Source organism: Martinezella sp. CNPSo 3964, assembly GCF_057784375.1.
The window spans coordinates 288,358-736,376 of the sequence record NZ_JBXSOW010000003.1; the positions used below are offsets into that span (position 1 = coordinate 288,358).

Below are 448,019 nucleotides of genomic sequence, written 5' to 3' on the forward strand. Positions count from 1 at the left end.
CTTTCTGCTCACAGGTAAATCCAAGGCAGCTGCCACGATGATAGGAGCACCGTGGTCTCAATGTGGGGAGCCGAAGGAATTCCATGTTTTCAATGCACTGAACCTTATAGGTCAATTGAGATTTGATTCGTTGCGCTATACTTGGTTTTCCTCAGCCCTTTCCCGCAACACTTGTGTTATGTTCCGTGGGCCATCCCAGTTTCCCAAAATGTTCGATGAGAACGTAAGCCTGACCCGCGAACTACCTGCTTGGTTCAACTGTTTTTAGGAACAAAGCCGATTGCGAACCCAAACAATCGACCAATCTTTTCTAAGGTTTCCAGTGTGGGGTTTGCCATACCTGATTCAATCTCGGCAACTTGGCGCCTTGTAAGTGACAGGGTCTTGGCGAATTCCTCCTGGGTCATTCCGAATCCTTTTCGTATCTCCATCACAGCATCCGGCAACCTAAGATCCCCGTGTCGAGCTCGCTCCGCCAGCTTTCGTCTGTTTTCAAGAATTTCTTCCTTCGTGGGCTTCTTCCATCGAGCCATTTAGCATTCCTCTGGCATCACTGGCATCACTGGCATGCCGCCACAACGTTATCCGCGATTTCCTTACAGCGCCCCATTGCACGCTCTAACACTTCTGAAGATGCTCCCATGCGCTTCGCCAGTTCTGGTGCGTGCTGTAGACGTTGTGCAAATGCATAGATCGAAGCCGTTAGGAGTTCCTGTTCGGCAGGAACGGGCATCAGCTCAGTGCAAATGCGTTTCCAATTCGGAAGATGGTCGCGACCACTGTCGCGCATCATGGCCCATCGGGTGGAACGGACAATCCCCTCCTTGGCGAGCCGCATAGGAGCGAAGTCAAAGAGCGGAGACAGGCGGATCGTGCCGTCGTGATGCTTGCTGAGTGCTGAATTCCGGCCGTGATTGTCGGGATTGCCGAGCGCCAGGTTAGCGATGTCGCGCTTCAGGTATTCGACGATGTCCAAGAAGGGATCAGCTGAATATTGACGCAGAACTTCGATATAGACCTCATGCGTGCCGACATGGCCGAAATCGGCGACTCCAACCGCTGACACTAGGCTTTCCTGGCCCAGTCGGATTGTTCCCCCGCCTTCCATCTTCCTCCGATCGAAACGGGGAATGATCAAGACGCCTTCGGCGTAAGTCGAGGGTTCGCTGACGTTCAGACCGATCCCTTGGGCGATCCGTGAGTAGAGGGCTTCGCCTTCGAGAATTAGGCGGTCTATGGGCTCCTTGCTGCGTACCAACTTGACGATCACATGGCGCACGGCCTCATCATCTGTCACGAAACTGTCAGGATAGTAGAGCCCATCTTTCGCCTTGGTCATCGAGACCTTCGGCCATTCACCTTGCAGGCCGCTTGAGCCAGAGGCGAGCATTCCAAAGCGATCAGCGACTTCCATGAAGCGATCTGAGCGCTCAAGAATCTCCGCTTCTGTAACGCCTTGACGCTCAACACCTCGCAATCTTTCTGTTTCGGCTTCAGCCGCTTCCTTGATGCGGATGTTGCCAATGCCACCTGTAGCTGATCGCAGAAGCAGCGGGAGATCGGAAGCGCGAGAGCCTTCCGCGAGCCCGAGGTGTTCGGCAAGCTTTCGCCTCGCATGTCCCTGGGGCATAAGATCCAAGAGGAAGGGCGGCCAGCTACCGCTATATCGACTTTCGAGATCTACGGGATAACGGACCGACAAGGCGCGATGGTCGTGAACTGTCTTTCCGGCTGCGAATTCCGCCGATGCTATTGTAACAAAGTAGTCGAGGTCGTAATCGACGATGGACGCGCCCTGAAAGCCGGTGTCGTCGCCCTTTAGCTCTAGAGTCGCAGCGTGATGCCACTCACGATTAAAATGGGTTTCAAGCGTCAGGCGCATGTAATGACCCTTTCAATGGATCAATTAACGCATATTTTTTATTTATTCAACCCATTAAAGTGGGTTGAATAATTTCATCAGAATTGCCAACTGCCAAAAGGTGGCCGTTGCCAGTTACTCCACCTCCCGCCCTGTGGCCCGGATTCCAAGCCCATTAAAAAGGCCTTCTCCAAGCTCAAAGCGCTCCTCCGAGCCATAGCAAAGCGCACCGTCAAAGCACTATGGGAAACAGTCGGCGAGATCGTTGTGCTTTTCAAACCTAAGAATGCGCCCACCACTTCACGGCGTGCAGATATGCCCCCGAGTAAAATGGACGCGCTCTAGGCAGCAAAAAGCCGGGAGAGCATCGCTCTCCCGGCTTCGATCTTGGGCCCCTTGCGAAGATCAGGCGGCTTCGTTTTCCGTTGCGTGTGCCTTGCGGACTTCCTCGTCCGTCAGGATGCCGCTGGCGCGCAGGAGAGCGGCGAAGCGACCGTTGCTCTGGCTGAGCTCGTTGAAGCTGCCGTTCTCGATGATGCGGCCGTTGTCCAGGAAGAGGACCATGTCGGCCTCGCGGACCGTCGACAGGCGGTGCGCAATAATGAAGGTCGTGCGGTTCTGGCGCAGGTTGTCGATCGCCGTCTTGACCCGGTTTTCGGTTTCGACGTCGAGCGCGCTGGTCGCTTCGTCGAGCACGAGGATCGGCGCATCCTTGAGGATGGCGCGAGCGATGGCGATACGCTGGCGTTCACCACCCGAGAGCTTGTTGCCACGCTCGCCGACGCGGGTATCGTAGCCGCCTTCGCGGGTTTCGATGAAGTCGTTGGCGGCAGCAGCCTGGGCGGCACGGATCATTTCCTCTTGCGTCGCGCCTTCGCGACCAAGGCGGATGTTGTCGCTGATCGAGCGGTTCAGCAGACCGGCATCCTGGAAGACGGTGGCGATGAAGCGGCGCAGCGACTTGCGGGTCACCTTGGTGATGTCGTGACCGTCGACGAGGATCTGCCCCTTCTGCGGGTCGAAGACGCGCTGCAGCAGGTTGACGAGCGTCGTCTTGCCGGCGCCGGTCGGGCCGACGATGGCGACGGTCTGGCCAGCCTTCACCGTGAAGGAGATGTCGTGCAGGCCCTGCGACGAGTTGGCGAAGCCGAAGGATACGTCGCGGAACTCCACTTCGCCCTTGACGTCCTTGATTTCGGCAAGGCCGGCCGGTTCTTCGCGGTCACGGACCGAATCTTCCAGCGTGTAGAAGTCCACGAGCTTGGCGCGAGCCTCGAAAATCTGGTTGGCGAAGTTGCGCAGCTGTTCCAGACGGCCGATCAGCACGTTGGCGAAAGCGATGAAGGTGATGAGAGCGCCGAGGCTCAGGCTGCCATCCTGTACGAGGACGGTGCCGATCATCAGGATCGCCATCATGGCGACGGTCGAGGCCGTGCGGTTCAGCGCACCGGCAAGCGCCCACCAGTCGAGGACCGGATACTGGGCCGCCAGCAGACGCTCGGTGAACGACTTCAGCGCTTTGGTTTCAGCTTCGATGCGGTTGTAGCTGTGCAGCACAGACACGTTGCTGATCGAGTCGCTGACATGCGAGAAAACCGTGTTGTAGTGGCTTTCGACCGAGGTCTGGCCATCCTTCGTGCGGCTCATGACCAGGCGGCCGATGATCCAGTAGAAGACGCCGAGCAGGACGAGGACAGCGGACAGGCGCAGGTCCATGGCCATGGCGGTCGGGACCATGATGACGAGCGCGACGGCGGTCGACAGATGGTTGCGCATGAATTCGAGCCACAGGCCGAACAGCGCTTCGCAGGCGCGCAGCAGCGTGTTCAGCGCGCTTGCCGTGCCACGCTGGCTATGCCAGGAGAGCGGCATCGAGATGATGCGGCCGAATGCTTCGGTGAGCAGGGAGGCGCGGCGGCCATGCGCAAGGCGGTCAGCCTCGCGGGACACCACGATGAAGGCGACCGCACTGAAGACGGCAAAGCCAGCCCACAATATCATCGTAGGCGTGACAGCCTCTTTCTTGGCAATGGCGTCGAAGATGCGGCCGAACAGAACCGGTTCGTAGATGGTGGTCATCGCAAGCGCGATATTTGCGATCACGACCATCCAAACGCGGTATCGATACGCGCCAAGATACTTCAGGGCTCTTGCATAGACTTTGAACAGTGACACGTCAGGCACCCTCTGTGCATCAGCAAAACTCGGAATGTTGCGACACTACAGATCGGTACCTGAACCGGCGATTAACGGAATCTGCAGCTGTTTTTTCAAGGGAATTTCTCGCGTAGCGCGTGCAGTCGCAGCGAGGTGCTATCGGCCGCCGCAGAAATGTGACAGTTTGGGGGCGACCCTGCCGCGGCATCATCCGTTACTATTAAGTCACGCCGAAGGCGGCCATTCAGGGTTGAATGGTAAAAAAATCGCTAAAGGCGTTCAATTTCGCGCCGGCATGAGTATGTTGCCGGCGATTAAGCGCGCTATGGGGCCAGCGAGCAGGGCGGCAATGCTCGTCCGCCGATAATTCAGGCTGCGAGGCCAAGGGGTAAATGTGAATATCCATTCGCTAATACAATTGCTTGTCGTCATCGAAGAATGCAAGCGTACCAAGGATGTCGTGGCCGAACTCGAGCTCGTGCTCCGCTCCTATAAGTTCGATTTCTATGGCGTATTGAAGCAGACGCGACCAAATGTCGATGTTGCCAATTTCATCCTGGCAGGCCGCTGGCCCGATCAATGGCCGCTGACCTATGTCCGCAAGAGATATATGCTGGTCGATCCGGTCGCGCGCTATGCCACCCAGGCACAGCGCCCCTTCCGCTGGAGCGATGCCGTGGCTGCGCAGAAATCGGATCCGCTCCGGCGCCGGATGGAGCAGATGATGGCGGATGCCCGTGCCAACGGGCTTGTCGATGGCTATATTTTTCCGATTCACGGACGAAGCGGTCTGCTCGGCAGCGTGACGATCGGCGGTGAGGCGGTCGATCTCTCTCCAACGGAGCTTTCGCTCTTCGATGCCGTTGCCAGAAAGGCCTTCTGGCGGCTTCTGGAGCTACGCGAGGAAGCGCAATCGCTCGAGGCGCAGGGAAAGGTCGAGCTGAAACTGACCAAACGCGAGATGGAAGTGCTCAACCATCTGGCCGACGGCATGACGTCGATTGAGATCAGCCGGCTGCTGACGATCTCCAATCACACCGTCGACTGGTACATGAACAGCATCCAGGACAAACTGAAGGCCAGAAATCGGCAGCACATCGTTGCCATCGCTTTCAGAAACGGACTTATTCCGTAATGGCAACTATTTTGATGTCGGATGTCGCAGGAGAAATTGAACTTCCCGTGACAAGAAGTTAAGAATTCTCTTCGCGGGTGCAGCATTGCCCGTTTCGATGCCGTGAGGAGACAGCATTGCCCATTTCCAAGATCCTGGTTGCCAACCGTTCCGAAATCGCCATCCGCGTATTCCGCGCCGCCAACGAGCTTGGCATAAAAACGGTGGCCATCTGGGCCGAGGAAGACAAACTCGCGCTGCATCGTTTCAAGGCGGACGAGAGCTATCAGGTCGGCCGCGGCCCGCATCTTGCCCGCGATCTCGGGCCGATCGAGAGCTATCTGTCGATCGAGGAGATCATCCGCGTCGCCAAGCTTTCCGGTGCCGATGCCATTCACCCGGGCTACGGCCTACTGTCGGAAAGCCCCGAATTCGTCGATGCCTGCGATGCCGCCGGCATCATCTTCATCGGCCCGCGCGCCGACACGATGCGTCAGCTCGGCAACAAGGTCGCGGCGCGCAATCTCGCAATCTCGGTCGGCGTGCCCGTCGTGCCGGCAACCGATCCGTTGCCTGACGATATGAAGGAAGTCGCCAAGATGGCGGCCGCGATCGGCTATCCGGTCATGCTCAAGGCCTCCTGGGGCGGCGGCGGTCGCGGCATGCGCGTCATTCGCTCCGAGGCCGATCTCGCCAAGGAAGTGACGGAAGCCAAGCGTGAGGCGAAGGCCGCCTTCGGCAAGGACGAGGTCTATCTCGAAAAGCTCGTCGAGCGCGCCCGCCATGTCGAAAGCCAGATTCTTGGCGATACGCATGGCAATGTCGTACATCTGTTCGAGCGCGACTGTTCGGTTCAGCGCCGTAACCAGAAGGTCGTCGAGCGTGCGCCGGCACCTTATCTCACCGATGCGCAGCGCCAGGAGCTGGCGGCCTATTCGCTGAAGATCGCCGAAGCCACGAATTACGTCGGCGCAGGCACCGTCGAGTATCTGATGGATGCGGATACCGGCAAATTCTATTTCATCGAAGTCAATCCGCGCATCCAGGTCGAGCACACGGTGACCGAAGTCGTCACCGGCATCGATATCGTCAAGGCGCAGATCCATATTCTCGACGGCTTCGCCATCGGCACACCGGAATCGGGCGTTCCACGCCAAGAAGACATCCGCCTCAACGGCCATGCGCTGCAGTGCCGCGTGACGACGGAAGACCCGGAACATAACTTCATCCCGGACTACGGTCGCATCACCGCCTATCGCTCGGCGTCCGGTTTCGGCATTCGCCTTGACGGCGGCACGTCCTATACCGGTGCGATCATCACCCGCTACTACGATCCGCTGCTGGTGAAGGTGACAGCCTGGGCGCCGAACCCGCAGGAAGCGATCGCCCGCATGTACCGGGCACTGCGCGAATTCCGCATCCGTGGCGTCGCGACAAACCTCACCTTCCTCGAAGCGATCATCACGCACGAGAAATTCCGCGACAACAGCTACACGACGCGCTTCATCGATTCCACGCCGGAGCTGTTCCAGCAGGTCAAGCGCCAGGATCGTGCCACCAAGCTTCTGACCTATCTCGCCGACGTTACGGTCAACGGCCATCCGGAAACACGCGGCCGTCCTGCACCGTCGCCGAAGGTTGCCCAGCCGGTGCTACCCTATATCGACAGCAATGTTCCCGATGGCACCAAGCAGCTGCTCGACAAGCTCGGCCCGCAGAAGTTTGCCGAATGGATGCGCGGCGAAAAGCGCGTGCTGATGACCGACACGACGATGCGCGACGGCCATCAATCGCTGCTTGCCACCCGCATGCGTACCTACGATATCGCGAGCATCGCCGGCACCTATGCCCGCGCCCTGCCGCAGCTTCTGTCGCTGGAGTGCTGGGGTGGCGCCACCTTCGACGTTTCCATGCGCTTCCTGACGGAAGATCCATGGGAACGTCTGGCGCTGATCCGCGAGGGTGCACCGAACCTGCTACTGCAGATGCTTTTGCGCGGCGCCAACGGCGTCGGCTACACCAACTATCCCGACAACGTCGTGAAGTATTTCGTCCGCCAGGCGGCTAAAGGCGGCGTCGATCTCTTCCGCGTCTTCGACTGCTTGAACTGGGTCGAGAACATGCGCGTGTCGATGGATGCCGTGGCCGAGGAGAACAAGCTCTGCGAGGCGGCGATCTGCTACACGGGCGATATCCTCAACTCCGCCCGCCCGAAATACGATCTGAAGTATTATACGGATCTCGCCGTCGAGCTGGAAAAGGCCGGCGCCCATATCATCGCGCTGAAGGACATGGCGGGCTTGCTGAAGCCGGCTGCGGCCAAGGTGCTGTTCAAGGCGCTGCGCGAGGCGACCGGCCTGCCGATCCACTTCCACACGCATGACACGTCTGGCATTGCAGCTGCGACGGTGCTTGCCGCTGTCGACGCCGGCGTCGATGCCGTCGATGCGGCGATGGACGCGCTCTCCGGCAATACCTCACAGCCCTGCCTTGGCTCGATCGTCGAAGCCCTCAAGGGCTCCGAGCGCGATCCGGGCCTCGACCCCGAATGGATCCGCCGCATCTCCTTCTACTGGGAGGCCGTTCGCCACCAGTACGCCGCCTTCGAAAGCGACCTCAAGGGACCGGCCTCGGAAGTCTATCTGCATGAAATGCCGGGCGGTCAGTTCACCAACCTCAAGGAGCAGGCCCGCTCGCTTGGCCTGGAAACCCGCTGGCACCAGGTGGCGCAGGCCTATGCCGATGCCAACCAGATGTTCGGCGATATCGTCAAGGTGACGCCGTCCTCCAAGGTGGTCGGCGACATGGCCCTGATGATGGTAAGCCAGGACCTGACCGTTACCGATGTCGAGAACCCGGCCAGGGACATCGCTTTCCCGGATTCGGTCGTCTCCATGCTGAAGGGCGATCTCGGCCAGCCGCCGTCGGGATGGCCGGAAGCGCTGCAGAAGAAGGCGCTGAAGGGCGACAAGCCCTACACCGTCCGACCGGGTTCGCTGCTTGCCGAAGCCGATCTCGATGCGGAGCGCAAGGTCATCGAGACCAAGCTGGAGCGCAAGGTCGACGATTTCGAATTCGCCTCCTACCTGATGTATCCGAAGGTCTTCACCGACTATGCCCTGGCGGCCGACACCTATGGCCCGGTCTCGGTGCTGCAGACGCCGGCTTACTTCTATGGTCTCAAGGAAGGCGATGAGCTGTTTGCCGAGATCGAGAGGGGCAAAACGCTCGTCATCGTCAACCAGGCGATGACGGCGACTGACGAAAAGGGCATGGTGACGGTGTTCTTCGAGCTCAACGGCCAGCCGCGCCGCATCAAGGTGCCGGATCGTGCCCATGGTGCTTCCGGCAGCGCTATCCGCCGCAAGGCCGAGACCGGCAATGCCGCTCATGTCGGCGCGCCGATGCCGGGTGTCATCTCCACGGTCTTCGTTTCGCCCGGCCAGGCAATCAAGGCCGGCGATGTGCTTGTTTCCATCGAAGCCATGAAGATGGAGACGGCGCTGCACGCCGAAAAGGACGGCACGATCTCCGAGGTGCTGGTGCGCGCCGGCGACCAGATCGACGCCAAGGATCTGCTTGTCGTTTATGGCGCCTGAGCGTCCATAAAGATACGAAAGGGGCCGGCTCCGACCCGGCCCTTTTTGTGCAGTTTTCGGGCGGAGGCGCAGCCATGAGTGGTCATTCCCTGCATATCGGGCAATATGAGGTTACCCTTCTGCTCGACGGGCTCTTCGAAGCACCGGCTGATGTGTTGATCCATGCCGATGGCGAAGCTGCAAGGCAGCAGGCGATCGCAACCTGGGGCAAGCCGACGCTGCAGGTGGATGTGAATTGCTTCCTCCTGCGCGGACCCGCCGGCGCCGTTCTCGTCGATGCCGGGACAGGCACGTCCTGGGGACCGAAATACGGCCATGCGCGCTCGGCATTGTACGAGGCAGGCGTTTCGCCGGAGAAAATCCAGAGCGTCTTGCTCACACATATCCATGGTGATCACGCTCTTGGCTTGTTCGATGGAGACAAGCCGTATTTCCCTCATGCCGACATCTTCGTATCGGACCGCGATATCGCCTTTTTCACCGATCCCGTCGCCCGCGAGGCGATGCCGGAGGCGCGGCGCGGTGGTTTCAAGGTGGCTGAACAGCTGCAGCGCGTCTACGGATCGCGCATAAAGCGGATCGGGGAAGGCGAAGTGTTGCCCGGCATAGAGGCGCATCCTCTGCCAGGCCATACGCCCGGCCACGCCGGCTATCTGCTGCATGGTGACGACGATTCTCTCCTGATTTGGGGAGATGCCCTGCATCTGGGAGATCTGCAGCCCGGCGATCCGAAGATCGGCCTGGTCTATGATCTCGATCCTGAGCAGGCGGTTAGAACCCGCCACGCCGCTCTAGAGGATGCCGCCCACGAAGGCTGGGTCGTCGCCGGCGGCCACATCACCGGCTTTGGACGTGTGCAGCGGGAGCCGAAGGGCTACAGGATTCTGCCGGCGTGAGATTGGTGCCGGCTGGGAAATCGACCGGCTTGCGCAGTTCGACGAAGACGGCGCAAAAGAAGTTCAGGTGCTATCGGAGGCGGAGGAGTGACGGCAGCGATTTCCTTGCGGGCAGCGACAGATGCCGATGTCGATGCCGTGCGGGCTTTGACACGCGAAGCCTATGGCAAATGGGTGCCTGTCATTGGCCGCGAACCTTTGCCGATGGTGGCTGATTATGCCGAAGCCGTGCGCAAGCATCGCATCGATCTCGTGGAGGCCGATGGTGAGCTTGTAGCCTTGATCGAGATGGTGCCAGGAGAGGGTCACCTGTTGATCGAGAACATCGCCGTATCGCCGCGCCATCAGGGGCGGGGCATCGGCAGGAAGTTGCTGGATCATGCCGAGCATGTCGCAGCTACGCTCGGCCTGAAAGATATCCGGCTCTACACCAACAAACGCTTTGCCGAGAATGTGCAGCTTTATCTCAAGTATGGCTATACGATCGATCGCGAGGAGCCGCTGGAAGACGGATTCCTTGTCCATATGAGCAAGAATATCGGATAAGCCGCAATTACCTCCGTTTCCCGATCGAGGCTGCCCAGATCGCGGCCAGCAGCGCAAGCACTGCGGATATCAGCATGAGGGCGAACAGGGTGTGGATCGTTGCCGATTGCGCGATGAACAAGCCGCCGATCGACCCGATGAGCGCGCCGCCAGCAATCCGCATGGCGGCGGCAAGCCCGGCGGCCGTCCCGACCATATCCGATCTGACCGACATGGCGCCGCTGTTCGCAGCCGGCATGGTCAGGCCGTTGCCGATACCGACGAAGATACAAGGGCCGAACAGCGCCAGAACCTGCGCGAAGCCCGACAGCGACAGGGTGAGGCCAACCGACAGGCCGATGCAAGTGAGGAGCCGGGCGATGACGAGGATGATGCCGAGGGGGATTCTTGCGCCGTAGCGGCCAGCCAGATAGCTGCCGAGAATGAAGCCGGCGGGAACCAGGCCCATGTAGAAGCCGAGCCTGGCGCTCGAGCCGCCGAGCGCATCGCCTATCGTGAGTGGCGCTCCGCCGAGGAAGATGTAAAGCACGCCCATCGAGCAGGCCATGCAGAGCGTATAGGCCCAAAAGCGTGCCGAACGCAGAAGCAGCGCATAGGAGGCGAGATAGTTCTTACTCGTAGCTGATGCGGGCGCTCTCGACCCTCTTAACTCTCGCATGGAGAGGAGGAAGGCGGCGATGCCGAGGATCGCAAGAACGATAAAACTTGCCCGCCAGCCGAAGAACTCATCCAGCGAGCCGCCGAACAGCGGACCGACCATGGGTGCCAGTGCCCACCCCATGGCGAGGTAGCCGAACTTGCTCGCCGCCTCCCGATCGTCGGATGTTTCCTTGATGATGACGAGGGCGACGGAGTAGCAGGGGCCGATGCACGCCTGCATCATGCGGCACAGCAGGAAGATGCCGATATTCGGAGCGAGAACGCAGCCGATCGACGCGACGATGAAGATGGCCAGCGCCGTCAGGACGACCGGCCTGCGGCCGAAACGATCCGATATCGCGCCGCCGATGGCTTCCAAGGTTGCGGTGACGATGGAAAAGCCTGCGACCGAGAGGTTTACGAGGGCGAAATCGGCATGGAATGCCGCTGAAATCTTCGGCAGCGACGGTAGGATCATGTTGACTGGCAGCACGGCAAGCGCCGAGAGCAGGATGAGGATCATCAGCCGCGGTTGTGCGGCGGCTCCTTTTTTCGTTGGATCGTCGATTGCCTGTGTGGATGAATGGTCTATGCGGCTTTCGGTGCGCGTCATGGCCTTGTCCGTCGTGTGGTTGGGAAGTCGGGGAAGATCTGACGAGGTGCGCCCGGATTCCGGGCAATAAAAAAGGCCCCGCCAGGAGCCTGCTTACCGCGCATGGGTGCTTTCGCCGGATGGCTACGCCATCCTGCCCATGCGCCTTCCTACCACCACGAGAACGAGTGCCGTGTTCATGGCATTAGAGCTAACCGCAAAGCTGCGCAGCGTCAATGCGTGGCTTATCCATCGGGCTAAACCTGTGTGCCCGTGCGAGTCTCTTAGATGTCGTAGCTGAGCCCGGAATTCAGCGTCGAGATGAACTGCTTCGTCCGCTCCTGCGAAGGGTTGGAGAAGAGGTTGCGCGAGGAGCCGGTCTCGACGATGCTGCCCGCTTCCAGGAACACTACATTGTTGGCAATCTTCGACGCCAAGCGCAGGTCATGCGTCGCCATGACCATGGTCGTGCCCTCATTGGCGAGCTTGCCGAGAACGTCGACCACTTCTGCCGCCAGTTCCGGATCGAGCGCCGAGGTCGGCTCGTCGCAGAGCAGCACGCGCGGCGAGGGGGCAAGCGCCCGGGCGATGGCGACGCGCTGCTGCTGGCCGCCCGAGAGCGTAGAAGGCCAGGCATCCATCTTGTGGGCCATACCGACCTTGGTCAAAAGCTCGACGGCGCGGGCGCGGGCCTTTTCGGCCGGCCAGCGCAGCACGGTCGTCAGACCTTCCATGACGTTACCGATCGCGGTTTGATGCGGAAAGAGCTGGAAATTCTGAAAAACCATGCCGGTCTGGCGGCGGATCTTCTGAATTTCTTGCCAGGACGGCTTCTTGCCCGGCTGGAAAGTGGCTGTCTCTCCGCCGATGCGGATCGTTCCGGCAGTCGGGATCTCGAGCAGGTTGATGCATCGCAGGAGTGTGCTCTTGCCGCCGCCCGAAGGCCCAACAAGCGCCGTTACCGTTCCCTCGGGGATCATCATGCTGATATCTTTGAGGATGACGTTATCGCCGAAGCGTTTTTCGATATGCGAAAGCTCGATCATGCCTGTGCCTCCAGCGTGCCGCCGGAGCGGGCGAAGCGGCGTTCGAGGTAACCCTGCAGCGTCGACAGGAAGGTGCTGAGGACGAGATAGATGATGGCAGCCTCGATATAGAGGATCAGCGGCTCGTAGGTCGTCGCGACAATGCGCTGCGCGGCCTGGAACAGCTCCGGCACGGTGATGGCGGCGGCAAGCGAGGTGTCCTTGACCAGCGAGATGAAGGTGTTCGATAGCGGCGGCACGGCGACGCGCGCTGCCTGCGGCAGGATGGTGCGGCTCATGGCCTGGCGCCAGTTCATGCCGATCGAATAGGCGGCTTCCCATTGGCCCTTCGGCACGGAGGAGATGACCGCGCGGATAATTTCGGACGTATAGGCGCCGACGCTGAGCGTAAAGCCGATCACGGCAGCCGGGAAGGCGTCGAGCAGGATGCCGAGGCTCGGCAGGCCATAGAAGATGACGAAGAGCTGTACCAGAAGCGGCGTGCCGCGGATCACCCAGACATAGAAGCGGGCGACGGCCACCAGCGGCGCCGGGCCGAACAATCTGACGACGGCGGTAAGCAGACCGAGCAGCAGGCCGAGGACAAAGGTAATCAAGGTGAGCGGGATGGTGAAGATGAGCCCTGCCCAAAGCAGCGTGCTCAGTGACTCCCACATCAGTTGCAACCAATGCTCCACGGAGAAGCCTTTCGATAAGAGAATGCGTCCGGAGGTGACCCCGGACGCATCTTTTTCACAGTTTTATGTCGCTGCCTATGCTTTCTTACTTCGAAACGTCCTGTCCGAAGTACTTCTTCGAGATCTTGTCATAGGTGCCGTCGGCCTTGATATCGGCCAGCGCCTTGTTGATGGCGGCGAGCAGCTCCGGCTCGCCCTTGCGGATGATGGCGGCGGAGAAATCGGCATTGGCCTGCTGGGCGACGATCTTTACCGGCGCGTCGGGCTTGTGCTTCTTGAAGTCGAGGAAGGAGAGGCTGTCGTTGATCGTGGCGTCGGCGCGGCCGGTCAGCACGAGCTGGATCGACTGGTCGAAGCCGTCGGTGCCGACGAGTTCGGCGCCGGATTGCGTCGCGATCTTGCCGAAGTTGCTGGTCAGCGACTGCGCGGACTTCTTGCCTTTGAGATCGGCGAAATCCTTGATGTCGGTGTTGCTGTCCTTGACGATCAGCACGGCCTTGGACGCGATGTACGGATCGGAGAAGTCGTACTTCTGCTTACGGGCATCGGTGATGCCGACTTCGTTGATGACGGTGTCGTAGCGGTTGGCGTCGAGACCGGCGATCAGGCCGTCCCATTTGCCTTCCAGGAACTGCGCCTTGACGCCGAGCTTGGAAGCGATCGCTTCGGCGATTTCGACGTCGAAGCCGGTGAGCTTGCCGCTCTCGTCATGATAGGTGAAGGGCGCATAGGTGCCTTCCGTGCCGACCTTGAATACGCCGGCCGACTGGATCGCCTTGAGGTTTTCGCCGGCATGGGCGGGGAGCAGGAATGCAGCCTGCACGAGGGCGGCGGCGGCAACGGTCTTCAACCAGTTCATCGTTCTCTTCCGTTTCTGGAGCGGTTTCATTCAATGTCGCATACATCGCAGAAAAATTGCATCGCGAAAGCGTAGAAAACTGCGAGATAAATGGGCAATTGCGAATATTTTTCTCAAAAGATTGGAATTGCGCCGCTGAGAGAGCCGCCGCTTCCATCTGCCGCCAATGATCGCCGATGGCGGCGACATGAGCCGCATGATGACAATTCTAAACGCTGCCCTATTTCGTCATCTGATTATTGTCCCCGTGCGTCATCCTTCGCGCAGGGCGTGTGCGTCGAATAATGCGTTCTGGCCGCTCGCCACAACACACCGCCGGCGATCAAATTGCATTTATATTAGAAAACGAAAATACAAGAATCGATCCGACACAGCCGAAGAGGTGGCGAATTGTCTATCGGTGCGCGCTGGCGGCCTTGGCCGGCTATCAGGCTTGATGTCGCGGTTGCGTCTCTCTTTCTGGTTTTATGTACATCCCCACCGATCTTTGCTGCGGAAACGATCGAGCGGCCATCGAAATGGATCGGCCGCGTTGCCGCCGGCGATGCTGCCTTTGGCTGGCCCGGCAGCGGTTTTATGCTGCGTTTCGAAGGCACGTCGCTCTCGGTTACCCTCGTTGATGCCGGGCAAAACAGCTTGGAGATCGAACTAGACGGTGTTCCCCAACGCCTCGATCTGCAGGCGGGGCAGCACGGATATCAGCTTGCCGATGGTTTGCAGCAAGGCGCCCACGTTGTTCGCGCGACGCGTCGCACCGAAGGATGGATTGGCGATACCCTATTCGTTTCGGCCGAAACCGACGGGTCGTTCCTCCCGGCGGAAGCATCGGACGAAGAGATGGTGGCAATAGGAGACTCCATCACGGCTGGCTATGGCGTCGAGGGTGTCGGTCCCGGATGCAAATTCACCCCCGGGACTGAAAATCAATATCTGACATATGCAGCTGTCGCAGCGCGTAGCCTCGGGATGGAGCTTACGACGCTCGCGGTTTCGGGAATTGGCCTTTCGCGTGCTCGCAAGGGCACCAAAACCATGCTTGACGTCATTGACAATGGAACGCTGTCGAGAAGCGGTGCGCCTGGTCTTCCTGACGAGCGTGTTTCCGCAGTGGTTATCAATCTGGGGACGAACGACTTTTCGGACGGCAAGAATCCCAGCGATTTCGGCGGGGAATACGCCAAGCTTCTCTCCAGACTCAGATATCAGTTTCCAAAAGCGTATCTCTACGCCGCGCTCGGCCCGATGATGCCTCAGAAGGATTTCGATACGGCCGAGAACGCGATCAAGGCCGTCGTCCAGACGAGCGTCGCAAAAGGCGAAAGTCGCCTTCGCTATCTGAACTTACGCGTCAAACCGAAGGATTTCGGATGCAATTGGCATCCAAGCCGCAGCACCCAGGCGGCAATGGCGGATTTGTTGGAACAAGCAATCAAAGCGGATCGGGGCCGTCATGGTTAACGAGCAGGTGCTTTCCACTCGGCGGCCAAACTCGAAGCAATTGGACTCTCTCCAGTTTCTCCGGTTTGTGGCCGCCTTTTCTGTCGTTCTCTTTCATTTCGGGCGCACTCTTGTGCTCGAGTACCATGTCGATCGCAATTACTTCGACATGGGCGCAGTCGGCGTCGACATTTTCTTCGTCCTCAGCGGCTTCATCATCAGCTACTCCTCCGATCCGGGACGCGGGCTTGTCTATTTCGCACGCAAGCGCGTTGCGAGAATAGTTCCACTCTACTGGTTGCTGACGCTGGTGGTCGTCTTGATTGCGCTTGTGAAGCCCAACCTGCTCAATTCGACTGTTGTGACCGTGGACACGGTCATCAAGTCTCTTCTTTTCATCCCTTATCAGAAAAGCGGAGGCGCCATACAGCCAATCCTTTTCCTGGGCTGGACGCTCTGTTACGAGGTGTTTTTCTACATAATCTATGGCGCCTGCCTGATCTTCGGCGCCAAGGCAAGTTGGTTCGCCTCCGCCGCCATCCTCGTCCTGATCGCGCTGCATGCGATTTGGCCGAAGGGATCTGTCGAATGGCGTTTCTATACAAATCCGATATTGATCGAATTCATTCTCGGCATGATGCTTCATAAGGCGTATTCGGCCTCCAGCGCCATCAGGGGCGGATCGAATGTCGCCGCCAGTGTGCTCGTTCTCTTGGCATGCGCAGCCTACTTCTTCATCGTGACACTCGCCGGCCCCAGCCTCTTCGCTTCAAGCCTGTTTGCGGTCCTGTTCGTTTCGGGTTTCCTGCTCATGCGGATGCCGTCCGGGAAAATATGGGCCATTCTGGTTCTGCTGGGAGACGCGTCCTACTCGCTCTACCTCATTCACCCCTACACGTTTCAGCTTCCGGTCAAATTGCTGGGCAAGCAGCTCTCCCTATCCGCTGCCACGGGAATATTGGCGCTGGCCACGCTTTGCACGATCGGGATCTCGGTGGTGCTTCTCAAATTCTTCGAACGGCCGATGCAGGCTCTTCTGATGCGGCGACCGCGACCTATCGAGGGGGCTGCCGCTGTGGCGGAGTGAAATCCAGCATCTTGCCGCGGGTTGGAAACTTCGCTCGCCGGGCAGTTTGCGCTTGCAGAAAGCGCATCGATCCGACTTAGGTCGCCGCTGTGCGCCGCTTTTCCCATTCTTCGATTATGATCGCGACCAATGCGTCGAGCGGCCGGGTGGTGTCGACTTCGAGATCGTATCGGCAATAATCGTGCGTTTTCAGATGGTAACGGGCCTCGCCGATGTAGCGGTTGCCACGTTCCCTTTCGCGGCGCTCGATCTCCTCGACCGGCGCATATACGCCGACCCAGAACACGTCCAGGCGCGCGAACAGATCGTTGAGCTGGTCAGCCCAGCTCTGTTCCTCGACGATATGCTCCACGATCAGATCGTTGCCGGCGGCAGCGAAGGCGGCGATGGAGCGGTGAAATCCATCGAAGAACCTGTTGCGTTCGCTTGGTAAGTCGGCTGCCGAGCTACGCTTCATTGCCCGAAAACCTGCGTCTGCCAGTTGATCCGAGGCATAATAACAAAACTCCGGCAGCGCTTCTCTCAGCGCCTTCGCCAAGGTCGATTTGCCTGCGCTGGACGTGCCATTCAGGAAGATGATGCGGCCAGGGATCATGCGGTATCCTATTCCAGTCACTTTCAAAGGGCCGCAATATTCCCCATCGCTGACGCTTTGCTCTGATGCCGCGGCAAAAGGGACCGCATCGCAACCCATATATGTATCGCCGCAGACTATAGACTTTTGTAATTGCAGCAATGATCAACCGCCCTCAAGCACGTGGCCGAGCAAGAAGGCCCAGACGAACGAGGTACATTCGAATGACGCCGGCACTGAGACGGGTGCCTCGCGCATGCCTTCGAAGAGAGCGAGCCGGCCTGCACTTCCGCTTTCCCGGCCCGATGCTGCAAATTCAGGGGGCTTAAGCCCTTTGGCTCATCCCCCTTCCCAAAGCCATTTTCGCGGGATCACATCACCTGCAACATCCGCTCTTAGAGCTGACTAAGCTGACCCGATACCATCTGCATGATGAGGGTGATCCGTTGAGACCGGAAAGCGGGTCTTATTCTGCCGTGACGCTCAAGCTCCGCCAATCCGTGAAGTGCCGCCCAGAAAGTTTCAGTCGCGGTATCCCCATCCTGGGCGAACGGCGCGATCACCGTCGCCATGGCTCCGAAGCCCTCACGGAGCTGTGTCGGCGTATCCGACCTGGCGAAGCGGAGACCGGTTGGAAGGATAAACATCGCCTCGTACATAGCAGGTCGGGCGAAAGCGAAATCGAGATAGGCGGTCGCGACGTCTTCGACTGACTCCCTTGGCGTGGAGGATGGCCGAATGGCCGCACGGAGTATCGTCGCCAATTCGCCGAAACCCTCGAGAGCGACGGCTCCGACGATTTCGTCGCGATTTTGGAAATGCGAATAAAGAACCGGCTGGCTGTATTCTATCTCGTCGGCGAGGCGTCGGATCGTGACCGAAGCCCAGCCGTCTCGTTCCGCAATTGTCCTCGCAGCGACAACGATCCTGCGTCCACGTTCATCCCTTTCCCGGGTCTTGCGTTCGCTGATGCCCACGTCGTTCCTCTGTCTTCACTTGCGCGATTTCGCTGACGTCATGGCTATCAAAAAGAACGTCGATTGACAAACTAGCAATGCTAGAATATATGATATCGCTATAATAATTTGCCGCGATATGGATCGCCGGAGAAGAGAATATCCATGAATCTTCCAGTTCAAATTTTCACGGGCGCAACGGTGCTCGATACCGTCCTCGTCTGGCTACCCGCAGCGGCGTTTCTCGTTGGTGCTATCGTCAACGCGACTGGCCATCAGAAAATCCGCGCGGGCTTCGTGCGACTTGGATTTCCATTCTGGTGGTGCTGGGTCACGGCCGCCCTTGAGCTCTTAACCTCAGTGCTGTTGGTCACAGCCGGCATCCGATACATCGGGGTCGCGTTGGGCGCCTGCATCATGCTCACCGCGATCGCGGCTATCGTCCGTATCCGGAATTATCGGGAGCTCCCGCCACCAATGCTGTTCCTACTGCTGCTGATGCTAGCCGATATCAGCGGCTACGCCTGAACATTTCACGGCAAGCAGAGGCGGGCACACATGAGAGCCAGCGTGCAATCGGCTGGGTAACGCTCTCCGTCGCCGAGCATCGGGCGCCATCCAAACTTCAATCATCAACTCATCTGAAGGAACACGCCGGACGGAGCGAAGTCGCTTCCGGACAGCGCAAAGCAACGGCCTGAAGGAGGCCAAAATCACCATGTCGAATCGCACAGCAACTACAGTCGTCGTCTATCATTCAGGCTACGGTCACACCCAGCGGATGGCGGAAGCCGTTGCGGAAGGTGCGGGCGGTACGCTTTACGCCATAGACGCTGACGGTAATCTCTCGGATGACGGGTGGGCAGCGTTGGACGCTGCCGACGCCATCATCTTCGGATCGCCGACCTACATGGGCGGCCCAAGCTGGCAGTTTAAGAAGTTCGCGGACACTTCCTCCAAGGCCTGGTTCACCAACAAATGGCAGGACAAGGTTTTCGGAGGCTTCACCAATAGCGCCAGTTTGAACGGCGACAAGCTCAATACCCTCGAATACTTCGTGCTTCTGGCGGGACAGCACGGCGGTCTGTGGGTCAGCCTGGGGCTGAAGCCAGCGAATGTGAAGGCGTCGAAGCGGGACGATGCAAACAGGATGGGATCATACATCGCACCAATGGCTCAGTCCGATGCTGACGCAGCCCCGAGCGAAATGTCGATCGGCGACCTCGAAACTGCCCGCGTTTACGGCAAGCGCGTGGCACGCGTCGCAGATCGGTTCGCATCGGCTCGGGCTGCCTGATGCGTGCACCAATGCTGGCGAGTACGGCGATCACGACACGCTCTCACGTCAAGCCGCCGCCGTGCGTCGCTTCATCCGTTCGCTGATAATGATGATGAACCCGGCGCTGAGGATCAGGATGGCGCCGATGAAGGTGTTGGCGCCGGGGATGTCGCCCCAGATCATGTAGCCGAGCAAAAAGGCCCAGACGAGCGAGGTATATTCGAACGGCGCCAGCACCGAGACGGGGGCTTGGCGCATGCCTTCGAAGAGGGCGAGCTGGCCGGCGCCGGCGATGACGCCGGTCAAGGCCAGCAGGACGATCTGAAAGAGCGTTGGCGTCTGCCAATGGGCGATCGCCATGCCCGCCGTCAGGATGATGAACATGATATTGGAGACGGCCATCTGGATATGGCTCTTCTCGTGCAGCGCGGTTTTCCGCAACAGCACCATGCCGCATGCCCAAAGGACGGCGGCCTGCAGCGCCAGATAGACCGGCCAGGAGATCGAAAGCCCTACCGGATTGGAGGCGATCACCACGCCGCAGAAGCCGACGCCGACCGCCATCCAGCGGGCAAATGTTACCTTTTCGCGCAGCACGATGGTCGCGAGGATGGTGCCGACGATCGGGGCTGCGTAATAGAGCGTCGTCACCTCGGCAAGCTGCAGGTAGGAGGCGGCCGAATAATAGGAAATCCAGGCAACCAGGATGATGACGCTGCGCACGATCATCGGCTTGATGATCGGCGAGCGTGCCACCTTGCGAACCAGCGACGGGCCTTCGAAGACGAAGCAGCCGGCAAGGATGGTGCAGCTTCGGATGAACAACACCTGCCAGACGGGGATGGAGGCAACAAGCAGCTTCACCGCCGAATCATGGGCGGTGAACAGCATGTAGGCAAACACCGTAAGCAGGATGCCATAGCCGATGGAGTTTTTCACGGGGATGCACCAGAGGATGACCCGACTCGGGGTCGACTGAATAATCTTTCAGGCCTCAACCGATAGGAGCCTACTTTTTCGCCGTCAATAGGACATTTTGCCAATGGCGTGCGTATATGAATGATTTATTCGGGTTGTGGCGTGTTTGCCTCCGCTTTAACAGACGGAGACGAAATGTGACCGTTCCGGCTGTTTTCGATCGTTGCGATTTCAATCGATTTAAATAGACTGCGGCCACTGATTTGGGGGAATTTTTATGGACGATATGACGAGATTGGAGGGTCTTGAGGCGCGAAGGAGCGGATTCTTCACAAAACCGCGTGCGGCCGTTTCGTTGATGTTCCTGCTGAACGGCTTCATGGTCGGCTGCTGGGCGCCGAAAATTCCGGAGTTTGCCGAGCGGCTGCAGCTTTCGAAATTCGAGCTCGGCCTGATGATCCTCGTCTTCGGCGTCGGTTCGCTCGTCATGATGCCGCTGGCCGGCGCGCAGATCGCCATGCGCGGCTCGCACATCGTCGTCAAGATTCTTGCCGTGCTGACGCTGCCGATGATTCTGGCCTTGACGCTGGCGCCGAATGTCTGGACTGCGGCGGTGGCACTCTTTCTCTTCGGCGGCTTCATTGGTGCGATGGATGTGGCGATGAACGCCAACGCCGTCTCGGTCGAAAAGTCCATGCGGCGCGCGATCATGTCCTCATGCCATGCCTTCTGGAGCCTTGGCGGCCTTTTGGGCTCGGCGATCGGTGGCCTGCTGATTTCACGCTGGGGCGTTCTTGGTCATGCCGAGGCTTCGACCGTCATTGCGGTTCTTTTCCTCGTTGTCGCCTGGCCGATGGTCCTCAGCGACCAGCCGCATCATGATGAGGCCAAGCCGAAGGCGAAGTTGCCGATGATTCCGCTGCCCTGGCTGCTCGGCATGGTGGCGCTGTTCTGCATGGTGCCGGAAGGCGCGGTGCTCGATTGGAGCGCGCTTTATCTCAGCCAGGAAAAGGGGGCATCGGTGGCGCTGTCCGGCTTCGGCTTTGCCGCCTTCTCGGCCACCATGGCGACCATGCGCTTTGCCGGAGATTTCGTGCGCGACTGGCTGGGCGCCATCAGGACACTGCGTGTCTGCACGGTCTTCGCCATCGTCGGCATGCTGACCGCAGCACTGGCGCCAAATGCGGAGATCGCCATTCTCGGCTTTGCGCTCTGCGGCATCGGCATTTCCAACATGGTGCCGATCGCCTTTTCGGCTGCCGGCAACATTCCCGGTCTACAGCCGGGCATCGCCATTTCGGTCGTCACCACGCTCGGCTATTCCGGCATGCTGGTGGCACCTTCGGCCATCGGCTTTGCCGCCGAGCATGTCGGCTTCTCGCCTGTCCTGATGGCGCTGCCAGTACTGCTGCTCGTCGTACTGGCCTTGTCGTCTTTGGCGCGCTACGCTGACGGCATCGGCGAAAGCAAGCATTAATTTCGTCGCTTTTACCCGCTAACGGCTAAAGCCAGTCCGATCAAAAGAGATTGCCGCAGCGGTTGACAACGACCGCTTGGTGATCCACCTGAAAGGCACCCATTTTCGAGGCCTGCGAGAGCTTTCCATGTCGTCCGCCACCGATTTCGATCCGAAACCGCGCCGTTCCTCCGTTGCCGTCGATGTCGGCGGCGTGATTGTCGGCGGCGGTGCCCCCGTCGTCGTGCAGTCCATGACCAATACCGACACGGCCGATGTCGATTCGACCGTGGCGCAGGTCGCCGCCCTCTACAAGGCCGGCTCCGAGCTCGTGCGTATCACCGTCGATCGCGATGAAAGTGCTGCCGCCGTGCCGAAGATCCGCGAGCGGCTGCTGCGTCTCGGCATGGACGTGCCGCTGATCGGCGATTTCCATTATATCGGCCACAAGCTGCTCGCCGATCATCCGGCCTGCGCCGAAGCGCTGGCGAAATACCGCATCAATCCCGGCAATGTCGGGTTCAAGGACAAGAAGGACAAGCAGTTCGCCGAAATCATCGAGATGGCGATCCGCTATGACAAGCCGGTGCGCATCGGCGTCAACTGGGGTTCGCTTGACCAGGATCTCCTGACCGCGCTGATGGACAAGAATGCCGCCGAAGGCTCGCCGCTCTCGGCCCGCCAGGTGACGCGCGAGACGATCGTGCAGTCGGCGCTGATCTCGGCCGACCTTGCCGAGGAAATCGGCCTGCCGCGCAACCGCATCATCCTGTCGGCCAAGGTCAGCCAGGTGCAGGACCTGATCGCCGTCTATTCCATGCTGTCGGAGCGTTCCGACCACGCGCTGCATCTCGGTCTCACCGAGGCCGGCATGGGGTCGAAAGGCATCGTCGCTTCCTCTGCCGCCATGGGCTATGTGCTGCAGCACGGCATCGGCGATACGATCCGCGTCTCGCTGACGCCTAAGCCGAATGGTGACCGTACCCGCGAAGTGCAGGTGGCGCAGGAGCTGCTGCAGGTCATGGGCTTCCGCCAGTTCATCCCCGTCGTCGCGGCTTGTCCCGGCTGCGGCCGCACGACGTCGACGGTCTTCCAGGAACTCGCGCAGAACATCCAGAACGATATCCGCAAGAACATGCCGGTCTGGCGCGAGAAATATCCCGGTGTCGAGGCGCTGAACGTCGCCGTCATGGGCTGCATCGTCAATGGTCCGGGCGAAAGCAAACATGCCGATATCGGCATTTCGCTGCCGGGCACGGGCGAGACCCCAGCTGCCCCGGTCTTCATCGACGGCCAGAAAGCGATGACGCTGCGCGGCCCGAACATCGCTTCCGATTTCGAGGCGCTGGTGACTGACTACATCGAGAAGCGCTTCGGCCAGAAGAACGTCGCGGCGGAGTGATCTGCTATCGCATGTGAATAAATGCCCCTCACCCCAGCCCTCTCCCCGTTTTGACGGGGCGAGGGAGCGATCTCGTCAAGCCCCTTCGCCCCGTCAAAGCGGGGAGAAGGTGGACTCGAACAGTCAAGCGAAGCGGACTGTGAGAGGACGGTTGAGGGGCTCACCTATCCATTTGTGTTGATGCAATTCCGGGTGGAAAACCGCTTTGCGCTTTTTCTAAATTAATTGGGCAGGATCACATATTGCTCGTCAGCAGCTTGATGCCGGCGAAGCAATAGAAGCCGGCCATGGCGCCCTCGATCCAGCGGCGCGCATTGCGGTAGACCTTCAGCGCATGCGATGTCGAAAACAGGATCGCATAACCCATGAACGCCAGGAAGCCAGTCGCGCAGCAGACGGCGACAATCAGCACCGCCACGGACGCGGGCGCACCCTGCGGCATGCCGAGTGCAATAATGGCGAGCCAGGCGAAGATCGCTTTCGGGTTGGTGACGTGGATACCGTAGCCGCGCAGGACCAGCGATTTGAAGCTTGGCGTCTTCGGCCCCTCGGCGGCCGTCGGCAGTTCGCCGCTGGTGCGGACGGCGCGGAATGCCTTGTAGGCGAGGTAGAGCAGATAGAGGCCGCCGAAGATCTTCAAAAGCTCCAGCGCCATCGCATAGGTCTGCAGCAGCGTTGCAAGGCCAGCCGCTGCGGCAATCGCCCAGGTCAGCGATCCCCCGAAGATGCCGAGTGCCAGGGTCATGCCGGCCTTGCGGCCATGGGTCATCGACGTGCCGATGATAGCCATGATGGCCGGGCCTGGACTGACGACGGCGACGATGTAGGCGATGTAGGCCGGCAGGATCTGCGGCAGGTAGGCGAGGGTGTCGTGCATGGAGACTATTCCCGGGGGGCGGCGGCCGGCGCGGAGAATTCCGCGTCCAAAGGCCAGTTCCGGATGGGAATGTGTCATAAAACACAGTGGAAATCACCCGGCGCAGCGATGGATTCTTGTGATGGTGACATTCCAGAGCTGAATGGGTGACCGCGGCCGGTACCATAGCCGGGAGGATGGCAGACGCCTATCGCTATCCTGCCTGAAGGTCAGTCGCCCGCCGTCAGGCAACACCGTGCGGAAGCCTTCGGGCTCAGTTCTTGCGGTTTGCGACGAACCGGGCGGTTTCCGTCAGAACATCGGCCTTGTCGCCGTAGCCGGACAGGAGGTCGGCGGCTTCGCTGACCAACCTTGCCAATGTCGTTTCCGCCCATTCCCGGCCGTGCAGAGCTACCAGCGTCCCCTTGCCGCGTGCGGCATCCTTGCCGGTTGCCTTGCCCATCGTGGCGGCGTCGGCTGTAAGGTCGAGAAGGTCGTCGGCGAGCTGGAAGGCAAGGCCGATCTTTTCGCCGAAGGTCCGAAGGCGTTTGCGGTCCTCGGCCGAGGCGCCTGATATGATGGCGCCGGCCTCGCAGGCGAAGCGGATCAGCGCGCCCGTCTTCATCGCCTGCAGCGTGGTGATGCCGCGCTCGTCGGGCGTTTCTTTCTCGGCGGCGAGGTCAAGAGCTTGGCCGCCGGCCATGCCGCCAATGCCGGCCGCGCGCGACAACGCCAGCACGAGGGCCATTTTCCGATCCGCCGGCAGCTCCGTTTCAGGCGCTGCGATGATGTCGAAGGCATAGGTCAGCAGGCTGTCGCCCGCGAGAATCGCCGTGGCGTAGTCGAAGGCGATATGCACCGTCGGCTGGCCGCGGCGCAGGTCGTCGTCGTCCATGGCAGGCAGGTCGTCATGGACGAGGGAATAGCAGTGCACGCATTCGAGTGCCGCGCCGACCCTGAGCGCCGCCTCTGCATTGCCGCCGAGAAGGGCTGCGGATTCCATGACGAGGAAGGGTCGTAGCCGCTTGCCGCCGTTCAGGACGCCATGGCGCATCGCGTTCAACAGCCTCTCGGGGCGGACGATCTCGTCATTGAGGCTGGTGTCGGCCAGCAGCCGGGTCAGCAGTGCCTCGGTCTTGCCGGCATTATCCCTGAGGCGCTGTTCGAATGAAGTATCGGTGCTGTCCATGGCCGCTGTTTGGCATGAGAGGCGGTTGCTGGCAACGAGAATTGTCAACAGCCGGGTGGGGAATTGCGTCGCACTCTGGTCATCGCTTTGTGTAGACGGTATGACGGGTCAGCATCAGAGCGTTTCCCGGATGCACTAAGGCTGTACCGGGATGGAGCGACCGTGGACGTCAGGCATTTGGACATATCGACGGACAATGAGGAGGAGGAAGCCGAGGTGCCGCGACGCTCCTCCGTGTTGGCTCGCTTCCGAGACCGTCCGTTCTGGCAGCGTATCGTCCTCGTCCTGATCGGCTTCTTGCTGCTGCCCTATTTCTTCATCGTCGTCTATGTGCTGCCGTTCATCCACCCTGTTTCCACCCTGATGATAGGCGATGCCGTAACCTTTCAAGGATATGAGCGTCGCTGGGTTCCGCTGGATAGGATCGCGCCGGTGCTGGTCAAATCCGTCATGGTCTCGGAGGATGGGCAGTTCTGTTTTCACGGTGGCGTCGATTGGGGCGAGATGCGGGTTCTCGTCGAGGAGACGCTGAGCGGCAAATCCACCCGCGGCGGCAGCACGATCCCGATGCAGACGGTGAAGAACCTGTTCTTGTGGAACAGCCGCTCCTTTGTGCGCAAGACGCTGGAGCTGCCGCTCGCGGTTTCAGCTTCGGCCGTCTGGTCGAAGCGCCGGATGATGGAGATCTATCTCAATATCGCCGAATGGGGCCCGGGCATCTACGGTATCGAGGCGGCGGCACGCTACCATTTCAAGGTGCCGGCTTCCAAGCTGACCGCGCGCCAGGCCGCGCTCCTTGCCGTCTCACTTCCCAATCCGATCGATCGGATCGCGAGCAAGCCCGGGAGAGGGCTCAGCCAGCTCGCCTCGTTGATCCAGCGCCGTGCGCGAAACGCCGACGCATACATCAAATGCCTTTATGACTGAGATCAGAACTTGTCGTTCGATTGGCTTGTTGTCATCTGGCATTCTTGGCCATGACGTAAGGGCGGATTTAAATCATTTCAAAAAATTCTTTCCCTTCGGGTTCCGGCGCTGAAAAGGAAACGTGCGATCATGGACAAGCTCACTCTCTATATCGGCAATAAGAACTATTCTTCCTGGTCGTTGCGACCGTGGATTGCGCTGGAGGGTTGCGGCATTCCTTTCGAAGAGGTGCTGATACCTTTCGATTTTCCAGGCGGCAATCCGCGCATCCGCGAGGTGTCGCCGACGGGTAAGGTGCCGATGCTGGTCCACGGCGGCTTCAAGGTATGGGAATCCTTCGCCATCATCGAATATGCAGCCGAGCTCTTCCCGGATGCCGGGCTTCTGCCGAGGGACCGTCAGGCGCGTGCGTTGGCGCGATCCTACAGCATGGAGATGGTTTCGGGTTTCAGTGCCCTGCGCAACGCCTGCCCGATGAACATGCGCCGCCCGATCGCCCGCCGCGATCTGCCCGATGGGGTGATAAAGGACGTAGCACGCATCGAGACCATTTGGCGCGAGGCGCGAGCCTTTTCAGGCGGGCCTTTCCTGTTTGGGAGCTTTTCCGGCGCGGATGCCATGTTTGCTCCCGTCGTCAGCCGCCTGGAACGCTATGACATCGCGGTTGCGGCGGATACGCGGGACTATATGGCGGTCATGAAGGCGCTGCCCGCCTGGCAAAAATGGGAGGAAGCGGCATTGCGGGAAACTTGGACCGTGCCGGAGGATGAGGACTGATTCGGTCTCGAATATCCGCGAATCTGGTTCGGCGGGCAAAAAATGCTGGAAGGGACTGGTCAAAGCCCGGCAAGCCATGTATAAGCCCGCCCAATTTCCGAAATTGATGCATGTCTGTTTCGGCCGCCTCGCTGGCCGTGGATATGTTTCGTCCGTACATGGAGTAACGAGAATGGCTGTACCGAAGAGAAAAACGAGCCCGTCCAAGCGCGGTATGCGCCGCTCTGCTGACGCCCTGAAGGCTCCGACCTATGTCGAAGACAAGAACTCCGGCGAACTGCGTCGTCCGCATCATATCGACCTGAAGACCGGCATGTATCGCGGCCGTCAGGTTCTGACGCCGAAGGAAAGCGCATAATCTAGCGCTGCCTTGACGGCATGAATAAAAAAAGGCTGGCGGTTCGCCGGCCTTTTTCTGTTTTCGTTGGGATGTGCCGGATGGGGGGTGTGAGACCGGAAGAAATGCCACCTGTTGGCAGATCGCGGCTCCGATACCCCCTCTGTCACGTCAGTGCCAGAGGGGGTGAATACTCTCGGCAAATTCAAAGTCGCTTTCCACCGGCCCTACCTCACAAACTATCCAGCTTGTTCTGCATGGCGCGGAGCTGTTCCTTGAGCTCGTCGATGTCCTTGGCCTCGGCCTTGCGGCTTTCCTTGGCCGGCGGCTGCATGAAGGGGGAGAACATCTGCATGGCCTGCTGGAACATTTCCGTGTTGCGGCGGACCTGTTCCTCGACCATCTGCATGGGCAACTTCAGGTTCTTGCCGAGCGGCGTTTCGCCGAAAGCGCGATTGATCTGCTCGCGCATCTGCGTCTGCTGCTCGGTAAAGGCGCGCATCGAGTGCTCGAGGAAGCTCGGCACGACCATCTGCATCTGATCGCCGTAATAGCCGATCAGCTGTCTCAGGAAGGATATCGGCAGTAGTGTGTTGCCGGTTTTCGATTCCTGTTCGAAAATGATTTGCGTCAGGACCGAATGCGTAATGTCTTCGCCGCTCTTGGCGTCCTGGACGGTGAATTCCTCGCCCTTCTTCACCATCTCCGCCAGATCGTCCAGCGTCACATAGGTGCTGGTGCCGGTATTGTATAGGCGGCGATTGGCATACTTCTTGATTACGATCTGGCCCTCATTCTTTGCCATTATCAGTCTCCTGGCCCCGTCTGATTGTATGGAATATTCCTCCACCTCGGAGTGTAGACGCAAAAGAAGCTTGGTGACAATCGGTTTGTGCGATGCGGCAAGGCCTTTCCTTTGATTGGATTTTTTGAAGGCGGTGACAGCTTCGTGAAATCTGCACGATGAAAATTCTTGCTGTTTGACTCAGGAGCAAAGCTTTGACAGTTTCGCCTCATATACGTGTTCATTCTGTGAGGAGGCTTCCATGAGCAGTTCATCCATCGTCGTCGCCAGCGCTGCCCGCACTGCGGTCGGTTCGTTCAATGGTGCTTTTGCGACCGTTGCGGCGCATGAACTCGGCGCTGCCGCGATCAAGGGGGCGCTGGAGCGCGCCGGCGTTGATGCCAAGGAAGTCGACGAAGTGATTCTCGGCCAGGTGCTTCAGGCCGGCGAAGGCCAGAACCCGGCCCGCCAGGCCGCGATGAAGGCCGGCATTCCGCAGGAAGCGACCGCCTGGGGCGTGAACCAGCTTTGCGGCTCCGGCCTGCGCGCCGTCGCACTCGGCCTGCAGCAGATCGCAACGGGTGACGCGAAGATCATCGTCGCCGGCGGCCAGGAATCGATGTCGATGGCGCCGCATGCCGCAAATCTTCGCTCCGGCACCAAGATGGGCGACATGAAGATGATCGACACCATGATCAAGGATGGTTTGACGGACGCCTTCTACGGCTATCACATGGGTATCACGGCGGAAAATATCGCCCGCCAATGGCAGCTTTCGCGCGAGGAGCAGGACCAGTTTGCCGTTTCTTCGCAGAACAAGGCTGAAGCCGCGCAAAAGGCTGGCCGCTTCAAGGATGAAATCGTCCCCTTCACGATCCAGACGCGCAAGGGCGATATCATCGTTGATGCCGACGAATATATTCGTCACGGCGCGACGATGGAGGCCATGGCAAAGCTGCGTCCGGCCTTCGACAAGGAAGGTTCTGTCACCGCCGGCAATGCTTCCGGCCTCAATGACGGCGCCGCCGCCGCCGTGCTGATGACCGAGGCGGAAGCCTCGCGCCGGGGTATCCAGCCGCTTGCCCGCATCGTCTCCTGGGCAACGGCCGGCGTCGACCCGCAGATCATGGGCACAGGGCCGATCCCGGCCTCTCGCAAGGCACTGGAAAAGGCCGGCTGGTCCGTCAACGACCTCGATCTCGTCGAAGCCAATGAGGCGTTTGCGGCTCAGGCCTGCGCCGTCAACAAGGACCTCGGCTGGGATACATCGATCGTCAACGTCAATGGCGGCGCGATCGCGATCGGCCACCCGATCGGCGCCTCCGGCGCCCGCGTCCTCAATACGCTGCTGTTCGAAATGAACCGCCGCGGCGCCCGCAAGGGACTCGCTACCCTGTGCATCGGCGGCGGCATGGGTGTCGCTATGTGCTTCGAGGCGCTCTAGAATCAAGCAGGTAGAGCATGACGTCGTCCGAAAACCGCTCACGCTTTTCGGCATCATGCTCCAAGGCGTCCCGAACGGAATTTTCCGGAAGAAGTGATGAAAGCGGAGCGGGCGACCCGGCATTCGGGTGTCCAGTCTCCGCAGCAACAAAGGGGAGTGGCACATGAGCAGAGTGGCATTGGTAACCGGGGGTACGCGCGGCATCGGCGCCGCTATTTCGATGGCGCTGCACAATGCAGGCTATAAGGTGGCGGCAACCTATGCCGGCAATGACGAGAAGGCCCGGGCTTTCCACGATGTGACCGGCATCTCCGTTCACAAGTGGGATGTCACTGACTACGAGGCCTGCGGCAAGGGCATCGCCAAGATCGAGCATGATCTCGGCCATGTCGAAATTCTGGTCAACAATGCCGGGATCACCCGCGACGCCATGTTCCACAAGATGACCCCGCAGCAGTGGCACGAGGTCATCAACACCAATTTGACCGGCCTGTTCAACATGACGCATCAGGTCTGGCAGGGCATGCGCGACCGCAGCTTCGGCCGCGTCATCAACATCTCCTCGATCAATGGTCAGAAGGGACAGATGGGGCAGGCGAACTATTCTGCCGCCAAGGCCGGCGATCTCGGCTTCACCAAGGCGCTGGCGCAGGAAGGCGCTGCCAAGAACATCACCGTCAACGCGATTTGCCCTGGCTATATCGGTACGGAGATGGTGCTGGCGGTGCCGGAAAAAGTGCTGAACGAGCGTATCATCCCGCAGATTCCCGTGGGACGTCTCGGAGAGCCAGAGGAAATCGCCCGCATCGCGGTCTTCCTTGCCAGCGATGATGCCGGTTTCATCACGGGATCGACGATAACAGCCAATGGCGGCCAGTTCTTCGTCTAAGTGATTTCAGGAAAAGCGCAGGGCAGTTTCTCGCCCGGAGCGGCGTAAAGGCAATGAGATGGAGCGGTTCAAGCCTTCACCGGAGGCTGAGCCGCTCCATCTCGTTTATGGGATGGATGAAGTTAGCGGCCCGAAGCACGTTGCGATCTTTCAGCTTCGCTTCTCATGTTCTAAATCGTTGGTTTTGCGCATTTCCTTGCCGCAAAACCGCTGTACACTTTTGTGCCGCATGTTTTGCCCGGCAACTATCCCCGGTTTGAATTTGCCTGCTGTCGCTGCCGTGGCTTGAATTCCAGGATAACGGCTTCAAGGGCTATCTGCCGCTTCTCCTTGCCTCGTGCTCTTGCCGCGCTTGCGAGCGCGTAGAAAGTTGTGCCGATGAGCGCGAGTGCTGCAATGCTTGCGATGATTGCGGCCATGATGCCGTTCCTTTCTCAAAACACTGCTACCTTCCCGCGATTAATGGCGCGGGAAGAAGATTTCCTTGGGGGAACCGTCGTTCCCTGAATTTGTTCCAACAGATGGTCCTGACCGGCCGTCAAGAACGATCGGTCAGGCGATGCCCACCTTAGCGGCAACGAGCCTCGTAACGGCGACCATAGCGGTCGCGATAGATGCAATAGCCGCGGCGATCTTCCGAGCGTCCGATGAGGTTGCCGACCACGCCGCCAGCGACTGCGCCGACAGCGGCGCCACCCCAGCTATGCGTGGCAACGCCGCCGATGAGCGCGCCGGTACCGGCGCCGATGGCCGTGCCCTTTTCCGTTGATGTGCACGACGCCAATGCGCCGACGAGGGCGATCGCGACGATGATCTTCTTCATGGTGTTAGCTCCCTGGTGTTGCGAGGTTTGGATAGTAACCTGTGGATCAGATCCGCCCCATCAATAACAGAATGAGGACAATGACGAGAACAAGCCCGAGACCGCCCGATGGGCCATACCCCCACGCCCGGCTGTAACCCCAGCTGGGTAGTGCGCCAATCAGCAGCAGAATCAGTATGACAAGCAATACCGTACCAAGCATGTTATGTCTCCTCCATGTCCATCGCTTGAATATCCCGCCAATATCGCTGTTCGATCTGGCGTTATCCTTCCAGCGGCTCGAGCTCAAATCTGTTTCCAGTGAATGGGCTGAGTTCCTCAATTCTGTTCATAGAAACTTGCGTGCTCGATAATTGTTCCGGCTAAGAAATAAAAATGCGGACACACAGCGGCCCGGATGGTCATTGAAACGTTAACGTGAACACGTCGTATAGCGGTTACGGGATCGACGCGAGATCTGTTTTTATGGTTAAAATATGATTAAAATACAATAGGTTGCGGTGAACGAAACGAGAAAGGCCCGACGTCTGTGATTCGTCGGCGATTCGTTCTCTCTTTGGACTTAGGTTAACGGCGAGCCTTCCCAAGGCGCGCCGCCATCGGTGGGGGAAGGGCAAAGCGAAGCAGCAGGCGGATCGCAGAGGTGGTGCTTCCATCAACCGATTGGTTAATTTGCGGCAGGCTTGCTGACGGCTCGTCTATGCGTGGCAGCGCTACTTCGCGATGTTGTTCCGGCGAAATGCAACAGGTAGCCGTGAACAAATATGACACCTGCCCTTATCCGCCATTCGTCACCGATTCGTTCCGGCTTTGGTCGCTGTGTTAACGATTACACCTTTTGCATGCATTTGTTGATTCATTATAGCTGGGCTCGCTAAAAGGTTAATCGCAATCGCAGATTCGGCCCGGATTCGGGTCTCAACCATTCAGAGTCCTGCATGTCCTTGCTGGGGAGACGCTAGATGTTGTGGAGAACAAAAGCGGAATCGCTTGGAATCCGCGATTCGTCTCCGATTCGTTCCGGCTTTGACCTATTTGTTAATATTCCCAGCGGATTGACGAGAAATGCCGCTATTTACAAATAATTAACCGTGATTTGACGTGAAATTTCGCTGGCCGGGGATTCTCCGCTTGACTCCTTTTTCCATGGAAAAGCTGCGTAAACAAGATTCAGCATTTGGTGGGAATCTTTTCATTGAAATCCATATGTAGTCGTGAACAAATAAAGAACTCATCGGAGTCAGCGATTCGTCTCCGATTCGTTCTCAAGCTGTTCCGGAATCGCCGGGACTCGCATGGGATGCAGTGGAAATGTATCTTATGGTTGAAGCGATCAAATATGAAATCGATTGTTGCCGTATCTGTTTTTTCATTCAGGTCTTGCCTTTGTCACATATGGTCGTCATCTGTTCGTTTCCTCCAGGAGGAACATGCTGATCGGAAGACGGCGGTTTCTCGCCCATGCACGGACCTATGACTCAGACTTCGCAGCCCATGATCCTGAGCGGACGCGGCGTGACCGCGGTGCTCGGACCGACCAATACCGGCAAGACCCATTATGCCATCGAGCGCATGGTGGCGCACGGCAGCGGCGTGATCGGCCTGCCGCTGCGGCTGCTTGCGCGCGAGGTCTATACGCGCGTGGTCGAAAAGGTCGGAGCGCACAACGTCGCGCTCGTCACCGGCGAGGAGAAAATCTCGCCGCCGAATGCACGCTTTTCGGTCTGCACCGTCGAAGCCATGCCGCGTGATACGCGCGCCTCCTTCGTCGCCATCGACGAGGTCCAGCTTGCTGGCGACTTGGAGCGTGGGCATATCTTCACCGACCGTATCCTGCATCTGCGCGGGCGCGATGAAACCCTGCTGCTCGGCGCGGGCACCATGCGGCCTATCCTCGAGCAGCTTTTGCCTGGCATTACCGTCCTGGAACGGCCAAGGCTGTCGCATCTTTTTTATGCCGGACAGAAGAAGATCACCCGCCTGCCGCAGCGCACGGCGATCGTCGCCTTTTCTGCCGATGAGGTCTATGCGATCGCGGAGCTCATACGCCGCCAGCGCGGCGGTGCCGCCGTCGTCCTCGGGGCGCTCAGCCCACGCACCCGCAATGCGCAGGTGGCGCTCTATCAGGCTGGCGATGTCGAATATCTGGTTGCGACCGATGCGATCGGCATGGGTCTCAATCTCGATGTCGATCACGTCGCCTTCGCCCAGGATCGCAAGTTCGACGGCTATCAGTTCCGCAACCTCAATCCGGCCGAGCTCGGCCAGATTGCCGGTCGCGCCGGTCGCCATCTCAAGGACGGCACCTTCGGCGTGACGGGGCAGGTCGATCCTTTCGACGACGAACTCGTGCGTCGGATCGAAGGACACGAATTCGACATGGTCAAGGTGCTGCAATGGCGCACCAAAGAACTGAATTTTGCTTCGATCGCGGCACTGCGCAGCAGTTTGGAAGACGCGCCTCGCGTGCAGGGCTTGACGCGGGCGCTGCCTGCGGTAGACCAGCAGGCGTTGGAATATCTGTCACGCGATCTGGAGATAGTCGATCTTGCCAGCAACCCGGCCAGGGTTGAGAAATTGTGGGAGGCCTGTGCGCTTCCCGACTATCGGCGCATTACGCCTGCCCAGCACGCCGATCTCATTGCTGCCCTCTTTTCCGATCTCGTGCGCTATGGCACGGTGAAAGAGGATTTCCTTGCCGAACAGGTGCATCGCGCCGATCGGACGGATGGCGAGATCGACACGCTTTCGGCGCGAATCGCGCAGATAAGGACTTGGACCTATGTGTCGAACCGGCCCGGCTGGCTTGCCGATCCGACACACTGGCAAGAAAAGACGCGGGAAATCGAAGATCGATTGTCCGACGCGTTACATGAGAGGTTGACGAAACGCTTTGTTGATCGCAGGACATCTGTGCTCATGAAGCGCCTGAGAGAGAATGCGATGCTGGAAGCTGAAATCAGTGTGAATGGAGATGTCTTCGTTGAGGGACATCATGTGGGACAGTTGACCGGATTCCGGTTCACGCCTATCGCAGGGACCGAAGGGCCGGATGCCAAGGCTGTTCAGACGGCCTCGCAGAAGGCGCTGGCGCTGGAATTCGAGGCACGTGCCGCACGTCTGCATGCGGCCGGCAACGGCGATCTCGCCATCAGCGCCGATGGTCTCGTGCGCTGGCTGGGCGACCCCGTGGCGCGGCTGTCGGGCAGTGATCACGTCATGCGTCCGCGCGTCATCCTGCTTGCCGACGAGCAGCTGACGGGCAATGCGCGCGATCATGTCGCCGCTCGCATCGAGCGTTTCGTGAACCATCATATCAGCACGATCCTGAAGCCGCTCGACGATTTGCAGCGTGCCGAGGATCTGCAGGGCCTTGCCAAGGGGCTGGCCTTCCAGCTCGTGGAAAATCTCGGCGTTCTGTTCCGCCGCGACGTCACGGAAGAAGTGAAGTCGCTGGATCAGGACGGTCGCGCTTCCATGCGCCGCTATGGCGTTCGTTTCGGCGCATACCATATTTTCGTGCCTGCACTGCTGAAGCCGGCTCCGGCCGAACTCATCACGCTGCTCTGGGCGCTGAAGAACGATGGTCTGGACAAGCCGGGCTATGGCGATCTGATTCCGGTTCTGGCTGCCGGCCGTACCTCGGTTGTCACCGATCCAGGCTATGAGCGCACATTCTACAAGCTTGCGGGCTTCCGGTTCCTCGGCAAGCGTGCGGTGCGCATCGACATTCTGGAGCGCCTGGCGGATCTCATTCGTCCGTTGCTGCAGTGGAAGCCCGGCCAGGCGTCGCGCCCCGAAGGCGCTTATGACGGCCGCCGCTTCACGACGACGACCGCGATGCTCTCCATCCTCGGCGCAACGCTCGAGGATATGGAGGAAATCCTCAAGGGTCTCGGTTACCGCGCCGATTCGGTAAAGGCCGAAGAGGCGACAGCCTTCCTCGCGCAGCAGGATGCGGCGGCTGCACCGGCGGCGCCGGCTGCGGACGCCGTTGCCGAAAAGGCAGATCACGATGATGCCGATGCCGCGAGCGAAGAGCCGGCTAAGGAAGTAGAAGTCGTTTCGCAGGAAACGGCAGCTCCCGCCGAGGCACCTGTCGAGACAGAGGCCGCTGTGGCTGTGGAAGCTGTTGCCGTTGCGGAAGTTACCGCAGAGCCGACGGAACCGAAGCCGGTTCTGCTCTGGCGCCTGGGTGGCCGCAGCGACAATCAGCAGCGTCAAGGTGGCCGTGGCCATGGCGATCGTCGCGGCCAGCAGGGCGAGGGACGTGGTCACCACGGCAATCGTCGTAGCGGTGGCGGTGGCGAACAGCAGGCGGCCGGTGAAGGCAATCGCGAAGGCGGTCGTGATCGCCGAGACGGACGCGACAATCGTGAGGCTCGCGGCGGCGACAAGGGTCCGCGCGGCAACCGCGAAGGCGGTCGTCCGCAGCATCAGGGCAATCGCGGTGATCGTCAGGACCGTGGCGAACGCAACGACCGGAACGATCGCAACAATCGCGGCGCGTCGCAGCCGCTGCGCTTCGAGGCCAAGCCGCCGCGCAAGGAAAAGCCGATCGATCCGGATTCTCCTTTCGCCAAGCTCGCTGCCCTCAAGGAGCAGATGAAGAAATAGGCCATGACGGACGAGAAGCAGCCATTTACCGGTTCGCGCCAGCGCATCGACAAGTGGCTGTTCTTTGCCCGCATGGTGAAATCCCGGTCGCTGGCGCAGCTCTACGTGCAGAACGGCAGTGTCAGGGTGAATGGCGAGCGGGTCGTGCAGCCGAGCTTCGGCGTCAAGGTTGGCGACCGCATAGAGCTATCTCTGGAGCGTCGGGACGTCGTCCTGATCGTGCGCGCACCCGGCGATCGCAGGGGGCCTTTCGAAGAAGCCAGGCTGCTTTACGAAGATCTGACCCCACCGCCGGATGAGACAAAACGTCTCACCCCCTTCGAGCAGGCACTACGGGCGCCGGGTAGCGGCAGACCGACGAAACGCGATCGCCGGGCAATCGATCGCCTAACCTCGGACGATGATTAGAAAACTCTGCCTGTCGCGGGCGGTTTTCAAGATTGTTTGTCCTTGAAATTGACTGACAAAGTCGATACCTCACGATCAACCTGCCGGTAACCCGCCGGACGGCGCGTTTGCGCGTGACGCATTCGTCCGCCCGTTCGGCACCGTGGGAAGGTGCGACGTTCCAGGTTGCGCATCCGCGGAAAGCTAGAGACATTCCTGGAGTGCTTCATGACATATGTCGTGACCGACAATTGCATCCGCTGCAAATATACCGACTGCGTGGAAGTCTGCCCCGTTGACTGCTTCTACGAAGGCGAGAATTTCCTCGTCATCCATCCCGACGAATGCATCGATTGCGGTGTCTGCGAGCCGGAATGTCCTGCCGAGGCGATCAAGCCCGATACGGAGCCGGGTCTCGACAAATGGCTGAAGATCAATGCGGACTATGCCGCGATCTGGCCGAACATCACGGTCAAGCGCGATCCGATGCCGGAAGCCAAGGAAATGGACGGTGAACAGGGTAAATTCGAGAAATATTTCTCGACCAATCCCGGTGCGGGCGACTGATCGAAGGTCGTGACAGGCCGTCGATAAAGGTGTAGTCGATATCGCAGAAAGCGAATCATTGCCGTTGGGCCGCTGGTCGGTCAACGTGGCCATTTTGGCGCGCGCGCAGCAAATTATTGATTTCCTCAGATTTTTGTGATAGGTTCCTCACACTGATCCACTGCGGCATTTCGCGTGCCCAAAACCATCACGAAAGCAAATCACCAATCCGTACGCGGTTTCCTTGACATATCAACGTATTGTGTTGTCGGGTCCTGGATCGCGATGGATGGGTTTCTGTTTGCATAAGTCTGGCTGGACCAGGATGAAGTGACCCGACGGTACGTCCGTCTCATCCGGGCCTGACTGACCCGGCACCCCGGCCCCAACGGGGCGCGTAACAGGGAGTTTTTGAAAAGAATGACGACCCAGCAGAAAAAACCTTCAGCAGCACGCCACGGCTTCAAGACTGGTGAAGCGATCGTTTATCCGGCCCATGGTGTCGGCACGATCACTGCGATCGAAGAACAAGAAGTCGCAGGCATGAAGCTCGAGCTGTTCGTAATCGACTTCGAGAAAGACAAGATGCGTCTGAAGGTGCCGGTGGCCAAGGCCATGAGCATCGGCATGCGCAAGCTTTCCGAGACGGATTTCGTTGAGCGTGCATTGAAGGTCGTGCAGGGCAAGGCCCGCGTGAAGCGCACCATGTGGTCGCGCCGCGCGCAGGAATACGATGCCAAGATCAATTCCGGCGATCTGATCTCGATCGCAGAGGTCGTTCGCGATCTTTATCGCGCCGAGAACCAGCCGGAGCAGTCCTATTCCGAACGCCAGCTTTACGAAGCTGCTCTCGACCGCATGGCGCGCGAAATTGCCGCCGTCAACAAGATGTCGGAAACCGAAGCCGTTCGTCTTGTCGAGACCAATCTCAACAAGGGTCCGAAGCGCGGCAAGGTCATCGACGACGACGACTCGCAGGACGAAGCCGCATAAGGCCAAGGCGCCAATATTGCTGCAAAAAACCCGGCCTTCGTGCCGGGTTTTTTCTTTGGAACCTTTTCCGTTCTGCCGCGTTTAAACCTCGTGTTGGCGGTCGGTGTGGGTGTGCTCCTGCGGAGAGGGGGTTCCATACAGGCCGTATTATAGACATTCACGAGGACCGGCCTATGCGTTTTCACTCGAAGCTCCCCGGCGATCTGAAGATGCTTCAATCGTCAGACCCGTTCGATGAGATCGAACTAGACTAGTCATCGATCATCCGGCGCGCCGGATATCGATTTCCAATTCGCAATTTCATTCATTGATTTCCATCCGAACAGCGATGTTTGGAAACGATGCTTGCTGCCCTTTTCGTCAACCGCGGCATAGAGACGATTTGAGGCCGAACCCAGGAGATGCATATGACGAATATGTCTGCAGATCGGCGCATGATCAAAGTTGCGATGGCTGCTCCCTATCTCGATCGCGACGAAGAACACAATCTCGCCATTCGTTGGAAGGATCACGAGGATCGCGGCGCCCGCAATCAGATCGCAACCGCCCATATGCGCCTCGTCATTTCCATGGCGGGGAAATTTCGTAATTTCGGATTGCCGATGAGCGATCTGGTGCAGGAAGGTTATGTCGGCTTGCTGGAAGCGGCTGCCCGCTTCGAACCGGAACGGGAGGTTCGCTTCTCTACCTATGCAAGCTGGTGGATTCGCGCTTCGATCCAGGACTATATCCTGCGCAATTGGTCGATCGTGCGTGGCGGCACGAGTTCCGCTCAGAAGGCGCTGTTCTTCAATCTGCGCCGTTTGCGCGCCAAGCTTGCCCGCAGCAATTCCAGCGTTACCGTGCAGTCGATCCATGAGGAAATCGCCGTCACGCTCGGCGTCAGCCTTGCCGATGTGCAGACGATGGACGCGCGCCTTTCCAGCAGCGATACCTCGCTGCAAGCACCGTCGATCGCAGGCGATTCCGAAAGCGCCGAGCGTATTGATTTTCTGATCAGTGACGAGCCGCTTCCCGACGAGCAGGTCTCGGACATGATCGATGGCGAACGTCGCCGCATCTGGTTGGCATCGGCGCTGAAGCATCTCAACGAGCGCGAAATGAAGATCATCCGGGCGCGTCGTCTTGTCGAAGATGGAGCGACGCTGGAAGAGCTCGGCGCCGATTTAGGTATTTCCAAGGAACGCGTGCGGCAGATCGAAAGCCGGGCCATGGACAAGCTCCGCAATGCGCTTGTCGATGCCGACCCGCGCATGGCGAGCTACGCCTGAGCTAAAGCGCGTCGCGCTCTTTCAGATTCGCTTCTCGCGCTTTAGGTCTTTGATTTTGCGCATGTCGTTATCGCAAAACCGCTGCGCACTTTTGCGCGACGTGCTTTAGATCTTCTCCCGGATGGAAGAAGAGCCGCTCATTATTCCGAGATAATTTTGACCCTGTCGCCCGGCGCAATCGTCGCCCCGGTTGGCAGGGCATTGATCAGTTTGAACAGATCGAGTTTGCGATCGGTGCCCATCATGCGGGCGGCGAGCGTGGTGATGGTGTCGCCAGGCTTGACGGTGACGACGCGCACGCGCAGCGGCTTCAGCGAGGCAGCCTCTTCCGGCGTCATATGCCGGAAGCTCGCGAGCAGAACATTGGCAGTCTGATCGAGCTGTGTGATATTTCCCTTCGGCACCGCCGTCAGGAAGCGGAAGATCTGCGTGCGGTCGCGGATGACAGTCACATCGAAATCCCAGCGATCGGCGGAGGCGCGCGCGGTTGCGGCCGGCATGCCGTTGACGGTGATCGACTTGATCGACGATGGATCGAGGCCCGTGACCCAGCCGCTGGAAATATAATTCGTCAGATTCTGGTTCTGGGTATCGGCAACGCCGTCGAAGCGGATGGCGATATCGCCCGGGCCAGTCGCCATGACGGCTTCGACCTTGTTGTCGATACGGAAATCGGGTGGCACGTCGAAGCGGATGCCGAGGCCGCCATGCAGGAAGGTCTGGCCACGCACATAGCCCTCCTCGGGACTGTCGCCATAGAGCAGGCCGTCGATGCCGTTCAGGTAATAATCGCGGCCGATGTCGCCGACCTTGCCTTCCTCGCCGAATTCACGGGCATGCGCCTTGGCAAGATCGATGCGCTGCGGCGTGCTTGGGTGGCTTGAAAGGAAGTCCAGGCTCTGGTCCACGTCGGAGTTGGCCGACATGAAGCGGCTGTAGTCCTCCATCGCATTCAGGAATCGGGCGGCGGCATAAGGATCATAACCAGCCTGGCCGAGCGTGCGGATGCCGATCTCGTCGGCCTGCAGCTCCTGCTGGCGGGAGAAGGCGGCCAGACGCAGCTTGCCGCGCGCGAGCGCCTGCTTACCGGCGAGGTCGCTCGACAGGACTTCCGAAACGACACGGCTGGCGATGACCTCGGCTTCTTCGCGCTTCTGCCGCTCGATGCCGTGATTGGCTGTCACGTGCGCCATTTCATGTGCCAGCACGGCGGCAACTTCGGAAGCGTCGTTGGCAAGCGCCAAGAGGCCGCGTGTGACGTAGAGATAGCCGCCCGGCAGCGCGAAAGCGTTGATCGATGGTGAATTGAGAATGGTGATGCGGTAGGACTGCTGCGGATTTTCCGACACGCTGGTCAAGGCGCCGGCGATGCGGGCAACGAGCCGCTCGGTCTTGGCATCCTTGTACTCGCCGCCATAGCTTGCAAGAATGCGCGGATGCTCGCGAGCGCCCATCTGCGCGCGCGGATCGTTCTTCTGCACCTCGGAAACGATCTGCGGATTGGCGGAGGGGGAAACGCTCGGCTGATAGGATTGGTCCAGCACCGTCTGGCAGCCATTCAATATCATTGCGGCCGCAAGGAAGGGGACAAAGCGGCGCAAACGGGCTGCGACGGTCGCGCTGATCCTTCGTTCTGCTCGCTTGCTCTGCTTCAGGACCTGTATCCTACTCATTTCGCTGTCATGCCGGCTCGGCGCCAAATCCGGTTGATCGTTACCGGGCCGATCATCGTCGCGCGCCGACAAAGGTTACGTCCACCCCCATCGATCCGAATTTACCCGGACGGTCTCCACCCCTTGCTGTAGCCGATTTTGGCACCGGTTGCATAGCGAGACTCCGTTTAAATGTGGCGGCGTTGTATTTTAGCAAGCATTCCCTAGGACTTTCAGCCGCTTGCCGCGACGAAATTAAGGCAAAACCGGCGACAAGAAGCTGCGGCGCAATCAATGTTGCAGAAATGTGGTCAATGCCGGGATGCCGTCCGTCTCCAGAAAGGTCCCGATGGGAGCGGCGAGCTCGATCGTGCCGCCATCGATGAACGTGGCATGGTCGGCAAGGCGCCGTACCTCGGCCGGATCATGCGAGACGATCAGCACCGTATTGCCGGTCTCGCGATGCAGGATTTTCAGGAGCTCGACCATGCCCGAGCGCAGGCCGGGATCGAGGGCGGCGAAAGGCTCGTCCAGCAGCAGGATCGGCTTGTCACGCACCAGCGCCCGGGCAAAGGCGGCGCGCTGCCGTTCGCCGCCCGAGAGCGTTCCCGGCTTGCGCTTCTCGAAACCGGGCAACCCGACGCGCGCCAAGGCTTCCGAGACCCTTTGCCGGTCCTCTTTCGAAAGTTTCAATGACGGGCTGATGCCGAGGCCGACATTGGTGAAGAGATCGAGATGGGTAAAGAGGTTGTTGTCCTGGAAGACGAGGGACACCGGCCGCTCGGCGGGGTGCAGGCCGGTCACGTCCTCTCCGGCAAGCACAATGCGGCCGCGGTCGGGCTGTTCGAAGCCGGCTAGCAAATTGAGGAAGGTCGATTTTCCCGATCCAGAAGGGCCGGCGACGGCGATGATCTTGCCCTGCGGCAATGTGCAGTCGAAGCGGAAGTCATGCGTGCCGAGGCGCAGCTCGACGCCGGCCATCGCAATGCCCTGTTCCTTCATGTCCCTGCTATCATCCATTTCGCCTGCTTTCGTCATCACGTACGCCCTGGCCTGCCGTACCGGCGATGGTCAAGAGAAGGCAGACCAGGCCGAGGATCAAGGCATATCCGTCGGCATCATTGGTGCGATAGCTGCCGAGCTTGCTGTAGACCAGCCAGGGCAGGGTCATCAGGCTATCCGAGCCGAAGAGCGCCACTGCGCCCAGATCGCCGAGCGAGAGAGCCATGGCGAAGGAGAGGGCGGTGAAGAGCGGTTTGCGCAAACCCGGCCAATCAATCAGGCGAAGGCGGGCAATGCCGTGAAGGCCGAGGCTTGCCGCCAGCCGTTCGGTACGAAGGCGATGGACCACATAGGCCGGTTCGATGACGCGAATGACGAAGGGCAGCGCCATCAGTGCATTGATGATAACGATGAGGCCGGCCGCAAACCGGCTGGGATCGCCCAATGGCCTCAGGGCCAGGAACCAGCCGGTTGCCAGCACGATCGGCGGCACCAGCAGGATGAGCGACGCGCTCGCGCTCAATGCAACCGCCAGGCCGCGCAGGCCGAGGGTCTTGCGGCGATCCGCCGATATGACCGATCGGGCGCGAATGATGGCAAAAGATATCAGTACGGCTAGAAGGCCCGCGGCAAGCGCAACGACCAGGCTGGTGGCGGCCGCCTGCAGGAAGATCGGCTGACCGGCGAGCTTGAAAAGATTTGCCTCGAGGCCTGTCACGACGACCGAAGCGAGCGGCAGGCCGAGAAAGAGGGTAGCTGCCAACAGCATGATGGTATCGACCCATCGAGCGGCCACTCTTTGCCCGTCGATGCGTCGCAGGGTGCGACCACTGGTGAGGCCGTGATCGTCCGGCGCGCGAAACAGCATCATGGCGCCAAGGACGAAGAGGGTGATGACGATTTGCAACAGCGACAGCATTACGGCGCGGCCGGGATCGAAATCGAAGCGCAACGCCTGATAGATCGCCACTTCCAGCGTCGTCGCGGCCGGGCCGCCGCCGAGGATCAGGACCAACGTGAAGCTGGTCGCGCAGAGCATGAAGATCAGGCCGGCAATGCCCGGAATGAGGCCGCGCAGGATAGGCCATTCGATGAAGCGAAAGACCGAGATGGGCCGCATGCCCAGCTCATCGGCCACGAACCAATATTCCGCGGGAACGCGCTCCAGCCCCGCGAGCATCAGTCGGCAGGAGAGCGGCATGTTGAAGAAGACATGTGCCAGCAGGATGCCGGTGAGGCCATAGATGCTGACGGGCTGTGATAGGCCGAGTGCTGCAAGCGCCTGATTGAGCAGTCCTTGCCTGCCCCATATGCCGAGCAAGCCTAATGCACCGATCAGCACGGGCAGACCCATCGGCACGGCCATCAGACGGATCAGCCACAACCGGCCCGGAAAGCGAGGCTGACGAGCCAAGGCGCGCGCGACCGGAATGGCGAGCACGACGGAAAGCAACGTCGAGAGCACTGCCTGCAGCAGCGTGAAGCGCAGGACGCGCAACAGGTAGGGATCGGTCAGAGGATTGGTGCCGCCGGATTCGATGCCGGCGGCGAGCAGGACGAGCACGGCGATCCCGACGAAAAGCGCGATGCCGGCGAGGCTGAGTGCCCCACCGGAAATGACGCGTTTTCGTTCGGGTGCCGTGAGTATGATCAAGGCGTCAATTGCCGCTGGTGGCCGTCAGCCATTCATCGATCCACGCCTTGCGGTTCTTGTCGACGTCGGCCGGGCTCATCAGGAAGGTCTTCGAAGGCACCACGAGCTTGTTGAAGGCGTCCGGCAGCGGCTCGGAAGTTGCCGAGACCGGCATCATCCAGTTGCTTGTCGGGATGATGTCCTGGAAGCCTGTGGAAATCATGAACTTCAGGAAATCACGAGCAAGCTCCTTGTTCGGCGAGGACTTGATAAGGCCGGCGACCTCGATCTGGATATAGTGTCCTTCCGAGAAGGCGGCTGCCTGATAGCGGTCGGTCTTGTCCTCGATCATGTGATAAGCCGGCGACGTGGTGTAGGAGAGCACCATCGGCGCTTCGCCCTTGGTGAAGAGATCGTAGGCTTCCGACCAGCCGGGAGTGACGGTCAGGATGCGACCCTTGAGCTTCGTCCACGCGTCGGCCGCCTTGTCGCCATAGATCGACTTGACCCAGAGCAGCAGGCCGAGGCCTGGCGTGGAGGTGCGCGGGTCTTCGATGACGATCTTCTGCGAGGGGTCGCCCTCGACGAGATCCTTCATGCTCTTCGGCGGGTTCTTGACGGTCTGGCTGTCGTAGATCACGGCGAAGTGGCCGTAGTCGTAGGGCACGAAGACATCGTCCTTGAAGCCACCGGGAACCTTGAGGGCCGAGGTATCGACGCCGCTCACATCGAACAGGCCGGTATCTTTGGCCTCGTCGACGAGATTGGTGTCGAGGCCGAGGACGACATCGGCCTTGGTGCCGGCGCCTTCCAGCTTCAGGCGGGAGAGAAGCGCCACGCCATCGGTGACGCTGACATAGTTGACCGTGCAGCCGCAGGTCTTCTCGAAAGCGGCCTTGATCTTGGCGCCCGGACCCCAATCGGCGGTAAAGCTCTCATAGGTGTAGATGGTCAGGGTCTTGTCGGCTGCCTGAGCAGGCTGTGCGGCAAAGAAGCTTGTTCCGGCGGCAAGGGCCAGGCCGGCGAAGAATGACAATAGCGAACGGTGTTGCATGACAGCGCCTCCTTTTTTTGGTTTCGTCTTGAAGGGGAAAGGGCGCCATGATTTCGTCACGCGTCTAATCCCTCCGCCGGTGTTAGCCGGATCAGGTTCCGCGGGTTGGCCGGTTAGAGCCTCTCAGCCAGATATCCGAAAGGACATAAGGCACCCCGTTAGAGCGTCGGCAGATTTAGCCCTGTGACGAAGGGATGACAAGGGAAATGATTCCCTTGTCGATTGCGGGCGGAGGGATGTTACTCGGCTGCGTGCGCAGCGGCCGTGGTGCTGCTGTCGAATTTCTGCGTCGCCCCCGGAAGTTGCACGTTCTTCAATGTCAGCGAGGTCAGTAGACCGATGAGGCAGATGCCGGCCGCCGTCATGAACAGCGGGCTGAAGGCGCTCGCATAGGCGTTGGCGACGGCCTCGCGGGTTGCTTCGGGCAATGCGGCCATCATCTTCGGCGTCAGTTCCTCGATATTGGATACGCCCGCGATCGAGACGCCGACATTGCCAAGCTTGGCGGCAATGATGGCGCCGTAGATGGAGATGGCGATGGAGGCGCCGCCCATGCGCGAGAGCGTGACGGCGCCGGTCGCAGCACCAACGTCGCGGGCTGCCGCGGCATTCTGCACGCCGATGACGGGTACCTGCTGCGCAAGACCGATTCCGATGCCGTGCAGAAGCATCAGGCCGCCGATGAAGACGACGGGTGTGCCGGCAGGCAGGACGGCGATCGAGGCAAATGCGATGGCACTGCAGGCAGCACTTGCGATGGCGAAGGGCTTGTAGCGCCCCTTCGCGGCGATCAGCCGGCCAGCCGATAGCGAACCGCAGACGATACCACCAGTCAGGAGAATGAACAGCAGGCCGGCCATCGAGGGCGAAAGGCCCGTCGTCGTCTGCAGGAAGAGCGCGAAATAATTGACCATGCCGATCGCAACGGCGCCGCTGGTGATCGAGATGATCAGCAGCAGACCGAATGTCGGATTGCGGAACAGCGTCATCGGTACGATGGGCTCGGGTGCGCGGCGCTCGATGAAGACCCAGGCAATGGCGCAGATCACGCCGAAAGCGATGATGCCGAGGCATTGCGGCGACAGCAGCGATCCGAAGAGTTCGGTGCCGTCGGCGGCAAGCACGATGCTCGTTGTCGTCAGGGCAAGAACGATCGCGCCGGCATAATCGATCTTCGGGCGGCGGGCCGGCTTGCGATAGGGAAGCATGGTGGCAAGGCCGGCCAGCACGATGAAGCCGATTGGCACATTGACGAGGAAGATGGAGCGCCAGCCGAAGAGATCGCTCATCGTGCCGCCGAGAACGGGGCCGATGGCGCCGGAAGCCATCAGTACGAGGCTCGAATAGCTCTGGTAGCGGGCGCGTTCCCGCGGTTCGAAGAGGTCGGCGTTGACGGCGAAGATCGACACAAGGATGCCGCCGCCGCCGAGGCCTTGAAGGACGCGAGCTGCGATGAGCGTATCCATCGAAACGGCGAGGCCGCAGACGGCTGAGCCGATCGTGAAGATCGCGATCGCCGTCATCATCACGTATTTGCGGCCAAAGAGATCGCCGAGTTTGCCGTAAACCGGCATGACGGCTGAGAGGGAGAGAAGATAGGCCGAACCGATCCAGCCGAAGCGCTCCAGATGGCCGAACTCGCCGACGATCGTCGGCAGTGCCGTCGAGACGATCTGGTTGTCCAGCGTCGCCATAAACATGGCAGTCATCAGAAACAGGAAGAGTATAAGCCGCCGTTTATGATCCGCCACAAGCGGCGCGAACTTTGTCTGCATGTCCATGGGGCAAGAAATCCGAGCTTGGCCGAAACGCTGCGCGGTCGATCGAATGCGCGGGACGCCCCGGTTTTCATACTTGAGATATATGTGCCATTAGCATATAATTGTCAATGACAGGTGAATGCTGTTTGCATGTTTTATTTGTTTTCTGCCTCTGATATGGTGGAAAGATGACATCTGCGACCAATACACGTGAAGTTGAAGCCTCGGAGCTGACCGAAGACGAGAATCTCCTGCGCATCGGGCAGGCGATGACGCGCATGCGGCTGCTGACGGGCCGCCGCATGATCGGCAGGCTTGCCATCCAGAGCGTGGCACCGGGCCTCGAGCTTTCGCACCTCGACGTGCTGGATGTCGTGAGGCGGGCGGAGGCGACGGGCGAAGTCACCGTTGGCACCATCGCCGAGATGCTGCGCATCGATCCCTCGCGAGCAAGCCGCATCGTTGCCGACATGGTGACGCGCGGCGTGTTGCGCCGCAAGGCATCGCAGGCGGATGCGCGGCGCATCGTCGTGGTGCTGACCGCGCTCGGCCAGAGATTGCTGTCGGAGATCCAGGCGCAGAAGTTCTCCGTCATCGGCAGCATCTTTGCCGATTGGACAACGGAGGAAATCGAGAGCTTCTCGTTGCTGTTCGATCGTTACGTCAGCGGCTACGAGCAGGTTTTCCAGGCGCGCATCAAGGAAACGGACGACTGAGCGGTCGACGCGGCCGTTCTTGCCTACGGTGCTCTTCCCTAGGGATATGACTTTGCGCTATGGGCTTGCCTCATGAGCCAGTCCACCACCTTCACCATCCTGCTCGGCGGCGAGCTTCGTCTGACGGAGCGGTTGCGCGATGCGGTTTCCGGCAGCCGTTTCATTGCGGCCGACGGCGGCATGCGCCATGCGGTCGCGCTCGGCGTGGAGCCGGAATTGTGGGTCGGCGATTTCGATTCCACACCCGCCGATCTGCTGGGTGCGTTTCCCAATGTGCCCAAGCAGCCCTATCCGGCGGCGAAGGCTGCGACCGACGGCGAGATTGCCGTCTCGGAAGCGATCGATCGCGGCGCCGCCAGACTGATCCTTGCCGGTGCCATGGGCGGTGAGCGATCCGATCACGCGATCCAGCATCTGCTCTACGGCGTGCATCTGGCAGAGAAAGGTCTCGATGTCTTGCTGACTTCAGGTGACGAGGAGGCGGTGCCACTTCCGCCCGGCGATCTCACGCTGGCGCTGCCGGCCGGTTCGCTGTTTTCCGTCCTCGGCTTCAGCGATCTGACGGGCCTGTTCATTGAGAATGCCCGTTATCCCTTGCGCGATTTTCATTTGTCCTTTGGCGGATCGCGCACCATTTCCAACGTGGCGGAAGGTGATGTGCGCTTTTCGCTCGGCAGCGGCAGGGCGATTGTTCTTGCCCGCCCTTATGACCTTTCCGGAGTCTGATCTTGGCCCCTCCCATTCTGAAACTCGACGACATCTTCCTGAGCTTCGGCGGCGCGCCATTGCTCGCCGGTGCCGCGCTGCAGGTGGAGCCAGGCGACAAGATCTGCCTCGTCGGCCGCAATGGTTCGGGCAAGTCGACACTTTTGAAGATCGCGGCCGGCCTTGTCGAGGCGCAGTCTGGCGAAGTGTTCCGCCATCCGTCGTCTACCGTGCGCTATCTCGAGCAGGCGCCGGATTTCGCCGGTTACAAAACGGTTGCGGCCTATGCCGAAGCTGGTCTCGGACCGGGTGACGACCCCTATCGCGTGACGTATCTACTTTCGCATCTCGGCCTGACCGGCGAGGAAGATCCGAACAATCTCTCCGGCGGTGAAGCGCGCCGTGCGGCTCTGGCGCGCGTTCTGGCGCCGGAACCGGATATTCTGCTGCTCGACGAGCCGACGAACCATCTGGACCTGCCGACCATCGAATGGCTGGAAGGCGAGCTGCAGAAGAGCCGCAGCGCACTCGTCTTGATCTCGCACGATCGGCGCTTCCTCGAAAAGGTCTCGACGGCGACCGTCTGGCTCGATCGCGGCACCTCGCGCCGGCTGGACAGGGGATTTGCCCATTTCGAAGCCTGGCGGGATCAGGTGCTGGAAGCTGAGGAGCTGGAGCAGCACAAGCTCGGCAAGCAGATCGAGCGCGAGGAGCACTGGCTGCGCTATGGCGTGACGGCGCGGCGCAAGCGCAATATGCGCCGGCTCGGCGAGCTGCAGGACATGCGTTCACGCTATCGCGGCCACAAGGGCGCTTTGGGCACGGTGCAGGCCGCTGCGTCCGATGCGCAGGAGAGCGGCAAGCTGGTGATCGAGGCCGACAAGATCACCAAGACCTATGGTGACAGGGCTATCGTCGCGCCGTTCTCGATCCGCGTGCATCGCGGCGATTGCATCGGTCTCGTCGGTCCGAACGGTGCCGGCAAGACCACACTTTTGAAGATGCTGACAGGCCAGCTGGAGCCGGACAGCGGCACGGTGAAGCTCGGCACCAATCTGGAAATCGCCACCCTCGACCAGAAGCGCGAGGAGCTGAACCCGGAAGATACGCTCGCCAACTACCTGACTGACGGCCGCGGTGAGAACCTGCTCGTCAACGGCGAGCAGCGGCATGTGACCGGCTATATGAAGGAATTCCTGTTCCAGCCGGAACAGGCACGCACGCCGATCAAGAACCTCTCCGGCGGCGAGCGCGCCCGGTTGATGCTGGCGCGCATCCTGTCGCGGCCGACCAATCTTCTGATCCTCGACGAACCGACGAACGACCTCGACATCGAGACCCTCGATCTGCTGCAGGAAATTGTTTCCGGCTTTGCTGGCACGGTCATCCTCGTCAGCCACGATCGTGATTTCCTTGATCGCACTGTGACCTCGACGATTGCGCCTGCCAATCCGGAAGATCCGGATGGGCGCTGGATCGAATATGCCGGCGGTTATTCGGATATGCTCGCGCAGCGCAAGGGGGCGATCGAGGAGCGCAAGCGGGCGGAAAAGGCAGCCGAAAAGCCGAAGGCTGCGGAGACCGCACCGTCTTCCGCCGATGCTTCGAAGGGCAAGGGAAAGCTTTCCTACAAGCAGAAATTCGCCTTAGAAAACCTGCCGAAGGAAATGGCCAAGGCCGAAGCCGAAATTGCCGCTCGTGAGCAGAAAATGGCCGATCCGAACCTCTTTTCCAAGGATGCCGCAACGTTCAACCGTCTTGCGGCGGAAATGGAAAAGCTGCGCGAAAGCCTGACCAGGATGGAAGAGGAATGGCTGGAGCTCGAAATGCTGCGCGAGGAGCTGGAGGGCTAGGGCTCATATCCGCTCATCCTATGCGCGTCTTTACTATGCAGTAAAAACAATCGGTTGCGCTCGACCGCAGCCGGTTCATTCCCTGTTGTCGAATCCGATAAACCGTTTATACATTAACGCATGCTGCCGGACGACGAGCCGGTTGATACCCCCGGGCCGACGTGGCCCGTGGCGCATGTTGGGGAAGTCCGAAGCGACCTGATTGGATTGCGCCTGATGGCGACAGGTCCTTCGCTGAAAGTTGCAAGCAAATTTCGTGAGCGCTTACCGTGATGACGGCGCGTGATGCCGCATGCGGTTTTTCGAGGGGGCCTTCATGCCGATGCTGCTGCGTGCCGTTTTGTTCAGCTGTGTTTTTGCCGTTTTTTCTGGTGCCCAGGCACTGGCGCAGGGCGCTCCGCCGGCCCCGCCCGTCACGGTCGCCAAGCCTGTCGTTCGCGATGTCGTCGACAGCGACGAGTTCATCGGGCGCTTCCAGGCGGTCGATGAAGTTTCCGTGCGCTCGCGGGTGGGCGGTTATCTGCAGGAAGTGCATTTCAAGGATGGCACCATGGTCAAGCAGGGCGACCTGCTCTTCGTCATCGACCAGCGGCCTTTCATCACTGCGCTCAACGAGTCGACGGCCTCGCTCGAAGTGGCAAATTCGTCGCTGACGCTCGCCGACGCGCAATTCAAACGTGCCCAATCGCTGTCGACGACGGGCAGTCAGTCGGCATCGACCCTCGACGACCGCCGCCGTGATCTCGTTTCCGCCGAGGCGAACGTACGCGGTGCGCAGGCAGCCGTCGATCGTGCCAATCTCGACATGGATTTCACCAAAATCACCGCACCGCTCAGCGGCCGCATCGACCGGCGACTGATCTCGGTTGGCAATCTTGTACAGGCCGACCAGACCGTGCTGACGACCATCGTCTCGCTCGATCCGATCGATTTCTATTTCGACGTCGACGAGCGCCGGCTGCTCTCCTATGCCGACGAGGCCCGTAAGAACGGCAGTGCCCTGCAGCAGGGCGGCGGCGGGCTTGATGTCACTGTCACGATTGCCGATTCCAAGCAGAAGCCGTTCAAGGGCAAGCTCGATTTCGCCGAGAACCGCGTCGACAACGAAACGGGCACAATCCGCGTCCGCGCCAGCTTTCCCAATCCTGATCTTATCCTCCAGCCCGGCCTCTTCGGGCGCGTTCAGGTGCAGGGTTCCAACAGCTACAAGGCGATCCTCGTTCCGGACGAAGCCATCGGCTCGGATCAGAACCAGCGCGTCGTCTATACGGTCGATACGGCGGGTAACATTACGCCGAAGTCCGTCCGCCTCGGACCGAAGCTCTATGGCTACCGCGTCATCCGCGACGGCATGACCGGCGACGAGACCATCGTCGTCAACGGGTTGATGCGCATCCGGCCTGGCGTCAAGGTGACGCCGCAGCTGATCGAACTGCCGCAGCAGGCGACGAATGACGAGCCGCCGGCTCAGGCCGATGCACAGGGGACGAACCAATGAGGTTTTCCCACTTCTTCGTCGATCGACCGATCTTTGCATCGGTCCTCTCCATCGTGCTGCTGATTGTCGGCGGCATCGCCTATTTCCAGCTTCCGGTGGCGCAATATCCCGAGGTTGCGCCTCCCACCATCGTCATTCGCACCTCTTATCCTGGCGCTGATGCCCAGACCATCGCCGATACGGTGGCAACGCCGATCGAGCAGGAAGTCAACGGCGTCGAGGACATGCTCTACATGTCCTCCTACTCCAGCGCCGACGGTTCCATGTCGCTGACGATCACCTTCAAGCTCGGCACCGATCTCGACAAGGCACAGGTGCTGGTGCAGAACCGTGTGGCCATCGCCGAGCCGCGCCTGCCCGACGATGTCCGCCGCATCGGCATCACGACGGTCAAGAGCTCGCCTGACCTGATGATGGTCGTGCATCTCCTGTCGCCGAACAATCGCTACGACCAGCTCTACATCTCCAACTATGCCCGCACGCGCATCCGCGATGTTCTCGTGCGCCTGGATGGCGTCGGCGACGTGCAGCTCTTCGGCGAGCGGCAATATTCGCTGCGCATTTGGCTCGATCCGGAAAAGCTTGCCGCCTACGGTATGACCGCCGGCGACATCGTTCAGGCGCTCAGGGACCAGAACGTGCAGGTATCCGGCGGATCGATCGGCGGGCCGCCGGTTTCCGGCACCAACGCCTTCCAATATACCGTCACGACGCAGGGGCGCTTTTCCGATGCACGGCAATTTCGCTACGTCATCGTCAAGGCGACCGGCAACGGCCGCCTCGTGCAGCTGCAGGATGTCGCGCGCATCGAGCTCGGGGCGCAGGATTACGTCACCAACAGCTATCTGAACGGCAGTCCGGCGGTGGCGCTCGGCGTCTTCGCCCGACCCGGCACCAATGCGCTCGCCGCTGCTGCCGACATCCAGAAGACGATGGAGGACCTGTCAAAGGATTTCCCGCAGGGGCTTGAATATCGCATCATCTACAACCCGACGGAATTTATCGCCGAGTCGATCCATGAGGTCTACAAGACCATCTTCGAGGCGGCCGTTCTCGTCGCCATCGTCGTGCTGGTGTTCCTGCAATCCTGGCGGACGGCGATTATCCCGATCGTCGCAATCCCTGTTTCACTGATCGGTACCTTCGCCTTCCTGCTCGCCTTCGGCTTCTCGCTGAACATGCTGACGCTGTTCGGTCTGGTGCTGGCGATCGGTATCGTCGTCGATGATGCGATCGTGGTGGTGGAGAATGTCGAGCGTAACCTCGCGCTCGGCATGACGCCGAAAGAGGCGTCGCATGTGACGATGAATGAGGTGGGCACCGCCGTTCTGGCAATTTCGCTGGTGCTCATCGCCGTCTTCGTGCCGACTGCCTTCATCCCTGGCATCTCCGGGCAGTTCTACCGGCAGTTCGCCGTCACGATCTCCGTCGCCACGGCGATCTCCTGTCTCAACTCGCTGACGCTGTCGCCGGCAATCGCCGCGATCGTGCTGCGCCCGCACAGTCACGAGAAATCCAAGAATATCTTCGCGCGCTTCGGCCGCGCCTTGGGTGACGGGTTCAACCGCGGCTTCGAGCGGATGAGCAGCGGTTATTCCTGGATCGTGCGCCACCTTGTGACGACATGGGCGGCGCTCGCCTGTGCGCTTCTCGTCTTCGCCGGATTGCTGGCCGGCACGTGGTATATGGGCAGGATCGTGCCGCAGGGCTTCGTTCCGACAATGGACCAGGGCTATGCCATCGTCGTGGTACAGCTGCCTGACGGCGCGTCGCTGGCGCGCACCAACGCCGTCATCCAGAATGCGACCGAGATCATCAGCAAGACGCCAGGTATCGCCAATGCCGTCGCTTTCGCCGGCTTCAACGGCGCGACCTTTACCAATGCTTCGAATTCCGGCGTCATCTTCACGCCGTTCAAGCCGTTCGAGGAGCGATTGAAGACCGGCGACACGGCCACCAAGATTATCGGCCAGCTTTATGGCAACCTGCAGGGTATCCAGGAGGCCTTCATCATCGCTATTCCGCCGCCGTCGATCCGCGGCGTCGGCAATTCCGGCGGCTTCAAGATGCAGATCATGGACCGGGAAAATCCGGACATGCGCCGTATCCTGCCGCTCGCCTATCAGATGATGGGCGTTGCTGCGCAGAACAAAGGCGTCAGCGGTGTCTTCACCACCTTCTCTGCCAATAGCCCGCAATATTTCCTGGCGATCGATCGCGACAAGGCGCGGGCGCTCAACGTGCCGATCCCGAATATCTTCGAGACGCTGTCGATCAATCTCGGTACATCCTACGTCAACGACTTCAATGCCTTCGGCCGCGTTTACCAGGTGCGGGCGCAGGCCGATCAGCAATATCGCATGGAGCGGGAGGATATTCTGGCGCTGAAGGTTCGTTCGGCGACCGGTGCGCTGGTGCCGCTCGGCACGCTGGTCGACATCCGCGATACGACCGGGCCGACGCTCGTGCAGCGCTACAACATGTATGTTTCGGTTCCCGTACAGGGCAATCCGGGGCCGGGGGTCTCCACCGGTACGGCGCTCGACACCATGGAGGGGATAGCAAAGAACCTGCTGCCGTCGGGAACGACCTTCGAATGGACGGAACTCGCCTACCAGGAGAAACATACCGGCAATACGGCGATCTACATCTTCGCGCTGTCGGTCATCTTCGTCTTCCTGGCGCTGTCGGCGCAGTATGAGAGCTGGATCCTGCCGCTTGCCATCATCCTCATCGTGCCGCTGGCGGTTCTGGCGGCGCTGATCGGGGTGCATCTGAGAGGCATGGACAACAATATCCTCACGCAGATCGGGCTCATCGTGCTGATCGGCCTTGCGGCCAAGAACGCGATCCTGATCGTCGAGTTCGCGCGGCAGGCGCAGGCTGAAGGAAAAAGTGCCGTCGAGGCGGCGATCGAGGCCAGCCATCTGCGTCTGCGCCCGATCCTGATGACAGCCTTCGCCTTCATCTTCGGCGTCGTGCCGCTGATGATCGCCACCGGTCCGGGCGCGGAAATGCGTCAGTCGCTCGGTACGGCGGTCTTCTCGGGCATGCTCGGGGTGACGCTGTTCGGCCTCTTCCTGACTCCGGTCTTCTACGTCGTCCTGCGCCGCCGGCGTAAGCAGGCGGAAGCAGCACAGGAGCCCTCGGCCACCGATGCCGCGGCACAATGATGGCCAACAAAAGGGCCGAGCGTTTCACGGGAATCGCTCGGCCGCTCTATTCATCTGATTTTACCCAATAAAAGACGTCAAACCGTTGGCCGCTCAGAGATGCGGATTGCGCGGCCGGTATCTCTTGACCAGCTGCTGGTTGGTTTCCTTGGCGCCCGGCATGTTGGCGCTGAGGTAGATGGGCGGATTGCCATCCTTGCAGAGCTCGGCGGCGACATCGGCGAAGATGGCGTTCAGGACTGTCGTGCCGACGGCCGTCGAGGCCGGTCCGACCTTCAGCTCCATTCCCGGCAGGTCGATCATGGCGTCGCCCGGCGGCAGGCCGTTGTCCAGCACGATATCGGCGATATCGGCAAGTCTCCTGCGGCCATTGGCAATGGCGGCCGAATAGGCGAGCGAGGTGATGGCAATGACCGTCGCACCGATCTCGCGGCCATAATCCGCCGCCTCGATCGGCGCGGCATTGACGCCGGAATTGGAGGCGATGATCAGCACGTCGCCTGGCTGCATGCCGTAGCGCTCGAAGACCGGGCGGATGAGGCCTTCGGTGCGCTCATAGACCGAGCTGATGACGGCGCCTTCATGCAGCATGGCGGAGCCGACAAGTACGGGGATGGTGAAGGCGAGGCCGCCGGCGCGATAATGCACCTCCTCGGCCAGCATATGCGAGTGGCCGGTGCCGAAGACATAGACGCGCTGGTCGGCGCGTGCCGCGGCACAGATGGCGGCCGAAGCCTTCGACATGGGCTCGTCCAGCGTTTCACGCAGGGCCTCCAGCCGACCGATGAGGGCGGAGAAATAGCTGTCCGTGACTGCGCTCATGCCGCGCTTCCTCTTCGAATGTCTCGGAGCATTTCGCGTTTCCTTGAAGCGCGAGATGCTCTGTCTGTTTGTTCCCACACAATTCCGTACGGAAGACCGCCGAGCGCTTTTCCCGGACGCGGCCTAGGCTGACGGTTGGCCGGAGATCCATGTTTCGGTGACTTCGATGCCGTCGTTGATGTGAACGAGATCGGCGCGCATTCCCGGCGTGAGGTGGCCGCGATCCGCCAACCGTAGGAAACGGGCGGGATAGGAGGTCGCCATACGCAGGGCTTCCGCCAGCGGCAGCTCGAGGATGTTGACGCCGTAGCGGATGGTGGAGGCCATATCGACATCCGAGCCGGCCAGCGTGCCGTCGTCGAGCGTCAGCTTCGAGCAATAGCCACCCTTGGTGCGATAGACCGTGCGGCCGTTCAAGGTGAAGCTCGGAAGGTCGGTGCCAACAAGCGACATGGCGTCGGTGACGAAGAACAGCCGGCCCTCGCCGCGCTTGGCGCGCAGCGCGACGCGCAGCGCCGTCGGCTCGACATGATGGCCGTCGGCAATGATACCGCACCAGGGGGCAGGGTGGTCGATCGCCGCGCCGACGAGACCGGGCATACGGTGACCCATCTGGCTCATGGCGTTGAACAGATGGGTGACGCCGCGGGCGCCGGCATCGAAACGCGCATCGGCTGCTTCCGCCGTGCAATCGCTGTGGCCGATGCTGACGATGACGCCGCCTTCGGCGAGTGCCTGTACCTGCCGCTCTGTGACCTGCTCCGCCGCCATGGTGACCAGCAGCGTGCCGATCGCCTCGCGGGCACGGATGAAGGTTCTGACGTCGCTATCCTCGACCGGGCGCATCAGTTCGGCGAGATGCGCGCCCTTGCGAGCCGGCGCCAGATGCGGGCCTTCGAGATGCAGGCCGGCGACACCGCGATTGGCCTTCACCGCAACGACGGCTGCCTCGATCGCCGCCGTCGTTGCGGTTGAGACGTCGGTGATCAGCGTCGGCAGCAGCGATGTCGTGCCATAGGGGCGATGCCCCTCGGCAATCATGTACATCGATTCGGGCGAGGGTCCGTCGTTCAGCATGCGGCCGCCGCCGCCATTGACCTGCGCGTCGATAAAGCCGGGAGAAAGAACGCCACCCGTCAACTGGATCGTTTCGGTATTATCGGGGACATCGTTTACGCTGGTGATCGCATGGATACGGCCATTGCCGATCACCAATGCGCTGTCCTCGTGAAACCGGTCGCCATCGAAGATGCGAGCGCCGGTAAAGACCTTGTAGTCCATCACATGGTCTCCGTTACCTTGAGAAGATTAGCCGGCTTATCCGGATCGAAGCCCTTCCGCCGTGTCACCGACTCGATGAGGCGATAATAGCATAGCAGCGACACCAGCGGGTCGAGCAGGCCGTTGCCCGTCGTCGGCATGCGCAGGTTGATGCCGGCAAGCGGCGCGGTCGAGAAGGAGACGGCGGTTGCGCCGAGCTTCTGCAGGCGCTCGAGCGCCTGGGCGTTGTTGGCGAAGGCGGCGTCATCAGGCGAGAAGGCGACGATCGGGAAGCCCGGCTGCACGAGGCGCATCGGTCCATGCATGAGCTCGGCCAGAGAGAAGGCTTCGGCATGAAGCCCGGCGGTTTCCTTGGCTTTCAGCGCTGCTTCGAGCGCGATGGCGAAAGCCGGGCCGCGGCCGCCGGTATAGAGCGAGGAGGCATTGAAGAGCACGTCTTCTGCGGCCTTGCCGTCGATGCCCGAGGTGGCGGCCAGCGCTCCCGGCAGCTTGGCAAGGCCATCGATCAAAGCCTTATCCTGCGAAACCGCAGCCGTGACGCCAGCAAGGGCGGCAACCGAGGCAATAAAGGATTTGGTGGCGGCGACGCTCTGTTCCTTGCCGGCATTGAGGCCGAGCACGATGTCGGCTTCCTTGGCAAGCGGGCTGTCGGTGACGTTGACGACAGCGATCGTGGTGGCGCCACCCTTCTTGGCCGCAGCCTGTAGCGCGATGATATCGGGGCTGCCGCCGGATTGCGACACGGTGAAGTGGATGCCGCCCTTCAGGTGCAGCGGCGCGCCATAGACAGAGGCGATCGACGGGCCGACAGAGGCGACCGGGATGCCGCAGGAGATTTCGAACAGATACTTGAAGAAGGTAGCGGCATGGTCGGATGAGCCGCGCGCCGCCGTCGTGATCAGCGACGGACGACCGGTCGAGAAGAGCTTCGCGATCTCCGCGAAAGCCGGCTTTTCCTTTTCAAGCAGGGTCGCAACCACCTCAGGCGATTGGCCGGCTTCCGTCAGCATCAGGGACTGGGTCTCGCTCATAGGTCATCTCCAATTCTCAATTCGGCAACAAAATCATAAGCATCGCCGCGATAGTGCGAGCGGGTATATTCAACGACGCGCTGGTCCGCGAGGCGGGAGACGCGTTCGATCAGAAGCGCGGGCGCGCCGGCCTTGACGGTCAGGATCGATGCGGAAGTGGGGTCGAGCGTCACGGCGGTCAGCCTCTGCTGGGCGCGCACCGGCTTGAAGCCCTTGGCGGCCAGCGCATCATAAAGGGACCCCTCGGATATGGCGTCTTCGCCCAGGAACTTGATCGGAACGACCGCGCGCTCGATGGCAAGCGGCTGACCATCGGCGAGCCGCAGTCGGTCAAGCCGCAGAACAGGCTCATCGACGCCGAGGCCGAGAAGGAAGGATTCCTCCGGCGCCGGTGTGCTGATGGTGCGCTGGAGGATGCGGGCTCCCGGTTCGCGGCCGCGCGAACGCATATCGGCGGAGAAGGAGGAGAGGCGCCAGAGCGGCTGCTCGATACGCTCCACATGCTGCGAAACGAAGGTGCCGCTGCCATGGCGGGATTCGATGACACCCGAGGTCAGGAGGTCGCGATAGGCGGTTCTGACCGTGACCCGGCCGATCTGCAGGGCGCCGGCGAGATCGCGTTCGCCCGGCAGCGCCGTTCCGGCTTTCAACAGCCCTTCCTGGATGAGGCCCGTCAGGGCCTGCGCCAGACGCTTGTACAGCGGCCCGCTTCCGGTCCCTTCGCTGAGACCGCGATTGTTCAATTCGGCGATCAAACTGGTTCTATCCATGGTGGACATCTAGAACCTATTTAGAACCAATTCACAAGATGATTCTGGCCTTATCGCTAAAAAGAATCGGCCGGGCGCTTTGGACGCCCGGCCGAAATTCACGAGAGCAAGGCATGCTCCAGAGCGAATTCAGATTTCAGATCTGTTCGGTCTGAAATCTGAATTCGCTCTGGAATCAAGGAAGTAGAGCATGATGTCGTCCGAAAGTTGTCTACACTTTTCGGCATCATGCTCGGCCTCAGTTCTTGGTGAAGATGTAGTCCGTTTCCTGCCGCAATACCTCGCCCGGGCGGAGCACGGCATTGGGGAAGCCTTCGTGGTTGATGGCGTCGGGCCAGACCTGCGTTTCCAGGCAGAAGCCGGCAAAGGGGCCGATCTTGCGGCCGTCATGGCCGGGAACCGGCACATCGAGTTTGAAGCCGGTATAGAACTGCACGCCGGGCTCGGTGGTGCGGACCTCAAGCGATACGCCGGAATTGACGCTGCGGGCGAGGACAACGGAACGTTTGGCAGTGCGTTCGGTCGAGAGGCAGAAATTGTGGTCGTAAAGCGCCTGCTCGCTGCCGTCGAAACGCTTCATCGGCGACATCTCGCGGAAATCGAAGACCGTACCTTCGACGGAGCGGATCTCGCCGGTCGGGACCTGTTTGTCGTCCGTCGGCGTATAGTGATCGGCGGCGATCATGATGTCGTGGCCGAGCGCATCGTCACGACCGTCGAGGTTGAAATAGGCATGCTGGCAGACATTGGCGAGCGTCGGCTGGTCGGTGGTCGATTCGTAGGTGACCGACAGTTCGCCGTTGCCATGCACCCAATAGGTCGCCTGGATCGTGCAGTTGCCGGGATAGCCGGCGCGGCCGTCGGGATCGACGATCTTCAGGACGACGCGGTCGGTATCGTGCTCAACGATGGTCCAGTTGCGCTTGGCGATATTGTCCTTGCCGCCGTGCAGATGGGTGACACCCTTTTCGTTGAGCTCGAGCTGGTATTGCTTTCCATCCAGCGTGAAGCGGCCACCGCCGATGCGGTTGGCGCAGCGGCCGGGCGTGGCGCCGAAATAGGAGGAATGGGCGGGATAGTCAGAGAAATTATCGAAACCAAGCAGAAGCGCCGGCTCATGGCCATCAAGGCGAAGATCCTGGATGACCGCGCCCCACGACATGATATGGGCGGTGAGGCCGCCACCGACGATCTTGACGCGATAGACAGTATCCCCATCGGCCGTCGTCCCAAAAACTTCCCGCTGCAAAGTGCTTTCCGTCATATCAACTCATCCATTGCTTTTGAGTATGTGAGGCCAGACCCTGCCTCCATTCGCGCCGTTCCGCAACCGGTTCCCTGGCGAAATCTAGGGGCGAATAGCAGGGGATCAAGCAGGGCTGCGGCTTTCGAGGCGCTACGCTGCGCCGGAAGTATGCAATGCCTATGACAGAGCGGCAGGTTTCTGTGAGGTGCCAGGCACGAAGGTGCAGCAGGACACCGGGCGTCTGACTATGGCAAACTCGGGCTGGTCCGCTCAGCGCGACAATTCTTTTGTCGCACTCTCCAGCCCGCCAAGCGTGAGGGGATACATGCGCTCGCCCATCAGGCGGCGGATGATGGAGATCGAGGTCGTGTAGCCCCAGTAGTTTTCCGGCACAGGGTTGATCCAGATGCATTTGCGGAAGTGGCTGGTCATGCGGCCAAGCCAGACTTGGCCCGCCTCCTTGTTCCAATGCTCCACTGAGCCGCCTGCCTGAGTGATCTCGTAGGGGCTCATCGAAGCATCGCCGACGAAGACGACGCGGTAGTCGGGGCCGAAGGTGCGAATGAGGTCGGTCGTTGCGGTAATGTCGACGCGCCGGCGGCGATTGTCCTTCCATACGCCCTCGTAGAGGCAGTTGTGGAAGTAGAAATATTCCATGTGGCGAAATTCCGCGCGGGCGGCGGAGAAGAGTTCTTCGACCACCCTGATATGATCGTCCATCGAGCCGCCGACGTCGAAGAACATCAGGAGCTTCACCGCGTTGCGGCGCTCGGGCCGCGTCTGGACATCGAGATAGCCATGTTCGGCGGTGGAGCGGATGGTGCCGGAGAGATCCAGCTCCTCGGCTGCTCCCTCGCGGACCCAGCGGCGCAGGCGCTTCAGCGCCACCTTGATGTTGCGGGTGCCGAGCTCGACGCCGTCGTCGAGATTCTTGAAGTCGCGCCGATCCCAGACCTTGACCGCGCGGCGGTGGCGCGAGGTTTCCTGGCCGATCCGTACGCCTTCGGGATTGTAGCCATAGGCGCCGAAGGGCGAGGTTCCCGCCGTGCCGATCCATTTCGAGCCGCCCTGATGCCGGCCTTTCTGCTCGGCCAGCCGCTCGCGCAGCGTCTCCATCAGCTTCTCGAAGCCGCCAAGCGCCTCGATCTCTCTTCTTTCCTCTTCGGTCAGATGTCGTTCGGCAAGCTTGCGAAGCCATTCCTCGGGGATAGCGGTCGGCTCAATAGCTTCTCCATCAGCATTGGCGCCGATTGCTTCGACGCCGCGGAAATAATCGGCGAAGACCTGGTCGAAGCGATCGATGAAGCGCTCGTCCTTGATCAGCGTCGTGCGCGCCAGATAGTAGAAGGCCTCGACATCGTAATCGGCTATCCCCTCTTCCATTCCCTCAAGCAGCGACAGAAATTCCCGGAGCGTCACCGGGACCTTTGCTTCCTTGAGTTTCAGGAAGAAGGGAATGAACAAGCCTCAAGTCCTTTCCTGGCCGATCTCCTCCAGATCATACGGCGTGGTCTGGTAGATCTCGTTGATCCAGTTGCCGAAGAAGAGATGCGCATGGCTGCGCCACCGGTTCTGCGGCGGGATTTCCGGGTCGTTATGCGGGAAGTAGTTGTGCGGCATCTTGATCGGCACGCCCGCATTCACATCCCGAAAATATTCGTCCGCCAGCGAGGTGGAATCATACTCCACGTGATTGAACATGTAGAGCCGGTTGCAGGCCTGTTCGTGCACGAGGCAGACGCCCATCTCGCTTGAATCCATCAGGATCTGCAGGCCCGGCACTTTCTCGATGTCGGCGCGCTTCACCTCCGTCCAGCGCGAGACCGGAATGGCGAAATCGTCGGAAAAGCCGTTGAGATAGACCGAGGAGGGCTTCAGGTTCTGGTGGCGATAGACGCCGAAGGCTTTTTCCTTGAGCGTGTATTTCGGCACGTTGTGGAAATGGTAGATCGCCGCCATCGCGCCCCAACAGACGTTCAGCGTCGAATGAACATTGGTCGTCGTCCACTCGAAGATCTCCTGCATTTCCTTCCAGTAGGTGACGTCTTCATAGTCCAGCAGCTCGATCGGAGCGCCCGTGATGATGAAGCCGTCGAACTTGCGGTGCTTCACCTCTTCCCAGGTCTCGTAGAAGGCAAGAAGATGCTCCTCGGAGGTGTTTTTGGCTTTGTGGGCGCCGATGCGCACCAGCGAAAACTCCACCTGCAGCGGCGACGCACCGACGAGGCGCGCCATCTGGACCTCGGTCTTGATCTTGTTCGGCATGAGGTTGAGAAGCCCGATCTGAAGAGGGCGGATATCCTGACGGAACGCCACCGTTTCGGTCATCACCCGCACACCCTCGCTCTGGAGGGTCTCAAACGCGGGGAGCGTATCGGGAATCTTGATGGGCATTTTTTCACTCGCCAAATACAAAAAAACCGGCCGCGATCATGAATCGCTACCGGTCCGCACGCGGCCCTTTAGCGACTTATTTAACGTGGCTGCAAGCCGGCCGGCCAAATCACCACGAGAGAGATTTCATAAACCTGTCATTCCGGCGGGTCAATGGGTAAGCCCTTGAGGGTAAGGCTGTGAACTCGGGTGAATTGAAGATGTCCGGGAGCCTCGGCGGGTTGCCTATCCTTTGCTCGTTGCGCTGAAAGATGGTGGCGAATGGCGGATCGACAGCCTGAAACACAGTCATTTGGGTACAGAACGCGGGATTGTCATCATTCTGATCTAGACTGTATGTCCACAACGTCTGCTTTCGAGACGCAAGCCGACTTTGTAGAATGGAACGAACATGACGCTGGATACGATACTGCCTTTTCTAGGCCATTCCGAACAAGATCCAGGGCTGGCCGACTTGTTGGCCTCCGTCGGGTTCGACGTTTCCCTGATGCCCGGGCGAGCCCAGCGTGGTGCCGGCACCGGACACTGCGAGCTAAACTCCCTTGGCATTGAACTCGCCTTCGACTTTCATACTGGCTATAAAACCAGGTTCGGAATGCCCAGGGATGGTGGCAAAGCGATCCTTTCGGCGATCTTTGCGTATGGCAAGCCCAGCGACATGCGTGCAGCCTATGTCGGGCCGATACCGTTCAGCCGCGGTCCGATTCACAACCGCGACGACGCTTTGCTAGAATTCGGTTTGCCTGTGCGGACCGAAGAAGAGGATGGCACTGTCGAATGGGACCAATGGGTGAAAGACGGCGTGCAGGTGCGTACGGAATACTTTGACGACGGCTCCCTTTTTATCTGCACCTACTCGGTACCCTTTATCAAAACCGTATCCAGCTAGCACAGCCACGGCAGATGAAGGCAATTCCGACTCGCGTTGGTGGCCCTTACAGGTGCTCAAGGAAGTGCTGCATACCATAGCCGAGGCGCTGCCTTGTCACGGCGATCGGCAGCCAGAAGAAGCGGAAGCGAATGGGGTCGCTGCCGTCGAACGGCGTCATCTCGAAATGGAACCAGGTATCCGGTGTTGCTTCGGGCAGGGTGCAGCGGAAATAGTGTCTCTGATGATGGTATTCGCGCCCGTCCTTTTCTAAGCGGTAGTCATGAATGCCGAGCGGATATAGATCGCCCGCCGCAAGCCCGGTCTCTTCTTCGAATTCGCGCGCTGCCGCCAGAGCCAAATCTTCGCCATCCTCGACCGTGCCGCCCGGAACCTGCGGCTCAATGGTGGGAAAATCCGGTTCGTCAAAAACAAGCAGATGCCCGTCCCGAACGGCGTAGATCAGAACCTTGACGGCATCGGGCTGCATCATTTCCCTTGCCCTCGCGCCATGAAGGCCAGCCGTTCGAAGAGATGGACGTCCTGCTCGTTCTTCAGCAATGCGCCATGCAGCTTCGGCAGCGCGTTCTTCGCATCGGCGCGCAGCGTTTCGGGATCGACGTCGTCGGCGACCAGCAGGCGAATCCAGTCGAGGGCTTCCGAGGTCGAAGGCTTTTTCTTCAGGCCCGGTACGTCTCGAATTTCGAAGAATTGCGTCAGCGCCGCATGGACGAGCGCCTGCTTGATGCCGGGATAATGCACCTCGACGATGCGCTTCAGCGTCTCCATGTCGGGAAAGCGGATATAGTGGAAGAAGCAGCGACGCAGGAAGGCGTCCGGCAATTCCTTCTCGTTGTTCGAGGTAATGATGACGATCGGGCGGATCGCAGCCTGGATGGTCTCGCCGGTCTCATAGACATGGAATTCCATGCGGTCGAGTTCCTGCAGGAGATCGTTCGGGAACTCGATGTCGGCCTTGTCGATCTCGTCGATCAGCAGCACGCATTTCGCCGGCGAGGTGAAGGCCTGCCAGAGCTTGCCCTGGCGGATATAGTTCCTCACATCGTGAACGCGCTCATCGCCGAGCTGGCTGTCACGCAGGCGCGACACGGCATCATATTCGTAGAGGCCCTGCTGCGCCTTGGTGGTCGATTTGACGTTCCATTCGATGAGGTCGAGACCGAGGGCGGCGGCTATCTGGCGCGCAAGTTCGGTCTTGCCCGTACCGGGCTCGCCCTTTACCAGGAGCGGGCGCTCCAGCCTAATGGCGGCATTGACGGCGACCATCAGATCCTTGTCGGCGATATAGTCGGCAGTTCCCTGGAATTGCATCGGAAGGCTTTCTCAATCTTTCGAGTGCAAGCTAAATGCTGACCTTATTCGGTTCAAGACGCGAAACCGTGTATATAGGAATGTGATCCCACCGATCTATTGCAAGGGTGGACATGAGGGCGGGTCATGATTAATTGACGGGACGCGTCGCAGGGAAGTGCTGATGGCAGTTGAAAAGCAAGCCAAGCCGAATATCCAGGGAAACGAACAGGTCGGATACGATTTGAGCCTTTTCTTTCGGCTGAGGATGATGTTCTCCGCTTTCTGGAATTCGGCTGTTCGCATCAAGATCATTTCCCTAACCATCGCGCTCTTCGTGATCATTCTGGTCACGGCCTATGTCCAGGTGCTGCTTAACAACTGGAATGCGCCTTTTTACGATTCACTGGCAAGGCGCGATATCACCGCTTTCTTCCATCAACTCGGCGTCTTCGGCATCATCGCCGGCTCGCTGCTCGTCCTCAATGTCGTCCAGGCCTGGCTGAACCAGATGACCGCGCTCTATATGCGCGAGGGGTTGGCGCGGGATCTGGTGGATCAATGGCTGCAGGCCAAGCGTGCGCTTCGCCTTGCCTCTTCCGGCCTCATCGGCGTCAATCCCGACCAGCGGCTGCATGAGGACGCCCGCAATCTTGCCGAAAGCTCGACAGGGCTTGCCATCGGTCTGGTGCAGGCGACAATCCTGCTTTTGAGCTTCATCGGCGTGCTCTGGGAGCTCTCCAGCGGCATGGTCTTTCATCTCAGGGGCATGAGCTTCTCCATCCCGGGCTACATGGTCTGGGCGGCGATCCTTTATGCCGGATCGGCGTCCTTTCTCAGCCAGTTCGTCGGCCGCCGTCTCGTGCGGCTGAATGCGGATCGCTATTCGAAGGAAGCCGAGCTGCGCTTCGCGCTCATGCATGCCAACGAACATATGCCGGCGATCACGATTGCCGGCGGCGAGGAGAACGAGCGCCGGCGGATCAATCTTGATATTTCGGCCGTGCTTGCCGTCATCCGCCAGCTCGCCATCGCCAATACCAATCTGACCTGGGTGTCGGCCGGCTACGGCTGGCTGGTGCTGATCATTCCCATCCTCGTTGCCGCACCCGCCTACTTCTCCGGCGGCCTGACCTTCGGCCAGCTGATGGTGGCGGTTGGTGCCTTCAATCAGGTCAATTCGGCGTTGCGCTGGTACGTCGCCAATTTCGGGCCGATCGCCGAATGGCGCGCCACGCTGATGCGTGTGACCGATTTCCGCAAGGCACTGACGGAAATGGATGACAAGACGCCGATGCCGCACACCCTCATCTTTGAAAAGGCGGCACCGGGCACGATGGTCTGGACCGATCTGGAGATTTCGACGAAGACCAGTGACGAAGCGACGGAAAACGGCTTCCGGATCGCGGAAGGTACGGTCACGATCAATGCCGGCGAGCATGTGATGATCAACGGTGATCACGGCGTGAACCGCAGACTGCTGTTCGAGGTGCTGGCGCATCAATGGTATAGTGGTTCCGGCACGGTCAGCCTGCCGCCGATGGACGATATGCTGTTCGTGCCGCACACGCCTTATGTACCGACCGGCACGCTGAGGGAAGCAATCTGTTTTCCTGATGATCGGGATGCCTATGACGATGCCGCCGTCGATGCCGTCATCGACAAGGTGGGGCTTGGCCGCCTGAAGAGCCGTCTCGACACGCAGGCTCGCTGGGATCGATTGCTCGATACCGAAGAGCAGAAAGCCGTCGGCTTTGCGCATCTGCTGCTCGCGAAGCCGAAATGGGTCGTCTTCGACGATGCCCTGGAAGGGCTGGAGGCCGAGGTACAGGCGAAGGCGTTTGCTCTGCTGGCGGAACTGGAAGATGCAACCCTGATCTATATCGGCCGCTCCGATGCCTTCATGCACGCCATGTCGCCGCGTGTCCTGCATCTGCAGTCTTTGGCTCCGCATGAGCACAGCACCGACACGCAAACGTCTTCCGAAGCTAGCGTTGCGGCACAGACGGATGAGAAAAAGGCCAGTGCGCCGTAACCAGGTGCGCTGTAACTAGGACGGCTCGGTAAGTCTTCACACCGCCGCTGCTTTGGCTTCAATCCGCCCAAAATGCAAAACGCCCCGTCACCAGGACGAGGCGTTTTTCAATGCGGAGAGAAACTGATCGCTCAGTCCTTGGCGCGCTCGACGTAGGAATTGTCTTCCGTGGCGATGACGACGCGGGTGCCGGCGGTAATGTGCGGCGGCACCAGGGTGCGGATGCCGTTCGACAGTATGGCGGGCTTGTAGGAAGAGGATGCCGTCTGGCCCTTCACGACCGGCTCGGTCTCGCTGATTTCGAGCGTGACATGGCGCGGCAGTTCGATCGCGAGCGGGATGCCTTCGTGGATCGACAGGATGCAGGTCATGCCTTCCTGCAGATAGGCCTTCTGGTCGCCCATGGTTTCGACGTCGACGACCACCTGGTCGTAGGTTGCCGGGTTCATGAAGTGGAAGCCTTCGCCGTCTTCATAGAGGTACTGGAAGTTCACGTCTTCGACGAAGGCGCGCTCGACCTGCTCGGTGGTGCGCCAGCGCTCGGAGACCTTCACGCCATCGACGATGCGGCGCATGTCGACCTGGGTGACCGGAGTGCCCTTGCCCGGATGAAAGTTCTGTGCGGTGAGAACGACGTAGAGCTTGCCGTCGACGTCGAGAACGTTGCCCTTGCGGACGGAAGAGGCGATGACCTTGACCATAAGACTTCCTTGTAACGCTGCGTTTTGCGTCGTAGAGGGACTGTCTGAATGCTCTCCGAGACGCAGCTTTTGTTTGCTTGGGGGCGCAACTACCCTAAATCAATGGAAATTGCCACCCCCCAACGTGGCCGGTGCGCTGAAGAAAGCTAGGAATGAAGCCAAAGACGAGCAAAGCGTCCCCCTGGTGGACCCGCAACGTCCATGCGGACCGGCGGCCGTTCCTCATCGGTCGCAATGCCATTCAGGCGGCATTGCGCATTTTCTTCGCGCGCAACGACTTCATCGAGGTCGATACGGCGACGCTGCAGGTGTCGCCCGGCAACGAGGCGCATCTCCACGCCTTCGAGACCGAAGCGCTGACGACCGACGGCAGGGCATTGCCCCTCTATCTGCACACCTCGCCGGAGTTCGCCTGCAAGAAGCTGCTTGCGGCCGGCGAAGAGCGCATCGCCTGCTTTGCCCATGTCTACCGCAATCGCGAGCGCGGGCCGCTGCACCATCCGGAATTCACCATGCTCGAATGGTACAGGGCGGGCGAGAGCTACGAGACCCTGATGGCGGATTGCGCCGCGTTGCTTGCGCTGGCGGCGGAAACTGTGGGTGCAAAGAAATTCAGCTACCGGGGCGCTGAAACGGATCCATTTTTGCCGCCTGAGCGCATCAGCGTTGCCGCCGCCTTCCAGCGCTATGCCGGTATCGATCTCTTTGCCTCCATCGGCCTCGATGGGTCGACGGATCGCGAGCGGCTGGCGGAGGATATGCGTAAGGCGGGCATTCGTGTTGCTGATGACGACCTCTGGCAGGATCTCTTCAGCCGGATTCTGGTCGAGAAGATCGAGCCCAATCTCGGCTTCGGTCGCGCCACCATTCTCGACGAATATCCCGTTTCCGAGGCGGCACTTGCGCGGCCGTCGGCAGCCGATCATCGCGTCGCCGAGCGTTTCGAGCTCTATGCCTGCGGCGTCGAGCTTGCCAATGCCTTCGGCGAGCTTACCAATGCCGAGGAGCAGCGGCGACGCTTCGAGATCGAGATGGCGGAAAAGCAGCGCGTCTATGGCGAAACCTATCCTCTGGACGAGGAGTTTCTGGAGGCGCTTGCCGTCATGCCCGAGGCGAGCGGCATCGCGCTCGGTTTCGACCGGCTCGTGATGCTGGCAACCGGCGCTTCGCGGATCGAACAGGTCTTGTGGGCACCCGTCGCGGAGTATGACGCATGAATGTGATGCGCCCGATCCGGACTATCGGCGAGCTTGAACGCGCCGGGTTGATCGATGCCGATCAGGCGGTTGCGCTGGAAGCCGTGGCGGAGCGCTATGCCGTTGCCCTGACGCCGACCGTGGCGCGCCTGATCGATCCCGCGAACCCAGCCGATCCCATTGCCCGGCAGTTCGTGCCTGATGCCGCTGAACTCATCGTTACGCCCGACGAGCGGGCCGATCCGATCGGCGATCACGCCCATAGCCCGGTCGAAGGCATCGTGCATCGCTATCCGGACCGCGTGCTTCTGAAAGCCGTGCATGTCTGCCCGGTCTATTGCCGCTTCTGCTTCCGGCGCGAGATGGTCGGGCCACAGGGGCTCGGCACGCTTGATGGAGATGCGCTCGACGGTGCCTTTGCCTATATCCGCGACCACAAGGAAATCTGGGAGGTTATCCTCACCGGCGGCGATCCGCTGGTGCTTTCTCCGCGACGGCTCGAAGAGATCTTGAGGCAGATTGCCGATATCGACCATGTGAAGATCGTCCGCTTTCACACGCGCATCCCGGTCGTTGACCCATCAAGGATCGATGCGGCGCTGATTGCGGCGCTGAAGGCGAGCGGCAAGACCATCTATGTGGCGCTGCATGCCAACCATCCGCGCGAGCTGACCAAGGAGGCCCGAGCTGCCTGCGCCCGGCTGGCCGATGCGGGGATCGTGCTCGTCAGCCAGTCGGTTCTCCTGAAGGGCGTCAATGACGACCCCGATGTACTGGCGGCGCTGATGAAGGCTTTCGTCGAAACGCGGGTGAAGCCCTATTACCTGCATCATCCGGACCTTGCGCCCGGCACCGGCCATTTCCGTCTGACGATCGCCGAGGGACAGGCGATCGTTGCGGCGTTGCGTGGCCGCATCTCCGGCCTTTGCCAGCCAACCTATATTCTCGATATTCCCGGCGGCCACGGCAAGGCCGATATCGGCCAGAGTTCGGTGCGTGAGCTTGGCGAAGGCTGCTATTCGGTTTCGGACTATCGCGGCGGCGAACATATCTATCCGCCGCAAAGCTAAAGCGTACACTTATGATCCTATACTGCGCTGACGCTCTGATTGTGGTGATGATTTTCGAATAAAACGTAATGGCGAATTTTGATGCGTTAACCTTCTTCGTGATCCCGTTCTTCCTAAAATCATCAGGATAAAATATTAGAAAATTTTAATATTCATGCGGAAGTCATCATTTAGATGGCTTACACATGGTAAATTTTAATCAGAAAAGTCTCGAATATAGCAATCTCCTACAAAGTATAAGTTGTTTGTATTTACCACGTCGCTTAGCGGAATGTTCTATTTTGCCTGTTACTTCTTGGCGAACGATAAGACGGCGTAACTTCGGTTATGCTTACCATTGCCAGAAGGGACTAGACTATGAACAAGACGATTCGCGATTTGCTGGCCAAGTTCGGCGCGCTTCCCGTTGCTATCGATCAGATCGAAGACGATGCCGATCTCTACGCAACCGGACTGTCTTCCTTCGCTTCCGTGCAGTTGATGCTTGGCATCGAGGAAGCCTTCGACATCGAGTTTCCCGACAATCTGCTGAACCGCAAGTCCTTCGCCAGCATTGCCGCGATCGAGAGAACCGTCGGCATGATCCTCGACAGTAGAAAGGTCGCATAATGACTGCGGCGGTCGCTTTACTCGAGGTTGGGGCGGGCGAGGGAGCGGCGGTACGCGCCGCCCGCGTCGCAGCGATCGCCAGCCAGCACGCCGATGCCGTCGATGCCGAGGGCCGGTTTCCACGCGAAGCTGTCGACGCCATGCGCGCCGAAAAACTTCTCTCCATCCAGATCCCCGCCGATCTCGGCGGTGAAGGCGCGTCGATGACCGAAATCGCCGAGCTCTGCTCGATCCTCGGTCAGGCCTGCGCCGCAAGCGCCATGGTCTTCGCCATGCACCAGATCAAGCTTTCGAGCCTGGTCGAGCACGGCGCCGAGAGCGACTGGCATCGTGACTTCATGCGCCGCATCGCGCGGGAACAGCTGCTGCTCGCTTCGGCGACGACCGAAGGCGGGATCGGTGGCAACCTGCGCAACAGCATCTGTGCCATCAAGGTCGAGGGTGACACCTGCTACCTCGAAAAGGATGCGACCGTCATTTCCTATGGCGCCCATGCCGACGCCATCCTGATTACCTCGCGCAGCCATGCCGAGGCGGCGTCCTCCGATCAGGTGCTGACCTGCTTCCTGAAAGACCAGTACGACATCAAGCGCACGGTCGAGTGGAACACGCTCGGCATGCGCGGCACCTGCTCCGACGGCTTCCTCTTCAAGGGCGAAGCTCCGGCCAGGCAGATCCTGCCGAAGCCATTTGCCGAGATCGCCGCGCAATCGATGCTGGCAAGCTCACATCTTCTTTGGAGCGGCGTGTGGCACGGCATTGCCGCCGACGCTGTTTCCCGCGCGCAGGCATTCGTGCGCGCCGCTGCCCGCAAGTCTCCCGGTGCGCCGCCGCCCGGCGCGCTGCGTCTCGCCGAAGCCTCCAGCATGCTGCAGATGGTGAAGTCCAACGTGGTTGCCGGGCTGAAGGCCTATGAAGAGGCGAAGCTCGATGCCGATCGCCTGTCGTCCATGGCCTTCGCCGTGGCGATGAACAACGTCAAGATCGCTTCGTCCGAGATGATCCTGCCGATCATCAACCACGCGATGCTGATCTGCGGCATCATGGGCTACAAGAACGGTACGCCCTACAGCCTCGGCCGCCACCTGCGCGATGCGCACTCGGCGCAATTGATGATCTCGAATGACCGCATTCTCGGCAATACGTCGACCATGCTGCTCGTCCACAAACAAGATACCAGCCTGTTGGGGTAATTCGTCATGGATATGCAATCCTCGTTTCTCGACCGTCTTTTTGATTCCGGTTTGCTGATCGATACCGGCGTTGACGGTCTCTATGGCCGCAGCGGCCAGTTTGAAGACGTCATTGCCGCCTTCGAGCGTCTGATCGACACGTTCGGTGGCGCCGATGGCGCCGAGGCCATCCGTTTTCCGCCCGGCATGAACCGCGCCTTCTTCGAGACGAGCGGCTACATGAAGAGCTTTCCGCAGCTCGCCGGCACGGTGCACAGCTTCTGCGGCAACGAGCTCGACCATATGAGCCTGCTGAAGTGCATGGAAGTCGGCGACGACTGGACTAGGGATCAGCAGGCGACCGATATCGTGCTGACGCCGGCAGCCTGCTATCCGCTTTATCCGACGGTTGCCAAGCGCGGCGCCATTCCTGAAAACGGTGCGCTCTACGACCTGCAGTCCTATTGCTTCCGCCATGAGCCTTCCAAGGACCCGGCCCGCCAGCAGCTTTTCCGCATGCGCGAATATGTCTGCATGGGCAGCGAAAAGCATGTGACGGATTTCCGCCAGAGCTGGATGGACCGCGGTGTCGAGATGATGAAGGCCGTCGGCCTCGACGTGACCATTGATGTCGCCAACGACCCGTTCTTCGGCCGCGCCGGCAAGATGCTTGCCAACAACCAGCGCGACCAGAACCTCAAGTTCGAGTTGTTGATCCCGATCACGTCCGTTGCCAAGCCGACTGCCTGCATGAGCTTCAACTACCACCAGGATGCCTTCGGCACGAAGTGGGGCCTGAACTTTGCCGATGGCAGCGTCGTGCACACGGCCTGTGTCGGTTTCGGCCTGGAGCGTATTGCGCTGGCGCTGTTCCACACCCACGGTCTCGACGTCAAGGAATGGCCCGAGAGCGTGCGCAAGGCGCTGTGGGGCTGATCGCTCCCATGGCTTCCGTGTTTCAGGGACTGGATCCCGCCGCCTACAAGCCACATGCGCTGCACGACAGCGAGCGCATGTGGCCCGAGACGAATTGCTACATCGATCTCTGGATCGAGGTGCTTTCGACCTTGAAGCTGCCACCGGAAGCCATGCTCGGCTTCACGGTCACCCAGGATTTCGAAGGCGACCAGTTCACCTTCTTCAAGGCGCCGCTCGAGGATCTGGAAGCGCTCTACGGCGTGCGCTGCACCGAGCTTGCGATCTACGACAAGGTTCAGAACCATGTCGCCGAGCAGATCGGCCGCGGCCGACTTTGCCTGGTGGAGATGGATTCTTTCTTCATGCCGGATACGCAGGGGGTCGGCTATCGCCGCGAACACGGTAAGACGACGGTTGCGATCAACCGGCTCGACATGCAGGGCCGCACGCTCGATTACTTCCACAATGGCGGCTTCTTCCAGCTGTCCGGCGAGGATTTCGACGGGCTGTTCCAGCTGCATCTGACGGATGAAGACCTGCCCTTCCTGCCCTACACGGAATTTGCGAAATTCCCGGAGAAGGCACCGGCCGAGGCCGCGATCCGCGAGACCGCGCGGCGGCTTCTCTCCTTCCATTTCCGTCGTCGCCCGCAGGCCAATCCGATCCGTGCCTTCGCAAACGTCTTCCCCGCGCAGGTGGAGGCGATCGCCGAGCGGCCTTTCGGCTTCTTCCACAAATATGCCTTCAACACGCTGCGTCAGCTCGGCGCAAATTTCGAGCTCGCCGGCAGCCACTTCGACTGGCTTTCGACCGATCTGGCAGATGCGGCCGGAGAAGCACGGAAAATTTCCGAGACGGCGAAGTCGGTGCAGTTCCAGCTGGCCCGCGCCATCACGCGCAAGAAATTCGAGCCGCTGCGTACGGCCCTTGATCCCGCCGCAGATGCGTGGGATTCCATGATGAGCGAGCTCGAACGGAAGCTTTGACGGGCTTCTGTTCGATCGCGATACGGCTGGGTTATTTCTGAACATATTGGGGCGAGGGAAATCCCTCGAAAATGTCATGGGCGGGCGCTTGGCGGATCTCGGCGGTGGAATGCGGCTGAGCGAAGGATGGAATCTGGTGTTGACGGATGCAGGCACCTGCATCTTGCCGTCGGATGTGCCGCTGACCTCTGGCTTCATTCCAGCACCAGTGCCGGGCACGGTGGCGGAAGCTTTGGAAAAGGCTGGGCGTTTCGACCGGACGAAGCCGCAACCGCTTCACGACCATGACGCCTGGTACATTTGCCGTTTGGTGGATGCGGAAGCGGGCGAGGCGGTTTTGCGGCTGGAGGGGCTGGCGACACTCTGCGAAGTTTTCCTCAACGGCCAGAAAATCCTCGTGTCCGAGAGCATGTTCGAGGCTCACGATGTCGACGTCACCTTGCTTGGTGGCGACGAGCTGGCGCTTTGCTTCCGCGCGCTGGAGCCGAAGCTTTCTGAGCCCGGTCCGCGCGCCCGCTGGCGGCCGCAGATGATCACGCCGCAGGGGCTGAGGACAGTGCGCACGACGCTGCTTGGCCATATGCCCGGCTGGTGCCCCGAGGTTCAGGCCGTCGGCCCTTGGCGCCCGATTTCGCTGCTGCGACCGAGCGCGCCCATCATTCGTGATCTCTCGCTGCGGCCGGATCTGCTCGAGAACGGCGAAGGTAGGCTCTATGCCTCGCTTTCGATCGAGGGCGATATCAACGAGCTGCTTTTGGGGTGCGGGGAGGCGGAACAGGCCTTCGAGAAGGATAGTGCCAACCGTTATACCGCAATCCTGAAGATTCCCGATGTGGCGCCCTGGTGGCCGCATACGCATGGCGCGCCGCAGCTCCATGATGTCACGCTCGTCGTGGATGGCGTCGTACATAGGCTCGGCCAGACCGGTTTCCGGCGGCTGTCGGTGGATCGCGGCGCCGATGGGCAGGATTTCGCCCTGATGGTCAATGGCGAGCGGATCTTCTGCCGGGGTGCCGTGTGGACCACGGCGGATATCGTGCGCCTACCCGGTGGCCGCGATGATTACGAGCGCTGGCTGCGGCTGGCGGCCGAGGCCGGCATGAACATGATCCGCATCGGCGGCACCATGGCCTATGAGACGCCGGACTTCTTCCGTCTCTGCGATGAACTCGGCCTCATGGTCTGGCACGACTTCATGTTCGCCAATTTCGACTATCCGAAGAACGACAAGGCGTTCAATGCGCATGTTGAAGCGGAGGTTTCGCAGCTTCTGAGCCGCACGCGTCTCTCGCCTTCGCTGGCAGTCCTGTGTGGCGGCAGCGAGATCCACCAGCAGGCGGCGATGATGGGCCTGCCCGAGCAGTTCTGGAAAAGCCCCGTTGTCGAAGAAATCATTCCGCCGCTGGTGCAATCGCTCCGGCCTGATGTGCCCTATGTCGTCAATTCGCCCTCCGGCGGCCCGATGCCGTTTTCGCCGAATGCGGGCGTCACGCACTACTATGGCGTCGGCGCCTATATGCGGCCGCTCGCCGATGCGCGTCGCGCCGATGTCCGCTTTGCCGCCGAGAGCCTGGCTTTCGCGCATGTGCCGCAAGCCCGCACGCTTGGACAGCATCTGCAGGTCCCTGCAGTCCATAGCCCACTATGGAAAGAGCGCGTGCCGCGTGATCGCGGCGCGTCCTGGGATTTCGAGGATGTGCGCGATCATTATCTTCAGGAGCTCTATGCCTTAGAGCCCAACCGGCTGCGACGGGAGGATCCGGATCTCTATCTGAACCTCTCGCGCGCCGTGACCGGCGAAGTGGCCGAGGAGACCTATGCCGAGTGGCGGCGCCATGGCTCCGGCTGCAACGGGGCGCTCGTTTGGACGCTGCAGGATCTCCTGCCCGGCCCGGGCTGGGGCGTGATCGATTCGACTGGAGAGCCGAAGCCGGTCTGGTATGCGCTGCGCCGCGCCTTCCGGCCGGTGCAGGTGCTGTTGATGGACGAGGGCACGAACGGTCTCGACCTGCATGTCATTAACGAGAGCGATGCGGCGCTGGAGCTGACCGTCCAGGTTTCCTGCCTGCGCGACGGTCGCCAGATCGTCGTCGGCGGTGGCCGCGATCTGGTGCTCGAGGCCCGCGGCAAGAAAAAGATAGCCTGCACTGATCTTTTTGGCGCCTTCTTCGATACGACCTATGCCTACCGTTTCGGCCCGCCATCGCATGATGTCGCAGTGGCGCGGCTGACGGCGTCGGCAACCGGCGCTGTCGTCGCTGAAGCTTTCTATTTTCCGCTTGGGCGCGCGAAGACGTTTCATGATGCCGAGATCACGGCGTCGGCAGTGCTGGAGGGCGAGGACTGGTTTCTCGATTTGAGCAGCGATCGGCTGGCGCAGTCGGTGCAGATCGATCTGGAAGCCTATCGGGCGGAGGATGACTGGTTCCATCTTGCGCCGGGCGGCAGCCGGCGCGTTCGGCTGCATCGGCGCGATGGCGTTCCGGCCGATGTCATTCCGTCCGGCCAGATCCGTTCCATCGGCAGCCGACGGATCGTCGAGGTGTGAAGGAATATCTCGCCCGCCCGGGGCGAGATAGATCCTGCGCTAGCCCCAACTACAAAGTCACGCCGTCCGGGCCGAACAGATGGCAGCGCTCGGGATCTATATGGATGCTGACCGCTTCGCCGGCGCGGATGCTCTGCTGATCTTCCAGTGCGACCGTGAGCGCCTGGCCGCCATGCAGCGTCACATAGAGGATGGTCTGGCCGCCGAGGTGCTCGACGAGATCGACGCGGGCATTGCCGAGTCCCACGCCACGATCGCCGACGTTCAGATGTTCCGGGCGGGCGCCGAGGGTGACGGGTTGTCCGGGCTGCAGGCCGCCCAGCCGCCGCGGCAGGCGCGCCGTCTGCCCGGCGAGGTCGATGACGGCGGAGCCGTCGTCGGAAGCGACGATCTTCGCGTCGAGGAAATTCATCTTCGGCGAGCCGATAAAACCGGCGACGAACTTGTTCTTCGGCTTGTTGTAAAGGTCGAGCGGCGCACCAACCTGCTCGATCTTGCCGCCATTGAGCACGACGATCTTGTCGGCCATGGTCATGGCCTCGGTCTGGTCGTGGGTGACGTAGATCATGGTGTTGCCAAGCCGCTGATGCAGGCGGGCGATCTCGACGCGCATCTGCACGCGCAGTTCCGCATCGAGGTTCGAGAGCGGCTCGTCGAAGAGGAAGATGTTGGGCTCGCGCACGATGGCGCGGCCGATGGCGACGCGCTGGCGCTGGCCGCCCGAAAGCTGCTTCGGCTTGCGCTGCAGCAGCTGCTTGATCTGCAGGACCTCGGCCGCCTTTTCAACGCGCGGCTGGATGTCCTGCTTCTTCATGCCGGCGGTTTCAAGGCCGAAGGCCAGGTTCTTGTAGACGGTCATATGCGGGTAAAGCGCATAGGACTGGAAGACCATGGCGATGCCGCGCTTGGAGGCGGGGACATCGTTCATGCGGCTGCCGTCGAGATAGAGCCCGCCGCCCGAAATCGGCTCGAGGCCAGCGATCATGCGCAGCAGCGTGGACTTGCCGCAGCCGGAGGGACCGACGAAGACGGTGAATTCCCCCGGCTCGATTTCCAGGTCGATCCCGTGAACCACCTGAAGCTCGCCATAGCGCTTGATAACCTTCTGCAGCGATACGCTTGTCGCCATGGGTGCTCCCTCCTTGTTGGTCCTGATGGCTCGCGGGGCAATGTTCATGCCGGCCTCCAGCTCTTGTATTTCTTGGCTTCCGGCCCGACGGGGAAGCGGACTTCCGTGCGGGTTTCCGACGATTCATAGAAGGCTGTGACCAGCTCCAGCGCCTGGCGGGCGTCGGCCGTGGTCACCGGCAGCGGTCCGCCCGACACCAGCGCTTCATGGAACAGTTTCATCTGCGTGTTGAAACGGTTCGGGATCGGCGACCAGTCGGCGAGCAGCGCGTCGATCTTTGCGCCGATCTCGTCATTGGCGGGAACGATCTTCCAGGGATCCTGGCCGGGGCTGTAGGGCTCGTGGTTGCTCTCGATCAGGACGTTTTCGAAGGCGAGTCGCAGGCGGCTGATCTGCTCCTGTGAGCCGAGTGTGGCGCTGATGGTGGCGAGCGCGCCGTTTTCCATCAGCAGGCTGGCGCTGGCGCAATCCTCCACTTCGATATCGTTGACGCGGGTTGCGACGCGGCCGAAGAGGCCCGCGATCGGCCCCATCAGATAGGTGAGCATGTCATGCAGATGGATTGAATGTGTCATCAGCACGCCGCCGAGTTCGGTATCCCACTTGCCGCGCCAGGGGACCGCGTAGTAATCGCCGCCGCGCACCCAATGCGTCTCCGACGTGGCGACATAGGGCTTGCCGGCAATGCCTGAAGCGATGATGCGCTTGGCCTTCTGGATGCCGTCGCCATAGCGATACTGGAAGATCGGCATCAGCCGGCCCTTGGCCGTCTTTTCGGCGGCAATGACGGCATCGACATCGGCGAGCGATCCCACGAGCGGCTTCTCGCAGACGACATGCTTGCCGGCGGCAAGTGCCTGCATGATGAGCTGGAAATGCGAACCGGGCGGCGTGCAGATGTCGATGATGTCGATATCGGGCATGTTGAGGACTTCGGAGAAATCCTTGACGCGCTTTTCGATGCCGAATTCGTCGCCGACCGCGTTCAGGCGTTCCTCGTTGAGATCGCAGAGAACGGCAACTTCGTAGCGATCGGCATGCGGCAGATAACCTTCGGTGATGTGGGAGCGGCCGATACCGAGGCCGATGATCGCGACTTTCTTGATGTCGGACATATCGAGATTACCTCTGAATGCTGTTGAGCGATGTTGCTTCGGCGAGCGCCTGCGCCTTCAGCGCCAGTTCCATCGCCTTGAAGCAATGTTCCTGACCCATCGCCGTTTCGGTGCGGTCCCTTATGTCGGCGGCAAGCTGGCGGCCGTAGGGCAGCTCCACTCCGCTGCAATCGATATGCTGCATGCCCTTGCGGTCGGTGAGGAAGAGATGATCGGTGCCGGGCCGGCCGGCAACGTCGATATATTTGCGCAGCTCGATCGTGCCCTCAGTGCCGACGATGAAGAGGCGGCCGTCGCCCCAGGTGGAAAGCCCATCCGGCGTGAACCAGTCGACGCGGACATAGCCGGTGACGTCGGGTGTCCTCACATGGAAATCGCCATAGTCCTGCAAGCCGGGCGTTTCCGGATTGGCGCGGTTAGACACCGTTGCCGACAGCACTTCGGCTTCGAGGGAATCTGCGAAGAACAGGAACTGCTCGCATTGATGCGAGGCGATATCGGCGATGATGCCGCCATAGCGCTTGCGGTCGAAGAACCAATCCGGCCGGGTCGGCTTGCGCAGCCGGTGTGGGCCGAGGCCTGTCGTGTGGATGACCTTGCCGATGGCGCCTGCCTTCACCAGCTCGCCGGCCTTGACCGTCGACGCCGTCTCGAAATGCTCTGAATAGAGGATGGAGACGATGCGTTTGGTTTCGGCCTGCACCTTCCGGACGTCTGCCAGTTGATCCAGCGTCACCATGCCGGGTTTGTCGAGCATCACGTCCTTGCCGTGGCGCATGGCCTCGATGGCAAGCCCGGCCCGTTCGCTGGAAATGGCGGCGCTGACGATCAGCGAGATGGAGCTGTCCTCCAGGATTTCTCGTTTGTCGGCAACGCGTTTCGCCTGCGGAAAGCGCTCGGCGAAGATTTTGGCGAGATCGTCTTCCACGGCATGGAAAGCGACCAGCTCCGCGCCGGCGCGCAGCATGACGTTGACCTGGCCGTAGATATGATCGTGATTGAGGCCGATGGCGGCAAAGCGCAGCGCGCTCATGCGACATTCCTTTCAATGGTTTCTTTGTTTACGGTCCCGAACCTTGGGTATTCGGAACCGCGGGGTTCATAATCAGCGTTTCAGGCCGGCGGTCGCGATGCCGTCGATCAGCAGCCTCTGGAAGAAGAGGAAGATCAGGAAGACCGGGATCAGCGACAGGCTCGACATGGCGAACAGGCTGCTCCAGTCGGAACTTCCGGTGGAGTCCACGAAGGAACGCAGGCCGAGCTGCACCGTGTAGGTGTTGATGTCCGAGAGGTAGATCAGCGGCCCGAAGAAATCGTCCCAGGTCCAGATAAAGGAGAAGATGGCGGCCGTCGCCAGAACGGGCAACGACAGCGGCAGCATGATGCGCCAGTAGATGCGCCATGGGCTGCAGCCGTCCATCATCGCGGCCTCGTCCAGCTCGCGCGGAATGCCGCGGAAGAACTGCACCATCAGGAAGATGAAGAAGGCGTCGACCGCGAGGAATTTCGGCACGACGAGCGGCAGCATCGTCTTCACCCAGCCGAGCTTTAGGAAGAGGATATATTGCGGGATCAGCGTGACGTGATAGGGCAGCATCAGCGTGCCGAGCATCAGCGCGAACCAGAAATTCTTGCCCCAGAAGTTCAGCCTTGCGAAGGCGTAAGCCGCCAGCGAGCAGGAGATGACGTTGCCGATGACCGAGAGCACGGCGATGACGGCTGAATTCCAGACGAAGGTACCGAAGGTGACCTGGCCGCCGAACCAGCCGCGGGCATAGGAACTGAAATCGAAGTGCGAGGGGATCAGCGATGCCGTGCCGAAGATCTCGTTCTGGTCCTTGATTGAGCCGGAGAGCATCCACAGCAGCGGATAGAGCATCACGATCGACGCGGCGATCAAGGCGATGTGGATGAGGGCGGAGAGGAACCACGGGCGCTCGCGCGGTGGCTTCATGTCCTCGGCAAAATGGGTGAGCTTCGCGTCAGTCATCGTAGTGGACCCAATAACGAGCGGAGAGGAAGGAGAAGGCGGTGAAGATGGCGATGATAACAACCAGAACCCAGGCCAGCGCTGAGGCGTAGCCCATGCGGAAATAGCCGAAGGCTTCCTGATAGAGGTAGAGCGTGTAGAACAGCGTCGAATCGATCGGGCCGCCGGTGCCGGAGGAAATGACATAGGCCGGCGTGAAGGCCTTGAAGGCGTCGATCGTCTGGACCACGGCGTTGAAGAAAATGACAGGCGTCAAGAGCGGCAGGGTGATCTTGAAGAAGATACGCGTCTTGGAAGCACCGTCGAGGCTGGCCGCTTCGTAGAGATCGGTGGGGATCTGGCGCAGGCCGGCAAGGAAGATGATCATCGGCGAGCCGAACTGCCAGATGGCGAGGATCACGAGCGTGTAGAGCGAATAGTCCGGATTGGAGATCCAGCTCGGCCCGTTGATGCCGAAGGCATACCAGAGCAGGGTGTTGACGATGCCGTCAGCATCGAAGATCTGCCGCCACAGCACCGCGATCGCGACGCTGGAGCCGAGTAGCGACGGCAGGTAGAAGATGGCGCGATAGACCGGCAGGCCCTTGATGCCGCGGTTCAGCAGCAGCGCCACCAGCAGCGCGAAGGCGAGCTTCAGCGGCACGGAACAGACGACATAGAACAACGTCACCTTCATCGACGAGAGAAACTTGTCATCCGCCGTCGCGATCCGCACGTAATTTTCGATGCCGACGAGGTTCGGCGACTGGAGCAGATTGTAGTCGGTGAAGGAGAGATAGAGCGAGGCGATCGCCGGCCCGAGGGTCAAACCGAAAAAGCCGATGAACCACGGCAGAAGGAAGAGATAGCCGGGTGCGTTGCGCGCGAAAGCGCTCGGCGCCTTATAGGTGGTTTCCACGCGCAACGGCGCGGGCGCGCCGACGACCAAGTCGCCGGCAACGCTCTTGCTGTTTGTACCCACGGTATCAGCCTCGCGTAATGTTTGCTGCTGCCTGTTCGGTGAACTTCGTACCAGCGTCCTGCGCGCTGGTTTTGCCGAAAGCCACTTCCTCGGCGATCTTCTTCAGCAGGAATGCATTCTCGCCGGCGCCGTTCGGCGGCGACGGCGGCAGTGCGCCGACATGCGGCGTCAGCCGGCCGATATAGTCGACGACCTGTTTGCTTGTCGCATCGAGATCCGGGGTCAAAAGATCGCGAATCTTCGGCGAGGCGGGAACGCCGCGTTCGAGACCGAGCGTCTTCGTGCCCTCCGGATCCTCCACCAGATAATTGACGAAGGCGACGGCGGCATCCTTATTCGGGGATGTTGCCGAGACCGACATGAGCATGGAGGGCTTCAGATACTGGCCGGGTTTGCTGTCCGCACCCGCGACCGGATAGGAGACGATATCGAGCTTTTCCTTGTTCAGGCCCTGAATGGCCACGAACTGGTTGGAATGGGCGAAGCTCATCGCTGCCTTTTTGGTGACAAGCATATCGGTTTCGAGCGTCTGCTGATCGAGCGCCTGCACGTCGGCCGGAACGCAGGCGCCGATCTTGCGCATATGGCCCCACAGATCGAACCATTCGGTCGCGTCCTTGGCTTCGAAGGCGAGCTTGCCGTCCGTCGTATAGAGCGCCTTGCCGCGCTGGCGCAGCCAGCATTCGAGCGCCGGCTCCCCACCGCTTGCATCGGCCGTGCCGTAAAAACCGCGACGCTTCTTGGCGGCGGTTACCTTGGCGCAGGCATCGCCGACCTGTTCCCACGTCATGGCATCATGTGGCGGTTCGACACCGGCTTCGGTCCAGGCGGCCGTGTTGAGGACGACCATGAAGGAGTTCACGCCAAGGCTGACGCCGTAGATCTTGTTGTCGACCTTGCCGGAATCGATGTTGGCCGGGCCGAAATCCTCGATCGCCAGGCTCTTGCCGAGATAGGGCGTCATGTCGAGCAGCGCGCCACGACGGGCATATTCGAAGATGTAGCGATAATCCATCTGGATGAGGTCGGGCGCATTGCCGCCACCGGTCTGGGTGGCGAGGCGCGTCCAATAGCTGTCCCAGCCGAAGGATTCGCCTGCAATGGTGATATCCGGGTTCTTCGCCTGATAGGCCTTTACGGCTGCAAATGTCCGGTCGCTGCGCTCCTTCGATCCCCACCAAAGAAGGCGCATCGCGGTTGCCGCATTGGCGCGGGAAAGTCCGATACTGCTGAAAGCTAGCGTGGCTGCCATTCCGGCAAGCAACTGCCGGCGGTCGATCGTCAACGTCATCCTGGTCTCCTCCCCAGCGAACCGATGATTTACGAACTGCTTTGCATGATATAACTATTTGGTTACAAGTTGGATAGAAACGCGATCGCTGTCAAGCACCAATCGCGTCGCAATGAAAACGAGGCGTGCGGGACCGGCGGCATCCATCGCTGAAGGCACCGGTCGGGAAGGAGATCGTCCATGGCGGGCAGGGCGAGGCAAGCGACTGAAAATGCAGCACAAGCCGACACCGACAGGGCCATCAAAACACGGTCGAAGAAGGTGTCGCGCAATCCGCAGCGCACCCATGCCACGATCCTGGAGGCCGCGACGGAAGAATTTGCCGCGCATGGTTTCGGCGGCGCCCGAGTGGATGCGATCGCAGCGCGAGCGCAGACCAACAAGCGGATGCTGTATCACTATTTCGGCGACAAGGAGGGGCTCTATCTCGCCGTGCTGGAGGCGACCTATGCGACGATCCGCAACGCGGAAAAACAGCTCGATCTCGCGCGCCGTCATCCGGAGGAGGGAATGCGGGAGCTGGCCTTGTTCACCTGGCGGCATTTTCTTGCGCATCCGGAATTTCTGAGCCTGCTTGCCACCGAAAATCTGCATCATGCGCATTATCTGCAGCGATCGGACAAAGTTTCTGCCATGCATTCGCATCTGATCGACGAGCTTGCGGATGTGCTTCGTCGCGGCGAGGCGCTCGGCATTTTCCGTCCAGCGGTCGATCCCATATCCGTCTATCTCACGATCGCGGCACTTGGCTTTTTCTATTTGTCGAACCGTCACACCTTGTCGACGATTTTCGCGCGGAAGCTGACGGCGCCCGATGCGCTGAATGACTGGGGCGAGCACATCGTTGCCGTCACGCTCGCTTCGATCCGCGCGTAGTGCCCGGCAGTTTGGCGGTTTCGAGAAATTTTCAAAAGGTGATTGACAAGGCTGACGACAACGCGCGATCTTGTAACCATATGGTTACATTGTTTGGGTGGCCAAATATTTGCTTTTCCTGGTTCTGGAGGGAACCGGGCATGGAGGAGATAGCGCGAAGCGTGTTGGCTACAATGTATGACGTGGTCGGCGATGTGAAGAACTTCTTCTGCAACTATCCAAATGGCCCCTCAACCCAGCCCTCTCCCCGTTGAAACGGGGAGAGGGGGCGCCAGAGCAAGCCAGCTTGCCGTTACCGGTTTCGTACTGGTCACGGGCTTGAAGACTCCCTCTCCCCGCTTGCGGGGAGAGGGCTGGGGTGAGGGGCCATGCAACGCAATGCGTACACGAACAGACTTGCCTGACCATCACGGGAGCCGACCAGCATCATGACCGAACCATTGAACATCAGGCTTGTCGAGGCTGAGGCATTCGAGCGCCCGGTCAAGCTGCGGCTTCCATTCCGTTTCGGGGCGGCGACCTTGCGGGAGGCGCGGCAGATTTTTCTGCGTGTACGCATCGAGGATGCGCAGGGACGCTCTGTTGAGGGCATGGCTGCCGAGCTGATGGTGCCGAAATGGTTCGATAAATCGCCCGAGCTTTCCAATGCCGACAATGAAAACCAGCTGCGCCGGTCGCTGGCTCTGGCGCTTGATGCGCTGAGGAGTGCGGGGTTAGGAACGGCTTTCGGCCTGCATGCGGCTGTCGAGGCCTCGCATCACGCCCGCGCAGCGGCGGAGAAGCTGAACGGACTGGTTGCCTCCTTCGGTCTGGCGCTTGCCGACCGAGCTATCCTCGACGCGCTTTGCCGGCTGGAAGGGCTGACGATCGCGCAGGCGATCAAGGCCAATCGGCCCGGCATCGATCACTCCACCGCGCGCGATCTTTCGGGCTTCGATCTCTCCGGTTTCCTCGCGACCTTGGAACCGGCAGCGAACCTTGCCGCCCGCCACACGGTCGGTCTGGTCGACGCCATCGTTCCTAGCGATATTCCGGCAAGCGAGCGCCTGAACGACGGACTGCCGGAAAGCTTTGAGGAGGCGATCGATGCCTATGGCCTGACCTTCTTCAAGGTCAAGGTTTCGGGTGCGCCCGAGGCGGATATCGATCGTCTCTGCCGCATCGCTGCTGTCATCGATGCCAAGGTGCCTAGCTACTCGGTGACGCTTGATGGCAACGAACAGTTCTCCTCCGCCGAGGCGGTCGCCGATCTGCTTGCCCGCGTGAAGGCGGAGCAGAGGCTGGCAAGATTTGCCGCCTCGATCCTGTTCGTCGAGCAGCCGATCGCCCGCGCCCATGCCTTCGAAAAGCCGGTGAAGGCGCTTGCCGCCTTCAAGCCGGTGGAGATCGACGAATCTGATGCCGATATCGATGCCTTCGTTACGGCGAGGGCGCTCGGCTATACCGGCATCTCCTCGAAATCCTGCAAAGGATTCTATCGCTCGCTGTTAAACCGGGCGCGCGTCGCCAAATGGAGTGCGGAGGATGGCATTGCCTATTTCATGTCGGCCGAGGACCTGACGACTCAAGGGGGCCTTGCCGTGCAGCAGGATCTGGCGCTCGCCTCGCTGATCGGCATGACGCATATCGAGCGCAACGGCCATCACTATGTCGATGGCATGGCTGGCGCGCCGGAGGCAGAGCAGGCCGCCTTCGCCGAGACGCATTCCGATCTCTACCGCGTCAGCAATGGCCGCACACGGCTACGGATCGAGGCGGGGCAGCTTGCGATCGGCTCGGTCATCAATGCGGTTGGCCTTGGCTCTTCGGTCGAGCCTGATTGGGCGGCAATGGAAAGGTCGCCGGCGTAGGATTTTAGTCGATATCATGGGGCTTTGAGTCTTTTTGAGCATGCCCCTCACCCTAGCCCTCTCCCCGCTCGCGGGGAGAGGGGACGACGGAGGAAGACGATCGAATTCTCAGCTCGGATCGTGACTTCGGTTTGGCAGGGAAAGCCCCCTCTCCCCGCGAACGCGGAGAGGGTTGGAGTGAGGGGCACACCACCGAGATAAATTCAGGCCGCCAAGGCCGCATCATCGTTGTTTGCAGATTCTGGAGGAGCAGATGCAGTCATCGAAGAAACGCTACGTTCTGGTCGGCACGGGAAACCGTGGCGCGACCATGTGGGGCAAGGATCTGGTCGAGCGCTGGAGCACCGAGGTCGAGCTTGTGGCGGTGTGCGATCTCAATGCCATGCGCGCGAAGCGGGCGCTCGACTATATCGGCGCAATGGTGCCAGTTTATACCGACTTCGACGAATTGCTGCGGACGGAAAAGCCGGATCTGGTCATCGTCTGCACCCGCGATTCCACTCATGACGATCTGATCGTCAAGGCGATGGAGGCCGGTGCCGATGTCATCAGCGAGAAGCCGATGACGACGACTGTCGACAAGATCAAGCGCATCCTCAATGCCGAGGCGCGTACCGGCAAGCGGCTGGATATTTCCTTCAACTATCGCTTCGCGCCGACAGCGGCAAAGATCAAGGAGCTGATCAATTCCGGCGTCATCGGCGAGGTTACGTCCGTCGATTTCCATTGGTATCTCGACACCAGCCATGGTGCCGACTACTTCCGCCGCTGGCACGCTTTCGTCGAAAATTCCGGTAGCCTCTTCGTTCATAAGGCGACGCATCACTTCGATCTGCTGAACTGGTATCTGGATTCCGATCCGGAAACGGTCTCCGCCTTTGCCGATCTCAAGCACTACGGCCGCAAGGGTCCCTTCCGCGGCGAGCGCTGTCGCAGCTGTCGTTACAAGGACGAGTGCGACTATTATCTCGACATCAGCGCAACGCCGCTGCTCGAGAGCCTTTACGAGGAGCCGTCGACCGTCGATGGCTATGTCCGCGATGCCTGCGTCTTCCGCGAGGATATCGACATCCCCGATACGATGGTTGCTTCCATCCGCTATCGCAACGGCGTCAACGTCTCCTATTCCCTCAATACCTATATGCCGATCGAAGGCCATCACATCGCCTTCAACGGCCACAAGGGGCGCATCGAATTGCGCCAATACGAGAAGCAGAACTGGACGACGCCGCCGGCGGACGAGATCGTCGTGATGAAGAATTTCGGCGATGTCGAGCGTATCTGGGTGCCACATTCATCCGGCGGGCATTATGGCGGCGACGACCGGCTGCGCAACATGCTCTTGCGCGCCGGCCCGAACGACGAGCTCAAGCAGCGGGCCGGTTCGCGCGCTGGGGCGATGTCGGTTCTGTGCGGTGTCGCAGCATTGCAAAGCAGCCGTACCGGCCAGCAGGTGTCGATTGCCGATATCTGGGGTAAGGATGATGGCTTGAATCTTTTGGAGCCGCGGCCTTAGGGCTTGCGGCGCCAGCCATCCAATCGATCAGTTGCAGCTCGGCAGCTGCTGCGCGTAGATCCGCGTTATGCCGTTGAAGCGCTTGGCGCCGGCGAGAGCGGTCGAATTGCCGCGCCATGATCCCTGCAGGTAACCCTTGGGGCCTGAATAATAGGCAAGATAGAGATCGTAGGAATTGTTCAGGGCAATACCTGTCTGCAGGTGGGTCTGGTAGTGATACCAGCCGACGAAGTCGATAGCGTCGGCGAAATTGGTGCGGCTTGCCGTCCAGTTGCCCGTCTCGCGCTTGTACTTGTCCCATGTGCCGTCGAGCGCCTGCGAATAACCGTAAGCGGTCGTCGGGCGCTTCCAGGGAATGAAGCCGAGCAAATAGCGCCGCGGCGGGCGCGCGCGCGGCCGGAAGCCGGATTCGGTGTAGATCGTCGCCATCAGGATCGGCACCGGCACGCCGTATTTGCGCTCGGTGCGCTCGGCGGCCCGCTGCCAGTTGTTGAACCAGCCGTCGCGCTGATCGAAGATCGCGCAGATGTTGCGGGTGCGCGACGGCGCGGTAGCACAGCCCGCCAGCACGCTGAGCAGCATTACGGCCAGAATGGAAAGGACGCGGGTACGCATTACTAGAACCTCTTCATTGCTGCGCCGCGCGTCGTGAAGATGCGCAAAGGACGCAGCAACAACCTGTTGGCGCATGATCCTTTCCAAAAATTCGCGGACGAACTTTTGGGGGCATGCGCTGAAGAGATTGCTACCGCGGAATGATTAAAAACGGGTTGTTCGCCTGTGCCGAAATGGGGCGATTTCAGGGTGTTTTCATGGATTCGCTGCGTCGCATCATGCCATGCGCGCCATGTCCTCGCGACGGACCTCATAGAGCAATGGCTTGCCCTCGATGAAGCGGATGGCTTCGTCGATCGCCATCTCGCCAAGGCGGGTTCGCTCCAGCCCGACGGCACCAGCAATATGCGGTGTCAGGAAGACATTCGGCAGATCGTAGAAAGCCGATGCCACCTCCGGAATTTCCGGATCGGTGACGTCGATGATCGCGTCGATGCGGCCAGTTCTTAGCACGGCGATCAGGGCGGCTTCGTCGACTAGCGCGCCGCGTGCCGTATTGATGAACGTCGCTCCATCCTTCATCAGCGACAGGCGGCCTGCGTCGATCATGTGCCGCGTCGCGGGCAGGGATGGCGCATGCAGCGAAACGATATCGGCTGATGCCATCAGCGTGTCCAGCTCGGCCTTTTCGACGCCGAGACGTGTCGCTTCGGCCTTCTCGACCATCGGGTCATAGAGCAGAATGCGGTAGTCGAAGGGGGCAAGCAGCTCGATCACCCGTCGGCCGATCCTTGAGGCGCCGATGATGCCGATGGTGCGGCCATAGTTGCCGATGGCGTCGGCCTGCATCGGCACCGTCCGCTGGCGATTGCGGTCGGCCACGTAGAAGTCGCGGAACCGGAAGACCTTCTTGCCGGCGAAGATGATGGCGGCGAGTGTGAATTCGGCAACCGGTAGGGCGTTGGCCTGGGCGGCGTGGCTGACTGAAATGCCGCGATCGAAGAGGCTGTCGCCGAGCAACCCTTTCACCGTGCCGGCGGCGTGGACCACCAGCTTCAGATGCGGCGCCTGCGCCAGTGCGGCGGCATCGATCGTCGGTGAGCCCCAGCCGGTGATGAGGATTTCGGTTTCCGCGAGCAGCTTGGCCGCACGCGCGTCGTCGAAGCGTTGCATGGGAGACCTGTCGAGCACCTGGCCGATCGTATCGAGACGCTGAATAAGCGCCTCCGGCAGGACATGCCGGGTGCGCGATGGCTGCATGGCAAGGGCAATGGCCGGGCGGCCGGAGGCAAATTGCGTCATGGCAGGCGACCCGGTGCCTCGATGGCGCTGACCGTGATCCCCTTGTCTTTGACGAGGGCGCGCAAGGCGTCGATATCGGGCTTCGCGGGCGGCTTGTTCCAGGCATGATCGACGGCAGCGGGGTCCTTCTCCGCAAGCACGGCGGAGACGAGAATGGTCTCGCCTGCGGGAATGGTGCCCCGCAGCTGCGGCACCAAGGTCTTTGCGACGATGAGGTTGGTGTTCGGCGGCGCTTTCTGGGCGACGCCTTCCCGCATGATCGTCGAGCCGAGGTCGACAATGCCGCTGAAATCCTCTTCGCCGATCGCATAGGCGGCACCCGTTTCGGAAGAGAGCGTGTCAGCCTCGAAATCACGCCTTGCGATGGCAAAGCCGCCTTCGGCCGTTTGCAGCGGCCGCGGCGTGCTGATCTTGTGCAGGCGGACATGCCAGGGTGCGGCCGGGACCAGCCATGTCTCCACCGTCACATCGGGGTACGGCGACCATTTGGCATAGAGCGTATCGCCGGCAAGCTTGGCTTCTTCATTGGTCTCACGCACGCGGTAATGCAGGCCGTCGTCGCTGAAGGCGAGCATGCTGTCGAAGGCACCGCCGGCAAAGATGCGCTCGTCGCTCTCGACGCTGAAGCCGTAGCGGGCTGAATAGGCGAATTTCGAGTATTTCTCCGCGCCGAAGCGCATCTGCTGGTTTTCCTGGCCGGAGGAGAGTGCGACGACATCGGCCTTGCTGCGCATCAGCACCATACCAGGATGCGTTTGAGGGATGATAGCCGGCTTATCTCCCGGCAGCTTTTCTTCCGCTGTCCAGAAGGGATGCATTTCCGGTAGCGCCAACGGCAGGAAAGCCTTGAAGGCCCAGTAGGGCGAGCCGGCGGAATTATAGTTCTCCGACATCAAGAGGTTGGGATAGGCAAAGCCGATCGGCAGGGTGCCGTCGCGATGGGCAATCGGCTTGTCGGCCCACCAGCGCAGGTGCCGCAGACACAGGCCCTTGATCTCACCCCATGGCAGCGCCTCGAGATCGGCAAAGGCAAGCGCCGACCAGAAACCGGCACAGGCGAAGCGATAGGTGAGGCTTCGCCCGAAGGGGATCGTGGCGCCATCGGGCGCGAACCAGTGGCGAAAATCCTTGGCGAAGAGGACGGCCCGCTCGCGGTAGCGTTCGGCGCGGTCGTCCTTGACGAGCTTGGAGTAGATCAGGCCATAAAAATGCATAGCGAAGGGAATGTAGTGGTCGATGCGCCGGACATTGCCGTCGCGATACCAGCCATCGGCGATGTAGAAGCCATCCAACTCGTTCAGATAGGTTTCGGTCAGGCTGCGGTCGAAGGAGACACCGAGGCGGTCGAGCGCGATATCGACGAGGATGCGGAAGAATTTCCAGTTGTTGTCGGCATAATCGAAGGTGCGGGCGTGTTTGAGATAGTTGATCAGATTGTCGCGGGCGCGCTGGTCGAGCGGCTCCCAGATCTTTTCGGGTACGAGCGCAAGCGCGAAGCCAAGCGCAGCCAGCTCGACCATGCGCTGATCGCGGCCATGGAGCGTACCCCAATATTCGGGGTGCTTCGGATCGACGCCGTTGGCGAGGCCTTCCGCAAAGCGGTGCCAATGACGGAAGTCGCCATTGCCGGCGCCGAGCGGCGCAAGACCCCAGAGCGGACGGGCAAAGCCCTCGAGATCGGCGGCGGCGCGGTCGAAGTGGGCTCCCGCACCATCGATGCGGACACGGGCGTTGCCTTCGGAAAAATAGGGCAGCAGCGGGTCGAAGAGATCGGTCAGTGCGCGGCGCATGTCGGCAAGGTTTGCAAGCGGGTTGCCGGCAAGCGGATTGGCGCTGGCGGGGTCGTAGATCATCGGCATGGCTCTCTCGATTGTTTCCGCTTTGGGGAAGGCTCAGCTTTCGGGTGGAAGAGTGCCGCCGGCGATCGATTGAACGCCGTGGCAGATGTGGCGGGCCGGCGCATCGCGGTCGCGGAAGCGCGCGATCATCAGGCCGATGGCCTCGCGTCCGAGCGCTGCGCGGTCGACGCGCATGGTTGCCAGCCGCGGGTTGGTCATCAGGGCGCAGGGAAGGTCGTCGAAGCCGACAATGGCGAAATCCTCCGGCACGCGCAGGCCGGCTTCCGTGACAGCGTCGAGCACGCCGACGGCGATGAAATCGTTCATGCAGAAGGCCGCCGTATAGCCCTCGCCGGCGACTAGGATCTCGGCGGTCTTGTCATGGGCCTCGTGGCTGGAGCTACCCCGGAAATTCATCGGCACGATACGGCCCTCTGCACCTTCCACCGAGGCGATTGCCGCCTCGAAGCCACGGATGCGCTCGCGGATCGTCTGGCGATGCGAGCCGGTCAGATGCAGGATGCGGCGGTGGCCGGCATCGAGCAGGCGGCGCGTTGCGTTATAGGCGCCGAAGAAATTCGAGGGCGAAACACCGTCAAAACGCAGCTTCGGATCGGTGCCGTTGACGAGCACGGTCGGCGTGCCGCTCGCCTCAAGCCAGCGGCACAGCTCTTCCGAAGGGTCGATGCCGACCAGAAAGAGACCCTCGGCGCCGGCGGTCTGCAGATATTCACTCACCAGATCAGGCTCGGTCCTCGCCTCGCGGACGAGACGGATGTCGAGGCGCATGCCGCGCTCGGCAGCACCTGCCCGCAGGCCTTCCAGAATGCCCTCGTAGAAGACACTCAAGCCGCCGGTGACGCTGTCGCTGGCGATCAGTGCCAGGCCGCCAGCCGTCGTTTCTGCTGCGGTCTTCAGCGGATAGCCGAGATCGCTCGCGACCTTGAAAATGTGCTGACGGATCGTCTCGCTGATGCCGGGCTCATTGGTGAGAACCCGCGACACCGTCGAGACGGAGACACCGGCGGCAGTGGCGATATCGGCCTGCCTGATGCGTTTGGAGCGAAGATCGTTCATAGCGCAAACGGTATGCAAAATTATGCAAATTTGCAATAGAAAGATTTTTTATTGCACAATGCTGTGAAGTTGCATATCGTCGCGCCTACTTGTCCGCTGAAGGCGTCGGGGAGATCGCCGCGGATGACAACGCAAGAGAAGGAGGAATCTCATGCGCATGAATCGTCGTTCGTTCATGATCGGAACCGCCGGAGCCGCTGCGGGTCTTGCGTTCGGAGGCGGGGCAATGCCCGCCTTTGCCGATGCGACGCAACTCCGGGCAATGTGGTGGGGCTCGCCCGATCGCGGCAAGCGCACGGTCGCGGTGGCCGAGCTGTTCCACAGCAAGAACCCCGATCTGTCTGTCATCGGTGAGAGCATCAGCGGCGACGGCTACTGGGCCAAGCTTGCAACCGGCATGGCCAGCCAGAACATCGCCGATGTCTTCCAGCTCGAGCCGAGCACGATCTCCGATTATTCCAAGCGTGGCGCCTGCATGCCGCTCGACCAGTTCGTGCCCTCGACGCTGAATGTCGACAGCTTCGGCAAGGACGTGCTGAAGCTGACCACGGTCGACAACAAACTTTACGGCGTCGGCCTGGGACTGAACTCCTTCGCCATGTTCTATGACGAGGACATGTTCAAGAAGACCGGCCTGACGCCGCCCGGCCCGACGACGACATGGGCCGAATATGCCGATCTCGCCGTGGAAATGACGAAGGCGGCCGGCAAGCGCGGCTACTGGGGCGGACCTTATGGCGCGCGCTACAATTATGTGCTTGACGTCTGGCTGCGCCAGCGCGGCAAGAGTCTCTTCACCGAGGAAGGCGGGCTCGGCTTCGGCGTTGACGATGCCAAGGAATGGTACAGCTACTGGGAAGAGCTGCGCAAACGCGGCGGCACCGTCTCGGCCGATGTCCAGACGCTCGACCAGAACGTCATCGAGAGCAATTGCCTGGCGCTCGGAAAATCTGCCATCGGCATGGCCTATTCCAACCAGCTCGTCGGCTACCAGCTCGTGGTCAAGAGCAAGCTCGCCGTCACGATGCTGCCGCGCGAGAAGAAGGATGGTCCCTCCGGGCACTACTATCGCCCGGCGCTGATCTGGAGCGTCGGTGCCACCAGCAAGAACGGCGAGGCGGCGGCAAAATTCATCAATTTCTTCGTCAACGACGTCGATGCCGGCAAGATCCTCGGCGTCGAACGCGGCGTACCCATGTCACCCGCCGTGCGTGCGGCCATTTTGCCGACGCTCAATCCGGTGGAGCAGCAGACGGTGCACTATATCGAGCTCTTGAAGGATCAGGTCGGCACCTATCCCGTGCCGGCGCCGCTCGGCTCTCAGGAATTCGACGTGAACGTCGCCCGCCCCGTCGCCGACCAGCTCGCCTTCGGCAAGATCACTGTCGCGGAGGCAGCGAAGCGGCTGGTGGAAGAAGGTGCGACGAAATTGAAGCGGAAGAGTTGATTGATAGTTGGCTATATGAGTGAAGATCAGGTGAGTTCGGTCTTGCCGAAACGCTCTGCCTGGCCCCTCACCTAGCCCTCTCCCCGCTAAGCGGGGCGAGGGGACGACTGGGCAAGACAATCGACTCCTCCAAGCAGCAGCATTTGGCATTGTAGAACTCCCTCTCCCCGCAGTGCGGGGTGAGGGGCCAGGCATGGAGTTGCCACAGCCACGAATTCACCTGACAGGTCTTTATCGAGGAAGGTCACTTCCCATCCCAGGGCGTCAGCGCATTCTGCTTCATCCGGCGCTGTTCTTCCGGCGGCAGCTTGTAATCGCCTTTGTAGGGTGCGCTTTCGAACGAGCCATAGGTCGGGTTGGCGATGGCGATCCAGTCATGGCCGAAATGTGCCTTGTTGGCCTCGAACACCTTCTGCCGCTCCTCGACAGTGCCCTTGTAGTCGTCGGTGAAGTCGCCGAAATTATCGCCAAACATCAGGAGAATGCGATAGTTCTTGGCGATGAAGGCGCGGCGCGTGCCTTTGGCGGAGCCCCAGTCGGACTGCTCCTTCGCGCTGAGGAAAGTGTCGACATTGTCGCCCATCGGAAAGCCGAAGCGCTTCATTTCCTCGACGGTCGGGCCTTCCTCATCGGCGGTTCGGTTGGTGACGTAGAAGACCTTCACGCCCTTTGACGCTGCATATTGGGTAAATTCCACCGCGCCGGGAATCGGCTTGTCCTGCTGGGCATTCACATATTGCGTCCAGGTTTCCGGCTTGAAGCTCGTACCCGTCGTTATGTTGCGCGCCTGGTAGGGCGAGGTGTTGAGGACGGTGTCGTCGACGTCGAGGATGATGGCGGGCGGAAAATCCTGGAAATTACCTGTCTGCTCGACAGGGGCTGCAGTCCAGGTCTTGTCAGCCAATGCTTCGTCAAGCCTGATGCGGCCGAGTGCGTAGGCACCGAGTGCGTTGGCTTGCGCCTCGACCGAAGTCTGGTCCCAAAGAACAGCGTTGAGATTGTCGTCGGGCATGGCGTCCGGCAGATCGGCGGCAAGGGCCGGCAAGGCGGCAAGACCAATGGCTGTAAAGAGCGCCCACCGCCCACAATATCCGCTTCTCATGCTGTTCTCCTTTTGTTGAAATCTGTCATGGACATCCGAAATCACCGGCGTCGGAATTTCATGACCCGGATAAGGATAGTTTGTGGGTTGTTGGAGTGTGTCAAGTCTGTGACAGAGGTCGCGGTGCTTCTTTCGGTTCTTTAGCCTCGTTTCGACTCAGACATCTGGCGTTTCGGCGAAAAAAAAGCCGGGGCCTTTTCAGGCCCCGGCGCTGCCGCATCTCCGGATACGGGTGCTTATTGCTTGGCGTCGGCCCAGCTCTTGACCAGCTCGTCATAGTTGATGGTGACGGGCTTTTCCTTTTCGTCGGCGACCTTCAGCTGCGGAGCGAGATGACCGTTCTTGACGGCATCGGCGTTCCAGTAGGCGAGATCGTGCTCCTCAGCGAGCTTCGGGCCGATGTCGCCCTGAACGCCCGCGCGTTCGATGCGCTGCATCACCTTTTCCTGATCGGCGCAGAGCGCATCCATGGCGCCCTGGGCATCCTTGGCACCCGATGCGGCATCGCCGATCGCCTGCCACCAGAGCTGCGCGAGCTTCGGATAGTCAGGAACGTTGGTGCCGGTCGGCGACCACTGCACGCGGGCCGGCGAGCGATAGAACTCGATCAGACCGCCGAGTTCCGGAGCGCGCTTGGTGAAGCTCTTGTCGCGGATGGTGGATTCGCGAATGAAGGTGAGGCCGACATGGCTCTTCTTCACATCGACAGTCTTCGAGGTGACGAACTGCGCATAGAGCCATGCGGCCTTGGCGCGATCGACCGGGGTCGATTTCATCAGCGTCCAGGAGCCGACGTCCTGATAGCCGAGCTTCATGCCGTCCTTCCAGTAGACGCCATGCGGCGAGGGAGCCATGCGCCACTTCGGCGTGCCGTCGGAGTTCATGACCGGCAGGCCGGGCTTGACCATGTCGGCGGTGAAGGCCGTATACCAGAAGATCTGCTGGGCGATATTGCCTTGCGACGGAACCGGACCGGATTCGGAGAAGGTCATGCCCTGTGCTTCCGCCGGAGCGTAGGCCTTCAGCCAGTCGAGATATTTCTGGATCGAATAGACCGCAGCCGGGCCGTTGGTGTCGCCGCCGCGGGCGACGCAGGAGCCGACAGGACGGGAGCTGGCATCGACCTTGATACCCCATTCGTCGACCGGCAGGCCGTTCGGAAGGCCCTTGTCGCCGTTGCCGGCCATCGAGAGCCAGGCGTCGGTGAAGCGCCAGCCGAGCGACGGGTCCTTCTTGCCGTAGTCCATATGGCCGAAGACCTTCTTGCCGTCGACGTCGCGGCCGGTGAAGAACTGGGCGATGTCCTCATAGGCCGACCAGTTGACCGGCACGCCGAGCTCGTAGCCGTATTTCGCCTTGAAATCGGCCTTGTTCTTCGGGTCGTTGAACCAGTCGTAACGGAACCAGTAGAGGTTGGCGAACTGCTGGTCGGGAAGCTGGTAGAGCTTCTTGTCCGGAGCGGTGGTGAAGCTGCTGCCGATGAAATCGGCGATATCGATGCCCGGATTGGTGACGTCCTTGCCCTCGTCGGCCATCCAATCCGTCAGGTTGCGCACCTGCTTGTAGCGCCAATGCGTGCCGATCAGATCGGAATCGTTGACCCAGCCGTCATAGAGGTTCTGGCCGGTCTGCATCTGCGTCTGGATCTTCTCGACGACGTCGCCTTCCTGGATGACGTCGTGGGTGACCTTGATGCCGGTGATGGCGGTGAAGGCCGGGGCGAGAACCTGCGATTCATACTGGTGGGTCGTCAGCGTTTCCGAAACGACCTTGATTTCCATGCCCTTGAAGGGCTTGGCCGCATCGATGAACCACTGCATTTCCTTTTCCTGGTCGGCGCGCGAGAGCGTCGAGAGATCGCCGATCTCCTTGTCCAGGAATGTCTTGGCTTCGTTCATGCCGGCATGCGCCGTGCCGGCCAGGGCCAGCAGGGCAACTGCCGTTGTCGTCAAGAGATGCCGTCGCATATATTCCTCCCTACAGGTTGCGAGTGCATTGTCAGCCGGCCGGACTTCCGGCCATCTGTATCGATTTGCCTTACTGCTCCGCATGACCGAATGGGCAACGGAGCGGTAACAGGTTGATTCCGCGCTAGACCAGACGGAAGACGCCGATGGCGTAGACCACGGAAAGAGCAAGAGCCCACCACAGGCTGGGGCCTCCCAGGCCCAGCCAGGCGAGATGGATGAAGGCGGCGCCGAGCAGCGAGATAAAGAGCCGGTCGCCGCGCGTCGTTTCGAAGCGCAGAATGCCGAGGCGCGGATTGCCGCCCGGCGAAAAATATTCCCAGACCGCCATGCCGATCAAAAGCAGCAGGATGGTCACGAAGAACAGCGCCGTCGGCAGGGTCCAGGCCATCCAGGAAAAGTCTGTATTCATGGCGGTTTTCCTTCAGACGCGGCCGAGCGCGAAGCCTTTGGCGATGTAATTGCGGACGAAATAGATGACGAGCGCGCCAGGCACCAAGGTCAGCACACCGGCGGCGGCAAGCAGGCCCCAGTCCATGCCGGCGGCCGAAACGGTGCGCGTCATGATGGCGGCGATCGGCTTGGCGTCGGTCGTCGTCAGCGTGCGGGCAATCAGCAGTTCCACCCAGGAGAACATGAAGCAGAAGAAGGCGGCGACGCCGATGCCGCTTGCGATCAAGGGAATGAAGATCTTGATGAAGAAGCGCGGGAACGAATAGCCGTCGATATAAGCGGTTTCGTCGATCTCCTTCGGCACGCCTGACATGAAGCCTTCGAGGATCCAGACCGCCAGCGGCACGTTGAACAGGCAGTGCGCCAGCGCCACGGCGATATGGGTGTCGATCAGGCCGAAGGCCGAGTAGAGCTGGAAGAAGGGTAGCGCGAAGACCGCCGGCGGCGCCATGCGGTTCGTCAGCAGCCAGAAGAATACATGCTTATCGCCGAGAAAGCGGTAGCGCGAGAAGGCGTAGGCGGCGGGAAGGGCACACGCGACCGAGATCACCATGTTCATGACGACATAGGTGATGGAGTTGATATAGCCCTTGTACCAGGACGGATCGGTGAAGATGATCGCGTAGTTGCGCAGCGTCGGTTGGTGCGGATAGAGCGTCAGTCCGCCGATGATTTCCTCGTTCGTCTTGAAGCTCATATTGACGAGCCAGTAGATCGGCAGCAGCAGGAAGATGATGTAGATCGTCGGCACCAGCCAGGCCCAGCGTCCTTTTTCGCCGTGACGGCGGGAAACCCGCGCGCCCGTCGCAGCGCTCGCATTGGCGGCGCCATCGGAAGCGGCAAGTGTGTGAATGCCGGCGTTGTCGGCCGTGGTGGAGAGGGGTTTGCCGCTCATCGGCTTGCTCCCGCATCGTAATTGGTCATGACGGTGTAGAAGACCCAGGACAGCAGCAGCACGATCAGGAAGTAGACCAGCGACATGGCGGCTGCCGGGCCGAGGTCGAACTGGCCGAGCGCCATCTTCACGAGATCGATCGACAGGAAGGTCGTCGAGTTGCCGGGACCGCCGCCTGTGACGACGAAAGGTTCGGTATAGATCATGAAACTGTCCATGAAGCGCAGCAGTACGGCGATCAGCAGCACGCGGTTCATCTTCGGCAGCTGGATGTAGCGGAAGACGGACCAGCGCGAGGCGCCGTCGATCTTGGCGGCCTGGTAGAAGGCGTCGGGAATGGAGGCGAGGCCGGCATAGCAGAGCAGCACGACGAGGCTCGTCCAGTGCCAGACGTCCATGACGATCACGGTTGCCCAGGCGTCGGCGGGATCGGAGACATAGTTGTAGTCGATGCCGAGATTGACGAGGACGTAGCCCATCAAGCCGATGTCACTGCGGCCGAAAACCTGCCAGATCGTGCCGACGACATTCCACGGGATGAGCAGCGGCAAGGCCATCAGCACCAGGCAGACCGGGACGCCGAGCCCCTTCTTCGGCATATTGAGGGCAATGAAGATGCCGAGCGGCACCTCGATCGCCAGAATGACGAAGGAGAAGATCAGGTTGCGGATCATCGAATCCCAGAAGCGGCCGGAGCGAAGAATTTCCTCGAACCACTGCGTGCCCGCCCAGAAGAAGACGTTGTTGCCGAAGGTGTCCTGTACCGAATAGTTCACGACCGTCATCAGCGGAATGACGGCGGAAAAGCCGACGAGCAGCAGAACCGGAATGAGCATGAACCAGGCTTTGTTGTTCCAGGTCTTCTCCATCGTCAGGCTCCCATCTCGACGCGCCAAGAGTCGGCGTAGATATTGATGCCGGCGGGATCGAAGGCGATGTGCGGCTCGGCCGGCACCGTCTGGTCCTCGCCGATGACCGCGACGATGTCCTGGCCGTCGAGCTTGGCGCGGACCACCTTGCGGCGGCCGAGATCTTCAACCTTCGTTACGGTGGCGGGCATGCCCTCGCGGCCGATACGGACGAATTCCGGGCGGATGCCGAGTTCGGAACGTCCGGCTCGCTTTTCCGCAGGCGCGCCGGGCAGCGCGATCGTGCGGTTGCCGAGCCGTGCACTGCTGCCTTCGATTTCGACGGGCATGACATTCATGCCGGGCGAGCCGATGAAATAGCCGACGAAGGTGTGGCGCGGGCGCTCGAACAGGTCGTTCGGCGTGCCGATCTGCACCACTTCGCCGTTGTACATGACCACTACCTTGTCGGCGAAGGTGAGCGCTTCGGTCTGATCGTGGGTGACATAGACCATGGTGAAGCCGAAGCGGCGGTGGAGCTGCTTCAGCTGCGAGCGCAGCACCCACTTCATATGCGGATCGATGACGGTCAGCGGCTCGTCGAACAGGATGGCGTTGACATCCGAGCGCACGAGGCCGCGGCCGAGCGAGATCTTCTGCTTGGCATCGGCGGTCAAGCCGCGTGCCTTGCGGTGGGCACTGTCGGAAAGGCCAATCATCTCGATGATCTCATCGACCTTGCGCTTCACTTCGGCCTCCGGGACATGCCGGTTGCGCAGCGGGAAGGCGAGATTGTCGTAGACGGTCATCGTGTCGTAGACGACCGGGAACTGGAAGACCTGGGCGATGTTGCGCTCCTGGGTCGACAGCCGGGTCACGTCCTTGCCGTCGAAGAGAATGCGGCCCTCGGAAGCCTGCACCAGGCCCGAGACAATGTTGAGAAGCGTGGTCTTGCCGCACCCCGAGGGGCCGAGCAGGGCATAGGCGCTTCCGTCTTCCCAGCTATGGTTGACTTCCTTCAGCGCATAGTCGGCGTCGGATTTCGGATGGTCGTTGTAGGCGTGCCTGATGTGGTCGAGATCGATGCGGGCCATTGTCCCTCCTCAGGCGGCTTGTTGCAAGGCGGGAGTGACGGCGGCGCCATCGGTGTCGAAAACCATGATGTGACGCGGGTCGATATACACGTCGATCGCATCGTCGACATCGATATCCTGAACGCCCTGGGTCAGCATCACCCAGCGCTGCCCGGAAACATCGATATGGATGAAGCTTTCCGAGCCGGTGATCTCGGTCACCATAACCCTGGCCGGCGCGGCAACTGCCGCCGGCGTCTGCGGCGCAAGTGCCAGATGATGCGGCTGGAAGGCGATCGTGTATCGGCCATCCGGCCGGTCCTCCAATCCCCTCGGTACAGGCAGGCGGATAGTGTCGTTCAGCGCGAACTCGCGGCCGCGCTTGTCGAGCGCTATCGTGTTCAGCGGCGGATCGGCAAAGGTGGTGGCGGTAATCAGGTCTTTCGGGTTGCGGAAGACCTCGATCGTCGCGCCGAACTGCGTGATGCGGCCTTCCGACAAGGTTGCGGTATTGCCGCCGAGAAGCAGTGCTTCGGAGGGTTCGGTGGTGGCGTAGACGAAGATGGCGCCGGATTCAGCGAAGATCTTCGGCAGTTCGGCGCGCAGCTCCTCGCGCAGCTTGTAATCGAGATTGGCGAGCGGCTCGTCGAGCAGCACCAGCCCGGCATTTTTCACGATGGCGCGGGCAAGTGCGGTACGCTGCTGCTGGCCGCCGGAGAGGCTCAAGGGCAGGCGATCGAGGAAGGGGCCGAGGCGCAGAAGATCGGCTGCCTTCTTCACTTCCTGATCAATGATATCAGCACTTTTGCCGCTCAATCGCATCGGCGAGGCGATGTTGTCGTAGACGGTCATGGCGGGATAATTGATGAATTGCTGGTAGACCATGGCGACGTTGCGGCGCTGCACCGGCTGTCCCGTGACATCGGCACCGTCGACATGGATCGTGCCCGTAGTCGGCTTGTCGAGGCCAGCCATAAGCCGCATCAGCGACGTCTTGCCCGAAAGCGTCGGCCCCAGCAGCACGTTCAGCGTGCCGCGCTGCAGCGTCAGATTTGTTTCCGCGATATGCGTTTCGCCGCCGACAGACTTCGATACGCCCCTGAGTTCAAGCACGATAGATTCCTTCCATGCGCCGCATATCAATGCTGCCGCGAGGATTGCGAAGAGACCGATCCGTCCTGTCGTTGCCGGACGGTGCCTGCTGCTGAGATTATGATTGTTCGGAAGTGGATTGTGCCGATCTGCCCGCGGAAACATCGCGCCGGCAAGGATTGCGCCAGGCGACGTCAGTGGCCATGCGGCCAATGCCGCCAACCATGCCGTTTTCCGTATCGATCTGATTTTCGGACAATAATCCCTCCCCCTGTTTCGATTTGCATCCCTCACGCGAAAACCGAAACAAGAATGACGATAAATGAAGATAAAGGAATGTCAAACGAAAACTGATCGCGTTTCAGTTTCGCTTCATAAATCTCATCTCAGGCGTGTTTTAGCGATTTATTATCAATCTGGTAAGCAATTGATCGGAATTGCAAATGGAGGCTGATGCACCTTTCGATGCGTCCACGCGCATTGGGGCCGAACGCAGCCTGATCGCTCGTGCTGACAGTCGTACGATCAAAATGGGGAGTGGAGCCTGGCACGGAATGCGAGGCAGGATCTGCAACGTCGAGGTGAGATGAGGGCGATCGATAGTTGGCTGCAGGATGCGGGGTGGAGCCCCTGCCCAAGCTCCGTTCACGGCCGCCTGTCCGGCCTGCTCATCATTTGCTCGAAACGATGAAATCTGCCGTGTGCGCGATTGCGCTATCATCGGGATGGCCGACGCAAAGCCGCCCCTCAGGCATTATGAGGGGCGGCAATTTTCGAAACGTGCAGGGCTCAGCGTGCCGCCCAGTTCGCGCCGCGGCGGAAGATGGTCTTCATCTGCGGCACGTCGAATTCCTTGGCCTGGTGGCCGAGCGAGGAATAGAACACGCGGCCCTTGCCGTATTTGCGCTTCCAGGCGACGGGCATGACGACGCCGTCGATCCAGTAGGCATGGTCGCCGGTGAATGTGGTGGTCGCCAGCACCTCGTTCGACGGGTCGGCGTGCATGTAATATTGCTCCGACGTGTAGGGGAAATCGGTGATCCCCTCCATGATCGGATCGTCCGGCCGCGTGATGTTGACCGTATAGTCGATGATGTTGCCGGGATGGGCGACCCATTGGCCGCCGATGATGAACTGGTACTCGACGCTTTCGCGGAACGAGTCGCCTGCGCCACCATGATAGCCGGCTATGCCAACGCCGCTTTCGATTGCGGCCGCGAGGTTCTTCACCTCTTCCTTCTCGATCTTCGACATGGTGACGATCGGCACGATCAGGCTGAGATCGTGGATCGAGGGATCGGCAAAGGCCTCGGTGCTGTTTTCGAGATAGACCTTGAAGCCGTCCTCTTCGAGCATGTCGCGGATGATATGGGCGCATTCCTGCGGTTCGTGGCCGCTCCAGCCGCCCCAGACGATAAGTGCTTCACGCATGATAATCCTCCTGAAATTGTGTCGTTAGCGGCCGATCTGCCCATCCACCAGGGATTCGGAAAGAGGGGCCGGGCGCTCCGTTTGCGTCGTGATGGTGACCGTGCGCCCGGTGTCGGAGGCCGTCTGGAAGGCTTCCATGACTTCGAGCACGTGCAGCGCGAGGCTGCCATTGGCACGGTGCGGACGGTTCGAGCGGATGGCATGTGCCATGTCTGCGACGCCGAGCGAGCGGTAGTTGCCGTCGGCATAGGGTGCGGTGATCTCGCGCTCGGCAAACTCGCCGCCCTTCTTGAGGAATTCCACCGGGCCGCCGAAACGGTTGGGGTCGGGCACGATCAGCGTGCCTTCCGTGCCGTAGACTTCGAGCGGCACATGCTTGTGGCCGGCGACATCGAAGCTCATGCCGATCTGGACGACCGCGCCATTGGCAAAGGCCATGACGCCGGCAACATGCGTCGGCACATGCACGGGGATGTGCTCGCCGTTGCGTGGCTCGCTGGTGATGATGCGTTCCTTGCGCGGCGTGACGGCAAAGCCGGCGACCTGGGAGACCGGGCCAAGCAGGTTGACGAGATCGGTGATGTAATAAGGCCCCATGTCGAGCATCGGGCCGCCGCCGATTTCATAATAGAAAGCCGGATTCGGATGCCAGCGCTCGTGGCCGGGGCACATGAAGGTAGCGGTGCCGCCGACGGGAATGCCGATCGCACCTTCGTCGATGATGGCGCGGGCCGTCTGATGGCCACCGCCGAGGAAGGTATCGGGCGCTGCACCGATGCGCAGACCCTTGGTGGCCGCGGCATCTGCAAGCTTCTTGCCCTCGGCGAAATTGATACCGAGCGGCTTTTCCGAATAGGTATGTTTGCCGGCATCCAGCGCCTGCAGACCGACGGCGACATGCGCCTTCGGAATGGTCAGGTTGACGATGATCTCAATCGAGGGATCGGCGAGCAAGGAAGCGATATCGACCGCCTTCAGACCGAATTCGGCAGCCTTTGCCTCGGCAAGCTCGCGATTGAGGTCGGCCACACCTTTGATGTCGAGAATGGGAAAGGATTTCATGGCGGTAAGATAGGCGCCGGAAATGTTCCCGCAGCCGATAATGCCGATGCCGACCTTGTTCATAAGCTTCCTCCAGATGAATTGTCTTGTCTGTCCTGGAGCGGCTCAGCGTTTCACATAGGCGCTGAACCGCTCTATCCTATTGTTTCGACGCAATTCCGGGCGGAAAATCACTGCGCAGTTTTCCTGGAATTGCTGTGGGGACATCAGAGGGCCGGTGCCGGCCCCGTCGTTCCCCAGGGGGATTCGTAAAGTTCGCGCAGCGCGACGACCGCGGCGCCCTGCGCCCAGGTCTCGTCGGTCGACTGGTCGAAAACGAGTTCGGTCACGCCCTTGATCGACGGCGGGATCGCCAGCGAATAGGCCTCCCGCAGGCTGTCGAGGAAGGGCTGGCCGAGCGCCAGGCTCGATCCCACCAGAATGACGCGCGGCGGCGCAAACAGCGTTACGATATTGGCAAGCGCCATGCCGCAGGCTTCGCCGGCGCGGATTGCCGCGCTGATCAATGTGTTGTCTTCGGCATCGATCAGTGTCTTCGCATGCGCCATTCCCCGGCCGAGGCGGATGGCTTCGGCAAAACGGCCGCTCGGCTGATCGCCGAGAATGGCGCTTTCGCCGGCAAGGCTTGCCAGGCGGATAATGCCCTGCGGACCCATGCCGAGCACGAGATCGCCGAGATTGTGGCTGAGGCCGCCGGCGCCGCGAAAGAGCTGGCCGCCATGCAGAACGCCAAGTCCCAATGTCTGTTCCAGCGACACCAGCACCATGTCGTCCAGGTCTCTCGCCTGGCCGAACCAGTGATGGGCAAGCGTGATGGCATGTGCATCGCTTTCGACGATGGTGGTGACGCCCAGCCGTTCCGACATGTCCTTGGCGAAATCGACGCCGCTTTCGCGAAAGATCGGGCTGGTGCGGATATGGCCGGTGCGATGCTCGACGACGCCGGGCAGGCCGAGGCAGACGGAATCGATCTCGTCCAATGCCAGATTGGCATCGACGACGCAGCGGCGCACGCCATCCTCGATAAGATCGGCAATGACGCCGATCGGCTGCCGGTCGACGCGTAGCGCCAGTGTCAGCGTCGATAGAACCTCACCGCAGAAGTCGGTGACGACGAAAACCATGCGGTTGGCGGCGATTTTCGCGCCGACGACGCGCGCAGCATCGGGGTTAAGCTCCAGCATGACGCGGGGTCGGCCGCGGGTGGCCGCCTCGCGCAGGTCGCCTTCGGTGCGGGCCAGGATCAGCCCGTCATCCAGCAGCGAGGCTGTGATTGCCGAGACTGTCGTGGTCGAAAGCTGAGTGCGGTCGCTGATTTCGATACGTGCGATGGAGCCCGCCCGCCGGATCGTATCCAGCACATTGAAGCGGTTTATCGCCCGCATAAGCTCGGGATCTGCTGTTTTCATGAGAATGGTGCCGAATGACGGACCCGCTCGGCTGCGGCCTGGTATTTTTAACGGAATGCGAATTAAATAACCTATGGCACTTGCCCAATGTCAAGCCATTTTGCAGCCAATCTGCCAAAAATTTAGCGATGGCGGTTGACATTTCAGCAAAGCTCCGTTGAATTATTCCGCATAAGGGAAAAAATATTGAGGCTCTTGGTTCCCTTGGGAGGAGAAAATCATGATCCATCTACGTGGGGCCAAGGCCCTTCGCATCGCTGCTGTTGCCGCCACGACCGGACTGGCGATTCTGGCGGGCGCAACTGGCGCTGCCGCCGATACCGTCGTCAAATGGCTGCATCTGGAAACCGATCCGACCTATGTCGCCGTCTGGCGCAAGATCGCGGACCAGTATGAGGCCAAGCATCCCGGCACGAAGATCGAGATGCAGTTCCTGGCCAACGAAGCGTTCAAGGCAAAGCTGCCGACGCTCTTGCAATCGAAGGACGCTCCCGATTTCTTCTTCAGCTGGGGCGGCGGCGTCTTGAAGCAGCAGCAGCAGACCGGCACGCTGCTGGATCTGACTGTGGCGATGAACGCCAAGGATGGCGCCTGGCTGAAGAGCTACAATCAGGCGGCCGTCAAGGGCCTGACCTTCGACAACAAGATCAGTGCCGTACCCTACAAGCTCGGCACGGTTTCCTTCTTCTATAACAAGGCGTTGTTCGCCAAGGCCGGCGTCGATGCGAGTGCCATCAAGACCTGGGACGATTATCTGGCCGCGGTCAAGAAGATCAAGGCTGCCGGCATCGCGCCGATCGCCGGCGGCGGCGGCGAGAAGTGGCCGATCCATTTCTACTGGAGCTATCTGGTGATGCGCGACGGCGGCCAGCAGGTCTTCAACGATGCCAAGAACGGCAAGGGCAATGGCTTCAACGATCCCTCGATCATCAAGGCCGGCGAACAGCTTGCCGAACTCGGCAAGCTCGAACCCTTCCAGCCCGGTTATCTCGGCACCACCTGGCCACAGGCGCTCGGCGTTTTCGGCGACGGCAAGGCTGCGATGATCCTCGGCTTCGAAAATACGGTTGCCAACCAGCGCACCAATTCCGGCGACGGCAAAGGTCAGGCGGATGACAATATCGGGCGGTTCGCCTTCCCGGCCGTGACCGGCGGTGCGGGCCTCCCGACCGATACGCTCGGCGGCCTGAACGGCTGGGCCGTCACCAAAAAGGCTCCGCCCGAGGCGCTCGATTTCCTCGCCTACCTGACCAATGCCGAAAACGAACGCACCATGGCGCAAGCCGGCATGATCATCCCGGTTGCCGTCGGCGCCGAAGACGGCGTCAAGGGTCCGCTGATGCACGAGGCAGCCGACCAGCTGGCGCATTCGACCTGGCACCAGAATTTCTTCGACCAGGATCTCGGCCCCTCCGTTGGCCGCGTCGTCAACGATGTGGCTGTTGGCATCGTCTCCGGCCAGATCACTCCGAAGGATGGCGCGCAGCAGGTCCAGGACGCCTTCGAACAGGACCAGCTCTAGCGGCATCCGGCGCCGGCCGCTCCCTTGTGCCGGCGCCGGTTTTTCTTTGAACTGTAATTGTCGAGACTGCCCATGACCGATGTCAGCGCTACGACCACTATGCCCTCTGTCGCAAGAGCGAGACCCGCAGCGAAGCGAAAATCACCGGCTGCGCGCGGCCGCCTGCCCGTTATCCTGCTGTTTTTGCCGCCTGCGCTGCTGCTTTTCACCATCTTCGTCATCCTGCCGATGGGGGAAGCGGCCTGGTACAGCCTCTATCGCTGGAGCGGCTATGGCCTGCCGACCGAATTCGTGGGTCTGCGCAATTTCCAGGTGCTGTTCAAGAACGGTGCCTTCCTGACGTCGCTCAAAAACAATGCTTTGATCATCGTCGTATCGATCGCGATCCAGGTGCCGCTCGCCATCTGGCTGGCGACGATGCTGGCGCACCGCATTCGCGGCGTCGTGCTCTTCCGGCTGATCTTCTTCCTGCCTTACGTGCTGGCCGAGGTGGCTGCCGGCCTCATCTGGCGCTTCGTCTATGACGGCGATTATGGCCTGTTTGCTGCGATCGCGCATTTCCTCGGTACGCCGACGCCTTACGTGCTCGCAGACAAGGATCTGGCGATGTATGCCGTGCTCGGCGTCATCGTGTGGAAATATTTCGGCTTTCACATGATGCTTTTCATCGCCGGCATGCAGTCGCTCGACAAGAGCGTCTTGGAGGCAGCCGAAATCGACGGCGCCACAGGCTGGCAGAAGTTCCGCTATGTGACGCTGCCGCTGCTCGGCTCGACGCTGCGCCTTTCCGTCTTCTTCGCCGTCGTCGGATCGCTGCAGCTCTTCGACATGATCATGCCGCTCACCGGCGGCGGCCCGTTCAACTCGACCCAGACGATGGTGACCTTCCTCTACAATTTCGGCGTCACCCGCATGCAGGTCGGCCTCGGCAGCGCCGTCGGCGTCGTGCTGTTCGTGATCTGCGTCACCCTCGCCTTCGGCTACAAACGGATATTTATGCGCAATGACTGATCTGGCCTCATCCGTTCGACTGACCACCGGCACGAAGATCTATCTCTATGTGTCGCTGACCATCATTGCCGCCATCGTGCTGATCCCGCTGCTGACGACCGCGCTCGGCGGTTTCAAGACGCTCGGCGATCTCCGCACCAATCCCTTCGGCCTGCCGGCCGAGTGGCACTTCGAGAACTATACCGGCATCCTCTTCGGTGACCGCTACTGGCGACAGATGATGAATTCCTTGATCATCGCCGTGCTCACCGTCTTCCTGACGCTGTCGGTCTCGGCCATGGCGGCCTTCGCCTTCGCGCATGTGAAATTCTTCGGCTCGAATTTCCTGCTGAATTATTTCCTCATCGGCCTGATGTTTCCGGCAGCCACAGCCATTCTGCCGCTCTTCATCCGCATCCGCGATCTCGGCCTGCTCAATACCTATTGGGGCGTGGTGCTGCCGCAGGTGGCTTTCGGCCTCGGCATGAGCATCCTGCTCTTCCGCAATTATTTTCGAAACCTTCCGGAAGAATTGTTCCAGGCGGCGTTTGTCGACGGTTGCGGTTATATCCGCTTCTTCTGGCATATCTCGCTGCCGCTCTCGCGGCCGATCATCGCGACCGTCAGCATCATCTCCTTCGTCGGCAGCTGGAACAGCTACATCCTGCCGCTGATCATGCTGAACTCGGATTCGATCTATCCCTGGCCGCTCGGCATGATGGTCTATAGCGGCGAATTCGGCACGGAATGGGAGCTGGTGCTCGCCTTCATCACGCTGACCATCCTGCCCACCGTCATCGTCTTCTTCCTGGCGCAGAAGCACATCATTGCCGGCCTCACCGCCGGCGCCGTGAAATCCTGAGCCTAGAGCGGCTCAGCTTTTCACGGAAACTCTGAACCGCTCTATCTCTTTGTTTTTCGCAATTCCGGACGGAAAACCGCTACGCACTTTTCCTGGAATTGCTCTCATCGGAGCACAAACAACATGGCATCCGTCGAACTGCACAACATCCACAAGGCCTATGGGGCGCTCACCGTCATCCACGATATCTCGCTTTCGATCGAGGACGGCGAGTTCATCGCACTCGTCGGCCCCTCCGGCTGCGGCAAGTCCACGCTGCTGCGGATGATCGCAGGCCTGGAAGAAATCACCGATGGCGACGTGTCGATCGGTGGGCAGGTGGTGAATTCCATGACGCCGCGCGAGCGCAACATCGCCATGGTCTTCCAGTCCTATGCGCTCTACCCGCATATGACTGTTGCCGAGAATATGGGCTTCAACCTGAAGCTCTCGGGCGAGACCAAGCAGACCATCGAGCAGCGGGTCAATGAAGCTGCGCGCATGCTCGATCTCACCAAACTGCTCGACCGCAAGCCGGCGCAGCTATCCGGCGGCCAGCGCCAGCGTGTCGCCATGGGCCGCGCCATCGTGCGTAACCCGGCGGTCTTCCTGTTCGACGAGCCGCTCTCCAATCTCGATGCGAAGCTGCGCGTGCAGATGCGCTCCGAAATCAAGGCGTTGCATCAGAAGGTGCAGACCACCTCGATCTACGTCACCCACGACCAGATCGAGGCGATGACGCTTGCCGACCGTATCGTGGTGCTGAACCAGGGCAAGATCGAGCAGCAGGGCACGCCGATCGAGCTTTACCGCAAGCCGGCCAATCTCTTCGTTGCCGGCTTCATCGGCTCGCCGGCCATGAACTTCCTCGACGGTACGGTCGAGGGCGTCGACGGCGCGCCGGCCGTGCGGTTGAAGGACAGCACGCCGATCCGCATCGCTGGCGAACGCAAGGTGAAGGCAGGCCAGAGCGTGAAGGTTGGTCTCAGGCCCGAGCATCTGAGCCTTGCAAGCGGCGGATCGCCACTCACCGGCCAGACATTGCTGGTCGAGCCGACCGGCGCGCAGACGCATGTGCTCTTCGACCTTGCCGGCGAGCAGGTGACGGCCGTCGTCGATGGCGAGGCGCCGGTGCGCTATGGCCAGCCCCTGAACGTCTCGGTGAGCCCGGAGCAGGTCTACGTCTTCGATGCGTCGAGCGGTCTTGCGCTTTAGGTGACGATGTCGATCGAATCGACGCGATCGGGATAGAAGGCCATGTAATCCTTGATCTGGCTGACCGCAGGATAGGGGTTCTCGTAGCTCCAGATGGCGTTCACCGAACGCTCGCCACCGGCCGGGATGCTGTAATAGGAGCATTCGCCCTTGTAAGGGCAGTAGGTTTCGTGGCTGGTCTTCTGCAGTGACGCCATGTCGACATCCCTGCGGGGAATATAGAGCACGGCGGGGTAGGAGGCTTCCTTGAGCGACAGCGCCTCATGCGTATCGGCGATCACCTTGCCGGCGACGGAAACGGTGACATGCGCGCGCTTTTCCTCGATCGTGATCGGATGATCGGGGCCGGTGATCTTGACCAGCTTTTCGGGCATTCTTGCTCTCCTCAGCTTTGATGACGGTCGGCGGAGTTCGATTTTGTCTTGCTTATGTGTCCAGCCCCTCACCCCAACCCTCTCCCTGCATCGCGGGGAGAGGGGGCTTTGCGGCGGAAACAACCCCGGTGAAACAGCATGCCGTATTGCGCGATCGTTCCCTCTCCCCGTCTCAACGGAGAGAGGGTTAGGGTGAGGGGCGAAGCACGAAACTGCGGTAACAGGAAACTCGCCTGACATTCTCAGTTCAAATGCATATAGGAAGCGTCCTGCCGATTATCAGGTCTCTCGCGGCACCCGTGTTGTCGAGGCACCCCAGCGCAGGCCGTCCATCAACAGGCGCACGAGGCGGCGGGAGCGGTCGTACCATTCGGGCGAGCTGGGCATGGAATAGGTGCCGGAAAGCGCATGCAGCACATCGGTACTGTCGACATCGGTGCGGATCGAGCCGGCGGCGACCGCCCGGTCGATCAGGCTTGCGAGCGCGACCGGCACTTTGCCATAGCTGTCGGCGAAGAGCTTGGAATTGCTATTGAGAAGAATGCGCAGGCTGTCGGCCATGCCGCGTTTCGTGGCGATATATCCGACGAAACGGTTCATCCACTCCTCGAGAGCCTCATCGGGCGCACGCTCGCGCGAAAGCTCTTCGGCGGCATCGCAAAGCGCCTCGACTTCGTGGTGGTAAACCGCCTCCACCAGATGTTCGCGGCTCGGGAAATGGCGGTAGAGCGTTCCGATCCCGACATCCGCACGCCGGGCTATGTCTTCCAGGGAGGCGGCGGTGCCGTGGCTGGCGAAGGCTTGTGCTGCAACTTCGATCAACTTGTCATAGTTGCGTCGCGCGTCGGCGCGCAGACGCCTGCTTTCATTCGGCAGCATAGGTTTTGGTTCCGGCAACGGCTTGCGCGCCAATGTCTGCTCCTTGCGGATTGCCGCGTGATGATATCCGGCATTCGCATCAGATAGTGCGCGGCAATATCTTCTCCATGGCGAAATACAGGAGGATTGTTATCGCATTCAGCATCGAGGCGCCATTGCCGCCAGCGGGAATCGACTTGTGAGAATCGGGAAGGATGCTTGTGCGGACTTCTGGCCGGCTTATGGAGACGGTGCGCCGAAATGGTTTGGCCCAAAGCCTGGTCCCAGGTTCGGTCCGAAGTCCGATCCTGAATTCGGCCCGAAGCTCGGGCCTTGCTCGAAATTGGCGAAGGGGGTGGGCGGATTGTCGCGAGCCGGGGGAACGTCGAGGTAGCTCATGATGTTCTCGACATGGTTGACCTGCGAGCGCAGGCTGTCGAGCGACTTGCCGGTCAGATTGGTGCCAGCAGGCAGTTGCGCCGTCAGCGGGTTTTCGTAACGGCCATTGACGCGCAGCTCGTAATAGAGATGCGGGCCGGTGGAATAGCCGGTGGAGCCGACATAGGCGATGACCTGACCTTGGGTGACGCGCTGGCCGACCCGCAGATCCGACGGCGTTGCCGAAATATGGGCATAGGTGGTTTCGTAGCCGCCGTCGTGACGGATGCGGACATATTTGCCGTAGCCGGTTTCCCAGGAGATCTTCTCGACGACACCATCGCCGGCGGCCTGTATGGGGCTGCCCATCGGTGCGCGGAAATCGACGCCGTTGTGGAATTTCTTCACACCCAGGATCGGGTGGATACGCCAGGCAAAGCCATCGCCAAGCGTACCGTTTGGCACGGGACGATGCACTAGCGATTTTGCGATCGAGTGCCCACTTTCGTCGTAGAATTCCGAGGGGCCTTCGCCTTCGTTCTTGTGCAGGTAGAAGCGATGCGTGTCGCCATCGGCATGGAATTCGATGAACATCAACTCGCTGCGGCCGTCGTCCGCCTTGCGGAAGAGCAGGTCGACGCTGTCGGGAGCATCCTCGATGCTGGTAAGCGAAATGCCCTTGGCCTTGGCGAGCTTGATGAGCTGCGAGGCACATTCCTTGGTCAGGCCGGCTCTTTCGAGCTTGTCGCTGACTGCCCGCTCGTTGCTCTCGTCGACACCCTTCAAATCGACTGCGGCAACCTCCGTCGAGGACGGAGCGTCGGCTTGGCTTTCGCTGTAGAGCGTGGAAAACAGCCTGTCATTGGCCATCGGAACGAAGCCATTGGCATCGTCGCGGGCGACGACGCGCTCCGGTGTCTTGTCGCCGCTGAGGCGGGCCATGATCAGCTTCGGGCGGGCATTGGGGCCTTTCTTCTCAAGCAGCAGTTCCAGGCTGTCGCCGGGGGAAACCGTATCGGTCTCCAGGGCGCGCTGCAACTCGTCGCCGGCATCGCTGCCGAGGCCCGCGGAGGCCAGGATGTCCTGCAGATCCTGCTTGTCCTTCGGCATGGATACGAGCCTGTGAAACTCGCGGCCGGGCTCGCCGGTCGTTGCGCGCGATACGCTGACGTTCAGCGGCACACCGCGAACCGGAAAGCGGGAGCGGCGCACGGCATCATAATGCGTGGTCTGCGGATAGATGCCGTGGCGGATATCGGAAAGCGATGGCGGTGAGAATACCACGTTGTCGGCGCGCTCGTCGCCATAGGAGGCATTGATGGCGCCCGCGCCGTCGCGTGCCAGGGCGGTTTCATCGGATTTGAAGACCAGCGTCGTGCGATGATAGGTGAAGATGCGCGTTTCGCCGCTGGACAGCTTCTCTGCTACCTGTGCGAAGCGGCTGCCGTCGAAACGCTGTTTTGTGGCCAGCCGGCTGGCTTTGCGCATGGCTGGCTGAGGACGCGCGAGCTGGGCAGTGCGCACCGGCGTTGCCCGCTCGATCGTGTTACGCGCCAGCAAGGGATAGAGCACCGTGGCGAGCAGGCCGAAGGATGCAGTGCCTGCCAGACCAATGACGATCAGGTGACGCAGATGGGCGGAACGCGGCAGAAATGGAATGTGAAAATCATGATGCGGCCGCGCCTGGATGGCAGCCTCTGCAGGAAATTGAACGCGCAATGGACTTTCGGCCATGAAGTGAGGAACCCTGCAGATTGCGGTGGGCCCAAACTAGGGCAAATCATGGCGAAATCTAGGCAAATATTACGAGCCAGTTAATTGCCGTGATCGTCCACAGGGCGAGATTCGCGCGTTCAAGATGATTCGTCAACCGAAGATGGTGTCGTAGAGCAGTTTGAAGTTCAGCACCAGGATGATCGCGGCGACTGTCCAAGATAGAATGGCGATGCTTCTGGAGATGACGAAACTGCCCATTTTCTCGCGATTCGTGACGAATTGAACCAGCGGAATGACGGCAAAGGGCAATTGCATTGATAGCACGACCTGGCTCAGCACAAGCAGGTTCGCCGTGCCCTTTTCACCATAAATAGCGGTAACGCACACAACCGGAATAATTGCGAGGCCGCGGGTCAAAAGTCGCCTTGCCCAATGCGGAATCCTGAGCCGGAGAAAGCCTTCCATCACGATCTGGCCAGCAAGCGTCGCCGTGACGGTCGAGTTGAGGCCTGAAGCGAGCAGTGCCACGGCAAACAGCGTCGAGGCGATGCCGAGGCCGAGCAGCGGCGACAACAGCTCGTAGGCCTGGCCGATTTCGGCGACATCGGAGTGACCGCTGGTGTGGAAGGCGGCCGCTGCGACAATCAGAATGGCGGCATTGACGAAGAGCGCCAGCATGAGGGCAACGGTGCTGTCGATCGTTGCCCATTTGATCGCGTCGCGGCGACCTTCTTCGGTGCGCTTATAGGCGCGGGTCTGCACGATCGAGGAATGCAGATAGAGATTATGCGGCATGACTGTCGCGCCGATGATGCCCATGGCGATGTAGAGCATCTCGTGATTGGTGACGATTTCAGGCGAGGGGATGAAGCCTTGGAGGATCGCTGCCACCGGCGGCGCCGCGGCTGCGATCTGGATGGCAAAACAGGTGGCGATGACGATCAGCAGCGCGATGACGAAGGCTTCGAGATAGCGGAAGCCCTTGCTCATCAGGAGCAGCAGCAGGAATGCGTCGAGCGCGGTGATCAATGCGCCGCCGATCAGCGGAATCCCGAAGAGGAGTTGCAGCGCGATAGCCGTGCCGATGACTTCGGCCAGATCACAGGCGATGATGGCGAGCTCGCAAGCCAGCCATAGCGCCAGATTGACCGGCCGCGGATAATGATCGCGACAGGCCTGAGCGAGATCGCGGCCGGTGGCGATGCCAAGCCTTGCCGAGAGCGCCTGTAACAGGATCGCCATCAGGTTCGATAGCATGATGACAGTCAGAAGCGTGTAGCCGAACTGCGCGCCGCCGGCGAGATCGGTCGCCCAGTTGCCGGGATCCATATAGCCGACGGAAATCATGTAACCGGGGCCGACGAAAGCGATCAGACGTCGAATCCAGCTGCCGCCATGGGGAACCTTGACCGTGGCATTGACTTCGGGAAGGCTCGGACGATCGTCCTCATCACGGTCGGCAAACTGCCATGCGCGCCGCTGCGCCACGGCTTCCTGAACTTGCGTCATGCGGGGCTCCGGGAGGAACGATCTGTGAGGCTACTAAACAAATACGATCGATATCAGAATTATGCAATAGGCTATATTTCAATGGTGATTGCATTGTCTCTGGCCGAAACCTTGGCCTACGGGAAAATACCGTCTTGCCGACGGAGTGCCGATCCGCTTTTGAGCGAGGGGGGCGAAGGTTGGAGCAGCTAGCGCGCCCGTGTGGCGCACCAATGCGGCGACGACTTTGATGGCTTGCTCGATCTCGTTCCGAGTCGGAAGGCCTTCCGCCGTTCAAGACGGCGAAAGGCGGTTTTCCGTCAGCACTTATTCGGCTGCATCGTGCTTGGAAATGGAATCGCGGACGACACCATATTGGCCGCCCCAACGATCGGTCATTTCGTGGCGAATATCCCAGAGATCGGGGAAGAAGCGATGGCGCGTGCCGGCCTGCAGCAGCTCGACCGGGCGGCCTTTCAGCGATTTCGAGCCTAGCCCGATGGAGCGTTGGATCAGATAGATGTGATTGGCGCGGAATTTCTGGAACAGCTCGTCATATTCGACCAGCGCCTCGGCGACCACATAGCTGTCGCCGTGATCGTATTTGCCGTCATAGATATCCGCGACGGTCAGACCGGCGGCATCGAGATAGTTCGCCTTGAAGGCGTGCCAGAGATCCGGCGGCATGCGCAGCAGAAACCCGAATCCAGGCGATTCCTGGCCGCTGCCATTGCCGAGCTGCAGGCGGATTTGCTGATATTCCTTGGGTGACATGGTTTCGAGAAGATCGAGCTGAGCCGTCATCATGCGCATGATCCGGTGCACGCGGCCCATGAGGGTCACGACGCGATGCGTATTGCGCTCCTCCATGAAGCCGATGACATCGACCAGCGTATAGGCCATCAGCTTCATCCAGAGTTCTTCGACCTGATGGACGATCTGGAACTGCAGTTCATCGCCGTTGACCATCCCGTTCAACGGCTTCTGACAGGCAAGCAGCTTGTCGCACTGCAGATAAACGCCGTAGTCGCGCATTTCGGGCGCCTCGATGCGCGCGTAATAGTCTTTCTTCTGCATCTTCGTTCCCTTTGTTCCGGCTCTCGGCCGCCAAGCATGTTTGCTCTCCCTCAAGGATACGAAATTCAGCTTGAACATTGTTCCTATTTGTCATTCAAATTTGGAGAAATGGAGTACGATCGATCATCTTTATAGCTATGGAGAGAACGATGGAGTTGGACGCGCTCGACCATAAGATCATTACCGCGCTTGAGGCCGACGCCCGCCTTTCCTTTGCGGCGCTTGCCGATCTCGCCGGTCTCAGCAAGACGCCCTGCTGGAAGCGGGTAAAAGCGCTGGAGGAAGCGGGCGTGATCCGGGGTTATAGGACGCTTCTCGATCCGGCCAGGCTCGGCTTCGGGCTGGAGGCCTTCGTGCAGGTGTCGATCGATGTCGAGCGTTTCGATGCTTTCGAAGCCGCCGTGCGCCGCCATCCATTGATCTGGCGCTGTCATGCGACGACGGGCGAGGCCGATTATCTCCTGCATATCATCGCGACCGACATGGCTGCGCTCGACCGGTTGCTGCGGCAGGAGCTCAACCGGCTGCCCGGCGTTCGGCATACGGTGACCTCGATGTCGACGCGGGAAATCAAATCGGAGATTTCGCTGGCCGAAGCCATGCGGCACGCGGGCGAATAGCTAGAGCAATTCAAAGGAAAACTGCGTAGCGGTTTCCGTCCGGAATTGCTAGAAAACAAAGAGATAGAACCGTTCAGCGTTTCTGTGAAAAGCTGAACGGTTCTATCGCTCTTCGTTGTCGCGCATGGAGCGGATGAGGCTGCGGATCAGCCGCTCGCCGATATCGACCAGAGGGAAGGATTTCCCCGACCGAAGCCACTCGGCAAGCAGGCCGTTCATCGAGCATTGAATGGCGCGGGCGGCGGAATCGGCGGTCCATAGCGGTGCAAGCGAGCTTTGTTCATCCGCCATCTCGATCAGTTTCTGCAGCTTGCCGAACATTTCGGCATTGGCTGTAATGATGCGCTGGGCCGCGTCGGACAGGTGTTCCGTAAATTCGCAGCCGAGGATCATGATGGCGAAGACGCGCTGCTGATGCTCGTCATCGACCAGGATTTGCAGAACTTCGATTGTGCCTTGCTCGATCAGGCCAAGAGGATCGTCATGTCCGTGCTCGATCGCATAGTCGACCATAGCTTCTTGCGGCAAGCGGATCTCGCTGTGCAGCGCGGTCAGGACCTCGGCCTTGTCTTTGAAATGCCAGTAGATCGCACCGCGCGTTACGCCTGCGCGCTGGGCAATCTTTTCGAGGCTCGAGCCGCTGACGCCGTTTTCATAGAAGATCTCGGCGGCGGCGGCGAGGACTTCCTCGCGGGTCTTGGCGGCATCTTCCTTGGTTCTGCGCATGCGCCTCCTCAAAATTTCCGCGGACGAAAAGGGGGATTTCGTCTCGCTCTATATCTCTGATTTCATGCATCAATATCTCAAACCTGCATGCGGGTCCCGATATCGCTCCCAAAAGTCACATCGATTTGATATTTACAATCATTCATGTATGTTTGTATATTGCGCCGCAACAAGAATGTCGAATCTCGCGGTGATTTTCCCATGACGACGCATAAATCCCTCCTCCTGCGCAGCAGCCTCATTGCAGCCGGACTGCTCTTTTTCTGCGCGTCTTCCTCCCTAGCGCAGCAGGCCGGACAGATGCCGCCGCCGCAGGTGACGGTGGTCGATGTCAAGCCGCAGACCGTGGCGCTGTCCTATGAATATGCTGCGCGCATCTCCGCCTTTAGGCAAGTCGATGTGCGCGCTCGCGTGGGCGGTATCCTGTTGAAAAGAAACTTTATCGAAGGTGCTGAGGTAAAGGCCGGCGACGTGCTGTTCCTCATCGATCCCGCCTCCTATCAGGCAGCGCTTGCCCAAGCCAAAGCACAGCTCCAGCAGGCCAAGGCGCAACTGACCCAGGCGCAGCGCGAAGAAAAGCGCAACATCACCCTTTTCGAACAGAATGCCGTGAACCAGAAGTCGCGCGATGATGCGATTTCGACGCGAGAACTGGCGGAAGCGTCGCTTGCCGCCGCCGAAGCCCAGGTACAAACGGCGCAGCTCAATCTCGACTATACAAAGGTCACAGCACCTGTCGGCGGCATCACCAGCCTGGAACAGGTCTCCGAGGGAAGCCTCATCGGCACCACGGGCGATACCGGCCTGCTCACCAGCATCACACAGCTCGATCCGGTCTACGTCAATTTTTCCTTCTCGGATGCCGAAGCTGCCGAAGTGCGCCGACTGATCGACATGAAAAAGGCCAAGGGAGAGGCGCCGAATCTCGGCGTCAAGATCTCCTTCGGTGACGGCTCGACCTACGACCATGATGGCGTAGTCGACTTCACCTCCTCCACGATCGATGTGTCCACAGGCACGCTGCAGGCCCGCGCCGTGGTCGACAATCCCGATCGCCGGCTGCTGCCGGGCCAGTTCGTCCGCGCGAAGGTGACGGGCGTCTCGCTCGACAATGCCATCACCATCCCCGAGGTGGCGCTGATGCAGAGCCCGCAGGGCCAGTTCGTCTACACGATCGACCAGGAAGGCAAGGCGCACGTCAATCCGGTGACGCTCGGCCAGAAGATCGGCAATAGCTGGCTGGTGCTGTCGGGCCTCAAGGCCGGCGACAAGCTGATTACCGAAGGCATCATCAAAGTGCGCCCAGGTGCGCCGGTGCAGGCGACGGCGGATGCCGCGCCTAAGGATGCGAACAAGGTGGCGCAGAACTGATGTTGGGCAACAAATTCTTTATCGACCGCCCCGTTTTCGCGGCGGTGATCTCGATCGTCATCCTGCTTGCGGGCGCTGTCTGCCTGCGCATCCTGCCGATCGCGCAATATCCGGAGCTGACGCCGCCGCAGGTGGTGGTGACCGCGACCTATCCCGGCGCCAGCGCCGAGACGGTGGCGCAGACCGTTGCCGCTCCGCTGGAGCAGCAGATCAACGGCGTCGAAAACATGCTCTACATGCAGTCGACGAACTCCAACAGCGGCTCGATGCAGATCACCGTGACCTTCACACTCGGCACCGACCCGGACCAGGCGGCGATCAACGTCAACAACCGCGTCCAGCGCGCGGTCTCGACCCTACCGCAGGACGTGACGCGCCTTGGCGTCGTCGTCACCAAGCGCTCGACCTCGATCCTCGGCTTCATCGCCATGTATTCGACCGACAGCCGCTACGACCGCGCCTATGTCGGCAACTATGCACTGCTCAACGTCATCGACGATCTCAAGCGCATTCCGGGCGTGGGCGATGTCAACCTGCTTGGCGATATCGACTATTCGATGCGCATCTGGCTGCGGCCGGACAAGCTCGCACAGTATAATCTGACACCGAGCGATGTCGCGACCGCCATCCAGGAACAGAATTCGCAGTTTGCCGCCGGCCGTTTCGGCGACCAGCCCAGCAACAATCCGCAGGCCTTCACCTATACCGTGACGACGCAGGGCCGCCTGCCCGACGTCGATGCCTTCGGCGAAATCATCCTGCGCTCGACCGCCAATGCCGCGACGCTGCGCCTCAAGGACGTGGCGCGCATCGAGCTTGGCACCAAGAGCTATTCCGTCCAGAGCAGCCTCAACGGCACCCCGGCGATTCCGATCGCCGTCTATCTGCAGCCGGGCGCCAACGCTCTGAACACGATGAAGGCACTGAAGACGCGTCTGGATGAGCTGCAGAAGTCGTTCCCGCAAGGCGTCGCCTACGAGATTCCCTACGACACGACGAAGTTCATTCAGGTGTCGATCGAGGAGGTGATCAAGACCTTCATCGAGGCGATCCTCCTCGTCATTATTGTGGTCTTCGTCTTCCTGCAGAACTGGCGGGCGACGCTGATTCCGGTCATTGCGGTGCCTATCTCGATCATCGGTACCTTTGCCGGCATGTATCTGCTCGGCTTCTCGATCAACCTTCTGACCTTGTTCGGATTGGTGCTGGCGATCGGTATCGTTGTCGACGACGCTATCGTCGTGCTCGAAAACGTCGAGCGGCTGATGACAACAGAGAAGTTGTCACCGAGAAAGGCGGCCATCAAGGCGATGGGCGAAGTGACCGGTCCGGTCATTGCCATCGTGCTGGTGCTCTGCGCCGTCTTCATCCCGGTCTCCTTCATGGGCGGGCTGGCGGGCCAGATGTACAAGCAGTTCGCGGTCACCATTGCAATCTCGGTCACACTGTCCGGTATCGTGGCGCTGACGCTGACGCCAGCACTCTGCGCGCTGATCCTGAAGCCCGGCCATCATGAGCCGGTCCTGCCGTTCCGTATCTTCAACCGGGCCTTCGACCGGCTGACGCAGGGTTATGCCGCCGGCGTCGCCTTCTTCCTGAAGCGCGTCATCGTCGGCTGCGTTCTGGTTGCCGGCCTGCTCGGCGTGACCGGCTATCTCTTCTATACGCTGCCGGGGTCGCTGGTGCCGGACGAGGACCAGGGTTCGCTGTTCCAGATCGCCATCCTGCCGCCGGCGGCGTCACTGACGCGCACACAAGCGGTCATGGATCAGGCGATGGCCAACACCCAGAAGCTGCCCGGCGTCGAGAACGTCTTTGCGGTCTCCGGTTTCGATCTGTTGTCGGGTGGGCTGAAGAGCAGCGCCGGTGTCGCCTTCGTGACGCTGAAGGACTGGAGCGAGCGCAAGACACCCGAACTCGATGCCCGCAATCTCGCAGGCCCGATGATCGGCGCCAACATGGGCATCAAGGATGCCATGGTGCTCGCCTTCAACCCGCCGCCGATCATGGGCCTTTCGACGACGGGCGGTTTCGAAGTCTATCTGCAGGATCGTAGCGGCAAGGGCGTCGCCGGCCTTTCCGATGAGGCGCAGAAGCTTGTTGCGGCCGCTTCCAAGCGGCCGGAGCTTGCTGGCGTCCGCACTACGCTCGATACCAACGTGCCGCAGTTCCGTGCCGATCTCGACCGCGAGAAGGCCAAGGCGCTCGGCGTGCCGATCAACTCCGTCTTCGATGCCATGCAGGCGACCTTCGGCAGCCTCTACGTGAACGATTTCACGCTTTATGGCCGCAACTATCAGGTCAACCTGCAGTCGGAAGCGCCCTTCCGCGAATCGCCCGACGATTTGCGCCAGGTCTTCGTGCGCTCCGACAGCGGCAAGATGATCCCGCTCGACACGCTCATCAAGGTGACGCGCGCCATCGGGCCGGACCAGCTCGAACGCTACAACGCCTTCAATGCCGCCAAGATCACCGGCAATCCGGCGCCCGGCTACACGTCAGGCGATGCGATCAAGGCCATGCAGCAGGTGGCGGCAGAGACCTTGCCGCAAGGCTTCCAGATCGCCTGGACGGGCTCGGCCTATCAGGAACTGGAGACCAGCGGCGCCGGCACGCAGGCGATGATCTTCGGCGTCATCATGGTGTTCCTGATCCTCGCCGCGCAGTATGAAAAGTGGAGCCTGCCGCTCGCCGTCATCACCGCGATCCCCTTCGCGCTGTTCGGTGCGCTGCTTGCCACCTATCTGCGCGGGCTCACCAACGACGTCTACTTCCAGATCGGCATGGTGACGTTGATTGGCCTTGCGGCAAAGAACGCCATTCTGATCGTCGAGTTCGCCGTGCTGAAGCGCAAGGACGGCATGAGTGCCGCGGAAGCGGCACTCGAGGCGGCGCGGCTGCGCTTCCGCCCGATCGTCATGACTTCGCTTGCGTTCATCCTCGGTGTCGTGCCGCTGGCGATCAGCACCGGCGCGGGCTCGGCGAGCCGCCATGCCATCGGCACAGGCGTCATCGGCGGTATGCTGGCGGCAACCTTCATCGCCACCTTCTTCATTCCGATGTTCTACCGGCTGATCGCCTGGAAACAGCCGAAGCCGGTGGAGGATGATGAGGATGACACGATTGATCATCGTCCGCACGCGCAGGCGGCGGAATGACGGTGTCCTGACCATTCGCCAAGTATTAGAAAAACAGGCGGATCGCAGCATTGCGGTTCGCCTGTTTTCGTTGGATGCAAATCAGCCAATTGATCGGGCAGCGATCACATCGGCGGCACGGTGCCGTTGAGGCCGACAGCGATGCGGTCGGCGGAGACTGTAGTCTCGCCGGTTTGCTCGCCTGTGATGAAGACGCCGGCGCCGGGCTTCAGATCGGCTTTGGTCGCCGATGTCAGCGTCACGACGGGCGTGCCATCCGGGATCTTGATCTTGCGTTCGCCGCCCTTGTAAGTGAGCGTCAAGGTCGGGCCGCTGACCGAGGTCACGGCATTGGCGACGGTGGCATTGGTCATCGAACTGTTCGGCTTCGAATCCCAGGGGCGGTCGCCTTCGCCGGTTCCCTTCATCGAGGCCGGGAAGATGACGACTTCGATCGCGCCGTTGATGCCGCTGTCGGTCGGTTGCGAGGCGATGCCGACGAAATCGCCGGGCTTGATGTCGCTAACTGCGGCCTTGACGACGCCACCGACGTTCCAGCCGGATTTCAGCGCCACGGTAACGTCCTTGCCGTCGCGGGATTTGACCTTGAGCGTATCGCCATCGAGGCTCTCCACGGTGCCGCGCACCCTCACGCGCTCGGCGGCATCGGCGTTTTGCAGCGTGGCGAGCATGGCGACGGAGAGCGTCAACGCAGTCGCGATCAGACGTTTGCGATCCATGGGTGGGGTCTCCCTTGAGATATCGGCCGGGCGATGCGCCGGTCGTCTTTTAAATGAAGGTTGGGGCTTGTCTGCAGGACTGTCGTCGCGCCACGTAGTGGGCACGGGTCATCCACGGCTGGATCCTATGCGCCGCTTCCGTCATCCGCCATTCAAACAAGCGTGAGACGGTCTTCTTGGTGTCAGAAGTTGGAAATTTTGGCAAAAAGCCGGATATTTCCAGGAACATCAAGCATTGCTTAACGTTTATGCCTAGACTGCGCTGGTTATCTCGAATTCCCTATCGCGCATTGCGCTGGGCTGGGGAGATTGGAGAACGACATGACCGCGATTCGTCCACTTCTGATCGGAATCCTGTTGATTCTGATGCTGGTCTTGATTGCGCTCAGTATCCTGCTCGTTGACCCCGCAAAGCCCCTTCGGCCATCCGAAAGCCTTATTCCTCCGCCGACGGAATCTCCGCAGCGGAATTAGCGGGCCGACGGAAGCGGCTGGGAAGGTCAGCTCGACGGGGTAAAACGTGCCACCAGGCTGTGGCGATCGCCCGGATAGGTGAAACGGACGTGGGTGATCGGGCCGGCCGCGCTCCAGGTGCGCCGCTCGACCACAAGGCAGGCCGTGCCCTTCAGAATGTCGAGCTTTGTCGCCGCGTCACCCTCGGCTGCTATGGCGCGGATCTGATGTTCGGCGGTGCTCCACGGCACCTGATTTACCAGCCAGGGGCCTGGCGGCTGGGTTTCGAAGTCAGCTTCGGCCGCTTCGGGTACGGCATCGAGATTGATGACGCGATCTTCCAGGCAGAAGGGGCGCGGACCAGCATAGTGGATGCAGATGATCTCCATCACCGGAATCGAGCCGACGAACTGCAGCCGGCGTGCGTCTTCCGGTCGTCCGCGTCGGCTTCCGAGCCTTATCAACTTGTGCGAATAGGGCAGGTTGAGCGACAGGACTTCGGACTTGATATCGTGGATCTCAAGCACGGCGGATTGTGCCTGCGGATGGGTGACGAAGCTGCCCGAGCGCTTGCGCCGTTCGATCAGGCCGGCGCGGGCAAGCTGGGTCAGCACCTTGTTCACCGTCATGCGCGAACAGTCATACTGTTCCGCCAGGTCCATCTCGAACGGTATGCGATGCCCCGGAGGCCAGGCGCCGGAGACGATCTGGCCCTCGATATCGCTGAGGATACGCTGATGCAGGGTTGCATCTTTGCTTGTGGTCATGCCGCCCATCTGTTCCGTGTGAGACATGGGATTTCCCGCAAGTTATTTAGGGGCCAATCGATGGGAGGAAAAGCGGTTTTTAACCGATAAGTTCAGCCATCGCCTGGCGGAATCGCGCGGAGATCGCCTCTCTCTTCGTGTGGCGTCCGGCTTCGACCTGCTTGCGGCCAAGAACCCAGACACCATCGACTTTGACGCCGCCGGCAAAGGTCCAGTGATCGAGGATGCGGTCGCCGGAAAGATAGGGCACTGCGCTCACATCGAGCGAAACGATATCGGCGTGATTGCCGACGGCAAGGCCCGCCGGCGCCTTCAGGGCCGCACCGCCGCCGGCGAGCGCAGCGTCAAACAGCATGCGGGCAGTCGAGCCGCCCGGTGCTGCGATGACGTTGCGGGCACGGCGCGCCAGGCGCTGCGAATATTCGAGCTGCCGCAGCTCCTCAGGTACCGAAGTCAGGATGTTGGAATCCGAGCCGATGCCGTAGCGGCCGCCTTCTTCCAGAAAGAGCGGCGCTTCGAAAACGCCGTCGCCGAGATTGGCTTCGGTGATCGGGCAAAGGCCGGCGATCGCGCCGCTCTTGGCCATGCGCCGGGTTTCATCCTCGGTCATGTGCGTGGCATGGATCAGGCACCAGCGCTCATTGACAGGCGCATTGTCGAGCAGCCATTGCACCGGGCGGGCACCAGACCAGGCGATGCAGTCTTCGACTTCCTTTACCTGCTCGGCGACATGGATATGGATCGGTCCGTCGCCGGCGACCGGCACGAGCTTTGCCAGTTCTTCCGGCGTCACGGCGCGCAGGCTATGCGGCGCGATGCCGAGTTCGGCGCCGGGGAGGCGGCTCGTGACCGCGCGGCAGCCGGCCATCAGCGCTTCGAAGCTCTCGATGGAGTTGATAAAACGGCGCTGGCCCTCGATGGGGGCTGCGCCACCGAAGCCGGAATGGGCGTAGAAGACGGGGAGCAGTGTTAGCGCAATACCGGTTTCGGCGCTGGCGGCGCCGATGCGCTCGGCCAGTTCGGCGATATTGGCATAATGACTGCCGTCCTTGTCATGGTGCAGATAGTGGAACTCGCCGACGCGGGAGAAGCCGGCTTCCAGCATCTCCATATAGAGCTGCGCGGCAACCGCCTCGACATGATCCGGGGTCATCGACAGAGCGAACTTGTACATGACGGTGCGCCAGCTCCAGAAGCTGTCATTGGCCGGGCCGCGGACTTCGGCAAGGCCGGCCATGGCGCGCTGGAAGGCATGGCTGTGCAGGTTCGGCATTGCCGGCACCAGAACATCCTGCCTGCTGTCGCCGGCTTCAGGTGCAACATTCGTCGCGATCTTGACGATCCGGCCACCTTCGAGGGTCAGCAGTACATTCTCGTGCCATCCGTCGCCAAGCAAAGCCGTGCGTGCATGAAGTCTCGTCATGGTCTCACCCTTTCCTTTCGGACACGGAGTCCAAAATCCCTCTTGTCAGCCTTTCGATTATGTATATACATTATGAGCCAACGAGGAAAGGCGTAAAGCTGATGGGTGGGAATAATTTTTCCGAAGATGGCCCGAACGATGGCAGGGAAAACGGCGCGGCAAGCCGCGTGTGGCGCAATGTTCGCCTTGCGACCCTGAAAGAGGGCGAGGCCCGGCTCGGCACGATCGAGAAGGGTGCGATCCTGATCAGGGATGGCCGCATCGTCTTTGCGGGCGGCGAAGCCGACTTGCCCGATACTTCCGGTGCCGAAGCGATCGATCTCGAGGGGCGCTGGGTAACCCCCGGCCTCGTCGATTGCCATACGCATATTGTTTACGGCGGCAATCGCGCCCGCGAATTCGAGATGCGGCTGGAAGGCGCGAGCTATGAAGAGATTGCCCGCGCCGGCGGCGGTATCGTTTCGTCGGTCAATGCGACCCGTGCGCTTTCCGTCGATGAACTCGTTGCCGTTGCCTTGCCGCGGCTCGATACGCTGCTTTTCGAAGGCGTGACTACCATCGAGGTGAAGTCCGGATACGGTCTCAGCGTCGAATCCGAGCTGAAAATGCTGCGCGCCGCGCGCAAGCTCGGCGAGGTTCGCCCGGTTCGCGTCGTCACCTCCTATCTCGGCGCCCATGCCACGCCGGCCGACTACAAGGGTCGCAACGGCGACTATATCACTGACGTCGTGCTGCCCGGCCTCAGCCAGGCTCATGCCGAAGGGCTCGTTGATGCGGTCGACGGCTTCTGCGAGGGCATCGCCTTTTCGACGGCGGAAATCTCCCGCGTCTTCGATCTCGCCAAATCGCTCGGCATTCCGATGAAGCTGCATGCGGAACAGCTCTCCAATCTCGGCGGTGCGAAGCTTGCGGCCTCCTATGGCGCGCTTTCTGCCGACCACGTCGAATATCTGGATGAGGATGGCGTCAAGGCAATGGCCGCGTCCGGCACCGTTGCCGTGCTTCTCCCCGGCGCTTTCTATGCCATTCATGAAAAGCAGAAGCCGCCGGTCCAGGCGCTGCGCGATGCCGGCGTGCCGATCGCAATCGCGACGGACTGCAACCCCGGCACGTCGCCGCTGACCTCGATGCTCTTGACCATGAACATGGCCGCAACGCTCTTTGGCCTGACTGTGGAAGAATGCGTCGCCGGCGCGACGCGCGAGGGTGCGCGTGCCCTTGGGCTGCTCTCTGAAACGGGCACGCTCGAAGCCGGCAAGTCGGCCGATTTTGCCATCTGGGATGTCGAAAGCCTGGCGGAGCTCGTCTACCGCATCGGCTTCAATCCCCTCCATGCCCATGTCTTCAAGGGAAAAAGGTTCATCCGATGACCGTCGTTCTCCATCCCGGCTCCGTTTCGCTCGCGCAACTGGCGGCAATCTACTGGACCGGCGAGCCTGCCAAGCTCGATGCCTCCTTCGACGCAGGCATTGCCAAGGCGGCCGCCCGTATCGCCGAAATCGCCGCCGGTAACGCGCCGGTCTATGGCATCAATACCGGCTTCGGCAAACTGGCGTCCATCAAGATCGACAGCGCAGATGTTGCGACGCTGCAGCGCAATCTCATTCTCTCGCATTGCTGCGGCGTCGGCCAGCCGCTGCCTGAGAATGTCGTTCGCCTCATCATGTCGCTGAAGCTGGTTTCGCTCGGCCGCGGCGCGTCCGGCGTGCGGCTCGAGCTGGTTCGGCTGATCGAGGGCATGCTCGAAAAGGGCGTCGTGCCCGTGATTCCAGAAAAGGGCTCTGTCGGCGCATCGGGCGATCTTGCGCCGCTCGCGCATATGACCGCGGTCATGATGGGGCATGGCGAGGCCTTTTATGCCGGCGAACAGCTGTCCGGCGCGGCAGCGCTCGACAAGGCCGGCTTGAAGCCCGTCGTACTCGCCGCCAAGGAAGGTCTGGCGCTCATCAACGGCACGCAGGTGTCGACCGGGCTTGCGCTTGCCGGCCTTTTCCGCGCTCATCGCGCCGCTCAGTCCGCCCTCGTCACCGGTGCCATGTCGACCGATGCGGCCATGGGCTCTTCCGCCCCGTTCCATCCGGACATTCATACGCTGCGCGGCCATAGGGGCCAGATCGATACCGCCGCTGCCCTTCGCGGTCTGCTTGCCGGCTCGGTGATCCGCCAAAGCCACATCGAGGGCGACGAGCGCGTGCAGGACCCCTATTGCATCCGCTGCCAGCCTCAGGTCGATGGCGCCTGCCTCGACCTTCTGCGCTCCGTCGGTCGCACGCTCGAAATAGAAGCCAATGCCGTGACCGACAATCCGCTCGTGCTTTCGGACAACTCCGTCGTTTCCGGCGGCAATTTCCATGCAGAGCCGGTCGCCTTTGCGGCCGACCAGATCGCCATTGCCGTTTGCGAAATCGGCGCAATCGCCCAGCGCCGCATCGCGCTGCTCGTCGACCCCGCGCTGAGCTACGGCCTGCCGGCCTTCCTTGCCAAGAAGCCGGGCCTGAATTCCGGCCTGATGATTGCCGAAGTGACCTCGGCGGCGCTGATGTCCGAAAACAAGCAGATGTCGCATCCGGCTTCCGTCGATTCGACGCCGACGTCGGCCAACCAGGAAGACCATGTCTCCATGGCCTGCCATGGCGCGCGTCGCCTTCTGCAGATGACCGAAAACCTCTTCGCCATTATCGGCATCGAAGCGCTCACCGCCGCCCAGGGTGTCGAGCTGCGCGCGCCGCTGACGACCAGCCCGGAGCTGATCCTTGCCATATCAGCCATCCGCGCCGCCGTGCCTTCGCTCGAAGAGGACCGCTACATGGCAAACGACCTGAAATCCGCCAGCGATCTCATCGCTTCCGGCGCACTGAATGCCTCGATTTCAACCGACATCCTGCCCTCCTTGGAGATGTGACATGACCAATCCACGCCATAATATCCGCGAAATCCGCGCTCCTCGTGGTCCGGAGCTCAACGCCAAGAGCTGGTTGACCGAAGCGCCGCTGCGCATGCTGATGAACAACCTCGATCCGGACGTTGCGGAAAACCCGAACGAGCTGGTCGTCTATGGCGGCATCGGCCGCGCCGCCCGCACCTGGGACGATTTCGATCGTATCGCCGCAACGCTGAAGACGCTCAACGAAGACGAGACGCTGCTCGTGCAGTCCGGCAAGCCGGTCGCCGTGTTCCGCACCCACAAGGATGCGCCGCGCGTGCTGATCGCCAACTCCAACCTCGTGCCGCACTGGGCAACCTGGGATCACTTCAACGAGCTGGATAAGAAGGGTCTTGCCATGTACGGTCAGATGACGGCCGGCTCGTGGATCTACATCGGCACGCAGGGCATCGTGCAGGGCACCTACGAAACCTTCGTGGAAGCCGGTCGCCAGCACTACAACGGCAGCCTGAAGGGCAAGTGGATCCTGACCGGTGGCCTCGGCGGCATGGGTGGCGCACAGCCGCTCGCAGCCGTCATGGCGGGCGCCTGCTGCCTCGCCGTCGAATCCGACGAAACGCGCATCGATTTCCGCCTGCGTACCCGCTATGTCGACGAGAAGGCAAAGACGCTCGACGAAGCGCTGGCCCTGATCGACAAGTGGACGAAGGCCGGCGAAGCCAAGTCCGTCGGCCTGCTCGGCAATGCCGCCGAAATCTTCCCCGAACTGGTGAAGCGCATGAAGGCCGGCGGCCCGCGCCCGGACATCGTCACCGACCAGACCTCGGCGCACGACCCGCTGAACGGCTATCTGCCGGCCGGCTGGACCGTTGCCGAACACAGGGCCAAGCGCGAGAGCGATCCGAAGGCCGTCGAAGCCGCCGCCCGTGCTTCGATGAGGGTGCATGTCGAAGCCATGGTCGACTTCTGGAACGCCGGCGTTCCGACGCTCGACTACGGCAACAACATCCGCCAGGTCGCCAAGGAAGAAGGTCTTGAAAACGCCTTCGCTTTCCCCGGCTTCGTGCCGGCCTATATCCGCCCGCTCTTCTGCCGCGGCATCGGTCCGTTCCGCTGGGCTGCCCTCTCGGGCGATCCGGAAGATATCTACAAGACCGATGCCAAGGTGAAGGAGCTGCTGCCCGACAACAAGCACCTGCACAACTGGCTGGACATGGCGCGCGAGCGCATCGCCTTCCAGGGTCTGCCTGCGCGTATTTGCTGGGTCGGCCTCGGCGATCGCCACCGCCTTGGCCTCGCCTTCAACGAAATGGTCAGGAACGGCGAGCTGAAGGCACCTGTCGTCATCGGCCGCGACCATCTCGATAGCGGCTCGGTCGCTTCGCCGAACCGCGAAACGGAAGCGATGAAGGACGGCTCGGATGCCGTTTCCGACTGGCCGTTGCTCAACGCGCTGCTGAACACCGCTTCGGGCGCCACCTGGGTATCGCTGCATCACGGCGGCGGCGTCGGCATGGGCTTCAGCCAGCATTCCGGCATGGTCATCTGCGCCGACGGCACGGATGACGCGGCCAAGCGCCTCGAGCGCGTGCTCTGGAACGACCCGGCGACCGGCGTCATGCGCCACGCCGATGCCGGCTACGACATCGCGCTCGATTGGGCCAAGCAGCAGGGCCTGCGCCTGCCGGCCATCCTGGGGAACTAAAAATGAAGCTGCTGCGCGCCAGTGATCACAAGCGCATGCCCTGGAAAAACGGCGGCGGGGAAACGGTGGAGATCGCCGTTTCGCCCGACGGCGCCGGGCTTGCCGACTTCGACTGGCGCGTCAGCATGGCGACCGTTGCCACGGATGGGCCGTTCTCGGTCTTTCCGGGCATCGATCGCACGCTATCCATCCTTGATGGCGAAGGCATGACCCTCTTCATCGAGGGACGGCCGCCCGAACGTCTGACACAGGCAAGCGCGCCGCTGCCCTTCGCCGCCGATGCGCCGACGTCTGCGACCTTGATCGACGGGACGATCACCGACCTCAACGTAATGACGCGCCGGGGCCGCTTCACGCATTCGGTGCGGCGCGTTTCGGTCGATGGCAACAGCGAAGTCGCTTTCGAGGGTGGGACTACCCTTGTCCTTTGCCATCGCGGCAATGCTGAAATCGAAGGCACGCCATTTGCCGCTGGCGATTGCCTGATCGTCTCGAACAAAGAGGCCGTAAGGCGCTCAATCTCGGGTACGGCGCAGCTCTTCTGCATCGCCATCGCGGCAATATAGTCGGCTATTAATTGCCTTCGACTTGACACCTACTGAGCTCGGCTATCCTATTTCTGTGCCGCAGAGAGGATAGCCGCATGAGCGACGACCAGATTCCCAATGACAGCAAGCTCACCACCTCCAAGCGCCGCTGGGCGGCGGAGGGCAAGTTTCTGACGGGGCGTGTCAGCCGGCCTGAGACCGAGCGGCTGCCGCCGGGGCAGCATCTTGTCAAGAACTGGCCGGTGCTCGATCTCGGCGTGCAGCCGCAGATTTCCCTCTCCAGCTGGCGGCTCGATGTCTTCGGCTTCGTGGAAAAGCGGCTTAGCCTCGATTGGGCGGCTTTCCAGGCTATCGGGCAAAGTACCAAGATCAGCGACATTCATTGCGTGACGACCTGGTCGCGCTACGACAATCGCTGGGAAGGGGTTTCGACCCGCGATCTCCTCGACCTCGCCATGCCGACGGCCGAGGCGCATCATGTGTTGCTGACAAGCTATGACGGCTATACCACCAACCTGCCGCTTTCGGATTTCGCGGCTGAGGATGCGATCCTCGCCACCGCCTGGGAAGGCCAGCCATTGACCGGCGAGCATGGCGGCCCGATGCGTCTCGTCGTGCCGCATCTCTATTTCTGGAAGAGCGCCAAATGGCTGAGCCGCATCGAGCTCATCGGTGCCGACAGGGCCGGCTTCTGGGAGAAGAACGGCTATCACATCTATGGCGATCCCTGGCGGGAACAGCGTTACTCGGACGATTGATTTCGGCATGAGGTGCCGGCACGCGGCGTTGCCAAAGCAGGTGCGGCTAGGATCGCGATTTCTTTGTTACGATGCCAATTTTTGATGACATCGGTTCAGGTTGCGGCTTTGCAAGCCGCTGTCATGGGCGTATTCAATGATCGTATGATTGTTGCCGGCGACCTCCGGCCCGTTTGATCGCTAGTCTTTGAAATTTCGCGTCATGACCCTTGCCAGGACCACAGAACAGCCTTCCGAAGACAGTTTCGGCCGGCAATCCCGCATCATCGCCTTTGTCGTCGCCGTCTCGTTTTTCATGCAGTTTCTGGACGGGACGATCATCACCACCTCGCTGCCGCAGATGGCGGTAAGCTTCGGCGTCGAGCCGGTGTCGATGAGCATCGGCATCACGGTCTATCTGCTCACCATGGCGGCCTTCGTGCCGCTCGCCGGCTGGGCGGGCGATCGCTATGGCGCCCGGCGGGTTTTCCTGGCATCCATCGCCATCTTCACCGTGGCGTCGCTGTTTTGCGGCCTCTCCGGCAATTTGACCGAATTCATCATCGCTCGTGCCGTTCAGGGCCTCGGCAGCGCGCTGATGACGCCTGTCGGACGCATCATCGTGCTGCGCAATGCCCGCAAGGCCGATCTCGTCAATGCCATGTCGATGATCGTATGGCCGGCGCTGACGGCTCCAGTCATTGGCCCGGTGCTCGGCAGCTTGATCACCACCTACCTGACCTGGCACTGGAACTTCCTGATCAATATCCCGATCGGCATCATTGGTCTTGGCCTTGTCCTGCGCTTCGTGCCGGATCAGCGGGAGGAAAAGGTCGCGCGGCTCGATATCATCGGCTTTCTGCAATCTGCGGCAGGGCTGACCTTCCTGCTCGCCGGCCTGGAATTCGTGGTTCAGGGCACGACGGCACTTGTCGCCAGTGTCGGCCTGATCGCCGTCGGCGTGGTCTTTTCCGTCATTGCCACCCGGCATTTTCTGAAGGTCGAAGAGCCCTTGCTCGATCTTTCCGCCTTCAAGGTGCAGACCTTCGCCATGTCGACGCTTTCGGCCGGCACGGCGAGCCGGGTTGCGATCAATGCCACGCCCTTCCTCATCCCGCTGCTGTTTCAGGTGGGCTTCGGCAAGACGGCGATCGATGCCGGCACCTATCTGCTGTTCTACTTCGCCGGCAATCTCGGGATGAAAGCGATTACCACGCAAATGCTGCGGATTTTCGGCTTCCGTAACGTGCTCGTCGTCAACGGCCTGATTTCATCGGCCAGCATCGGCGCATGCGCGTTCCTATCCCCGTCGACGCCGAACTTGCTGATATATTGCCTGCTATTCATTGCCGGCCTTTCGCGATCGATGAACTTCACGGCGCTGAACACGCTAGGCTTCGCCGATATCCATGCCGCGCAGCGCAGTTCCGCCTCGACATTATCGAGCATGCTGCAGCAGGTCTCGCTGCTTCTCGGCGTTGCGGTTGCCGCAGCCGTTCTCAATCTTTCTCGCGTGATTCATGGTGGGGAAACGCTTTCGCTTGTCGATTTTCGCTGGGCTTTCATCACGGTAGGGCTTATCGGTGCCATCTCCGCATTGCGTTTCATCAGCCTGCCGCATGATGCCGGCGCAGAGGTATCCCGCCACAAAGTGAAGACCTGATCAAAACCTTCAAATTCTTAACGATATTGACAGGCAAGCCGCTGTAAAATGGCGTGCCAGTTCCCATATGAAATTCGCGTCAACTCCCACAGGAGCCAGTCCCATGCTGCTCAGAACCCTCGCCATCTCCGCTCTCGTTCTCGGCGTTTCCAGCGCTGCCATGGCGGAGCAGGTGCACAAGCATCATCCCAAGCGCGTCAATGTCGAGGCGTTCCAGGCCGATGTCGGCGGTGTCGATCATTCGAAGGATGCAATCCTGCCGGATGGTACGATCAATACCGACCCATCCGTGACCGGCCCGATCCGCGCCGGCGACTCCATGTCTCGCCTGCAATGTGCTGCTGCTCCGAATGCGGTCGGCGTGCGTTCGAACACGTTTGCGGCAGGCCCTTCCTCGCTTTGCCCGTAACAGCAAGATCGCATCGAGCTGGCCGCGGCTCCGTTGGGGCGGCTTAGGCCAGTTCGATGTCCATCTGCCCGAACCGGTCGCTTTTTGATAATAGCGGCTGGCGATAGTAGCGAGCGCAGGCATAGGTCATGCAATCGTCCAGGCTGAGGCGTTCCAGCTGGCCGCCTTGGCCGTAGCGCTCGTAAGCTTCGATCGCCAATATGGCGGCACGGGGCGGCACGGCGAGCAGCTGAATATTCATGAGCTGCAGGAACGTGCGCACCGCTTCGCCGGCCTCGGTCGGCGACAATCCCAAAGCGTCGGCGACCAGGATTGCGGCGTTCGCTGCGACGAGCGGCGAGGTCATTCGTGCCGTTGCCGGCTGCATGCGAATGGCGAAGGCGCGCGCCTCCTCTTCGTCGGTCATCATCGCCGATAGCACCGAAGCATCGATGAACATCAAATCTCTCCCGCGGCGGCGGAGCTCTCGCCCTTGGAGATGGCCTTCTGCTTGAGATTGCGGCAGAAGGCGACGGCGACGTCGGCGAGAGCCGGTTTGGTCAGTTCCTCGTCCAACGCCTTCTGCAAGGCCAGCCGCACGGCTTCCGTCTTGGTTGGGGCCTTGGTCAGCGCCTGATAGCGCCGCGCCAGCCGGTCGATGGCGTCATCCTTGATGTAAAGCGGCATAGAATATCTCTTCTGATCTTATGGATATCCTTAGGGTCTCTCCGCGATGAGGGCAACCTCATCTGCTGCCAGTTTTGTGTTCAGTGCCGTGCGATATTTAGATGACGATCATCATCTAACGTGATAGGATTCGGACAAAGATACCGTTTACTGACCCGCGAGGAGTTGTCATGTCCGCTATCGATCCCGTGGTCATTGTATCCGCCACCCGCACGCCGCTCGGTCGGTTCCTGGGAGAGCTCGCGCCGCTGCAGGCACCTGAACTCGGCGCACATGTCATCCGTGCCGCCTTGGCGCGTGCTGGCCTTTGGGCAGAGCGGGTGGATGAGGTTCTGTTCGGCTGCGTCCTGCCCGCGGGGCAGGGACAGGCGCCGGCCCGGCAGGCTGCTCGCGGGGCTGGCCTGCCGGATGCCATCGGCGCCACCACCATCAACAAGGTCTGCGGTTCCGGCATGAAGGCGACCATGCTGGCGCATGACCTGCTTCTCGCCGGTTCGGCCTCCATCGTGGTCGCCGGGGGCATGGAATCCATGTCGAATGCGCCCTATCTGCTTGCCAAGGCGCGGGGCGGATACCGCATGGGCCACGACCGTATCCTTGATCACATGATGCTGGATGGGCTCGAGGATGCCTATGAGAAGGGCCGCTCCATGGGCGATTTCGGCGAGATGGCGGTCGAGGCCTATCAGTTCAGCCGCGACGATCAGGATGCCTATGCCATGGAGACCCTGTCGCGCGCTCGCGCCGCAACCGAGAACGGCGCGTTTGCAGCCGAGATCACGCCGATTTCTGTCATGGCCAAGGGTGGGCCGATCACGATTGCCAAGGACGAACATCCACAAAAGGTTTCGCCGGAAAAGATCCCGACGCTGAAGCCCGCCTTCCGGAAGGACGGCACGATTACCGCCGCCAGCGCCTCGGCCAATGCCGACGGTGCGGCTGCCTTGATCCTGACGCGCCGTTCGCTTGCCGAGCGCGAGGGATTGCCGATCCTGGCCGAGATCAAGGCCCATGCCACGCATAGCCAAGAGCCCGCCTGGTACACGACAGCGCCGATCCCGGCGATCCGCAAGCTGCTGGACAAGACCGGCTGGAAGATCGGCGATGTCGATCTCTTCGAGATCAACGAGGCCTTCGCCGTCGTCGCCATGGCGGCCGCGAAGGAGCTTGGCATTGCGCGTGACCGTCTCAACGTCAACGGCGGCGCCTGTGCTCTTGGTCATCCGATCGGCGCCACAGGGGCACGGTTGATCGTGACGCTGCTGCATGCGTTGGAGCGTCAGGGAGCGAGGAAAGGTATCGCGGCACTTTGTATCGGTGGCGGCGAGGCAACGGCGATTGCGGTGGAGCGCGTCGGGTAAGCGAATCCGGGCAAGTCAGGTGCGTCTGCCGATGTCGCACCTGCGTGCCTGGCCCCTCATCCTAGCCTTCTCCCCGCGGGCGGGGAGAAGGGACGACTGCGCCAGGCTGCGAATTTACAGGAAGATCGCAGGTTATTCGATTAAAGCCCCCTCTCCCCGCTTGCGGGGAGAGGGTTGGGGTGAGGGGCCACGGGGCACACACCCTCCACGCTGCTAAACATAGACCAGTTCGTAGACGTAGGATTTCGCACCCTTCTTGCTCACCCACTCGCCTTTCGGCGGATAGTCTACATCTTGCTCGGGAAATGGTACGTTCCATGGCCTGCCGAGCAAGGTTCCGTCTTCATCATCCCAAGCGCCCCAACCGAAGCCGCCTTGAAACCTGATCCAGAGAACGGCATCCTCGCGCCGGTAGCCGATCTTTCCGTCGGGCAGCTGTTTGCGATGAAACGTATAGACCAGATCATCGCTCCGCCGCTTCAGCTCAAATCGATCCCTGTTCATGCCCAGCCCACCTGCTTTGTTCGATGGGCTAATATTGGCATCGGGTATTCGAGGTGTCCAATTTCCCGGCTCACTCTATTTCGCCAGCCGCAGCCTCAGCGCATTGGCGATCACTGAAACAGAAGACAGGCTCATCGCTGCTGCTGCAATCATAGGGGACAGAAGCAGGCCGAAGATCGGGTAGAGTACGCCAGCCGCCAGCGGCACGCCGAGCGCGTTGTAACCGAAGGCGAAGGCAAGGTTCTGTTTGATGTTGCGGATGGTCGCTTCGGAGAGATGCCGTGCGCGCACGATCCCGTTGAGATCGCCCTTCACCAGCGTGATTCCTGCGCTTTCCATGGCGACATCGGCGCCGGTGCCCATGGCGATGCCGACATCGGCTGACGCAAGCGCCGGTGCGTCGTTGACGCCGTCGCCGGCCATGGCGACGATGCTGCCCTTGGCACGCAACTCGTCGATCAGCGCTTTCTTGCCTTCCGGCAGCATGTCGGCGCGCACTTCGTCGATGCCGAGTTGCTTCGCGACGGCCGCGGCGGTCTTGCCGTTGTCGCCCGTCGCCATGACGATCGTCAGGCCGCTGTCATGCAGCGCCTTGATCGCGGCTGCCGTGGTCGGCTTGATCCGGTCGGCGACGGCGACAAGGCCGGCAAGCTTCCCGTCGATGGCGACGAACATGACGGTCTTGCCTTCGCCGCGCAGGTGCTCGGTCTCGGCCTTCAACGCGTCGGTCGAGACGCCAAGATCGGCCATCATCGCAGCATTGCCGAGCGCGATCGCGGTTTCGCCGGCGCGACCTTCCACGCCCTTGCCCGTCACCGCCGAGAAACCGGAGATTTCGACGAAATGCGCGCCGCGCTCCTCGGCGCCGGCAACGATCGCTTCGGCGAGCGGGTGTTCGGAGCCGCGCTCCAGGCTGGCGGCGAGCGAAAGCAGGCGCGCCTCGTCGGTACCTGTCATGGCGACGATGTCGGTCATGTTCGGTTTGCCTTCGGTCAGCGTGCCGGTTTTGTCGACGATCAGCGTATCGACCTTTGCAAAGCGTTCCAGCGCCTCGGCATCGCGCACCAGCACCCCCTCATGCGCACCCCGGCCCGTGGCGATCATGATGGACATCGGCGTTGCCAGTCCAAGCGCGCAGGGGCAGGCGATGATCAGTACCGCGACGGCTGCAAGCAGCGCATGGGCGAGCCGCGGCTCCGGCCCGAAGAAGGCCCATACGGCAAAGGCGATGATGGCGGCGGCGACGACGGCGGGCACGAAGATGGCGGAGACGCGGTCTACCATCGTCTGGATCGGCGCGCGCGAGCGCTGCGCGTTGGCAACGAGTTCGACGATACGCGACAGCGTCGTATCGGCGCCGACCTTTTCGGCCTGCATGATGAAGGTGCCGTTGCGGTTGATCGTGCCGCCTGTCACCGCATCGCCCTTGTCCTTTTCGACGGGCAAGGGTTCACCCGTGATCATCGATTCATCGATGGTGGATTGGCCTTCGATGACAGAGCCGTCTACCGGAACACGCTCGCCGGGGCGCACGCGCAGCCGGTCGCCAGCCTGGATCTCGTCGACGGGCACATCGAGTTCGCCGCCTTTGGCATCGATCCGCCGTGCCGTCTTGGGCGCGAGGTCGAGCAGGGCGCGGATAGCCGAGCCGGTGCGTTCGCGTGCCTTCAATTCCAGCACCTGGCCGACGAAGACCAACGCGACGATGACGGACGCCGCCTCGAAATAGACGGGAACGCTCTCGCCATGCCCCCTGAAGCTCATGGGGAAGAGGCCGGGCGCCAGCGTGGCGACGACGCTATAGACATAGGCGGTGCCGACGCCGAGGCCGATCAGCGTCCACATGTTGGGGCTGCGATTGACGAGCGAATTCCAGGCACGGCGGAAGAAGGGTAGTGCTGCCCACAGCACGACCGGGGTCGCGAGGATAAGTTCGATCCATGTGGCAATCGGCTCACCGATCCAGTCGCGGATGGGCAGGCCGATCATCGGACCCATGCTGATGGCAAGCAGCGGCAAGGACAGCGCGGCACTGATCCAGAGCCGGCGCGTGAAGTCGACCAGTTCCGGGTTCGGACCTTCATCGGCGGCGGGGACACCCATAGGCTCGAGCGCCATGCCGCATTTCGGGCAATCGCCGGGTTGGTCGCTGACGACCTCCGGGTGCATCGGGCAGGTATAGAGCGTGCCTTTCGGCGCGGGTTTCTGGATCGGCCTGTTGCCGTCGAGATAGACGGAAGGATCTGCCTCGAACTTCGCCTTGCAGCCGGCGGAGCAGAAATAGAATTTCTCGCCCTCGTGCTTCAGGAAATGGCGGGCCGTGGCGCGGTCGACCGTCATGCCGCAGACCGGATCCTTTGCGGTGAGGTAATTTTCCGGCGCAGCCTCGAATTTCGCACGGCAGCCGTTGCTGCAGAAGTGAAACGTGCGGCCATGATAATCCAGCGACGGTTTGCCAGCGGGATCGACGGTCATGCCGCAGACGGGATCGCGGGTCACCACATCCTGTGTGCCGGCGTCATCATGATGGTGATGACCGTGGCCATGATGGCCGTGATCGTGTTCGTCGTGCGGTGCCATGTCATACTCCTGTGCCCGAGAGGCGTCGGATGAGTTTATGAACCTTCCCATCGCTGGAAGGTCAAGACGAAAAATAGTGATTGCCATCCACAGTTCACAGGGCCTCCTTCCTATCCCCCTTCAAAGCGCGATGATAAGTTCCGTAAGATCGATGCAATGAAGTGATTCCAATGCGATATGATCTGACCGCGCTGCCGCTTGCCACGCTTCTGCCCGCCATCGTCAAGGCGGAAGATATGCTGGCGCGACTGGATGAACGTGTCCTCAGGCACACGGTGGCGGACGGCTTTCGCGAGCGCGGGCACTTTTTCGACGCCGCCGGCGCGCTTTGGGTCGGCGGCGAACTGGTGCATGTGGAAGATCTCGTCCTGCACGATGCGCGCATGGATACGCGCACCCCGACGCATGAACTGACCATCGCCCACGCGGTGCTGCGCAGCCGGCGGCGCCTCTGGACCGCCGATCCCTCCTGGGGCCTGGAGGTGGCCGGTCTTGCCGTGCTGCGCGGTGACGTCGGCGAGGCCGAAGACGCGATTGTACCGCGCTCGACGCCTGCAGAAACTATGGAACCCGACGAGCCGGAGGACGGAGAGGACGATTTCGGTGTCGATTTTGCCGAGATCGACGCCATCCTCGCTCGATCCGACAAGATCCTGAATGGCGGCATCCCGGAAGCCCGGCAGCCAACCGTTGATGTTGACGATCCCCTCGCACTCATCCGTGATGAGGATTGGGATGAGGACGAGCGGCTGGAGAGCTGGCGCGCCGTCATCCGCGAAGCGGATCTGCTGCCGGCGGCTCTCGGCGCGGCGGTGCTCTTCGATGCCTGGGAGCGGATCGAGCCGCTGCGGCGGCAGCACTGGCTCGGCGGCTTGCTGGTCAGCGCCTATCTGCGCAGCCGCGGCAAGGTCACGTCGCATCTCTTCTGCATGAATGTCGGCCTGAAGGCCGTCCGGCACGATCGTCGGCGCGCGCCGGATCGCATCACGCGGCTGATAGCCTTTCTGGAGGCCATGGCGCTCTCGGCCGATTCCGGGCTGAAGGAGCTGGATCGCCTGTCTCTCGCCAGGCTGCAGATGGAATTGCGGCTCAAGGATCGGCGGTCGAACAGCAGCCTGCCCGAGGTGATCGATATCGTGCTGTCGCGGCCGATCGTTTCGGCGAAGATGATCGCGCGCCATGTCGGCGTTACCTCCAGGGGCGCGCTCAACCTGGTGTCCGAACTCGGCCTGCGCGAGATGACCGGCCGTGGCCGCTATCGCGGATGGGGTGTGCTCTGAGGCGCCGAGACGGCTGCTGCGGGTAGGTGCGGCCGCCTTGCAACTACAACCCTGGTTTTCGTCCAATGTTACAGTTTGTTACGCTAAGTGGCGCTAAAATGGACAAAATTTAATGGCTATACCAAATTCCTAATCGGCATGATGCAAGCTAAAGTCGCGCCGTCAGTTTCGGGGGTCAGAGATCGCCCGAGGTCTTGAGGAAAGGTGTTTGGATGGCTCGGACATTTCGGGTCGTGGTGTGGCTGGCGGTAATCGGCGCTGTGGGATACGGCGCCTATGCGACCCGCGATCGTTGGCTTGGGCCGGCGGAAAAGCTGCTCGGATATCAGAACGCGGCTGCGCCTGCGGAGCAGGCTCAGGGCGGACGCCGTGGCGGCCAGGGGCAGGGCGGTGGCGGGCGGCGCAGCATGTCGCAGTTCAGCGGGCCGGTTCCCGTACTTGCCGCCGATGCGACGACGGCTGACGTGCCCGTCTACATCAATGGCGTGGGTTCGGTGAAGGCCTTGAATACCGTGACGGTGCGCGCGCAGGTCAACGGCAGGGTCGTCGAAATCAATTTCGTCGAAGGCCAGGATATCAAGAAGGGCGACGTCATCGCCCGTATCGACGATTCCGTCTACAAGGCGCAGCTCGACCAGGCGATTGCCAAGAAGGCGCAGGATGAAGCCCTGCTTGCCGGTGCCCAGCGCGATCTCGTGCGCTATCAGCTCATGGTGAAGAGTGCTTCCGGCACGCAGCAGCAGGTCGACACGCAGACGTCGTTGGTGGCGCAATATACCGCGCAGGTGCAGGTGGATGTGGCGGCGATCGAAAGTGCGCAGGCGACGCTCGACTATACGACGATCAGGGCAGCCTTCGATGGGCGTACCGGCATCCGCAACGTCGATGTCGGCAATCTCGTCAGCTCCGGCGATACGACCGGTATCGTGACGCTTTCGCAGATCAAGCCGATTTCCGTGCTGTTTTCCATCCCGCAACAGCAACTTGCCCGCGTCAATGCGGCAAGTGCTGCCGGAACGCTTTCCGTCCAGGCCATGGGCAATGATGGCGAGACGGTCGTTGACAATGGTTCGCTGGGCGTGGTCGACAATCAGGTCGATCCGACCACGGGTACGGTCAAGCTGAAGGCCAATTTCCCGAACGACAAGCTCGCGTTGTGGCCCGGCGCCTTCGTCAATGCCCGCCTGCTCGTCGAGACGCTGAAGGCGGTCACCGTCATTCCGAGCGGCGCCGTACAGCGCGGGCCGAACGGAACCTTCGTTTACATCATCGGCCAGGACCAGACCGTTGCGATGAAGACGGTGAAGGTGCGCCAGCAGGACGATACGCTCGCCGTGATCGCCGACGGCGTCTCGCCGGGCGACAAGGTGGTGACAACGGGCTTCGCGCGGCTTCAGAATGGATCGAAGGTGCAGATTTCGGCCAATCCGGATCAGACGTCGCCGGCTGCTCCGTCAACCGACAACAACGGGCAGCCGGTCGCAGAAAACGACCAGCAGAATAGCGGTGCTGGTACTGCAAATGCCAGCGAACGCCCGCATCGCCGCCACAATGGCCAGGGTGGCCAAGGTGGTCAGGGCGGTGCCGGCGGTCACAACGGCCATCGCGGCCAGGATGGTCAGCCGGCCGCCGGTGGCGCGCAAGGCGCGGATACGGGCAGCGGCTCGGCCTCCAACAATTCCTCCACCACGCCGACACAGCAACAATGAACGTCTCGTCGCTCTTCATATCCAGGCCGATCGCCACCTCGCTTCTCGGGGTGGCGGTTCTGTTGGGCGGCATTCTCGGCTTCCTCTTCCTGCCGGTTGCGCCACTGCCGCAGGTGGATTTCCCGACGATCCAGGTGACGACGCAGCTTCCGGGCGCCGATCCCGACACGATGGCTGCCCTGGTGACGGCACCCTTGGAACGGCCGCTCGGCCAGATCCCGTCGCTTGCGTCGATGACCTCGTCGAGTGCCTTCGGCATCAGCCAGATTACGCTGCAATTCGACCTCGGCCGCGATATCGATGGCGCCGCGCAGGATGTGCAGGCGGCGATCAATGCGGCCGGCTCGACCTTGCCGCGCACACTTCCCTATCCGCCGACCTATTCAAAAGTGAATCCGGCCGACACGCCGATCGTGACGCTCGCTCTGCGCTCGAACAGCTATTCGATCCGCGAGCTCAGCGATTTCGCCGATACGATGATGGCGCAGCGCCTGAGCGAAGTCTCCGGCGTCGGCGACGTCAATATCCAGGGCGGCGTCAAGCCGGCCATCCGCATCCAGGTGGACCTGCCGCGTCTCGCCTCCTACGGGCTCGCCCTGGAAGATATCCGTTCGGCGATCACCAACGCCAGCGTTGCCGGCGCCAAGGGCTCGCTCGACGGCACACAGCAGAGCTTCACGCTTGCGGCCAACGACCAGATCGTCGATCCCAACGTCTACAGGTCCGTCATCGTCGCCTATCGCAACAGCGCGCCGGTGCAATTGAAGGACGTCGCAACCGTCGTCGAGGGGCTGGAGAACAATCGCGTCGGCGCCTGGTATCAGGGCCAGCCCGCCGTCATTCTCGACATCATGCGCCAGCCGGGCGCCAACGTCATCCAGACGGTCGAGAACGTGCTGAAGCAGATCCCGAAGCTGAAACAGGCGATGCCCGCCGGCGTTTCCCTCGATATCGTCAACGACCGCACCGAGACGATCCGGGCTTCGATCCATGACGTGCAGTGGACGCTGGTTGTCTCCATCGGCCTCGTCATCCTCGTCGTGCTGCTGTTCCTGCGGACAATGACGGCGACCTTCATTGCCGGGGTTGCCCTACCGCTGTCGCTGATTGCGACCTTCGGCGTCATGTGGTTTGCCGGCTTCAGCCTCGATAATCTCTCGCTCATGGCGCTGACCATCGGCACCGGCTTCGTCGTCGACGATGCCATCGTGATGATCGAGAACATCGCCCGCCATATCGAGGAGGGCGAAAACCCAATGCAGGCGGCGCTGAAGGGGGCCGGCGAGATCGGCTTCACCATCATTTCACTGACCGTCTCGCTCGTTGCCGTCTTCATTCCGCTCTTGTTCATGACCGGCATCGTCGGGCGCATGTTCCGCGAATTCGCGCTGACGCTGACCATCGCCGTGGTCGTGTCGGCCGTCGTCTCGCTGACGCTGACGCCGATGATGTGCGCCCGCATCCTGCGCAAGCCTAGGGAGCGCCAGGGTGGTTTCCTGGCCGGCGCCGATCGCTTTACGGACTGGATGATCGAAGGTTATCGACGCAGCCTCGTCTGGGCGGTGGATCGCAGCGGCCTCATGCTGCTGGTGACGGTGGTGACGCTGATCGCGACGATCGCGCTTTATGTCGTCATTCCCAAGGGCTTCCTGCCGGCGCAGGATACCGGCCTCATCACCGCCGTCATCGAAGCAGAGCCGACGACCTCGTTCGAAACGATGAAGCAGATCCAGGCTGATGTGGCCGATCGGCTCCGCAAGGATCAGGATGTCAGCGGCGTGGTTTCCGTCATCGGCGCCAGTGCCAGCAATCTGACGCTGAATACGGGCAACCTCAGCCTCGTCCTGAAGCCGCGCAACCAGCGCAATGCTTCCGCCGACGAGATCATCGACCGGATGCGCGGCGAAGTCACCGGCATGCCCGGCATCCACGTCACCTTCCAGAGCGTGCGCGATATCTCCATCAGCACCAGGGCAAGCCGCGCGCCCTATCAATATACCCTGACGGGTACGGACACGAACACCGTCGTCGACTGGTCGCAGAAGCTCGCGCAGCGCCTGCAGGAGAGCCCGAAGCTCATCGATGTCTCCTCCGAAGTCGAAATGGGCGGCGGGCGCATCTTCGTCGACGTCAACCGCGAGACGGCCTCGCGGCTCGGCGTCTCGATGCAGGCCGTCAGCGACACGCTGAACGATGCCTTCGGCCAGCGGCAGATCGCGACGATCTACGGCCAGGCCAACCAGTATCGCGTCATTCTGGAGGCAGCACCCCAATACCAGTCGGATCCGAAATCGCTCGACAAGCTCTATGTCGCCGGCGCCAGCGACACCCAGGTGCCGCTCAACGCCTTCACGACCGCGAGTTTCACGACCGCGCCGCTGGTCATCAGCCATGACGAGCAGTTCCCGGCCGTGACGCTCAGCTTCGACCTCGCCAAGGGCGCGTCGCTCAGCGACGCCGTGGCGGAAATCAAGGCGGCTGAGCTGGACATCGGCATGCCCGACAATATCCAGCGCAAATATTCGGGCGATGCCGAGGAATTCGCCTCGTCGCTTGCGGGCGAGCCCTGGCTGATCCTCGCGGCTGTGGTGACGATCTACATCGTGCTCGGCCTGCTATACGAGAGCGCCGTTCATCCCGTGACGATCCTGTCGACGCTGCCCTCGGCCGGCGTCGGTGCGCTTCTGGCGCTGATGCTGTTCGGACAGGACCTGTCGATCATCGCGCTGATCGGCATCGTACTCCTGATGGGTATCGTCAAGAAGAACGCGATCATGATGATCGACTTTGCGCTGGAGGCGGAGCGCAAGGAAGGTCTTGAGCCGCGCGAAGCCATTCTGAAGGCGTCGATCCTGCGTTTCCGCCCGATCATGATGACGACGCTTGCAGCACTCTTCGGCGCACTGCCGCTGGCGCTCGCGCAGGGCACGGGCGCAGAACTGCGCATTCCGCTCGGGATCACCATCATCGGCGGCCTCGTGCTTTCGCAGCTTCTGACGCTCTATACGACGCCGGTGATCTATCTGGCCTTCGAGCGCTTGCGCGCCAAGGTCGTCGGCCGTACCAGCGGCACGCCGAGCGCCGAGATGAACGAATTGGCGGGTGGCGAGACATGAACATCTCCGAGCCGTTCGTCAAACGCCCTGTCGGGACGACGCTTCTGGCGATCGGGTTGATGATCCTCGGCATCGTTGCCTATCGCTTCCTGCCGGTCGCAAGCCTGCCGACCGTGGATCTGCCGACGATCGTCGTCTCCGCCAGCCGTCCAGGCGCCGATCCGGCCAGCATGGCGGCAAGCGTTGCAGCGCCGCTTGAACGCCATCTCGGCACCATTGCCGGCATCACGCAATTGACGTCGGTCAGCTCGCTTGGATCGAGCAGCATCATTGCGCAATTCGATCTCTCGCGCAGTGTCGATGGCGCTGCGCAGGACGTGCAGGCAGCCCTGAACGCGGCGGCAACCGACCTGCCGGGCGATCTGCCGACCCTGCCGTCCTTCCGCAAGATCAACCCGGCGGCGGCACCCGTCCTGATCCTGGCGCTGACGTCGGACAATGTCCCCGCAAGCGCCATCTACGATGCCGCCGACACGGTGGTTGTGCAACGGATCTCGCAGGTGGACGGCGTCGGCGGCGTTACCGTCAGCGGCGCTGACCAACCGGCCGTGCGCGTCAGGCTCGATCCCGACCGGCTCTCGGCCATGGGCCTGTCGCTCGATGCCGTCCGCACGGCGATCGTCAATGCCAGCGTGCTCGGACCGTTCGGTTCCATCGATGGGGCCTCGGGTGCGTTCTCCCTTGCCGTGAACAGCCAGTTGCGAACGCCGGAGGCCTATGGGCGGATCATCGTCCAAAGCGGCGACGGCACGGCCGTCCGCCTCTCAGATATCGCCACCGTCGAGCCCGGCGTGCGCAACAGCCGCTCGGATGCCTGGTATGACGGCAAGCCGGCCGTGCTGCTCAACATCACCAAGCAGGCGGATGCGAACGTCATCGCCACCGTCGATGGCGTCAAGCAGCTGATCCCGGAGCTGCAGCGGCTCATTCCCGCCGGCGTCAAAATATCGATCCTTTCCGACCGCACCACAACGATCCATGCCAGCGTCAACGACATGCAATGGACGCTGCTTGCCACCATCTGCCTGGTCATGGCCGTCGTCTTCGTGTTCCTGCGGCGCGCGACACCTACGGTCGCCGCCGGCGTCACCGTGCCGCTGTCGCTCGCCGGGACCTTCGCCGCGATGTGGCTGTTCGGGCTGTCGATCGACAATCTCTCCTTGATGGCGCTTGCGGTATCCGTCGGCTTCGTCGTCGACGACGCCATCGTCATGATCGAAAACATCTATGCCAATCTGGAAACCGGCATGAAGCCGATGAAGGCGGCGCTCGAGGGGGCAAAGCAGATCGGCTTCACGGTCGTTTCGATCAGCCTGTCGCTGCTTGCCGCCTTCATCCCGCTGTTCTTCATGGGCGGCATCGTCGGCCGGTTCTTCCAGACCTTCTCGCTGACGCTCGGGTTTACCATCGTCGTTTCGACGTTGGTGTCGCTGACGCTGACACCGATGATCTGCGGCCATCGCCTGCGCCAGCATGATATCGATGCCCGGCCCGGCCCGTTCGGCCGCATCGTCGAGGGCACATTGGGCGCCATTATCGGCTTTTATGGCCGGACGCTGCGGGCGGTGCTGCATCACCGTGTCTTGTCGGTGCTCGTCATCATCGGCTGCGTGGTCATGTCGGGCTATCTCTACGTCAAGGTTCCGAAGGGCTTCATTCCGCAGGATGACACTGGCTTCATCCAGGGCGGAACGCAGGCGGCGACGGATATTTCCTATCCGGCCATGGTCAAATTGCAGCAGCAGGCGGCAGATATTGTCGCCAAGGATCCTGCGGTCTCGGGTCTTGGATCTTCGGTGGGTGGCGGCGGCTTCTCCAGCTCCATCAACCGCGGGCAGCTCTTAATCTCGCTCAAGCCGGAATCGGAGCGGGCGTCGACGGCTGATGTCATCGACCGTCTTCGCAAACAACTGATGGCCGTTCCGGGGCTCAGCACTTTCCTGTTTTCCCCTGGCGATATCCGTGCGGGCGCACGCCAGTCGCAATCGCAGTATCAATTCACGCTCTGGGGTGCGAACTACGACGAACTGGTGGATTGGGCACCGAAGGTGCTGGAGCGCATGCAGGCGCTGCCGGGATTGACCGATGTCGCGACCGACAGGCAGCCCAACGGCCTGCAGGCGACCGTCAATATCGACCGGAGCCTCGCTTCCCAGCTCGGCGTCAACATCCAGTCCATCGATTCCGCGCTCAACAATGCCTTTGCGCAGCGGCAGATCTCGACGATCTACACGCAGCGCAACCAGTATCGTGTCGTGCTGGAGGCGGATCCGAACTATGCTCTCGACCCGCACGATATTTCCAAGCTCTATGTGCCGGCATCCGGCGGCACGCAGGTGCCGCTGAGCGCAGTCGCGTCGATCGACCGGACGCTGGCGCCGCTGGTGGTCAATCACCAAGGCCAATATCCCTCCGTCACCATCTCCTACAATCTGGCGCTCAATACACCGCTGCAGGTGGCAAACGATGCCATCCAGAAGGCTGTGCTGGACATGCACCTGCCCGATACGCTGCATGCGGATTTTGCCGGCGACGCCGCAAGCGTCACGCAATCGTCCGGCAGCCAGCCGCTGTTGCTTCTGGCGGCGCTGCTGACGGTCTACATCGTGCTCGGCATCCTCTATGAAAGCCTGGCGCATCCGCTGACGATCATCTCGACGCTGCCATCGGCCGGCCTCGGTGCGCTGCTTGCGCTCGCCATCAGCGGCACCGAACTGACGATTATCGCCTTCATCGGCATTATCCTTCTGATCGGCATCGTAAAGAAGAACGGTATCATGATGGTGGATTTTGCGCTGCAGGGCGAGCGCGTACTCGGTCTGTCTTCGGAGGAGGCGATCTATCAGGCGTGCCTCAAGCGTTTCCGGCCGATCCTGATGACCACGCTCGCCGCACTGATGGGCGCCATTCCGCTGATCATCGCAACCGGCCCCGGTTCGGAGCTGCGCCGGCCGCTTGGGATCACCATCGTTGGCGGCCTTGTCGTTTCGCAGGTGCTGACCCTTTATACGACGCCGATCATCTATCTGATGCTCGCCAAGCTGCATGCAAAATGGTCGCCGAAGGCGCAGTCTGTGGTATCGGTGCCTGTCGCTTCGAGCTGAGTTGAGCTTAACTCCATTGATCGTTGGCGCTTACCCCTTCTCCCCAGCAGGGAGGGGAAGATTCCGGAGATGATCCGCACCATATACGATTGCCCTGTCCTAGAGGGGGAAGGGGATGCGCGGCAACGTTTTTGCCTCACATACGATTGTCCTACGTTCCCAGTGGCGATTTCCAAGTGCTTGGCGAAGGTTGGCAGGTGTGGCGCCACGCCCCCACGCGCAGTAGGAAATTCCTTCGGCTCCCACGACATCAAAACCAAAAGGGGCTCCTGCATTATCGCGGGAGCCCCTTTGGTTCGATCAAGACCGCCGCCCGCTTCTTGATGTCGAGGGCGGGCGGCGTTTCGTTAGTGCGTGGTGCCGCTATCGGGCGCCGGCGTTTCCTGCGTGGTCACTGGGCCAATCCTGCCCTTGAAGACACGGCGGACGGAGACGAAGAGCAGCGGGATGAAGAAGACGCCAAGCACGGTTGCCGAGATCATGCCGCCCATGACGCCGATACCGATCGAGTTCTGGCTGCCGGAACCGGCCCCATTGGCGATCGCCAGCGGCAGAACGCCGAGGATGAAGGCGAGCGAAGTCATCAGGATCGGCCGCAGACGCTGGCGGGATGCTTCGAGCGTGGCATCGATCAGGTTCTTGCCCTGGTTCTGCTGCTCGATGGCGAATTCGACGATCAGGATGGCGTTTTTCGCCGCCAGGCCGATGGTCGTCAAGAGACCGACCTTGAAGTAGACGTCGTTCGACTGTCCGAACAGGGTTGCGGCCAAGAGCGCGCCGAAGATGCCGATCGGCACCGACAGCATGACGGCGAGCGGGATCGACCAGCTTTCATAGAGGGCTGCGAGCGCCAGGAAGACGACCAGGATGGAGATGGCATAGAGCTGGCTTGCCTGGTTGCCGGAGAGCTTTTCCTGGGCGGACAGGCTGGTCCATTCATGGCTGAAGCCCGGCGGCAGGGTCGCCATGATCTTGTCGATCTCGTTCATGGCGTCACCGGAGGAGACACCCGGCGCTGCCGCACCCTGGATTTCGACGGCGGACGAGCCGTTATAGCGCTCCAGGCGCGGCGAACCGTAAGTCCATTGGCCGTTCGAGAAGGCCGAGAAGGGCACCATGTCGCCGCCGGAGTTGCGCACATACCAGCGGCCGAAGTCCTCCGGCTGCATGCGGAAGTCCTTATCCGCCTGCACGTAGACCTTCTTGACGCGACCGCGGTCGATGAAGTCGTTGACGTAGGTGCCACCCCATGCGGTCGATAGCGTCGTGTCGATGTCAGAGAGCGTGATGTTGAGTGCGCTCGCCTTTTCCTGATCGATATTGACGGAATATTGCGGCGTATCTTCCTGGCCATTCGGACGGGTGCCGAAGAGTTTCGGATTCTTGGCAGCTGCGCCGAGCAACTGGTTGCGTGCCTGGATGAGCGCGGCATGGCCGGCACCGTTGATATCCTTGATGAAGAAGTCGAAACCGCTCGAGCTGCCGAAGCCGGGGATTGCCGGCGGTGCCAGCGCGAAGACGCTGCCGTCCTTGATCTTCGAGAAAGCGCCCATGGCGCGGCCGGCGATGGCCTGTGCCTTCGACTGCGGCGTCTTGCGCTGATCGAAGTCCTTCAACCTGACGAAGACGATACCGACGTTCTGGCCCTGACCGCTGAAGCCGAAGCCTGCGACGGCGAATGCGCCTTCGACATAATCCTTCTCGTTGTTGAGATAGTAGTCCTTGACCTGGTTAAGCACCGTCCACGTTCGGGAATCCGTCGCGCCCGGGGGCAGCTGGATCGCGGTCAGAAGGATGCCCTGATCCTCTTCCGGAAGGAAGGAACTGGGCAGGCGGTTGAAGAGGTAGGCAACACCGCCGCCGATGGCGACGAAGATGAGCAGGAAGACGATGCTCAGGCGGATCATGCCGTGGATGGTGCGCTGATAGCCGCGCGTTCCCCGTTCGAAGTTGCGGTTGAACCAGCCGAAGGCGCCCTTTTCCTTCGCGCCATGCTTGGGCTTCTTCAGGATGGTGGCGCAAAGGGCCGGCGTCAGGATCAGGGCGACGATGACGGAAAGCACCATTGCCGAGACGATCGTCACCGAGAACTGCCGGTAGATGATGCCAACCGAACCGGAGAAGAAGGCCATCGGAATGAACACGGCCGACAGCACCGTGGCGATGCCGATCAGCGCGCCGGTGATTTCCTGCATCGACTTGATCGTCGCCGCGCGAGGCGACAACCCTTCTTCCTCCATCACGCGCTCGACGTTTTCGACGACGACGATGGCGTCGTCGACCAACAGGCCGATCGCCAGCACCATGCCGAACATGGTCAAGGTGTTGATGGAATAGCCGAACAGCGAGAGTACGCCGAAGGTGCCAAGCAGCACGACCGGGACGGCGAGCGTCGGGATCAACGTGGCGCGGATGTTCTGCAGGAAGACGAACATGACGATGAAGACGAGCACGATGGCTTCGAACAGCGTCTTGACCACGTCCTCGATCGACAGCTTCACGAACGGCGTCGTGTCATAGGGATAGACGACTTCGACATTCGGCGGCAGGGTCTGGCTCAGATTGTTGATGGTCGTCCTGACCGCTTCCGCCGTGTTGATGGCATTGGCGCCGGAGGCGAGCATGACGGCAAGACCGGCCGAAGGATGACCGTTATAGGTGCTCGACGTCGTGTAGCTTTCCGCTCCAAGCTCGACGGTGGCGACATCGTTAAGACGGACGAGCGAGCCGTTGGACTGGCTCTTCAGGATGATGTTTTCGAATTGCTCGGGCGTCTGCAGGCGGCTCTTGGCGGTTACCGTCGCGTTCAGCTGTTGACCCTTGCGCTGCGGCAGGGCACCGAGCTGACCGGCAGAAACCTGCGAATTCTGTGCCTGGATCGCGGTGGTGACATCGCTCACCATCAGCTGATACTTGGCAAGTTTGTCGGGATCGACCCAGATGCGCATGGCGTATCCGGAGCCGAAAATCTGCGTGTTGCCGACGCCTTCGATACGCTTCAGCGTATCGTTGAGCGTGCTCGAAACGTAGTCGGCGAGGTCGTTCGAATTGAGCTTGCCGTCCGTCGATACGAAACCGACGACCATGAGGAAGTTCGAAGTCGATTTGGAAACGACGATACCGCTTGTCTGAACCGTCGTCGGCAATTGCGCGGTGACGAGCTGCAGCTTGTTCTGCACCTGCATCTGCGCAACGTCGGAATCCGCCTTGTTGTTAAAGGTCAGCGAGATCGATGCCTGGCCGGTCGAGGTCGAGGTCGACGTCATGTAGTCAAGGTTATCGATGCCGGTCATGCCCTGCTCGATGACCTTGGTCACCGAGTTTTCGACGGTTGCGGCGTCTGCGCCCGAATAGGTGGCGGAAATGCTCACCGTTGTCGGTGCGATCTGCGGGTATTGCGAGATCGACAGGGTGAAGATCGACAGCGCACCCGCCAGCATGATGACGATAGCGATTACCCAGGCAAAGATCGGCCGGTCAATGAAGAAACGAGACATTGAACCACCTCACTTCTGAGCGCCTGGGGCGGCTTTGGTATCTGTCTTTTCCAGTCCGGCCTGCTCCGTTGATGGCTTGCTGTCGGCCGCGGCCTGCTTCACTTCGCCGGTCGCATCGTCGATGGTCACAGGAGAGACATTGACTTCCTGCCCGTCGCGGATGCGCTGGACGCCTTCGACGACAACGCGATCGCCATCGGTTATGCCCTGATTCACCAGCCAGCTATTGCCGATGCTGCGCTCCACCTTCAGGACCCGCTGCTGCACCTTGCCTTCGGCTGTCACGAACATGGCGATCGGCTCGCCCTTCGTGTTGCGCGTCACGGCGCGCTGCGGCACCAGGAAACTGTTTTCGGCAATGCCTTCCTGGATGGTGGCGCGCACATACATGCCGGGCAGCAGAACACGATCGGGATTGGGGAAGACGGCGCGGACGGTAATTGTACCAACCGTTTCGGCGACAGAGGACTCGGCAAATTCGAGCTTGCCGGTTTCCTTGTACTGGCTGCCGTCCTCGAGCGTCAGGTGCACGGAGACGTTGTCGCCGCTCGTCTTCAGCCGGCCTTCGGCGACGGCACGGCGGAATTCGAGCAAGTTGGTGCTCGACTGGGTGACGTCGACATTGATCGGATCGAGCTGGCGGATGGTGGTCAGCGCCGTTGTCTGCTCGGCGGTGACGAGGGCGCCGACCGTGACGGCCGAAGCATCGACGCGACCGCCGATCGGCGCGCGCATCTTGGTGTAGTTGAGATTGATACGTGCCGTTTCCAGGGCTGCTCTCGCCGATGCCACGTCTGCGTTCGCCTGAGCCAAAGTGGAAAGTGCATCGTCCAGATTTTGCTTGCTGACTGCGTCCTGCGCCGTCAGGCTCTTATAGCGATCTACTTTTGACTGGGCGCTCGGCACGGCTCCCTCCGCTTTCTGCAGGGAAGCCGTGGCGCTGTCATAGGATGCCTGGAAAGAGGCCGGATCAATTTCGTAGAGCACGTCGCCCGCGTTGACCTCGCTACCTTCCTTGAAGTTGCGGCTGCGGATGATGCCGCCGACCTGCGGTCGCACTTCTGCGACGAGGTAGGCGCTGGTGCGGCCAGGCAGTTCGGCGGTGATGGCGACGGATTGCGGATGCAGCGACATCGCGCTGACTTCCGTCTTGACGACGGGAGCGGTGTTTTGGGCGGAATTCTGCTGGTTGCAGCCTGCCAGCAACATCGCGGCGACAATTCCGGCGGCGGTCAGTGAGCCGCGGCCAATCGAAAGACGAGCGGATATCACCGGATATGCGAGTGCAGAAGTGGGAGGGGCGAGCTTTCGCACGTTGCTATTTCCTGTTGCCTTATTTATAGTACCAAGTCGTACAGAAAATATTTGTACTGCTTCAAATGTCAATCGTATTCGGCTGTTGGGGTCAAGACGGTGTGCTGACAAAGGAACGAACAGCCAAGGCCGATCAGGCCGCCAAGCGACGCCCGCGCGGCCGTCCGAAAACCGTGAACGACGATGCGCGCCGCGCGGAGATCGTTGCGGAGGCGCGCGCGACCTTCTATGAGCTGGGCTACGGCGGTACAACCATGGATCTGGTTGCTGCCCGGTGCCGGATTTCGAAGCAGACCCTCTACAGGTTGTTTCCAGGCAAGACCGATCTCTTCATGGCCATCATCGTCGAGCATCGCGCATCCATGCTGGCCCTGCCGCGGCCTACGGATGAGAGCTTGCCATTCGACAAGGCGCTCGAGCTGATATTCATGATCGACATTGATGAAGATCAGGAGCGTGAACGGGATGCCTTCATTCACCTTGCCATCAGTGAATCGCAGCAATCTCCGGAGATCGCGACATTGATGCACACTTATGGTGCGAGACAATCACAGCGGATGTTGGCGGATTGGCTTATCGAGCAGCAGCGGCGCGGCCTGATCGAAATTGCCGATGCGGCAAGCGGAGCGCGCATGTTGATGAGCGTGATCTTCGACGCGATGATTTCGAGGCCGGGTCGTCCGAAAGATTGGCCGGACCGCGAAACGCGGTTGCGTCATGTCCGCCATTGTATCGCGATTTTTACCGCCGGCGTCCAGCCGCGCAAAGGTGACCGCTAAAGCGCGTCCGATCTCTCGGATTCGCGTCCCCGTGTTTAGGCCCTTGATTTTGCGCATGTCGTTGTCGCAAGGCCGCCGCAGACTTTTGGGCAACATGTTCTCGGCCTCTTGTCCCGACAATTTCGGTTCGCAAAAGAAAAATGCCGATATGGCCTGCTGAGCCATACCGGCATCGTCCCGTATCCGGCAGAGGCCGGAATTACTCCAATTCAGTGTGCCACCACGTTTGCTATGTCCGTTCCCTCTTCGAACAAGGGATTGGGCAAGCCATTTTCATACATTTCCTGCAGCACGGCCCCGAGCGCCAAGTCCAGGCACCAGACCGGGAATTCCGCATTCAGGTTTTTGGCGCTCTGCCGTGCGTAAGTGATGAGCCGAGCGATTGATGCCAGTTCCTTGAGCGAGTCTGGGTCCTGGTATGCGGCGTCGATCGGAAGTGCTGCTGTCATTTCGTGCCCTCTATTGCCCCCGTTCCCGGCAGACGAATCGTATCTGGCCGGGAACATGAGCAAACCGTAACGAATGTTTTGCAGCTTGGCGCGTGACATGCGGCGTGACACGATGCGTGATTGCGGCGATTTTTTGATTTTGCAATTTCAAGGCGTGAAATGCGGCATGCGAGGGATAAGAAGGGGCGTCCCGTCGAATATTTGCGCGCAAAACCCGCCTATGTTTCCGCGGTCGGCGAGATTTTGGTGCCGCCAGGATATCGATCTTGGCGGCCCGCTTCGAGCCGTTGCCAGGCTGGACAGACTGGAATCTTCGGGGAGAGCTCCGGCCCCAAAGCGCATCGCGATCTTTCAGATTCGCTTCTTGCACTTTAGGCTTTTGATTTTGCGCATGTCGTTGCCGCAAAACCGATGCGCACTTTTGTGCGACCTTGTTTAGTTGCGCAGTCCGACCGATACGTTCGTCGCGCGCGGGATATGATCCGGCAGCACGTCGGAGGCATTTGCCAGCGACTTGATCAGCGTCAGCACGGACTGGCGAATGCTTGGATCGTTGATCTTCATGAACGCCTTGTTGAGGCTAAGACCCTCTTTGGACGTCAGGAAGTCCGACAGATCCTCAAGGCCGTTGATTGCGCCGAGGCCATCGGTGTTCAGCGGCTGCGAATTGTCCTGCTGGAAGAAGAAGGCAACCGGTACGGCGAGCACGCCAGCAATGGCCTGCAGCCGGCTGGCGCCGATACGATTCGTGCCCTTTTCGTATTTCTGCACCTGCTGAAACGTCACGCCGATCTGTTCCGCAAGCCGCTCCTGGCTCATGCCAAGCATAAGACGGCGCGTGCGCACGCGAGAGCCTACATAGGCATCGATCGGGTTCGGTACTTTTGCACTCACTGCGCAATCTCCTTATTCGAATAGGGCTGGCGGATTACACCATACGTTGACCCTTCACGATAAAGGGCGCGTGCTCTATCTGCCCGCAAAATGTGCGTTAAATGTGGGTGGAGCTCAACTAAAAGTCTTTTTATGTTAAGTTTTGTAACTCCGCACACGCATAAACCACAGAAAAGCTGATTCGCGTCAATGTGGATTGAAGATGGAAGACGGCTTGCAATTGTAGACGGGGCAAACCGGGTTATCCTTCGTCGGTACGTAGCTGCGGCCGGCATAATCGGATATGTCGCATTGCCCGCTGTCGGCCACATAGCGATCGTAGAGAACCGGGCCGCCGCGAGGCGCAGGATAGCGCAATATGACTGCACGTTCCTTTGCGATGAGCTGCTGAACGGCAGCGCAGGTTTTGCTCAGTGACTCGTAGCGGGAAATTGCCGATGCCGGTCCGGCGATCATGAGTGCTGATAGAGTAACGGCTACGGCTGCACTTCTCATGGGTCGGCCCCCCTCGGCGAAAGCATGGATCTTACATAGTCGCGCCGCGGCAGTTGCCAAGATCGGGCAGCGCTTCTCGTTGTAAAGCGATCCCGCTCTCTGGTGCTTCGGCAATGAGAACGGCCAAATTTGCAGCACGAATACCAAGGAAATAAACTTGCAACGTCACCCCTTCGGATCGCGCACTGAAAGCCGACTGAAAGGTTGCCCGTCTTAAGCTCGCTAAGCTTCGTGGAGGAAGCAATTTTGCGCAGCGTCGTATGGCGTGAGCATTCAAACCGGAGGAGACCTTAATGCGTTCGTCGCGCACTCTTTTTAACACCGTAGCCCTATCCCTCGTCATGACAGCTGCTTCCTTTGCGGCTCCAGCGGCGCATGCTGCCGATAAGATCTCGATCATGGTGGGTGGCTACGAGAAGCAGATCTATCTGCCGGCCAAACTTGCCGAAGGCCTCGGCTACTTCAAGGAGGAAGGTCTGAACGTCGAGCTTCTGAACGAGCCTGCAGGCGTTGATGCGGAAAACGAAATGCTGGCTGGCGCCGTCCAGGGCGTCGTCGGCTTCTACGATCACTGTATCGACCTCCAGGGCAAGGGCAAGTTCGTCGAATCGGTCGTGCAGTTCAGCCAGGCACCCGGCGAAGTCGAGCTGGTGTCGGCCAAGCATCCGGAGATCAAAGCCCCCGCCGATTTCAAGGGCAAGAGCCTCGGCGTTACCGGCCTCGGTTCTTCAACCAACTTTCTGACGCAGTATCTGGCCGTCAAGGCCGGCCTGAAGCTTGGGGAATTCACCTCCGTTCCGGTCGGTGCCGGCCAGACCTTCATCGCGGCCATGCAGCAGGATGCCATCCAAGCGGGCATGACGACCGAGCCGACGGTCTCGCGTCTCTTGAAGACCGGCGAGGCCAAGGTTCTGATCGACATGCGCACGATGGACGGGACAAGAGCTGCTCTGGGTGGAACCTATCCGGCAGCGTCTCTTTATATGCAGGAATCATGGGTCAAGGACCACAAGGAGGAAACGCAGAAGCTTGCGAACGCTTTCGTCAAGACACTGCATTTCATCAACACCCATTCGGCCGCCGAGATTGCCGACAAGATGCCGAAGGACTTCTATGTCGGTGACAAGGAAGGCTATGTGAAGGCGCTCGAAAACGGCAAGGCCATGTTCACGCCGGATGGCGTCATGCCGGAAGACGGCCCGAAAACCGTTCTTGCCGTGCTTTCCGAGTTTTCCAAGAACGTCCAGGGCAAGTCGATCGACCTGAAGAGGACCTACACGACGGAATTCGTCAAGAACGCCAAGTAGTTCGGAGCATCGTTCCCGGTCTCGACAAGGGCTGGGTTTCCGTCAGATCGCGAAGTGACAGACGAACGCCGGCGGCACATATTCGTGCCGCCGGCGTTCGCATTAATAAAATTGCAATGTCGCATTCAAGGGGCTGAAAGCTGAAAGCTAGCTGAAAGGTAGCCTACGTTAGTTTGGCTAAGCTTCGTGGAGGAAGCACCTTTTCTGCAGCGTCGCATGGCGCAATGATTCAAACAGGAGGAGACATTGATGCGTCCATCGCGCACCTTTTTTCACACCGTAGCCCTTTCTCTCGTCATGACTGCCGCTTCCTTTGCAGCGACGGCTGCCAATGCTGCCGACAAGATCTCCATCATGGTGGGCGGCTACGAAAAGCAGATCTATCTGCCGGCCAAGCTCGCCGAATCCCTCGGCTACTTCAAGGATGAAGGCCTCGACGTCGAGCTTCTCAACGAATCCGCCGGTGTCGACGCTGAAAACCAGCTGCTCGCAGGCGCCGTTCAGGGCGTCGTCGGCTTCTACGACCACTGTGTCGACCTGCAGGCCAAGGGCAAGTTCATCAAGTCCGTCGTGCAGTTCAGCCAGGCTCCGGGCGAAGTCGAGCTGGTTTCGTCGAAGTATCCGGATATCAAGTCCTTCGCCGATCTGAAGGGCAAGCGCGCCGGCGTCACCGGCCTCGGCTCGTCGACCAACTTCCTGACGCTCTACATGGCGTCGAAGGCTGGTCTCTCGCCGGCCGACATCACGCCTGTTCCGGTCGGTGCCGGCCAGACCTTCATCGCCGCGATGCAGCAGGACGCCATCCAGGTTGGCATGACCACCGAGCCGACGATCTCGCGCCTGCTGAAGACCGGCGAAGCCAAGATCCTCGTCGATCTGCGCACGCTGAAGGGCACCGAAGCTGCGCTCGGCGGTACCTATCCGGCCGCATCGCTCTATATGGATGCCGCATGGGTCGATGCGCATAAGGACGAAGTGCAGAAGCTGGCGAATGCTTTCGTCAAGACGCTGCGCTTCATCAATACGCATTCCGCCGCCGAAATTGCCGACAAGATGCCGAAGGACTTCTACGTCGGCGACAAGGACGGCTACATCAAGGCTCTCGACGCCGGCAAGGAAATGTTCACGGCCGACGGCGTGATGCCGGAAGATGGTCCGAAGACGGTTCTCGCCGTGCTCTCGCAGTTCTCGAAGAACGTGAAGGGCAAGACGATCGATCTGTCGAAGACCTACACGACGGAATTCGTCAAGAACGTCAAGTAAGCAGTCAGAACGCCGCTTCCGGCCAGTTTTCAAACAGGTTCCGGAAGCGGCAGTTCAAAAGACTTTGCAGTTCACTGGGCTTTGCGTGCACGCCCTGAAGGCACGCGTCAGGATCAGCACCATGCAACAGGATGAACGCCGCGCACCGGCGATCGAGCTCATCAATGTCAGCCGCCGTTTCGTATCGCCGACCGGCAAATCGCTGACCGCACTGCGCGATTTCAACATGACCGTCGAACGCGGCGAATTCGTCGCTGTTGTCGGACCGACGGGCTGCGGCAAGTCGACGACGCTCAACCTCGTCACCGGCCTTGCCAAGCCGAGCGCCGGCGAAGTTCGCCTGATGGGCGGCCCGGTCAACGGCATCGACCCTCGCGTCGGCTTCGCCTTCCAGACGGATGCGCTCTTCCCCTGGAAGAACGTCATCGAAAACGTCATGGCCGGCCCACTGTTTCGCGGCAAGTCGAAGGCCGAGGCCGAGAAGATGGCCAAGGACTGGCTCGCCCGCGTCGGCCTCTCGAAGTTCCTGCATCACTATCCGCATCAGCTCTCGGGCGGCATGCGCAAGCGCGTTTCGCTGGCGCAGACCTTCATCAACGAGCCGGAAATCCTGCTGATGGACGAGCCCTTCTCGGCCCTCGACGTACAGACCCGCACGGTCATGCATGAAGAACTGCTGAAGCTCTGGGCCGAACGCCAGGCATCGGTCGTTTTCGTGACGCACGATCTCGAAGAAGCCGTGGCGCTTGCCGACAAGGTCTATGTGCTGACTGCCGGCCCGGCGACGGTGAAATCGGTCTACACGATCGACCTGCCGCGACCGCGCGTCGTTTCGGAGATCCGCTACGAGCAGAACTTCATCGATTATTGCAAGACGATCTGGGACGACCTGCGCGAAGAGGTCGAAACCAGCTATCGCCGTGCCGCTGAAGCGGCATAAGGGAGGATTGATCATGGCAAACACAGCCCTCGAAACAGGCAATGCCCCGATCTTCCGTGCCGGCACCTCGGACGCGGAAATCGAAGCTGCGGCGCTGAAGGCGCTCGCTCGTCGCAAGTATGTCGTCAAGGCCTGGCAGATCGGCATTCTGCTCGCCATCCTCGGCCTCTGGCAGCTTGCCTCCGACCTACACTGGATCGATCCGTTCTTCTATTCGAGCCCCTATGGCATCGCACTGCGCCTCTGGGACTGGATCACCGAAGGCACCGAGAGCGGCTCGCTCTGGTATCATCTCGGTGTCACCATGGAAGAAGCGCTGATCGGCTTCATCATCGGCTCGGTGACCGGCGTTCTCGTCGGCGTCGCCCTTGGCCGCAACAAGCTCGCTTCCGATATCCTGTCGATCTACATCAAGGCGATCAATTCGATTCCGCGCGTCGTTCTCGCGCCGATCTTCGTGATGATCATGGGTCTCGGCCTGCCGTCCAAGGTGGCGCTCGCCTTTATCATGGTGTTCTTCGTCGTGTTCGCCAATGCCTTCCAGGGCGTCCGCGAAGCCGACCGCAACATGATCGCCAATGCCCGCATCCTCGGCGCCTCCAACTGGCAGGTGACCCGCAACGTCATCCTGCCGTCGGCGATGAGCTGGATTTTTGCAAGCCTGCACATCTCCTTCTCCTTCGCCATCATCGGCGCCATCGTCGGCGAGTTCGTCGGATCGCTGGCCGGTATCGGCTACCTGATCTCGATCGCCAAGGGCACTTATGATGCCGCCGGCCTCTATGCCGCGATCATCCTGGTGATGGTCGTCACGCTCGGCGCCGAATATGTGATGACGCTCATCGAAAACCGCATCACCCGCTGGCGTCCGCAGCAGAGCCTCGACACGCACTAAGCGTTCATTTCTGGTACCTCCCAAGGCCAGGGGCCGGGCATCTTGCCCGGCCTTTTTTGTTGCACGCACAAGAAACTCCCTCTCCCCGCTCGCGGGGAGAGGGGACTATCTCGCCATCACCGCCGCTTGTACTTTCAAACCGCCGGCAGCCGAACACTGACCAGCAGGCCGCCGCCGGCGGCATCGGCGAGGGCGGCGGAACCGCCGGCGCCGTCGACGACCTCGCGGACGATGGCAAGTCCCAGGCCGCTGCCTTCCGGCTCCGTGCCCATGATGCGGTAGAAGCGTTCGAACACATGGGCGCGCTCGGCCTCGGGAATGCCCGGGCCATTGTCTTCGACCCATAAAAGCGCCGTGTCGTCTTCCTGTTCAACGCCAACAGTCACGCGGCCGCCGTCCTGCGTGTAACGCAAGGCATTGTCGATAAGATTGACCAGCATTTCGCGCAGCATGGTGCCGTCGCCCTCGACGCAGACCGGCTTTTCGCTCGCCTCGAGACCCAGGTCGATATTGCGGCGCAAGGCTTCCTCGGCGAGCGTTTCCAGCACGCGTCTGGCGGTTTCGGCGAGGTCGATCGTGTCGTTGCGTGGTCGCCGGCTGCCGTGCTCGGCACGAGACAATGTGAGGAGCTGGCTGGCAAGCCGCGTGACTTGCCGTGTGCTGGAGCGCAGCGCCGTCAGCGCCTCGTCGCGTCTGATATTGTCCGTCTCGCGGGCAGCGACGCTCGCCTGCGTCGAAATCAGCGCCAGCGGCGTGCGCAGCTGATGGGCGGCGTTCGAAACGAAGCGGCGCTGCGCGGCCATCTGGTTCTGCACCCGCTCCATATGATCGTTGAGGGCATGGACGAGCGGCCGAAGCTCGTTCTGCACCATATGGGGGTCGAGCGGATCGAGACGCTGGCGGCCGCGCTCGCGCACGGCATCGCGCAGCCGCAGCACCGGCGCAAGGCCGCGCTGCAGACCAATGATGGTCACCAGGCCGGCGAGCAGGACGAGGGCCAGCTGCTTGGTGAAATCCGAGAGCCACAGCCGGCGGCGCATGGCATCCTGGCTGTTGTGCGTGACGGCAACCGCGACGGAAATGGTGCTGTCCTGATCGAGGCCAACAACGGGATGGCTCAGCATGAGCACGCGGACGCCGTCGGTCCGAAAGGTCCTGTCTTCGCCGATGCTGTCACGCTCCGGCCGCGGCAGGTCGGGGAAGCCCGCGACGAGATTTCCCCATGCGGTCACGACCTTATAGAAGACACGATCGCCATAGCCTGTATCGAACATTTCCAATGCGGCGGGCGGAATGTCGATCTGCACCGTGCCGTTGGCATCGACGCGCACGGCCTCGGCGATCACGCGTGCAGAGGCGAGGAGCGTATGATCGGTGACGAGATTGGCCGTCGCGTCGGCCGAACGGAAGCTTAGATAGAGGTTGATGCAGATGGCGCCGATCAGGGTCAGCACGACCCAGGCCAAAAGCTGCGCCCGCAGGCTCGTCTTCACCGCGCCGACGGCGCGGCTGAGGATTCCCGTGAGTGGTGAAGCCTCGTCATTGTGCATGGCGAAGGAGATAGCCGAGGCCGCGTAGCGTTGCGATCTGCACGGTGCTGCCTTCGAGCTTCTTGCGGACGCGATGCACATAGATTTCGATGGCGCTGGTGTCGGCAAGATCATCGAAGCCGAAGACGCTTTCCGAGAGCGTCGCCTTGGTGACGGTCGTGCCAGCCTTCATGACGAGATGTTCGAGCACGGCGTGCTCGCGCGGCGTCAACGCCAGGGATTCTCCGGCCAGATAGAATTGTCGCGTGCCGCCATCGAATACCAGGTCGCCGACGGCGATCTCAGGCGCGGCACGGTCATGACCACGGCGCACGGCAGCCCGTATGCGAGCTTCGAGCTCGGCAATCTCGAAGGGTTTTGCCAGATAATCGTCGGCGCCGCTGTCGAGGCCGGCGACCCGGCCATCGAGGCTGGCATTGGCCGTCAGAATGATGACCGGTACCTTGTTGCCACTCTGGCGCAAGCGCTTGAGCAGCGTCAGCCCGTCCATTTTCGGCAGCGACAGGTCGAGGATGACGATGGCGTAGGCGGCGACTTTCAACATGTGCTCGGCATCTTCGCCATCATAGGCGATGTCGACGACATATTGCGCCTGACGCAGCGCCTTGCCGAGCCAGGACGCCAGTTCGCGGTTGTCTTCGACGATCAGGAGCCTCATGCAGCGACTATACAGCAAGTATCGGATATGGCGAACATTTCCGGCGGTTTTCCGGCCAGGGTCTCATCTGTTGCCGAGCCTCAGACCCATCTCCCTGACCTCTCTCAGATACACCTTGCGCGCATAGGGCGGGGTCAGATTGTGGTCCGCTTCGGGGATGATGGTGAGGCGTATATCCGGAAAATGCTTCAGGCCGGCGCCGTTCTCGCCGAACTGGTCATGCAGGTGGTCGAGGCCAATATCGTGGGCGCTGTAGATCAGGGACATGTCGACGCCGCGTCTGGCGAGCGTACGGAAACCGCTCAGCACAGGTCCTTGCGCCGCAGAGAAGATAGGGAACGCACCGAGCAGCTGGCGAGCCGATCGTATCGCCCGCCGGCCGAGCCCGGTCGCCACGTTGCATATGGCGCTTCTCGCATCGATCTGGCCGCCGAAGAGCCGCTTCAGCGTCTCCATTTGCAGGAGCTTGCGGCCATAGGTCTCGAGCGATCGGGGAGCGAAGCGCAGGGCTTCATCGACCGATCGGCTCTCGTCCCAATGGAAGCTGTAGGGATTGACCGTGATGAGGCCGCCGCAACGGGCGTCGCGCAACGCTGCCTGAAAGGCGAGATAGCCGCCGCTGCAGCGCCCCACCACATAGGCCGGCAGCAGATGCCGGCTCTCCAGAAGATCCAGCGCCTCGGCGACATCCCGATGTTGTTCGCGGGAATAGAGTACCTGTTCCGGAGCATCGGAAAGCGGCGGACTGTCGCCGACATTGGCCGTATCGAAACGCAGCGAGGCAATGCCGTCGCGGGCAAGCGCGCGCGCCATGGCGACCGACATCCGGCCCCAGCCGGCGCTTCGGTCATAGGCTGTCGTCAGGAGCAGCGCGGTCGCGCCCGTGCGCGCAATACCCCGCGGTTCGCAGAGAATACCGAACATGCGGTTTTCCGTGCCGAAGCGTAGCGGTGTCTCGCGAAAGTCTTCGCCGGTGAGGGGCTCTGTTGCCGGCGGCGCAAGATCGATCGATGCGATCTCACTGGTTTCGGCGGCGACCGACTGCACCCATTCGACTATTTTCCGGGCGGCTGTCGTCGGCATGGTGGCGATGGTTGGGTTCGAGACGAGATCGTCATAACCATCGTAGGAGGCCTGCGTGACTTGGGTAGCGAGCGTTTCGAGATGACGCGCGAAGTCGGCGTCTCCAGGACGGCCGGGGCGCGTCAGCACGAGGCAGTTTGTGGTGCCCAGCCGATCGAGCGTCATGAGGTTCAGCCTCCTGACTGCATCGGCGGCGCTATCGGGCATGCGCAGGCTGGCGACGGTGACACCCTCCGTCTGACGCTGCGCTTCGGGCAGCCCCATGCTCTCGTCGATCATCTTCGACCAGACGGTCAGCTCGCGCAGATAGGCCCGGCCGGAGATGACGGGCGCGAGAAAGGCGAGGCCGTCAATACCGGGAATATGTTCGGCGAGAGTGGCGGCGATGGTTCCGCCGAGACCCTGGCTGACAAGGACCAGCCGTTCACAGCCGGAAAGCACCTTGAGTTTTGCAGCTGCCGCGAGAGCGGTTTCCTGCCAAGGCTCCAGGCCTTTGCCTTCATCGGTGAGGTCGAGCGCATCGCCGGTGCCGGCATAATCGAAACGCAGGCTGGCAACGCCGATATCAGCGAGATCCTCGGCCAGAATCCGCCAGAACTTGCGCACGCACATTTCCTCGAACCCCCAGGGGCTGAGAAACAGGACGGCGGTGCCGCGTGAAGGTGCCATGGCCGATGTGAACAGGCCGACCGTTCCGGCGAAGGTTACCGGGGTCGCTGCCGATCTTAGCCGCCTTCCTTTGTCTTTTTCTTCGGCGGCTCCCCAACCAGCCATGCTAGTCTCCTCACATTCGGCGCGGGGCCAATAGGGCCAGAGCCTGAGTGGCAATCGGATTGATACGTGCGGGCAATCGCGTCGCGATCTTCTGCATGACCTCGATATCTTCGGCTGGAACGGCTTTCAGCATTCTGAGCGCGATGCCATAGGCCAGCGCGCCGGCGATGATGGCGCTTATGAGACCTGCGACACCGGTCAGCGCCTGAACAAAACCATAGGCTGCAACCGCGCACAGAATGGCAGCAACCGTGACTTTTGCAAGGTTGATGAGCATACCGCGCGTCGATCCTTCGAATTCCATGCGGCGTACCGTCATCAGGCACAGGGCGACAAAGGCGAGCAGACGGACCAGCGCCGCACCCTCGCCTCCGTAAAAGGGTACGGCGATGACGCAGCCGATGACCATGATGACGCTGGCGACGACGCCAATGACGGTGCGTTCGCGCACGCGATCGAGCGAATAAAGATACTGTGTACAGATCTGCATGAAGACATAGGGTACGGCAGTCAGGGACAGCAGCGCCACCATACCGCCGCTCGGCGCAAAGGCCGGGCCGAAGATCGTCACGACGAGCTCGGGCGAGATGGCCGCCAGGCCGAAGCTCATCGGCAGGGTGATATAGGCGATGCTGCGCGCCACGCCGGCAAAGACTTCGACTGGCAGTTTGTCCGATTCCCGCGCGTGCATCTGTTCGGAATAATAGGGCAAGAGGCTGCCGCTCAGTTGTACGGGCAGCTGCAGCGCGAGGTTGGCGAGCGACAGGCCGACGGCGTAAAAGCCAACCGCTTCGATACCCCAATAACGCTGCAGGAACAAAAGTTCGATGCGATTGAGGAAGACGGAGCTGTTGACGAGCTCGATCGAGAGAATGAGCGATGAACTGATCAGAGCGGAAAGGCCGACGCCGCAGCTGTTCTTACGGGCGATCGCAATCCTGAGTGTTGCGATGAACATCGGCAGCTGACCGATCGCGTAACCGGCAAGCGCACCGCTGACGCCGAAGAAAATCGCGCCGAAGAGGACGGTAACGAGCTGCAGCACCGAACTTATCACGGTGATGCGCAGGAACGCGCCGACCTGCTGCTCGCCGATCAGATAGTTCTTGCTGTAGGCGCCGAGAGACTGAAGAACGAAGAAGACGCCTGTTATGGCAATGACTGCGGACGCGTCGCCGGCCCAATGCAATCGCTCCGTATCCCAATAATAGGCGGCGTAGCCGAGAAGCAGAATTCCGGTTGCGAGAATCGTCGGTTGCAGGAGATAAGCGGCAAAACCCAACCGTTCTTCAGTAGAATAGCCGTTCCCCTTCAATTGCGGCAGGATGCGCAGCAGGGTAACGCCGGCACCAAGCTCGGCGATCAGCGCGCCGGTCGTCGTCAGCCACAGGGAAAAGGCGATGATGCCGTTGGCCTCCGGGCCGAGCAGGCGCGCCGCGATGATCGAACAGGCAAAGCCGGTCGCGAGCAGGGTCAATCCCGCCGCTGCGTTCAAAACCGAATTTGCCATTATGCTCTTCGTCATGAAGACTGACCGTTCCTCAAGTTGCCGGAACCTATCGCACATATCCGGCTCTTCGTGGGGATAGCGTCAGCTCTATTTCATATGCCTTAATATTTAGGGTTTAATGCTGCACTAAGTTCGTTTTTTACTTCGGCTAATATTCTTTCTCTCTGATATTGGCCGTCCCCCGGGACTTGTGCGGAGGGTTCTAGTGTTCAGCCTCATCGTCTGCACGGTCGATCGGTTCGACCAGCTGGAGCGGCTATTCCGTTCGCTGGCTGGGCAGAGTCATAAGGATTTCGAGGTCATCGTCGTCGATCAGAATGCGGACGACCGACTGCTGGCGCTTATCGACGGCTTTTCCTCTTCCTTCCTCATTCGTCACGTCCACTCGCCGAAAGGGCTTTCGCGGGCACGCAACAACGGCATGGCGGTCGCAGAGGGCGACTATGTGTGTTTTCCCGACGATGACTGCTGGTATGAGGACGACACGCTTTCGACGGCTGCGACGCTGTTTTCAGCCCATCCGGAGCTGGCGATTATCACCGGCCGCACCCTCGATGCCGAAGGCCTGGCCTCCGTCAGCCCGACGGGTGAGACGCGACTTGCGCTGACGCGGTGGAACTATCTGAAGTGCGGCAACTCCAATGGTATCTTCGTGCGCCGTGCAGCACTGGTTGATATCGGCGGCTTCGACGAGGATCTCGGCGTCGGTTCGGAATCGCCGTTCCAGAGTGGCGAAGAGGCGGATTTCCTGCTGCGCGCGCTTGCCGCCGGCAGACGAGCGATGTTCTTTCCCGAGCTCATCGTCCATCACGATCAGGTCACCAGCGAATATGGACCGCGGCAGGTGGAGCGGGCGCGCAAATATGGACGCGGCTTCGGCGCGCTGATGCGCAAGCAGGCCTTTCCCTTTTACTATGTCGGCTACCGACTGTTTCGCCCGGTCGCCGGTTGGCTGGCGGCGCTCGCGCGTTTCAACCTCGATGCGGCCCGCTACAAGCGTGCCTGGCTGATGGGCATTCTCGAAGGTTATGCCACCTGGCCGCGCTGGCGCAGGAGCTGAGGCGACTTGCCCTTCGGCGTCAGCGTCTCGGCATAGACGTCCATGTAGCGCTGGGCGACTTCATCCCATGCATAGGCGCGGGCATCGCGCAACAGTTCCTGCCGCAAGCTGAGGTCGTCGGCCTCAAGGCGCTCGTAGGCTGCTGTCAGGGTATCGGCGGCTGCTTCCGGATCGGCGAAATCCGAAAGCATCAGGGCAGGATGGGTTTCGGCCATCGCCTTATAGGCTTCGTTGGCGTTCAGTACCGGCAGCAGACCGGCGCTCATGGCTTCGATCGCCACCAGACCGAAGCCCTCATATTCCGAGGCCGAGGCGAAGAGCGAGGCGCGGGCGATGATATTGCGGATCGCTCCTTCGTCGATCGATACATGCAGCGCGACGTTGTGCTCCAGGCCGCGCGCCGCGATTTCATGTTCCAGCATTGGCCGATCGAGATCCGATGCAGCGCCGATAATGTCGAGATGCCAGTCTTCATGGCGGGCCGCCAGCACCTTCATGACATCGAGCAGATGGTCGAGCCGCTTGTTGACCGAGAAGCGGCCGATGGTGACGACGCGGCGGCGGGCTTCCAGGGCGGCGCAATTGGAAAACTTGCCGACGTCGGCGCCGTTTTCGATGAGGCGGACACGGCTTTCGGCAATCTGCGCAAAGAGCCGCGCGTCGGACTGGCTGCAACAGATGAGAGAGGCGTAGCCGAGGGCGGAAAGCCGCGTTGCCGTGTTGAACCAGATCTTCTTGATGGCGGCATATTTCTGCGTGTGGAAGAAGCCGCCATGGGTGGTGGCAACCATCGGTCTCCCATGCATCAGCTTGCCCCAGGCTAATGCGTCGAAGAAGAAATCAACGGCGTGGACATGAACGAGGTCGGCATCGGCCAGATGGCGGAAGACTTTCGGCGCTAGCGGATAGCGGCTGGAGCCGGACCAGGGAATGCGGACGATCTCGATGCCGTCGATGGTTTCGTGTTCCGCGAGCTCCCGGCCGGGATCGGAAAACAGGCTGTTGCAGGTGACGACGCGCACGCGGTAGCCGCGTGCGACCAGCTGGCGGCAGAGATTGGCAACGACGTCTTCCAAACCGCCCTTGTTCGGCAGGAACTGGCGCACGACATGCACGATCAGCGGCCCGGTGTGCTTGTTTGCCTGATTATCCGCAACAGCCGATGTCATCGATCCACCCTCGACCTCTATACCGCGCCACGCGCCGGCAATCCGGCGCTGCAGCGCGCCGCCCGTTGATCAGTCGGCAAAGCAGATCATTGGGTCGGTTAAAAAGGGTTTAATCGCGGGTCGGCGAGCGTTGTGTTTCGGGCAAGAGGGTTAATGTGGGGGCGATATGCAGCGAGAAGGACAAGCGCGCCGGGGGAATGTGATGATGCTGGACTATTGTGCCATACCCCTCACCCTAACCCTCTCCCCGCATTGCGGGGAGAGGGGACTATTTCGGTGTTTGTGCTGCATTTGTGCCCCGACTACAGCACCCAGTAAACTCCCTCTCCCCGTCAAAAACGGGGAGAGGGCTGGGGTGAGGGGCAATTTCGAATGAGATGATGTATCGGCCCGAAATCCGGACCTCTCAGAACGCTCGGAAGGTCAGCGTCGTCAGCGAGCGGATGATGCCGGGGATATTGGCGATGTGGTCGTTGATGAATTTGCCGATATCCTGCTCCTCGGCGATGTAGACCTTCATCAGCAGGTCGTAGTCGCCGCTGGTGGAATACAGCTCCGAAACCAGCTCCGTCTGGTAGATCGCGTCGGCGACCTCGTAGGTCTTGCCGGGAGAGCATTGGAGCTGAACGAAAATGGGCTTCATGAGGATGTCCTGCTTTTGGCTGCGACCGCGATGGCGATCGGCTTTTCCTCTATAATGGTCGAAAGCGCTGTCGCCATGCAAGTTTTTCTCCAGAGCGGATGATTTTTCGGCATCATGCTATGTCCATCGGATGTCGCTCTTGCCGCTTCCGCAACTTCGCGCACAGCGCTAGATTGGCGCGATTATCTCTGTCGATTGGACCGATTTCATGCTGAATGACCCACGCTCCCATGGTCTCTGGGAAAAGACCGCCCCCTTGCCGCCGGCAACGAAGCCGCTTTCTGGCGAGATATCTGCCGATGTCGTGGTGGTCGGTGGTGGCTATACCGGTCTTTCGACGGCGCTGCATCTGGCGGAAGCCGGCACGAATGTCGTGTTGCTGGAGGCCAATGAAATCGGCTTTGGCGGTGCCGGGCGTAATGTCGGCCTCATCAATGCCGGCATGTGGGTGATGCCGGACGATCTTCCCGGCGAACTTGGCTCCGTTCATGGCGAGCGCCTGCTCGAGCTGCTCGGCAACGGGCCGAAGCTGGTCATGGAGCTGATCGACAAGCACGGCATCGCCTGTGAGCTCGAGCGCAACGGTACGCTGCATTGCGCAGTCGGGCCGGAGGGATTGAAGGAAATCGAGGAGCGTGCCCGCCAGTGGAGCAAGCGCGGCGCGCCGGTCACAGTGCTCGACGCGCGGGAGACGGAACGTCGCATCGGCAGTTCGGCTTATGCGGGCGCACTGCTCGACATGCGTGCCGGCACGCTGCAGCCGCTTGCCTATGCCCGAGGCCTTGCCCATGCCGTGGTGAAAGCAGGCGTTACAATCCATACTGGCAGCCATGTGACCTCGACGGAGAGAAGCGGCGCGAAATGGGTGGTTTCGACTGACCGCAGCAAGGTCAGCGCCGACTGGATTGTCGTCGCGACGGATGCCTACAGTACCGGTCCCTGGGAGGCGATCAGGAACGAACAGGTGCATCTGCCCTATTTCAATTTCGCCACCGTGCCGCTCGGCGACAACCTCAGTAAATCCGTGCTGCCGGGGCGTGAGGGTGCTTGGGATACCAAGGAAGTGCTCTCGTCCTTCCGCATGGACCAAGCCGGCCGGCTCGTCTTCGGCAGCGTCGGCGCTTTGCGCAATACCGGTCTTGCCATCCACAAAAGCTGGGCGCGGCGGTCGATCAGAAAGCTTTTTCCGCAGCTCGGCGACATCCCGTTCGAATGCGAATGGTATGGCAAGATCGGCATGACCGACAATGCATTGCCGCGTTTCCACAAGCTGGACCGGAATGTCGTCGGCTTCTCCGGCTACAATGGCCGCGGCATCGCGCCGGGCACCGTGTTCGGCAAGGTGCTTGCCGGCCATATTCTCGGGCAGATTTCCGAGGCCGATCTGCCGCTGCCGGTGACCGACATCGTCGAGCCGAGCTTCAGGGCGGCAAAGGAAATGTGGTACGAGGCAGGCGCCCAGGCCGCCCATTTCGTCGGCGCTCGGGTCTGAAGCAATTCCAGGAAAAGTGCGCAGCGGTTTTCCGTCCGGAATTGCGAGACAATAGATAGAACAGTCAACGAACCAGCATCACGGGAAGAGGAAACAAGATGACCGCGACATCAGATCTTGCTGCCGAAACCAAGGCGATACTAACGGAGCTTGGCGTATCGGCTGATCGCTACACCGGCGGAACGCTTGCCGTCATCTCTCCGGTGACGGGCGCCGAGATCGGCCGGCTGAAGGAGCATTCAGCTGGTGAGGCGAAGGGTGCGATCGCGGCGGCGCATGAGGCGTTTCTTGCATGGCGCAATGTGCCGGCGCCGAAGCGCGGCGAGCTGATCCGCCTGCTCGGCGAGGAGCTGCGTGCCGGCAAGGCGGCGCTTGGTCGCCTCGTGTCTATCGAAGTCGGCAAGATCACCTCCGAAGGTCTCGGCGAAGTGCAGGAGATGATCGACATCTGCGATTTTGCCGTTGGTCTTTCTCGCCAGCTTTATGGCCTGACCATTGCCACCGAGCGTTCTGAACACCGGATGATGGAAAGCTGGCATCCGCTGGGAGCGATCGGCATCATCTCCGCCTTCAATTTCCCGGTTGCCGTCTGGTCGTGGAATGCGGCGCTCGCCATCGTCTGCGGCAATTCCACCATCTGGAAGCCATCGGAAAAGACGCCGCTGACGGCGCTTGCCGTGCAGGCTTTGTTTGAAAAGGCGCTAAAGCGCTACGTCGCCGAGGGTGGCGAGGCTCCGGCCAATCTTTCGACGCTGTTGATCGGTGGCCGCGATCTCGGCGAGTTGCTGGTCGATCATCGCCAAGTGCCGCTGGTTTCCGCGACCGGCTCGACGGCGATGGGCCGGGCGGTCGGCCCGCGCCTTGCCGGCCGGTTCGCCCGGGCCATCCTCGAGCTCGGCGGCAACAATGCCGCCATCGTCTGCCCGACGGCCGATCTCGACCTTACCCTGCGCGGCGTCGCCTTTTCCGCAATGGGCACGGCCGGCCAGCGCTGCACGACGCTGCGTCGTCTCTTTGTCCATGACAGCGTCTATGACCAGCTCGTTCCGCGCCTGCAGAAGGCCTATGGTTCGGTGACGATCGGCAACCCGCTTGAAGCAGGAACCCTCGTTGGCCCGCTGATCGACAAGCAGGCCTTCGACCGCATGCAGTCGGCGCTTGCCGCAGCGAGGGCGGCCGGCGGCACGGTGACTGGCGGCGAGCGTGTCGAAAACGCTTCTGCCGACGCCTTTTACGTCCGTCCGGCTCTGGTCGAAATGCCCGAACAGACCGGCCCGGTCGAGCAGGAAACCTTCGCGCCGATCCTCTATGTCATGAAGTACAGCGATTTCGACAAGGTTTTGGCGCTGCATAACGCCGTGCCGCAGGGCTTGTCTTCGTCGATCTTTACCAACGACATGCGGGAAGCGGAGACTTTCGTGTCGGCGCGCGGTTCGGATTGCGGTATCGCCAACGTCAATCTTGGTCCCTCCGGCGCCGAGATCGGCGGCGCATTCGGCGGCGAGAAGGAAACGGGTGGCGGGCGCGAGTCCGGCTCCGATGCCTGGAAGGCCTATATGCGTCGGGCCACCAATACGATCAACTACGGCCGTACGCTGCCTCTGGCCCAGGGCGTCAAGTTCGACGTCGCATAGCAGGAGCATTTCCAGGAAAAGTGCGCAACGGTTTTCCGCCCGGGATGCGTAAAGGAACAATGAGACAGAGTTTTTGCTGCATTGCGATGGGGCGGATGAGGGCGTAGAAAGTCTTTTATCCGCCTCATTTTTCAAGGTCTCCTCTCATGCATCTGTCGCTCGCCGAAGCCGAAACGCTTGTAGTGGAGGCGTTGCAGCGAAGCAGGGTGAGTGCCGAAAATGCCCGTTCCGTGGCTGTCGCGCTCGTCGCGGCGGAGGCTGCCGGGCAGGGTGGCCATGGTCTGCGCCGCGTCCCTGCCTATGCTGGCCAGGCCAGGGTCGGCAAGACCGATGGTTTTGCCACGCCACAGATGAGCCGGCCCTTTCCAGCTGTGCTGCGCATCGATGCCGGCAATGGCTACGCCTATCCCGCGCTCGATCTTGCCGTTGCCGAGCTTCCCACGATTGCCCGCGAGCAGGGGATTGCGCTTGCCGCCATCAGCCGATCGCACCATGCCGGCGTCATGGGCCTGACAGTGGAGCGGTTTGCCGATCAGGGACTGGTGGCGCTGATGGTCGCCAATGCGCCGGCATCCATGGCACCCTGGGGCGGCAAGACGCCGGTCTTCGGCACCAACCCGATCGCCTTTGCCGCGCCGCTTCCGGGGGACGATCCGATCGTGATCGATCTGGCGCTGTCGAAGGTGGCGCGCGGCAAGGTGATGGCCGCGCGGCAGCAGGGCGCCTCGATCCCCGCCGACTGGGCTTTCGATCGCGGGGGAAAGCCGACCACCGACGCCGAAGAGGCGCTTGCCGGCACGATGGTTCCAGCCGGCGATGCCAAGGGGGCGGCACTCGCTCTCATGGTCGAAATTCTGGCGGCCGGCCTGACCGGCGCCAATTATGCCTTCGAGGCCTCCTCGCTCTTCGACGACAAGGGTGCGCCACCCGCGCTCGGCCATACGATCATCGCGATCAATCCGGCGGCCACGAGCGCGGCCGATACGGCGCAGCGGCTGGCTTTGCTGGCAGGTGAGATCACCCGCGATCCCAATGTCCGCCTGCCGGGGCGACGCGGTCAGAGTTCGCGGCGCCTTGCATTGGCGGAGGGGATCACCGTCGAGGATGAAGTGATAGCGGCGATAGAGAGGCTTTGAAGGCTGCTCAAGATGATGGACAGGTGAGCGTGGCTTTGTCGTGATCCGGTGCACGGCCCCTCACTCCAGCCCTCTCCCCGTGAGCGGGGCGAGGGAGTTATCGCGCAAAGCAATGTGTCGATGTGCGAAGAGGGTAGCGGTTTGACTCGTTCGTCTCCTCGCCCCGCTCACGGGGAGAGGGTTAGGGTGAGGGGCCAGGCAGGTAGTCGCTACGTTAACGAGGATGCCTGATGGCTACCCACGATCAAAAAATCAAGCGATCGCAGGCTTTTCGTTCAGCCAGCCGCCGGTGAAGCCGGCGCGTTCGAGGCCGGTGCGGAGGATCGGCGATTGCCGCATCAGGTTCCAGATCATGCCGGTACGAGCGTTTTCGATCATCATGACCAGCAGGCCCTGGTCGATGGCGACGGAGCGATCGTCCACCCAGCCTTCCGGACCGGGACCCTTGACGCTCGGATTGAAGCCGCCGGGGAAGCGGCCGTCGAGCAGCAGGTTGGGATAGGTCGAAAGCAGTGCCCGCGTGCCGTCGAGTGCGGCCTGGCGGTCGAAAGCGAGGCAGGATAGCGGTCCCCAGGGGGCGATGGTGCCGTCGTCCGGGCCAAGCGGTGCGCCGCGGGCGGCATAGCCGAAGACCTTCGGGGCATAGCGCAGGCTGTGCTTGGTGCCCGTCGGGTTTGGGCCGTCGCAGGCGGAAAGGCCCCAGATATCCTTCGTATAGCCCGCGAAATGGCCGGGATTGCGTTCGGTGTAGTCGCGCTGCACTGATATCGCCGTCTGCGTATTGCGGAAGTAATCGGTATCCTTGTCGGCGACATGCTTGTCGCGGATGCCACGAAAATCGATCCAGGCATGCGAGAAGAGGTGGATGAACAGCGGCCCCGCATAGAGGAAGGGCGTGTCCTTGAACATCATCCAGGTATAGGTCGAGGCAAAGGCGTCGTAGCTCGATGGCGGAATGGGATGCGTGGGCGAGCCGAGCGCCAGCACATAGAGGAAGATTGCCTCGTCATAGCCCTGGTAGCGCCAGCGCAGGAAACCGCTGGCCGGCTTCCAGCCCATGCTGATCGTCTGGCCCTTGTTCAGCGCCCAATGCCAGTCGCAGCGTTCGTAGAGGAATTTTGCCTGCTTGCGGAGGTCGCGCTCGACCTGACTGTTTCCGGTGAAATAGGCTGCCGCCGTCAGAACGCCGATCAATAGAAGACCGGTATCGATGGTCGAAAGCTCGCTGTTCCAGGCGCGGTTGCCTGTCTCCATATAGAGGAAGTGATAGTAGAAGCCGCGATGGCCGGTGGCGCCACGCTCGGTGCCCTGGTCGCTGTTGGCGAAGAAATCGAGAGCGGCCAGCACCCGTTTGGCCGCATCGGCGCGGCTGATCCATCCACGCTCGACGGCGACCGGATAGCTCGACAGCGCGAAGCCGACCGCGGCGATGCTGCAATGGCTCGTCTTGATCGATGTATCCGCCACCAGCCCGTTTTCGGGATTGGTGTGGAGCATGAAATAGTCGAACGCCGAACGTTGCAGTTGGTCGATCAGCGCATCGTCGGTGTCGTTTACCTGTTGCAGCATCGTCTATCCGTCTCCTCGGCGCTCCCGTTCCCTGCTGAGCATAGGAGCCTGGATAGTTGCAAATCAAACATGGTTAACATTGCCATGCATTTGTGGAGGATTGTTTAAGATCATGGTCTTATCCGCAGTCCATCCCCAATTCTTGAGGGCAGCGTCGCAGCTTTCGGCTGACTTGAAGCGTCAAGCCTGCCGATCAGCCATCTCCGCCAGGCGCTGAACGCCATGGCGGGAGGTGATTCGCGCTGGTCGCATCGCCTATCGAAGCGCTGATTCCATTCGCTGTTCCAGCCTTTTCAGGGTTCTGCCGAAAATCGCATCGTCTCCGAGGGCTCTCGCAAGCGTCAACGCGCCCTGGATGCCGACGATGGCCTCTTCGGCGAGCGCCTTCGCCTCCGTATCGGGCAGGCCGATTTTCCGCAGAGCCCGGGCAAGCGCTTCGATCCAGCGATGGAAATAGCCGCGGATGGCGGCGGAAAAGCGATCGCGCGTTTCGTCGAGCGCGAAGGCGCCGATCAGGCAGACGCGGCGGCCGGAACGGAAATAGCTGTCCGTCGTCTCCCACATGCGGGCAATGGCGGCGCGTGGTTCTTCCCTTTCGAGCGGCTCGAACATCTCCCTGACGAACCATGTGTCGATATTGGCCATGATCTCCGCCGCCATCTCTTCCTTGCCGCCTGGAAAGAAGTGATAGAGGCTGCCTTTCGACAGTTTCGTGCGCGCGGTGATCTCGCTCATCGACGCGCCCTCGTAGCCGAGCTCGCGGAAGACTTCGGCAACGAGGGCAATGGCATCCGGCTTTTCAAAGACGGTACGCACCATCTCAGAGGCCGAGATCCGACAGGCTCGGGTGATCGTCCGGCCGGCGGCCGAGCGGCCAATGGAATTTCCGGTCTTCCTCCCTGATCGGCATGTCGTTGATGGAGGCGAAACGGCGCTGCATCAGGCCTTCGGCATCGAATTCCCAATTCTCGTTGCCATAGGAGCGGAACCAGTGACCGCTATCGTCGTGCCACTCATAGGCAAAGCGAACGGCGATGCGATTGCCTTCGAAGGTCCAGAGTTCCTTGATCAGCCGGTAGTCCAGTTCCTTTGCCCATTTGCGTGTCAGGAATTCGACGATCTCCTTGCGGCCGCGAGGGAATTCGGCGCGGTTTCGCCACTGGCTGTCTTCCGTATAGACCTTGGAAACACGCTCGGGATCGCGGCTGTTCCAGCCATTTTCGGCCATGCGGACCTTGGCGATGGCGGTTTCGCGGGTGAAAGGCGGGACGAGTGGGGTCGGCATGATGACAGGCTCCTTCTAAACCGATTGGTTATTAATAGACCGATCGGTTTAGAAGATCAAGCGGCAGTAGTATTCTTGCCGAGGCAGCGGCCTCAATGGGCGAATTTTCGTGCGCCGGCGACGCAGGCGACGACAGCAAGCGTTACGATCAGCATTGACCAGCTGACGCTTTCCTTGAGGAGCGCTGCGGCAAGTGCGAAGCCGAAGAAGGGTTGCAGGAACTGCAGCTGGCCGACGGCTGCGATGCCGCCCTGGGCGAGCCCGCGATACCAGAAGACGAAGCCGATCAGCATGCTGAAGAGCGAGACATAGATGAGGCCGAGCCAGGCAGGACCACCGATTCCGTCGACGCTGTGCGGCATGGTCATGACGCAGAGCGCGATGGTGACGGGCAGCGACAGGACAAGTGCCCAGCAGATGACCTGCCAGCCGCCAAGCCGGCGCGACAGCACCGCGCCTTCGGCATAGCCGAGGCCGCAGACGATCACGGCAGCCAGCATCAGGAGATCGCCGACCGGCGAAGCCGATATGCCCTGGGCCAGCGCATAGCCGCTGACGAGGGCGCTGCCGATGGCGGAGAAGATCCAGAAGGCGGGCCGCGGCCGCTCGCCGCCGCGCAGCACGCCGAAGATGGCGGTTGCCAGCGGCAGCAGGCCTATGAAGACGATTGAATGGGCCGAGGTGACATGCTTGAGCGCCAGCGCCGTCAGCAACGGAAAGCCGACGACACAGCCGAGCGCCACAATGGCGAGTGAGGTGATATCACTGCGGCTCGGGCGCTTTTCACGAAAGGCAAGCAGCAGGCCAAGACCCAGGAGGCCGGCGATGGCGGCTCGGGCAACGGTCAGGAACAGAGGGTCGAAATCCATCACGGCCACCCGCGTCGCCGGCAACGAGCCACTGAAAATCACCACTCCCGTCAAACCGTAGATCCATCCTGTCGTCGTCTTGTCCATTGCGCATGCTCCTTCTTGATCTTCGCGGTATCGGCGTATTTGCCTGGTCAAGCCAGAGACGGTGCAGTACAATTCATAGGAACTGTTATGGCATGAGAGGCAATACGGATGGATGATCTGTCGGTGGCACGCGCAGCCGGCGGCACGCGCATCGAGGGGGTGATGGCTGCGATTTCGGATCGTATTGCTACCCGCAGCCTGATGCCGGGTGCGCGGCTTCCCTCCGTGCGCGGCTTCGCAAAGACGATGCAGGTGTCGGTTTCCACCGTGGTGGAGGCCTATGAGCGACTTGCCGCAGAGGGCACGATCCGCTCGCGGCCGGGTGCCGGATTCTATGTATGCGGCCCGTTGCCGCCGCTTTCGCTGGCCGAGACCGGAGCGAAATCGGATCGCAATGTCGACCCGCTATGGATCTCCAGGCAATCGCTCGAGGTGGGCGACGATGTCCTGAAGCCCGGCTGCGGCTGGCTCCCACCCTCCTGGCTGCCGCAGGCGGCGTTGCGCAGGGCGATGCGAACGATGGCGCGCGGAGATATGGGGGCGCTTGCCAATTACGGGACGCCGCTCGGTCTGCCGCCGCTGCGGCAGTTGCTCGCCCGCCGTCTCGGCGAACATGGCATCACGGTGCCGCCGGATCAGATCCTGCTGACGGAATCCGGCACGCAGGCGATCGATCTTCTCTGCCGTTTCCTGCTGGAACCCGGCGATACCGTTCTGGTGGACGATCCCTGCTATTTCAATTTTCACGCGCTCTTGCGGGCGCATCGCGCCAATGTCGTCTCCGTGCCCTTCACGCCTACGGGGCCGGACGTCGAACTGTTCGGGCAGATCCTCGAACGGCACAGGCCGCGGCTCTACATCACCAATTCAGCCATACACAATCCGACGGGGGCGACACTCTCGCCCGTGACGGCACATCGGCTGCTGAAGCTGGCGGATGCTGCTGGGCTGACGATCATCGAGGACGATATCTTCGCCGATTTCGAGGATGTGCCGGCGCCGCGGCTTGCCGCCTATGACGGGCTCGACCGGGTGATCCATATCGGCAGCTTTTCGAAGACGCTTTCGGCCTCGGTGCGCTGCGGTTTCATCGCGGCGCGCCGGGACTGGATCGACGGTCTTGTCGATCTCAAGGTCGCCAGCAGCTTCAGTTGCGGCCAATTGTCGGCCGAGCTCGTTTATCTCTCGCTGAAGGATGGCAGCTACCGCAAGCATGTCGAGGCTTTGCGGGTACGGCTCGCCAAGACCATGGCGGAGGTATCGACGCGGTTGGAGGCGATCGGCATCGTGCCATGGCTGAAGCCCCGAGCCGGGATGTTTCTCTGGTGCAGATTGCCGGAAGGGCTCGATGCTGCCGATGTCGCGCGTGCCTGCCTTGCCGAGGGCGTCGTCCTTGCGCCGGGCAATGTTTTCAGCCTCTCGGATATGGCCGGACGCTTCATGCGGTTCAACGTCGCGCAGTCGACCGATCCCCGGATCTTCGAGGTGCTGGAGGCCTCCATGCGGAAACTGAGATAGCGGTTTTTGCCGGTGGATTGCGGTGCATTTTCGCTCTGTTTGAAAGATGCAGGACGCCCGCGCTCTTGCCAGGCGGAAATGATCCGTCATAGCTTTGCCACATCGCCGCTCCAATTGCGGCTCACATCGGCTATGAAATATAAGGCTAAGTGAGGTCGGTCGTGCGCGTTCTGCTAGTTGAAGACGACAATATCCTCGGGTCATCGCTGAAGAAGGCGCTGGAAAAGCACGCCTATGGAGTCGACTGGATGCGCGACGGCGAATCCGGTCTCGAGGCGGCGGCGCATTCGCATTTCGCGGCGATCGTTCTCGATATCAATCTGCCGCTGCTGAGCGGCATGGAGGTTTTGCGACGCATCCGCCAGCGGGGAAATTCCGTGCCGGTGCTTTTGCTGACGGCAATGGATTCCGTGCGCCAGAAGGTCGAGGGCCTGGATGAGGGCGCCGACGACTATCTGGTCAAGCCGTTCGATCTCGACGAGCTGCTGGCACGGCTGCGCGCGCTCATCCGCAGGCGCGACGGGCGGACCGAAAGCGTCATCCGCTGCGGCGACGTGGAGGTCGATCCTTCCGCCATGGTGGCGCGCAAGGGCAATGCGCAGGTCCATACCACGGCGAAGGAATTCCACCTGCTCAAGCTGCTGATGGAGCGCAGCGGCCGCTACGTGACGAAGAACGATATCGAATATGCGCTTTATGATGCCGAAAACACCGTCGAGAGCAATACGATCGAAGTGACGATCTACAATCTGCGCAAGAAGCTCGGCACCGATTTCATCAAGTCGATCCGCGGCGTCGGTTACATGATCGAGCGATGAACAATTCCACGCTTACCCGCAAGCTATTTCTCCGTATCGCGCCCGTCGTCGTGGTGACGATCGTCGTGATCGCCGCTTTCGCCTTCAACAGTGCGACGCGGGAGATCAACAATATCTACGATGCCCAGCTGATCGACGATGCCAACGTGATCTGGAGCCTGCTGCGCCGCCCGCTGGAGAAGAATCCGGACCACGCGGCCAAGCAGATCGATGATATCGACTTCAACATGGACAATCAGCTGGCCTTCAACGAAGACGCCGATGATTATGCCGATGCGCATATGTTTCGCGCCTGGGTCGACGGCAATATCCGCTTCTACAGCAGCACGGCCTTTCTCTCCGACGTTCCGCAGCAGAAGGTGGGCTTTACCACGCTGACCTATGGCGGCGACGAGTGGCGCGTCTATTCGCTGCCGATCCCGAACACGACCATCGTGATCGAGCTTGGCGAAAAGATCGCGCTTCGCGAAACGCTCGTTTCCAACATTCTGCTCAACCTGTTCTTTCCGCTGCTGATGCTGGTGCCGGTCATCGGCTTTCTCATCTGGCTCGGCATCAATAGCGGTCTGCGCACCATCCACGGGCTGGTGCGGCAGATCCGGACAAGATCGCCTGAAGATCTCTCGGCTATCCCTGTCGAAGAGCTGCCGCGCGATCTGCTACCGCTTGGCCGGTCGATCAACCAGCTGCTCGAAAAGCTCGGCCAGTCACTAACGCTGGAGCGGCGTTTTTCCGACCTTGCCGCGCATCAGCTGCGCACGCCGCAGGCGAGCGTGAAGCTGCTCCTGCGGATGCTCGAACACAGCGACAGCGATCACGAGCGGCAGGCGATCATTTCCGATCTCGTAGCCAGCAACAACCGCACCATCCATCTGATCGAGCAGCTGCTGCGTCTCGCCAGGGTCAGCCATCACCCCCTTAATCTGACATCGGTGCCTCTCTATCACTGGATGGCGTCGCTCATTGCCGAATTCGGCAACATCATCACCAGCCGCGAACTCGACGTCGTGCTGGAGGGGGATGAGGTGATCCAGGTCAAGACCGACGAGTCGCTGCTGCGCATGCTGGTCACCAATCTGCTCGACAACGCCATCAAATACACGCCAGTCGGCGGGGAGATCAAAGTTTCGATCGCTTCGGAGGATGGTTTCGGCCGCATTTCGGTCAGCGACAGCGGCCCCGGCATCCCGCTACATGAGAGGGAAGCGGTATTCCAGCGCTTCTATCGTCTCAACACGCTTCACACGGAAGGGGCTGGCCTTGGTCTCGCTATCGTTGCGGATACGGCGGACCGCCTTTCGGCAACGGTCGACCTTTCTACTTCACGTTTGGGCAATGGTCTTCAGGTCGATCTAAGATTGCCGTTGAGTTAAAAATACAACGTCTCGTCGGTTTTCATTTTCGCATCATTTTCCGCTCATACCCGGCTCATCTGAGGTTGTTAGACGCAACTTAGGATAAGGCGAAAGGGTATTTCATGCAGGTGTTTTGCGATTTTGATGGAACCATATCCATCGAAGACGCGACGGATATGGTGCTAACCCGTTTCGCCGGTTCAGAGTGGGAAGATATCGAACAGCTGTGGAAGCAGGGGCTGATCGGCTCCGGCGAATGCATGCGCCGCCAGATCGCTCTCATCCAGGCAAATCGCGGCGAGCTCGATCTGTTTCTCGACACGCTGTCGATCGATCCGGGCTTCGAGAGTTTCCTGTCCTTTTGCCGCCGCGACGAATTGCCTGTCACAATCGTCAGCGATGGTGTGGACTATTTCATCCGCCGTATCCTGGCGCGCCATGGCATCGAGGGTCTGCCGATCGTCGCCAATGTGCTCACTTGCAGCGTTTCCCAGGGCCGTGAGTCCTATTCGCTGTTTCCGCCATTCACGGCGACCGGCTGCGTATCCGGCGCCGGCGTCTGCAAATGCCGCGTCGTCGATAGCAATGACCTGCAGGTCTACATCGGTGACGGGCGAAGCGACTTCTGCGTTTCCGACAAGGTCGACCTCGTTTTCGCCAAGTCCAAGCTTGTCGACTACTGCGAGGAAAACGCCATTCCCTATGTCGGTTTCGAAGACTTTTCCGATCTGCTTCCAAAGATGGAAGCCGTTCTCCCGAGCGTCGAGCGACGCTCCCGTACGCTGCCGCATTTCAAGACAGCGTAAACCAGACCAAGAGGCATTGAATGAAAACGAATGCAGCCCAGGCCTTCAGCGGCGAGACCGAGTCCGTCCGCTCCGAAGAAGAATTGCGCGCCCTCGAAGAGCTCTATTGCTCGCATGGCGACACGGTTCACTACACTGACAAGCCTAAATTCTTCGAGGAATGCGAAGGTTCCTTCGTCTACGATCGGACCGGAACGCCGTTCCTCGATCTGCAGATGTGGTACTCCGCCGTCAATTTCGGCTATCGCAATGAGCGCCTGAACGAAGCGGCTCATCGCCAGCTCGATCGCCTGCCGCAGGTCGCCTCGCAATATCTGCACCGTGAGAAGGTGGAGCTTGCGGCGATGATTGCGCAGGATGCCGAGCGCAAGTTCGGTCACAAGGGCCGCGTCCACTTCAACGTCGGCGGCTCGCAGGCCGTCGAGGATTCGCTGAAGCTCGTGCGCAACTACACCGGCGGCAAGAGCCTGATGTTCGCCTTCGAAGGCGGCTATCACGGCCGCACGCTCGGTGCGTCGGCAATCACCTCGAGCTATCGTTATCGCCGTCGCTACGGCCATTTCGGCGATCGTGCCCAGTTCGTCGAATTCCCCTATTACTTCCGCGGCCCGAAGGGCATGTCGAAGGAAGAATACGGACATTATTGCGTCCAGAAGTTCGCCCGCCTGTTCGAGAGCGAATATAACGGCGTCTGGGATCCGAAGGCCGGCAAGTCCGAATATGCCGCCTTCTACATCGAGCCGATCCAGGGCACCGGCGGCTACGTCATCCCGCCGATGAACTTCTTCGTCGAACTGAAGAAGGTTCTCGACGACCATGGCATCCTGCTCGTTGTCGATGAAATCCAGATGGGCGTCTACCGCACCGGCAAACTCTGGTCGATCGAGCATTTCGGCGTTTCGCCTGACATTCTCGTCTTCGGCAAGGCGATCACCAACGGCCTCAACCCGCTTTCGGGCGTCTGGGCCCGCGAAGAGATGATCAACCCGACCATCTTCCCGCCCGGCTCCACGCATTCGACCTTCGCCAGCAACCCGATGGGTACTGCCGTTGCGCTCGAAACCATGAAGATGCTGGAAGAGGAAGATTTCGGCGCCGCCATCATGGAGAAGGGTGCGCACTTCCTCGACGGGCTGAAGCAGCTGCAGAAGCGCCACGCCATTGTCGGCGAAGTCGATGGTCTCGGCCTCGCGCTGCGCATGGAAATCTGCCAGGACGACAGCTACACGCCGAGCAAGGCGACGATGGACTGGATGTGCGACGAAGGCATGAAGGGCGATCTTCAGGTCGGCGGCAAGACATACGGCCTCGTGCTCGATGTCGGCGGCTACCACAAGAACGTCATCACCTTCGCGCCAAACCTGCTCATCACCCGCGAAGAGATCGATCTGGCGCTTGCCCTGCTCGATCAGCTTCTGACGCGCGCTGCCCGGAGATAAGGCCGTGCAACTGCTGCTTCTTCATCTCGATGATGCTTTGGAGTTGCAGCCTGATTTTGTGCGCGCCTGCAAATTTGCGGGCGCGCACCAGTTTTTCGGCAAGAATGCGGGGCAACAGGTTCGGCTGTGGAGCAAACAGAGTGCTCTTGATGATCTCAGTCGAGAGATCGTCAAGAACAGGCCGACGACCGGCAAGGACCCGCAATTGTGCTTCATGGGCTCCGGCGATTTCCACCATGTTACGGCTCTGCTGCTCGACGGCGCACTCGAACGACAATCCGGCGCGACCACGCTGATCCACTTCGACAATCATCCGGATTGGGTCAAATTCGACGGCGGCATGCATTGTGGCTCCTGGGTCAATCGCGCTCTTGCCAACCCCAGTATCCAGAAGGTCGTCACGATTGGCGTCTGCAGCCATGATCTTCGCAGTCCGGAGCGCAAGGGCGCCAACCTGCACTGGCTCGGTGACGGCAAGCTGGAACTCTACCCTTACGAACATCCGCCGAGCCGCGTGGTGGCCGACTACGGCACCGGTGCCAGCTATCGGCAGGAAAGAGGTGCGCTGCACTGGAAATCGATCGTCGAAATCGGCGAGGACAATTTCATTGACCACATGCTCAGCCGCATTCGTACCGAGGCCGTCTACGTCACGATTGACAAGGATGTGCTGGCGGCCGACGATGCCGTTACCAATTGGGATCAGGGCCGCATGCGGCTGCCCTATCTCCTGGCTCTGATCAGCGAAATCGGCAGCCGCCACCGCATCATCGGCGCGGATGTCATCGGGGATTATTCAACTCCGAGTTATGCTGGCAGCCTTCGAACACAGTTCATGAAGCGTGCGGAGATCTTCATCGATCAGCCGCGTATGCGGCAGGGTGCCGAAACAATGAGGAATATCAACAGCGCGGCCAATCACGCCCTGCTGGAGGTGCTGGCGGAGTATATGCAATGACTGGCAGCCTGACACTTCCCATGCTTGGGCTCATCTTGTTCTGCGTGGTCGCCGAGACCGCCCGCGAAGTCTGCTTCAAGCAATCGGCCAGCGAGAACGCCCCCCTCAAGGCGCTGGCAAAACCGGTCACCTGGCTCGGCATTCTGCTCTGGGCCGTGGAGCTTTTCACCTGGACGGCCGTTCTGGAGCACGTGCCACTGACCATCGCCTTCCCGCTGATGGCGATGAGCTATGTTGTCATCGTGCTCGCCGGTGCCGTCATCTTCAAGGAAAACATCAACCTGCGCCACGCGACGGGCGTTTTTCTCGTCACCGCCGGAGTGGTTTGCGTGGGAGTTACAGGACTATGAAAATCTTTGCGCACACTCGATGGGATCTGGCACCGGTTCTGGCAGCAGTCGCCCATCTCGCCTTCGACGTCTATCTGATCGTCGGCTTCGAAAGCCGGCCGCTTTGGCTCTCGGCCATTCTCGGCTGCCTCTATGCCGTTTCGATCTCCTGGAACATCAACAGCATATCTCACAATTTCATCCACACGCCTTATTTCAAGCCGCGCTGGATGAACTACGGCTTCAGCCTGCTGGAATCGGTCGCGATCGGCTTTTCGCAGACCTATTATCACTGGGTGCATATGCGCCATCATTCCGGCAACAGCGACCGTCCGAACGAAAAGGGCGAGACGATCGACATGTTGTCGATCTATCGCTATGGCCGCGACGGCCAACCGGAAAACGTCTGGTCCTATACGTTCCTGAGCTTTTTCCGTGACAGCCTCGGCGATATTCACAAGGCGATTGCCCGCAACCGCCCGTTCGATGCCGCCTGGGGGCGGTTCGAGCTCTATTTCTTCCTGGGGCTTGCCGCGATCGCGCTGATCTACGACTGGAAGGCGGTCCTCTTCTTCGTGCCGTTCTACTATATCGGCAATTGCCTGTCGTCGTTGAACGGCTATTACGAGCACCTGAACGGTGACCCGGACGAGCCGATCGCCTGGGGCGTTTCGAGCCACCAGCCTTTCTACAACTGGCTCTGGTTCGGCAACGGTTATCACGCCGAGCATCACTATCGTCCCCGCACCCACTGGACGAAGCTTCCGGCGCTGCACGACCAGATCAAGGAAGAGCAGGAAAAGAACGGTACGCATGTGATCAGCACCTGCCATGCGCTTGGCTTCATGGCCAAGGAAAACCGGCAGTCGGAGCTATCTCATGAAAGCTGATGAATTGAGCTTCTTCATGGAGGGCTCAAATGGCAAGGGCGTCCTTCTGGTCCACGGACTGACGGGGGCACCTGCCGAAATGAAGCTGGTGGCTCGGCATCTCAACCGCAAGGGCTATAGCGTCTATGCGCCGCTGCTGGCCGGCCACGGCGTCGATGCGAAGACCTTGCGCCAGACCCGTTGGGAAGACTGGCTCGCCTCGGTCGTCGAGGCATCGGAGCTGCTGGCATCCAGAACGCAGGAAGTTTTCGCCGCCGGTATCTGCGTCGGCGGCAAGCTCGCGATGCTGGCTGCCGAACAGCAGAAGAAGACCATCAGCGCCGTGGCGATCTATTCCCCTTGCTTCAGTTATGACGGCTGGGACGTTCCTTTCTACTATCCGCTGCTGGCCTCGCAGATCGGCTGGCTGTCGCGCGTTCCCTTTCTCGATCGGCTGAGCTTCAGCGAGACGACCTCGCTCGGGATCAAGGACGAGCGCATGCGCCGGCTGATCGAAGGCATGGCGAGCGAAGGGGTCCTGGAAAAGTTCCCCGGCAAGGGTTTGGTCGAGATGCATCGGCTGGGCAAGACGCTTCGCAGCATGCTGCCGCAGATGCAGACGCCGACGCTGATCCTGCATGCCGAGGACGACGATCTCGCCAGCCCGAAACATGCCCGCTATATTTCCGAGCATATCGGTGCTCCGCACGAGCTGAAATGGATCACCGACAGCTATCACATGATCCATGTCGACCGGCAGCATCGGCAGGTGGCCGATTTCACGGCCGATTTCTTCGAGGCGCGCCATGTCGCAGCCGCTGCTTAAAATCGTGCCGCAGTCGATCGGTGACCCGGTGGCCGAAGTTCATTTCAGTATTCGCGCCATCGGCCGCGATGCATGGAATGCGTGCTTCCCGAATGATGTCGAGGACTATGATTGTCTGCTGGCGATCGAGGAGGCCGGCCTCGAAGGGTTCGAATGGCGCTATATTACCCTTACGGAAGGTGGACGTGTGAGCGTCGCCATGCCGGCCTTTCTCTGCCTCTATGCTCTCGATACGACGCTGGATGAGGGGTTCCTGCGCCGGTCCGTGCGCAGCGTGCAACGGTATTTTCCAGGTTTTCTGAAGCTGCGTCTTGCATGTTTGGGATCGCCCTGCACCGAGACCGGTGCGATCGGCTTTCATCCTGACGTCCCGCAGGAGCGTCGTCGCATACTGCTGACGGAGATGTTGTCCTTTTTCGAGCAGGTCGCCGCGACGGAGCGTTGTGCGCTGATCGGTCTGAAGGATATTCCGGAGCAGGCTTCGGCGGAGTTCGGCGATCTATTTGCCGCACGCGGCTACGCCTCGATCGGCGCTCTTCCGACGGCGTGGCTCGACATCGATTTCAAGACGATCGATGAATATCTCGCCAGGCTTTCGTCCGGCACCCGCAAGGACATGCGCCGCAAGATGAAATCCTTCGACCAGGTCAGGGTGGAGATGCGGACGGATTTCGGCGAATTCCTGCCCCAGGTGATGGCGCTCTATCACGACACGCGCAACCGCAGCGAATGGCAGTTCGAGGAGCTGACACCAGCCTATTTCCAGGGCATTCTCGCCTACATGCCCGGCCGCTCCTTCTGCGCCTTCTATTTCGTCGGGGACAAGCTGCTCGCCGCCAACCTGATCGTGCATGACGGGCGCATGGCCATCGACAAGTTCTTCTGCATGGATGGGGAAAAGGGGCGACCCTACAATCTCTATTTCATCAGCTGGTTTACCAATCTGCGTTACTGCCTGGAGAACGGCCTGAGCCGTTATCAGAGCGGCCAGGCCCATTATGAAAACAAGCTGCGCCTCGGCAGCAAGCTGACCGCCAATGCGATGTATTTCCACCATCGCAACCCATTGCTTCAGAGTGTGCTGCGGCTGGTATCGCCGCTGTTCTCGACAGACGAGGCGGATGCGTAATGCCTAGTATACGTTTTTTCTGGCTTGCCGTGCCGGTGCTGAGCACGCTGTACCAAGTTCTCATCAAGCTTGGCGCCGGGCATTTGCACGATGAAGGTATGCAGGCATGGCTGTGGCAAGCCCTTTCTTCTCCATGGATATTGCTGGCCATAGCCATCGAGATCGTCGGTTTCTTCATCTGGATGAATGTGTTGGCCGAGCTCGATCTCAGCCGCGCCTTTCCGCTTACGGGCATCAGCTACGTGCTGATCGTCGCGACCGGCTGGTTCGTCTTTGGCGAGCGGGTCGTCGCCTTGCAGATGGTCGGTAGCGGCTTGATCCTGACGGGGGTCTGGCTGATTGCAGGCGCCGGTGTCGAGACGAAAGAGCATCATGAGGAATTGGAGCCGAAGCAGGAGGAACTGCGTACGGGGACGGGCAAGGATAGGTGATGTCCAATATGCAAGCTGACAATCGCCCCAAGGGCAAAGGCAATGCGGTTTTCTCTGGTCTGACGGATTGGTGCGTCAAGCGCGCACTGTCTTCGATCGTCACGCGCGGCGCGCTGACCGTGACGACGGCAAGCGGCCGTGTGCTGTCCTTTGGCGACGGCACCGGTGAGCCGGTCCATGTCCGTTTCACCGACGATCGCGCCGAATGGGCGCTTCTCATCGATGCCGATAAGCGGCTTGGCGAACTCTTCATGGACGGCCGCTTTATCGTCGAGCGCGGCACGCTCTATGATTTCGTGGCGATGATGCTGCGCGAGGGGCAGAACAGTACCCACCCGCTCATTGCCCGCATCATCGATCACATCAGGACGAAGCTGCGGATTTTCCGCCACCGCAATCTGCCTGGGCGATCGAAAGCCAATGTCGCGCATCACTATGACCTCGATGGCCGGCTCTACGAGCTCTTCCTCGATCCGGACCGGCAATATTCCTGCGCCTATTTCGAGCATGCGGATCAATCGCTTGATGACGCGCAGATTGCCAAGAAGCGCCATCTCGCCGCCAAGCTTTTGATCCAGCCGAACAACAGCATCCTCGACATCGGCTGCGGCTGGGGCGGCCTGGCGCTGCACATGGCGGAGCAGGCGCCGGGCGGCTACGTGCTCGGCGTCACGCTTTCCGAGGAACAGCACGAATATGCTTCGAAGCGCGTTGCCGACAGGGCCGGGGGAACTCCGGCCGAGGTTCAGTTCGCGCTGAGGGACTATCGCAGCCTGACCGGCCGTTTCGACAGGATCGTCTCAGTCGGCATGTTCGAACATGTCGGGCTCGCCTCCTATCGCACCTTCTTCCGCAAATGCGCTGAATTGCTCGAGGATGACGGCATCATGGTGCTGCACACCATCGGCTGTTCGGCGACGCCCGGCTTCACCACGCCATGGCTCGACAAATACATCTTCCCAGGCGGTTATATTCCGGCACTGTCCGAAATCGTGCCCGAGATCGAGGCGGCTGGACTTGCCATCACCGATGTCGAAGTGCTGCGGCTGCATTATGCCAAGACGCTCGAGGCGTGGCGGGAGCGTTTCATGGCGCGCTGGGACGATGCCGCCAAGCTCTACGACGAACGCTTCTGCCGGATGTGGGAGTATTATCTTTCGACGGCGGAGGCCGCCTTCCGCTACGAGGATCTCGTCGTCTTCCAGATCCAGATCGCCAAGCGCAACGACATCATCCCGCTGACGCGCAACTACATCGCCGAGAATGAAGCGAAGAGCGCCTCAAAAATTGATGTTGAAGGTTCTGTTCAGCGTGAAGCCAATGATGTTCTGGTCGGGTGAGCCGAAGCGTGAGGTGATCGGGCTATCGGCGGCATCGCCCACAAGACGGTTATATTTCTCGTAGACCTGCACGCTCCATTCCGGGGAGATCGTATAGGTCGCAGCTACCGTGAAGCCGACCGATTTCACGCCGGCGCCGGCATCGAAGGCATTGATATGGCCATGTCTCGCAGCTTCACTCTCCGAGATGCCGAAGTTGGTGCGCATATACACTGAATTTGCCATCGACAGGCGAGGGCCGGCAGACAGGAGCCATTTGTCTCCGAGCGGCTGGAACCAGTCGAGGGCGAAATCACCGACCAGACCATCGCCGCCCCAAAGCGACTGGCGTATTTCCGTGCGGAACCGGAGCCGATTTTCCATCAGCCAATATTGAGCGAAGCCGCCTGCATCGAAATTCCAGCGCACCCTGCGCTGGCTTTGCAGATGCAGATCATTGAGATCGAAGCGGTCATCTCTCAAGCCGACCACAGGGCCGATTTCGAGGCCGCCGAGATCGAACAGCTGAAAGTCGAAATTGTCGTCCGGAGCGCTGTATTCCGTGGCCTCGCCGAGGCGGTGGACGTCGAAAGATGGCAGGGCGCCGAAGGTATAGTGCTTCGATCCCTCATAGCTCGGTCCGTATTCCACGGTTGCCCCAAGCGTGACGACCCAAGTGCTGGATGAGGATTTAGGGGCGTCGTCCGCTCTGGAAGAGGCGGGAAACATACCGGCTATAGACGCCGCCAGCAGCCCCGTTCCGGCCAGCACGGAGAGCCGGGCGGAGAAAGATGTCCCAACATTTAACACTCTGACAACACCTGATGCCTGATCGCCCCTGCAGCACTACTAGCACAGCTCGCGGCTTGGAAAATAGCGGAAAGTTCGAAAGCAAACACGGCGTCTACCCTCTCGCCGAACTGCTTTTGCACTGCTTGCGGAAACGAGGCGCGATGCGCGTCTGGTTCATTGACGGTATCCTCTATCGTCGATCCTTCAACAGGAAACGACGCTGACCACATCCCCCTTGTGGCGGCTGCAGCAAATTCGCGCCAAGATAGAGATATTTTATTTCACGAACCTGAAGCACATGCGTCGTTGAAAATATCGCCCTTGCCTGCATTGGTTGGAACCTGCGAATTCTATTCCTAGATAGGCTTTGTCCAATATCGGGTGTTGACTATGGGAGAAGCGACGTGAGAACAGGCAAGGTAGGTTTTAGCGCATGAAGCATCGGCCATTCGGCACATCGGGTATCCCTGGGTGGTTGAACCGCTACGAGCCCTTGCTGCTCGTGATGTTCGCCGCGCTTTCGGGCGGAATTCTTCTCTTCATCTACCTCACGGGAGAGGTCCTCGAAGGCAGCACGAAGGGATTCGACGAGGCGATCCTGCTGACGCTTCGCCAGCCTGGCGATCTTTCTGTTCCGATCGGACCGGGTTGGCTGACCCATGCGGTTAAAGATATTACAAGCCTTGGCGGCACGACGGTGCTAGCGCTGATGACGGCCCTGGTGACGATCTATCTGTTGTTCGACCGGCAACGCGCCATCGCCATCTTCATCCTTGTGTCGGTGCTTGGCGGATGGGCGCTGAGTGCGGTCCTGAAGGTCGGCGTTGCGCGGCCGCGGCCGGATATCGTGCCGCATCTGGTCGAGGTCCACGATCTGAGCTTTCCGAGCGGCCATGCGATGGTGTCGGCCGTGACCTATCTGACCCTTGCCGCGCTGATCTCAGGCACGCGAACCTATCGTTCGACGCGCGTTTTCACCGTCGCGGCCGGCATCCTTTTGACATTGATGATCGGCGCGAGCCGGATCTATCTGGGTGTCCACTACCCCACCGACGTTCTCGGTGGCTGGTGCGCCGGCGCGACCTGGGCGCTCGCCTGCTGGGTCATCGCCCGCCGCTATATATCGCTTGTCCCAAAGGGCGAGCGATCGGCGCGAGACGATGCTCCGCCTTTCAAATGAGGGGCGCTCTTTCCGGGCCTGGTATCAGCACTGGACTTCCAGCCGCGTTGCCACAAGCAGCGAATAGTCCGTGCCCTTGGGATCGCTGAAGAACATGCTTGTCAGCGCGGCCTGGTTTTCCGCCATGACTTCCTTGGGATTGGGCCTGACCACCTTGCGCTTGCAGCGGCCGAAGGCCGGTCCCGACGTGGTCATATCGTTGTCGGTGGCGAAATCGACCGCCGTATAGAGCGTCTTGTCGTAGATCCCGAAGATGGTGGTTCCCTTGAGGAAGGTCTTCTGTTCCGGCTTCAGCGAGAAGGTCAGGGTCAGCGAACCATCCTTGTAGTCGGCCTCTATCGCATCCGGCTTGGCCATCGGCACTGTTTTGCCGTTGCTGGTGACGTTCGTGTAGTAACCGTATTGCGCCAGCGAATCCTTCACCGTCTTGCCCACGGCCTTGAGCTCGCTCGCGCTCAGCGCCTGATCCCCGGCCTTGCCGAAATCCATGAGGACGGAGGAGGTGAAGACCTCGTCGAAGCTCCAGACATTGCGCAGCTCGCTGATCGAGCCGTCAGGCGCGGAGACGACCTCGAACTTGGCATCGATGAAGATATGCGGATGGGCGAGTGCGGGAACGGGCAAAAGCGACAGCATCGCAATCAGCAGGGAAATCTTTGTTTTCATGCTTTTCATGCGAGCAGTTACCGCGCTTCGTCTGTCCATCTGATGTGCAGACCTGAACGCCAAATGAGACTGATTTGAGACCCGAGGCGCGTTGGGAACGCTATAGATGCCGAGGAGGGAAACGGGAATATAAAAATCGTCCATTTGGCAAAAACAGTCTGCAGCCCAAGCCGTAACTTCTTGCTTTCAGCGATGAACTGGAAAACTGGAGCGGGCGAAGGGATTCGAACCCTCGACCCCAACCTTGGCAAGGTTGTGCTCTACCCCTGAGCTACACCCGCTCATTCCCATCGCGATCCGGGGTAGTGTGTTGGACCGCTAGGCGTCGTCTTGCGGCGACGGGCGGTATATGACCTAACCGATTTTCAAATGCAACAGGGAAATGACGAGTTAACGAAGAAAAATTGCATGTTCTTTCTGCGAGCTGCCGCAAAGCCCGGAAACGCCGGGCTTTGTCGCCTGAAAGATTGCAATGATATTGTGGGCGACGTATCAGGGGCGGACCATTTTTGATTGCGAGACGCCATGACCGAGACCAGCCCGAAAAACCGCGACGATCTTTTCCAATTCCTGGACGGGCTCGGCATCGCCCACAGCACCAAGGATCATGCCCCGGTCTTCACCGTTGCCGAATCGGTGTCGCTGCGCGACGAGATTCCGGGCGGCCATACGAAGAACCTGTTCGTGAAGGACAAGAAGGACAATTTCTTCCTGCTGACCGTCGAGGAAAATGCGACTGTTGATCTGAAGACCGTGCACACACTGATCGGCGCGGCAAGCAAGGTGTCCTTCGGCAAGCCGGAAAAGCTGATGGAATATCTCGGCGTCATCCCTGGCTCGGTCACTGCATTCGGCGCGATCAACGATGCGGGCGGAAATGTCACCTTCGTACTGGATGCCGAACTGATGGCGCAAGACATCGTCAATTGCCATCCTCTGTCGAACGATGCGACGACGTCGATTGCCAGCGGCGACCTCGTACGTTTCATGGAGGCGACCGGTCATACGCCGCTAGTCTTGAAAGTGACGAGCTAACGTACGATTTTAGCGTTAAGATTATAGCGGTCGGCTTGTCTTCGGATCGTCCGGTCGTTTTGGCCATTTCACGGAGCGTGCTGCCAGGCGAACCTCGTTGTCTCGTCTGGGGATCATGCTTCTCACAAAATCAAGGATGCCGGTAGGCGGGAGACACTCATGAGCGGTTCGAACAATCCCTATAACGCTTCCTTCGGCGGTCAGATGTCTGCCACGGCATCCTTTGGCGCCGCGCCTGCGGCACCAGGTGCTTCGCCGATCAAGGATACGACGACGGCGACCTTCGCCAAGGACGTTATCGAGGAATCGCGCAACCAGCCGGTTCTGGTCGATTTCTGGGCGCCCTGGTGCGGCCCGTGCAAGCAGCTGACACCGGTGCTGGAAAAGGTCGTCACCGAGGCCCAGGGCCGCGTCAAGCTGGTCAAGATGAATATCGACGATCATCCCTCGATCGCCGGCCAGCTTGGCATCCAGTCGATCCCGGCCGTCATCGCCTTCGTCAATGGCCGCCCGGCCGATGGCTTCATGGGCGCGGTTCCGGAAAGCCAGGTTCGCCAGTTCATCGATCGCCTCGGAGGTCCGGCAGGCGGCGCCGACGATCAGGCAGCCGAGATTGCCGCCGTTCTGGAAGAAGCGAGCGGTCTGCTGGCCGCTGGCGACATCAACGGTGCGGCCGAGCTTTTCGGCGCGGTGCTGCAGGCCGATCCTGAAAATGCCAAGGCGCTTGCCGGCATGGCGGAATGCATGATCGCCGCCGGCCAGAGCCAGCGCGCTCGCGAAGCGCTTGCCGACCTGCCGGAGACGCTCGCCAACGATGCCGGCATCCAGGCCGTGGTCAAGAAGCTCGACCAGATCGACGAAGCCCGCAAGCTTGGCGATCCCGTGGCGATCGAGCAGGAACTGGCTTCCAACCCGGACAATCACGAGCAGCGCATCAAGCTTGCCAAGATCCGTAATGTCGAAGGCAAGCGCGAAGAGGCGGCCGATCATCTTCTGACCGTCATGCGCAAGGATCGCAGCTACGACGATGACGGCGCGCGCCGTCAGCTGCTGGAATTCTTCGAGGTATGGGGGGCCAAGGACCCCGCCACGATCGCGGCGCGGCGCAAGCTTTCCTCCATTCTATTTTCGTAGGGACCAGTTTTCTTGATGCAGATGGCGATCGTGCGAAACATTTCGCATGATCGTTTGTTTGGATGAAAGCGGCCGGGAACGTCGGGTATCGGCACCTCGGCCAAAATACTCTTGTGTTTTCGGCAGACGAGCCCACATTGTCTGACGACGCGGCGCACGATGGGAAGCGACCGCGATGTGTGTCGTTCCCGTGCGGCCCACTGCGGCCGGCAGCGCGGTGTTCTAAAACGCGTCGCGATCTTTCAGATTCGCTTCTCGCGATTTAGGTCCTTGATTTTGCGCATGTCGTTGTCGCAAAATCGCTGCACGTTTTTGCGCGACATGCTTTGGCGGGATGGAAGAGATGCAAGTCGGCAATGCCAGATATCTGAAGCCGGGCGACCTGCCCGAATCGGTTGTTGTCTTTCCCTTGTCCGGCGCGCTGCTGCTGCCCGGTGCGCAACTGCCGCTCAATGTCTTCGAGCCGCGCTATCTCGCCATGTTCGATGCCGCGATCGCCGGCAACAGGCTGGTCGGCATTGTGCAGCCTGCTCTTTCCGAACCGGCTGAGTCCCCGAACCTTGCGCATGTCGGCTGCCTCGGGCGCATCACCTCTCTCGCTGAAACCGGCGACGGACGGTACATCGCCGCGCTGACCGGCATATGCCGTTTCCGGCTTATGGATGAAATTACCGCCCACCAGCCCTATCGCACCTTCCGTATCACGCCCTTCATTTCCGACCTGAAATCCCACCATGAAGAGGGCACGGTCGATCGTCCGGCGCTGCTTTCGGCCTTCAGGGCCTATCTGGAGGCCAACAAGCTGGAGGCGGATTGGGAAAGCGTCGAACGGGCCGACAATATGATGCTGGTCAATTCGCTGTCGATCATGGCGCCCTTCGAGCCGGCCGAGAAGCAGGCTCTGCTGGAGGCGCCTGATCTGAAGACCCGCGCCGAAACCTTCATCGCCATCGTCAAGATCGTGCTGGCTGGCTCCGGCGACACCGATTCGCTGCTGCAATAGGAGCCTCCCATGGATGTCACCGTCAGCAAGGTCGATCCGAAACTGCTCGATCTGCTCGTCTGCCCGCTGACCAAGGGACGGCTGAGCTACGACCGGGAAAAGAACGAGCTGATCTCGGAAAAGGCGCGCCTTGCCTATCCGATCCGCGACGGCATTCCGATCATGCTGATCTCCGAGGCGCGCCGTATCGAGGATTGAGGCTGGTTCAGCTTCGTTGCGTTGCGTGATTCATTCGGCGATGCCGCAGCAAAAGGCCGAGAAGCGCACAATATGCGAGGATAGAGATCGCCAGGGCCAACCACAAAGCAGCGTGGGGACCGGCGTAGGTCATCACAGCAGTAAATAAGGGTGGCGCGGCGGCATAGGAGAGATTGAGCGGCACCGACAGCTGCGCGGATGCGCGGGCATAGGCGCCGGTGGGGAAAATCTGCAGCGGCAGCGTGGCGCGGGTGACGGCGGTGATGCCGCTGGCAATGCCGTAAAGCGTCGCGAAAAGCATGGCGCCGGTAAAGCTGTTGCTCAGCAGAAGAACCGCGAAGCTCACAGGAAATAAGGCAGAGCCGGCAAGGCCGGTTGTAAAACCCGACCAGCGCCGGCCGCCGAGAAAATCGACGGTGCGCCCTGCCCATCGCGCAATGCCGATGAAGGCTGCCGCCGCCAGCGCACCGGCATGATCGAGGCCGGAAGTCTCGAAGAGGATGATGATCGTAAGGGCAAATCCCCAGGTTATGAAGCCATTGGCGGCAAAGCTCGCGGCCAGGAGGGTGAAGCTCGGCCTGTCTATGGCAGCAGGCTCCGGCGTCGCCTTTGCAGTGGATTTTTCCCTGGGCTGGCGAGCAAGTGTCGTCCAATGCAGCGGCATGCAGACAAGCAGCATGAGGGCAGCAAAAACGAGCGTCGTCATGCGCCAGCCCCATTGCACCTGCAAGAGCTCCGTCAACGGCCATATGATGGTCGATGTCAACCCGCCTGCCAGGATCAGTACGCCAAGCGCCCGCCGCGTTTTTTCGCCGGCGACCTCGCTGACCGCGATCTGGGCGGGCGTCGTCAACATGCCCGCACCGGCAAGGCCGAGAATGGTCCATGACAGGATGTAGGATGCCGGTCCATTGGCGAGGCCCATGACCAACAGGCCGGCTGCGCCGAGGAATGATCCCAAAACCATCATTGGGCGGGCGCCGTGGCGCTCGAAAACAGCGCTCAACGGCCAGGACACCATGGCCATGACGACGAGCATGACCGTCGGCCCTGCCATGACCATGGGCAGAGCCATCCCCAGCTCACCGGCCATGGCAGGTCCGGTTACAGCCGGCAGGTAGAAGGTCGCACCCCAGCCGATGAGCTGAGTCAGAGACAGGGCAGCAACGGCAAGAACTGTGGGCGAGCGGAATGGCATCCAGGCAATTGGCGCGGGAAGAGTGATCGGGCTGCGATAGCGATGTCTGAGGGGAGGCATCAAGGACCTTTTGCCGGGAGCAGGTTTTCGTTTCTGGCGGAATGAAGAAAATGCGGTGCTGCCACAGGAGTGGCGAATAAAATTAATGCTGTCTCGGCTGCTGCTCATGCTATGGCTCGGATGCCTGAAAAAGATTGTTCGAGCACATGGCGTGTATTGAAGCGCTTTCGTGTCTGCTTGTGCTTGATTTTCGCCAGGTGCTCAAATGAGGAATTTGAAGGGAGGTTGAGGAAAATTCATGCAGGGAAGGCATCGTGTTTCTCTCAACGCCATCAGGGTTTTCTCGATCGTGGCACGCACCGGAAGCCTGACGGCTGCCGGCGCTGAACTTGGCGTCACCTCCGGCGCGGTCAGCCACCAGCTCAAAAAGCTCGAGGACGAGCTTGGGGTGAATTTCTTCCATCGCGGCAACAACACCGTTTCGCTCACAGACGTCGGGCGGCGTTTCTATCAGGAGGTGGCGCCGGCGATTGGGCTGATCGAGCGCTCGGCCGATGCCCTTTATCGGGACGAAAACGAAATCAGCGTCCATGCTACGACATCCCTGGCGCTGCGCTGGCTCATCCCGTCACTCGATCGTTTTCGTGCTCTCTGTCCGCAGGTGCGGGTTCGAGTGGAAACGAGTTCCGCGCGTGGTTTTCCTGCCGTTCCCGACTCCGACGTCAGCATCCGTCATTTTCGGATAGAGGAGGCGGCCGAGGGATGGGAATTCCTTGCCCGCGATCTGCGCCGCCCGGTTATCTCGCCGAGCCTGCTGACAAAAGATAGCAGCCGCCATGAGATTGCTGTTGCCGATATGCCGGCTCTTCAGTGCAGCGTAGGTAACTGGGACTGGCAGCTCTGGTGCGAGACGTTCGATGTTGCGCTGACAGATCTTTCCCTTGCCCACGCTTTCGACACGGACGACGCCGCACTTCATGCCTGCATTGCCGGCCTCGGCATGGTGCTCGCACCGACGATTCTCACGGGCAGGGAAATGAAGTCGGGTGCGTTGGTGACCTTGCCCGGATATGAGCCGGTCGAAACCGGAACCTATCGCTACAAGCGCCGCTCGGAATCGCGAGCGGTGCGGCAATTCTGCCGCTGGATGGATGGCGAGATGCGGAACCTCGAATAGAGGCTTCTGTCTCGGAGACCGCCTATCTAAGCGGCCATGACCATAGCCGAGCGATGATAAGTGCGCCCGGCGCGTGAAATTTTCTTTCGGCCCCGCTCGTTCAAATCGCCTCACCGGCAAGCAGTCGCGGATTGTGTTTTGCGGTGGTGCCGGCGGCCTGGCCGATGAAGAAGGATTTGAGGTTGGGCAGGCGGTCGACGATCCCTAGCCCGAAGTCGCGCGCGATGCGAAGCGGCGTGTTGTCGTTGGAGAAGAGCCGGTTCAGCACGTCGGTCGTGACCCCCATGCGGAAGGTGTCGAAGCGGCGCCAGGTCTGGTAGCGCTCGAGCGTATTGATCGAGCCGATGTCGAGGCCGAGGCGGTCGGCCTCGACGATGGTTTCGGCCAATGCCGCCACGTCCTTGAAGCCGAGATTGAGACCCTGGCCGGAGATCGGGTGGATGCCGTGGGCGGCGTCGCCGGCCAGCGCGAAGCGCGGAGCAACGAAGTCGCGGGCAATCGTCAGGCCGAGCGGAAAGGCGCGGCGGTCTCCGATCGTGCGCAGCGCGCCGAGCTTGTGGCCGAAGCGGCGTTCCAGTTCCTCTTCGAAGAGGAGATCGTCGGAAGCAACCAGCCGTTCGGCGTCGGACGTGCGCTCCGTCCAGACGAGCGAGGAACGGTTGTTCTTCAACGGCAGGATGGCGAAGGGGCCGGAGGGGAGGAAATGCTCCTCGGCGCAGCCGCCATGCGGCCGCTCGTGCTCGACTGTCACGACGATGCCGGACTGGCCGTAATCCCAGTTGACCGTCTTGATGCCGGCCATGTCGCGCAACTTGGAGCGCACGCCGTCGCAGGCGACGAGAAGCCGCGTTTCCAGCGTGCTGCCATCCGAGAGGGTGAGGGTGGTTTTATTGTCGTCGGTGACGAAACCGGTGGCGCTGAGCCCGTGCTTGATGGTGATGCCGAGACGCTCGCACGCACCGCGCAATGCGCCGACCATGCTGAGGTTCGATACCATATGGGCGAAGGGCTGGCCTTCGGCAACTTCACCATCGAAGGTGAGAAAGACCGGGCGCACGGGATCGCCGGTGCGCGAATCGGTGACGATCATGCGGGTGATCGGCTGGGCCTCCGATGCGATCTCGTTCCAGACGCCGAGGACTTCAAGCATCTTCGAGGCGGCCGCGATGATCGCCGATGCCCGCATGTCCTTCTTCCACGCGGTTTCGGGAGCAGCTTCCACGATCATGACGTCGAGATGCGGCGCCGCCTGCTTGACTGCGACCGCTGCGGCAAGACCCACATATCCGCCACCCACTACCAGCATGTCCAACATAGCGCTTCCCTGTGTCTTACTGTCACTTCCTGTTCTATATAGAGCATCCTGTTCGTGGTTCCTACCATTGGAGTTCAAGCAAAATGTCGCGAGAGACCGAGAAGCCCACCCCGATGGAAACCGTGCTGGCGACGCTCGATCTCGAAACGATCGAGATGAACCTGTTTCGCGGCAACAGTCCGCAGGTCGGCTGGCAGCGCGTCTTCGGCGGCCAGGTCATCGGCCAGGCGCTGATGGCGGCGCAGAGGACTGTGGATGCCGACCGCTTCGCGCATTCGCTGCATGCCTATTTCATGCTGCCGGGCGATCCTTCGGTGCCGATCCTCTATCAGGTCGACCGCCTGCGCGATGGTTCGAGCTTCAACACGCGGCGGGTGCTCGCCGTCCAGCACGGCAAGGCGATCTTCGCGCTGACGGCCTCCTTCCAGGTCGACGAGCCCGGTTTCGACCATCAGGTTGATATGCCCGACGTGCCGATGCCGGAGGAGTTGATGGACGAGGAGCAGGTGAAGCAGCGCTATCTCGCCCATGCGCCCGAGAATGTGCGCCGTTACTGGGAGCGCAAGCGTCCGGTCGAAATCAGGCCGGTGTCGATCGAAAGCTATTTTTCGCGCGCGCAGCCGAGCCAGCGGCAGAATATCTGGGTTCGCGTGACGGGACCGGTGCCGGATGACCGGCTTTATCGGAATGCGGTGCTTGCCTATCTTTCCGACATGACGCTGCTCGATGTTTCCCTGAACGCACATGGAACATCGGTTCTGGACCCAACCGTTCAGGTGGCGAGCCTCGACCACGCCATGTGGTTCCATCGCCCGTTCAAGCTCGACGACTGGCTGCTCTACAGTCAGGAAAGCCCCAGCGCTTCCGGCGCGCGCGGTTTTACCCGCGGCAGCCTGTTTACGCGATCCGGTGTCCTGATTGCGTCGGTAGCGCAGGAAGGCCTGATTCGTAAAAAGGCAAATGATTAAATAAAGTGCAAATTTATAAATTTGCACTTTATTTGTGCGTCTCTCGCGACGAGAAATGCCGCTTTATTGGGTCTGTGCAATAAATCTGTTTTATTTCAATACGTTATAAATGTGTCACGAATCTGGCACGTCCTTTGAATGTGTATGGCCAGTCGCTGCAGAAACACTCGTCGGCGGCAAGGAGAGTCGGCTCCGTGCCGAGGCTAACAAAGGATGGGAAACCAGATGAAAATTGTGATGGCCATTATCAAGCCGTTCAAGCTCGATGAGGTCCGTGAGGCCCTCACGGCTGTCGGCATCCAGGGCCTGACTGTGACCGAAGTGAAGGGCTACGGGCGCCAGAAGGGGCATACCGAGATCTATCGCGGCACCGAATATGCCGTCAGCTTCCTGCCGAAGCTGAAGATCGAGGTCGCGGTTGCATCCGAAACCGTCGACAAGGCCGTCGAGGCCATCGCGACGGCCGCCAAGACCGGCCAGATCGGCGACGGCAAGATCTTTGTCTATTCCATTGACCATGCCGTGCGCATCCGTACGGGCGAAACCGATTCAGAAGCGCTGTAAGACACGGCGGATCAGGGAGTTATTTGCATGTCATTTTCCAAGCTTTCCTCCGCCTTGACACGGGTGGGCGCGCTTTCTGCGGCCTTGCTTGCGCCGGCGATCGCCTTCGCGCAGACAGCAGCACCGGCTGCCGCTGCCGCTGCTCCGGTTCCGGACAAGGGCGACACCGCCTTCATGTTCATCTCCACCATTCTCGTGCTCTTCATGCTCGTGCCGGGTCTGGCGCTGTTCTATGGCGGTCTCGTCCGTTCGAAGAACATGCTCTCGGTGCTGATGCAGTGCACGATGATCGGTGCGGTCGTGATGATCCTCTGGGTTCTCTACGGCTATTCCTTCGCCTTCGGCGGCGGTTCGAGCCCCTATTGGGGCGGCACGGCGAAGATGTTCCTCTCGGGCGTCTCGACCTCGACGACGGCTGCAACCTTCTCCAAGGGCGTGGTCATTCCTGAGTTCATCTTCATGCTGTTCCAGATGACCTTTGCCGCCATCACCCCGGCGCTCATCATCGGCGCCTTCGCCGAGCGCATCAAGTTTGGCGCAGCCGTACTCTTCTGCGCGCTGTGGGCGACCTTCGTCTACTTCCCGATCGCGCACATGGTCTGGGATTCCAACGGCATGCTCTTCAAGATGGGCGCTCTTGACTTCGCAGGCGGCACCGTCGTTCACATCAATGCCGGTATCGCAGGCATCGTCGGCGCCATTCTCGTCGGCAAGCGCGTCGGCTTCGGCAAGGACATGATGGCTCCGCACTCCATGACGCTGACCATGGTCGGTGCATCCATGCTCTGGGTCGGCTGGTTCGGCTTCAACGCCGGTTCGAACCTCGAAGCCTCCGGCGGCGCGATGCTCGCAACCGTCAACACCTTCATCGCAACCGCGGCCGCCATCATCTCCTGGTCGCTGGTTGAAACCTTCACCCGCGGCAAGGCCTCCATGCTCGGCGGCGCCTCGGGCATGGTCGCTGGCCTCGTCGCCATCACGCCTGCCGCCGGTATCGCCGGCCCGATGGGTGCGATCGTCATGGGCCTGATCGTCTCGCCGCTGTGCTACTTCTTCGTCTCGGTCGTGAAGAACAAGTTCGGCTACGACGATACGGCTGACGTCTTCGGCGTGCACTGCATCGGCGGCATCTTCGGCGCCATCGCAACCGGCATCTTCGCCAGCGCCTCGCTCGGCGGCGTCGGTTATGCGGATGGCGTCACCATGGGCAGCCAGGTCGTGGTCCAGCTGACCGCCGTCGTCACCACCATCCTGTGGTGCGGCATCGGCTCGGCGATCCTCTACAAGGTCGTCGACGTCATCATCGGTCTGCGTGTCGCTCCGGAAGCCGAGCGCGAAGGTCTCGATCTCGCCTCGCACGGCGAAGCCGCCTACCACAATTCCTGATGAGAGCTTGCGATGCCGAGGCGAACGCCCGGCATTGCTCAACGTCCCGTCGCGGCCTATTTCATCGCAAACAGGCCGCCCTTGGCCCGGACCTAGGTTCGGGCCCTTTTCATTTCTGCACAGCCATTTGCCTCAGATAACAGGCGATTCGAGAGGTTGGCGTGCATGGTTAACATGCCATTAACCCTCCTCTGATTAGGTATGGCTAACCTGCCGGCGAGTGGGCATAGACCGATTCGTTTGCGCTTTGGACAGGAACGGGGCTGGATATCATGGGCAGAAGCAATTCGGCGGCGTTGAGCGGTCGCCCCGACCGTTTATCGCTATCGAGCGTGGTTTGGCGTCAGGTCAAAGGCCTGACAGGTTTCGCGATACTGTTCCTGCTGGCGCTTGCGGTTGCGGCGCTGGCGACCTGGAACGTCATGGACCCCAGCTACTCCTATGCAACTGCCAATGCGCCGACCAATCTGCTTGGCTTTCCCGGTGCCGCTTTTGCCGACATCATGATGCAGTCGCTCGGCCTTGCTTCGGTTCTGGCGATGCTACCCGCCGTCGCCTGGGCCTTTGCGCTGATTACCAACCGCAAGCTTCATCGGGTGCCCTCGCGCCTCGGCGCCTGGTTCGGCGGCTGCATTGTCGCGGCCGGATCCATCGCCTGCTTCCCGGCGCCGCCGACCTGGCCGATCCCGAACGGTATCGGCGGTGTCGTCGGTGATCTTCTTCTGCGGCTTCCAGCCCTCTTCATCGGCACCTATCCGAGCGGTGTGGTGGCCATCATCATCGGTTCGGTTCTCGCCGTTCCGGCCATCTGGCTCATGCTCTTCGCCTCAGGCGTCATCGGCGAAAATCTCGTGGAAGACGAGGATGACGAGGACGACTACGAGGAAACCCGCAGCCGCGCCCGCCGGGTCGGCGACGCGGACGAGGATGATGACCGCGGCAGCTTCCTGAGCAATTTCATGGCTTTCGGCGCCGTCATGCATGCCTGGTACAACACGCAGGCTCGTCTTCGCCGGCTGTTCGGCATGGGTCCGCGCAAGCGCCGCGACCATGCTTTCGACGCGCCCTATGACTTCAATGATGACGAATTCGGCACACTGAACGAGCCGGTGCGCGCCAAGGCGCCGATGGCTCGGGGCGACCGTCTCGATCCGTCGATGGATGGCCCGGCCGCGCGTCGCGTTGTGTCCGCGCCCTCGATCAGCCTCGGAGACGACGAGGATGAGGACGAGGATTCGCTTTACGATCGCGATCCGCGGCGTCCGGCCGATATTCTGCCCGACGACGAGGATGAGGATTGGCCGTTAGCCCCGGCTACACCGAAGGGAGCCGCCGCCGGCCATCGCGTTACCCCGGCCGCACCGCGCCCGAAGCCTGGCGCGCGCGCCGAACGCGAGGCGCAGACGTCCTTTATCCGTCCCTACGGTTTCCAGCTTCCGGCTGTCCACCTGCTTGCCGAGCCGAAGGCCGTCGCCCGCGATGCGACGCTCTCGGCCGATGCGCTGGAGCAGAATGCCCGCATGCTCGAAGGTGTGCTCGAGGACTTCGGGGTCAAGGGCGAGATCATCCATGTCCGCCCCGGCCCAGTCGTCACGCTTTACGAGCTGGAACCGGCGCCTGGTATCAAGTCGTCCCGCGTCATCGGTCTTGCCGATGATATCGCCCGCTCGATGAGCGCGATCGCTGCCCGCGTCGCCGTCGTTCCCGGTCGCAATGCCATCGGCATTGAACTGCCGAACTCGACGCGCGAGACGGTCTATCTGCGCGAACTCGTCGCCAGCCGCGATTTCGAGACCTCCAAGGCCAAGCTTGCCATGTCGCTCGGCAAGACGATCGGCGGCGAGCCCGTCATCGCCGATCTCGCTAAGATGCCGCATCTGCTTGTCGCCGGCACCACCGGCTCGGGCAAGTCGGTCGCGATCAACACCATGATCCTGTCGCTGCTCTATCGCATGACGCCGGAGCAGTGCCGCCTGATCATGATCGATCCGAAGATGCTGGAGCTTTCCGTCTATGACGGCATCCCGCACCTCCTGTCGCCCGTCGTCACCGATCCGAAGAAGGCCGTCGTCGCGCTCAAATGGACCGTCCGCGAGATGGAAGAGCGCTACAAGAAGATGTCGAAGATCGGCGTGCGCAACATCGACGGCTTCAACACGCGCGTCGAGCAGGCCGTCGCCAAGGGCGAGGCGATCAGCCGTACGGTGCAGACCGGTTTCGATCGCCAGACCGGCGAGGCGATCTACGAGACGGAAGAATTCGACCTGAAGCCGATGCCCTATATCGTCGTCATCATCGACGAAATGGCCGATCTGATGATGGTCGCAGGCAAAGATATCGAAGGTGCCGTGCAGCGTCTGGCGCAGATGGCGCGTGCCGCCGGCATCCATGTCATCATGGCGACGCAGCGCCCCTCGGTCGACGTCATCACCGGCACGATCAAGGCGAACTTCCCGACGCGCATCTCCTTCCAGGTGACATCGAAGATCGACAGCCGCACCATTCTCGGCGAGCAGGGTGCAGAGCAGCTGCTCGGCATGGGCGACATGCTCTACATGGCCGGCGGCGGGCGCATCCAGCGCGTTCACGGCCCCTTCGTCTCCGACGGCGAGGTGGAGGATATCGTCGCCTATCTGAAGACGCAGGGGGCACCGCAATATCTCGATGCCATCACCGCCGATGACGACGAAGACGATGATGGCCATGGTCCGGCCGGCACTTCCAATCTCGCCGATTCGGAAGACCCCTATGACCAGGCGGTCGCGATCGTCTTGCGTGACGGCAAGGCTTCGACCTCCTACATCCAGCGTCGTCTCGGCATTGGCTACAATCGCGCGGCATCGCTGATCGAGCGCATGGAGCAGGAAGGCGTGATCGGCCCGGCCAATCATGCCGGCAAGCGCGAAATTCTCGTTCCGACCGAAGCCGATATTCTCGACCGCTGAGGCAGCCCGTCTTTCTGTGTCGCATATCCCGTCTATGTTCAGGGAAATTTGATCGCAGCCCCTTACCGGCCCTGGGCCGTTGCGCCATGAAGACGCCGACTTTGCGCGCCATGGACGAAGCATGAAGGAGAATTCGATGACAAAGTTTGATGCGCAGCCGTCCAGCCGACTTTCCCTGACCCGCCGGCATTTCCTCGGCGCGGTGGTCGCGGTCGGTGCGGCAGGCGCTTTGCCGGTTTCGGCCTTTGCGCAGGCCCAAGGCCAGACGCAGGCAGCAGCTGCGACCACCCTCAATCCCAACATCGCCCAGGCCATCGCCGATCACTTCTCGTCCATCAAGTCGATGAAGGGCGGTTTCCTGCAGATCGGTCCGCGCGGCGACCAGATGAGTGGCTCTTTCTTCATCCAGCGGCCCGGCAAGATGCGCTTCAACTATGATCCGCCGTCGCGCATGCGCGTGATCTGCGATGGCAATAACGTGCAGGTCATCAACGACCAGACGCAGACAAGAAACATGTATCAGCTGTCGAAGACGCCGCTGAGCCTGCTGCTCGCCAACAAGATCGACCTTTCCGCCGATATGGTGCGCAATGTCGATTCGCAGCCGGATCTGACCAAGATCACGCTCGGCAATCGGACGGTTTTCGGCGATTCCACCATCACGATGATTTTCGATTCGAAGACGTACGACTTGCGCCAATGGACCGTCATCGATCCGCAGGGCAAGACGACCGACGTGATCATCAACAATGTGAAGACCAATGTCGCCTTCGATGACAGCGTTTTCCGCATTGACTACACGCGCTGAGCGCCGTCTTCCTTCTCAGCCTTAGGTAAGTGCCGAATGGCGCTTTCCTTTCCGTAACAGCCGGTCTAAAGCCTTTAGCCTGACTGGAGCGGTTCAGCGTTTCATCGAGTCGCTGAACCGCTCCAGCTGTCTGTTTGACGCAATTCCGGATGGAAAACCGCCGCACACTTTTCCTGGAGTTGCTGTAAGGGAAAGGCTTGGGCATGGGATTTTCGATTGCGACCTGGAACATCAACTCGGTGCGGCTGCGCATGCCCATTGTCGAGCAGTTCGTCCTGCAGGCCCGGCCCGACATTCTCTGCCTGCAGGAAACCAAGGTTCCGAACGAGCTGTTCCCCTATGCGCCGCTCCGGGCGCTTGGCTATGAGCACATCATCATCCATGGCCAGAAGGGCTATCACGGCGTGGCGATCGCCTCGCGCTTCCCGCTGACCGAGGATCATCGTCAGGATTATTGCAATGTCGGCGACAGCAGGCACATCTCGGCGATCTTCGAGCGCGGCGGCCGGCGCATTCGCCTGCATAATTTCTACGTTCCGGCCGGCGGCGACGAACCGGATCGGGCTATCAATCCGAAATTCGGCCACAAGCTCGATTTCATCGAGGAGATGAAGAAGCTGCACGCCAATGCCGAGCAGAACACCTCCGCGATCCTCGTCGGCGACCTCAACATCGCGCCGCTCGAGCATGACGTCTGGTCGCACAAGCAGCTCCTGAAGATCGTCAGCCATACGCCGGTCGAGACCGACGGGCTGATCGAGGTGATGAAGCGCGGCGCCTGGCTCGACCTGATGCGCCAGCAGGTGCCGGAAAGCGAGAAGCTCTATACGTGGTGGAGCTACCGTGCCAAGGATTGGGAGGCTGCAGACCGCGGTCGCCGCCTCGACCATATCTGGTCGTCATCCGACCTCGGCCCGCATCTGCAACGCATCGAGATCCTGAAGGCCGCGCGCGGCTGGGATCGCCCGTCCGACCATGTGCCCGTCACGGCGCATTTCAATCTCTAGAGCTATTCCAGGAAAAGTGCGAAGCGGTTTTCCGTCCGGAATTGCGTGGAAACAAAACGCTCCAAGCGGGATGGCGCGTATTAGGAGAAGCGGCCGAGCATCGCGGCCGCTTGCCTGGCAAGGGCGGCGAAGTTTTCGCGGATTCGGTTCTGGATGAGCAGGCCGGCATCTGGATATTCTTCGATCAGCCGGTGAAAAAGGGCACGCGTGATGCGGATCACGTCGGCTTCCTCGGCGGCAACAGCCGTATATTTCCGCTCTACCAATGTCACCATCGCCAGTTCCGAAAGCATGGTGCCGGCCTGGACCACCGCCTCCACCTGCTTCTGGCCGTCAGCATCGATGGTGCTGAGTTCGAAACTGCCGCGCGTGATGACATAAGCACATTCGGCGGGAGACTTTTCCCTGAAAAGCGTCTGGCCCTCGTTCACATGACGGCGATCGGCGCCGAAGGCGATCAGCCGCAGCGGCTCATCGCCCATGCCGTGAAACAGCGGCAGTTGCGACAGCAGTCGGATATCGTCGTTCAGCGCCATCGATCGCCTATGGAATGATCTTGTAGCCGCCGTTTTCCGTCACCAGGATTTCGGCATTGGAAGGGTCGCGCTCGATCTTCTGGCGAAGGCGGTAGACGTGAGTTTCGAGCGTGTGAGTGGTCACGCCGGAATTATAGCCCCAGACTTCTTCGAGAAGGATATCGCGGGTCACGACCTTCTGGTCGGCGCGATAGAGATAACGGATGATGGCGGCTTCCTTCTCCGTCAGGCGGATCTTCTGTCCATCGTCTGTCGTCAAAAGCTTCTGGCTCGGCTTGAAGAGGTAGCGGCCGACGGTGAAGGTCGCGTCTTCGCTCTGCTCGTGCTGGCGCAGTTGCGCGCGGATACGGGCGAGGAGAACGGCGAAGCGGAAGGGCTTCGTCACATAGTCGTTGGCGCCGGCTTCGAGGCCGAGAATGGTATCGGAATCCGTGTCGTGACCCGTCAGCATGATGATCGGCGACTTGAAGCCGTTCTTGCGCAGCAGCTTCACGGCCTCGCGGCCGTCCATATCGGGCAGGCCGACATCCATGATCAGGAGATCGACGGGCACTGTACGCGCCGTCTGCACGCCCTTTCCGGCGGTTGCCTCCTGCAGGACATTGAATTCCTCGTAAAGCGACAATTGCTCGACCAACATTTCGCGCAGGTCGTTGTCATCGTCCACCAGGAGAATGGTGCGTGCGGTCATGCCGTTCGGGTCCTCGTTCTATTCCCACTTAAGTCCTACGCCAAATTGCATTTTTAGCAAGTCGCGACGCGGCTCAGGCTTGGTCGTTTGGTTGAAACTGCTATGATTTCAAATGAAATCACGCGCAAAGCAAAAACATGTGAGGAAAATGCAAAAGACAAGGGCGGGGGCCAGGCGGAGCGCTTCGACGATCGTCGTGCGTGCTGCGCCGGGTAAGAAAACGCGGGCTCTGGTGCAGGTGGGAGGCTTGACCGTGCCGGCGGCGATCGGCCGGTCCGGACGCAGTATCCTGAAGCGGGAAGGCGACGGTGCGACACCGATCGCGGACATGAAGCTGCTCTATGGCTTCACGCGCAGCGATCGGGTCGGTTCCCTGAAAACGGCCCTGCCGCTGCGGCGTATCCGGAAGGATATGCTCTGGTGCGACCAGCCGGACGATCCCAATTATAACAGGCTGGTGAAGGCTCCTTTCAGGCTGAGCCACGAGGAATTGCAGCGAGGCGACGGCCTTTACGATGTCTGCCTGGTACTTGACTGGAATGTGAGCTCGCGCCGGCGCAACCGCGGCTCGGCGATCTTCTTCCATCTGATCAGGCCGGGATACGAGCCGACGGCGGGATGTGTCGCAGTCAGCCTTCGCGATATGCGGCGTATCCTGCCATCGCTGCGAAGAGGTACGACCGTTCGGGTTGTCTGAAACGTCGGCCGGGGTTAAAATCCCAACATTCTCCACTATATGGGATTTCGACCGGTGCGCCCATGCGGACCAGGCCGGACCTTTTCTTTTAGAATTTAAATCACGCCTTCACTCCACCCCTTTCTCATTCTCTGGAGACTTATCGTGACCACCCAACCGACAATCACGTTCAATGACGGCAATTCCATTCCGCAGGTCGGCCTCGGCGTCTGGCAGACGCCGGAAAACGTCGCACCGATGGCTGTCAGCACGGCTTTGAAAGCCGGATATCGCCATGTCGATACCGCAGCCATCTATGAAAACGAGGATGGCGTCGGCGAAGGCATGCGCCAGTCTGGCGTTGCCCGCAAAGACATCTATCTCACCACCAAGCTCTGGAACGAGGCGCAGGGCTTTGATTCCACGCTGAAGGCCTTCGACGAGAGCCTGAAGCGTCTTGGCACCGACTATGTCGACCTCTATCTCATTCACTGGCCGTCGCCGCACCGCAACCGCTATCTCGACACCTGGAAGGCCTTCGTGCGCCTGAAAGAAGACGGTCGCGCCCGTTCGATCGGCGTTTCCAATTTTGCCGCCGCGCATCTCGAACGCATCATCGGCGAGACCGGCGTGACGCCCGTGCTGAACCAGATCGAGCTGCACCCGACCTTCCAGCAGAAGGAGCTGCGCACCGTTCACGACAAGCTCGGCATCAAGACCGAATCCTGGAGTCCGCTCGGCCAGGGCAAGCTTCTGACCAATGCCGTCATTGGCAAGGTCGCCGCCAAGCATGGCCGCACCCCGGCGCAGATCATCATCCGCTGGCACATCGACAACGGCCTGATCGTCATCCCGAAATCGGTGACGCCGAGCCGCATCGAGGAAAATCTCAAGGTTTTCGACTTCAAGCTCGATAGCGACGATCTGGCAGAGATGGCCAAGCTCGATTCGGCCGGCGGCCGTATCGGTCCTGACCCGTTGACGGCAAGCTTCTGATCGACAGGAGCCGTCGATCATCCATTCGGCGAGGCCCGGAGCGCAAGCTCCGGGCCTTTTTCGTATGCGTGCTACCGCGTGCCCTCAGAGCTGAACCCAGGCGGGTGCCACGGAAGGACCCTTGCCGAGGAAGAAGCCGAAGTGGATGTTCATCTCGCCCATGGGCTCGATGAAGCGGGCATTGGAGAGAGGCCCGGCATCAACCGCTTCGAAGCCGGCGGCATTGACGAAGCGGGAGACGGCGCCCTTGGCTTTTTCATCATCGCCGGCGACGAAGACCTGCACCGTTTTACCCTTACGTGCCTCGAGCGGCAGCAGCTGCGCGAAGATGGTGTTGAAGGCCTTTATCACCGTTGCCCCAGGCGCGAGGGCCTGGATTTCCTCAGCTGCCGAAGTCGAGTGTCCGACGACGAGGCCACGGAGGTCCGCGGTGACGGGGTTGCTGATATCGACCAGCACCTTTCCCTTGAGATTGCCCGCTTCCTTTAATGCTTCCGCTACCGCGCCATAAGGCAATGCCAGAATGATGATATCGGCGAGCTTGGCGGCGGCAGCAATTCCACCGGCCTCGATATTCTTACCCAGCTCCGCGGCGAAGGACGCTGCCGTTGCCGGGTCGCGATGGCCGACCACCAGATCATAACCCGTTGCCGCCAGCAGGCGGGCCAGACCTGCGCCCATATTGCCAGTGCCAATCACAGCGATTTTCATATTCGTCAGCTCCTTTGTTGTTGCTGATGAATGAATATGATTATCGTCATATCGAGATAAATGATCTATATGATGTTATACTTGAAATGGGTTGTTTCGAATGGATCGCTTGTCCAGCATGAGTATCTTCGTGAAAGCGGTTGAGCTCGGCTCGTTCAGCGCTGCCGCGGATGCATTGAACATGTCGCCACAGCTTGTCGGCAAGCATGTGCAATTTCTCGAACAGCATCTGGGCATTCGGCTTATCAACCGAACCACGCGCCGCCAGCATCTGACGGAGGTCGGAAGCCAGTTTTACGAGCGCTGCCGTAATATCCTCGCTGAGGTCGAATCCGCAGAGGCCCTGGCAGCCGAGACGCGGGCTGTGCCGCGCGGAAAGTTGAAGATCAACGCGCCAGTTTCATTCGGAATTCATGCCCTCACGCCGAAGCTTCCCAAATATCTCGGCGCACATCCGGAGGTTTCGATAGAGCTATCGCTCTCGAACCGTTTGGTCGACTTGATCGACGAAGGCTATGACGCGGTCTTTCGGGTCGGCGAACTTGTCGACAGCGGCTTGATTGCTCGACGCCTCGATCCCTATCGGCTGGTGGTCTGTGCGGCGCCGAACTATCTCCGCTCCCGTGGCGTGCCTTCGAAGCCGGATGATCTGAAAGAGCATGATTGCCTCATCTTTTCGCATACCATGTTGAGGACGCATTGGGATCTTGAAGGGCCGGATGGGAGCGTGAACATTCCTATCTATGGCCGGCTGATGATCGATAATGGTGAGGCGCTGCTGCAGGCAGCGCTCGCCGGGCTCGGCATCATCCTTCAGCCATTCGAGCTCGTTCGATCCAGCCTGGAAGCCGGATCGCTAGTGGCCGTCCTACCCGAATACAATGTGCCGACGCGCTCGCTTCACATCCTCCACGCGCCCGATCGGCGTATCACGCCGAAGCTCCGCAGTTTTCTCGATTTCGTTTCGTCCGAATTCAGCGGACGCGAATGGGTCTGATCGGATGGTGGGTTTGTCATCCACCATCTTCTCCTGTCCGGATCTCACGCCGCTTCCTCGGAGAGGGTGGTGCGCTTTGCAAAGGTCCGGCCCGTCAATGCGATGACGAGCGTTGCGGCGATCAAAAGAGCGGCGACGACGAAGGTGGTCTGCATTCCGCTCGCCACCGCCTGCGGGGTTGCCGTGGTGATGTCCGTGGTTCCCGATGCCAGCGTGAAGACCGCACCCATGACGGAGGTGCCGGTAATCAGGCCGAGATTTCGCGACAGGCTCAGCATGCCGGATATGACGCCGCGCTGTTCGGGCGTGATGTTGGACATGATCGTAGTGTTGTTGGAGGCCTGAAACAGCGCATAGTGCGCGGTGACGATGACAAGCGGACCGATATAGCCGGCAGCACCAAATCGTCCTTGCAGTGTAGCGATGAGGGAGAGGCCTGTCATCATGCCGATGAGGCCAATCACGCTCATGCGACGGGCGCCGAAGCGATCGACGATGCGGCCGGCCGGTACGCCTGTCAGCGCCGAGATCAAAGGGCCGGCCGACATGATGGCGCCGACATGGGCGGCATCGAAGCCGAGCGCGCCGGACAGATAGAAGGGGCCGACGACGAGCGTCGCCATGATGACGGTGGAAACGATGGTGCTCATGGCAAGGCCAGCGCTCAGCGAGGAATCGCGGAACATGGAAGGACGCAGCAGCGGCGATTTCACCTTCGCCTCGGTGAAGACGAAGAGGGCGATGCCGAAGGCGGCTGTCAGCAGCAGGCCGAGATTGAGTGTGCCGAAGTTGCCGTGTCCCATGGTCATCGCCAGCGCATAGGCAGCGAGCGTCAAAGCCAGCAGCAAGGTGCCGATTCCATCCAGGCGTCCCTGGGCGACTTTCTCCTCCTGGCGATCGGCCGGCAAGAATCGAACGGCGAGCAGGAAATTCGTGATCCCGAGCGGCACATTGACAAGGAAAATGGTCTCCCAGCCGAAGCCGGCGATCAGGATGCCGCCGAGCGACGGGCCGAGCGTGGTGCCGATGGCGGACATGGTGCCGAGCAGGCCCATGGCGCCGCCCGTCCGCTCCTTCGGCACGGTTTCGCCGACCATGGCCACTGTCAGCGCCATCATCATGGCGGCGCCAAGGCCCTGCAGCCCCCTGGCGGCGAGCAGCAGCCACAGCGTCGGCGCTATGCCGCAGAAGAGCGAAGCGAGGGTGAAGAGGCCTATTCCGATCAACAGCATGCGCCGCCTGCCGAAAATATCGCCCAGCCGCCCGACGCTGACGATCAGCGTGGTGATGGCGAGCAGATAGGCAAGCACGATCCACTGCACCTGCTGGAAGGATGCGCCGAAGGCCTGGGAGAGCGTCGGCAGGCCGACATTGGCGATGCTGGTATCGAGCGAAGGCATCAGCATGGAGAGGGAGAGGCTCGCAAGCGCCCAGCGGACCGAGGATGCTGATCGTGCGTGGCCGGTTTCGCCCGGCTTTTCAGTGATTGGCTTCAACATGAGCTCCATTTCTGGCGACGTAATAGAAAGTCCCGGCAGAAACATAGCGATCGGCATCATGTGGCGGAACACGCAGCGTTTGCACTTCATTCGTGCATTTGACGCTATATGTCGAAACCGTGCTATGGTCGCAACATGTCCACGCCCGATCTCAACCTGCTCGTCACCCTTAATGTTCTGCTAGCCGAAGGCAGCGTCGCGCGCGCCGCCCGGCGATTGCGGCTGAGCCCATCCGCAATGAGCCGGCAGCTTGCCCGCCTGCGCGAGACGACCGGCGATCCCTTGCTGGTCAAGGCCGGGCGCGGGCTTGTGCCGACCCCGCGAGCCCTGGAGCTGCGTGAACGCGTTGGCCGCCTTGTGCAGGAGTCGGAGGCGGCCTTGCGTCCGGCCGAGGCCCTGAATTTGAAGCAGCTTGCCCGAATTTTCACGCTGCGCACCCGCGAGGGCTTCGTGGAGAACTTCGGCGCCGAACTGATCGCGCGCATTGCCGAGCAAGCACCTAGCGTGCGGCTTTACTTCACGCAGAAGCTGGACAAGGACAGCGCGCCGTTGCGCGATGGCTCGATCGACTTCGAGACGGGTGTTGTCGGGGACGATACTGGTCCGGAGCTGCGAACGCAGGCCCTGTTCCATGATCGCTTCATCGGCGTGGTCCGAAGCGGGCATCCGTTGAGCGAGGGCGCGGCGACACCGGAACGCTATGCCGCTGGCCAGCACATTCTGGTTTCACGACGTGGCCTGCAAAAAGGCCAGATCGACGCGGCATTGGAAAAGCTGGGTCTGGAGCGACAGATCGTAACGCTCGTCGGCAGTTTTTCCGCGGCGCTGGCCCTGGCGCGCGCCTCCGACATGATTGTCAGCGTTCCCGAACGGTATACCGGCAATCTGCGTGTTGGCATGTATAGTTTCTCGCTGCCGGTACCGACGTCGGATGTGACGATCTCGCTGCTCTGGCATCCGCGGATGGATGCGGATCCGGCGCATCGCTGGCTGCGGGGCTGTATTCGCGACGTCTGCGCCGAGCGACGTTCGGAGCAGTCAGCGAGATTCGAAGTCGGCTAAATAATTGCGTAGCAGGCGGTCAAGGGCCTTTCGTTCGCCTTCCGAAAGGGTCGAGATCAAACGTCTCTGCGTTTCGACATGTGCCGTCACCGCGGCGTCGATCAGGTCGAAACCCTTTGGTGTCAGGGATATCAGGAAGCCGCGGCCGTCGTTCGGGTTCTGGCTGCGGGCAACGAGGCCGGCCCTCTCCAGCTGATCGATGCGATTGGTCATCGTGCCCGATGACACCATCATCGTCTCCATCAGGTCGCTGGGCGAGAGCGTGTAGGGCTCGCCCGAGCGGCGCAACGTTGCCAGCATGTCGAAATTCGCCGAATTCAGGTTGAAGCGGCCAAAGGTCTTCTCCATCTCGCGCGAGAGATGGAGCGTGAGATTGCGCATGCGCCCGAAGAGGCCCATGGCCGTGGTGTCGAGGTCAGGCCGCTCACGGCGCCATTGAGCGAGAATTTTGTCGATGCGATCCATGGCGAGACTTCGCCATGATTTTATCTTGACGTCAAGGTATTTCGGATTATCTTGAGGTCAAGATAAATTTGAGACCAAGGCCATGAATCGCAATTTCGATTTGATGCTGACAGCCATCGCGCCGGCGATCTGGGGCAGCACCTATCTGGTAACGACGCAGCTGCTGCCGGCCGGTTACCCCCTCACGGTCGCCATGCTGCGTGCCTTGCCGGCGGGGCTGCTATTGCTCGTCATCGTGCGCCGGTTGCCGCATGGAATATGGTGGCTGAAGTCGCTGGTTCTCGGCGCGCTGAACTTTTCCATCTTCTGGTGGCTGTTGTTTATTTCGGCCTATCGGTTGCCGGGCGGTGTTGCCGCGACCGTCGGTGCCGTCCAGCCGTTGATCGTCATCGTGCTGGCGCGATTGCTGCTGGGATCGCCGATCCGCAGCCTTTCGATCGTGGCCGCCATCGCCGGCATCGGCGGTGTCGCGCTGCTGATCCTGACGCCGAATGCGACGCTCGATCCGATCGGCATTGTCGCCGGTATTGCCGGCGCCTTCTCCATGGCGGCGGGAACCGTGCTCAGCCGCCGCTGGCGGCCCGATGTCTCGCCGCTGACCTTTACGGCATGGCAGTTGACGGCAGGTGGCGTGCTTTTGCTGCCGGTCGCGCTGCTGCTGGAGCCGCCGCTGCCGCATCTGACCGGCGCAAATATTCTCGGCTTTACCTATCTCGGGCTGATCGGCGCGGCGCTCACCTATATCCTCTGGTTCCGAGGCCTGTCGCGGCTCGAGCCCTCGGTGGTTTCGCCGCTCGGCTTCCTCAGCCCAACGACGGCCGTGATCCTCGGTTGGGCCATGCTCGGCCAGCAGTTGAGTGCGATGCAGATGTTCGGCATCGTGATCGTGCTCGGCAGCGTCTGGCTCAGCCAGCGGGCGCAGCAAGCGCCGCAGGCGGGGAACGCCACAGCTGGCAGCCAGCCAGTTGTATCGAAACGATAGGTCCTGCGGTTCGGTACCGCTTCTAAAAAGAAAAAGGGCGGCCATCGGGCCGCCCTTTGTCATTCATGTCTTCGAGCGGATCAGTTCCACTCGCGGATATCGACGAAGTGACCGGCGATTGCGGCGGCGGCGGCCATGGCCGGCGAAACCAGATGCGTGCGGCCCTTGAAGCCCTGGCGGCCTTCGAAGTTGCGGTTCGAGGTCGAAGCGCAGCGCTCGCCCGGCTTCAGGCGGTCGTCGTTCATGGCGAGGCACATGGAACAGCCAGGCTCGCGCCAATCGAAACCGGCAGCCTTGAAGATCTTGTCGAGGCCTTCGGCTTCCGCCTGTTCCTTCACGAGGCCGGAGCCCGGAACGATCATGGCATCGACCGTGGAAGCCACCGTCTTGCCTTCGACGACCTTGGCGACGGCGCGGAGATCCTCGATGCGGCCATTGGTGCAGGAGCCGATGAAGACGCGATCGACGTTGATCTCGGTCATCGGCGTACCCGGCTTCAAGCCCATATAGTCAAGCGCGCGCCACTTGGAGGTGCGCTTGGTCTCGTCCTGGATTTCGTCCGGGTTCGGGACGACGCCCTGAACGGAGATGACGTCTTCCGGTGAGGAGCCCCAGGAAACGATCGGCGGCAGGCTTGCCGCGTCGAGCTTGACGATGCGGTCGTAATGCGCGCCTTCGTCTGATGTCAGCGTCTTCCAATAGGCGATGGCCTGTTCCAACGCTTCGCCCTTCGGCGCGCGCGGCTTGCCCTTGATGTATTCGAAGGTGATCTCATCCGGAGCGATCAGGCCGGCGCGGGCGCCGCCTTCGATGGACATGTTGCAGATGGTCATGCGGCCTTCCATCGACAGCGAGCGAATGGCTTCGCCTGCGTATTCGATGACGTAGCCGGTGCCGCCGGCCGTGCCGATTTCGCCGATGATGGCGAGGATGATGTCCTTGGCGGTGACGCCCGGCGGCAGCTGGCCGTCGACCTGCACCAGCATATTTTTGGCCTTCTTCTGGATCAGCGTCTGCGTGGCGAGCACATGCTCGACCTCAGAGGTGCCGATGCCATGGGCGAGCGAGCCGAAGGCGCCGTGAGTCGAGGTATGGCTGTCGCCGCAGACGATCGTCATGCCGGGCAGGGTGAAGCCCTGCTCGGGGCCGATGATGTGAACGATGCCCTGACGCTTGTCGTTTTCGGAGTAATATTCCACGCCGAATTCGGCGGCGTTCTTGGCGAGCTGCTCGACCTGGATGCGGCTTTCCTCGTTCTTGATGCCGAGGTGGCGATCCGGCGAGGTCGGAACGTTATGGTCGACGACAGCCAGCGTCTTCTGCGGCGCGTGAACCTTGCGACCGCTCATGCGCAGGCCTTCGAAAGCCTGCGGCGAGGTCACCTCGTGAACGAGATGGCGGTCGATATAGAGAAGACAGGTGCCGTCGTCCTGGGCGTCGACCAGATGGTCATCCCAGATTTTGTCGTACAGTGTGCGTGGAGCGCTCATGGCTACAGATCCATATTGGCATTGTCGAAGATAGGGATTGACGGATCAGGACCGCCGGCCTCGGGTGTGATCAGCGAAGTCGGCTGTTGAGCGCGCCCGAAATCATCGCAAAGAAACGTGCCGGCAGGCGCTTGTGGTCCTGCAGCACGAAAGCCGTGACGTAACGTCCGTCCTTGCTCATGATCTTACTCATGGCCATGCTCATATCAATTTTCAAAACCTTCGGCAATGGTGACGATAGGCTGTATCGGTACGGTCGGCGCTGTTGCGCTTTTAATCTGCTGCATAATTTTATCCTTAAATCGATCCCGATTTAAGGAATCATGCAGTAGGCCACACCGATCACATTTGCGCGCCCGGCGGCTGGCCTGCCGCCATGCGGGGGAAGGCGGAGCGGTCACTGCCGGAGCGGCGGCGCATCCAGGCTTCGAGCTGCCGCAGCAGCAGCGACAGGCCGACTGTCAGCAGCAGGTAGATGAAGGCGAGGATCGACAGCGTCTCGAAGTAGCGGAAATTGGCCGAGTAATAGAGCTTTGCAAGCTGGCTGATATCGGCGACGCCGAGTACGGAGACCAGCGAGCTATCCTTCACCATGGCGATGAAATCGTTCGACAGCGGCGGCAGGATGACGCGGATCGCCTGAGGGAAGACGACAAGCCGAAAGCGCTGGAAGCGGCTGAGGCCGAGCGCCTTTGCCGCTTCGATCTGACCCTGGTCGACCGCCTGGATGCCGGCGCGGAAAATTTCGGCGATAAAGGACGAATAGGCGATGGTCAGCGCGATGATGGTGCGCCAGACGAAGGGCACGTCGCGGGTGACGAGTGGACTTGTCCAGCCGGCGGAGACCAGCGGGGATGTAACGAAGTTATAGACGGCCACGAAGGCCGGCGTGCCGACGAAGGCAATGTAGGAAAGCAGCACCAGCATCGGAATGCCGCGCACGATCTCGATATAGAAACGCGCAAGCTGCCGCAGCACGAGCACATCCGACAGGCCGAGCAACGCAAGCCCCAGACCAAGCAGTATCGCAAGCGTAAAGGCCACCAGCGTCACGAAGATCGTGACGCCGATGCCGTTCAATAGAAGAGAAAAGATCTGCGTGTAGAGGCCGTTCGCCGCGATTGCGAAGGAGGCGGCGACGCCGAGGATGGCAAGGGCGACCAACCACCAGGGGAAATCATCCTTGCCGCGGTGCCCGCCCGGGCCTGCCAAAGGTGCCATCAGAGCGGGCTTCCGATATATCGATCTTCAGAGTTCATTGGCCCATCTTGTAGTCGAGGAACCACTTCTTGTTGAGCGCCTCGAAGGTGCCGTCGGCCTTGAGGCTGGCGATCGCGGCATTGACCGGGGCGACGAGATCGGAGCCCTTCTGGAAGATGAAGCCGAAATCCTCGGTGCCGAGCGGGCCGCCGGTGAGCTTCAGGCCGCCGTTCGAGGCATCGACATAGCCCTTGCCGGCTGTGCCGTCGGTCAGCACCATGTCGACGTCGCCGGTCTTCAGCGCCTGCACGGTGGCGCCGAAGGTTTCGAAGGTCTTGATGCGCGGGTTCTGCTCGTTGCCGTCGAGAACCGAGTATACGGCGGTGTAGAAGGGGGTCGTGCCCGGCTGCGCGCCGATCAGGCCGTCCTTGAAGGCGGCGAAGCTTTTGGCGTCGGTGAAGCGCTTCTCGTCGCCGCGCACCAGCATGAACTGTTCGGAGCGCATGTAGGGATCGGAGAAATCGACCTTCTGCTTGCGGTCATCCTTGATGGTGATGCCGGTCATGCCGATGTTGTACTGTCCTTCGGAAACGGCCTGGATCATCGCATCCCAGCTGGTGTTCTGGTATTCGACCTTGAAGTTCAGTCGCTTGGCGATCTCGTTCATGGCGTCATATTCCCAGCCGATCGCCTTGTTCGTCTTCGGATCGATAAACTGCAGCGGCGGATAGGCATTCTCGGTGACGACGATAACGGTCTTGCCGTTGAGGTTCGGAAGGTCGGCCGCGAAGGCGGCGAAAGGTGCAAGCACAAGGGCGCCGAGGCCCAGAAGAAACGAACGACGGAATGCCATGGAAATCTCCCCGATTAGCGTGGCGGAAAACTGTCATATTTGGAAAGCTCATGGCAAGGCCATTGCCAGGGGCGCAATCACGAAAAATGGAAAAGCAGCTCTAAAACTGGCGATTGGCGGAGAAATTTCCGCCTGCCACGCCGCCGGGCGGCGATAGTAAAAAAAGGCGACCCGGAGGCCGCCTTTCATTGTCGCGATCCGTATGGATCGAAACTTATTCTGCTGCCGGCTCGGCTGCTGCGGCTGCAGCAGCTTCTGCAGCTGCCTTTGCTTCTGCGGCTTCTGCAGCTGCCTTCTCGGCTGCGAGCGCCTGAGCGGCTGCAACCTTCTCGGCTTCGATGCGTGCCTTTTCATCGGCCAGAGCCTGACGCTCGGCGTCGTTGAGCTTGCGGGCGCGGGTGCCGGTGTTCTCGACGATACGGGCAGCCTTACCGCGCAGGTCGCGCAGGTAGTAGAGCTTGGCGCGACGGACCTTACCGCGGCGAACGACTTCGACGCTTTCGATCATCGGGGAGTAAACCGGGAATACGCGCTCGACGCCTTCGCCGTAGGAGATCTTGCGAACCGTGAAGTTTTCCTGCAGGCCGCCGCCGGAGCGGGCGATGCAAACGCCTTCATAGGCCTGAACGCGGGTACGGTTGCCTTCCGTGACCTTCACGTTGACGCGAACGGTGTCGCCAGCGGAAAATTCGGGAAGCGTGCGCTTGGCTTCGATCTTGGCAGCCTGTTCGGCTTCCAACTGCTGAATGATGTTCATAGTATCAACCTCGTTGTTGCTTCAACAGCCAGAGCGCCCTGAACGATCTCTATCCCTGGTCGGACCTTCAAGGTCTCGCCTCGGATATATGCCTGTTACGGCAGGGGCGGATACGTCTGCTTTTCTTTGGTGGTTGATGGGAGTTTTCCCATGCCGGCCGCGCACATATCCTATTGTCACGCGTTTGTCACCCCTTGGCGGGGAATTAAGTGGCGTTTATTGCCGGTTTGGCGGTCTGTTCGAATGGATATCGCTCATCCAGCCATCACCGCAGCTGTTTCGTCGGCGGCTCGTCCAGCAAATCCGGTCGGCGCTCTCGCGTCAGCTGCTCGGCCTGCTCTTTCTGCCATTTGGCGATTGCCGCGTGGTTGCCCGAGGTGAGGATGGCCGGGATCTCGCGGCCCTCCCAGATCTGCGGGCGGGTATAATGCGGATGCTCGAGCAGCCCGCTTTCGAAGCTTTCGTGCAGGCCGGAAAGGTCGTTGCCCATGACGCCGGGCAGGATGCGGACGATGGCGTCGAGCAGTATCAGGGCAGCCGGCTCGCCGCCCGAGAGGATATAGTCGCCGATCGAGACTTCCTCGAGGTCGCGGCCGTCAATGACGCGCTGGTCGACGCCTTCGAAGCGGCCGCAGACGATGATGACGCCATCGCCGCTTGCGAGCTCGCGCACACGCTTCTGCGTCAGCGGCTTGCCGCGCGGGCTCATCAACAGTCGCGGGCGGTGATCGTTTTCACTGGCGTAGTCGATCGCGCGGGCAAGCACATCGGGCTTCAACACCATGCCGGCGCCGCCGCCAGCCGGCGTGTCGTCGACGGTGCGGTGCTTGTCGGTCGTGAAATCGCGGATCTGCACTGTATCCAGCGACCATTGCCCTCGTTCCATCGCCTTGCCGGCGAGCGAGCTGCCGAGATGACCGGGAAACATCTCGGGATAAAGCGTCAATATGGTCGCCCGGAAACTCATGGTGCGGTCACTTCCCAATGAGGATCACTTCTTCTTCGGCTTGCCCTGCGGCTTCTCGGGCTTTTCCGGTTTGCCGATCAGGTCATCGGGGCCGTCGATCAGGCCGGCGGCCAGCGGGTCGATCAGGATCTTGCCGCCCTCGAGGTCGATTTCGAGCACGGCAGCCTCGGAAAAGGGGATCAGAACAGGGCGCTTGCCGGGGCCTTTCAGCTCCAGCAGATCGCCGGCGCCGAAATCATAGACGCCGCTGACCGTGCCGTAGCCGGTGCCCTTGTCATCGACGGCTTCCAGCCCTTCGAGGTCGGTGTAGAAGAATTCGTCGTCGTCGAGTTCGTCGTCCGGCAGGTTGTCGCGCTCGATATAGAGTTCCAGCCCGTTCAACGCTTCGGCGGCGTTGCGGTCATTGACGCCGCGAAAGCGCACCACCACAACGTTCTTGGCCTCGCGGATTTCCAGCACCTCGAAGCTGCGGCCGTCCATGCTGTGCAGGTGGCCGTAGTCGCCGAGCGCGGTCGGATCGGAGGTATAGGCGCGGGCGCGCACCTCGCCTCTCAGGCCCTGTGCCGCGCCGATGGTCGCCATCAATACCGGGTTTTGCAGTTTCGTCATGGTCTCTTCGCCGATTGCCGGGATTAATTGCGTTCTCTCATAGGCTGAACGCCAGCCGATGGGAAACAAAAAACGGGCGGCATGTTGCCATGCCGCCCGCTTTCGACAGTCACAAGGACCGATTATTCAGAAGCAGCAGCGGCGTCAGCAGCCTTCTGTGCCTTCTCGGCAGCGCGTTCCTGAGCGCGCTTGCCCGGCTTTGCCTTTTCCGGGTTGTTCTTGGCTTCGCGCTTTGCGAGGCCGGCTTCGTTGAGGAAGCGCAGAACGCGGTCGGTCGGCTGGGCGCCGTGGTCGAGCCAATGCTTGATGCGGTCAGCCTTGAGTTCAACGCGCTTGGCGTCGTCCTTGGCAAGCATCGGATTCCAGGAGCCGAGGGTCTCCAGGAAACGGCCGTCGCGCGGCGAGCGGGCGTCGGCTACGACAACGTGGTAGTACGGGCGCTTCTTGGAGCCACCGCGGGCGAGACGAATTTTCAATGCCATGTTAATTCTCCTTAGGCTTTTCTTGACCGCTTCGTTGTGCGGCATGGTTACGTCGCGCTGCTTTTCTCTTGCTGCGTGATCCCTGTCGAAAACGTCCTGCGTCTCTGGGATCATGCGGCCGGGGGGTTACCCTTTGAAATCCGCAGCGATCTGTTCATGATGCCGGATGACTTCCTTGATAACGAAGTTCAGGAACTTCTCGGCGAAATCCGGGTCCAGATTTGCGTCCTTTGCCAGGCGGCGCAGGCGCTCGATCTGAAATTCTTCGCGCGCCGGGTCGGCCGGCGGCAGGTCGTATTTGGCTTTCAGCACGCCCACTTCCTTTGTGCAGCGGAAGCGCTCGGCCAGCATGTGCACCAGTGCGGCATCGATATTGTCGATCGACTGGCGGTAGTTGCCCAATTGGGCCTTGATGTCTGGATCAATCATGGGGGTCAACGATCCTTCTCACTTCTTCTTCGGCAAACCGGGGAGACCAGGGAAACCACCGCCGAGGCCGGGCAGCTTGGCGCCGCCCAGACCCGGCAGACCACCGCCGCCACCGAGGCCCGGCAGGCCGCCGGGACGACCGAGGCCGGCGGCTTCGGCCTGCTTCTGCAAGGCTTCGAGCTGCTTGGGGTCCATGTTCGACAGGTCAGGCATGCCGCCCATGCCGCCGCCGAGGCCCATCTTGCCGGCAAGGCCGCCCATCAGCTGCTTCATCATGCCGCCTTTGCCCTTGCCGCCCATCATCTTCATCATGTCCGCCATCTGGCGGTGCATCTTCAGAAGCTTGTTGATGTCGGAGGCGTCGGTGCCGGAGCCGGCGGCGATGCGCTTCTTGCGGGAATGCTTCAAGAGATCGGGATTGGCGCGCTCTGCCTTGGTCATCGAGGAGATGATGGCGATCTGGCGCTTAAACAGGCGGTCGTCGAGGCCGGCGGCGGCCATCTTGTCCTTCATGCCGGACATGCCGGGCATCAGGCCCATGATGCCGCCCATGCCGCCCATCTTCTGCATCTGGCCGAGCTGGTCGGCGAGATCGTTCAGATCGAATTTGCCCTTGGCCATCTTGGCGGCCATGGCGGCGGCCTTTTCGGCGTCGATGTTTTCGGCCGCCTTCTCGACGAGCGAGACGATGTCGCCCATGCCGAGGATACGGTCGGCGATACGGCGGGGATGGAATTCCTCCAGCTCGCCCATCTTTTCGCCGACGCCGATCAGCTTGATCGGCTTGCCGGTTACGGCGCGCATCGAAAGGGCGGCACCGCCACGGCCGTCGCCGTCCATACGGGTGAGCACGAGGCCGGTGATGCCGACGCGCTCATCGAAATTGCGGGCGAGATTGACGGCGTCCTGACCGGTCAAGCTATCGGCGACCAGAAGGATTTCGTGCGGATTGGACTTCTTCTTGATGTCCGCCATCTCGACCATGAGCGGCTCGTCGATATGCGTACGGCCGGCGGTGTCAAGGATGACGATGTCGTGGCCGCCGAGCTTGGCAGCCTGCACCGCGCGTGCGGCAATATCGGTCGGCGACTGGCCTGATATGACCGGCAGCGTGTCGATGCCCGTCTGCACGCCGAGCTGGCGCAACTGCTCCTGCGCGGCCGGGCGGCGCGTGTCGAGCGAGGCCATCAGGACCTTCTTGCGGTCGCGGCTCGTCAGGCGGTTGGCGATCTTGGCGGTTGTGGTCGTCTTACCGGAGCCCTGCAGGCCGACCATCATGACGACGACGGGGGCCGGCGCATTGAGATCGATGCCAACACCTTCGCCGCCGAGCATCTCGATCAGCTCGTCATGGACGATCTTGACGACCATCTGGCCGGGCTTGATCGACTTCAGGATTTCGGCGCCGACGGCCTTTTCGCGGACGCGGTCGGTAAAGGAGCGAACGACATCCAGTGCCACGTCGGCTTCGAGCAGCGCGCGGCGAACCTCGCGGAGTGCCGCGGAAACATCAGCTTCCGAAAGCGCGCCGCGGCCTGTCAGTCCATTCAGAATGGAACCAAGACGGTCCTGGAGGTTTTCAAACATCAATTCTTCCTTATCGATCGCCTGGGATTTGGATTTGGCGCGATTTGCGCGGTTCCTCGCCCGAAAACGTCGTGCTTTTCCATGACGAAAACAAGACGCAAAGCCAAAAAGCACCCGAGGGCGCATCGCGCTGTCGGGTGTTGACCTCCGGGATCTCTTTATACCTTAGTGGGTCCCGGTCGGTGGCTCGGAGGCTTGTGCTCGTCGCAGATTGCGGGCGATAAACAGGAAAAGGCCGGCAAAGTCAACCCAAGGCGGCCGAAATGCCTGAAATGCACGGTTGAGATCGCCATATCCATGTCGATTTGACCGTACCACCGTCCTTCAATTGTTGTATCGATCCCTCGCCGTCAAGTGATTCCCCGAGACCTTTCCGAATGAATGATGCAGCCCTGACCGATCTTATCGCCGCCTGTCGCGCTTACGCCGGCGGGCGGGTCGATGCCCGTTTCAACGAGGCGGCGCAAGCCTTCTACGCGGGCGCCAATGTTCAGCCAAAGATCGTGGCGCGGGCGGCGCGTGAGCTTAGCCGCCTGCCGCCGCCGGGTGCCGCCGTTCTTGCCAACATGCTCGGCACCATCGTCGAAAAGGGCGGCGCCGTGCAGCGCAGCGGTCCGGCCGTATGGGAGCTTTATCTGGCATGGCTGCCGCAGATCCATCGTGGCTTTGCCGGGCGTAAAGAGCTGAGCCCGCGGCAGAGGCAGCTCCTGGATGCCTTCCAGTTGCTCAGCCAGTCGGCGGTTTCGCATCTTTCCGCCATGCCGCAAGAGCGCGCGCTTGCCGCCGGCAACAAGGCGCTGATGACGCAGCTTGCCGAGCTACAGGATTATACGCCGGGCGCCGCCTGGGTCCGCCAGGTGCTCCTGAGCCGCAGCGACGACCTGCTGGTGCTGCATCTGCCGAGCCGCCAGGGCTTTCGGCTGCGCTATGAGAATATCGTCAACGGCTTTCATCTCTTCACGCTCATCCAGGCGGCGTTCGGCCAGCGGCTTCCCGGCGGTCGTGCACCCAACCGATTCATCGTCGACATGGCGCGCTGCGTGACCGTGGCCGAAGAGGGCAATGACGAGCCGTGGTGGCGTTATCAGACGGTGCAGCCGGATACGCCAGACCTTGTCGAGATTTCCGGCGAGGCCTCCGTCGAGACGATTTCCCGCATCGATGGCCGGCAGATCATCCTGCTTTCGCCTCCAGTCGAAGGCGCGGCGCTGTGGGATACGAGCTTCTTCACGCCGCAGCTCTTCGCCATGCCGGCGAATGTCGTGCTTGAGGATGCGCTGACGGCTTCCGAGGTCGAAGAATGGTTCGCCAAGGCCGGCCTGCCGTCCGGCGAGGCGACGGATGTGGAAGGGGCGGAGAAGGCATGACCAGCTCATCCGGTTCGGCCAAGAAGAATCCCTATTATCAAGGTCCCGTTTCCGATCACTTCGATGGTCAGCGCTTCTTCAATCCCGGTGGCGTCGAGCCGGGCGGGGCCTTCGATCTCCTGCGCTGGCAGCTCGGTGGCGGTCGGGTGCGCTGGCCCAATCCCGTCATCAGCGCCTTTCCGCCGGCCAAGCCCGACAGACATGTGTTCGGCGAGCAGATGCGGGTCACCATGGTCGGGCACGCATCGATGCTGGTGCAGATTGCCGGGCTGAACATCCTGACCGATCCGGTCTGGTCGGAGCGGGTGAGCCCTTTTCGATCCGTCGGACCGAAGCGCGTGGTGCCGCCCGGCATCCGCTTCGAGGACCTGCCGCATATCGACCTCGTGCTGGTGACGCATAATCACTACGACCACCTCGATCTCGCAACGGTTGTCCGCCTGCAGCAGGCGCACCGGCCGAAAATCCTCACGCCGCTCGGCAACGACACGATCATCCGCCGCGCCGTTCCCGACGCCGATATCACCGTAGTCGACTGGGGTGACCGCATCGCTTTCAGGGCTGGGGTGACCATCGATGTCGAGCCCTGCCATCACTGGTCGGCGCGGGGCATGGGCGACAGGCGCATGGCGCTCTGGGCGGCCTTCGTACTGACAACGCCGGCGGGCAAGATCTACCATGTCGGCGACACCGGCTTTCACGGCGGCGTCAATTATGAGGCGGCCGCCAGCAAGCATGGTGGTTTCCGCCTCGCGATCCTGCCTTTCGGCGCCTACGAGCCTCGCTGGTTCATGAAGGGGCAGCACCAGAATCCGGAAGAAGCGGTGAAGGGCATGAAGCTCTGCAAGGCCGCCTATGTCGCCGGCCATCACTTCGCGACCTTCCAGCTGACGGATGAGGGCATCGATGCGCCAGTTCACGCGCTGGATGCTGCGCTGAAGGCGGAGGGCGTGGAGCCGGATCGCTTTCGTCCGCTCCGGGCAGGGGAAGTTTTTGACGTGCCTGTTGGCTGAATCTGTCGTTCAGGCCGAAAGCCCCTTCTCCCCGGGGGGAGAGGGGGCTGAATCTTGAAAGTCTTGACGACTTACTGGTTGATCTCTGGCTCGACGAGCTTTGCGAGATTGATCAGCGATTCCTGCCAGCCAAGATAGCAGGCCTCCGGCGGAATGACATCGGGCACGCCGGCCTGGGTGATGTTGACTTCGGTTCCGACGAGGACCTTCTTCAACGTCACGGTCACTTCCATTTCGCCCGGTAGGTTCGGGTCGTCGAACTTGTCGGTATAACGCACCAGCTCGCCCGGGATCAGCTCACGGAAATCGCCGCCGAAAGCATGGCTTTCGCCCGTCGTGAAGTTGCGGAACGACATTCTGAACGTGCCGCCGACGCTCGGTTCCAGATGATGCACGGTGCAGGCAAAGCCGTTCGGCGGCAGCCACTTGGCAAGCGCATCCGCTTCGATGAATGCGCGATAGACCTTTTCCGGGCTGGTGGCGAGGACGCGGTGCAGGCGTATGGTATTCGGCATTGTCAAAATCCTTCTGGTTTGACGGAGTGGACGAGCCTAGGACGTGCGGAGTTTCGGCAATCCGACACGGCGAATGATTTTTTTGAAGATAGGTCGGCGTCCGACGATTCCTATGAAGCAGAGTGGAGCAACAGGCCGGCGACACTCTCATGCTGACGACTTCAATCAGCCGCAGGCCGTAGCACAATAATCGATCGCAGTTTGTGCATACATCTTGAACTAACAACCGATGGTACATGATATGATTCGTAGATAAGTTTCGATGGCGGTTGTTTGATGGGCGGATCTGGGGACTGGAGAAGCAAGCACATCCTGATAAGAGCGGCTGTGCTTTTGAGTTTTGGCTGGATTATCTTCTGCCTACTAATTGTGATCCTTTTTGTGATCTGTACCGGGGTCGCAGGCTATCGCTTCCTTCCCTCGACGGAATGGATAGCATCAATAGGTTGGCAGGGTGTCGCAGTGGGCGTGGGAACCGGGCTGCTTTTGTTCTGTCTAGTGTTGGCTGGCGCCACCAGGCAGTTGCAAAACGGAACGTATGAACAGGGGTTGAAGCCGGTTCTGGGCATCCTGTTTTCTCCAGTTCTCGGTTACTTTGGAGGCTATATGGTGGGGGTCATGGCTTGGCCTATGATGCTGGCCTTGGTCGTTGGGCATCATGCAGAGCTTTCATATACGGTCGGTCGCGCCGACAACCACTATGAAAAGCATTGCTATTCGCCCTTGCAGCTTCAGGGGCTTATAATCGGTTTCGACAAAGTGTGCGGTGTGTCAGACGAATTCAGGAAAGGCCTTGCGACCGGTACCCATATCATCGCTGCCGGCCACGGTACTCGTTACGGTCTCTTTGCGACGGAGTTGCGTAGATCCGACTAGCACTCAGCCTGCGCATGGTTCGCCGCACCACGTCGCAAGCCATCATCCCACTGGTAATTCCCCCGCAATTCCGCCATATACAGCTCGAAAACACGGACGGACATGGCATCATGAGCAATACGGTCGAATTCGCGAGGATGAACGGGCTTGGCAACAAGATCCTAGTCGTCGATATGCGCGGCCGCAAGGATGTGGTGACGCCAGCGGCGGCGATCGCGCTCAATGCCGATCCCGCCACCCAGTTCGATCAGATCATGGCGATCCACGATCCGAAGCTGCAGGGCACCGACGCCTGGATCGATATTCTGAACTGCGATGGCACGAAGGCGCAGGCTTGCGGCAACGGCACGCGCTGCGTCGTGCAGGCGCTGGCGGCGGAAACCGGCAGACACGTCTTTACCTTCCAGACAGTGGCCGGCATTCTGAATGCCAGGGAGCACGAGGACGGCACGATTTCGGTCGATATGGGCACGCCCGTCTTTGCCTGGGACAAGATTCCGCTTGCCGAGGAATTTGCCGATACCAGCCGCATCGAGCTGCAGATCGGGCCGATCGACAATCCCGTCCTGCATTCGCCCTCGGTTGCCTCGATGGGCAATCCGCATGCGATCTTCTGGGTGGACAAGGACCCGATGTCCTTCGATCTCGATCGTTTCGGCCCGCTGCTGGAAAATCATCCGATGTTTCCCGAGCGCGCCAACATCACGCTGGCGCAGGTGCTGTCGCCGACGCTTGTGCGCACCCGCACCTGGGAGCGCGGCGCCGGCCTGACGCTTGCCTGTGGATCGGCGGCTTGTGCGACAGCCGTCAGTGCCGCCCGCACCGGCCGCACCGGCCGCAAGGTGACGATCGACGTCGCCTCCGCGCCTGCGCCGGGCAAGCTCACCATCGAATGGCTTGAGAGTAACGATCATGTCGTCATGACCGGGCCTGCCGAATGGGAATGGTCCGGTACCGTCGATCCGGTCACGGGCAGCTTCTCGCGCGATCCGGAGCAGGGGGCTCAGGCGCGGTGAGCGGGGTCGAGGTCATTACCTTCGGCTGTCGTCTCAATACCTATGAATCCGAAGTGATGAGGGCCGAGGCGGAAAAAGCCGGGCTCAACAATGCCATTCTGGTCAACACCTGTGCCGTGACGGGCGAAGCCGTGCGTCAGGCGCGCCAGGCGATCCGCCGCGCGCGCCGCGACAATCCGCATGCGCGCATCATCGTGACTGGTTGCGCTGCCCAGACCGAAAAGCAGACCTTTGCCGAAATGACTGAGGTGGATGCCGTGCTCGGCAACGAGGAAAAGCTGAAGAGCGCTTCCTACCGCTCCTTGCCGGATTTCGGCGTTTCGGCGGAAGAGAAGCTGCGCGTCAACGACATCATGAGCGTGCGGGCGACCGCGCCGCAGATGATCCGCCATATCGACGGCCATGTGCGAGCCTTCATTCAGGTGCAGAATGGCTGCGACCATCGCTGCACCTTCTGCATCATTCCCTATGGCCGCGGCAATTCGCGTTCGGTGCCGATGGGCGCCGTCGTCGATCAGGCACGCAACCTGGTCGAAAGCGGCTATCGCGAAATCGTGCTGACCGGCGTCGACGCCACCAGCTACGGCGCCGACCTGCCGGGGACGCCGACGCTTGGCCTGCTTGCCAAGACGCTGCTGAAGCAGATCCCGGAAATCCGCCGGCTGCGGCTTTCCTCCATCGACAGCATCGAGGCCGATCAGCATCTGATGGATCTCATCGCCGACGAGCCTCGTTTCATGCCGCATCTGCATCTCTCGCTGCAGCATGGCGACGACATGATCCTCAAGCGGATGAAGCGGCGGCATTCGCGCGCCGATGCTTTTCGCTTTATCGAGGACGTGCGTCGCCTGCGCCCCGAGACGAGTTTCGGCGCGGATATGATCGCCGGTTTTCCGACGGAGACGGAGGAGATGTTTGCCAATGCCGTTGGGCTTGCGGAGGAGGCCGGTATCGCGCATCTGCACGTGTTCCCGTATAGCCCGCGCCCCGGCACGCCCGCTGCCCGCATGCCGCAGCTCGATCGCGGCTTGATCAAGGAACGCGCCGCGCGTCTGCGCGAGGCTGGGCAAAGATTGCACCAGGCTCATCTCAACAAGATGGTTGGCACGCGGCAATGGCTGCTTGTGGAGAATGGCGGGCTGGCGCATACGGAAAACTTCACGCTTGTCGCCGCCCCCGGCCTTCGCCCGCGCGACCTTGTGCAGGTCGCAATCACCGGCCACAATGGCAAGCACCTCGACATGCAACTTCTGGCCGCCGACGCGGCCTAATGCTTCAACGGACATTTCATGGCGCTCGGTTTCATCAAAAAAGTCTTCACCTTCGGCCGTGAAAAGCCGGCCGAGGAGCAGGCGCCTGCGGAAGATTTGACGAAGGTTGAAACGCCTGCCGTGGATGTTTCGCCGGCTTCCGAATTTGTCGAGCCCGCGTCGCCCCCCCCTGTCCCTTCTGGACATCTCCCCCACGAGGGGGGAGATCGTTTGGAGGATGCCGCGCCGGCGAAGCAAGAGCACCAGGCTGAAAGCCAGGCGGATGTTTCCGGCGCGAAAGAGATTGAGGCTGCTGAGACTCCCGATTCTTTTGAATCCGAGTCGCAAGGGCAGCGTGACGACCTTCAGGCACTCGAACCGGAGCAACCTGCCGATACTGAAGCCAGTGTAGTTTCGGAAGAGCACCCCATCGAACCGATCTCCCCCCCTGTGGGGGAGATGTCCGAGAGGACAGAGGGGGGCGAGAAAACTTCGGCAAACTTGAAACCTTCGTCTGAAAGCACGGAAACCGAAGCACGCTCCGAACCTTCCTCGGAAGTCACCGAAACTCCATCAGCCCCCATCCTGCCCAAGGGCTTCTCCACCGCCGCCTCGGCCCCCGCGCCGGCTCCGGAAGCCCCGAAGCAAAAGCTCTCTTGGTTCCAGCGCCTGCGCGCCGGGCTCGCGCGCACCTCGTCGCAGCTGACCGGCCAGATCGCGGCACTCTTTACCAAGCGAAAGCTCGACGATCAGACGCTGCAGGAGCTGGAGGATCTGCTGATCCAGGCCGACCTCGGTGTCGAGACGGCGATGCGCGTCACCGACACTCTTGCTTCCGAGCGCTACGGCAAGGATGTCACAAGCGAAGATGTCGGCCGCATCATGGCGCAGGAAATCGCCAAGGTGCTGAAGCCGGTCGCGAAACCCTTGCAGCTCGATCTCAGCCACAAGCCGCATGTCATCCTCGTCGTCGGCGTCAATGGCACCGGCAAGACGACGACGATCGGCAAGCTGGCTGCGAAGCTTTCCGGTGCCGGGCTGAAGGTCATGGTCGCCGCCGGCGATACCTTCCGCGCCGCCGCCATCGAGCAGCTGAAGATCTGGGCGGACCGTACCAAGTCGGAATTCATCGGTACCAAGCTTGGCGCCGACGCGGCTGGCCTTGCCTTCGATGCCTTCCAGCAGGCCAAGGCCAACAAGAGCGATGTGCTGATCATCGATACGGCCGGCCGCCTGCAGAACAAGGCGGAGCTGATGGCCGAGCTCGAGAAAATCGTGCGCGTACTCGGCAAGCTCGATCCGGATGCGCCGCATACCGTGCTGCAGACGCTCGATGCCACTACGGGCCAGAACGCGCTGAACCAGGTGGAAATCTTCCGCAATGTTGCCGGCGTCAACGGCCTGATCATGACGAAGCTCGATGGCACGGCGCGCGGTGGCATTCTCGTCGCCATCTCGGCCAAGCACAAGCTGCCGGTCTATTTCATCGGCGTCGGCGAGGGTGTAGACGATCTTGAGCCGTTCGAGGCCGAGGATTTCGCCAATGCGATTGCCGGAACAGGTGCCGGAAGCAGCCAATGAACGACAAGAACAAATTCGACGATAGCGAAAGTGCCGCAATGACGACCAGCGACAGCGATCTCACCCCAAGTGCCGCCGACAAACATCATCCGATGCTGAAGCTGGTGCTGGAACTCGGGCCTTTGCTGGTGTTTTTCTTCGGCAATCTGCGCGGCGACTGGCTGGTGCAGCATTTTCCGCAGCTGGCGGCGCTTGGCGGTCCGCTGTTCGTCGCCACCGGCCTGTTCATGGCGGCGACGGTGATCTCGCTCATCGTCTCGAAGGTCATGCTCGGCCATCTGCCGCTGATGCCCTTCGTCTCCGGGATCGTCGTGGTGATCTTCGGCGCGCTCGGCATTTACCTGCAGAACGAAACCTTCATCAAGATGAAGCCGACCATCGTCAATGCGCTGTTCGGCGTCGCGCTGCTCGGCGGCCTTGCCTTCGGAAAGTCGCTGCTCGGCTATGTCTTCAACGCCGCCTTCCAGCTCGATGCCGAGGGCTGGCGCAAGCTGACGCTGCGCTGGGGCATCTTCTTCTTCGTGCTTGCCATCCTCAATGAAGTCGTCTGGCGCGGCTCGAACTGGCTCTACCTGCCCGACACGAAGGCGGCGGATAATCTCTGGGTCAATTTCAAGGTCTGGGGAACGATGCCGATTACCATCCTCTTCACGCTGTCGCAGATGCCGCTCATCATGAAGCACACGGTCGAGCCGCCGGTGGAAGGCGGGAAATGACCGAAGCGATCGACGCACAAAACCGCTACCGGCAGCAAAGCTTCTGGTTCATCGCCTGCGCCGCCGTTCTACTCGTGCAGATCGTCGCGGAATATATGATGGGCCGCGTGCCGATCTGCACCTGCGGCTACGTGAAGCTCTTCGAGCCCGTGGTGAAATCGAGCGGCAATTCGCAGCATATCGCCGACTGGTACACGCCGTCGCACATCATTCACGGATTCCTCTTCTTCGGCCTCACGCATCTGATCATGCGCGGCAAGCCGCTGTCGATGCGGCTCTTCGTTGCCATGCTGATCGAATCCGGCTGGGAGCTGCTGGAAAATTCCCCGATCATCATTAACCGCTATCGCGCGGCAACGATCTCGCTCGACTATGTCGGCGACAGCATCCTCAATTCGTCGATGGATGCGGTGTTCATGGTGGTCGGCTTCCTGTTCGCCTGGCGTGCGCCGGTGCTGGTGACGATTGTCATCGCCATCTTCTTCGAGCTGCTTACCGGCTATCTGATCCGCGACAATCTCACGCTCAACGTGCTGATGCTGGTCTGGCCGGTCGAGGCGATCAAGACCTGGCAGGGTGGGATTTAGCGACTGCCGGATTTGGCGGCGTCTTCAAGGTGAGCTGGCCTCTTGGCCACCTCGTGGTTCGAAGCCTTGTTTCCTACGCTATCGCTTCGGCAACAAGGCACCACACCATGAGGTGGAGCGGCTTTAGCGGTTGATGGACAGAGATTAGCCCTCATGGTGAGGTGCCGAAGCCCGTAGGGCTGAAGCCTCGAACCACGAGGGCGGGTTGTTGTTGCTGCCGCCTTCTCCGAGCAGAGAAGGTGTCTAAGTTGTCGATTTCCCTCGCGCCTTCGCGATCGCCGGATAGAGCCCTTCCTTCAGGCTGGTCGGCGTGAAGGGGCCGACCTGCTTGTAGAGGATCGTGCCGTCAGGCGAGACGAGGTAGGATTCCGGAATGCCGTAGACGCCCCAGTCGATGGCGGCGGAGCCGTTTGGGTCGATGCCGATGGCGTTGTAGGGATTGCCGAGTTCGCCGAGGAAGCGCAGCGCGTTTTCGCTCGTGTCCTTGTAGTTGATTGCCACGATGTTGAGTTGGCCACTCTTGGCGAGTTCCTTCAGCACCGGATGCTCGTCGCGGCAGGGAATGCACCAGGAGGCGAAGACGTTGACGAGCGTCAGCTTGCCCCTGATGGCGTCATCGGTCAGCGCCGGCAGGTTGGAGCCTGCAAGCGGCGGCAGCGCAAGCTTCGGCGCCTTGGTGCCGATCAGGGCCGAGGGGATGGCGGAAATATCGGTGCCGTGGACTTGCTGGTCATACATGACCTTGCCGACGGCAAAGGCGATGCAGGCAAAGACGATCAGCGGGATCAGCGCCAGCAGATAGCGTGTTGTGCCGCTTGATTTCGGCTGATCCTTATTGTCGGTATCGGCAGTCATTTCGTCTCGCTCTCGGTCGGGCGCTGCGAGCGGCGGCGGATGCCGGAGGCTTCGAGTGCCGCAAGTTCGCGGCGGCGCAGGCGCCCGTCGATCCATACCCACGCGATGATGGCAAGGATCATGAAGGCGGCAAAGCCATAGGAGCCGAAGACGTAGAAGGGGTGCGACATGCTATTCCTCCCGGCTTGCCATGCGCGCGGCCATGCGGCGCTGCGTGGTGATGCGGCGGCGCCAGATCTCGTTGCGGATCGCCATCAGGTGCAGCGTGAAGAACAGCAGCGTGAAGGCGAGCGCCATGATGAAAAGCGGCCAGAGAAATTCCGCGTCGATGGCCGGGCCATCCATGCGCATGATGCTTTCCGACTGATGCAGCGTGTTCCACCAGTCCACGGAGAACTTGATGATCGGGATGTTGATGAAGCCGACCAGCGTCAGGATCGAGGCGACGCGGGCGGCCTTGGACGGATCGTCCATGGCGCGGTTCAGCGCGATCAGGCCGAGATACATCAGGAAGAGGATGAAGACCGAGGTCAGGCGCGCATCCCAGACCCAATAGGTACCCCACATCGGCTTGCCCCAGAGGGAGCCCGTCACCAGCGCGATCAGCGTGAAAGCGGCGCCGAGCGGGGCGGCCGTCTTGCCGGCGACATCGGCGAGCGGATGGCGCCAGACGAGCGTGCCGATCGCCGACATGCTCATGATCGTGTAGCACATCATCGACAGCCAGGCCGACGGCACATGGATATACATGATGCGGACGGTGTCGCCCTGCTGGTAATCGCCTTCGGTCGTAAATGACAGATAGAGGCCGATCGCGAAAAGCACGGCCGAGATGACCGCCAGCCAGGGAATGAGACGCGCCGAAAAAGCCAGAAACCGCGTGGGGTTGGCGAGGTCGGAAAAACGGCTGATCGCAGGGCTGATATCGCTCATGCGGCTTGTTTAACCCGATATGGCTTTTCCGGCAATCGACCGCATTGTCTCAGATCGACGAAACAGTATCTCCATCAGAGCCCTTCCGCTTTTCTTCGAAACGCGAAAACGCTCTACCCTTTTGTTATTACGCAATTCCGGACGGAAAACAGCCTCGCACTTTTCCTGGAATTGCTCTGATCAATCAGTCGTGTTCCGCAACGCGAGGGCGGCAGCGGCCGGGCCGATCACGGCGAAGAACAGGGTGAGCGCGATCAGGATCAGGAATGGCGGCAGGAAGGGCTGCGGCCCTTCGACGGCGGCATAGGTGGCGCTGACGCCGAAGATCAGCACCGGGATGGTCAGCGGCAGCACGAGAATGGAGACCAGCAGCCCGCCGCGCGGCAGCGCCACGGCAACGGCGGCACCGACCGCGCCGATGAAGGTGATCGCTGGCGAGCCGACGAGCAGGGTGAGCGCTGTAGCACCGATCGCCGTCTCATTCATATTCATAAAGAGACCGAGCAGAGGCGAGGCGATGACGAGGGGCAGGCCTGTCGCCACCCAATGCGCCGCGCATTTGATGAAGACCGTCAGCACCAGCGGTGTTTCCTGCATGACGAGCAGATCGAGCGAGCCGTCGTCACGTTCGGCCTGGAACAGTCGGTCGAGGCCGAGGAGGCTCGCGAGCAGCGCGCCGATCCAGACGATGGCCGGGCCGATGCGCGAGAGGAGCTTCAGATCGGGGCCAACGCCGAAGGGAATGACAGCGACGACGGTGAGGAAGAAAAGGATGCCGATCAGCGCTCCGCCGCCGGCGCGCACCGAAAGTCTGAGGTCGCGGAGGAAGAGGGCGGTCATGGGGAGACTCTTTCATGCTGAGAGATAGTCGGGATACCCCCCTCTGTCGCTGTCGCGACATCTCCCCCGCAAGGGGGGAGATTGGTGATTTGTGGTGCGCGCATGCCCCGAGCTAACATCGAATCCGTGGAAGCAGAAGTTGGACCTCCTGGTTTTGCAAGCAGGTGCGGCGAACTCCCAACAATCTCCCCCCTTGTGGGGGAGATGTCCCAAAGGGACAGAGGGGGGTATTGAAGGTGCGGCGTAGGCAAAAGCATCGAACTCACCCCCATACCCCCTCACTCACCCTGGCAAACCCCGTCATCCGCATTTCCTGCACATTCTCCAATCCCAGCGGCTGGTGCGTCGCAGCAAGAACAATGCCGCCGGTCTTCTGATGTGCGGTGATGAGATCGGCGAAAAGCTGGTCGGCCGAACTGTCCAGCGCTGCCGTCGGCTCGTCGAGGATCCAGATGGGGCGGTGGGCGACCAGAAGTTTGGCGAAAGCGATTCGGCGCTGCTGGCCGGCGGAGAGGTAGCCGAAGGGCAAATGCGTGATGCCGGCAAGGCCGACGGCGTCGACGGCTTCATCGATATCAAGGCCGCGGCCGCCTGCCATGTCGCCGAGGAAGGTTTTCCAGAAGGTCAGATTTTCCGCGACTGTCAGTTCGGATTTCATCGCATTGCGGTGGCCGAGATAGTGGCTGGCTTCGCCGGCCGGCCGGCCGGATTCGCCATCGTTTCCGGTGAATGTGACACGGCCTTTTTCCGGCCTGAGAAGGCCCGCCACAACGCGCAGAAGCGTTGACTTTCCCGACCCGTTGCGGCCTGTCAGAACGAAGGCGTCGCCACCTGCCAAGTTGAAGGAAACATTCAAGAAAATCAGGTCTTCGCCCCGCCTTGCCGCCAGATTTTCAGCGCTTAGATGCATTCGCTCAGGCTTTCCCTATTGTCTTTGCCGCAGTGCGCAAAAAATTGTCCAAATTTGCATCTTGTCACTCTGGCAAGTCTTTACGAAATTATCTATAAGACCTGCAACCACGCCAGCGGTCGGCGTGAATTTCATCCTTGCGCCGAACTTAAGGTTTTCTGCCTTACGTGCGGACAGCGGAAATGGCCGTACCCGCATCCTGATGTGCATAAAGTGCATAGGCGTTCGCACGACTGTGTTGGCTATCAGAAACGGGGTATCTCGTGTCTAAATCTCTTGACAGTTTCAATTGTCGTTCCACGCTGACCGTGGGCGGGAAAGACTATGTCTATTTCAGCCTTCCGAAAGCTGAGGCGAATGGTCTGCCCGGCGTTTCCAAGCTGCCTTACTCCATGAAGGTGCTTCTGGAAAACCTGCTGCGTTTTGAAGACGGGCAGTCGGTCACCAAGGAACATATCCTTGCCGTCGCCGAATGGCTGACCAACAAGGGCACCGTCGAGAACGAAATCGCCTACCGCCCGGCGCGCGTGCTGATGCAGGACTTCACCGGCGTTCCGGCCGTTGTCGACCTTGCTGCCATGCGCGACGCGATGGTTTCGCTCGGCGGCGATCCGGAAAAGATCAACCCGCTCGTTCCCGTCGACCTCGTCATCGACCACTCCGTCATCGTCGACGAATTCGGCACGCCGCAGGCTTTCGCCAAGAACGTCGAGCTGGAATACCAGCGCAACGGCGAGCGCTACCGCTTCCTGAAGTGGGGCCAGCAGGCATTCAAGAACTTCCGCGTCGTTCCTCCCGGTACCGGCATCTGTCACCAGGTGAATCTCGAATACCTCGGCCAGACGGTCTGGACCAAGGAAGAAGACGGCGAAACGATCGCTTATCCCGACACTTGCGTCGGCACCGATTCGCACACGACGATGATCAACGGCCTTGGCGTTCTCGGCTGGGGTGTCGGCGGTATCGAAGCTGAAGCCGCCATGCTCGGCCAGCCGGTCTCCATGCTGCTGCCTGAGGTGATCGGCTTCAAGCTGACCGGCAAGCTCAAGGAAGGCGTCACCGCGACTGACCTCGTGCTGACCGTCGTGCAGATGCTGCGCAAGAAGGGCGTCGTTTCCAAGTTCGTCGAATTCTTTGGCCCTGGCCTCGACAACATGCCGCTCGCCGACCGTGCCACCATCGGCAACATGGGTCCGGAATACGGCGCGACCTGCGGCTTCTTCCCGGTCGACAAGGAAACGCTGAACTACCTCAACATGTCCGGCCGCGCCAAGGATCGTATCGCGCTCGTTGAAGCCTATTCCAAGGCTCAAGGGATGTGGCGCGACAACGACGGTTCCGACCTCGTCTTCACCGACACGCTGGAACTCGACCTCAACGATGTCGTGCCGTCGATGGCTGGCCCGAAGCGTCCGGAAGGCCGTATCGCGCTGGAAAACATTGCTTCCGGCTTCGCCACCTCGCTCGAAACCGAATACAAGAAGCCCGGCCAGCTCTCCAACCGCTATGCGGTCGAAGGCACGGATTTCGATATCGGCCATGGCGACGTTGCCATCGCTGCCATCACCTCCTGCACCAACACCTCCAACCCGTCGGTGCTGATCGCAGCCGGCCTTCTCGCCCGCAACGCCGTTGCCAAGGGCCTGAAGACCAAGCCGTGGGTCAAGACCTCGCTGGCACCGGGATCGCAGGTCGTCGGCGAATACCTCGCCAAGTCCGGCCTCCAGGCCGATCTCGACAAGCTCGGCTTCAACCTGGTCGGTTTCGGCTGCACCACCTGCATCGGCAACTCCGGCCCGCTGCCGGCGCCGATCTCGAAGACGATCAACGACAAGGGCCTGATCGTATCGGGCGTGCTCTCGGGCAACCGCAACTTCGAAGGCCGTATCTCGCCCGACGTCCAGGCCAACTACCTGGCGTCCCCGCCGCTCGTCGTCGCCTACGCGCTCGCAGGCTCTGTGCAGCTCGACCTGACCAAGGAGCCGATCGGCGAGGACCAGAACGGCAAGCCGGTCTACCTCAAGGACATCTGGCCGACCTCGCATGAAGTTCAGGAGTTCATCCAGAAGTACGTCACCCGCGAGCTCTACGAGAGCAAGTATGCCGACGTCTTCAAGGGTGACTCCAACTGGCAGGCCGTGCAGGTTCCTCCGGGCCAGACCTATGCCTGGGACGACAACTCGACCTACGTCCAGAACCCGCCTTACTTCGTGGGCATGGGCAAGAAGGGTGCCGGCGTTTCCGACATCAAGGGCGCTCGCGTTCTCGGCCTCTTCGGCGACAAGATCACCACCGACCACATTTCCCCGGCCGGTTCGATCAAGGCTGCCTCGCCGGCCGGTTCGTACCTCATCGGTCATGGCGTCGGTGTTGCCGACTTCAACCAGTACGGCACGCGCCGCGGCAACCATGAAGTCATGATGCGCGGTACCTTCGCCAACATCCGCATCCGCAATCACATGCTCGGCCCGAACGGCAAGGAAGGTGGCTACACCATCCATTATCCGTCCAAGGAAGAGACGTCGATCTACGATGCGGCGATGCAGTACAAGGCAGAGGGCGTTCCGCTCGTCATCTTCGCCGGTGTCGAATACGGCAACGGCTCCTCGCGCGACTGGGCTGCCAAGGGCACGAACCTGCTCGGCGTACGCGCCGTGATCGCTCAGTCCTTCGAGCGTATCCACCGTTCGAACCTCGTCGGCATGGGCGTCATCCCGTTCGTCTTCGAGGACGGCACCACCTGGGCAAGCCTCGGCCTGAAGGGTGACGAGCTCGTCACCATTGAAGGTCTGGCTGATATCAAGCCGCGCGAGCGCAAGATCGCCAAGGTCACCTATGGTGACGGCACGGTTCGCGACATCCCGATCATCTGCCGTATCGATACGCTGGATGAGGTCGTCTACGTCAACAATGGCGGCATCCTGCAGACTGTTCTGCGCGATCTCGCTGCCTGATAGGTTTTAAACGCCATTCCTGGAGGCCGCCGGAAAACTCTTCCGGCGGCCTCCTGTTTTTCACGGTGATGTGTACGGCAGGCCCTCGAGCTCACTACGGCCTCACCCCATCGTGACTTTGCGTCATCGTGCTAAACTATTATCTCTTGTTTCAGATTTTTCGGGCTTGATATGGCCTGATCGCCGCAAGAAGCGCGAGTGTTTCGGAGCCCGTGTAGGCAGACGGTGCTCAAGATTGGATGCAGAGGTAAGATAGAAATGCGCCTTCGATTTTTGGTTCCACTTCTGGCAGGCATCGCGCTCGCAAGTTCGCTGCATGCGCAGGAAGCGGCGAAGATCAAGGGCGTCGTCGAGCTCTTCACCTCGCAGGGCTGCGCGTCCTGTCCTCCGGCCGATGCGGCCTTCCGCAAGCTGATCCGCCAGGGCAATGTCGTGGCACTCGCCTATCACGTCGATTACTGGAACTATCTCGGCTGGAACGATACGATGGCGTCCAAAGACAACACGGCGCGCCAATATGCCTATGCCCGCACGATGGGGCGCAGCGGCGTCTATACACCGCAGGCGATCGTCAATGGCCGCGATCATATGAACGGCGCCGACCTCAACGCCATCAACGTCAAGATCGATGACTTTCAGCGTCTTGGGGAGGGGCTGACGGTTCCGGTGAATGCCGCCATGAAAGGCGACGAGCTTGAGATCAAGATCGGAGCGGGCCAGGGCAAAGCCAATGTCGTCATCGTCTATTTCGACAAGGAACAGATGGTGGCGCCGAAGGGTGGCGAGAATACCGGTCAGCAGATCGCCTATATGCACGCGGTATCGGATGTCCAGACGGTGGGCATGTGGGATGGCAAGGCCATGAGCCTCGTGCTGCCGTCCAATGTGCTGGATAAGGCCGGCCGAAGAGGCCTTGCCGTCCTCTTGCAGTCGTCGACGCCTTCGGGCGATCCGGCTGCCATTCTCGGGGCCACTGTTTTGACTGTTGGCTCAGACGGCTGAGCGGCTTTTCCAGCCTTGCCGGAGACCTTGCATTTCGGCTCAGGTCAAAAAGGTCCCTATTTTGGCCTGTGCCAAAAAGGGGAGGTGCCCGGCGAGGACGCATTCGGGGCTGGGGTTTAATCGATGCGCCCCGGCCGGGCCGTTTGACGCGGCGGCGCCAAACGGCCCTCTATACTTCCTGTAAATTGGGCGTCGTTTTGGCTGAAATGCGGCACTGACGAGGTGCTTTGGGACCTGGGAAAGAAATTGTGAGCCGTCAGCCGTCTTGCAATTTGATGCGGCTGAGGCAAACTGTCATTCTCCTGTCATGAGATAGCCCCTGGGGGATTGATGACTGATCAGCCGGATTTGAGACACGGTGAAAGCCGTTCCGTCGATACCAATTCATCCGTCGTCGTTGATCTCAGAGAATACAAACAGAGCAAAGACCCGTTACCGGTGACCTTTCATCGCCGGGAGCTGGATGCGATTCTCTGGATCTATGGCCGCATGGTCGGCGAGGGCGAGTGGCGCGACTATGCCATCGACCATTTGAAGGACAAGGCGGTTTTCTCCGTCTTCAAGCGCTCCGGCGAGATGCCGCTCTTCCGCATCGAAAAGAATCCAAAGCTTTCGGCCAAGCAGGGCGCCTTTTCAGTCGTCAATACCAGCGGCATGATCCTGAAGCGCGGCCATGACCTGAGCCAAGTTCTGAAGGTGTTCGACAAGCAGCTGAAGCTGGTGGAGAAGTAGTTTCGCGTCATTGGCTATGTATCACGCGGAGAGTGCGGCACCCCCCTCTGTCAGCTTCGCTGACATCTCCCCCACAAGGGGGTAGATTGGTAACCTGCGTCACTCCCTGATCTCAAGTGAGCATCGGACCTGTTGAAATTGTGGTCTCTTGTCTTGCAAGCAACGCGCGTCAAACTCCGAACGATCTCTCCCCTTGTGGGGGAGATGTCCCGAAGGGACAGAGGGGGTATTTGAGGCTCGACCAGTAGGTAGATATTACCCCCCAAACAACGTCCCCGGATAAACCGACGGATCCGGATCGGTGTTGGTGCCCTCACCTAATGCCTTCTGCATCAGCATCGTATCCAGCCATCGGCCGTGCTTGTAGCCGGTGCCTTTCAACAGGCCGGTTTCGGTGAAGCCCGCGGCGCGATGTACGGCGACGGAGGCGGGATGGGCGCCACCGATGACGGCGATCATCTGGCGGAAGCCGAGCGTCTGGCAGCTTTCAATCAAGGCATCGAGTAGCAGCCTGCCGACGCCGCGCCCTCGGGCCTCCGGCGCTAGATAGATCGAATCCTCCACCATCCAGCGATAGGCCGGCCGCGTGCGGAACGATGAGGCATAGGCATAGCCGAGAAACGTGCCGGCTTCGTCTTCTGCGACGAGATAGGGATAGCCCTTGTCACGGATCGCCTGGAAACGCGCTGCCATTTCTTCCTGGCTCGGTGGCGTGATCTCATAGCTTGCCGTGCCATTCAGGACGGAGTCGCGATAGATTGCTGTGATATAGGGAAGGTCGTCTGCGGTAGCGCTGCGGAGGCTGACGGACATGTGTTTCTTGCTGCCTGATCTGTGATTTGCGATGGCAGCTATCAAACCGTAGCGCCTGTGGCCAGGCAAATAAAAAAGGCGGCCGAAGCCGCCTTTCCGTTGCTCGTTTCATGCGCTGCGATTAACGGCGATTGCCCATGAATTGCAGCAGGAACATGAACAGGTTGATGAAGTCGAGGTAGAGCGACAAAGCGCCCATGATCGCCTTGCGGCCGGCGACGGTCGCATCGTCGGCGGTGTAGTACATTTCCTTGATCCGCTGCGTATCATAGGCGGTAAGGCCTGCGAAGATCAGCACGCCGATCACGGAGATAGCGAACTGCAGGGCAGACGAAGCCAGGAAGATGTTGACGAGCGTCGCGATGATCAGGCCGAAGAGACCCATCATCAGGAACGAGCCCATCGCCGACAGGTCACGCTTGGTCGTGTAGCCGTAGAGCGACAGCGCGCCGAAGGAGGCCGCGGTCACGAAGAAGGTCTGCACGACGCTCTGGCCGGTGTAGATGATGAAGATCGACGACAGCGACAGGCCCACCAGCGCGGCGTAGACCCAGAAGGTCGTCGTCGCGGCGGCCACGCTCATGCGATTGATCCTGAAGCTCAGGAAGAAGACCATCGCCAGCGGGGCGAGAATGACCACCCACTTCAGCGGGCTCAGATAGATCGCCTGGCCGAAGGCCGTGATCTGTCCGTTTGCGAAAGCGAGCGAGAAGGAGAGATAGGCGGCAACACCCGTGATCGCCAGACCCAGCGCCATCAGGTTATAGACCTTGAGCATGTAGGCTCGAAGGCCCTCGTCTATCATCGCACCGGATTGCGCACCGCTCTGCGCCCGGTTTTGGTAATTGCGAAAGTCAGCCATGTTTTCCTCTTTTAAGCTCCGATGTGAGTACGGTGTCGGGTCTCTCGGACCCAGGCGCCGCTGCGGAGCTCCAGCATGCCTGCACAGAATATGAGGCTTTCAAGCCTTGTAGACAAGGGTCTAGCGACAGGGCCGATGTTAAATCGCTGTAATATCGCGCCGTTTGGGAGGCTTTCCGCCGATCCCGGGAACGAATCAGAGTTCGCGCAGAACCGGGGCGGCTTTCTGGCCGAGGATGCGCCAGGTGCCGATCAGGCCGATACCCACTGTCAGCACCAGAGCGATAATCAGGGTTGAGAAGGCGACATCGGGCAGGAAGGCCGAGGGCAGATGCATGATGCGGCTGACGATATACCAGGCGGATGCCGCCCCGGCGATCAGTGCGAAGACGGCGGTTGCGGCGCCGAGGATCAGATATTCGTAGCTGAAGGCGCGGATCAGCGTCGCCCGCGTCGCGCCGAGCGTCTTGAGGATGACCGCATCGTGCGTGCGGGCGCGGTTGCCGGCGGCGAGCGCTCCGGCCAGCACCAGTACGGATGCGATCAGCGCCACTGAAGCTGCGGAGCGGATGGCGGTCGCGAGCTGTCCTACCAGCGTGTTGACGACGTCGAGCGCGTCCTTGACGCGGACGCTGGTGATGGTCGGGTAGGTGTTGGTGACTTTCCGGAGGATCGTTGCTTCCTGCTCGGAGGTGGCCGATGTGTCGGTCAGGGTCGCCAGCCAGGCGTGCGGCGCGCCCTTGAAGGTATTGGGCGAGAAGATCATCACGAAATTGATCGACAGCGATTGCCATTGCACCTTGCGGAAGCTGGCGATCTTGGCGGTGACGTTGCGGCCGAGCACGTTGACGGTGACCTTGTCGCCGAGCTTCAAGCCGAGCGCCTTGCCTTCCTCTTCGGAGAAGGAGACCAGCGGTTCGCCACTATAATCCTTGTCCCACCATTTGCCTTCCGTGACCGAGGCGTTTTCCGGCACTGTATCGGCATAGGTGATGCCGCGATCGCCGCGCAGGACCCATTGGCCGGCAGCCGGCACCTTCATCTTGGTAACATCCTCGCCGTTGAAGGCGACGATACGGCCGCGCAGCATCGGTGCCTCGACGAGCTTGCCCTTTGGATCGATGTCGAGGACGATCTTGCGGAAGCCTTCCAGCTCCGGCCCCTGGATATCGACGAAGAAGAAGTTCGGCGCCTGCTCGCTCATGCGGCCCATCAGCTCGCGGCGCATGTTGCCGTCGATCAGCGTCAAGGTCACCAGGAGCGCCAGGCCGAGGCCGAGCGACAGCACGACGGATGAGGTCAGCGCGCCCGGCCGGTGGATGTTGCCGATCGCCAGACGCAGGGCCGGCGAGCTCACGCGTGGGCTGCGGCGGGCAAGCCAGGAGAGCAGGGCGGCAACGGCGCGCAACACGACGAAAGCTCCAGCGATCGACACGACAAAGACAATGGCGATGAAGCGGTCATAGGCGGTGACGATCGCCAAGGCGGCAAGGGCTGCCATCAACACGCCGGCGGCGAGCAGGTAAGGCCAGCCGGGCAGGCGACGCGCCTCGAAGCCCTGCTCGCGGAACAGCGCCGTTGCCGGCACCTCGCGGGCATGGCCGAGCGGCGGAATGGCAAAGGCGAGCGTCGTCAGCAAGCCGAAGAGGGCGGCAAGCGTCAGCGCGCCGGGATAGAGCCGAGGCGCCGTCGAAATCGGCAGGAACTCGGCCATGAACTGGGAAGCGATCATGGGTGCTATGGCGCCGAGCACGAGGCCGACCACGATGCCGGCAAGCGCGATGATGGCGATCTGGATCAGATAGATCAGCACCACGACGAAAGCCGGCGCGCCCAGGCACTTGAAGGTGGCGATGGTCGTGCGCTTGGAATCGAGAAAGGCGCGCACGGCGTTGGCGACACCGACGCCGCCGACGATCAGGGCGGCCAAGCCGACGAGCGTCAGGAACTGCGAGAAGCGGGTGACATTGTCTGCAAGCTGGGGCGCGGCGCGGTCACTGGTGCGGATCGACCAGCCTGCCTGCGGGAAAGCGGCATTGGCGCGGTCGCTGATGTTGCGCAGGCCGGCGGCCGGATTATCCATGCGGATTCGATAGGCCTGTTCGACGAGGCTGCCTGTTGTAATCAGGCCGGAGGCGGTCAGGGCATCGCGGCTGGTGAGCAGGCGCGGCGCAAAACCGAAGCCTTCGGAGACGGCATCCGGCTCCGTGGTGATGGTGCCGGTAATGCGCAGTTTGGCGTTGCCCAGCAGCAGATCGCCGCCGACCTTCAGGTTCAGGCGCTCGAGCAACAAGGGCGCAACGACCGCACCATAGGTGCCGTCCTTGACGGCCAGCAGGGTCGGGAGCGGCTCATTCGGGTCGGCCTCGAAGGTGCCGTAGAGCGGATAGGCATCATCGACTGCCTTGACCTCGACCAGTGCCTGATCGGAGCCATCCGGCAGGCGGGACATGGAGCGCAGATTGGTGGAGCGGGACAGCTTGCCGAGGCCCTGAAGATAGGCCAGTTCTTCGGGTGTTGCCTCGCGATTGCGCAGCTCGAAGCGAACGTCGCCAGACAGCAATGACTGCCCTTGTGTCGAAATTGCATCCGTGATCGAGCGGGAGACCGAGTTTACGGCGGCGATCGCGCCGGTGCCGAGCGCGATGCAGGCGAGGAAGATATAGAAGCCGCCAAGGCCGCCGCGCAACTCGCGCAGGGCAAGGCGGAAGGCGAGCGGCAGGCGCAATCCCGCCGTGCTCATGCCATCGCCGCCTGGCTGGTACGGGCACGGGCGCTGTCATTCTCGATTTCGCCGGAGCGGACGCGGATCTGGCGCGAGCAGCGGGCGGCAAGAGCGGGATCGTGGGTTACGAGCAGCATGGTCGTGCCACGCTCGGCCTGCTGGGCGAAGAGCAGGTCGGCGATCTGCCGGCCGGTATCGGTGTCGAGATTGCCGGTGGGTTCGTCGGCGATCAGAACGGCCGGCGAGGGTGCCAGCGCGCGGGCGATCGCCACACGCTGCTGCTCGCCGCCGGAGAGCTGTCCGGGATAGTGATTGAGCCTTTCGCCCAGTCCTACCGCTTCCAGCTCGCGCCTGGCGATTTCGAAGGCATCGCGGACATTGGCAAGCTCCAGCGGCACGGCGACATTTTCGAGCGCCGTCATATTGGCGATCAGGTGGAAGGACTGGAAGACGATGCCGATGTTGCGGCCGCGGAAATCGGCGATGCGATCTTCGCTCAGGCTATGCAGCGGCGTGTCGCGGATCAGAAGTTCGCCGCTGTCGAGTTTTTCGAGGCCGGCCAGCACCATCAGCAGCGTGGACTTGCCGGAGCCGGACGGACCGACGATGCCGACGGCCTCACCCTCCATGACGGTGAGATCGATGCCCTTCAGCACATGGACCGATGCGGCGGCATTGCCGAGCGTCAAATCCGCCTTCTTCAGCTCGATGATGGTTTTTGCCAATGCGAACGCCCTATATATCAGAGAACATCAGAGACAATGGCGGGCGCGACTGGCCCGAGCAGCGAATTTAGGGAATGGATCATGGGTTTTAAAGTTGCTGTGCTTCAATTCGCTGTCATCACTTTCGGTCTTTTGTTTGGCGCGGTTCATGCTGCCGATGCACGAACGATCCAGCTGGTCGGCTTCGGCGACAGCTTGATGGCTGGCTATCAGCTGCCGCCCGGCGATGGATTTCCCGCCAAGCTTGAGGCGGCGCTGAAGGCCAAGGGGCTCGATATCGCCGTTGCCGATGCCGGCGTTTCCGGCGATACGACGTCGGGCGGGCTTTCGCGCATCGACTGGTCGGTGCAAGACGGCACCGATGGCGTGATCTTGGAACTCGGCGCCAACGATGCCCTGCGCGGCATTCCGCCGGAGCAGACCGAAAAGAACCTCGAAACGATGATCGAGCGGTTGAAGGACAGAAAGATCCCGATCCTTCTCGTCGGCATGTTGGCACCGCCGAACATGGGGGGCGACTACGCCGAGAAATTCAATCCGATCTACAAGCGCCTGGCCGACAAATACCAGCTTTCGCTCTACCCGTTTTTCCTCGACGGTGTGGCAACGCATGCCGATCTGCAACTCTCGGACGGGATGCATCCGAACCCCAAGGGGGTCGATGTGATGGTCGAGCATATGTTGCCGGCTGTTATGAGTTTTGTAGGGATGATTGACGCAGGTGCGAAATAGATGCTTGCACCGACTGCAAATGCGTGATTCCCTACCTATACCTGCAAGAGATTCGGGGAGTGCTCGTTATGCCGAGACTTTTTACCGCCCTCGAAATTCCGCGCAATGCGGCCATGAGCCTGTCATTGTTGCGCGGTGGTCTCCCGGGAGCCAGGTGGATCGACGTTGAAAATTATCACATTACCTTGCGCTTCATCGGCGATGTCGATGGCCGCACGGCGGATGAGATCGTCGACCGTCTGGACCGGATAGATCGACCTGAATTCCAGCTTCGGCTGGAGGGCATCGGTTCCTTCGGCTCCAAGAAGCCGCATTCGGTCTGGGCCGGGGTCTCGCAGACACCGGACATGTTCGCTCTGCAAGGCGAGATCGAGCGCATCTGCCAGCGTATCGGCCTGCAGCCTGATCCGCGCAAGTTCACGCCGCACGTGACGCTCGCCAGGCTGAAGTCCTCGCGGGTCGACGATGTCGTCCACTACCTGTCCGGCCGCGGCAATTTCTATACCGCGCCGTTCACGGTGGGGCGCTTCGTGCTTCTGTCCTCGCGCGAATCGGTCGGTGGCGGCCCGTATCTCACCGAAGAGATCTTCCCGCTTCACGAGCCCCGCAGCACGTTCCCGGCCTTGGGCAACAACGCGCTGCAGCCGGCCAAGAGCATGGTATAGACAGCTTCGAAATCCTCGCGGTCGCCATAATAGGGATCGGGGATATCCTTGTTGCTGCCAAGCGCAAGGGCATTGAAGAGATGCAGCTTGCCGAGGGCATCGGCGGGCGCCGTCTTGCGCAAGTTCTTCAAATTGTCTTGATCCATTGCCAGGATCAGATCGAACCTGCCGAAATCGGCCGGCTCGATGCGGCGGGCGCGCTGGGCTGAAATATCGATTCCGTGGCCGGCGGCAACCGCAATCGAACGGCGATCCGGGTGTTCTCCCTGATGCCAGCCGCCCGTGCCGGCCGAATCAATCTCGAATTCGCCCGCGGGGCCGGCTTCGTTCGCCAGATGCCTGAATATGCCTTCGGCGAGGGGCGACCGGCAGATATTGCCGGCGCAGACGAAAAGAACCCTGTGACGAACCATGCTATCGTTTCACCGCTTAAGAGCAATTCCAGGAAAAGTGCGGAGCGGTTTTCCGTCCGGAATTGCGTGAGAATAACAAAGTAGAGCGGTTCGGAGATTCCGTGAAGAGTTGAACCGCGCCGAAGAGGAGTGACTTGCCATGAAATACGAGAAGCTGGACCGCGCGGCAATCGATGAAAATCTTGCAGAACTCGGGGGCTGGGTGCTTGCGGCCGACGGGCTTTCGATTTCCAAGACCTTCAAGTTCCGCAACTTCGTCGAGGCCTTCGGCTTCATGACGGAATCCGCCCTTGCCGCCGAAAAATTCAACCATCACCCGGAATGGTTCAACGTCTATTCCCGCGTCGAGGTGAAGCTGACGACGCATGATGTCGGCGGCCTGACCGACCATGACGTCAAACTGGCCAAGGCGATGGAAAAGGCGGCTGCGCGCCGGATCGATTGAATCGCCTGAGACGATCACCATATGTTTACACGGCCCGGGAGACGGGCCTTGCTAGAGGTGAATGGAATGGATGACATCAAGTACGGGGAAATCCTGATGCCTGGTGACGAAGAGACCCAAAAAGAGCAGGAGAAATCGGTGCGCAGAAAATTCTGGCCGACCTTGCGGAAGGCGGCTCGCCATATCCCGTTCTCGCGTGACGTCGTGGCCGCCTTCTATTGCGCGCTCGACCCGCAGACGCCGACCCGCGTGCGTGGCATATTGCTGGCCGCACTCGGCTATTTCGTCATGCCCGTCGACATCATTCCCGATTTCTTTGCCGTCATCGGCTATTCGGATGATGTCGCGGTGCTCACGCTCGCCTTCAGCATGATCAGGGGCCATATCCGTCAGGAACATTACGATGCCGCCGACCGGGCTCTCGAGAACGAGCCTGAGGCCATGAAGACGGCTTGATGGCCACTTTGTATGGTCAATCGGAATCCTCTCGGCTTTCCAGCGCTTTATGAGGCTCCTCTGATTTTAGCGAGGTCAAATTCTTGCCTGAATCTTTCTGTCTTAAATCGAATCCGTTGGGTGGTACTCCACCATCCGGGTTTTCCAATTCCTTCTTGTGCCTTTCAAACTTCGCGCGATACCTGAGTTGAAATGACACGGAGCCAGTGGCGGGCGGTGCTCCGTTGACGGTTTGGTAACCTGAATAAAGTCAAAATAAGGCAGCTCACGAGCATAGGCGTGCGTAATCGAATCGCCATGAGCTCTGGACCGCAAGAAATCGGCAGGAAACCATGTTTGTAAAAAGCTTCGCAATCGCCCTCTCGCTCGTTCTGGCCGGAACCGGCATCGCGTCCGCGCAGACCAAGAAGCAGAAGCAGACGCAGCAGGCACCGGCCGCGGCAGCCGCAGCGCCGGCGGCTCCCACGCGCATTCAGCAGTTCGACGCCTGGGGCGCGTATTCTTACCAGTCCGCCGGCGGCAAGGTATGTTACGTTCTTTCCGTGCCGACGACCAAGGCGCCACCGACGGGCATCGACCATGGCGACAATTTCTTCATCGTGTCGCAGCGCCCGGGCCAGAACATCTCCTATGAACCGCAGGCGATGATGGGCTATCCTCTCAAGGACAACTCCAAGGTCAACGTCGTCATCGACAACAAGACCTTCGTGATGTTCACCAAGGACAAGGCCGCCTGGGTCGAGAACGCCGCGCAGGAGCCCGCACTCGTCGCCGCGCTGAAGTCCGGCCATTCGCTGAAGGTTTCGGCAACTTCCAAGAAGGGTACCGCCACCTCCTACGTCTATTCGCTGAAGGGCGTCAGTGCCGCGCTGAAGCAGATCGAAAACTGCAAATAAGATCGAGGGCCGAGGGATCACGGTAATGTGATCCTCCCGTTGCCGCGACCGCAATGAACAAGGCCGGTCATGTCGACCGGCCTTTTGCTTTTGAGGGCCGATCTTCGCTTTTGAGGGCCAGCCTTCGCTTTTGAGGGAAAGGGATGACGCGAGCGGAAATTAATGCTAAAGGCCGCGCCAACGATAGGTGTGCGGCAGACAGCTTGCCCCGCCACCGCATGAATCTTCAGATTTCCGTGCCTTGCCCGCATCCGCAGCTTTCGTCAGTTTTTGCGGCATCGCCGATGTGAACCGTTGGAACGATCCTATGTCCGCCACCGATGTCATAACCCCCTCCAGGCTCAAGCCGATGCCCGTGTCGCAGCCGGTCGAGCTTTCGCCGAAGCCGTCGCTGATCGGCCTGACGCGCGAAGAGATGGGTGCCGCCCTCAGGGAAAAGGGCGTTGCCGACAAGCAGATCAAGATGCGCGTCAGCCAGCTCTGGAACTGGATCTACGTGCGCGGCGTCTCCGATTTCGATGCGATGGCCAACGTGTCGAAGGACATGCGCGAAATGCTGAAGACGCATTTCACGATCGCGCGTCCCGAAATCGTCGAGGAGCAGGTCTCCAATGACGGCACGCGCAAATGGCTGCTGCGTTTTCCGCCGCGGGGCGCCGGCCGTCCCGTCGAGGTCGAAAGCGTCTATATTCCTGAGGAAGGGCGCGGCACGCTCTGCATTTCCAGCCAGGTCGGCTGTTCGCTCACCTGTTCCTTCTGTCATACCGGCACGCAGCGCCTGGTGCGCAACCTGACGGCGGAGGAGATCCTCTCGCAGCTGTTGCTGGCGCGCGATCGTCTCGGCGATTTTCCGGATCGTGAAGCACCGCAGGGTACGATCATGCCGGCTGAGGGACGCAAGGTCAGCAACATCGTCATGATGGGCATGGGCGAACCGCTCTATAATTTCGAGAGTGTGAAAACAGCGCTGCTGATCGCCTCCGATGGCGACGGCCTTTCTCTTTCGAAGCGGCGCATCACCCTTTCGACCTCCGGTGTCGTGCCGGAAATCTATCGCACCGGCGATGAGATCGGCGTGATGCTGGCGATTTCGCTGCATGCGGTGCGAGACGATCTGCGCGACATGCTGGTGCCGATCAACAAGAAGTATCCGCTGAAGGAACTGATGGACGCTTGCCGCGCCTATCCGGGTCTGTCGAATGCGCGGCGCATCACTTTCGAATATGTGATGCTGAAGGGCGTCAACGACAGCCTCGAAGACGCCAAGGGCCTGATCCAGCTCCTGAAGGGCATTCCGGCCAAGATAAACCTGATCCCCTTCAACCCCTGGCCCGGCACGAACTACCAATGTTCCGACTGGGAGCAGATCGAGAAGTTCGCCGATTTCATCAACTCGGCCGGCTACGCCTCGCCGATCCGCACGCCGCGCGGGCGTGATATTCTCGCCGCCTGCGGCCAGCTGAAGTCGGAATCCGAGCGCATGCGCAAGACGGAGCGATTGGCTTTCGAAGCAATGATGATCGCCAACCACGGCGAGGATTGAGATCGATGCTCCTTGGACTGCGCAAGCCGATACGCCTCATGTGGGGCTATCTCGCCGCTTGCGCTCTAATGGGCTTCGTATTGGCTTGCGTCGCTGCCTATACTCTGCCGGGGAGCGGAGTGCCGGAGCTTCTGGCGCTGACCTTCGAGATGACCAAGGCCGCAATGATCGTCAGCATTCTGCCATCTCTCGTCGTCATTCCCATCATGGAATGGCGTGGGGTCCGCCGCTGGTTTGGATACGCAATCTATGGCGCGGTTCTTTCGGCCGTGGCGTCTATCCTGATTTCCGGCTCTATGGAAAAGCCTCAGACCCTTAATCTGATCACGATCGCAGTCTGCTTCGCCTTCCTAGGGGCGGCCTGCGCCACCGTTTACTGGTTGATCGCTGGCCGCTATCCGATCATCAACGAGCCTGAGTGAAGAAGATCTTCACCGCGAAAATCGAAAAGACGCCGGCAAAGGCGTAGTCGAGGCCGCGCATCACGCCGCGGTTCCTCTGCAGCCACGACGACAGACCGTCGGCGGCGAGAACGACCAGCGTATTTATCGGCATGCCGATGACGATGAAGAAGAAGCCGAGGAAGAGCAGCTTGTGCGTGACGGCGGGGTCGCCGGCGGTCACGAACTGCGGCAGGAAGGTCATGAAGAAGATGATGACCTTGGGATTCAGGAGATTGACCCAGAAGCCGTTCGAAATGTTGGCGAATGGCGTTCCGCTCACGGCGTCGACCTTCTTCACCGACAGGCTGGAGCCGAAACGGATCGCCTGGATCGCAAGCCACAGCAGATAGGCAGCTCCACCGGTCTTCAGCACGGTGAAGGCAACGGGCGAGGCCGTGATCAGCGCGGAAATGCCAAAGGCCACTAGGCAGGTATGGACGACAACACCGAGGGTCGTGCCGAGCACGACGAACAGCGCTGCCTTCTTGCCCTGCGCCAGCGCGCGGCTGATCGACAGCGTCATGTCGGGGCCGGGCGTCATCGCCAGCAGAAGGCTTGCCGCCGAAAAGGCAAGGAGGGTCGGCAGGCTGGGTATGAAATCCATGAAAGTCGCTCCGAAAGCCGGATGATAGTACTTGGCGTTTTCTTATCCGGCTTTCGGGGGATTGCAAATCAATCCTTCTTTTCGAGGAAGGCCTTGAATTGATCGGCATAGTCGGCGTGCCAGCGCGAGAGCGGCGGGCGGTTCTCGACGATATCGCCGGCGGCCCAGAGCATGCGGCGTTCGTCGACGGGGCGTGCCACGTCATTGTCGGGGCAGAGAATGTAGAAATCGCCGCGCTTCAGGCTTTCTACCATGAAATCGACCGTCTGCTCCGACGTCCAGGCGCCGGCGGGTTTTTCCTTGCGCTCGCCCTTGGTGAGACCGGTGAAGACGAAGCCGGGAATGAGGAGGTGGGCCGAAATCTTCGCGCCTTGCGTATTGCGTAGCTCATGCTGCAGCGCTTCGGTAAAGACCTTCACGCCGGCCTTCGAGACATTGTAGGCAGGGTTGCCGGGCGGCGTGGTGATGCCTTGTTTCGAGCCGGTGTTGATGATCAGGCCGGGTTCGCCATGGGCCAGCATGCCCGGCCCGAAGGTGCGTGTGCCGTTGATGACCCCGAGCAGATTGACGCCGAGGATTGCATCCCATCCCGCCTGGGCGCTGAAGATCGAGGTTTCCGGGCCGATGCCGGCATTGTTCATCAGCACATGCACGCGGCCGAAGCGCTGCAGGACGGCACGTTCCAGAGCTTCCAGCGCGTCTTTACTGGCGACATCGGTTTCGATGGCCATGACATGCTCTTCGCCTGCAATCGTCTTGAGCTCAGCGCTTGCTTGCGCCAGCCGGTCGCCGCCGAGATCGGCAATGACGACGCTCATGCCGAGCGAAGCGAAATATTTCGCCGCGGCGAAGCCGATGCCGGATGCGCCTCCGGTGATGACGGCAACATTGGATTTCTTGAAAATGTCTTGAATATCGGTCACGAGCGGCGCCCTCCTCAGGCATTGTTCGGTCGCCGCCGAATATGGTACTTTCGGGAGCCAAGTCAAACCAGTCGGAGGCCGCGCGCGTGACAAAGCATGTGTCCGTAGAAATCGACGAGCAGATGGATGCGTTCATCGGCGAACAGATCAGTCACGGCAACTACGCTTCGCCGAGCGAGGTCATCGACGCTGCGCTAAAATTGCTGCGCAGCCGGGCGGAAAGAGAAGCGATTGCAGCTGCGATCGCCGAGGGTGAAGCCTCAGGGGAGCCGCAAGAGTTTGATTTCGAAAATTTCATCGAAAAGAAGCGAATGCTGCGTAACCGTTGATGAAAAGATTGATCTTTTCCCCTAAGGCGACGCTCGATATCGATCAGATCTACGATTACACCGAGGAAATGTGGAGTAGCGAACAAGCGGAAAGTTATATTTTCGCCATTCGCGATCATTGTGACGCGTTGATAGCCGGAACAGCTCGCGGTCGTACGATAAATGGCATTAAGCCCGGTTATCTTGCGTTGGTCTCCGGCTCTCATTTCATCGTTTATAAAGACGATGCTCGAACGGTTACAATCATCCGCATCCTGCATCGGCGGATGAATATTGGTAGCCATCTCTGAGCTCATCCTTCGAAGCGCCCGTTCGCGCTTCCCCTTGCGCCTCACGATAATCTCGCTAAAAGTTCCGCGATACAGGTTTGCGGGCCTTTCCCCTGGTCCGCCTCGAAACGGAACTCATCATGGCATCACATAAAGACGTGAAGAAAGTCGTCCTCGCCTATTCCGGCGGTCTCGACACCTCGATTATCCTGAAGTGGCTGCAGACGGAGCTGGGTGCGGAAGTCGTCACCTTCACCGCCGATCTCGGCCAGGGCGAAGAGCTGGAGCCGGCGCGCAAGAAGGCCGAACTGCTCGGCATCAAGGAAATCTATATCGAGGACGTGCGCGAAGAATTCGTGCGCGATTTCGTCTTCCCGATGTTCCGTGCCAATGCCGTCTATGAAGGCGTTTATCTGCTCGGCACCTCGATCGCCCGTCCGCTGATCTCCAAGCATCTGATCGAGATCGCCAAGAAGACCGGCGCCGATGCCATCGCGCATGGCGCGACGGGCAAGGGCAACGACCAGGTTCGCTTCGAACTGTCGGCCTATGCACTCAACCCGGATATCAAGATCATCGCTCCCTGGCGCGACTGGTCTTTCAAGAGCCGTACCGACCTGCTCGAATTCGCCGAGAAGCACCAGATTCCGGTTGCCAAGGACAAGAAGGGCGAAGCGCCGTTCTCCGTTGACGCCAACCTGCTGCACTCCTCCTCCGAAGGCAAGGTTCTGGAAAACCCGGCCCAGGAAGCGCCTGAATATGTGCACATGCGCACGATCTCTCCGGAAGCAGCTCCCGACAAGGCCACCATCATCAAGGTCGGCTTCGAAAAGGGCGATGCCGTTTCGATCAATGGCGAGCGCTTGAGCCCGGCAACCCTGCTTGCGAAGCTGAACGATTACGGCCGCGACAATGGCATCGGCCGTCTCGACCTCGTCGAGAACCGTTTCGTCGGCATGAAGTCACGCGGCGTCTACGAGACCCCCGGCGGTACGATCCTGCTCGCAGCCCATCGCGCCATCGAATCCATCACGCTCGATCGCGGTGCTGCGCACCTCAAGGACGAGCTGATGCCGCGCTATGCAGAGCTCATCTATTACGGCTTCTGGTTCTCGCCGGAGCGCGAAATGCTGCAGGCGCTCATCGACAAGAGCCAGGAACATGTCGAAGGCGAAGTGACGCTGAAGCTCTACAAGGGCAATGTCATGGTCATCGGCCGCGAAAGCCCGAAGTCGCTCTATTCCGACAAGCTGGTCACTTTCGAAGACGACCAGGGCGCCTACGACCAGAAGGACGCAGCCGGCTTCATCAAGCTCAACGCGCTGCGCCTGCGCACGCTCGCCAAGCGCAACCTGTCGAAGTAATTCACGACATGCAGAAAGCCCGCTTCCGGTCGCCGGAGGCGGGCTTCTTTTTTCTTTTGGGGATGGCGGCCTGGAATTAATCCACCGGCCTCAATTCCCGTTCGACTTCCGCGGGTGCTTCGGCCTTCTGAAGATTGCTGCGGAAAGCGCATAGCGCATCATGCAGTTGCACTTGAAGACCCTCCTCGAAGCCCTGCGTCGCATTGCGTTCGACTTCGCAGACTTCCCGGTCGATCTGCCTGAGCTTCGCGTCGGCAGCTTCCGAAAGCACGATCCGCTTGGCGCGGCGGTCGAGCGGATCGGGCTGGCGTTCGATCAGGCCGCGTGCCTGCAACTTGTCCAGAAAAGCGCTGACCGTCATCGGCTCCAACCCCATGCGGGAGGCGATGTCGAGCTGGCGGCTGCCATTGATGGCGGCGACCTGCATCAGCGTCCGTGCTTCACCCGCCGTCAGCCCGAGCCCGGCGACAAGAATGCGTCGCTCGAAGGCCGCTCTGATCAGTCGGGCGCAATCGCTTACAAGAAAAGCGAGTGAGTCCGTATTAATCCTGCTGTTCATAAGCGCTTCCCTACCTACGCTCTTTGATTTTTGGGGCCCCACTACGTTCTTATTGATTTCATCCCACGAACACAACGGCTTCTTGGGACTTAAACGACCGGCCGCTTGACCGGGTCCCGCAGATTGCTACTCTCGCGCGATCACCAGCGGGATCACTCATTATGACGCAATCGCTCGTTGTCGGCGCCTTTCTCGCCGCGCTTTTTTACGTGCTCATTCCTGGCCCGGCCTTTCTGGCGCTGCTCGGCATAGGTGCCGGCCAGGGGCGCAAGGCCGGCGCATTCTTCGTCAGCGGCCATTTGCTTGGCGATCTCGTCTGGTCGACGCTCGCCTTGATCGCCATCGTCGGCGCCAAGACCATCGGCACCTTCGTCTTCGATCTGCTCGGTTTACTGTGCGGCTTCTATCTTGCCTGGATCGGCTGGAGCGCCGTGACGGCCAAGCCGAAGGGCGACGGCAAGGCGCTCGTCAATGTCGACCGCCCGTTCCGTCGCGGCCTCATCTTCGGCGTTACCAATCCGAAGGGATATCCCGTGGCGCTGGCGACGTTTACCGCGCTTGTTGCGGGGTCGGCCGGCGCGCTGACCTTCAGCGCCCTGCCGTTGTTGCTGGTAGTCTCCTTCGCCGGCTTCATAACGGCCGACCTCATTCTCGTTAGCATTATCGGTGCGGGCGCTGTACGCCGCTTCTATCGTGCGCATGAGCGGCTGATCGTGCGCTGTTCCGGCGTCCTTTTCATGGGTTTTGCGGCACAGGCGCTCTGGCACGCCACGCCCGGCCTGCTCGGCTGGCGCAAAGCCTGATCTCGCCATATCAATTTGTTCGGCTCCCGCCATACCAATTCGGCGGGGGTAGCCTTATATCGTGCTTCGGTCAGATGTCTGTCGAAAGGATGCCCCGCATGTCTTCTCCTACCGCCGTCAATCCCGCGCTCATCGAATGGACTGGACATCAGGGGCTGCCGCGTTTCGATGCGGTGAAGGATACGGATTTTGCGCCTGCCTTCGATGCGGCGCTTGCCTCGCATGAGACCGAGATCGACGCGATTGCCGGTAACGGCGAGGCGCCGACCTTCGCCAATACGGTGACGGCACTCGAAATCGCCGGCGACGAGCTGTCGCGCATCTCGGCGCTGTTCTGGAACAAGGCTGGCGCTCATACCAACGAGACGATCCAGGCGCTGGAGCGCGAGATCGCGCCAAAGATGGCGCGGCATTATTCGAAGATCGGCACCAATGCGGCGCTCTTTGCCCGCCTCGACGCTCTCTGGGAAGGTCGCGATACCCTCGGGCTGACGCTGGAAGAGACCCGCGTGCTGGAACGGCACTGGAAGGGCTTCGTCAAGTCGGGCGCCAAGCTGCCAAAAGCCGAACAGGAACGCCTGTCGGCCATCAACGAGAAGCTCGCCGGCCTCGGCGCGCATTTCGGCCAGAACGTGCTGGCGGATGAAAAGAGCTGGGCGCTGCTCTTGTCGGAAGAGGCCGACCTTGCCGGCCTTCCGGATTATCTGCGCGAGGCGATGGCGGCGGCTGCGCGCGAACGTGGCGAAGACGGCAAATATGCCGTCACCCTGTCGCGTTCGATCATCGAACCTTTCCTGGCCTCTTCCGAACGCCGTGATCTGCGCGAGCAGGCCTTCAGCGCCTGGGTGGCGCGTGGCGCCAACGGCGGCAAGACCGACAATCGCGAGATCATCCGCGAGACGCTGGCGCTGAGAGCGGAAAAGGCGAAGCTGCTCGGCTATGCCAATTTTGCCGAACTCAAGCTCGACAATACCATGGCGAAGACGCCGGAAGCCGTGAACGATCTTCTGATGACCGTGTGGGCAAAGGCGGCAGCTCGCGCCGGCGAAGAAGAGAAGGACATTGCGGGGCTGATCGCCGAGGAAGGTCGCAATCATGAGGTCATGCCATGGGACTGGCGGCACTATGCCGAGAAGATCCGGACGCGGAAGTTCAATTTCTCTGAAACCGAGCTGAAGCCCTATCTGCAGCTCGAAAAGATCATCGCCGCCTGTTTCGATGTCGCCGGCCGCCTCTTCGGCATCAAGGCCGTCGAGCAGAAGGGCATTCCGGCCTATCATCCCGATGTGCGGGTCTTCGAGATCCGCGACCGCTCCGACAAGCTCGTCGCTCTCTTCCTCGGCGATTACTTCGCCCGCAGTTCGAAGCGTTCCGGCGCCTGGATGAGCTCGTTCCAGTCGCAGCACAAGCTGCCGCTGAAGAATGGCCATGTCGGCGAATTGCCGATCATCTATAATGTGTGCAACTTCGCCAAGCCGGCGGAAGGCCGTCCGGCGCTGCTGTCGCTCGACGATGCCCGTACGCTCTTTCACGAATTCGGCCATGCGCTGCACGGCATGCTTTCGAACGTGACCTATCCCTCCGTTTCGGGCACCGGCGTTTCCCGCGATTTCGTCGAATTGCCGTCGCAGCTTTACGAACATTGGCTGACCGTGCCTGCCATCCTCAAGGAATATGCAGTACACTACGAGACGGGCGCACCGATCCCGCAGGCGTTGCTCGACAAGGTACTGGCGGCCCGCACCTTCAATGCCGGTTTCAACACGGTCGAGTTCACCTCCTCGGCTCTCGTCGATATGGCCTTCCATACGCGCGGTGCCGTCGAAGATCCGATGGCGGTGCAGGGCGAAGTCCTGGCCGAGATCGGTATGCCGAAGTCGATCGTCATGCGCCATGCGACGCCGCACTTCCAGCATGTGTTCGCCGGCGACGGCTATTCGGCCGGCTACTATTCCTACATGTGGTCGGAAGTGCTCGATGCCGATGCCTTCGCCGCCTTCGAGGAAACCGGCGATGCCTTCAATCCGGATATGGCCGCGAAACTCAAAGGCAACATCTATTCCGTCGGCGGCTCGATCGATCCGGAAGAGACCTACAAGGCCTTCCGCGGCAAGCTGCCAAGCCCGGACGCAATGCTGAAGAAGAAGGGGCTGGCGGCCTGATTTTCGTGTTTCGAACGCAGCAAAAGTCAGCCGCTAGAGGTCAACTTTAGCGACTGACGCTTTTTTGGTGGTGCTTGCTGCGGATTGGTTTGCCCGCTCGATCAGGGCTTGCGCGATAGCATGGCTAACAGCCCGGCCAGCTGATCGGCCTGAGCATCGTCCAGCTTCTCGCCGAAGTGTCGTTGAAGTGCCGGGGCATAGACTGCCCACATGCGGCCGCGCATGGTGCTCCCCGCTTCGGTGATGACGACCCAGCGGCCTCGACCGTCGTCGGAAAATACTTCGCGGTAAACAAGGCCAGCCTTTTCCATACGGTCGAGAAGGCGAGACAGGTTGTGTTGGGCGAGGAGCGTGCGCTCCTCGATCTCATAGGGTCGCAACTTCCCGGCCGCGGCCTGCGTCAATTCCCATAGCACGTCATACCAGCCAAGCGGTGGCAGGTTCGCCGCCTTCAAGTCTTGCTCGATTGCGGCGAGGACGATTTGCTGAGTGCGCATCAGGCCTATCCACGCTCGGGTGATGGCGGGCGAAGGCTGTGGGGTTTTGGCATCTGTATAATCGGGCATGGATGCAATTACATCTATATTGACGGGACTGGCAAGTATGGATATAGATGTAATTACATATATATTGAGTGAAAACTTCCGGAGATACGATCATGCCAGATACGAAATTGGTTCTCGTCAGCCATCACCTGTGCCCCTACGTCCAGCGAGCCGCCATCACGCTTGCCGAAAAGGGCACGCCATTCGAGATCCGCTATGTCGATCTGTCGGCGAAGCCAGATTGGTTTCTAACCATTTCTCCTCTGGGCAAAGTGCCGCTTCTGATCGTTCGGCAGGATGACGGGGCTGAAACGGTTCTGTTCGAGAGCGCCGTGATCTGTGAGTATCTTGAGGAAACCCAGCCGGGTCCGCGGCTCCATCCGGCCGATCCGCTGGCGCGTGCCCGTCATCGCGGCTGGATGGAGTTCGGTTCTTCCATCCTTTCGGACCTGTGGGGATTTGAGACCGCCAAGGATGAGGAAACCTATGAGGCCAAGCGGAAAGCGCTGGCCGATAAGTTTGCTCGCGTCGAGACGGAGTTGAAGGATGGTCCCTTTTTCTCGGGCGAGGCGTTCAGCCTGGTCGATGCGGTCTTCGCGCCGATCTTCCGTTATTTTGACGTGTTCGATACGATCGCACCGACCGGCGTTTTCGTTGGGCTGCGGCGTGTCACGGCATGGCGCGCAGAATTGGCATCACGGCAAAGCGTGCGAGAGGCGGTGACAAGTGACTATCCCGATCGTCTTAAAGTCTTCCTTGTCAATCATGATGCATGGCTGCTGAAAATGCCGCCTGACGGAAGCAAGGAAATCCCCGTCAAGGCCATTGCTTAGATCCGACATAGGCGGCATCTAAGAGCGGAAGCTTTCGCCATCGGCTAGGGCGAGGTTGACATATTCAAGGCCTGGTAGGGCAAGCTTGCCATTGCTTTCTTGCCTCCCCCCTTTCGCATTCGCGAAAAAAAGGGTATGAGCGCGCCAAATGCAATTGGCGTGTTTACCAAACACTGCGCCCCAGCCTCAGAGATTAAGACATATGGCACTTCGCAACATCGCGATCATCGCGCACGTTGACCATGGGAAAACCACCCTCGTCGACGAGCTCCTGAAGCAGTCCGGCTCGTTCCGCGAGAACCAGCGCGTTGCCGAACGCGTCATGGATTCCAACGACCTGGAAAAGGAACGCGGCATCACCATTCTCGCCAAGGCGACCTCGGTCGTCTGGAAGGACACCCGCATCAACATCGTCGACACGCCCGGCCACGCCGACTTCGGCGGTGAAGTCGAGCGTATTCTGTCGATGGTGGATGGCGCGATCGTTCTCGTCGACGCCGCCGAAGGCCCGATGCCGCAGACCAAGTTCGTCGTCGGCAAGGCGCTCAAGGTTGGCCTGCGCCCGATCGTTGCGATCAACAAGATCGACCGTCCGGACGCCCGCGCCGACGAAGTCATCAACGAAGTCTTCGATCTCTTCGCCAATCTCGATGCCACCGACGAGCAGCTCGATTTCCCGATCCTCTACGGTTCCGGTCGTAACGGCTGGATGAACTATTCGCCGGAAGGCCCGAAGGACGAAGGTCTCGGCCCGCTCCTCGACCTCGTCGTCAAGCACGTTCCGGAGCCGACCGTCGGCGAAGGCCCGTTCCGCATGATCGGCACGATCCTGGAAGCCAACCCCTTCCTCGGCCGCATCATCACCGGCCGCATCCATTCCGGCTCGATCAAGCCGAACCAGGCCGTCAAGGTTCTCGGCGCCGATGGCAATCTCATCGAAACCGGCCGTATCTCCAAGATCCTCGCCTTCCGCGGTATCGAGCGTCAGCCGATCGAGGAAGCGCAGGCAGGTGACATCGTCGCCATCGCCGGCCTTTCCAAGGGCACGGTTGCCGACACCTTCTGCGACCCGCAGGTCTCCGAGCCGCTGATCGCACAGCCGATCGATCCGCCGACCGTCACCATGTCCTTCATCGTCAACGACAGCCCCTATGCCGGCACCGAAGGCGACAAGGTCACCTCGCGCGTCATCCGCGATCGCCTCTTCAAGGAAGCCGAAGGCAACGTCGCGCTGAAGATCGAGGAAGCCGAAGGCAAGGACTCGTTCTACGTTTCCGGCCGCGGCGAATTGCAGCTCGCGGTTCTGATCGAAACCATGCGCCGCGAAGGCTTCGAGCTTGCCGTGTCGCGTCCGCGCGTCGTCATGCACAAGGATGAGAGCGGCCAGGTTCTCGAGCCGATCGAAGAAGTCGTCATCGACGTCGATGAAGAGCATTCCGGCATCGTCGTGCAGAAGATGTCCGAGCGTAAGGCCGAAATGGCCGAGTTGCGTCCGTCGGGCGGCAACCGCGTCCGTCTCGTCTTCTGGGCGCCGACCCGCGGCCTCATCGGCTATCAGTCGGAACTTCTGACCGATACGCGCGGCACCGCCGTCATGAACCGTCTGTTCCACGACTATCAGCCCTACAAGGGTGAAATCGGCGGCCGTGTGAACGGCGTTCTGCTCGCCAACGAAGCCGGCGAAGCCGTGGCCTACGCCCTGTTCAACCTGGAAGACCGCGGCCCGATGATCATCGACGCCGGCGAGAAGGTCTATGCCGGCATGATCATCGGCATTCACTCCCGCGACAACGACCTTGAAGTCAACGTGCTGAAGGGCAAGAAGCTCACCAACATCCGCGCCGCCGGCAAGGATGAAGCCGTGAAGCTGACCCCGCCGATCCGCATGACGCTCGACCGCGCGCTCTCCTGGATCCAGGACGACGAGCTGGTGGAAGTGACACCGAAGTCGATCCGCCTGCGCAAGATGTATCTCGATCCGAACGAGCGCAAGCGTTACGAGAAGGCCCGTCTGGCCTGATTGCTATCTCTGATCGAACCATTCGACCCCGGCCATCGCGCCGGGGTTTTTATTTGTATGTTCGGTTTTTGAGCCCTTGTCCTAAAGGTTAAAAAGTCGTTAATTTTTGTTAATGATCCACGGATAAAGCCTGTGGGCAAGCTCGCCATCTTTATGAATGAGGATGGTTAATTCGCGTTGGTAAGACCAGAGTAGACGTTATGAAGACGTTGTCGATTGATGTTCGGCGGGCAGAACCCCATGATGCCCGAGCCATTTCGGAGGTGCACCGCCAGTCCTGGCAGTACACTTATGCCGGCATCATTCCGCATCGCGCGCTCGGCCAGATGATCGAGCGCCGCGGCGAAGCCTGGTGGCGCAAGGCGACCAGCGGGCCGGCGACGTTGCTGGTTCTGGATGTCGCCGGCGAGATCGCAGGCTATGCCACGCTCGGCCTCAATCGCGCCCGCGCGCTGCCGCAGGAAGGCGAGATCTACGAACTCTATCTGCGCCCGCAATATCAGGGCCTCGGCCTTGGGCGCATGCTGTTCGGCGAGGCACGCCGGCTCTTGAAGTCCCTCGGCTGCAAGGGGCTGGTGGTCTGGTGCCTCGAGGAAAACGAAAATGCCTACCGCTTCTATCGCGGGCAGGGCGGCGCGGATTTCTGCGAGGGCATCGAAACCTTCGATCACCGGCAGCTGCGCAAGATCGGCTTCGTCTGGCCCTGAGCGGCACCTACAGCGCCGCGCATCACATATAACGCGCAAAAGGTCGCTACAGCGCTTTAAATCTGCTGCACAATTTTGTCCTTAAATCGATTCCGATCTAAGGAATCATGCAGTAAATCCGCCTGTTTCCCGATGCGTTGTTGCGTTGCGGGATGAATCCTATTATTTGGCTGGCGGCAACCATCCTTATTTAGGGGACAAGCATGCGTATCGACGCGATTTCCATTGGCAAGAACCCGCCCGAAGACGTCAACGTCATCGTTGAAGTGCCGGTCGGCGGTCATCCGATCAAGTACGAAATGGACAAGGAGGCCGGCACGCTGGTCGTCGACCGTTTCCTCTACACGCCGATGACCTATCCGGGCAATTACGGCTTCGTTCCGCACACGCTCTCCGACGACGGCGACCCGATCGACGTGCTGATCGCCAACACCCGCCCGCTGGTTCCCGGCTGCGTCATCAACGTTCGCCCGATCGGCGTGCTGATGATGGAAGACAATTCCGGCAAGGACGAGAAGATCATCGCCGTTCCCGCGCCGAAGCTGACGATGCGCTACGACAAGGTCAAGGAATATACCGACCTGCCCGAGATCACGCTGAAGCAGATCGAGCATTTCTTTGAGCACTACAAGGATCTGGAACCCGGCAAGTGGGTGAAGATCTTCGGCTGGAAGGGTTCGAAGGAAGCCGGCGAGCTCATCGTCGAAGCGATCGAACGCGCCAAGAACACCAAGGCCTGATCAGCCGCCTTCGGTTACGGCGCAAAGCCTTCTTATCAAATCCTCCGGTTCGCCCTCGATCCGGAGGATTTTTTTGCGCGCCGTGTCGCCGCTGATAAGGGTAAGCGTGGATTTGGGGATGCCGAGGCTCTTTGAAAGCAGGGCGATCAGCGCCTTGTTGGCCTTGCCCTTTTCCGGCGCGACGGAAACCCGCGCCTTCAGATGGCATTCACCGTCGCTGCCGGCTTCCAGCCCATCGATCGCGTCACGCCCGCCATTGGGCGTGAGCCGTACGGAAAGCCGCAGGTGATCCGGAAAGGCCTGCCAGGCTTTGCTCACCGCAGGAACATGGGGACGATCGAATTCCACATCAGCGAGCGGATGAAGAAGATGATCAAGAGCAGGATGACCGGCGAGATGTCGATGCCGCCGAGATCCGGCAGGATGCGGCGGATCGGGCGCAGGGCCGGCTCGGTGACCGCATACAGGAAGTTGCCGACGGAATTGACGAACTGATTGCTCGAATTGATGACGTTGAACGCATGAAGCCAGGAAAAGATGGCGCTGGCGATCAAGATCCAGGTATAAAGATTCAAAGCCAGATCAATGGTTTGAAATAAGGCGAGCATGTCCGTCTCCAATTCGCGGTTGACAGACATGTAGACATTGGCGACTAAACGGGCAAGTCCCATGCTCCGAAGCATGTTGAATCATGTTTAAAAGGCCGGCATTTGCGCCAGCGGCCGCGTCGGAAAGTCTCGCCCCATGTCGTTCGCTGCCAGCGGAGACCGGTTTGCCGCCTTCAGGCACGTTGCCTATACTTATTTCTTCTTCGCGCGGTTCTTGACGGCCTTTGCCACGCAGGTCGTCAGCGTTTCCGTCGGCTGGCAGATGTATGAGCACACGGGTCAGCCGATCTATCTCGGTCTGATCGGCCTCGTGCAGTTCCTGCCGTCGCTGTTGCTGATCCTGGTGACGGGTACGGCTGCGGATCGCTACAATAGGCGCCGGATTTCCGCGATCTGCATTTTTGTCGGCACCCTCTGCGCCGCTGCGCTGCTGTTCCTGACCGTATCGGGCACCTTCGCGCCGCTGCCGGTGTTTATGATCCTGACGGTTTTCGGCATCGAGCGTGCCTTCATGACACCGGCCATGCAATCGCTGGCGCCCAATCTCATCCCGCCAGAAGACCTGACGAACGCGATTACGTGGAATTCGATGTCGTGGGATGCGGCCGCCATCCTCGGTCCTGTGGCCGGCGGCCTGCTTTACGGCGTCGGTGCCAATGTCGCCTATACCGTGGCCGTCCTTTTCTTCGCGGCCGGCTCGGTGCTGACCTTCCTGATCCCGAAGCCGCAGCAGCGTGTCGCGCATGAGCGGCGGAGCCTCAACGAGATGCTTGCCGGCTTCCGTTTCATCTGGTCGGAAAAGGTGGTGCTCGGCGCGGTCTCGCTCGATCTCTTCGCCGTACTGCTCGGCGGCGCCGTCGCGCTGATGCCCATCTATGCGCGCGATATACTGGTGCTCGGCCCCTGGGGCCTCGGCATGCTGCGAGCAGCGCCAAGCTTCGGCGCGATCGCCATGGGCCTGTTTCTGGCGACCTATCCCATCCGCAATCGTGCTGGCATCTGCATGTTCGTCGGCGTTGCCATGTTCGGCGTGGGAACCCTGGTTTTCGGCATCTCGCATACGCCGTGGCTGTCGATCGCGGCTCTTGCCATCATGGGCGCCTCCGACCTGATCTCGGTCTATGTCCGCGAAACCCTGATCACGCTCTGGACGCCGGATCACGTCCGTGGCCGCGTCAATGCCGTCAACATGGTCTTCGTCGGCGCTTCGAACGAGCTTGGCGAGTTCCGCGCCGGCACCATGGCGCATTATTTCGGCGCGATCCCCGCCGTCGTCATCGGCGGGCTCGGCACGCTGACGGTCGCCATTCTCTGGGCGACGGGGTTCCCGCAGCTTCGCAGAATCGACAGCCTCAACGCGCCGGACCGTGACGGCGAGCCGCAGACAGCTTGAGGAGTGCGTAATGACGAGGTCGCCGGATCGATACAGTTCGTTTTCGGCGCTTCGTGAGCAGGAGACCGAGGGCGTCGACTACCGCATCCATGTCGAGGATCGATCATCGCATGTTGCCGTTATTGCTCCCCATGGCGGCTTCATCGAGCCTGCCACGTTCGAGATTGCTTTGGCGATCGCGGATGAGAGATACTCGCTTCATTGTTTCGAAGGGCTCGATGCGGCGAGGCTCCATCACGAACTGCACGTCACCTCGGAAAACTTCGACGAACCGGCGGCCTTAGGCCTGGTGGCCAATTCCTCGATCGTGGTTGCCGTTCATGGGCGAACGGATCGGGGCGATCCGGAGTCAAGCTGGATCGGCGGGCTCGATCTATCGCTGCGTGATCTGATCGTAGACGCGCTTCGTCGTGATGGATTTGCTGCTGTTGCGAGGAAGAAGGGAGAGGCGCTTGCCGGAGCTTCCGCCGGCAATATCTGCAATCGCGGCAAGCGGCAGGCCGGCGTCCAACTCGAGATCCCGAGAGGTGTCAGGGATGTTCTCATGAGTGATGCGAAAAAGCTGACGCAATATGCGTCTGCAATCCGTGGCGCGATCGATGAATTCGGCAGCGCGCTTTCGGCGGGCGAGGGGCTTTAGGCCGCCATTGCCTGCTTGCCCTCGAAAACAAGATCGAGGAATTCCGACAGCCAGGCTTTGAGTGCGGCGTCGAAGATCATGCGGCCTTCCAGATGCTCGCGGCCCTGCTGGGCGTTCGGCATGCAGAAGCGATGTTCGCCATGAACGACCCAGCGCTGCATCATTGCGCGCGTGAGCTCCGCATGAAACTGCAGACCCCAGGCATTGGCGCCGTAGCGATAGGCTTGGTTGGGATAGGTGTCGGCCGTTGCCAGCAGGTCGGCGCCGTGCGGTAGCTCGAAGCCTTCGCGATGGAAATGATAGACCATCTGCGGCCAGCGCATCAGCAGCCGGCCTTTCTCTGTCGGCTGCAGCGCATACCAGCCGATCTCGGTCTTGCCGTCGTCGCGCGCCTTCACCTTGGCGCCGAGATGGCGGGCGAGCAGCTGCGCGCCAAGGCAGATGCCGAGATAGGGCCGGTTTTCCTTCAGCGGCACTTTCAGCCAGTCCGTCTCGGCCTTGATGAAATCATCCGGGTCGTTGGCGCTCATCGGGCCGCCGAAGACGACGGCACCCGCATGGGCCTCGAGCGTCGAGGGCAGGCGGTCGCCGAGCACTGGCCGGCGAATATCGAGATCGAAGCCCTTTTCCAGCAGCATCTGGCCGACGCGGCCGGGGCTGGAGCGCTCCTGATGGAGCACGATCAATATCGGGCGGCCAGCGCTCTTCGGCGCTTCAATCATCATTGCCTGTCTCCACCCTCGAACCGGGCGCGCGTGCGGCTGCTTCCTGTCGTTTCATGATGCGTTCGCGGTCGGAAATGCCCATGAGGTCGGCGATGCGCCAGATCGCATGGTCTTCCATCTCGCTGCGCTCGCCGTCGGCATAGACGATATCCCAGAGGATGCCGAGCAGTTCGAGCCGCTGGGTGCTGTCGAGATGGCGCTTCAGGTCCGAGGTGAAGCGATAGTAGTCGACGGCCTCGCTTTCGGCTTCCTCGCCGGCGGCGATCAGCGCGTCGAGCTGGCGTCCGTCCAGACCATATTGGTCCTTCAGGAGCTTGCGCAGCCTCTTCTTCTCGCTGTTCTCGATCTTGCCGTCCGCCTCCATGACCTGGATGCAGAGCGCCGCGACCGCGACACGCGGGTCGTCGGGTGCAAAGCCGGATCTGGGGTGGTCCTGGGTCAGGTTATGAAGGAATTCCTGAAAGCGTTCGAACATCCGTTTCCATTCTCAAAACAAGCAGAGCAGGGTTCTTGGGACACCATGCTCGATCCTTTTGTCTTCCCGCAATTCCGGACGCAGAGCCGCTGCACCCTTTTGCCGGAATTGCCTAAAACAACTTGAGCCGCGTCTTGGATTCCGGTTCAAGCTTGTGATCCTTCACGCCCGGGTCATCGGGCGCACCACCGAAGAAGGGCCTGGGCTCGGCATCCTGCTGTGCTGGCTTCGGCGCTGCTATGGGTGCGCTCGCCGCGGCCTTTGCCACGGCGGGCTCCAATTCCATGACATAGGTATCGGCGGCCGGCGATGCAACTTTCGGTGAGGTCACCTTCTCGTGCGCGGTTGCGGAAGCGGCCGCATTCACCGGCGGCAGCGACTTCAGCGCGGCGTCGACCGACACGGTGGAGCCTTCTTCCACCGGGCCTTCGATCTGACCGAACGGCGCCTTCCATTCGAAGGCGTCGAGACGGCCCGTGATCGGTGAGAGCGGCAGCCATTTTTCCGAAACGAAGCCATCAGCAACCCAGGCGGGGTCGCGTGGCGCGCGCAATGCCTGCGCCATCCAATGGCGGATGCGACCCTGATCGCCGGTTTCGGCCTCCTCGATATCGGCGAGAAGCAGAAAGGCACCTTCGCGCGCATCGATCCGCGCGGCGGCCTCGGCCTTGGCGCGGGCCTTGGCGAAGTCGCCGGCATCCATCGCCGCCTTTGCGGTCAGCAGCAGCGCTTCGACATTGTTCGGGCGGATGGCTTCAAGTCGTTCGGCGCGCTTCAGGCGGTCGAGGACGGAATCGCCGCTGCGAGCCCGCACATAGGCCTTGCCGATTTCGGGATGCGGATGTGCCTTCCAGACCTGTTCGAGCGTGGAGGCCGCCTTGCGCACCTTGTCTTCGCGGAAGAGCGCCTTTGCGGCGATCAGTGCGGCGGGCACGAAATCGCCGACGAGCTTCAAGGCCGCCAGCGCATCGTCGCGCGCGCCAGTGGGATCGTTCTCCAGCCTGTCGCTGGCGCGCGCCGTCAGCAGCACGGCGCGTTGACGATTGGCCGTCGTCTTGTCGACGACCTGAGCGGCCTTCTGCTGATCCAGGAGTTTGATAGCGTCGTCCCAGCGGCCGGACTGGCTGCGATATTCCAATGTCGCCTGTGCTGCCCAGGGAAGGTAGGGCGCCTGGTCGGCGGCCTTCTCGGCATATTGCCGCGCTGCCTCATGCGCACCGAGGCGCTTGGCTTCAAGATAGAGGCCGCGCAAGCCGAGTTCGCGGGTCTCGGGATCGTTGGCCATCAGCTCGAACTTCTGCCGGGCCTCGTCGTGCTTGCCTTCGATCAAAGCGGCCTGAGCCTCGAGCAGATTGATGAGTGGCTCCTGATCGGCGCGGATGAGGCCGCGGGTGCGTGCCGCCATCTTGCGGGCCAGAAGCGAATTGCCGGCGCCGGCGGCGATCAGGCCGGTCGACAGCGCCTGATAGCCGCGATCACGCTTACGGGCGCGGAAATAGCGGGTGACGGAATAGGGCGACGTCCAGATCAGCCGCACGAACCACCAGGCGATCATCACCGCGGCCACAATCGCAATCAGGATCGCGGCGGCGACGATCAGCTTTGTCTGGTAAAGCTGACCTCCCCAGACCAGCGAGAGATCGCCGGGGCGATCCGCCAGCCAGGAAAAGCCATAGCCGAGAGCCAGGACGAGAATGGCGAAGATAAGCAGTCTGATCATTGCTGCGCTCCGTCATTAGAGCCGGATGATTTTAGATCGTAACGATCTAAAATCTGAATCCGCTCTAAAATCAAATAGGTAGAGCATGATGTCGTCCGAAAACCGCTCACACTTTTCGGCATCATGCTCTAGTTCTGTTTCCCGGTATTGGCGATCGCCTTCGACAGGGCATCGCTTACCAGATCCTCGACGCGGATACGGGCCTCAAGCGATTGCTTGAAGGCGGCCGAAGCCGTCTTGGCTGCATCGGGCAGGCTGTTCCACTCGGTCACGGCGCCCGGCAGATCGCCGTTCCTGACCTTGTCCTCGAAGCGGGCGGCGATGGCATCGATGCTGTCACCGGGGACATTGCCGACAGGACGGACCTGAACCAGCGACTTGGCGCCCGACATCAGGCGGCTGCTCCAGCTCTGGTTCGGATCGTCCGTCTGTGCCGTCGCGACGATTGCTGTCGCGACATCGGAAACCTGACGGATCAGGTCGGCACGCGAGGGGACGCCGGTCTGGGCGAAATTCTTGAGAGCGGCAACCGCGGGATCGTCCGGCGCAACATTGGCGAAGGTGTCGAGCTCCGGCTGGAAGGGGCCGCCGCGGTCGATGGCTGCCTTCAAGGCGGCCGCCGCAATCGCGCGGGCAACCGCGCTTTCCTGGCTCGGTCCGCTCAGCTTCTTTTCGGCGTCATCGAGACGTTTGCTGACTTCGGCATCGGAGGTTGCCTGGCTCCGGGTTGCCTTGCTGAGATCCGATTTCAGCTGCTCGACCTCGCTGGTGAGCGAAGCAATCTTCTGATCGGAAGCAGGATTTGCGGCGCTGCCCGAGCCATTTGCCGAAGCACCGTTGGCAGCGCTCGTCTCAAGCGCTGCGACACGGGCGGTCAGCGTCTCGTCCGGCTTTGCGGCCGGTGCGGCGGCGAGATTGGCGATGCTTTGCTTGAGACCGTCGATCTCGGCATTCAAGGCCGTGATCGCAGCGGAATTATCCTTGCCGGCGCGGCCGCCAGGCAGGACGCCCGCATATTGCAAAGCGCCGGCCCCGACGAGTGCGATCAAACCGCCGACGATGCCGGCCGCGATAAGGCCGGAGGTCGATCCCTCTCGCGGCTGCGGGCGTTCGGCATGGGGCGGGATTTCGGCGCGAGACGGCGCGGGATCGGCCTTCTGTTCTACCGCTTGCGGCTCTTCGACTGCGGCTGTGGCGTGCGGCTCGTGGGTGTCCTCGCGAAGCGGTTCCTTCTCCGCTTCAAGCGGCATTTCCACTTCGTCAGCCGAGGAGCCGCCAAGCTCGCCATGGCTGCGCTCGGTCAAATCTTCGGGAGCTGCGTCCTGCGCAGTTTTTTCGGCTTCCAGATCGATCGTGACCGGTTCGTCGTTGGGCTTCGAATGGTTAGGCGTTTTTCGCGATACCATGAGGTCCTCTTTATCATGCGCTGCAACGAAGTTAGACAGACAAGGCGGTTATGGAAAGGCCTTACATCAAAATTGCGACTTTACGCCTGGGTCAGAAGCGCCATAAGCCTGTCTTCATTCGGCATGTCGGCGATATCGACATGGGATCGCAGCCGCTCCGGAACGGCTGCGGCGATGGTTTCGCTCAGGCAGAGAAATCGTGTTTCGGCAAAGATGCCAGGGCTGTGCCGAACGAACGGCAGGCTGAAAAGGCGCTTCGCCGTCTCGTGGGAATAAAGCAGTACGGCATCGGCGCGGGCGTCGGCGAAAAGCCGACAGAGAATGGCGTCGTCAGGGATGATATCCTGCATCCGGTAGCATTCGATGGTCAGGAAAGGCAGGTGCCGTTCCGTCAAGCCGGCTTCGAAGCTGGCCGCCCGCGGAAAACCCGCAAGATAGAGGAGAGGGCCGCTGCTCGGGTCTGAAGGATGGCTGGAAATCGCGGCGGCAAGCTCCATGCCGCCGCCTTCGGATATAGTAATATTGCGGAACCCGAGATCGGCCGCCTCTTTGGCCGTTGCCTTTCCCACTGCGAAGAGGCGGCGATCGAGATGAGGCTTAAGATCAGAGCCCAATAGCGAAAGTGCCCGGATCGCCTCGGCGCTGGTGGCGGCGATGGCGTCCTGCGTGGCGAGCAGCGCTCGTCTCGCTTCCTCGATATTGTGGGCAGGTTCAGCCAGCGGCAGCAATAGGGGCTCGTGCCCCATCTGCGCCAGCCGTCGCATGGTGCGTTCACCCGAATGCCGAGGGCGGGTGACGACGACGCGCATCCTCTATCAGATCCAATCTTCGAAGAAGGTGCTGCCGGCCTCGGCACGGATCGCCTGGCCGGCATTGACGCCAAGCGCCTCGGCATCGCGGCGATGACCTTCGATCGTGGTCGTGTGCACCTGCGTGCCGTCCGGCGTCAGAATCATGCCGAAGAAGCGCAGATGATCGCCTTCGCAGATTGCGTAGCCGGCTATCGGCGTGCGACAAGAGCCGTCAAGCGCCGCCAGGAAGGCGCGTTCGCAGGATACGGCGTCGAAGGTCGGCGGATCATTGATGGCGGCGAGCAGGTTGTTCATCCTGCTGTCGTCGATGCGGCTTTCGATGGCGATTGCGCCTTGCGCCGGTGCGGGCGGGAACTCGTCGGGGTCGAGGATATCGGTGATGACTTCGACATTGCCGAGCCGCTTCAAGCCGGCAACGGCAAGGAGCGTCGCATCCGCCTGGCCTTCTTCCAGCTTGCGCAGGCGGGTCTGCACGGAGCCGCGGAAGGTGATGACGTTGATATCCGGACGCAGGCGGCGGATCAGCGCCTGGCGGCGCAGCGATGCAGAGCCGACGGTGGCGCCATGCGGAAGCTCGATCAATTTCGGCGCCGTGCGGCCGATGACTGAATCGCGCATATCCTCGCGGGGCAGATAAGCGTTCAGCGCGAGGCCTTGCGGCAGCTTAGTTGCCATGTCCTTGGCGGAATGCACGGCGAAGTCGAGCTCGCCCGAAGTCAGCTTCTCTTCCAGCTCTTCCGTGAACAGGCCCTTGCCGCCGATCGCCGCGAGCGAGCGGTCGGTGATGCGATCGCCCTTGGTGGTGAGGACGACGATTTCGAACATCTCTTCCGGAAGACCATGGGCCGCCATCAGACGGTCGCGTGCCTCATGTGCCTGGGCGAGCGCCAGCGGGCTGCCGCGCGTGCCGATCCGGAAAGGTTTTGTTTGCATCCGCTTTGATCCGTTGTTACCGACAGTTCCCGTAACCATATTTCCGCTTTACCGCAATCGACCTGTAGGCAACGAACTTTCTCCATGGCATCCGTTATTCGCATTCTCGGCATCGAAACAAGCTGCGACGAAACCGCTGCAGCCATTGTCGAGCGCCGGGATGACGGCACGCCCACGGTCTGTTCCGACGTCGTTCTCAGCCAGTTGGACGAACATAGCGCCTATGGCGGCGTCGTGCCGGAAATTGCCGCGCGGGCGCATGTCGAGGCGCTGGATACGCTGATCGACGAAGCATTGAAACGCGCCAATGTGTCGCTCTCGGACGTCGATGCCATTGCCGCCACATCCGGTCCGGGCCTGATCGGCGGGTTGCTCGTCGGGCTGATGACCGGCAAGGCGATCTCGCGCGCCACAGGCAAGCCATTATACGCCATCAACCATCTGGAAGGCCATGCCCTGACGGCGCGGCTGACCGACGGACTTGCGTTTCCCTATCTCATGCTGCTCGTTTCCGGCGGTCACACGCAGCTGATCCTCGTGCGCGGCGTCGGCGAATATGAGCGTTGGGGCACGACCATCGACGATGCGCTCGGCGAAGCCTTCGACAAGACGGCCAAGCTTCTGGGGCTGCCTTACCCCGGTGGTCCGGCCGTTGAGGCAGCCGCGAAAAGCGGTAATCCGGACCGCTTCGATCTTCCGCGGCCGCTCGTTGGCGAGACGCGCCTCGATTTTTCCTTTTCCGGTCTGAAAACGGCGGTACGGCAGGCAGCAACGGCGATCGCGCCCGTCACGGAGCAGGATATCGCCGATATCTGTGCCTCCTTCCAGAAAGCGATCTCGCGCACGTTGAAGGACCGCATCGGCCGCGGCCTTCAGCGCTTCAAGACGGAATTTCCGAAGACTGAGGAAAAGCCGTCGCTTGTCGTCGCCGGAGGTGTCGCCGCCAATCTTGAGCTGCGCCGCACGCTACAGGAGCTTTGCGATGCCAATGGCTTTCGCTTCATCGCGCCGCCATTGAGATTGTGTACCGATAATGCCGTCATGATCGCCTGGGCCGGACTGGAGCGCATGGCAACGGGTGCTGCCCCTGACGATCTCGATGTGCAGCCTCGCTCGCGCTGGCCGCTGGATCAGAAGGCGGAAACCCTGCTCGGGCACGGCAAACGGGGAGCGAAGGCATGAGCGGCAACGAGCGGATCGCAGTCATCGGCGCCGGCGCTTTCGGCACGGCGCTCGCCGCCGTCATCGCGCTCACCGGCCGCAGCGACGTGACGCTCGTCGGCCGCAATGCCGGACTGATGGAGGATCTTGCCACCGATCGCATGCATGACGCCGTGCTGCCAGGGATCGCACTGCCGGATTCGCTGCAGTTCTCGGCCGAAGCCGACTCTATTTCCAATGCCGGCATCGTGCTTTTTGCCATGCCATCGCAGGCGCAGGCGGATGCAGCCCGGCATTACGGCCCCTATCTCGGCAAGGATGCCATCATCGTCACCTGCGCCAAAGGCATCGACAAGGTTTCCGGCGATCTCCTGACCGACATGCTGGAGCGGGAGCTGCCGCAGCATGCCATTGCTGTTCTCTCCGGACCGGGCTTTGCCGCCGATATCGCCAAGGGTCTGCCGACGGCGATGGCGATCGCCGCCGCCGATATGGCTGTGGCCGAACGGCTTGCCCAGGCGATTTCCGGCCCGACCTTCCGTCTTTATGCTTCGGATGACCGCATCGGCGTGCAGCTGGGCGGCGCGCTGAAGAATGTTCTCGCGATTGCCTGCGGTATCGTCGAGGGCCGTGGCATCGGCGATTCCGCCCGGGCGGCGCTCATCAGTCGCGGTCTCGCAGAGATGTCGCGCTTCGTCGCGGCCAAAGGTGGGAAGGCTGAAACCGTGCGCGGCCTATCGGGGCTCGGCGACCTCGTGCTGACGGCCACCAGCCATCAATCCCGCAATCTGCGCTTCGGCATCGCGCTTGGCCAGGGTGAGACCGTGGATCCGACACATGGCACGCTGGTCGAAGGCGCCTATGCTGCCTCCATCGCGGCGCGGCTCGCCCACGAACTCGGCGTCGACATGCCGATCACCGACGCGGTTTCCGCCATCATCGACGGCAAGCTCGACATTTCCACAGCCATCGGGCAATTGATGACACGGCCGATCACCACGGAATAATTTTTGGATACCCAAAGGAGCCTATCATGCTGTTCGCCTTTGTCTGCAAGGACAAGCCCGGTTACCTCAACGTCCGCATGGAGACGCGTCCGGCGCATGTGGAGCATCTGAACAAGCTCAATGCCGAGGGAACGTTGAAGATGGCGGGTCCGTTCCTGGACGCCGAAGGCAAGCCGAACGGCAGCCTCGTGATTGTCGAGGCGGAAAGTGTCGAAGCGGCGGTCGCGATTGCCGATGCCGATCCTTATACGAAGGCTGGCCTGTTCGAGAGCGTCGAGATCAAGCCGTTCAACTGGGTCTTCAACAAGCCGGAGGCATGAGAGATGGCGCACTGGCTTTATAAATCCGAGCCGTCCTCCTGGTCCTGGCAGCAGCAAAAGGATGCCGGCGAAAAGGGAACCGAGTGGACCGGCGTGCGCAACTACCTCGCCCGCAACAACATGCGGGCCATGCAGATCGGCGACAAGGGCTTCTTCTATCACTCCAATGACGGGCTCGAAGTCGTCGGCATCGTCGAGGTCTGCGCGCTGGCGCATCCGGATTCGACCGCCAAGGACGATCCGCGTTGGGAATGTGTCGACATCCGCGCCGTTCGCGACGTGCCGAACCCCGTGACCCTCAAGGACATCAAGGCCAACCCGAAGCTCTCGCAGATGGCGCTCGTCACTTCCATGCGGCTTTCCGTGCAGCCGGTGACGGATGATGAATGGCTCGAAGTCTGCCGCATGGGCGGCCTGGACAACCCGCCGGTCTGATCCGGCTGGAGGTTGAGTGAGAACCGATCCGGAAAGCTTCATCCGCTCCAATACCAGCCTGATGATGCCGCCGCATGTGCCGGAAATCCGGCTGCATCTGGCAAGCGAGGCGCATGAGCTCTGGCTGAAGACGGAGGAGGAGCTGGAAGAGATCGGCCTGCCGCCACCCTTCTGGGCTTTTGCCTGGGCGGGCGGCCAGGGTCTGGCGCGCTACATCCTCGATCATTCGGAGATCGTTGCCGGCAAGACCGTACTGGATTTTGCGAGCGGCTCCGGGCTCGTCGCGATTGCGGCCAGGCTTGCGGGTGCAAACCATGTGCTTGCCGTCGATATCGATCCCTGGGCGGGCACGGCGATCCGGCTCAATGCCGCTGAAAATGGTGTCGATCTCGACTTTGCCGGCGCCGATATCATCGGCGACGCCGTGGATGCGGATGTCATCCTTGCCGGCGATGTCTTCTACGATCGCGATTTTGCAGAGAAGCTCGTTCCCTGGTTCCGGCGTTTGGCGGGCGGGGGCCGGACCGTTCTGGTCGGCGATCCCGGCAGGGCCTACCTTCCGAAGGATCGCCTGGAAGCGCAGGCGACCTATCAGGTGCCGGTCACGCGGGCGCTCGAGGACAGCGAAGTCAAGAAAACGACGGTCTGGCGGTTTCTCGCCAGCTGATAACCATCAGTGCCGGATGACACAGACGCCGGCTTCGTATGCGCAGGGATTGCCGGCATAGCGGACATCAATGACTTTCGCCTTCGGCCTCAGTTGCGTCGCAGCGGGTTGAGCATAAGGATTATAGCCGCCATAGCCGATAACATAGGTGCCGCCATCGGCCCGGTAGACGTCCGCCGAGCCGGCATAGCTGCCGGCGTTCGCCGCGTCACGGCGTTCCATGATCACGATCCTGGCCGGTTGATGCGCTGAACCCTGAGGCTGGGAAATCTGGTTCAGGCGCACGATACCGGCGTGGTTGTGATGACGCCAGTGGCGATAGTCGCCCGCCGAGGCCGGTGCGAAAGAAAGAGCGGCTGCCGCCAGAACGAGTGCTGCTGCCTTGAAAAGATGCGGCTTCATGATTCGCCCCGCTTCCGATCGGTTAATGAAATCTTAACGGCAGATTGCCTCAAGACCGGCGCCAAGTCCACGCCAGGGTTGCCGAAATGGTAAATGGCCCGGAATGGGAGGCCCGTCATTGCATGCTCGCTAAAGTGCAGAGCGACCCGAATCGATTAAATTCGATGCAGGCATCAATTGTGCTTGTCGATGGACGTCTGTGTGATTAATGGTCGCAATGATGCAACGCACACTGCGCATCCCTGCGCGCGCGTTGCCCCGGATATCCGGGTTCTAAGCGTATCGTAACGCCGCGAGGTTCTGATGGCGAACGTCACACAAAACCGGCCCCTGTCGCCGCATCTGCAAATCTACAAACCCATCCCCACCATGGTCATGTCGATCGTCCACCGTATCACCGGCGGCGCGCTCTACTTCGGCACGGTGCTGGTTGCCTGGTGGCTGATCGCCGCGGCGACGGGACAGGGCTATTTCGATCTGGTCAACTGGATCATGGGCACGATTATCGGCCGCATCGTCCTGCTCGGCTACACCTGGGCGCTGCTGCACCATCTGATCGGCGGTCTGCGCCACTTCGTCTGGGATCTCGGGCACGGTTTCGACCCCGCCGTCTCGACGAAGATGGCCAAGTTCACGCTCATCGCCTCGATCTGTCTGACCGCGCTGGTCTGGATCATCGGCATCGCCATCCGCCTGGGTTGATTGGCATGATCGCTCCCGGAAGCGCCTGGGCGCCTTTCGGGATCATGCTTTAAAGGATATTTCTCATGGATATGCGCACTCCTCTGGGCAAAGTCCGCGGTCTCGGTTCCGCCAAGGAAGGCACCGATCATTTCTGGCGTCAGCGCCTGACCGCCGTTGCCAACGTTCCCCTCTTCCTTTTCTTCGTCATCTTCCTGATCATCTATGCCGGCGCGCCCTATGCGGAAGTCGTGCATGCGATCTCGAACCCGATCGTGGCCGTCATCTTCGGCCTGATGGTGATCTCCGGCGTCATTCACATGAAGCTCGGCATGCAGGTCATCATCGAGGACTATGTCCACGGCGAATTCGGCAAGATCGTCCTTCTCATGCTCAACACGTTCTTTGCGATCATCATGGCCGGGCTCTGTCTTTTCGCCATTCTGAAGATCGCGTTCGTAGGATAATTGCATCATGGCACCGAACTCATCCGCTCAGAATGGGGCTGCCCAGAACGGGAAAGCCTACAAGTATATCGATCACTCCTATGACGTGATCGTCGTCGGCGCCGGCGGCGCCGGCCTGCGCGCCACGCTTGGCATGGCCGAGCAGGGCTTCCGCACCGCCTGCATCACCAAGGTCTTCCCCACCCGTTCGCACACCGTCGCGGCGCAGGGCGGCATTGCCGCCTCGCTGCAGAACATGACGCCGGATAGCTGGCAGTGGCACCTCTACGACACCGTCAAGGGCTCCGACTGGCTCGGCGACGTCGATGCCATGCAGTACATGGTCATGGAAGCGCCGAAGGCCGTCTACGAACTCGAGCACTACGGCGTGCCCTTCTCGCGCAACGAGGAAGGCAAGATCTATCAGCGCCCGTTCGGCGGCCACATGCAGAATTTTGGCGAAGGACCGCCGGTGCAGCGCACCTGTGCTGCCGCCGACCGTACCGGTCACGCCATCCTGCACACGCTCTATGGCCAGTCGCTGCGCAACAATGCTGAATTCTTCATCGAGTATTTCGCGCTCGACCTCATCATGTCCGATGACGGCAGCCGCTGCACCGGCGTCGTTGCCTGGTGCCTTGATGATGGCACGATCCATCGCTTCGCCGCCAAGATGGTGGTGCTGGCGACCGGCGGCTATGGCCGCGCCTATTTCTCGGCCACTTCGGCCCATACCTGCACCGGCGACGGCGGCGGCATGGTGGCCCGCGCCGGCCTGCCGCTGCAGGACATGGAATTCGTGCAGTTCCATCCGACCGGCATCTACGGTTCGGGCTGCCTGATCACCGAAGGCGCGCGCGGCGAAGGCGGCTATCTCGTCAATTCCGAGGGCGAGCGCTTCATGGAACGCTACGCACCTTCGGCAAAGGACCTTGCCTCGCGCGACGTCGTTTCGCGCTGCATGACGCTTGAAATCCGCGAGGGACGCGGCGTCGGCAAGAACAAGGATCACATCTTCCTGCATCTCGACCATCTCGATCCGGCCGTGCTGCACGAGCGCCTGCCGGGTATTTCCGAGAGCGCGCGCATCTTCGCCGGCGTCGACGTGACCCGCGACCCGATCCCGGTCCTGCCGACCGTTCACTACAACATGGGCGGCATTCCGACGAACTACTGGGGCGAAGTGCTGAACGCCGATAGCAACAATCCAGAGCGCGTGCTGCCGGGCCTGATGGCCGTCGGCGAAGCCGGCTGCGCTTCGGTGCACGGCGCCAACCGCCTCGGTTCGAACTCGCTGATCGACCTCGTGGTCTTCGGCCGCGCCGCCGCCATCCGCGCCGGCCAGGTCATCGACCGCAACAGCCCGGTTCCGCCTGTGAACGTCGCCGCCTGCGACAAGATCATGGATCGCTTCGATCGCCTGCGCCACGCCAGCGGCTCGACGCCGACGGCTGCACTTCGCGAGAAGATGCAGCGCGCCATGCAGGAAGATGCCGCCGTGTTCCGCACCCAGGAATCGCTGGAATCCGGCGTCCGCCGCCTTTCGGAGATCTGGAAGGAAATGGCCGACATCAAGGTCACCGACCGTTCGCTGATCTGGAATTCCGACCTCGTCGAAACGCTGGAACTGCACAATCTGATGGCCAACGCCATCACGACGATCTACGGCGCCGAGGCCCGCAAGGAAAGCCGTGGCTCGCATGCCCGCGAAGACTATACCGAGGGCAAGTTCGCTGGCCGCGACGACGAGAACTGGCGCAAGCATACGCTTGCCTGGGTCAACGATGCAGGCGATGTGAAGCTCGACTATCGTCCCGTTCACACCGACCTGATCGCCGAAGGCATCGATCCGCACAAGATCGAGCCGAAGGCACGCGTGTACTGATCTGAGAGGAACTGACCATGGTTGAACTCGCTCTCCCCAAGAACTCTCAGATGCGCGAAGGCAAGGTCTGGCCGAAACCGGTCGGCGCCAAGAATACGCGCGAATTCCGCGTCTATCGCTGGAGCCCGGATGACGGCCAGAATCCGAGCATCGATACCTATTATATCGATGTCGACGATTGCGGCCCGATGGTGCTCGACGGTCTGCTCTACATCAAGAACAAGATCGACCCGACGCTGACGCTGCGCCGCTCCTGTCGCGAAGGCATTTGCGGCTCCTGCGCGATGAACATCGACGGCACCAACACGCTCGCCTGCACCAAGGGTCTGGACGAGATCAAGGGCACGGTGAAGATCTATCCGCTGCCGCACATGCCCGTCGTCAAGGACCTCGTGCCGGATCTGACGAACTTCTACGCCCAGCACCGCTCGATCGAGCCCTGGCTGAAGACGGTATCGCCGCCGCCGGCCAAGGAATGGAAGCAGAGCCATGAGGACCGCCTGAAGCTCGACGGTCTCTACGAGTGCATTCTCTGCGCCTGCTGCTCGACCTCCTGTCCGAGCTACTGGTGGAACGGCGACCGCTATCTCGGTCCCGCTGTCCTCCTGCAGGCCTATCGCTGGCTGATCGACTCCAGAGACGAAGCCAAGGGCGAACGCCTCGACAACCTCGAGGACCCCTTCCGCCTCTATCGTTGCCACACGATCATGAACTGCGCGCAGACCTGCCCGAAGGGTCTGAACCCGGCCAAGGCAATCGCCGAAATCAAGAAGATGATGGTCGAACGGCGGGTCTGACCCGCTGCTTCGATCTTTTTCGACGCGCCCTCAATGCTCAGGGGGCGTCGAAATTCGCCGCTTCCGTGTATTTTACCTCTGGTTCGGTGGGTTGAGCCTTGAAACCACCCGATTCTTGTCCAGCTATGGCCTTCGGCAATTTGTGGCGGTATCGACTTGATTAACCAAAGTGAAATACGATAATTCGGACATCATTAAACATCACTTTGCAGATGTCAGCGGTGGACAATCAATCAGGAGTGTGATGATGCAGTTTAGATATGCAGTGACGGCTGCGGTGATTGGCCTGTCGCTTGCCGGTTGCCAGCGCACGGCATACAATAACGACAGTTATTCGTCTCCGGCACCACTGCAGGCTCAGCCTGTTCCCTCGGTTCAATCCAGCCAGCTTCCGCCTCCCGGCGCGGGTAACGGTTCGCAATTCCCGGCAGCGCCGGCGAGCGCGCCGAATGCGGCCAATCCTGCGCAGCAGCAGGCGATGGCGGCCTCGGCCATGGATGTCACGAAGGAATCGATGGTCGGCAGCTGGAAGGTCAGCAACGGCGGATCGAGCTGCGACATGTTCCTGACGCTGACGAACCTCGGCAGCGGCTCGCGCGGCGGTACGCGCGGCTGTGCGGGCGAGCTCACCTCGATGGGTTCGTGGGAAGTTTCGGGCAAGCAGGTTCTGCTGAAGAACCGTGACGGCTCCACGATCGGCACCGTCTACAAGACCGCCGATTCGCGTTTCGACGGTTCGACCGCCTCCGGCCAGCCGCTCAGCCTCAGCCGATAAGCTTATTTGAAAGGGGCCGCATCCTTTGGGTGCGCCCCATTTTGCACAGGCGGATATTTCCCCATGCAGCCCATGCCAGATTACTCGATCAGCGTCTGCGAACAGCTGAAGGCGCTGACGGCGTCCGGGTCCCTTCAGGTGGATTCGGCGCAGATGGATGTGGCGAAAATGCTGGACCGCGTGCTCGCCGATCTCAAGCGCAAGCGGCCCGCCGCCAAATCCAGCGCGCTCGGCTGGATGTTTGCCGCGCGCAAGAAGTCGGTCGAGGCGATCAAAGGCCTCTACATTCACGGCAGCGTTGGCCGCGGCAAGACCATGCTGATGGACATGTTCTTCTCGATGGCGCCCTGCCAGAAGAAGCGCCGGGCGCATTTTTTCGAGTTCATGACCGATGTGCACAATCGCATCGCGGCGCAGCGGCTGAAATTCAAGAACGGCGAGACGAAGCAGGCCGATCCCATACCGCCCGTTGCCGCCGATCTCTACGCCGAAGCCGAACTGCTGTGCTTCGACGAATTCACCGTCACCGATATTGCCGATGCGATGATCCTGTCGCGGCTTTTTTCCGAGCTGTTCTCGCTCGGCTGCGTGTTGATCGCCACCTCGAATGTCGAGCCCGACAATCTCTATCGCGACGGGCTCAATCGAGGCCTCTTCCTGCCCTTCATCGATCTCTTAAAGAAGCATGTCGACGTGGTGACGCTGGATTCGCCGACCGACTACCGCATGGAGAAGCTGAACAGCCAGCCCGTCTATCTGACGCCGCTCGATCAGCGCACCGACATGGCAATGGATGCATCCTGGATGCAGGCGCTGCACGGCCGCAAGGCGCAGCCGGCGGAGATCCCGATGAAGGGGCGATCCATCCACGTGCCGCTCGCCGTCGAACGCATGGCGCGTTTCTCCTTCGCCGATCTTTGCGACGCGCCGCTCGGGCCAGCCGATTTCCTCGCCATCGCCGAACGTTTCGATACGATCTTCCTCGATCGCGTGCCGAGGCTCGGGCCGGACAAGCGCAACCAGATCAAGCGCTTCATCATTCTCATCGACACGCTCTACGATCACAATATCCGTCTTTATGTGTCTGCCGCAGCCATGCCGGAGGATCTTCTGGAGGAGCGGCGTGGGACGGAAGGCTTCGAATTCGACCGCACGGCATCGCGGCTTTTCGAGATGCGCAGCGCCGAATATCTGGCCCAGACTCCGGCCAGGCGCGCTGCCGAGTAACAAATCGGTGACAGAATATCTTACGTTTACGTAAGATATTTTCGATCTAACCGATTGAAATTCCTGATCTCAAAATAATCAATTGCCAATTTCGACCTTTGGGTCTATGCGATTGGCGGCTATTGTGGATGCCTGTCACGGTGTCCCGCCACGGATTTTGATCGCAAAGGATACACCGAAATGGCGCGCAACAAGATCGCACTTATTGGTTCTGGCATGATTGGTGGCACGCTGGCGCATCTCGCCGGCCTGAAGGAACTGGGCGACATCGTCCTGTTCGACATCGCGGACGGCATCCCTCAGGGCAAGGGTCTCGACATCGCCCAGTCTTCCCCGGTCGAAGGCTTCGACGCCAACCTCACCGGCGCCAGCGACTATTCCGCGATCGAAGGCGCTGACGTCTGCATCGTCACCGCCGGCGTTCCCCGCAAGCCGGGCATGAGCCGCGACGATCTTCTCGGCATCAACCTCAAGGTCATGGAGCAGGTCGGCGCCGGCATCAAGAAGTATGCCCCGAACGCTTTCGTGATCTGCATCACCAACCCGCTCGACGCGATGGTCTGGGCATTGCAGAAGTTTTCTGGCCTGCCGACCAACAAGGTCGTTGGCATGGCCGGCGTGCTCGATAGCTCGCGCTTCCGCCTGTTCCTCGCCAAGGAATTCAACGTTTCCGTCGAAGACGTCACGGCTTTCGTTCTTGGTGGTCACGGCGACTCGATGGTGCCGCTCGCTCGCTACTCCACCGTTGCCGGCATCCCGCTGACCGACCTTGTCACCATGGGCTGGCTCACCGCAGAACGCCTCGAAGAAATCATCCAGCGCACCCGTGATGGCGGCGCTGAGATCGTCGGCCTGCTCAAGACCGGCTCTGCCTATTATGCTCCGGCTGCTTCCGCCATCGCGATGGCTGAGTCCTACCTCAAGGACAAGAAGCGCGTCCTGCCTTGCGCCGCTCACCTCGACGGCCAGTATGGCGTCAAGGACATGTATGTCGGCGTTCCCACCGTCATCGGTGCCGGCGGCATCGAACGCGTCATCGAGATCGACCTGAACAAGGCCGAAAAGGAAGCCTTCGACAAGTCGGTCGCAGCCGTTGCGGGTCTTTGCGAAGCCTGCGCCACGATCGCGCCGTCGCTGAAGTAATTTCCGCGTTCCAACAGGGATAAATCCATGAACATTCATGAATACCAGGCCAAGGCGCTGCTGAAGACCTATGGCGCACCCGTCGCGGACGGCGTTGCCATCTTCTCCGCCGATGAAGCCGCCGCTGCTGCCAAGCAGCTTCCAGGTCCGCTTTACGTCGTCAAGAGCCAGATCCACGCCGGCGGCCGCGGCAAGGGCAAGTTCAAGGAACTCGGCCCGGACGCCAAGGGCGGCGTTCGCCTCGCCAAGTCGGTTGACGACGTCGTCGCCAACGCCAAGGAAATGCTCGGCCACACGCTGGTGACCAAGCAGACCGGCCCGGCCGGCAAGCAGGTCAACCGCCTCTACATCGAAGACGGCGCCGACATCGACCGCGAACTCTATCTCTCGATCCTGGTCGACCGCTCCGTCGGTCAGGTCGCTTTCGTCGTTTCGACCGAAGGCGGCATGGACATCGAGACCGTTGCGCACGACACGCCGGAAAAGATCATCACCGTCGCCATCGACCCGTCGACGGGCGTGACGGCTGCCAACACGGCTGCCCTTTCCGACGCGCTGAAGCTCGAGGGTGCCGCCCGCGAAGACGCTGCCAAGCTCTTCCCGATCCTCTACAAGGCCTTCGTCGAGAAGGACATGGCGCTGCTGGAAGTCAATCCGCTGATCGTCATGACCAACGGCCGCCTGCGCGTCCTCGACGCCAAGGTTTCCTTCGACGGCAATGCTCTCTTCCGTCATGAAGACGTCCGCGCGCTGCGCGATACGTCGGAAGAAGATGAGAAGGAAATCCAGGCGCACGAATATGATCTCGCCTATGTCGCCCTCGACGGCAACATCGGCTGCATGGTCAACGGCGCCGGCCTTGCCATGGCAACCATGGACATCATCAAGCTCTACGGTGCCGAGCCGGCGAACTTCCTCGATGTCGGCGGTGGCGCCACCAAGGAAAAGGTCACCGCAGCCTTCAAGATCATCACTGCCGATCCGGCTGTCCAGGGCATTCTGGTCAACATCTTCGGCGGCATCATGAAGTGTGACGTCATTGCCGAAGGCGTGCTTGCAGCCGTCAAGGAAGTCGGTCTGAAGGTTCCGCTCGTCGTTCGTCTCGAAGGCACCAATGTCGAGCTCGGCAAGAAGATCATCAACGAATCCGGTCTCAACGTCATCTCTGCAGATGACCTGGACGATGCCGCCCAGAAGATCGTGAAGGCAGTCAAGGGCTGATCGGGATGGCTGCTTCCTTCGCTCCAACGGCTGCTCATCTCCGCCTCGGTGCCTTTGCCGGCACCTGGGAAGGGGAAGAGCATGTCGCGGCTTCGGCCTGGACGAAGGAAGGCACGGCAACCGCGCGCCTCACGGCCGAGTGTCTGTTCGGCGGATTTTTCGTCGAACAGCGCTACGTGCAGACGCGGGACGGCAGCACATCATTCGAAGCCCGGAACATTCTCGGCTTCGACGCTGCGGATCAGGCCTACAAGCTCTATCAGTTCGATACGGTGGGCTTCGTGCCCGCCTCGCCGGCCTCCGGCGAGTGGATCGACGACAAGCTTGTCCTGACCAAGGTCTCGCCGCGCGGTGCGCAACGCACTCTCTTCCAGTTCGAAAATGAAGACTGCTACCGCATGGGCGTCACGTTCTCGCCCGCCGGCAGCGATACATGGCAGGAGGTCGTCAGCGGCTCATATCGCCGCGTTGCCTCCGCGTCTTCCAACCTCTCGTAACAAAGGCCTCGCATGTCTATTCTCATCAACAAAGACACCAAGGTTCTGGTTCAGGGCCTGACCGGCAAGACCGGTACCTTCCACACCGAACAGGCGCTTGCCTATCACGGCACGAAGATGGTCGGCGGTATCCACCCTTCTAAGGGCGGTGAAACCTGGACCGGTAAGGACGGCGAAAAGCTGCCGATCTTCAAGTCCGTTGCCGAAGGCAAGGACGCCACCGGCGCCAACGCCTCGGTCATCTACGTGCCGCCGGCGGGTGCTGCGGCTGCTATTCTCGAAGCGATCGAAGCCGAGATCCCGCTCATCGTCTGCATCACGGAAGGCATTCCGGTTGCCGACATGGTCAAGGTCAAGGACCGTCTGATCAAGTCGAAGTCGCGCCTGATCGGACCGAACTGCCCTGGCGTTCTGACCCCGAACGAATGCAAGATCGGCATCATGCCGGGCTCCATCTTCAAGAAGGGCTCCGTTGGTGTTCTCTCGCGTTCCGGCACGCTGACCTATGAGGCCGTATTCCAGACCACCAATGAAGGCCTCGGCCAGACGACGGCTGTCGGCATCGGCGGCGACCCGGTCAAGGGCACCGAATTCATCGATATCCTGGAAATGTTCCTCGCCGACGACGAAACCAAATCGATCATCATGATCGGCGAAATCGGCGGCTCGGCTGAAGAAGACGCCGCACAGTTCCTCAAGGACGAAGCCAAGAAGGGCCGCAAGAAGCCGATGGTCGGCTTTATCGCCGGCCGCACGGCACCTCCCGGCCGCACGATGGGCCATGCCGGCGCCGTCATCTCCGGCGGCAAGGGCGGCGCGGAAGACAAGATCGCGGCGATGGAATCGGCAGGCATCCGCGTGTCGCCGTCGCCGGCGCGTCTCGGCAAGACGCTGGTGGAAGTCCTGAAGGGCTGAGCCTACCCATAGCAAGGCCGGACGGGGTGGCAGCTGCCTTGTCCCGTCCGGTTTCGATACTCGCAAGTGCATACCTGTGGCCGTGGCGGCCGCGAACGAAATACGGTCGCCGGGGACCCGAAAACCGGCAATGCAAACAAGTTGGGAGACGGGCGAGAGCGCCCGCAGATTCACCATGGCAAGGCAAGAAGCCAACGAGCAATTTCAGATCACCTCGTTCCTGGATGGCGCCAATGCTGCCTATATCGAGCAGCTCTACGCGCGCTATGAGGACGATCCTTCATCGGTTTCCGACGAATGGCGGTCTTTCTTCAAGGCGCTCGAGGATAGCCCCGACGATGTGAAGAAGGCAGCCAAGGGCGCCTCCTGGCAGCGCAAGAACTGGCCGATCCCGGCAAAGGGCGATCTGGTCTCCGCGCTCGATGGCGACTGGGGCGTTGTCGAGAAGGTTATCGAAACCAAACTGAAGGCGAAGGCCGAAACCGCCGGTACGCCGGCCAGCGCGACCGACGTCCTGCAGGCGACGCGCGATAGCGTTCGCGCCATCATGATGATCCGCGCCTATCGCATGCGCGGCCACCTGCATGCCAAGCTCGATCCGCTCGGCATCGCCGCACCGGTCGAAGACTACAAGGAGCTGTCGCCGGAAGCCTATGGCTTCACCGAGGCCGACTTCGACCGCAAGATCTTCATCGACAACGTACTCGGCCTCGAATTCGCAACCATTCGCGAGATGATCGAGATTCTCGAGCGTACCTACTGCTCCACCCTCGGCGTCGAATTCATGCACATCTCCAATCCGGAGGAAAAGGCCTGGATTCAGGAACGCATCGAAGGGCCGGACAAGGGCATTGCGTTCAATCCCGAACGCAAGAAGGCCATCCTCCAGAAGGTCATCGAAGCCGAAGGCTACGAGCAGTTCCTCGACGTCAAGTTCAAGGGCACCAAGCGCTTCGGCCTCGATGGTGGCGAATCGCTGATCCCGGCGCTCGAACAGATCCTGAAGAGCGGCAGCCAGCTCGGTCTGCGGGAAGCCGTGTTCGGCATGGCCCATCGCGGCCGTCTGAACGTGCTGTCCCAGGTCATGGGCAAGCCGCACCGCGCCATCTTCCACGAGTTCAAGGGCGGTTCCTATGCGCCTGACGAAGTCGAAGGTTCGGGCGACGTGAAGTACCATCTCGGCGCCTCTTCGGACCGTGATTTCGACGGCGCCAAGGTGCACGTCTCGCTGACGGCAAACCCGTCGCACCTCGAAATCGTCAACCCGGTCGTCATGGGCAAGGCCCGCGCCAAGCAGGACATGGGCGCCACCCAGTGGGACGGCGACATCATCCCGCTTTCCGAGCGTGCCAAGGTCGTGCCGCTGCTCATCCATGGCGACGCGGCTTTCGCCGGCCAGGGTGTCGTTGCCGAAATCCTCGGCCTCTCCGGTCTGCGCGGTCATCGCGTTGCCGGCACGATGCACGTCATCATCAACAACCAGATCGGTTTCACCACCAATCCGGCCTTCTCGCGCTCGTCGCCCTATCCGTCCGACGTTGCAAAGATGATCGAAGCGCCGATCTTCCACGTCAACGGTGACGATCCGGAAGCCGTCGTCTATGCGGCGAAGATCGCGACCGAATTCCGCATGAAGTTCCACAAGCCTGTGGTTCTCGACATGTTCTGCTATCGCCGCTACGGCCATAACGAAGGCGATGAACCATCCTTCACGCAGCCGAACATGTACAAGGTCATCCGTGCACACAGCACGGTCCTGCAGCTTTACTCGCAGCGGCTGGTCGGCGAAGGCGTGTTGACTGAAGGCGAAGTCGAAAAGATGAAGGCTGACTGGCGTGCCCATCTCGAGCAGGAGTTCGAGGCCGGCCAGTCCTACAAGCCGAACAAGGCCGACTGGCTTGACGGCGAGTGGTCCGGTCTGCACACGGCCGACAATGCCGACGAACAGCGCCGCGGCAAGACCGCTGTGCCGATGAAGTCGCTCAAGGAAATCGGCCGCAAGCTGTCGGAAATCCCGGCTGGCTTCCATGCGCACCGCACTATCCAGCGTTTCATGGAAAACCGCGCCAACATGGTGCAGACGGGCGAAGGTATCGACTGGGCCATGGCGGAAGCCCTGGCATTCGGTTCGCTCGTCGTCGATGGTCACAAGATCCGCCTGTCCGGTCAGGACTGCGAACGCGGAACGTTCTCGCAGCGTCATTCGGTTCTCTACGATCAGGAGACCGAAGAGCGCTACATCCCGCTCGCAAACCTGTCGCCGACCCAGGCCCGCTACGAAGTCATCAACTCGATGCTGTCGGAAGAAGCGGTTCTCGGCTTCGAATACGGCTATTCGCTCGCTCGTCCGAACGCACTGACCCTCTGGGAAGCCCAGTTCGGCGACTTCGCCAACGGCGCGCAGGTCGTCTTCGACCAGTTCATCTCGTCGGGCGAACGCAAGTGGCTGCGCATGTCCGGCCTCGTCTGCCTGCTGCCGCATGGCTATGAAGGTCAGGGTCCGGAGCACTCCTCTGCCCGCCTCGAACGCTATCTGCAGCTCTGCGCCGAGGACAACATGCAGGTCGCCAATGTCACGACGCCGGCGAACTACTTCCACATCCTGCGCCGTCAGCTGAAGCGCGACTTCCGCAAGCCGCTGATCCTGATGACGCCGAAGTCGCTGCTGCGCCACAAGCGCGCCGTGTCGACGCTCGCGGAAATGGCCGGCGAAAGCTCGTTCCACCGTCTGCTGTGGGACGATGCCGAACTGATCAAGGACAGCCCGATCAAGCTGCAGAAGGACAACAAGATCCGTCGCGTCGTCATCTGCTCGGGCAAGGTCTATTACGACCTCCTGGAAGAGCGCGAGAAGCGCGGCATCGACGATATCTACCTGCTGCGTATCGAACAGCTCTATCCGTTCCCGGCCAAGGCGCTCATCAACGAGCTCAGCCGCTTCCGCAATGCGGAGATGGTCTGGTGCCAGGAAGAGCCGAAGAACATGGGCGCATGGTCCTTTATCGATCCATACCTGGAATGGGTGCTTGCCCATATCGATGCCAAGTACCAGCGCGTTCGCTACACCGGCCGTCCGGCCGCCGCCTCTCCGGCGACGGGCCTGATGTCCAAGCATCTGTCGCAGCTTGCTGCGTTCCTCGAGGACGCGCTCGGCGGTTGAGGGGTTGCGCGATGACGCGTTTTCGTTTGAAAATCGCGGCGTCGCACCCCAGCCTTCCGCATGATGCGACGGGGGAGAAGATGGACGCCATGCAGCAACATGCCGCCTATCGCCGCAATCAAGCAAATGTCCGGTCGACCGCTATGGTCGTTCGGGCGCTTGCGCCGCGGCGCATCACCCGTCCCCCGGCCATCTGTCGCCGGAATTCCATCCAACTCATAAAGACGAAAAATCAGGATTTGAACAATGGCTACTGAAATCCGCGTTCCTACCCTCGGCGAATCCGTCAGCGAAGCGACCGTCGGTACCTGGTTCAAGAAGGTCGGCGATGCCATCAAGGCCGATGAGCCGCTTCTCGAACTTGAAACCGACAAGGTGACGATCGAAGTTCCGGCGCCTTCCGCTGGCACGCTCTCCGAAATCGTTGCCCAGGCCGGCGAAACCGTAGGTCTCGGCGCGCTGCTCGGCCAGATCTCCGCCGGCAACGGCGCTGCCGCCGCTCCGGCCCAGGCTGCTGCGCCTGCCGCTGCTGCACCGGTTGCCGCCCCCGCCGTTTCCGCTCCGGCCTCTTCCATGCCGCCGGCACCGGCTGCCGGTAAGCTGCTTGCTGAAAACAATCTCTCCGCCGATCAGGTCGAAGGCAGCGGCAAGCGCGGCCAGGTCCTGAAGGGGGATGTCATCGCTGCTGTCGCCAAGGCTGCCTCGGCTCCTGCCGCCGCACCTGCTGCTCCGGTTGCCGTCCGCGCCCCGACCGCCGTTGAGGACGTCAACCGCGAAGAGCGCGTCAAAATGACCCGCCTGCGCCAGACGATCGCCAAGCGCCTCAAGGATGCACAGAATACCGCCGCCATGCTCACCACCTACAACGAGGTGGACATGAAGGCCGTCATGGACCTGCGCAACAAGTATAAGGACATCTTCGAGAAGAAGCATGGCGTGAAGCTCGGCTTCATGGGCTTCTTCACCAAGGCCGTCACGCATGCGCTGAAGGAACTCCCGGCTGTCAACGCCGAGATCGACGGCACCGACATCATCTACAAGAACTACTGCCACGTCGGCATGGCTGTCGGCACCGACAAGGGTCTTGTCGTTCCCGTGATCCGCGATGCAGATCAGATGTCGATCGCGGAAGTCGAGAAGGAGCTTGGCCGTCTGGCAAAGGCTGCTCGCGACGGCACACTGGCGATGGCCGACATGCAGGGCGGCACCTTCACCATTACCAATGGCGGTGTCTACGGTTCGCTGATGTCCTCGCCGATCCTGAATGCACCGCAGTCGGGCATTCTCGGCATGCACAAGATCCAGGAGCGTCCGGTCGCCATCGGCGGTCAGGTCGTCATCCGCCCGATGATGTATCTGGCACTCTCCTACGATCACCGTATCGTCGACGGCAAGGAAGCGGTTACCTTCCTCGTCCGCGTCAAGGAAAGCCTGGAAGATCCGGAACGTCTCGTTCTCGATCTCTAAGGGGAGCGTTGGATCATGTCGACATGGCCCATGCGGACGCTGCGCGGATTGTTGTGCGCCGTCGCCGCATGGGTGCCATCGGCCGCCGGCGCGATCGCGCTCGACATTTCCAAGCTCAGCAGCAATTTGGATCTGGCGTCGCTTGGCGACGCCGATCTTGCCGCTCGCTCGATCAACATCCTGCGCATCGGCAATGTGGAATTGACCTCCGGGCGCGTCGTTGCCAGCGACCCCCTTGTCGGGCCTGATCGTCCCGCGCTTGTCCGGGCAGTTCCCCCCGGCGATTATCCCGTCACGCTCTATCAAGCTTTCGGCCGCATCGCTGCTGCCAGCATGCGCTTTGCCGAGGGCAAGCCGGTGCGCTGGGAGCTCGCCCTGATCCCGGGCCAGGATATCAATTCGCTGAAGAACGACGAGTTCTTCGGCTATCCGGTCGATGCCGGTCTCGGTTGCTACATGGATGCCGAGACCTATGCGCTGATCCAGCAGCGCGAAAAGCAGGTCCAGGCGGAGAAGGCGTCGTCCGACGTCAATTACTATGATGATGTTCTGGCGTCCGAACTGAGCGCCAACAGCGACAACTACGTCATGCATCGGCCGGTATCGGGCAAGCGCGGCAATGTTGCGATCTTCTGGAGCGGCTGGGGCGACGGCTTCTATCCGGTTTTCTGGGGGCTCGATGCCAGTGGCCGGCCGCTTGTACTCTTCACCGATTTCGGCGTGACCGAGAATGCCGATGGCCGGCATGAGCCGGGAGGGCAATGATCATGCCGGCTCAGAATATGATGGCACGACTGGCCTCGATGCCCTTGATAACGCTGGCCTGCGCGGTCAATCCCATGCCTGCCTACGCGGAAGAATGCGTGCAGGAAAAGGCCGTCTATGTCGATATGGACAATGCCTACGAGCTGCGCTTCGAACCCATGGATTCGGAATCCGCTGTCAGCAACAAGTTCAAGCTTGCCGTGCGCAATACCGCTCTCGTCGCCGAGGGCGTCGTCATGCGTAGCGATGATCAATTGCGCGCCGATGGGCGGATCATGTTCGAGTGCCCCGAAGGGGATGTGACAGGAGCGGATCTCAGAGCCTGCACCGTATGGCAAGGCATGGTCTATGCCTCGGATCTGAAAGGCCATATCCGTGCACTGCCGGCGGAAGGCGAGAGCGCGGCGGACCGGCTTTTTCTCCCGGCGCTCGGCCCTTCGATCCAGAAGTCGTCCCTCTGGGGCAAGGGCAAGGCGACCGTCGCACCCTGGGATGTCCTTAGCTTGAAAGGATGCAATCAATGACCGACGATGCACCTGTTCTTCTCGTGACCGGCGGCAGCCGCGGCATCGGTGCCGCAGTCTGCCTTGCCGCCGCACAGCATGGCTGGGCCGTGGCGGTCAACTATGCGTCCAACAAGGATGCGGCCGAGGCCGTGGTTGGGACAATCGTCGACGCTGGCGGCGAGGCGATTGCGATTGCCGGCGATGTCGGCAAGCCCGAGGATATCAAGGCCATCTTTGCCAAGGTCGACGCGCATTTCGGCCGCATCGACGGGCTCGTCAACAATGCCGGCATTGTCGATAGTGTGCAGCGTGTCGATGAAATGACATCGGAGCGGCTCGATCGTATGTTCCGCATCAATGTGACCGGTTCGATCCTTTGCGCCGGTCAGGCCGTGCTTCGCATGTCGACCCGGCATGGCGGCAAGGGTGGTGTGATCGTCAATGTATCATCCATGGCTGCGATCCTCGGCTCCGCCGGTCAATATGTCGACTATGCCGCATCCAAGGCCGCGATCGACACCTTCACGCTCGGTTTGGCGCGCGAAGTCGCGACCGAGGGCATCCGCGTGAATGCGGTGCGCCCAGGCATCATCGATACCGATATTCATGCGTCCGGCGGACTACCCGACCGGGCGCGCGACATGAGCCCCCTTATTCCAATGCAGCGGCCCGGTACGGCGGACGAAGTAGCGGATGCCATCCTCTATCTTCTGAGCCCGCACGCATCCTATATAACGGGCTCCATCCTCAATGTGAGCGGCGGTCGCTGATCGGAAAGGGTCGACAAGATGCAGTATATTCTCGAATTTCTCGGCCTGATGGCGGTGTTCTCGATCTTCATCGTCGTTCCCGGCGCCGACTTCGCCGTCATTCTGCGCCAGAGCATCGTGCATGGCCGCCGCGCCGCCATGATGACCGGGCTCGGCATGGGCTTCTCGCTGCTCTTCCATATCAGCTACACCATTCTCGGGCTCGGCCTGATCGTGTCGCAGTCGCTGATGCTTTTCAGCCTGATCAAATGGGCCGGTGTTCTCTACCTCGTCTATCTCGGCATCAAGTCGTTCCGCCAGCCGGGCTTCAAGGTAAAGGACGTCGAGATCACCGACGAGGACCGCAAGCCGGTTTCCGTCTGGCGCTGCCTGGCGACGGGTTTTGTCACCAATGCCCTTAATCCGAAGCCGGTGCTGTTCTTCCTGTCGCTGTTTTCGACGCTCGTTCATCACGATACGCCAGCGCTCATCCAGTTCAGCTACGGCATCGGCATGGCGACGGCGCTTGTCGCCTGGTTTGCCGGCGTCTCCACCTTCTTCACCGTCAAGCCGGTGCGCGATCGTTTCATCGCGTCAGGCAAATGGTTCAATCGCATCACCGGAGCGGCGCTCGTCGGCTTCGGCATCCGCCTCGCCCTGGCGCGGGCGGCCGATTAGAGCCGGATGATTTTAGATCGAAGCGATCTAAAATCTGAATCCGCTCTAGAATCAAAGAAGTAGAGCATGATGTCGCCCGAAAACCGCTCACACTTTTCGGCATCATGCTCTAACAAAGATAGAAAACAAGGAAATTAAGACATGTCCTACGATGTGATCATTATCGGAACCGGCCCCGGCGGCTATGTCTGCGCAGTCAAGGCAGCGCAGCTCGGCCTGAAGGTCGCGGTCGTCGAAAAGCGCGCGACCTATGGCGGCACCTGCCTCAACGTCGGCTGCATTCCGTCCAAGGCGCTGCTGCACGCTTCCGAAGTGTTCCATCATGCCGGCCATGGCATGGATGTACTCGGCATCGAGGTCGCCGCACCGAAACTCAATCTTGAAAAGATGCTGGCGCACAAGGACGCGACCGTGAAGTCGAATGTCGACGGCGTCGCCTTCCTCTTCAAGAAGAACAAGATCGATGCCTTCCAGGGCACCGGCAAGATCGTTTCGGCCGGCAAAGTTTCCGTCACCGCCGATGACGGCAAGGTGACCGAGATCGAAGGCAAGAACATCGTCATCGCCACCGGCTCCGACGTTGCCGGCATTCCGGGCGTGCCGCTTGAGATCGACGAGAAGGTCATCATCTCGTCGACCGGCGTCATCGCGCTCGACAAGGTGCCGGGCAAGATGATCGTGGTCGGCGGCGGCGTCATCGGCCTCGAGCTCGGCTCGGTCTGGTCGCGTCTCGGCGCCAAGGTCACCGTCGTCGAATATCTCGACACCATCCTCGGCGGCATGGACGGCGAAGTCTCCAAGCAGTTCCAGCGTATGCTGGCCAAGCAGGGTCTTGAGTTCCATCTCGGCGCCAAGGTGGTCGGCGTGGAAAAAACCGGCACCGGCGCCAAGGTCACCTTCGAACCGGTCAAGGGCGGCGACAAGGTCGTGCTCGATGCCGATGTCGTGCTCGTCGCCACTGGCCGCAAGCCGTACACGGCCGGCCTCGGTCTCGAGGAAGCTGGTGTCGCGCTCGACAATCGCGGCCGCGTCGAGATCGACGGTCACTTCAAGACCAACGTCGCTGGCATCTACGCCATCGGCGACGTCGTGAAGGGTCCGATGCTCGCGCACAAGGCGGAAGACGAAGGCGTTGCGCTTGCAGAAATCCTCGCCGGCCAGGCCGGCCATGTGAACTACGACGTCATCCCGAGCGTCGTCTACACCCAGCCGGAAGTCGCCTCCGTCGGCAAGACCGAGGAAGAGCTGAAGGCCGCGGGCATCGCCTACAAGGTCGGCAAGTTCCCGTTCTCGGCCAATGGCCGCGCACGCGCCATGCTGGCGACGGACGGCTTCGTCAAGATCCTGGCCGACAAGGAAACGGATCGCGTTCTCGGCGGCCATATCGTTGGCTTCGGTGCCGGCGAAATGATCCACGAGATTGCCGTGCTGATGGAATTCGGTGGTTCGTCGGAAGACCTCGGCCGCACCTGCCATGCGCATCCCACCATGTCGGAAGCCGTGAAGGAAGCAGCACTTGCGACCTTCTTCAAGCCGATCCATATGTAAGATCGGACGATCCCGGCAAGACAAGCGCCGGGATTGCAATGCTTGCCTGATGATGCGATGTACGGAGCTCCCGTGCATCGCATCATCCAATCGGTTCTCACCAAAAAAGCAAGCATGTCACGCCAGATCCTATCCGTTCGCGCATCCTTAAAACTCTTCATTGCAGTGACGTTCGCATCCCTCGCGATCGTTGCAGCGCCGGCCATGGCCGAAGCGCCGGCCGCGAACTGGCCGCAGGCGGCAAGCGATCTGCCTGTAGAGCAGGGGATACGTTTCGGCACCTTGCCGAACGGTATGCGGTTTGCCGTCATGCACAATGCGACGCCGGCCGGGCAGGTGGCGATCCGCTTCCGCATCGGCGCCGGCTCGCTGCAGGAGCGTGACGATCAGCAGGGCCTGGCGCATTTCCTTGAGCATATGGCCTTCAAGGGATCGACCCATGTGCCGGAAGGCGAGATGGTGCGCACCCTCCAGCGCCTGGGTCTGGCATTCGGCGCGGATACCAATGCCTCCACGAGCTATGGCGAAACCGTCTATGCGCTGGATCTGCCTGAAGCCGATGCGGAGACGGTTTCCACCGGCCTGATGCTGATGCGCGAGACGGCGAGCGAGCTGACGCTCGATGCCGGCGCCTTCGACCGCGAACGCGGTGTCATCCTTTCGGAAGAGAAGCTGCGCGATACGCCGCAATATCGTGGCGGGACCGGTTTCCTCGCTCAATTGCTGCCGGGTCAACGTGTGCCGCAACGCTCGCCCATCGGCAAGACCGATATCATCGGCAATGCGCCCGTCGATCTGCTGCGGGACTTCTATCGCACCTATTATCGCCCCGATCGCGCCGCCTTGATCGTGGTGGGGGATATCGATGCGGCCGCCATCGAAGCCGATATCCGCAACCGGTTCGGCAATTGGGCCGCCGCTGCGCCTGCACCCGCAGACCCTGATCTCGGCACTCTCCAAAGTCATGGAGAGCGCGTCGGCACGGTCGTCGTACCTGGTGGTGCGACCCGCGTGCAGCTTGCCTGGACGCGACCCTACGACGCTTCGCCGGATATCGCTGCCAAGCGCCGTGCGCAGCTGGTGGAGGATATTGGCCTCGCTGTTCTCAACCGGCGCCTATCCCTTCTGGCGCAGCAGCCCAATCCGCCTTTCGTCAGCGCGCAGGCCGGTGCGCAGGATCTGCTGAAATCAGCCCATGTCGCGATGGTTGCCGCCGACAGCGATCCCACTAACTGGCAAGTCGCCCTTGCGGCTATCGATCAGGAGCAACGGCGCATTGCGCAGTTCGGCGTCGATCAAAGTGAGATCGACCGTGAAATAGCCGAAACTCGCTCGATGCTGCAGGCGGCCGCGAGCGGCGCCGCGACGCGCACGAGCCCCGACATTGCCGGTTCGCTCAACTGGAGTGTCGGCGAGAACATGGTTTTTACCTCGCCTGCGGAAGATCTGGCGCTGTTTGATGTCGCGATGAAAGACCTGAGCGCAGATGAGGTCAACCAGGCTCTGCAGCGCGTCTTTGCCGACAATGGTCCGCAGCTGGTGCTACAAATCCCGCAAATGCCCGAGGGCGGGGATGCCGCTGTCGGAAAGGCCTATGCCGATTCGCGTGCCGTGGCAGTCAAGGCCCCGGAACATACGGCTTCGGTCGCATGGCCCTATACCGATTTCGGCAAGCCGGGCGATGTCGTCGAGCGCCGCACGGTCGATGATCTCGGCGTTACGATGGTCCGTTTTGCCAATGGCGTCCGCCTGACTGTCAAGCCGACCAAGTATCGCGCCGACGAGGTTTTGGTGCGGGCCGAAGTCGGCCTTGGCCGGCTGGACCTGCCGAGTGATCGACCGTCGCCGATCTGGGCGGCACCGGCGCTGCCGTTATCCGGCCTGAAGGCCATCAGCTATGACGATATGCAGAAGGCCTTCGCTGCCAAAACCGTTGGCATCGATTTCGCCATTCAGGACGCCGCTTTCAAATTCGAGGGCACGACGCGGCCGAGCGACCTGCAGACGCAATTGCAGCTGCTGACGGCCTATGTCGCCGATCCGGCCTATCGCCCCGATGTCTTCAAGCGGGTTCAGCAGGCCTATCTGAACATGCTTCCCCAGCTTCAGGCAACGCCGGGCAGCGTGGTCGGTCGCGATCTTTCCGGCCTCTTGCATTCCAACGATCCGCGCTGGGCGTTCCCGGATCGGACGCAGCTGGTCGATGCGAAGCCCGAGGATTTCGAAGGCCTCCTTCAGCCATCTCTTTCGAAGGGACCGATCGAGGTCATCATTGCCGGTGATGTCACGGTTGACGATGCCATTCGCTTGACGGCGCAGACCTTTGGCGCCTTGGCCGTCCGCGGCGACGGAGAGAAGCAGAACGACGGTTCCGGCGTGCATTTTCCCGCACCGACGGCCGATCCGGTCGTTCGGCTTCATGACGGGCGCAGCGACAGCGCGGGTGCTGCCGTCGCCATCCCGATCGGCGATTTTCTTTCGGATCTGCCGAGAGCCGCCGCCGCCAATGTCGCTGGGGCGATCCTGCAGAATCGTCTGGTCGACCAGTTCCGCATCGCCGAGGGAGCGACCTACAGCCCTCAGGGCGAAGTCGATCTGTCGAGATCGATCCCCGGCTATGGTTTTGCCTATCTCTATGTCGAAACCACGCCCGCCAAGGTGGATCATTTCTTCGAGCTGGTGGACAAGATCGCCGCCGATCTCGGCAATGGAGATGTTTCACCCGATGAGCTGACGCGGGCCAAGGTGCCGATCATCGAAGGGGTGAAGCGCTCGCAGCAGAGCAACGGCTATTGGGTCCAGAATCTTCGCGATGCCCAGAGGGACCCTCGGCGCCTCGACCGTATTCGCAGGAGCATCAGCGGCTATGAGGCCGTGACCGCCGAGGATGTCCGTGCCATCGCGGCGACCTATCTGAAGCCGGGCACATCCTGGCGGCTGAAGATATTGCCGACCACCGGATCCGCGGTTCGCTAGAGCCGAATGATTTTAGGTCTGTTCGACCTAAAATCTGAATCCGCTCTAGCATCAAAGAAGTAGAGCGTGATGTCGTCCGAAAACCGCCTACACTTTTCGGCATCACGCTCCAGAGCAATTCCAGGAAAAGTGCGTAGCGGTTTTCCGTCCGGAATTGCGTGAAACAAAGGAATAGAGCGGCTCAGAGATTCCGTGAAAAGCTGAACCGCTCTAGGCGGCGATCCGCTGGCCAAATTGCCGCAGCTGGCATTTGCGAATCGGGTTGGCTTGCAGCCTATGCTAGATTGCATGGGATGCAGATCGACGGATGAAACGATGTCAGTAAGGCCCCTCATGATGAAGCCGCACATGCCGCATCCCGCATTGCCGGGTGCGGATTGGGCGGATTGCTATGAACTGCAGGTTCCGAAGTCGGATCTCACGGCCATTGTCGCAGCACACTCCATGCTCAGCCGCTTTCCATTGTGGGTGCGGCTTCTGCTGCGCCTGCGCGACGCGGCGACCGGCCCGTTTGGATTGAGATCCACCCGGAGCCACCAGGCTGATGGGCTGGAAAGGATCGGCTTCTTTCCTGTCGTCAGCCAGTCCGACGATCAGGTCGTACTCGGTTTCGATGACAAGCATCTCGATTTTCGGGTCGTCATCGACGTGCGGGAGGACGAGCAGGGGCGCCGGCTTGTCGACGCCACGACACTCGTCAGGCGTAAGATATTGCTCGGCCGGATCTATATCGCGCTGATTGCGCCGTTCCACCGTCTGATCGTCGCGACGATGCTTGCCGATTTCGGCAAGCGCATGCGGGCGGTCAATTGACCGGGGTCAGCGTGTAACCTTGCTTGCGCAGTAGCTCGACGACGCCATGATCGCCCGGGAGATGCAGAGCACCCACGGCCATCATTACATTTCCTTTCTCGAGATAGGGCAAGATGCGCTTCGCCATCACTTCATTGCGATCACTGACGATACGCTTCATGAAAGTGATGTCGATCGTCTTGTCATCGGAAAGACCTTCGACGAAGGCTTTCATCAAGCCGCTATTCCCCGTCACATAGAGCCCGACCAAGGTCTCTGTGATGTCGTTCATGTTGTAGGGCAGCTTAAAAGCCTCCAGAAGCCCTTTCATCGTCAGCTCATCGGAGAGGTCCGCCATCGCCTGGAATTGCTCGAGCGGCGTTTCGAGACCTTCGATATCCACGCCGTTCTTTTCCGCATCCACGGCCAATTGCCTGTCGAGGACATATTGGCCATTGGCATTTTGCTGGGCGCTGCACGCCAAGAGCGTCATGTAAATGAACCAGGGGCGCATGCGCAGAACGGAGGTGATCGGTACGCCTCTTTTGGCAAGCCCGGCCGCGATCTGCGCGGTCTCCTCAGGCGGCAGAATTTGATCCAGATTCTTTTGAGGCGGCAGCATCGTCAGCTCCGGATGCTTCAAAAGCTCCAGCGCAATCGTGTTGGGATTGGCGATTTCCTTCAGCTCCAGGACCAGAGTGTCGATGTTGTCGAAGGCATCGTGAAATTCGGCCGGTAGTTTCAGCACCCGTTCGTCGCTGGAATGCATCGTGCCCAAAAGCCATGAAGGCTCGACGCTGGGCTTTTCGATCTTCCAGAAGATGCTGTAGCCGTTTGCGACTTTCGATGCGTCGTCGATGATCGCTCCGTAGCGGGATGGATCGTTCTTCCGCAATTGCAACAGCAGATCCTTACCGCCACATGACCCGGAATTATCTGCCAGCGCTGGTGAACCGGCTGGCACGGACAGAAGGGCGGCTAGCAGGAGCAGCGCAGCAACACGGGACGCAATGCCTCTGAAGTGGCCTGCAAAGCTTACAAGGGAATTGTTTCTCATAAGAATGCCGATGCGGCTCGGAACAACACCGCGTCAGTATGACCGACAGAGTTATCCAACTCAAGCAGTAGTTGTGGGTGTGCCGCCCGCCGTGTCAGTTCACCACCGTCACCGTAAAGCCCTGCTTGCGCAGCAGCGCCACGAGACCCTTGTCGCCAACGAGGTGAAGCGCACCGACGGCGATGAAGGCGTTGCCCTTGTCGAGAACCGGTGCCGCGCGCTCGGCCATGACCTTGTTGCGGTCGAGGATGATGCGCTGTTCGAAGGCGGCGGTATCGTCGTCGGTGATCTTCTGGTCCGGTTCGATCACCTTCAACATCGGGATCATCGCGCCGATATTGCCGGCGAGATAGAGCCCGGTCATGGTTTCGTTGACGTCGTTGATCTTGTCGCCCAGCTCGAGTGTCTGCATCAGCGACTTCAGGTGGAGCGCGATCGGCAGGTCGCTCATGGCCTTGGCCTGCTCGGCCAGCGTTTCGAGACCGACGACCTTCTTGCCTTCGGCCGCGGCGTCGGTCGCCAGTTTCTGGTCGAGGAATTTCGCACCGGCCGTCTTGCGGCGAACCTCGCAGCCCGTCATCTCGAAGGAGCTCGAGATCAGCCAGGGCTGCATGCGGGAAACGGCGGCGAGCGCAATGCCGCGCTCCTTCAGCCCTGCTTCCAGCCGGGCGTTGTCTTCCGGCGACAGATGCTGGCTGATGGTCGAGCCGTCGGTCAGCATGGTGAGTGAAGGATTGGCGAAGAGGGCGGCGGCGGCTTTCTTGTCGTCGAGGATCTCGTCCGATTCAACAACGATCGTATCGGCTGATGCAACGGCATCTGCAGCCCCCTTCGGCAGGGTGAGCACGCGCGAATCCGAGACATGCATGGAACCGAGCAGCCATGATGGCTTCAGGCCGGGCTTTTCGATCTTCCAGAAGATGCCTTTGCCGTTTTCCACCTTGTCGCCGGCGGCGATGATGGAGGCGTATTTTGCCGGATCGGTCTTCTGAAGGTCGGCCATGAGATCCTTGCCGCCGCAACTGTCGGACACCGCTCCCTCGGCATGGGCCGGCTGCAACGTCAGCATGGTTGCGATCAGCAGGATGGCGAGCATCAGCGGAAAGGCCGTGGCAAGCCAGAGCAGGATATCGCCGAGCGTCGGCTTCATCGACCGCATCGTCTTGGACCCGAGGGCAGAAATCATCAGAATCTTCCATTCGCAGAGAGCATGACCGCTAACGCCCGAAAGCGGCTTTCAGGAGGCATGCCGGGACATGATTCTGCTTTACGCGAACGAGACGGAAATTCCCTTAACGCGAGAGGTTAATCATTCCTTATGCACGCGGATGGGCGCGGTCGTAGACCTCGAGAAGGCGCGAGGAATCGACGCCCGTATAGACCTGCGTCGTTGAGAGGCTCGCGTGGCCGAGCAGCTCCTGGATGGTGCGCAGATCGCCGCCGCCGGCGAGCAGATGGGTCGCGAAGGAATGGCGAAGCGCGTGCGGCGTTGCCGTATCCGGCAGCCCGAAGGCGCCGCGCAATTTCTGCATGCCGTGCTGGATGATGCCCGGTTGCAGCTTACCGCCGCGCGCGCCGCGAAAGAGCGCACCATCCACATCGAGATGATAGGGGCAGAGCTTGCGGTATTGGTCGACCGCTTCGATGACGATCGGCAGCAGCGGCACCAGCCGCGTCTTGTTGCCCTTGCCGGTGATGCGCAGTGAGGTTGCGCCCGGCGGAAAATCCTGCGGCTTCAGATCCAGCGCCTCGGAAATGCGTAGCCCGCAGCCATAGAGCAGGGTCAGCACGGCGGCATCGCGCGCGGCGATCCATGGTTCCTCGTGCAGCTGCGCCTCGTCACTGACGACGGTGATCGCCTGCTTGTCGGAGAGCGGTTTTGGAAGCGATTTCGGCTGTTTCGGCGATCGAACGGCGGCAGCACCGGCGGCGTTTACCAGCCCCTTCTTTTCGAGATAGCGCAGCAGCGAGCGAAGACCGGCAAGGTTGCGCCCGAGCGAACGCGCGCCCGCGCCATCCTTGCGGCGCGCTGCCAGAAAAGCGCGAAAGTCGGCGGGGCGAAGCGCATGAATATCCTCGATCGTCGCCGGGCTGCCGAGATGGCCGGTGAGGAAGGTCAGGAATTGCCGCGTATCGCGTTCATAGGCATTGAGCGTATGCGCGGCGAGCCGCCGCTCCCGGCCGAGCGCATCGAGCCAGCGGCCGCGTTCCGCCATCAACCTGGAGTCGGCGATAACAAGCAATTCGTTCAGTGGAAAACCCCTTGAAATTCGGATTCCTTCTGCCACTTTGAAGGAAGGAAGGTTATGGAATCGCTAACTTTCCTGTCGCTTTCGGTGCGTTTCCCCCGCGCTGCGAGCGCTGTCGCACTCTAAATACGACAGCATATGGGCCGATCCAGGATCTCCGATCGTTCGGTCGCCATATGCGAGGCGCTTGTCATGCTTCGATCATATTCGATTGCGATAGAATATATCTCAACCATTCAGGACACTTCATGGCACGCCGCGGTTCGATAACTGCACTGGGACAGATTGCAGAAGCGATCGCTTTGGTATCTCAGGGCCAGCCCGGACATATTGTCGATACTCTGATTGCCGAGCGCGGGCAGAAGATCGTGCGCAATCCGCTCTGGCCGCTCATGCGCCCGTTTCTCTACACGCTGCTACGCTACAATAAGGCGATCGAATTCGCCGATGATGTCGCCAAGCTTTCCGGCTTCCAGTGCTTCGAATATATGAGCGATCTGCTGCGGCTCGACATCGGCGTCACCCATGCCGACCGTATTCCCGCATCCGGCGGTTTCATTCTCGTCAGCAACCACCCGACCGGCATTGCCGATGGCGTCGCCGTCTTCGATCTCCTGAAGTCGCACCGTCCCGACATGATGATCTTTGCCAATCGCGATGCGGTGCGCGTCAATCCGCGGTTTGCGGAGATGATTATCCCGGTCGAATGGCGCGAGGAATACAAGAGCAAGCCGAAGACGCGCGAGACGCTGCAACTGACCAACCGCGCCGTCGCGGAGGGCAAGGTGACCGTGCTCTTCCCGTCCGGCCGCATCGCCTACTGGGCGAACGGGAAGCTGAACGAGCGGCCATGGAAGACATCCGCCGTGGGTCTCGCGCGCAAATACAATCTGCCGATCCTGCCCGTGCATCTGACGGCGCGTAATTCCGGCCTGTTCTACTGGTTCGCCAAATGGTCGACGGAGCTGCGTGACATGACCGTCTTCCACGAACTGCTCAACAAGCGCGGCGACCGGTTTGACTTCCTGGTCGGCAACCTCATTCCCGTCGAGCATCTCGACGGCGACGTGAACGAGGTGACGAAGGCATTGGAGAAGCACACGGTGTTCGATCTTGCGGCCGACGGCAATGCAACCTTTGTGCCTCTCGTCCCTTCGGCCCAGGATGAGACCCTGGTTTCGCATTCTCTTTAATATGGGAATCGGCTAAACCGCGTGGCATGCAGCTACGCTCGATGTTTGCCCGCAATTATCGCTCCCTGCGCTCGATCCGAATGGATCTCTCCGATGTCAATCTGTTCATCGGCGAGAATGGTGTCGGCAAGTCCAACCTCTATCGCTCGTTGCAGCTCGTGCAGGCTGCGGTTCGGGGCAGGCTGGCGCATGAAATCTCCAGCGAGGGCGGCATGTTCTCGGCCATGTGGTCGGGCAAGCGGCGCTCGCATGAGTCGCCCCGGATCCGCTTCGATGTCGAGCTGCTCGACATGGAGCGGGCGGCGACCTTCCGCTACTGGATCGAGGCCGGCATGCGGCCGCCAGGCGCCGCCGGTTTCGCGCTCGAGCCCGAAATCAAGGCCGAGGAGCTTTCGTTCGAAGGCGGGCGTCGGCCGGTGACGATGATGAAGCGCGAAGGGGCGGGCATTTCGGTGCGCGGCGAGACCGGCCGCATGGAGGCCTATCGCGAACAGGCCTTGCCTTCGGAAACCGCGGTCGCGCTGCTCGGCGATGCCGGACACTATCCGGAAATCGGCACCTTCCGGCGCGCAGTCGATGCTTGGCGGTTCTTTCATGGCTTTCGCACCGATCGCGGTTCGCCTCTGCGCGCGCCGTGCCTGGCGGTGACGTCGTCGATGCTGGATGAGGATGGCGCCAATATTGCCGCTGTTTTCGCCACGCTTACGCATATTCGCGGAGACACGGTCGAGCTCGACCGGGTGATTGCCGCTGCCCTCGGCGGGGGGCGGCTCGTCGTGCCTGCGCCGGAGGAAACGGCGGATTTCGGGCTGATGCTGCCGGAATTTCCCAACCGCGTCTTCCAGCCGCGCGAACTATCGGACGGCCAGATCCGCTTCCTTGGCCTTGCCGCCGCCCTGATGTCCTACCGCCTGCCGCCGCTGATCGCGCTCAACGAGCCGGAGGCGAGCCTGCACCCGGACATGCTGCCGCCGCTTGCCGATATGATCGCGCAAGCCGCGAAAAACAGCCAGATCTGGATCGTCACCCATTCCGAAGTTCTGGCGCAGGCGGTGCGCGAGCGCTGCGGAGCAAAACCGCGCCGAGTCATCCGCGAAGACGGTTCCACCTGGATCGACGGCATGCGGCTGACCGGCGTGATTGACGATGACGACGAGTAGCAGCCGTCAGGGGCGCCCTCATTTTTACGACATGGAAGCATCCCAAAAGGAATTTTTGAAATGACCTCTTTGAACAGAGCCGCTTTGTTGACCGACCTGGCTACGATAATCGCAAGCCTCGACCTGGCGCGGCCGATCCGTATTGCGATCGACGGCCGAACGGCATCGGGCAAGACCACGCTGGCGAACGAATTGGCCGATTGCTTGAAAGGCAGCGAACGAGACATCATCCGCACCTCGATCGATGGATTCCATCGACCGAAGGTGGAACGCTATGCGCGCGGCCGGTACTCCGCCGAGGGCTATTACCACGATGCGCGCGATCTTCCGGCGATCAATACACTGCTGCTCAAGCCCCTGGGGCCGGGTGGCGATCAATGGTATCGCACTGCCTCCTTCGACCTGCACAATGACGTGCCGATCCACCAGGATCCGCAATTTGCGCCTGCCGACGCGATCCTCATCGTCGACGGCACCTTTCTGCAGCGGCCGGAGCTGCGCGAGGGCTGGGACCTCGCCATCTTCATCGAAACCTCGGAGCAGGTATCCGAGCAGCGCGGCATTGCGCGCGACACCCAGCTTCTGGGCGGAACGGAGACGACCCGCCAGCTCTATGCCGATCGATACCGACCGGCCTTTGCGCTTTATGAAAGCTTGTCAGCGCCCGCTCTTGTCGCCGATGCGATTATCAGCAATGACGATTTTGATCGGCCGAAGCTTCGGATTCGCGAGGGTGGGAGGTTGTCTGGGGTGTTGTGAAGGCTTTGATGTTCAGGGAGCGGGTGGCAGTCGCTCGCGGCAATGTTGCGCCATCGGTGGCCATTGAGCTGCTGAGCTTTCGTGTTCGCCTTAACGTACTACGCGATATGCCATTCCTAGAGACCTTGGGGCGGTCTCAACGAAGCCAAATTTCTCATAGAGCTTGTTTGCGGGAACATCCGCTATGAGGCTGACATATGCGGAAGGGGGCAGCTCTTGTGAGACATATGTCATGATCGCTTCCATGATCGCTCTCCCGAGTCCACGTCCCTGGTGCTCGGGATGAACAGCGATATCCACGACCTGGAAAAAGCAGCCACCGTCACCGATCAATCGACCCATTCCGATTGCTAAGCTTTCGTATGTAATCACCACGGAATAGATCGTTCCATTCAGACCCACGCGCGCAGCACCTTCAGAAAACGCACTCAAGCCAGCAACCGCACGAAGATGCAAATATTCTTCAACTGTTGGAGATCGAGATACGGTGCAGTATTCAGGTTGCTTCATCTGGATATTTCTCTTTTGGTTGGATCGAGCTGCCTCGGCCAACAGGACAGCTTCAAACTGTTGAGGCATTGGGTAATTCAATGGAACGCACGGATTGGCTAGATAAGAATGAAATTGATCCCAATTGGGATCAAGCTTTTGCCGATGAAATCCTTGGAACTTTGGTTCTACTCGGAATTACCTACCGTCAACCCGACGGAACGGTAACGAAAGAAGAGCAATTTCATGGCTACATCAAATCCGTGGATCAACGTTGGGGAATAACAATCAGGATCGAAGGCGACGAAATCCAAGAGGAGATCAATCTTCCGCCCATGCTCGAGGTCTTCGAGAGGGCGGATCCGGGCATCTATACGGATGGCGCTGGGAATGCCGTACACGATCCTGATTTCGTCGCCTACTGGACTGTCACCTCCGGAACAAGTTGACCCACAGCCGATCGTCTGTTTTTGGGTCGATATTGGTAATTGGTGGCGTTGCTGCATAACGCCGGATATTCATTACAGCTGCAGGTCGTCCGCATTTTGCGAGCAATCGCACGGCACTCCCGGGTTTCCTTATGAGCCCGGAGCATCGGTTCCCGCCGATCACGCGGAAATCCGAACAGCCTCCGGTTTCCACTCGATGCGAAATCGAATAACCTCGCCCTTGATTACAAATGGTCACAGAGAGCATTGGGGATGTCCATGCAGCCGATTTACCATGGGCTCACGAGGGTGGTTGCCCTAGGCGTTCTGATTGCCTTTCCCGCCGTTTTCTTTGTCTCCTGCTCGACGTTCGGCGGAACTGGCGGTCAATCCCGTTCCGTGATCGCGAGCAAGTCAACAGCCTCTGCGAAAGACAAGGCGGCCGAGCGTCGGCGATGGGAAGACAGAGTCCAACGGGATAATCAGCTGGATCCAAGCGGATCGGCGCCGGGCTCCTATGGCTCCTTCGGTCCTCGTTTCACCTGGTGAGCGAGAGATTTTCAAACGGCTCAGTTCATGTCCGAACCCGGTTGAACGGATTTCGTTCAATAGTAAGTGGAGACTGGTGTCGCAGCGGGTACTTCGATGCCGTTTCGGGTGGAGGTTACGGCCAGAGCCCGGCCGATCTTGTCGATGCCGATGATTGCGCGGCTCATAGGGTCTCCTTCGGTTTATCACGCCTCAAGGCGCTCCAAATAATCAAATGGAGCGCCCGACCGGCGTAGCGTTTCAGAGTTGCGCAAGGCCACCGTCGACGGCGACTTCGCTGGCGGTCATGAAACTGCTGTCCTGAGACGCGAGGAAGGCAGCCACCGCCCCGATCTCCGAGGGATCGGCCATGCGCTGGAGCGGGGTCATCGAGGCGAAGACCTTCTGGCCTTCCTCGCCGAGCGCCTCCTTCGCGAGTTCTGTCGCCGTCGCCCCGGGCGACAGCACGTTGACCCGGATGCCGGTGCCCTTGAGATCCTCCGCCCAGGTGCGCGCGAGGTTGCGCACTGCGGCCTTGCTGGCGCTGTAGGCGCTCATTGCCGGCGCGCCCGTCGTGCCGGCGCTCGATCCGGTGAGGATGATCGAGCCGCCCTGACCCATCAACGGCAACGCCTTCTGGATCGTGAAGATCGTACCCTTCACATTGGTGTCGAAGGTTTCGTCAATGTGCTCGGCGGTGATCTCGCCGAGCGGAAGCTGGCTTCCGGCACCGGCATTGGCAAAGACGACGTCGAGGGTTCCGCGCTCGGCCTTCACTGCCGCGTAGAGGCGGTCGAGATCGCCGAGATCGGAGACCGAGCCCTTCACCGCGCGGGCATTCGGCCCGAGGTCGGCCAGAGCCACATCGAGCGCCTCCTGCCGGCGGCCGAAGATGAAGACGAAGGCGCCTTCCTCGATGAAGCGCTTTGCCGCTGCGCGACCAATGCCGGTAGCGCCGCCGGTGATCACGGCGGTCTTTCCATTCAGTCTAGTCATGCTGTGCATCCTCTGTTGAAGTTGCACAGAAGCTAAGAAAGTGCTTACCTGAGGACAAGTATGCACCTTTTGGTAAGTATGGAAAAAATGGCTGAACCTTCCGATCACTGCGGTATAGGATACTCCCACGGACTGGCCGTCACGCTCCGCATCATCGCCGGCAAGTGGAAGCCGCTGATCCTGTACTTCCTGCTTGACGGCCCGAAGCGCTACGGCGAGCTCAAGCGCACGATAAAGGGCGTTAGCGACAAGGTGCTGATCCAGCAATTGAAGGAGTTGGAGGTCGATCGCGTTCTGGCGCGGACCGATTACAAGGAGGTGCCGCCGCGTGTGGACTACGCGCTCACTCCTCTTGGCCGCAGCCTGGCCGTCGCGATCGTCCCGCTTTGCACCTGGGGGACCCAGAATATGGCGGAAATGGAAAACATCTTTGCCGAGCGTGATGCTTTGCCCTCGGACGTTCCGAAGCCGGAACAACCATCGCCGTGATTGCAAACGAGACTGTCCGCTTTGGACCGATGTTGGTAAGGTTGCTGCGTAACGCAGGATATTCACCTCGGCTGCGGGCCGTCCGCATTTTGCAAGCAATCAGGCGCTGCTCCCGGGTTTCCTTTTGCATCCGTCCGGGGCATGGTCTGGCGCAATGAGCAAAGATTCTTCCGATCTGTTCGGTGCGCTTTTCGAGGCGGCGCCCGCAAAGCCTGTGATGAGCCGTACGGTTCCCGTTCTCGTGCCGATGCCGGCGCCGAGGGCCTATTCCTATGCCGTGCCCGAGGGCATGGCGGTGGAGCCGGGCTCCGTCGTGCAGGTGCCGCTCGGGCCAAGACAGGTCATCGGCGTCGTCTGGGATGGCGAGGACGATGGTGGTGTCGATCCGAAGAAGCTTCGGCCGATCAGCCATGTGTTCGATTGCCCGCCGCTCGGCAGGCATATGCGCGATTTCGTCGATTGGGTTGCCACTTATACGCTGTCGCCGCCAGGGCTTGTGGCGCGCATGGCCCTGCGCGCGCCTGCCGCCTTCGATCCCGAACCGATGGTAGAAGGCCTGCGCTTCATCGGCGGCCAGCCGGAACGTCTGACACCGGCTCGCGCCAAGGTGATGGAGATTGCCGCCGACGGATTGGCCTGGACGCGGCTCGGCCTTGCGCATGCGGCGGGTGTCTCCACCAGCGTCGTCGACGGGCTGATCTCGCAGGGCATTTTCGAAACTATCTTCCTGCCGCCGCCCCCTGTGGTCGCCAAGCCCGATCCGGAGTTCACCGCGTCGCGGCTGCAGGGGCCGCAGAAGGATGCGGCCGACGAGATTCTCGTCGATGTGCGCAAGGGCGAATTCGCGGTTTCGCTGATCGATGGCGTCACCGGCTCCGGCAAGACGGAGGTCTATTTCGAGGCCATCGCGGAAACGTTGAGGCGCGGCAAGCAGGTGCTGATCCTTTTGCCGGAGATCGCGCTGACGGCGAGCTTTCTCGAACGCTTTCAGGATCGCTTCGGCGCCAAGCCGGCCGAATGGCATTCCGATCTCGCTCCGAAAATGCGCGAAAAGGTCTGGCGTCAGGCCGTCACCGGTGAGGTGCGGGTCGTAGCCGGGGCTCGCTCGGCGCTCTTCCTGCCTTTCGAGGATCTCGGGCTCATCATCGTCGATGAAGAGCATGATCCTGCCTACAAGCAGGAGGATCGCGTCTATTATAATGCGCGCGACATGGCTGTCGTGCGCGGCCGCATCGGTGATTTTCCCGTCGTGCTGGTGTCGGCCACGCCTTCGGTGGAAAGCCAGGTCAACGGCCAGAGCGGACGCTACACGACAATCCACCTGCCGACGCGCTATGGCGATGCGGCGCTTCCGGATCTGCATCTGATCGACATGCGCCGGCATGCGCCGGAGCGCGGCGGCTTCCTTTCACCGGTCATGATCCGCGCAATCGGCAAGACGGTTGCCAAGGGCGAGCAGGCGCTCATGTTCCTCAACAGGCGCGGTTATGCGCCGCTGACGCTCTGCCGTGTTTGCGGCCATCGCTTCCAGTGCCCGCAATGTTCGAGCTGGCTGGTGGAGCACCGCTTCCGCAACCAGATCCAGTGCCATCAATGCGGCTATGCCGAGCGCACGCCGGAGGCGTGCCCCGAATGTGGTACGCTCGACCACCTCGTTGCCTGCGGCCCCGGCGTCGAGCGCATCGCCGAAGAGGTGGAACGGCATTTCCCCGACGCGCGGACGATCGTGCTCTCCTCCGACATCATGGGCGGCGTCAAGCGGCTGAGACTGGAGCTCGATGCAATCGCCAAGGGCGAGGCCGACATCGTCATCGGTACGCAGCTCGTCGCCAAGGGACATAATTTTCCGCTGATGACGCTGGTCGGCATCGTCGATGCCGATCTCGGCCTGGCGAATGGCGATCCGCGCGCCGCCGAGCGAACGTTCCAGCTCCTGTCGCAGGTGACGGGACGCGCCGGGCGGACCGGCTTGAAGAGCCACGGATTGCTGCAGACCTATCAGCCGCAGCATCCCGTCATGCAGGCGATTGTGTCGGGCGATGCCAGCGCCTTCTACGAGCGCGAGATTTCAGAGCGGGAGAGGGCGATATTGCCGCCCTTCGGCCGGCTCGCCTCGATCATCGTCTCCGCCGATACCAGGCAGGATGCGGAGACCCATGCGCGCGGCATGCGCAATGCGGCGCCGCAGGTGACAGGCATTTCGGTATTAGGCCCGGCCGAAGCGCCGATCGCGCTGGTGCGCGGCCGCCACCGTTTCCGCCTGCTCGTGCATGGCCGGCGCAATTCCGACATGCAGGGTTTCCTGCGGGCCATGCTGGCACAATCGCCGAAGGAGCGCGGCTCCGTGCAGGTGCAGCTTGATATCGATCCGCAAAGCTTTCTGTGATTGACGCGACGGATATCCTGGCTGCGCCTTTCCCTATTTGACCGGATCATGCCATAAGTCGGCCGTCTCACTTAGGTGATTTGTACGCGGCTGATTTGGGGGCGACCAATGGAGCTTTATTTTCCGACAGAATTCGGCGAGCGGCTTGCCTACTGTTCGGCTGCCGTTACGGCGCTGATCGGCCTCTTCCTGATGTTCGCACCGGGTTACGCCTACCGCTTCCTCAAGCTGCAGGTGAAGGAAGGGCGGTCGGAAGCCTATGCCGAAGCGCGTTCGGCCGGCGGCTTCATGGTCGGCTTTGGATTGATGGCGATCCTGCTCGCGCAGCCGATGATCTATCTCGCGCTTGGCGCGTCCTTCGGTGTCGCGGCGTTCGGTCGCATCCTCTCGCTGATGTCCGATCGGGGCAGCATATTTTTGAGCCTTCTTCTTCTGGTTGTGCAGGCTGTGCTGGCTGCGCTACCTTTTCTCTACGGTCTCGGCTACATTTGAGCCGAAAAGCGCTCCAGTGCAGCCAAATTCGCCTGCGCTATCCCCATGGTTTTTGAATTTTGACATCATAAATTCGCCCGAATGGCGTATTCGTCGAATACGCGTGTTGCGAGTCTCAATATCCTATGTTAGACGAACCCCGAATTTCGGATGAGGCAGGAGCGCGCTCCTGCTGATTTCTGGGGGAAATCAAAACGAATTCAAGGACATATCGCTTCCGTCACCCGGAAGTTTGGTTCTTGGGTTGAAATCAGGGAATTTTGTGCCCGTGGCAGACACATCCCAGCATGTTTCTGGTGTCGCAGAACGATATGCCTCGTCGCTGTTCGAATTGGCCCTCGAAGAGGGTGCCGTACCGGCAGTGACCGCCGATCTCGATCGGTTCCAAGCCATGCTCGACGAAAGCGAAGATCTGAAGCGCTTCGTCCTCAGCCCGGTCTTTTCGGCTGAAGAGCAGGTCGGTGCGATTGAAGCGCTGGCAAAGAAGGCCGGCTTCGGCGCCTACGTTACCAATTTTCTGAAGCTTGTGGCCAGCAACCGGCGCCTTTTTGCGCTGCCGGGCATGATCAAGGCTTTCCGCATCATCGCCGCCCAGCATCGCGGCGAGATTTCCGCCGAGGTTACCTCGGCCCATGCGCTGACCCTGGCGCAGGAAGATGAATTGAAGGCGGCGCTGAAGGGCGTCACCGGCAAGGACGTGGCGATTGCCGTCACCGTCGATCCGTCGATCCTTGGCGGCCTGATCGTCAAGGTCGGTTCGCGTCAGATCGATACGTCCCTTCGCACTAAACTCTCCACCCTTAAGCTTGCATTGAAAGAGGTCGGCTGATGGATATCCGCGCCGCGGAAATTTCCGCAATTCTGAAAGATCAGATCAAAAACTTCGGCAAGGAAGCTGAAGTCTCCGAAGTCGGCCAGGTTCTCTCCGTCGGTGACGGTATTGCCCGCGTCTACGGTCTGGACAATGTTCAGGCCGGCGAAATGGTCGAGTTCCCCGGCGGCATCCGCGGCATGGCGCTGAACCTTGAAGCCGACAACGTCGGTGTCGTTATCTTCGGTTCCGACCGCGACATCAAGGAAGGCGACACCGTCAAGCGCACCGGCGCGATCGTTGACGTTCCGGTTGGTCCGGAACTGCTCGGCCGCGTTGTTGACGCGCTCGGCAATCCGATCGACGGCAAGGGCCCGATCAACGCGACCCGCCGTTCGCGCGTCGACGTCAAGGCTCCGGGCATCATTCCGCGCAAGTCGGTTCATGAGCCGATGTCGACCGGCCTCAAGGCCATCGACGCTCTGATCCCGGTTGGCCGCGGCCAGCGCGAGCTGGTCATCGGCGACCGCCAGACCGGCAAGACCGCCATCATCCTCGACACGATCCTGAACCAGAAGTCCATTCAGGATAATGGTCCGGACAGCGAAAAGCTCTTTTGCGTCTACGTCGCCGTCGGCCAGAAGCGCTCGACCGTCGCCCAGTTCGTCAAGGTGCTCGAAGAGCGCGGCGCCCTGAAGTACTCGATCATCGTCGCGGCTACCGCTTCCGATCCGGCTCCGATGCAGTTCCTGGCTCCGTTCGCCGGCTGCGCCATGGGCGAATATTTCCGTGACAACGCCCAGCACGCGCTGATCGGCTACGACGACCTGTCCAAGCAGGCCGTTGCCTACCGCCAGATGTCGCTGCTGCTGCGCCGCCCGCCGGGCCGCGAAGCTTACCCGGGCGACGTTTTCTACCTGCACTCGCGTCTCCTCGAGCGCGCCGCAAAGATGAACGACGAGAAGGGCGCTGGTTCGCTCACCGCTCTGCCGGTCATCGAAACGCAGGGTAACGACGTTTCGGCCTTCATTCCGACCAACGTGATCTCGATCACCGACGGCCAGATCTTCCTCGAAACCGACCTGTTCTACCAGGGTATCCGCCCGGCCGTTAACGTCGGTCTCTCGGTTTCGCGCGTCGGCTCGTCGGCTCAGATCAAGGCGATGAAGCAGGTTGCAGGCTCGATCAAGGGCGAACTTGCCCAGTATCGCGAAATGGCCGCCTTCGCCCAGTTCGGTTCCGATCTCGATGCCGCAACGCAGCGCCTGCTCAACCGCGGTGCTCGCCTGACCGAACTCCTGAAGCAGCCGCAGTTCTCGCCGCTGAAGACGGAAGAACAGGTTGCTGTGATCTTTGCCGGCGTCAACGGCTACCTCGACAAGCTGCCTGTTGCTCAGGTCGGCAAGTTCGAGCACGGCTTCCTGTCGTACCTCCGCTCGGAAGGCAAGGACATCCTCGACACCATCCGCACCGAAAAGGCCATCAGCGACGCGACGAAGGGCAAGCTCACCGCTGCTCTCGACAGCTTCGCCAAGTCTTTCGCGTAATCGGGCCCAAGCTCTAGGACGGACCAAGGATGCCTTCACTCAAGGATCTGAAAAACCGGATCGCCTCCGTCAAGGCGACGCAGAAGATCACCAAGGCGATGAAAATGGTCGCCGCGGCGAAGCTTCGGCGTGCGCAGGAGGCGGCCGAGGCCGCCCGGCCTTACTCGCAGCGCATGGCCGCTGTTCTGGCCAACATCTCGGCTGCCGTCAGCGATGCTGACGGTGCGCCGCTGCTGATGACCGGAACCGGCAAGAGCGATGTGCATCTGCTCGTCGTCTGCACGGCCGAACGCGGCCTTTGCGGCGGCTTCAACTCGCAGATCTCGCGCTTCGCCCGCGACCATGCCCGCAAGCTTCTGGCCGAAGGCAAGACGGTGAAGATCTTCACCGTCGGCAAGAAGGGCTATGACGTACTTCGCCGCGAATACGCATCGCTGATCGTCGAGCGCAAGGAACTGCGCGACGTAAAGCGTATTGGTTTCGACAATGCCGACGCCATCGGCAAGCGCGTTATCGAAATGTTCGAAGCTGGCGAATTCGACGTTTGCACCCTGTTCTACTCCGAATTCAAGTCGGTGATCAGCCAGGTGCCGACGGCACAGCAGCTCATTCCGGCTTCGGCTCCCGCCGTCGTCGAAGAAGATGCAGCCCATAAGGGCGCCGTTTATGAATACGAGCCGGATGCGGCTTCGATCCTCGCGGACCTGATCCCGCGCAACATCTCCGTCCAGATCTTCCGCGCGTTGCTCGAAAACGTTGCCGGCGAGATGGGCGCCAAGATGAGCGCGATGGACAATGCGACGCGCAACGCTGGTGAGATGATCAACAAGCTGACGCTGAACTACAACCGTCAGCGCCAGGCACAGATCACCAAGGAATTGATTGAAATCATTTCGGGCGCGGAAGCGCTCTGAGGTTAGGGAAAAGAGGGTAAGAATATGGCTGACGCAGCTACCCCCGCAGGTTCTGTCGGTAAGGTTACGCAGGTTATCGGCGCCGTTGTGGACGTTGCTTTCGACGGCGAACTCCCGGCGATCCTGAACGCGCTTGAAACCGACAACAACGGCAATCGTCTGGTTCTCGAAGTCGCACAGCACCTCGGCGAAAACTCCGTTCGCACGATCGCCATGGACTCGACCGAAGGTCTCGTTCGCGGCCAGCCGGTCAAGGACACGGGCGCGCCGATCTCGGTTCCGGTCGGACATGAGACGCTCGGCCGTATCATGAACGTCATCGGCGAGCCGGTCGACGAAGCAGGTCCGCTGAACACCGCCAAGAAGCGCGCCATCCACCAGGACGCTCCGTCCTACGTCGAGCAGTCCACGGAAGCGCAGATCCTCGTCACCGGCATCAAGGTCGTCGACCTTCTCGCTCCTTACGCAAAGGGCGGCAAGATCGGCCTGTTCGGCGGCGCCGGCGTTGGCAAGACCGTTCTCATCATGGAACTGATCAACAACGTCGCCAAGGCGCACGGTGGTTACTCGGTATTCGCTGGCGTGGGTGAACGTACCCGCGAAGGCAACGACCTTTACCACGAAATGATCGAATCGGGCGTCAACAAGCATGGCGGCGGCGAAGGCTCCAAGGCAGCACTCGTTTACGGCCAGATGAACGAACCGCCGGGCGCCCGCGCTCGCGTCGCTCTGACCGGTCTGACCGTTGCTGAAAACTTCCGCGATGAAGGCCAGGACGTTCTGTTCTTCGTCGACAACATCTTCCGCTTCACGCAGGCTGGTTCGGAAGTGTCGGCTCTGCTCGGCCGTATTCCTTCGGCCGTGGGTTATCAGCCGACGCTCGCAACCGACATGGGTCAGATGCAGGAACGCATCACCACGACGACGACGGGCTCGATCACCTCGGTTCAGGCCATTTACGTTCCGGCCGACGACTTGACCGACCCGGCACCGGCAACCTCGTTCGCCCACCTGGACGCAACGACGGTTCTGTCGCGCTCGATCGCTGAAAAGGGTATTTACCCGGCTGTCGACCCGCTCGACTCCACGTCGCGCATGCTCGACCCGATGGTCGTCGGCGAAGAGCACTACGAAATTGCTCGTAAGGTTCAGTCGACGCTGCAGCGCTACAAGGCCCTGCAGGACATCATCGCCATCCTGGGCATGGACGAACTTTCCGAAGACGACAAGCTGGCTGTTGCCCGCGCCCGCAAGATCGAGCGCTTCCTGTCGCAGCCGTTCTTCGTCGCCGAAGTTTTCACCGGTTCGCCGGGCAAGCTCGTCGCTCTCGAAGACACGATCAAGGGCTTCAAGGGCCTCGTCAACGGCGAATACGACCACCTGCCGGAAGCTGCCTTCTACATGGTCGGCTCGATCGAAGAAGCGATCGAAAAGGCCAAGAAGCTGGCTGCCTAATCAGGCCAATCCATCGGCGCGCGGCATTGCCCGCGCGCCCTTGCCTTGCGAATAAGACAATCGAGAAGTGACGGGCCATGGCTGACAATTTCAATTTCGAACTGGTGTCTCCGGAGCGTCTGCTCCTGTCGGAGCAGGTCATCGATGTCGTCATTCCCGCGAGCGAAGGCGAGATGACCGTCATGGCTCATCACGCGCCGACCATGACCACCATCAAGCCGGGCGTCGTCAAGGTGCACTCGGCTTCCGGAAAGAAGCAGGATTACGTCGTATTCGGCGGCTTCGCCGACATCCTGCCGACCGGCTGCACGCTGCTCGCCGAATCCGCCGTTCCGGTCGAGGACATGAGCCGCGACGAGCTGGACCGCCGCATCAATGCCGCCAAGGCGGAGCTTGAAGATGCCGAGCATCACGAACACAAGTCGCGCCTGGAACATTTCATCATGGAACTTTCGCACCTGCGCGGCTCTATCCCGCAGGATTGATGCGATCCAAACATCGATGACTGAGATTAAAGCGGTCCTTTGGGCCGCTTTTTCGTTGGAAGGCCAGGGGCCATCCTCGCCCTTCGAGGCTTCGCGCCTCAGGGTGAGGGTGGAGTTGATCCGGTTCTCGATACGGTTTATCCCGTCTTAGCGGCGGCACGAGAAGATCAGCCCTCATGGTGAGGTGGCGCGTAAGCGTCCTCGAACCACGAGGGCGGGTGACGGCAATCCCTTCAAATCTCCAACGTCTCACGGCCGCTATAGCGAGACGATTCCTCCCCGCGAAATCGTATCAGACCTGTTGCCCATCCAGCAGAAACCGGTGCAGTTGCGCCGCCTCTGGGGAAAGTGCGCGGAAGCGCGGGGCGCCGAGATAGTATCCGAAGCCGCTTTCCACGCGATCGTTGCCGACGGTGACGAGCGCGCCGGACTGCAGGTACTCCTCGATAAGCCCGAGGCTGCCGAGCGCTATGCCTTCGCCCCTGAGGGCTGCTTCCACTGCCATGATATAGGTGGAGAAAGACAGGCGCGGTCTCGGCAGCTTGCCCTTCAAGGGGTCGCCGATGCGGCCGAACCATTGGCGGAAGCTTATCCAGTGAGCGTTGGCGCGCTCATAGTCGATGAGATCGAGCCCGGCGATATCGACTGCCGTCAGCGCCTGCGGGTCAAGGCCACGAACTGACAGGTAGTCCGGCGAGGCGATCGGCACCAGCACTTCCTTCAAAAGCGGCGTCAGGCTCCAGCGCGGATGTTCGCCGGTGGAATAGATGATGATGAGATCGTTGTTTTCCGAGGCGAGTTCGGAATGGACGTCCGTCGTCAGCAGGCGCACGGAGATGCCGGGGCTCTCCTTGCCGAAATCCCTGAGCCGCTGCCCGAGCCAGAGATGGGAGATCGAGCCGCTTGCGGCAATCGAGATGATCTCGCCTGTGCCGGTGCGAAAGGGTTCCAGGCTCTCTTCCAGATATTCCAGCGTGGCGCGCACGCGCTGGAACAGCCGCTCGCCATCCGGCGTCAGCGCCAGGTTCCGGCCGCGTCGGGTAAAGAGGGTTGCGCCGAGGTGATCTTCCAGCCCCTTGATGCGGCGGCTGACGGCGGCCTGGGTGATATTCAGCTCGCGGCCGGCTCGGGAAAAATTCATGGCGCGCGCGGCCGCGTCGAACACGCGGAAGGCTTCCAACGGTATTTTCTCCAGCATTGGCTCTCCATGACTTCAGATCATCAATATTCCCGATAATTGCCCGGATTTGAAGATCTGAAATTGTGATGCAGGATCGTGGGCATCAAATCAGCCGCTTTTCCAAGGTGATCTCGCGTGTCCTTTTCCATTTCCGCCATTCCTGACATTCGTTTCGGCGACGGAGCTCTCTCCGGCCTTCCCGCGGCGGTCAAATCCTTCGATGGCGTTGGCACGGTTTTGCTTGTCATCGATGCCTTCCTGGCGCAGTCCGGTCTTACCGCCAAGATCAGCGCCGATCTTGGCGAAGCGGGCGTGAAGACGCAGGTCTTTTCCGATTTTGCGGGCGAGCCGAAGCTCGCGCATCTGCATGCGGCAATCGCGGCGGGAAAGGGTGCCGACATGGTGATCGGCGTCGGCGGCGGTTCTGCCCTCGATCTCGGCAAGATCGTCGCCTGCTGCATCGCCTCTGGTGAGGACCCGATGCATTATGCGCTGGCCGCCAACCCGCTGCCGAAGAATCCGCTGAAGAAGATCATGATCCCGACCACGGCCGGCACGGGTTCGGAGACATCGGCGACGAATATTTTCGCCGGCCCCGAGGGCAAGAAGCTCTGGATCTGGGGACCGGAGACGAAGGCCGATCTCGTCATCCTCGATCCGGCGCTGACGAAGACCTTGCCCGCAAATCTCACGGCATGGTGCGGCCTCGATGCCTTCATCCATGCCTTCGAAGCGGCTACCAACCGCAACACGCATCGCGGTGCGCAGTTCTATGCGCATCAGGCCCTTCGGCTGCTGACCGGTGCGCTGGAAACGGCCGTCAAGCAGCCCGATGATATGGCCGCCCGCGGCGATGTGCTGCTCGGCTCCTGTTTCGGCGGCATTGCCATCGACAATTGCGGTACGGCGATCGCCCACAATGTCAGCCATGCGCTGGCGGGCCTTGGACCCGTTCATCATGGTCTTGCCACTGCGCTCGGCTTCGAGCTGACGCTTCCGTGGCTCGTTGAGGCAAATACGTCAGACCTTAATGCCGCAGCCAAGGCTTGCGGTGTCGATAGTGCGGCTGAGCTTCCCGCTTTCATCTCCGACTGGATGGACCGTTGCGGCATCGTCCGCGCTCTGCCCGCGGCCTTCAAGCCATTCGATGAAGCCGATCTCGCCCGTGAAATGCGGGCGCCGGAAAATCAGCCCATGCGGCGCTCGACGATCCGCGACGTGACGGATGCCGATATCGACCGCTTTGCCGCTGCCGTCATGGTGCTGCCGAAAGGAATCTGAGATGACCAAGAATTACACGCGCGACTATTGGGAAAGCGTTCTTTCCGGCCTCAAGCCCGAAGGACGTCATTTCATCGATGGCGCCCATCGTGCGGCCGCATCTGGCGAGACTTTCACCCGTATCCGGCCGATGGACGGCAAGCCCGGCGCTGATCTTGCGCGCGGCAATGCCGCCGATGTCGATGCTGCGGTCGCCTCTGCCCGCGCTGCCTTCGAAAGCGGCGTCTGGCGCAAGAAGGAGCCGCTGGAAAAGAAGAAGATCATGCTGAAGTGGGCCGATCTCATTCGTGCCCATGGTGATGAACTGGCCATGCTCGAGACGATCGATGTCGGCAAGCCGGTCATGGCGTCGCTTGGTGTCGACGTGCGTCTCTGCGCCGACGGTATCCAGTTCTACGGCGAAATGATCGACAAGATGTATGACGAGATCGCGCCGACCGGCCCGAATGCCCGCGCATTGGTCCGTAAAGTGCCGCTCGGGGTCATCGGGGCGATCACGCCCTGGAATTATCCGATGATCATCGATGCCTGGAAGCTCGGGCCGGCGATCGCGGCTGGCAACTCCGTCGTGCTGAAGCCGGCCGAGCAGTCCTCGCTTTCGGCGATCCGTCTTGCTGAGCTTGCAGTCGAAGCAGGCCTGCCGGCGGGTGTCTTCAATGTGGTGACGGGTTACGGCGAAGAGACCGGCAAGCCGCTGGCGCTGCACATGGATGTGGACATGATCGCGTTTACCGGCTCCACCGAAGTCGGCAAGCTGATCATGGGCTATGCGGCGCAATCGAACGTCAAGCGCGTGGCACTGGAACTTGGCGGCAAGTCGCCGCTGGTCGTCTTCGAAGATGCCGATCTCGATGCCGCGGCCGTCGCGGCCGCCTGGGGTTGCTTCTACAATTCCGGCGAGACCTGCCATGCCTCGACACGCCTGATCGTGCAGCGCTCTGTGCAGGACAGGCTGATCGAGAAGATCGAGGCCGTGACCCGCTCCGATATCGCGCTCAAGCATCCGCTCGATCCTTCGGCGCAGATCGGCGCGCTGATCGAGGAAGAGCACATGAACAAGGTGCTGGCGATGATCGCGGCTGGCGAGAAGGAAGGCGCGCGTCGTGCCTTCGGGGCCGAGCGCGTCTTGAGCGAAACCGGCGGCTATTATGTTTCGCCGGGCGTCTTCGTCGACATGACCAACGACATGAGCCTGGCGCGGCAGGAAATTTTTGGCCCGGTGCTCGCCGCCATTCCCTTCGAAACCGAGGAGGAAGCGCTAGAGATCGCCAATGACACGATCTATGGGTTGGCCGGCGCCGTCTTTACCAAGGACATGAACCGGGCTCACCGCTTTTCCGAAGAGATCCATGCCGGTACGGTGTGGATCAACACCTATGACATGTCGAACTTCGCAACGCCGTTCGGCGGTTTCAAGCAGTCCGGCTTCGGCCGCGACCGCTCGGTGCATGCGATCGACAAATACTGCGATTACAAAACGATCTGGCAGCAGTTCGGCTGAGAGATCGATATCGGCATGATCCTTTTCGAAGGATCATGCCCGGAGGATTAAGGGGAGCCACAATGAGCAAGATCGTTTCCATCGAAATCACCCATCATCGCCTGCCGCTCGATCCGGCGTTCAAGGCGAGCTGGGATGGCCGCCCGCGCAAGCATTTCGATGCGACCATCGTGCGCGTCAGGGATGATGAGGGTCGCGAAGGCATCGGCTCCGGCGACCTGATGAAGGGGTTCGAGGGGCACGAGGATCTGTTCATCGGGCAGGATCCGCGGCACCTCGAGCGTCACTATGAAGTCCTGTCGCACATCAACTTCCACTACGGCCGCTGCTGGCCGATGGATTTGGCGCTGTGGGACCTTTCCGGCAAGATCACCGGCGAGCCGGTGTGGCGGATGCTTGGCGGCCGCGCTAGCCGTGTGCGACTCTATGCTTCCTCCGGCGTGCTGCGCGAGCCGGCGGCCATGGCCGAACAGGCCGAGCGCTATATCGACGAAGGCTTCCCGGCCATGAAGGTACGCTTTTCCTCGTCTTCGGGCGGGCGCGGTGGCTGGCGCGAGGACGTCAAGGCGCTGGAAGCGATCCGCGCCCGCGTCGGCGACCGGCTGGAGCTGATGGTCGACTGCAATCAGGGTTGGCGCATGCCCTGGGATACGACCCTGCCATGGACCTTCAAGGATGCCCTGACCGTTGCCAAGGAGCTGGAGCGGCTCGGCGTCTACTGGATGGAAGAGCCGCTTCACCGCTCCGACCGCAAGGGCATGAAGGAGTTGAAGCAGGCAACGTCGGTGCGCATCGTCGGCGGCGAGATGACGCGCGAGCTCTACGAGTTCCGCGATATCATCGAGGAGCGTGCCTTCGATGTCATCCAGCCCGATGTCGCGCTCGTTGGCGGTATCACCGGGTGCCGTCGGCTGGCCTATCAGGCGCGCGAGGCGGGCGTGCAGTTCACGCCGCATTCCTGGACAAACGGTATCGGTGTGCTGGCCAATGCGCATCTGACGGCCGGTGTTGCCGACGCAGCCTGGCTCGAATACCCCTATGACAATCCGGAGTGGAGCGAAGCCCGCCGCGATTATCCGATGGCCTCGCCGCTCAAGCACGATGCCGGCTGGCTCGATCTCGGCACCGCTCCGGGCCTCGGCATCGTTCTCGACGAAGAGCGCCTGAAGGCGACGCGCATCTAATGAACCCTTCGCGATCTTCCGTGGGATAGTACCGACCCGTCACGCAGTGGCGGGTTGCATGACCTTGCTTTCCCGTGTCCGCGCCCACTGAATGAGGGGCCGTTCGAGCAATACATAGCTCAACGTGCCGATGGCGAAGATGATGGTGGTTGCGATGAGGCTTGAAATTATCCAGCCGCCCAGCACGTCGTCCGAGCCTGCACCGAAGGACGAAGGGAAGAGCTGCGGCATCAAGGTCAGCACGATATCCTGCCAGATGTAGACGCCGAAGGAGACGGTAGCGACATAACGGCTCACGGGATTGTCGAGCAGTCTTGCCAGCAGCAGCGATTGCGGAAGCGTGCAGAGCGCGATCGCGACCGCTATGGGGAGCAGCGGGAATTGATAGGGAATGCTGAGCCAGGCATAGCCTTCCGCCGCGCCGCCAATCGACTGCGGCAACTGCCATGCGCCCATAATAATCGCGAGCGCGCCGATGATGTCATAGATTACCGAGCGACGGGCCGGGAGGATGGTCTGAATGCCGGCGGCGAGCGCGCCGATCGCAAATATCGCGAAGAAGCCGATGGGATTGTAGCGCGGCATCCATTCCTTGGCGCCGCCCTGGAAGCCATATTGCCAGCCCCGCCCGACATTGTCGGTGGGCAGATAGGTGACGACAAGCCAGTGGCCGACAAGTGCTATCGCGATGATGCCGATCCAGAGAAGGCGGCTGACGAAAGCGGAGCGCGATCTCAATTTCGGATGAAACAGCAGCAGGAAACCGATCGGCAAGAGGACATAGCAGGTCGTCTCGAAGGGGATCGACCATAAAGGCCCATCCCCCTGCACCGGGAAAAAGGTACGCCAGTGCCATTGGCTCATAAGAAAAAAGCCGGCGACATAGCGGCCAACCAGCTCCGTATCGAGCGGAAAGCCGTAGATCGTGAAGCTGATCAGGAAGCCGACCGTCAGGGCAAACCAGAAGCCCGGCAGGATGCGTGCCGCGCGGCGCATGGCATAGATCTTCAGCGAAGGCATAGGTTGGGCCTTATCCAGCGCCAGCCAGAAGGGGCGCGCAAGAAGAAACCCGCTGAGAACGAAGAAGACCGAGACCCCGTGGTTGCCGAAGCGCGCGATGATGAAGGTCATGTCCAGATCCGAAGGGATCTTGTAAAAATTCATCCGGAGCACGAGATGGTGAACGAGCACCATCAGACATGCGACAGCGCGCATGAAATCCGCTCCTCCCAGCCGCTTTGCGTTCTCCATTCCCGTATCCGCCCGAGATCTCCTTCTATTGCGTTAGGTCATCACGGCGGTTTCGGCAAGCGTGATCCTTGAAGGCAGGACGCCCGAACCCGTGGTGCCGGATCCGGGCGTCGAACCAATCTCCCGCACCTGCCAGAAACGGGAGATCGGATTCACAATGTTTCGGAATGGATTAGGCGGCGGCGGAGCGATAGGGGCGCATGGTGCGCGCCGGCTTTAGGGCGTTGCTCCACCAGTTCAGCCGCGCGATCATGAGAACAAGCGATTTTCGCGCATCGAGCGGGTTTTCCAGCGTGCCGTCCTCGGCAAATCTGCCCCACGGATTGGCAAAGCTTACCGTATCGCGCACCGTCACCGTATGAAGTTCGGCAAAGACGAGCCGCAACTGTTCCACGGCGCGCAGGCCGCCGGAGATGCCGCCATAGGAAACGAAGGCGACAGGCTTGCCATGCCAGGGCTCGTAGACGAGATCGAGCACGAATTTCAGCGAGGCCGTGAAGCTGTGATTGTATTCGGGCGTGACGATAATGAAGGCATCCGCCTCCGAAAGCCGGTCGGAAAGGGCGCTGACGCCGGGATGCTCCCGATTGTGATGAAACGGCAGATCAAATTCGAGGGGATCGATCAGGTCGATATCGATGAGGGGATAGTGCGCCAGCTCGCGGGCCACCCAATTGACGACCCGGTCACACAAACGACCCGGGCGGGTGCTGCCGTAGATGATCGCCAGCCGGGTTCTTTCGGTCATGTCATGCTCCTGCTTTACGCGGTTTGGAGCCAGCGTTATAAAACCTCAAGCAAAGTTGAGGTCAATAGCAAATATGGGAAAAATCGATCCCTCACAATTTTCGAAGCTGCTGACGGTCGGCGAAGTGGCGGCGCGAAGCGGAGTGGCTGTATCAGCGTTACATTTCTATGAGGCGAAAGGCCTGATCGAGAGCCATCGTAGCCGCGGCAACCAGCGGCGCTATCCTCGCGAAGTCTTGCGGCGTGTTGCTGTCATCAAGGTAGCGCAAAGGGTCGGCATTCCGCTTGCCGAGATTCAGGCGGCTCTTCAATCGCTACCACAGGGGCGAACGCCGACGGCATCCGACTGGAAGGCGCTTTCGGAGCTATGGAAGGATGATCTCGACGCGCGCATCAGGCGCTTGCAGGGCCTTCGCGATCAGCTGGACAGCTGTATTGGCTGCGGCTGCCTTTCACTCGATAGCTGTCCGTTGCGCAATCCGTGGGATACGCTTTCCGAAGAGGGGGCGGGGCCGCGGCTGCTCGACCCCGCAGAGTGAATTGAACGCTTAGGCGTGGACGTAGCTGTCGGCCATGTAGCTTTCGAGGGCGGCTGCTTCTTCCTTAGAAAGGTAGAGGCCCTTCTTGGAGCGGCGCCAGAGAATGTCGGCGGCGCTATAGGCCCATTCCTGTTCCGCAAGGTAACGCACTTCCGCCTCATAGAGATCGCTTCCGAAGCAACGGCCGAGATCGGCGATCGTCTTTGCGTCGCCGAGGATCGTGGCGGCGCGCGTCCCATAGCGGCGAATGAGGCGCCGCGCATGTGGATCGGCGAGGAAGGGATAGCGTGATTTCAGCTTGGAGACTTCGGCATCATAGCCGCGAACGGGAAAGTCGCCGCCCGGCAGCGAGCTCCCGGCGGTCCAGGGCGTACCCTTGAGGCCGATCGCCTCGCCGATTTTTTCCAGAGCATGCTCGCCCAAGCGACGATAGGTGGTGAGCTTGCCGCCGAAGACATTGAGCAGCGGTGCCTGACCCTCTTCGCCCTCGACCTTGAGAACGTAGTCGCGCGTTGCTTCCTGTGCCTTGGAGGCGCCATCATCATAGAGCGGGCGTACGGCCGAATAGGTCCACACGATGTCTTCGGGCCGTACCGGCTCCTTGAAATATTCGCTGGCGGCATTGCAGAGATAGGTGGTTTCGCCCTCGGTGATCTTCACATCCTTCGGATCGTCCTTGTAGTCACGATCCGTGGTGCCGATCAGCGTGAAATCCTGCTCATAGGGGATGGCGAAGATGATGCGGTTGTCCGGATTCTGGAAGAAATAGGCGCGCGGGTCGTCGAACTTCTTGCGCACGATGATATGGCTGCCCTGGACGAGCCGGACATTGTGCACCTGGTTCTTGCCGAAGGCATCGGAGAGGACATGATCGACCCAGGGGCCTGCGGCATTGACCAGCATGCGCGAGCGGAACTGCCGCTTCTCGCCATTGATCGTGTTCTCCGTTTCGATTGCCCAGACGGCGCCTTCGCGCCGGGCGGAGATTACCTTTGTTCGCGGCATGATCGTTGCGCCGCGGTCTGCCGCGTCGCGCGCGTTCAGCACCACCATGCGGGCATCGTCGACCCAGCCGTCGGAATATTCGAAGGCTTTGGTGAAGAGGGCCTTCAGCGGCTTGCCCGCCGGATCCTTCTTCATGTCCAGCGTCGCCGTTGGTGGCAGCAGCTTTCGTCCGCCGAGGTGGTCATAGAGGAAAAGGCCGAGGCGGATGAGCCAGGCCGGCCGGATGCCGCCCTTGTGATAGGGTAACACGAAGCGCATCGGCCAAATGATGTGCGGTGCCATCGCCCAGAGCACTTCGCGTTCCATCAGCGATTCGCGCACGAGGCGGAATTCGTAGTGCTCGAGGTAGCGCAGTCCGCCATGGATGAGCTTGGTGGCGCCGGACGATGTGCCGGAAGCGAAGTCGTTCATCTCGGCGAGCGCGACCTTGTAGCCGCGTCCCGTGGCATCACGCGCGATGCCGCAACCGTTGATACCGCCGCCGATAACGAAAATGTCGTAGACCTGTTCGCTCACCCGCCCCTCCGCAAAGGTCAGCCATCCCCGAAGATGGAAAATCGAAACTAATCCATCTAAAGCGAAACAGATACGAATGTCAAACGAACGTTTCTTGACAGAAAAAGCGCCGGTCAGACCGATCTGCGAGAGGTTTCAACAAGATGCACGTCGTGTTCTGCAGCGATGGAGCGCACGGATTCGATACTACATTCGTCTGTTACGAACGTATGAACCTGCGAGAGATGGCCGATGCGAACCGGGGCAGTTCGTTCGAACTTGGTGCTGTCGGCGACGAGAATGACATGCCGGGCATTGGCGATGATGGCCTGCGCGACTTTCACTTCGCGAAAGTCGAAATCCAGAAGGGCGCCGTCGGGATCGATCGCGGAGGCGCCGATAACGGCATAATCGACCTTGAACTGTTTGATGAAATCGACGGCCGCCTCGCCGACGATGCCGCCATCCGAGCCACGCACGACGCCGCCGGAAATCACGACTTCGATGGAGGGGAAAATACGTAACTTATTGGCAACGTTTATATTATTGGTGATGACCATCAGCTCGTGATGGCCAAGCAGCGCCTCGCCGACGGCTTCCGTCGTCGTGCCGATATTGATGAAAAGCGAGCTGTTGTTGGGGATCAGGCTGGCGGCGGCGCGGCCGATCGCATGCTTTTCCGGCGCGGCGATGGATCGTCTTGCCTCATATTTCACGTTCTCGGTTCCGCCGGGGAAAATCGCGCCGCCATGCACGCGTGACAGCACGCGCCCGTCGCAGAGATCGTTGAGGTCCTTGCGGATGGTTTGCGGCGTGACCGAGAAGCGCATCGCCAGCTCCTCGACCAGCACTCGCCCTTCCGCCTTGGCGATTTCGAGGATCTCTGTCTGACGCCCGGACAGGAACATGGTTTTCGCTCCCTTTCTTTCGTTTTTTCGTCATCATATGATAAAGTGAAAATTCCGCAATTACCGGCGCGCGAATAGTGCGGTTGGGGAGGTTATCGTGTTTCATCCGAAGCTATTCGAAAATCGCAACGTCGTGGTCACCGGCGCCGGCCGCGGCATCGGGCTGGAGGTCGCGCGGCAGTTTCTGGATTGCGGCGCCCATGTGCTTGTCCATGTCGGCCGGGATGCGGGGCGCCAATTGCCCGATTTTCTGATGGAGGCAGAGGCCGAGCGCCGCGCCTTTCTCATTGCCGGCGATTTCGCCGCCGGCAATGGCACGCGCGATTTCGTCAGCGCTGCGGGCGAGCGTTTCGACCGCGTCGACGTGCTGGTCAACAATGCCGGTACCATGGTTGGGCGATTTCCGGCCGGCGAGCTGACGGACGACCAATACCAGCAGATCGTTCATCTCAATCAGACTTCCGTCATGGAAGTGACGAGAGGGCTGCTGCCGCTGTTGCGGGCTGCCGGGCAGGCTGCGATCGTCAATACGGTTTCGATTTCCGCGCTCACTGGCGGCAGTCCTGGATCTGCGATCTACTCCGCCTCGAAAGCGTTCGTCGCGACCTATTCGAAAGCATTGGCGCGAGAGCTGGCGCCAGATGGCATCCGGGTGAACTGCGTCTCGCCCGGCACGATAGCGACCGATTTTCATGAGCGCTATTCCTCCACGGAGAAGCTGGAGCAGACGCGCAAATCGATCCCGCTTCAGCGCCTTGGTACGCCGGAAGATTGCGCCCCCGCTTATCTCTTCCTCGCGACGCCCCTGCTTTCCGGTTACATCACGGGACAAGTGGTCGAGATCAATGGTGGTCAGCTTATCTGCTGATAAAACGGACCTTTTTTGGTTTTCCATGTGTTTTTGAATAAGCTTCTGATTTGATAATATTATAAGCATACCTCTGGGGATTTCTTACTAGAGGCTGTGTTATGTCGTCGTCTCTACCGCAAAGCGGTGAAGCGGAACGTGATGTCGAGGAAATGACTGATAGGGCGCGAAAGGCGAGCGCCCTGCTGAAAGCGCTATCGCATGAGACCCGCTTGGCAATTCTTTTCATGCTTGCCAAGCACGAGAAAACGGTGATGGAGCTCGAGGCTCTTCTTGATCTGCCGCAGGCTGTTGTGTCGCAGCATTTGGCACGGCTTCGCCTGGACAAGCTGGTCGATACGCGTCGCGAAGGGCGGCTCATCCACTATGCCGTCGCACGGTCGGAAATCTGCGCCGTCGTCGATTCGCTGCAGAAAGCCTTCTGTCAGAGCGATCGCTGAGGCCTGAAGCGGCCTTGCATGTTGCGCTCGCCATGCTGCCGGTCTAACTCTTTCGTTGCGGGAGAGTGGGATGATCGAGAAGCTGGAATTCTTCATAGCGCTGGCGAATCAGAAGCATTTTGGCCGCGCAGCCGAAGAATGCGGTGTGACGCAGCCGACCTTGTCTGCGGCCATCCGCCAGTTGGAGGACCAGCTCGGCGTGATGCTTGTCAGCCGTGGCTCGCGCTTTCAGGGGCTGACGCCCGAAGGGCAGCGCGTGCTCGAATGGGCGCGCCGCATCGTCGGCGACAGCCGCACCATGCGCGAGGAGATGCGCGCGGCACGCAAGGGCCTTGCCGGCCATATCCGGATCGCGGCCATTCCGACGGCCCTTGCCATGGTGCAGAAAATCACCACGCCTTTTCAGGAACGGCATCCGGACGTCACCTTCTCGATCTTATCGCGCAACTCGCTGCAAGTGTTGAGCCTGCTCGAAAACCTCGAGATCGATGCCGGCATCACCTATCTGGAAAATGAGCCGCTTGGCCGCGTCACTAGCGTGCCGCTCTATGCCGAGCGCTATCACCTGATCACCGCGGCGGGCAGCCCGTTTTCGGAGCGCGAGAGTGTGACCTGGAAGGAAGTGGGCGATCTTCGGCTTTGTCTATTGACCGCCGACATGCAAAACCGTCGTATCATCAACCGGCATCTCGCTGAGGCTGGTGTCACAGCCAGTCCGACGCTCGAATCCAACTCGATGATCGTGTTGTTTTCCCATGTGCAGACCGGGCGTTGGGCGAGCATCATGCCGAAGAATATCGCCGATTCCTTCGGCTTTCCGGCCGATATCCGCAAAATCCCGATCACGGAGCCGGATGCGGAACATCTCGTCGGGCTGGTCGCCACGCACCGCGAACCCTTCACACCGCTTGTCTCTGCCTTGTTGCATGAGGCGAGATTGCTCGCAGAAGGCGAGAAGCATCGATAGAAATTTTCTATCGAGCGACGGGACTGCCTTATTGATCCTTTGCCTTCTCCCTGCGAGCTTATCTCCGTGGCGTGTCGATCGCGCGCCAGGAGGAAGTGCCGCATAGGTCTTTTCCGAAGATTCGCCTTCGATCTTCGGAGCTATGCGCGGGAGGCTGCTAATGAGTTTGAATCAGGCCGCGGGCGATGTCGCAACCCGCGCCGGGACCATCATCGATAGCATGAAATCGATGGAGGGGCCGCTTTTGCCGATCCTGCACGGGATTCAAGAGGAATTCGGCTATGTGCCGCAGGATGCGCTGCCGCTGATCGCCAAGGCGCTGAACCTTTCGCGCGCCGAAGTGCATGGCGTGATGACCTTTTATCATGACTATCGCGATCACCCCGCCGGCCGCCATGTCCTCAAGCTCTGTCGCGCCGAGGCCTGTCAGTCGATGGGCGGCGATGTATTGGCGGAGCGCATCAAGCGGCTCCTGGGCATTGATTTCCATCAGACCACGCTCGATGGCAGCGTCACGCTGGAGCCCGTCTACTGTCTCGGGCTCTGCGCCTGCGCGCCGGCGGCGATGCTCGATGGCGAACTCTATGGCCGGCTCGACGATGAAGGCGCCGACGACCTCGTGAAGGAGGTGCGCCAATGACACTCACCATCTATATCCCTCGCGATGCTGCCGCCCTTTCGCTCGGCGCGGACAAGGTTGCAAAATCCGTCGATCAGGAAATCGCCAAGCGTGGCCTCGATGCGCGCATCGTACGGAACGGCTCGCGCGGCATGTTCTGGCTCGAGCCGCTGGTCGAAGTTGAGATCGACGGCAAGCGCATCGGCTATGGGCCGGTGAAGGCCAAGGATGTCGCCGCACTCTTCAACGCCGGGCTCGCCGAAGGGGGCGAGCATCCGCTCTGTCTTGGGGAGGTCGAAAGCCTCCCATTCCTCAAAGAACAGACCCGCCTGACCTTTGCTCGCTGCGGCATCACCGATCCGCTTTCCCTGCAGGATTATGAAGCTCATGGTGGCCTGAAAGGCCTGCGTCGCGCCATCGGTATGGCATCGAGCGATATCGTCAAGAACGTCACCGATTCCGGCCTGCGCGGCCGTGGCGGCGCAGGCTTTCCGACCGGCATCAAGTGGAAGACGGTACTCGACGCGCCGGGGACACGCAAATACATCGTCTGCAATGCCGACGAAGGTGACAGCGGTACATTCGCCGACCGGATGATCATGGAGGGCGATCCCTTCGTGTTGATCGAGGGTATGGCGATCGCAGGTCTCGCGACGGGCGCGACCAAGGGCTTCGTCTATACGCGCTCGGAATATCCGCATGCGATCGCTGCCATGACCGAAGCGGTCGAAATCGCCCGCAAGGCCGGCATTCTCGGCGCTTCGGTGCTTGGTTCCGGCAAGGCGTTTGATATGGAAATCCGCACCGGCGCCGGCGCTTACGTCTGCGGAGAGGAAACGGCGCTGCTGAACAGCCTTGAGGGCAAGCGCGGCATCGTGCGCGCCAAGCCGCCGCTGCCGGCGCATAAGGGCCTGTTCAACTGTCCGACCGTCATCAACAACGTGATCTCGCTCGCCTCAGTCCCCATCATCATGGACAAGGGCGCGGCTTTCTACCGCGATTTCGGCATGGGCCGTTCGCGCGGCACGATCCCTCTGCAGATTGCCGGCAACGTCAAGCATGGCGGCCTCTACGAGACGGCCTTCGGCCTTTCGCTTGGCGATATCGTCGACCGGATCGGTGGCGGTACGGCGACGGGCCGACCGGTCAAGGCGGTGCAGGTCGGCGGCCCGCTCGGGGCCTATTTCCCGCGCGCTCTGTTCGACACGCCGTTCGACTATGAAGCCTTCGCGGCCAAGGATGGTTTGATCGGCCATGCCGGCATCGTCGTTTTCGACGATACCGCCGACATGCTGAAGCAGGCGCGTTTCGCCATGGAGTTCTGCGCGGTCGAAAGCTGCGGCAAGTGCACGCCCTGCCGCATCGGCTCGACGCGCGGCGTCGAGACGGCCGACAAGATCGCGCAAGGGATCGAGCCCGAGAAGAACAGGATTCTGCTCGCCGATCTCTGTAACACGATGAAGTTCGGCTCGCTCTGCGCGCTCGGCGGCTTCACACCCTATCCCGTGATGAGCGCGATGACCCATTTCCCGGAGGATTTTTCTCCGGCTCCCTTGATTGAAGCGGCGGAGTAAGATCCATGTCCCTCGTTCCAGAAATCGACTACGGCACGCCGGCCTCCACCTCCGAAACCATGGTGACGCTGACCATCGACGGGCGCCAGATCAGCGTGCCTGAGGGCACCTCGATCATGCGCGCCTCGATGGAAGCCGGCATTCAGGTGCCGAAGCTCTGCGCCACTGACATGGTCGATGCTTTCGGTTCCTGCCGCCTCTGTCTCGTCGAGATCGAAGGCCGCAACGGCACGCCGGCCTCGTGCACCACGCCGGTCGCACCCGGCCTCGTCGTGCACACGCAGACCGGCCGGCTGAAGGACATCCGCCGCGGCGTGATGGAGCTCTATATTTCCGACCATCCGCTCGACTGTCTGACCTGCGCCGCCAACGGCGATTGCGAGCTGCAGGACATGGCAGGCGCCGTCGGTCTGCGCGATGTGCGCTACGGCTATGAGGGCGATAATCACGTCAAGGCGCGCAACAACGGCGACATCAATCTGAAATGGATGCCGAAGGACGAATCCAATCCGTACTTCACCTATGATCCCTCGAAGTGCATCGTCTGCTCGCGCTGTGTGCGCGCCTGCGAGGAAGTGCAGGGCACCTTTGCGTTGACCATCGAGGGCCGTGGCTTCGGCTCGCGTGTCTCGCCCGGCATGCATGAGAATTTCATCGACTCGGAATGCGTTTCCTGCGGCGCCTGCGTGCAAGCCTGCCCGACGGCGACGCTGACCGAAAAGTCGGTGATCTCGATCGGCCAGCCGGAGCATTCCGTCGTCACCACCTGCGCCTATTGCGGTGTCGGCTGCTCCTTCAAGGCGGAGATGCGCGGTGAAGAGCTGGTGCGCATGGTGCCCTGGAAGGACGGCCAGGCCAATCGCGGCCATTCCTGCGTCAAAGGCCGGTTCGCCTATGGCTATTCGACCCACAAGGACCGCATCCTCAATCCGATGGTGCGCGAGAAGGTGACAGACCCCTGGCGCGAAGTGACCTGGGACGAGGCCTTTGCCCATATCGCCACCGAGTTCAAGCGGCTGCAATATCAATACGGCCGCGATTCCATTGGCGGCATCACCTCGTCGCGCTGCACCAATGAGGAAACCTACCTGGTGCAGAAGCTGGTGCGCGCCGGCTTCGGCAACAACAATGTCGATACTTGCGCCCGCGTCTGCCATTCGCCGACCGGCTATGGTCTCGGCCAGGCTTTTGGCACATCGGCCGGTACGCAGAATTTCGACAGCGTCGAGCATTCCGACGTCGTCGTCGTCATCGGTGCCAACCCGACGGATGGCCATCCGGTCTTCGGCTCGCGCCTGAAGAAGCGGCTGCGTCAGGGTGCCAAGCTCATCGTCATCGATCCGCGCCGCATCGATCTGGTGCGCACGCCGCATGTCGAGGCGAGCTATCACCTGCCGCTGAAACCCGGCACCAATGTCGCCGTGCTGACGGCGCTGGCTCACGTGATCGTCACCGAAGGCCTGTTTGACGAAAAATTCATCCGCGAACGCTGTGACTGGTCCGAGTTCGAGGATTGGGCAGCCTTCGTTTCCGAGCCGCAGCACAGCCCGGAGGAAACGGAAAAATACACCGGCGTTTCCGCGGAACTCGTGCGGGGTGCCGCTCGCCTCTTTGCGAAGGGCGGCAATGGCGCGATCTATTACGGCCTCGGCGTCACCGAGCACAGCCAGGGCTCGACCACGGTCATGGCGATAGCCAACCTCGCCATGGTGACGGGCAATATCGGTCGTCCCGGCGTCGGCGTGAACCCGCTGCGCGGCCAGAACAACGTGCAGGGCTCGTGCGACATGGGCTCTTTCCCGCATGAGCTGCCCGGCTATCGCCATATCTCAGACGATGCGACCCGCGATATCTTCGAAAAGCTCTGGGGCGTGAAGCTCAACAACGAGCCGGGCCTGCGCATCCCCAACATGCTGGATGCCGCCGTCGACGGCACGTTCAAGGGCCTCTATATCCAGGGTGAGGATATTCTTCAGTCCGATCCGGACACCAAGCATGTCGCCGCCGGCCTTGCCGCAATGGAATGCGTCGTCGTTCACGACCTCTTCCTGAACGAGACGGCGAATTACGCGCATGTCTTCCTGCCCGGCTCGACCTTCCTGGAAAAGGACGGCACCTTCACCAATGCCGAGCGTCGCATCAATCGCGTCCGCAGGGTCATGACCCCGCGCAACGGCTATGCCGACTGGGAAGTAACGCAGAAGATGGCGCAAGCCATGGGCCTCGGTTGGAACTATACGCATCCGTCCGAGATCATGGACGAGATCGCGGCGACGACGCCGAGCTTTGCCCTGGTGTCCTACGATTATCTGGAAAGGATGGGCTCGGTGCAGTGGCCCTGCAACGAGAAGACGCCGCTTGGCTCGCCGATCATGCATGTCGACGGCTTCGTGCGCGGCAAGGGCAAGTTCATCCGCACGGAATATGTCCCGACCGACGAGCGCACCGGCCCGCGCTTCCCGCTGCTGCTCACGACCGGGCGCATCCTCAGCCAGTACAATGTCGGCGCGCAGACGCGGCGCACCGAGAACGTCATGTGGCATGCGGAGGATCGACTGGAGATCCATCCGCACGATGCCGAGCAGCGCGGCATCCGCGAAGGCGACTGGATCAAGCTCAGCAGCCGCTCGGGTGACACGACGCTTCGCGCGCTGATTACCGATCGTGTTGCGCCCGGCGTCGTCTACACGACCTTCCACCACCCGGACACGCAGGCGAACGTCATCACGACAGACTACACCGACTGGGCGACGAACTGCCCGGAATACAAGGTGACGGCGGTGCAGGTCTCGCCGTCGAACGGCCCGTCGCAGTGGCAGGTCGAGTATGATGAGCAGGCCCGGCAGTCGCGGCGCATCGTCGGGAAGATGGAGGCGGCTGAGTGAGCCGAAGTGTGGGGAAATATACCCCCCTCTGTCGCTTTCGCGACATCTCCCCCACAAGGGGGGAGATTGTTGGGAGTTTGCCTGGTGTCACTCGCAAGACCATAGGCAGCGATTTTAGCAGACTGAATGTTCGCTTGAGGCAAGAGAGCACTGCGCATTACCAATCTCCCCCCTTGTGGGGGAGATGTCACGAAGTGACAGAGGGGGGTATTCCACGCCCCATCGTCCAATGACCAAATTCACGCCCACAACGACCGTTCCCGAAACAGCCCGCCGCAACGGCCTGGTGCGTTCGGGTACGCGCATCGTCCCCGAGGAAGTGCCGATCGCCTTTTCCTATGGCGGCACCTCGCATGCGGTCATGATGGGAACGCCTGCCGATATCGAGGATTTTGCTGTCGGCTTCAGCCTGACCGAGGGCATCATTACCGATATGGATCAGATTGCGGCCGTCGAACCAATGGAGGATGAGCAGGGGATCGACGTGCAGATCACTTTGGTCGACGATGCCGCGGACGCCTTGCGGCTCCGCCGCCGCCACATGGCAGGTCCTGTCGGTTGTGGGCTCTGCGGAATCGAATCGATCGAGCAGGCGGTGCGCAAGGTGCCGGATGTATCAAAGGTCGCCTTGAAGCTGACGCAGAAGGATATTGTCAGGGCCATTGCTCTGCTCAATGATGCCCAGCCGCTGCATCGCGAGACGCGAGCCGTGCATGGCGCAGGCTTCTATATTCCCTCCGAGGGGTTGCTTGCCGTGCGCGAGGATGTCGGCCGGCACAATGCGCTCGACAAGCTCTGCGGTGCGGTCATCCGTTCTGGTCGCAAGGGCGCTGATGGCGTAGTGGCTGTGACCAGCCGCCTGTCTGTCGAAATGGTGCAGAAGGCAGCGATATTGGGTAGTTCCGTGCTGGTCGCCATTTCCGCGCCGACGGCGCTGGCCATTCGCACAGCCGACGAGGCCGGTATGACGCTGGTCGCGCTGGTTCGCGGCGAGGATTTCGAGATTTTCACCCATCCGCATCGCATTATCACGGGGAGCATCGCTGATGTCGCCTGACGAAACGCCGCACGGCAAGACCGAAACCAAACTCATCTACATGGCGAACCAGATCGCCACCTTTTTCAAGACGCAGCCGGCAAACGAAGCGGCGCAGGGGGTTGCCACTCATATCAACAAATTCTGGGAGCCGCGCATGCGCCGTCAGCTGTTTGCGATCATCGATCATGGAGACAGCGGGTTGAGCCCTTTGGTCCTGGAGGCCGCCTCGCTGATCCACAGGCCCGCGCCGGCCGAGGAAGTTAAGTCGGCTTAATATTAGAGCGTGATCCCGAAAAGTGTAGGCGGTTTTCGGACGACATCGCGCTCTACTTCTTTGATTCTAGAGCGGATTCAGATTTTAGGTCGAACAGACCTAAAATCATCCGGCTCTAGCATTGATGGTGCATCGGGATGGAGAGTGGAGGCCCCATCCTCGAATGCGATTCCTGTTGAGGGAAGGGGTGCCGGTCTTTGAAGCAAGGAGGAGTTGTTCATGGCGGCTGCGGATACGAATATTTCCCGAGGCACGGCGACGGCGGGTCTGCTCGATCGTGAGCGCATCATTGCCAAACCGGGCTTCAACCGATGGCTTGTGCCGCCGGCTGCGCTGGCGATCCATCTCTGCATCGGCATGGCCTACGGCTTCAGCGTCTTCTGGCTGCCGCTCTCCAAGGCGCTCGGCACCCCGACGCCGGCTCCGACCGAATGCGCGAACCTCAATCTTCTGACCGCCCTGTTTACGACAAGCTGTGACTGGCGCGTCAGCGATCTCGGCTGGATCTATACACTCTTCTTCGTACTGCTCGGCTCTTCCGCTGCCATCTGGGGTGGGTGGCTCGAGAAGGTCGGGCCGCGCAAGGCCGGCGTGGTCGCCGCCTGCTGCTGGTGTGGCGGTATCTTGATTGCGGCGATCGGCGTCATGTTCCACCAGCTCTGGGTCATGTGGATCGGGGCCGGCGTCATCGGCGGTATCGGGCTCGGCCTCGGTTACATCTCGCCCGTGTCGACACTGATTAAATGGTTTCCCGATCGGCGTGGCATGGCGACCGGCATGGCGATCATGGGCTTTGGCGGCGGCGCGATGATCGGCGCGCCGCTCGCAAGCCTGCTGATGAATCATTTCCGCACCGATGGCTCCGTCGGCGTCTGGCAGACCTTCATCGTCATGGCGGCGATCTATTTCGTCTTCATGATGGGCGGGGCCTTCGGCTATCGCCTGCCGCCCGCCGGCTGGCGTCCCGAGGGCTGGACGGCCCCTGCCGCCAAGAGCTCGATGATCACCACGAAACATGTGCATCTTCGCGATGCCCACAAAACCCCGCAGTTCTGGCTGATCTGGGCGGTATTGTGCCTCAACGTCTCGGCCGGTATCGGCGTCATCGGCATGGCGTCGCCCATGTTGCAGGAGATTTTTGGCGGAGCATTGATCGGCCTGCCGGATCTGAAATTCGCCGATCTCAGCAAGGACCAGATCGCCACTGTCGCGGCGATTGCCGCCGGCTTTGCCGGTCTGCTGTCGCTCTTCAATATCGGTGGGCGCTTCTTCTGGGCGTCGCTGTCCGACAAGATCGGCCGCAAGAACACCTATTATTGCTTCTTCGTGATTGGCATTGCGCTTTATGTTCTGGCTCCCTGGGCGGCCGGCATCCATAGCAAGGTGCTGTTCGTGGGCGCGCTTTGCATCATCCTGTCGATGTATGGCGGCGGCTTCGCGACGGTCCCCGCCTATCTCGCCGACATCTTCGGCACGCAGTTCGTCGGCGCGATCCATGGTCGGCTGCTGACGGCCTGGGCGACGGCCGGCATCATCGGGCCGGTCGTGGTCAACTATATTCGCGAGGCGCAGAAGGCTGCCGGCGTCGAAGGTGCGCAGCTCTACACCTTCACCATGTACATCCTTGCGGGCATGCTGGCTCTGGGCTTGATTGCCAACTCGCTGGTCAAGCCGCTCTCGGACAAGTGGTTCATGTCGGATGAAGAGGTGGCGGCGCTGCAGGCAAAGACCGCTGCTGCCAATGCCGGCCCCACCGGCTCCTTCGGCATCGGCACGGGCGGCTTCGACGGCAAGGCGCTGGTCGCCTGGGCGCTGGTCGGCATTCCGCTGCTCTGGGGTGTGTGGGTGACGATCAAGAGCACTTACGCCCTGTTCGGCTGAGACAAGTCTTGTGAAAACGATGAAGCCGCCCAGTTAGGTCTGGGCGGCTTCATGCTTCTTAATGAGCTGTGGCGTCGGTCAGGCCGCGCGGCGCATCACCACATCGCGGATCATCGAGTCTGCCAGGCGGAATTGGGCCAGCAGCATATGCAGCGCATCCGCCTCGTTGGCGAGCCTGAGGCTTGCCGCCGTGCTTTCCTCGACCATGGCGGCGTTCTGCTGGGTGGTCTGATCCAGCGAGTTGATCGCCGAATTGATTTCCCGAAGGCCAATCGTCTGTTCCTTCGAAGCCTTCACAATGGCGTCGACGTTGGTGTTGATATCGCCGACCTGGGTGACGATCTGCTCCAATGCCTTGCCCGTCTGGCCGACAAGGCCGACGCCGTTCTTAACGTGCTCGCTGGAGGTGGTGATCAACGCCTTGATCTCCTTGGCGGCGCTGGCCGAACGCTGCGCCAGTTCTCGCACTTCCTGGGCGACAACGGCAAAGCCCTTGCCGGCTTCGCCGGCTCGTGCTGCCTCGACGCCGGCATTCAGTGCGAGAAGGTTGGTCTGGAAGGCGATATCGTCGATGACGCCGATAATATTGGTGATCTCGCGAGAAGATTTCTCGATCTGGTCCATGGCGGCGACGGCGTTGCGGACCACCGTACCGGATTCTTCGGCGCCGCGCTTGGTCTCGGCCACCAGGCGTCCGGCTTCCTCGGCACGCTGGCTGGAATCGGCGACCGTCGTGGTGATTTCTTCCAGGGCCGCCGCTGTCTCTTCCACGGAGGCCGCCTGCTGTTCGGTGCGCCGTGAGAATGCCTCTGCCGAGTCTCCGAGCTCGCGGGAGCCGGCAGCGATGGCGCTGGCATTGTGGCCGACGGTGGTTAGTGTCTCGGAAAGCTTCTCGATCGTCGCGTTGAAATCGTGGCGAAGCTGCTCCATGGAGGGCACGAAGGCACGCTCAAGCGTTTTCGTCAGATCGCCTTCCGACAGGCTGCGAAGTGCGCCGGCAAGTTCGCTGATGGCGCTCATGCGCGAGGTGACGTCGGTCGCGAATTTCACGACCTTGTAGACCCTGCCTTCGGCATCGACGATGGGATTATAGGCCGCCTGGATCCAGATTTCCTTGCCCCCCTTGCCGTAGCGGACGAATTCGTTGGCGATGAACTCGCCCTGCGCCAGGCGCTGCCAGAAGCGCTTGTATTCCTCGGTGCGGGCATAGGTCGGATCGCAGAAAATGCTGTGATGCTTGCCGACGATCTCGCCCGGCGCATAGCCCATGGCATTGCAGAAGTTCTCGTTCGCGGTCAGGATTTCGCCGGTCGGCAGGAATTCGATGACGGCCTGCGAGCGCGAGAGCGCCTCGAGCTTACTGGCATCGTCGATCGCCTTCTTCCTGGCTTCGGTGACATCGGCTGCGAATTTTACAACCTTCACCGGCTTTCCGTTACGGAAGACGGGGTTGTAGGAGGCCTGTATCCAGATCTCGCGATTGCCCTTGGCAAGACGCCTGTAGGTGCCGGCATCGTATTCGCCACGGCCGAGACGCGCCCAGAAATCATGATAGGCCGGCGTCGTGACATAGGCGGGATCACAGAACATCCGGTGATGATTGCCGACGATCTCCTTCAGCTCATAGCCCAATGCTCGGCAGAAATTCTCGTTTGCGGTCAGTACTTTACCCTGAAGGTCGAATTCAATGATAGCCTGTGATTTGGAAACGGCGGAAAGAATACGGCTGGCATCCGATGATAGACTGAACATTCCTATTCCCTCTTAGAAGGCTCGCGTTTGTCGGGCGTCGATTCATGGCATCGAAGCGGGCGGCCGCGCTCGTCGGCACGCCGAAGAACGGCGTTCCGCAAGGGATGGTCGGAATGTTGAAATTGTATTTTCTTTCCTCGCTTCACAATCGATGATGGAGTTGCCTCCTTTAATTTCGGGTAAAAATTAGTTCATTAGAAATTATAATTTAAATAAAATATAACTAACTAAAATTAGAGGAAAATAAAAAACCGCCGTGAAAGAGCGGCGGTTTCTTAAAAAGGACTGTGCTGCGAAGTTATGCGGCGAGTTCGTCTGTTTCGTTTTCCTTGAACATCTTGGCGAGGTTCAGGAAGCAGATCATTCCGTTCTCGGTGGCGATGATGCCTTCGCAATAGGCGCGATCGAAGGAGGCTGTGACTTCCGGGACCGGCTGCACCTGGCTGGAGGCGATCGTCAGGATGTCGGAAACGCGGTCGACCAGCATGCCGATGACCATATTGTGGACTTCGGCAACGACGATGGCGCTGCGCTCATTGGCGACCGTGCTCTGCATGCCGAGCTTGTAGGCGAGGTCGATGATCGGGATGACCGAGCCGCGCAGGTTCATGACGCCGATGACATCGGCCGGTGCGTGTGGGATCGGCGTTGATGGCGCCCAGCCGCGGATTTCGCGGATCGTGGTGGTCTTGACGCAGAATTCCTGATCATGCAGCCGGAAGGCAATGATCTCCAGAGTCTCGCCGCTGAAGCTGGTGGAATTGATCGTGGCCATGAACGTTCTTCCCATTGAACCGTGACGCCGAATCCGACGTGTTGTTGGCACGATAGAGCAAGAACATTGCTTAAACCTAAATCTATACAAGCTGTTTCGACTGTATAAGTAGGCAGAGCACGATGCCGGCAGCATGGAGTTGTAAAGGGAGACTTGGTCACCCGCCCTCGTGGTTCGAGATGGCCCTTTGGGCCTCGTCACCATGAGGGCTGGTCTTCTCGATCTGCCGGAGAGGAGAACGGTAAGCCGCATCAAAGATGTAGCTCACTCCATCCTCACCCTGAGCTTGTCGAAGGGCGAGGAGGCCTCGAGGGAAAAATGAGCCGCCTTTAGGCGGCCCGGGTCGGACGATCGAAAATGCGCCGGCCAAAGAGGCTTGCCGCCATCTCCACGAGCACGCGGGCGCTCTTGCCGCGGTCATCGAGGAAGGGGTTGAGTTCGACGAGATCGAGCGAGGAGACGAGATTGCTGTCGGAGAGCATTTCCATGATGAGATGCGCCTCGCGATAGGTCGCGCCGCCCGGCACGGTCGTGCCCACGCCCGGCGCGATATCGGGATCGAGGAAATCGACATCGAAGCTCACATGCAGCAGGCCGTTGGCGGCACTGACGGTATCGAGCACCTTGCGCATGATGGCGGCAACACCCTGTTCGTCGAGCGAGCGCATGTCGAAGACATTGACGCCGTGTTCGCGGATTTCCTCGCGCTCGCGCGGGTCGACGGAACGGATGCCGACCTGGAAGACCTTCGTCGGATCGACCAGCGGCCGGCCGGTCGGCAACACGCCTTCAATCTCGGCCTCACCGCAATAGTAGGCAACAGGCATGCCATGAATATTGCCCGAGGGCGAGGTGGCGGGCGAATTGAAATCGGAGTGCGCGTCGAGCCAGAGCACGAAGAGCGGGCGACCGACTTCCGCCGCGTGGCGGGCCATGCCGGAGACGCTGCCCATGGAAAGACTGTGATCGCCGCCAAGGATCAGCGGGAAGCTGCCGGAGGACGCGACGTCATAGACCTTTGCTTCGAGTGCGCGCGTGAAGGCGCCGACGATTTTCAAATTATGAGCGTGGGGATGCTCCGGCAGGTCTGTCGCCGCCGCCGGATGCAGGTCGCCGCTATCCGTGACGCGATGGCCAAGCTCGGTCAGTGTGGTTTCGATGCCGGCGATGCGAAGTGCGGTCGGACCCATGCCGGCGCCGCGGCGGCCGGAACCCTCCTCCAGGGGAACGCCGATCAGGGTAACGGGAGTGGATTGCGTATTCATCGGCATTGCTCCGAGGGTTAGAGGCTGTTGGCGCGCATTATCGATTTTCAGCATGACAGCAAAAAGATGGAAAATTGTCGAAAACTGACTGACTTTTGGCGATTTGGTCAATTCGATTTAGCAAAAATGACAAACACACGGGCGACCCTGACATCAATCTCCCGGTTCGCCGAATAGTAACGTGCGGATGGGGCGACTGATGAGGCGCGAGCGGATTTATGCTTCAATACTCATGTTCGTAGACAATGCCGGCTTCGCCGGCGCCGTCCGAACCCGCCGCACCGCGCAGCTTCACGCCGCGCCCGACATTGAGATTGATGATCGCCTTGGTGTTGTTGGAAGCGCCCTGCTGCAGCTCGATATAGGTGCGTTTGTTCAGATACTTGCCGGCGCCAACCTGCGCCTGGCCGTTCGCATCCGTCGAGATGTCCAGATCATCGACACCGAGATGGCTTCGCAGGCCTTCGAAGAGCGAGGTGGAGCGTCCGCCGGCCAGCTGGCTGGCGGCATCGGCAAGCTGGGCGATCTGCATGGCCGATAGTTTCGACATGGACTGGCCGAAGATCAGCTGCGCCAGCACCTCGTCCTGCGGCAGCGCCGGCGACGAGGAAAAGCCGATCTGCGGGTCGGTTGCCAGACCGGTGACATCGACCGTTATCGTGGTGGAGCCTGCCGTCGATGTCGCTTCCATGCTGAGCGCCGGCGTCAGGTCGCCGCCGAAAGTGATCTTGCTGGTATCGGTGAAATCCAGCCGGCGGCTCAAGATGGTCAGACGCCCGCGCCGCATGGTGAAACCGCCGGATACCACAGGCTCCGCCGCCGTGCCGCGCACCGTGATGCTGCCGCCGAGTTCGGCGTCGATGCCGCGGCCGCGCACGAAGATCTGCGAGGGTGCATCGAGTTGCAGGTCGATGCCGAGGGTGGTCGATTTGCTGCGCGGCGCCTCCGGCTTCTGGTCCTTGAACTGGGCGTTGACCGCAGCCGGCGCATTCTTGTGCTTGATGTTGATCTCCGACAGCGAGGCTGGCAACTTCTGTGGCACGGTAATCGATGCCTTGTTGATCCGCAGATTGCCGGTCAGCATCGGCGCGGTCATCAGCGGTCCCTTGATGCCGAGCGTGCCGTTGACGGTCGCGGCGACGAGGGTTCCGTCGACATAGGTCGCGTTGTTGAATTTCATCTGAATATCGGCGGGGAAGCCGCTATCCGAGGTAATGCCAACCGTGCCGCTGCCGGAAATGCTGCCGCCGCTGGTGAGGTTGCCGCTCAACCGCGAGATGACGGCCTGCCTGCCATCGAGTGTCACAGTGACGGCAAGGCCGCTGAGCGTCAGGTTTCGCCTGACATCGACCAGCTTGGCTCCGTCGGTGGTAATCGAGCCTGATATGGCGGGTGCCGCTGTCGTGCCGCCGATCTGCATGTCGATTTTCGCCGTACCCGTCATGACCAGGCCCTGGGCGGCCAGCTGGCCTGCCAAGGCGTCGAACGGCAGATTACCGGCAAACTTCAACGCCATCGCCTTGTTGCCGGCAATGGCGACGCTGCCGCCGCCATTCAGCGCCAGGCCGCTCTGGCCGGTCAGGTTGGTGTTGATAGTCACGACGTTGTCGGCGAATTTGCCGTCGGCCTTGATGCCGAGCGGCGCGAGGCCAGCGGATTTCGTCTGGCTTGTTGCCGCCCCCGACCAATTGGTCTGGAAGACAACGGCGGGCGAGGTCGCCTTGCCGGTAACTGCCAGCGTGCCGGAGATGACGCCCTCCGCCGCAAGCGTCGGTGCAAAGGCATTGGCAAGGCTCGCCGGCAGGTTGGCGATTTTTGCATTGATGTTCAGAGCCTGCCCGGCGGTGCCGTCAACGGTCACCGAGCCGCCGCCGGTCTGGAGGGTCAGGCCGTTCAGCGAGGCGATGCGGTCCTTGATGACGACCTTCGTCGGCGATGCGAGCTTCACTGGTATCGTGCGCGGTGCGCCTGCAAACGAGTCGAGGTTTACCGTCGTCTGGCCGCCAGCCGTTTCGACGCTGCCGCGTGTCGTCAGCGGCGCGTTATCATAGGTCGATTTCAGATCGAAATCCGTGCGGCTGCCCTGCTGGGTAAAGGTCAGGTTGAGATCGGCGATGCGGTTGGCGCCGGAGGCGATCGTATCGGCGCGGATGCTGCCATTGGCGGAGAAGGCCTTGAGATCATCGACGGCAAGCGCCACGGCCGGCTTGCTGATGACGAGATCGTCGCGGCGGATGCCGCTGCCGTTGGCATTGACTTTCAGGCCGATCTTGCCGTTGGCGCTGGCAATATCGAGCGAGCCCTTGAGGTCACCCTCGGCCTTCTGTCCGGCAAGTGCGGCCAGCAGGCTGAGATCCGGCAGGTCGAAGGTCAGTGCACCTGTCGGCTCGAAGCTCGGCGACAGATCCAGCTTGCCCTGCAGCTTGTTGGTGCCGATTTCGGCTGTCAGGGACGGAATGCTGGTGCGGCTATCCTTGGAAACGGCGTCGGCAGTGATGCGGATCGGCTTGCCGTCGATCGCGCCGCTTGCTTGAACCTTCGCCTGCGGTGCCTTGGGGTCGGCGGTGCCGGTCAGGTTAACGTCGAGCGTATCCAGCAACCGTCCCGCCAGCTTGACATTGACGGCCTTGACCGTCGCGTTGATGCCGAGCGCGGAAAGCGGACCCTTGGCCTTGAGGCCGATATCGGCCTGTCCTTGCGCATTCGGGACCAGCTTGGAGAGGTCGAGCACCTTGCCCGATAGATCTGTGGTCAGCGACTGCTCATTGAGCGCGACATTGCCGTTGATCTCGGCAACGTTGGATTTCACCGCAAGATTGGAGAGCGTCATCTTGGCCGGCACCGTGCCCGCGACCTGGCCCTCCAGCGAAATCGTGCCCTCGAATTTGTCCGACACGCCATCCGGCAGCACGCCGGGGAGGGCGAAGAGCTTGAAATTACCCGTCAGCGCCTTGGACGACAGCGTGTACTTGCCGTTGACCGTGCCGCCGATGCTGGCGCTTTCGAGCGTCGTATTGTTGAAGCCAATCGTATCGGGCGAGAGTTGCAGCGGTGCAGTCAGCGCAATCGGTGCACGGATGAGGCGATTGAGGTCGGGACTGACGAAAGCTGTCTGACCGACGACGAGGCGAAGCTGCAGCGGACCGGACATGCCGTTGAGATTGAAGGCATCGCTTCTGGCGCTGAGATTGATCTGCCCGATATTGCCCTGCGGCGTGCTGGCGCTGTCGAGCGCGGCCTTGGCATCTATCTTTACCGATTGGGCAGCGCCCGTCAGCGCGATGTCGACCCGCGAAATCAAGGCGCGGACCTCGCCGTCTTCCATCGGCCAGCGGAAATCGACGGGACCGGAGGTGCCGATCAGATTGGCATTGAGGCTGTTGTTTCCGGCGGGATCGAGCGTGCCCGATGCGGCAAGCACGGCGCTGCCGGTGGCGAGATTGCCGGTCTGAATATCGATCTTGCCCTTGCCGTCGAAGGTTGCCGAGAGATCGATGGTGGTCTGGCCGGCAAAGAGCGCCCGCATGGTCGGCGGCAGCAGCGAATCGACGTCGCCGCCGCCCTTGACGTCGATATGGTGCAGGCCGTCGGCCGAGAGGCTGTGGTGACCGCTGATGGTAACCGTCGGCTTGCCGTCGAGTGCCGCCTGCAGCTTGCCCGCCCAATTGGAGAGGGGGCCTTCGCCGGAAAGATCAATATTGACGGCCGGGCCGCCCGGCAGGTGCAGAAGGCCGGCCAGCATGCCGTCGCGCGGCTCGGAAATCTGCGTCTTCAGTTTCAGCTGGTTCTCGGCCGGTGCGAAGGCGATATCGGCGGAAAGCTTGGCATCCGGCACATCGTGCCTGGAGGCATTGAGCGTCAAACCCATGCTGCTGCTGTTTGCCTTGACGCTGCCATCGGCGGCCAGAATGAAATCCTGTCCGGCAACAGCCTGTCCGATGCGCAAGTCAGGCAGAGCGATCTTGCCGACATCGACGGCGATGGGCAGGGAGAAACCGCTAGAGCTTGCCGGCTGCGTTGCCGGTGCGGGTGCGGCCGTCGAAACCGGCAGCCGTTGGAAATCGACGACATCGGCTGCGACGCGATCGGCATGGAAGGTGCCGGTCAGCAAAGATAACGGAGACCAGTCGATGGCAAGGTTCTGCACCTTGGCATAGGGGCCTTTGGTGTCGGATACGGTGATCGAGCCAATCCTCAGATTGCCGTTCAGCAGTCCGGAGGGCGCGGCGATGGCGATGGTGCGATCCGACGTCGAGGCAATCTTCGCCACCTGGTCGATCGCATAGCCGGTTGCGGAGGGTACCAGACCGACGACGAGCACAGCCGCAACCACGAGCAAAAGGATTGCCACGATCGCATAGGCGAGCCAGCGCACCAATTTCCCGAGGATTCGAATCAATATGCTCATGAAAGCGACAGTAACCCCAATTTCGTAACCGTGTGCTGAAACGTCCGCGACAACTATACGGTTTGTCAGAAGGCCTGGCCGATGCCGGCGTAGATGCCATAAGATGTGCCGTTGTCATATTTCTTCAACGGCACGGCGACATCGAGCCTGATCGGGCCGAAGGGCGTAGCGTAGCGCAGGCCGACGCCAGCGCCAATGCGCAGATCGGAAAAGTCGGGGAAGGCGGTGTCGGTGACGCTGCCCATGTCGACGAAGGGCACGACACCGATCGTGTCGGTGATCTTCACGCGGGCTTCGAAGGAGGCCGTCACGTAGGAGCGTCCGCCCGTTTCGTCACCATTGGAGTTATAGGGCGAGATCCCCTGATAGCTGTAGCCGCGCACCGAGCCACCGCCGCCGGCATAGAAGCGCCGAGTGGCGGGAATGTCGTCGATGCTGTTTGCGCCCAGCAATGTACCGGCGGAGAGCTTGCCGGCAAAGACGACGTTATTGTTGGCGCCGACGCCCTTATAGCCGCTGATCGATCCTTCGAAGGAGCTGAAGATCGAGCCGCCCATCGCCTCATAGCTTGGCTTGGCGCTGATCGAGGCGCGATAGCCTTCGGTCGGGTCCAGCTTGTTGTCGCGCGTGTCGCGGACATATTCGAGTGGGATCGCAATCGTCAGGTAATTGTGTTTTCCGAAGGCGTCGGTCGTGTCTCTTTCGTAAGACACTTCGCCGCCGGCGGAAACGGTATCCTGATCGTTGATTTCGTAAGCGAGACCGCCGCTCGCCGTCACGGTGTCGGCGTCATAGGCATCCGGATGCAGGCTCTGCATCTTGAGGGCCCCGGTAAAGGTTGCCGAGGGATAGAAGGTTGCCGGCCGGACATAGGTAATGCCGGCGGTGTAATCGAGCTTTCCGACATCCGTGGTCTCGCCGATGCGGGAGACGGATCCTTCGATGCGCAGCGAGTCGGCACGGCCGGTCAGATTGCGATGTCCCCAATAGCCGCTCAGGCCGAAACCGTCGATTGTGGAATATTGCGCGCCGGCGCCGAAGAAGCGCTGCTTGCCTTCCGAGACCTCGATGGTCGTCGGGATGCTGCCGTCAGGCGCCAGCTTGTCGGCCTCACGGATGGTGACGCTGGAGAAGACACCGAGCTTCCTCAGGCGATCCGACGCCTTTTTCAATTCGTCCGGCGAGTAGGGCTTGCCTTCGTTGATGCGGGCATAGCGCTTGATGAAATCCGGATCGACCGATTTCTGGCCGGTGACACCGACATTGCCGAAGGGAGCGACGGGGCCGCTCTCGACCTGCAGCGAAACGTCGACGGTATTGCTCGCATGGTCGGCAACGACATCACGCTTGTCGAGCTTGGCGAGCGGATGACCCTCATTCTTGAAATCGGCGACCATCTTGTCGCCTGCCTTCAGAATGGTCAGCGAGCCGGCATCGCCGCCGCGCACGAGACCATAATTAGCCGGGTCCAGCCGGGCGGCGTCGCCGAGCAGGTTGATCCTGCCGAGTTTGAAGACGGGGCCGGGATCGACGCTGATCGTGACGGCAACCGGCTTGGCGCGGCTGAAGGTCGGTGTCGGGGGCAGGGCATCCAAGGGGGTGCCGTTGACGGTGATCGTGACCACGCCGCCGTAACGGGCCTTCTCATAAAGTGTCGCGATGAGGCGATCCCGATCGTCACGCGCCTTCACGACCACGCCAAGGTCGCCGGATACGGGCTTTTTTTCATCGGAAACCAGCATCGAGCTTTCGCTCAATGCGTCCTTGAGATCCTTGTCGAGATTGTCGGCCTTGAAATCGACCGTGTAGTGGACGGGATCGGAAACCTGATCCGCCGTTTCGTCCTCACCCCAGAGCCTCATACCGAAGAGCTTGAATGCAAAGGCATTTTGGGCGCACACCGGACCGAGCGCGAGGGCTGCCGCAACCGCTGCCACGGTTCCTGCCTGCCGATACGCAATACTCTTTCTCGGTTCAGTTCTTTTATGCATACGCCGCTTTACGGTTACATGAGAACTTACGCAGTTTGACGTTTCCCGGGAGTTAACGCGCGGCCACCATAGAGGCAAAAGACGCTCAGGTGTACCGTTTTGGAGTCAAAAACCTGGAAAATATGCCCGGTATTGGGTGAAACGCCAATGTTTCCGTCAGAGTTCTCATGTATTCGAGCGGTCTGAAAAACAGCGTCCATGGGTTGTCCCAGCCATGCGGCGGGCGGGTTTGATGCCGGTTCCGCAGCCATTTATCGGCCGGAATCAAAAAGTCCCGGACTTGCCGTCCGGGACTTTCGAAAACTTCCTGCTGGGATCGATCAGTAGCCGCCGTAACCGCCGCCATAGCCACCGCGATAGCCGCCACGCGGGCAATCGTCGATGTAGCGACGACCGTAGCGGTCACGGTAGTAGCACTGGCCGGGCTGTTCCTGGACGCTGCCGATGACGGCGCCGGACACGCCGCCGATCGCTGCACCGACTGCCGCGCCACGGACGTTGCCGGTGACTGCGCCGCCGATGATCGCGCCAGATGCTGCGCCGATACCAGCACCCTGTTCGGTCGGCGTGCAGCTTGCGATAGACAAGCCGACCAGTGCGAGCATAAGAACTTTTTTCATTTACTCTCTCCAACGTTAGTTAAGCCGAACCCCGGCCAACGTCGTCCCAATTCTTCAGCTCCACCACGATGGGCTGTCTTTACAGTCCTGCAATGATAGAAAATATCGTGCAAAATATGATTGTCTATTGGTGGACGTCAGTTTTTTTATTGCTGAACAAAGGCGGCTTTGGGCCTGGAGAATAAAACAGTCCTTTGCGAGCATAAAATCGGCCTCCTCTCTAAAGTAGAGGTTGATTGGATTGCGAAAAAGTCAAATGATACCCCTTGCCTCTGGAGGAGAGGCGAGGAGGAAAATATGGCAAAAGTGACTTTGACGGTGAACGGCCGTTCGGTCAGCAGCGAGTGCGAGGATCGCACGCTGCTTGTCCATTTCATCAGGGAAAAACTTGGCCTGACCGGAACCCATGTCGGCTGCGATACCAGCCAGTGCGGCGCCTGTGTCGTGCATATGGACGGCAAGTCGGTGAAGAGCTGTTCCATCCTGGCCGTTCAGGCCTCCGGCTCCAAGATCACAACCATCGAGGGTTTGGCCGCCAATGGCGAGCTGCATCCGGTACAGGCTGCCTTCAAGGAGCATCATGGCCTGCAATGCGGCTTCTGCACGCCGGGCATGGTGATGACGTCGGTCGACATGATCAACCGACATGGCGGCAAGCTGGACGAGAAGACGGTGCGCAGCGAGCTTGAAGGCAATATCTGTCGATGCACCGGCTATCACAACATCGTCAAGGCGGTGCTTTCAGCCAATGCCGAGATGAATGCCGCGAGCCAAGCGGCCGAATAGAGTTTCACCGAGACCGTCTGGCAGAGCGCCGATGATCGTCGTCTTGGCGTGGTGCCAGGCCCGCAACCCCGATGGGAGGATGTGATGGGCGTGGAAGGCATTGGCGCGCGCGTGGCGCGCAAGGAAGACAAGCGATTTCTGACGGGCAAGGGGCGCTACACCGACGATATGGTGACGCCGGGAATGAAATACGCTTATTTCGTTCGCAGCCCGCATGCGCATGCAAAGATCAAGGGTATCGATGCGTCGGCGGCACTTTCCATGCCCGGCGTGATCGGCGTGCTCGAGGGCAAGCAGCTGCTTGCCGACGGTATCGGCAACCTGATCTGCGGCTGGATGATCCATTCCAGGGATGGGTCGCCGATGAATATGGGCGCCTGGCGTCCCCTGGCGGTCGATACGGTCCGCTACGTCGGCGATGCCGTCGCGATCGTCGTTGCCGATAGTCTCGGCGAGGCGCGCGATGCGGCCGAAGCGGTAGAGGTCGACTACGAGGAGCTGCCTGCCGTCGTCGAGGCGGTGGATGCGCTGAAAGCCGGTGCGCCGCAGATCCATCCTGAGGCGGCGAACAATCTGATCTTCGACTGGGAGCTCGGCGATGCGGCAGCGACCGACAAGGCGATTGCCGAGGCCGCGCACGTCACCGAAATCGAGATTCACAACAACCGGCTTTCGCCGAATGCCATGGAGCCGCGCGCCACGCTCGGCATCTATGATGCTGCCGAAGACCACTATACCTGCTACACGACCAGCCAGAACCCGCATGTGGCCCGGCTCGTCATGAGCGCCTTCTACAATGTCGCGCCGGAAAACAAGCTGCGCGTCATCGCGCCCGATGTCGGCGGCGGCTTCGGTTCGAAGATCTACATCTATCCGGAAGAAATCGTCTGTCTCTGGGCGTCGAAAAAGACCGGCGTGCCGGTCAAGTGGACGGCTGATCGTACCGAAGCCTTCCTCACCGATGCGCATGGCCGCGATCATCTCTCCAAGGTGAAGATGGCCTTCGATGCGCAAAACCGCATGACGGCGCTGAAGGTCGACACGATCGCCAATCTCGGCGCCTACATGTCGCTCTTCTCCTCGGCGGTGCCGACCTACCTCTATGCGACGCTGCTGTCGGGCCAATATGACATCCCGGCGATCCATGCCAATGTCCGCACGGTCTATACCAATACCGTGCCGGTCGACGCCTATCGCGGGGCAGGGCGGCCGGAGGCGACCTATCTGCTCGAGCGCACCGTCGAAACGGCTGCGCGCGAACTTGGCGTTTCGCCAGCGGAGCTGCGACGGATCAACTTCATCCGTTCCTTCCCCCACCAGACGCCGGTCATCATGAATTATGACGCCGGCGACTACGAGGCTTCGCTCAACGCCGCCATGCAGCAGGCGGATTGGGCCGGCTTCCCGGCCCGCAAGACGGAAGCGGCCCGCCGCGGCATGAAGCGCGGCATCGGCATGAGCTGCTACATCGAGGCATGCGGCATCGCACCGTCGCAGGCTGTGGGGTCGCTCGGTGCCGGCGTCGGCCTGTGGGAATCGGCCGAGGTGCGGGTGAACGCCGTCGGGACCATCGAAGTTCTCACCGGCTCGCACAGTCACGGGCAGGGGCACGAGACGACCTTTGCGCAGCTGGTCGCCGACCGGCTTGGCGTGCCGATCGACAGCGTCTCCATAGTCCATGGTGATACCGACAAGGTGCAGATGGGCATGGGCACCTATGGTTCCCGTTCGGGTGCCGTCGGCATGTCCGCCGTTGTCAAGGCGCTCGACAAGGTGGAGGCGAAGGCAAAGAAGATCGCCGCGCATCTGATGGAGGCCGACGAAAGCGATATCGTCATCGAGAACGGCGAGCTGAAGGTCGCGGGCACCGACAAGGCGCTGCCCTGGTTCCAGGTGGCGCTCGCCTCCTACACGGCGCACAATCTGCCCGCCGGCATGGAGCCGGGTCTGAAGGAAACCGCCTTCTACGATCCCGCGAACTTCACTTTCCCGGCCGGCTGCTACATCTGTGAGGTCGAAGTGGATCCGGAAACGGGCAAGACCGAGATCGTGCAGTTCGTCGCGGCCGACGACTTCGGCAACATCATCAATCCGATGATCGTCGAGGGACAGGTGCATGGCGGCATCGCGCAGGGTATCGGCCAGGCGCTGCTGGAAGGCGTGCATTACGATGAGAGCGGTCAGCTTCTGACGGCGAGCTTCATGGATTACACCATGCCGCGCGCCGATGATCTGCCGTCCTTCCAGCTTTCGCATCAGAACACGCCGTGTCCGAACAATCCCCTGGGTATCAAGGGATGCGGCGAGGCGGGTGCCATCGGCTCGCCGCCGGCGCTGATCAACGCCATTACCGATGCCATCGGCAACAACACGCTGACCATGCCGGCAACCCCGCTCAAGGTGTGGGAAGCGGCACGGGCCACGGCCTGAGACAAGAGGAGGATAGGACAATGTATGCAACGAATTACCATCGCGCCTCCTCGGTCGACGAAGCCGTCAAGCTTCTGTCGAATGCCGACGAAGGCAAATATGTCTCCGGCGGCATGACGCTGATCGCTACCATGAAACAGCGTCTGGCATCGCCGAGCGATCTCGTCGATCTCCGGCATATCCCCTCGATCAAGGGGATACGGGTCGATGGCCGCAGGGTCACGATCGGAGCGGCGACCACCCATGCGGAAGTTGCCTCCTCGGCGGCGATCCGTGCGGTCTGTCCGGCGCTGTGCGACCTTGCCGGCATGATCGGCGATCCGCATGTGCGTCACATGGGCACGATCGGCGGGTCCGTCGCAAACAACGATCCGGCGGCGGATTATCCATCGGCGATGCTGGCGCTGAATGCCACCATCGTCACCGACCGGCGCCAGATCGCAGCCGACGACTTCTTCCGGGGCTTGTTCGAAACGGCGCTGGAGGGGGCTGAGCTGATCACCTCCATCGCCTTCGATGCGCCGGAAAGAGCTGGTTATGCCAAGTTCCCCAACCCGGCCTCGCGCTATGCGATGACGGGAGTCTTCGTTGCCAAGGGGGCTGGCGGCGTTCGCGTTGCCGTGACCGGCGCAGGCGCGGACGGTGTTTTCCGCCATTCTGGCCTGGAGCAGGCGTTTGCGGCGAACTGGCTACCGGATGCGGCGACCAGCGTGACTGTGGACTCATCGACGCTGCTGTCCGATCTGCACGCCACGGCCGAATATCGCGCCAATCTGATCAAGGTCATGGCCAAGCGCGCCGTGGTCGCAGCCTAGATTCGCCATGAAAAAGCCCGGAGCGGTGGGGTTTACCCTCCGCTCCGGAGAGAGTGTTTCCAGCATGGTTTCGATTGTCAATTTGACGTGAATGGTTATTCTTGTCTGGAATTGTTCAAAATTAGGGGCCATTTGCCGCAGCGGGCGCGAAAGCAATGCGGAGGGGTTGACGTGCGAACCGGCATTCTCGAAAACGGTCGCACGGTACTGGAGCAGATGATGGATTTCGAAGCATTTTTTAAGGGCGAGCTGGACGGTCTTCACAATGAGGGTCGCTATCGGGTCTTCGCAGATCTCGAACGCCGCCGTGGCAATTTCCCCCGCGCTATCAGGCATACGGCCAATGGCCCGCAGGAAGTGACTGTCTGGTGCTCCAACGACTATCTCGGTATGGGCCAGCATCCGAAAGTGATCGAGGCGATGAAGGAAGCGATCGATCACTGTGGCGCGGGTGCGGGAGGCACCCGGAATATTTCTGGCACCAACCACTATCATGTTCTGCTCGAGCAGGAACTCGCCGATCTCCACGGCAAGGAATCCGCGCTGATCTTCACCTCGGGCTATATCTCCAACTGGGCGACGCTCGGCACGCTCGGTGCGCGCATTCCCGGCCTCATCATCTTCTCGGATGCGCTCAACCATGCGTCGATGATCGAAGGCATTCGCTATGCGAAGTGCGACAAGGTCATCTGGAAGCATAACGACCTGCACGATCTCGAAGCCAAGCTGAAGGCCGCCGATCCGAAGGCACCGAAGCTGATCGCGTTTGAATCCGTCTATTCCATGGATGGCGATATCGCCCCCATCAAGGAAATCTGTGATCTCGCCGACAAGTACGGTGCAATGACCTATCTCGATGAAGTGCATGCCGTCGGCATGTACGGCCCACGCGGCGGCGGCATTGCCGAGCGCGAGGGACTGATGGATCGTCTGACCGTCATCGAAGGCACGCTCGGCAAGGCATTCGGTGTCATGGGTGGCTACATCGCCGCCTCCACCGCGCTGTGTGATTTCATCCGGTCGTTTGCGTCCGGCTTCATCTTTACGACGTCTCTGCCGCCAGCTCTGGCTGCAGGCGCCGTCGCCTCGATCCAGCACCTCAAGGTCAGCCAGTTCGAACGCATGCGTCATCAGGATCGCGTGCGCAAGCTGCGTGCCCAACTCGATGCAGCGGGCATCCCGCATATGCCGAACCCAAGCCACGTCGTGCCTGTGATGGTCGGCGATGCCGCCAAGTGCAAGTGGATTTCCGACCTGCTGCTCGACGCCGGTGTCTATGTGCAGCCGATCAACTATCCGACTGTTCCGAAGAAGACCGAGCGTCTGCGCATCACGCCGACGCCGCTGCATTCGGATGGTGATATCGAGCAGCTGGTCGGCGCACTGCATGCGCTTTGGTCGCGCTGTGCACTCGCCCGGGCTGTCGCGTAAGGCCAGGCTTTTCGCCCGTCGCAAATATGCCGGTCGCAGTGTGCCTGCGGTCGGCATTGTTGTTTCCGAGTTCGATAATAATACGAAATGCGCAGGTGAAATCCGCTATGCGCTGTTTTCTGGAAGCGGCATTCACTTAGCGAACGCAGGCTGTTCAAACTCTCAAAAATTCGGAGTAATAACACGGCGCCCCATGATCTACGGCGTGGGGATTAGTCGTGACGGTCGGTGGATTGGCTGTTTTGAAGCCTGCAAGAACCGGCGGTCGCGGGGAATATCTTGCGATAGCTCCGGGTGAACGATGTATTTGTACGACCATAGCGGCAAGCGAATAAGAGCTGGTTTGCTTGTTGCGATGGGACTTTGCCTCAGCCTCATGAGTAACGAAACTCAGGCTTCGGCGGCGAACGGCAATTCGACGTCTGGCAAGGCTTCCCCCAACGGCGCTGCCATTAACCAGGCCGACACGATCACGACAGGCAGCGCTACAAGAACATTTGTCCATCCAGGCCTCTTGCAAAGCCAGTCGGATTTCGATCTGCTCATCAAGCAGATCGCCGCCGGTTCCAAGCCAACCGTCGCTGGCTGGCAAATGCTGGTCAGCAACAAGCACGCGTCGCTGAGCTATAAGCCCCGGCCGGTTTCCAATATTTTTCGTGGTGATGACGGCGTTCATGCTCAAAACTATGCGCTGATCTTCAATGATGCCGCTGCCGCCTACGCCTTGGCTCTCCGCTGGAAGATCAGCGGCGATGCGGCTTACGCGGCCAAGGCGGTCGAGGTGTTGAACGCCTGGTCGTCGACGCTGACGGAAATAGACGGTACGTCGGACAAGTTTCTCGCGTCGGGGATCTACGGCTATGAGATGGCCAATGCAGCGGAGATCCTGCGAGGCTATGGCGGCTGGAGAGCAGACGACCTGGCGAGGTTCCAGGGCATGATGCTCAGGGTATTTTACCCCATGAACCATGATTTTCTGGTCAGGCACAATGGCGCCAAGGTGGACCACTATTGGGCGAATTGGGATCTCTCGAACCTCGCCTCCATGCTGGCGATCGGCGTGCTGACCGACAGAGCCGATATCTACAAGGAAGCGATCGACTATCTCCACAGCGGCGCCGGGAATGGTGCGCTGAACAAGACCTTCTGGAAGGTCTATGATGGGGGCTTGGCTCAGGTCCAGGAATCCGGGCGTGATCAGGGACATACGACGCTCGATATCGCTCTCGTCGGCGCGATCTGCCAGATGGCCTGGTCACAGGGCGACGATCTCTATGGCTACGACAACAACCTCGTGCTTGCCGGCGCCGAATATGCCGCCAAATACAATCTCGGCCATGAGGTGCCGTACACGACTTACAAGAACAGCGATGTCACCCAGACATCGATTTCAGACGCGGGCAGGGGAACGGCGCGGCCGGTCTGGGAAATGCTCTATAATCACTATGTCGTCCTGAAGGGGCTCAATGCCCCCTATGTTTCCGCCTTCGCGTCCAAGCTTCGCCCCGAGGGCGGTGGCGGCGACTACGGCCCGAACAGTGGCGGTTACGACCAGCTCGGTTACGGCACTCTCCTCTATACGCTCCACTGATGGTCTTGCCGGAGCGAGACCGGGCCATTTGCATGGAAGGGCGCCGCCGCCAAGCTTCCGGCAGCGATCAGGATGCTTGCCAGGCCTGCAGCTGGGCGAGGGTCGCGGTCGCGCCGCCGCAGGCGATTATCAGCACGCGCTCAAAGTGTGCCAGGCGATCGGCATGGGTATAGGCGACGGCCAGTGCAGCACCGCAAGCCGGTTCCACGAGGACGCGGTGATCGTCAAGGAAGCGCAGGCAGGCATCGACGGCAGCCCGATCACTGACGACAATGCTATCGACCGGCCTGTTTTGAGTAATTTCAAAGGCACGCTCGGCAACCTTGCGGGCGCCAAGCGATGTTGCGATGCTGGTGATGGCGGGCAATTCCACTGGTTTGCCTGATGTCACCGCAGCTGCGAGCGAGGCAGCTCCGTCCGTCTCGGCAGCGATGATCGGAACATGTTGCAGACCGTTGCGGTCAAGCCCTTCCGAGACGCCTGCCAACAGCCCGCCGCCGCCGACCGAAAGGACGACAGCATCGAACTGCACGCCGGCTCTGACGACCTCGTCGATCATCGTCGCGTGTCCGGTCCAGAGCAGCGGATCATCGAAAGGATGGATGAAAGCCGTCTCGGCATCGATTGCCTGAAGCGCGCGTTCGTTCGCCTCCTGCCAGGATGCGCCATGCACGAAGACCTCGGCGCCCTCCTGGCGGATCAGCGCCTTCGCCCGATCCGTCGTCGTCTCGGGAACGAAGACCGATACGGGGATCGAAAGGCGGCGGCCGGCATAGGCGACAGCAATGCCGGCATTACCGCCTGAGGAGGAGACAAAGCGCTGCTTGCCGTTTCTCGCATGATGTTCGCAGGCAGCGCCGATGCCGCGGATTTTGAAGGAGCCGGGCGGCTGGAGCGCATCCATCTTCAGCCAGATGGAACGTCCCGATGCCTGGCTGAGCGGGCGGGATTCGAGGAGCGGCGTTTCGAGGTGAAGCGGCATGAATGATCTGTCCGGAGGCTTTGTCGGCGATGAAGTTTAGGCTGCCTTGTCGCGCTGGGCGACCAGCACGGCCGCGCGGCTGCGGGCTTCCTCGTCGGCGGCGAAGACGGCATCCATGGTTTCGGCGCTGCCGGTCGCAATCATCTCATCCATGACGGCTTCGGCGATATCGGCCATTTCGAGGAAGCCGATGCGGCCATCCACGAAGGCATGGAAGGCGATTTCCTCGGCGGCATTCATGATCGCGCCCTGCAGGCCGCCGCGCTCCAGCGCCGTGCGGGCAAGGCGCAGAGCCGGGAAACGGACTTCATCCGGCGCCTCGAAATCGAGCCGGGCGAGCTTGGCGAAATCCAGCCGGTCGACGCTGAGTTTCGTGCGGGCGGGGTAGGTGAGCGCATAGCCGATCGCCGTGCGCATGTCGGGACAGCCGAGCTGCGCCAGCACCGAGCCATCCGTATAGCCGACCATCGAATGAATGACGGATTGCGGGTGAACCACCACTTCGATCTGGTCCGGCCGCACATTGAAGAGATGCTTGGCTTCGATCATCTCCAGCGCCTTGTTGAACATCGAGGCGCTGCCGATGGAGATCTTGAAGCCCATCGACCAGTTGGGATGGGCGCGGGCTGTGGCGGGCGTGACGTTGGCCATCTGCTCGCGCGTCCAGGTGCGGAAGGGGCCGCCCGACGCGGTGATGATGATGCGTTCCACTGCGTGCTGCTGGTCGTCTTCCAGCGCCTGGAAAATGGCGCTGTGTTCGCTGTCGACCGGGATCAGCCGGCCGCCGCCTTCCGTCACGGCGCGCACGAAGAGATCGCCGGCGGAGACGAGGCATTCCTTGTTGGCAAGCGCGATATCGGCGCCACGGCGCGCGGCCGCCAGCGTCGGCGCCAGGCCGGCTGTGCCGACGATCGCCGCCATCACCCAATCCGAGGGCATGGAGGCGGCTTCGATCAGAGCATTCTTGCCCGCGCCGACGGCGATGCCGGATCCGGCGAGCGCATCCTTCAGATCCTGATAGCGTTCTTCCCTGGCGGTAACGGCGAAGGCGGCGCCGCAAGCCCTGGCCTGCTCGGCCAGCAGTTCGATATTGTCATGCCCGGTGATCGCGGCGATATCGAAGGCATCGCGTCCGCCAAGCTGGGCGATGACGTCGAGCGTGTTCTGGCCGATGGAGCCGGTCGAACCCAATATCGTCAGGCGACGACGCGCCGTGCTGCCGGTGTTCATTCAGGTATCCGCATTTGCTGCTGTTCCCCATGGCTCTACAGGGGATTGCCGGGAGCGGCAAGTCCGCCTCTATGCAACCTCCAGCACGATCGAAAATGCGCGCGAAAGGCGAAATCACTGATTTGGCGATATTTTTCAGCCTTTTTTGAACCAAATGCGATGTGCCGCGTTTCCCGACCACTCGAATGCGGAGGGTCACGAATGGTTTTTAAGGCGGCAACCTTTCACGGCATGGAACTTTATCTGGAGAACGAGCAGGCGAGGCGCTCAGCGCTCGAATCTGCGGTTGCCAATGCGCTTGCCGTTGCCGGCGGAATCGATGCTTCCGATGTCACAGTGACTGCGGCGGGTCAGGAAATCCGCCTGGACGGCTCGGTCGCGACCTATCAGGAGGTGAAGCGGGCAACCGCGGTCGCGGAATCCATTCCAGGTGTGCGGCTGGTGAGGAACAGAATAGCCGTCGGCTGAGCGCAAGCTTCAGTCCTCGTTTATCCTGCGTTCGGTAGAACACCAACCTGCATTTCATTTTGAGGGAGACACATGAAAAAGCTTATGATGGCCGCAGCCTTCACCAGCATCCTGTCGGCCGCAACAAGTGCATCCGCACAAGATCATCCCACGACATTCCGCGAAATAGCTTCGGATCCGGCGGCAAGCGCCACCTTCAAGGCGATGGCGAAAGGACGCAAGCTGCCGGATTGGATCAACGGCAAGACGGTCGAATCCCCCGGCAACGAGGTCATATTCGGGGGAAACAAGGTCTACGTCATGAGCGCTTGCAAGCAGCACGACTGCGGCGACGAGCAGATCGCCGTCCTGTACGATCCCGGCAAGAAGATCATGTATGGAGTGCTTCGGGTCGCCGACCAGAAAACCGTATCCGAAAAGCTGACCTGGATGAACATCGGTCCCGGTAATGAAGCGATCGATGGCAGGACGATTTTATATGCGGCGCTGACGGGCAGTCTGGGTAATCACCCGGATGCGTTTAATTACAAATAGTTGGCAGATCGTAGAACAGCTTCGTTATGTCCGGAGAATCAGATGGATCCGTGCCTTTGCGGCAGAGCACACCACCTGTTCTCTCGATAACGCGCTTCGATGCAAGGTTATCTTCGTTGCAGATGATGCTTATCTTGCCGAAGCCGACGCTATCTGCGATCGGCAGCAGAAGCCGCAGTGCTTGCGTTGCATACCGGGCGCGGCCTCGTGCCGCCTCTGAGGTCTCGCCTAGCGCTTCGCTCGTCTGAATATGAAAATGGCTTCACCATGCTTCTGGCAGCGGCGGCATTTCAGCCTCATTTCGAGATCCGGGTCTTTGACAGGCACCCAGTTCTTGCGAAATCCCTCCAGCCGATAGCCTTCGAAACGACATCCACAGGGGAGATTCAAGGCTATTTGCAAGAACCGTTTTGTAATTTGATGTAGTTCGGGAACGGGGTATTAATGGAACGAAGCTGATCACTCGAAAGGCGAGCAACGATATGGAAAACAATTCTATCAAGCGGTTTCTTTCAGCGGCAGACCGGCTTCGCCCGTCCATGGGACGCGCTACTTTCGTATATTTTGCGGTGCTATCCGCGAATCAATGGTTTTTGCTGCAGGGACGGATTTTGCTCGACCCGCCCGCTGGCGACAGTCCATCGGCGTTTCAATCAGCGAATATACGTGCAGGACGGTTCTTGCTGTCGGAAAGCTACGGGCCGTTAGCTGATCTTCTTGCTGACGTAGAACGCGGACGCGTGCAAACACCTGAGGGAGAGTTTGTCTTTCCTAAGTTCGATGGCGGCTATCGCTGGGAGTATGAAGAGTTTCATCCGGCAGGTCAGCAATCCCGGCTGGATGTCTTAGCAGTCAGTGGTCCCGAACGGGAGACACTGGTCGACCGGCGATCACTCGATTGGGAAGTCCGCGGCGCGAACCCGCCCTACGACAGCATCGATGAGCTGTTGGGCAAATATCACATGAACTTCCAACGCGGGTTTGTCACGATAGAGCTTGTCGCCCCGGCTGTAGTTGTGGTCGATTTAAACCATCGTGTTGACGGCACCGAAGCCACAATTGGCATAGTTCTTTCGCAACCTTATCAGGCCGATGAGGCCTTTCTTGGCTATAAAGTGTTGAGCAACCGGGAGGTCGTCTCACGCGGTCAATTAGTCGGAAAGGAGCTTGAGTGGAGTGACGACGGCCAAGTGTTGCGAGGCAAGAGCAAGATTAAAGTGCCAAACGCCGCGATTGTGCAATGCTTCGCAGGCTATCAAGGACGTGCGGAAAGTTTCGGCTGGATCATTGATCCAAATAACCATCAGAACCCCAGAAGATCGGCTTATGAGGTCTTCGACAAAGAGCTAAAAAAGCTCACAGAAGTTCTCTTCCGGCAACCCGGCAAGGGAGCGAGATCGGACGATTTTGAGACGGCGATCTCGTGGCTGCTGTGGATTCGGGGCTTTAGCATCGCACTGATTGGCACAAGTTCCATTCCTGAGCTGAAAGAGGGTCCCGACCTCCTGGTTACCACGCCATCGGGCAACGTAATCGTTGTTGAATGCACTATGGGTATGCTGAAAGAAGACAATAAGCTGCCGAAGGTTGTGGCGCGGGCAAATCAGGTAAGAGAGCAATTGGAGAAATCCGGAAATGCCCATTTAGCAGTGTTGCCGGCAATGGTTACCTCGCTTCCGCGAAGCAGTGTAGAGGCAGAACTTTCGCGTGCAGCGGAATTGGGAGTGTACGTCACCACAAGGGAGGGAATTGAAGAGGCGCTGCGAACCAGTTTTCTGCTGCCCGACGCTGATCGGGCGTTCAATGATGCACAGACTTCAGTCGCGGAAGCCAAGGGCTCTGCTTTGGGAGCACGATAGCGGAGGGCAAGGGAATTGTTTGGCGTAACTAACCTTCTTTCCGGAAGCTTCCCCGCACCACCTGCACGTTCTCCAATTTCCAGGCCGAGCGAGTTGTGTAGAACTATTCAATCGTGGGCGGAAAAGGTACCAATGCCTTTTAGTTGGCATTGAAGGCGCGTGCTGTGGTGACTGCAAAAATTGAGGAGAAGGTAAGGGGTAACGGCGTTGCGTTTGGCGTGGCGATTCTTGCCACGATGGCTTGGACCGCATGCGCAATCTATTACACCTATCTGAAGGCTCCTACCGGGGATTGCCGACCAACAATCTTGTGTCTCGATCCAGGTAGTTTCGGGTCATATCTTCAAGGGGTGTTTGCGCCAGTCGGCTTCTTCTGGGTCGCCCTTGCCGTATACATTCAATCTCAAGAATTGAAGGAGCAGCGGCGCGAACTCTCTCGGACCAGGAGGGAGTTCGAACAAAATAGAACGGTTATGGAAGCCCAGGTCGAAGAGGCGCGAAGACAGGCAGAACTCCTCGCGGTACAAACTGAACTGCTTGTTAAAGCGAGCACTGAGGCCGAGGCCGTCGCCAAATTTCAAGCCCACGCATCGCTGCTCGCAACTAGGTTGCGTCAATACACAAACGGATGGACGTTTGACGGCGGTAAACCAGTAGACGATGGCTTCGGAAACATGATGCCTCCGTTCCCCGACATCGTTCTCCGGAACAAGATTGTAAACAACGAGAGCGATCAAACCCTGATCGCGTCTACGACAAATGCGCTTCGCACCGAGCTAAGGCGATACCGCGACGGTCACGCGATTGTTGTCTTGTTTGCTAAATACCCATACGACTTCATGCGCATCTTCAGGGCAATGGATCGCTGTAGGCAGGAGGCAACAATGCTACCTGCGACGAAATCGGTGCTCGCAGACGCGCTAGAGCTTAAAGAACTTGGCGAAATCATGGATTGGTTGACAGCCAATGCCCGCAATCTTCCGCCAGTCGGGAATTAAGTTTTATTTTGCCGTGCCAAAGCTAACGCACGATCCGTGCCAAAGGTCGCGCCGCGCCACAGTGCCAAACGTCGAGTCGCGCCACAAATTCGTTGGCCAACCAACATCATGCGTTACCCCATCTGTTACCCTGGTATGCAAATCGGAGTAAATTCAATGGGGTGCAACGAGCTTATCGCTTTGAAATTGTTTGGTGATCTCGACGCGATTCGAACGCGTGACCCTCAGATTAGGAATCTGATGCTCTATCCTGCTGAGCTACGAGACCACTCGGCATGATCCATACAAAAGCAAAGGCCCGAAGCCAAGCCTTTTTGCGTCGTGGAGACAATCTGTCTTGAACGTGCGCCCCCGCGCGGCCCTGTCGGCTGCGCGGGGTGATTATCAAGCCTCAGGCGTTGAGGCGCTGTTCGGCGAGCCGTACCCAGTAGGAAATGCCGTGGGCGATGGCTTCGTCGTTGAAGTCGTAGGCCGGGTTGTGCAGGCCGGCGCTGTCGCCGTTGCCGACGAAGATGAAGGCGCCGGGGCGGGAAAGCAGCATGTAGGAGAAATCCTCGCCGCCCATCATCGGGTCGATATCCGGGATGACATTGCCTGTGCCGGCGATTTCCTCGGCGACTGCAATCGCGTGATCGGTCTCGTCGGCATGGTTGAAGGTGACGGGGTAGTTGCGATGAAATTCGATCTCGACTTCGGCGCCGTGGCTGGTCGCGATGCCCGTCACGATCTGCTTGAAGCGCTGCTCGGCAAGGTCGCGCATCTCGGGATCGAGCGTGCGCACCGTGCCGGCGAAGCTCGCATCGTTCGGGATGACGTTATGCGCATTGCCGGCGTTGAACTTGGTGACGGAAACCACCACCGATTTCAGTGGGTTGGCGCTGCGCGAGGCGATGAGCTGAAGATTGGAGACGATCTGCGCGCCGATGGCGATCGGGTCGATCGTCATGTGCGGCATGGCGGCATGGCCGCCGACACCCTTGATCGAGACGGTGAACTCATCGGTCGCAGCCATGATCGCGCCCTTGCGGATGGCGAAATGGCCGACGGGCAGGCCCGGCATGTTGTGCATGCCGTAGACTTCGGCGATCTCGAAGCGCTCCATCATGCCGTCCTTGACCATGGCGTCGCCGCCGGCGCCGCCTTCTTCGGCCGGCTGGAAGATGACGGCGATGTTGCCGTTGAAATTGCGGTTCTCGGCAAGGTATTTCGCAGCACCCAGCAGCATGGCGGTGTGGCCGTCATGGCCGCAGGCGTGCATCTTGCCGGGGGTCTCGGAAGCATAGGGCTTGCCGGTGATCTCGGTGAGCGGCAGCGCGTCCATATCGGCGCGCAGGCCGATCGTGCGTCCCTCGCCCTTGCCGCGGATCAGGCCGACGACGCCGGTGCGGCCGATGCCGGTCACCACCTCGTCGACGCCAAAGGCGCGCAGTTTTTCGGCCACGAAGGCGGCCGTATTCTCCACCGCATAGAGAAGTTCGGGATGCGCATGGATATGGCGGCGCCACTCGGTCACTTCGCCCTGGAGTTCTGCGGCTCTGTTCAAGATCGGCATGCTGATTTTCCTGCTGCTCAATATCGATTCTGGTTCAACTTGCGGGTCCTTGGCACAGCCTTAGCGAGCTTGTCGCGGCCTTTGTGGCGTGCCAGCGGGAAATAAAGTCGTCAATCGCCTTTGCCTTCTCCTAGCCATATAGGTTAAATAGACGAAGCTTTCGAGAAAATTCCGGACTTCTGAAGGATAGATCGTGCCGACGAAGCAGAATCGTTTGTATGCCGCCCTGCGGCTCGTTCCTATGGCCGCAGCAGCATCCATGCTTTTCCTTTCGACCGCGCAGACGGCCGGAGCCAATCCGCATATTCTCGTCGATGTCAGCACGGGCCGCGTCCTCGACCAGCAGGAGGCGTTTCGCCGCTGGTATCCCGCTTCGCTCACCAAGCTGATGACGACCTATGTCACCTTCCGGGCGCTCCAGTCCGGCCAGATCCGGCTCGATACGCCTGTCGTGATGTCGAAGCTTGCAGCGGCGCAGCCACCGGCGAAGATGTACTTCAAGCCGGGCCAGAAGATGACGCTCGACAATGCCTTGAAGATGATGCTGGTCAAATCGGCAAACGATCTCGCCATGGCCGTCGCCGAGACGGTCGGCGGCTCGCAGCAGGGCTTCGTGGCACGGATGAATGCGGAGGCTGCCCGCCTCGGCATGCGCGACTCGCATTTCATCAATCCGAACGGCCTGCCCGGCAAGGGGCAGTATACGACGGCGCGAGATCTCGCCATTCTCAGTGTCGCGCTTCGCCGCGAGTTTCCGCAATATGCCGGCTATTTCTCGCTCGAAGGTTTCACCAACGGCGTCAAGCAGGTGCCGAACATCAACATGCTCATCGGCCGCTTCGACGGCGCCGATGGCATGAAGACCGGCTTTATCTGCGCGGCCGGCTTCAACCAGATCGCCTCGGCAACCCGCAATGGCCGCACGCTGATCTCGGTCGTGCTCGGCACCGACAGCCTGGCGGCGCGCGCCGACGATTCCGCCAATTTCCTGGAAAAGGGTTTCCAGAACCAGCTGTCCACCCGCGATACGCTGGCGACCCTCAGGCCCGACGCGCCGCTTGCGGCCGATGTCGCCGATGTCACGGCCGACATCTGCAGCACCAAGGGCGCGCAGGCGCGCAGCGAAACCCGCGATCCTTTTGGCCGCACCAAGGTGCAGTCGCCCTATATCCACGAAATGGACCATGAGCCCAATTTCGTCTATGCCGGCCTGATCGGCGGTCAGGATATCGCAACCGCCGCCAAGGGCGACAAGGACGATGTGACGGCCAGAGGCGACAAGGCGACGAAGGACAATAAGATCGCCGTTTCGGGCAGCGCGTCCAGCGTGCCGATCCCGATGCCGCGTCCCACTTTCTAAATATCGGATTTCACCATGAGCGTTTCGCAGCAAAGAGTGCCGGTTGCTATCCTGACCGGCTTTCTCGGTGCGGGTAAGTCGACCCTGCTCAACCGTATCCTCAAGGATGAGGATATGCGCGATGCAGCCGTCATCATCAACGAGTTCGGCGATGTCGGCATCGACCATCTGCTGGTGGAAAGCTCCGGCGATGCCATCATCGAGCTCTCCGATGGTTGCCTGTGCTGTACGGTGCGCGGCGAGCTGGTGGATACGCTGGCAAATCTGATGGACGCGATGCAGACCGGCCGTATCCGGCCGCTGAAGCGCGTCGTCATCGAAACGACCGGCCTTGCCGATCCCGCACCGGTCATGCAGTCGATCATGGGCAATCCGATCATCGCGACCAATTTCGATCTGGATGGCGTGATTACCGTCGTCGATGCCGTCAACGGCCTGCAGACGCTCGACAATCACGAAGAGGCGCGCAAACAGGTAGCGGTTGCCGATCGGTTGATCGTGTCCAAGACCGGGATTGCCGGAGCTGTGCCGGAAGAGCAGCTGGAGAACCGGCTGAGGGCACTCAATCCGCGTGCGCAGATCCTGAACGCCGACAGCGACGAAGCCGGCCGCGCCGCCATTCTCATCAACGGCCTCTATGATCCCGCATCCAAGATTGCCGATGTCGGCCGCTGGCTGCAGGACGAGCTGGAGGCGGACGACGATCATCATCATGATGACCATGATCACGGCCACCATCATGGCGATCATGGTCATCACCACCATCACGGGCATCACCACGGCTATCGGCATCAACACGCCCATGACGTCACGCGCCATGACGGTTCGATCCGATCCTTCTCGATCGTCGAGACCCAGCCTATCGATCCGATGGCGCTGGAGATGTTCATCGACCTCCTCCGCTCCGCCCATGGCGAGAAGTTGCTGCGCATGAAGGCGATCGTTGCGGTGTCCGACCGGCCGGAGCGGCCCGTCGTGCTGCATGGCGTGCAGAACATCTTTCATGCGCCCGAACGATTGCCGGCCTGGCCCGATCCCGAAGACCGGCGCACGCGCATGGTCATCATTACCAAGGATCTGCCTGAGGATTTCGTGAAGGGCCTGTTCGACGCCTTTCTCAGCAAGCCGCGCGTGGATACGCCGGACAGGGCGGCGCTGCAGGACAATCCGCTCGCCGTGCCGGGGATGAAGTTTTAGTTAAATCCTGATGAGATCCAACAACCCGCCTCGGCCTTCGACAGGCTCAGGGTGAGGCTGATCTTGGCCACACTATCGCCCATGATCGGAGAGAAGGCGGCGCGACAAGGATAACCCGCAGTCGCTCCATCTTCATGGTAAGGTGGGAGCATGGCGACCCTCGAACCAAGAGGATGGCCCCGGTCGCAAATGATCACCCCTTGCGGATCACAAATCGATGGCCGCTGTCGGTCTTCTCGCTCACGAGAAGCGTGTGGCCCTTTTCATTGCAGAGATGAGGGATGTCGATGGTGGCAAGCGGGTCCGTCGTTTCCACGGTCAATGTCGCGCCGCTTGCCATGCCGCGCAGGCGCTTTTCCGTCTTGATCGCCGGATAGGGACATTTCAGGCCGCGCAGATCGTAGATCTCGGTATCCGGACTATTCACTCTTGGCCCAGAACTTCCAGAAGGGCGGCTTCTTGGCCTCGGTCTGCGCAGTCTCGACGGCGGGGGCTGGCGCATAGGCGAGCGCATCGAGGCCGGGGTTCATCGGGTTTGCTGTCGGGATCGGCACATTCGCCGGGACGTTGGCTGCAACGACCGGGCCGCCCGCGGGCTGCTGAGCGGTTGCCAATGGAGCGCCTGCTGCGGGGGCAGGGGTCGCCGTTGCCACGCGAATGCTTGCCGTCGTCGGGTTGCCCGTCGGGCTGATTGCCGTGCCGCCACGTGCCACCTGCTGCGCAGACTGGTTGGACATCATCGATTCGAGATCGGCGACCTTCATCATCTTGCCGGCGGCAAGGGCGGTGCCTGTGGGGGCATAGGCGATATCGTGGCCCTTGCGCTGCTTGGCGACGACGGCCTTGCGCTCGGCTTCGCTCGGATCGTACCAGGCCATGCCATCGAACTTCTTCGACGCGGTGGCATAGTCCGCCTGATACTGCTTGTCGTAGGTCGAAAGCGCTGTCTGCAAGGCGGGCGGCGTCGTCATGACAGGGCACTTGCCGCCGGCGTTGAACGGGCCGCTGGCCTGCTGGTTGAAGACGTATTTCTTCTCACAGACCTCGACCTCGGGCGGGCGCTTGGTGACTTCGAAATTGTCGTAGCCGACCTTCAGCATCTTCCAGAATTCGATATTGGGGCTCAGTCGGTGCTTCCACATATTCTCTGCCGTCATGCGGAAGGGGAAGGCTTCGAGCTGAACTGCCTTCTGGCCACCCTTGAAGGCGTCGCGCGCGAAGGCATAGATCTCGAGTACCTGCTGGTCGGTCATCGAATAGCAGCCGGACGACGAGCAGGCGCCATGGATCATCAGATCGGCGCCGGTGCGGCCGTTGGCGGCATCGTAGCGGTTCGGGAAGCCGGTGTTGATGGCGAGATAATATTTCGAATTCGGATTCAGGTTGGCCGGCGTCAGCATGTAGAAGCCTTCCGGCGCCTGCCGGTCACCTTCCTTCACCTTCGGACCAAGACGGCCGGACCAGGCGCAGATCTTGTAATCCGCGATGACCTCGAAGCGATTGTTCTGGTTTGCCTTCAGGATTTCCATCGCACCTTCTTCCTTGAAGATGCGGATCATGATCGGCGAGTTGCGGTCCATGCCCTTCTTGGCCATGTCAGCAAGGATATGGCTCGGAAGCGGTTGTTCGACCTTGTTCTTCACCTTCGACAAGTCGATCGACGCGGTGTCCAGCGCGTCGTTGCAGCCGGCGAGGGCCAGCGCCATCAGGGAAACGTAGGCAAGGTGACGGATGCGCATTCTGACTTAGCCCATAAATGCGAAGAGTGGCAGCTCGATCTGTTTCGCCACTCCCCTCGAAGCATGAAACGGAATCATAGACGGCTTATACTTGAAAATTCCTTACCAGCCTATGACGTGCCTGCGGCGCGCCGGCAAGCTTTTCTTTGCCATAAAAGCTTCGATAACGGAAATGTGGCCAAGGTTTGGCCTCATTCCCGCTTTCAGCGATCACTTTTTCCGAATGCTGCTTAGAGATTGCGACCGATGTTGAGGAATTTCTGGCGGCGGTCGCTCCGCAATTGTTCGCCCGAACGGCTGGAAAGTTCTGCGAGCGCGTTCGCAATCGTCTCACCGGCCGAGCTTATCACCGCGTTCGGATCGCGATGCGCGCCGCCGACTGGCTCGGAGATGATGCCATCGATGACACCGAGGCCTTTCAGATCATCGGCCGTGATCTTCATGTTGGTCGCGGCTTCCTTGGCGCGCGTTGAATCGCGCCACAGGATCGAGGCCGCGCCTTCGGGCGAAATGACGCTATAGATCGAATGTTCGAGCATATAGACGCGGTTGCCGACGGCGATCGCGATGGCGCCGCCGGAGCCACCTTCGCCGATGACGATGGAGATGATCGGCACCTTCACGCCGAGACACATCTCGGTCGAGCGGGCGATCGCTTCGGCCTGGCCGCGTTCTTCTGCTCCGACGCCCGGATAGGCGCCGGCGGTGTCGACCAGCGTGATGACGGGCAACTGGAAGCGGTCGGCCATTTCGAGGATGCGGATCGCCTTGCGGTAGCCTTCCGGCCGGGCGCTGCCGAAATTGTGCTTCAGGCGGCTCTTGGTGTCGTTGCCCTTCTCCTGGCCGATGAGGGCGACCGGCTGACCGCGGAAGCGGGCAAAGCCTGCCTGGATGGCGGCGTCTTCGGAGAATTGGCGATCGCCGGCCAACGGCGTGAATTCGGTAAAGAGCGTGCTGGCATAGTCGACGAAATGCGGGCGCTGCGGGTGGCGGGCGACCTGCGTCTTCTGCCAGGCGTTGAGCTTGGAATAGATATCGGCCATCGCCTCGCGAACGCGGATTTCAAGCCGCCCGACTTCTTCGGACGTGTCGATGCTTTCGTCTTCGCTCGCCAGTTTCTTGAGCTCGTGAATCTTGCCTTCGAGATCCGAGATGGGTTTTTCGAAGTCCAGATAATTGTGCATGAGGTGCGTTTCCGATCCTTTTGCCCGTTACGAGAGATGGCGGCTTCAGCCTGTATGCCGGTCCTAATCCTGTTTTTTTGCCTGTTTGGCAAGGGGGTGATGCGTTTGGACCAGCTGATGAAGGCGTTCTTCCAGCACATGTGTATAGATTTGCGTCGTCGAAATGTCCGAATGGCCGAGAAGTTCCTGCACGACGCGCAGGTCTGCGCCATTGGCGAGAAGATGGCTTGCGAAGGCATGGCGCATCACATGCGGCGAGATCAGCGAAGGCGTCAGACCGGCCCGGATGGCAAGGTCCTTGAGATCGCGCGCAAAAACCTGACGCGGCAGGTAGCCCTGTCTGGAGGCGGCGGGGAAAAGCCATGGGCTTTCGGGGGCAGGGTTCTTGGCGTTCGCGGCAATCTCGGCCTGCAGCCGTCCATAGGTCTTCAACGCCGAAATGGCGGAATGCGACAGCGGCACCAGCCGCTCCTTGTTGCCTTTGCCACGGATCATCAGGAAGCGGCCTTCCTGATCCAGCACCTTTGCCGGCAGAGAGATGAGTTCGCTCACGCGCATACCCGTCGCATAGAGCATTTCCAGAAGCACCAGCATACGCAAGCGCTGCAGCCGGTCAGGCCCTTCGACCGCCGCCTCCTGTTCTGCCTGGGTCAGAAGCTTTGTCACCTCATCGACGCCCATCGTCTTCGGAAGGGCGCGGCCTTTCTTCGGCGCATCGAGAATTCCCGTCGGATCGTCGGTGCGCAGACCTTCGGCATAGAGGAACTTGTAGAATTGCCGCATGGCCGAGAGGCGGCGTGCCTGGGAGGACGGCTTGAAGCCCTGGCTCGACAGGCTGGAAAGGTATGAGCCCAGATCGCTGGAGCCGGCTTCCGTCAGGCGCACGCCCTGTTGGGACAAGAAGGTATGGAGATCGTCGAGATCACGCTCGTAGGATTGCAGGGTGTTGACGGCGGCGCCGCGCTCGGCGCTCATCATCTCGAGAAAGGCTTCCAGATGCACTCGCCCCAGATCCCTCTTGCCCGCTCGTACATTTTCAGCTTGCCCGCTCATGGTTTCAGCGAGCCTGTCGTCGGCGGGTTCAGGCGTTCGGGAGCAACGCGGATCGTCACATCGCGCGGTTGGGGATCGACGAAGAGCACGAGCGCCCACATCGCTCCATAGATCGATCCGGCGATGACCGCGCAGATGACAAGGAAGCGAAACAGGGTCGGCATTCGAAAACTCTCCTTCGCCGTTCATTGGCGTGGCGATGCGCAATAATTATGTCCTTCAAGGGTTAGCTGAAGGATATTGCAGACATGTTTACGGCAGCGGCGTCTTGACGCTACCGGTGCATTTGACGATACCGTTTCCAAAGAAATTGTGAATGGGCCGATGAGTGAACAAGTCCTGACCCTTGCCGAGAGCCTCAAAGACAGGGCGCGTGCTGCGCTGGGTCAGCGCAATCTCGTTTTCGTGGGATTGATGGGGGCAGGAAAATCCTCGATCGGCCGGCCCGTTGCGCAGCAGCTCGGCCTTCCCTTCGTCGATACGGACGTTGAAATCGAGCGCGTGTCGCGCATGACGATCGCCGAACTGTTTGCTGCCTATGGTGAGCAGGAGTTCCGGGCGCTGGAAACGCGCGTCATCAAGCGGCTCCTCAAGGGCGGCCCACGCGTCGTTTCGACGGGTGGCGGCGCGTTCATCAACGAAAGCACGCGGCTGCATGTCAAGCGCGGCAGCCTTTCCGTCTGGCTGAAGGCCGATCTCGACGTGCTGTGGGACCGGGTGAACAAGCGTGAGACGCGTCCTCTGCTCAAGACCGAGAATCCGAAACAGACCCTCGAGAACCTGATGAATGCACGCTATCCGATCTATGCGGAAGCCGATATCACGGTTCTCTCCCGCGACGTGAGCAAGGATATCATGGTCAAGGAAGTTCTTGCCGCCATCGCCGAGGGAAAGAAAGCAGAAAGCAAAATACGATGAATGCGATCACACCGGCTTCCGCTGAGCGTCTCGTACGCGTACCTCTTGGCGAGCGTGCCTATGACATCCTGATCGGCCCCGGCCTGATCGCGCGTGCAGGCCAAGAGATCGCCGCGCGGCTGAAGGGCCGCAAGGCCGCCATCATCACCGATGAAAACGTCGCGCCGCTTTATCTCGGCGCATTGGTCACCAGCCTTGAAGCGGCCGGTGTCCAGGCCTCCAGCCTCGTTTTGCCCGCCGGCGAAAAGACCAAGAGCTTCGAGCACCTGATCACCGTCTGCGATGCGGTGTTGACGGCGCGCGTCGAGCGCAACGATGCGGTGATTGCGCTTGGCGGCGGTGTCATCGGCGATCTCTCGGGCTTTGCCGCCGGCATCGTGCGGCGCGGCGTTCGTTTCGTCCAGATTCCGACCTCGCTGCTGTCGCAGGTGGATTCGTCGGTCGGCGGCAAGACCGGCATCAACACCCATCACGGCAAGAACCTACTCGGCGTCTTCCATCAGCCAGACCTCGTGCTAGCCGATACCGACGTGCTGAATACGCTGAGCGAGCGCGAATTCCGCGCCGGTTACGCCGAAGTCGCCAAATACGGCCTGATCGACAAGCCCGATTTCTTCGCCTGGCTCGAGGCGAACTGGAGGCAAGTCTTCTCGGGCGGTGCTGCTCGCATCGAGGCGATCGCGGCAAGTTGCCAGGCAAAGTCTGACGTCGTCGTTGCCGATGAACGCGAAAACGGCCCTCGCGCCCTGCTCAATCTCGGCCACACCTTTGGCCACGCGCTGGAGGCGGCCACCGCCTATGACAGCCGCCGGCTGGTGCATGGCGAGGGCGTCGCGATCGGCATGGTGCTGGCGCATGAATTTTCCGCGCGCCTCAATCTGGCAAGTCCGGATGACGCCAGGCGCGTCGAGGCGCATCTGAGGGCTGTGGGCTTGCCGACCCGGATGGGCGATATTCCGGGTGCGCTGCCGCCAGCCGAAACGCTGATGGATGCGATCGCGCAGGACAAGAAAGTCAAGAGCGGCAAACTCACCTTCATCCTCACGCATGGCATCGGCCAATCCTTCGTTGCCGATGATGTGCCGTCCTCCGAAGTCTTGAGTTTCCTGAAGGAAAAGCATCCCTGATGACCGTCGAGGGCACGCTGGCTGTATTGTTCGAATATTGGCCCGAGATCGTCTCGATCATCGCGCTGGTGCTGCTGTCAGCCTTCTTCTCCGGTTCGGAAACCGCGCTGACCGCCGTCTCGCGCACGCGCATCCATACACTCGAAGCAAATGGCGACGAACAGGCCGGGATCGTGCGGCGCCTCATCGAGCGTCGCGACCGGCTGATCGGTGCCCTGCTGATCGGCAACAATCTCGCAAACATCCTGGCCTCTTCGCTTGCGACCAGCGTCTTCCTCGGCCTGTTCGGCAATTCCGGCGTGGCGCTGGCGACGGCGGCGATGACCGTCATTCTCGTCATTTTTGCTGAAGTGCTGCCGAAAAGCTGGGCGATTTCAACGCCGGATCGCTTCGCGCTCAATGTGGCCGGCACCGTGCGGCTGTTCGTTGCCTTCGTCGGCCCGATCTCAAGTTTCGTCAATGCCATCGTTCGCTGGATCCTTGGCCTGTTCGGCATCAACCTCTCCAGGGAGGTGTCGATGTTATCGGCGCATGAGGAGCTGCGCGGCGCCGTGGACCTGCTTCACCGTGAGGGTTCCGTGGTCAAGGCCGATCGCGACCGTCTGGGCGGCGTGCTCGATCTCGGCGAGTTGGAGCTGTCCGACATCATGGTGCACCGCACGGCGATGCGGGCCATCAATGCCGACGATCCGCCCGAGGTCGTGGTGCGCGCGATCCTCGACAGCCCCTATACGCGCATGCCGCTCTGGCGCGGCACGATCGACAACATCATCGGCGTCGTTCATGCCAAGGATCTGCTGCGGGCGCTGGCGGAGCGCAATGTCGAGCCGGAAAACCTCGATATCGTCAAGATCGCGCAAAAGCCCTGGTTCGTGCCCGACAGCACCAATCTCGAAGACCAGCTCAATGCCTTCCTGCGCCGCAAGCAGCATTTCGCCGTGGTCGTCGACGAATATGGCGAGGTGCAGGGCATCGTCACCCTGGAAGACATTCTGGAAGAAATCGTTGGGGATATCGCCGACGAGCACGACCTCGATATCCAGGGTGTGCGCCAGGAAGCCGACGGTTCGATCGTCGTCGATGGCGTCGTGCCGATTCGCGACCTGAACCGCGCGCTCGACTGGGATCTGCCCGACGAGGAGGCGACGACGATCGCCGGCCTCGTCATCCACGAATCGATGACCATCCCCGAAGAGCGCCAAGCCTTCACCTTCTACGGCAAGCGCTTCATCGTCATGAAGCGGGAAAAGAACCGCATCACCAAGCTGCGTATTCGCCCCGCCGAGACGGAAGAGGCAAAGCCGGAGTAGGCTTGATCTCAAGAGATAAATTGGTCGTGAAAAGCATGAGGAAGTACCTCATGTTAAGCGTTGACTGCGCAATTATGCTTTATATGTATATATATAGATATACAATTTTTATGTTTTTGTATCGCTTTGCCTGTACAAAATTTTTAAAATCGTATAGCTATAGATGGGCAAATAGGTGTTGGCGGCAAACTCGATGAGTGTAAAAAAAGCAGTGGCGAAGCAATATGCCAGGCTGGTCGATAAAGCTGCGGGCCAGCTCTGGAGCGATTCGCCGCCTGAAGGCTGGATAACCACTATGAGGAAGGCGCTTGGAATGTCCGTACAGCAGCTTGCGGGTCGGCTGGCGGTAAGCCGTGGTGCGATTTATCAGGCGGAGCAAAATGAGCGTTTGAAGACGATTTCCATCGGGCAGCTGGAAAAGCTTGCGGAAGCGATGGGAGGGCGTTTCGTTTATGGCATCGTGCCGAAGGGTTCCGTTGAAGAGATGATCATGGATCAAGCGCGGACAAAGGCACGGTCGATGATCTATCGGACTAATGCCCATATGGCCTTGGAGAAGCAGGCCCTGCAGCTGGATATTCTCAATGACGAGATCGAAAGCCTTGCCAGGGAAATCGCGGAAAAAAGACCATCGGATCTCTGGGCGGCGGATTGATGTTTCAGGAACCGGAGGGCGCGACGCCGCTTGACGTTGACGATATCGAGGGACTGAAATTCAAGCACATCACGACTCGCCTTCAACTCGACGAGCTTGAAAGCGCAAACATCACGGCCGGTCTTCGCTGGGCAGCGCGGCGGCGGACGGGTGACATCCTGACGGATGAGTTTGTAAGGGCACTCCACAAGAGGTTGTTTGGCGACGTTTGGATATGGGCTGGAACCTATCGTCTGACCGAGAAAAACATTGGTATCGACCCATTTCAAATATCTGTTCAGCTTCGGATCCTCTTGGACAATGCGCGCTATTGGGCCGGACATTTGGTGTTTCCGCCCAAGGAAGCTGCTGCTTGCTTTCATCATAGAATGGTGCAGATACATCCTTTCCCGAACGGAAACGGCCGGCACGCTCGCATAGCGGCTGATCTTTTCCTTCAAGACTATTTCGGGCACCCGCCGATTGAGTGGGCGAGTGGCGTGGATCTGCAAGCCGATAACGAGCGACGGAACGCCTACATCCTCGCTCTTCGGGCCGCGGATGCCGGCAACATGGCGCCACTTTTCAATTTTGTCGGAGCTTGATGCGCAGTTGGGGGCCGGCGTGGCTAAGCTATACGCTGTGCCCGCCTACCAGCGCACTGCCTCTCCCGGAGCGGCGGGCTCCACGGCCAGCGCATGCAGGCCGGCATCCAGTTCCGGCTTCAACAGCTCGTTGATCGCCCTGTGGCGCGCAAGGCGCGGCATGCCCGAAAACTTGGCGGAAACGATGCGAACTCTTATATGAGTTTCGCCGGTTCCGGTCATGTCGGGCTGGTGACCCGCATGAAGGTGGCTTTCATTGATGACGGCAAGGCGCTCGGGCGCAAAGGCGTCGTTGAGCTTCCGCTCAATGCGGGATTGCAGTGTCGTTTCCATATTCCCGCGTCGACCTCGCTCACGAAAAAAGGCTCCCACAAAGCCTATAACATTCCTGTTTGTCAATTCTTGTTGTGGGGTATCCAAGGCCCCATAATTAGGACGCCATGAGACTTGATTCAAAATATTTCGATCGCATTCGCACTCGCCGCAAACGCGCGCAGGAGCCCGAACAGGGTCCGCCGACGTGCCAGTGGGATGGCTGCGACAAACACGGCACGCATCGCGCCCCGGTCGGGCGCAATGCGGAAGGGCAGTTCTTTTTGTTCTGCTTCGAGCACGTCAAGGAATACAACAAGGGCTATAATTATTTCTCCGGCCTCTCGGACGGGGAGATCGCGCGCTACCAGAAGGAAGCCATTACCGGCCATCGTCCGACCTGGACCGTGGGCGTCAACAAGGCAGCCAAGAACAGCCCGCTTCATTCCGATATCCGATCGGGTTCCTATTCCCGCGTCCGCGATCCGTTCGGCTTCGTCAAGGAAGGCGAGGGACAGGGTCGCGGCCCGCGTTTCCCGCAGCAGCGCAAGCTGAAAACGCTGGAAGCGAAAGCGTTCGATACCATGGGTCTCGGCGCCAACGCCTCGGCCCCGGAAATCAAGCGCCGCTACAAGGAATTGGTGAAAATGCACCATCCCGATGCCAATGGCGGCGACCGCGGATCGGAGGAACGCTTTCGCGCGGTTATTCAGGCCTATCAATTATTGAAGCAGAACGGTTTTTGTTAATTCCCGTCCTTGCTCTCCGCCTTCAATCAGGTATGGTCCAAATCGGCTGAAGCTGCGGGCAACCGCGGCAGGGTGCGCATTTGGCTGGCTGCACCTCGGTCAACTTTCCGGACGCGGCGTTTCTTGTCCGGGGACTCTGTTCAAGGATGCTCGCAAGCGATCGTATCATCGCGCCGAGATTTTGCTTTAGTCCCGGAGAAGTATCGCCGCTGTTCCGTCCGAACGGATGCGGGCAACAAGCTGCGGCGTTTCGGATAAATCGGCTGAGTTTGATATGGCAGGGTGAGAGCCACCCGCCCTGGAGACATGATGAGCAAGATTGACCTTGATATTTCCGAAGTTCCCGACACCACCGTTTCGGTTCGTGAAGTTTTCGGCATTGATTCCGACATCCGCGTCCCTGCCTACAGCCAGGGCAGCGCCTATGTGCCCGATCTGGATACGGATTACCTCTTCGACCGCGAGACCACGCTCGCCATTCTCGCCGGCTTTGCTCATAACCGCCGCGTGATGATCTCGGGCTACCACGGCACTGGCAAGTCCTCTCATATCGAGCAGGTCGCTGCGCGCCTCAACTGGCCGTGCGTGCGTATCAACCTCGATAGCCACGTCAGCCGTATCGATCTCGTCGGCAAGGATGCGATCGTCGTCAAGGATGGTCTGCAGATTACGGAATTCAAGGACGGTATTCTGCCCTGGGCCTACCAGCACAATGTCGCGCTCGTCTTCGACGAATACGATGCCGGCCGTCCGGACGTGATGTTCGTCATCCAGCGCGTGCTGGAATCCTCGGGCCGCCTGACCCTGCTCGACCAGAGCCGCGTCATCCGCCCTCACCCGGCCTTCCGCCTGTTTGCAACCGCCAACACCATCGGCCTCGGTGACACCACCGGCCTCTATCACGGCACGCAGCAGATCAACCAGGCACAGATGGACCGCTGGTCGATCGTGACGACGCTGAACTACCTGCCGCATAACAACGAAGTCGATATCGTGCTGGCGAAGGTGAAGTCCTTCCGCAACGACAAGGGCCGCGATACCGTCTCCAAGATGGTCCGCGTTGCCGACCTGACGCGCGCGGCTTTCATGAATGGCGACCTGTCGACCGTCATGAGCCCGCGTACCGTCATCACCTGGGCCGAGAATGCGGAAATCTTCGGCGATGTCGCCTTTGCCTTCCGCGTCACCTTCCTCAACAAGTGTGACGAGCTGGAGCGGCCGCTGGTCGCCGAGCACTATCAGCGCGCCTTTGGTGTCGAGCTGAAGGAAAGTGCCGCCAACATCGTGCTCGAAGCCTAAGGAAAAGCCGACACATCATGTCAGGTCGCGGAGATAATTCCAAAGCGAAGCCGGGTGCCCCGGTGGACATGGAGCCGTTGCGCCGGGCGATCACTGGCTGTGTGCGCTCGATCGCCGGCGATGCCGAGGTCGAGGTTGCATTCGCCAATGAACGCCCGGGGATGACTGGCGAGCGCATCCGCTTGCCGGAGCTTTCGAAACGGCCGACAGCCCATGAGCTCGCGGTGACCCGCGGGCTTGGCGATTCGATGGCGCTGCGGCTCGCATGTCACGATGCCCGTGTCCATGCCGTCATGGCGCCCCAGGGTGCGGATGCCCGCAGCATCTTCGATGCCGTTGAGCAGGCACGCGTCGAATCGATCGGTTCGCTGCGCATGAGCGGCGTTGCCGCCAACATCAACTCCATGAATACGGAGAAATACGCCAAGGCGAACTTCTCCGGCATCGAACGACGCGAGGATGCGCCGATCGGCGAAGCCATGGCGATGATCGTGCGCGAGAAACTGACCGGTCAGAAGCCACCGGAAAGCGCCGGCAAGGTGCTGGACCTCTGGCGCCCCTTCATCGAGGAAAAGACCGGCGGTCAACTCGAGAACTTGCTTTCGGCGATCAACGACCAGCAGAGCTTTGCCCGTGCCGTGCGCAACATTCTGACAGCCATGGAAATGGCCGAGGAGTATGGCGACGAGCAATCCGAGCCCGACAGCGAGGAGCAGCCGAGCGAAGAGGACAAGCCGAACGGCGAGGATCAGGATAACGACGACGTCAAGGAAGACGAAGGCTCCGATGCCGCGCCGGCCGAGGACAGCGAAGCTTCCGACGAGCAGATGGAAGACGGCGCGACCGAAGACGGCGGCGAGATCTCCGACGACGACATGAGCGAAGAGGGCGAGGAAGATTCCGAAACGCCGGGCGAGACCCGCCGTCCGAATACGCCTTTCGCCGACTTCAACGAGAAGGTCGACTACTACGTCTATACGGAGGAGTTCGACGAGACCACGACGGCACAGGAATTGTGCGACGTGGCCGAGCTGGAGCGTTTGCGCGCTTTCCTCGACAAGCAGCTCGCCCATCTGCAGGGTGCCGTCGGTCGGCTGGCAAACCGCCTGCAGCGCCGCCTGATGGCGCAGCAGAACCGCTCGTGGGACTTTGATCTGGAAGAGGGTTATCTCGATCCGGCACGCCTGCCGCGCCTGATCATCGACCCGATGCAGGCTCTGTCATTCAAGATGGAGCGCGATACGCAGTTCCGTGATACGGTCGTGACGCTGCTGATCGACAATTCCGGCTCGATGCGCGGCCGGCCGATCACGGTTGCGGCCTCCTGCGCCGACATCCTGGCCCGCACGCTGGAGCGCTGTGGCGTGAAGGTCGAGATCCTCGGCTTCACCACCAAGGCCTGGAAGGGCGGGCAGGCGCGCGAGAAGTGGCTTGCCAGCGGCAAGCCGCAGACGCCGGGCCGCCTGAACGACCTGCGCCACATCATCTACAAGTCCGCGGACGAGCCTTATCGCCGGTCGCGCAGCAATCTCGGCCTGATGATGCGCGAGGGCCTGCTCAAGGAGAACATCGACGGCGAGGCGCTGATCTGGGCGCATAACCGTCTCCTTGGCCGTCGTGAGCAGCGCCGCATCCTGATGATGATCTCGGACGGCGCGCCGGTCGATGATTCCACGCTGTCGGTTAATCCGGGCAATTATCTGGAGCGGCACCTGCGTGCCGTGATCGACCAGATCGAGACGCGTTCACCCGTCGAACTGCTGGCGATCGGCATCGGCCATGACGTCACGCGATATTATCGCCGCGCCGTCACCATCGTCGACGCCGACGAGCTTGCTGGCGCCATGACGGAACAGCTTGCCTCGCTGTTCGAGGATCAGACGAGCATGCCGCGCTCGCGCATGCGCCGCGCCAGCTGAGCCCGCTGTCGCTCCTTCCGGCATCGGCCTTGCGGCCGGTGCCCTTTCCAGCCGGCGGCACTGCTCCTTCAGGCCGCCGCGCATCCAGGGCATGGGCTGCTTTGATGGCAGCCGTTTTGGCAACATTGCTTGTCGGCTGCAGCGCCGGCGATGATGGCGAGGAAGGCGGTCCGGCAAATATCCGCGCCACGGTGATTTCCACGTTCAGGCCGGGCTCGAATGAAACGCGATTCGGTTCGCTGGAATTTGTCGGCGGCCTTGAACTCAGTTCGGACAACGCGCTTCTCGGAGCCATCTCTGCCATTCGTTTCCGTTCCGACCTGCGGCATTTCATTTCGGTACTGGATACCGGTCATTGGCTGACGGGAGCGATCGAGCGCGACGATGAGGGCCGGCTGAAGGGTATCAGCGACACCCGTATCTTGCCTATGATCGATCGTCACGGCGGCACAGACGCCGGCAGGAGCGGTATGGATGCGGAGGGGCTGGCGCTGCGAGACGATCATGTCCTTGTCAGCTACGAACAATATCATCGCATCGACGCCTATCCCGACCCGGGCTTCGAGATTTCACCACCTGACGGCACCTTGCCACTCCCGATCCCGAGATTGCAGCTGCGCGCGAATCGCAGCCTCGAGGCGCTGATGATTGCGCCGCAGTCGAGCCCGCTTGCCGGCGGTGCTGTCATCGTTACGGAAGATAGCCGGGATGATGAGGGCAATATGCTTGCCGCCATTCTGGACGGTCCGTTGAGTGGTCGCTTCACCGTCCGGCATGATGGCGAGTTCAGTGTCAGCGATGGCGTCTTTCTGCCTGATGGCGACCTATTGCTGCTGGAGCGGCGCTTCGGGCTGATGCATGGCCTTGGCGTGCGCATCCGCCGCATTGCTGGCGCTGATATCAAGCCGGGCGCCGTTGTGGATGGCAATGTCATCTTCGAAGCCAGCACGCGAGAGCAGATCGACAATATGGAAGGCATCGACGTCTTTCGCACCGCCGATGGCTCGCTTCACCTCATTCTGGTCTCGGACGACAATCATTCGATCCTGCAGCGCAGCCTGATGCTCGAATTTCGCCTGCGCGACGACGATCTCGTCAGCCAGAACTAGAAGCGAGGCCGGCCGATTTATTCGCTGCGCCTGCATTGAGCAAATCTCGGTCGTGGGCTAAGCGACACCTTTGCTCCAACAACCGGATTCCTCGACATGTCTGCTCCCGACAAACCTATCGTGCTGGTGCATGGGCTCTTTGGCAGCCTGAGCGACCCCAAGATCCTGGCGGCTTTCGGAAATGCCGATGTTCATGCTCCCGATCTTATCGGCTATGGTCGCAACCGCGCGGCGGACACCAGCAGCCTCTCTCTTCTTGATCAGGCGCGTCATATCGCGGATTTCATATCCGGCCTTGGCGCGGGCAGGGTGCATCTGGTCGGCCATTCGGTTGGCGGCGCGGTTTCGATGCTGGTCGCCAGCCATTTCCCCGAACTCATCGAATCGCTGACAAGCGTCGAAGGAAATTTTACGCTGAAGGATGCATTCTGGTCGGGCCAGATTGCCGTGAAGCCGGTCGAGGAAGTGGCAGGCATCATGTCGGGCTATGAAGCCGATCCGGACGCGTGGATCGCCGGCGCAGGCGTACAGATCAACGATTGGACGTCATCGCTCGCCAGAGGCTGGCTTGCCAATCAGCCGCCGTCGACGATCAAGGCGCAGGCGAAGGCGGTGGTCGCGGCAACGGGCGAGCCTACCTATCTGGAGGCCGTGCGCGGCATTCTGCAATCCGACATTCCCGTTTATCTGATTGCCGGACGTCGCTCGGCGGAGGGCTGGGATGTTCCCGATTGGGCGAATGATCTCTGCACGGCGCGGATCAATATTGCCGATACCGGCCATTTGATGATGGCAGAAAGCCTGGATGCCTTCGCCGCCGCCGTCCTGAACTGCCTGTCATATCGGTAAAAGGAGTCTCGGCGCGCATCGAAATGATCCGCGCCGAACGATCGACCGCTCAGGCGGTCGGCGCCTGCGACATCGGCTTCAGCATGTTCATCAGCGCGCCATAGGGCAGCAGCATCACGAGGCCGACGGTCACCTTGACTGAGAAATCGCCGATCGCCCAGGAAATCCAGCGCGGGGCAGATGTCGAGAACACGCCGAGGATCGGTGCCGAGTCGATCGCGAAGGGATCGTTCGGTCCGAAGAAGACGAAGAAAGGCGCGAAAGCGAAGGAAAAGAAGATCAGCGTATCCAGCATCGAGCCGATCAGCGAGCCGAACAGTGGCGCGCGCCACCAGGCCATGCGGCGCAGGCGGTTGAAGACCGAGATATCAAGCAGCTGGCCGGCAAGATAGGCCGAACCGGAGGCGATCGCGATGCGCGGCTGCGCCGTATAGAAGGACAGCGCGACGCCGACGACGAAGCCGGCGAAGACGACCTTGCGCGCGGCCCTGGGGCCGAACTGGCGGTTGGTCAGATCGGTGATGAGGAAAGCGACCGGATAGGTGAAGGCGCCCCAGGTGAGGATATCCGCGAGATTGATGCCGGCGAGGGTGGCCTGCAGCGGATACTGCACGAGGATATTGGAAGCGACGACGACCAGCGTCATCAGCAGAACGTAGATAAGGGTATGACGCAATGTCAGCATTTTTTTATCCTGGGAGATGCCACCAGTTGAAGGAAACCGGACATGGAAAAAGGCTTGTCCGGAAATGATCCGTGCAAGCCTCTTAGCCGGTAATGATATCGCGAAGCGCTAGTGCTTAGGCAGCAACAGCAGCTTCGGCAGACTTCTTGACGATCTGACGACGCAGCAGGCGAGCGCGCATGCTGAGTTCGTTTTCGCTTGCCTTGATAAGGAAAGCGTCGAGACCGCCGCGATGTTCAACCGAGCGAAGCGCTGCAGCGGAAACGCGCAGACGATAGCGCTGGCCGAGAACGTCGGAGATCAGCGTGACCTGGCAGAGGTTCGGCAGGAACCGACGCTTGGTCTTGTTGTTGGCGTGGCTGACATTGTTGCCCACGAGGACGGCCTTGCCGGTCAATTCGCACATGCGGGACATGGTACACCTACTTTTGTTTTTCTAGGCCATCGGATAGTCATCTCGGGCAAAGCCCTGCACGCAATCCAACAGGCCGTAATTGGAAAGTTGCGGTTCTATAGTCAGAGAGGCCGGCCGCGTCAAGCCAAACCTTGTGTTTTCCCGCAATTCCGTCAAAAAGCTGCTGTTGTCTGGCGCTCGCAGCAGGCGAGCAAAGCGACTATATAACTTGCCTGATCCTCGTTGAAGGCCTTGATCATGGTTCAAATTCGGAAGTGGCTTATTATTTCAGCTATCGTTGCGTCGGTGCCGTCAATGGCTCTGGCCGATGTGCTGCGGCATGAAACGCGCTATCGCGTTTCGCTGGCCGGCCTGCCGATTGCCCGGGCGGATTTCAAGACCGAGGTCACGGGGAAGCAGTTCACCATTCGCGGCGATATCACCTCGGCCGGCCTTGCCGATCTCGTGACCTCCATCGACGCGCGGACCGATGTGACCGGCGTCGTCAACGACAGCAAGCTGCAGGCGACGCACTACACGCTCTTCTACAAGAGCGGCAAGAGAGAGCGCACCTATGATGTCGCCTATGCCAACGGCAATGTGACGTCGAACACGATCACGCCTGAACCGAAGCGCCCGGACACCTGGGTTCCCCTTACGGAAGCGGACCTGAAGGCTGTGCTCGATCCGATATCCGGCATGATCTTTCCGATCACGCCGAGCCTCAACCTCTGCAACCAGACGCTGGCTGTCTTCGACGGCGAGATGCGCATGGATCTGAAATTGTCGCCGAAGGGGTCGCATCCCTTCTCGACCGATGGCTTCAAGGGCAAGACCATCGCCTGCGCTGTGCGCTTCACGCCGAAGAGCGGCTACAAGAGCACGCGCAAGGACTATCTCTATCTCGCCAAGAGCGACAATATGGAGATCTGGTTTGCCAAGGCCGATACCATGAATGTTTATGCCCCGGTCTATGTCCGCATCCCGACGCAATACGGGACGGTAACGATCACGGCCGTAAAATACGGCAGCTAGCCCCGTCAACCGCTTCGCGGAATCACTTGACGGTTCTCGCTGTTGTTCTTACGCAATTCCAGATGGAAAATTGCTGTGCATTTTCCTGGAATTGCTTTAGCGGGCCGGGGATGTCCGCGATAACGAACTGGGGGCAGGGGTGAAATTTCGCGCGACGCTGACGGGCTTTTCGGCCATTCTGATGTGGTCGTTTCTGGCGCTCTTGACCGTCGCCTCCGGCAAGATGCCGCCATTTCAGTTGCTCGCCATCTGCTTTGCTATCGGCAGCATTCCGGGTATCGTCGTCCTCCTGCTCACACCCGAGCGCCTGCAGCTGCTGCGGCAACCCGCCAAGGTCTGGATAACAGGCATTGCCGGCCTGTTCGGCTACCACTTCCTCTATTTCACCGCGTTGCGCCATGCACCGGCGGTGGAGGCAGGGCTGATCGCCTATCTCTGGCCGTTGCTGATCGTCGTCGGCTCCGCGCTGCTGCCCGGCGAGCGGCTGCGCTGGTATCATATCCTGGGCGCCTTGATGGGGCTGGCGGGCACGGTTCTGATCGTCGGTCGTAATGGATTCCATTTCGAGGGCGCCTATGCCGTGGGCTATGGCGCGGCCTTCCTCTGCGCCTTCACCTGGTCCGGCTATTCGCTGATCACGCGCCGTTTCGAGGCCGTTTCCACCGACGTTGTCACCATCTTCTGCCTCGTGACGTCGATTCTTTCCCTTTTCTGCCATCTTGGCCTGGAGGAAACCATCTGGCCGGAGAACACGGCGCAGTGGATCGCCGTACTGGGCCTTGGCCTCTTTCCGGTCGGGGCTGCGTTCTATGCCTGGGACTACGGCGTCAAGAACGGCGATATCCAGATTCTCGGCGCGGCAAGCTATGCTGCGCCGCTGCTGTCGACGCTCATCCTCACGCTGTTCGGCTTTGCGGAGCCGAGCTGGGGCATTGCGCTTGCTTGCCTGCTCGTGACCGGTGGGGCGGTACTGGCCGCCCATCGCATGATCCTGCGTCGGGACGATGCAGTGCCGACGCAGGCGGAAGCGGCGGAATAGCTCCGCCGCAATCGCTGCCGTTTATTTCTTGAAGACCTCTTCCAGGAAGGCCACGAGCGATGGCCGCCAGACATCCATCTCATGCTGGAGGTCCGGATATTCGTGGTACTCATGCTTGATCTTCTTCTCGTCGAGCGTCGCCTTGAGGCCGGCCACATCCTTGCCGACGACCTGGTCCTTGCTGCCGACCGTCACCGTGAAGTTATGCAGAGCCTTGTTGATCTTCTCCGGCTCGTTCAGGACGGCATCGACGGTCTTGTTCGGAACGGTCGTGGTGCTGACGCCGCTGAAGGTGGCGACCCAGCCGAAGGTGTCGAGATGAGAAAGACCGGACACGAGGGCCTGATAGCCGCCCTGAGACAGGCCGGCTACGGCGCGGCCGCTTGCCTCGTTTCGCACCCGATAATGCTTCTTCATGTACGGGATAAGGTCTTCGGTCAGCTCGCGATCGGCGGCCTCGGCATTTGCCGGATAGAAGTTTGCGCGGCGATCGGCGGCCGGGAAATTCTCGGCGATCGCGTTCGGTACGTCGGTTTCCGTATCGGGGATGACGACGATCATCGGCTCGATCTTCTTTTCGGCAAGCAGATTGTCGAGGATCTGCGGCGCGCGGCCCTGGAGGACCCAGGACCCCACCGTATCGCCGAAGCCGTGATAGAGATAGAGCACGGGCAGCGGCTTGGAGGAATCGGTATAGCCGGGCGGCGTGTAGACATACATCTGCCGCTCCGAATCGAGCGCTTTGGAATGTAGGGTCACCAGCCGCAGGTCGCCATGCGGTACGTTGCGGGTATCGAGAATGCTGCCGGGCACCAGGATGAGGCTGGTATTGACCTGTCGCTGCGGCTTGGGCGCATTGGTGCCGGTGTCGATGCTGCGGAAGCCGTCGACGTTGAAGTAATACTCGTAGAGGTTCGGCTTCAGCACCTCCGTTTTCGCACTCCATGTGCCATCGTCGCCGCGTTGCATGGCGATGGAATCGCGCGAGCCCAAGGCAACGGAAACCGCCTTTGCAGCTGGAGCATAGAGGCGGAAGGTAATCGACCCATCCTTCTCGACCGAAGTCACGAAGTTTTTCAGGGGCTTTTCGGCCGGCGGCGAAGCCGGTGCATCAAGGGCAAAGACAGGCGCGCTCATGACGCAACCTGCTGCAACGAGCAAAGGGAACAACAAACGCACGAAAAAACCTCCTCCAGTTGAATCAATTTTCACTCTCCCCGTGTAAAGCTGACACAGCGCGTCGCTTTTTCAAGACTGCCGCTGCGCGCCGTCTGGTCGCATCCTGCGTGATGTCAATGAAAGGTAAAAGAGGTTCAGTCTGAGATCGGCTTCCAGTCTGGCGGCGCCATCTCGAAGCTTGAAAATTCGAAGCCGGGTGCGACCGTGCAGCCGACGAGCGTGAATTCGCCGAGGCTTTCGGCCGATTGCCACCAGTTGGCGGGAATGATCGCCTGAGGGCGCTCGCCCTTCGCCAGATCCATGCCGAGTACGAGCCTTTCACTGGCATTGCCGTCGGCCGAGCGATGCAAAGCGAGGGGCGCGCCGGCATAATAGTGCCAGACCTCGGCGGCATCGTGGACCCGGTGCCAGTGCGACCGTTCGCCCGCCTCCAGCAGATAGTAGATCGCGGTGGAATGGCCACGCGCGCCGCCATTTTCGTCGCGAAACGTCTGCACGTACCAACCGCCTTCCGGATGCCGCTGCATGGAAAGCGTTTCGATGATCTCCTTTGCCTGCATCAGAAATTGTCCTTGCGCTTGCGGATCTCGGCGAAGACCTCGTCATTGCTGCGGCTTTCCATCAGCAGGTGGCGGCGGATCGACGGATCGGCGGCGCGCAAGAAGGGGTTGGTTTCCTTCTCCAGCGCCAGCGTCGTCGGAATGGTGAACTTACCCCCCGCCCTTAATGCCTCGATATCGGCGGCGCGCGCCTTCAGCCGCTCGTTGTCGGGATCGATGGTCAGCGCGAAGCGGGCGTTGGAGAGCGTGTATTCATGGCCGAAATAAACGGCCGTTTCGTCCGGCAGCACGGCGAGCTTCTGCAGCGACGCCCACATATCCGCTGCCGGCCGTTCGAACAGGCGGCCGCAGCCAAGCGCAAACAGCGTATCGGCGGCAAAAAGCAGCTTGTCGTCGGCAAAGTGATAGCAGACGTGGCCGGCAGTGTGGCCGGGCGTTTCGATGACATTGACCGTATGGCCGGCGAACTCGAACGTATCGCCATCGCCGACGGCGCGATCGAGGCCGGGAATGGCGACGGCCTCGTTGATCGGGCCGATGATCTCGCAGCCGAACTGCTCCTTCAGCGCCAGATTGCCCTCGACGTGATCGGTGTGATGATGGGTCGTCAGGATGTGGCTGATCGTCCAGCCGCGCCGATCGGCCGCCTTCAGGACGGCATCTGCCTCCGGAGCGTCGATCGATGCCGTCAATCCGGTTTCCGGATCGTGGACCAAGACGCCGAAATTGTCGGAACGGCAGATAAAAATCTCTAATTCCAATGGTTTCATGATCGAAATCGTCCTCGTCTTTTACGTTGATGGAGAATGTAAGCCGTTCGGCCTTGAAGTCCAACGCTCGGCTGATAACATTTGTTTCGATGCACGCCGATATTGTCGATCTCCGCCAGTTTTATCATTCCGAGCTCGGTCGCTTGGCGGAGCAGTCGATCGCCATGGCTTTGTCCTCCATCTGGGCGCGGATGCCGGAAGAGCGGCTTGTCGGCCTCGGCTATGCCGTTCCCTATCTCGATCGCTTCCGCGCCGATACCGAGCGCACCTTCGCCTTCATGCCGGCGGGGCAGGGAGCGGTGAACTGGCCGATGGGTTCGGCCTCGTCGACGGCGCTGATCTTCGATGAAGAGCTTCCTCTGCCGGATAGTTCGATCGACCGGGTGCTGATGGTGCATTCGCTGGAATTCGCCGAAAGCCCGCGGGAGACGCTGAAGGAGCTCTGGCGTGTGCTGGCGCCGGGCGGGCGGCTTGTCATCGCCGTGCCGAACCGTCGTGGTGTCTGGGCGCGCATGGAGCACACGCCCTTCGGCTCCGGCCGGCCCTATTCGCGCGGCCAGCTTACGTCGCTGCTGCGTGAAACCAATTTCACGCCGGGTGCGACCGCAGAAGCACTCTTCTTCCCACCTTCCAAACTGCGCACGGTGCTGCGGCTGCGCCGCGCCTTCGAGCGGGTCGGCCGCACCCTTTGGCCGGCATTTTCGGGCGTCATCATCGTCGAGGCGCAGAAACGGCTTTATCAGGGCCTGCCCGTTGCTGTTCGTGCCTCGCGTCGTGTCTTCGTGCCGGTTCTAGCGCCGCGTGGCATACCGACGACGCGCGACGGCACCTGATGCTTTCGCCGTCGCGTCACACTCGACAAATTTGTCAATCCGCATTAATGCGACGGGGTGTCATAAACCGGAATTTTCCGGTCTTTCCCAAGGTCGATCCCATGAGCATGGAAATGAGCAAGCCCGTCCCGCGTCCCGGCATTCTCGATATAGCCGCCTATGTGCCGGGCAAGGAGCATGCGCCGGGCGTTGCGCGCGTGTTCAAGCTCTCCTCCAACGAGACGCCGCTTGGCGCCAGCCCCAAGGCCATCGAAGCCTTCCGCGGTGCTGCCGAACATCTCGAACGCTATCCGGATGGACAGGCCAAGGAATTGCGCCAGGCGATCGCCGATGTGCATGGGCTGAATGTGGCCAATATTCTTTGCGGAGCCGGCTCGGACGAGCTGCTCGGCCTGCTCTGCCACACCTATCTCGACACCGGTGACGAAGGCATCATCACGGAGCACGGCTTCCTGGTCTATAAAATCCAGATCATGGCGGCCGGCGCGACGCCTGTGACGGTCAAGGAAAAGGATTGCACCGTCGATGTCGACGCGATCCTGGCCGCCGTCACGGAGAAGACCAAGATGGTCTTCATTGCCAACCCCGCCAATCCCACCGGAACCTATGTGCCGGTCAGCGAGATCCGCCGTCTGCAGGCGAGCCTGCCGAAGCATGTCATCCTCGTGCTCGACGCGGCCTATGCGGAATATGTCCGTCGCAACGACTATGAGGCCGGCCTTGAGCTCGTTTCGGCAAACCAGAACGTCGTCATGACCCGTACCTTCTCGAAGGTCTATGGTCTGGCGGCCCTTCGCATCGGTTGGATGTATGGTCCGGTCGATATCGTCGATGCGATCAACCGCGTGCGTGCTCCGTTCAATCTGAACAGCGCCGCCATCGCGGCTGGGGCGGCCGCCATTCGCGATCAAGCCTTCACCGAGAAGGCCGTAGCGCACAATACGCTCTGGATCGGGAAGATGACGGCTGCGCTTGAGGCTCTCGGCCTCAAGGTAACGCCGTCGGTTGCGAATTTCGTGCTGATCCATTTCCCCGATAGCGACGGCAAGCGCGCCGCGGAGGCTGACGATTTCCTCACGAGCCGCGGCTATATCCTGCGCGCCGTCCGGGCCTATGGCTTCCCGAATTCGTTGCGCTTGAGCATCGGCACCGAAGAGGCCAATCTCGGCGTCATCGACGCTCTGACCGAATTTATGGGACGCAAGGCATGAGCAATCTCCAGTTCGACCGTATCGCATTGATCGGTATCGGCCTTATCGGCTCCTCCATCGCCCACGATATCAAGCGACTTGGGCTTGCCAAGGAAATGGTGATCTCGACGCGCAGCGCCGAGACGCTGAAGCGCGCCGAAGAGCTGAAGCTCGGCGACCGTTACACGCCATCGTCGGCCGAAGCGGTTGATGATGCCGATCTCGTCATCGTCTCCGTGCCGGTCGGCGCCTCCGAGAGCGTCGCCAAGGAAATTGCCGCGCATTTGAAGCCGGGCGCCATCGTCACCGATGTCGGCTCGACCAAGGCCTCGGTCATCGCGCAGATGCAGCCGCATATGCCCTCCAACGTGCATTTCATTCCAGGCCATCCTCTGGCGGGTACGGAAAAGTCCGGCCCGGATGCGGGCTTTCCAGGTCTCTTCAAGGGACGCTGGTGCATCTTCACGCCGGTCCAGGGCACGGACGAGGCAGCGATCAAGACGCTTCGCGGCTTCTGGGAAACTTTGGGCTCCCGCGTCGACGAAATGGACCCAGAGCATCACGACAAGGTCCTGGCGATCGTCTCGCATCTGCCGCACCTGATCGCCTATAACATCGTCGGTACCGCCGACGATCTGGAGACGGTGACCGAGTCGGAAGTCATCAAATATTCCGCTTCCGGCTTCCGCGACTTCACGCGCCTTGCCGCATCCGATCCGACCATGTGGCGCGACGTCTGCCTGCACAATCGCGATGCCATCCTGGAAATGCTGTCGCGCTTCTCGGAGGATCTGGCGTCCTTGCAGCGCGCCATCCGCTGGGGGGACGGCGACAAGATCTTCGAACTCTTCACCCGCACCCGCGCCATTCGCCGCTCGATCGTCGAAGCCGGCCAGGATGTCGACGTGCCCGACTTCGGCCGTCACGCGCTGGATGCGAAGGAATAGGCATCCCGACGCAAGGGAAGGGCGCTCATGATCGTCAGGCGCGGGCGCTCCGAAGATCGGCCCTGGCTCATCGAGCACGATGATGCGAGCGAAGCCTGGATCAGCCGCTGCATCCAACACGGCGAATATTTCGTGGCCGAGAAGGGTGGCGAGCTCGTCGGCTTTCTGCGCTTCAGCCGCTTCTGGGGCAAAATACCCTATATGGACATGATCCGTGTGCTGCCGTCGCGCCAGCACGCCGGCGTGGGAACAGCCTTGTTCCACGCCTGGGAAACCGCCATGATCGACGAGGGTGCCGAGCATCTGATGACATCGAGCGAATGGGCGGAGGCTGAGCCGCAGGCATGGCACCGCCGCAACGGCTTCAAGGCCGCCGGTAGCATCGACCTTCGCATCATCCAGCCGAGCCCGGAGATATTCTTCGTGAAGGATATTTCCGGCACCCGCAAAGAATAGGCTCTCAGATCGGCGGGATCTTGCCGAGCGGGATGAAGCCGCTGAGCGAGAGGCGGCCACGATCGGCTGTCAGATCAACCGAGACCTTGTCGCCGCCATTGGCAAGCGCCTTCAGCATCTTCGTCGCCGTCTTGATGATGTTCTTGGCAGCGGGAAGCGTATTGGTCAGGCTATCGCCCCATGGCCCGATCTGGTTGATCTCCAGCTTGAACTGCCCGGACAGAAAACCCTCATCGTCAAAATTGAAGGGGCCGGAAAGCGTCATGATGCGCCCGTCACCGATGTCGATGACCGCTTGATGCAGCACGCCGGCGGTGCCGCGAAGCCCCTCGCGGTCGCTGCCATCGAGCAAGCCGGCCTTGCCAGCTAGGGTGACGTTGGCGCTCGTCGATGCGGTCGGCAGCGTTTGCGGAAAATCCTTGATCACGGCATTGGCATTTTCGACGCCGATGGCGAGATCCAGGTCACTGCCGTTCTGGTTGGCATGCATCTCCGTATGGGCAGCGGTGACATTGACGCTCTGGCCGGTGACGGAGGAGACGATGCCGGCTTTCAACCCTTCGATGACAGTCTGAGTTTGCGCGACACCGCGGCCCTTGGCAACGAGGTTCGATTGCAGGTCGGTCCATTCGGCCGATACGGTCAGGCCCTCCGTCGTCCGCAATTCTGCAGGGGATTTCAGGCTCCAGTTGACATGGTTGGGCTGGAAGACGGGTGCGGAGGCGCTGAGCCTGTCGAAATTGGTGGAGACGCCACGCGTCTGGTTGTCGACCGTGACCGTGTCGCAGGTGAGCCCGATGGAGAAGGGGAAGCCGTTGAAGGCCATGTTCTCGCATTTTCCGGCAACGCCGGCGCTGTTCTGCTGGCCGAGCGCTTTCAGGACATTGGCCCTGACGAAACTGGTCGCATAGTACCATCCGCCGGTGTAAAGACCGGCCAGGACCACCACCAGCCCCAGAAGGATGAGCCACAGACGCTTGCCTCGGCCGGTCGTTACGCTCTGGCTTGACGCTGCCATGTTGTTCTCCAATGGTTGGACTGAAGCTTCACAGTGATTTGGCGTTGGATATGGACGAATTTTGGGTGTTTGGCTACGGATCCCTCATGTGGAATCCGGGCTTTGGTTATGACGAGCGGGCCGAGGCTCTGATTTTTGGTTATCGTCGCTCGCTCTGCGTCCGTTCCTGGGTTCATCGCGGCACGGAAGAAAACCCCGGCCTGGTCCTCGGCCTCGATCGCGGCGGTTCCTGCCGCGGCATGGCCTTTCGGGTTCCGGCCTCGTCCTGGGATGAGGTGTTGACCTATCTGCGCGAGCGCGAACTCGTGACCAACGTCTATCTGGAAAAGACCCTGCCGATCCGGCTCGCCGACGGGCGGCGCGTGACCGCCGTCGCCTATGTCGTCGATCGCAACCACAGGCAATATGCCGGTTCGCTGGATGCGGTGGAGGCAGCGCATGTGGTGGAAGCCGCCATCGGCCGCTCCGGCCCGAACGATGCCTATGTTTTCAATACGCTGACGCATTTGCGCGACATGGGTATTCACGATCATTGGCTCGAGCAGGTCGCCGGCGAAGTGGAACGGATGCGGAAGGCATCCTGAGTCCATCTCGTTGCGTCCAGAGTTTTCTCAGACTGCGGCGGTAACGGGCTTTGCCTTGGCGATCTCGGCCAGACGCTGCGCCGCCGTCGGCGGAACCGGCAGGTTCGGGTTGTTGGCGATCGTCTCGACCAGCAGCTCGTCGCTTGCTTTTTCCGTTTCCTCGATCAGGCGTGCGAAAAAGGCATCCGGGTCCATGCCGGGCTCGATCGGCGGCAGGATGCGTACCTTGATATGGCCGGGATACTTGCGGAAGGTGCGGCGCGGCCAGAAGAGGCCGGGATGCATGGCAACGGCGACGACGGGGATTCCAAGGTCGCGATACATGCGGGCGATGCCGTATTTATAGACGGGTTCGGCGCCCGGCGGGCGGCGGGTGCCCTCGGGATAGATGATGAGCTGGCGGCCTGTGGCGAGTTCTTCGCGGGTGCGCTTCAGGACGTCGAACATGACCTTGCCGCGGGCGCTGCGATCCACCGGGATCATGCGCTGCTTGCCGGCATACCAGCCGAACAATGGTATCCACATCAGCTCGCGCTTCAGGATATAGACCGGATCGTCGAGATAGGGCAGCAGTGCGAACGTATCCCAGAAGGATTGATGCTTGGGCGCGAAGATGAAGCTGCCCTTGGGGAGATTCTCAAGTCCCTCGATCTCGAAGGTCGTCCCGACGATCTTCTCCATCAGCCAGGTGCTGGACTTCGCCCATGCCTTGGGGATCGCATAGGCTGCCTTGCGCGGCATCAGGAAATAGATCGGCGTCAACACGATCATGCGAATGATCAGATTGGCATAGAAGACTGTATTGAACAGGATCGAACGCAAGATAATCATCGAGGCTTTCCCAACGCACCGGCTTGCGCCGGCATCCGAAGGTTTGCCTACACGATTACAGCGTCAATAAAAAGTCGGTGCTTGCGTGCTTTTCGCGTCTTGCATCGCGTCGCGATCTGCAAGATCTGATCTTTGCACTTGACGCTTTTGATATCGCGCAAACCGTTACGGAGTTTGGTGTGGCAAGCCTCAGTCGTCATCCTCGATAGGCTGCCGCGAGCGCAGGCCTATCGGCCGTCCGAGACCGGTCAGGTTGCGGGCACCCGCAAGGAGAACCTTGGCATATTCGGAGATCATCGTGCGAAGCGCGTTCGGGTCCGTGAACCAGTTCTTGGTCTTCAGATCGGAGTTGACGACCGGATAGGGAATGAAATCGGTCGAGGGATCGACATACTTCAGCTCGGCGAGGCTGCGCGGCATATGGTAGTTGTTCGTCACCACGAGAACGCTCTTATAGCCTCTGGCATGAATCCATTTTGCTGCCTCGCGGGCATTGCCGATCGTATCGAGCGCGTCATAGCCGATGTCGACACAGCAGCTGAACAGGCTGGCGGAACTCTGCGTCAGCTTGCGGATCTGCGTCGGCGTTGTGGTCGGATGCGCGCCCGATATCAGCAGGCGGTTGCCGGCACCGGTACGCAGCAGCTCCACCGCCTGATCGATACGCTGATAGCCGCCCGTCAGCACGACGATGGCATCGGCCTTGGGGTCCAGCGGCGGCTTCAAGGTGGTGATCGAATCGGCGAAATGCAGGAAGCCGCCGAAAATGATGGCGACCAAAAAAATGAAGGCAAAGCCGCCCCAGCGCAAAAGACGTCGGAACAGGCTGCGGCGCACGGGTCTGTCGCCGCGGGAATGTTCCCGCAACGGCTGCGAACTCACGGTCTTGCGAGTCGTCAGATCCATACTCATGATTCGGTATTATACGCCAATTGCGGCAAGGAACGGGCTGGCAAACGGTAAAAAAACATCACGGAAGCGTCAATTCTGTACGCTATCCGTCCGGCCGGGATCGGAGCGGATCAGATCGATCTCGTAGATCGTGCGCATGACGGTGAAGCGCGCCGTCAGCGTTGTCAGCAGAGCGATGATGATCATGGTAGCGAGAATGCCGATATAGCCGAGTGCGCCGACGGAGAAAGTTCCGAACAATGCTGTTGCCTGATCGGTCTGCGGCGTGGCAATCGTATGGCTCTGCAGGATTCCAGCTGTTGCGAAGAACAGGGCGGCGAGTGCGCTGCCGGCTCCCGATCCTTTGAGGCTGATCTTCAGGAAATGCTTCTGGAATTCATTGGCGACGAAGGTGCTTTCGGCGCCGACGAAATGCAGCACCTCGACGATATGGCGATTGCCTGACAATGCGCCGCGCGTGGCGAAGACCACCGTCAGGACCATGGCAGTGAAGACGAGCAGCAGGACGCCGGTGCCGATGAGAACGGTGGTGTGTGCCATCGATACGAGCCGGTCGACCCAGGTGCGGTGGTCGTCCAGGGTTGCCTGCGGGATCTGCGCCTTGAGCAGGGCGCGCATTGCCTCGAAGTCAGGCGGATGCGTCTCATCGATGGTAATGATGACGAGACGCGGAACGGGCAGTTCCTTGATATCGAGGCCAGCGCCGAGCCAGGGCTCGAGCAGGCGTGCGGTTGCTGCCTCGTCGACGATCTGGCCCGATTTGGTGCCGACGAAGCTCAACGCGATATCTCGGGCGCTCGTCAGCGCCTTTTCCATATCGAGATTGTCGTCCGGCTTGATCTGGATGGTGATCTCGCGGGAGATCTGGCTTTCCCAGCTCGCCGCCGTCGAGCGCACCATGCTGACCGCACCGAGCGTCAGGCAGGCGAGAAAGGCCATGATGGCGATGACGACGATGAGCGCATTGCCCTGAATGTTGGAGGACGGCACGATCGGTCCGGTCGGGCGCACACGCATTTCCGGGCGTTTGCGCTCGCCAGGCGGTGTGCCAGGAGCTTGCCGTGCTTGCGGCGTCCCGGCGTTCGGGGCTTTCCTGCGGGGAGCGGGCTCAGTCATAGATATCGAGATGCCCCCCCGATAGAATCATGCGCCTCGCCTCGATCTGGTCCATCAGGGCAAGATCGTGGGTGGCAATGACGACGGCGGTGCCCAGGCGATTGAGCTCCAGAAACAGGTTGAGCAGGCGGCGCGCCATCGGCGGGTCGACATTGCCTGTGGGCTCATCGGCAAGTAGGATTTCCGGGCGGTCTATGAGGGCGCGGGCGATGGCGGCACGCTGCTTCTCACCGCCCGAGAGCACCGGCGGCAGCACATTGATGCGCTCGCCCAGGCCGACCCATTTCAATAGCTCCAGGACATCGGTGCGGTAGGAGCTTTCATCCTTGCCGCGCACACGCAGGGGCAGGGCGACGTTTTCATAGGTCGTCAGATGCTCGAGCAGCCGGAAATCCTGAAAGACGATGCCGACGCGGCGGCGCAGCAGCGGCAGTTCGTTGCGCGGGATCGACGAGATCTCCCGGTCGAACATGCGGATCAGCCCACGCGTCGGCTGCAGCGACATGAAGAGCAGCCGCAGCAGCGTCGTCTTGCCGGCGCCGGAAGGGCCGGTCAGGAACTGGAACGATTTCTTCGGTATGTCGAAGCTCAGGTCGCGGAGGATCTCCGGACCCATGCCGTAACGCAAACCGACGTTCTCAAAATGAATCAACGGGCAGTCCAGTCTTCCGCAGGGTTCAATCAGGCGACTTGTTAACCAATGGCATTAACAGCCGGTAAATTTTTCTGGAAAGGCGCCCCATTCATGGCGATCTTTGCGAAGCATTAACCAATAAAATTTACGACTGGGCAGGATTCGTTTCAATGCCCAGATTGGCAATGGGCGTCGAAACCATGTGGATCACCGCAACGGGAGGCCATCATGGGCGCTTTTCGCCACCGTCCACGACAGACGGGGCTGATTTATGACCTTATTCCGCCCGAACGTGGGACGGCATCGGGTCAGGTGCATTACGTCATGCCGAAACCCGATATCGTCGATGCCGAATTCGTGACCGTTTCCGCGGCGCGCGGGCGCACGGCATCGGGCGTCAATATGCGCTATGGCGGGCGTACCCAACCAAGACCGCAGCCAGTGGCGCGCAAGACTACCCTTTCGCGCACCCTGTCTGTCCTGCGAGGGGTCGAGGAAGTTTTGCAGCAGGCATCGCGACGCAGTTTCGTGGCGCTCATCGTTTGCCTCGCAATATTGATCTTCGGACTTTCCGGTGGTTTTTCCGGTCTTTCCGGTGCACCCACCGAGGCGACGGCCGATCCGCTGCAGTTCTCGCACGTGACGCTGACGCCACGCGATGAGAATGGTTTGCCCGTCCTGCGGCTGAACGGCATCATAGAGAATGTCAGCGGTGCGACGCTTTCGGTTCCGCAGGTGCGCGCCGATCTTTTCGCCGGCGACCAGCTGGTGAGAAGCATCGTGGTGGACACGCCGGTCGATCGTCTCGGGCCGCATGAAAGCCGCGGATTCTCGACGCGGCTGCAGCATCCCGGTGGAAAAACGCCTGAAGTTCGGCTCTCCTTCATGCCTTAGGGGGTGTGTCGGGCTCGCTGATTGTGCTACGGGCTATGGTTTGATCGGCGGCCTATGGCCGCGCAGCCATGGAGCATGCCAATCAATGCCTGTCGTACGCGGGAAGAATATCGAGCCGCTTTTCACTGCCGAGCAGATTGCCGAGCGCAATCACGCTTTGGCAAAGGAAATCGCTAGCGGGCCGACGAAAGATCTCCTCGTCATCGCCATTCTCAAGGGCTCGTTCATTTTTGCGGCGGACCTGTTACGCGCTTTGCACGAGACGGGACTTGCGCCCGAAGTCGAGTTCATCACTCTTTCGAGTTACGGTGCGGGTACGACGTCTCAAGGCGTGCGCATCGTCAAGGATATCGACAGCGACGTTAGGGATCGCGACGTCCTGTTAATCGACGATATTCTGGAATCGGGACGCACCCTGCGTTTCGCCAAGGAACTGCTCTATGAGCGCGGCGCCCGCAATGTCACGCTCGCCGTGCTGCTGGACAAGAGCGTCAAGCGCCAGGAAGAGCTGGAGGCCGATTATGTTGGCTTCGAATGCCCCGATTATTTCGTCGTCGGCTACGGCATGGATGTCGCCTACGCCTTCCGCGAACTGCCCTTTGTCGGTGTCGTCACGGGCGACGCTGAGGCCTGATCTTAAGTTAATACAGGCGGCGTGCCCGCCTGTCCCATTCTGCTCCAGCGATGACGACTCGTTAACCACGGAGCCGATCGCCTGCCCGTTGTTTACCGATCGCAAACGGAATTCTGGTGATTTCGGTCGCGGAACCTGACGGACCAGGAGCACGGACCATGGCAAAAATTCTGATCACGGAAGACGAAGACTCGCTTCGTACCTTCGTCGCCCGCGCGCTGCGCTTGGACGGCCACGAGACCGAAGAGGCAGCCGACGGCGCGGAAGGCTTGGAAAAGTTGAAACAGGGCGGCTACGACCTGCTTCTCTCGGATATCCGCATGCCCGTGATGGACGGCATCGAGCTTGCCCATCAGGCGCATTCGACCTGCCCTGGGATGAAAATCTTGCTGATGACCGGCTATGCAGAGCAGCGCGAGCGTGCAGACGACCTTATGGAAAAGATCGTCGACGTCGTCGCCAAGCCCTTCGCTCTGCCCGATATCCGCAAGGCCGTTGCGCGCGCCTTGGCTGCCTGAGGACCATTGAGGGTCAGCGCAGAGGTTTTGCGCTGACGTCCATTCCTGTCACTCGCTGCTTCTTCGAGGAATTCGGAAAGAAGGGCGGCGATTTCATCGGTGAGGCGCTGCCGTCTCACTGCCCCAGATTCAGCAAACGCTCCAGATAGCGCCGTTCTTCGCTCAATGTGGGATTGTTGCTGAGCCGTTCGCGAATGGCGTCGAGAATTTCACGTGCGCGCTGGGCATCGATGATCTTCGGCACCATGTCCCTATCAGGCGCATCCAAGGGACCATCCCGTAGCCTGCCGAGCGGATCGCGGCCATTTTGGCCTCCCTGGCCCATTTGCCCCGGCATCTGGCCTTGACCCTGGCCTTGCCCCTGCTGCTGCATCTGGGCCATGAGCTGGTTCATCATCTCGCGCGTGCCCTTGCGTAGCGCATCAAGAGCGCGTCCCTGGCCCTGCACGGCGCCTTCGCCATTGCCTTCGGCAAGCTGGCCTGAGGCGCCCTTCATTTCCTGCTGCGCCTTGCCGTAATTCTGGTTCGGCTTCATGCCCAGCGAGCCCAGGTTTTTCTGGAGTTCGCCGAGCTGCTTGCCGAGATCCTCCTGCTGTTGGCGCAATTGTTTCAGCGCGTCGCGCAGCTGATCGGCTGTCATGCCGTCGGTGGGATCCTTGCCTTTTTCGCCTTGCTGGTTCTGGCCTTGCTGCTGATCCTGCTGGCCCTGGTTACGCTGACCCATATCCGGGCGCATCGGATCGTTGAGACCGGGCAATGGCTGATCCATCAGGCCATCGCCATCCTCGTTGGGATCGCCGCGCTGCATGCGGTCGCGCATGGCCTGATCGAGCTTGAAGGTCTGGTCCATCAGCTTCTGCTGGTCGCGCATGATGCGGCCGAGCTTGTCCATCTGCTCGCGCATCTTGTCGTTTGCCTGGTTCTGCTGCTGTCCGGGCTGAGGCCGACCGGCCTGGAGGCTGTTCATCAGCTGCTGCAGTTCGGAAAGCATCTGCTGCGCGGCCTGGCGGTCGCCGGAGCGGGCGAGATTCTCGATCTGATCCATCATCCGCTGCAGGTCCTGCTGGCGCAGGATATTGGCGGAGCGCTGATTGGGCTGTGCCGGCATGTTGCGCATGCGCTCGGCCAGCTCCTTCATATAGGCGTCCATCGCCTTGCGCAGCTCGTCGGTCAGCTTCTTGATCTCGGCGTCGGACGCATTGCGCTGCAGGGCGTCGGAGAGCTTCTGCTGGGCATCGCGCAGCGCTTTTTCCGCATCGGTCAGCTGGGCGTCTTCCATGCCAAGCGCGATCTGCCAGAGATAGTCGGCGGTATCCTTCAGCGACGCTTCGCTACTTGCGAGCTTCATGCGCGTCAGCGCCGACTTGATCGCCAGATAATTGCCGAGATCGGGAATGGTCTCTTCCGGGCGGATGGTCAGCGATTTGTTGAGTTCGATCGCCTCAGGCATCTTGCGGGTATCGAGCGCAAACACCTGGCGCTCCTCCGCCACGGCGGCGGCGAGCGGCTGGCTGAAATTGCGAGACGGCAGCACCATCTCGTAGGGTGAGCTGCGGCCGGTCTGGCCGGCACCATCCTTCGCGACGAGGGTGATGCGGACGCGCTTGCCGGCAAGCGGATCCTGCGTCAGATCATGGGTTGCCAGACCCTTGCCATTGCGGCGATCGCGACGCGGAAGCTCCAGCTTGTATTCGGGCAGGCCATAGAGGGGTTTGGCTGCCGGATCGGATTCGACCGGCACGATCTCGGCATGGGCTTCCTCGACGCCGTAATCATCCTTGACCTTGAAGCCGAGCTCCAGTGCGCCGTTAGCCGTCGCATGCGGAATGCCGTCGAAAGTGATCTCCGGCGGCTTGTCGACGACCACATTGAAGGACCAGGACTTGCCGTTGACGGTCAGTTCGCCACCCTTTTCGAGCTTGAGAACGTGGGTGCGGGCAATCATTCCGTCCGCGGTTGGGGCATTACCGGTGCTGTTTGCTGCGGGTGGTGCGGCGGGAGGCGTTGCGCCAGCCAGGCCTTGCTTGTCGGCATCCGCGGCCTGCTCGGGAATTTCGACGCCTTTTTCCGCGCCAGTCGCCTGGAACAGCACTTTTTCATCCGTCGCAGCCCCGGAAAGACGCACGGTAAGCTCGGAGAATTGCGGCACGTTCAGGCTATTGCCGGCATTGTCGACATTGCCCGTCAGATAGACGGGCGCTTCACCGGTGTAATAGGGCGGGGTGACCCAGGCATCGACGCGGACATCAGGATTGCTCGATGTCGAGGTCGACGTTGTAAAGGCATCGTCCAGCGAGCCGCCGCTGTTGGACATGGAAAAGCTGAAAGCCGTCACCAGCAGCAATGCCGGGATAGCGCGCAGTGCGAAGCGGTCGTAACGCGTGATATCGGGTCTCGGCAGACCGGCATCCAAGGCGGCGATGCGCTCGGCCATGCGCGTCTGGTGTTCGCGCCAGAGCGCGCGGGCAAAGGGGGTGTCGAGCGCCGGCTCATCTTCTTGTACCGTGACCGGTTGGTGGGCGAGGCCGTTGCGCTCCTCCAGCAGCCGATCCGCCTCACCGGTATTTGGCCAGTGCAGGCGACGCAGGGGATAGAGGGAGATGGCGAAGCCGACCGCGAAGGCGGCAAGCAGCAAAAAGCGCAGAATATCCGGCGCGATGCGGAAAATGCCAAACCAGGCAACGGAGAGGAACAGGGCCAGAATGGATGCCGGCAACAGCAGTCGCGGCAGAAGCTGTTCGCTGACGAGCACCAGCCGAGCAAAGAGACGCTTGACCGCAACCATGCGCGCCAGCGCCGGACGGGTGGCGAATGCGCCCTTCTTAGGGTTGCTGGGGCTGGTCATCGGTCCGGTCTTCTCCCGATCTGACGTTGATGGCCAGAGCATGATGCCGAAAAGTATAAGCGGCTTTCGGACGATATCATGCTCTACTTCTTTGATTCTAGAGCGGATTCAGATCCAGATCGATTCGATCTAAAATCATCCGGCTCCATTCGCCCGTTGGGGATGGCGCGGCGTCCCACACGCTCACGCAAGCGGCGCCCGGCGAGACGCCATTCAATCAAAGATAACATTCTTTGTGGCGAAGACGAGGGCAAGAGGCGCTTAAGCCTGTTTTTTCATCGGACTTCGCCGAAACGTGATCAGTCGGGCAGGTGGAATTTTATCGGGCCTGCCCGAAATCAATGAACTGAAACAGATCAGTCTTCGAGCCACGCGGGGATCGAATCCAGCGCAATCAGCTCCTCGTGGGTGCCGCGCGGGCGGATGACATGAAACTCATCGCCCTTGACCAGAACCTCCGGCACCAGAAGCCGGCTGTTGTAGGTGCCCGCCTGCACAGCGCCGTAAGCCCCGCCCGAGCTGACGGCAAGAAGATCGCCGGGCTTCGGCATCGCCATATCGCGGTCGAGCGCCAGATAATCGCCGGTTTCGCAGACCGGGCCGACGACGTCGGCCTTGATGCGCGGGGCATTGGCATTGCCAAGCTCAACCGGCCGGATCTCGTGATAGGCCTCGTAGAGCGTCGGGCGGATGAGATCGTTCATGGCGCCATCGACAATCACGAAAGACTTGTCGCCGGCGTCCTTCACATAGATGACCTCGGTCACCAGGATGCCGGCATTGCCGACGATCAGGCGGCCCGGTTCCGTGACGATCTTGCAATTGAGACCGCGCAGCTGGTTCTTGACGATCTCAGCATAGGCATCCGGCAGCGGCGGCGGATTGTTGTCGTCACGGTAGGGAATGCCAAGGCCGCCGCCAATATCGACGTGGTGGATGTCGTGGCCGTCGTTTCGCAGCGTTTCCACGAGATCACGCAGCAGCTTGAAGGCGTCATCGAAGGGCTGCAGCTCGGTGATCTGGCTGCCGATGTGCATGTCGATACCGGTGACCTTGATGCCCGGGAGAGTGGCGGCGCGGTCATAGACGGCGCGGGCACGCTCCCAGGAAATGCCGAACTTGTTTTCCTTCTTGCCGGTCGAGATCTTCGCATGGGTACGCGCATCGACATCCGGATTGATACGGAAGGAGACGGGTGCCACTTTGCCGGCGCGAATGGCGCGCTGGTTCAGCACTTCCAGTTCCGGTTCGGATTCGACGTTGAAGCAGTAGATGCCGGCTTCCAGAGCCACATCCATTTCCTGCGCGGTCTTGCCGACGCCGGAGAACATGATGCGGCTGGCCGGAATGCCTGCGGCCAATGCCCGGCGCAATTCGCCGACCGAGACGACGTCGACGCCGGCGCCAAGGCGACCAAGCGTCCTCAGCACGGCCTGATTGGAATTGGCCTTCATGGCGTAGCAAACCATGGCATCGACATCGCCGAAGGCTTCCGCGAAGACGCGATAGTGGCGCTCCAGCGTTGCCGTCGAATAGACGTAGAAGGGTGTGCCGACCGCCTTGGCGATCTCGGGAACCGGAACATCCTCGGCGTGGAGGATGCCGTCGCGATACTCAAAATGGTTCACGGTCGCTGCCTAATCAGAGAAGCGGGTCGAGGAAGAACTTCTTGTCCTCCGTGCCCGGCTCCTTCGTCGGCTTGGAGACGTCGCCGCCTTTGGTCGCATGAGCACTCGGCGGATCGAGAGGGCCTTTGCGGCCACATCCGACGACGGCAAGGCCGACGACCGAAAGCACGACGGTCAGGCGGATGATGTGCGGCATGTTGATCTGCATCGAAATCCTCTTGGGCGACTAGAGCATGATGCCGAAAAGTGTGAGCGGTTTCGGACGACATCATGCTCTACTTCTTTGATTCTAGAGCCGGATGATTTTAGATCGTTTCGACCTAAAATCATCCGGCTCTAGCGCGAAAGTCACTCTTCTTAGCGAAGTTTCCGCGTCTTGTGCACCCTGATTGTTTGAGTGCGGTTTCGTCAGTCTTTTCAGTTGCGAGCGCGCCAGAAAGCGATCTGCTTGCGCACTTCGGAAGGTGCCGTGCCGCCGAAGCTCTTGCGGCTGGCAACGGAGGCTTCGACCGTCAGAACATCGAAGATCTTGTCGGTGATGTCGGGATGGATCGCCTGCAGGTCGGCAAGCGAAAGCTCCGCCAGCTCGCAGGATTTGCTTTCGGCAAGCGCCACGGCGCGTCCCGTCACATGGTGGGCATCGCGGAAGGGCAGGCCTGCTTCGCGCACCAGCCAATCGGCAAGGTCGGTCGCGGTCGAATAGCCGGAACCGGCGGCGGCCTTCATGCGGGCGGTGTTGATCGTCATGTCGCGCATCATGCCGGTCATGGCGGCAATCGCCAGTTCCAGACTTTCGGCGGCGTCGAAGACCTGTTCCTTGTCTTCCTGCATGTCCTTGGAATAGGCGAGCGGCAGACCCTTCATGATGGTCAGCAGCGCCACCAGTGAGCCGTTGATGCGGCCGGTCTTGGCGCGCACGAGCTCGGCGGCATCCGGGTTCTTCTTCTGCGGCATGATGGAGGAACCGGTCGAGAAAGCGTCGGACAGGCGCACGAAGCCGAATTGCGGCGTCGACCAGATGACGATTTCCTCGGCAAGCCGCGACAGATGCATGCCGGCGATGGCGGCGATTGACAGGAATTCGAGGGCGAAATCGCGATCGGAAACGGTGTCGATCGAATTGCGGGTCGGTTCGCGGAAGCCAAGTGCCTTCGCCGTCATGTGGCGGTCGATCGGGAAGCCGGTGCCGGCAAGGGCGGCGGCGCCGATCGGCGATTCGTCCATGTGCTCGATGGCATGGCGCACGCGCGAGCGGTCGCGCCCGAACATCTCGACATAGGCCATGCAATGATGGCCGAAGGTGACGGGCTGTGCCGTCTGCAGGTGCGTGAAGCCGGGCATGACGGTTTCGGCATGCTCTTCGGCGCGATCGAGGAAGGCTGCGATCAGACCGGTCAGCGCCTGCTCGCATTTCTGCAGCTCTTCCTTCACCCAGAGGCGGAAGTCGAGCGCCACCTGGTCGTTGCGCGAGCGGGCCGTGTGCAGGCGTCCGGCCGCCGGGCCGATCAGGGTCGCAAGCCGCGCCTCGATGTTCATATGGATGTCTTCGAGACGGCGGGAGAATTCGAAATTGCCGCTTTCTATCTCTGACAGGATCGTGTTCAACCCGTGAACGATCTTGTCTTTATCCTCGGTTGAAATGATGCCTTGATTGGCGAGCATGCTCGCATGCGCGATTGAGCCGCGGATATCCTGGGCAAACAGCTTCTTGTCGAAATCGATCGAGGCATTTATCTCCTCCATGATCGCCGCGGGGCCGGAAGCGAAGCGTCCGCCCCACATCTGGTTGGAGGATTTGGTGTCCGTGCCGTCAGTCATGAGATGCCCACCTGGAGAATGTAATGACAGCAAAGAAGCCGTTCGGTCTGCCGTCCATGAAACTTGTTCTGCTTGCCGCCGTCGCTGGGGTTATTGCCGGTGCGGCAGCGGTATACGTGAAGGAGGCGGGGTATGGCAATGGCATTGGTGAAACGGCTTCGGCCGATCAGTGCGGGTCGGCTAGGGATCGTGCTGCTGCCTTAAAGCCGTTTACCAAGGGCCAGGTCGCCGCCATGAGCGTGCCGCCGGCGCCGATCTCGCTGAAGGATGTTTCCTTCAAGGGTGCCGAGGGGCAGCCGCTTTCGATTGGCAGTTTCTCCGGCAAGACGGTTCTGCTGAACGTCTGGGCGACGTGGTGCGTGCCGTGCCGCGAGGAAATGCCGGCGCTCAACGCGCTCGAAAAGAGCGTCGGCAACGACAAGTTCGAGGTGGTCGCCGTCAACATCGACACGGGCGACGATGAAAAGACCAAGGCCTTCCGCACGGAATATGCCATCGACAAGCTCGGCTACTACCGCGACAACACGATGGGCGTGTTCAACGTGCTGAAGAAGCAGGGGCTGGCCTTCGGCTTGCCGGTGACTTTGCTCATCGACAACAAGGGCTGCCTGCTGTCGGCCATGAATGGGCCGGCGGTCTGGGACAGCGAGGATGCTAAGAATCTGGTGAAGGCCGCAACAGCGCTGTAACGCGTTCGTACGCCGGGTCGTCAGGCGTTAAGAATTGGAATTGATCGAAGGAAGGTCATCCTCGGGTAAGGCCCAGCTGAGAGGCTGGAATCACCCTAGGCACTTTTTGAAAATCGATCCAGATGAACCAGTCACCTGCGCATGCTTCGGCCGATGCATCAGCGGCTCCCCATGTCTTGTCTCAAGCCGAGACTTTGACGGGGGCCGGTCGCTACGAGGACGCTATCCACCTATTGCTATCGGCCCACGAGCTTGTCAGCCGCGAACCGGTCATGTGCAACATGCTGGGATTTCTGTTCCTGCAGGTTGGCAGGCCGCAGGACGCGGTCCCGTGGTTCGAAGCGGTGCTCGGTCTCAAGCCCGATTATATTCAAGCGATATCTGGCCTCGGTACGGCATATCAAAGCGGTGGCGATCTCGTCCGGGCACTGCAGTGCTACGACAGAGTCGTTGCGGTGCAACCGGACGACGCGGCGTCCTGGTACCATCAAGGGTTCGTGCTTCAGGAGTTGGGGCGATCGGTCGAGGCGCTTTCGAGCCTTGACCGGGCGGTCTCTCTGAAAAGCGACTTTGGTCTGGCCCTTGCCAAGCGCATAGAGGTCATCGAGTCGCTGAGCAATATGCCGGAGGCCATGCAGGCAGCCTTGCGTAGCTGCCATCAGTCGCCCGAAGATGTGAGATCGTGGTCGCAACTTGGGGATCTTCTCCAGAAATATCGCGATTTCGACAAGGCGATCGCAGCTTATGACAAGGGACTATCGCGCTTTCCCAATGACTTCCGCTGCCTCTGCAACAAGGCGCAGGCGCTGGAGGCTACGGGGCGCTACCGCGAAGCCCTGATCACGGCGCAACAGGCACTGCGCGTCGAACCAAGCGATCGCGATGCGCTGGTGCTCTGCGGCAAGCTCGAACTCAAATTCGGAAATCCGGCGGCTGCGCATATCTGCTTTCAAATCGTTGCCGATATGGGTGTGGTGCGTAATTACCCGGCGGCGAGGAAGCCTGCCAAGTTTCGAGCGCTCCTGCTCTTTTCGCCCGAGGCTGGCAACACACCCTATGAGGATCTGATCAGAGACAGTTGCTTCGATACCGAGGTGCTCTTCGTTCTGCGCGGTTATCGCAACGATCCGCAGGATTGCAGCGATCGGGTCGATGTCGTCGTCAATCTCGTTTCGGAAACCGATTTTGGGCTCGACGTCATGGCGTCCGCAATCGATGTCGCCGATTCCCTGCACAGGCCCGTCGTCAATCACCCGCGGCTGATGTTGGCGACGGATCGCGAATCCATCTCGCGGCGTCTGACCAGCGTTGCGGATGCGGTCATGCCGGCGACGGTTCGGATCGAGGCCAAAGATCTGCAGAGAAGGGTGCGGGACGGCGATACGAAAGCTTTTCCGCTGATCGTGCGCCATGCGGGCAAGCATGGCGGTGACATGATGGAGCTGGCCGACGATGCCGATACACTGTTGCGCTTTGCCGAAGAGGCCGGAGAGCAGACCCTCTATCTGACTGAATTCGTCAATTACAGTTCACCCGATGGGCTGTTTCGCAAATATCGTTTCATCTTCGTCGGAGACCAGATCCTCCCCTATCATCTCGCCATCGGCGATGGCTGGAAGGTGCATCATGCCTCGACGCGCATGGCCAGTGTCGAATGGATGCGCAGGGAGGAAGAGGCCTTCCTCAATGAGCCGGAGCGCGTTTTCGGAGTGAAAGGCATGGCTGCCCTCGATGCCATCCGCCGCCAGATCGGTCTCGATTATTTCGGGATCGACTGCTCGCTCGATTCCGAGGGCAGAGTGGTAATTTTCGAGGTCAACGCATCGATGCTGATCCATCTTCATAATGCGGGCTTTGAATACAAGACGCCGCATGTGCACAGGATCAAACAAGCGTTCGAGCTGCTTCTGGAGCGGAGGGCGAACGAATACCGTTCATGGGTTTCGACAACGGGTGCGTTGTGGGCGCGGAGCGCATAGTCCCGGCTGAGTGACCTCGTCTCCGACAGCGTGATGCTTGACGATTACCGTGTCGGGACGGGCACTTCGCCGCGGTAATCGTAGAAGCCGCGGCCGGATTTGCGGCCGAGCCAACCAGCTTCGACATATTTCACCAGCAGCGGGCAGGGGCGGTACTTGGAGTCGGCGAGCCCGTCATGCAGCACCTGCATGATCGACAGGCAGGTGTCGAGGCCAATGAAGTCTGCGAGCTGCAGCGGACCCATCGGGTGGTTGGCGCCGAGTCGCATGGCAGTATCGATGGCGTCGACGGTGCCGACACCTTCGTAAAGCGTGTAGATCGCCTCGTTGATCATCGGCAGCAGGATGCGATTGACGATGAAGGCGGGGAAATCCTCGGCGACGGTGATCGTCTTTTCCAGCGAGGAGACGTAGTCCTTGGCGGCGGAGAAAGTCGATTCTTCGGTGGCGATGCCGCGCACCAGCTCCACGAGCTTCATGACCGGGACCGGGTTCATGAAGTGGATGCCCATGAAGCGTTCGGGACGGTCGGTGGCGGAGGCAAGCCGGGTGATCGACAGTGACGACGTATTGGTGGCAAGCAGCGCTTCCGGCTTCAGCACCGGACATACCTGTGCATAGATCTTGCGCTTGACGCTTTCGTCTTCCGTCGCGGCCTCGATGGCGAGGTCGACCTGGGCGAGATCATTGAGATCGGCCGAGCCGGTGATGCGGGCAAGGGCTGCCTTGCGCTCTTCGTCGCTCGTCTTGCCGGATGCGACCTGACGGGCGAGGTTGCCGTTGATAGTGGCAAGGCCGCTTTCGATGCGATCCTGCGAGAGATCGTAGATATGGACCTTGTAGCCGGCCATGGCGGATACATGGGCGATGCCGCAGCCCATCTGGCCGGCGCCGATAATACCGATCGTCTTCAGCGAACTCATTGCCAACTCCCCGGCGGCGCGCTCTTGGCGGTGCGCTATGCTTCTAACCACAAATTTGCCGGGCCATTTCTAGCCCGGCAAAGATTGATAGACCTATAAGAGACGATTTTCCAGTCTCTCGCAACTGCGAGAAACCCGATCGATGCGCTCAGAGCGCCTTTTGCAATTCCGGGAGTGCTTCGAAGAGGTCGGCGACGAGGCCATAGTCGGCGATCTGGAAGATCGGGGCTTCCTCGTCCTTGTTGATGGCGACGATGACCTTGCTATCCTTCATGCCGGCGAGATGCTGGATGGCGCCGGAGATGCCGCAGGCGATATAGAGCTGTGGTGCGACCACCTTGCCCGTCTGGCCCACCTGCCAGTCGTTCGGCGCATAGCCGGCATCGACGGCAGCACGCGAGGCGCCGACGGCAGCACCGAGCTTGTCGGCAACCGGAAGGATGACTTCCTTGAACTTCTCGGCAGAACCGAGCGCGCGACCACCGGAGATGATGATCTTGGCGGATGTCAGCTCCGGACGATCCGAAGAGGACAGGGCATCGCCGACGAAGGTGGAGAGTGCCGGGTCGGCCGCGGCAGATACCGTCTCGATTGCAGCTGAACCGTCTTCGGCAGCAGACGCGAACGAAGCCGTGCGCACGGTGATGACCTTCTTTGCGTCGGTCGACTGCACGGTCTGGATGGCATTGCCGGCATAGATCGGACGCTTGAAGGTATCGGCCGACACCACTTCGATGATTTCCGAGACCTGGGCGACGTCGAGCAGGGCGGCGACGCGCGGCAGCACGTTCTTGCCGACCGAGGTCGCAGCACCGATGATGGTGTCGTAGGAACCGGCCAGCGAAACGATCAGCGCCGCCAGCGGTTCTGCCAGATTGTTGGCAAGGCTTGCGTCTTCGGCAACCAATACCTTGGAAACGCCGGAAAGCTTGGCAGCCGCACCGGCCGCAGCCTGGGCACCGGCACCGGCGACCAGCACATGGACGTCGCCGCCAATCTTCGTCGCTGCCGTCAGCGCCTTGGCAGTCTGGTCGGAGAGGTGGGCATTGTCGTGATCAGCCAGAAGAAGAATGGCCATGATGTCTAACTCCTCGTTCGGACTGGGTTACAGGACGCCGGCTTCGGTCTTGAGCTTCTCGACCAGCTCGGCAACCGACTTGACCTTGACGCCCGCCTTGCGGCCGGATGGCTCTTCCGTCTTCAAGACCTTCAGCCGCGGCTCGGTCGATACGCCGAAATCGGCCGGCGACTTCTTGTCGAGCGGCTTCTTCTTGGCCTTCATGATGTTCGGCAGCGAAGCATAACGCGGTTCGTTCAGGCGCAGGTCTGACGTGACGACGGCCGGGAGCTTGACTTCGATCGTCTGCAGGCCGCCATCGACTTCGCGGGTGACCTTGGCCTTGCCCCCAGGGCCAGCAGCTTCGATCTCGATCTTCGAGGCGAAGGTTGCCTGGGCCGTGCCGAGCAGCGCCGCCAGCATCTGGCCGGTCTGGTTGCTGTCGTCATCGATCGCCTGCTTGCCGACGATGATGAGGCCCGGCTGTTCGGCCTCCGCCACACCCTTGAGTATCTTGGCGACAGCCAGCGGCTCGACGGCATCGTCGGTTTCAACGAGGATGGCGCGGTCCGCACCCATGGCAAGGGCCGTGCGCAGCGTTTCTTCAGCCTTGGCAGGCCCGATCGATACGACCACGATTTCCTCGGCCTTGCCGGCTTCCTTCAGGCGCAGCGCCTCTTCGACCGAGATCTCGTCGAACGGGTTCATCGACATCTTCACGTTCGATAGCTCAACGCCAGAACCATCCGGCTTCACGCGGATCTTCACGTTGTAGTCAACAACCCGCTTAACGGGAACCAGTATCTTCATGGAATCCTTCCTTCAACATGACCGCCCGAGAACATGCGCTGCTTAGCGCCATTCCATTTGTCGAATGGCGACATGGATACGCGTTTTTTCCCCAATTACAACGCTTCCAGGCCGCCGAGAGACGAATTGCTTGAAAGGCATAAATAACGTTTACGTCAACGTCAATACATATGCCCGGGTGATTGGCGGATGCCGCTATCGATTCTTGCCCGGAACCCAGAGCACATCGGCGCGGCCACGATCATTGGCATGGCGTGCGGCGACGAAGAGGAAATCGGACAGTCGGTTGACGTATTTCAGTGCCGCCGGGCTAACCCTTTCGCCTTGTTCACGCGACAGCGCCACCATCAGGCGCTCGGCACGCCTGGCAATGGTGCGGGCGAGATGCAGATGGGCGGATGCAGCACTCCCGGCCGGCAGAACGAAGGATCTCAGCGGCTCGAGATCGGCATTGAGCAGGTCGATATCGTGTTCGAGGCGCTCGACCTGATGCTCGATGATACGCAAGGGTTCATAGGCCAGAGGCTCATCGGTTTCAGGCGTCGAAAGATCGGCGCCGAGATCGAAGAGATCGTTCTGAATGCGCGTCAGCATCGCGTCGATCTCGGGCATGTCGGACATGTGCAGCCGGGCGACGCCGATGGCGGAATTGGCTTCATCGATAGTGCCGTAGCTTTCGACGCGCAGGTCGTGCTTCAGCCGCCTCGGCCCGGTGGCGAGGCCCGTGGTACCGTCGTCGCCGGTCTTGGTGTAGATCTTGTTGAGCTTGACCATCGTGTTCCTGCGGTTAGAGCCTTTCGCTTTCCTTAGGATCGCGAAACGCTCTATCCCTTTGTTTTACGCAATTCCGGACGGAAAACCGCTGCGCACTTTTCCTGGAATTGCCTTCGAGCATGATGCCGAAAAGTGTTAGCGGTTTTCGGGCGACATCATGCTCTATTTCTTTGATTCTAGAGCGGATTCAGATTTTAGGTCGAACAGACCTAAAATCATCCGGCTCTAGGCCGGGCGGCCGCCGCCCGTCAGCCAGAGCGTCAGCATGATCAGAATGACTGCGACTGCCTGCAGCAGGACGCGCAGCTGCATCAGCCGGTTCGAAAGGTTGGGGTTGTCGCCTTTCATCATGTTCAGCAGGCCGCGAATAAGAACGATCGCGACGAGGCCCATGACAATGATGGCGGCAACATAAGTAACGGTAGACATGGCTCCTCCACCCTTGTCCTCAGAATGGCTCGGCGTTTCATGGAAGTTCCAAGCCAATCTATGTCATCGTTTGCACAATCCTGAACGGAAAAGGCGCTCCGCGCCTTTGCCTGAGGTTGCGCTAGTCCAGCCGGCGCATCAGACGATAGAAAAGGTTAGCCGGCAATAGCCTTTTCAGAAGGACGCCCTGCTTTGCAGGCGTCGTTACCAAATAATGCGGGCGCGGATTTCCAACGTTCAAAGCGGATTTTAGCACATCATAGACCGCTTCCGGACCCAATTTATGTTTATTGATCGGCCCTGATCCATCAAGCCGTTTCAGCTGCCTGCGGTATTCCACCGCATGAGGAGAACCTTCGAGGTTGATATGCTCGTTGATCTTGGCGAGCGCATTGGCGGTGAACTTGGTTGCAATCGGGCCGGGCTCGATGAGGCTCACATGGATGCCGCTATCCTGCAGCTCCATTCTGAGCGTGATCGTCAGCCCTTCCAGCGCGAACTTCGAGGCGGTGTAGGCGCCACGGAAGCGGTAGGGGACGAGCCCCAGAATGGACGAGCAATTGACGATGCGGCCATGACCCTGCTTGCGCATCAGCGGCAGGATCTGGCGCGTCAGCTCGTGCCAGCCGAAGAAATTCGTCTCGAACTGTTCGCGCAGCACATCGGTCGCAAGATCCTCGACGGCGCCCGGCTGGCCATAAGCGCCATTGTTGAAAAGGGCATCGATACGATCACCCGTGCGCTCGCGCACCGCTGCCACCGTGGCGGAAATCGTCTCGGGCTTTGTGTAATCGAGTAGCAAGGCTTCGATGCCGTCGGCTTCGAGCGCCGCGAGATCTTCCTGCCTGCGCACCGTCGCAAAGACCCGCCATCCGTCGTCGCGCAACGCCCGGGCGCAATAGGCGCCGATTCCGGAAGAGCAACCTGTGACGAGGATAATGCGTTGTTCCGTCATGGAAAGATGATTCCTGTACAAATCAGGTCTCGTTTCCCATATTCAGAAGCCCGATACAATCGACAACCGGCGACAACCGTCGGATGAATGCCGACGTCAAGCGGAGATGGAATGCCGACAGCCCTGCGGACGATTTACAAGGTGATCTACGACGCAGTGTTCCATTTCGTCGAGGATGACGGGTTCGCCATGGCAAGCCATGTGGCGCTGTCGACGCTGCTGGCGGTTTTCCCCTTCCTGATCTTCGGCACGGCGCTGGCGAGCTTTCTCGGCGCCAGCCAGTTTTCGTCGACGGCGGTGCATCTGATCTTCGATACCTGGCCGGAGGCGATCGCCAAGCCGCTCGCCGATCAGGTGGTGCAGGTGCTGACCATTCCGCGCGGCGGGCTTTTGACGATTTCCGTGCTTGCGGCCGCCTATTTCGCCTCGAACGGCGTCGAGGCACTGCGTATATCGCTGAACCGCGCCTATCGCGTGCCTGAAACTCGGCCCTGGTATTTCAACCGTCTCGCCAGTCTCGGCTATGTACTGATCGCCGTGCTGATCTTTGCTATTCTCAGCATCCTGCTCGTCGCCGTGCCGCTCGCGCTCAACTACACAAGGCAATGGCTGCCGAAGCTTGCCGATATCCTTGATATCGTCTTCAGCTGGCGGATCTACGGCACGATCTTCCTGTTGCTGGCGGGCCTGATGATCCTGCATCTGTGGCTCGCGGCCGGGCGCAGGCGGGTGTTCGACGTCATCCCCGGCGTGATCCTGACGCTGGTCTTCTGGTCGATCGGCGCTCTGCTTTTTGCCTATTACCTTTCAACCTTCGCCAATTACACCGCCACCTATGCCGGTCTGGCATCCGTGATGATCGTGCTGATCTTCCTCTATATGCTTGCCGTGATCTTCATCATGGGGGCGGAAATCAATGCAGCCTTGATGAAATTCCGCGTGCGACGTTTGCTGTTTGGCAAGGCGGCAGGCCGTCCGTCCGCCGAAGCGCCGACCGAAAAAAGGCCATCCGAATCAAGGGCCGAATCAGAGACCGATGCGGCGGCGAAGCTCCGCCGGTGAGAGGCCCAGATTGCGCCATTCGGCAATGCCGGTGTCGCCCAGGCTCTTCGACAGTTTCTTGCCATCGCTGCCGAGGAGGAGGCGATGGTGATGATAGAGCGGCTCCGGCAGGGCAAGCAGGGTCTGCAGCAGGCGATGGATCGAGGTGGCGTGGAAAAGGTCGAGCCCACGCACGATGTGGGTGATGCCCTGTATGGCATCGTCGACGACAACGGAAAGATGATAGCTGGAAGGCGCATCCGAGCGCGATAGCACCACATCGCCCCAGGCGGCCGGGTCGGCAGAGATAGTGCCAGTTTTGCCGTCGCCGCTTTCCTGCCAGTGGAGCGGCGCGTTCGTTGTCTTCAGCGCCTTCTCAATGTCGAGACGCCAGGCATGTTTCATGCGTGACGCCAGCAGGCGCTGCCGCTCGGCATCGCTGCGCTCGCGATCGTCGGGCGGGTAGAGCGGCGTGCCGTCGGGGTCGCGTAGCCATGATTTGCCATCTGCCTCGAAAGCAGCGACGCGTGATTTGACCTCGCCGCGGGTCAGGAAGGCGGGATAGACAAGACCGCGCTTGATGAGCCTTTGCAACGCTTCCTGATAGGCCGGAAAGTGCTTGGACTGCCGGCGCACCGGCTCCTGCCAGCTGAGGCCAAGCCAGGAAAGGTCGGTGTAGATGCCCTCTTCGAAATCGGGTGTGCAGCGCGCCTGATCTATGTCTTCGATGCGCAGCAGAAAATCGCCGCCGCTTTTCTGCGCCATGTCGTGATTGAGGATGGCCGACAGCGCATGGCCGAGATGCAACGGACCGTTCGGGCTCGGGGCAAAACGGAACTTCGGTTTTTGACGGGGAATCTCGATCATGCTTTCTTCTGCCACGAATTTTAACCGGGGACTACGAGACGCCATGCAGATCATTCGCGACGAGCGCGATATCGAACAGGGACTGGCTGCGCTATTGGAGCTCGATCCGCGCCTGCGGCCCGTTGCCGCAGAGGCAGGCACCTTGCCGCTACGCCTGCGCGAACCGGGCTTCGAGGGGCTTGCCCATATCATCGTCTCGCAGGTCGTCTCCCGCGCCAGCGCCGATGCGATCTGGGGGAAGATGATCGCCGGGATGGGGCAGGTGACCGCTAGGGGTTACGTCGGCCTCGAGCCGGAGGCATGGCGGACCTTCGGCCTGTCGCGAATCAAGCACGAGACGCTGGCGCGCGTGGCCGAAGCTGTTGCCGGCGGCAGCCTGGATCTGCATGCGCTGAGCGCCGAATCACCTGACAAGGCGCTCGCCGAGCTGACTGGAATCAAGGGAATCGGCCCTTGGACGGCCGAGGTCTACCTGATGTTCTGCGGCGGTCACGCAGATGTGTTTCCGGCCGGCGACGTCGCGCTGCAGGCAGCCGTCGGCATGGCTTTCGGCCATGAAGTCAGGCCCTTGGCCAAGGCAGTTGCCCGGGAAGCCGCGGTTTGGGCGCCCTGGCGCTCGGTCGCGGCGCGGCTTTTCTGGGCCTATTATGCCGTAAAAACACGCCGGGATGCGCTGCCTATAGTTTAATCTGCGGCCTCCCCGAAATTGCCTTTATGCACTGAATTTATTGGACTTCACAATCCTGTAACAACCGGCCTAATATACAGGTACAGATGCCGAATCGATCAGGAGGGTTCCTTGACGATTGCAGTCTCACCGCAGTCCTTGCCGGCGCTCGTGTTGAACGCCGACTACAGACCGCTGAGTTACTATCCCTTGTCGCTCTGGTCCTGGCAGGACGCGATCAAGGCGGTTTTTCTTGACCGTGTGAACATCATCGCAGAATACGATCAGTGCGTGTCCTCACCGAGCTTCTCGATGCGGCTGCCGAGCGTCGTATGCCTGAAGACATATGTGCAGCCGTCCCGCAATCCCGCCTTTACCCGCTTCAACGTCTTCTTGCGCGACAAGTTCGAATGCCAGTATTGCGGCTCCCATGACGACCTGACCTTCGACCACGTCATCCCGCGCGCCCATGGCGGCGAGACGACCTGGGAGAACGTTGTGGCCGCCTGTTCGCCGTGCAATCTCCGCAAGGGCAGCAAGCTGCCGAAGCAGGCCGGCATGTTCCCGGCGCAAAAGCCATACCAGCCGACCGTGCAGGACCTGCACAACAACGGCCGCCTGTTCCCGCCGAACTACCTGCACGACAGCTGGCTCGACTATCTCTACTGGGATTCGGAACTGCAGCCTTAAGATTGATTTTCTGAGAAGGTCGGGCGAGCTTCGCTTGGCCGCACCTATATGCACGGCCCCTCACCCTAGCCCTCTCCCCGCAAGCGGGGCGAGGGGACGACAGTGCAAGATAATCGGCCTCACCACATGAACAGAAGCGGCGTTGGGCATTGTAGAGCCCTCCTTCTCCCTGCATGTGCGGGGAGAGGGTTGGGGCGAGGGGCCAGGCATGCAGCGACGACAATCGCTCGTTCGCCTGACGGCTTCAATTCAATCAACCCGCCTTCTTAGCACCCACAAAAGCAATCGCAGCCAGGATCACGCTGGCGATCACGTTCCAGCCGGCCATCGACAGGCCGAGGATGCGCAGTGCCGCTTCCGTGCAGGATGGGCCCTTGATGGTGTTCAGCTGACCGAGCAGGTCGCCGGCATTCTGCGTGACGCTGCTTGCCGTCGTCGAGCAGGTGGTCGGGCCTTCCCAGAAGTGCCATTCGACGCCGGCGTGGTAGACGCCGATGCCGCCGCCGACCACCATCATCAGGCCGGCGATGATCAGCAGCCCGCGGGTGATCCAGGAAGGCAGGCCGGCAACTGCCGTCAGCACGGCGATGATGGCGACGGGGATGCCGTAGTAGTAGGGCTGGCGCTGCTCCAGGCAGAGCGCGCAGGGGATATAGCCGCCGATATACTGGAAGCCGAGCGCCGAGCCGATGACGACGACCATGCCGATCGTCAGCAGGGCACCGTAGCCGAGGCCGGCGCGGGAGGAGGGCGAAGTCGTGGACATGCTGGGGGCTCCTTGGTCAACTTGCCAGGGCAAAATGGAAGACGGCGTATAGGGCAATCAGAATGCCGGCCGCGACCATGGTGATCTGGCCGAGGCGCTTCTCGATGAAGTGGCGGATAGATTCGCCATAGCGGCGCAACAGGAAGGCCAGGAAGAAGAAGCGGGCGCCGCGGGCGACGATGGCCGAGATGATGAACAGGCCGAGATCGATATGGGCGACGCCGGAGAGGATGGTCACCACCTTGATCGGCGGCAGATGCGCGAGGCCCGACGTGACCAGCAGCAGGAGCACCCATTCATAGGTGATGCCGGCGCTCATCTGGTTGAAGGCGTCGAGCTTGCCGTAGAATTCGAGGATCGGTTTGGCGATGGTCTCGAAGGCGTAATAGCCGAGCGCCCAGCCGGCAATGCCGCCCAGCACAGAGGCAACCGTCGCCGTCAGCGCATAGCGCCAGGCGCGCTCAGGCTTGGCAAGCGACATCGGCAGGAAAAGCACGTCGGCCGGAACGAGAAAGATCGAGCTTTCGACGAAGGCGATAATGGCCAACCAGATTTCCGCCGATTTGCGGCCGGCAAGCGACATGGTCCAGTCGTAAAGTCTACGAAGCATGAGGGCCCCTTTTTGCTGCGTTGCAAACCTTTAGGGGGCAGGATTATGGCTGTAAATGGTCGGGGACTGACGGAAGTGGCGGAAAGGCAAAATTTTTCGTGATGGTGGGGGTGGGATTACGAGACATGACCAATGCTTTGATCGCGGTTGACACGGTACCGTCGCTTCCTACGGAACTTGTGGCGAATAGGATAGTTGGCTTAAATTATCGCGAGCATTTGAACGGACAATGCGCTGACGGCTTCGGGTGACCACACTATGCGTATTTTTTGAGATACTAGGTCTCGTCATCACCCTTGTCTTTACGAGGACGTTTCGCCTGACGCATTTGCCTTTCTGAAGCTTCTTTCGCTTTTCTCAAAAAGGCTTGTCGACGACGACCTTCCAAGTGAGCGTCGTTCGCGATCGTTTCAAATCTCGCGGAACGCTGTCTTGTTAGAGACTCCATTGCAGCTGACTGTAAGTGCCGAGCAAAATCCGTAACCAGACTATCAAGCGCGTTGGCTTCCCCGTTCTCGTGAAGCGAAGCGGAGTCCTCTAGGTTTTTGTCCTGCTTTTTTGCGTCCTCAATTTGTCGTTGCCAGTTCTTCCTGAACTCTTCATATGAGACGGGGAGCGGTGTAGACACCGATCTTGAGTTTACCGGCAAAACGGGAACTTCAATACCGTGCGACATGAGATATGCGCGCAAAAAATCCCGGAGCGCTAAGGGAGCAATATCCGACTCCTTAGTGACAAATCGCTCCCTCGTACGCACCTCTCTTTTAACAGCATCGCGCTCGGTATCGATACAGACGATTGGATAGGGTTGGTCGCCGTTGACTCCCTTTAGATGTTGCCTGCCGTCGTAACGGAAGTCTCGTGTGAAAAGCTTTTGCTCCTTCGCATCAGCAAGAAGTAGAGCCAACTCCGCTGATGCTGCGAATCTGTCGGTCTCGGCATATCGCGCCACGCGAAAGCCGGCGTCGATGGCGCTGCCGAGAAAGTCGAAACTGTGTGGTTCGTTATCGGCTCTGTTCTCAAAATCTTCGGTGAGAAAATCTTCATCCGGAAGTGTAAAAGAGATTTCGCCGTTAGTTATAAGGAAGCTGACGTTTTTCGCGGGAAATTCGGCAATCCATCCCGCACCCTTCACGTCTAACTGAGCTTTGGCTAGAGATATACCATACTCCTCTAGCGCGCCGATGAATGCAGTAACGCAGCATGATAAGTGTTCTAGGTTCAAAACCTTACAGCAAAATAATAGTTCGTCCCCGATTATTTTCCAAAGCTTAGGGCCATGCGCGGCCTCATCCTCCTCGGGCTTGCCGCTTTTGGTGTCGCGATAGTGGACGTCAAGAACCTCGGGGAAAACCCGATAAAAGTCGCGGAACTCGCCCAGCCACCCCGGATGTGCCTTGCCTTCGACTGAAGCACCTTTTGCTTTAAACGCCGTCGATCCAGCAAGGTCGACCGTCAAAAATAGACGAATCCGATGTTTAGGACAGACCGTCACGCGTGTTCTTTTAGCTCCAGGCTCTTTATCCGCACTTTCACCGCTTTTTGGCTGACACCGAACATGTCGGCCAAACGTTCCAGATCATTGCCCTCGCCATAGGCGGAGACAAATTCTGTCTTTGGCATGACGAATGAAGCAGCAAACCAATTTGCTTCCCACTCACAACGCTGGAGATCTGAGTCGCTTTCATCAACCCATCTTGTGGCACGCATGCCTTTACCGGGATGCTGACGCTGCACAAATGGGAAATGCAAAAACAGGTGACCCAGTTCGTGAGCTATCGTAAACTTGTCACGCCTTGCGGAGGTGATTGCAGGCAGGAAAATTGTGAAACCTCCCTGCGGCTCGACGCGAATAGATTCTTGGATTTCTTCGCCCACAGGATTGTCGAAAGAGACACTGCCGCCCAACTCGGTAACGAGCGGCTCTATAGGGTCACCGCGTTTGAATCCGAGACTACGCGCGATATCTTCCGCAAGGGCCCAAATGTTGTCCCTTGAGGCGCGCGCCGGTATCGGATTCTCGTAACGAGATTGCACCATCAAACCTCACTTGGATGTACCACACACCCCAACACCGCGATGTTGGCGACATAGCGGCGATTTTCTATATCATAATGGCTATGTTCGTTACTTTCTACAATAGTCACTATTGACTCTTGAGAAATTAGATTGCCTCGAAGGTTGTTAGTTGTTCATGCGCTTACATTTGCAACGCGCCGAACTTTGTTACCGTCCCAGTGATTTGCCGAGCGAAGCCGGGACTTGGCGTCGATATTCGAAGCTGCCCGTGCCTGTCCTCTTCACGTACTTCAGGGTGATGGTCTTCATTTTTGGTCCTCCTTCAGTGGAGGACGAGTTGTGCTAAGGATTTCAGTGAAATACGGCTTTTTGCCTGTCCGATGGTGCCCCATGCCGGAGTCGAACCAGCACTTCTTTCGAAACTCGATTTTGAGTCGAGCGCGTCTACCAATTCCGCCAATGGGGCAACGGGGTACTGACGAGGCGGCTGTCTAGCATGTGATCGGCGGGGCGCGCAAGCCGGGTCGGCAGATATTGCGAGTGTTTCCGCAGGGTTGCAGTTTGGCCCATGGCGCGGGTATGCGCCACGGGCTTTTGTCGCTTGCGGCTCAGTGAGCCATGGCCGGGCCTTTGCTGGCGGAGCCGGATTTTTGCAGGGTGATCGCCAGGATCGCGGCGAGCAGGCAGAAGGCGCCGGCGACGAAGAAGGCGGGCAGGTAGGTGTTCAGCTCCGTGCGGGTGAGGCCGGCGCCGTAGGCGGCGGTGGCAGCACCCAGCTGGTGGCCGGCAAAGACCCAGCCGAAGACGAGGCCGGCCTTTTCGCGGCCGAAGCGGTCGGCGGCGATCTTGACGGTCGGCGGCACGGTAGCGATCCAGTCGAGGCCGTAGAAGACGGCGAAGATCGACAGGCCATAGAAGGTGAAGTTGCTGAAGGGCAGGTAGACCAGCGACAGGCCGCGCAGGCCGTAATACCAGAAGAGCAGCCAGCGATTGTCGAAGCGGTCGGAGAGCCAGCCGGAGCCGATCGTGCCGAAGAAATCGAAGATGCCCATGACGGCGAGTACGCTGGCGGCCGCCACCGGCACGATGCCGAAATCGCCGCAGAGCGTGACGAAATGCGTCTGGATCAGGCCGTTGGTCGACAGGCCGCAGATGAAGAAGGTGGCAAAGAGGATCCAGAAGGTCGAGGTCGTGGATACCTCGCGCAGGATCGCGATCGGCGAGGCGAGTGCTGCCCTCAGGTTCCTGGTTGCCGCCGGCGGTGGTGTGATGTGAATTTCGCCGACCAGCGGCAGATTGACGTCCGAGGGGCGGTCGCGCATCAAAAGCAGCACGATAAGGGCGGCAACGACGATCATGCCGCAGACGAAAAGCACGGTGGTGCGCCAGCCATAGCGCGTCGTCAACTCCGCCATCAGCGGCAGGAAGACGAGCTGTCCCGTGGCCGAGCTTGCCGAGAGCATGCCGATGACGAGGCCGCGATGCTTGGTGAACCAGCGCGTCGAGACGGTCGCGGCGAGCACCATGGCGGTGAGGCCAGTGCCGAAGCCGATGATGATGCCCCAGCATAGCAGCAGCTGCCAGACTTCGGTCATATAGAGCGAGCCGATGAAGCCGACACAGATCGTTGCCAGCGCGAAGACGATGACCTTGCGCACGCCGAAATGGTTCATGAAGGCGGCGGCGAAGGGACCCATGAGGCCGAACAGCACGAGGCGGACCGCAAGGGCGGACGAAATGGAGGAGGTGCTCCAGCCGAACTCGTCTTCCAGCGGCTTGATGAGTACACCGGGCGCGCCCATGGCGCCGGCGGTGACCAGCATGGTGAGGAAGGTGGCGGCGACGACGACCCATCCATAGTGGATGTTGCGCCGGGCGAGCGTCGAAGCAAGGGCAGTGGAAACCATGAGGTGCGTTCCGATAAAGTTTGCGTGTCTCGGCGTCAGAAATCGAGAGGTTTTGCGAAGGCGCTCGGTCGCGGACGGCCAGGGGTACCGTATCCGCTTATAGCGCCCTGCCGCCCTCCCGGCTTGAACGTTTGTGTAAAGGCATTTACATGATTGTTATCATATTTGTTGCGTATTGATGATGGCCATCATATAAATTGTCAATACAGATTTATTGATGCTGTTATGGAGTTTTTTGATGAGAGTGAGCCGGGAAAAGTTCGCCGAGAATCGCGAGAAGATCCTTGCCGTGGCAGGAGAGCTCTTTCGCGAGAAGGGTTTTGACGGCATCGGCGTCGCCGACATCATGAAGGCGGCGGGGCTGACGCATGGTGGCTTCTACGGCCATTTCGATTCGAAGGACGAGCTTGCCTGCGAGGCGAGCAAGGCCTTGGTGTCGCGCTCGCTGGCGCGCTGGAAGGAGGTCGCGTCAAGCTCGCCCGATCAGCCGTTGGAAGCGCTGCTTGCCCATTATCTCTCGCATCGCAACGTGGTGGAGCATGCGACCGGCTGCGTCTTTGCGGCGCTGACGCAGGAGGTCAGCCGCCATGGACCGAAGATGCAGTCCACCTTCACGGGCGGTTTGATGGGGCTGGTCGAAGTGCTCGAGGAGATCGTTCCCGGCGAAAAGCCGGAGGATCGCCGGCGCAAGGCTTTTGCGAGCCTTTCCGCCATGGTCGGCGCCGTCATCTTGGCGCGGGCGATGGACAATGCCGAACTGTCGCAGGAATTCCTGTCGGCGACCCGGCAGGAGCTTTCGCCGCTGCCGGGTGAAAACGTCGGCTAATCCCGCTCTAGTCGCGGAAGGCGAGCAGCCCGTTCGCCTCGACGATTTCCTTGAACTTGCCGTCAGGCGCGACCGCCAGAAGCTCGGCGCGCAGAGCCGCCTCAAAATCGGCGGCCTTGTCGCCGAGCGCCTGCGGCGAGGTTGACGACATGGAGAAGATGCGGCCGACGATCTCTTCGATATCCCTTTCATATTCCGAGACGATGCCGATCCGCTCCAGATTGCGGAAGGGGGAGGCGAGCAGCATGGCTTCATGCGGTGCCCATTCCTTGCTCCTGCGCATCTGCCGTTCCGCACTGCGCTCCGGCGAATAGGTTTCCATCAGCGGCTCAAGGATGCCGCGCCAGTTCGGTTCCGCCAGAACGCCCTTGTCGTGGAAGAGGACGACGGCGCCGCCTGGCTCAATCAGCTTGTCCAGTGCTTGGAGTGTTGCCGGCCTGTCCATCCAGTGGAAGGAGCGGCCCATGACGCAGAGGTGCAGCTTACCGATATCGGCGCCGAGATCATAGGACGAGCCCTGACGAATATTGATGTCGACGCCAGCCGTCTTCGCGCCGGCCTCGACTTCGGCGAGCATTTCCGGCTCCGGGTCCATGGCGGTGACGGCCGCGCCCTGCAGCCGCGCGAAGGCGATGCCGAGCTGGCCGGGGCCGCAACCAAGATCAAGCACATGATCGCCGGGCTTCAGGCCGCTGCGTTCGGCAACGCGGGCAATCAGCCTGTCCGGGTAGGGGATGCGATAGCGCAGGTAATAGGCCGCGGTCGATTGAAAGCGCCGCGCTTCGAAGGGAACTGTGATCATTAGATGTCATCCTCGGGAGTAAGGAACGCTGACCTGTTAAGCCTCAACTGTGACCCGTTCGTGAAGTCACTTTTGCGCGATTTGTGGTGCGCGCGATGGCCTAGGCTTCAAAGGTTGGGATTGCCCCTCACCCCAACCCTCTCCCCGCGAGCGTGGAGAGGGGACGGTATCGAATTTGCGGTTCTGTCCATTTACCCAGAAGGCGCTGATGGAGTCCGATAGCCCCCTCTCCCCGCTCGCGGGGAGAGGGTTGGGGTGAGGGGCTAAGCAGCCAACGCAGCTTCATCAGCCTCGGCCTGACCAGCGCCAATCCCCGATCACTTGAACCCGGCAACTCCGTGCGGAACATAAGGGCTCTCCAGCGCCTCGATTTCCTCCGGCGTCAGCTTGACCTCCAGCGAGGCGACGGCATCGGCAATGTGGCCGGGCTTGGAGGCGCCGACGATCGGTGCGGTGACGGCGCTCTTCTGCAGGATCCACGCGGTCGCGACCTGCGCGCGCGGGATGCCGCGTGCCTTGGCGACAGTGCCGACGGCCTCGACGATCTTGCGGTCGGCTTCCAGCGCTTGCGTGTAGAGCGTCTTGCCGAATTCGTCGGACTGGGTGCGGGCCGTCGCTTCGTCCCAGTCGCGGGTAAGCCGGCCGCGGGCGAGCGGGCTCCAGGGGATGACGGCGATCTTCTGGTCCTCGCAGAAGGGCAGCATCTCACGCTCTTCCTCGCGATAGAGCAGGTTCAGGTGGTCCTGCATGCTGACGAACTCGGTCCAGCCGTTGAGGCGAGAGGTGTAGACCGCCTTGGCGAACTGCCATGCATACATGGAGGAGGCGCCGATGTAGCGCGCCTTGCCGGCCTTGACGACATCATGCAGCGCTTCCAGTGTTTCCTCGATCGGCGTCGTATAGTCCCAGCGGTGGATCTGGTAGAGGTCGACATAGTCGGTGCCGAGGCGGCGCAGGCTGTTGTCGATCTCGTCGAAGATCGCCTTGCGCGACAGGCCGGCGCCGTTCGGGCCAGGGCGCATGCGATTGAAGACCTTGGTGGCAAGCACGACATCATCGCGGCGGGAGAAGTCCTTGATGGCGCGGCCGACGATCTCCTCCGAGGAGCCGTTGGAATAGGTGTTGGCCGTGTCGAGGAAGTTGATGCCGGCCTCGATCGCCTGGCGCAGCAGCGGCCGGCTGTCCTCTTCCTTCAGCGACCAGGCATGCGTGCCCTTGTTGGGATCGCCATAGGTCATGCAACCCAGGCAGATGCGTGAGACTTCAAGACCGGTCCTGCCGAGCTTTACGTATTCCATCACTATTCTCCGTCCATTCGATTATCCGGCGCAAAGAGGCCCGCCGTCGCAAAGGCGGGATGCGTGCGTCACCAAAAGCAAATCGGCGGGTCAAGCTTGCCGCCGGTCGGTGCGTCAGTTCGTGAAGAGCTTCGAAGTATTCTTCAATAAATAAGGCGATTCGTCCGGCAGAGAAGACGGCAATCTCAAATGTTTCCTTGAACCCTGCGGGCGACAGGTGTTAGCTGCACCGCACAATTTTTGGAATTCTGCATGAAATTGCCCCCGCGTGATACTTATGAAGCCCTCTATCGCGACTTTCGTTGGGAGATTCCGGCGAAATTCAACATGGGACATGCTGTTTGCGATGCCTGGGCCGAACATGAGCCGGATCGGGTCTGCCTCCAGCATTTCAATCCGGACGGCAATCACTTTTCCATGACCTACGGTGAGTTGCGGGACCGTTCCGCCTCTTTCGCCAACGCGCTCGTCGCGCTCGGCGTGCAAAAGGGAGATCGAGTGGCGCTGCTGTTGCCGCAGAGCTTTGAGACCGTCGCGGCGCATGTGGCGATCTACAAGATGGGGGCAATCGCCCTGCCGTTGGCGCTGCTCTTCGGTGCCGAGGCGCTGGAATACCGGCTGCAGGCATCCGGGGCGTCGGCCATCGTCACGAACCGTTTCGGCCTCGAGCGGCTGCGCCCGATCCGGGAGCGATTGCCCGAGCTGGCGCAGGTGATCAGCATCGATGGCGCCGAAGAGGGCGTTGCCGGCTTTGCCGATCTGGTGGCAGCGCATCCGCCGCTGTTCGAGGTGGCCGACACCGGTCCGGACGACCCGGCATTGATGATTTTCACCTCGGGCACAACCGGGCCGCCGAAGGGCGCGCTGCACGGCCATCGCGTCCTGCCGGGGCATATTCCGGGGATGCAGTTCGCCCATGAGGGCTTTCCGAAGGCCGGCGACCGGCTCTGGACGCCGTCGGACTGGGCCTGGGCCGGCGGGCTTCTGAATGCGCTTCTTCCGAGCCTGATGCTCGGTGTTCCCGTCGTTTCCTCGCCGGCGCAGAAGTTCGATCCGCACATGGCCTTCCGCATCATGGCCGAGATGGAGGTGCGCAACGCCTTCATCCCGCCGACTGCATTGCGGCTGTTGAAGGCCGTCGACAATCCGCGGGCACAATACGATCTCAAGCTGCGCACCATCGGTTCGGCGGGCGAGGCGCTTGGCCGCGAAACCTTCGAATGGGCGCGATCCGTGCTCGGTGTCAGCGTCAACGAGTTCTTCGGCCAGACAGAATGCAATTTCGTCCTTTCCTCGAGCGAGGCCTTTGGCGTCAGCCGCGGCGGGGCGACCGGCAAGGCGGCACCCGGCCATCGCGTCGCCATCGTCGATGCCGATGGCATAGAGGTTCCCTTAGGCGAGACGGGGCAGATCGCCATCAAGCGGCCCGATCCGGTGATGTTCCTCGGCTACTGGCAGAACGAGGCCGCGACGGAGGCGAAATTCGCCAATGACTGGCTGCTGACCGGCGATATCGGCCGGCAGGATGCGGATGGCTATATTTCCTTCGTCGGTCGCGACGACGATGTCATCACCTCGTCGGGCTATCGCATCGGCCCGAGCGAGATCGAGGATTGCCTTGGCGGCCATCCGGCCGTGCAGCTTGCTGCCGCCGTAGGTAAACCGGATGCCGTCAGAACGGAAATCGTCAAGGCTTACGTCGTCCTCGGGCCCGGTCACGAGCCGAGCGAGGCGCTGGCGGCCGAAATCCGCGATTGGGTGAAGACGCGGCTTTCCATGCACGAATATCCGCGCGAGATCGAATTTGTCGATTCACTGCCGCTGACGACGTCGGGCAAGGTGATCCGCCGCCTGCTGCGAGAGCGGGCGGCTGCAGAGGTCAGCGCTTCGTAAGCGACAGGATCTTTTCGCGCAGCAGTTTCGCCATGTTACGGGTGCTGCGATACATGTGAAGCTGCGTGGTCACCTGACGCACGTCGCGGTCGCCGTTCGGCGTCAGGCCGATGATGAGCGTGCCCATATCTTCCCGTTCGTGCCAGAAGCGGCTCATGATCGGATGATCCGGCACCGCGCAGGAATCGGAGCGGACGACGTTGGCGTCGTCGAGATGCCATTCCGTCAGCTCACCCATCAGCAGCTTGCCCGGCGAATAGCGGGCATAGGCTTCGTCATAGGCGGTCTTCCACGTATAGGCCTCGCCGCCCATGATGAGCACGATCATCGAGGCGATGGCCTTGCCATTGAGATCGATGGAGTGGATACGTACCGCGTCGATAGCTGCAAGGTTGGAAATCGCCTCGCGGGCAAAGGCGGCATGGTGCCGGTCCGTGACGAGAGCCGAGCGCTTCTTGCCCTTCCAGCCGCTTGCTTCCAGCGCCAGGAATTCTTCCATGCGTGTATGAATATCGCGCGGTTGACGCGCGACGCTGTAGGTGACTTCGCCCTGGCTTTCCAGCAGTCGCCACTGCCGGCGCATTTCCCGCAGGTGCGCGTTGGAAATCGCCCGCTTGAGATAGGAGAGCGCATCGTCATTGCTCTGGAGCATTGGACGCTGGAACGGGTTGGCGACGGCGATCGGCAGGTTCCGACCGATGGCGATGACCTTGGCCATCTGGACGAAACGACCGTTGAGGCGGACATCCGGCAATACGAGTGTGGTCGGCAGATGCAGCTCCGGCCGAGAGAGCGCTTCGAAAAGGTTGTCGAGCGTTTCGCCGGCATCCTCGGCGTCGAGCAGAGGCGTACCGAGCGGGCCGAAGGAGTTCGACCAGACGCGGACGATCGAGGGGCCAATCGCGAAGCCCGGCTTGTCGACCGTGAAGGGCAGCAGCAGGCGGATGCGGCTGCGCGTGCTGCTATTGTCCCGCATCAGCGCCAGCCGCACCTGCCGATCCTCGAGACGCGGCATGGCGGGCGCGAGGAAGCGGCCGGAGAAGAAGACGTTCGGCTCCATGGCGCGGTTGGACAGGAAGTCCAGCTCGTCCTGCAGTTCGTAGCCGAGCTTGCCGGGATAGAGGCAGAATTCGCGGCCGACGCGGCCGATTTCGACGCGGGCTTCGGCTTTCGGCGTTTCGAAGTGCAGCGCTGCGAGCGTATGCGTCAGGGCGTTCACTTGGCTGTCGGTGGTTTCTGTGTAGGGGGGACGTGCCATGATCAGAAGGCCCTCGTTGCCGATGGCGCCGCAGGGCGTCGCATAAGGGCGAATAGAGTGATGCCGAGCGCGTGGCGGACGGCGATGTGCAGGAGCAGCGCTTCGATCGCCATGGCGGTGGCGCCGGCAATTGCCGCGCCTTCGATACCGAGATGCGGGATGAGTGCGACGTTGAGGCCGACATTGGCAACGAGCGCAACAGCATAGAGATAGACGCAGAGCATCTGTTTATCCGCCATTGTCAGCAGTACTTCGGCAGGACCGACCAGCGCTCTTGCTAGGATGCCGGCAAGCAGGATCGCCATGACGATCTGACCCTCGGTGAAGGCAGCCCCGAACAGCGAAAGCAGGAGTTGCCCGGCCGCCAGCACCACGAGGCCGACGGCAAGCGCCGGAAAGAAGGACCAGCGTGTCGCTTCGGTCGCGAAGGCTGCGAGCTTGCTTCGATCGCCTTCGGCCAGGATGGCGGCAAAGCGCGGCCCGATGGCTGCCCTGACGGCGAAGGAGACGAAGAGCACCAGGGCCATCGTCTTGGCGGCGGCGAAGTAGACGGCGACTTCATCCGGATCGAGGAAAATGCCGACGACGATGACATCAGAATTTGTGAGGAGATAACCGACGCCTTCAACCAGGAAAATCGGCAGGGCGACGGCCGTCCAGGCGCTGAATTCAATGGCTTTTGGGCCGTTTGGATAATGGCGGCGGAGGCGGAACGTCACTGCGAGATATTGCAGCAGGACGCTGGTGAAGGCGCCGGCAAGTGCCGCAGCCATGGCGGTGACGGCATCGCGCGGCGCGCCGGCGAGGATCGCGGCCACCATGAAGAGCAATATCAGCGTCGGGCGGATGAGGAAGGTCGGGCTCAGGGCCATGATCGGCCAGTGCTTGGCGCGAGCCGTGCCGTCCAGAACATCGCCGAGCGCGATCATCGGTACGGCAATCAGGCCGAGAAAGATCGGCATGACATAATAGTGCTCGACCATACCGCGGAAGGCAAAGAGCAGCAACGCGCCGATCAGCGCCAGCGTGCCCGAGACGGCAACCACGAAGAGGCGTGCCGTGGCATTCAAGCCGCGAATGGCATCATGATTGCCGCTGGCATCGTACTGCGGCAAGAAGCGGATGATGGCAGTCGGGAAGCCGAGGCAGGCGAGATTGCCGAACAGGATCATCAGCACCCAGACGAAGACGAAGACGCCGTATTCGAACCGGCCCATCAGCCGGGCGAGGATGATCTGCGAGAGGAAGGCGAGAGCGGCGCCTGCGACACGGATGATGAAAGCCGTGAGCGCCATGCGCTGCGAGGCAGCTTTCTCGTCCTGACCGGTGAGGAGAGTGCTCATCTTACGCAGATACGGCGATAGGGCGGCCCGCAATGCGGACGGCAACATTCTTTCCGCTGTTTGAAAGACCGCCATGATCGATACGCAATACTTTAAGTATGATCCCAAACTCGCGTTAGTCTTGGCAGAGGAGAGTTAAGAATCGGTTCTTGCGACACGTAAAAGTGGCCTTATCGAAGTGGATGGTTGTTTGTCGATCGAGCCGGAAAGCAACCTTGAGGCGCAATTCGCCCCTGAGCTGCCGCGCCAAACCGCCGGTGCAGGAAACGGGTGGCGGAGGTTCGTCCGGCATGCACAATCCAAGGTCTATCGCAGGAGGATTTCATGCTCACACTTTACGATTATCTGCCGTCGCAGAACGGCTGGAAGGCCAGGGTTCTGTTCGGCTTGCTCGATATTCCCTACCAGACCCGTCTGGTATCCATCTTCGAGGGTGAGGGGCGCACGGACGCTTTTCTCGATCTCAATCCGGCAGGCGGCATCCCCGTTCTCGAACTGGAGGATGGGCGCACCATTGCCGAGTCCAACGCAATTCTAGCTTACGTCGCCGACGGCACGCAGTTTCTTCCGACCGATCGCTATCGACGTGCCAAGGTCATGCAGTGGCTGTTCTTCGAGCAGTATCATGTCGAGCCGGTTATCGGTACGTTGCGCTTCTGGACGCTGACGGGGCGGCTCGAATCCAATGCCGTTATGGCTGCAGCCAAGCGCTCGGCCGGCCTTCGTGCGCTTGCAGCGCTCGAGCGAGGGCTGAAGAATACGCAGTTTCTTGTTGGTGGCGAGTTTTCGATCGCTGATATCGCGGTTTATGCCTATGCCCACAGGGCAGCAGATTGCGGCTTCGTTCTCGACGACCACCCGGCACTCACCGCTTGGTTCGATCGGGTGCTTGACGTTATCGGGCCTGGCTATCCGATCCATCACTATAATGAGGATCCACATACTGCGGTTTGAGCGCGCCTGGAGTTTCCATCGTTGCTCTGCACCGAGCGGCGTTCCAAGGCCTAGCAAACAGAAATGCCGCCCGGAGGCGGCATTTTATTCATTTGGCATCGGGTCGAAGACCTCAGACGACTTCGCTGCTTTCGAAGGCGCCGTGGCAGTGCTTGTACTTCTTGCCGGAGCCGCAGGGGCATGCCTCGTTGCGGCCGATGCGACCCCAGGTGGCCGGGTTGCGCGGGTCGCGATTTTCCGGAGATACGAAGCTTTCGTTTGCAAGAGCGAGCGGAGAGAATTCGTCCTCGCCCGTTGTCGCGTCGATATGACGGGCCTGCATCGGCGGCGTTTCCGGCTCGGCCGGCTGCTGCACGAGTTCGACACGTGAGAGCTGGGCGGTGACGGCCTGGCGCAGGTTGTTCAACAGTGCCTGGAACAGCTCGAAAGCCTCGGCCTTGTATTCCTGCAGCGGGTCGCGCTGGGCGTAACCGCGGAAGCCGATGACCGAGCGCAGATGGTCGAGGTTGACGATATGCTCGCGCCAGAGATTGTCCAGGGTCTGCAGCACGATGGAGCGCTCGACATAGGTCATGATCTCGGGGCCGAAACGCTCGGCCTTTTCGGCCGCTGCCTTTTCGGCGGCTTCCGTCAGGCGGGCGCGGATGTCGTCTTCTGCAATGCCTTCTTCCTTGACCCAGTCATGAACGGGCATGTCGAGATCGAAGAAGTTGGCGACGCCGGCCTTCAGGCCATCGGCATCCCATTGTTCGGCGTAGGCACGCTCTGGGATGTGGCGCGAAACCAGATCCTCGATGACGTCGTGGCGCATGTCGCCGACGAACTCGGAGAGGTCCTTCGATTCCATCAGCTCGACGCGCTGGTCGAAGATGACCTTGCGCTGATCGTTCAGCACGTCGTCGTACTTCAGAACGTTCTTGCGGATGTCGAAGTTGCGGGCTTCGACCTTCTTCTGGGCGCGTTCCACTGCCTTGTTGATCCAGGGATGGACGATCGCTTCGCCTTCCTTGAGGCCGAGCTTCTGCAGCATGCCGTCCATGCGGTCGGAGCCAAAGATGCGCATCAGGTCGTCCTGGAGCGACAGGTAGAATTTCGAGCGGCCCGGGTCGCCCTGGCGGCCGGAGCGACCACGCAGCTGGTTATCGATGCGGCGGCTTTCATGGCGCTCGGATGCGATGACGTAGAGACCGCCGGCAGCGATCGATTGCTGCTTGAGTTCCTTGATCTCCTCGGCGATACGGGCAATGGCCGCATCGCGCTCCGGACCCTGTTCCATTTCGTGCAGGTCGCGCTCGACCCGCATTTCCAGATTGCCGCCGAGCTGGATGTCGGTGCCGCGGCCGGCCATGTTTGTGGCGATCGTTACCGCGCCGGGAACGCCGGCCTGGGCAACGATATAAGCTTCCTGTTCATGGTAGCGCGCGTTCAGAACCTGGAAGTTGCTGAAGCCCCGCTTGCGCATGAGATCGGCGAGAAGTTCCGACTTCTCGATCGACGTCGTGCCGACCAGCACGGGCTGGCCGCGCTTGTGCGCGTCGAGGATCTCGTTGATGATGGCGTTATACTTCTCGGCATGCGTACGATAGACCTCGTCGTCCTCGTCGACACGCTGGATCGGCAGGTTGGTCGGCACCTCGATCACGTCGAGGCCGTAGATGTTGCCGAATTCTTCCGCTTCCGTCGAAGCCGTGCCGGTCATGCCCGCGAGCTTTTCGTACATGCGGAAGTAGTTCTGGAAGGTGATCTGCGCCAGCGTCTGGTTTTCCGGCTGGATCTGTACCCGTTCCTTGGCCTCGAGCGCCTGATGCTGGCCGTCCGAATAGCGGCGACCGGGCATCATGCGGCCGGTGAATTCGTCGATGATGACGACTTCGCCGTTGCGGACGATGTAGTCCTTGTCGCGCTGGAAGAGTTTGTGAGCCTTCAGCGCATTGTTGATGTGGTGGACGATCGCGACGTTCTCGACGTCGTAAAGCGATTCACCCTTCAACAGGCCGGCTTCGTTCAGCATGTTTTCCAGCTTCTCGGTGCCTTCTTCGGAGAAGTTGGCCGAGCGCTGCTTTTCATCGATTTCGTAGTCTTCCTTCGCCAGGCGGGGAATGAAGGCGTCGATGGTGATGTAGAGATCGGAACGGTCGTCGAGCGGACCGGAGATGATGAGCGGCGTGCGTGCTTCATCGACGAGGATCGAGTCCACTTCGTCGACGATCGCGAAGCTATGGCCGCGCTGAACCATCTGGGCGCGCTCATATTTCATATTGTCGCGCAGATAGTCGAAGCCGAGCTCGTTGTTGGTGGCGTAAGTGATGTCGCAGGCATAGGCGTCATGGCGCTGCTCATCGGACAGACCGTGGACGATGACGCCCGTCGTCAGGCCGAGGAAGCTGTACAGGCGGCCCATGGTGCCGCTGTCGCGCTGTGCCAGGTAATCGTTGACCGTAACAACATGCACGCCCTTGCCGGCAAGCGCGTTGAGGTAGACCGGCAACGTCGCGACGAGGGTCTTACCTTCACCGGTCTTCATTTCGGCGATGGCGTTGGAATGAAGGATCATGCCGCCGATGAGCTGCACGTCAAAAGGTCGCATGCCGAGAACGCGCCGCGAGGCTTCGCGGGCAACAGCGAAGGCGGGCACGAGAAGATCGTCGAGCGTTTTGCCTTCCGCAAGCTGCTGGCGGAACTCAACCGTCTTGGCGGCGAGAGCTTCATCGGACAGCGCGCGCATCTGCTGCTCGAGCGCATTGATTGCGGCTACTTGCGGCTGGAACGATTTGACCCTGCGGTCGTTGGACGAGCCGAACAACTTGCGGGCAATTCCACCTAGGCTGACCATGTGACTGGTCCTTTCTGAGATTTCATCCGGCCGTTTCCTGCTTTATCCCTTCCCGAAAAAAACGGGAGTATAGCACAAAACGGCCGGAAACTGTTCTGGACGCGAGGTTGCGTGACAGATAAGAGGGGGGTCGATTGATGTCAACGGGATTTGGCCGATACAGAAAGGCCACATTCTCCTGCTGAAGGCTTTTTCACGCCGGAATCACGTCTGTCGAGCCGGTCGAGACCACCGAAGGGTTATTTTATGTTGAAGTACAACAAACTTGCTGCTGCGGTTGCTTTCGCAACAATCGTTACCTTCCAGGCTCCGGTCTTCGCGGCCGACGCCAAGGACCCCGTTGTCGCCAAGGTCGGCGATGTCGAAATCCATCAGTCTGAACTCGATCTGGCAATCGCCAATCTCGATCCGCAGCTCGGCCAGCTTCCGGACGACCAGAAGAAGGTCGCAGCACTTTCGGCCTCGGTCGATGTGAAACTGCTGTCGCAGAAGGCTGCCGCAGAGAAGCTCGACCAGACGCCGGATTTCCAGGCCCATATGGCCTATCTGCGTGACCGTGAGCTCCACAATGCCTATTTCAAGGCCCATGTTGCCGACGCCATCAAGGATGATGAAGTCAAGGCTCGCTACGACAAGGAAGTCGCAGCCCTGCCGAAGCAGGAAGAAGTTCATGCCCGCCACATCCTCGTAAAGACCGAGGACGAAGCCAAGGCGATCATCAAGGAACTCGACGCCGGCAAGGATTTTGCCACGCTCGCCAAGGAAAAGTCGACCGACCCGAACAAGGCTGACGGTGGCGATCTTGGTTATTTCGGCCATGGCCGCATGGTCAAGGAATTCGAAGACGCGGCTTTCGCTCTTCCGGTCGGCACCTACACGAAGACCCCGGTCAAGACCGATTTCGGCTGGCACGTCATCAAGGTCGAAGACAAGCGCAACGCTCCTCCTCCGCCGTTCGATCAGGTCAAGGACCAGGTTCGTCAGCTCGTCATGCGCGACAAGTATCTTGAACTCCTGAACAAGGCCAAGGCGGACACCAAGGTCGTCATCAACGACCCGGCGCTGAGCAAGGCCTATGACGATGCGCAGAAGCAGCAGGATGCGGCACCGGCCGACGACGCCGTTGCTCCTGCCGATGGTGCGGCAGCGCCCGACGCGCAGCCGCAGCAGTAAGTAGTCGCGAATAGAATCATCAGGGCCCGGTTTTTCCGGGCCCTTCACTATCAGGGTGGCTCTCATGTCCGGTTCCGTCTCTCCGCTCGCTCCCAAATCCTTCATTTCCATGCCGGCTTTGCGCGGCGTGCGCATGACTACGGCGTCCGCCGGCATCAAGTACAAGAACCGGACCGACGTCCTGTTGATGGTCTTCGACAAGCCGGCTGCCGTTGCCGGCGTGTTCACCCGTTCGAAGTGTCCTTCGGCGCCTGTCGATTTCTGCCGTCACAATCTCGCGCATGGCAGCGCCCGCGCCGTCGTCGTCAATTCCGGCAATGCCAATGCCTTCACCGGTTTGAAGGGCCGCCAGGCGACGGAACTGACCGCCAAGTCCGCGGCTTCGGCCGTCGGCTGCGGTGAAAACGAAGTCTATCTCGCCTCGACAGGCGTTATCGGCGAACCGCTTGACGCCACCAAGTTTGCCGGCGTGCTCGACACGATGGCCAAGGATGCCGTCAACGATTTCTGGTTCGAGGCCGCCAAGGCGATCATGACCACGGATACCTATCCGAAGGTCGCGACCCGCACCGCCGAGATCGGCGGCGTCAAGGTGACCATCAACGGCATTGCCAAGGGCGCCGGCATGATCGCGCCTGACATGGCGACGATGCTCTCCTTCGTGGTCACCGATGCCGATATTTCCTCCGCCGCGCTGCAGATGCTGCTGTCCGAAGGTGTCGGCCCGAGCTTTAACTCCATGACCGTCGACAGCGATACCTCGACCTCGGACACGCTGATGCTGTTTGCCACGGGTGCCGCCGCGGCTGACGGGCAGGCTCATATCGACCGTGCCGACGATCCGAAGCTTGCCGCCTTCCGCCCCGCTCTCAACGAGCTCCTTAAGGATCTCGCCATTCAGGTCGTGCGCGACGGCGAAGGTGCCACCAAGATGCTCGAAATCACCGTAACGGGCGCCGAGAACGATGCCGCTGCCAAGCGCATCGCCCTTTCGATTGCCAATTCCCCGCTGGTCAAGACCGCGGCTGCCGGTGAGGATGCCAACTGGGGCCGTGTCGTGATGGCCGTCGGCAAGGCCGGCGAGATGGCGGATCGCGACAAGCTCGCCATCTGGTTCGGTGACGTCCGCGTTGCCGTCAACGGCGAGCGCGACGCTTCCTATTCGGAAGAAGCCGCCTCGAATGTCATGAAGCAGCAGGATATTCCCGTGAAGGTCGATCTCGGCCTCGGCAATGGTCGCGCAACGGTCTGGACCTGCGACCTCACCAAGGAATATGTTGCCATCAATGGCGACTACCGGAGCTGATATTCTGCCGATGCATGCGCAGTCCACGATAAACAAGCTGCCCTTGGTGCGCAGGCTGGAAGCTGTAGGCTTCCGGGCCTGGCCCGCCTCGTCGGTGCAGTATGATGGCAGTTGGCAGATCCGGCTAACGGCGGGTCATCCGTCGAAGCGGCTGAATTCTGTCGTGCCGCTCGATCCCTCCGATCATCGCGATCTCGAAATCCGACTGGCAAAAGCGCAGCGCAAGTTCGAGGCCTATGGCAGGCCGATGGTCGTGCGTGAGACGCCCCTCGCCTCGCCGAAGCTCATCGATCTCCTGCGGGAGCACGGCTGGACTTGCTTTGACGAGACGATCGTCATGACCGCCAATCTCGTCGACCTCGAGTTGCCTGACATGCTGGATCATCTGCCGAGCCACGATGTCGGCCGCTTTGTGGATGCAAGCCTCATCGTCGATCAAGCGGACCCCGCCTTGAAGCCGGCACTGGCCGAGGTGGTGAGCGGCATCAAGCCGCCATCGGGCCTCTTCGTCATCGAGGATGCCGAAGCCGGTCCTTTGGCAACGACGCTTTGCGTGCAGGACAATGATCTTGCCGGCGTCATGTCGGTTGCCGTCTCGCCGCAGCATCGGCGCAAGGGGCTGGGCGTCGAGATCCTGACCTCTGCCTTGCGCTGGGCTCGTATGCGCAGCGCCAAGACCGCCTGGCTTCAGGTTAGCGCCGACAATGCTCCGGCTTTGGCGCTCTATGTCCGCTTCGGTTTCCGCGAAGCCTATCGTTATTGCTATTGGCAACCGCCGAGGGCTGCATGAGCGAGGCTGGCCGCAAGATCGTTCTCGTTGCTGCTTGTGCGCTTATCGACACGGATGGCCGCATCCTGCTGGCGCAGCGTCCTGAGGGTAAATCGCTCGCTGGCCTTTGGGAATTTCCCGGTGGCAAAGTCGAAGCTGGAGAAACGCCCGAGGAGACCCTGGTGCGCGAGCTCCAAGAAGAGCTTGGCATCCAGACAAAGATCGCCTGTCTCGCGCCGCTGACCTTTGCCAGCCATACTTATGAAACCTTCCATCTGCTGATGCCGCTTTATATCTGCCGGCGCTATGAAGGAATCCCGCATGGTCGGGAAGGGCAGGCGATCAAATGGGTGCGGCCGCAAGCCTTGCGGGATTATCCAATGCCGCCAGCCGACGAGCCGCTGATCCCGTTCCTGCAGGATTTGCTTTAGCGTCAGCAGTCGTTCCAGCTGCTGACGACTACGCTCCTTGCCGGGGCGCGTCTCGTCTCAGATATCTTTAAATCGGAAGTTCGACTTGGTGAGCTGATCGAGGCTGTTCGCCTCCGAGGCTCTAGGCGTGTGATCCGACTTCGCGATTTTTCGGACCAGCTCGGTCAGCAACTCGGTCTGTCTGGCCGAGTTGCTGGTCATTGTTTCCAGATGTTGAAGCATCAAGCCGAAGGCACTGATCAAGGCTCCAGCCAAGATAATACCGAATACAGGCGGAAAGTCGGAGGTCAACGGGTTGTTGCGGCCGACCACGATAACAACGACGAGAATGAGCAAACCTATAGCGATGATAAAGCTGCCGGCTATCTTCAGAAGTGTTGCCATGTCGTCTCGCGAAATTGGAGTTCATTAGGTCCGCTGATCTATGGATATAGTATATGCAATTTTAAATTGCAAATCCGTCGAGGCTCTTTCTTATGGCTGCACTTTGGAGGCGAGTTTTGATGTGCGGCGACGAAAACGGATTTTTGTAAATCTTGCCGTATCCGATCGGTGCGTCCAACGACGACACATGGCAAGTATGGTTAACGAGAATTAGCCATTTGAAATCAGGCCGATAGTCCGAATCACGCACTGTCCCGGAATTTTACGTCTCATTAATTTGCATGTGGATATTAAGGGATCGTTTATGACCTTCTGGCATTGAATTCTCTCAATCAAGCGGTTGTTGGGTGCGTTAAAGAAGGCTTGACATAATGGACGACGATTTCTGGAAAGCTGTTCAGGAAAAAGAGCAGTCATATTCCACGTCGCGCAGGACGGGCGCGTTAAATATCGCTTTGCTGTTCGGTACGGCAGCGGTCGCGCTTTCGCTTATTCTCACGCCAATGCTCTCCGACAAGTCGAAGTCGCGCGTGCTTGCAAGCGCGCCGGACATCGACAATATTACTACCGGTTCGATCCCGCAAACCGAGAACGGCAAGCGTTATACGATCCGCCGCAGCGTGTTGCAGCAAGAGCCGGGTTCGGTCTGTATCGTTCAGGGATATGGCACCGACAGCGGCTGCCAATAGTGCATGAGCATAGCCTGCCGGATGCCATGACGAGCATCGGATTCATCAGTTGTCCAATGCTGGGAGCTTCGAGCTTATGCGTTCCGTTCGGCGTATTTTCACTGACAAGACCGGTGCCACGGTTATCGAATACGGCCTGATCGCCGCCTTGATGTCGGCTGCGATCATTAGCGGCATCGGCGCCTTCGGTGGCAGCCTCTCAAGCACATTCAATATTCTGTCCAATACGGTACAGAATTCGGCAGCGTCCCAGAACTGACGCGGCTGGCAAAAAGCTGGTTATTGCTTGAGCTTATGCTCTTCGACCTTGAGCGCATCGGCCAAACGCGCCTTGGCCGAACCCGGTTGCAGCGGCTTCTGCTGGCTTTCGTGCGGCGTCCAGCCTGAAACATAGATGATCGAGAATGTCGCCCTGATCCGACCGTCCGGATCGGAGTAGCGCTCGGCATAGAGTTCGGCGGCGCGCAGGAAAAAGGCGCGCGTCAGCGGCTTGCGGCTGCGATCGACGAGCGGATTGGTCATGCCCATGGCGCGCAGGTCGCGCATCAGGGCAAACAGATTGTCGTAGCGCACCGTGTAGGTCTCGGCGTCGATGACGGGTAGGGTAAAGCCGGCGCGCTGCAGGAGACCGCCGACATCGCGGACATCGGCAAAGGGGATGACACGCGGGCTTGCGCCGCCCGTCAGCTCGATCTCGGTTGCGAGCAGCACGTCGCGCAATTCCTGAAGGGTTCCTGAGCCGGGGATTGCCGCGAGAAAAAGCCCGTCGGCCTTCAAGGCCCGGCGGACCTGGATGAAGACGCCGGGCGTGTCGTTGGTGACATGCAGGCTGAGTGGCGAAAGCACGAGATTGACCGATTCCGCCTCCAGCGGCAGTTCCTCCGGCGGCGCCTCGATAAGGGCCTCGCCGGGGGCGGCAAAACCCATTTCGCTTTCGATCCTTTTCAAATGACCGATCTTGCCGGTTGCCAGAGCCAGGCGTGCGGCAATGCCGGTCGCGCCATGCAGCTCGACGGCCTCGTCGAAATGGCGTTCGGTGACACCAAGCCGCTCCGCCAGTTCGCCGGCGGCAATATCGAGCAGGAAGGCTGCCTTCGGATCGCCTTGTCTGAAGGCTCGGCGCTTGCGGGCTGCAAGCAGCGATTGGTCGAACACGATTTCCATGGCGATTTCCTGCAATATCATCAATTCGGCGAGGCCGCAGCGGGCACGCGCGTTTTCCCTTCGCAAAGCCTGCGGGAAAAAGCTAGTCTCAATCATATGGGGATGATGGGACGCGAAATCACCTTTTCGATGCTGGGGGCAGGGCTGAAAAGGCCCTTCGTGGCGCTCGCCGATCTCGTCTATCCGCCGGCCTGTCCGGGCTGCGGAGTCTCGGTCGGCGCGCATCGGGGTCTTTGTCCGGCGTGCTGGTCCGGTATTCGCTTCATTGAGCGGCCCTATTGCGAGATCCTTGGCAGCCCGTTTTCCCATGATCTCGGTGCCGGCATTTTGAGTGCCGAAGCGATCGCCGATCCGCCCGTCTTCGACCGTCTGCGATCCGCCGCCGTTCATGACGGCATTGTGCGCGACCTCGTTCTCAGCCTGAAATATCGCGATCGCACCGATCTCGCGCCGATGATGGCCGGCTGGATGCTGCGTGCCAGTGATGGCACAATTGCGAGTTGCGATGCGATCATTCCGGTGCCGCTGCATCGTGCGCGGCTGTTTTCGCGCAAGTACAATCAGGCTGCCGAGCTTGCTAGGCATATCGCCCGCCTTTCGGGGAAGCCGCTGCTGGCCGCAACGCTCCTGCGCATCAAGCGGACGAGCCAGCAGGTTGGTTTGGGGGCCAAGGCGCGGCAAGACAATGTGCGCGGCGCCTTCGCCGTCTCCGAGTACCGGGCCGCCGATGTATTCGGGCGGCGCATCGTTCTTGTCGACGACGTTTATACGACTGGCGCTACGGTTGCGGCGGCGACACGCGCCCTGAAGAAAGCAGGGGCGGCCGATGTCACGGTTTTGACCTTTGCAAGGGTCGTCGGCCATCTTATATGACAATCGGTATAGGCTTTTCCGGAGTGGATCATGGCATCCGTCGTTATTTATACGCGTGAATTCTGCGGCTATTGCGCCCGCGCGAAGTCGCTGCTCGAATCCAAGGGCGTCGACTATGTCGAACACAATGCGACCTATTCGCCTGACATGCGGCAGGAAATGATCGCCAAGGCGAATGGCGCCTCGACCTTCCCGCAGATCTTTATCAATGGCGAGCATGTCGGCGGCTGCGATGATATCCATGCGCTCGATCGGGCCGGCAAGCTCGACCCGATGCTGGCTGCCTGACCTGTTCTTGACGAGGGAGAAACCGATGAGCTTCAAGGCTGCTGCCATCCAGATGTGTTCCAGTGTCGATCCGGTAAAGAACGCGGCTGATATGGCGCGCCTGGTGCGCGATGCCGCCTCCAAGGGTGCGATCTACGTGCAGACGCCGGAGATGACCGGCGCGGTGCAGAAGGATAGGCCGGCCATGCGCGCCGTACTGCGCGACGAGCCGAACGATCTCATCGTCAAGACGGCATCCGAGCTTGCCAAGGAACTCGGCATCCACCTGCATATCGGCTCGACCGCCATTGCGCTCGATGACGGCAAGATCGCCAATCGCGGTTTTCTCTTCGGTCCCGACGGCAAGCTCATCAACCGCTACGACAAGATCCACATGTTCGACGTCGATCTCGACAATGGCGAGAGCTGGCGCGAGAGCGCCGTCTACCGTCCCGGTTCGGAAGCGCGTATCGCGTCGCTGCCTTTCGCCGAGCTCGGCTTTTCCATCTGCTACGACGTGCGCTTTCCGCAGCTCTTTCGCGCCCAGGCCGTTGCCGGCGCCGAGGTGATGACGGTGCCCGCCGCCTTCACCAAGCAGACCGGTGAGGCGCATTGGGAAATCCTGCTGCGCGCCCGCGCCATCGAAAACGGCATGTTCGTCATTGCCGCCGCTCAGGCTGGCAAGCATGAGGACGGCCGTGAAACCTTCGGCCATTCGATGATCATCGATCCCTGGGGCAAGGTGCTGGCATCCGCCGGCGGCGCGGGCGAGGCCGTCGTCATCGCCGAGATCGATGTGGCTGCGGTGAAATCCGCCCATGACAAAATACCGAACCTGAAGAATGCGCGTGAGTTTTCGCTGGAGAAGATCGCGACGCCGGCGGCTGGAGGCGTCGCTGCTTGATCCGTTATTCGCTTCACTGTGACAATGCCCATGAGTTCGAGGGCTGGTTTTCCGAAAGTGCCGATTTCGACCGGCAGGTCGCAAGCGGGTTCCTTACCTGTCCTGTCTGCAATTCGGCTGCTATCTCCAAGCTTTTGATGGCGCCTTCGGTTTCGACGGCGCGCAAGAGGGATGAGTTGCAGACGCTCGCCATGGATACAGCGCGCAAAGAGGCAATGACCAAGCTCAAGGAAGCGGTCGACGCCATCAAGGCCAATGCGGAGGATGTCGGCGCGAAGTTTCCCGAGGAAGCCCGCAAGATCCATTATGGCGAGGCGGATGCGCGCGGGATTATCGGCAAGGCGACGCCGGACGAAGCGCAGGCGCTTGTCGAAGAGGGCATCGAGATCGCCGCGATCCCTGTGCTGCCAGACGATATCAACTGATGCCGGCAAGCGCTGGCAAGCATCTCGCCATGTATAATTTCGGGCTGCATGTCGCGGCCTATGAAAGCCCTGCCGTCGAGGGATTTCGCTTGCGGGAAGCAGCGAATTTCGAGGCTGCCGCCCGCGCGCATGGTTTTATCGGTCGATCAGGCTACGCCGGCGAGCCGGGCACTCCCTGCTGGGGCGAGCAAGTCTTCCCGCGCTTCATAAAGGGCAGCGGCTTTCAGACGGCGCCGTCGTCGCTCTCGCTCTGGGCCGATATCGAATCGCTGATGGCATTCACCTATAGCGGCGTGCATGCCGACGCCCTGAAGGGTGCGCGGCACTGGAACGTCAGGCAGAGCTGGCCGCCGCTTGTCCTTTGGTGGGTGGATCACGGGGCCGTTCCGGAATGGAAGGATGGCGTCGAGCGCTTTGAACATCTGCACGATCACGGTGCCAGCCCGGCTGCCTTCTCATTCAAGCAGCCCTATGGACCTGATGGCCGGCCTCAGGAGATCGATCGCCTTCGTATCAAGGAGATCGTTGCTGGCAACGCCGCGGGCCAGGGCGAATTGCTGGCACATGTGCTGACGCTGAAAGTCTGAGGCAAGTTCGCCGAAGTGCGATCAGCTCAAGTTCGCTCGCTTCGCCAACAGCATGTAGTTGACGTCCATATCTTTCGAGAGATTCCAGCGATCCTGCAGCGGCGAATAGAAGACGCCGGTTCGGGCGATGATGTCGAGGCCGCTTGCGGCGAGCGGCTTTTCGATTTCTTCCGGGCGCACGAGCTTTTCATATTGATGGGTGCCGCGCGGCAGCCAGCGCAGCACGTTTTCTGCGGCGAAGATGGCAAGGGCCGCTGCCTTCATGGTGCGGTTGATGGTCGCAACGAACATCAGGCCGCCGGGGCGCACCATTTTCGCGCAGGTGGAGAGGAAGAATTCGACGTCGGCGACATGCTCGACTACTTCCATGTTCAGCACGATATCGAAGGTCTCGCCGGCCTCGGCCAGTTGTTCGGCGGTGACGGCGCGGTAGTCGACCGGAACGCCGGAGGCACTCGCATGTGTCGAGGCGATGCCGATGTTCTTCTCGGACGGATCGGCGCCGACGACGCTGGCGCCCATGCGCGCCACCGGCTCGGACAGCAGGCCGCCGCCGCAGCCGATGTCGAGCACGCGCAGGCCTTCCAGAGGCCGGCTGCTCTTCGGATCGCGCTCGAAATTCTCGCAAGCGCGGTCGCGGATATAGGCAAGGCGCACCGGATTGAACTTGTGCAGCGGCTTGAACTTGCCGGTCGGACTCCACCACTCGGCCGCCATGGCGGAAAAACGGTCCACTTCGCTCTGGTCGATCGTGCTCTTTGCCGTTTCGCTCATGGCTCACTCCGTGATCTGCGTCATTCCGTGGTTTGGATGACCGCAAGCAAATAATTCTTACCCGAAGGGTGAAGTCGGACGATCGATGCGCGATGTCAAGGGCCTGCGACCTTCGATCAGCTGTGGGGTATCTCGATCGCGGGGCGCGAATTGCGATGCGGAGGTTGACATGGAGGTATCTTATGGCCGATCAATCGCCGGGCTGTGAAATGAGCTTTCGGAACCGGGATCGATTGCGATCGACTGGCTTGTAGAGGAGTTCCTCATGAGACCACTCCGTCTCGCAATGACCGTCGCCATGTGCTGGTTTGCGGCCAGCCATGCAAATGCCGGGGACGGCAAGGGGTTTCGCCTGACGATCGACGGGGTCAGCGTCGGCATCAATCCCGGCGATACGCTCGAAGTCACCATGAAGGATGGCCGGAAGGTTCCGGTGGAACTGCAGCGTAGCGAAACGGTGACCTTCACCGGCGGCAAATTCTCCTTCGATCATGACGGTAAATTCACGGTCGCAAAGACGGATCTGGGCGACGGCGTGCAGCAATATGCGCTGATGACGCCGATCGGCACCGGCATCATCGTCCAGGTCTATAAGGGCCTCAATCCCTCCAGCTATACCGATGTCGTACTGCAGCAGATGGTGCAGGAGAGCATCAATGGCGGTGCGAAGATCAGCAAGCGGCCAACCGAGCGCACATTGCCGAGTGGCAGCGTGCTGAAGGGCGTGAAGGCCGAAACGAAGACGGACGACGACGTCATGGAGTATGAGATCGTCGCGACCGGCCGGCCGGAAGGCGGCGTGCTCGTCGCCACGTTCCTCAACAAGGAAAACATCCCCAAGGAAGGGGGCGTTCTCGACAAGCTCTGGGCGACCTTAAAAGTGGATTTTTAGAGTAAACTTTTCGTCGCCTCTGGCGTCCGATGCTATTGCACCTGCCCGACAAACTCGCTAAGAGACGGCCCCATTGAGATCACGCTTTTCCGGCTACCGAACCGGGAGGGCGATTTTGCATGTCGGGCTATCCGCATTCGGCCGCCCGGCGCAGGGTACTGGTAGAGGCACATGGCACGCATCGTGATGAAATTCGGCGGAACCTCCGTCGCGGATCTGGACCGTATCAAGAACGTCGCACGCCATGTGAAACGCGAGGTCGATGCCGGTCACGAAGTGGCAGTCGTCGTTTCCGCCATGTCCGGCAAGACCAACGAGCTGGTCGGCTGGGTTCAGAACATGCCGAAAGTCGCCGGTGCCGATCATTCGATCTACGATGCGCGCGAATATGACGCCGTTGTCGCTTCGGGCGAGCAGGTCACGTCAGGCCTGCTGGCGATTGCGCTGCAGGCCATGGGCATCAACGCCCGCTCCTGGCAGGGCTGGCAGATCCCGATCCGCACCGACAATGCGCATGGCGCGGCCCGCATTCTCGACATCGACGGCGAGGATATGATCCGCCGCATGAAGGAAGGCCAGGTGGCCGTCGTTGCCGGCTTCCAGGGTCTCGGTCCAGACAATCGCCTTGCGACGCTCGGTCGCGGCGGTTCTGACACGTCCGCTGTTGCGATCGCCGCCGCCGTCAAGGCCGACCGTTGCGATATCTACACGGATGTCGACGGCGTCTACACCACCGATCCACGCATCGAGCCGAAGGCACGTCGCCTGAAGAAGATCGCCTTCGAGGAAATGCTCGAAATGGCCTCCCTCGGCGCCAAGGTGCTGCAGGTGCGCTCGGTCGAACTGGCCATGGTGTTCAAGGTTCGCACCTTCGTGCGCTCTTCTTTCGAGGATCCCGATGCTCCGGGCATGGGCGATCTGCTTAACCCGCCCGGAACGCTGATTTGTGACGAGGAAGAAATCGTGGAACAGGAAGTAGTCACCGGCATTGCCTATGCCAAGGATGAGGCTCAGATTTCGCTGCGCCGTCTTGCCGACCGGCCGGGCGTCTCCGCCGCGATCTTCGGGCCGCTGGCCGAGAACCACATCAATGTCGATATGATCGTCCAGAATATTTCCGAGGACGGTTCCAAGACCGACATGACCTTTACGGTTCCTTCGGGTGATGTCGAGAAGGCGTTGCGCGTTCTCGGCGAAAACAAGGAAAAGATCGGCTATGACGTCGTCCAGAGCGAATCAGGTCTGGTCAAGGTTTCGGTCATCGGCATCGGCATGCGCTCGCATGCAGGCGTGGCCGCGACCGCTTTCCGGGCACTTGCCGAAAAAGGCATCAACATCAAGGCCATTACGACGTCAGAAATCAAGATTTCCATCCTGATCGACGGTCCTTATGCAGAACTCGCAGTCAGGACTTTGCATTCCTGCTACGGTCTGGATAAGAGTTGATTCACGACTGCTGACGACGGACCGTGACGGAGGTGAGTTTCGGCCGGCCCTGACGTGGGCAAGACAGGCATGAGATCTTGATTCGGGAGCTAGTGGCGCAATGAGAGACCTATCCGGCGGTCCACGCGTTCTGCTCAAGCGGCTACGCGAATTGATGGCGGAGCCGCTGGAGCCGCAGGAGCGCCTTGACCGGATCGTCCGTCAGATTGCCAGCAACATGGTCGCTGAGGTTTGCTCGGTCTATGTGCTGCGCGCCGACGGTGTCCTTGAACTTTACGCCACCGAGGGTCTGAATAAAGAGGCCGTCCACCTCTCGCAATTGAAGATGGGGCAGGGCCTCGTCGGCACGATCGCCGCATCCGCCCAACCGCTCAATCTTTCGGATGCGCAATCGCACCCAGCCTTCCGTTATCTGCCGGAAACCGGCGAAGAGATCTACCACTCCTTCCTCGGCGTGCCGATCCTGCGCACCGGCCGGTCGCTCGGCGTTCTCGTCGTTCAGAACAAGGCGAGCCGCAACTATCGCGAGGAAGAGCTGGAGGCGCTCGAAACGACGGCCATGGTGCTGGCCGAGATGATCGCCACCGGCGAGCTGAAGAAGATCACCAAGCCCGGCCTGGAGCTTGATCTTACCCGCTCCGTCACCATCGATGGCGACACCTACAATGAGGGCATCGGCCTCGGCTATGTCGTGCTGCACGAGCCGCGCATCGTCGTCACCAACCTCTTGAACGAGGATGCCGACAAGGAAATAGGCCGTCTCGCCGAAGCACTCGGCTCGCTGCGCATCTCGATCGACGACATGCTGTCGCGTCGCGACGTGTCCATGGAAGGCGAGCATCGCGAGGTGCTTGAGACCTACCGCATGTTCGCGCATGACCAGGGCTGGGTGCGTAAACTCGAGGAAGCTGTCCGCAACGGCCTGACCGCCGAAGCCGCCGTCGAAAAGGTGCAGAGCGACACCAAGGCGCGCATGATGCGCCTGACCGATCCCTATCTGCGCGAGCGCATGCACGACTTCGAGGACCTGGCAAACCGGCTGCTCCGGCAGCTCATCGGCCATTCGGGCCGCACGAGCGCCGAAGGTTTCCCGGGTGATGCCATCATCTTCGCGCGCGCCATGGGTGCGGCAGAGCTGCTCGATTATCCGCGGGCCAATATTCGCGGCCTAGTTCTGGAAGAGGGCGCGGTCACCAGCCACGTCGTCATCGTGGCGCGTGCCATGGGCATCCCGGTCGTCGGACAGGCGGTCGGTGTTGTTGCGCTGGCGGAAAACGGCGATCCGGTCATCATCGATGGCGACGGCGGTCACGTGCATCTGCGGCCGATGGCCGATCATCAACGCTCCTATGAGGAGAAGGTGCGGTTCCGCGCTCGTCGGCAGGAGCAGTTCCGAGCGCTGCGCTCCGTCGAGCCGGTTACCAAGGACGGGCAGCGCATCTCTCTGCTGATGAATGCCGGCCTTTTGGTCGACCTGCCGCAGCTTGCCGAATCCGGCGCCGAGGGTATCGGCCTGTTCCGCACCGAGCTGCAGTTCATGATCGCCTCGACCATGCCGAAGGCGGAAGAGCAGGAAGTCTTCTATCGCAATGTCATGAAACAGGCGGGCGGGCGCGTTGTTACCTTCCGCACGCTCGACATTGGCGGCGACAAGGTCGTTCCCTATTTCCGCGCGCATGAGGAAGAGAATCCGGCGCTCGGCTGGCGCGCCATCCGCCTGTCGCTCGATCGGCCGGGTCTGCTGCGCACGCAGCTCCGGGCCATGCTGAAGGCTGCGGCCGACAACGAATTGAAGATGATGGTGCCGATGGTCACGGAAGTCTCCGAGATCAGGGCGGTGCGCGAGCTCCTGCAGAAGGAGGTGCAGCACCTCTCACGCTTCGGGCATAGCCTGCCGCGCAAGCTGCAGTTCGGCGCCATGCTGGAAGTGCCGGCGCTCCTGTGGCAGCTGGACGAACTGATGGCGGAAGTCGATTTCGTTTCGGTCGGCTCCAACGACCTGTTCCAGTTTTCGATGGCGGTTGATCGCGGCAATGCCCGGGTTTCGGATCGCTTCGACCCGCTCGAACGTCCGTTCCTGCGTATCCTGCGTGATATCGTACGCGCCGGCGAGAGCAACAAGACGCCGGTGACGCTTTGCGGCGAACTGGCCGGCAAGACGATTTCGGCCATGGCCCTGCTCGGCATCGGCTTCCGCTCGGTTTCGATGTCGCCGGCCTCGATCGGCCCGGTCAAGGCAATGCTGCTCGGGCTTGACCTCAAGGCCCTCTCCGATGTCATGGAGGCCGCACTCGATGACAAGCAGCCGACGGCTTCGATGCGGGATATCCTTGTAGGCTTCGCCGAGAGCCACAATATTCCGCTTTAGCGCGTGATCCTGAAAAACACGAAGCGGTTTGCAGGCAGGGTCATGCGCATCACAACATCAAAGCAGAGATAATAAGAAGAATTGGAGTACAGGGTGGCGAAGCTCCCCGTTGAAAAAATGCGCGAGTTGGAACGTCGTTTCGGCGAGATCGAGGCGCGCATGTCCGCCGGCCCGGCCGCGGATGTCTATGTGAAGCTTGCTTCCGAATATTCTGAACTGCAGCCGGTCGTGACCAAGATCCGCGACTACGAGCGCGCCCTTGCCGAGGTCGCCGATCTCGAAACCATGCTCTCTGACAAATCCGTCGATCGCGAGATGCGCGATCTTGCCGAAATGGAGCTGCCGGAGGTTAAGGAGCGCATCGAGGCGCTGGAAAAGGACATCCAGATCGAGCTTCTGCCGAAGGATGCCGCCGACGAGAAGAGCGCGATCCTCGAAATCCGCGCGGGCACCGGCGGTTCCGAAGCGGCGCTTTTCGCTGGCGATCTTTTTCGCATGTATGAGCGCTTTGCCGCCAGCAACGGCTGGAAGGTGGAAGTACTTTCGGCGAGCGACGGCGAAGCCGGCGGCTTCAAGGAAATCATCGCCACAATCAGCGGCAAGGGGGTCTTTTCCCGGCTGAAGTTCGAATCCGGCGTCCACCGCGTGCAACGCGTGCCGGAAACCGAGGCGAGCGGGCGCATCCACACCTCGGCGGCAACCGTTGCCGTGCTGCCGGAAGCCGAGGAAATCGATATCGATATCAGGCCCGAGGATATCCGCATCGACACGATGCGTTCGTCCGGCGCCGGCGGCCAGCACGTCAATACGACGGACTCGGCTGTGCGCATCACGCATCTTCCCTCGGGCATCGTCGTCACGAGTTCGGAAAAATCACAGCACCAGAACCGCGCCAAGGCCATGCAGGTGCTGCGCTCGCGGCTCTTCGACATGGAGCGCCAGCGCGCCGACAGCGAGCGTTCGGCCGACCGCAAGAGCCAGGTCGGCTCGGGCGACCGCTCCGAGCGCATCCGCACCTATAATTTCCCGCAGGGGCGCGTTACCGATCACCGCATCAACCTGACGCTCTATAAGCTCGACCGGATGATGGTCGGCGAGATCGACGAAGTGGTCGATGCGCTGCTGGCGGATTACCAGGCGAGCCAGCTCGCCCAGCTTGGCGAACAGGCATGAGCGGCGGGCAGGGGCAAACCATATCCGGGCTCCTGCAGGAGGTGCGCGCTCGCTTCGCCGAGGCCGATCTCGATGATCCCGCCACGGAAGCCCGCATTCTTGTCGGTGGCCTTCTGCATTTTTCCGCTACCGGGCTCGTGATGCATGGCTCCGAGCCTGTGTCTGAGGATGATGCCGCGACGGTACGCGCGGCGATCGCCCGCCGGCTCAATCACGAGCCGGTCTATCGCATTCTCGGCGAGCGGGAGTTTTACGGTCTTTCGCTGCGGCTTTCGGCGGCGACGCTGGAACCGCGGCCCGATACGGAAATTCTCGTCGATACGATGTTGCCGCATCTGCGGCGTCTTGAATCCAAGATCGGCAATGTCCATATATTGGACATCGGAACGGGAACCGGGGCTATTTGTCTGGCTCTGCTTCATGAATGCCCCAAAGCGACGGGTGTTGGTTCCGATATTTCCAGCGAGGCGCTGGAAACTGCTCGCGGGAACGCTGAGCGAAATGGCCTGGCGGCGCGGTTCAAGACCGCGCATGGAAGCTGGTTTGACGCCATCCACGAATGTTTTCATGTGATTGTCTCAAATCCGCCCTATATTGCCTCTAGTGTCATTTCCACTCTCGCTCCAGAAGTAAAGGATTTCGATCCTCCCGCGGCCCTTGATGGGGGCCTTGATGGGCTGGATGCATACAGGGCGATCGCAAAGGATGCGGCTCGATTTCTACATCCGAATGGTATGATTGGTGTTGAGATCGGCTACGATCAGCGTGAAACGGTGACTTCGGTTTTTGAAGGAGCAGGATTTTCCCTTGTCGAGGCGGTTCGTGACTACGGACAGAACGACCGGGTTCTTGTGTTTGAATTTCAACAATAACGCGACGTTTTGCAGCGGATTTGTGGGACCCTGTTGTTATCGCAAAGAAAAAGCTTGGATTTCCTGAGGAAGCAATATAGGTTGCGCTCACGCGTTGGGCGGCTGGGAATGAACGAGACGATTCGCTCATCTTGGACAGCCTCGGGGAACCGCTCTTTGGTAAGAGTGTCAAAGGTTGAAGATAACCCAATGCGTGATCAGTTTAATCTGACGTAGTCGAGCGGCAGACCGGCGCCAAAGCGCAGTTTGCTTGCGACACGAAAGCCCTGGTTTGGAAGTGTCCGAACCGCGGCGGCAGGTGTCGTGTATGATTTTATCCCAACGAAGAGAATTCAGGTGAAGGATCTATGAGGCCAGGACAGCAGAACAAGCGCGGTCGGGGGCGTGGTAATAACAACAACGGCGGCGGCGGCGGAAATAACAACAACAATTTCAACCGCAAGGGCTCGAACCCGCTGACCAGGACTTACGACAGCTCCGGTCCCGATGTGAAAATCCGCGGAACCGCACAGCATATTGCCGAGAAGTACGCGGCCTTGGCTCGCGATGCTCAAAGCTCCGGCGACCGCGTCATGGCGGAAAACTACCTGCAGCATGCCGAACACTACAATCGGATCATTGCCAGCGCGCAGGCGCAGATGCAGGAGCGCTACCAGCGCGACGATCATCACAATTACAATGACCGCGATAATGCCGAGCGTGACATCGACGATATGGATGCGCAGGAGATCGACGATCAGCCGCAGGTGGCTCAGCCATCGGCGCGCTCGCAGCACGCCGCTCCGGCCGTTGCCGCGGCGCCTGCTCGCGAGCCCGAAGTTATCAACGGTACAGGTCCGCAGCCAGTGATCGAAGGCATTCCTGCCGAAGTCGCAATCGAAGAGGAAACTCCAGCCGTTGCCGCCACCGAGCGCCAGCCGCGCCGCCGCAGTGCGGGCGGCAATCGTCCGCGCCGCCAGCCGCGCCGCAGCGCTGCAGCCGAGGGCGAGGACCAGGGTGAAGCCGGGTCGAGCGAAGCTCCTGCCATGGCGGATGCTGCCTCGGAATAAGGCCTGCTCCCTAGAGAGCGAACTGGATTGTTAAAGCGAGAACGCGGAAATGGCGGCGGAAGCCGCCATTTCTTTTTTGTCCAGATGGCGGACTTTTCCGGGACCTCTCCGCTTGTCTTCGACCGCGGAAACGGATCGATCAAAGCAGGTCGGTTTTTCCGTTCAACGACCCTTTAAACTCTTCAAATACCCTCCCATATTCTCCTCAGTTGTCTTGCCGCAAATCTCAATGGCGGAAAGGCGGGGCCTGCCTCTTGAGGGGGCTCAATCTCAATCATCGGTCTGCGCCGGTCTGGGCAGAGCGATTCATGGAGGTCTCATATGAATATTGAAAAATACTCCGAGCGGGTGCGTGGTTTCCTGCAATCCGCCCAAACCTATGCGCTTGCGCAAGGCAATCAGCAATTTGCTCCCGAACATGTGCTGAAGGTGCTTCTGGACGACGATCAGGGCATGGCTGCCTCGTTGATCGAGCGCGCCGGTGGTGACGCCAAAGCTGCTCGTCTTGCCAATGATGCCGCACTTGCCAAGCTGCCGAAGGTTTCCGGCGGCGACGGTCAGGTCTATCTCTCGCAGCCGCTCGCCAAGGTCTTTGCCACTGCCGAAGATGCCGCGAAGAAGGCTGGCGACAGTTTCGTCACCGTCGAGCGCCTCTTGCAGGCCTTGGCGATCGAACCCTCGGCTTCCACTTCGGCGAGCCTGAAGAAGGCCGGCGTAACCCCCGTCGCCCTCAATCAGGTCATCAACGATATCCGCAAGGGCCGCACGGCCGACTCGTCCAATGCGGAGCAGGGCTTCGATTCCCTGAAGAAATACGCCCGTGACCTCACCGCCGAGGCGCGCGAAGGCAAACTTGATCCGGTGATCGGCCGCGACGATGAAATCCGCCGCACGATCCAGGTCCTGTCCCGCCGCACAAAGAACAATCCGGTCCTCATCGGCGAGCCCGGCGTCGGCAAGACGGCGATCGTCGAAGGTCTGGCGCTGCGCATCGTCAATGGCGACGTGCCGGAATCGCTGAAGGATAAGAAGCTGATGGCGCTCGACATGGGCGCGCTGATTGCCGGCGCGAAGTTCCGCGGCGAATTCGAAGAGCGGCTGAAGGCCGTGCTTAACGAGGTGCAGTCGGAAAACGGCGAGATCATCCTGTTCATCGATGAGATGCATACGCTGGTCGGTGCCGGCAAGGCCGATGGCGCCATGGATGCGTCCAACCTTCTGAAGCCGGCGCTTGCTCGTGGCGAGCTGCATTGCGTCGGCGCGACCACGCTCGATGAATATCGCAAACATGTCGAAAAAGATCCGGCTCTTGCCCGTCGCTTTCAGCCCGTGATGGTCGAGGAGCCGACAGTCGAGGACACGATCTCGATCCTGCGCGGCTTGAAGGAAAAATACGAGCAGCATCACAAGGTGCGCATCGCCGATGCCGCGCTCGTGGCTGCGGCAACCCTTTCGAACCGCTACATCACCGACCGCTTCCTGCCGGACAAGGCCATCGACCTGATGGACGAAGCCGCAGCGCGGCTGCGCATGCAGGTGGACTCGAAGCCGGAAGAGCTTGACGAACTCGATCGCCGCATCATCCAGCTGAAGATCGAGCGCGAGGCGCTGAAGAAGGAAACCGACCAGGCTTCCGCCGACCGGCTGAAGCGGTTGGAAACGGATCTTGCTTCTCTGGAAGAGGAAGCCGATGCGCTGACCGCGCGTTGGCAGGCCGAAAAGCAGAAGCTCGGTCTTGCCGCCGATCTGAAGAAGCAGCTCGACGACGCCCGCAACGAACTCGCCATTGCCCAGCGCAAGGGTGAATTCCAGCGTGCCGGCGAGCTTGCCTACGGCGTGATCCCCAATCTGGAGAAGGAACTTCACGCCGCCGAAGAACAGGATAGCGCCCGCGATTCCATGGTGCAGGAAGTGGTGACCGCCGACAACATCGCCCAGGTCGTTTCCCGCTGGACGGGGATTCCCGTGGACAAGATGCTGGAAGGCGAGCGCGATAAGCTGCTCCGGATGGAAGACGAGTTGGCAAAGTGGGTCGTCGGTCAGGGTGATGCCGTCCAGGCTGTCTCCCGCGCCGTTCGCCGTTCGCGTGCCGGCCTGCAGGATCCGAACCGGCCGATTGGCTCGTTCATCTTCCTCGGCCCGACCGGCGTCGGCAAGACAGAGTTAACCAAGGCGCTTGCGCGCTTCCTCTTCGACGACGATACCGCGATGGTTCGTATCGATATGTCTGAGTACATGGAGAAGCACTCCGTGGCCCGGCTGATCGGCGCTCCTCCCGGCTATGTCGGCTATGAGGAAGGCGGTGCGCTCACCGAAGCCGTGCGCCGCCGGCCCTATCAGGTCGTGCTGTTCGACGAGATCGAAAAGGCGCATCCCGATGTCTTCAACGTCCTGCTCCAGGTTCTGGATGACGGACGTTTGACGGACGGGCAGGGTCGCACTGTCGATTTCCGCAACACCATGATCATCATGACCTCCAACCTGGGTGCCGAATATCTGACCCAGCTGAAGGACGGTGATGACAGCGATCTGGTGCGCGAACAGGTCATGGACGTGGTCCGGTCGCATTTCCGACCGGAGTTCCTGAACCGTGTCGACGAGATCATCCTGTTCCACCGCCTGAAGCGCGATGAGATGGGCGCGATCGTCGATATCCAGCTGGAACGGCTTCTGAAGCTGCTCTCGGAGCGTAAGATCACGCTCGAGCTTGATGAGGATGCCCGCCATTGGCTCGCCAACAAGGGGTACGATCCGGTCTACGGCGCACGGCCGCTGAAGCGGGTCATCCAGAAATATGTCCAGGATCCGCTCGCAGAGCAGATTCTCTCAGGGCAGGTTCCGGACGGCTCCGTCGTCAAGGTCACCAGCGGTTCCGACCGGCTGCTGTTCCGTGCGCGCCATGCCGTGAATGAAGCGGCCTAAGCGGCACTTAGGAATAAACACAGATGGCGGCCTTCGGGCCGCCATTTTGCTGTTGGCCATAGCGGCGAGAAACTGGCAGGAAATTGGCCGATCGGCGGAGGCTACTTGCTGGCGATCTGCTTCGACTTGTCGTCGGTCAACAGCGTATCGATGCGCTTGCGCTCTTCCTGGAACTTGGCGAGTGCATCGCCCTCCAGCGATTTGCCGCCGGGGAGGCGGATGCGGAGCGGGTCGACCTTCGTGCCGTTGACGATCAGTTCGTAGTGCAGGTGAGGGCCGGTCGCGAGGCCGGTCGAGCCGATGAAGCCGATCACCTGTCCCTGCACCACCTTCGCACCGGGGACGACGCCTTTGGCGATGGCGCTCTGGTGATTATAGGAGGAGACATAGCCATTGGCGTGGCGGATCAATGTCTGATTGCCGAAGCCGCCCGAATCCCAGCCTGCCTTTTCGACAATGCCGTTACCGGCTGCAATGATCGGCGTGCCGCGGGGCGCCGCCCAGTCGACGCCGGTGTGCATGCGCGCAAAACCGAGGATCGGATGGCGGCGCATGCCGAAGCCGGATTTGAAGACGCCTGTCGGAACGGGATTGCGCAGCAGGAATTGCCGGATGCTCTTGCCGGCTTCGTCAAAATAATCGATCGAGTGATCGGTCGGATCCTCGAAGCGATAGAAGCGGGTGACGTTGTCGCCGAACCTGGCATTGACGTAGAGCAGTTCGGAATCGGCCGTCGCCTGCCCCTTGTCGTCCGTCACCGAGAAGAAGGCTTCGAGTGAATCCGTCGGTTTCAGCTGTGCCTGGAAATCGACGTTGCTCGCAAGCAGCTTGACGATCTGCGCCACCATTTCCTTGGTCATGCCGTAGGAGAGCGCGGCGCGATAGATACCGTCATAGACGCTTGGCAGATCGCGGCCGGCAGCCACGGCAGGCGCGTCATTGTCGAAGGCCGTAGCGATGGCATCGAGCATCGGCGGTGCGCTGCCGGCGACGAATTCGCCGTGGTCGTTCTGGGCGATTGTCAGCAGATGTTTCGTGCCGCGATAGATGCTGGCGCGGATGATCTTCGCCTGTTCGCCCTTCTGAAGAATGCCGATACGCAGGACGTCGCCGCCGGAAACATCGGATGAGCCGAAAAGCGGCTGGATCTTTCCTGCGATATCGTCTGCATCGGTCTTAAGGTAGCCGGCGCCGGTCAGTGCGGTGGCAATCGGTGTGTTCTCGCGGACCGGAATGATATCGTCGGCGAATTCTTCCGTCTGTGCCGTCACGGCTTCCGGAGCCGAGACCGACATGTTCTCCTCGACGATGCGGGCAGCAAGGCCTGCCGTCAGGTCGACATCGGAATCGTCATTGGCGAAGCGGCGCGGGTCGACATAATAAAGCGCCGAAAGCTGCGTGTTGCCGTCGGCGAGCACAGAACCGTTGGAGCGGACGTTCTCCTCGACCTCATCGAGCGACATCGAGCCGGCGAGCTGGAAGGGAATATCCTTGGTGGGAAAGGCGACGGTCTTCAGGCTGACTTCGGATTCGACGTCCGATCCGTAGATCGCCCCGGTCTTGTTGGCCGGCTGCGGAATATTCTCGTCGGCTGAGAAGATCGCCAGCGGATCGAAGGGAGGATAGCTCTCGCTGGCGATGCGATTGGTGGCCAGTGCAATCTTCACATGGGCAAAGGGCTGACGGCGCACCACTTCCTTGTCGCCGTCGCGGACGACCGTGGAAACCTCGAGAATATTGCGGTCCGACGGTTTTGAGGCAATCGCCGTGGAAATCAGCCGGCCGCCGCGGGTCACCTGATCGTCTGCAGCACTATGATTGTCGACTGTCGCATAGGCTTCCGCCGGGATCGCCAGCTGCTGGCGACCGTCAAGTGCGGCAAACAAGGCCACGCCCATCAGGATGCTTGACGTCAGGCCCGTCAGGAAGGTGCCGGAAAGCCAACGGAGAGAAACTTCGCGCCGATCCGGCGCCCGCCTGCCATCGGCAAGGATAGGCGGCTCGTTGCCGAGCGATCGGAGCATCATCTTGTCCGTCATCATGCCGATCGTGATCCGCTTCCTTCATGCGAGCCGCAGGCTGGGGGCGAAGATGTGCATATTTATGACAGGGGTGTCAAATCAACCGGCCGTTTTTTGCGGCGATCCATGTGCCGTTTCCCATAAAATGGTAGGGGCGATGATGAGGACTGCAACACAGAAATGCAGCATTGCGGCTTGTTCTGCCATCATGCGGCCGGTCCGAGCGCTCCATCGAGGATATCTGTGGGTGTTTCTGCAGCATATTTGCCGAGATCACAGAAGTGTTCACAAAACTCACATAAGAATCAATCAGTTATATGTTTTTTGATTTTTTTCAAAATAGGC

General features: G+C 60.7%; 415 protein-coding genes, 3 tRNA genes, 3 pseudogenes and 2 riboswitches. Of the genes and pseudogenes, 233 read left to right on the top strand and 188 right to left on the bottom strand.

Annotated features, from left to right (window positions below; all coding sequences use genetic code 11):
- Positions 1–254: 254 nt before the first annotated feature.
- Together AC13Q5_RS11840 and AC13Q5_RS11845 are read right to left on the bottom strand one after the other, a co-directional pair.
- Positions 255–533, bottom strand: coding sequence for a helix-turn-helix transcriptional regulator (locus AC13Q5_RS11840; RefSeq protein WP_488501786.1), 279 nt, complete (start codon positions 531–533; stop codon positions 255–257).
- A 26-nt stretch (positions 534–559) separates the two neighbouring features.
- Complete coding sequence (locus tag AC13Q5_RS11845; protein ID WP_488501787.1) at positions 560–1,882, bottom strand: type II toxin-antitoxin system HipA family toxin; 1,323 nt, start codon at positions 1,880–1,882, stop codon at positions 560–562.
- Between the two features lie 108 nt (positions 1,883–1,990).
- Between AC13Q5_RS11845 and AC13Q5_RS11850 the strand changes: the two are divergent.
- Positions 1,991–2,190 (top strand): annotated as a pseudogene (locus tag AC13Q5_RS11850) (IS630 family transposase); the annotation flags it as partial.
- 76 nt (positions 2,191–2,266) lie between these two features.
- On the opposite strand, the gene AC13Q5_RS11855 reads toward AC13Q5_RS11850, so the two are convergent.
- Positions 2,267–4,036, bottom strand: a complete 1,770-nt coding sequence (locus AC13Q5_RS11855; RefSeq protein WP_075853802.1) for a glucan ABC transporter ATP-binding protein/ permease — start codon at positions 4,034–4,036, stop codon at positions 2,267–2,269.
- A gap of 376 nt (positions 4,037–4,412) precedes the next feature.
- On the opposite strand from AC13Q5_RS11855, the gene AC13Q5_RS11860 reads away from it, so the two are divergent.
- The 4 genes from AC13Q5_RS11860 to AC13Q5_RS11875 all read left to right on the top strand — a co-directional run bounded on the left by AC13Q5_RS11860 (position 4,413) and on the right by AC13Q5_RS11875 (position 10,173).
- A complete protein-coding gene (locus AC13Q5_RS11860; protein WP_488501788.1) occupies positions 4,413–5,153 on the top strand; it encodes a helix-turn-helix transcriptional regulator in 741 nt (246 codons plus the stop codon).
- 116 nt (positions 5,154–5,269) lie between these two features.
- Positions 5,270–8,731 carry a pyruvate carboxylase gene (gene pyc, locus AC13Q5_RS11865; RefSeq protein ID WP_457878333.1) on the top strand — a complete coding sequence of 1,154 codons (3,462 nt, stop codon included), beginning with the start codon at positions 5,270–5,272 and terminating at the stop codon, positions 8,729–8,731.
- 74 nt (positions 8,732–8,805) lie between these two features.
- On the top strand, positions 8,806–9,627 hold the full coding sequence (gene aidB, locus AC13Q5_RS11870; protein WP_488501789.1) for an AidB family quorum-quenching N-acyl homoserine lactonase: 822 nt from the start codon (positions 8,806–8,808) through the stop codon (positions 9,625–9,627).
- An 87-nt stretch (positions 9,628–9,714) separates the two neighbouring features.
- On the top strand, positions 9,715–10,173 hold the full coding sequence (locus tag AC13Q5_RS11875) for a GNAT family N-acetyltransferase (RefSeq protein WP_488501790.1): 459 nt from the start codon (positions 9,715–9,717) through the stop codon (positions 10,171–10,173).
- Between the two features lie 7 nt (positions 10,174–10,180).
- On the opposite strand, the gene AC13Q5_RS11880 is transcribed toward AC13Q5_RS11875, so the two are convergent.
- The 4 genes from AC13Q5_RS11880 to AC13Q5_RS11895 all read right to left on the bottom strand — a co-directional run bounded on the left by AC13Q5_RS11880 (position 10,181) and on the right by AC13Q5_RS11895 (position 13,986).
- Complete coding sequence (locus AC13Q5_RS11880; protein WP_488501791.1) at positions 10,181–11,425, bottom strand: multidrug effflux MFS transporter; 1,245 nt, start codon at positions 11,423–11,425, stop codon at positions 10,181–10,183.
- A 263-nt stretch (positions 11,426–11,688) separates the two neighbouring features.
- The gene (locus tag AC13Q5_RS11885) at positions 11,689–12,450 is read right to left on the bottom strand and encodes an amino acid ABC transporter ATP-binding protein (protein WP_488501792.1); all 762 of its coding nucleotides are present in this window, start codon (positions 12,448–12,450) and stop codon (positions 11,689–11,691) included.
- A complete protein-coding gene (locus tag AC13Q5_RS11890) occupies positions 12,447–13,127 on the bottom strand; it encodes an amino acid ABC transporter permease (protein ID WP_075853461.1) in 681 nt (226 codons plus the stop codon). The genes AC13Q5_RS11885 and AC13Q5_RS11890 overlap by 4 nt, the downstream gene beginning before the upstream one ends.
- Positions 13,128–13,212: 85 nt before the next feature.
- The gene (locus tag AC13Q5_RS11895) at positions 13,213–13,986 is read right to left on the bottom strand and encodes an amino acid ABC transporter substrate-binding protein (protein WP_075853462.1); all 774 of its coding nucleotides are present in this window, start codon (positions 13,984–13,986) and stop codon (positions 13,213–13,215) included.
- Between the two features lie 390 nt (positions 13,987–14,376).
- Between AC13Q5_RS11895 and AC13Q5_RS11900 the strand changes: the two genes are divergently transcribed.
- Both AC13Q5_RS11900 and AC13Q5_RS11905 read left to right on the top strand, forming a co-directional pair.
- A complete protein-coding gene (locus AC13Q5_RS11900) occupies positions 14,377–15,444 on the top strand; it encodes an SGNH/GDSL hydrolase family protein (RefSeq protein ID WP_488501793.1) in 1,068 nt (355 codons plus the stop codon).
- Complete coding sequence (locus tag AC13Q5_RS11905) at positions 15,437–16,510, top strand: acyltransferase family protein (RefSeq protein WP_488501794.1); 1,074 nt, start codon at positions 15,437–15,439, stop codon at positions 16,508–16,510. Before AC13Q5_RS11900 ends, AC13Q5_RS11905 begins: the two co-directional genes overlap by 8 nt.
- 76 nt (positions 16,511–16,586) lie before the next feature.
- On the opposite strand, the gene AC13Q5_RS11910 is transcribed toward AC13Q5_RS11905, so the two are convergent.
- From AC13Q5_RS11910 to AC13Q5_RS11920, 3 genes and pseudogenes are all read right to left on the bottom strand, one after another.
- On the bottom strand, positions 16,587–17,105 hold the full coding sequence (locus tag AC13Q5_RS11910) for a phosphotransferase-like protein (protein ID WP_488501795.1): 519 nt from the start codon (positions 17,103–17,105) through the stop codon (positions 16,587–16,589).
- Between the two features lie 156 nt (positions 17,106–17,261).
- Positions 17,262–17,369, bottom strand: a pseudogene (locus AC13Q5_RS11915) (DMT family transporter); the annotation flags it as partial.
- 110 nt (positions 17,370–17,479) lie between these two features.
- On the bottom strand, positions 17,480–18,061 hold the full coding sequence (locus AC13Q5_RS11920; RefSeq protein WP_488501796.1) for a TetR/AcrR family transcriptional regulator: 582 nt from the start codon (positions 18,059–18,061) through the stop codon (positions 17,480–17,482).
- 144 nt (positions 18,062–18,205) lie between these two features.
- Between AC13Q5_RS11920 and AC13Q5_RS11925 the strand changes: the two genes are divergently transcribed.
- A complete protein-coding gene (locus tag AC13Q5_RS11925) occupies positions 18,206–18,568 on the top strand; it encodes a DoxX family protein (protein ID WP_488501797.1) in 363 nt (120 codons plus the stop codon).
- 190 nt (positions 18,569–18,758) lie between these two features.
- The gene (locus tag AC13Q5_RS11930; RefSeq protein ID WP_075853467.1) at positions 18,759–19,337 is read left to right on the top strand and encodes a flavodoxin family protein; all 579 of its coding nucleotides are present in this window, start codon (positions 18,759–18,761) and stop codon (positions 19,335–19,337) included.
- 48 nt (positions 19,338–19,385) lie between these two features.
- On the opposite strand, the gene AC13Q5_RS11935 is transcribed toward AC13Q5_RS11930, so the two are convergent.
- On the bottom strand, positions 19,386–20,258 hold the full coding sequence (locus AC13Q5_RS11935; RefSeq protein WP_488501798.1) for a DMT family transporter: 873 nt from the start codon (positions 20,256–20,258) through the stop codon (positions 19,386–19,388).
- Positions 20,259–20,514: 256 nt separating this feature from the next.
- Between AC13Q5_RS11935 and AC13Q5_RS11940 the strand changes: the two genes are divergently transcribed.
- Both AC13Q5_RS11940 and ispG read left to right on the top strand, forming a co-directional pair.
- Positions 20,515–21,714: an MFS transporter gene (locus AC13Q5_RS11940; protein ID WP_457878323.1), complete on the top strand. Its 1,200-nt coding sequence runs from the start codon at positions 20,515–20,517 to the stop codon at positions 21,712–21,714.
- A gap of 127 nt (positions 21,715–21,841) precedes the next feature.
- A complete protein-coding gene (gene ispG, locus AC13Q5_RS11945) occupies positions 21,842–23,095 on the top strand; it encodes a flavodoxin-dependent (E)-4-hydroxy-3-methylbut-2-enyl-diphosphate synthase (protein ID WP_488501799.1) in 1,254 nt (417 codons plus the stop codon).
- Between the two features lie 235 nt (positions 23,096–23,330).
- Here ispG and AC13Q5_RS11950 read toward each other — a convergent pair whose 3' ends face one another.
- Complete coding sequence (locus AC13Q5_RS11950) at positions 23,331–23,972, bottom strand: LysE family translocator (protein ID WP_075853471.1); 642 nt, start codon at positions 23,970–23,972, stop codon at positions 23,331–23,333.
- A gap of 253 nt (positions 23,973–24,225) precedes the next feature.
- Complete coding sequence (locus tag AC13Q5_RS11955; RefSeq protein ID WP_457878320.1) at positions 24,226–25,140, bottom strand: polyprenyl synthetase family protein; 915 nt, start codon at positions 25,138–25,140, stop codon at positions 24,226–24,228.
- 177 nt (positions 25,141–25,317) lie between these two features.
- Between AC13Q5_RS11955 and mtgA the strand changes: the two genes are divergently transcribed.
- The 3 genes from mtgA to rpmF all read left to right on the top strand — a co-directional run bounded on the left by mtgA (position 25,318) and on the right by rpmF (position 27,202).
- Positions 25,318–26,067 carry a monofunctional biosynthetic peptidoglycan transglycosylase gene (gene mtgA / locus AC13Q5_RS11960; RefSeq protein WP_488502014.1) on the top strand — a complete coding sequence of 250 codons (750 nt, stop codon included), beginning with the start codon at positions 25,318–25,320 and terminating at the stop codon, positions 26,065–26,067.
- A 129-nt stretch (positions 26,068–26,196) separates the two neighbouring features.
- Positions 26,197–26,844, top strand: coding sequence for a glutathione S-transferase family protein (locus AC13Q5_RS11965; protein WP_488501800.1), 648 nt, complete (start codon positions 26,197–26,199; stop codon positions 26,842–26,844).
- A gap of 172 nt (positions 26,845–27,016) precedes the next feature.
- Positions 27,017–27,202, top strand: coding sequence for a 50S ribosomal protein L32 (gene rpmF / locus AC13Q5_RS11970; RefSeq protein WP_003543812.1), 186 nt, complete (start codon positions 27,017–27,019; stop codon positions 27,200–27,202).
- Positions 27,203–27,413: 211 nt separating this feature from the next.
- Here the strand turns inward: rpmF and phaR are convergent, their stop codons facing one another.
- Positions 27,414–27,986, bottom strand: coding sequence for a polyhydroxyalkanoate synthesis repressor PhaR (gene phaR / locus AC13Q5_RS11975; protein ID WP_488501801.1), 573 nt, complete (start codon positions 27,984–27,986; stop codon positions 27,414–27,416).
- A gap of 241 nt (positions 27,987–28,227) precedes the next feature.
- Between phaR and AC13Q5_RS11980 the strand changes: the two genes are divergently transcribed.
- Together AC13Q5_RS11980 and phbB are read left to right on the top strand one after the other, a co-directional pair.
- Positions 28,228–29,409: an acetyl-CoA C-acetyltransferase gene (locus tag AC13Q5_RS11980; protein WP_488501802.1), complete on the top strand. Its 1,182-nt coding sequence runs from the start codon at positions 28,228–28,230 to the stop codon at positions 29,407–29,409.
- A 163-nt stretch (positions 29,410–29,572) separates the two neighbouring features.
- Complete coding sequence (gene phbB / locus AC13Q5_RS11985; RefSeq protein ID WP_457878317.1) at positions 29,573–30,298, top strand: acetoacetyl-CoA reductase; 726 nt, start codon at positions 29,573–29,575, stop codon at positions 30,296–30,298.
- 245 nt (positions 30,299–30,543) lie between these two features.
- Here the strand turns inward: phbB and AC13Q5_RS11990 are convergent, their stop codons facing one another.
- The 3 genes from AC13Q5_RS11990 to AC13Q5_RS12000 form a co-directional block, all read right to left on the bottom strand.
- On the bottom strand, positions 30,544–30,717 hold the full coding sequence (locus tag AC13Q5_RS11990; protein WP_167459829.1) for a hypothetical protein: 174 nt from the start codon (positions 30,715–30,717) through the stop codon (positions 30,544–30,546).
- A gap of 149 nt (positions 30,718–30,866) precedes the next feature.
- Positions 30,867–31,121 carry a YMGG-like glycine zipper-containing protein gene (locus AC13Q5_RS11995; protein ID WP_034481118.1) on the bottom strand — a complete coding sequence of 85 codons (255 nt, stop codon included), beginning with the start codon at positions 31,119–31,121 and terminating at the stop codon, positions 30,867–30,869.
- Between the two features lie 46 nt (positions 31,122–31,167).
- A complete protein-coding gene (locus AC13Q5_RS12000; protein ID WP_075853478.1) occupies positions 31,168–31,323 on the bottom strand; it encodes a DUF3309 family protein in 156 nt (51 codons plus the stop codon).
- 1,271 nt (positions 31,324–32,594) lie between these two features.
- Between AC13Q5_RS12000 and AC13Q5_RS12005 the strand changes: the two genes are divergently transcribed.
- The 5 genes from AC13Q5_RS12005 (at position 32,595) to AC13Q5_RS12025 (ending at position 38,935) form a co-directional block, all read left to right on the top strand.
- Positions 32,595–35,738 carry a helicase-related protein gene (locus AC13Q5_RS12005; RefSeq protein WP_143525438.1) on the top strand — a complete coding sequence of 1,048 codons (3,144 nt, stop codon included), beginning with the start codon at positions 32,595–32,597 and terminating at the stop codon, positions 35,736–35,738.
- Between the two features lie 3 nt (positions 35,739–35,741).
- Positions 35,742–36,146, top strand: a complete 405-nt coding sequence (locus AC13Q5_RS12010) for an RNA-binding S4 domain-containing protein (protein WP_488501803.1) — start codon at positions 35,742–35,744, stop codon at positions 36,144–36,146.
- A 207-nt stretch (positions 36,147–36,353) separates the two neighbouring features.
- Complete coding sequence (gene fdxA, locus AC13Q5_RS12015) at positions 36,354–36,692, top strand: ferredoxin FdxA (protein WP_075853481.1); 339 nt, start codon at positions 36,354–36,356, stop codon at positions 36,690–36,692.
- A gap of 399 nt (positions 36,693–37,091) precedes the next feature.
- A complete protein-coding gene (locus AC13Q5_RS12020) occupies positions 37,092–37,664 on the top strand; it encodes a CarD family transcriptional regulator (protein WP_075853482.1) in 573 nt (190 codons plus the stop codon).
- A 407-nt stretch (positions 37,665–38,071) separates the two neighbouring features.
- Positions 38,072–38,935, top strand: coding sequence for an RNA polymerase factor sigma-32 (locus AC13Q5_RS12025; protein ID WP_075853483.1), 864 nt, complete (start codon positions 38,072–38,074; stop codon positions 38,933–38,935).
- A gap of 140 nt (positions 38,936–39,075) precedes the next feature.
- Here the strand turns inward: AC13Q5_RS12025 and AC13Q5_RS12030 are convergent, their stop codons facing one another.
- From AC13Q5_RS12030 to AC13Q5_RS12050, 5 genes are all read right to left on the bottom strand, one after another.
- On the bottom strand, positions 39,076–40,503 hold the full coding sequence (locus AC13Q5_RS12030; RefSeq protein WP_488502015.1) for a M48 family metalloprotease: 1,428 nt from the start codon (positions 40,501–40,503) through the stop codon (positions 39,076–39,078).
- Between the two features lie 375 nt (positions 40,504–40,878).
- Positions 40,879–41,607, bottom strand: a complete 729-nt coding sequence (locus tag AC13Q5_RS12035) for a thiamine ABC transporter ATP-binding protein (protein ID WP_488501804.1) — start codon at positions 41,605–41,607, stop codon at positions 40,879–40,881.
- The gene (gene thiP, locus AC13Q5_RS12040; protein WP_488502016.1) at positions 41,600–43,240 is read right to left on the bottom strand and encodes a thiamine/thiamine pyrophosphate ABC transporter permease ThiP; all 1,641 of its coding nucleotides are present in this window, start codon (positions 43,238–43,240) and stop codon (positions 41,600–41,602) included. Before thiP ends, AC13Q5_RS12035 begins: the two co-directional genes overlap by 8 nt.
- A gap of 7 nt (positions 43,241–43,247) precedes the next feature.
- Entirely contained in the window at positions 43,248–44,276 is a 1,029-nt protein-coding gene (gene thiB / locus AC13Q5_RS12045; protein WP_488501805.1) for a thiamine ABC transporter substrate binding subunit, read from the bottom strand.
- 51 nt (positions 44,277–44,327) lie between these two features.
- Positions 44,328–44,444, bottom strand: a riboswitch (TPP riboswitch).
- A gap of 71 nt (positions 44,445–44,515) precedes the next feature.
- Positions 44,516–46,057: an MFS transporter gene (locus AC13Q5_RS12050; protein WP_075853485.1), complete on the bottom strand. Its 1,542-nt coding sequence runs from the start codon at positions 46,055–46,057 to the stop codon at positions 44,516–44,518.
- A gap of 167 nt (positions 46,058–46,224) precedes the next feature.
- On the opposite strand from AC13Q5_RS12050, the gene AC13Q5_RS12055 reads away from it, so the two are divergent.
- From AC13Q5_RS12055 to AC13Q5_RS12075, 5 genes are all read left to right on the top strand, one after another.
- Complete coding sequence (locus AC13Q5_RS12055) at positions 46,225–46,752, top strand: MarR family winged helix-turn-helix transcriptional regulator (RefSeq protein WP_075853486.1); 528 nt, start codon at positions 46,225–46,227, stop codon at positions 46,750–46,752.
- Positions 46,753–46,824: 72 nt separating this feature from the next.
- Positions 46,825–47,478: a thiamine diphosphokinase gene (locus AC13Q5_RS12060; protein WP_488501806.1), complete on the top strand. Its 654-nt coding sequence runs from the start codon at positions 46,825–46,827 to the stop codon at positions 47,476–47,478.
- Between the two features lie 2 nt (positions 47,479–47,480).
- The gene (locus AC13Q5_RS12065) at positions 47,481–49,310 is read left to right on the top strand and encodes an ABC-F family ATP-binding cassette domain-containing protein (RefSeq protein ID WP_488501807.1); all 1,830 of its coding nucleotides are present in this window, start codon (positions 47,481–47,483) and stop codon (positions 49,308–49,310) included.
- Between the two features lie 316 nt (positions 49,311–49,626).
- Entirely contained in the window at positions 49,627–50,808 is a 1,182-nt protein-coding gene (locus AC13Q5_RS12070; RefSeq protein WP_488502017.1) for an efflux RND transporter periplasmic adaptor subunit, read from the top strand.
- Positions 50,805–53,981: an efflux RND transporter permease subunit gene (locus tag AC13Q5_RS12075; protein WP_457878310.1), complete on the top strand. Its 3,177-nt coding sequence runs from the start codon at positions 50,805–50,807 to the stop codon at positions 53,979–53,981. The genes AC13Q5_RS12070 and AC13Q5_RS12075 overlap by 4 nt, the downstream gene beginning before the upstream one ends.
- A 93-nt stretch (positions 53,982–54,074) precedes the next feature.
- On the opposite strand, the gene AC13Q5_RS12080 is transcribed toward AC13Q5_RS12075, so the two are convergent.
- From AC13Q5_RS12080 to metA, 7 genes are all read right to left on the bottom strand, one after another.
- Positions 54,075–54,803 (bottom strand): SIS domain-containing protein, encoded by a 729-nt coding sequence (locus AC13Q5_RS12080; RefSeq protein ID WP_488501808.1) that lies wholly within the window; start codon positions 54,801–54,803, stop codon positions 54,075–54,077.
- A 123-nt stretch (positions 54,804–54,926) separates the two neighbouring features.
- A complete protein-coding gene (gene nagA / locus AC13Q5_RS12085) occupies positions 54,927–56,084 on the bottom strand; it encodes an N-acetylglucosamine-6-phosphate deacetylase (RefSeq protein WP_488501809.1) in 1,158 nt (385 codons plus the stop codon).
- Entirely contained in the window at positions 56,084–57,115 is a 1,032-nt protein-coding gene (locus AC13Q5_RS12090; protein ID WP_488501810.1) for an SIS domain-containing protein, read from the bottom strand. The genes nagA and AC13Q5_RS12090 overlap by 1 nt, the downstream gene beginning before the upstream one ends.
- On the bottom strand, positions 57,112–57,885 hold the full coding sequence (locus AC13Q5_RS12095; protein WP_075853493.1) for a GntR family transcriptional regulator: 774 nt from the start codon (positions 57,883–57,885) through the stop codon (positions 57,112–57,114). Before AC13Q5_RS12095 ends, AC13Q5_RS12090 begins: the two co-directional genes overlap by 4 nt.
- A gap of 238 nt (positions 57,886–58,123) precedes the next feature.
- The gene (locus AC13Q5_RS12100) at positions 58,124–59,149 is read right to left on the bottom strand and encodes an aldose epimerase family protein (RefSeq protein ID WP_488501811.1); all 1,026 of its coding nucleotides are present in this window, start codon (positions 59,147–59,149) and stop codon (positions 58,124–58,126) included.
- Positions 59,150–59,401: 252 nt separating this feature from the next.
- On the bottom strand, positions 59,402–60,595 hold the full coding sequence (locus AC13Q5_RS12105) for a vWA domain-containing protein (protein ID WP_488501812.1): 1,194 nt from the start codon (positions 60,593–60,595) through the stop codon (positions 59,402–59,404).
- 3 nt (positions 60,596–60,598) lie between these two features.
- The gene (metA, locus tag AC13Q5_RS12110; RefSeq protein WP_488501813.1) at positions 60,599–61,525 is read right to left on the bottom strand and encodes a homoserine O-acetyltransferase MetA; all 927 of its coding nucleotides are present in this window, start codon (positions 61,523–61,525) and stop codon (positions 60,599–60,601) included.
- A gap of 48 nt (positions 61,526–61,573) precedes the next feature.
- A riboswitch (SAM riboswitch) is annotated at positions 61,574–61,651 on the bottom strand.
- A gap of 265 nt (positions 61,652–61,916) precedes the next feature.
- On the opposite strand from metA, the gene AC13Q5_RS12115 reads away from it, so the two are divergent.
- The gene (locus tag AC13Q5_RS12115) at positions 61,917–62,414 is read left to right on the top strand and encodes a hypothetical protein (protein ID WP_075853497.1); all 498 of its coding nucleotides are present in this window, start codon (positions 61,917–61,919) and stop codon (positions 62,412–62,414) included.
- A 46-nt stretch (positions 62,415–62,460) separates the two neighbouring features.
- Here the strand turns inward: AC13Q5_RS12115 and AC13Q5_RS12120 are convergent, their stop codons facing one another.
- Complete coding sequence (locus AC13Q5_RS12120) at positions 62,461–62,883, bottom strand: NUDIX hydrolase (RefSeq protein ID WP_488502018.1); 423 nt, start codon at positions 62,881–62,883, stop codon at positions 62,461–62,463.
- The gene (locus AC13Q5_RS12125; protein WP_488501814.1) at positions 62,883–63,725 is read right to left on the bottom strand and encodes an AAA family ATPase; all 843 of its coding nucleotides are present in this window, start codon (positions 63,723–63,725) and stop codon (positions 62,883–62,885) included. Before AC13Q5_RS12125 ends, AC13Q5_RS12120 begins: the two co-directional genes overlap by 1 nt.
- 163 nt (positions 63,726–63,888) lie before the next feature.
- Between AC13Q5_RS12125 and AC13Q5_RS12130 the strand changes: the two genes are divergently transcribed.
- Complete coding sequence (locus AC13Q5_RS12130; protein WP_075853500.1) at positions 63,889–65,739, top strand: ABC transporter ATP-binding protein/permease; 1,851 nt, start codon at positions 63,889–63,891, stop codon at positions 65,737–65,739.
- A gap of 131 nt (positions 65,740–65,870) precedes the next feature.
- Here AC13Q5_RS12130 and efp read toward each other — a convergent pair whose 3' ends face one another.
- Positions 65,871–66,440: an elongation factor P gene (efp, locus tag AC13Q5_RS12135; protein WP_015341611.1), complete on the bottom strand. Its 570-nt coding sequence runs from the start codon at positions 66,438–66,440 to the stop codon at positions 65,871–65,873.
- A 152-nt stretch (positions 66,441–66,592) separates the two neighbouring features.
- On the opposite strand from efp, the gene epmA reads away from it, so the two are divergent.
- The 7 genes from epmA to AC13Q5_RS12170 all read left to right on the top strand — a co-directional run bounded on the left by epmA (position 66,593) and on the right by AC13Q5_RS12170 (position 74,939).
- The gene (gene epmA, locus AC13Q5_RS12140; RefSeq protein ID WP_488501815.1) at positions 66,593–67,657 is read left to right on the top strand and encodes an EF-P lysine aminoacylase EpmA; all 1,065 of its coding nucleotides are present in this window, start codon (positions 66,593–66,595) and stop codon (positions 67,655–67,657) included.
- Complete coding sequence (locus tag AC13Q5_RS12145) at positions 67,654–68,706, top strand: lysine-2,3-aminomutase-like protein (RefSeq protein WP_488501816.1); 1,053 nt, start codon at positions 67,654–67,656, stop codon at positions 68,704–68,706. The genes epmA and AC13Q5_RS12145 overlap by 4 nt, the downstream gene beginning before the upstream one ends.
- 357 nt (positions 68,707–69,063) lie before the next feature.
- Positions 69,064–69,315 (top strand): acyl carrier protein, encoded by a 252-nt coding sequence (locus AC13Q5_RS12150; protein WP_075853503.1) that lies wholly within the window; start codon positions 69,064–69,066, stop codon positions 69,313–69,315.
- Positions 69,315–70,508, top strand: coding sequence for an acyl-CoA dehydrogenase family protein (locus AC13Q5_RS12155; RefSeq protein ID WP_488501817.1), 1,194 nt, complete (start codon positions 69,315–69,317; stop codon positions 70,506–70,508). Before AC13Q5_RS12150 ends, AC13Q5_RS12155 begins: the two co-directional genes overlap by 1 nt.
- Positions 70,509–70,514: 6 nt before the next feature.
- Positions 70,515–71,423: an amino acid--[acyl-carrier-protein] ligase gene (locus AC13Q5_RS12160; protein WP_488501818.1), complete on the top strand. Its 909-nt coding sequence runs from the start codon at positions 70,515–70,517 to the stop codon at positions 71,421–71,423.
- Positions 71,424–71,431: 8 nt separating this feature from the next.
- Complete coding sequence (locus tag AC13Q5_RS12165) at positions 71,432–72,391, top strand: DUF1839 family protein (RefSeq protein ID WP_488501819.1); 960 nt, start codon at positions 71,432–71,434, stop codon at positions 72,389–72,391.
- Positions 72,392–72,467: 76 nt separating this feature from the next.
- Complete coding sequence (locus tag AC13Q5_RS12170; RefSeq protein WP_488501820.1) at positions 72,468–74,939, top strand: glycoside hydrolase family 2 protein; 2,472 nt, start codon at positions 72,468–72,470, stop codon at positions 74,937–74,939.
- Between the two features lie 49 nt (positions 74,940–74,988).
- Here the strand turns inward: AC13Q5_RS12170 and AC13Q5_RS12175 are convergent, their stop codons facing one another.
- The 6 genes from AC13Q5_RS12175 to AC13Q5_RS12200 all read right to left on the bottom strand — a co-directional run bounded on the left by AC13Q5_RS12175 (position 74,989) and on the right by AC13Q5_RS12200 (position 81,425).
- Positions 74,989–76,068, bottom strand: a complete 1,080-nt coding sequence (locus tag AC13Q5_RS12175; RefSeq protein WP_488502019.1) for an ABC transporter ATP-binding protein — start codon at positions 76,066–76,068, stop codon at positions 74,989–74,991.
- A gap of 44 nt (positions 76,069–76,112) precedes the next feature.
- On the bottom strand, positions 76,113–77,183 hold the full coding sequence (locus tag AC13Q5_RS12180) for a Gfo/Idh/MocA family protein (RefSeq protein WP_488501821.1): 1,071 nt from the start codon (positions 77,181–77,183) through the stop codon (positions 76,113–76,115).
- A 7-nt stretch (positions 77,184–77,190) separates the two neighbouring features.
- Complete coding sequence (locus tag AC13Q5_RS12185; RefSeq protein WP_488501822.1) at positions 77,191–78,216, bottom strand: Gfo/Idh/MocA family protein; 1,026 nt, start codon at positions 78,214–78,216, stop codon at positions 77,191–77,193.
- A gap of 72 nt (positions 78,217–78,288) precedes the next feature.
- Positions 78,289–79,173, bottom strand: a complete 885-nt coding sequence (locus AC13Q5_RS12190) for a carbohydrate ABC transporter permease (protein ID WP_083961359.1) — start codon at positions 79,171–79,173, stop codon at positions 78,289–78,291.
- Positions 79,166–80,077 (bottom strand): carbohydrate ABC transporter permease, encoded by a 912-nt coding sequence (locus AC13Q5_RS12195; protein WP_075853811.1) that lies wholly within the window; start codon positions 80,075–80,077, stop codon positions 79,166–79,168. The genes AC13Q5_RS12190 and AC13Q5_RS12195 overlap by 8 nt, the downstream gene beginning before the upstream one ends.
- A gap of 61 nt (positions 80,078–80,138) precedes the next feature.
- Positions 80,139–81,425: an ABC transporter substrate-binding protein gene (locus AC13Q5_RS12200; RefSeq protein WP_457880398.1), complete on the bottom strand. Its 1,287-nt coding sequence runs from the start codon at positions 81,423–81,425 to the stop codon at positions 80,139–80,141.
- 180 nt (positions 81,426–81,605) lie between these two features.
- On the opposite strand from AC13Q5_RS12200, the gene AC13Q5_RS12205 reads away from it, so the two are divergent.
- From AC13Q5_RS12205 to AC13Q5_RS12215, 3 genes are all read left to right on the top strand, one after another.
- The gene (locus AC13Q5_RS12205; protein ID WP_488501823.1) at positions 81,606–82,301 is read left to right on the top strand and encodes a TetR/AcrR family transcriptional regulator; all 696 of its coding nucleotides are present in this window, start codon (positions 81,606–81,608) and stop codon (positions 82,299–82,301) included.
- A 428-nt stretch (positions 82,302–82,729) separates the two neighbouring features.
- Positions 82,730–84,151, top strand: coding sequence for a mandelate racemase (locus AC13Q5_RS12210; RefSeq protein WP_488501824.1), 1,422 nt, complete (start codon positions 82,730–82,732; stop codon positions 84,149–84,151).
- Between the two features lie 253 nt (positions 84,152–84,404).
- The gene (locus tag AC13Q5_RS12215) at positions 84,405–85,667 is read left to right on the top strand and encodes a Gfo/Idh/MocA family protein (protein WP_488501825.1); all 1,263 of its coding nucleotides are present in this window, start codon (positions 84,405–84,407) and stop codon (positions 85,665–85,667) included.
- A 27-nt stretch (positions 85,668–85,694) separates the two neighbouring features.
- On the opposite strand, the gene AC13Q5_RS12220 is transcribed toward AC13Q5_RS12215, so the two are convergent.
- The 4 genes from AC13Q5_RS12220 to AC13Q5_RS12235 all read right to left on the bottom strand — a co-directional run bounded on the left by AC13Q5_RS12220 (position 85,695) and on the right by AC13Q5_RS12235 (position 90,439).
- Complete coding sequence (locus tag AC13Q5_RS12220) at positions 85,695–86,282, bottom strand: transglycosylase SLT domain-containing protein (RefSeq protein WP_488502020.1); 588 nt, start codon at positions 86,280–86,282, stop codon at positions 85,695–85,697.
- A gap of 216 nt (positions 86,283–86,498) precedes the next feature.
- Positions 86,499–87,524, bottom strand: a complete 1,026-nt coding sequence (locus tag AC13Q5_RS12225) for a hydroxyacid dehydrogenase (RefSeq protein WP_488501826.1) — start codon at positions 87,522–87,524, stop codon at positions 86,499–86,501.
- On the bottom strand, positions 87,521–89,377 hold the full coding sequence (locus tag AC13Q5_RS12230) for a DUF2264 domain-containing protein (RefSeq protein WP_488502021.1): 1,857 nt from the start codon (positions 89,375–89,377) through the stop codon (positions 87,521–87,523). Before AC13Q5_RS12230 ends, AC13Q5_RS12225 begins: the two co-directional genes overlap by 4 nt.
- Positions 89,378–89,416: 39 nt before the next feature.
- The gene (locus tag AC13Q5_RS12235) at positions 89,417–90,439 is read right to left on the bottom strand and encodes a LacI family DNA-binding transcriptional regulator (protein WP_488501827.1); all 1,023 of its coding nucleotides are present in this window, start codon (positions 90,437–90,439) and stop codon (positions 89,417–89,419) included.
- Positions 90,440–90,590: 151 nt separating this feature from the next.
- Between AC13Q5_RS12235 and AC13Q5_RS12240 the strand changes: the two genes are divergently transcribed.
- Positions 90,591–91,886, top strand: coding sequence for an ABC transporter substrate-binding protein (locus tag AC13Q5_RS12240; protein ID WP_488501828.1), 1,296 nt, complete (start codon positions 90,591–90,593; stop codon positions 91,884–91,886).
- Between the two features lie 244 nt (positions 91,887–92,130).
- On the opposite strand, the gene AC13Q5_RS12245 is transcribed toward AC13Q5_RS12240, so the two are convergent.
- The 10 genes from AC13Q5_RS12245 to AC13Q5_RS12290 form a co-directional block, all read right to left on the bottom strand.
- Positions 92,131–92,988: a 5'-nucleotidase, lipoprotein e(P4) family gene (locus AC13Q5_RS12245; RefSeq protein ID WP_488501829.1), complete on the bottom strand. Its 858-nt coding sequence runs from the start codon at positions 92,986–92,988 to the stop codon at positions 92,131–92,133.
- 236 nt (positions 92,989–93,224) lie between these two features.
- On the bottom strand, positions 93,225–94,955 hold the full coding sequence (locus tag AC13Q5_RS12250) for an ABC transporter substrate-binding protein (protein ID WP_488501830.1): 1,731 nt from the start codon (positions 94,953–94,955) through the stop codon (positions 93,225–93,227).
- 124 nt (positions 94,956–95,079) lie between these two features.
- Complete coding sequence (locus AC13Q5_RS12255; RefSeq protein WP_488501831.1) at positions 95,080–95,367, bottom strand: DUF2160 domain-containing protein; 288 nt, start codon at positions 95,365–95,367, stop codon at positions 95,080–95,082.
- A gap of 12 nt (positions 95,368–95,379) precedes the next feature.
- On the bottom strand, positions 95,380–96,303 hold the full coding sequence (locus tag AC13Q5_RS12260; protein ID WP_488501832.1) for a carbohydrate ABC transporter permease: 924 nt from the start codon (positions 96,301–96,303) through the stop codon (positions 95,380–95,382).
- Complete coding sequence (locus AC13Q5_RS12265; protein ID WP_488501833.1) at positions 96,300–97,172, bottom strand: carbohydrate ABC transporter permease; 873 nt, start codon at positions 97,170–97,172, stop codon at positions 96,300–96,302. The genes AC13Q5_RS12260 and AC13Q5_RS12265 overlap by 4 nt, the downstream gene beginning before the upstream one ends.
- Positions 97,173–97,174: 2 nt before the next feature.
- On the bottom strand, positions 97,175–98,245 hold the full coding sequence (locus tag AC13Q5_RS12270; protein ID WP_488501834.1) for an ABC transporter ATP-binding protein: 1,071 nt from the start codon (positions 98,243–98,245) through the stop codon (positions 97,175–97,177).
- Between the two features lie 9 nt (positions 98,246–98,254).
- Positions 98,255–99,337 carry an ABC transporter ATP-binding protein gene (locus AC13Q5_RS12275; RefSeq protein WP_488501835.1) on the bottom strand — a complete coding sequence of 361 codons (1,083 nt, stop codon included), beginning with the start codon at positions 99,335–99,337 and terminating at the stop codon, positions 98,255–98,257.
- Between the two features lie 768 nt (positions 99,338–100,105).
- Entirely contained in the window at positions 100,106–100,747 is a 642-nt protein-coding gene (locus AC13Q5_RS12280) for a ThuA domain-containing protein (protein WP_488501836.1), read from the bottom strand.
- Between the two features lie 24 nt (positions 100,748–100,771).
- A complete protein-coding gene (locus AC13Q5_RS12285; protein WP_075853522.1) occupies positions 100,772–101,872 on the bottom strand; it encodes a Gfo/Idh/MocA family protein in 1,101 nt (366 codons plus the stop codon).
- Positions 101,873–102,015: 143 nt separating this feature from the next.
- On the bottom strand, positions 102,016–103,218 hold the full coding sequence (locus AC13Q5_RS12290) for an ROK family transcriptional regulator (protein ID WP_075853523.1): 1,203 nt from the start codon (positions 103,216–103,218) through the stop codon (positions 102,016–102,018).
- A 220-nt stretch (positions 103,219–103,438) separates the two neighbouring features.
- On the opposite strand from AC13Q5_RS12290, the gene AC13Q5_RS12295 reads away from it, so the two are divergent.
- The 4 genes from AC13Q5_RS12295 (at position 103,439) to AC13Q5_RS12310 (ending at position 107,786) form a co-directional block, all read left to right on the top strand.
- Positions 103,439–104,740, top strand: coding sequence for an ABC transporter substrate-binding protein (locus AC13Q5_RS12295; protein WP_488501837.1), 1,302 nt, complete (start codon positions 103,439–103,441; stop codon positions 104,738–104,740).
- Between the two features lie 72 nt (positions 104,741–104,812).
- Positions 104,813–105,751 (top strand): carbohydrate ABC transporter permease, encoded by a 939-nt coding sequence (locus AC13Q5_RS12300; protein WP_075853525.1) that lies wholly within the window; start codon positions 104,813–104,815, stop codon positions 105,749–105,751.
- Positions 105,744–106,592 carry a carbohydrate ABC transporter permease gene (locus tag AC13Q5_RS12305; protein WP_015341575.1) on the top strand — a complete coding sequence of 283 codons (849 nt, stop codon included), beginning with the start codon at positions 105,744–105,746 and terminating at the stop codon, positions 106,590–106,592. The genes AC13Q5_RS12300 and AC13Q5_RS12305 overlap by 8 nt, the downstream gene beginning before the upstream one ends.
- Before the next feature lie 123 nt (positions 106,593–106,715).
- Positions 106,716–107,786 carry an ABC transporter ATP-binding protein gene (locus tag AC13Q5_RS12310; RefSeq protein WP_075853526.1) on the top strand — a complete coding sequence of 357 codons (1,071 nt, stop codon included), beginning with the start codon at positions 106,716–106,718 and terminating at the stop codon, positions 107,784–107,786.
- Here the strand turns inward: AC13Q5_RS12310 and AC13Q5_RS12315 are convergent.
- The 5 genes from AC13Q5_RS12315 to AC13Q5_RS12335 form a co-directional block, all read right to left on the bottom strand.
- A complete protein-coding gene (locus AC13Q5_RS12315) occupies positions 107,783–108,160 on the bottom strand; it encodes a DUF427 domain-containing protein (protein WP_488501838.1) in 378 nt (125 codons plus the stop codon). The genes AC13Q5_RS12310 and AC13Q5_RS12315 overlap by 4 nt on opposite strands.
- 279 nt (positions 108,161–108,439) lie before the next feature.
- Positions 108,440–109,039 (bottom strand): TetR/AcrR family transcriptional regulator, encoded by a 600-nt coding sequence (locus AC13Q5_RS12320; RefSeq protein ID WP_457880443.1) that lies wholly within the window; start codon positions 109,037–109,039, stop codon positions 108,440–108,442.
- A gap of 219 nt (positions 109,040–109,258) precedes the next feature.
- Complete coding sequence (locus tag AC13Q5_RS12325) at positions 109,259–111,130, bottom strand: M23 family metallopeptidase (RefSeq protein ID WP_457880415.1); 1,872 nt, start codon at positions 111,128–111,130, stop codon at positions 109,259–109,261.
- 132 nt (positions 111,131–111,262) lie between these two features.
- Positions 111,263–112,621 (bottom strand): Nramp family divalent metal transporter, encoded by a 1,359-nt coding sequence (locus tag AC13Q5_RS12330; RefSeq protein WP_488501839.1) that lies wholly within the window; start codon positions 112,619–112,621, stop codon positions 111,263–111,265.
- A gap of 306 nt (positions 112,622–112,927) precedes the next feature.
- Entirely contained in the window at positions 112,928–113,677 is a 750-nt protein-coding gene (locus AC13Q5_RS12335) for a tryptophan 2,3-dioxygenase family protein (RefSeq protein WP_075853817.1), read from the bottom strand.
- A gap of 149 nt (positions 113,678–113,826) precedes the next feature.
- On the opposite strand from AC13Q5_RS12335, the gene AC13Q5_RS12340 reads away from it, so the two are divergent.
- Entirely contained in the window at positions 113,827–114,297 is a 471-nt protein-coding gene (locus tag AC13Q5_RS12340) for an Lrp/AsnC family transcriptional regulator (protein WP_075853530.1), read from the top strand.
- 102 nt (positions 114,298–114,399) lie between these two features.
- On the opposite strand, the gene AC13Q5_RS12345 is transcribed toward AC13Q5_RS12340, so the two are convergent.
- The gene (locus tag AC13Q5_RS12345) at positions 114,400–115,023 is read right to left on the bottom strand and encodes a TetR family transcriptional regulator (protein ID WP_075853531.1); all 624 of its coding nucleotides are present in this window, start codon (positions 115,021–115,023) and stop codon (positions 114,400–114,402) included.
- Positions 115,024–115,224: 201 nt separating this feature from the next.
- Here AC13Q5_RS12345 and AC13Q5_RS12350 point away from each other — a divergent pair, with 201 nt between their 5' ends.
- The gene (locus tag AC13Q5_RS12350; RefSeq protein WP_488501840.1) at positions 115,225–116,394 is read left to right on the top strand and encodes an efflux RND transporter periplasmic adaptor subunit; all 1,170 of its coding nucleotides are present in this window, start codon (positions 115,225–115,227) and stop codon (positions 116,392–116,394) included.
- Positions 116,394–119,552, top strand: a complete 3,159-nt coding sequence (locus AC13Q5_RS12355; RefSeq protein WP_488501841.1) for an efflux RND transporter permease subunit — start codon at positions 116,394–116,396, stop codon at positions 119,550–119,552. Before AC13Q5_RS12350 ends, AC13Q5_RS12355 begins: the two co-directional genes overlap by 1 nt.
- 104 nt (positions 119,553–119,656) lie before the next feature.
- On the opposite strand, the gene AC13Q5_RS12360 is transcribed toward AC13Q5_RS12355, so the two are convergent.
- The 3 genes from AC13Q5_RS12360 to AC13Q5_RS12370 form a co-directional block, all read right to left on the bottom strand.
- Complete coding sequence (locus tag AC13Q5_RS12360) at positions 119,657–120,271, bottom strand: single stranded DNA-binding domain-containing protein (protein WP_488501842.1); 615 nt, start codon at positions 120,269–120,271, stop codon at positions 119,657–119,659.
- Positions 120,272–120,771: 500 nt separating this feature from the next.
- A complete protein-coding gene (gene hutC / locus AC13Q5_RS12365; protein ID WP_457880444.1) occupies positions 120,772–121,491 on the bottom strand; it encodes a histidine utilization transcriptional repressor HutC in 720 nt (239 codons plus the stop codon).
- A 79-nt stretch (positions 121,492–121,570) separates the two neighbouring features.
- Positions 121,571–122,914: a formimidoylglutamate deiminase gene (locus AC13Q5_RS12370; protein ID WP_488501843.1), complete on the bottom strand. Its 1,344-nt coding sequence runs from the start codon at positions 122,912–122,914 to the stop codon at positions 121,571–121,573.
- A gap of 101 nt (positions 122,915–123,015) precedes the next feature.
- On the opposite strand from AC13Q5_RS12370, the gene hutI reads away from it, so the two are divergent.
- From hutI to AC13Q5_RS12405, 7 genes are all read left to right on the top strand, one after another.
- Positions 123,016–124,284, top strand: coding sequence for an imidazolonepropionase (gene hutI, locus AC13Q5_RS12375; protein ID WP_488501844.1), 1,269 nt, complete (start codon positions 123,016–123,018; stop codon positions 124,282–124,284).
- Positions 124,281–125,816: a histidine ammonia-lyase gene (hutH, locus tag AC13Q5_RS12380; RefSeq protein WP_488501845.1), complete on the top strand. Its 1,536-nt coding sequence runs from the start codon at positions 124,281–124,283 to the stop codon at positions 125,814–125,816. Before hutI ends, hutH begins: the two co-directional genes overlap by 4 nt.
- Position 125,817: 1 nt before the next feature.
- Positions 125,818–127,503, top strand: coding sequence for a urocanate hydratase (gene hutU, locus AC13Q5_RS12385; protein WP_488501846.1), 1,686 nt, complete (start codon positions 125,818–125,820; stop codon positions 127,501–127,503).
- 2 nt (positions 127,504–127,505) lie between these two features.
- Entirely contained in the window at positions 127,506–128,069 is a 564-nt protein-coding gene (locus tag AC13Q5_RS12390; RefSeq protein WP_075853538.1) for a HutD/Ves family protein, read from the top strand.
- 77 nt (positions 128,070–128,146) lie between these two features.
- Positions 128,147–128,809: a sulfite oxidase-like oxidoreductase gene (locus AC13Q5_RS12395; protein WP_488501847.1), complete on the top strand. Its 663-nt coding sequence runs from the start codon at positions 128,147–128,149 to the stop codon at positions 128,807–128,809.
- A 202-nt stretch (positions 128,810–129,011) separates the two neighbouring features.
- Positions 129,012–130,451: an MFS transporter gene (locus AC13Q5_RS12400; protein ID WP_457880430.1), complete on the top strand. Its 1,440-nt coding sequence runs from the start codon at positions 129,012–129,014 to the stop codon at positions 130,449–130,451.
- A 103-nt stretch (positions 130,452–130,554) separates the two neighbouring features.
- Complete coding sequence (locus AC13Q5_RS12405; protein ID WP_075853541.1) at positions 130,555–130,860, top strand: hypothetical protein; 306 nt, start codon at positions 130,555–130,557, stop codon at positions 130,858–130,860.
- 43 nt (positions 130,861–130,903) lie between these two features.
- Here the strand turns inward: AC13Q5_RS12405 and AC13Q5_RS12410 are convergent, their stop codons facing one another.
- Together AC13Q5_RS12410 and AC13Q5_RS12415 are read right to left on the bottom strand one after the other, a co-directional pair.
- Entirely contained in the window at positions 130,904–131,299 is a 396-nt protein-coding gene (locus tag AC13Q5_RS12410) for a type II toxin-antitoxin system VapC family toxin (protein ID WP_488501848.1), read from the bottom strand.
- A complete protein-coding gene (locus AC13Q5_RS12415; protein WP_488501849.1) occupies positions 131,299–131,526 on the bottom strand; it encodes a type II toxin-antitoxin system VapB family antitoxin in 228 nt (75 codons plus the stop codon). The genes AC13Q5_RS12410 and AC13Q5_RS12415 overlap by 1 nt, the downstream gene beginning before the upstream one ends.
- Positions 131,527–131,696: 170 nt before the next feature.
- Between AC13Q5_RS12415 and AC13Q5_RS12420 the strand changes: the two genes are divergently transcribed.
- Complete coding sequence (locus AC13Q5_RS12420) at positions 131,697–132,887, top strand: acetyl-CoA C-acyltransferase (RefSeq protein WP_488501850.1); 1,191 nt, start codon at positions 131,697–131,699, stop codon at positions 132,885–132,887.
- Positions 132,888–133,100: 213 nt separating this feature from the next.
- On the opposite strand, the gene AC13Q5_RS12425 is transcribed toward AC13Q5_RS12420, so the two are convergent.
- Both AC13Q5_RS12425 and AC13Q5_RS12430 read right to left on the bottom strand, forming a co-directional pair.
- Entirely contained in the window at positions 133,101–133,391 is a 291-nt protein-coding gene (locus AC13Q5_RS12425) for a hypothetical protein (RefSeq protein WP_488501851.1), read from the bottom strand.
- A gap of 75 nt (positions 133,392–133,466) precedes the next feature.
- A complete protein-coding gene (locus tag AC13Q5_RS12430; protein WP_488501852.1) occupies positions 133,467–135,971 on the bottom strand; it encodes a heavy metal translocating P-type ATPase in 2,505 nt (834 codons plus the stop codon).
- 170 nt (positions 135,972–136,141) lie between these two features.
- Here AC13Q5_RS12430 and AC13Q5_RS12435 point away from each other — a divergent pair, with 170 nt between their 5' ends.
- The 4 genes from AC13Q5_RS12435 (at position 136,142) to AC13Q5_RS12450 (ending at position 145,180) form a co-directional block, all read left to right on the top strand.
- The gene (locus AC13Q5_RS12435) at positions 136,142–137,251 is read left to right on the top strand and encodes an RHE_PE00001 family protein (RefSeq protein ID WP_488501853.1); all 1,110 of its coding nucleotides are present in this window, start codon (positions 136,142–136,144) and stop codon (positions 137,249–137,251) included.
- Between the two features lie 212 nt (positions 137,252–137,463).
- Positions 137,464–138,960 (top strand): efflux RND transporter periplasmic adaptor subunit, encoded by a 1,497-nt coding sequence (locus AC13Q5_RS12440; RefSeq protein WP_075853547.1) that lies wholly within the window; start codon positions 137,464–137,466, stop codon positions 138,958–138,960.
- A complete protein-coding gene (locus AC13Q5_RS12445) occupies positions 138,957–142,076 on the top strand; it encodes an efflux RND transporter permease subunit (protein ID WP_488501854.1) in 3,120 nt (1,039 codons plus the stop codon). The genes AC13Q5_RS12440 and AC13Q5_RS12445 overlap by 4 nt, the downstream gene beginning before the upstream one ends.
- The gene (locus AC13Q5_RS12450) at positions 142,073–145,180 is read left to right on the top strand and encodes an efflux RND transporter permease subunit (RefSeq protein WP_488501855.1); all 3,108 of its coding nucleotides are present in this window, start codon (positions 142,073–142,075) and stop codon (positions 145,178–145,180) included. Before AC13Q5_RS12445 ends, AC13Q5_RS12450 begins: the two co-directional genes overlap by 4 nt.
- 347 nt (positions 145,181–145,527) lie before the next feature.
- On the opposite strand, the gene AC13Q5_RS12455 is transcribed toward AC13Q5_RS12450, so the two are convergent.
- From AC13Q5_RS12455 to AC13Q5_RS12465, 3 genes are all read right to left on the bottom strand, one after another.
- Positions 145,528–148,677 (bottom strand): efflux RND transporter permease subunit, encoded by a 3,150-nt coding sequence (locus AC13Q5_RS12455; protein WP_488501856.1) that lies wholly within the window; start codon positions 148,675–148,677, stop codon positions 145,528–145,530.
- A gap of 9 nt (positions 148,678–148,686) precedes the next feature.
- Entirely contained in the window at positions 148,687–149,991 is a 1,305-nt protein-coding gene (locus tag AC13Q5_RS12460) for an efflux RND transporter periplasmic adaptor subunit (protein ID WP_075853551.1), read from the bottom strand.
- Positions 149,992–150,059: 68 nt separating this feature from the next.
- Positions 150,060–150,344: a hypothetical protein gene (locus tag AC13Q5_RS12465; RefSeq protein WP_244557859.1), complete on the bottom strand. Its 285-nt coding sequence runs from the start codon at positions 150,342–150,344 to the stop codon at positions 150,060–150,062.
- Between AC13Q5_RS12465 and AC13Q5_RS12470 the strand changes: the two genes are divergently transcribed.
- Positions 150,246–150,770 carry a TetR/AcrR family transcriptional regulator gene (locus tag AC13Q5_RS12470; protein ID WP_488502022.1) on the top strand — a complete coding sequence of 175 codons (525 nt, stop codon included), beginning with the start codon at positions 150,246–150,248 and terminating at the stop codon, positions 150,768–150,770. The genes AC13Q5_RS12465 and AC13Q5_RS12470 overlap by 99 nt on opposite strands.
- Positions 150,771–150,979: 209 nt before the next feature.
- On the opposite strand, the gene AC13Q5_RS12475 is transcribed toward AC13Q5_RS12470, so the two are convergent.
- The 3 genes from AC13Q5_RS12475 to AC13Q5_RS12485 form a co-directional block, all read right to left on the bottom strand.
- Positions 150,980–151,219: a hypothetical protein gene (locus tag AC13Q5_RS12475; protein ID WP_075853552.1), complete on the bottom strand. Its 240-nt coding sequence runs from the start codon at positions 151,217–151,219 to the stop codon at positions 150,980–150,982.
- Between the two features lie 435 nt (positions 151,220–151,654).
- The gene (locus AC13Q5_RS12480; protein ID WP_075853554.1) at positions 151,655–152,113 is read right to left on the bottom strand and encodes a helix-turn-helix domain-containing protein; all 459 of its coding nucleotides are present in this window, start codon (positions 152,111–152,113) and stop codon (positions 151,655–151,657) included.
- Positions 152,114–152,299: 186 nt separating this feature from the next.
- Entirely contained in the window at positions 152,300–152,608 is a 309-nt protein-coding gene (locus AC13Q5_RS12485) for a hypothetical protein (RefSeq protein ID WP_488501857.1), read from the bottom strand.
- 293 nt (positions 152,609–152,901) lie between these two features.
- Between AC13Q5_RS12485 and AC13Q5_RS12490 the strand changes: the two genes are divergently transcribed.
- The 4 genes from AC13Q5_RS12490 to AC13Q5_RS12505 all read left to right on the top strand — a co-directional run bounded on the left by AC13Q5_RS12490 (position 152,902) and on the right by AC13Q5_RS12505 (position 157,013).
- Positions 152,902–153,915: an ABC transporter substrate-binding protein gene (locus AC13Q5_RS12490; RefSeq protein ID WP_075853556.1), complete on the top strand. Its 1,014-nt coding sequence runs from the start codon at positions 152,902–152,904 to the stop codon at positions 153,913–153,915.
- Between the two features lie 249 nt (positions 153,916–154,164).
- Entirely contained in the window at positions 154,165–155,178 is a 1,014-nt protein-coding gene (locus AC13Q5_RS12495) for an ABC transporter substrate-binding protein (RefSeq protein WP_075853557.1), read from the top strand.
- Between the two features lie 121 nt (positions 155,179–155,299).
- Entirely contained in the window at positions 155,300–156,118 is an 819-nt protein-coding gene (locus tag AC13Q5_RS12500; protein ID WP_075853558.1) for an ABC transporter ATP-binding protein, read from the top strand.
- Positions 156,119–156,131: 13 nt separating this feature from the next.
- Entirely contained in the window at positions 156,132–157,013 is an 882-nt protein-coding gene (locus tag AC13Q5_RS12505) for an ABC transporter permease (protein WP_075853559.1), read from the top strand.
- 134 nt (positions 157,014–157,147) lie between these two features.
- Here the strand turns inward: AC13Q5_RS12505 and AC13Q5_RS12510 are convergent, their stop codons facing one another.
- The 4 genes from AC13Q5_RS12510 to AC13Q5_RS12525 all read right to left on the bottom strand — a co-directional run bounded on the left by AC13Q5_RS12510 (position 157,148) and on the right by AC13Q5_RS12525 (position 162,603).
- Positions 157,148–158,563, bottom strand: a complete 1,416-nt coding sequence (locus tag AC13Q5_RS12510) for a sensor histidine kinase (protein ID WP_488501858.1) — start codon at positions 158,561–158,563, stop codon at positions 157,148–157,150.
- Positions 158,553–159,221, bottom strand: coding sequence for a response regulator (locus AC13Q5_RS12515; RefSeq protein WP_075853561.1), 669 nt, complete (start codon positions 159,219–159,221; stop codon positions 158,553–158,555). Before AC13Q5_RS12515 ends, AC13Q5_RS12510 begins: the two co-directional genes overlap by 11 nt.
- A 63-nt stretch (positions 159,222–159,284) precedes the next feature.
- Positions 159,285–161,078, bottom strand: coding sequence for an alpha/beta fold hydrolase (locus tag AC13Q5_RS12520; RefSeq protein WP_488501859.1), 1,794 nt, complete (start codon positions 161,076–161,078; stop codon positions 159,285–159,287).
- 10 nt (positions 161,079–161,088) lie between these two features.
- Positions 161,089–162,603, bottom strand: a complete 1,515-nt coding sequence (locus AC13Q5_RS12525; RefSeq protein WP_488501860.1) for a lipopolysaccharide biosynthesis protein — start codon at positions 162,601–162,603, stop codon at positions 161,089–161,091.
- 190 nt (positions 162,604–162,793) lie between these two features.
- Here AC13Q5_RS12525 and AC13Q5_RS12530 point away from each other — a divergent pair, with 190 nt between their 5' ends.
- Entirely contained in the window at positions 162,794–163,648 is an 855-nt protein-coding gene (locus AC13Q5_RS12530; RefSeq protein WP_488501861.1) for a glycosyltransferase family 2 protein, read from the top strand.
- On the opposite strand, the gene AC13Q5_RS12535 is transcribed toward AC13Q5_RS12530, so the two are convergent.
- Both AC13Q5_RS12535 and AC13Q5_RS12540 read right to left on the bottom strand, forming a co-directional pair.
- Positions 163,615–164,817, bottom strand: a complete 1,203-nt coding sequence (locus AC13Q5_RS12535; protein ID WP_488501862.1) for a glycosyltransferase family 4 protein — start codon at positions 164,815–164,817, stop codon at positions 163,615–163,617. The two genes, AC13Q5_RS12530 and AC13Q5_RS12535, sit on opposite strands and share 34 nt — an antisense overlap.
- A 406-nt stretch (positions 164,818–165,223) precedes the next feature.
- Positions 165,224–165,460 carry an Lrp/AsnC ligand binding domain-containing protein gene (locus AC13Q5_RS12540; protein WP_047630985.1) on the bottom strand — a complete coding sequence of 79 codons (237 nt, stop codon included), beginning with the start codon at positions 165,458–165,460 and terminating at the stop codon, positions 165,224–165,226.
- A 208-nt stretch (positions 165,461–165,668) separates the two neighbouring features.
- Between AC13Q5_RS12540 and AC13Q5_RS12545 the strand changes: the two genes are divergently transcribed.
- The 3 genes from AC13Q5_RS12545 (at position 165,669) to AC13Q5_RS12555 (ending at position 169,722) form a co-directional block, all read left to right on the top strand.
- Positions 165,669–166,952, top strand: a complete 1,284-nt coding sequence (locus tag AC13Q5_RS12545) for an NAD(P)/FAD-dependent oxidoreductase (RefSeq protein ID WP_488501863.1) — start codon at positions 165,669–165,671, stop codon at positions 166,950–166,952.
- Between the two features lie 98 nt (positions 166,953–167,050).
- Entirely contained in the window at positions 167,051–168,586 is a 1,536-nt protein-coding gene (gene amaB, locus AC13Q5_RS12550) for an L-piperidine-6-carboxylate dehydrogenase (RefSeq protein ID WP_457880733.1), read from the top strand.
- A gap of 146 nt (positions 168,587–168,732) precedes the next feature.
- Positions 168,733–169,722, top strand: a complete 990-nt coding sequence (locus AC13Q5_RS12555; RefSeq protein ID WP_488501864.1) for an Ldh family oxidoreductase — start codon at positions 168,733–168,735, stop codon at positions 169,720–169,722.
- A 252-nt stretch (positions 169,723–169,974) separates the two neighbouring features.
- Here AC13Q5_RS12555 and AC13Q5_RS12560 read toward each other — a convergent pair whose 3' ends face one another.
- The 4 genes from AC13Q5_RS12560 to AC13Q5_RS12575 form a co-directional block, all read right to left on the bottom strand.
- Positions 169,975–171,291 (bottom strand): glucoamylase family protein, encoded by a 1,317-nt coding sequence (locus AC13Q5_RS12560; RefSeq protein ID WP_488501865.1) that lies wholly within the window; start codon positions 171,289–171,291, stop codon positions 169,975–169,977.
- Between the two features lie 255 nt (positions 171,292–171,546).
- On the bottom strand, positions 171,547–172,110 hold the full coding sequence (locus AC13Q5_RS12565) for a TetR/AcrR family transcriptional regulator (protein ID WP_488501866.1): 564 nt from the start codon (positions 172,108–172,110) through the stop codon (positions 171,547–171,549).
- Position 172,111: 1 nt separating this feature from the next.
- Positions 172,112–172,576 carry a nuclear transport factor 2 family protein gene (locus tag AC13Q5_RS12570; RefSeq protein ID WP_488501867.1) on the bottom strand — a complete coding sequence of 155 codons (465 nt, stop codon included), beginning with the start codon at positions 172,574–172,576 and terminating at the stop codon, positions 172,112–172,114.
- Between the two features lie 92 nt (positions 172,577–172,668).
- Positions 172,669–173,532, bottom strand: a complete 864-nt coding sequence (locus tag AC13Q5_RS12575) for a DMT family transporter (RefSeq protein WP_488501868.1) — start codon at positions 173,530–173,532, stop codon at positions 172,669–172,671.
- Positions 173,533–173,640: 108 nt separating this feature from the next.
- Between AC13Q5_RS12575 and AC13Q5_RS12580 the strand changes: the two genes are divergently transcribed.
- From AC13Q5_RS12580 to AC13Q5_RS12635, 12 genes are all read left to right on the top strand, one after another.
- Positions 173,641–175,050, top strand: a complete 1,410-nt coding sequence (locus tag AC13Q5_RS12580) for an aminotransferase-like domain-containing protein (RefSeq protein ID WP_488501869.1) — start codon at positions 173,641–173,643, stop codon at positions 175,048–175,050.
- 161 nt (positions 175,051–175,211) lie between these two features.
- Entirely contained in the window at positions 175,212–175,868 is a 657-nt protein-coding gene (locus tag AC13Q5_RS12585) for a response regulator transcription factor (protein WP_075853573.1), read from the top strand.
- Positions 175,865–177,241, top strand: a complete 1,377-nt coding sequence (locus tag AC13Q5_RS12590; RefSeq protein WP_075853574.1) for a sensor histidine kinase — start codon at positions 175,865–175,867, stop codon at positions 177,239–177,241. Before AC13Q5_RS12585 ends, AC13Q5_RS12590 begins: the two co-directional genes overlap by 4 nt.
- 104 nt (positions 177,242–177,345) lie before the next feature.
- On the top strand, positions 177,346–178,029 hold the full coding sequence (locus AC13Q5_RS12595) for an MtnX-like HAD-IB family phosphatase (protein ID WP_457880723.1): 684 nt from the start codon (positions 177,346–177,348) through the stop codon (positions 178,027–178,029).
- Between the two features lie 20 nt (positions 178,030–178,049).
- A complete protein-coding gene (locus AC13Q5_RS12600) occupies positions 178,050–179,468 on the top strand; it encodes an aspartate aminotransferase family protein (RefSeq protein WP_457880721.1) in 1,419 nt (472 codons plus the stop codon).
- 4 nt (positions 179,469–179,472) lie between these two features.
- A complete protein-coding gene (locus AC13Q5_RS12605; RefSeq protein WP_075853577.1) occupies positions 179,473–180,426 on the top strand; it encodes an arginase family protein in 954 nt (317 codons plus the stop codon).
- Entirely contained in the window at positions 180,423–180,776 is a 354-nt protein-coding gene (locus AC13Q5_RS12610; RefSeq protein WP_075853578.1) for a DMT family transporter, read from the top strand. The genes AC13Q5_RS12605 and AC13Q5_RS12610 overlap by 4 nt, the downstream gene beginning before the upstream one ends.
- Entirely contained in the window at positions 180,773–181,645 is an 873-nt protein-coding gene (locus tag AC13Q5_RS12615; protein ID WP_075853579.1) for a fatty acid desaturase family protein, read from the top strand. Before AC13Q5_RS12610 ends, AC13Q5_RS12615 begins: the two co-directional genes overlap by 4 nt.
- Positions 181,635–182,450, top strand: coding sequence for an alpha/beta hydrolase (locus AC13Q5_RS12620; protein WP_075853580.1), 816 nt, complete (start codon positions 181,635–181,637; stop codon positions 182,448–182,450). Before AC13Q5_RS12615 ends, AC13Q5_RS12620 begins: the two co-directional genes overlap by 11 nt.
- Positions 182,431–183,579 carry a GNAT family N-acetyltransferase gene (locus AC13Q5_RS12625; RefSeq protein WP_488501870.1) on the top strand — a complete coding sequence of 383 codons (1,149 nt, stop codon included), beginning with the start codon at positions 182,431–182,433 and terminating at the stop codon, positions 183,577–183,579. Before AC13Q5_RS12620 ends, AC13Q5_RS12625 begins: the two co-directional genes overlap by 20 nt.
- Entirely contained in the window at positions 183,579–184,010 is a 432-nt protein-coding gene (locus AC13Q5_RS12630; protein ID WP_457880715.1) for a DMT family transporter, read from the top strand. Before AC13Q5_RS12625 ends, AC13Q5_RS12630 begins: the two co-directional genes overlap by 1 nt.
- A gap of 8 nt (positions 184,011–184,018) precedes the next feature.
- Complete coding sequence (locus AC13Q5_RS12635; RefSeq protein ID WP_425298684.1) at positions 184,019–185,350, top strand: class I SAM-dependent methyltransferase; 1,332 nt, start codon at positions 184,019–184,021, stop codon at positions 185,348–185,350.
- Here the strand turns inward: AC13Q5_RS12635 and AC13Q5_RS12640 are convergent.
- Complete coding sequence (locus AC13Q5_RS12640; protein WP_075853584.1) at positions 185,291–186,139, bottom strand: MipA/OmpV family protein; 849 nt, start codon at positions 186,137–186,139, stop codon at positions 185,291–185,293. The two genes, AC13Q5_RS12635 and AC13Q5_RS12640, sit on opposite strands and share 60 nt — an antisense overlap.
- A gap of 415 nt (positions 186,140–186,554) precedes the next feature.
- On the opposite strand from AC13Q5_RS12640, the gene AC13Q5_RS12645 reads away from it, so the two are divergent.
- Positions 186,555–187,301, top strand: coding sequence for a phosphatase PAP2 family protein (locus AC13Q5_RS12645; RefSeq protein WP_488501871.1), 747 nt, complete (start codon positions 186,555–186,557; stop codon positions 187,299–187,301).
- Positions 187,302–187,325: 24 nt separating this feature from the next.
- Here AC13Q5_RS12645 and AC13Q5_RS12650 read toward each other — a convergent pair whose 3' ends face one another.
- Both AC13Q5_RS12650 and AC13Q5_RS12655 read right to left on the bottom strand, forming a co-directional pair.
- Complete coding sequence (locus tag AC13Q5_RS12650; RefSeq protein WP_075853586.1) at positions 187,326–187,967, bottom strand: DUF1007 family protein; 642 nt, start codon at positions 187,965–187,967, stop codon at positions 187,326–187,328.
- 206 nt (positions 187,968–188,173) lie between these two features.
- Positions 188,174–188,248 (bottom strand) — tRNA-Gly (locus AC13Q5_RS12655).
- Positions 188,249–188,492: 244 nt separating this feature from the next.
- Between AC13Q5_RS12655 and AC13Q5_RS12660 the strand changes: the two genes are divergently transcribed.
- The 4 genes from AC13Q5_RS12660 to AC13Q5_RS12675 all read left to right on the top strand — a co-directional run bounded on the left by AC13Q5_RS12660 (position 188,493) and on the right by AC13Q5_RS12675 (position 191,337).
- Entirely contained in the window at positions 188,493–189,002 is a 510-nt protein-coding gene (locus AC13Q5_RS12660; protein ID WP_075853587.1) for a prolyl-tRNA synthetase associated domain-containing protein, read from the top strand.
- Positions 189,003–189,161: 159 nt separating this feature from the next.
- Positions 189,162–190,136 carry a thioredoxin gene (gene trxA / locus AC13Q5_RS12665; RefSeq protein WP_457880709.1) on the top strand — a complete coding sequence of 325 codons (975 nt, stop codon included), beginning with the start codon at positions 189,162–189,164 and terminating at the stop codon, positions 190,134–190,136.
- A gap of 343 nt (positions 190,137–190,479) precedes the next feature.
- Positions 190,480–191,139 carry an LON peptidase substrate-binding domain-containing protein gene (locus tag AC13Q5_RS12670; protein WP_457880707.1) on the top strand — a complete coding sequence of 220 codons (660 nt, stop codon included), beginning with the start codon at positions 190,480–190,482 and terminating at the stop codon, positions 191,137–191,139.
- A gap of 9 nt (positions 191,140–191,148) precedes the next feature.
- Positions 191,149–191,337, top strand: a complete 189-nt coding sequence (locus tag AC13Q5_RS12675; protein WP_037154712.1) for a Trm112 family protein — start codon at positions 191,149–191,151, stop codon at positions 191,335–191,337.
- A gap of 7 nt (positions 191,338–191,344) precedes the next feature.
- On the opposite strand, the gene AC13Q5_RS12680 is transcribed toward AC13Q5_RS12675, so the two are convergent.
- The gene (locus tag AC13Q5_RS12680; RefSeq protein ID WP_488501872.1) at positions 191,345–192,595 is read right to left on the bottom strand and encodes an MFS transporter; all 1,251 of its coding nucleotides are present in this window, start codon (positions 192,593–192,595) and stop codon (positions 191,345–191,347) included.
- Positions 192,596–192,833: 238 nt separating this feature from the next.
- Here AC13Q5_RS12680 and AC13Q5_RS12685 point away from each other — a divergent pair, with 238 nt between their 5' ends.
- On the top strand, positions 192,834–193,712 hold the full coding sequence (locus tag AC13Q5_RS12685) for a LysR substrate-binding domain-containing protein (RefSeq protein ID WP_488501873.1): 879 nt from the start codon (positions 192,834–192,836) through the stop codon (positions 193,710–193,712).
- 100 nt (positions 193,713–193,812) lie between these two features.
- On the opposite strand, the gene AC13Q5_RS12690 is transcribed toward AC13Q5_RS12685, so the two are convergent.
- The gene (locus tag AC13Q5_RS12690; protein WP_488501874.1) at positions 193,813–195,027 is read right to left on the bottom strand and encodes a ubiquinone biosynthesis hydroxylase; all 1,215 of its coding nucleotides are present in this window, start codon (positions 195,025–195,027) and stop codon (positions 193,813–193,815) included.
- 83 nt (positions 195,028–195,110) lie between these two features.
- On the opposite strand from AC13Q5_RS12690, the gene tesB reads away from it, so the two are divergent.
- From tesB to AC13Q5_RS12720, 6 genes are all read left to right on the top strand, one after another.
- Positions 195,111–195,995 (top strand): acyl-CoA thioesterase II, encoded by an 885-nt coding sequence (gene tesB / locus AC13Q5_RS12695; protein WP_488501875.1) that lies wholly within the window; start codon positions 195,111–195,113, stop codon positions 195,993–195,995.
- A gap of 213 nt (positions 195,996–196,208) precedes the next feature.
- Positions 196,209–196,559, top strand: coding sequence for a P-II family nitrogen regulator (locus tag AC13Q5_RS12700; protein WP_075853595.1), 351 nt, complete (start codon positions 196,209–196,211; stop codon positions 196,557–196,559).
- Positions 196,560–196,586: 27 nt separating this feature from the next.
- Positions 196,587–197,945 (top strand): ammonium transporter, encoded by a 1,359-nt coding sequence (locus AC13Q5_RS12705; RefSeq protein ID WP_457880701.1) that lies wholly within the window; start codon positions 196,587–196,589, stop codon positions 197,943–197,945.
- Between the two features lie 272 nt (positions 197,946–198,217).
- The gene (locus tag AC13Q5_RS12710) at positions 198,218–200,890 is read left to right on the top strand and encodes an FtsK/SpoIIIE family DNA translocase (protein WP_488501876.1); all 2,673 of its coding nucleotides are present in this window, start codon (positions 198,218–198,220) and stop codon (positions 200,888–200,890) included.
- Positions 200,891–201,026: 136 nt separating this feature from the next.
- Entirely contained in the window at positions 201,027–201,698 is a 672-nt protein-coding gene (locus AC13Q5_RS12715; RefSeq protein WP_075853824.1) for an outer-membrane lipoprotein carrier protein LolA, read from the top strand.
- Positions 201,699–201,901: 203 nt separating this feature from the next.
- The gene (locus AC13Q5_RS12720) at positions 201,902–202,705 is read left to right on the top strand and encodes an exodeoxyribonuclease III (protein WP_075853598.1); all 804 of its coding nucleotides are present in this window, start codon (positions 201,902–201,904) and stop codon (positions 202,703–202,705) included.
- An 80-nt stretch (positions 202,706–202,785) separates the two neighbouring features.
- On the opposite strand, the gene AC13Q5_RS12725 is transcribed toward AC13Q5_RS12720, so the two are convergent.
- Together AC13Q5_RS12725 and AC13Q5_RS12730 are read right to left on the bottom strand one after the other, a co-directional pair.
- Positions 202,786–203,241 carry a cyclic nucleotide-binding domain-containing protein gene (locus tag AC13Q5_RS12725; RefSeq protein ID WP_075853599.1) on the bottom strand — a complete coding sequence of 152 codons (456 nt, stop codon included), beginning with the start codon at positions 203,239–203,241 and terminating at the stop codon, positions 202,786–202,788.
- 7 nt (positions 203,242–203,248) lie between these two features.
- Entirely contained in the window at positions 203,249–203,932 is a 684-nt protein-coding gene (locus AC13Q5_RS12730; protein WP_047630570.1) for a response regulator transcription factor, read from the bottom strand.
- A gap of 148 nt (positions 203,933–204,080) precedes the next feature.
- Between AC13Q5_RS12730 and AC13Q5_RS12735 the strand changes: the two genes are divergently transcribed.
- Together AC13Q5_RS12735 and AC13Q5_RS12740 are read left to right on the top strand one after the other, a co-directional pair.
- Positions 204,081–204,629: a L,D-transpeptidase family protein gene (locus AC13Q5_RS12735; RefSeq protein ID WP_075853600.1), complete on the top strand. Its 549-nt coding sequence runs from the start codon at positions 204,081–204,083 to the stop codon at positions 204,627–204,629.
- A 144-nt stretch (positions 204,630–204,773) separates the two neighbouring features.
- Positions 204,774–205,604 (top strand): aldo/keto reductase, encoded by an 831-nt coding sequence (locus AC13Q5_RS12740; RefSeq protein WP_488501877.1) that lies wholly within the window; start codon positions 204,774–204,776, stop codon positions 205,602–205,604.
- An 84-nt stretch (positions 205,605–205,688) separates the two neighbouring features.
- Here AC13Q5_RS12740 and AC13Q5_RS12745 read toward each other — a convergent pair whose 3' ends face one another.
- Entirely contained in the window at positions 205,689–206,384 is a 696-nt protein-coding gene (locus tag AC13Q5_RS12745; protein WP_488502023.1) for an NADPH-dependent F420 reductase, read from the bottom strand.
- A gap of 31 nt (positions 206,385–206,415) precedes the next feature.
- Between AC13Q5_RS12745 and AC13Q5_RS12750 the strand changes: the two genes are divergently transcribed.
- On the top strand, positions 206,416–207,312 hold the full coding sequence (locus AC13Q5_RS12750) for a LysR family transcriptional regulator (protein ID WP_488501878.1): 897 nt from the start codon (positions 206,416–206,418) through the stop codon (positions 207,310–207,312).
- A 44-nt stretch (positions 207,313–207,356) separates the two neighbouring features.
- On the opposite strand, the gene AC13Q5_RS12755 is transcribed toward AC13Q5_RS12750, so the two are convergent.
- Positions 207,357–208,811 (bottom strand): MFS transporter, encoded by a 1,455-nt coding sequence (locus tag AC13Q5_RS12755; protein WP_488501879.1) that lies wholly within the window; start codon positions 208,809–208,811, stop codon positions 207,357–207,359.
- 135 nt (positions 208,812–208,946) lie between these two features.
- Here AC13Q5_RS12755 and AC13Q5_RS12760 point away from each other — a divergent pair, with 135 nt between their 5' ends.
- Positions 208,947–209,873, top strand: coding sequence for a LysR family transcriptional regulator (locus AC13Q5_RS12760; protein WP_488501880.1), 927 nt, complete (start codon positions 208,947–208,949; stop codon positions 209,871–209,873).
- Here the strand turns inward: AC13Q5_RS12760 and AC13Q5_RS12765 are convergent.
- Positions 209,850–210,338 (bottom strand): MarR family winged helix-turn-helix transcriptional regulator, encoded by a 489-nt coding sequence (locus AC13Q5_RS12765; RefSeq protein WP_488501881.1) that lies wholly within the window; start codon positions 210,336–210,338, stop codon positions 209,850–209,852. The two genes, AC13Q5_RS12760 and AC13Q5_RS12765, sit on opposite strands and share 24 nt — an antisense overlap.
- 82 nt (positions 210,339–210,420) lie before the next feature.
- Here AC13Q5_RS12765 and AC13Q5_RS12770 point away from each other — a divergent pair, with 82 nt between their 5' ends.
- Positions 210,421–211,320: an EamA family transporter gene (locus AC13Q5_RS12770; protein WP_488501882.1), complete on the top strand. Its 900-nt coding sequence runs from the start codon at positions 210,421–210,423 to the stop codon at positions 211,318–211,320.
- Between the two features lie 80 nt (positions 211,321–211,400).
- Here the strand turns inward: AC13Q5_RS12770 and leuC are convergent, their stop codons facing one another.
- The 4 genes from leuC to AC13Q5_RS12790 all read right to left on the bottom strand — a co-directional run bounded on the left by leuC (position 211,401) and on the right by AC13Q5_RS12790 (position 214,863).
- A complete protein-coding gene (leuC, locus tag AC13Q5_RS12775; protein ID WP_488501883.1) occupies positions 211,401–212,810 on the bottom strand; it encodes a 3-isopropylmalate dehydratase large subunit in 1,410 nt (469 codons plus the stop codon).
- Positions 212,811–212,880: 70 nt separating this feature from the next.
- On the bottom strand, positions 212,881–213,003 hold the full coding sequence (locus AC13Q5_RS12780) for a hypothetical protein (protein ID WP_280117190.1): 123 nt from the start codon (positions 213,001–213,003) through the stop codon (positions 212,881–212,883).
- A gap of 149 nt (positions 213,004–213,152) precedes the next feature.
- The gene (locus AC13Q5_RS12785) at positions 213,153–214,031 is read right to left on the bottom strand and encodes an amino acid ABC transporter permease (RefSeq protein WP_488501884.1); all 879 of its coding nucleotides are present in this window, start codon (positions 214,029–214,031) and stop codon (positions 213,153–213,155) included.
- 34 nt (positions 214,032–214,065) lie between these two features.
- Positions 214,066–214,863, bottom strand: coding sequence for a transporter substrate-binding domain-containing protein (locus AC13Q5_RS12790; RefSeq protein WP_488501885.1), 798 nt, complete (start codon positions 214,861–214,863; stop codon positions 214,066–214,068).
- Here AC13Q5_RS12790 and AC13Q5_RS12795 point away from each other — a divergent pair.
- Entirely contained in the window at positions 214,862–215,020 is a 159-nt protein-coding gene (locus AC13Q5_RS12795) for a hypothetical protein (protein WP_488501886.1), read from the top strand. The two genes, AC13Q5_RS12790 and AC13Q5_RS12795, sit on opposite strands and share 2 nt — an antisense overlap.
- 57 nt (positions 215,021–215,077) lie before the next feature.
- Here the strand turns inward: AC13Q5_RS12795 and rplS are convergent, their stop codons facing one another.
- The 6 genes from rplS to ffh form a co-directional block, all read right to left on the bottom strand.
- Positions 215,078–215,620: a 50S ribosomal protein L19 gene (gene rplS, locus AC13Q5_RS12800; protein WP_075853612.1), complete on the bottom strand. Its 543-nt coding sequence runs from the start codon at positions 215,618–215,620 to the stop codon at positions 215,078–215,080.
- Between the two features lie 265 nt (positions 215,621–215,885).
- Complete coding sequence (trmD, locus tag AC13Q5_RS12805) at positions 215,886–216,587, bottom strand: tRNA (guanosine(37)-N1)-methyltransferase TrmD (protein WP_488501887.1); 702 nt, start codon at positions 216,585–216,587, stop codon at positions 215,886–215,888.
- Positions 216,588–216,611: 24 nt separating this feature from the next.
- A complete protein-coding gene (gene rimM, locus AC13Q5_RS12810; protein ID WP_488501888.1) occupies positions 216,612–217,196 on the bottom strand; it encodes a ribosome maturation factor RimM in 585 nt (194 codons plus the stop codon).
- A 122-nt stretch (positions 217,197–217,318) separates the two neighbouring features.
- Positions 217,319–217,678, bottom strand: coding sequence for a 30S ribosomal protein S16 (gene rpsP / locus AC13Q5_RS12815; protein ID WP_075853615.1), 360 nt, complete (start codon positions 217,676–217,678; stop codon positions 217,319–217,321).
- 126 nt (positions 217,679–217,804) lie between these two features.
- Positions 217,805–218,107, bottom strand: a complete 303-nt coding sequence (locus AC13Q5_RS12820) for a chorismate mutase (protein ID WP_015341476.1) — start codon at positions 218,105–218,107, stop codon at positions 217,805–217,807.
- Between the two features lie 18 nt (positions 218,108–218,125).
- Complete coding sequence (gene ffh / locus AC13Q5_RS12825) at positions 218,126–219,694, bottom strand: signal recognition particle protein (RefSeq protein ID WP_488501889.1); 1,569 nt, start codon at positions 219,692–219,694, stop codon at positions 218,126–218,128.
- Between the two features lie 377 nt (positions 219,695–220,071).
- Between ffh and AC13Q5_RS12830 the strand changes: the two genes are divergently transcribed.
- Together AC13Q5_RS12830 and AC13Q5_RS12835 are read left to right on the top strand one after the other, a co-directional pair.
- Complete coding sequence (locus AC13Q5_RS12830) at positions 220,072–221,061, top strand: hypothetical protein (protein ID WP_488501890.1); 990 nt, start codon at positions 220,072–220,074, stop codon at positions 221,059–221,061.
- Positions 221,058–222,074: an MBL fold metallo-hydrolase gene (locus AC13Q5_RS12835; RefSeq protein WP_488501891.1), complete on the top strand. Its 1,017-nt coding sequence runs from the start codon at positions 221,058–221,060 to the stop codon at positions 222,072–222,074. The genes AC13Q5_RS12830 and AC13Q5_RS12835 overlap by 4 nt, the downstream gene beginning before the upstream one ends.
- A 71-nt stretch (positions 222,075–222,145) precedes the next feature.
- Here the strand turns inward: AC13Q5_RS12835 and AC13Q5_RS12840 are convergent, their stop codons facing one another.
- Positions 222,146–222,589, bottom strand: coding sequence for an SRPBCC family protein (locus tag AC13Q5_RS12840; RefSeq protein WP_457880684.1), 444 nt, complete (start codon positions 222,587–222,589; stop codon positions 222,146–222,148).
- A 327-nt stretch (positions 222,590–222,916) separates the two neighbouring features.
- Here AC13Q5_RS12840 and AC13Q5_RS12845 point away from each other — a divergent pair, with 327 nt between their 5' ends.
- The 6 genes from AC13Q5_RS12845 to AC13Q5_RS12870 all read left to right on the top strand — a co-directional run bounded on the left by AC13Q5_RS12845 (position 222,917) and on the right by AC13Q5_RS12870 (position 228,615).
- Complete coding sequence (locus tag AC13Q5_RS12845; protein ID WP_488501892.1) at positions 222,917–223,465, top strand: hypothetical protein; 549 nt, start codon at positions 222,917–222,919, stop codon at positions 223,463–223,465.
- Positions 223,466–223,575: 110 nt separating this feature from the next.
- Complete coding sequence (gene dapF, locus AC13Q5_RS12850) at positions 223,576–224,481, top strand: diaminopimelate epimerase (RefSeq protein WP_488501893.1); 906 nt, start codon at positions 223,576–223,578, stop codon at positions 224,479–224,481.
- A complete protein-coding gene (gene mtaB, locus AC13Q5_RS12855) occupies positions 224,478–225,752 on the top strand; it encodes a tRNA (N(6)-L-threonylcarbamoyladenosine(37)-C(2))-methylthiotransferase MtaB (RefSeq protein WP_488501894.1) in 1,275 nt (424 codons plus the stop codon). Before dapF ends, mtaB begins: the two co-directional genes overlap by 4 nt.
- Positions 225,753–225,770: 18 nt before the next feature.
- On the top strand, positions 225,771–227,312 hold the full coding sequence (gene ftsY, locus AC13Q5_RS12860; protein WP_488501895.1) for a signal recognition particle-docking protein FtsY: 1,542 nt from the start codon (positions 225,771–225,773) through the stop codon (positions 227,310–227,312).
- Complete coding sequence (locus tag AC13Q5_RS12865; protein ID WP_457880679.1) at positions 227,309–228,028, top strand: septation protein A; 720 nt, start codon at positions 227,309–227,311, stop codon at positions 228,026–228,028. The genes ftsY and AC13Q5_RS12865 overlap by 4 nt, the downstream gene beginning before the upstream one ends.
- Positions 228,025–228,615 carry a DUF2585 domain-containing protein gene (locus AC13Q5_RS12870; RefSeq protein ID WP_488501896.1) on the top strand — a complete coding sequence of 197 codons (591 nt, stop codon included), beginning with the start codon at positions 228,025–228,027 and terminating at the stop codon, positions 228,613–228,615. Before AC13Q5_RS12865 ends, AC13Q5_RS12870 begins: the two co-directional genes overlap by 4 nt.
- Positions 228,616–228,858: 243 nt before the next feature.
- Here AC13Q5_RS12870 and AC13Q5_RS12875 read toward each other — a convergent pair whose 3' ends face one another.
- The 5 genes from AC13Q5_RS12875 to ccmA all read right to left on the bottom strand — a co-directional run bounded on the left by AC13Q5_RS12875 (position 228,859) and on the right by ccmA (position 232,153).
- Entirely contained in the window at positions 228,859–229,470 is a 612-nt protein-coding gene (locus AC13Q5_RS12875; RefSeq protein ID WP_488501897.1) for a DsbE family thiol:disulfide interchange protein, read from the bottom strand.
- Positions 229,467–229,640, bottom strand: a complete 174-nt coding sequence (gene ccmD, locus AC13Q5_RS12880; RefSeq protein WP_488501898.1) for a heme exporter protein CcmD — start codon at positions 229,638–229,640, stop codon at positions 229,467–229,469. Before ccmD ends, AC13Q5_RS12875 begins: the two co-directional genes overlap by 4 nt.
- Position 229,641: 1 nt before the next feature.
- The gene (locus AC13Q5_RS12885) at positions 229,642–230,403 is read right to left on the bottom strand and encodes a heme ABC transporter permease (protein WP_488501899.1); all 762 of its coding nucleotides are present in this window, start codon (positions 230,401–230,403) and stop codon (positions 229,642–229,644) included.
- A 180-nt stretch (positions 230,404–230,583) separates the two neighbouring features.
- A complete protein-coding gene (gene ccmB, locus AC13Q5_RS12890) occupies positions 230,584–231,243 on the bottom strand; it encodes a heme exporter protein CcmB (protein WP_075853628.1) in 660 nt (219 codons plus the stop codon).
- A gap of 262 nt (positions 231,244–231,505) precedes the next feature.
- Positions 231,506–232,153 (bottom strand): heme ABC exporter ATP-binding protein CcmA, encoded by a 648-nt coding sequence (gene ccmA / locus AC13Q5_RS12895; RefSeq protein WP_488501900.1) that lies wholly within the window; start codon positions 232,151–232,153, stop codon positions 231,506–231,508.
- A 263-nt stretch (positions 232,154–232,416) separates the two neighbouring features.
- On the opposite strand from ccmA, the gene acnA reads away from it, so the two are divergent.
- The 3 genes from acnA (at position 232,417) to AC13Q5_RS12910 (ending at position 236,841) form a co-directional block, all read left to right on the top strand.
- Positions 232,417–235,107 (top strand): aconitate hydratase AcnA, encoded by a 2,691-nt coding sequence (acnA, locus tag AC13Q5_RS12900; protein WP_488501901.1) that lies wholly within the window; start codon positions 232,417–232,419, stop codon positions 235,105–235,107.
- A gap of 258 nt (positions 235,108–235,365) precedes the next feature.
- Positions 235,366–236,109: a DUF1223 domain-containing protein gene (locus tag AC13Q5_RS12905; RefSeq protein WP_075853631.1), complete on the top strand. Its 744-nt coding sequence runs from the start codon at positions 235,366–235,368 to the stop codon at positions 236,107–236,109.
- Positions 236,110–236,439: 330 nt separating this feature from the next.
- Positions 236,440–236,841, top strand: a complete 402-nt coding sequence (locus tag AC13Q5_RS12910; protein ID WP_075853632.1) for a DUF2794 domain-containing protein — start codon at positions 236,440–236,442, stop codon at positions 236,839–236,841.
- A 255-nt stretch (positions 236,842–237,096) separates the two neighbouring features.
- On the opposite strand, the gene AC13Q5_RS12915 is transcribed toward AC13Q5_RS12910, so the two are convergent.
- From AC13Q5_RS12915 to AC13Q5_RS12930, 4 genes are all read right to left on the bottom strand, one after another.
- The gene (locus AC13Q5_RS12915; RefSeq protein ID WP_075853633.1) at positions 237,097–237,654 is read right to left on the bottom strand and encodes a GNAT family N-acetyltransferase; all 558 of its coding nucleotides are present in this window, start codon (positions 237,652–237,654) and stop codon (positions 237,097–237,099) included.
- 121 nt (positions 237,655–237,775) lie between these two features.
- Positions 237,776–238,516 carry a Bax inhibitor-1/YccA family protein gene (locus tag AC13Q5_RS12920; protein ID WP_075853634.1) on the bottom strand — a complete coding sequence of 247 codons (741 nt, stop codon included), beginning with the start codon at positions 238,514–238,516 and terminating at the stop codon, positions 237,776–237,778.
- Positions 238,517–238,711: 195 nt separating this feature from the next.
- On the bottom strand, positions 238,712–241,258 hold the full coding sequence (locus AC13Q5_RS12925; protein ID WP_488501902.1) for an ABC transporter permease: 2,547 nt from the start codon (positions 241,256–241,258) through the stop codon (positions 238,712–238,714).
- Entirely contained in the window at positions 241,255–241,965 is a 711-nt protein-coding gene (locus tag AC13Q5_RS12930) for an ABC transporter ATP-binding protein (RefSeq protein WP_488501903.1), read from the bottom strand. Before AC13Q5_RS12930 ends, AC13Q5_RS12925 begins: the two co-directional genes overlap by 4 nt.
- 81 nt (positions 241,966–242,046) lie before the next feature.
- On the opposite strand from AC13Q5_RS12930, the gene AC13Q5_RS12935 reads away from it, so the two are divergent.
- A complete protein-coding gene (locus AC13Q5_RS12935; protein ID WP_075853637.1) occupies positions 242,047–242,697 on the top strand; it encodes an arylesterase in 651 nt (216 codons plus the stop codon).
- A 68-nt stretch (positions 242,698–242,765) separates the two neighbouring features.
- On the top strand, positions 242,766–243,362 hold the full coding sequence (thpR, locus tag AC13Q5_RS12940; protein WP_075853638.1) for an RNA 2',3'-cyclic phosphodiesterase: 597 nt from the start codon (positions 242,766–242,768) through the stop codon (positions 243,360–243,362).
- Here thpR and AC13Q5_RS12945 read toward each other — a convergent pair.
- Positions 243,293–243,775, bottom strand: coding sequence for a low molecular weight protein-tyrosine-phosphatase (locus tag AC13Q5_RS12945; RefSeq protein ID WP_488501904.1), 483 nt, complete (start codon positions 243,773–243,775; stop codon positions 243,293–243,295). The two genes, thpR and AC13Q5_RS12945, sit on opposite strands and share 70 nt — an antisense overlap.
- A gap of 139 nt (positions 243,776–243,914) precedes the next feature.
- Here AC13Q5_RS12945 and AC13Q5_RS12950 point away from each other — a divergent pair, with 139 nt between their 5' ends.
- From AC13Q5_RS12950 to AC13Q5_RS12970, 5 genes are all read left to right on the top strand, one after another.
- Positions 243,915–244,220, top strand: coding sequence for a 4a-hydroxytetrahydrobiopterin dehydratase (locus tag AC13Q5_RS12950; RefSeq protein ID WP_457880664.1), 306 nt, complete (start codon positions 243,915–243,917; stop codon positions 244,218–244,220).
- 66 nt (positions 244,221–244,286) lie between these two features.
- Positions 244,287–244,676 carry a YkvA family protein gene (locus AC13Q5_RS12955; RefSeq protein WP_075853641.1) on the top strand — a complete coding sequence of 130 codons (390 nt, stop codon included), beginning with the start codon at positions 244,287–244,289 and terminating at the stop codon, positions 244,674–244,676.
- A gap of 332 nt (positions 244,677–245,008) precedes the next feature.
- A complete protein-coding gene (locus AC13Q5_RS12960; protein ID WP_075853642.1) occupies positions 245,009–245,572 on the top strand; it encodes an invasion associated locus B family protein in 564 nt (187 codons plus the stop codon).
- A 307-nt stretch (positions 245,573–245,879) separates the two neighbouring features.
- The gene (gene rlmN, locus AC13Q5_RS12965) at positions 245,880–247,115 is read left to right on the top strand and encodes a dual-specificity RNA methyltransferase RlmN (RefSeq protein WP_457880662.1); all 1,236 of its coding nucleotides are present in this window, start codon (positions 245,880–245,882) and stop codon (positions 247,113–247,115) included.
- 5 nt (positions 247,116–247,120) lie between these two features.
- Entirely contained in the window at positions 247,121–247,537 is a 417-nt protein-coding gene (locus AC13Q5_RS12970; RefSeq protein WP_075853644.1) for a hypothetical protein, read from the top strand.
- On the opposite strand, the gene AC13Q5_RS12975 is transcribed toward AC13Q5_RS12970, so the two are convergent.
- Both AC13Q5_RS12975 and AC13Q5_RS12980 read right to left on the bottom strand, forming a co-directional pair.
- Positions 247,521–248,162, bottom strand: coding sequence for a LysE family translocator (locus tag AC13Q5_RS12975; RefSeq protein ID WP_075853645.1), 642 nt, complete (start codon positions 248,160–248,162; stop codon positions 247,521–247,523). The two genes, AC13Q5_RS12970 and AC13Q5_RS12975, sit on opposite strands and share 17 nt — an antisense overlap.
- A 68-nt stretch (positions 248,163–248,230) precedes the next feature.
- A complete protein-coding gene (locus AC13Q5_RS12980) occupies positions 248,231–249,085 on the bottom strand; it encodes an SDR family NAD(P)-dependent oxidoreductase (protein WP_488501905.1) in 855 nt (284 codons plus the stop codon).
- A gap of 41 nt (positions 249,086–249,126) precedes the next feature.
- Here AC13Q5_RS12980 and AC13Q5_RS12985 point away from each other — a divergent pair, with 41 nt between their 5' ends.
- The 3 genes from AC13Q5_RS12985 (at position 249,127) to AC13Q5_RS12995 (ending at position 251,047) form a co-directional block, all read left to right on the top strand.
- The gene (locus AC13Q5_RS12985) at positions 249,127–249,414 is read left to right on the top strand and encodes a type II toxin-antitoxin system ParD family antitoxin (protein WP_280173829.1); all 288 of its coding nucleotides are present in this window, start codon (positions 249,127–249,129) and stop codon (positions 249,412–249,414) included.
- The gene (locus AC13Q5_RS12990; RefSeq protein ID WP_488501906.1) at positions 249,414–249,704 is read left to right on the top strand and encodes a type II toxin-antitoxin system RelE/ParE family toxin; all 291 of its coding nucleotides are present in this window, start codon (positions 249,414–249,416) and stop codon (positions 249,702–249,704) included. The genes AC13Q5_RS12985 and AC13Q5_RS12990 overlap by 1 nt, the downstream gene beginning before the upstream one ends.
- Positions 249,705–249,823: 119 nt before the next feature.
- A complete protein-coding gene (locus AC13Q5_RS12995; RefSeq protein WP_488501907.1) occupies positions 249,824–251,047 on the top strand; it encodes an argininosuccinate synthase in 1,224 nt (407 codons plus the stop codon).
- A 76-nt stretch (positions 251,048–251,123) separates the two neighbouring features.
- Here the strand turns inward: AC13Q5_RS12995 and AC13Q5_RS13000 are convergent, their stop codons facing one another.
- The gene (locus AC13Q5_RS13000) at positions 251,124–251,606 is read right to left on the bottom strand and encodes a MarR family winged helix-turn-helix transcriptional regulator (RefSeq protein WP_457880658.1); all 483 of its coding nucleotides are present in this window, start codon (positions 251,604–251,606) and stop codon (positions 251,124–251,126) included.
- Positions 251,607–251,767: 161 nt separating this feature from the next.
- Here AC13Q5_RS13000 and AC13Q5_RS13005 point away from each other — a divergent pair, with 161 nt between their 5' ends.
- Together AC13Q5_RS13005 and AC13Q5_RS13010 are read left to right on the top strand one after the other, a co-directional pair.
- Positions 251,768–252,409, top strand: a complete 642-nt coding sequence (locus AC13Q5_RS13005; RefSeq protein ID WP_488501908.1) for a LysE family translocator — start codon at positions 251,768–251,770, stop codon at positions 252,407–252,409.
- 98 nt (positions 252,410–252,507) lie between these two features.
- Positions 252,508–254,571, top strand: a complete 2,064-nt coding sequence (locus tag AC13Q5_RS13010) for a M3 family metallopeptidase (RefSeq protein WP_457880656.1) — start codon at positions 252,508–252,510, stop codon at positions 254,569–254,571.
- A 101-nt stretch (positions 254,572–254,672) separates the two neighbouring features.
- Here the strand turns inward: AC13Q5_RS13010 and AC13Q5_RS13015 are convergent, their stop codons facing one another.
- A complete protein-coding gene (locus AC13Q5_RS13015; RefSeq protein WP_075853651.1) occupies positions 254,673–255,137 on the bottom strand; it encodes a MarR family winged helix-turn-helix transcriptional regulator in 465 nt (154 codons plus the stop codon).
- Between the two features lie 92 nt (positions 255,138–255,229).
- Here AC13Q5_RS13015 and AC13Q5_RS13020 point away from each other — a divergent pair, with 92 nt between their 5' ends.
- From AC13Q5_RS13020 to ppa, 4 genes are all read left to right on the top strand, one after another.
- Positions 255,230–255,949 (top strand): glutathione S-transferase family protein, encoded by a 720-nt coding sequence (locus tag AC13Q5_RS13020; protein ID WP_075853652.1) that lies wholly within the window; start codon positions 255,230–255,232, stop codon positions 255,947–255,949.
- A gap of 202 nt (positions 255,950–256,151) precedes the next feature.
- Complete coding sequence (gene typA, locus AC13Q5_RS13025; protein ID WP_075853653.1) at positions 256,152–257,969, top strand: translational GTPase TypA; 1,818 nt, start codon at positions 256,152–256,154, stop codon at positions 257,967–257,969.
- Positions 257,970–258,169: 200 nt separating this feature from the next.
- Complete coding sequence (locus AC13Q5_RS13030) at positions 258,170–258,676, top strand: GNAT family N-acetyltransferase (RefSeq protein ID WP_069613362.1); 507 nt, start codon at positions 258,170–258,172, stop codon at positions 258,674–258,676.
- 203 nt (positions 258,677–258,879) lie between these two features.
- Positions 258,880–259,416: an inorganic diphosphatase gene (ppa, locus tag AC13Q5_RS13035; RefSeq protein WP_069613363.1), complete on the top strand. Its 537-nt coding sequence runs from the start codon at positions 258,880–258,882 to the stop codon at positions 259,414–259,416.
- On the opposite strand, the gene AC13Q5_RS13040 is transcribed toward ppa, so the two are convergent.
- Together AC13Q5_RS13040 and AC13Q5_RS13045 are read right to left on the bottom strand one after the other, a co-directional pair.
- Entirely contained in the window at positions 259,417–259,734 is a 318-nt protein-coding gene (locus tag AC13Q5_RS13040; RefSeq protein ID WP_075853654.1) for a DUF167 domain-containing protein, read from the bottom strand. It lies immediately after the preceding gene.
- Positions 259,731–260,054 (bottom strand): YggT family protein, encoded by a 324-nt coding sequence (locus AC13Q5_RS13045; RefSeq protein WP_143525450.1) that lies wholly within the window; start codon positions 260,052–260,054, stop codon positions 259,731–259,733. Before AC13Q5_RS13045 ends, AC13Q5_RS13040 begins: the two co-directional genes overlap by 4 nt.
- A 106-nt stretch (positions 260,055–260,160) precedes the next feature.
- On the opposite strand from AC13Q5_RS13045, the gene AC13Q5_RS13050 reads away from it, so the two are divergent.
- Both AC13Q5_RS13050 and AC13Q5_RS13055 read left to right on the top strand, forming a co-directional pair.
- Positions 260,161–261,417: an MFS transporter gene (locus AC13Q5_RS13050; protein WP_457880654.1), complete on the top strand. Its 1,257-nt coding sequence runs from the start codon at positions 260,161–260,163 to the stop codon at positions 261,415–261,417.
- 10 nt (positions 261,418–261,427) lie between these two features.
- Entirely contained in the window at positions 261,428–262,057 is a 630-nt protein-coding gene (locus tag AC13Q5_RS13055) for a poly-gamma-glutamate hydrolase family protein (protein WP_488501909.1), read from the top strand.
- Here AC13Q5_RS13055 and AC13Q5_RS13060 read toward each other — a convergent pair.
- From AC13Q5_RS13060 to hemC, 6 genes are all read right to left on the bottom strand, one after another.
- Positions 262,054–262,779 (bottom strand): glutamine amidotransferase, encoded by a 726-nt coding sequence (locus AC13Q5_RS13060; RefSeq protein ID WP_075853828.1) that lies wholly within the window; start codon positions 262,777–262,779, stop codon positions 262,054–262,056. The two genes, AC13Q5_RS13055 and AC13Q5_RS13060, sit on opposite strands and share 4 nt — an antisense overlap.
- The gene (locus tag AC13Q5_RS13065) at positions 262,772–263,257 is read right to left on the bottom strand and encodes a tellurite resistance TerB family protein (RefSeq protein WP_075853658.1); all 486 of its coding nucleotides are present in this window, start codon (positions 263,255–263,257) and stop codon (positions 262,772–262,774) included. The genes AC13Q5_RS13060 and AC13Q5_RS13065 overlap by 8 nt, the downstream gene beginning before the upstream one ends.
- A 112-nt stretch (positions 263,258–263,369) precedes the next feature.
- Positions 263,370–264,977, bottom strand: a complete 1,608-nt coding sequence (locus AC13Q5_RS13070; protein WP_488501910.1) for a heme biosynthesis HemY N-terminal domain-containing protein — start codon at positions 264,975–264,977, stop codon at positions 263,370–263,372.
- Between the two features lie 128 nt (positions 264,978–265,105).
- Complete coding sequence (locus tag AC13Q5_RS13075; RefSeq protein WP_488501911.1) at positions 265,106–266,383, bottom strand: COG4223 family protein; 1,278 nt, start codon at positions 266,381–266,383, stop codon at positions 265,106–265,108.
- 80 nt (positions 266,384–266,463) lie between these two features.
- Positions 266,464–267,192: a uroporphyrinogen-III synthase gene (locus AC13Q5_RS13080; protein ID WP_488501912.1), complete on the bottom strand. Its 729-nt coding sequence runs from the start codon at positions 267,190–267,192 to the stop codon at positions 266,464–266,466.
- A gap of 6 nt (positions 267,193–267,198) precedes the next feature.
- The gene (gene hemC / locus AC13Q5_RS13085; protein ID WP_488501913.1) at positions 267,199–268,128 is read right to left on the bottom strand and encodes a hydroxymethylbilane synthase; all 930 of its coding nucleotides are present in this window, start codon (positions 268,126–268,128) and stop codon (positions 267,199–267,201) included.
- An 84-nt stretch (positions 268,129–268,212) separates the two neighbouring features.
- Between hemC and tsaD the strand changes: the two genes are divergently transcribed.
- From tsaD to AC13Q5_RS13110, 5 genes and pseudogenes are all read left to right on the top strand, one after another.
- The gene (tsaD, locus tag AC13Q5_RS13090) at positions 268,213–269,310 is read left to right on the top strand and encodes a tRNA (adenosine(37)-N6)-threonylcarbamoyltransferase complex transferase subunit TsaD (RefSeq protein WP_075853663.1); all 1,098 of its coding nucleotides are present in this window, start codon (positions 268,213–268,215) and stop codon (positions 269,308–269,310) included.
- Positions 269,307–270,296 carry an NAD(P)H-dependent glycerol-3-phosphate dehydrogenase gene (locus AC13Q5_RS13095; protein WP_488501914.1) on the top strand — a complete coding sequence of 330 codons (990 nt, stop codon included), beginning with the start codon at positions 269,307–269,309 and terminating at the stop codon, positions 270,294–270,296. The genes tsaD and AC13Q5_RS13095 overlap by 4 nt, the downstream gene beginning before the upstream one ends.
- Before the next feature lie 26 nt (positions 270,297–270,322).
- Positions 270,323–270,616, top strand: a complete 294-nt coding sequence (locus AC13Q5_RS13100; RefSeq protein WP_075853665.1) for a YciI-like protein — start codon at positions 270,323–270,325, stop codon at positions 270,614–270,616.
- Between the two features lie 3 nt (positions 270,617–270,619).
- Positions 270,620–271,051, top strand: coding sequence for an EVE domain-containing protein (locus AC13Q5_RS13105; RefSeq protein WP_488501915.1), 432 nt, complete (start codon positions 270,620–270,622; stop codon positions 271,049–271,051).
- 16 nt (positions 271,052–271,067) lie between these two features.
- Positions 271,068–271,718, top strand: a pseudogene (locus tag AC13Q5_RS13110) (class I SAM-dependent methyltransferase); the annotation flags it as partial.
- 6 nt (positions 271,719–271,724) lie between these two features.
- On the opposite strand, the gene AC13Q5_RS13115 reads toward AC13Q5_RS13110, so the two are convergent.
- On the bottom strand, positions 271,725–272,120 hold the full coding sequence (locus tag AC13Q5_RS13115) for a hypothetical protein (RefSeq protein ID WP_457880647.1): 396 nt from the start codon (positions 272,118–272,120) through the stop codon (positions 271,725–271,727).
- 303 nt (positions 272,121–272,423) lie between these two features.
- On the opposite strand from AC13Q5_RS13115, the gene sdhC reads away from it, so the two are divergent.
- The 20 genes from sdhC to AC13Q5_RS13215 all read left to right on the top strand — a co-directional run bounded on the left by sdhC (position 272,424) and on the right by AC13Q5_RS13215 (position 294,369).
- Positions 272,424–272,822 carry a succinate dehydrogenase, cytochrome b556 subunit gene (gene sdhC, locus AC13Q5_RS13120; protein ID WP_457880646.1) on the top strand — a complete coding sequence of 133 codons (399 nt, stop codon included), beginning with the start codon at positions 272,424–272,426 and terminating at the stop codon, positions 272,820–272,822.
- 65 nt (positions 272,823–272,887) lie between these two features.
- Complete coding sequence (gene sdhD, locus AC13Q5_RS13125; protein WP_047630645.1) at positions 272,888–273,268, top strand: succinate dehydrogenase, hydrophobic membrane anchor protein; 381 nt, start codon at positions 272,888–272,890, stop codon at positions 273,266–273,268.
- A gap of 7 nt (positions 273,269–273,275) precedes the next feature.
- Entirely contained in the window at positions 273,276–275,132 is a 1,857-nt protein-coding gene (gene sdhA, locus AC13Q5_RS13130) for a succinate dehydrogenase flavoprotein subunit (protein WP_457880645.1), read from the top strand.
- A 17-nt stretch (positions 275,133–275,149) separates the two neighbouring features.
- A complete protein-coding gene (locus AC13Q5_RS13135; protein ID WP_075853671.1) occupies positions 275,150–275,929 on the top strand; it encodes a succinate dehydrogenase iron-sulfur subunit in 780 nt (259 codons plus the stop codon).
- A gap of 247 nt (positions 275,930–276,176) precedes the next feature.
- On the top strand, positions 276,177–276,704 hold the full coding sequence (locus AC13Q5_RS13140; protein WP_075853829.1) for a protease inhibitor Inh/omp19 family protein: 528 nt from the start codon (positions 276,177–276,179) through the stop codon (positions 276,702–276,704).
- A 63-nt stretch (positions 276,705–276,767) separates the two neighbouring features.
- Complete coding sequence (gene zapE / locus AC13Q5_RS13145) at positions 276,768–277,931, top strand: cell division protein ZapE (protein ID WP_488501916.1); 1,164 nt, start codon at positions 276,768–276,770, stop codon at positions 277,929–277,931.
- Positions 277,932–278,111: 180 nt separating this feature from the next.
- The gene (gene mdh / locus AC13Q5_RS13150) at positions 278,112–279,074 is read left to right on the top strand and encodes a malate dehydrogenase (protein ID WP_015341411.1); all 963 of its coding nucleotides are present in this window, start codon (positions 278,112–278,114) and stop codon (positions 279,072–279,074) included.
- Between the two features lie 27 nt (positions 279,075–279,101).
- Positions 279,102–280,295, top strand: a complete 1,194-nt coding sequence (sucC, locus tag AC13Q5_RS13155) for an ADP-forming succinate--CoA ligase subunit beta (protein ID WP_457880642.1) — start codon at positions 279,102–279,104, stop codon at positions 280,293–280,295.
- Between the two features lie 5 nt (positions 280,296–280,300).
- The gene (locus AC13Q5_RS13160) at positions 280,301–280,792 is read left to right on the top strand and encodes a DUF1579 family protein (protein ID WP_488501917.1); all 492 of its coding nucleotides are present in this window, start codon (positions 280,301–280,303) and stop codon (positions 280,790–280,792) included.
- 12 nt (positions 280,793–280,804) lie between these two features.
- Positions 280,805–281,707, top strand: a complete 903-nt coding sequence (gene sucD / locus AC13Q5_RS13165; protein ID WP_075853675.1) for a succinate--CoA ligase subunit alpha — start codon at positions 280,805–280,807, stop codon at positions 281,705–281,707.
- 175 nt (positions 281,708–281,882) lie between these two features.
- Positions 281,883–284,867, top strand: coding sequence for a 2-oxoglutarate dehydrogenase E1 component (locus AC13Q5_RS13170; RefSeq protein WP_488501918.1), 2,985 nt, complete (start codon positions 281,883–281,885; stop codon positions 284,865–284,867).
- An 80-nt stretch (positions 284,868–284,947) separates the two neighbouring features.
- Complete coding sequence (locus AC13Q5_RS13175) at positions 284,948–285,124, top strand: hypothetical protein (protein WP_488501919.1); 177 nt, start codon at positions 284,948–284,950, stop codon at positions 285,122–285,124.
- Positions 285,114–286,334: a 2-oxoglutarate dehydrogenase complex dihydrolipoyllysine-residue succinyltransferase gene (gene odhB, locus AC13Q5_RS13180; protein ID WP_488501920.1), complete on the top strand. Its 1,221-nt coding sequence runs from the start codon at positions 285,114–285,116 to the stop codon at positions 286,332–286,334. The genes AC13Q5_RS13175 and odhB overlap by 11 nt, the downstream gene beginning before the upstream one ends.
- 15 nt (positions 286,335–286,349) lie before the next feature.
- Positions 286,350–287,099, top strand: coding sequence for a DUF4241 domain-containing protein (locus AC13Q5_RS13185; protein ID WP_488501921.1), 750 nt, complete (start codon positions 286,350–286,352; stop codon positions 287,097–287,099).
- A complete protein-coding gene (locus AC13Q5_RS13190) occupies positions 287,096–287,623 on the top strand; it encodes a hypothetical protein (RefSeq protein ID WP_457880638.1) in 528 nt (175 codons plus the stop codon). The genes AC13Q5_RS13185 and AC13Q5_RS13190 overlap by 4 nt, the downstream gene beginning before the upstream one ends.
- Complete coding sequence (locus AC13Q5_RS13195) at positions 287,620–288,375, top strand: SDR family oxidoreductase (RefSeq protein ID WP_075853680.1); 756 nt, start codon at positions 287,620–287,622, stop codon at positions 288,373–288,375. Before AC13Q5_RS13190 ends, AC13Q5_RS13195 begins: the two co-directional genes overlap by 4 nt.
- 18 nt (positions 288,376–288,393) lie before the next feature.
- On the top strand, positions 288,394–289,032 hold the full coding sequence (locus AC13Q5_RS13200; RefSeq protein WP_075853681.1) for a LysE family translocator: 639 nt from the start codon (positions 288,394–288,396) through the stop codon (positions 289,030–289,032).
- A gap of 141 nt (positions 289,033–289,173) precedes the next feature.
- Positions 289,174–290,580, top strand: a complete 1,407-nt coding sequence (gene lpdA, locus AC13Q5_RS13205; protein WP_488501922.1) for a dihydrolipoyl dehydrogenase — start codon at positions 289,174–289,176, stop codon at positions 290,578–290,580.
- A 114-nt stretch (positions 290,581–290,694) separates the two neighbouring features.
- A complete protein-coding gene (locus tag AC13Q5_RS13210) occupies positions 290,695–293,556 on the top strand; it encodes a M16 family metallopeptidase (RefSeq protein WP_488501923.1) in 2,862 nt (953 codons plus the stop codon).
- Positions 293,557–293,871: 315 nt separating this feature from the next.
- Positions 293,872–294,369: a DUF2867 domain-containing protein gene (locus AC13Q5_RS13215; RefSeq protein ID WP_488501924.1), complete on the top strand. Its 498-nt coding sequence runs from the start codon at positions 293,872–293,874 to the stop codon at positions 294,367–294,369.
- Here the strand turns inward: AC13Q5_RS13215 and AC13Q5_RS13220 are convergent.
- From AC13Q5_RS13220 to AC13Q5_RS13230, 3 genes are all read right to left on the bottom strand, one after another.
- Positions 294,362–295,249, bottom strand: coding sequence for a TraB/GumN family protein (locus tag AC13Q5_RS13220; protein WP_488501925.1), 888 nt, complete (start codon positions 295,247–295,249; stop codon positions 294,362–294,364). The genes AC13Q5_RS13215 and AC13Q5_RS13220 overlap by 8 nt on opposite strands.
- A 250-nt stretch (positions 295,250–295,499) precedes the next feature.
- On the bottom strand, positions 295,500–296,591 hold the full coding sequence (locus tag AC13Q5_RS13225) for a TraB/GumN family protein (RefSeq protein WP_488501926.1): 1,092 nt from the start codon (positions 296,589–296,591) through the stop codon (positions 295,500–295,502).
- A 130-nt stretch (positions 296,592–296,721) separates the two neighbouring features.
- Complete coding sequence (locus AC13Q5_RS13230; RefSeq protein ID WP_488502024.1) at positions 296,722–297,657, bottom strand: tyrosine recombinase XerC; 936 nt, start codon at positions 297,655–297,657, stop codon at positions 296,722–296,724.
- Between the two features lie 245 nt (positions 297,658–297,902).
- On the opposite strand from AC13Q5_RS13230, the gene AC13Q5_RS13235 reads away from it, so the two are divergent.
- The 3 genes from AC13Q5_RS13235 to AC13Q5_RS13245 are packed head-to-tail and all read left to right on the top strand — an operon-like array spanning position 297,903 to position 300,766.
- Positions 297,903–298,847, top strand: a complete 945-nt coding sequence (locus AC13Q5_RS13235) for a GNAT family N-acetyltransferase (RefSeq protein WP_075853687.1) — start codon at positions 297,903–297,905, stop codon at positions 298,845–298,847.
- A gap of 26 nt (positions 298,848–298,873) precedes the next feature.
- On the top strand, positions 298,874–300,007 hold the full coding sequence (locus AC13Q5_RS13240) for an AAA family ATPase (RefSeq protein ID WP_488501927.1): 1,134 nt from the start codon (positions 298,874–298,876) through the stop codon (positions 300,005–300,007).
- A gap of 60 nt (positions 300,008–300,067) precedes the next feature.
- On the top strand, positions 300,068–300,766 hold the full coding sequence (locus AC13Q5_RS13245) for a nucleoside/nucleotide kinase family protein (RefSeq protein ID WP_488501928.1): 699 nt from the start codon (positions 300,068–300,070) through the stop codon (positions 300,764–300,766).
- Positions 300,767–300,856: 90 nt separating this feature from the next.
- Here the strand turns inward: AC13Q5_RS13245 and AC13Q5_RS13250 are convergent, their stop codons facing one another.
- Positions 300,857–301,276: a GNAT family N-acetyltransferase gene (locus AC13Q5_RS13250; RefSeq protein WP_075853832.1), complete on the bottom strand. Its 420-nt coding sequence runs from the start codon at positions 301,274–301,276 to the stop codon at positions 300,857–300,859.
- 80 nt (positions 301,277–301,356) lie between these two features.
- Here AC13Q5_RS13250 and AC13Q5_RS13255 point away from each other — a divergent pair, with 80 nt between their 5' ends.
- Positions 301,357–301,704, top strand: coding sequence for a hypothetical protein (locus tag AC13Q5_RS13255; RefSeq protein ID WP_075853690.1), 348 nt, complete (start codon positions 301,357–301,359; stop codon positions 301,702–301,704).
- Positions 301,705–302,472: 768 nt separating this feature from the next.
- On the opposite strand, the gene AC13Q5_RS13260 is transcribed toward AC13Q5_RS13255, so the two are convergent.
- Positions 302,473–303,207, bottom strand: coding sequence for an SDR family NAD(P)-dependent oxidoreductase (locus AC13Q5_RS13260; protein ID WP_075853691.1), 735 nt, complete (start codon positions 303,205–303,207; stop codon positions 302,473–302,475).
- 87 nt (positions 303,208–303,294) lie between these two features.
- On the opposite strand from AC13Q5_RS13260, the gene AC13Q5_RS13265 reads away from it, so the two are divergent.
- From AC13Q5_RS13265 to AC13Q5_RS13300, 8 genes are all read left to right on the top strand, one after another.
- A complete protein-coding gene (locus AC13Q5_RS13265; protein ID WP_488501929.1) occupies positions 303,295–303,696 on the top strand; it encodes a winged helix-turn-helix transcriptional regulator in 402 nt (133 codons plus the stop codon).
- A gap of 154 nt (positions 303,697–303,850) precedes the next feature.
- Positions 303,851–306,082: a primosomal protein N' gene (locus tag AC13Q5_RS13270; protein ID WP_488501930.1), complete on the top strand. Its 2,232-nt coding sequence runs from the start codon at positions 303,851–303,853 to the stop codon at positions 306,080–306,082.
- Between the two features lie 108 nt (positions 306,083–306,190).
- Positions 306,191–306,574 carry an AGROH133_08824 family phage infection protein gene (locus AC13Q5_RS13275; protein WP_488501931.1) on the top strand — a complete coding sequence of 128 codons (384 nt, stop codon included), beginning with the start codon at positions 306,191–306,193 and terminating at the stop codon, positions 306,572–306,574.
- Positions 306,575–306,836: 262 nt separating this feature from the next.
- On the top strand, positions 306,837–307,403 hold the full coding sequence (locus tag AC13Q5_RS13280) for a F0F1 ATP synthase subunit delta (RefSeq protein ID WP_488501932.1): 567 nt from the start codon (positions 306,837–306,839) through the stop codon (positions 307,401–307,403).
- Positions 307,403–308,932, top strand: coding sequence for a F0F1 ATP synthase subunit alpha (atpA, locus tag AC13Q5_RS13285; RefSeq protein WP_075853696.1), 1,530 nt, complete (start codon positions 307,403–307,405; stop codon positions 308,930–308,932). Before AC13Q5_RS13280 ends, atpA begins: the two co-directional genes overlap by 1 nt.
- Positions 308,933–308,961: 29 nt before the next feature.
- A complete protein-coding gene (locus tag AC13Q5_RS13290) occupies positions 308,962–309,846 on the top strand; it encodes a F0F1 ATP synthase subunit gamma (protein ID WP_075853697.1) in 885 nt (294 codons plus the stop codon).
- 24 nt (positions 309,847–309,870) lie between these two features.
- Entirely contained in the window at positions 309,871–311,301 is a 1,431-nt protein-coding gene (atpD, locus tag AC13Q5_RS13295) for a F0F1 ATP synthase subunit beta (protein WP_075853698.1), read from the top strand.
- A 77-nt stretch (positions 311,302–311,378) separates the two neighbouring features.
- Entirely contained in the window at positions 311,379–311,786 is a 408-nt protein-coding gene (locus tag AC13Q5_RS13300; protein ID WP_075853699.1) for a F0F1 ATP synthase subunit epsilon, read from the top strand.
- 292 nt (positions 311,787–312,078) lie between these two features.
- Here AC13Q5_RS13300 and AC13Q5_RS13305 read toward each other — a convergent pair whose 3' ends face one another.
- The gene (locus AC13Q5_RS13305; protein WP_075853700.1) at positions 312,079–312,984 is read right to left on the bottom strand and encodes a LysR substrate-binding domain-containing protein; all 906 of its coding nucleotides are present in this window, start codon (positions 312,982–312,984) and stop codon (positions 312,079–312,081) included.
- Between the two features lie 117 nt (positions 312,985–313,101).
- Here AC13Q5_RS13305 and AC13Q5_RS13310 point away from each other — a divergent pair, with 117 nt between their 5' ends.
- The 3 genes from AC13Q5_RS13310 (at position 313,102) to AC13Q5_RS13320 (ending at position 316,932) form a co-directional block, all read left to right on the top strand.
- Positions 313,102–314,247, top strand: a complete 1,146-nt coding sequence (locus tag AC13Q5_RS13310; protein WP_488501933.1) for an iron-containing alcohol dehydrogenase — start codon at positions 313,102–313,104, stop codon at positions 314,245–314,247.
- Between the two features lies 1 nt (position 314,248).
- Entirely contained in the window at positions 314,249–315,748 is a 1,500-nt protein-coding gene (locus AC13Q5_RS13315) for an aldehyde dehydrogenase (RefSeq protein ID WP_488501934.1), read from the top strand.
- A 62-nt stretch (positions 315,749–315,810) separates the two neighbouring features.
- Positions 315,811–316,932, top strand: coding sequence for a mandelate racemase/muconate lactonizing enzyme family protein (locus tag AC13Q5_RS13320; RefSeq protein WP_488501935.1), 1,122 nt, complete (start codon positions 315,811–315,813; stop codon positions 316,930–316,932).
- A gap of 39 nt (positions 316,933–316,971) precedes the next feature.
- Here the strand turns inward: AC13Q5_RS13320 and AC13Q5_RS13325 are convergent, their stop codons facing one another.
- Positions 316,972–318,183: an acyltransferase family protein gene (locus AC13Q5_RS13325; protein ID WP_488501936.1), complete on the bottom strand. Its 1,212-nt coding sequence runs from the start codon at positions 318,181–318,183 to the stop codon at positions 316,972–316,974.
- A 172-nt stretch (positions 318,184–318,355) separates the two neighbouring features.
- Positions 318,356–318,931 (bottom strand): NADPH-dependent FMN reductase, encoded by a 576-nt coding sequence (locus AC13Q5_RS13330; RefSeq protein WP_174177970.1) that lies wholly within the window; start codon positions 318,929–318,931, stop codon positions 318,356–318,358.
- A 73-nt stretch (positions 318,932–319,004) separates the two neighbouring features.
- Here AC13Q5_RS13330 and soxR point away from each other — a divergent pair, with 73 nt between their 5' ends.
- Positions 319,005–319,469 carry a redox-sensitive transcriptional activator SoxR gene (gene soxR / locus AC13Q5_RS13335; protein ID WP_075853706.1) on the top strand — a complete coding sequence of 155 codons (465 nt, stop codon included), beginning with the start codon at positions 319,005–319,007 and terminating at the stop codon, positions 319,467–319,469.
- A 9-nt stretch (positions 319,470–319,478) separates the two neighbouring features.
- On the opposite strand, the gene glpD is transcribed toward soxR, so the two are convergent.
- Positions 319,479–320,990 (bottom strand): glycerol-3-phosphate dehydrogenase, encoded by a 1,512-nt coding sequence (gene glpD / locus AC13Q5_RS13340; RefSeq protein ID WP_457882172.1) that lies wholly within the window; start codon positions 320,988–320,990, stop codon positions 319,479–319,481.
- A gap of 113 nt (positions 320,991–321,103) precedes the next feature.
- Complete coding sequence (locus tag AC13Q5_RS13345) at positions 321,104–321,877, bottom strand: DeoR/GlpR family DNA-binding transcription regulator (RefSeq protein WP_488501937.1); 774 nt, start codon at positions 321,875–321,877, stop codon at positions 321,104–321,106.
- A 97-nt stretch (positions 321,878–321,974) separates the two neighbouring features.
- On the opposite strand from AC13Q5_RS13345, the gene AC13Q5_RS13350 reads away from it, so the two are divergent.
- The 9 genes from AC13Q5_RS13350 (at position 321,975) to AC13Q5_RS13390 (ending at position 332,424) form a co-directional block, all read left to right on the top strand.
- Positions 321,975–322,745, top strand: coding sequence for an SDR family NAD(P)-dependent oxidoreductase (locus AC13Q5_RS13350; protein WP_075853709.1), 771 nt, complete (start codon positions 321,975–321,977; stop codon positions 322,743–322,745).
- Positions 322,746–322,846: 101 nt separating this feature from the next.
- Positions 322,847–323,185 (top strand): ArsR/SmtB family transcription factor, encoded by a 339-nt coding sequence (locus tag AC13Q5_RS13355; protein WP_075853710.1) that lies wholly within the window; start codon positions 322,847–322,849, stop codon positions 323,183–323,185.
- 70 nt (positions 323,186–323,255) lie between these two features.
- The gene (locus AC13Q5_RS13360; RefSeq protein ID WP_075853711.1) at positions 323,256–324,152 is read left to right on the top strand and encodes a LysR family transcriptional regulator; all 897 of its coding nucleotides are present in this window, start codon (positions 323,256–323,258) and stop codon (positions 324,150–324,152) included.
- 160 nt (positions 324,153–324,312) lie between these two features.
- A complete protein-coding gene (locus AC13Q5_RS13365; protein ID WP_488501938.1) occupies positions 324,313–324,792 on the top strand; it encodes a formate dehydrogenase subunit gamma in 480 nt (159 codons plus the stop codon).
- Positions 324,789–326,345, top strand: coding sequence for a formate dehydrogenase beta subunit (locus AC13Q5_RS13370; RefSeq protein WP_488501939.1), 1,557 nt, complete (start codon positions 324,789–324,791; stop codon positions 326,343–326,345). Before AC13Q5_RS13365 ends, AC13Q5_RS13370 begins: the two co-directional genes overlap by 4 nt.
- 5 nt (positions 326,346–326,350) lie before the next feature.
- Positions 326,351–329,230 carry a formate dehydrogenase subunit alpha gene (gene fdhF, locus AC13Q5_RS13375; protein WP_488501940.1) on the top strand — a complete coding sequence of 960 codons (2,880 nt, stop codon included), beginning with the start codon at positions 326,351–326,353 and terminating at the stop codon, positions 329,228–329,230.
- Between the two features lie 229 nt (positions 329,231–329,459).
- Positions 329,460–330,287 carry a formate dehydrogenase accessory sulfurtransferase FdhD gene (gene fdhD / locus AC13Q5_RS13380; protein ID WP_488501941.1) on the top strand — a complete coding sequence of 276 codons (828 nt, stop codon included), beginning with the start codon at positions 329,460–329,462 and terminating at the stop codon, positions 330,285–330,287.
- Positions 330,277–330,543: a formate dehydrogenase subunit delta gene (locus AC13Q5_RS13385; RefSeq protein WP_457882178.1), complete on the top strand. Its 267-nt coding sequence runs from the start codon at positions 330,277–330,279 to the stop codon at positions 330,541–330,543. The genes fdhD and AC13Q5_RS13385 overlap by 11 nt, the downstream gene beginning before the upstream one ends.
- Before the next feature lie 219 nt (positions 330,544–330,762).
- The gene (locus AC13Q5_RS13390; RefSeq protein ID WP_488501942.1) at positions 330,763–332,424 is read left to right on the top strand and encodes an OFA family MFS transporter; all 1,662 of its coding nucleotides are present in this window, start codon (positions 330,763–330,765) and stop codon (positions 332,422–332,424) included.
- Between the two features lie 78 nt (positions 332,425–332,502).
- On the opposite strand, the gene AC13Q5_RS13395 is transcribed toward AC13Q5_RS13390, so the two are convergent.
- The 6 genes from AC13Q5_RS13395 to AC13Q5_RS13420 form a co-directional block, all read right to left on the bottom strand.
- Positions 332,503–334,176: a methyl-accepting chemotaxis protein gene (locus AC13Q5_RS13395; protein WP_488501943.1), complete on the bottom strand. Its 1,674-nt coding sequence runs from the start codon at positions 334,174–334,176 to the stop codon at positions 332,503–332,505.
- A gap of 298 nt (positions 334,177–334,474) precedes the next feature.
- The gene (locus AC13Q5_RS13400) at positions 334,475–334,951 is read right to left on the bottom strand and encodes a chemotaxis protein CheW (RefSeq protein ID WP_069612887.1); all 477 of its coding nucleotides are present in this window, start codon (positions 334,949–334,951) and stop codon (positions 334,475–334,477) included.
- Positions 334,952–335,280: 329 nt separating this feature from the next.
- The gene (gene rocF / locus AC13Q5_RS13405) at positions 335,281–336,216 is read right to left on the bottom strand and encodes an arginase (RefSeq protein ID WP_488501944.1); all 936 of its coding nucleotides are present in this window, start codon (positions 336,214–336,216) and stop codon (positions 335,281–335,283) included.
- 223 nt (positions 336,217–336,439) lie between these two features.
- Positions 336,440–340,624: a translocation/assembly module TamB domain-containing protein gene (locus AC13Q5_RS13410; protein ID WP_488501945.1), complete on the bottom strand. Its 4,185-nt coding sequence runs from the start codon at positions 340,622–340,624 to the stop codon at positions 336,440–336,442.
- A gap of 65 nt (positions 340,625–340,689) precedes the next feature.
- Positions 340,690–342,615 carry an autotransporter assembly complex protein TamA gene (locus AC13Q5_RS13415; RefSeq protein WP_488501946.1) on the bottom strand — a complete coding sequence of 642 codons (1,926 nt, stop codon included), beginning with the start codon at positions 342,613–342,615 and terminating at the stop codon, positions 340,690–340,692.
- Positions 342,616–342,935: 320 nt separating this feature from the next.
- Positions 342,936–343,235, bottom strand: coding sequence for a YMGG-like glycine zipper-containing protein (locus tag AC13Q5_RS13420; RefSeq protein WP_069612891.1), 300 nt, complete (start codon positions 343,233–343,235; stop codon positions 342,936–342,938).
- Between the two features lie 297 nt (positions 343,236–343,532).
- On the opposite strand from AC13Q5_RS13420, the gene AC13Q5_RS13425 reads away from it, so the two are divergent.
- The 5 genes from AC13Q5_RS13425 (at position 343,533) to AC13Q5_RS13445 (ending at position 350,288) form a co-directional block, all read left to right on the top strand.
- Complete coding sequence (locus AC13Q5_RS13425) at positions 343,533–344,021, top strand: (2Fe-2S)-binding protein (protein WP_075853722.1); 489 nt, start codon at positions 343,533–343,535, stop codon at positions 344,019–344,021.
- Positions 344,022–344,105: 84 nt separating this feature from the next.
- Positions 344,106–346,451, top strand: coding sequence for a xanthine dehydrogenase family protein molybdopterin-binding subunit (locus AC13Q5_RS13430; RefSeq protein ID WP_075853723.1), 2,346 nt, complete (start codon positions 344,106–344,108; stop codon positions 346,449–346,451).
- A 20-nt stretch (positions 346,452–346,471) separates the two neighbouring features.
- Positions 346,472–347,266 (top strand): FAD binding domain-containing protein, encoded by a 795-nt coding sequence (locus AC13Q5_RS13435; protein ID WP_457882184.1) that lies wholly within the window; start codon positions 346,472–346,474, stop codon positions 347,264–347,266.
- Between the two features lie 219 nt (positions 347,267–347,485).
- Complete coding sequence (hemA, locus tag AC13Q5_RS13440; RefSeq protein WP_075853833.1) at positions 347,486–348,697, top strand: 5-aminolevulinate synthase; 1,212 nt, start codon at positions 347,486–347,488, stop codon at positions 348,695–348,697.
- A 376-nt stretch (positions 348,698–349,073) separates the two neighbouring features.
- The gene (locus AC13Q5_RS13445) at positions 349,074–350,288 is read left to right on the top strand and encodes an alginate lyase family protein (protein ID WP_488501947.1); all 1,215 of its coding nucleotides are present in this window, start codon (positions 349,074–349,076) and stop codon (positions 350,286–350,288) included.
- A 67-nt stretch (positions 350,289–350,355) separates the two neighbouring features.
- Here the strand turns inward: AC13Q5_RS13445 and AC13Q5_RS13450 are convergent, their stop codons facing one another.
- The gene (locus tag AC13Q5_RS13450) at positions 350,356–351,270 is read right to left on the bottom strand and encodes a pyridoxal-phosphate dependent enzyme (RefSeq protein WP_488501948.1); all 915 of its coding nucleotides are present in this window, start codon (positions 351,268–351,270) and stop codon (positions 350,356–350,358) included.
- Between the two features lie 36 nt (positions 351,271–351,306).
- A complete protein-coding gene (gene dxr / locus AC13Q5_RS13455; protein WP_488501949.1) occupies positions 351,307–352,500 on the bottom strand; it encodes a 1-deoxy-D-xylulose-5-phosphate reductoisomerase in 1,194 nt (397 codons plus the stop codon).
- Between the two features lie 201 nt (positions 352,501–352,701).
- Between dxr and AC13Q5_RS13460 the strand changes: the two genes are divergently transcribed.
- On the top strand, positions 352,702–352,968 hold the full coding sequence (locus tag AC13Q5_RS13460) for a BON domain-containing protein (protein ID WP_075853728.1): 267 nt from the start codon (positions 352,702–352,704) through the stop codon (positions 352,966–352,968).
- A gap of 87 nt (positions 352,969–353,055) precedes the next feature.
- Positions 353,056–353,502, top strand: a complete 447-nt coding sequence (locus tag AC13Q5_RS13465) for an Ivy family c-type lysozyme inhibitor (protein WP_488501950.1) — start codon at positions 353,056–353,058, stop codon at positions 353,500–353,502.
- Here AC13Q5_RS13465 and AC13Q5_RS13470 read toward each other — a convergent pair.
- Positions 353,489–353,752 (bottom strand): GNAT family N-acetyltransferase, encoded by a 264-nt coding sequence (locus AC13Q5_RS13470; protein ID WP_488502025.1) that lies wholly within the window; start codon positions 353,750–353,752, stop codon positions 353,489–353,491. The genes AC13Q5_RS13465 and AC13Q5_RS13470 overlap by 14 nt on opposite strands.
- A 232-nt stretch (positions 353,753–353,984) precedes the next feature.
- Here AC13Q5_RS13470 and AC13Q5_RS13475 point away from each other — a divergent pair, with 232 nt between their 5' ends.
- Both AC13Q5_RS13475 and AC13Q5_RS13480 read left to right on the top strand, forming a co-directional pair.
- The gene (locus AC13Q5_RS13475) at positions 353,985–355,361 is read left to right on the top strand and encodes a hypothetical protein (RefSeq protein ID WP_488501951.1); all 1,377 of its coding nucleotides are present in this window, start codon (positions 353,985–353,987) and stop codon (positions 355,359–355,361) included.
- 164 nt (positions 355,362–355,525) lie between these two features.
- Entirely contained in the window at positions 355,526–356,359 is an 834-nt protein-coding gene (locus tag AC13Q5_RS13480) for a hypothetical protein (RefSeq protein WP_488501952.1), read from the top strand.
- A 191-nt stretch (positions 356,360–356,550) separates the two neighbouring features.
- Here AC13Q5_RS13480 and AC13Q5_RS13485 read toward each other — a convergent pair.
- Both AC13Q5_RS13485 and AC13Q5_RS13490 read right to left on the bottom strand, forming a co-directional pair.
- Positions 356,551–356,627 (bottom strand) — tRNA-Arg (locus AC13Q5_RS13485).
- 123 nt (positions 356,628–356,750) lie between these two features.
- Entirely contained in the window at positions 356,751–357,911 is a 1,161-nt protein-coding gene (locus AC13Q5_RS13490) for a M20 aminoacylase family protein (RefSeq protein WP_488501953.1), read from the bottom strand.
- A gap of 193 nt (positions 357,912–358,104) precedes the next feature.
- Between AC13Q5_RS13490 and AC13Q5_RS13495 the strand changes: the two genes are divergently transcribed.
- Positions 358,105–359,271, top strand: a complete 1,167-nt coding sequence (locus AC13Q5_RS13495; RefSeq protein ID WP_488501954.1) for a D-alanyl-D-alanine carboxypeptidase family protein — start codon at positions 358,105–358,107, stop codon at positions 359,269–359,271.
- A 15-nt stretch (positions 359,272–359,286) separates the two neighbouring features.
- A complete protein-coding gene (locus AC13Q5_RS13500) occupies positions 359,287–360,468 on the top strand; it encodes a CobW family GTP-binding protein (protein ID WP_488501955.1) in 1,182 nt (393 codons plus the stop codon).
- Positions 360,469–360,661: 193 nt separating this feature from the next.
- On the opposite strand, the gene AC13Q5_RS13505 is transcribed toward AC13Q5_RS13500, so the two are convergent.
- The 5 genes from AC13Q5_RS13505 to AC13Q5_RS13525 form a co-directional block, all read right to left on the bottom strand.
- Positions 360,662–360,895, bottom strand: coding sequence for a sulfurtransferase TusA family protein (locus AC13Q5_RS13505; RefSeq protein WP_075853733.1), 234 nt, complete (start codon positions 360,893–360,895; stop codon positions 360,662–360,664).
- The gene (locus tag AC13Q5_RS13510; protein WP_488501956.1) at positions 360,888–362,207 is read right to left on the bottom strand and encodes a L,D-transpeptidase family protein; all 1,320 of its coding nucleotides are present in this window, start codon (positions 362,205–362,207) and stop codon (positions 360,888–360,890) included. The genes AC13Q5_RS13505 and AC13Q5_RS13510 overlap by 8 nt, the downstream gene beginning before the upstream one ends.
- Positions 362,208–362,437: 230 nt before the next feature.
- Positions 362,438–363,391: an acetyl-CoA carboxylase carboxyltransferase subunit alpha gene (locus AC13Q5_RS13515; RefSeq protein ID WP_075853735.1), complete on the bottom strand. Its 954-nt coding sequence runs from the start codon at positions 363,389–363,391 to the stop codon at positions 362,438–362,440.
- Positions 363,392–363,454: 63 nt separating this feature from the next.
- Positions 363,455–364,444, bottom strand: a complete 990-nt coding sequence (gene xerD, locus AC13Q5_RS13520; RefSeq protein WP_075853736.1) for a site-specific tyrosine recombinase XerD — start codon at positions 364,442–364,444, stop codon at positions 363,455–363,457.
- Positions 364,441–364,608 (bottom strand): hypothetical protein, encoded by a 168-nt coding sequence (locus AC13Q5_RS13525; protein WP_167459830.1) that lies wholly within the window; start codon positions 364,606–364,608, stop codon positions 364,441–364,443. The genes xerD and AC13Q5_RS13525 overlap by 4 nt, the downstream gene beginning before the upstream one ends.
- A gap of 160 nt (positions 364,609–364,768) precedes the next feature.
- Between AC13Q5_RS13525 and AC13Q5_RS13530 the strand changes: the two genes are divergently transcribed.
- The 5 genes from AC13Q5_RS13530 (at position 364,769) to AC13Q5_RS13550 (ending at position 369,038) form a co-directional block, all read left to right on the top strand.
- A complete protein-coding gene (locus tag AC13Q5_RS13530; protein WP_075853737.1) occupies positions 364,769–365,362 on the top strand; it encodes a shikimate kinase in 594 nt (197 codons plus the stop codon).
- Positions 365,359–366,489 carry a 3-dehydroquinate synthase gene (gene aroB, locus AC13Q5_RS13535; protein ID WP_488501957.1) on the top strand — a complete coding sequence of 377 codons (1,131 nt, stop codon included), beginning with the start codon at positions 365,359–365,361 and terminating at the stop codon, positions 366,487–366,489. Before AC13Q5_RS13530 ends, aroB begins: the two co-directional genes overlap by 4 nt.
- Entirely contained in the window at positions 366,489–367,799 is a 1,311-nt protein-coding gene (locus AC13Q5_RS13540; RefSeq protein WP_075853739.1) for an HlyC/CorC family transporter, read from the top strand. Before aroB ends, AC13Q5_RS13540 begins: the two co-directional genes overlap by 1 nt.
- Positions 367,800–367,977: 178 nt before the next feature.
- The gene (locus AC13Q5_RS13545; RefSeq protein ID WP_488501958.1) at positions 367,978–368,454 is read left to right on the top strand and encodes a mobile mystery protein A; all 477 of its coding nucleotides are present in this window, start codon (positions 367,978–367,980) and stop codon (positions 368,452–368,454) included.
- Entirely contained in the window at positions 368,454–369,038 is a 585-nt protein-coding gene (locus AC13Q5_RS13550; protein WP_488501959.1) for a mobile mystery protein B, read from the top strand. Before AC13Q5_RS13545 ends, AC13Q5_RS13550 begins: the two co-directional genes overlap by 1 nt.
- Before the next feature lie 45 nt (positions 369,039–369,083).
- Here the strand turns inward: AC13Q5_RS13550 and AC13Q5_RS13555 are convergent, their stop codons facing one another.
- Positions 369,084–369,371, bottom strand: coding sequence for a BolA family protein (locus tag AC13Q5_RS13555; protein ID WP_075853742.1), 288 nt, complete (start codon positions 369,369–369,371; stop codon positions 369,084–369,086).
- A gap of 107 nt (positions 369,372–369,478) precedes the next feature.
- Between AC13Q5_RS13555 and AC13Q5_RS13560 the strand changes: the two genes are divergently transcribed.
- The 5 genes from AC13Q5_RS13560 (at position 369,479) to AC13Q5_RS13580 (ending at position 375,275) form a co-directional block, all read left to right on the top strand.
- Positions 369,479–370,099 (top strand): J domain-containing protein, encoded by a 621-nt coding sequence (locus AC13Q5_RS13560; RefSeq protein WP_075853743.1) that lies wholly within the window; start codon positions 369,479–369,481, stop codon positions 370,097–370,099.
- A 309-nt stretch (positions 370,100–370,408) separates the two neighbouring features.
- Positions 370,409–371,398, top strand: coding sequence for a cobaltochelatase subunit CobS (gene cobS / locus AC13Q5_RS13565; protein ID WP_075853744.1), 990 nt, complete (start codon positions 370,409–370,411; stop codon positions 371,396–371,398).
- A 17-nt stretch (positions 371,399–371,415) separates the two neighbouring features.
- The gene (gene cobT / locus AC13Q5_RS13570; protein WP_488501960.1) at positions 371,416–373,317 is read left to right on the top strand and encodes a cobaltochelatase subunit CobT; all 1,902 of its coding nucleotides are present in this window, start codon (positions 371,416–371,418) and stop codon (positions 373,315–373,317) included.
- 104 nt (positions 373,318–373,421) lie between these two features.
- A complete protein-coding gene (locus tag AC13Q5_RS13575; RefSeq protein WP_488501961.1) occupies positions 373,422–374,426 on the top strand; it encodes an esterase-like activity of phytase family protein in 1,005 nt (334 codons plus the stop codon).
- A 96-nt stretch (positions 374,427–374,522) separates the two neighbouring features.
- Positions 374,523–375,275, top strand: coding sequence for an alpha/beta fold hydrolase (locus AC13Q5_RS13580; protein WP_488501962.1), 753 nt, complete (start codon positions 374,523–374,525; stop codon positions 375,273–375,275).
- A 49-nt stretch (positions 375,276–375,324) separates the two neighbouring features.
- Here the strand turns inward: AC13Q5_RS13580 and AC13Q5_RS13585 are convergent, their stop codons facing one another.
- The gene (locus tag AC13Q5_RS13585; RefSeq protein WP_457882197.1) at positions 375,325–375,960 is read right to left on the bottom strand and encodes a queuosine precursor transporter; all 636 of its coding nucleotides are present in this window, start codon (positions 375,958–375,960) and stop codon (positions 375,325–375,327) included.
- Positions 375,961–376,075: 115 nt separating this feature from the next.
- Complete coding sequence (gene rpmB, locus AC13Q5_RS13590) at positions 376,076–376,375, bottom strand: 50S ribosomal protein L28 (protein ID WP_004107717.1); 300 nt, start codon at positions 376,373–376,375, stop codon at positions 376,076–376,078.
- Positions 376,376–376,612: 237 nt separating this feature from the next.
- On the opposite strand from rpmB, the gene AC13Q5_RS13595 reads away from it, so the two are divergent.
- Both AC13Q5_RS13595 and yddG read left to right on the top strand, forming a co-directional pair.
- Positions 376,613–377,389: a DUF3108 domain-containing protein gene (locus tag AC13Q5_RS13595; protein ID WP_488501963.1), complete on the top strand. Its 777-nt coding sequence runs from the start codon at positions 376,613–376,615 to the stop codon at positions 377,387–377,389.
- A gap of 139 nt (positions 377,390–377,528) precedes the next feature.
- Positions 377,529–378,428 carry an aromatic amino acid exporter YddG gene (yddG, locus tag AC13Q5_RS13600; protein ID WP_488501964.1) on the top strand — a complete coding sequence of 300 codons (900 nt, stop codon included), beginning with the start codon at positions 377,529–377,531 and terminating at the stop codon, positions 378,426–378,428.
- Positions 378,429–378,449: 21 nt separating this feature from the next.
- Here the strand turns inward: yddG and AC13Q5_RS13605 are convergent, their stop codons facing one another.
- From AC13Q5_RS13605 to gloB, 3 genes are all read right to left on the bottom strand, one after another.
- Positions 378,450–379,607 carry an esterase gene (locus AC13Q5_RS13605; protein ID WP_488501965.1) on the bottom strand — a complete coding sequence of 386 codons (1,158 nt, stop codon included), beginning with the start codon at positions 379,605–379,607 and terminating at the stop codon, positions 378,450–378,452.
- A gap of 134 nt (positions 379,608–379,741) precedes the next feature.
- A complete protein-coding gene (locus tag AC13Q5_RS13610) occupies positions 379,742–380,167 on the bottom strand; it encodes a cupin domain-containing protein (RefSeq protein ID WP_488501966.1) in 426 nt (141 codons plus the stop codon).
- The gene (gene gloB / locus AC13Q5_RS13615) at positions 380,167–380,937 is read right to left on the bottom strand and encodes a hydroxyacylglutathione hydrolase (RefSeq protein WP_075853753.1); all 771 of its coding nucleotides are present in this window, start codon (positions 380,935–380,937) and stop codon (positions 380,167–380,169) included. Before gloB ends, AC13Q5_RS13610 begins: the two co-directional genes overlap by 1 nt.
- Positions 380,938–380,990: 53 nt before the next feature.
- Between gloB and AC13Q5_RS13620 the strand changes: the two genes are divergently transcribed.
- From AC13Q5_RS13620 to AC13Q5_RS13635, 4 genes are all read left to right on the top strand, one after another.
- Positions 380,991–381,770: a class I SAM-dependent methyltransferase gene (locus AC13Q5_RS13620; RefSeq protein ID WP_075853834.1), complete on the top strand. Its 780-nt coding sequence runs from the start codon at positions 380,991–380,993 to the stop codon at positions 381,768–381,770.
- A gap of 101 nt (positions 381,771–381,871) precedes the next feature.
- On the top strand, positions 381,872–382,981 hold the full coding sequence (gene hisC / locus AC13Q5_RS13625) for a histidinol-phosphate transaminase (RefSeq protein ID WP_457882203.1): 1,110 nt from the start codon (positions 381,872–381,874) through the stop codon (positions 382,979–382,981).
- Positions 382,978–383,907 (top strand): prephenate/arogenate dehydrogenase family protein, encoded by a 930-nt coding sequence (locus AC13Q5_RS13630; RefSeq protein ID WP_488501967.1) that lies wholly within the window; start codon positions 382,978–382,980, stop codon positions 383,905–383,907. The genes hisC and AC13Q5_RS13630 overlap by 4 nt, the downstream gene beginning before the upstream one ends.
- 27 nt (positions 383,908–383,934) lie before the next feature.
- Positions 383,935–384,363: a GNAT family N-acetyltransferase gene (locus AC13Q5_RS13635; RefSeq protein WP_488501968.1), complete on the top strand. Its 429-nt coding sequence runs from the start codon at positions 383,935–383,937 to the stop codon at positions 384,361–384,363.
- 4 nt (positions 384,364–384,367) lie between these two features.
- Here the strand turns inward: AC13Q5_RS13635 and AC13Q5_RS13640 are convergent, their stop codons facing one another.
- Positions 384,368–385,381 carry a DUF2125 domain-containing protein gene (locus tag AC13Q5_RS13640; protein ID WP_075853757.1) on the bottom strand — a complete coding sequence of 338 codons (1,014 nt, stop codon included), beginning with the start codon at positions 385,379–385,381 and terminating at the stop codon, positions 384,368–384,370.
- Positions 385,382–385,392: 11 nt separating this feature from the next.
- Between AC13Q5_RS13640 and AC13Q5_RS13645 the strand changes: the two genes are divergently transcribed.
- Entirely contained in the window at positions 385,393–385,965 is a 573-nt protein-coding gene (locus tag AC13Q5_RS13645) for a gamma-glutamylcyclotransferase (protein ID WP_075853758.1), read from the top strand.
- Between the two features lie 27 nt (positions 385,966–385,992).
- Here the strand turns inward: AC13Q5_RS13645 and AC13Q5_RS13650 are convergent, their stop codons facing one another.
- The 4 genes from AC13Q5_RS13650 to ftsE all read right to left on the bottom strand — a co-directional run bounded on the left by AC13Q5_RS13650 (position 385,993) and on the right by ftsE (position 389,476).
- A complete protein-coding gene (locus AC13Q5_RS13650) occupies positions 385,993–386,796 on the bottom strand; it encodes a lysophospholipid acyltransferase family protein (RefSeq protein ID WP_075853759.1) in 804 nt (267 codons plus the stop codon).
- 189 nt (positions 386,797–386,985) lie between these two features.
- Positions 386,986–387,702 carry a YdcF family protein gene (locus AC13Q5_RS13655; RefSeq protein WP_075853760.1) on the bottom strand — a complete coding sequence of 239 codons (717 nt, stop codon included), beginning with the start codon at positions 387,700–387,702 and terminating at the stop codon, positions 386,986–386,988.
- 75 nt (positions 387,703–387,777) lie between these two features.
- On the bottom strand, positions 387,778–388,824 hold the full coding sequence (locus AC13Q5_RS13660; RefSeq protein WP_075853761.1) for a cell division protein FtsX: 1,047 nt from the start codon (positions 388,822–388,824) through the stop codon (positions 387,778–387,780).
- Positions 388,817–389,476, bottom strand: a complete 660-nt coding sequence (gene ftsE, locus AC13Q5_RS13665; RefSeq protein WP_075853762.1) for a cell division ATP-binding protein FtsE — start codon at positions 389,474–389,476, stop codon at positions 388,817–388,819. The genes AC13Q5_RS13660 and ftsE overlap by 8 nt, the downstream gene beginning before the upstream one ends.
- A gap of 210 nt (positions 389,477–389,686) precedes the next feature.
- Between ftsE and AC13Q5_RS13670 the strand changes: the two genes are divergently transcribed.
- The 3 genes from AC13Q5_RS13670 to AC13Q5_RS13680 all read left to right on the top strand — a co-directional run bounded on the left by AC13Q5_RS13670 (position 389,687) and on the right by AC13Q5_RS13680 (position 391,504).
- Positions 389,687–390,352 (top strand): hypothetical protein, encoded by a 666-nt coding sequence (locus AC13Q5_RS13670; RefSeq protein WP_457882210.1) that lies wholly within the window; start codon positions 389,687–389,689, stop codon positions 390,350–390,352.
- An 85-nt stretch (positions 390,353–390,437) separates the two neighbouring features.
- Positions 390,438–390,986: a hypoxanthine phosphoribosyltransferase gene (hpt, locus tag AC13Q5_RS13675; RefSeq protein ID WP_095435999.1), complete on the top strand. Its 549-nt coding sequence runs from the start codon at positions 390,438–390,440 to the stop codon at positions 390,984–390,986.
- A 158-nt stretch (positions 390,987–391,144) separates the two neighbouring features.
- Entirely contained in the window at positions 391,145–391,504 is a 360-nt protein-coding gene (locus AC13Q5_RS13680; protein ID WP_069612925.1) for a response regulator, read from the top strand.
- 115 nt (positions 391,505–391,619) lie between these two features.
- Here AC13Q5_RS13680 and AC13Q5_RS13685 read toward each other — a convergent pair whose 3' ends face one another.
- The 4 genes from AC13Q5_RS13685 to argH form a co-directional block, all read right to left on the bottom strand.
- Complete coding sequence (locus AC13Q5_RS13685) at positions 391,620–394,349, bottom strand: TIGR02302 family protein (RefSeq protein WP_488501969.1); 2,730 nt, start codon at positions 394,347–394,349, stop codon at positions 391,620–391,622.
- A 356-nt stretch (positions 394,350–394,705) separates the two neighbouring features.
- Positions 394,706–395,977, bottom strand: coding sequence for a diaminopimelate decarboxylase (lysA, locus tag AC13Q5_RS13690; protein ID WP_488501970.1), 1,272 nt, complete (start codon positions 395,975–395,977; stop codon positions 394,706–394,708).
- Between the two features lie 13 nt (positions 395,978–395,990).
- Positions 395,991–396,185, bottom strand: coding sequence for an LPS translocon maturation chaperone LptM (gene lptM / locus AC13Q5_RS13695; RefSeq protein WP_015341316.1), 195 nt, complete (start codon positions 396,183–396,185; stop codon positions 395,991–395,993).
- 209 nt (positions 396,186–396,394) lie between these two features.
- A complete protein-coding gene (argH, locus tag AC13Q5_RS13700) occupies positions 396,395–397,795 on the bottom strand; it encodes an argininosuccinate lyase (protein WP_488501971.1) in 1,401 nt (466 codons plus the stop codon).
- Between the two features lie 23 nt (positions 397,796–397,818).
- Here argH and tlpA point away from each other — a divergent pair, with 23 nt between their 5' ends.
- Both tlpA and AC13Q5_RS13710 read left to right on the top strand, forming a co-directional pair.
- On the top strand, positions 397,819–398,484 hold the full coding sequence (gene tlpA / locus AC13Q5_RS13705) for a thiol:disulfide interchange protein TlpA (protein ID WP_488501972.1): 666 nt from the start codon (positions 397,819–397,821) through the stop codon (positions 398,482–398,484).
- A gap of 122 nt (positions 398,485–398,606) precedes the next feature.
- Complete coding sequence (locus AC13Q5_RS13710) at positions 398,607–400,463, top strand: tetratricopeptide repeat protein (RefSeq protein WP_488501973.1); 1,857 nt, start codon at positions 398,607–398,609, stop codon at positions 400,461–400,463.
- A gap of 44 nt (positions 400,464–400,507) precedes the next feature.
- Here AC13Q5_RS13710 and AC13Q5_RS13715 read toward each other — a convergent pair whose 3' ends face one another.
- The 6 genes from AC13Q5_RS13715 to AC13Q5_RS13740 all read right to left on the bottom strand — a co-directional run bounded on the left by AC13Q5_RS13715 (position 400,508) and on the right by AC13Q5_RS13740 (position 405,411).
- Positions 400,508–401,386: a 3-hydroxybutyryl-CoA dehydrogenase gene (locus AC13Q5_RS13715; protein WP_075853771.1), complete on the bottom strand. Its 879-nt coding sequence runs from the start codon at positions 401,384–401,386 to the stop codon at positions 400,508–400,510.
- 148 nt (positions 401,387–401,534) lie between these two features.
- Positions 401,535–402,464 carry an electron transfer flavoprotein subunit alpha/FixB family protein gene (locus AC13Q5_RS13720; RefSeq protein ID WP_488501974.1) on the bottom strand — a complete coding sequence of 310 codons (930 nt, stop codon included), beginning with the start codon at positions 402,462–402,464 and terminating at the stop codon, positions 401,535–401,537.
- Positions 402,465–402,491: 27 nt separating this feature from the next.
- The gene (locus AC13Q5_RS13725) at positions 402,492–403,253 is read right to left on the bottom strand and encodes an electron transfer flavoprotein subunit beta/FixA family protein (protein WP_488501975.1); all 762 of its coding nucleotides are present in this window, start codon (positions 403,251–403,253) and stop codon (positions 402,492–402,494) included.
- Between the two features lie 195 nt (positions 403,254–403,448).
- Positions 403,449–404,027, bottom strand: a complete 579-nt coding sequence (locus tag AC13Q5_RS13730; protein WP_488501976.1) for a cob(I)yrinic acid a,c-diamide adenosyltransferase — start codon at positions 404,025–404,027, stop codon at positions 403,449–403,451.
- Between the two features lie 225 nt (positions 404,028–404,252).
- Positions 404,253–404,456 (bottom strand): twin transmembrane helix small protein, encoded by a 204-nt coding sequence (locus tag AC13Q5_RS13735; protein ID WP_015341309.1) that lies wholly within the window; start codon positions 404,454–404,456, stop codon positions 404,253–404,255.
- Between the two features lie 121 nt (positions 404,457–404,577).
- Positions 404,578–405,411, bottom strand: coding sequence for an SDR family oxidoreductase (locus tag AC13Q5_RS13740; RefSeq protein ID WP_488501977.1), 834 nt, complete (start codon positions 405,409–405,411; stop codon positions 404,578–404,580).
- A gap of 111 nt (positions 405,412–405,522) precedes the next feature.
- Here AC13Q5_RS13740 and AC13Q5_RS13745 point away from each other — a divergent pair, with 111 nt between their 5' ends.
- Entirely contained in the window at positions 405,523–406,473 is a 951-nt protein-coding gene (locus AC13Q5_RS13745) for a YihY/virulence factor BrkB family protein (protein WP_457882227.1), read from the top strand.
- On the opposite strand, the gene gluQRS is transcribed toward AC13Q5_RS13745, so the two are convergent.
- Positions 406,438–407,319 (bottom strand): tRNA glutamyl-Q(34) synthetase GluQRS, encoded by an 882-nt coding sequence (gene gluQRS / locus AC13Q5_RS13750; RefSeq protein ID WP_488501978.1) that lies wholly within the window; start codon positions 407,317–407,319, stop codon positions 406,438–406,440. The genes AC13Q5_RS13745 and gluQRS overlap by 36 nt on opposite strands.
- Between gluQRS and AC13Q5_RS13755 the strand changes: the two genes are divergently transcribed.
- Positions 407,318–408,007, top strand: a complete 690-nt coding sequence (locus AC13Q5_RS13755; protein WP_488501979.1) for a DNA-3-methyladenine glycosylase family protein — start codon at positions 407,318–407,320, stop codon at positions 408,005–408,007. The genes gluQRS and AC13Q5_RS13755 overlap by 2 nt on opposite strands.
- Before the next feature lie 111 nt (positions 408,008–408,118).
- Positions 408,119–408,676: an HNH endonuclease gene (locus tag AC13Q5_RS13760; protein ID WP_015341304.1), complete on the top strand. Its 558-nt coding sequence runs from the start codon at positions 408,119–408,121 to the stop codon at positions 408,674–408,676.
- A gap of 253 nt (positions 408,677–408,929) precedes the next feature.
- Here AC13Q5_RS13760 and AC13Q5_RS13765 read toward each other — a convergent pair whose 3' ends face one another.
- The 6 genes from AC13Q5_RS13765 to AC13Q5_RS13790 all read right to left on the bottom strand — a co-directional run bounded on the left by AC13Q5_RS13765 (position 408,930) and on the right by AC13Q5_RS13790 (position 413,978).
- Positions 408,930–409,442, bottom strand: coding sequence for a disulfide bond formation protein B (locus AC13Q5_RS13765; protein ID WP_488501980.1), 513 nt, complete (start codon positions 409,440–409,442; stop codon positions 408,930–408,932).
- A gap of 16 nt (positions 409,443–409,458) precedes the next feature.
- A complete protein-coding gene (locus AC13Q5_RS13770) occupies positions 409,459–410,052 on the bottom strand; it encodes a YqaA family protein (RefSeq protein WP_488501981.1) in 594 nt (197 codons plus the stop codon).
- Positions 410,053–410,329: 277 nt separating this feature from the next.
- Positions 410,330–411,511, bottom strand: a complete 1,182-nt coding sequence (locus AC13Q5_RS13775) for a hypothetical protein (RefSeq protein ID WP_488501982.1) — start codon at positions 411,509–411,511, stop codon at positions 410,330–410,332.
- 32 nt (positions 411,512–411,543) lie between these two features.
- A complete protein-coding gene (locus AC13Q5_RS13780; RefSeq protein WP_488501983.1) occupies positions 411,544–412,092 on the bottom strand; it encodes an ImmA/IrrE family metallo-endopeptidase in 549 nt (182 codons plus the stop codon).
- A 360-nt stretch (positions 412,093–412,452) separates the two neighbouring features.
- Positions 412,453–412,537, bottom strand: a tRNA-Leu gene (locus AC13Q5_RS13785).
- Between the two features lie 142 nt (positions 412,538–412,679).
- A complete protein-coding gene (locus AC13Q5_RS13790; protein WP_488501984.1) occupies positions 412,680–413,978 on the bottom strand; it encodes an MFS transporter in 1,299 nt (432 codons plus the stop codon).
- A 238-nt stretch (positions 413,979–414,216) separates the two neighbouring features.
- Here AC13Q5_RS13790 and AC13Q5_RS13795 point away from each other — a divergent pair, with 238 nt between their 5' ends.
- A complete protein-coding gene (locus AC13Q5_RS13795; protein WP_488501985.1) occupies positions 414,217–414,804 on the top strand; it encodes a TetR/AcrR family transcriptional regulator in 588 nt (195 codons plus the stop codon).
- Between the two features lie 7 nt (positions 414,805–414,811).
- On the opposite strand, the gene AC13Q5_RS13800 is transcribed toward AC13Q5_RS13795, so the two are convergent.
- Entirely contained in the window at positions 414,812–415,606 is a 795-nt protein-coding gene (locus AC13Q5_RS13800) for a class I SAM-dependent methyltransferase (protein WP_488501986.1), read from the bottom strand.
- A 317-nt stretch (positions 415,607–415,923) separates the two neighbouring features.
- Entirely contained in the window at positions 415,924–416,904 is a 981-nt protein-coding gene (locus tag AC13Q5_RS13805) for an aldo/keto reductase (RefSeq protein ID WP_488501987.1), read from the bottom strand.
- Between the two features lie 252 nt (positions 416,905–417,156).
- On the opposite strand from AC13Q5_RS13805, the gene AC13Q5_RS13810 reads away from it, so the two are divergent.
- Positions 417,157–418,797, top strand: coding sequence for an AMP-binding protein (locus tag AC13Q5_RS13810; RefSeq protein ID WP_488501988.1), 1,641 nt, complete (start codon positions 417,157–417,159; stop codon positions 418,795–418,797).
- Here AC13Q5_RS13810 and AC13Q5_RS13815 read toward each other — a convergent pair.
- Positions 418,784–420,055 carry a GNAT family N-acetyltransferase gene (locus AC13Q5_RS13815; RefSeq protein WP_075857094.1) on the bottom strand — a complete coding sequence of 424 codons (1,272 nt, stop codon included), beginning with the start codon at positions 420,053–420,055 and terminating at the stop codon, positions 418,784–418,786. The two genes, AC13Q5_RS13810 and AC13Q5_RS13815, sit on opposite strands and share 14 nt — an antisense overlap.
- A gap of 2 nt (positions 420,056–420,057) precedes the next feature.
- Positions 420,058–421,473, bottom strand: coding sequence for a lipopolysaccharide biosynthesis protein (locus AC13Q5_RS13820; protein ID WP_457882243.1), 1,416 nt, complete (start codon positions 421,471–421,473; stop codon positions 420,058–420,060).
- Positions 421,474–421,722: 249 nt separating this feature from the next.
- On the opposite strand from AC13Q5_RS13820, the gene AC13Q5_RS13825 reads away from it, so the two are divergent.
- A complete protein-coding gene (locus AC13Q5_RS13825) occupies positions 421,723–422,352 on the top strand; it encodes a glutathione S-transferase family protein (RefSeq protein ID WP_488501989.1) in 630 nt (209 codons plus the stop codon).
- Positions 422,353–422,464: 112 nt separating this feature from the next.
- On the opposite strand, the gene secA is transcribed toward AC13Q5_RS13825, so the two are convergent.
- On the bottom strand, positions 422,465–425,185 hold the full coding sequence (secA, locus tag AC13Q5_RS13830; RefSeq protein WP_488501990.1) for a preprotein translocase subunit SecA: 2,721 nt from the start codon (positions 425,183–425,185) through the stop codon (positions 422,465–422,467).
- A gap of 246 nt (positions 425,186–425,431) precedes the next feature.
- On the opposite strand from secA, the gene AC13Q5_RS13835 reads away from it, so the two are divergent.
- The 4 genes from AC13Q5_RS13835 (at position 425,432) to mutT (ending at position 428,864) form a co-directional block, all read left to right on the top strand.
- Positions 425,432–426,358, top strand: coding sequence for a peptidylprolyl isomerase (locus AC13Q5_RS13835; RefSeq protein ID WP_075857090.1), 927 nt, complete (start codon positions 425,432–425,434; stop codon positions 426,356–426,358).
- 64 nt (positions 426,359–426,422) lie between these two features.
- Complete coding sequence (gene argJ / locus AC13Q5_RS13840) at positions 426,423–427,664, top strand: bifunctional glutamate N-acetyltransferase/amino-acid acetyltransferase ArgJ (RefSeq protein ID WP_488501991.1); 1,242 nt, start codon at positions 426,423–426,425, stop codon at positions 427,662–427,664.
- Positions 427,645–428,454, top strand: coding sequence for a GNAT family N-acetyltransferase (locus tag AC13Q5_RS13845; protein ID WP_488501992.1), 810 nt, complete (start codon positions 427,645–427,647; stop codon positions 428,452–428,454). The genes argJ and AC13Q5_RS13845 overlap by 20 nt, the downstream gene beginning before the upstream one ends.
- Positions 428,451–428,864, top strand: a complete 414-nt coding sequence (gene mutT / locus AC13Q5_RS13850) for an 8-oxo-dGTP diphosphatase MutT (RefSeq protein ID WP_075857087.1) — start codon at positions 428,451–428,453, stop codon at positions 428,862–428,864. The genes AC13Q5_RS13845 and mutT overlap by 4 nt, the downstream gene beginning before the upstream one ends.
- A gap of 57 nt (positions 428,865–428,921) precedes the next feature.
- Here the strand turns inward: mutT and AC13Q5_RS13855 are convergent, their stop codons facing one another.
- On the bottom strand, positions 428,922–429,248 hold the full coding sequence (locus AC13Q5_RS13855; RefSeq protein WP_488501993.1) for a hypothetical protein: 327 nt from the start codon (positions 429,246–429,248) through the stop codon (positions 428,922–428,924).
- Positions 429,249–429,619: 371 nt separating this feature from the next.
- On the opposite strand from AC13Q5_RS13855, the gene AC13Q5_RS13860 reads away from it, so the two are divergent.
- Both AC13Q5_RS13860 and AC13Q5_RS13865 read left to right on the top strand, forming a co-directional pair.
- Positions 429,620–429,937, top strand: a complete 318-nt coding sequence (locus AC13Q5_RS13860) for a hypothetical protein (RefSeq protein ID WP_047630948.1) — start codon at positions 429,620–429,622, stop codon at positions 429,935–429,937.
- Positions 429,938–430,013: 76 nt separating this feature from the next.
- Entirely contained in the window at positions 430,014–430,196 is a 183-nt protein-coding gene (locus AC13Q5_RS13865) for a Flp family type IVb pilin (protein WP_047630950.1), read from the top strand.
- A gap of 20 nt (positions 430,197–430,216) precedes the next feature.
- On the opposite strand, the gene AC13Q5_RS13870 is transcribed toward AC13Q5_RS13865, so the two are convergent.
- Positions 430,217–431,101, bottom strand: a complete 885-nt coding sequence (locus AC13Q5_RS13870) for a class I SAM-dependent methyltransferase (protein WP_457882249.1) — start codon at positions 431,099–431,101, stop codon at positions 430,217–430,219.
- Positions 431,102–431,197: 96 nt separating this feature from the next.
- On the opposite strand from AC13Q5_RS13870, the gene AC13Q5_RS13875 reads away from it, so the two are divergent.
- From AC13Q5_RS13875 to AC13Q5_RS13895, 5 genes are read left to right on the top strand one after another with little or no spacing between them, the layout of a single operon-like run.
- Positions 431,198–431,974: a ComF family protein gene (locus tag AC13Q5_RS13875; protein WP_488502026.1), complete on the top strand. Its 777-nt coding sequence runs from the start codon at positions 431,198–431,200 to the stop codon at positions 431,972–431,974.
- Between the two features lie 30 nt (positions 431,975–432,004).
- Positions 432,005–432,262, top strand: a complete 258-nt coding sequence (gene grxC / locus AC13Q5_RS13880) for a glutaredoxin 3 (protein ID WP_075857084.1) — start codon at positions 432,005–432,007, stop codon at positions 432,260–432,262.
- Positions 432,263–432,287: 25 nt separating this feature from the next.
- Positions 432,288–433,145, top strand: a complete 858-nt coding sequence (locus tag AC13Q5_RS13885; RefSeq protein WP_488501994.1) for a carbon-nitrogen hydrolase family protein — start codon at positions 432,288–432,290, stop codon at positions 433,143–433,145.
- Entirely contained in the window at positions 433,142–433,570 is a 429-nt protein-coding gene (locus AC13Q5_RS13890) for a DUF1178 family protein (RefSeq protein ID WP_457882252.1), read from the top strand. Before AC13Q5_RS13885 ends, AC13Q5_RS13890 begins: the two co-directional genes overlap by 4 nt.
- Positions 433,570–434,157: a DUF3291 domain-containing protein gene (locus tag AC13Q5_RS13895; RefSeq protein ID WP_488501995.1), complete on the top strand. Its 588-nt coding sequence runs from the start codon at positions 433,570–433,572 to the stop codon at positions 434,155–434,157. Before AC13Q5_RS13890 ends, AC13Q5_RS13895 begins: the two co-directional genes overlap by 1 nt.
- Before the next feature lie 21 nt (positions 434,158–434,178).
- On the opposite strand, the gene ubiG is transcribed toward AC13Q5_RS13895, so the two are convergent.
- Positions 434,179–434,931 (bottom strand): bifunctional 2-polyprenyl-6-hydroxyphenol methylase/3-demethylubiquinol 3-O-methyltransferase UbiG, encoded by a 753-nt coding sequence (gene ubiG / locus AC13Q5_RS13900; protein ID WP_457882255.1) that lies wholly within the window; start codon positions 434,929–434,931, stop codon positions 434,179–434,181.
- Positions 434,932–435,196: 265 nt separating this feature from the next.
- On the opposite strand from ubiG, the gene AC13Q5_RS13905 reads away from it, so the two are divergent.
- The 7 genes from AC13Q5_RS13905 (at position 435,197) to clpB (ending at position 445,653) form a co-directional block, all read left to right on the top strand.
- Positions 435,197–435,823, top strand: a complete 627-nt coding sequence (locus tag AC13Q5_RS13905) for a hypothetical protein (RefSeq protein WP_075857079.1) — start codon at positions 435,197–435,199, stop codon at positions 435,821–435,823.
- A 171-nt stretch (positions 435,824–435,994) separates the two neighbouring features.
- Positions 435,995–437,269, top strand: a complete 1,275-nt coding sequence (locus AC13Q5_RS13910) for an aspartate kinase (protein ID WP_075857078.1) — start codon at positions 435,995–435,997, stop codon at positions 437,267–437,269.
- Between the two features lie 100 nt (positions 437,270–437,369).
- Positions 437,370–439,637, top strand: a complete 2,268-nt coding sequence (ptsP, locus tag AC13Q5_RS13915; protein WP_075857077.1) for a phosphoenolpyruvate--protein phosphotransferase — start codon at positions 437,370–437,372, stop codon at positions 439,635–439,637.
- 93 nt (positions 439,638–439,730) lie between these two features.
- Positions 439,731–440,810, top strand: coding sequence for a peptide chain release factor 1 (gene prfA / locus AC13Q5_RS13920; protein ID WP_488501996.1), 1,080 nt, complete (start codon positions 439,731–439,733; stop codon positions 440,808–440,810).
- The gene (gene prmC / locus AC13Q5_RS13925) at positions 440,807–441,682 is read left to right on the top strand and encodes a peptide chain release factor N(5)-glutamine methyltransferase (protein WP_488501997.1); all 876 of its coding nucleotides are present in this window, start codon (positions 440,807–440,809) and stop codon (positions 441,680–441,682) included. Before prfA ends, prmC begins: the two co-directional genes overlap by 4 nt.
- Positions 441,683–442,029: 347 nt before the next feature.
- Positions 442,030–442,731, top strand: coding sequence for a DUF4167 domain-containing protein (locus AC13Q5_RS13930; protein WP_488501998.1), 702 nt, complete (start codon positions 442,030–442,032; stop codon positions 442,729–442,731).
- Positions 442,732–443,052: 321 nt separating this feature from the next.
- A complete protein-coding gene (clpB, locus tag AC13Q5_RS13935; protein WP_457882260.1) occupies positions 443,053–445,653 on the top strand; it encodes an ATP-dependent chaperone ClpB in 2,601 nt (866 codons plus the stop codon).
- A 101-nt stretch (positions 445,654–445,754) separates the two neighbouring features.
- Here the strand turns inward: clpB and AC13Q5_RS13940 are convergent, their stop codons facing one another.
- Positions 445,755–447,695, bottom strand: coding sequence for a M23 family metallopeptidase (locus AC13Q5_RS13940; protein ID WP_457882261.1), 1,941 nt, complete (start codon positions 447,693–447,695; stop codon positions 445,755–445,757).
- Between the last annotated feature and the right edge of the window lie 324 nt (positions 447,696–448,019).

Coding starts and splice junctions, on each gene's coding strand:
- AC13Q5_RS11990 (WP_167459829.1), bottom strand. CDS start 30,717: ATGGCCGCAATCATCGCAAGCATTGCAGCACTCGCGCTCATCGGCACA.
- AC13Q5_RS13115 (WP_457880647.1), bottom strand. CDS start 272,120: ATGAAGCCGCATCTTTTCAAGGCAGCAGCACTCGTTCTGGCGGCAGCC.
- AC13Q5_RS13475 (WP_488501951.1), top strand. CDS start 353,985: ATGGAAAACAATTCTATCAAGCGGTTTCTTTCAGCGGCAGACCGGCTT.
- AC13Q5_RS13630 (WP_488501967.1), top strand. CDS start 382,978: ATGAGCAATCTCCAGTTCGACCGTATCGCATTGATCGGTATCGGCCTT.
- hpt (WP_095435999.1), top strand. CDS start 390,438: ATGCCTGTCGTACGCGGGAAGAATATCGAGCCGCTTTTCACTGCCGAG.
- AC13Q5_RS13855 (WP_488501993.1), bottom strand. CDS start 429,248: ATGGCAACACTTCTGAAGATAGCCGGCAGCTTTATCATCGCTATAGGT.
- thiB (WP_488501805.1), bottom strand. CDS start 44,276: ATGCAACACCGTTCGCTATTGTCATTCTTCGCCGGCCTGGCCCTTGCC.
- rpmB (WP_004107717.1), bottom strand. CDS start 376,375: ATGTCCCGCATGTGCGAATTGACCGGCAAGGCCGTCCTCGTGGGCAAC.
- AC13Q5_RS12680 (WP_488501872.1), bottom strand. CDS start 192,595: ATGCCTCCCCTCAGACATCGCTATCGCAGCCCGATCACTCTTCCCGCG.
- AC13Q5_RS13825 (WP_488501989.1), top strand. CDS start 421,723: ATGCTCACACTTTACGATTATCTGCCGTCGCAGAACGGCTGGAAGGCC.
- AC13Q5_RS13170 (WP_488501918.1), top strand. CDS start 281,883: ATGGCAAGGCAAGAAGCCAACGAGCAATTTCAGATCACCTCGTTCCTG.
- AC13Q5_RS11940 (WP_457878323.1), top strand. CDS start 20,515: ATGGACGATATGACGAGATTGGAGGGTCTTGAGGCGCGAAGGAGCGGA.
- AC13Q5_RS12215 (WP_488501825.1), top strand. CDS start 84,405: ATGCAGTCATCGAAGAAACGCTACGTTCTGGTCGGCACGGGAAACCGT.
- AC13Q5_RS12870 (WP_488501896.1), top strand. CDS start 228,025: ATGACCGAAGCGATCGACGCACAAAACCGCTACCGGCAGCAAAGCTTC.
- sdhA (WP_457880645.1), top strand. CDS start 273,276: ATGGCACCGAACTCATCCGCTCAGAATGGGGCTGCCCAGAACGGGAAA.
- AC13Q5_RS12455 (WP_488501856.1), bottom strand. CDS start 148,677: ATGTCTCGTTTCTTCATTGACCGGCCGATCTTTGCCTGGGTAATCGCT.
- AC13Q5_RS12270 (WP_488501834.1), bottom strand. CDS start 98,245: ATGGCCCGCATCGATCTCGACCACATCAGGCACGCCTACAACGACCAT.
- AC13Q5_RS13420 (WP_069612891.1), bottom strand. CDS start 343,235: ATGAAAAAAGTTCTTATGCTCGCACTGGTCGGCTTGTCTATCGCAAGC.
- AC13Q5_RS12710 (WP_488501876.1), top strand. CDS start 198,218: ATGGGCAGAAGCAATTCGGCGGCGTTGAGCGGTCGCCCCGACCGTTTA.
- dxr (WP_488501949.1), bottom strand. CDS start 352,500: ATGAACACCGGCAGCACGGCGCGTCGTCGCCTGACGATATTGGGTTCG.
- zapE (WP_488501916.1), top strand. CDS start 276,768: ATGCAGCCCATGCCAGATTACTCGATCAGCGTCTGCGAACAGCTGAAG.
- AC13Q5_RS11910 (WP_488501795.1), bottom strand. CDS start 17,105: ATGATCCCTGGCCGCATCATCTTCCTGAATGGCACGTCCAGCGCAGGC.
- AC13Q5_RS12960 (WP_075853642.1), top strand. CDS start 245,009: ATGTTTGTAAAAAGCTTCGCAATCGCCCTCTCGCTCGTTCTGGCCGGA.
- AC13Q5_RS12175 (WP_488502019.1), bottom strand. CDS start 76,068: ATGGCGACAAGCGTATCGCTGCAGAAGGTTATCAAGCGCTATGGCGAG.
- AC13Q5_RS12205 (WP_488501823.1), top strand. CDS start 81,606: ATGGCGGGCAGGGCGAGGCAAGCGACTGAAAATGCAGCACAAGCCGAC.
- AC13Q5_RS12540 (WP_047630985.1), bottom strand. CDS start 165,460: ATGAAGCCCATTTTCGTTCAGCTCCAATGCTCTCCCGGCAAGACCTAC.
- AC13Q5_RS13015 (WP_075853651.1), bottom strand. CDS start 255,137: ATGCCCGATTATACAGATGCCAAAACCCCACAGCCTTCGCCCGCCATC.
- AC13Q5_RS13540 (WP_075853739.1), top strand. CDS start 366,489: ATGACCGTCGAGGGCACGCTGGCTGTATTGTTCGAATATTGGCCCGAG.
- rpsP (WP_075853615.1), bottom strand. CDS start 217,678: ATGGCATTGAAAATTCGTCTCGCCCGCGGTGGCTCCAAGAAGCGCCCG.
- AC13Q5_RS12660 (WP_075853587.1), top strand. CDS start 188,493: ATGACCGAGACCAGCCCGAAAAACCGCGACGATCTTTTCCAATTCCTG.
- AC13Q5_RS12080 (WP_488501808.1), bottom strand. CDS start 54,803: ATGAGCGCAGTCACGGACAGCTATTTCTCCGCCCTCATCGGTCGGCTG.
- AC13Q5_RS13835 (WP_075857090.1), top strand. CDS start 425,432: ATGTTGAAGTACAACAAACTTGCTGCTGCGGTTGCTTTCGCAACAATC.
- AC13Q5_RS13065 (WP_075853658.1), bottom strand. CDS start 263,257: ATGTTCGAACGCTTTCAGGAATTCCTTCATAACCTGACCCAGGACCAC.
- AC13Q5_RS13765 (WP_488501980.1), bottom strand. CDS start 409,442: ATGTCCACGACTTCGCCCTCCTCCCGCGCCGGCCTCGGCTACGGTGCC.
- AC13Q5_RS13140 (WP_075853829.1), top strand. CDS start 276,177: ATGCAGTTTAGATATGCAGTGACGGCTGCGGTGATTGGCCTGTCGCTT.
- AC13Q5_RS13710 (WP_488501973.1), top strand. CDS start 398,607: ATGAACCAGTCACCTGCGCATGCTTCGGCCGATGCATCAGCGGCTCCC.
- AC13Q5_RS13490 (WP_488501953.1), bottom strand. CDS start 357,911: ATGCCGATCTTGAACAGAGCCGCAGAACTCCAGGGCGAAGTGACCGAG.
- AC13Q5_RS13105 (WP_488501915.1), top strand. CDS start 270,620: ATGGCGCACTGGCTTTATAAATCCGAGCCGTCCTCCTGGTCCTGGCAG.
- AC13Q5_RS11980 (WP_488501802.1), top strand. CDS start 28,228: ATGAGCAGTTCATCCATCGTCGTCGCCAGCGCTGCCCGCACTGCGGTC.
- AC13Q5_RS12260 (WP_488501832.1), bottom strand. CDS start 96,303: ATGAGCGGCAAACCCCTCTCCACCACGGCCGACAACGCCGGCATTCAC.
- AC13Q5_RS12785 (WP_488501884.1), bottom strand. CDS start 214,031: ATGGCACCTTTGGCAGGCCCGGGCGGGCACCGCGGCAAGGATGATTTC.
- secA (WP_488501990.1), bottom strand. CDS start 425,185: ATGGTCAGCCTAGGTGGAATTGCCCGCAAGTTGTTCGGCTCGTCCAAC.
- AC13Q5_RS12485 (WP_488501857.1), bottom strand. CDS start 152,608: ATGAGAAGTGCAGCCGTAGCCGTTACTCTATCAGCACTCATGATCGCC.
- AC13Q5_RS12290 (WP_075853523.1), bottom strand. CDS start 103,218: ATGAAAACAGCAGATCCCGAGCTTATGCGGGCGATAAACCGCTTCAAT.
- AC13Q5_RS12280 (WP_488501836.1), bottom strand. CDS start 100,747: ATGCGTGAAGCACTTATCGTCTGGGGCGGCTGGAGCGGCCACGAACCG.
- AC13Q5_RS12070 (WP_488502017.1), top strand. CDS start 49,627: ATGCCGATGCTGCTGCGTGCCGTTTTGTTCAGCTGTGTTTTTGCCGTT.
- AC13Q5_RS13345 (WP_488501937.1), bottom strand. CDS start 321,877: ATGTTCCTGTCCGGGCGTCAGACAGAGATCCTCGAAATCGCCAAGGCG.
- sdhC (WP_457880646.1), top strand. CDS start 272,424: ATGGCGAACGTCACACAAAACCGGCCCCTGTCGCCGCATCTGCAAATC.
- AC13Q5_RS12245 (WP_488501829.1), bottom strand. CDS start 92,988: ATGAGAAGCGGATATTGTGGGCGGTGGGCGCTCTTTACAGCCATTGGT.
- AC13Q5_RS12700 (WP_075853595.1), top strand. CDS start 196,209: ATGGGAAACCAGATGAAAATTGTGATGGCCATTATCAAGCCGTTCAAG.
- AC13Q5_RS13730 (WP_488501976.1), bottom strand. CDS start 404,027: ATGGTCAAGCTCAACAAGATCTACACCAAGACCGGCGACGACGGTACC.
- AC13Q5_RS12470 (WP_488502022.1), top strand. CDS start 150,246: ATGGATCTGGTTGCTGCCCGGTGCCGGATTTCGAAGCAGACCCTCTAC.
- AC13Q5_RS13185 (WP_488501921.1), top strand. CDS start 286,350: ATGTCGACATGGCCCATGCGGACGCTGCGCGGATTGTTGTGCGCCGTC.
- AC13Q5_RS12820 (WP_015341476.1), bottom strand. CDS start 218,107: ATGATTGATCCAGACATCAAGGCCCAATTGGGCAACTACCGCCAGTCG.
- AC13Q5_RS13805 (WP_488501987.1), bottom strand. CDS start 416,904: ATGGAATACGTAAAGCTCGGCAGGACCGGTCTTGAAGTCTCACGCATC.
- AC13Q5_RS13225 (WP_488501926.1), bottom strand. CDS start 296,591: ATGATTTCTGCCCTCGGGTCCAAGACGATGCGGTCGATGAAGCCGACG.
- AC13Q5_RS12475 (WP_075853552.1), bottom strand. CDS start 151,219: ATGACAGCAGCACTTCCGATCGACGCCGCATACCAGGACCCAGACTCG.
- argH (WP_488501971.1), bottom strand. CDS start 397,795: ATGACTGACGGCACGGACACCAAATCCTCCAACCAGATGTGGGGCGGA.
- fdhD (WP_488501941.1), top strand. CDS start 329,460: ATGACCAAATTCACGCCCACAACGACCGTTCCCGAAACAGCCCGCCGC.
- gluQRS (WP_488501978.1), bottom strand. CDS start 407,319: ATGATCGAGATTCCCCGTCAAAAACCGAAGTTCCGTTTTGCCCCGAGC.
- AC13Q5_RS13360 (WP_075853711.1), top strand. CDS start 323,256: ATGATCGAGAAGCTGGAATTCTTCATAGCGCTGGCGAATCAGAAGCAT.
- AC13Q5_RS12720 (WP_075853598.1), top strand. CDS start 201,902: ATGGGATTTTCGATTGCGACCTGGAACATCAACTCGGTGCGGCTGCGC.
- AC13Q5_RS13045 (WP_143525450.1), bottom strand. CDS start 260,054: ATGTCTGTCAACCGCGAATTGGAGACGGACATGCTCGCCTTATTTCAA.
- AC13Q5_RS12400 (WP_457880430.1), top strand. CDS start 129,012: ATGACCCTTGCCAGGACCACAGAACAGCCTTCCGAAGACAGTTTCGGC.
- AC13Q5_RS13905 (WP_075857079.1), top strand. CDS start 435,197: ATGAGACCACTCCGTCTCGCAATGACCGTCGCCATGTGCTGGTTTGCG.
- ptsP (WP_075857077.1), top strand. CDS start 437,370: ATGAGAGACCTATCCGGCGGTCCACGCGTTCTGCTCAAGCGGCTACGC.
- AC13Q5_RS11930 (WP_075853467.1), top strand. CDS start 18,759: ATGTCGAATCGCACAGCAACTACAGTCGTCGTCTATCATTCAGGCTAC.
- AC13Q5_RS12090 (WP_488501810.1), bottom strand. CDS start 57,115: ATGAGCGAGACCCAGTCCCTGATGCTGACGGAAGCCGGCCAATCGCCT.
- AC13Q5_RS13575 (WP_488501961.1), top strand. CDS start 373,422: ATGGCAGCCGTTTTGGCAACATTGCTTGTCGGCTGCAGCGCCGGCGAT.
- AC13Q5_RS13290 (WP_075853697.1), top strand. CDS start 308,962: ATGCCTTCACTCAAGGATCTGAAAAACCGGATCGCCTCCGTCAAGGCG.
- mutT (WP_075857087.1), top strand. CDS start 428,451: ATGAGCGAGGCTGGCCGCAAGATCGTTCTCGTTGCTGCTTGTGCGCTT.
- AC13Q5_RS13415 (WP_488501946.1), bottom strand. CDS start 342,615: ATGCATAAAAGAACTGAACCGAGAAAGAGTATTGCGTATCGGCAGGCA.
- AC13Q5_RS12050 (WP_075853485.1), bottom strand. CDS start 46,057: ATGGACATGCAGACAAAGTTCGCGCCGCTTGTGGCGGATCATAAACGG.
- argJ (WP_488501991.1), top strand. CDS start 426,423: ATGTCCGGTTCCGTCTCTCCGCTCGCTCCCAAATCCTTCATTTCCATG.
- AC13Q5_RS12225 (WP_488501826.1), bottom strand. CDS start 87,524: ATGACGCAATTTGCCTCCGGCCGCCCGGCCATTGCCCTTGCCATGCAG.
- AC13Q5_RS13740 (WP_488501977.1), bottom strand. CDS start 405,411: ATGACGGAACAACGCATTATCCTCGTCACAGGTTGCTCTTCCGGAATC.
- AC13Q5_RS12445 (WP_488501854.1), top strand. CDS start 138,957: ATGAACGTCTCGTCGCTCTTCATATCCAGGCCGATCGCCACCTCGCTT.
- AC13Q5_RS13460 (WP_075853728.1), top strand. CDS start 352,702: ATGGTTTTTAAGGCGGCAACCTTTCACGGCATGGAACTTTATCTGGAG.
- AC13Q5_RS12185 (WP_488501822.1), bottom strand. CDS start 78,216: ATGAGCGCGCTGCGCTTTGCCGCCATCGGCCTCAATCACGATCATATC.
- AC13Q5_RS12250 (WP_488501830.1), bottom strand. CDS start 94,955: ATGCGACGGCATCTCTTGACGACAACGGCAGTTGCCCTGCTGGCCCTG.
- AC13Q5_RS13550 (WP_488501959.1), top strand. CDS start 368,454: ATGTTTCAGGAACCGGAGGGCGCGACGCCGCTTGACGTTGACGATATC.
- AC13Q5_RS12370 (WP_488501843.1), bottom strand. CDS start 122,914: ATGACGAGACTTCATGCACGCACGGCTTTGCTTGGCGACGGATGGCAC.
- AC13Q5_RS12910 (WP_075853632.1), top strand. CDS start 236,440: ATGACTGATCAGCCGGATTTGAGACACGGTGAAAGCCGTTCCGTCGAT.
- AC13Q5_RS12645 (WP_488501871.1), top strand. CDS start 186,555: ATGAAGCATCGGCCATTCGGCACATCGGGTATCCCTGGGTGGTTGAAC.
- AC13Q5_RS13655 (WP_075853760.1), bottom strand. CDS start 387,702: ATGGATCTGACGACTCGCAAGACCGTGAGTTCGCAGCCGTTGCGGGAA.
- AC13Q5_RS13000 (WP_457880658.1), bottom strand. CDS start 251,606: ATGAACAGCAGGATTAATACGGACTCACTCGCTTTTCTTGTAAGCGAT.
- AC13Q5_RS12555 (WP_488501864.1), top strand. CDS start 168,733: ATGCATCTGTCGCTCGCCGAAGCCGAAACGCTTGTAGTGGAGGCGTTG.
- AC13Q5_RS13820 (WP_457882243.1), bottom strand. CDS start 421,473: ATGGCGGTCTTTCAAACAGCGGAAAGAATGTTGCCGTCCGCATTGCGG.
- AC13Q5_RS12765 (WP_488501881.1), bottom strand. CDS start 210,338: ATGGATCGCATCGACAAAATTCTCGCTCAATGGCGCCGTGAGCGGCCT.
- AC13Q5_RS13940 (WP_457882261.1), bottom strand. CDS start 447,695: ATGATGACGGACAAGATGATGCTCCGATCGCTCGGCAACGAGCCGCCT.
- AC13Q5_RS13660 (WP_075853761.1), bottom strand. CDS start 388,824: ATGACTGAGCCCGCTCCCCGCAGGAAAGCCCCGAACGCCGGGACGCCG.
- AC13Q5_RS13530 (WP_075853737.1), top strand. CDS start 364,769: ATGAGTGAACAAGTCCTGACCCTTGCCGAGAGCCTCAAAGACAGGGCG.
- lpdA (WP_488501922.1), top strand. CDS start 289,174: ATGTCCTACGATGTGATCATTATCGGAACCGGCCCCGGCGGCTATGTC.
- AC13Q5_RS13250 (WP_075853832.1), bottom strand. CDS start 301,276: ATGAAGCAACCTGAATACTGCACCGTATCTCGATCTCCAACAGTTGAA.
- AC13Q5_RS13050 (WP_457880654.1), top strand. CDS start 260,161: ATGTCGTTCGCTGCCAGCGGAGACCGGTTTGCCGCCTTCAGGCACGTT.
- AC13Q5_RS12590 (WP_075853574.1), top strand. CDS start 175,865: ATGAACAATTCCACGCTTACCCGCAAGCTATTTCTCCGTATCGCGCCC.
- AC13Q5_RS13245 (WP_488501928.1), top strand. CDS start 300,068: ATGACCTCTTTGAACAGAGCCGCTTTGTTGACCGACCTGGCTACGATA.
- AC13Q5_RS12835 (WP_488501891.1), top strand. CDS start 221,058: ATGACCAGCTCATCCGGTTCGGCCAAGAAGAATCCCTATTATCAAGGT.
- AC13Q5_RS13860 (WP_047630948.1), top strand. CDS start 429,620: ATGGACGACGATTTCTGGAAAGCTGTTCAGGAAAAAGAGCAGTCATAT.
- AC13Q5_RS12630 (WP_457880715.1), top strand. CDS start 183,579: ATGCCTAGTATACGTTTTTTCTGGCTTGCCGTGCCGGTGCTGAGCACG.
- trxA (WP_457880709.1), top strand. CDS start 189,162: ATGAGCGGTTCGAACAATCCCTATAACGCTTCCTTCGGCGGTCAGATG.
- AC13Q5_RS13450 (WP_488501948.1), bottom strand. CDS start 351,270: ATGCCGCTTCACCTCGAAACGCCGCTCCTCGAATCCCGCCCGCTCAGC.
- AC13Q5_RS12885 (WP_488501899.1), bottom strand. CDS start 230,403: ATGAGCGATATCAGCCCTGCGATCAGCCGTTTTTCCGACCTCGCCAAC.
- AC13Q5_RS13080 (WP_488501912.1), bottom strand. CDS start 267,192: ATGCGCGTCGTCGTCACCCGCCCTCGGCATTCGGGTGAACGCACCATG.
- AC13Q5_RS12510 (WP_488501858.1), bottom strand. CDS start 158,563: ATGCACAATGACGAGGCTTCACCACTCACGGGAATCCTCAGCCGCGCC.
- AC13Q5_RS12750 (WP_488501878.1), top strand. CDS start 206,416: ATGGATCGCTTGTCCAGCATGAGTATCTTCGTGAAAGCGGTTGAGCTC.
- hutU (WP_488501846.1), top strand. CDS start 125,818: ATGACCAATCCACGCCATAATATCCGCGAAATCCGCGCTCCTCGTGGT.
- AC13Q5_RS12950 (WP_457880664.1), top strand. CDS start 243,915: ATGAAATACGAGAAGCTGGACCGCGCGGCAATCGATGAAAATCTTGCA.
- AC13Q5_RS12575 (WP_488501868.1), bottom strand. CDS start 173,532: ATGGACAAGACGACGACAGGATGGATCTACGGTTTGACGGGAGTGGTG.
- aroB (WP_488501957.1), top strand. CDS start 365,359: ATGAATGCGATCACACCGGCTTCCGCTGAGCGTCTCGTACGCGTACCT.
- rlmN (WP_457880662.1), top strand. CDS start 245,880: ATGTCCGCCACCGATGTCATAACCCCCTCCAGGCTCAAGCCGATGCCC.
- soxR (WP_075853706.1), top strand. CDS start 319,005: ATGGGAAAAATCGATCCCTCACAATTTTCGAAGCTGCTGACGGTCGGC.
- ccmD (WP_488501898.1), bottom strand. CDS start 229,640: ATGTCGCACCCCTTCTACGTCTTCGGCTCCTATGGCTTTGCCGCCTTC.
- AC13Q5_RS12230 (WP_488502021.1), bottom strand. CDS start 89,377: ATGATCTACGACCCCGCCAGCGCCAATCCGCTTGCCGGCAACCCGCTT.
- AC13Q5_RS12560 (WP_488501865.1), bottom strand. CDS start 171,291: ATGCTGCAACAGGTAAACGACACCGACGATGCGCTGATCGACCAACTG.
- AC13Q5_RS13305 (WP_075853700.1), bottom strand. CDS start 312,984: ATGCTGGAGAAAATACCGTTGGAAGCCTTCCGCGTGTTCGACGCGGCC.
- AC13Q5_RS12300 (WP_075853525.1), top strand. CDS start 104,813: ATGACCGATGTCAGCGCTACGACCACTATGCCCTCTGTCGCAAGAGCG.
- AC13Q5_RS12285 (WP_075853522.1), bottom strand. CDS start 101,872: ATGAACAAGGTCGGCATCGGCATTATCGGCTGCGGGAACATTTCCGGC.
- AC13Q5_RS12985 (WP_280173829.1), top strand. CDS start 249,127: ATGGTACTTTCGGGAGCCAAGTCAAACCAGTCGGAGGCCGCGCGCGTG.
- AC13Q5_RS12430 (WP_488501852.1), bottom strand. CDS start 135,971: ATGGCACCGCACGACGAACACGATCACGGCCATCATGGCCACGGTCAT.
- AC13Q5_RS13555 (WP_075853742.1), bottom strand. CDS start 369,371: ATGGAAACGACACTGCAATCCCGCATTGAGCGGAAGCTCAACGACGCC.
- gloB (WP_075853753.1), bottom strand. CDS start 380,937: ATGAAACCATTGGAATTAGAGATTTTTATCTGCCGTTCCGACAATTTC.
- AC13Q5_RS12010 (WP_488501803.1), top strand. CDS start 35,742: ATGACGGACGAGAAGCAGCCATTTACCGGTTCGCGCCAGCGCATCGAC.
- AC13Q5_RS13395 (WP_488501943.1), bottom strand. CDS start 334,176: ATGTTCAGTCTATCATCGGATGCCAGCCGTATTCTTTCCGCCGTTTCC.
- AC13Q5_RS12625 (WP_488501870.1), top strand. CDS start 182,431: ATGTCGCAGCCGCTGCTTAAAATCGTGCCGCAGTCGATCGGTGACCCG.
- AC13Q5_RS12920 (WP_075853634.1), bottom strand. CDS start 238,516: ATGGCTGACTTTCGCAATTACCAAAACCGGGCGCAGAGCGGTGCGCAA.
- AC13Q5_RS12425 (WP_488501851.1), bottom strand. CDS start 133,391: ATGAACAGGGATCGATTTGAGCTGAAGCGGCGGAGCGATGATCTGGTC.
- AC13Q5_RS12685 (WP_488501873.1), top strand. CDS start 192,834: ATGCAGGGAAGGCATCGTGTTTCTCTCAACGCCATCAGGGTTTTCTCG.
- AC13Q5_RS12670 (WP_457880707.1), top strand. CDS start 190,480: ATGCAAGTCGGCAATGCCAGATATCTGAAGCCGGGCGACCTGCCCGAA.
- AC13Q5_RS13670 (WP_457882210.1), top strand. CDS start 389,687: ATGGGCGCTTTTCGCCACCGTCCACGACAGACGGGGCTGATTTATGAC.
- AC13Q5_RS12875 (WP_488501897.1), bottom strand. CDS start 229,470: ATGACTGCCGATACCGACAATAAGGATCAGCCGAAATCAAGCGGCACA.
- AC13Q5_RS12790 (WP_488501885.1), bottom strand. CDS start 214,863: ATGGCATTCCGTCGTTCGTTTCTTCTGGGCCTCGGCGCCCTTGTGCTT.
- hutC (WP_457880444.1), bottom strand. CDS start 121,491: ATGACCACAAGCAAAGATGCAACCCTGCATCAGCGTATCCTCAGCGAT.
- AC13Q5_RS13645 (WP_075853758.1), top strand. CDS start 385,393: ATGGTTGGACTGAAGCTTCACAGTGATTTGGCGTTGGATATGGACGAA.
- AC13Q5_RS13020 (WP_075853652.1), top strand. CDS start 255,230: ATGCCAGATACGAAATTGGTTCTCGTCAGCCATCACCTGTGCCCCTAC.
- AC13Q5_RS12035 (WP_488501804.1), bottom strand. CDS start 41,607: ATGGATGATAGCAGGGACATGAAGGAACAGGGCATTGCGATGGCCGGC.
- AC13Q5_RS12925 (WP_488501902.1), bottom strand. CDS start 241,258: ATGAGCACGGCGGGATTGCGCCTGCCGCTCGCCTTCCGCCTTGCCCTG.
- AC13Q5_RS12145 (WP_488501816.1), top strand. CDS start 67,654: ATGAATGTGATGCGCCCGATCCGGACTATCGGCGAGCTTGAACGCGCC.
- AC13Q5_RS11925 (WP_488501797.1), top strand. CDS start 18,206: ATGAATCTTCCAGTTCAAATTTTCACGGGCGCAACGGTGCTCGATACC.
- AC13Q5_RS12520 (WP_488501859.1), bottom strand. CDS start 161,078: ATGGCTGGTTGGGGAGCCGCCGAAGAAAAAGACAAAGGAAGGCGGCTA.
- AC13Q5_RS13435 (WP_457882184.1), top strand. CDS start 346,472: ATGTATGCAACGAATTACCATCGCGCCTCCTCGGTCGACGAAGCCGTC.
- AC13Q5_RS12125 (WP_488501814.1), bottom strand. CDS start 63,725: ATGCAATTCCAGGGAACTGCCGACTATATCGCCGACAAGGATCTGATG.
- epmA (WP_488501815.1), top strand. CDS start 66,593: ATGAAGCCAAAGACGAGCAAAGCGTCCCCCTGGTGGACCCGCAACGTC.
- mdh (WP_015341411.1), top strand. CDS start 278,112: ATGGCGCGCAACAAGATCGCACTTATTGGTTCTGGCATGATTGGTGGC.
- AC13Q5_RS12730 (WP_047630570.1), bottom strand. CDS start 203,932: ATGACCGCACGCACCATTCTCCTGGTGGACGATGACAACGACCTGCGC.
- AC13Q5_RS13735 (WP_015341309.1), bottom strand. CDS start 404,456: ATGTCTACCGTTACTTATGTTGCCGCCATCATTGTCATGGGCCTCGTC.
- AC13Q5_RS12190 (WP_083961359.1), bottom strand. CDS start 79,173: ATGACTGACGCGAAGCTCACCCATTTTGCCGAGGACATGAAGCCACCG.
- AC13Q5_RS12415 (WP_488501849.1), bottom strand. CDS start 131,526: ATGCCGCTTTACATCAAGGATGACGCCATCGACCGGCTGGCGCGGCGC.
- AC13Q5_RS11995 (WP_034481118.1), bottom strand. CDS start 31,121: ATGAAGAAGATCATCGTCGCGATCGCCCTCGTCGGCGCATTGGCGTCG.
- AC13Q5_RS13005 (WP_488501908.1), top strand. CDS start 251,768: ATGACGCAATCGCTCGTTGTCGGCGCCTTTCTCGCCGCGCTTTTTTAC.
- AC13Q5_RS12000 (WP_075853478.1), bottom strand. CDS start 31,323: ATGCTTGGTACGGTATTGCTTGTCATACTGATTCTGCTGCTGATTGGC.
- AC13Q5_RS12915 (WP_075853633.1), bottom strand. CDS start 237,654: ATGTCCGTCAGCCTCCGCAGCGCTACCGCAGACGACCTTCCCTATATC.
- AC13Q5_RS13525 (WP_167459830.1), bottom strand. CDS start 364,608: ATGCCGACCCTGTTTCGCTTCCTTGTCATCTGCGCGGTCATCGCCGGA.
- AC13Q5_RS12610 (WP_075853578.1), top strand. CDS start 180,423: ATGACTGGCAGCCTGACACTTCCCATGCTTGGGCTCATCTTGTTCTGC.
- AC13Q5_RS13195 (WP_075853680.1), top strand. CDS start 287,620: ATGACCGACGATGCACCTGTTCTTCTCGTGACCGGCGGCAGCCGCGGC.
- AC13Q5_RS12255 (WP_488501831.1), bottom strand. CDS start 95,367: ATGAATACAGACTTTTCCTGGATGGCCTGGACCCTGCCGACGGCGCTG.
- AC13Q5_RS13255 (WP_075853690.1), top strand. CDS start 301,357: ATGGAACGCACGGATTGGCTAGATAAGAATGAAATTGATCCCAATTGG.
- AC13Q5_RS12025 (WP_075853483.1), top strand. CDS start 38,072: ATGACGAATATGTCTGCAGATCGGCGCATGATCAAAGTTGCGATGGCT.
- AC13Q5_RS12360 (WP_488501842.1), bottom strand. CDS start 120,271: ATGGATCGCAAACGTCTGATCGCGACTGCGTTGACGCTCTCCGTCGCC.
- AC13Q5_RS13715 (WP_075853771.1), bottom strand. CDS start 401,386: ATGAGTTCGCTGAAGACGATCGGTATTATCGGCGCCGGCCAGATGGGC.
- AC13Q5_RS12525 (WP_488501860.1), bottom strand. CDS start 162,603: ATGACGAAGAGCATAATGGCAAATTCGGTTTTGAACGCAGCGGCGGGA.
- AC13Q5_RS12100 (WP_488501811.1), bottom strand. CDS start 59,149: ATGACGGAAAGCACTTTGCAGCGGGAAGTTTTTGGGACGACGGCCGAT.
- xerD (WP_075853736.1), bottom strand. CDS start 364,444: ATGAGCGGGCAAGCTGAAAATGTACGAGCGGGCAAGAGGGATCTGGGG.
- AC13Q5_RS13385 (WP_457882178.1), top strand. CDS start 330,277: ATGTCGCCTGACGAAACGCCGCACGGCAAGACCGAAACCAAACTCATC.
- AC13Q5_RS12350 (WP_488501840.1), top strand. CDS start 115,225: ATGACGACGCATAAATCCCTCCTCCTGCGCAGCAGCCTCATTGCAGCC.
- AC13Q5_RS11950 (WP_075853471.1), bottom strand. CDS start 23,972: ATGCACGACACCCTCGCCTACCTGCCGCAGATCCTGCCGGCCTACATC.
- lptM (WP_015341316.1), bottom strand. CDS start 396,185: ATGCAGATCAACATGCCGCACATCATCCGCCTGACCGTCGTGCTTTCG.
- AC13Q5_RS12075 (WP_457878310.1), top strand. CDS start 50,805: ATGAGGTTTTCCCACTTCTTCGTCGATCGACCGATCTTTGCATCGGTC.
- AC13Q5_RS12395 (WP_488501847.1), top strand. CDS start 128,147: ATGAGCGACGACCAGATTCCCAATGACAGCAAGCTCACCACCTCCAAG.
- atpD (WP_075853698.1), top strand. CDS start 309,871: ATGGCTGACGCAGCTACCCCCGCAGGTTCTGTCGGTAAGGTTACGCAG.
- AC13Q5_RS13640 (WP_075853757.1), bottom strand. CDS start 385,381: ATGGCAGCGTCAAGCCAGAGCGTAACGACCGGCCGAGGCAAGCGTCTG.
- AC13Q5_RS12975 (WP_075853645.1), bottom strand. CDS start 248,162: ATGGATTTCATACCCAGCCTGCCGACCCTCCTTGCCTTTTCGGCGGCA.
- AC13Q5_RS12760 (WP_488501880.1), top strand. CDS start 208,947: ATGTCCACGCCCGATCTCAACCTGCTCGTCACCCTTAATGTTCTGCTA.
- AC13Q5_RS12780 (WP_280117190.1), bottom strand. CDS start 213,003: ATGAGTAAGATCATGAGCAAGGACGGACGTTACGTCACGGCTTTCGTG.
- AC13Q5_RS13160 (WP_488501917.1), top strand. CDS start 280,301: ATGGCTGCTTCCTTCGCTCCAACGGCTGCTCATCTCCGCCTCGGTGCC.
- AC13Q5_RS12545 (WP_488501863.1), top strand. CDS start 165,669: ATGCTGAATGACCCACGCTCCCATGGTCTCTGGGAAAAGACCGCCCCC.
- AC13Q5_RS13055 (WP_488501909.1), top strand. CDS start 261,428: ATGACGAGGTCGCCGGATCGATACAGTTCGTTTTCGGCGCTTCGTGAG.
- AC13Q5_RS13585 (WP_457882197.1), bottom strand. CDS start 375,960: ATGCTGACATTGCGTCATACCCTTATCTACGTTCTGCTGATGACGCTG.
- fdhF (WP_488501940.1), top strand. CDS start 326,351: ATGTCCCTCGTTCCAGAAATCGACTACGGCACGCCGGCCTCCACCTCC.
- AC13Q5_RS12335 (WP_075853817.1), bottom strand. CDS start 113,677: ATGCAGAAGAAAGACTATTACGCGCGCATCGAGGCGCCCGAAATGCGC.
- AC13Q5_RS13425 (WP_075853722.1), top strand. CDS start 343,533: ATGGCAAAAGTGACTTTGACGGTGAACGGCCGTTCGGTCAGCAGCGAG.
- AC13Q5_RS12330 (WP_488501839.1), bottom strand. CDS start 112,621: ATGACGCAAGTTCAGGAAGCCGTGGCGCAGCGGCGCGCATGGCAGTTT.
- AC13Q5_RS12450 (WP_488501855.1), top strand. CDS start 142,073: ATGAACATCTCCGAGCCGTTCGTCAAACGCCCTGTCGGGACGACGCTT.
- AC13Q5_RS13755 (WP_488501979.1), top strand. CDS start 407,318: ATGCTTTCTTCTGCCACGAATTTTAACCGGGGACTACGAGACGCCATG.
- sucC (WP_457880642.1), top strand. CDS start 279,102: ATGAACATTCATGAATACCAGGCCAAGGCGCTGCTGAAGACCTATGGC.
- AC13Q5_RS12155 (WP_488501817.1), top strand. CDS start 69,315: ATGACTGCGGCGGTCGCTTTACTCGAGGTTGGGGCGGGCGAGGGAGCG.
- AC13Q5_RS12935 (WP_075853637.1), top strand. CDS start 242,047: ATGGGTTTTAAAGTTGCTGTGCTTCAATTCGCTGTCATCACTTTCGGT.
- AC13Q5_RS13315 (WP_488501934.1), top strand. CDS start 314,249: ATGACCAAGAATTACACGCGCGACTATTGGGAAAGCGTTCTTTCCGGC.
- AC13Q5_RS13275 (WP_488501931.1), top strand. CDS start 306,191: ATGGAGCTTTATTTTCCGACAGAATTCGGCGAGCGGCTTGCCTACTGT.
- atpA (WP_075853696.1), top strand. CDS start 307,403: ATGGATATCCGCGCCGCGGAAATTTCCGCAATTCTGAAAGATCAGATC.
- AC13Q5_RS12355 (WP_488501841.1), top strand. CDS start 116,394: ATGTTGGGCAACAAATTCTTTATCGACCGCCCCGTTTTCGCGGCGGTG.
- AC13Q5_RS12725 (WP_075853599.1), bottom strand. CDS start 203,241: ATGGCGCTGAACGACGATATCCGACTGCTGTCGCAACTGCCGCTGTTT.
- AC13Q5_RS13235 (WP_075853687.1), top strand. CDS start 297,903: ATGGCACGCCGCGGTTCGATAACTGCACTGGGACAGATTGCAGAAGCG.
- AC13Q5_RS13355 (WP_075853710.1), top strand. CDS start 322,847: ATGTCGTCGTCTCTACCGCAAAGCGGTGAAGCGGAACGTGATGTCGAG.
- AC13Q5_RS13595 (WP_488501963.1), top strand. CDS start 376,613: ATGGTTCAAATTCGGAAGTGGCTTATTATTTCAGCTATCGTTGCGTCG.
- AC13Q5_RS13370 (WP_488501939.1), top strand. CDS start 324,789: ATGACACTCACCATCTATATCCCTCGCGATGCTGCCGCCCTTTCGCTC.
- sucD (WP_075853675.1), top strand. CDS start 280,805: ATGTCTATTCTCATCAACAAAGACACCAAGGTTCTGGTTCAGGGCCTG.
- AC13Q5_RS12600 (WP_457880721.1), top strand. CDS start 178,050: ATGAAAACGAATGCAGCCCAGGCCTTCAGCGGCGAGACCGAGTCCGTC.
- AC13Q5_RS12170 (WP_488501820.1), top strand. CDS start 72,468: ATGGGCGGGCGCTTGGCGGATCTCGGCGGTGGAATGCGGCTGAGCGAA.
- AC13Q5_RS13410 (WP_488501945.1), bottom strand. CDS start 340,624: ATGAGCATATTGATTCGAATCCTCGGGAAATTGGTGCGCTGGCTCGCC.
- AC13Q5_RS13725 (WP_488501975.1), bottom strand. CDS start 403,253: ATGAAGATACTGGTTCCCGTTAAGCGGGTTGTTGACTACAACGTGAAG.
- leuC (WP_488501883.1), bottom strand. CDS start 212,810: ATGAGCGCTCCACGCACACTGTACGACAAAATCTGGGATGACCATCTG.
- rimM (WP_488501888.1), bottom strand. CDS start 217,196: ATGACGAAACTGCAAAACCCGGTATTGATGGCGACCATCGGCGCGGCA.
- AC13Q5_RS12030 (WP_488502015.1), bottom strand. CDS start 40,503: ATGATATTGAATGGCTGCCAGACGGTGCTGGACCAATCCTATCAGCCG.
- hemA (WP_075853833.1), top strand. CDS start 347,486: ATGGATTTCGAAGCATTTTTTAAGGGCGAGCTGGACGGTCTTCACAAT.
- AC13Q5_RS13650 (WP_075853759.1), bottom strand. CDS start 386,796: ATGATTATCTTGCGTTCGATCCTGTTCAATACAGTCTTCTATGCCAAT.
- AC13Q5_RS12435 (WP_488501853.1), top strand. CDS start 136,142: ATGCGATATGATCTGACCGCGCTGCCGCTTGCCACGCTTCTGCCCGCC.
- AC13Q5_RS12905 (WP_075853631.1), top strand. CDS start 235,366: ATGCGCCTTCGATTTTTGGTTCCACTTCTGGCAGGCATCGCGCTCGCA.
- amaB (WP_457880733.1), top strand. CDS start 167,051: ATGACCGCGACATCAGATCTTGCTGCCGAAACCAAGGCGATACTAACG.
- rocF (WP_488501944.1), bottom strand. CDS start 336,216: ATGAATACGCAATCCACTCCCGTTACCCTGATCGGCGTTCCCCTGGAG.
- AC13Q5_RS12340 (WP_075853530.1), top strand. CDS start 113,827: ATGGAGTTGGACGCGCTCGACCATAAGATCATTACCGCGCTTGAGGCC.
- AC13Q5_RS11965 (WP_488501800.1), top strand. CDS start 26,197: ATGGACAAGCTCACTCTCTATATCGGCAATAAGAACTATTCTTCCTGG.
- AC13Q5_RS13100 (WP_075853665.1), top strand. CDS start 270,323: ATGCTGTTCGCCTTTGTCTGCAAGGACAAGCCCGGTTACCTCAACGTC.
- AC13Q5_RS12505 (WP_075853559.1), top strand. CDS start 156,132: ATGGCAAACACAGCCCTCGAAACAGGCAATGCCCCGATCTTCCGTGCC.
- ccmB (WP_075853628.1), bottom strand. CDS start 231,243: ATGACCGCCCTCTTCCTCCGCGACCTCAGACTTTCGGTGCGCGCCGGC.
- AC13Q5_RS12265 (WP_488501833.1), bottom strand. CDS start 97,172: ATGGAGAAGACCTGGAACAACAAAGCCTGGTTCATGCTCATTCCGGTT.
- AC13Q5_RS13865 (WP_047630950.1), top strand. CDS start 430,014: ATGCGTTCCGTTCGGCGTATTTTCACTGACAAGACCGGTGCCACGGTT.
- AC13Q5_RS12840 (WP_457880684.1), bottom strand. CDS start 222,589: ATGCCGAATACCATACGCCTGCACCGCGTCCTCGCCACCAGCCCGGAA.
- AC13Q5_RS13910 (WP_075857078.1), top strand. CDS start 435,995: ATGGCACGCATCGTGATGAAATTCGGCGGAACCTCCGTCGCGGATCTG.
- typA (WP_075853653.1), top strand. CDS start 256,152: ATGGCACTTCGCAACATCGCGATCATCGCGCACGTTGACCATGGGAAA.
- ccmA (WP_488501900.1), bottom strand. CDS start 232,153: ATGCATCTAAGCGCTGAAAATCTGGCGGCAAGGCGGGGCGAAGACCTG.
- AC13Q5_RS13095 (WP_488501914.1), top strand. CDS start 269,307: ATGAGCGGCAACGAGCGGATCGCAGTCATCGGCGCCGGCGCTTTCGGC.
- AC13Q5_RS13060 (WP_075853828.1), bottom strand. CDS start 262,779: ATGATTGAAGCGCCGAAGAGCGCTGGCCGCCCGATATTGATCGTGCTC.
- AC13Q5_RS13790 (WP_488501984.1), bottom strand. CDS start 413,978: ATGGTTTCCACTGCCCTTGCTTCGACGCTCGCCCGGCGCAACATCCAC.
- AC13Q5_RS13175 (WP_488501919.1), top strand. CDS start 284,948: ATGGACGCCATGCAGCAACATGCCGCCTATCGCCGCAATCAAGCAAAT.
- AC13Q5_RS11880 (WP_488501791.1), bottom strand. CDS start 11,425: ATGACGCGCACCGAAAGCCGCATAGACCATTCATCCACACAGGCAATC.
- AC13Q5_RS13635 (WP_488501968.1), top strand. CDS start 383,935: ATGATCGTCAGGCGCGGGCGCTCCGAAGATCGGCCCTGGCTCATCGAG.
- hemC (WP_488501913.1), bottom strand. CDS start 268,128: ATGCAAACAAAACCTTTCCGGATCGGCACGCGCGGCAGCCCGCTGGCG.
- nagA (WP_488501809.1), bottom strand. CDS start 56,084: ATGGACTACAAGGTCTTTACCGGCGCTCGCATCTTCGATGGCGACCGG.
- AC13Q5_RS12390 (WP_075853538.1), top strand. CDS start 127,506: ATGAAGCTGCTGCGCGCCAGTGATCACAAGCGCATGCCCTGGAAAAAC.
- AC13Q5_RS11895 (WP_075853462.1), bottom strand. CDS start 13,986: ATGAACTGGTTGAAGACCGTTGCCGCCGCCGCCCTCGTGCAGGCTGCA.
- phbB (WP_457878317.1), top strand. CDS start 29,573: ATGAGCAGAGTGGCATTGGTAACCGGGGGTACGCGCGGCATCGGCGCC.
- AC13Q5_RS11955 (WP_457878320.1), bottom strand. CDS start 25,140: ATGGACAGCACCGATACTTCATTCGAACAGCGCCTCAGGGATAATGCC.
- AC13Q5_RS12955 (WP_075853641.1), top strand. CDS start 244,287: ATGGATGACATCAAGTACGGGGAAATCCTGATGCCTGGTGACGAAGAG.
- clpB (WP_457882260.1), top strand. CDS start 443,053: ATGAATATTGAAAAATACTCCGAGCGGGTGCGTGGTTTCCTGCAATCC.
- AC13Q5_RS12735 (WP_075853600.1), top strand. CDS start 204,081: ATGCAAAAGACAAGGGCGGGGGCCAGGCGGAGCGCTTCGACGATCGTC.
- AC13Q5_RS13215 (WP_488501924.1), top strand. CDS start 293,872: ATGTCAGTAAGGCCCCTCATGATGAAGCCGCACATGCCGCATCCCGCA.
- AC13Q5_RS13200 (WP_075853681.1), top strand. CDS start 288,394: ATGCAGTATATTCTCGAATTTCTCGGCCTGATGGCGGTGTTCTCGATC.
- AC13Q5_RS12325 (WP_457880415.1), bottom strand. CDS start 111,130: ATGGCCGAAAGTCCATTGCGCGTTCAATTTCCTGCAGAGGCTGCCATC.
- hisC (WP_457882203.1), top strand. CDS start 381,872: ATGAGCATGGAAATGAGCAAGCCCGTCCCGCGTCCCGGCATTCTCGAT.
- AC13Q5_RS13580 (WP_488501962.1), top strand. CDS start 374,523: ATGTCTGCTCCCGACAAACCTATCGTGCTGGTGCATGGGCTCTTTGGC.
- AC13Q5_RS13870 (WP_457882249.1), bottom strand. CDS start 431,101: ATGGAAATCGTGTTCGACCAATCGCTGCTTGCAGCCCGCAAGCGCCGA.
- AC13Q5_RS13510 (WP_488501956.1), bottom strand. CDS start 362,207: ATGCGCATCCGTCACCTTGCCTACGTTTCCCTGATGGCGCTGGCCCTC.
- ffh (WP_488501889.1), bottom strand. CDS start 219,694: ATGTTTGAAAACCTCCAGGACCGTCTTGGTTCCATTCTGAATGGACTG.
- AC13Q5_RS12315 (WP_488501838.1), bottom strand. CDS start 108,160: ATGCCCGAAAAGCTGGTCAAGATCACCGGCCCCGATCATCCGATCACG.
- AC13Q5_RS12440 (WP_075853547.1), top strand. CDS start 137,464: ATGGCTCGGACATTTCGGGTCGTGGTGTGGCTGGCGGTAATCGGCGCT.
- AC13Q5_RS12130 (WP_075853500.1), top strand. CDS start 63,889: ATGGCAGTTGAAAAGCAAGCCAAGCCGAATATCCAGGGAAACGAACAG.
- ubiG (WP_457882255.1), bottom strand. CDS start 434,931: ATGAGCGAAACGGCAAAGAGCACGATCGACCAGAGCGAAGTGGACCGT.
- AC13Q5_RS12060 (WP_488501806.1), top strand. CDS start 46,825: ATGAGCCAGTCCACCACCTTCACCATCCTGCTCGGCGGCGAGCTTCGT.
- AC13Q5_RS13070 (WP_488501910.1), bottom strand. CDS start 264,977: ATGATCAGACTGCTTATCTTCGCCATTCTCGTCCTGGCTCTCGGCTAT.
- AC13Q5_RS12180 (WP_488501821.1), bottom strand. CDS start 77,183: ATGTCCGACATCAAGAAAGTCGCGATCATCGGCCTCGGTATCGGCCGC.
- AC13Q5_RS13810 (WP_488501988.1), top strand. CDS start 417,157: ATGAAATTGCCCCCGCGTGATACTTATGAAGCCCTCTATCGCGACTTT.
- rplS (WP_075853612.1), bottom strand. CDS start 215,620: ATGAACATCATTCAGCAGTTGGAAGCCGAACAGGCTGCCAAGATCGAA.
- trmD (WP_488501887.1), bottom strand. CDS start 216,587: ATGAGTTTCCGGGCGACCATATTGACGCTTTATCCCGAGATGTTTCCC.
- AC13Q5_RS12420 (WP_488501850.1), top strand. CDS start 131,697: ATGTCCGCTATCGATCCCGTGGTCATTGTATCCGCCACCCGCACGCCG.
- metA (WP_488501813.1), bottom strand. CDS start 61,525: ATGCCCATCAAGATTCCCGATACGCTCCCCGCGTTTGAGACCCTCCAG.
- ispG (WP_488501799.1), top strand. CDS start 21,842: ATGTCGTCCGCCACCGATTTCGATCCGAAACCGCGCCGTTCCTCCGTT.
- AC13Q5_RS13685 (WP_488501969.1), bottom strand. CDS start 394,349: ATGACCAGCCCCAGCAACCCTAAGAAGGGCGCATTCGCCACCCGTCCG.
- thpR (WP_075853638.1), top strand. CDS start 242,766: ATGCCGAGACTTTTTACCGCCCTCGAAATTCCGCGCAATGCGGCCATG.
- AC13Q5_RS12795 (WP_488501886.1), top strand. CDS start 214,862: ATGGAAATCTCCCCGATTAGCGTGGCGGAAAACTGTCATATTTGGAAA.
- AC13Q5_RS12305 (WP_015341575.1), top strand. CDS start 105,744: ATGACTGATCTGGCCTCATCCGTTCGACTGACCACCGGCACGAAGATC.
- AC13Q5_RS13325 (WP_488501936.1), bottom strand. CDS start 318,183: ATGGAGAACGCAAAGCGGCTGGGAGGAGCGGATTTCATGCGCGCTGTC.
- AC13Q5_RS12490 (WP_075853556.1), top strand. CDS start 152,902: ATGCGTTCGTCGCGCACTCTTTTTAACACCGTAGCCCTATCCCTCGTC.
- AC13Q5_RS13190 (WP_457880638.1), top strand. CDS start 287,096: ATGATCATGCCGGCTCAGAATATGATGGCACGACTGGCCTCGATGCCC.
- AC13Q5_RS13210 (WP_488501923.1), top strand. CDS start 290,695: ATGTCACGCCAGATCCTATCCGTTCGCGCATCCTTAAAACTCTTCATT.
- AC13Q5_RS13515 (WP_075853735.1), bottom strand. CDS start 363,391: ATGCACAATTATCTGGACTTCGAAAAACCCATCTCGGATCTCGAAGGC.
- AC13Q5_RS12150 (WP_075853503.1), top strand. CDS start 69,064: ATGAACAAGACGATTCGCGATTTGCTGGCCAAGTTCGGCGCGCTTCCC.
- cobS (WP_075853744.1), top strand. CDS start 370,409: ATGAGCAAGATTGACCTTGATATTTCCGAAGTTCCCGACACCACCGTT.
- AC13Q5_RS12995 (WP_488501907.1), top strand. CDS start 249,824: ATGGCATCACATAAAGACGTGAAGAAAGTCGTCCTCGCCTATTCCGGC.
- AC13Q5_RS13075 (WP_488501911.1), bottom strand. CDS start 266,383: ATGGTATCGCGAAAAACGCCTAACCATTCGAAGCCCAACGACGAACCG.
- AC13Q5_RS13720 (WP_488501974.1), bottom strand. CDS start 402,464: ATGGCCATTCTTCTTCTGGCTGATCACGACAATGCCCACCTCTCCGAC.
- phaR (WP_488501801.1), bottom strand. CDS start 27,986: ATGGCAAAGAATGAGGGCCAGATCGTAATCAAGAAGTATGCCAATCGC.
- sdhD (WP_047630645.1), top strand. CDS start 272,888: ATGGATATGCGCACTCCTCTGGGCAAAGTCCGCGGTCTCGGTTCCGCC.
- tlpA (WP_488501972.1), top strand. CDS start 397,819: ATGACAGCAAAGAAGCCGTTCGGTCTGCCGTCCATGAAACTTGTTCTG.
- tesB (WP_488501875.1), top strand. CDS start 195,111: ATGTCGCGAGAGACCGAGAAGCCCACCCCGATGGAAACCGTGCTGGCG.
- AC13Q5_RS12620 (WP_075853580.1), top strand. CDS start 181,635: ATGAAAGCTGATGAATTGAGCTTCTTCATGGAGGGCTCAAATGGCAAG.
- AC13Q5_RS12675 (WP_037154712.1), top strand. CDS start 191,149: ATGGATGTCACCGTCAGCAAGGTCGATCCGAAACTGCTCGATCTGCTC.
- AC13Q5_RS12235 (WP_488501827.1), bottom strand. CDS start 90,439: ATGAACGATCTTCGCTCCAAACGCATCAGGCAGGCCGATATCGCCACT.
- AC13Q5_RS12570 (WP_488501867.1), bottom strand. CDS start 172,576: ATGCCGACCCCACTCGTCCCGCCTTTCACCCGCGAAACCGCCATCGCC.
- hutH (WP_488501845.1), top strand. CDS start 124,281: ATGACCGTCGTTCTCCATCCCGGCTCCGTTTCGCTCGCGCAACTGGCG.
- AC13Q5_RS12990 (WP_488501906.1), top strand. CDS start 249,414: ATGAAAAGATTGATCTTTTCCCCTAAGGCGACGCTCGATATCGATCAG.
- AC13Q5_RS12715 (WP_075853824.1), top strand. CDS start 201,027: ATGACAAAGTTTGATGCGCAGCCGTCCAGCCGACTTTCCCTGACCCGC.
- AC13Q5_RS13610 (WP_488501966.1), bottom strand. CDS start 380,167: ATGCAGGCAAAGGAGATCATCGAAACGCTTTCCATGCAGCGGCATCCG.
- AC13Q5_RS13800 (WP_488501986.1), bottom strand. CDS start 415,606: ATGATCACAGTTCCCTTCGAAGCGCGGCGCTTTCAATCGACCGCGGCC.
- AC13Q5_RS13330 (WP_174177970.1), bottom strand. CDS start 318,931: ATGACCGAAAGAACCCGGCTGGCGATCATCTACGGCAGCACCCGCCCG.
- efp (WP_015341611.1), bottom strand. CDS start 66,440: ATGGTCAAGGTCATCGCCTCTTCCGTCCGCAAGGGCAACGTTCTCGAC.
- AC13Q5_RS11885 (WP_488501792.1), bottom strand. CDS start 12,450: ATGATCGAGCTTTCGCATATCGAAAAACGCTTCGGCGATAACGTCATC.
- ftsY (WP_488501895.1), top strand. CDS start 225,771: ATGGCGCTCGGTTTCATCAAAAAAGTCTTCACCTTCGGCCGTGAAAAG.
- cobT (WP_488501960.1), top strand. CDS start 371,416: ATGTCAGGTCGCGGAGATAATTCCAAAGCGAAGCCGGGTGCCCCGGTG.
- AC13Q5_RS13365 (WP_488501938.1), top strand. CDS start 324,313: ATGAGTTTGAATCAGGCCGCGGGCGATGTCGCAACCCGCGCCGGGACC.
- AC13Q5_RS13845 (WP_488501992.1), top strand. CDS start 427,645: ATGGCGACTACCGGAGCTGATATTCTGCCGATGCATGCGCAGTCCACG.
- aidB (WP_488501789.1), top strand. CDS start 8,806: ATGAGTGGTCATTCCCTGCATATCGGGCAATATGAGGTTACCCTTCTG.
- grxC (WP_075857084.1), top strand. CDS start 432,005: ATGGCATCCGTCGTTATTTATACGCGTGAATTCTGCGGCTATTGCGCC.
- AC13Q5_RS13240 (WP_488501927.1), top strand. CDS start 298,874: ATGCAGCTACGCTCGATGTTTGCCCGCAATTATCGCTCCCTGCGCTCG.
- AC13Q5_RS13560 (WP_075853743.1), top strand. CDS start 369,479: ATGAGACTTGATTCAAAATATTTCGATCGCATTCGCACTCGCCGCAAA.
- AC13Q5_RS13010 (WP_457880656.1), top strand. CDS start 252,508: ATGTCTTCTCCTACCGCCGTCAATCCCGCGCTCATCGAATGGACTGGA.
- prmC (WP_488501997.1), top strand. CDS start 440,807: ATGAGCGGCGGGCAGGGGCAAACCATATCCGGGCTCCTGCAGGAGGTG.
- AC13Q5_RS12615 (WP_075853579.1), top strand. CDS start 180,773: ATGAAAATCTTTGCGCACACTCGATGGGATCTGGCACCGGTTCTGGCA.
- AC13Q5_RS12095 (WP_075853493.1), bottom strand. CDS start 57,885: ATGGATAGAACCAGTTTGATCGCCGAATTGAACAATCGCGGTCTCAGC.
- AC13Q5_RS13030 (WP_069613362.1), top strand. CDS start 258,170: ATGAAGACGTTGTCGATTGATGTTCGGCGGGCAGAACCCCATGATGCC.
- AC13Q5_RS12020 (WP_075853482.1), top strand. CDS start 37,092: ATGACGACCCAGCAGAAAAAACCTTCAGCAGCACGCCACGGCTTCAAG.
- AC13Q5_RS12580 (WP_488501869.1), top strand. CDS start 173,641: ATGGATGATCTGTCGGTGGCACGCGCAGCCGGCGGCACGCGCATCGAG.
- AC13Q5_RS13300 (WP_075853699.1), top strand. CDS start 311,379: ATGGCTGACAATTTCAATTTCGAACTGGTGTCTCCGGAGCGTCTGCTC.
- AC13Q5_RS12635 (WP_425298684.1), top strand. CDS start 184,019: ATGCAAGCTGACAATCGCCCCAAGGGCAAAGGCAATGCGGTTTTCTCT.
- AC13Q5_RS12865 (WP_457880679.1), top strand. CDS start 227,309: ATGAACGACAAGAACAAATTCGACGATAGCGAAAGTGCCGCAATGACG.
- AC13Q5_RS12495 (WP_075853557.1), top strand. CDS start 154,165: ATGCGTCCATCGCGCACCTTTTTTCACACCGTAGCCCTTTCTCTCGTC.
- AC13Q5_RS13895 (WP_488501995.1), top strand. CDS start 433,570: ATGCCGGCAAGCGCTGGCAAGCATCTCGCCATGTATAATTTCGGGCTG.
- AC13Q5_RS12830 (WP_488501890.1), top strand. CDS start 220,072: ATGAATGATGCAGCCCTGACCGATCTTATCGCCGCCTGTCGCGCTTAC.
- AC13Q5_RS12565 (WP_488501866.1), bottom strand. CDS start 172,110: ATGGTGCGTACCGTCTTTGAAAAGCCGGATGCCATTGCCCTCGTTGCC.
- AC13Q5_RS12755 (WP_488501879.1), bottom strand. CDS start 208,811: ATGTTGAAGCCAATCACTGAAAAGCCGGGCGAAACCGGCCACGCACGA.
- AC13Q5_RS12320 (WP_457880443.1), bottom strand. CDS start 109,039: ATGCTGCCGAATGAAAGCAGGCGTCTGCGCGCCGACGCGCGACGCAAC.
- tsaD (WP_075853663.1), top strand. CDS start 268,213: ATGGCATCCGTTATTCGCATTCTCGGCATCGAAACAAGCTGCGACGAA.
- AC13Q5_RS13260 (WP_075853691.1), bottom strand. CDS start 303,207: ATGACTAGACTGAATGGAAAGACCGCCGTGATCACCGGCGGCGCTACC.
- AC13Q5_RS12410 (WP_488501848.1), bottom strand. CDS start 131,299: ATGTTCATCGATGCTTCGGTGCTATCGGCGATGATGACCGACGAAGAG.
- AC13Q5_RS12120 (WP_488502018.1), bottom strand. CDS start 62,883: ATGCAGCCCGATGCCGTCAAGGTTCTGATCTACGCCGTTCGGGACGGG.
- AC13Q5_RS13430 (WP_075853723.1), top strand. CDS start 344,106: ATGGGCGTGGAAGGCATTGGCGCGCGCGTGGCGCGCAAGGAAGACAAG.
- AC13Q5_RS12770 (WP_488501882.1), top strand. CDS start 210,421: ATGAATCGCAATTTCGATTTGATGCTGACAGCCATCGCGCCGGCGATC.
- AC13Q5_RS12005 (WP_143525438.1), top strand. CDS start 32,595: ATGACTCAGACTTCGCAGCCCATGATCCTGAGCGGACGCGGCGTGACC.
- AC13Q5_RS13390 (WP_488501942.1), top strand. CDS start 330,763: ATGGCGGCTGCGGATACGAATATTTCCCGAGGCACGGCGACGGCGGGT.
- fdxA (WP_075853481.1), top strand. CDS start 36,354: ATGACATATGTCGTGACCGACAATTGCATCCGCTGCAAATATACCGAC.
- AC13Q5_RS12535 (WP_488501862.1), bottom strand. CDS start 164,817: ATGACATCGGCTGTTGCGGATAATCAGGCAAACAAGCACACCGGGCCG.
- AC13Q5_RS12210 (WP_488501824.1), top strand. CDS start 82,730: ATGACCGAACCATTGAACATCAGGCTTGTCGAGGCTGAGGCATTCGAG.
- AC13Q5_RS12160 (WP_488501818.1), top strand. CDS start 70,515: ATGGATATGCAATCCTCGTTTCTCGACCGTCTTTTTGATTCCGGTTTG.
- AC13Q5_RS13780 (WP_488501983.1), bottom strand. CDS start 412,092: ATGGTGCAATCTCGTTACGAGAATCCGATACCGGCGCGCGCCTCAAGG.
- AC13Q5_RS12200 (WP_457880398.1), bottom strand. CDS start 81,425: ATGACGTTGACGATCGACCGCCGGCAGTTGCTTGCCGGAATGGCAGCC.
- AC13Q5_RS12515 (WP_075853561.1), bottom strand. CDS start 159,221: ATGAGGCTCCTGATCGTCGAAGACAACCGCGAACTGGCGTCCTGGCTC.
- AC13Q5_RS11905 (WP_488501794.1), top strand. CDS start 15,437: ATGGTTAACGAGCAGGTGCTTTCCACTCGGCGGCCAAACTCGAAGCAA.
- AC13Q5_RS12705 (WP_457880701.1), top strand. CDS start 196,587: ATGTCATTTTCCAAGCTTTCCTCCGCCTTGACACGGGTGGGCGCGCTT.
- AC13Q5_RS13500 (WP_488501955.1), top strand. CDS start 359,287: ATGAGCGTTTCGCAGCAAAGAGTGCCGGTTGCTATCCTGACCGGCTTT.
- AC13Q5_RS13465 (WP_488501950.1), top strand. CDS start 353,056: ATGGCCGCAGCCTTCACCAGCATCCTGTCGGCCGCAACAAGTGCATCC.
- AC13Q5_RS13680 (WP_069612925.1), top strand. CDS start 391,145: ATGGCAAAAATTCTGATCACGGAAGACGAAGACTCGCTTCGTACCTTC.
- AC13Q5_RS13135 (WP_075853671.1), top strand. CDS start 275,150: ATGGTTGAACTCGCTCTCCCCAAGAACTCTCAGATGCGCGAAGGCAAG.
- AC13Q5_RS12240 (WP_488501828.1), top strand. CDS start 90,591: ATGCGCATGAATCGTCGTTCGTTCATGATCGGAACCGCCGGAGCCGCT.
- hutI (WP_488501844.1), top strand. CDS start 123,016: ATGGGTGGGAATAATTTTTCCGAAGATGGCCCGAACGATGGCAGGGAA.
- AC13Q5_RS13885 (WP_488501994.1), top strand. CDS start 432,288: ATGAGCTTCAAGGCTGCTGCCATCCAGATGTGTTCCAGTGTCGATCCG.
- AC13Q5_RS13875 (WP_488502026.1), top strand. CDS start 431,198: ATGGGGATGATGGGACGCGAAATCACCTTTTCGATGCTGGGGGCAGGG.
- AC13Q5_RS12465 (WP_244557859.1), bottom strand. CDS start 150,344: ATGCTCGACGATGATGGCCATGAAGAGATCGGTCTTGCCTGGAAACAA.
- AC13Q5_RS13445 (WP_488501947.1), top strand. CDS start 349,074: ATGAGTAACGAAACTCAGGCTTCGGCGGCGAACGGCAATTCGACGTCT.
- AC13Q5_RS13400 (WP_069612887.1), bottom strand. CDS start 334,951: ATGGCCACGATCAATTCCACCAGCTTCAGCGGCGAGACTCTGGAGATC.
- AC13Q5_RS12165 (WP_488501819.1), top strand. CDS start 71,432: ATGGCTTCCGTGTTTCAGGGACTGGATCCCGCCGCCTACAAGCCACAT.
- AC13Q5_RS12295 (WP_488501837.1), top strand. CDS start 103,439: ATGATCCATCTACGTGGGGCCAAGGCCCTTCGCATCGCTGCTGTTGCC.
- rpmF (WP_003543812.1), top strand. CDS start 27,017: ATGGCTGTACCGAAGAGAAAAACGAGCCCGTCCAAGCGCGGTATGCGC.
- AC13Q5_RS13270 (WP_488501930.1), top strand. CDS start 303,851: ATGAGCAAAGATTCTTCCGATCTGTTCGGTGCGCTTTTCGAGGCGGCG.
- AC13Q5_RS12945 (WP_488501904.1), bottom strand. CDS start 243,775: ATGGTTCGTCACAGGGTTCTTTTCGTCTGCGCCGGCAATATCTGCCGG.
- AC13Q5_RS11840 (WP_488501786.1), bottom strand. CDS start 533: ATGGCTCGATGGAAGAAGCCCACGAAGGAAGAAATTCTTGAAAACAGA.
- AC13Q5_RS12595 (WP_457880723.1), top strand. CDS start 177,346: ATGCAGGTGTTTTGCGATTTTGATGGAACCATATCCATCGAAGACGCG.
- AC13Q5_RS12220 (WP_488502020.1), bottom strand. CDS start 86,282: ATGCGTACCCGCGTCCTTTCCATTCTGGCCGTAATGCTGCTCAGCGTG.
- AC13Q5_RS12055 (WP_075853486.1), top strand. CDS start 46,225: ATGACATCTGCGACCAATACACGTGAAGTTGAAGCCTCGGAGCTGACC.
- AC13Q5_RS12345 (WP_075853531.1), bottom strand. CDS start 115,023: ATGCGCAGAACCAAGGAAGATGCCGCCAAGACCCGCGAGGAAGTCCTC.
- AC13Q5_RS12115 (WP_075853497.1), top strand. CDS start 61,917: ATGACGCTGGATACGATACTGCCTTTTCTAGGCCATTCCGAACAAGAT.
- AC13Q5_RS13265 (WP_488501929.1), top strand. CDS start 303,295: ATGGCTGAACCTTCCGATCACTGCGGTATAGGATACTCCCACGGACTG.
- AC13Q5_RS13795 (WP_488501985.1), top strand. CDS start 414,217: ATGAGAGTGAGCCGGGAAAAGTTCGCCGAGAATCGCGAGAAGATCCTT.
- odhB (WP_488501920.1), top strand. CDS start 285,114: ATGGCTACTGAAATCCGCGTTCCTACCCTCGGCGAATCCGTCAGCGAA.
- AC13Q5_RS13815 (WP_075857094.1), bottom strand. CDS start 420,055: ATGGCACGTCCCCCCTACACAGAAACCACCGACAGCCAAGTGAACGCC.
- AC13Q5_RS11845 (WP_488501787.1), bottom strand. CDS start 1,882: ATGCGCCTGACGCTTGAAACCCATTTTAATCGTGAGTGGCATCACGCT.
- AC13Q5_RS12310 (WP_075853526.1), top strand. CDS start 106,716: ATGGCATCCGTCGAACTGCACAACATCCACAAGGCCTATGGGGCGCTC.
- AC13Q5_RS13320 (WP_488501935.1), top strand. CDS start 315,811: ATGAGCAAGATCGTTTCCATCGAAATCACCCATCATCGCCTGCCGCTC.
- AC13Q5_RS13930 (WP_488501998.1), top strand. CDS start 442,030: ATGAGGCCAGGACAGCAGAACAAGCGCGGTCGGGGGCGTGGTAATAAC.
- ppa (WP_069613363.1), top strand. CDS start 258,880: ATGCGTATCGACGCGATTTCCATTGGCAAGAACCCGCCCGAAGACGTC.
- AC13Q5_RS12650 (WP_075853586.1), bottom strand. CDS start 187,967: ATGAAAACAAAGATTTCCCTGCTGATTGCGATGCTGTCGCTTTTGCCC.
- AC13Q5_RS13745 (WP_457882227.1), top strand. CDS start 405,523: ATGCCGACAGCCCTGCGGACGATTTACAAGGTGATCTACGACGCAGTG.
- AC13Q5_RS13770 (WP_488501981.1), bottom strand. CDS start 410,052: ATGCTTCGTAGACTTTACGACTGGACCATGTCGCTTGCCGGCCGCAAA.
- AC13Q5_RS12690 (WP_488501874.1), bottom strand. CDS start 195,027: ATGTTGGACATGCTGGTAGTGGGTGGCGGATATGTGGGTCTTGCCGCA.
- dapF (WP_488501893.1), top strand. CDS start 223,576: ATGAGCAATACGGTCGAATTCGCGAGGATGAACGGGCTTGGCAACAAG.
- AC13Q5_RS12405 (WP_075853541.1), top strand. CDS start 130,555: ATGCTGCTCAGAACCCTCGCCATCTCCGCTCTCGTTCTCGGCGTTTCC.
- AC13Q5_RS12500 (WP_075853558.1), top strand. CDS start 155,300: ATGCAACAGGATGAACGCCGCGCACCGGCGATCGAGCTCATCAATGTC.
- AC13Q5_RS12970 (WP_075853644.1), top strand. CDS start 247,121: ATGCTCCTTGGACTGCGCAAGCCGATACGCCTCATGTGGGGCTATCTC.